We start from the raw sequence: 461,373 nt of genomic DNA, 5'->3' as shown, positions 1-461,373 counted from the left end.
CATGATGGCGGAGATGCCTACACCGCCGCAGCCATGAACTGCGAGCCATTCGCCCGGCCGCAGATCGGCGCGGTCGACGAGGCCGCGGAAGGCGGTCGTCATGCCGCAGCCCATCGCCGCGGCGGCGGCAACATCGATGCTGGCCGGCAAAGGCACCAGATTGAAATCCGCATGCGTGACAGCGGTGAACTGCGCAAAGGCGCCCCAGCCGGAGAAGCCCACGACATATTGATGGGCGCAGACGGTGGCTTCTACTCCGCGGCAATCCGGGCAATCGCCGCAGGCGATGATGAAGGGTGCCGTGACCCGGTCGCCCTTCTTGAAGCGGCGGCAATTGGGCCCCACCTCGACCACGACGCCGGCGAATTCATGCCCCGGCACATGGGGGGCGGCGACATCCGGATCGGCGCCCTTCCAGGCATGCCAATCGGAGCGACACACGCCGCAAGCCTTCACCTCGATCACGGCGCCGTCGGTGGGGCAGGCGGGGTCGGCCACATCGCGCAAGATGAGCGGCCCGCGGAATTGATCGAGCAGGGCAGCCCGCATCTTGGCCTCTTTTAAAATCCGAAATCAGGAAACGCAGCCCAGACTGGACCGGCGGCGGAGATTCGGCAAGGTCGCGGGCTAGCTCTTGTCGCTGCTGAGGATACGGAGTTCGACGCTGGATTCCCGCACCGCGGCGACGGCGGCGGGATCGGGCGATCCGGCGGTCATGATCATGTCGACATCCTCGAAGCCGCAGACCCGTACCAGGGAGGTCTGCTTGAACTTGCTGGCATCGGTCACAACGATGCCGAGGCGTGCCGCGCGCAAGATCGCCTGCTTCAGCGCCGCGTAGGGCAGGCTCAGCCCCATGATGCCGAAGGAGGGATCGACCCCGTTGCAGCCGATGAAGGCGAAAGAGGCACGGATGCGCTCCAGGATCAGCGTGCTCACCGGTCCCACCAGCGAATGCTGCTGCGGCCGCAGGGTGCCGCCGGTCACCACCACCTCGACCCGCGGAATGGCGCGCTCCAGGGCCAGCGCTATGTTGAGCCCCGGCGTGAAGATGGTGAGGTTGGTGAGATCGTGCCGGTCGACGATGGCATTGGCGATCGCCATCGCCGTGGTGCCGACATCCAGGATGAGGCTGTCGCCGGGCGACAGCATGGCCGCCGCAGCCTGGCCGATCAGCCGCTTCTCCGGCAGATAACTTGCAGCCCTGGCCTCGTAATCGACCTCCGGCACTGCTTCCACGATGCGCATGGCGCCGCCCCGCACCCGGCGGATGCCACCGGTCCGCGCCAATATGTCGACATCACTACGGATGGTGACTTCGGAGACGCCGAACTGCCGGGCAAGGTCATAGATCCGGGCGAATTCATGGGCCTGGATGAAGGACAGCATCTGCTGCCGACGCGCGTCCGAATTCGACGATTCGGGACCGCTGCCGGCGGCACTAATCTCGACTTCGGCTGTTTCGGCGGTCATGCGTTGGGTCCGTTCTGTCCGCGCTCATAGAAAGCGAAACTCTGTATCGACGTCAAGTTGAGGGGAAATACCGCAGAAATGTGTCGCTTTTCGAACAAGCTTGACAATCGACTTTCGATACGGAAGTTTCTATATCACAAATCGAGCGGCAAACCAAAAGCCGCCGAGGCCCGAGGAAGCGTGATGACAGGGACCGCCTCATGACGGAGACGCCGGACGTCTCCCGCCCATCTGGTGTGCGTGAGCACGACGCTGTGCCCGAACTTGCCATGCGCAACATCGGCAAGAGCTTTGCTAATATCCGTGCCTTGTCCGATGTCTCCTTCTCCGTCCGCGGTGGCGAGATCCACGCGCTTATGGGCGAGAACGGCGCCGGCAAATCGACGCTGATGAAAATCCTCTCCGGCGCCTACCAGGCCGATCCCGGCGGCGAAATCCGCCTGCGCGGCGAGCTTGTGGCGATCGACGGACCCTTGGCCGGCCGCCGGCACGGCATCGCGATCATCTATCAGGAGCTCTCTCTCGCCCCCAACCTCACCGTGGCCGAGAACATCTTCCTGGGCGAGGAGAAGAAGCGTTTCGGCTTCATCGACCGCAAGGCAATGGAAGCGGCGGCGAAACCCCTGCTGGCGCGTCTCGACGCGCCCTTTGCCGCCACCGATCGTGTCGCCCAACTCTCCATCGCCGAACGCCAGTTGGTCGAAATCGCCCGCGCCCTTGCCGGCCATCCGCGCATCCTGGTGATGGACGAGCCAACCACCAGCCTGTCTTCGCGGGAGGCGACGCGCCTCTTTGCCATCATCCGCCAGTTGAAGAGCGAAGGCATCGCAATCGTCTATATCAGCCACCGCATGGCCGAGGTCTATGAACTGGCCGACCGCGTCAGCGTTCTGCGCGACGGAACGCTCATCGGCACCCTCGACAAGGAGGAGATCACGGCCCCCACTTTGGTGCGCATGATGGTCGGGCGCGAGCTTTCCTCCTTCTACACCAAGGAACACCGCCATCCGCCAGCCGACCGCAAGGCGGTGCTGGAGGTCGAGCATATCGGCGATGGCCGGTTCATCAAGGATTGCAGCTTCGCCGTGCGGGCAGGGGAGGTGGTTGGCCTCGCCGGCCTGGTCGGGTCCGGCCGCACTGAGCTCGCCCGCCTCATCTACGGCGCCGACGCCAAGGCCGGCGGTCGCGTCCTGGTCGACGGCAAGCAATGCCACATCGAGACCCCCTTGCAGGCGATCAAGTCCGGCATCGTCTATCTGACCGAGGACCGCAAGGCCCTGGGCCTCTTCCTCGACATGACGATCCGCGAGAACATCGCCGTGAGTGTCCTGGATGAGGATGCACTCCCGGGCGGTGTCCTCAACCTCAAGGCCGCCCGCACCCGCGCCGCCGCCGCCATCAAATCGCTCGGCATCCGCACCTTGAACGGCAGCGTCATCGTGCGTTCCCTTTCCGGCGGCAACCAGCAGAAGGTGCTGCTCTCGCGCTGCTTGGAAACCAAGCCCCGCGTGCTGCTGCTCGACGAGCCGACCCGCGGCATCGATGTCGGTGCCAAGTCGCAGATCTACCAGATCATCGACGCGCTGGCGCGCAACGGCGCCGTCGTTCTGGTGATCTCCAGCGAGCTGCCGGAGATCGTCGGCATTTCCGACCGCGTCCTGGTGATGCGCGACGGGCATATCGTGGGCGAGGTCGAGGGCACGCCGGAAGCCCCCATCACCCAGGAAAAGATCATGGATATCGCCACCAGCACGGCGGCCATTCGCGCCGCCTGAGGGCAGGATTTTTGTAAAAGGGACCGGGTATGAGCGACAGGACGGCGGACGCAACCGCGCAAGGATCGGACCAGGCCTCGCTCGCGCGCAAGCAGAAGATGCGCGCGGTGCTGCAGATAGTCGGCATGCTGCCGATCCTGATCATCCTCGCCATCTTCTTTGAAGTGTCGACCGACCGCTTCATGAGCTGGATGAACCTCTCCATCGTGGCGCAGCAGGCGGCGATCAACATCGTGCTCGCGGCCGGCATGACCTTCGTCATCCTGACCGGCGGCATCGACCTTTCCATCGGCTCGATCCTGGCTGCCTCCGCCATGATCGCCATCATCGTCTCCAAAGTGCCGGATTACGGCCTCCTAGGTGTGCCGGCGGCGCTCCTCATCGGCCTCATCTTCGGTCTCATCAACGGCATCCTCATCGCCGCCATGAAGCTGCCGCCTTTCATCGTGACATTGGGCTCGCTCACCGCCGTGCGCGGTGTGGCGCGCCTCATGGGCGAGGATACGACCGTCTTCAACCCGGAACTCCCCTTCGCCTTCATCGGCAACGGCACGCTGTTCCATGTGCCGTGGCTGGTCATCATCGCCTTTGCCGTGGTCATCCTCTCCTGGTTCATCCTGCGACGGACCGTGCTCGGCAACCGCATCTATGCGGTGGGCGGCAATCCCGATGCGGCGCGCCTTGCCGGCATCAAGGTCTGGCAGATCCTGCTCTTCGTCTATTCCATGGCGGGGCTCTTGGCCGGCCTCGGCGGCGCCATGTCGGCAGCCAGGCTCTATGCCGCCAACGGCCTGCAACTGGGCCAGAGCTATGAGTTGGATGCCATCGCCGCCGTCATCCTGGGCGGTACCAGCTTCACCGGCGGTATCGGTTCGATCTGGGGCACGCTGATCGGCGCGCTCATCATCGCCATTCTGACCAATGGCCTGATCCTCCTCGGGATCTCGGACATCTGGCAATACATCATCAAGGGATTGGTCATCATCTGTGCCGTGGCACTCGACCGCTATCGTTTGCGGGAAGGTGGGCGCACATGACGGGGCCATGGGTGCCGGCGCTCAAAGAAGTCGCTGGATAGAAAGCCGTGCCTGGCCGAGCCATCGGCCGGGTCACGTAAATCCAACAGGAGGAAACATGAAGCTCACTCGTCTCGCCCTCGGACTGGTGGTTGCCGCAAGCCTCGCGGCGCCGGCAGCGGCCCAGGAACTCAAGAAAGTCGGCATCTCAGTCGGTTCGCTCGGCAACCCGTTCTTCGTCGCCACGATCAAGGGCATCGAGGACAAGGCCAAGGGGATCAACCCGGATGTCGAAGTCATCTCGGTCTCGTCCGACTATGATCTCAACAAGCAATTCACGCAGGTGGATAACTTCATCGCCGCCGGCGTCAACGTCATCATGATCAACGCCGTCGACCCGGTTGCCATTGCCCCCGCTATCAAGAAGGCACAGGCTGCCGGCATCGTCGTCGCCGCCTTCGACGTGGGTGCCGATGGTGCCGGACGTCACGGTGATGACCGACAATGTGAAGGCCGGCACGCTCGCCTGCCAGTACATCGTCGACCATCTCAAGGGCCAGGGCGACGTGCTCATCGTCAACGGCCCGCAGGTGACCTCGGTGACCGATCGGGTCAAGGGCTGCAAGGAAGTCTTTGCCGCCAACCCAGGCATCAAGGTCCTCTCCGACGACCAGGACGCCAAGGGCTCGCGCGATGGCGGCTTTGCCGTGACGCAGAGCCTGCTCACCCGCTTCCCCAAGGTTGATGGCATCTTCGCGATCAACGACCCGACCGGCATCGGCGCCAGCCTGGCGGCGGTGCAGATGGGCCGCAGCGAATTCATCATCACTGCCGTCGACGGGGCGCCGGATATCGAAGCCGAATTGAAGACCGGCACCTCGCTGATCAAGGCCTCGTCCTCGCAGGATCCCTACACCATGGCCGGCCAGTCGCTTGAACTGGCTGCCGGCATCCTCGCCGGCAAGAAGCCGGATCCCAATGTGATCCTGCTCGACCCGGTGTTGATCACCAACGAGAACCTCGGCTCCTACAAGGGCTGGACCTCGCACTGATTTCCCAGCCCGCCGGCCGCGGTTTCCCTGAGCCGCGGCCGGCGGTTTCTTTTCTTAAGGTTGCAAGATGCTGAAGGCGTTGCGCGAGCAGGTACTCGAAGCCAATCTCGATCTGGTGCGTGGCGGGCTTGTCCTCTTCACCTTCGGCAATGTGAGCGGTATCGACCGCGCGAAAGGCCTCGTCGTCATCAAGCCCAGCGGCGTGCCCTATGACCGCATGAAGGCGGACGACATGGTCGTGACCGATCTCGCCGGCACCAAGGTCTTCGGCGATCTCAGGCCATCCTCTGACCTCGCCACGCATCTCGTCCTCTACAACGCCTTTCCCGCCATCGGCGGCGTGGTGCATTCGCATTCCGAATTCGCGACCATCTGGGCGCAGGCGGGCAGGCCCATTCCGGCCCTTGGCACCACCCATGCCGACTATTTCCATGGCCCCGTGCCGGTGACGCGCGACCTCACCGATGCCGAGATCAACGGCGACTATGTCCACAACACCGGGATTGTGATTGTCGAGGCGCTGGGCAACCAGGACCCGATGTCGCTGCCCGCTGCCCTGGTGGCCGGCCACGGTCCCTTCTGCTGGGGCATTGACCCGGGCGCCGCCGTCCATAACGCCATCGTCCTGGAATCCGTGGCGCGTATGGCGCTCCACACGATGAGCTTGCGGCCCGATGCCGTCGGCCTGTCGCAGGCCTTGCTCGACCGGCACTACTTCCGTAAGCATGGCGCCGCCGCCACCTATGGCCAATCCAGTTCCAAGCAGGCACAACCCTGATGCAATCTGTCGTCGCCGGCGTTGATTTCGGTACCTTGAGCGTCCGCGTGACCTTGTTCTCAGAGGCGGGCAAGGCGCTGGGCCATGCCAGCGCCGACTATCCGCTGCATCGCCGGCGCGACGATCCGGATTATGCGACCCAGTCCCATGACGACCAGATGAAGGCGCTGGCCGCCGCCATGGACAAGGTGCTGGGGACGAGCCGCATCTCCGGCCAGGATGTGATTGCACTCGCCATCGACACGACCGGATCCAGCGTCATCATGGTGGGTGAGGGGCTGCAGCCCTCGACGACTATTACCTCTGGTGCGACCATCGCGCAAAAGCCGAGGCGCAGGAGATTACCGAACAGGCGCATAAGGACGGGCTTGAGGCGATCAACTGGTGCGGTGGCGTCTATTCCCATGAATGGGGCTTTGCCAAGGTGCTGCATTGGCTGCGCCACAATCCGGCCAAACGCGGGCAGTTCGTCACCGCCCTTGAACATTGCGACATGGTGGCGGCGACCCTCACCGGTGTCACCGATCCCACTCAGGTCAAGCGCAGCGTCTGCGCCATGGGCCATAAATGGATGTGGAACCCGCGCTGGAACGGCCTGCCGTCGCAGGACTTCCTCACCCGCGTCGATCCGCTGCTCGATGGCATCCGCGCGAAAATCGGCGGCACCTTCTGCACCTCCGACCAGATCGCCGGATACCTGACACCGGCCTGGGCGGAACGCCTCGGCATCAGGCCCGGCATTCCCATTCCGGTGGGGGCGTTCGATGCGCATTGGGACGCGCTCGGCGCCGGCTGCAAGGTGGGCGACGTCGTCAATGTCGTCGGCACCTCAACCTGCATCATCGCGACCGCCAAGGATGTGGGCCTCATTCCCGGCCTCTGCGGCATCGTGCCGGGCAGCGTAGATCCGCATCTCATGGGCATCGAGGCGGGCCTCTCGGCGACCGGCGATATTTTCGATGCCATCGCCCGGCGCGCCAATGTTCGCATCGCCGATCTCTCGCGCGGGCTCGAGCAATACCGCGCCGGCCAGACCGGCCTCCTGCGCCTCACCTGGGACAATGGCGACCGCACCGTGCTGGTGCGGCCCGATCTCGGCGGCATCACCTTGGGCTGGAACCTCCTGCACACCGCCCAGGACGAACTCTTCGCCGCCATCGAAGGCACCGCCTTCCATACGCGCCTCATCCTGGAACGCATGGCCGAAGGTGGCGTGCCGATCGACCGCATCATCAATGGCGGCGGCATTCCGCAGCACAATCCGGTCCTCAACCAGGTCTATGCCAATGTCCTGGGCAAGCCTGTGCTGGTGCCGGACGGTGTCCCCACCGGCTTTGGCGCCGGCATCTCGGCAGCATGGCGGCCGGCATCTATCCTGATGTCGCGGCGGCGCAAAGCCAGATGTGCCTGCCGTTCAAGACTTTCAGCCCGGACCCGCGACACGAGCGACCTACGAGGCGCTCTATGCGATGTTCCGCGGGCTCTATCGCGGCTTCGGCGGCGTCGAACCGATGACGCCGCTCGCCACCATCCTGCCCGAATTGCGCCGGATCGCACTCACCGGAGGCCACAGCCGATGACGACACGCATGGACCAGAAGCTTGCCCGCATCCGTGCCGGACAATATACGCGCGGCGACTTCATCATCGCCGATGCCAAGGATGGCGATATGGGACCTAGCATTCCCTCGACCGGTCCCTTGCGCAAAGCCGATGGCAGCTGGTCTCGCTATCGCACCCGCGCCGAGTTTCTCGACCAGGTGCGCGCCATCGTGCGGCAGGATGTGGTCGACATCATGCTGCTCTCCGCCTCAAATCTTGAGAAGCTTGCGGGGGAGGGCGTGTTTCGTGACAGCGCCGTGAAGCCCGCGGTTCGCGCCAACGACACGACCGATATCTGGGTGGGTCGCGGCGCCACCTACAACCAGCAGCCCTCGCGCGCCTTCCGCTCGGCGTCGCTGCCCCGCGTGCTGCATGGCGGTGATGCCCACCGCGCCAGTGCCGCCGTCACCGGCACCGATCTCGGCCTCTATTCGATCACCTTCAACAACGATCTCGATGCCGATTACAAGTCACTGCTGGCCTTCGCCGAGTTCCGCGCCGACGCGGCCCGCCATGGCTTCAAATATTTCCTGGAAGTCTTCAACCCCAATGCCGGCCGCGACCTCGCACCCGACATCATGCCGCATTTCGTCAATGACTCGATCGTGCGCTGTCTGGCCGGCGTTCAGCAGGCCGACCGGCCGCAGTTCTTGAAGATCGCCTATAACGGCCCCAAGGCCCTTGAGGAACTGGCCGGCTACGATCCTGGCATGATCGTCGGCGTGCTGGGCGGTGGCGCCGGCACGACCCGGGATTGTTTCGAACTGTTGAGTCAGGCCGAACGCTTCGGCGCCCGCGTCGCTTTGTTCGGCCGCAAGATCAACCTCGCCGAGGATCCTTGGCCATCGTGGCCCTCATGCGCCATGTGGCGGACGGCACGGTGACGCCGGCCGAGGCGGTCAGAGGCCTATCACAGCGCTCTCGGCAAGGGCGGCATCACGCCCACCCGGTCCCTGGCGGATGACAGCATGGTCACCGAGGCCGTCCTCAAGCACGCCGCCTAAGACCTCTGGATTCCGGACATTTCCGCCTGTAGAGAAGAGGGTATGAGCACTTCTCGTCGCGGTATTGTCACGGGTGGCACCTGGTGCGTTGATCGCAACCGCGCGATCGATGCCTGGCCCCATGAGGATGGCGTTGCTGAAATCCTCGCCGCCGAAATCTATGGCGGCGGTTCAGCCTGCAACCTTGCCCTCGACGTGAAGAAGCTCGACCCCGCCTTTCCGGTCGCCACCATCGGCCTGGTCGGTGACGATCCAGACGGTCGCTTCCTCTGGTCCCAGGCCGACGCCCATGGCATCGACCGCACGCAGCTGGTAGCCACCAGCGCCGCCGAAACGCAGTTCACCGATGCCTATGTCTCGAAGCGCAGCGGCCGCCGCACCCACATCTTCTTCCAGGGCACGGGCGCGTTGCTGACGCCCGATCATTTCGATTTTTCGCACACAACTGCGCGCATCCTCCATCTGGGATTGCCGGGTGCCCATCGCCTGATGGATCAGCCCTGGCAGGACGATCCCAATGGCTGGGTCGCGGTCCTGCGCCGTGCGCGTGCGGCGGGGCTCGAGACCAATCTTGAGCTCTTCAGCATCGCGCCTGACCGCATCGCGGCCCTCGTGCGCCCCTGCCTGCCGCATCTCGACTATCTCATCGTCAACGACCTTGAGATCGGCGCCATCGCCGGCCTGCAGGCTTCCAACGATGGCGTCACCGTGGTGAAGCTGTGCATCGAGGCCGCGCGCGAGGTGCTGGCCCAGGGCGCCATGCGGCTGGTCGTTGTGCATTTCCCGGCCGGTGCCGTCGCCATCGCGCGCGACGGCCGGATCTGGACTGCCGCCTCGGTCAGCGTGCCCCAGGCGGAGATCGTCAGCGCCAACGGTGCCGGCGACGCCTTCGCCGCCGGCATCATCTATGCGCTCCATGAAGGCTGGGATGTCGATGCGGCCCTGGAACTTGCTCATGCCGCCGCCGCCATGTCGCTGCGCGGTCTTTCCACCTGCGCCGCCGTCGACACCTATCAGGCCTGCCTCGCCCAGGCCAAAGCCTGGGGCCATCGCCAGGCGATCTGATCCAGTTTCGATGACTCGGCCTGCGGTTGCGTGGCGCCTCAGTGGCTCGTCGCTGCCACCTCAGCAAGCGTCGCTTTCTGGACAAAATTCCCGCATTCTCGTCGCGTATTAGCAAAGACCTTGACGACAAGGCGGGGTGGGGGCGATGTTCCTCCCGTCGAAGGTTCCCCAACGGATGAACTCCAGGGGATTAATAGGGAACACGGTGCGGACGACCCAAAAGGGGCCAAAACCGTGACTGCCCCCGCAACTGTAAGCGAGGAGCGGACGCCGAAGTGACCACTGGTTGAGACCCGGCAGCAATGCCGGCAAACAACTGGGAAGGTCGGTGCCGCGCGCAACTCGCGAGTCAGGAGACCTGCCAGCGACAAGACGAATCCGTATTCATGGACGGGGTGTCCACGCGGTGCTGACTTTATCGGTATCGATTATGCGCCCCTTCCGGCACCGACCGGCGCCGTCACATCTCGTGGCGGGGCCAACACCAAGGGGATCCAACATGCAGACCAGCAACCTTACCGCCACCACCCTCTCCACAAAGACCAGCACCCGCGCCGAAGCGCTGACCGGCGCCTTCATGGCCGCCATCCTGGGTGTCGTCCTGGTCTGGGGCGTCGGCTTCTCGCAGATGGAAGCCGCTCACAATTTCGCCCACGACACCCGCCACGCCAACGCCTTCCCCTGCCACTAAGAGGCAGGTTCATGGAGACGTTTCGACGGCTGTTTCTGGTCGCGGCACTCGCTGGCCTGATCAGCGGCCTGTTCATTGCGGTGGTTCATCAGGTGAGCACGACACCGCTCATCCTGGCGGCCGAGCAGTATGAGGCGGCGGCGCCAGTGGATGAAACCGCTGTAGACGAAACCGCCGCTGCTGACACCACGACCCACACCCATGATGACGGGGCCGCCCATGACCATGGCAGCGGTGACGCCTGGGCGCCGGCCGACGGGTGGGAACGCACCCTCTCGACGGCGGTGGCCGATGTCCTCACCGGTATCGGCTTCTCGCTGCTGCTGGTGGCGGCCTATCGCATCTGGGGTGGTGCCATGAACTGGCGGACCGGCCTCTATTGGGGCCTTGCCGGTTTTGCCGCCATTGTCGCCTCGCCCAATCTGGGCCTGCCGCCGGAAGTGCCGGGGACTGCGGCCGCGCCGCTCCTCGACCGGCAGATCTGGTGGCTGGCAACGGTCGCTCTGACCGCCGCCGGCCTCGCCATGATCTTCCAAGGCAAGCGCTACTGGTGGGCGGCGCTGGGCCTGGCGCTCATCGTCCTGCCGCACGCTTATGGCGCGCCGCAACCGGCCGAGCATGCGAGCCTCGCACCCGAGGCGCTCTCGCATCGCTTCATCGTCGCCGCCACCATCGTCGGCCTACTGTTCTGGTCGGTGCTGGGGGCTGCCACGGGCTACTTCTACAATCGCGTCTTCAAGGACGCCGCCGCCTGATCGCGCGGCACATTCACTAGACGGCAATAAAAAAGCCGGGCGTCCCGGATGGGGCGCCCGGCTTTCTCTTGTCTTGAGTTTAGAGCGCGCGCACGTCCTGGATGAAGTGCTCGATCGTCGATCGGATGCTCGCGGTGTTCTGCCACAGGAGACGCGCCGCGGTCAGCACCGTCGCGGTGGCGCTCTGCGTCTGGCCGGCGGCCTGCGCCACGAACACGACCTTCTCGGAGACTTCCTGGTTGCCGGCGGAGGCTTCCTGGATGTTGCGCGAGATTTCCTTGGTAGCCGAGTTCTGCTCCTCGACCGCCGCTGCGACACCGCCCGAGATTTCCTTCATCTGCCGGATCTGATCGCCCACCGCGCGGATCGATTCCGCGGTCGATTGCGTCGAGTTCTGGATCGACGACACCTGCACCGCGATGTCTTCCGTGGCGCGGGCCGTCTGGTTGGCAAGGCTCTTCACCTCATTGGCGACCACCGCGAAGCCCTTGCCGGCTTCACCGGCACGCGCAGCCTCGATCGTCGCGTTGAGCGCCAGCAGGTTGGTCTGGCTCGAGATCTCGGTGATGAGGCGCACCACATCGCCGATCTTGGTCGAGGCCTCGGTCAGATGACCCACACGCTCCGTCGTCTCGTCGATGGCATGGGTCGAGGCCGTGGCGATTTCCGACTGGGTCGAGACCTGCCGCGTGATTTCCATGATCGAGGCGGAGAGTTCCTCGGTCGCGGCGGCGACGGTGCTGACATTGGCGCTGGCCTCGGTTGCGGCAGCCGCCACCTTCTGCACCTGGTCGAGCGATTCCGTCGACAGCTGTGTGAGCGATTCCGCGGTGGTTTCCAGCTCGTCGGCCGATTTCACCAGCGCCTGCAGGATGGTCTCGACCTGCTGGTCGAAGCCGCGGGCAAGGTCGGTCATCTTGGCGGCGCGCTTCTCGCGGGCCTGTTGCTGCTCGGCCGCTTCCGCCTGCAACCTCTCGTTCTTGCGCATATTGTCGGCGAACACCGCGACAGCACCCGCCATGTTGCCGACCTCGTCGGCGCGCTCGGCATAAGGGGATGCTGACCGAGGTATTGCCGGCCGCAAGTTCCTTCATCGTGCCGGTGATCACGCGGATGGGCGCGCCGATCTGGCGCGACAGCACGAAGAAGAACAGCACCGCGGCCACCAGCATGACGATAGCGCTGCCGATCACGACCCGCAGTGTCCAGGACAGGGCCGAGTCGATCTCGGCATTGGCTGCGGCGGAGTTGGCGGCGATGGCCGCCGACAACTCCTGGCTGGCCGCTTCGAGCTTTTCGGTCAGCGTCTCACCGGCGCCGGTCACTTCGATGGCGCGGGCTTCGTTGACGGTCGATGGATGGCGCATCAGCTTCAACTGCGATGTCACCGGCCCATCGCGCCATTCCTTTACGGCAGCGCCGATGGAGTCGAGTTGGGTGAGCAGGGCCTGCTCGCCCTGGGCATTGGCCACAGCTTCCGCGAGCAGCGTGTCGAAGGTCTCGCTGAAGGTCTGGTAGTTGCGTGAATATTCGGAACTGCCGGTGACCAGCAGGCCGCGCATGGCGGTCTGCATCTTGGCGGCGATGGCCATGGTGGCGTTGATCGAGCTTGCCTGACGTTCGGCCGCATCGCTGATCGTGTTGGCGCGGTCAATGCGGGCCGTCAGCATGATCGAGATGACGCCCGAGATCACGATCACGAGCCCCAGCAGCGAGAAGGCGATGATGAGCTTCTTGGCAACGGATAGATTGGCGAATTTCATTTTCTAGTTCCCCGTTCCTGTCAGCTCTGCAACCGGCGCAGCATTTCGGTGAGATTGAATTCAACCGTCACGGCGCCGATCGATTCCTTGGTGGCCGGGTCGACCACCGTGAAATTGACCTGGGTGCGCCAGGTCTTGGTCTCGTCGTTGAATTCCGGCTCGTCGACGAAGACCGCATCTGGCCCGACCGCGAAGGTCTTCTGGTATTTGTCCTCGTCGCCCTGCCAATAATCGGAGGTGACCGAGCTCTGCCCGACATTGAGGCCGAACTTGTCCATGACGAAGATCTCGGTGAAGAGCCCGGCGGAGCTGGCCTGGATATAAAGGAGATAGTTGGACAGCGGGCTGCTGAGGATCTCGGCGATGAAAGGCTGGTCGTCGGATTTGGCTTCCGCCTTCCAGGCCGCATCCATCTTGTCGATGGCCGCCTGGTCGACGCCGGTATGCACCTTGTTGGCGGCGCTGATCGACAGGATCGTCACCTGCTGCACGATGCGCTCGCGCATGTCCTTGATGACGTCCGGCGTAATGATCTCGGCCGAGATCCCGGGCGGCGGCGTCGGTGCCGGTGCTTCCGCGGCAGCGGCGGGCGCTGGTGCCGCGACAGCCGGTGCCGCCGGGTCGGTGGCAGCCGGTGCGGCACCCGCCTCGACGGCGGGCAGAGTTGTTGTCGTTGTCGTCGCTTCCTGGGCGAGGGCAGGCGGTGTGGCGGCGAAGGCCAGGGCCATGGCGGCGAACATCACCGAGCCGGCGCGACATTTGTTGATCATGTCTTGCTCTCAAATCTGATTACACTGACAAAAGAGTGCCTGGAATATGTAAACAATTCCTTTCATGGGCTAAGAACAGGTTGATATTCCTGAACAAATTATAAATAGGACTGGCCTGGCTCCGCACGGCGCCCATGCCGGATCCGCCCGTTTTGCGGCCTGCTTTTCGCGCGATGACACCTTCGCTCGAGCCTACCGGTGCATGCTATAAATTGAAGATTATCAAATCGGCGGAAGGATCTGGGGATGGATGGGGCGTCGGAGAAACCGACCGAGGTGGAAGCTGGCGAGCAGGCCACGGCCGCCGACCGCGCGTGACCTGGCGCTCCGCGCCAAAGGCGCCACCGCGAGCTTCCTGCCCTATGTCTGGCGCCGCTTCGACGCCGATGGCTGCGTTGGTGTGGCGGCCGGCCTCAGCTACACCTCACTGCTGGCGATCGTGCCGCTGCTCGCCATCGGCCTCGCCATGTTCGCGGCCTTTCCGCCTTTGGCAGACCTGCGGGACGATTTTATCATCGTGCTGGCCCAGAATCTCGCACCGGATCTGGCCAACGTCGTCACCGAATATCTGGGAACGTTCATCAACAATGCCGGCGGAACATCGGCGGCCGGCGTCATCGGCATCGGTGTCACCGCGATCCTGCTGGTCAACACGATCCAAACCGCCTTCGACAACATCTGGGGCGTCACCAGCCACAAGAACAAGCTGCATCGCCTGCCGGTGTACTGGGCCATCATCACGCTGGGTCCCTTGCTGTTCGGCGCCTCGCTCTCGATCTCGACCTATGTCTTCTCAATGGCCAGCAACGGCGGAATCTACGGCCTGTCCGCGGGCGTCAAGATTCTCGCGGCGGTCCTGCCCTTCCTGCTCGAGACGGCTGGCTTTGCCTTGTTCTACCGCCTCATCCCGACCCGCCCCGTGCGCTTCATGGATGCCGGCATGGGCGCCATCCTGGCGGCCATCCTGTTTGAACTCCTGAAGCGTGGCTTCGGTCTCTATCTACAGTATTTCGGCTCCTATCAGGTGGTCTACGGCGCGCTCGCCACCATCCCGATCTTCCTTATCTGGATGTACCTCGTCTGGGTCACGGTGCTGATCGGCGCCGAGGTCGCGGCGGCGCTCCCCGAATGGCGCTCCGGGCGCCGCCAGGTCGGTGAATCGCTCCGCCGTGGCGATCTCCTCAGCCTGGCGCTGGGCACCTTCGCGGAACTCTCCAAGGCCCAATCGCATGGTTCCGGCGTCCGCTCAGAACAACTGGTCCATGCTTTGGCCGCCGATCCAGGGCGCCTCATCTGGCTGCTCGATACCTTGAAAACCCACCGCCTCATCGCACGAAGCGACAACGGCCGCTGGATCCTCGCCCGCGACCTCAACAGCTTCTCCATCCACGATCTCTGCCACGATCTCGGCATCGCCCTGGGCGAGACGGTGGAGGAGGTGGTGCCGCTGGTCGATCCCCTGATGCGCCGCATCGCCCAGACCGAGAAGGCGGCGCTGGACGAGAGTGTGGGCGCTGCCCTCAAGGGCATCGGTGCCATTTGAGGCATTTCTCTTGTGCCAAGGATTTCTGTTACTCGGCCATTTTTGCTTTATCCCCCGCCGCGCCACCCCTATAAATCGGCCCAGACAATTTTCGCGTTTCAACGAGGGAGTCGCTCATGACCGCCATCATCGACCTGCACGCGCGCCAGATTCTGGACAGCCGCGGCAATCCGACAGTCGAGGTGGATGTCATGCTGGAAAGCGGCGCGAGTGGCCGCGCGGCAGTGCCGTCCGGTGCCTCGACCGGCGCCCATGAAGCGGTCGAACTGCGCGACGGCGACAAGACGAAATATCTCGGCAAGGGTGTCCTGAAGGCCGTCGATGCTGTGAATGGCGAGATTTTCGAAGCGATCTCCGGCCTCGATGCCGAGGACCAGGTCAAGATCGACCGCCTGATGATCAGCCTCGATGGCACGCCCAACAAGGCGCGTCTCGGCGCCAATGCCATTCTTGGGGTGAGCCTCGCAGTAGCAAAGGCCGCTGCCGCCGATGCCGGCCTGCCGCTCTACCGCTATGTCGGCGGCACCTCGGCGCGCACCCTGCCGGTGCCGATGATGAACATCATCAACGGCGGTGCCCATGCCGACAACCCGATCGACTTCCAGGAATTCATGATCCTGCCCTGGGCCGCCAAGAGCGGTTCCGAGGCCCTGCGCTGGGGCGCCGAGGTCTTTCATGCCCTGAAGGCGCAGTTGAAGGCCGCCGGCCACAACACCAATGTCGGCGACGAAGGCGGTTTCGCGCCGAACTTAAAGAGCGCCGACGAGGCGCTGGCCTTCATCATGAAGTCGATCGAGAAGGCCGGTTTCAAGCCCGGCACCGACATCGCGCTTGGGCTCGATTCAGCGTCGACCGAATTCTACAAGGACGGCAAATACCATCTGGAAGGCGAGGGCAAAGTGCTCGACGCCGCCGGCATGGTCGATTTCTACGCCAAGCTCGCCAAGGCCTATCCGATCGTCACCATCGAGGACGGCATGGCCGAGGATGATTGGGACGGCTGGAAGGCCCTGACCGACAAGCTCGGCGCCACCGTCCAGCTGGTCGGCGACGATCTCTTCGTCACCAACCCGGTCCGCCTCCAATCCGGCATCGAGAAGGGCATCGCCAACGCCATCCTGGTCAAGGTCAACCAGATCGGCACCCTCACCGAAACTCTTGAAGCTGTTGAGATGGCCCACAAGGCTGGCTACCGGGCCGTCATGTCCCATCGCTCCGGCGAGACCGAGGATTCGACCATCGCCGATCTGGCGGTTGCGACCAATTGCGGGCAGATCAAGACCGGCTCCTTGAGCCGTTCGGACCGCATCGCCAAGTACAACCAGCTCCTGCGCATCGAAGAGGGCCTGGGCTCAGCCGCTGGCTATGCCGGCCGCGCTGCCATCGAGAAGCTCGGCAAGTGACGCCGGTCTGGGGTGGGAGCCATTCACATTCGACTCAAACCGCCGTTTCTAACGTCTTGAATCGCTTTTCTATTGACGGGTGGAATCGGAGTGTGATTCGCTGAGCGCATGGAAATCGGTCGCGAAATCCGGCGTCGCCTGCGCCAAGTTGCTCTGCCTCTCTTGGGGGCGTGCCTTTCTGCCTATTTCGTGTTCCATGCCATCCATGGCGACCGCGGCATCCTAGCCTGGCTGCATCTCAACCAGGAACTGAAGGCCGCGACCGCCCAGGCGGCCGAAGCCTCGGCCGACCGCAAGGCGATGGAGCGGCGTGTGACGCTCCTCTCCAACAGCTCCCTCGACCTCGACATGCTCGAAGAACGCGCCAGGGTGATGCTGAACTACGCCCACCCCGACGACCTCATCATCTTCCTGCAGCCCAGCGACACCGACCCGGCCGGCGTTCACGCCGTCATGGTAGTCGCAACTCCCCTTATCGTCATGGTCCGCGCAGGCGGCCACCTACGAGTTGGTTGGCGACTGACGATAGCAATTCGTGGGTGGCCCGCCTGCGCGGACCATGACGCGTGTGTTGACCGGGCCATTCTTAACCACTATTCGGTTAATAGCCACTTTATCGTATAATATCAACATATTAACTGTTGTTGATTTGCGTCGGATTAACCACGATAATCTAGCCGATTGACCGGCGCACCCGAGGCTGTGCGGATGGTCGACAGGCCGAACCAACGGCTTATAGTCAACAGCCAAAACCCAGTCAGGGGGGTCTAATGGCCAAGTCAGCGACACGCGCGGCATCCAAAGCCGCTGCCCCGGTATCTGCACAGGATCTCATCCAGTATTATCGCGACATGCTGCTGATCCGTCGCTTCGAAGAGAAGGCCGGCCAGCTCTACGGCATGGGCCTCATCGGCGGATTCTGCCACCTCTATATCGGCCAGGAGGCCGTGGTGGTGGGCATGCAGGCCGCGGCCGAGCCGCAGGACAGCGTCATCACCTCGTATCGCGATCACGGCCACATGCTGGCCTGCGGCATGGACCCCAAGGGCGTCATGGCCGAGCTGACCGGCCGCCGTGGCGGCTACTCCAAGGGCAAGGGCGGCTCGATGCACATGTTCAGCCGCGAGAAGAAATTCTATGGCGGCCACGGCATCGTCGCAGCCCAGGTGCCGATCGGCACCGGTCTCGGCTTTGCGCACAAATACAACGAAGATAACGGCGTCAACATGGCCTATTTCGGCGATGGTGCTTTGAACCAGGGCCAGGTCTACGAGCTTCAACATGGCGGCCCTCTGGAAGCTCCCCGTGGTCTATGTGATCGAGAACAACCAGTACGCCATGGGCACCTCGGTGGCGCGTTCCGCCGCGGGCTTGAAGCTCTGCGACCGCGGTGCCGCCTACGGCATTCCCGGTCAGCAGGTCGACGGCATGGATGTGGTGAAGGTCAAGGAAGCTGCCGCCATGGCGCTGGCTCATGCGCGGGGTGGTGACGGTCCCTTCATCCTCGAGATGAACACCTATCGCTATCGCGGCCATTCCATGTCCGATCCCGCGAAATATCGCACCAAGGAAGAAGTGGCGAAAATGCGCCAGGAACATGACCCGATCGATCGGCTGCGCGAGCGTCTGCTTGCTGAGAAGCTGACTGACGAAGCGGGTCTCAAGAACATCGACCGCGAGATCAAGGACATCGTCTCGCAGGCCACCGAATTCGCTCAATCCTCGCCGGAACCGGATCCATCGGAGTTGTGGACCGACATCCTGGTTGAAGCCTGAAGGGGAAGGAGCTCATATGCCCACCGAGATTCTGATGCCCGCACTGTCGCCCACCATGACCGAGGGCAAGCTGGCCAAATGGCTTAAGAAGGCCGGCGATTCCGTGAAGCCCGGCGATATCCTGGCTGAGATCGAGACCGACAAGGCGACCATGGAAGTGGAAGCCGTCGACGAAGGCATCTTGGAAAAGATCCTGGTCGAAGCCGGGACCGAGAATGTCGCCGTCAACGCGCCGATCGCCATCCTGCGCGGCGAAGACGAAGCGGCGGGTGCCTCACCAGCCGCCAAGGCGGCACCGCAAGCAGCAGCCGCCCCGGCTGCGGCGGCACCATCCCAGGTCGCAGCGCCCGCCATCGTGAAATCCGCTGCCGCCGAACCGGAATATACCGGTGCCACCGCGACCCATACCGTGCGCGAAGCTTTGCGCGATGCGATGGCCGAGGAAATGCGCCGCGATCCCAAAGTGTTCCTGATGGGCGAAGAAGTCGCTGAATATCAGGGCGCCTACAAGGTGAGCCAGGGCTTGCTCGAGGAGTTCGGCCCCAAGCGCGTCATCGACACGCCGATCACCGAACACGGCTTCGGCGGTCTGGGTGTGGGTGCTGCCTTCGGCGGCCTGCGTCCGATCGTCGAATTCATGACCTTCAACTTCGCCATGCAGGCGATCGACCACATCATCAACTCGGCCGCCAAGACGCTCTACATGTCCGGCGGCCAGATGGGTTGCCCGATCGTTTTCCGCGGCCCCAATGGCGCGGCGTCCCGTGTCGGCGCCCAGCATTCGCAATGCTATGCGAGCTGGTACGCCCATTGCCCGGGCCTCAAGGTCGTCTCACCCTATTCGGCGGCCGATGCGAAGGGCCTGCTCAAATCGGCGATCCGCGATCCCAACCCGATCATCTTCCTCGAAAATGAAATGCTCTACGGGCAATCCTTCGAGGTGCCGACCGATCCCGAATTCGTCGTGCCGATCGGCAAGGCGCGTATCGTACGTCCGGGCAAGCATGTCACCATCACCGCCTTCTCGAAGATGGTGGGGACGGCGCTCGCCGCTGCCGACATCCTCGCCAAGGACGGGATCGAGGCGGAAGTCATCGATCTGCGCACCATCCGCCCGCTCGACACCGACACCATCGTTGCGTCTGTCAAGAAGACCAACCGCCTCGTCTCGGTCGAGGAAGGCTGGCCCTTTGCCGGCATCGGTTCCGAACTGTCGGCACTGATGATGGAACTGGCGTTTGATGATCTCGATGCGCCGGTTGCCCGCGTGCACGGCGCCGACGTGCCGCTGCCCTACGCCGCCAACCTCGAAAAGCTCTCGCTGCCGCAGCCCGACTGGGTTGTCGATGCCGCCAAGCGCGTCTGCTACCGCTAAGAAGGGGAGGGTCTGATGCCGATCAATATCCTGATGCCCGCCCTGTCGCCGACCATGACGGAAGGCAATCTTGCGCGTTGGTTGAAGAAAGAGGGTGACGCGGTCAAGGCCGGCGACATCCTGGCCGAGATCGAAACCGACAAGGCGACCATGGAAGTGGAAGCCGTCGATGAAGGCACGCTGGCCAAGATCATCGTCCCCGGCGGTGCCCAGGGCGTGAAAGTTAACGACGTCATCGCCGTGCTGGTGGAAGAGGGCGAGGATGCAAGTGCGGTGAGTGCCGCGCCTGCTGCCGCAAAGCCTGCGCCTGCTGCTGCAGCACCCGCTGCCGCACCGGCAAAAGCTGAAGCTGCCCCGGCCGCGAAACAGCCCGCATCGGTACCCAATGCCGGCGGCCGCATCGTCGCCAGTCCGCTCGCGCGGCGCGTGGCCGAACAGCAGGGCATCGATCTTGCGACCATCACCGGTTCCGGTCCCAACGGCCGCATTGTTATGGCCGATCTTGCCGGTGCGCCCAAAGGTGCCGCGAAGCCAGCGCCGGCCGCTGCCACCGCCAAGGCGCCCGCATCAGCACCTGCCATCGCCGGCACGCCGCAATTCGGCGAACCGGATTTCGATCTCGTGCCGCACACCTCGATGCGCAAGACCATCGCGCGGCGCCTCCAGGAATCGAAGCAGTTCGTGCCGCATTTCTATCTCACGGTCGATTGCGAGATCGACCGGCTGCTGAAAATGCGCGAAGAGATCAATGCCGGCGCGCCCAAGGAAGGCCCCCGCGCCTACAAGCTCTCGGTCAACGACTTCGTCATCAAGGCTTGCGCGCTGGCGCTCATCCAGGTGCCCACCGCCAATGCCTCCTGGTCCGATGACGGCGTCAAGATGTACAAATCGGCCGACATCTCGGTGGCGGTTGCCATTCCGGGGGGTCTCATCACGCCGATCCTCAGGAACGCGGACACGCGCCGCCTCTCCGACCTTTCGGGTGCTATCAAGGAACTGGCCGGCCGCGCCAAGCAGGGCAAGCTGAAGCCGGAGGAATATACCGGCGGCAGCTTCTCGGTTTCAAATCTCGGCATGTTCGGGATCAAGGATTTCAGCGCCATCATCAACCCGCCCCAGGCCTGCATCCTCTCGGTCGGCGCCGGCGAGGAGCGCGCGGTGGTACGCAAGGGCCAGCTTGCCGTCGCTAATGTGATGACCTGCACGCTTTCGGTCGATCACCGCGTGGTCGACGGGGCGACGGGCGCCGAATTCCTTGCCGCCTTCAAGCGGCTCATCGAAAACCCGCTCGGCATGCTGGTGTGATCGTGCGGAAATTTGTCTTCGCCGTATTGATGCTGCTGGCCGGGTCAGATATTGCGCTGGCCGACAGCCTGCGCCCACCGCTCGAAAAGCAGTTCTTCGACTTCTTCGCGCAGGAATGTGTGGCCGGCATGGAAGCTGATGCCAAGAGCATGAATCTCGACACCTCGCAGCCAGCCATCAAGGAAGGCATCGACCGCTATTGCAGCTGCACCTCGCAGGCGGTGGTGAGCTATCTCGATCCCAAGGAGATCATTTCATTCGCCAACGACGCCACCAAGGAGCCGGTAGCCTCGAAGATGAAACCACATTTCGACCGCTGCAAGGGCAAGTAAGGTTGCCGCGCATCGCATGAGGAAGGTTGCCCGCTATCTGCTTATCGCCATCGTGGCGACCATCGTCATTGTCGCCCTGACCTTCGTCTGGGCCATGCAGCGCGAGATTGACATATCGGCGCCGGCAGCACGCGCCGAGCTGGTGAAGGCGATGACATTGGGCTGCAAGCTGGGCCTGCCCGACATCGTGAAGCAGGCGCAGATGAACCGGGCCCTGCAGCCCGCCGAGATGACCGAGATTTGTGGCTGTGCCGTCGAGCGCATCATCGAGACCCATGCCGTTGCCGGCAAGATTACGCCGGGCAACGTGCCGGAGACCTATATCGATGCGACCGAACTGGCCTGCCTCCAGGAACTGCCCGCCCAATAAGAGGCCCAATAAGAGGGATTCGCGCTATGACGGACAATAACTTCGACCTCGTCGTGATCGGTGGTGGACCCGGCGGCTATGTGGCGGCGATCCGCGGCGCCCAGCTCGGCCTCAAGGTCGCGGTGGTCGAGCGCGAAAACCTGGGCGGTATCTGCCTCAACTGGGGTTGCATCCCGACCAAGGCATTGCTGCGCTCGGCCGAGGTTGGGCATCTGCTGAAGCATGCCGATGCCTATGGATTCTCGGCGACCGGCGTCACCTTTGACCTTGCCAAGATCGTCGACCGGTCGCGGAAAGTGGCCGGCCAGCTCTCGGGCGGCGTGAAGCATCTCCTCAAGAAGAACAAGGTCACGGTCTTCGACGGCCACGCCAAGCTCGCCGGCGCCGGCAAGGTGAAGGTCGAGAAGGACGGCAAGCCGGTTGCCGACATCGCCGCCAAGAACATCATTCTCGCGACCGGCGCCCGCGCCCGCAGCTTCCCCGGCCTCGAGCCCGACGGCAAACTGATCTGGACCTATCGCGAGGCGATGGTGCCCAAGGTCATGCCGAAATCTTTGCTGGTGGTGGGGTCCGGTGCCATCGGCATCGAGTTCGCGAGCTTCTACCGCAATCTCGGTGCCGAGGTGACGGTGGTCGAGGTCATGCCGCGCATCCTCCCCGTCGAGGATGCCGAGATTTCGGCCTTCGCCCAGAAGGCGTTCGAGAAGCAGGGCATGAAGATCATGACCGGCGCCAATGTGAAGGCGCTGAAGAAGGGCGCCGACAACGTCACCGCGACCATTGAGGTCGGCGGCAAGACCCAGGACATCACCGTCGACCGCGTCATCCTCGCCGTCGGCATCGTCGGCAATGTCGAGAATCTCGGCCTCGAAGGCACCAAGGTGAAGGTCGAGAAGACCCATATCCTCACCGATGGCTACGGTTTCACCGGCGAGCCGGGCGTCTATGCCATCGGCGATCTCACTGGCGCGCCCTGGCTGGCCCATAAGGCGAGCCATGAAGGCGTCATCTGCGTCGAGAAGATCGCGGGTGTCAAAGACGTGCATCCCCTCAACACGGCCAACATCCCCGGCTGCACCTATTGCATGCCGCAGGTGGCCTCGGTCGGCCTCACCGAACAGGCCGCCAAGGACAAGGGGCACGAGGTCAAGGTCGGCCGCTTCCCCTTCATCGGCAACGGCAAGGCGATTGCCCTCGGTGAACCCGAAGGTATGGTCAAGACCGTGTTCGACGCCAAGACCGGCGAGTTGCTGGGCGCCCACATGATCGGCGCCGAGGTGACCGAGCTCATCCAGGGCTACACTATTGCGCGAACGCTGGAGACAACCGAGGCCGAATTGTTGCACACTGTCTTCCCGCATCCGACCATTTCCGAAACGATGCACGAAGCGGTGCTGGCCGCCTATGGCCGGGCCATCCATATCTGATTGGGGGAGTTGAACTATGGAGCCACAAGCTGATTTCTCGGGTTTCCACTTTTTTGTGGTCATCCTCTGGCTGCTCGTTGTCGCCGTCATGATGATCCCCTACGTTAAGATCATCAAGAAGGCCGGCTATTCGGGCTGGTGGACATTGACCGTGTTCGTACCGCTCCTGAACTTGATCATGCTCTGGGGCTTCGCCTTTTCGACCTGGCCGGTCGAGCGGCGCGCCCGTTCCGAAGATGCGTTCTAGCTGAGAGATTGATTTGACCGAGACCACGCCCATCCTTCGCCACCCGGAGAAAGCCAAGCGTCCGGACACGCCCATCCTGCGCAAGCCGGACTGGATCCGCGTCCGGGCCCCGGGTGGCGAAGAGTACAACAACACCCGCGCGCTTATGCGCAAGCTCGGCCTCAACACCGTGTGCGAGGAAGCGGCCTGCCCCAATATCGGCGAATGCTGGTCGCAGAAGCATGCGACGGTGATGATCCTGGGCTCGGTCTGCACCCGCGCCTGCGCCTTCTGCAATGTGGCGACCGGGCGCCCCGACAAGCTCGATCCCCATGAGCCGGCCCATGTTGCCGAAGCCTGCGCGGCTTTGGGGCTCAAGCACATCGTCATCACCTCCGTCGACCGTGACGATCTCGAGGATGGTGGTGCTGCCCACTTTGCCGAAACCATCCGGCGCATCCGCGACCTCACGCCCACGACCACGATCGAGGTGCTGACGCCGGATTTCCTCAAGAAGCCGCGCTCGATCGAGATCGTCGCCAACGCGGCCCCCGACGTCTTCAATCACAATCTCGAAACCGTGCCGCGTCTCTATCGCCAGGTGCGTCCCGGCGCCCGCTATTACAACTCGCTGCGGCTCTTGAACCGCGCCAAGGAGATCAACCCCTCGCTCTTCACCAAGTCCGGCATCATGGTGGGACTTGGCGAAACGCTGGAGGAGGTTGGCCAGGTGATGGACGATCTCCGCGCGGCCGAGGTCGATTTCATGACCATCGGCCAGTATCTGCAGCCCACACGCAAGCATCACCATGTCGACCGCTTTGTCACACCCGATGAATTCCGGCAGATGCAGCGGATGGGGCAGGGGAAGGGATTCCTGTTGGTAGCCTCCTCGCCACTCACGCGCTCCTCGCACCATGCCGGCGACGATTTCCAGCGATTGCGCGCCGCGCGTGAAGCACAGCTGGCCGCGGCGAGCTGATAAAGACCTGACATGACCGCCCGCGTTCATACCGAGGAACGGCTGTTCCCCTATCGCCCGGACCAGATCTTCGATCTGGTGGCCGATGTCGGCAAATATCCCGAATTCCTGCCCTGGTGCACCGGCGCCCGCATCCGCGAACAGCGCGACGACATGATCCTGGCCGATCTCATGATCGGCTTCAAAATGGTGCGCGAGAAATTCACCAGCAAGGTCTGGCTCAACCGGCCGGAGATGCGCATCGATGTCGAGTTCGTCGACGGCCCGTTCCGCTACCTCAAGAATCACTGGACCTTCGCAGATACCGGCGACGGCCAGTGCCGGATCGGCTTCTATCTCGAATTCGAGTTCAAGAACATCATGCTGCAGAAATTGATCGGCGTGCTGTTTCATGAGGCAGTAAAGCGCATGGTGGCGGCATTCGAGAGCCGCGCGCGCGAGCTTTATGGCCCTGGCCAGCGGTAATCTGCCCGAATCCGCGCTGAGGTCACAGCCCAGCCCGGCGACATTCCCCCTTGTTCTTAAAGGATATTTGCAATCGCTTAACCGCATGCCTGCGACGGAGTCGCGCAGGGCCAGCGCCGCAGGCCCGATTATTGCGTAGAAATAGCGCCATGTTTTCAACGGGCTGCCGCATCGCGACAATGGCACTTGAATGCGCGTTAACGGTTGCCCAAATTGTTAACCGAAGGGCAGTATTTTCCCGAGAGTTCGCAGCACGGTGCGCCGCTTACGTCACGTGCTCGAACGAGTGAGGCTAACGGCAGCGCCGGTTGCGGGTCGTAGGTCCCAGGGATACTCTGTCGCTTATCGAGAAAGGCGCAAGAATCGATCATGTCTGACACCCCAGTGAAGACCCAGAATTACCCCGTCCTGCCGTTGCGCGACATCGTGGTGTTTCCCCACATGATCGTGCCGCTCTTCGTTGGCCGCGAGAAATCCGTGCGCGCCCTCGAAGACGTCATGAAGGACGACAAGCAGATCCTGCTCGCGACGCAGAAGAACGCAGCGCAAGACGATCCCGGCGCCGGCGACATCTATGAAGTGGGCACGGTCGGCACGGTGCTCCAATTGCTGAAGCTGCCCGACGGCACCGTGAAGGTGCTGGTCGAAGGCGGCCAGCGCGCCCGCATCACCAAATTCGTCGACAATGACTCCTTCTTCGTGGCCGAGGCCGCGGTGATCGTCGACGGCCCGATCGAGGGCAAGGAGATCGAGGCGCTCGCGCGCTCGGTCGTCTCCCAGTTCGAGCAGTACATCAAGCTCAACAAGAAGATCCCGCCGGAAGTGCTGGTCTCGATCAACCAGATCGAAGACCCGGCGAAGCTTGCCGACACGGTGGCCTCGCATCTCGCGCTCAAGATCCCCGAGAAGCAGGAAATCCTGGAATGCGGCACGGTCGCCGAGCGCCTGGAGAAGGTTTATGCCTTCATGGAAGGCGAGATCGGCGTGCTCCAGGTCGAGAAGCGCATCCGCAGCCGTGTGAAGCGCCAGATGGAGAAGACCCAGCGCGAGTACTATTTGAATGAGCAGATGAAGGCCATTCAGAAGGAGCTCGGCGAGGGCGAGGAAGGCCGCGACGAAGTGGCCGAAATCGAAGACCGCATCAAGAAGACCAAGTTCTCGAAAGAGGCGATGGAAAAGGCCCTGGCCGAAGTGAAGAAGCTTCGTACCATGAGCCCGATGTCGGCGGAAGCCACCGTCGTGCGCAACTACCTCGATTGGCTGCTGTCCATTCCATGGAACAAGCCGACCAAGGTGAAGCGCGACGTCAAGCTCGCCGAGAAGGTCCTCAACGAAGACCATTACGGCCTCGAGAAGGTCAAGGAGCGCATCCTTGAATACTTGGCCGTCCAGCAGCGCCAGAAGAAGATCAAGGGGCCGATCCTGTGCCTCGTCGGTCCTCCCGGCGTCGGCAAGACCTCGCTCGGCAAATCGATCGCGCGCGCCACGGGCCGCACTTTCTCGCGCATCAGCCTCGGCGGCGTGCGGGACGAAGCGGAAATCCGCGGTCACCGTCGCACCTATATCGGCTCGATGCCGGGCAAGGTCATCCAGGCGATGAAGAAGGCGAAGTCGTCAAATCCGCTGTTCCTGCTGGATGAGATCGACAAGCTCGGCTCTGATTACCGGGGAGATCCCTCATCGGCATTGCTCGAGGTCCTCGACCCTGAGCAGAACGTGAACTTCAACGACCATTACCTGGAGGTCGATTACGATCTCTCGGATGTCATGTTCATCACGACGGCCAACAGCCTGCGCATGGCGCAGCCTTTGCTCGACCGTATGGAGATCATCCGCATCCCCGGCTACACCGAGGATGAGAAGGTCGAGATTGCCATGCGCCACTTGCTGCCCAAGCAGATCAAGGACCACGGCCTGAAGAAGGGCGAATGGGTGCTGTCGGAAGATGCCATCCGCGACCTCGTGCGCTATTACACGCGCGAAGCCGGCGTCCGCAGCCTCGAGCGTGAGATCGCCAATCTCGCGCGCAAGTCGATCAAAGAGATTCTGATGAAGAATCTCAAGAAGGTGACGATCAACCGCCGCAACCTCGGCAAATATGCGGGTGTGCGCAAGTTCCGCTACGGCGAAGCCGAGCTCACCGACATGGTCGGCGTCACCACCGGTCTCGCCTGGACGGAAGTCGGCGGCGAGATCCTGACCATCGAGGCTGTGACAGTGCCCGGCAAGGGCCGCGTCATCGCCACCGGCAAGCTCGGCGACGTGATGAAGGAATCGGTGCAGGCCGCCGAATCCTTCGTGAAGTCCCGCGCGGTTGAATTCGGCATCAAGCCGACGCTGTTCAACCGCAAGGACATTCACGTCCACGTGCCCGAAGGGGCGACGCCCAAGGACGGCCCGTCGGCGGGTATCGCCATGGTCACCACCATCGTCTCCGTGCTCACCGGCAATCCGGTGCGCCGCGACGTGGCGATGACCGGCGAAGTGACCTTGCGCGGTCGCGTGCTGCCGATCGGCGGCTTGAAGGAAAAGCTGCTGGCGGCGTTGCGTGCCGGCATCAAGACGGTGCTCATTCCCAGCGAGAATGAAAAGGATCTTGCCGACATCCCCGAGAATGTGAAAAAAGGCATGCAGATCATTCCGGTGCAGGTGGTTGACGAGGTGTTGAAGAACGCGCTGGTCAATCCTCTGGTGCCGATCGAATGGGTCGAACCGCCTGAAGTCGACCACACCGTCAAAAAGGACGGCGAAGACGAGGTTGGTGGCATCGTTACCCACTGACCTGGGCTGATTTGTCTCAATTAAATCGCGGCATTGCGGGAAAAACCCGTGGTGCCGCGATTGATTTTTGCGTAAACACCGCCCTATTATCCGCCCGCCTTCTTGGCAGGGGATGGGCGAGCAGGTTTCCGCGTTCCAAAAACAAAAAGGGGTTTTCCGTGAATAAAAACGATCTCATTGCCGAAGTGTCCCAGGATACCGGCCTCTCCAAAGCCGATGCCGCCAAGGCGGTTGATTCCGTGTTCGAGGCCATCACCCGCTCGCTGAAGTCGGAGCAGGAAGTGCGTCTCGTCGGTTTCGGCAACTTCCACGTCGCCAAGCGCGAGGCCAGCGTCGGCCGCAACCCGCGCACGGGCGAAGAGATTCAGATCCCCGCGTCCAAGCAGCCGAAGTTCAAGGCCGGCAAGGGCCTGAAGGACGCGATCAATTAAGGTACCGGGTAACGATCAACCGGCGCAGGCTCATCAACTGAGCCTGCGGCCTGGGGGCGATTAGCTCAGTTGGTAGAGCGTCTCGTTTACACCGAGAATGTCGGCGGTTCGAGTCCGTCATCGCCCACCAGCCTTCGCTCGCGTAAGCGGAGTGAAGGCTGTCGCGCCGGAGCCCAAAGGGCGAAGGCGGACTTTAGCCCCGGCGAGCTACGTCTCGGCAAGCCATGAGATCTGGAGCGTTTCCCGCTTAGTTCAAATCGCGTGCTCCTCCCACCTTCAGGGGGGAGGGAGGGGTGGGGGGCCGCGCTCAGTCTCTTTCCCTCAAGATCATCGCCCATGCCCACACCTCGCCCAACTCCGGCAAGCGCAGCGACCCTTGTGAGTGCATTGCCCACCATCTACCATCATCGATCATTGCCAAGGTAAGGATGGATGACCGTAAATGACCGTTCTGCAGACGATGCATCTGACGCTCAGCCCTTGCTCTCCGAACGACCGCGCCGACTTCATCGATCTTGAACTTGATCCGGAGGTCATGCGCTATCTCAATGGCGGTCACGCCGTCGACCATGAACAGGTCGATCCGGACGCGACCTTCCTCATGCCCCGAGGCACAGAGCCTTATGTTTGGACGGCGCGTCGTACCGGCAACGGCGCCTTCGTGGGCTGGTTCTGCTTGTGGCCGGAGAGCGACACATTGGCCGAACTCGGCTATCGCCTGCGCCGAATGGACTGGGGTCAGGGGTTGGCCGTGGAAGGAGCATCGGCGCTCATCGACTGGGGCTTCAGAAGCGCTGGCTATGACAAGATCGTGGCGACCACGATGGCGGTGAACCACGCCTCGCGCCGCGTAATGGAAAAGATCGGCATGGCTCACGCGCGCACAGTTGCCTCGGCCGATTCCATGCCAGGCAGCGAGCACGGCGAAGTCTGGTACGAGTTGCCGCGCACGGGATGGAGCGGCAACTAGAACGTTTCGTGCCCCGGTGGAATCGCGTCCTCCTCCTACCTTCAGGCAGAGTTGTCGCTTGTGACATTTTTAGTCGTCATCCCCGGGCTTGACCCGGGGATCAGCCCGCAACTGAGGAACAGAGCCCAGTCAAACCAGATCCCCGGACCAAGTCCGGGGATGACAAATGAGAAAATGACCCGCATCCGAAGCCTTGCCCTGAAGGGGCGACTTCGTGGGAGCGCGTTTCCGTCAAGAAATGAAACGCACCACCCCGACACGCACGCCACCGCTCCTGAGCGGATCGACTGGATCATGGAGATCGATTGCGCCCCGCCACTGCCGTGACGGAAGAATTTACCAGGACAGCGTCTTGGCATTGTCCTGAAACAGGAGACCACCCGTCCGCTCCGGATTGCCGACCAGCACGCCGGGCACCAGGTCGCTTTCGCTGACGCCATAGTGCTTCATGCACATGGGGCAAACAAGAATGACGGCGCCATTGGCGAGGAGTTGCTGGATGGCTCCTTGCTGCCCTTCAAATTTGCCATTGTTGGACTTGGCGGCAACCAGCACTGCATGATCGTTCAGGAACACCGTCAGCGGATGGCCGCGTTTCAATTGATTCCCGCCGAAACTGAGCGCCATGTCGACTCGGTGCTGGTCATCTGTGGTCAGATTGATGAACAGCGGGTCGGTGGAGCCCGCCAGCGCACTCGACATCGGCAACAAGGTAGCAACGCCAAGGGCAAGCATGACGAGCAGAGCCAGTCTTTTGAAAAACATGTTTCGCCTTTCCTCAAGAGTCCCAACGATAGGTCGACCAGCCGGACGGCTGGCCAAGCGAGAGCATTCTCGACCAGGGCATGCACCACCCGCCTTGATTTCGATCAATCAAAGCCATCTCAATCGTGCTTTCTTTGGGGCGTAACGGTCACGCTGCCGCTTGATCCTCGGTGTGAGGCAGCTGCATTGAGGTGCTCGATTCCCGGGGTCGTCGCCCCTCAACCCAACGGCCAGAGGAATCCCACGACCGGAAACATCGCGCCGCCGACATTCTCCTCCCGGCTCTCAGGCATGCGCGTGCCGCCCAGATGCTGGTAGAAGCCGATGGCCGCCACATTGTCGGCGAGACACCAGATGCTGACCGCCTTGCAGCCGCGCGCCTTCAAGGCCGCGAAGGCGGCGTCTATGAGGGCACGGCCGATGCCCTGTTCGCGCCAATCGGTGGCGACATAGAGCATGAAGACCTCGCCCTCATCCCTGGGCCGGCTTTCGCGCGCGAGTCCGAAATTGACGAAGCCCACCACATCCTCCCCGCCCATATCATCGCTGACCACCGCGACCATCGCATGGCGCGGTCCCTCGGCATGGCTGAGATTGCGGGTCCAGGCCAGCGCATGGGTCTGGGCGTTGAGCCGCAGCAGGTGCCTGTCCGGCAGCAGCCCGGCATAGGCGTCCTGCCAGGTCTCGACATGGACGCGGGCAATGCCGGCCGCGTCGGTCGCACGGGCTGGTCGGATGGTGGGCGTCTCTGTCGGGCTCTCCATGGCTGCCGCCATTCTAGCAGCGGGGGCAGCCATCTTGCCATGTCGGCGTCTTACTGTGCCGCGCGCTGTTTCCCCTGCCAGATGCCGGTCTCGGCTGTGGCGCGCACATAATCCGAAAAATCGCGCGGCCGCCGGCCGAGCGCGCTTTGGACGCCGTCCGTGGTCGAGGCGTTGCGGCCATCCAGCACCTCGGTGAAGAGATAGGTGATGAGGTCGACGATGCCGGGCTCCAGCTGTGCTGCCCGCAAGGCTTCGGCGTAATCCGCGATCGGGATTTGCAGGTAGCTGATTTCGCGCCCAGTCGCGCGCGCAATCTCCGCCACGGCTTCGGCGAAGGTCCACAAGCGGGGACCCGTCAGCTCATAAAGCTGGCCGACATGCCGGTCCTCGGTGAGGGCCGCCACCGCCACATCGGCAATGTCGTCGGCATCGACGAAGGGCTCGCCGACGGCGCCCACCGGCAGGACGACCTCGCCGGCGAGGATCGACTCCAGCAGATAGTTCTCGCTGAAATTCTGCGCGAACCAACTGGCACGCAGGATGGTCGTCTCCAGCCCCGATGCCTGGACGATCTCCTCGCAATGTTGCGCCTCTGCTTCGCCGCGGCCGGAGAGTAGCACCAGACGCTGTACGCCGGCCTTCATGGCCACTGCCGCGAAGGCGGCGATCGTCGTCGAGGCGCCGGGGGCGGCGAGATCCGGAAAATAGGTGATGTAGACAGCGCGCACGTCTCGTATCGCGGTGGCCCATGTGGCAGGCACCGTCCAATCGAAGGGTGGCATCCCGGACCGGGAGCCGAGGCGGATCGGCACCTGCATTATCCGCAACCGCTCGACCACGCGCCGTCCGGTCTTGCCGTTGGCCCCGATCACCAATGTGTCTTTCTCTTTCATGACTCTGTCCCTCCATTGTCGATTGCTGATGCCTTTGAAATATTCCGGGAGGCGAGGCGCAACAATGTCGGCACGTCCGCGTTTTATGCTCATTCGTCCAGGCGGCTGGACGTCCTGTCATGATTTCGGCAGAGTTGCCACATGTCGGACCTGCCGCCCATCAACGATCCAATCGGCGAAGCGCTGCACTTCCTGCGCATCAGCGGGGCTTTCTATGCGCGCTGCGAAGTGAGCGCGCCTTGGGCTGTCGACCTGCCGGCGATGGATGACTTTCTCATGTTCCATATCGTCACCCAGGGCGAATGCCGCGTTCTTGTGGCTGACGCGCCGCCGCTCATCCTGCGCCCGGGCAGCTTCGCCCTCGTGCCCCATGGTGCCGGGCATCTGATGTCGAGCGGCGAGGGTGTTGCGCCGGCAAAACTGTTCGACCTGCCGCGCGACTTCAGCGCCGATCGCTATGAAATCATCCGCCATGGCGGCGGCGGCGCGCCAACCACGATCATCTGCGGCGCCGTGCGCCTCGAACATCCGGCGGCGCAGCAATTGCTCCCACTGCTGCCCAAGGTGATCCATGTCGGTGCCTGGACTTCGCCGGAGATGGATTGGATCGAGAGCACCCTGCGCTTCATCGCCGCGGAGGCGCGCGAGCTGCGGGCTGGCGGCGAGACGATCATCACGCGCCTTGCCGATATCCTCGTCATCCAGGCGATCCGCACCTGGATCGCCCGCGATCCCGGCGCGCGCACGGGTTGGCTTGGGGCGCTGCGCGACAGGCAGATCGGCCAGGCCATCGCAGCCATCCACCGCGACCCCCGGCCCGACTGGACGGTCGCAACCCTGGCCGCCGGCGTCGGCATGTCGCGCTCGGCCTTTGCCGCGCGCTTTACCGAACTGGTCGGGGAACCGGTCATGCACTATGTCGCGCGCTGGCGCATGCAGACGGCCGTCATGTGGCTGCGGGAGGAGGGGGCGTCGGTCGGTGCCGTCGCCGGACGGCTGGGGTATGAATCGGATGCAGCCTTCAGCCGGACCTTCAAGCGGGTGATGGGCAGCTCGCCCGGCGCAGTGCGGCGAAACACGGCGCGCTAACCTGCAAATATCCCCGGAAAACTCGACAATATCCCCGGGAAACTGACTGGAACTTGGCCTCAAAAAGGAAAAGCCGGCATCGGGGGCGATGCCGGCTTAAGTCGCTTAAGGGGGTCGAGATGGTCTGTAGAAAACGCAGGCGGTGGTTGAACCCGAACCGATCAATCACCGCGACAATGCCACTATAACAGGTGGAAGACGGAAAAAGGATAACCACCCTTCCATCATCGTGTGCGGAAAGTTCGGTAGAGGGGTTATCACCCGCGATTTCTCTCAGCCGATATCGTCAATGACCTGGTCGAGGCTCGCCTTCAGGATCTCGACGACCGTCCCCAACTGCTCCCGCGACGCGATATAGGGCGGCGAGATAATGGCGATATCGCCCGCCTTGCCATCGACGTTTCCACCCACCGGATAGCAGATCAACCCATTGGCAAAGCAGCGATCCCGCAGCCTCTGATAGACCGCGAGCGAGGGTTCGAACGGCGTTTTGCCGGCCCGGTCCTCGACCATCTCGATCGCCCAGAAGAAGCCGCGGCCACGCACATCGCCCACATTCGGATGATCGGCAAAGGCCGCACGCAGGAGGCTTTCCAGATGCTTCCCATCCTCGCGCACCTTCTCGACCAGATGGTCGCACTTGATCACTTTCTGCACGGCAACCGCCGCGGCGCAGGCCAGCGTATGGCCGGTGAAGGTGTGGCCCGTGAGCAGCCCGCCATCCTTGGCGAACATCGGTCCCTTGAGGCGGTCGTGATAGATCGTGCCCCCGATCGGTACGTAGCCGGCGCCTAACCCCTTGGCGACAGTCATGATATCCGGCTCGACGCCATCATGCTCCAGCGCGCGCCAGGTGCCGGTGCGGCCGGCGCCGCACATCACTTCATCGGCGATCATCAGCACGCCATGCCTGTCGCAGATCGCGCGGATGAGCTTGGCATAGCCCGGCGGGGCAGGAACGCAGCCACCGGCCGCTCCCACCACCGGCTCGAACACAAAGGCCGCGACCTTATCGGCCCCGAGTTCCAGGATCTTGTCCTCCAGCTCCTGCGCGCAATAGGCACCGACCGCCACCGGATCGATCGGTTTTCCGGCATTGGCCGCGAGATAGCCCGCCGGCGGGCGGTAGACATTGGCGGGCGAGAGCAGATGCGAGGGCATCAAGGCCCCTTCAAACGCCGCGCGCCTTGCGGCAAAGCCCGAGATCGAGGTCGCCCCCATCGTGTTGCCATGCCACGAGCGCTCTCGGCTGATGAACAGGCGGCGGCTCTTCTGGCCGATGGCGGTCTGGTATTGCAGGGCAATCTTGATCGCCGATTCAATGGCTTCCGAGCCGCTCGAATTAAACGTCATGTTCTTGAGCCCACCGCCGCAGCTCTCGGCCACCATCGCCGTCAATTCCTCCAGCGGATCGCTGGTGAAGGTATAGCGATAGCCATGGGAAATTCGGTCAAGCTGCGCCTTGATGGCCTCGTTCACCTCCGGATGCGCATGACCCAGCGCAAAGACGGCAGGACCTGCCGATCCATCCAGATAGCGTTTGCCGTCGGTGTCGAAGATGTAGCAGCCCTGGCCGTAATCGACCTTCGGCAATTGCCCCGGCTCCCAATCCATCACCTTGTCGCGCTTGGCCGAGGTTGACATTCGATGCTCCGTTTGGCTGCTATGGCCGGCAAAACATTAATGCCCATGGTCATGCCAAGGCGCATGAGCATGAGTCAAGCGAAGTCATGAGGTTAGAAGCAGATGGCGATTCTCTACGCGGCGGAAGCAGAGGAGGCTGCGCAATGGACCGAGGCACTGGCACAGCTCGACACTAGCCTGACTTTCCGCTTCTGGCCCGATTGGGGCGATCCCGCCGAGATCGACTTCGTCATCATCGGCGGCAGGTCGCCGGGCGATCTATCGATCTTTCCCAGGCTCAAGGCAATCCAGTCGACCTGGGCCGGCGTCAATCATCTGCTGCGCTCGCCGGGATTGCCCACCGGCGTGCCCATCGCGCGCATGGTCGATCAGGGCCTGACTGGCAGCATGACCGAATTCGTCGTCTATCAGGTGCTCGACATCATTCGTCAGGGACCCGAACTGCGCGCGGCGCAGAAGGCAGTGACTTGGGCGGAAATCATCGCGCGGCCGGCGCGTGAATTCCGCGTCGGCGTGCTGGGCCTCGGCACATTGGGGTCCGATATCGCTGCCAAGCTCACAGCGCTCGGCTGTCAGATGCGCGGCTGGAGCCGCTCGCCCAAGGAAGCGGGACCAGGAATCAGAACCTTCGCCGGGGCTGAGGCGCTGCCTGATTTCCTCGACCAACTCGACATCCTCATCTGCCTGCTGCCCTTGACGCCGGACACCGAGAACCTGCTGGATGCGAAGATGTTCGCACCCCTTGCCAAGGGTGCCACCTGATCAATGTCGCCCGCGGCGCGCATCTCAATGAAGCCGATCTGCTGTCGGCCTTGGCGAGCGGGCGCCTCGGACGCGCCATCCTCGATGTCTTCCGCGAGGAGCCGCTGCCGGCCGCGCACCCTTTCTGGCGCCATCCGCAGATCACGCTCACCCCCCATGTCGCGGCCATCACGCGGGCGGGCACGGGCGCCAGCGACATCCTTGAGAACTACCACCGCGCCATGGCCGGGGAAGTGCTGCGCAATCAGGTCGACGTCGCGAAAGGATATTGATCCTGTTCAGGGGCTTAACCTCACCTTAACAAGGTTTGCGCCATGCTGCGGGTGGCCCGATTGACCGGGTCTGTCCGGCGTATAGGAGCGGCCCCGATTGGCGATCAGACGGCACCATCTCATCGAAGAGGCCAAGGCGGAACTCGACCTCGCTTATGAAGAAGTGAAGCGGGCAGAGCACGCCGTGATGGAGCTTGAGTTCGAATACAATGAGCGCCTGCGTGATATTCCCCAGAGCAGCCCCGAACAAAGCCTGCTGATTGCTGAGAAAGAGGCCAAGCAGGAGGCCCACACGCTCGATGCGCTCTATGACATGCAGAACGAGGCGGCACAGCGATTCGCCCTGGTGAGCGCTGCCTTTGCCATCGTCAGTTCCGTCCAGGACGAGGACATGTCCCTCGACCTCATCAAGCGCATTCTGTTCCGCCGCGATTTCCTGCGCCGCAACAAGATGGAGGTGGATAAATACATCCGCAGCTTCCATCGCGGCCTGCGCGACTATATGCGCAAGGAAAGCAGTCCTGAGGCAGATTCCGTGGTTCGTAGTTCCTGGATGGAAATCGAACGCATGACGGCGATCCAGGCCAAGGAAGCCAAAGCCGCCTGATCCGGCGCCTCTCGGCGCCAACCCCTGTAAATGCGAATGAGTTGCAAACTATCTCGGGTTGGGCTAGGAACCTGCACATGCGTCGCATTTCCATTCTCAGATCCAAGAGGGGCTAATGACCACACGGCAGAAGATGTTTGCAGGTTCGGCGATTTTGATCGGACTCGGCCTGTTCGCGGCCGGTTGTGCCAACGCCAAGGCACCGGACGAAGCGGCTGTCCTGACGAACTATGCCAATATCGCCGAAGCGATGTTCGGCGATGCCATTTCAACCGCCGAGAACCTGCAGGGCGCGGTCGACAAGCTCATTGCACAGCCGACCGACGCCAATCTCAAGGCCGCGCGCCAGGCCTGGATCGATGCCCGCCCGAGCTATATGCGCACCGAAGTGTTCCGTTTCGGCAATCCCGAAGTCGACGATCTCGAGGGTTTGGTCAACGCATGGCCGCTCGACGAAGGCCTCATCGACTATGTCGATGCCACGTCCTATGGCGCGACCTCAGACAGCAACCCGTTCTACACATTGAATGTGGTTGCCAATAAGGAACTGCAGATCGGCGCCGACAAGGTTGATGCGACGGTCATCGACAAGAAGCTGCTGCAGTCGCTGCAGGAAGTGGGCGAGAACGAGGCCAATGTCGCCATCGGCTACCACGCCATCGAGTTCCTGCTCTGGGGCCAGGATCTCAACGGCACCGGTCCGGGCGCCGGCAACCGCCCGGCCACGGATTTCGATACCGCCAACTGCACCAATGGCAATTGCGACCGCCGCGCCGCCTACCTCAAGGCAGCGACCGAATTGTTGATCGATGATCTTGGTCAGATGCATGCCATCTGGACCGAAGGCGGCGCTGCCCGCCAGCGTCTGTTGTCGGGCGACAAGAAGGAAGGCATTGCCGGCATCCTCACCGGCCTTGGCAGCCTCTCTTACGGCGAACTCGCCGGCGAGCGCACCAAGCTCGGCCTGATGCTGCATGATCCGGAAGAGGAGCATGACTGCTTCAGCGACAATACCCATAACTCGCACTTTTACGACCAGGTCGGCATGGTCGATATCTACAATGGCAGCTATACCCGCCTCGACGGTACGGTTGTGACCGGCGCCAGCGTCAAGGATCTGGTGGCGGCCAAGGATGCAGCGGTCAATGACCGGGTCGTGGCGGCTCTAGCCGATACCAGCAAGGCGATGCAGGTGCTGAAGGACACCGCCGACAGTGGCGGGCAAGCCTATGACCAGATGATCGGCCCAGACAATGCGGCCGGCAACAAGATCGTCGACGACGTCGTGACCGGCCTGGTCGGCCAGGCCCGCGCAGTCGAGGCGGCCGTTGCGGCACTTGGTCTCAAGATCACGGTCGAAGGGTCGGACAGCCTCGACAACCCCACTGCCGTGGGTCAGTAATGATCCACGAGATCGCGGCGGGGCGTCTCATGCCCCGGCGCGGTCACAGGATGGATCTTGCTGGATATGCCTAAAAAACAGGGTCATTTGCCCATCAACCGCCGCCGAGCGATCCTGTCGCTCGGCGGCGTCGTTCTTGGAGCCGGCGTCGGACACTTTGCCGCACGCTCGTTGGCCGAGGGCGGCAAGGGCGCCAACCAGACCTATCCGGTGGCCCCCGAGATGCCGGCCGGCGTGCAGCCTAAAGCGGTGACGCTGACGGCCAAGGCGCGCAAGCGCCAACTGAAGCCTGCGCCGATCCCGCCCAACGATATCTACGATTACGCCGATGGCGACGGCCCCACCGTCATTCGCCTGAAGCAGGGCGATTGGCTGGAGGCGAGGCTCGTCAACCAGATCAAGGAACACACCACCATTCACTGGCATGGCATCCGATTGCCGGTGGCGATGGATGGTGTACCCTATCTCACGCAGCCCCCTGTGCTGCCCGGTGAGAGCTTCACCTATCGCTTCCAGCCGCCGGACACAGGCACCTTCTTCTTCCACCCGCATTGCAACACTGTCGAGCAACTGGGCCGCGGTCTTGCCGGTGTGCTGGTGGTGGAAGGCGACGAGACGCGTCCCCATGATCATGACCTGGTCTGCGCCTATCGCGACTGGCGCATCGACGATGGCGGCAAATTCACGCCGATGATCACTCCGGAAGGCGCTGCCAAGGCCGGCACCTTCGGCCAGCACCGCACCATCAACGACCAGGAGCATCCGGTCTTCCAGGTGCCGGCCGGTGGCGATATCCGGATCCGCTTCCTCAATCTCGACATGGCGCGGGTGATCGACCTGGGTGTCACCGGCACGGAGGCCTGGGTGATCGCGACCGACGGCAATCCCCTGCCGCCGCTGAAGCTGAAGAGCTGGCGCATGGGACCGGCGATGCGCGCCGATCTTTCCCTGCGCGCGCCGGCCACGCCCGGCACACGGATCCAGTTGGTGAACTACTACGCCGCCCAGCCGATCGTGATGGCCGAGCTGGAGGCGGTCGGCCCGGCCCTGCAGCGCCCGGAATTCGTACCGGCGCCACTCAAGCCGTCGGCAATTCCGGAACCGCTTCTCGCGGGCGCGGAAACCTTCCAACTGCGCCTCAGCGCCAGCTCTACGCCGGCCGATCTGCCGCCGGACCTGGTGCTGCCTGACGGATCTGTGCTGCGCTATGCCGATGCGCTCTGCCTGCCACCCAATACCTTCTGGGCGCTTAACGGCCAGCCCTGGCCCAGCCAGTCCCTCGAAGTGCTGCCGCCGCCTCTGGTGACCTTCCGGCGCGGCCGCACTTATGTCGTCGAATTGATCAACCAGACCCCGCATATCCACCCGGTCCATCTCCACGGCCATACGTTCAAGGTGCTATCCTCCAGCAAAGGCGATATCGTGCCGCATTTCGCCGACACCACCCTCGTGGCACCCAAGGAGCGGGTGAAGATCGCGCTGGTGGCGGACAATCCGGGGGATTGGATGATTCACTGCCATATCATTGAGCATCAGGACACCGGCATGATGGGGATCTTCCGTGTGGCGTAACCGCTTTGCTCTCGCTGTCACAATCCCGGCACTCTTCGTTGTCGTTGTCGGCAGCACCATCGCCGGGGCCGAGGATACCCACAAGCACACGCCCACCGTGCAAGTCATCCGCGACCCGGCGCTGAGTGATGATGCAGTGGCGCGGATGGAAAACGTCATCGGCCAGTCGATCTTCGAGCGAATCTGGGTGTCGGCGCCATCCTCGACCGAGGCTGCCGATGGGCTGGGGCCGATGTTCAACGCCCGCTCCTGTGTTGCCTGTCATCCCGGCGGTGCGCGCGGCAGCGTGCTGAACAAGGATGGTTCGCTAGGCCCCTCCTTACTGGTGCGGCTCGGCCACAAGGAAAGTGGCGCGCCCGATCCGATCTATGGCAACCAGTTGCAGACCGATGCTGCGCGCGGTGTCCCCGCCGAAGGCACATTCTCGGTTGACTATGCGCTGCTCGAAACAAAGCTCGGCGATGGTACCGTGGTGGAACTGCGTCGTCCGGTCGTGACGCTTGCAGGTCTTGCCGATGGCCCGCTCGATGCCAACACCGTGACCGGCCTGCGCCTCGCACCGGCCATCCATGGCATGGGGCCGCTCGACAGCATTCCGGCCGAATTGATCACGACCGCTGCCGATCCTGACGACCAGGACGCGAATGGAATCTCCGGCCGGGTGAACTGGATCGATGAGCAGGCGGGGACCTTCGGCCGATTCGGCTGGAAGGCCGTGCAGCCGACCATGGAAGCGCAGAACGCCCATGCCTTCCTGGCCGATATGGGGCTCTCCACGCCACTCTTCCCCGATGCCTATGGCGAATGCACGGCGCGCCAGACCATCTGCCGAGCGGCTCCTAGCGGGGCTTCGTCGCAGTTCGAGGACCTTGAGGTGTCCAGCACGCTGATGAAGGTGCTCGACCGCTATGTTGGCGAATCCGTCCTGCCCAATGGTCCGGAGCCGACAGCATCGGCCGAGACGATTGCGAAGGGGCGCGCGCTGTTCGCGGAGGCCGGCTGCGTGGCTTGTCACAAGGCAAGCTACGATATCGTCTGGCCTGCGGGAGCAGCGAAGACACGGCACATCGCACCCTATAGTGACCTGCTGCTCCATGACATGGGCGACGGACTTGCCGAGCAGGTGATCGAGGGCAAGGCTTTAGGCGCCGAATGGCGCACAGCGCCGCTCTGGGGCCTGCGCTGGGCGGTTGGCGGTGAGGGGAACGCCTCCTTGCTGCATGATGGCCGCGCCCGCAACCTCCTTGAAGCGATCCTTTGGCATGGGGGCGAAGCGCTCTCCGCCCGCGACCATGTGGCGGCGCTCTCGGCCGACGACCGGCAGGCGCTGATTTCCTTTTTGTCCAGTTTGTGAAGGCGTGACATGACCGACAAACCCAATGACAAGATCACGCGGCGCCAGACACTGGCCGCCATGATCGCGGCCAGCATGGTGCCAGCCTTGGCGCGCCAGGCGCGCGCGGCGACACCGGATTTCGGCGCGTTCAATGCCGGCTACGCCAAGAACATCGTGCTGCCGGCCTTCACCAGTCTGCGCAAGGCCTGCGCCGTTTGGGCCAAGGATGCGGCGGATCTGGAGAAAGCGCCGTCGGCTGCCAAGCTCGACATTGCGGGGAAAGGGTTTGCCCCGGTTTCCGACGCGTGGATGCGCGCGCAGCAGTTCCGTCTCGGCCCCCTCTCGGAAGGTCAGCGGGCAGAGCGTTTCGCTTATTGGCCGGAGCGGCGGAACGTGGTTGCAAAGCAACTGGCCGCGCTGGTGGCCAGCAACGATCCGGCGGAGCTTGAACCCAAGCGCTTCGCCGAAGCCAGCGTCGCCATTCAAGGCCTGCCGGCGCTCGAACGTCTGCTCTACGGCGACGAGAAGGCTGCCAATCCCGTCGATGACTTCTTCCTGGGCCCGAAGGCCGCGCGTCGTGCGCGATTTTACGTGCCATTACCGCCAATCTCCTGGCGATTGCGGAAGAGTGCGAAGCTGCCTGGACGGCTGTCGTGGGTGATCCGGCGAAGGCGGCCACACCTTTTGCCGCCAACGCGGTCGAGGCCACGACGCAGTTCTATACCAATCTCCTCACCATGCTGCAGATCGTGGCCGAGCAGAAAATCGGCGCGCCGCTGGGTGCCGATATCGCCTCGCAGAACCCGAAGGCCGCCGAGCAATGGCGATCTTCCAGATCGGGACGGAACATCAACCTCAACCTTGCGACCGCGCAGAACTCGTTCCATGGAGTGGGCGGATCCGCGACCTTGCTCAGGCCCGATCATGCTGATCTCGTCGCTGAGGTTGAGAAGGCCTTCGTCGATGTTCTCGACGCACCAGGCGTTTCATTCGGGGCGAAGGCACCGAACGAGCATTGTCAGCTGCTGGATGAATTGAAGCTTGAAGGGGTCATCATTGAAGGTTGTTCGCCGCAGATCTCCGATGAAGATCGGCGCAAGAATGCGACGGATCTCATCGTGAAGATCAACCATTTGCGCGATATCCTGCGCCAGAAGGTGCCGCCGGCGACCGGGATCACCCTGGGCTTCAATGAGCTGGATGGGGACGGCTCTTGATCGATCTATCCATGACGATTGGTTAAAGAGGGCCGGCATTATGCGCAGCCCAATCCATCTCGCGGCTTGCGGCATGAACAACGCGTTCGCAGCGGTTGCCCTGGCGGCTGACGGTGTCGAGATGTGGCGACGCGACCTCGGCTACCGCGCGCATGACGTCATCGCCGATCCGGCGAGGAATGTTTGCGCCATCGTCGGGCGCAAGCCGGGGCCGATGGTGATGATCTGCGAGCTTGGGAGCGGTGCCCTGTTGCGCGGGCTCAGTCCCTTGCCGAACTGCAGCTTCGATGGCCATGGCGTGTTCTCGACCGATGGCAGCCTGCTTTACACGACGCAAAGCGAGGGCAGGGCGCAGCTCGGCCATATCGGCGTTTATGAGGTTGCGAGCGGCGCCTTGCGTGACAGCTTCTCTACCCATGGCATCGAGCCCCACGAATTGCTGTGGTCGGCGGATGGCCGCGACCTCGTCATCGGCAATGGCGGGATCGTCGATCGCAACGCAACCGATCCCATCAACTCCAGTCTGGTGCGCCTTGCGGCGTCAACCGGCGCACTGCAGCAAAAGACCGTGCTGAATGAGGAACTGGAAACCCTCTCGCTGCGTCATCTGGCGCGGCTCCGGGATGGGCGCATCGCCTTCGGTGCCCAGGACCAGGACCCAGCCACCGACCTCCGCCCCCTGGTGGGCATCATCGACGCGGCGGGGCAGGTGGTGTTCCTGGACCTGCCGCGCGATGTGCATCGGCGCATGGCGGGTTATATCGGCAGCGTGGCCGTCGACGGTGCAGGCGCGGTGATCTGTGCGACCGCACCGCGCGGTGGGCTCGCTGCGTTCTGGTCTGGCGATGACGGTAGCTATCTTGGCATGGTCGAACTTGCCGATACCTGCGGCGTTGCCGGTGTTGGGGCCGCCGGCGAATTTCTGCTCACCTCCGGCCATGGCAGGCGGTTGCTGGTTCGCGTGGCGGGGGCTGCCGTGATGGTCGCCGAAGCGCGTCCCGTCGATCCGCTGCAGTGGGATAATCATCTATCGTTTGCCCGCGCCGGCTGATTTCCATGCAGATCCTGGAAACCGACCGCGTCATTCTGCGGCGTCTCGAACCGGGTGATCTCGACGCCCTTGCGGCACTCTACGCCGATCCCGATATTCGCCGCTACTTCCCCGAAGGCACGCTGACCCGCGCCGAGACGGCCGAAGAGTTGGCCTGGTTCACTGGTGGCGGCGATCCAGATCATCCGGCGCTGGGCCTGTGGGCGGCAATCGACAAAGGGAACCAGTCTTTCATCGGCCGCGCCGGTCTGATCCCCTGGGAGATTGATGGAAAGACCCAGATCGAGATCGCCTATCTGCTGGCGAAATCACATTGGCGCCAGGGCCTGGGGGCCGAGATCGCCACGGCGCTTGTGCGCCATGGCTTCGGCACGTTGGGTCTGACGCGCCTCATTGCCTTGATCGATCCGCAGAACGAGGCGTCCCGGCGCACGGCCCTCAAAGCCGGGCTGCGCCATGAACGCGATATGGTCCATGACGGAACGCCGTGCAGCCTCTACGCCATCAAGCGATGATGGCCGGTGAGTACCGCTCGGAGCTATTCTTGCGCTTGGTCGCGCAAGGCCGCCATGCGGGCCAGCATCATGGTGATGTGGTTGCGGCGGATATAGCCCACGGCTTCGAAATCGTTGATCTCGAGGGCGCGCTGCGTCTCCTCGACCTCGTGCAGGAAATGAGTCACCTCGGCGCGCATGTCGGCCTCGCTCATCCAGCCGAACCAGAAGCGATCGGTCTGGTGATAGAGGATCTCGATGAAGTCGCGCAGCATGCGCGAGCCGATGACATTGTTGACGAGGTTATGGAAGCGCTCGCACAGCTCGGAGAATTCGTTGAGCGGCATGGCGCCGCGCCGGTTGAGCAGCGCCTTGACCCTGCCGTGCAGCGCCTGAGATTGGCCATGTCCTGCGGTGACGGCGGGCGCGGTGATGTATGGCCGATCATGGCGGCCAGCTGGCAGCGCAGATAGTAGGCCTGGTCGATCTCGGCGCGGTCGAGGTCGGTCACGGTGACGCCGACACCGTTCTTGATGCTGACCAGACCGTCGGTGGCCAGGCGCTGCAGGGCCTGGCGTACCGGCGTGCGGCTGAGGCCGAATTCGTTGGCAAGGTCGGATTCGCTGAGACGCATCCCCGGCGGATGGGTGCGGGTGGCGATGCGCTGGCGGAGCTGCTCATAGATCTGGGCCGGGGACACGCTGGCGCGCGCCTGGACGCTGGCATTGGCAGGGGTATGGCTCCCGCTATTGCCCGCCGGCTTGCTGCCTTTTCGCCTGCTGGTTTCGGATTTTGCCATGGAATCGGCCGGCCCTATCTGGAAATGGAAGGCGTGACGTCCTGTCTATAGCGCCGGTGGGGCCTGTCAATACCAGGCTGTATATAGCCCGGTCTGGACCTGCGGTGTTTTGCTTCCTGGATTTGGGTTGCGAAAGGCGGTCATACTGACGATCGATCATTGGGGGTAGATATCAAACGATGGACGATCATGTCGCTGGCATACTCGCCAAGGCGGAGCACCCGGTGCTCAAGCGGGTCGTCGCTCTCTGGGACGCCAAGCGGGGAGGACGCCGGTTGCCGTTGCGCGCCGATATCGATCCAACCGAGATGCCCTATGCCCTGGGCGATCTCAGCCTGTTCGATGTGGTGGAAAACCCACGGCGCTTCTGGTGCCGCCTGGACGGCACCAGACAGGTCGAGCTGTTCGGCGTCGATTGCACGAGGCGCTATCTCGACGAGTGTTTTCCGCCTGACTACTACGCCATGGCCCATGCCAGTTTCAGCACCACGATAGATGAGGGACGGCCTGGTTATTACCAGCGGCAGATTCCCTATGCCGGCCGTTTCATTCGCTATGAAGCGGCCATGCTGCCGCTGTCGCGCTCGGGCGACAGGGCCGACATGCTGATGGTGGCCCTGACCCCGCATTGGGACTGATCGTCCCGGCCGGGACTGTGCGCCGTATCACGCCCAAATTGTGTCCCCGGTCACTGCGGAAATCCGCGGGATCGCCTAATTCTTTCAGCAACGGGGCCGGTCATGGCGACCTGGTGACCCAAAGCTGAAATCGGTTGGGAAAGGGATCAGATCATGAAACGCATTCTTCTGCTGGCTGCGACGCTGACGGTTCTGAGCACCGGTGCTTTTGCCCCCAGTGTTTTTGCTCAGGGCAATTACAACCAGGATCTGGCCGAGTGCCAGGCCTATGCCAACCAGGTGAGCCCGGTCCAGGATGCGGCCGTGGGCGCCCTCGGTGGCGCGGCCGGCGGTGCGGCCCTGGGCGCCCTCTCGGGTGCGCTGTTCAAGGGTGTCAGTGTCGGCGAAGGCGCTGCGGTCGGTGCTGCCGCGGGCGGCGTCCTGGGCCTGGCCGGCGGTGCCTATACCGGCACCCAGAACCAGAAACAGGTGCTCAACAACTGCATGCGTGGGCGCGGCTACAGCACCTACTACTAAAAGGCCCTGCTTAAGGCCCCGGGACCCGGCCGCTCACTTAAAATTGAGTGTTCGGGAGGGCAGGGAAACGATCTATAATACGTGTGATTTATGGTTATCCGGCTCTCCCCGGTCACGCAGGCCGGCCGCCGGAATGAGAAGCAAGAAAGGGACTTAACATGAAGCGGATTGTGGCGGCGGTTTTGACGGCATCGATGCTGGCGGCGTGTTCCAGCTACAGCCAGCCGATGGTTGACACCAAGGGCGTCGATTCGTCGCGCTATTCCCAGGATAATTACGAGTGCGAGCAATACGCCAACCAGGTCAGCCCGGTGGGTGATGCCGCTGTGGGCGCCCTGGGTGGCGCGGCAGCGGGCGCGGCACTTGGCGCCATCACCGGTGCCCTGGTGGGCGGCGTCAGCGCCGGCACGGGTGCTGCGGTGGGCGCTGCCGGCGGCGGTGCCCTGGGTCTTGGCGGCGGCGCGGTCACGGGTGTCCAGAACCAGCGCGAGGTCTATCGCCGCTGCATGGCCGGCCGTGGCTATAACGTCCTGAACTGACACGGCGTTTTTGAAGAAACCCCGCTTCCGGACAACCGGTCGCGGGGTTTTTTTGTGACGATTGCCGCAGCCGGCGCTTTTTTGTTGCGAAGCGAGCCGATTGGTCTTTATTTGCAGTGCAGCATAAACGGGCCCAGCGGGGCGCGTCAGCCTGAAAGAGACCAAAATGGATATCAACAAGATCAAGATCGGCGAGAACCCGCCCTACGACATTAACGCCGTCATCGAGATTCCCCTCGGTGGCACCCCGGTGAAATACGAGCTCGACAAGGAATCCGGCGCGATGTTCGTCGACCGGTTCCTCTATACGGCGATGTTCTATCCCGGCAATTACGGCTTCATCCCGCACACTTTGGGCGGCGATGGCGATCCGCTCGACATCATGGTCCTGGGGCCGACCCCGGTCGTTCCCGGCGCCATTGTCCGCTCGCGCCCGGTGGGCTGCCTGATGATGGAAGACGAAGCCGGCGGCGACGAAAAGATCATCGCCGTGCCGGTCGACAAGCTGCATCCGTTCTATTCCAACGTCAGCTCGTACCGTGACCTGCCCGAGGTCCTGCGCGACCAGGTCCAGCATTTCTTCAGCCATTACAAGGACCTGGAGAAGGGCAAGTGGGTCAAGTTCTCGCGCTGGGCGGAGACCGAGGAAGCAGTCAACATCATTCGGAAGGCGATCGAAGACGGCAAGAAGCCGAGCCACAAATAAAGCGCAATAAATGCAATAAATGTTGCGCAATACGCGCATTTTTATTGCGTAATTCTTGACTTTATCGAACCCCTATGCTTTAAGGGAGATGCGTGGTTTTTCTGGAATCTTCCAGCGCCGCATCCCTTTTTCAGGAGAAACGGGATCGCTGGCTTCGCGGAAGGTGATCCCGTCCACCTCAAGCAGGAGGGTGCGTAAAAAACATGACTCCACCGGCGATAAGATCGCACAATCTGACACTGACAGCAGATTGAGCACTCAGTCCTCAACCTGAGATCCAGGGATTCCGACGGGTTCTTGAGGAACCTTAGGGGTGGCGTGCGACGCGGGGGTTCTCTCCAGATCCCGCTCATCCCAGCTAGATCCCTGCGACACACACAAAGAACGAGACCCGCCGGGCCAAGGCCGTGGCGGGTCTCAGTTTTTTGGGGCATCGCGCCCTTTCCCATTACCCGCCGCTAGAGGCATAGTGCTCCCAGAAAAAGAAACTTCAGGGGCGGCGATGGCGGATTTTGATCTCACGGGGCAGGTGGCGCTGGTGACGGGTGCCTCTGGCGATCTCGGGCGCCATTTCGCCTCTGTGCTGGCTGGTGCCGGTGCCGCCATCGTGCTGATGGCCCGACGCGGCGATGTCATTGCCGCCGAAGCCGAGCGCCTGCGCGGGCTGGGCTACCGGGCGGCATCCGTCACGGGCGACATTACCCAGGCGCAGGGCTTCAACGCCGCCTTTGCCGCCGCCGAGGGCGAACTCGGCCCCATCTCGCTGCTCATCAACAATGCCGGCATCTCGCCCACCACGCCCTCGCTCGATCTTGCCGACAGCGATTGGGACGCGGTCATCGATACCAACCTCAAGGGCGCCTGGCTCGCCAGCCGCGAGGCAGCGCAGCGCTGGGTCAAGCAAAAGCGTCCCGGCAACATCATCAACATCGCCTCGATCCTGGGCCAACGTGTCGCCAACCAGACACTGCCCTATGCCGTCTCGAAGGCGGGCCTCATCCAGATGACCAAGGCACTGTCCCTGGAATGGGCGCGGCACAATATCCGCGTGAACGCCTTGTCGCCCGGCTATATCCGCACCGCGCTCAACGAGGAGTTCTTCGCCAGCGAAGCCGGCGCCACCCTGGTCAAGCGCATTCCGCAACGGCGGCTGGGGCAGCCGCAGGATCTCGATGGTCCCTTGCTGCTGCTGGCCTCGCCGGCCTCCGCCTACATGACCGGCACGGTGCTCACGGTCGATGGCGGCCACCTCAATTCAAGTCTGTAAAGGGCTAAAGTCATGGATTTCTCGATCAGCAAACGCGCCGAAGACTATGTCCGCAGGATCGACGATTTCCTCGACGAGCATGTCATACCGCTGGAAAGCGACCGCGCCAATTTCGATGCCGGCGAAAACATCCGCGAGGAACTGCTTCAGCAATTGCACGCAAAGGCCCTGGCCGCCGGCCTGTGGAATTTCCAGTTGCCGGAAAGGCTCGGCGGCAAGGGGCTGAAATTCACCGAATTGGTGCCGATCTACGAAGCCGCCGGCCGCTCGATCTTCGGCCCGGTCTGCTTCAACATCGCGGCACCCGATGACGGCAACATCCATCTCCTCTCCCGGGTCGCGACGCCCGAGCAGCAGGAACGCTGGCTGATGCCGATCGTCCATGGCGAAGTGCGCTCGTCCATCGTCGCTGACGGAGCCGGCTCCCGGTTCCGGCTCCGATCCCGCCGGCATGATGCGCACGACAGCCGAGAAGGTCGGCGACAAATGGATCATCCGCGGGCACAAATGGTTCATCACCGGCGGCGAGGGCCGCCGAGCATTTCATCCTGCTGGCACGCACCTCCGACGATCCGCGTCGCGGTCTCACCGCCTTCCTGTTCGATAAATCCGCCCCCGGCTGGCACATCAAGCGGCGCATCCCGATCATGGGGCCGGAGGAGCATGGCGGCCATTGCGAGCTCATCTTCGACGGCCTCGAAATTCCCGACAGCGACCGCCTGATGGGTGTCGGCGAGGGGATGAAGGCGGTGCAGATCCGCCTCGGCATCGCGCGTCTCACCCATTGCATGCGCTGGCTCGGCCTCTCCAAGGAGGTCTCGATGGCCAAGATCGCCGTCGCTGATTGCCTGCACAAGGCGGTCGACACGGCGATCCAGTTGCTTGGCGCCAAGGGTTATTCCAAGGATACGATCCTGTAATGGATGTACCGCTATGCCAGGCAGGCGCGCCTCGTCGATGGTGCTTCGGAAGTGCACAAGATGGTGCTGGCGCAACATCTGGGGCTTGAAGGCCGTGATTTCTGGAAATGGGGTTGATCAGCGTGCTTGCCAACAAGATTGCCGCTCTTGAGACATTCATCCAGCAGCAGACGGGCGCCGGCAAGGTTGGCGCGACATTGATCGGCCGTCTGGGCGGTGGCGCCATCCAGGAAAATTGGGCGATTGATCTCGACATCGATGGCGCTGTGCATGAAGCCGTCTTACGCGCCGATGCGCCGAGCGGCATTGCCGAGAGCTGGGGCAAGGCGCAGGAATTCGCCTTGCTCACAGCGGCCTATGGCGCCGGTGTGAAGGCACCGCAGCCCCTCTGGCTCGAGCCCACCGGCACGGTGATCGGCCAGCCCCTTCCATCTTACGCGCCGTCTCAAGGGCTCAGCCGATCCCAGGAAATTGGTGCGGGCGCTGGAGGAGGAAGCGGGTGATGCCCTGGCCCACGAACTGGGCGCGGAGCTCGCCAGGCTGCACAAGGTGACACCAGCCAATTCGCCGGGTGATCTCGCCTTCCTGCCGCCGGTACCTGCGGATCTCGTCGCGGCGCGCTTTGCGCGCTTCCGGGGCCAGCTAGACCGCCTGCCCGAGGCGCAACCGGTGTTGGAATGGGCCATCAACCGGCTGGAAGACGAAGCGCCTCGATATCGCCGCGGCACCGATATTGTGACGCTGTGCCATCGTGACTTCCGCACCGGCAACTACCTGGTGCTGGAGGAAAAGCTGAGCGGCATTCTCGACTTCGAGTTTGCCGGCTGGTCCGATCCCTATGAGGATCTGGGCTGGTTCTGCGCCCGCTGCTGGCGTTTCGGCATGGCGGGCGCCGAAGCGGGCGGCATCGGCAACCGCGCCGCCTTCTACGCCGGCTATGAAGCCGGCGGCGGACATGGTGTCGATGATGCGCAGGTCCGCTTCTGGGAACAGATGGCGGCAATTCGCTGGTCGATCATGGCCCTCGAACAGGCTGAGCGCCATCTTTCAGGCCGAGAGCGCTCGCTTGAGCTGGCGCTGACCGGGCTCGTGTCATTGGAAACGGAGTATGACCTGCTCGTCGATCTGCGCTTGGCCGGCTTCAAGCCCGCCTCGAAAAATCACAGAGTGACACGTCTTCGGGAGATGCCGCATGAAGCAACGCCCTGGTGCAAATGCGCTGCTCGACTCGGCATTGGTGACACTGCAGGAGGATCTGCTGCCAACCCTCAAAGGTCGGCAGAAGTTCCTTGCCGCCATGATCGCGCGCGCAGTCTCCGTGGCCAAGCAAGACATCGTCGGCGCGCGCGAAGCGGCGCAGGCCGAGCGCAACAGCCTGGCGCGCCTCTATGGCCAGCCATCCGACGACGATCTCCCGACCTTGCGCAAACAACTCGCCGCTGACATCCGCGCCCGCAAATTTCAACCCGGCACGCCGGACGAAACCAGGCTGATCGATCATCTGGTCGAAACGACGGCGGCCGAACTCCGCATCACCAATACGAAATACCTGGCGCAACGGCAGCGCGGACGAGGGGCGGAGTCGGCGGTGTAGATTTGGCGAACCTGAGTTCGTTGCCTGCATACCCCCTCTCTAACTCTCCCCCTCAAGGGGGGAGAGGACTACAGCGAGTTCGTTCGGTCTCGTGAGTCATCTTCTTCCCCCTCCCCTTTTGAGGCGGAGGGCCGGGGAGGGGGTATCTAACCGCCGCACAAAACTCCGAAGAGAGTCTCACACCCTCTCCGCCAGATAATCCGCATAGATGCGCAAGCTGCAATCCGCATGCACGATGCGAAAGCCGGCGCGTTCGATGAGGCCGGCCATGACCCAGGAATAGGTGCTGTACTCCTCGCGGATATGTTGCGCGACTTCTTCGCGGGAATAGCCGGTGTTGCTGCCCATCCAACTGATCCAGTTTTCGGCGACCGCCGGCACCTCGGCCGGATCGCAGGAGAACACCACGTCGCGGATGAACAGCCGGCCGCCCGGTTTCAAGCTGCGATGAAGTCGCGTGAGAGCGACGCCTTTCCAGAGGTCCGGCAGATGGTGCAGGGCGAATTTCGTGGTGATGAGGTCGAGCGACCCGTCGTCGATCTCGTAACTGAGGAACCCGCCCTGGTGTGCCGCAAGGTTGGCAAGCCGCATCGCCTTCGCCCGGGCGAGTGTTGCCCGTAACATCTCCGCGGAGATATCGACGGCATGAACGAACCCGGCATGCTTTGCCGCTTCGCAGGCCAACATGCCGGTGCCGCAGCCGAAATCCGCGACCACCTGCGATGCCCCGACACCCAGTTGCACGAGCAACGCGCTATCCTCGGCAGGATCGTCCGCCTGACGCTCGTCGTAACTCTCGACCTGCGCCACGTCGGCGAAATCGAGCCCGACCTGCTTGAGATCGACATAGTACCAATCCGGCCGTTCCATCGGGCACCTCCACACGGATGATTGTCAACGCTAAGAGTGGGATGGCCCCGACGTCAACGCAACAACCTGTGCGCGTGTCGCATACCCACAGCCGGTGAACGCATGAGGACAACCGAGCTCGTTGCCGACACACCCCCTCTCTAACTCTCCCCTCAAGGGGGAGAGGATTGCAGCGAGTTCGTCCGGTCTGGGGGTCATCAGTTTCTCCCTCCCCCCTTGAGGGGAGGGTCGGGGAGGGGGGGTATCGATCCGCTGCGCTAAAGGTCGCATCATAGCACGTCATCTCACCCCCATTGACCATTCCTCCCGCACCCCATACCGTCGTTCGAGTCCATTTGCAGCATCGCCAGGAGTCACATCGACTGATGAGCTATCTGATCGTCTTCGTCGGTGCTGGGATCGGTGGTGCCTTGCGCCATGGTGTCAACATGGCGAGCGCGCGGTTGCTCGGCGTGAACTTTCCCTGGGGCACGCTCACCGTCAACATCGTCGGCTCGCTGGCGATGGGACTTCTCGCCGGCTACTTCGCCTTCAAGGGCGAGGCGTCGCAAGCCTGGCGGCTGTTCCTGACCACCGGCATCCTCGGCGGCTTCACCACGTTCTCGGCTTTCTCGCTTGATACGGCGATGCTCTACGAGCGCGGCGCCATGATGTCGCTCGCGGTCTATGTGCTGGCCTCGGTGTTGCTCTCGATCCTCGCCGTCTTCATCGGTCTCGCCATCATCAAATCCGGCATGCGGTGAGGGTCACCCGAACACGCCGTGTTCGAACAGCACCTTGACCCCGATCGCCACCAACCCGATGCCGCCGACGAATTCCGCCCAACGGCCGAGAAGCGGTCCCGCCGCGCGCCCGATCAGCACGCCGCCGAAGGCCATCGCAAACGTCACCGCGCCGATGAGCGCGATGGTCATTGGAACATGCACGTTCATGAAGCCCAGTGTCACGCCCACCGCTGTGGCGTCGATGCTGGTCGCCATGGCCGTGGCGATGAGGGCGAGTGCGCTGTGGCGGTTGGGTTTTGGCGCGTCGTCGTCGGCACCGCCCATCCAGGCGAGATAGGACATCCGGCCGCCGACGACCAGGAGCAGGCTGAAGGCGATCCAGTGATCAACCGCCTGGATATAGCTGCCGATACTCCAGCCGAGCGCCAGTCCGATCAGGGGTGTCGCCAGTTCGAAGATGCCGAAGAAGGCGCCGATGCGCGCTGCCTCGCGAATGCCCGGACGATGCAGGCTGGCGCCTTTGCCGAGCGAGGCTGCGAAGGCATCGGCGGAAAGGGAGAAGGCGAGGGCGAGCGAGGTGCTGAGAGTCATTGTCGGGTTCCCGCGCCAGGCGTTGAGATCAGCGGACACGAGCCTCTTCCCCTGGCGTGCAGGAAGAACGCGTGCCACTGGTCTCGCCTCGGTTCAGGCAGCCGACGCGACGTCGTCTGTGCTGAAACTGCGCATACCATGAAGGCTTTCGCCATCAAGTGTGTTGATATGCGCCCTGCTGGTAATCGCAGGCGGCTACTCCCCAATGAGTGCGGATGACGTAGAGCGCTGGCGGGTTGCTGTCAAGTCGATGCGCCTATTAGGACAGAAAGTCGTCAATGGCTACACCACGACTATCTGGGTGCGCGGCGGATCAGGCATTGCTTCTTTCATTTTGCTGCCCGCCCTATACTTTACCCGGGGTGGCGCTGGCCGTGTGGCGCAGTCTGGGAGGTGCGGATGCCGATGCTCTCATGGTGCAGGGTGGCAGCGATTGTCGCGGCGATGCTGCTGACGGTCGCCTTCGCGCCGAGCCGATTGCTGGCCGATGAGGTCAGGGTCGTCTTCGTCACCCACGGACAGCCGAATGATCCCTATTGGGAGATCATCAAGAACGGGATGAACGACGCGGCCGGCAAGTTGGGCGTCACGGTCGAGTATCATTCTCCGTCGACATTCAGCACCGCGGAAATGCTGCGATTGATTGATGCCGCGGTCGCGTCGCGCCCCGATGGTCTCGTCGTCAGCATGCCTGACGAAGAAGCGTTGTCGCCCGCGGTCCTCGCGGCGACGGCGGCCGGCATTCCCGTCATCGTGATTGATGCCGGTGGTCCGACCCTGGCGAAAAAGGTCGGTGCTCTATTCTTCATGGGTCAATCTGAATTTGGTGCCGGGTTGGCCGCTGGAAGACGCGCTCATGAACGCCTGGCGAGGCGCCCGCTCTGCATCGATCATGAGGTGGGCAATGTCAGCCTGGAAGCCCGCTGCCACGGTTTCAACAATGGTCTGGGCGTGCCGGCGCCGGTTCTGCAAACAACCCTCGATCCGATCGCCGCCCGAAAACAGCTGGCACTTTATCTGGCGGAACATCCGGATACGGATTTCATACTGACCTTGGGCGCTGCTTCGGCCGAGGTAGCCCTGGATGTGACAGCAGACCTTCCGGCCGATGCCCGGCCCGGCATCGGCACGTTCGACCTGTCGCCCCGGGTGCTCGACGCTATCTCCGACGGGGAGATTCTTTGGGGCATCGATGCGCAACCGTTTTTAATGGGATATGTGCCCGTCATGACCTTTAACCTGCTGAAGCGCTACCGACTGGCGCCGGTGACGAGCGACGGCTTCTACCAGACCGGTCCAAGTTTCATCGAACAGAGGGATGCGAAGGCCATGAAGCTGCTATCGGAGGCCAGCATCCGCTAACCGGGTGATCGGCGAGGATCAGCCCCAGGTTTCCTTGACGCCCTGACGCTTGCCGAGGCGATTGATGCCGTTGCCGGTTGCGATCGGGATCTCCGGTGCCGGCCGGCCATAAAGCCAGCCCTGGCCGAGATCGACGCCGAGGTCCAACAGGCATTTGTGCTGGTCCTCTTTCTCAACCATCTCGGCCACGGTCTTGATGTTGAGGCAGCGACAGGTGGTGAGAACGCCCTGGACGATGGCGCGTTCGCGAATACTCTCGGTGATGCTCTTGATATAGGCGCCGTCGATCTTGACGAAGTCGACCTGCAATTGCTGAAGATAAGGCAGGGAGGATGCGCCGGCGCCGAAATCGTCGAGACAGACCAGGTGCCCCGCGCCCCGCAACAGGTCAACCGCGCGTGCTGCCTTCGGCAGATCGTCGAGCTTCGCCGATTCCGTGATCTCGATGATGAGCCGATTGCGATTCTTGCCCATCTTGACCGCCAACTGCTCAAACATGCCGAGGAAATTGTCGTTCAGCAAGGAGCGCGCGGACATGTTCACGGCCAACCGCAACTCCTGGCCCTTGCTCTCCGATTGCTGGATGCGGGCGATGGCGCCATGGGTCACGGCAAGATCGAGCTCATGGACGATATTGATTTCTTCCGCGAACATGACGTCGGCAAACGGCGAACGGCCATCCTCGAACCGGAGCAGCACCTCGTAATGGTGCGCTGAGCGGTCGGCGAGATAGACGATCGGCTGGAAATGCAGATTGATGCGGTGCTCATGGATGAGATCGCGCATGGCGACGACGCGGCTCAGGACTTCGGCCGTCATGCGTTTCAGGTATTGGTCGGCGGCATTGGCGTCGAAGTTCTTGATGCTTTCGTTGCTGAACTTGCCGACCACATAGGACAGGATGCTCTCGACATCCTCATCCGCCAGCGACGCGCCGCTGAATGAGATCGTCTTGCCCGTCGCATGAATCGTTTCCGCAGGCAGGGCAAAGGCGTCGCCCACCTGGTTGATGGCATTGACGATCGTGGCGGTGTCGGTGCCTTCGAGATGCGTCACGCCGAATTTGCCGTCGCCGAGTTTGGCGGCGGACTCATTGTCGATGGCATGCAGTTTCAATTGTGCGCCGATCTCAGCCAGCAGGGCCTCGGCACGCTCGGGCCCCATCACGCGGTTGAGTTCTTCGGTCTCGCAGATTTCCAGCAGGGTGAGGCAGGCGGATTTCCCGGACTTGCGCGCTTCCTGCACGGCATGCGTGGCGGCGTAGGTGAACTCGACAGCTTCGGCGAGGCCAGTGACCCGGTCGCGCCGTCGCGCGCCGCTATGCGGGATCGCGTTGTATGCGGCATTGACGATGGTCATGAAGTAATGCGGCCAGTCCTTTTTCAGGGACCGGTTGATGCAGACCGAAACGACGTGGCGTTTCTGCGGCACGGTGCTGTCTGCCCCGACCGACTGAGTCTCGTCCATCAGGACGAGGTTGAGGTCGCGCCGCCGTTGTCCTGGGCCCAGATTGCGCAGGGCTGCCTTCAGCAGAATGGCGTCGGCGGTCGCCAGAATGTTGGTAAACGGCTTGCCGGTGAGGTCCGCATTGTCGACGCCAAGGATCGATTTGACCGCGCCGCCCGCCCACAGGACCTTGCTGCTCTCGTCGAGCTCCAACAGGATGTCCGCGTTGGAGAACGCAAATCCGACAAAGCGGTCGCGCTCTTCGCGCAGGCGATCGGTGGTTGGGACGGCCATGGTCTTCCTAAAGATAGGGCGGGAAAGGCAGCCAGAACTCATTGAGTCCCATTATTTTCTGCTGTTAAGCTTAATAAATTGTCAATTGTAGCGGGAAAATGCCCAGGAAATTCTGGGGCGACCCCTTAGAAAGTCTTGCCGATCGAGGGTCAAAAGCCTGCTGTTTCCCTTGGCAGCCCACGCGCGGCGCGCTATCCATGGTTGGAACCAGCCTCCAGGGAGACTTCAAATGCGCAAAATACTTAACGGCCTCGTTGCCGCGACCATGGCGATTGCCTTCGCCATACCGATGCTTGCCGCACCCGCCGCGGCGGAAGACGCCAAATCGCTGCTGAACCAGATCCTCGATCGGGGCACGCTGCGCGTCGGCACCACGGGTGATTATCCCCCTTATTCCGAGCTCGACCAGGCAAGCGGTACCTATAAGGGCTACGAAATCGACGTGGCCACGCAGCTTGCGGCCGACCTTGGCGTCAAGGTCGAATTCGTGCCGACCAGCTGGGAAACCCTGGCCGCCGGCATCCAGGCCGGGAAATATGACGTTGCGGCTTCGGGCATAACCCTCACACTCGACCGTTTAAAGAGCATTGGCTTCTCCGACCCCTATCTCGACGCGCCCCTGGTACCGTTGGTCCAGGTCAAGGATGGCGCCAAATACGCGTCCTGGCGTGACCTCGACAAGGCCGGCATCCGCATTGCCGTGCAGAGCGGCACCTCGGCGGAAGGCTCGGCCAAGGCCAACTTCAAGAACGCCGAAATCGTCCCGATCGTGGCGCCTGCGCTTGATTATCAGGAGCTGCTTTCCGGCAAGGTCGACGCCGCCATCACTGACACCATTTTCATCAAGAAGGCGCTTGCTCAGTACAGCGACAAGGTGGTCGCCGTCGATCCGACCCATGCCATTGAAGGCCAGCCGATTGCCATGATGACCGTCCGGGACGACATCGCCTGGCAGCGCTGGCTCAGTGTCTGGGTCTCCCTGAAGCAGCAGTCCGGTTTCTTTGACTCGCTGTTCACCAAGTGGATCGCCGGCAGCTAAGCCGAACAAGCTTCAGGTCAAAAGGAGCGGCGCTGGTATGGCCCGATCATCGTTTTTGGGCCGAACCGGCGCCGTTCTGATTCTAACGTTGCTTCTCGGCGGTTGCGGCGACTGGTCGCCCCTCATTCCGGGTACGCCGCTTGGCGACAAGCATTTCTGGTTCCTGACCGCCGGCATCCAGTACACGCTGCTGATCTCGCTTTATGCGATCGTCTTCGGCTCGATCATCGGGCTCACCGGTGCGTTGATGTCGCGCAGCCGCTTCCGTGCCGTGCGGCGCGTGGCCTGGCTCTATGTGGAAGGCTTCCGCATGGTGCCGCTCTTCGTGCTGCTGTTGTGGATCTATTACGCGCTGCCAATCGCCATCAATGAAATGCCGCCGGAGTTCGGCGAGCTGCCCGGCATGGATATGCTCCGCCAGATGACGCCGTTCACGGCGGTTGCCATCGGCCTCTCGCTCAATGCCGGCGCCTTCCTGGTGGAGATTTTCCGCGCTGGGATGGAATCCGTGTCAAAAGCGCAGATTGATGCTGGGCTGGCCTTCGGTATGTCGCGGCCGTTGCTGATGCGCCGCATCATCCTGCCTCAGGCCATTCGCCGCATGCTGCCGCCGATGACCAGCCAGTTCATCTCGATTGTGAAGGATTCATCCCTGGGCGGGGCCATCGGCGTCATGGAATGGACGCGGCGCGCGACCCTGCTGCAGACGCAGATCCTGCATCCGATGGAGATCTATACCTTCCTCGCCCTGGAATACATCACCATCCTGGTGATGCTGACGGCGCTCGCCCGCTATCTCGAGCGGCGCTATCCCCAGCACAATTAATCGAGCAGTTTCTCCGCCCGCACCATCGGCTCGTCGGCAGCCTGGATCAATGCCTCGAGGAACGCCCGCAACTGCTCACACCGCAAGGCCGAGGCCTGCAGCAGGATGCGGCTCACCACCCTGTGCCGGGCATGGAACTGCACCAGATCGACCGAGACCTCACGCGGCAATGAGCTGATGCGCGCGGCATTGGCCTCGAACACGGTGGCCGGCGGCAAGGCAAGGCCAGCCAGCTGCGCGGTTGGGATTGGCAAATCCTGGATGAGAGTCGCGGTGCTGTCGAACGCCGCCTGTGCCGCAGCCCGGATGGCCAGCACCTCGCCCAGCAGGGCCGCCAAGAGCGCCTGCGTCTCGGCTTCCAACTGGTCGTCGCGGCTGCGCTTGCGATTGCTGGTCACGAACAATGCGATGAGCCCGGCCAAGGTGAGGAAGATCAGGAACGGCGCCTGGATAAGCCAGCCGCGCAGCAGGTCGCGGTCCATGGCCGGTTCGACCATGGGGGCGGGTTCGATGGCGATCTCTTCGGCTTCCGGCGGCTTGGTCCAGAGGCCGAGATTACGACCGCGTGCCTCAGTCTCGGCGGCGTCGTACCGCGCCGCCCGTTCGCGTGACGTGGCATCCGCCTTGATCGAGGGGCGATAGACCGCGGCCATGCCGCCGGCCAGCATCGCCTCGGCAATATCGTCATCGTCGATCCGGCAGATTCCGGAGAGATGCTGCGCATCAGCACCGCGATCGAGCACATCACACGTCAGCCGCTGGCCGTCGATGAGCGCCTGCAAGGCAACGCGCGCTTCCGGCCCGAGTGGCACGGTCATCAACGGTGCCGCGATTCCATCCAGCCGCAAGATGACGTCACCGATGGCGATCTCGTCGCCGTCGATGGCCTGGCCAGTGCCTTCCAGCTTCGGTGGGGTGGGGGCATCCAAGGGCACGGCGTCGACATCACCGACGGGCACCGCGGGAGGTGGGGGTTGCAGGGGGTTCTTCTGCTTGGCCAGCGCGGGTTCCGCGGCCAGGGTCAGGCAGAGCAGGGCCGTGGTCGCCAGCCAGATATTAATCTTCATTGAAAGTCCTAGTCTTTTTGAGCGTCCCTCGCGGTCTTGGTAAAGGGGTGGATGGGTGAGGTCAATGGGCCATCCAGAATCGGTCTGGACAGGTAGATCGAAACTGAATAAGCATTCAATAATTGAACGGATATTCAGTTTCAGGGGCAGGCCACATGGCGACCAAATACGACGCGATCGTGATCGGCGGCGGGCATAACGGCCTCGTCACCGCCGCCTATCTCGCCAAGGGTGGCGAGAAGGAGGGCAAGAACAAGCTGAAGGTCCTCGTCCTCGAGCGCTATCACAAGGTCGGTGGCGCGGCGATGTCGGAGGAGATCTATCCGGGCTTCACCTATTCGACCTGCTCCTATGTGTGCTCGCTGTTGCGCCCGGAGATTTTCCGCTTCCTCGATCTGCCGCGTCATGGACTGCAAGTCATTCCCTACGAGATCAACTCGTCGCCCAATCATGAGGGCGAGGGGATCGTCACCTATTCGGATCATGATCGCACACGCGAGTCACTGCGCCGGCATTCGATCAAGGATGCGGAGGCCTATGATCACTATGCGGCCGAGATCAGCCGGCAGTGTCGTTTCATCAAGCCGCTCCTGATGGTGACGCCGCCCGATCCGACCAGGCTCAACCCATTCGCGCAGAACAAGATCAATCCCTGGGGCAAGCGCAACGATCTCGAAGGGCTGCTGAAGATCGGCCGCGAATTCGGCCGCATGGGCGAGAAGCAGATGTATGAGATCATTCGCTTCTGGACCATGTCGATCGGCGACTTCCTCGACGAATATTTCGAGACGCCGCGGTGGAAGGGCTTTGCCGCGGCCTCGTCGATCATCGGCACGGCGCTGGGACCCTATTCGCCCGGCACCGCCTATGTGCTGCTGCATCACTACATGGGTGAGGTCGACGGGCAGATCGGCGCCTGGGGCTTTGCGCGCGGCGGCATGGGGTCGGTCTCGAAGGCAATTGCCTCGGCCGCGACCGAAGCCGGGGTCGAGATTCGCACCAATGCCGAGGTCGCCAAGGTCATCATTCGCGGCGGCAAGGCGGTCGGTGTCACGCTGGCCAATGGCGAAGAGATCTATGCCCGCACAGTGGTCAGCAATGCCGACCCCAAGCGCACCTATCTGAAGCTCATTGAGAAATCGGATCTGGACAGCATCGATCCCGACATCCACACCTACGCCAAGAATTTCAAGATCCGCGGCAGTTCGGGCAAGCTGAACATCGCGCTCGATGGTCTGCCGCAATTCGCCGGCCTGCCGAAGGAATCGGCCTGGGGCACCATCGATATCGGCGGCGATTTCGACTATATCGAGCGCGCCTATGACGACTACAAATACGGCTCCTGGTCGAAGCGGCCCTTCCTCGACATCGTGATCCCGACCACGGTCGACCCCACCATGGCACCGCCGGGCAAGCATTTCATGTCGGTCTTCGTGCAATACGTGCCATACAAGTTGGGTGAACAGCCCTGGACGCCGGAGATGAAGTCGGCCTTCGAAAAGGACGTGCTCGACACGATCGAGATGAATGCGCCGGGCTTCAAGGACCTCATCCTGCATTGCCAGACGCGGACCCCCTGGGACATCGAGAATGAAGTGGGCCTCACCGAAGGCAACATCTTCCAGGGCGAGTTGACGCTGGATCAGATGCTGTTCAACCGCCCGTTCCCGGGCCTCGGCCAGTATCGCGGACCGTTCGATAACTTCTACATGTGCGGATCGGGCACGCATCCCGGCGGCGGCGTCATGGGGGCGCCCGGCGCCAATGCGGCGCGCGAGATGCTGCGCGACTTCAAGCATGGGGTGGTGTGATGAGCGCCCAACAGTACGACGTCATCGTCATCGGCGCGGGCCATAACGGCCTGGTCACGGCAGCTTATCTCGCCAAGGCGGGGCAGAAGGTGCTGGTGCTGGAAGCGGGCGAACAGGCCGGTGGCGCTGCCCAGACACGGGAATTTGCCAAGGGTTATCGAACCTCGGCGGTCGCCCACATCCTGCATGCACTGCATCCCAAGGTGATCAGCGATCTGGGATTGGAAAGTCACGGTCTCCGGGCGACGCAGAACCGGATCGGCACCTCGGCGATGCTGCCCGGTGGTGCGCGCCTCGATATCACCGACGACAAGGCGGCGACACAGGCATCGATCGCCCGGTTCTCGCCGGCCGATGCACAGGCCTATCATCCGCGCATTGAGCGCCTGGTGAAGCTGGCGGGCGCCTTGGGTAGCTTCCTCATGAAGACGCCGCCCAGCCCATCACCCGCCGCCAATGATTTCCAGACCAAGCTGGCGCTCGGCATGTTTGCCGTGCAGCTCCGCCTGATGGGCAAGAAGGACATGCTGGAAATGTCCCGCATCCTCACCATCAATGTGGCGGACCTCGCCAACGATTTCTTCGAGAGTGATATCATCAAGGGGTTGCTGGGATTCGAGGCGACGCTCGGCGTCTATCTCGGGCCGCGTTCACCCAACACGGTCTTCAACCTGCTCTATCGTCTTGCCTCGATGAATGCGAAGCACGGACAGGGCGGTTTGTTCCTGCCGCAGGGCGGCATGGGTGCCGTGGTGGATGCGCTGGTGAAGGCCGCCAAGTCCGCCGGTGCCACCATCCGCACGAGCGCGCCGGTTGGCCATATCCTGATTGAAAAGGACGTCGCGGTCGGCGTGGTGCTGGCGAATGGCGAGGAGATTCGCGCGCCCATCGTGGCGTCGAGCGCCGATCCGCAGCGGACATTGCTGCACCTGGTCGAGCCGGGCAATCTCGATACCGAATTCCTGCGCCGCATGCGGCATCTCAGGATGAATGGCTGCGTCGCCAAGGTGCATCTGGCACTGGATGGCTTGCCGGACGCGCTGAAGCAGGCCCAGGGCCGCATGGTGGTGGCACCGTCGACCAACTATGTCGAGCATGCTTTCGACTGCGCCAAATATGGCCGGGTCTCGGACAATCCGGCGCTGGAGATAGTCATTCCGACCTTAAGCGATCCGTCCCTGGCACCGTCGGGCAAGCATGTGGCGTCGATCCTCTGTCAGTACGCACCCTACAAGTTGCGGACGACCACACAGGATGAAGCGCGCACCCAGGTTCTGGAACGCACCTTGAATGTGCTGGACCAGGTGGCACCCGGTGTCCGCAACCAGGTGACGGCGTCGGAAGTGCTGACACCGCATGATCTCGAGGCCAAATTCAACCTCTCTGGTGGCCAGTGGCACCAGGGCGAAGTGACCCTGGACCAGGTGTTCTTCCTGCGGCCGGCGGCCTCGTTCCAGCAATACAAGATGCCGCTGCCAGGCCTGTGGTTGTGCGGGGCGGGCGCGCATCCAGGCGGCAATGTTTCAGGTGCCGCCGGCGCCAATGCCGCGCGCGAGATCCTGAAGGATATCCGAAAGACCACCGCCAGGAAGGGAGCCGCCTGATGACTCACGTTCAGCATCTGAAACCCTTCCTGAAGAAGACGCCGTTCCATGATGCGATGGAAGCCATGATGCATGGCGCTGGATGGATCCGCTGGCAGGGCTATTATTCACCGGCCTATTATGATTCCATCCAATCGGAATATATGGCGACCCGCAACGGCGCCACGGTCTATGATGTTTCGCCGCTGATCAAATATGCGATCAAGGGCAAGGATGCGGCGAAGTTCGCCAATTACCTGGTGACGCGCGACCTTAGCAAGGTGGCGCCAATGAATGTCGCCTACACGGCCTGGTGCGACGATGATGGCCGCATGATCGAGGAAGGAACGCTGTTCCGCCTGGGTGAGAACGACTTCATCCTCAACGCCGCCCTCCATCAGCTGCATTGGCTAAATGAGAGTGCCTATGGTTTCTCGGTCGAGATCGAGGAAATCTCCGAGCAACTGGCCGGCCTGTCGCTGCAGGGGCCGAATTCCCGCGCGATCCTGGAGGTGCTGGGCGTCCAAGGGATCGGCAAGCTGCCGCATTTCGGCATCATGGAAACGAGCGTCGATGGACATTGGCTGCGGATCGACCGGGCCGGCTTCACCGGCGATCTTGGCTATGAGATCTGGGTCAAGCCGCAGGATGCGCCGTGGCTGTGGGAAACCCTGTTCCGTATCGGCGATCCCTACAAGATCGCGCCGATGGGCGGACATGCACTGGAAATGACGCGCGTCGAGGCCGGTTTTATCCTGGTCGATGTGGACTATATCGGTTCGCATCATGCCATCCGCCCGACGCAGCGTGTCTCGCCGATCGAGGCCGGGATCGGCTGGGCGGTGGCGCTGAAGAAGGATGCCTATTTCGTCGGCAAGCGAGCCTTGCAGAAGGAAAAAGCGGAAGGCTCCTCACGCTTTATCCTATCTGGTATCGAGATCGAGGGACGCAAGCCGGCACCGGGTGCTTTCCTCTATGCCGACGAGAAGGGAACCAAGGAACTGGGCCTTACTACCTCCGCCATGTGGTCGCCCTTGCTGAAGAAGAACATCGCCTTTGCCCAGATACCCATGGCCTATACGAAGCCCGGCACGGAAATGTGGATCGAGATCTGGTATCCGAAAGAGAAAAAGATCGAACGCAGCATGGTGAAATGCTGGACGCGGAACCGCATGTTCTTCGATCCACCGCGGAAGAAGGAAATTGTGTGAGTGCGCGCTCCGTCGTCATGGTCCGCGAAGGCGGACCACCCACGACTTACTTTCTTTGCCTGTGAACAAACTCGTGGGTGGTCCGCCTTCGCGGACCATGACGAAAAGAAGTAGCATCATGGCCAAGAACGCCCCCATCCGCAGCAATCGCAAGAAGGAACTGATCGAGGCGACCATCGCGGTGATTGCCGCCCATGGCTATCACGGCACGACGGTGAGCCGGGTTGCAAAGTCGGCGCGCGTATCGACCGGGCTGATGAACTTTCACTTTACCAGCAAGGACAAGCTGTTCGAGGAAGTCTTCAAATATCTGGCGGACGAGTATTTCCTGGTCTGGAACACGCGGATCCAGGCGGCGCCGGCGGATGCCTGGTCGCGCCTGCAGACAATGGTCGAAGCCTATTTCGACCGCGATGTCTTCACCAGCGCCAAGCTCGCTGTCTGGTTCAGCTTCTGGTCGGACCCGGAACTCCGCGACAAGTTTCGCGACGCAGCGACGGCGGTCGAACGCCGCTATGTCAAGGAACTGGAACACCAGATCTATAACCTCGTCATCCTGCAGCCGCGCGCTAAGCCGGACGCCAGGAAGATCGCCGTGCGGGTTGCCGGGGCCCTGTCGGCCATGATCGACGGGTTCTGGCTGCAGGCATTGCTTTATCCCAAGACGTTCAAGGCCAAGGACGCCATCCGCTCCTGCATGGCCTTCCTGAAGCTGCTGACCTTTATTACGTCCAGCGAGAGAAACTTGCCGAGATGGATGGAGCAAAGGGCCGGGCCGAGGCATAATCCCCCGCAATGCTGACAGGGGAATGCGATGCGCTTCAAGGACAAGGTGGTTATGGTCACCGGCGGCACGACCGGCATCGGCTTCGGAATCGCGCGGCGCGCGGCGCTGGAGGGGGCCAAGGTTGCCATTGTCGGGCGGAACGCGGATCGCGGCCGAGCTGCTCTAAAGGAGCTGTCGCCATTTTCCGCAGACGCGCATTTCTTTCCCCGCGACGTCAGCCTGGAAGCTGACGCGCGGGCGATGATCGGCGACGTCGTGGCCCAGTTCGGGCGCCTCGACGTGGTGGTCAACAATGCCGGCGCCGGTGCCAGGCGCTCGGGTGTCGAGGCGGCTGATGGGCCGGGGGAGAGGCTGCGCAAGTTGATGGCAGCCAATCTTGACTCTGCCTATTTCGTCTCCGCGTTTGCATTGCCGGCGCTGAAGGCCGCGGGTGGTGGCGCCATCGTCAATATTTCGTCGACCGCGACACTGCATGGCAATTGGGGTAGCTATGGCGTGGCGAAGGCGGCGCTTGAGGCCTTGACCCGGTCGTTCGCGACCGAGGGAGCACCCCATGGCATCCGTGCCAACGCAGTGTCGCCCGGCTGGATCAAGACGGAGACTACCGGTGGCAGTGGGGCCGCCGAGGAATGGGAGAAGGGCGCCTCGCTGCTCGGACGGATGGGAACGCCGGACGAGATCGCGCGCGCGGTGATGTTCCTCGCCTCGGACGAGGCGTCTTTCGTGACTGGCACCGTGCTGACGGTGGATGGTGGTCTCACTATCACCGACTATCCGTCTTTGCCCTATCTCGACGCCGTCGGCGCCTGGAAGCTGTTCCCCGGAACGTTGTGATGGAGATGTGCCCTACTGCGTGGCGCGCTGATGCAATTGCCAAGTGAAGGGGCAATGCGGCTTCAAGGCGATGCGCTCATGGGCCAGGGCATGGGCGAGGGATCTGTCGCCAGCGCGCAAGGCAGCCTCGATCAGGGTCCGATGCAGAATGTCCCGCTGCGCATGGCTGCCGCCGAACAGGGCCGCGCGGTAGCGCACCGGCATCAGGTAATCCACCACCTTGGCATAGCGGCCGGCGCCGAAGGCCAGGATGGCATGGAGGATGGGCAGGCCTACCTCTCTGGTCATCATGCCGTTGGTGTTGTCGGCCCTTGACATGTCCTCGATCGTGCGCAGCAGGGCGGCAGCTTCCGGCTGGCGGCCGCTTGCCACCAGGGTCAGCATGGCATGCATGTCGTTGAAGGCGTAGAAGCCGGTCTCACTGCCCTTGGCATAGGTTGATGCGAGATCGTCCCAGCGGCGGCCGACATCGATGCCGCTGAGATGCATGCGCCAGAGGAGCGCCACGGCGTCGAGCAGCATGACCTGGATTTCGGTCGGTTGCGGGTGGATGCCGCGGTCATAGATGTCGAGTGCGCGGTCGTGATGGCCTTGATCGAGATTGAAGAGCGCCGTGTGCCACCAGTTATGAAACTGGAAGCCGTTATCATCCTGGGCCCAGTTCGCCTGCCGCGATTCCATGAAAGCCACACCTTCCGCCTGGCGGGCCTGCATTTCCATGACATGGGCCAAGGCATGCTGGGCCCAGCAATCGTCCGCATCGAGGTCGATGGCGTGGCGGCCGGCTTCCTCGGCAGCGCCATAGCTACCGCATTCCTCGAGGCCGAAGGCATGCATGCCATGGAGCAGCCCGAAGCCCGGATCATCGCGGGTCCAGAAGGGCAGTGCCCGCGCGACGCGACCGCGCAGGGTTTCGCGGTCGCCCTGGAAGAAGTCGCTGAGATGGCCTGCTTGCAGGGCGAGGAGGTCGCGCGGATGGTTCACCAGCAAGCGGTCGAGTGAGTCCTTGTAGCCGCCCCAATCGCCCGCGGCCCACAAGGAGAGGGCGCGAACGTGGCCGCGTTCCCGGTCGTTGCTGCGATTGCCGAGTTCGCCCAGCCGCGCCAGCGACTCATTGACAGCCGGCAGGACGCTACGCTCCCACATGGTCACCTGCACATGGGCGCGCAGGATATGGCCCATGACGAAGTCAGGCTCCAGCGCCAGGGCCTCGTCGATGATGGCAACGGGATCACCGCGGTAAACGTTGAGCGCATGCAGCGCCCGCTCAAATATCTCCAGTGACCCGGCATTCTGGGTCGAGATGGGTTCGCCGCGCAGATCCTTCATCGCACTACCCCTACCTGCCGGAAATGAGAATGATATCTCGCCGGCCATATCCCTCACTGGGCGACGGACCGCAGAACGATAGGAATCAAGGGACGGGGAGTCAAACTCCCTTGCTGGGCGCAGCGCAGAAATCGCCTCCTGATTGTGCGTGCGTCAGACGAGGAAGTCGAAGGCGGCATCGGTGAGGTCGGCCTTGGTGATGCCGGCCAGCAGCAGGGTCGAGGCGCTATCGCTGCTGGTGAGCAGCAGGCCAGCAGTCGTCTCCTGGGAATGGGCCATCAAATCCGCGTAACTGTCATGGTCTTCGTCGTGAAAATCACTGCTGATGATGATCATGTCGCCGTCGGTGGGGTTGAAATCCGTCACCACATCCAGGCCCTGGCTGAAATAGAAGCGGTCGGCGCCGGCATCGCCACGCAAATTGTCGTGGCCAAGATCGCCGTAGAGCTGATCGTCGCCGGTGCCACCAGCCAGGCTGTCATTGCCAAGACCGCCGCGCAGCAGGTCATAGCCACCATGGCCGTCAATGAGGTCGTCGCCACCACCGCCATAGACCAGATCATGGCCCTCGCCAAGCTGCAGGGTATCGCCGGCCACGGTGTTTTCGCGGTAGATGTTGAACGTTTCGAAATTGACGAAGGTGAGGCCGGTGCTGGAAAAGTTGCCGGCGGCGGTGAAGGTGACGGCATCGCTGCCATAGAAGCGGAGGGTCAGCACATCTTCGGAACCGCCACCGCCATCGACAGACCCCCGACCGCCGACCGCGACCTGGTCGACGCCGTCGCTGCCGATATAGGTGTCGAAATCGTCAAAGTCACCGGGGTTGAGGTCCGCGTAATTGTGGTGGCCGAAAAGCTGCACGACATCATCACCGCCCTGGGTGTTGATCCAGTTGCCTTCGCTACCGCCGACGATGTGGTCGTTGCCACGACCGGTCGTGACCGTAAGGTCCTCGAAATTGGCGAGGGTTGCGATGCCCGTGGCGATTCCGGCGCCAAGGTCGACATGAATGGCTGTCGTGGTGTTGGGGTCGTAGCGTAGTTCAACGGCGTCGCGGCCGTCGCCGCCATCCAGGCTGTCGCCCGCGCCGCCCTGGATGTATTCGTCGCCGGCAGCGCCGCGCAGGATGTCGGCGCCGCTGGTACCCATCAACCCATCGCTCCACTGGGTGCCGGTGACCTCGATGCGCTCGAATCCGGTGGCGCCCAGATTGTAGCCCGCTGGCGGATCGTAATCGCTGAGATAGCGGCTGGAGATGTTGCCGAGATTGTCGACATAGAGCGAGACGCCGTCGAACGGATCGCGCTCGTCGAACTCGATGATGAGCGTATCGAAGCCTGCGCCGCCATCGGCAAAGCCGCGGCTGTGGGTCAGGATCGTGTCGTTGCCGGTCATGCCCTTCAGCAAATCGTTGCCGCCGCCGCCATCGAGATAGTCGTTGCCGGCATCGCCGATGAGTTCATTGTCGATGAAGGTGGCGACGATATGATCATCCGCGGTGCTGCCGCGGATATTCTCGATCGAGACGAGCTGATCGCCCTCGGCATGGCCGCCTTGCTGCGTTGCGCGGTAGAGGTCGATGTCGACGGCGGTCGATCCGCGATAGTCGACGAAATCGCGGTTGCCGCCGCCATCGATATAATCTGCGCCGCGGCCGCCGGAGAAGGTGTTGCGGTTGACGTTGCCGGTCAGCCGGTCGTCGAAGTCGCTGCCGGTCAGGTTGTCGATGCCGAGCAGGATATCCCCTTGCGCGTCGCCGCCGATCTGGGCGCCGCTGCGGGTGAGGTCGACATCGACAGCGTCGGACGAGAATGCGTAGCTGGACCGGCTCTGTCCACCAAAGCCGCTGATGTGATCGGCACCGCCGCCGCCGCGGAAGAGGAAGTTGCCGTTGCGGCCGGAGAGATGGTCGTCGAACTCGGAGCCGATCACGCCTTCGATGCTGTAGAGCCGGTCACCCTGCGCCTGGCCGGCGGATTGGGTGGTGCTGGAGAGGTTCACTGTGACGCCAGCGTCGGAGGACTGGTAGACGGCTATGTCGAAACCGTCGCCGCCGAACAGCTGATCGCCGCCGAGCCCGCCCCACAGAATATCGTCCCCGGCGCCGCCATAAAGATGGTCGACATCGCGATCGCCGAAGATTGTGTCATTGCCGTCGGCGCCGTTGATGATATCGATCCACCAGGTGCCGTAGAGCGTGTCGTTGCCGGTAGTGCCGGTCTGATATTGTGGCATGACCTTCTCCCCTGCTGCGCGTGGTGATGCTGGGCAACCAGAATTCCAGGCACCTCAAAGTGGTCAAACACTTATCAGGTTGAGAGATTTCTGGATTTCTCACATCGTCCGCCCGTCGACGGCGGGTCTTGCCACGGATCGGGATGTGCGATCGCGTGGAAGTGTGAATGGGGTCGACGTGATGGCGCCAGCGTTTCCGCCCGTGTTCCTGGCCTGGGAATGGAGGTCAAGGCTGCGCGCTGAAATTATGAGATGGCGAGGATTTGCCGTGGCGAGTTGCCCGGAGTTGAAAAAATCTTTGCCCAAGCGAAAATGGCGCCCTGTTGCCAGGGCGCCGTTTCCGTCTTCAGGTCGTAACTGTTCAGCCGCTGATGCCGGGCATGAGCTTGTCTTCAGTCTCACGGCCCTTGGCGAGCTCGTCGAGGGGTGAGGTCGACGGCTTCCTCGAACTTCGACAGCGTCTCGTCGAGACACTTCTTGTCATGGGCCGATGAGATGAACCAGGGCTCGCGACTGTCGGGCTCGCACATGATGCCCATGTCGATGAGAATGCCGGCCATGGTGTCGTAGAAGGTGTAATCGGAGAGTTTCCAGTTGCGGTAGGTGGTCGGCGCCTCGGCGCTGAAGAAGAGGCCGGACATTGATTGGTGGCCGGTGAAGCTGTGCGGGATGCCGCGCTTCACGAGCACCTTGTGCATGCCGTCCTGCATCGACTGGCCATAGGTAGCGATGTCCTTGAGGGCGTCGGTGTCCTTGAGGATGGTCAGCGTGGCTTCTGCCGCGGCGAGGCTCATGGCCTGTGCGGTATAGGTGCCGCCGTGGGCGACACCCTTGCCGTATTTGCGCAGGATCTCTTCCTTGCCGCCGATGGCCGAAATGGGATATCCGTTCGCCATCGCCTTCGCCACGGTGAAGATATCGGCCTCAATGCCGTAGAGCTCCTGGGCGCCGCCCTTGGCGACGCGGAAGCCGGTCTTTACCTCATCGACGATCATCAGCACGTTGTACTTGGTGCAGAGCGCGCGGACGGCCTTGATGAATTCCGGCTTCGAGGGAATGCCGCAGCAATTGCCGAGGATGGGCTCGATCAGCACGGCGGCGATGGTGTCGTGGTTCTTCTTCAGCACGTCTTCGAGGCGCTGTGCGTCATTATACGGCACCTGCCAGAACAGCTGGCGGACGACGGCCGGAATGCCGAGGCCGTAGGGGATGACGTTCGGATCCTTGCTCTGGTCCTTCATGTCTTCCGGGTCGGCGGTCCACATGGTGGCGTCGAACAGGCCGTGATAGGACCCCTCGAACGTCACGTAATTGTCCTTGCCGGTATAGCCACGCGCCAGGCGCAAGGCGGCCATCACGGCTTCGGTGCCGGAGTTCGAGAAGCGGACCAGTTCAGCCGCCGGCATCATTTCCTTAATCAGCTTGGCGACGGTCACTTCCTTTTCCGTGCCGAGTGCAAAGACGGTGCCGACCGACTGCGCCTCGCGCGCGGCGGCGTCGACGACGTCATTGCAATGGCCAAGGATGGCCGGGCCGTAGCCGAGGCGGTAATCGATGTATTCGTTGCCGTCGAGATCCCAGAGGCGGGCGCCCTTGCCCTTTTTCACGAAGACCGTGTTGTCATCGCCCCAATAGCGGAAGTTGGAGCTGACACCGAGCGGCATATGCTTAATAGCCTCTTGGAAATGTGCGCGGCTCTTATCCATTTTGCGACGATCGGTTTTGATCGTGGTCATCTGAAAATCTCCATTGGTCTCAAAGTGATGCGGGGTTTCCCGCGCTCCGGTTGGGTAGTGGTAACGAGTCTGTTACCGTCCGGTCATTGAATGTTTGTATAAAAAATCTATCATGCGATTCAGAAAATGGCAATATCACTGAATGAACATTTAATGTTGCGAGTGCAGCAAAGTTAAAGATATCATGTAGTTATCCCGATTCCCGTAAGTGACAGCGAAAGGGTTAAAGCGTCCATGGCCAAGGCCGAAGCCGTTAAGGAAGTTCGCCGTAAGCAGTTGATAGATGCGACAATTCGCGCCATCGGCCGGGTCGGATACGCTAATGCGACGCTGACCCATGTGGCCAGTGAAGCCGGCCTGTCGCCGGGCATCGTCAATTTCTACTTCAAGTCCAAGGAACAGCTCCTGATTGCGACGCTGGAGCAGATCGCCGAGGAATATTCGGCTTTCTGGCAGGCGGCGATCAATAAGGGCAAGGTGGCGCCGGCCGCTGGCCTGGAAGCCATGATCGAGGCCGACTTTCATCCGACCGTGTGCAATGTGGAGAAGGTCTCGATCTGGTACGCGTTCTGGGCCGAAGCGCGTGGCAATCAGGCCTATCACGACGTGGTGCAGCGGCTGGAGCAGGACTACCTCGCCCAGACCGAAACGCTGTGCCAGCGCATCATCCAGGAAGGCGGCTATGAAGGCGTCAGCGCCGGCGACGTCGCGACTGGGTTGAACGCCATGATCGACGGCATGTGGTTCGACTGTTTGATGGAGCCCAAGACCTTCAACCGTGCCGAGGCGAAGCGCATCTGCCGGCAATACCTGGCCTCGGTCTTTCCGGCGCATTTTGCGGGTGGCGCCAAGAAGTCGAAGGGCGACAACGACAATGGTGTCGTCTTGGCGATCGATCAGGAAGTGCAGGGTCGCAATGCGCACCGTGCGCGCCTCGCGGCCGCCTTGCGGAAACGCATGGAGCCGGTGGGGCCTTTGCGCCGCGAGATATTGGCGGCGGCAGCCGGCATCTCGGTCAAGATTTTAGAGAGCTGGTTGGATGGCCGCGCCGAACCGACGTCGTGGCATATTGGCCGCCTGATTGTGGCCACCGATGCGCAGTTATGGATGGAGGTTTATGGCCCGATCCACGACGAGGCGCAGCGCCTGTTCGAAGCGCGGCTCGCCAATGCGCAGGAGCATGCGTTGCGGGAACGCGCGGTCCTCGCCACACTGGCCAGCAAATCAGAATAGTTCCATGCCGCATAAACTTGATCGCCTGTTGCGGCCGAAGAGCGTGGCGCTCGTGGGCGCCAGTCCGAAAGAGGGCTCGGTCGGCCGTGGCATGATCACGTCGACGGGCATGGCGGGCACACCGTCGAAGATCTATTTCGTCAATCCCGGCTATGACGAGATCGACGGGCAGAAATGCTACAAGTCGCTCGCCGATCTGCCGGAGGTTGTCGACATGGCGGTGCTGGGCATCGCCAATGCGCGCCTGGAAGCGGCGCTCGATGAGCTCATCGCCTGTGGCATCGGTGCCGCCACGATCTTTGCCAGCGGCTATCTGGAACATGACACTGAACCAAAACTGACCGAGCGCATTGCCCGGAAGGCGAAGGCTGCAGGGATCGCCATCTGCGGCGGCAATTGCATGGGCTTCTATCACCTGGATTTCGGCCTGCGCGTCTGCGGCTTTCCGCCGCCGGACTGGATCCGCAAAGGCAATGTCGCCTTCATCACCCATTCCGGGTCGGCCTTCTCGGCGCTGTGCCATACGGATCGGCGCTTCTGTTTCAGCCTCGCCGTTTCCGCGGGCCAGGAGCTGGAGACCGACATGGCCGCCTATCTTGATTTCGCGCTCGACATTCCGGCGACCAAAGTCGTCGGCCTGTTTCTGGAGACAGTGCGCGATCCACAAGCTTTCAAGGCAGCGCTGGCCAAGGCGCGCGCCAAGGGCATTCCGGTCGTGGCCCTGAAGGTCGGTCGCACGGCGGAGAGTGCGGCGTTGGCCGTGTCGCATTCAGGTGCGGTTGCCGGCAATCACGCCGCCTACCGCGCTCTCTTCGATCATTACGGCGTCATCGAAGTCGGCAACATGGACGAGTTGGTGAACGCGCTGCATCTCTTCTCATCCGAGCGCAAGCTGGCGCCGGGCGGGCTGGCGACGATGCATGATTCCGGCGGCTTCCGGGAACTGGTGCTCGACCTCGGCATCGAAAGCGGGGTGCCATTCGCCAAGATCAACGAGGCCACGCGGCAGAAGCTTTCAACCAGGCTGGACTACGGGCTGGAGCCGATCAACCCGCTGGATGCCTGGGGCACCGGCAATGATTGGGCGGGCATATTCGAAGACTGCCTCCAGGCCCTGGTCGATGACCCGGACACGGCCTTGGCAACACTCTGTGTCGAAGCTCGTGATGGCTATTACTTGAGTGCCGGCTATGCCGACATCCTGCGGAAGGTCGCCGTCAGGACGACGAAACCGGTCTTCTACACCACCAATGTCGCCAGCAATGCCAATCTCGAGGTCATCACGCGGCTGGCGCATGACGGGGTGCCGGTCCTGTCCGGTGTCCAGTCGATGCTGAATGTGGTCAAGAAGGCGATGGCGGAACGCGACCGTGCCGCGATGGGGGTTGACCGGGCGGTAGCCGCACCAGCGGGCCTGCGCAGCAAATGGGCGGCGCGGCTGGCGTCGGGCAGTCTGTCGGAAGCAGACGCGCTCGACCTGCTGGCCGATTACGGTGTGCCGGTGATCGCTCATTCTCATGCCGACAGTCTGGAAAGCGCGGTGCAGGCGGCGGAGAAAATCGGCTACCCTGTCGTTATGAAGACCGCCGAGCCAGGCATCCTGCACAAATCTGATGTGGGTGGCGTGAAACTCGGGATCAAGGATGCGGCGGCACTTGAGGCCGCCTATGCGGACCTCAGGGCACGGCTGGGTACCCGTGTGCTGCTGATGCCTATGGCGGGGAAGGGGATCGAGATCTCGTTCGGCATGACGCAGGATGCTCAGTTCGGCCCGGTCGTCATGGTAGGCGCCGGTGGCGTGCTGATTGAGATGATGCCCGATCGCCGCTTCGTGCTGCCGCCCTTCGGGACGATCGAGGCGCGGCGACAGATCGACCAGCTCTCGTTGCGCCCGCTGCTGGATGGCAAGCGCGGTGCCGAGCCCGCCGATGTCGACAAGCTGGCGAGGGCCTTCGCGGCCTTTTCGGTGATGGTGAGTGATCTTGACGGCCTTATCGGCGAGATCGACGTGAACCCGCTGATTGTCAATCAAGACGGTACCGTCGCCGTCGATGCGTTGATCGTCGCCGCATCGCGACAATAGGCCGATCATCCCGTCCAAATCTTCTGCACCCTGCCTGGAATTGACATCAGTCCGATATACGACAGACTGTGGCGGCTAAGGACTGAGGACATGCAGATCATCCTGGATTGGCTAAATCAACCGCTCTTCAGCGCGCTCGGTGGGACGCTCTCGGTTGTCGAGGTGTTTGGCTTTGCGACCGGCCTCCTTGCGGTGTGGCTGACGGCTTGCCGCAATATCTGGAACTTCCCGATCGGCATCGCCAATGGCGCCTTGCTTTTTGCGCTGTTCTTTGATGCGCGCCTTTTCGCGGACGCCGCGCTGCAGATCCTGTTTATCATTCTCGGTCTGGCCGGGTGGTGGTTCTGGTTGACCGGCGGCGTCAGTAAACGCAAGACGATCCGGGCATCTTCTCCCATCGAACATCTGTGGACGGTGCTGTCGGTGGTGATACTGGTTGGCGTGCTCTATGCCATCCTGACTTGGCTCAAAGGGAGCATCCCCATCTTCGATGCGTTGATCACCGCGCTCAGCATCGTTGCGCAATGGCTGCTCAACCGGAAGATCCTCGAGACCTGGCTGTTGTGGATCGCGACGGACATCATCTCGATACCGGTTTATCTCTACAAGGAACTCTATCTGATAGCTCTCCTCTATATGGTATTTCTGGTTCTAGCCTGTCGCGGCTATCAGCTGTGGCGGCGCGAGATGCTGTTTGGCCAAGCTCACAAAGTGCCGCGCGCGGCCCTGGCGGCGGAGTAGCCAGGATATGCTTTTTCGGCACGGGTTGGTGATCGGGAAATTCTATCCACCCCATGCCGGGCACGAATACCTGATCCGGACGGCGGCGACACTCTCGAACCAGGTGACGGTTGTCGTGATGGCCGCGGATCACGAGACATTGCCGCTTTCGTACCGTGTCAGGTTCCTGCGAGAGACCTTCGCCTCATGGCCGCAGGTGGCGGTGAGCGGTATCGTCGACAACCTGCCGGTCGATTACGAGGATGATGCGATCTGGGGCGCACAGGTAGCGCTTATGCGCGAGGGAATTGCCTTGGCGGATTCCGACGTTGGCCGTGCGATGGTCGCGGTTGATGCCGTCTTTACCTCCGAGGATTACGGGACAGAGCTTGCCCGTCGCTTTGGTGCCGTGGCGGTCTGTCTTGATCGCGATCGCGTCCTCTATCCTGTCTCGGGGAGTGCCGTGCGTCGTGATCCGGCAGCGAATTGGGATTTCCTGGCGCCGGCCGTGCGGGCCTACTTCACGCGGCGCGTCGTTTTGCTCGGGGCGGAATCGACGGGCACGACAACCCTCGCCCGCGCCTTGCAGGATGCTTATCGGCAGCGCGGCGGTGTCTGGGCGCGCACACGGCTGGTGCCCGAATATGGGCGCGAATACTCGATCAATCTGCTGGCGGCGGCGCGCGGCGTGGCGATTGCAAGAGGAGCGCCGGAGCCGCGACCGGAAGATCTGACCTGGCACTCGCCGCAGTTCCATCATGTCGCCCAGGTGCAGACTGAGTGGGAGGAGGCGGCAGCCCGCGACGGCGGGCCACTGCTACTCTGCGATACCGATGCGCTGGCAACCTGCCTCTGGCATGAGCGCTATGTCGGCGCCGCCGATGCCGAATTGGAGGCGTTTGCGACGACCTTGCCGCCACGGGCCCTGTACTTGCTGACCGATATTGCCGGGGTGCCCTTCGTTGACGACGGATTGCGCGATGGCGCCCATGTCCGGGAAGGCATGCATCACCGGTTCATCGAGCGCCTCGCGGTCCAGGCGACACCCTGGGCGCTGGTGAGCGGCGATGCCGATACCCGTATTTCCCGGGCCGTCGATCTCATTGACGCTCTGTTGCGGGGTGGCTGAGGCGTGACCTCGCCCGGCCCGCTGGCCGGACCGGGCGAGGGTGGCGAATTTACGCCGCTTCGCGGTTGAGCGGCTGGCACATGCAATGGACGCCGCCACCGGCCCAGGTGAACATGGTCATGTCCGGGTCGTAGACGGTGAAGCCATTGGCTCGAAGCTTGGCGTTCAGATCCTTGGCGCCGAGTGTCGAGAGGATGCGGTCCTTGCCGAGGGCGACGACATTGCAGCCGAGCGCCATCGTTTCCTTGAAGGTCGCCGGGATGATTTCGATTTTCTTGGCTTTCAGGAAATCGATGACATCGTCCTCGGTCGTCTCGAGGCAGACGGCGGCGACATGCTCGTTCAACATGCAGACCATCAGATCGATATGGACGTAGAACTGGTCGATGGGCGCGAACTTGATCTCCCAGCCTTCGTCGACCATCCATTCGGAAATCTGGCGGGCCGAGACTTCTTCCGAGCGATGGTCGGTGTAGCCGATGAGGGCGGTCTTGTCGGCGATGATGTTGAAATCGCCGCCTTCGAAATTGCCCGAGCTCACCATGTCGTAAACCGGGATGTCGTTCTCAAGGTAGAAGCGCAGGCACGAAGCGTACTCGCCGCGGCGGCGCGGATTGGCCATCTGGCAGATGACGGCGCCGTAGGGCGTCATGAAGGAGGAGTCACGCGCATAGACCTGGTAGGGGTTATGCTCGTCCAAGGGCAGGAAGTGGCAGTTGACGCCGGCATCCTCATAGGCGTTGACCATCTCGCGGTGCTGGCGCATCGCAACCTGCTTGTCGAACTTGTAGCCCTTGCGCATGGTGTCGCGCACGAGTGACGACCATTGAGCATTTTCCAGGCCCATCCAGCGGAAGCCCTCGGCCGGCCCCAGCAGCACGTCCTTGAGGGCGCCGGATTCCGAGGCGAGGTTCCATTTCTTCATGAGCGGCGTGCCGCCGCCGATGACTCGGCCGCGAAGGGGTGTTTGGGCGCTGGTCATGGTTTCATTCCCTGCTGGTGGTGATTGGATATGGGACCTTACCAGCCGGATGCGGGATCATCCCAGGGAGTAATAGGGGGCTCTTGGTCGACTTTAGCTCACAGCCTCGTCGCCGGGCATGCTGGAGAGGGCGATTTCAGCCTCCAGCCATTCGGCAAAGGCCCGGGCGCCAGGCGACACCAAGGCGGGCAGGACGATGAAATAGGCACCGAGATGCTCGATCGATTGGCGGAATGGCCGCAGAAGATGGCCGCGGGCCAGATCCTCGCCGGCGGTGATCTGGTCGGCCAGACACAGGCCGAGCCCTTGCCTCGCCGCCGCCAGCAGCAGGTTGAAGTCCTGGAAATAGATGGCCCTCGGTAGTTCCCCGGGCGGGACGCCGGCACGGTCCAGCCAGCGGCGCCAGTTGGCGCCGTCGGGGTCATCGAGCAGCAGGGTGTGGTGTCGCAGATCGGCCGGGCTGGCGAGGCCGGGATCGGCCGACATGAGAACGGGACTGCAGACCTGGAAGGAGCCCACATGGGAGAGGAGGCGGGCGGTACCGTCCTTCCAGACGGGCTCGCCATAGCGGACGGCCAGGTCGAGGTCTTCGCCCAGGATATCGTCGGCCTTGGCCTCGTAGCTGGCATTGGCGGAATGGACCTCGAGCTTCAGGCCGGGGACGAGGTCGATGAATCGGGCGAGGCGGGGGATCAGCCATTTCTCGGCAAAGGCGGACGGGACCGAGACGCGCAGTTCCCCGGCGATCGATTCTCCGTCCAGCCGGGCGATGGCATAGCCCAATTGATCGAAGGCGATAGTGGCGGCCTTGAGCAGCTTCAGCCCCTGATCGGTCAGGGCAAGGCGATTGCCGAGGCGCTGGAACAGGCTGAAGCCGAGCTGGTCCTCGAGGTTGACGATCTGCTTCGAGACGGCGCCATGAGTCACCCCCAGCTCGTCCGCGGCCTTCCCCATATGGAGATGCCGGGCGGCAGCCTCGAAGGTCCGCAGGGCGTTCAGGGGTGGAAGATGGCGTTTCTGCAATGTCTTGGCTGCTTCCTTGGGATCGATGTCCGGATAGTTCCCGGAAAGTGCCAGCCTGTCCAGTTGCCAGCCGCTCCAGCGATCGGGCGGTAAATATTCCCCGAGCAAGGGCGGATCGGCACAAAGCCCGGTAAACAGGGGCTTTGTGAGGGGCATCACAGCGAAATGACTAGTCCCGTCTGGGACTTTCAATCTGCCGGTGCTAGATTGTTGTCACCGCCGCGGACGGGCGACGGAGGTCTTCATTCATGGGAGCTTCAATATGAATATGCGTAGCCTGATCGCCGCCGCCGCGGCGCTGATGATTTCTGCTGTCCCGGCCTTTTCGGCATCGGGCGTCAATGTCGGTTCGCTGAGCTGCAACGTGGCCGGCGGGATGGGTTTCATCTTCGGGTCGTCGAAGACGATGTCCTGCGTCTTCACCCGCGCCGACGGTTCGGCCGAAGTCTATAACGGCGAGATCAACAAATACGGTGTCGATATCGGCTTCACCAAGGAAGCCCATATGATCTGGGTCGTGTTCGCGCCGGGCAATGTCGCCCCGGGTGCGCTCGCCGGCCAGTATGGCGGTGCCACGGCGGATGTCGCGGCCGGCCTCGGCCTCGGTGCCAATGTGCTGGTGGGTGGGGGCAACAGCCAGATCGCCCTGCAGCCGGTGAGCGTCACTGGCAGCGTCGGCGTCAATGTGGCCGCCGGCGTGGCGCAGATCGAACTGCGCCCCGGTATCTAAATCGCCAGCCGATAAACCGACGATGCAAAGGGCCGCGACCCAGTCGCGGCCCTTTTTGTATGACTATTCTTGATCAGCCACGTTCAGATGTGACGGGGCGCACGCGGTTTTAGGGATCTCTTAGGTTTTCTGGCGGGCGCAGCCGGGCTATTGAGGCGCCGATGCGAGACCGGGGCCAACTTGGGTTGTCCGGACCGCGATTCCAAAGAAACCTGAGGAGTGATTTGTCATGAAAGTCGGTTTTGCCGTCACCAGCGCGACGCTGTTGCTTGCCATCGGCATGGTCCCTGCCAAGGCGGAGGATCAGGTGGCGCGGGGCGCCTATCTGGCGAACATCATGGATTGCGGCGGCTGCCACAATACGGGCGCCTTCACGCCGAAGCCGAATCTGGAAACGCCGCTCGCAGGCTCGGATATCGGCTTCGAGATACCGGGGATGGGCGTGTTCTATCCGCCCAATTTGACGCCTGACAAGAAGACCGGTCTCGGCGAATGGACCGACGCGCAGATCATCGCCGCCTTCACGACCGGCGTGCGCCCGGGCGGCCGGATCCTGGCGCCGGCCATGCCGTGGATGTCCTATGGCCATATCACAAAGGAAGATGCCGCGGACCTGGTAGCCTATCTGCGGACGCTGCCGGCGGTGGATCACCAGGTGCCGGGGCCCTTCGGCGCGGGAGAGAAAGTGACGGCGCCGTATATGAGCGTGGTGATGCCGAAGTAGTTCACAGAAAGGCGCCCCTCACCCCAGCCCCTCTCCCCGGAGGGGCGAGGGGCTTTGGCGTGAATTCGGTCGAAACTCCCTCGCCCCACGATAGTGGGGAGAGGGTTGGGGTGAGGGGCCCTTTGGTTACGTCCGGTACTTCACACCCGGCAGTACGCACAGCATTTCATAGAGCAGGTTGGCTGCCAGCAAGGCCGTGTTGCCGGTGGGATCATAGGGCGGAGAGACTTCGACCAGGTCGCAGCCGACAAGGTCGAGGCCGCGGCAGCCGCGAATGATCTCGATGCCCTGGATGGTGGTGAGACCGCCGATCTCCGGCGTGCCAGTGCCCGGCGCGGAAGAGGGATCGAGGCCGTCGATGTCGAAGGACAGATAGACCGGGCCCTTGCCCAACTGTTCGCGGATCTCGGCCATCAGCGGCGTCAATGACTTGTACCAGCATTCCTCGGCCTGCACGACGCGGAAGCCCTGGGCGCGCGGCCAGTCAAAATCTTCCGCCGCATAACCGGTCGCGCGCAGGCCGATCTGCGCCACGCGCTTGCCGTCGAGCAGGCCTTCCTCCACCGCGCGGCGAAACGGCGTGCCATGAGCGATCGGTTCGCCGAACATGGAATTGTTGACGTCGGCATGGGCGTCGATATGGACCATGCCGACGGGGCCGTATTTCTTCTTCAGCGCGCGCAGGATGGGCAGCGCGATGGTGTGATCGCCGCCCATGGTGAGCGGCACACAGTTGTGGCTGAGGATGTCGTCATAGGCGGCTTCGATGATGCCCATGCTCTTTTGCAGGTTGAACGTGTTGATGGCGACGTCGCCGATATCGGCCACGCTGAGGCTGTCGAAGGGGGCAGCGCGCGTCGCCATGTTGTAGGGGCGGATGAGGCAGGATTCGGCGCGAATTTGGCGCGGGCCGAAGCGGGCGCCGGCGCGGTTCGAGGTGCCGATGTCGAAGGGGACGCCCACGAAGGCAGCGTCGAGCCCGGCAGCACTTTCCTTGGTGGGCAGGCGCATCATGGTGGCATGGCCACCGAAGCGGGGCATCTGGTTGCCGCCCAGCGGTTGGTGGAAGACTTTGTCTTGCGGAACCTTGTTCATGATCTGCCTCGCTGTTTTTGTATCTGACGAAACGCCACCCAGGCAGGCGAAACGCCGTATTGCGGTGGTTTAAGCTTGCGGAACGGGTCACCCGATCTCGTTTCAACTATGCCGTCAAGAGCTTGCTTGACCGCGTCTCAACCGGACTTTACCTCTTGCAGGAATGGACCGGCACAAAAAAGCGAAACGTGCCGCAATAACAAGCAAATGTCGGGGTTTGGAATGCACTATTCTCAGCTGACCACGCGCGTCGCCGGAGAAGGGGCTGCGGCCTGGGATCTTCATGTCGAGGCGTTGACGCAGAAGCGCGCCGGGCGCGACGTCATCATCCTCTCTATCGGCGACCCGGATCTCGACACACCGTCGGTGATCACCGAGGAAGCGGTGCGCTTGCTGCGCAGCGGCGATACGCATTACGCCGACATCCTGGGATTGCCGCGCGCCCGCCAGGCGGTTGCTGCACAGCATTCCCGCGTCACCGGCCAGAAGGTTGGGATCGACAATGTCGCCATCATGTCGGGGGCGCAGAGCGGCCTGTTCGCCGCCGCGATGACCATCCTCGATCCGGGCGACGAGGTGATCGTGCTCGAACCCATGTATGTCACCTACGAGGCGACCATCCAGGCGAGTGGCGCCGCCTTGGTGCGCGTGCCGCTGAAGGCCGCCAACAATTTCCGTCTCGATCTTGCTGATCTTGTGCGCGCGGTCACGCCGAAAACGCGGGCCATCTTCTTTGCGACACCCAGCAATCCCACCGGTGTCGCGCTCAACCGCGTGGAGCTTGAGGGGATTGCCGACCTTGCCCGGCAGCATGATCTTTGGGTCGTGGCCGACGAGGTCTACAGCACGCTGGTGTTCGATGGGGAGCATATCAGCATCTGCGGCCTGCCCAGCATGGCGGAGCGGACCGTCACGGTGAACAGCCTGTCGAAATCCCATGCCATGACCGGCTGGCGTTTCGGCTGGGTGGTGGGGCCTTCGGATTTCATCGTCCATGTCGGCAATCTGGGTCTCGCCAATCTTTATGGCCTGCCGCCCTTCATCCAGAACGCCTCCGCCATGGCGCTGGAGCGGGAGATTCCCGAGGTCGAGGAGATGCGCGCCATCTATCGGCGTCGCCGCGACATGGCGATGGCAGCACTCAGCCAGTTGCCTGGCGTGATCTGCCGCAGCCCCGCCGCCGGCATGTTCATGCTGGCCGATGTGCGCGGGACCGGGATGAGCGGCAGCGATTTTTCCTGGGCCCTGTTCCGGGAGACCGGCGTCGCCACGCTGGACGCGACCGCGTTCGGACCGAGTGCCGAGGGTCACCTGCGTATCTCCTTCGCCGTCGATGAGAAGAGCCTCGCTGAAGCTTGCCGCCGCATCGCGACCTTCACGCGTGGGTTGGTGGGGAAGGTGGCTTAGGCCTAGCGGTCAAACTCGCCGAGGAAATCCTGGATGATCACCCGCATGCGGTCCTGGCCGAAGCTGGGATAGTGGCCGCCATGGACGGTGCGCACCGGCAAGCACAGCAGGCGCTTCATGCTGGCGACATATTGCTGCATCTCGACCGCATTGTCGGCATCATAGGCAAGCTCGCCGTCATAGATGACGTCGCCGGCGAACAAGGTCTCCGTGGCCCGTTCATAGAGGGCGATCGAGCCATCCGAGTGGCCCGGAAGGTGGAACACCTCGAACGACCGGTCGCCGGTATCGACTCTGCTGCCTTCCTCAAGAAAGGTCTGGGCCGGCGCGGGTTTCACTTCATATTTCAGCGCGTGCCAATCGCCTGGGGGAAGGGCGGTAAAGATGGAATCGTCGGCGACATAATAATCAGCCGCGGTATTGCCGCGGGTTGGATGGGCGAGAATGTCGGCTTCCGCCGGATGGACCGCGCGGTCGGCGAATTCGTGATGGGTGCCGATATGGTCGAAATGGGTGTGGGATGCCACGGCCAGAATGGGGCGGCCCGTCAGGGTCGCTACCTGTTCACGGAGACTGACGACGCCCATGCCGGAATCGATGAGCAGGTCCCGGTCACGGCCGCGCACATGCCAGATGTTGCAGCGGTAGTATTCCTTGATGAAGGGCTCAAAGATCCAGGCGATGCCGTCGCTCATGGCGCGGGTGGCGTACCAGCTTTCCGGCGTTGCGATCTTCATGTCAGGCGCGCTTTCGTTGCGATGGGGCATCGGATGCAAGGCCGCTGCACAGCAATGTTACCTGATCACGCAGCTTGGCATGAAGTGCCGTCTTGGGCATCGCATCGCGGGCGACGAACTGCATGAAGAGGCCGTTGACGACGGTAAAGAGCGCGCTACCGGTGATGGCCGGATCAATATCGGCGCGCATCTTGCCCTTGGCCTGGAGGGCCGTCACCAGTTCGCCCACCTGTTCGGCAAGCAGGCGGTCATTCTCGAAATAGCCGGTGCCGAAGGGTGAATCCGCCTGTGTCACGGCGGTCGCCATGGCGTTGCGCCACAGTTCCTTGGTGAGATGCACCAGGGAGTGGTCGACATAGATCGCAAGCAATCCATAAAGTGCCGAGGCCGCGTCGCCGCTGACGCTGGCGATATAGCGCTTGCCCTTGGCGCGCACCTGTTCGCCGTCGAGCGCCACCAGGGCCATCAGCAGATCGCCCTTGGAAGAAAAGTAGTTATAGACCGTGCCGGTACCAACCTCGGCCAGGGCGGCAATGGCCTCGACCGAGGTATCGGCGAAGCCGTCCTTGCGGAACAATTGGCTGGCGGCCGCGAGGATGTCGCGGCGGCGGCCGGCTTTCTGTCTTTCGCGGAGACCGGTCATGGGGGCACAAGGAATCCTGACGGAATATGAATTGACTTTATTTTGGAGTTCATTCACCTTTTTGGCAACAAGAAAACAAGAGGCCTCTTTCAGGGAGACAGATGATGATCAGTTCGATGGGTCGACACATGATTTCGCGCCGCCGTGCCTTGCAGGCGGGCGGTGCTGCGTTGGCGTCCTTGTCCTTCATGCCGAAGGGCGCACGCGCTGCGGATGAACTCAACCTGTTGGTCTGGTGCGACCATACGGGTCCGGGCCTGCTGGATCCCTTTGCCGAAAAGCATGGCATCAAGATCAACACCAAGGAATACGATCTGCCGGGTGTTGCCTACAGCATCCTGGAGCAGTCGCAGCCCGGTGACTGGGATGTATTCGTGGCCGATACCGGCGACATCATGAGTGCCGTCTCGAAGGGATATCTCGGCGAATTGCCGGATGCCGACATGCCCTGGGCCGATATCTTTCCGGATCTGAAGCAGCCGGATTCCCATTACAAGGACGGCAAGCTCTATGCCGTGCCGGAGAAGTTCGGCTACAACACGATCGCCTTCAACAACACCAAGGTCACCCAGGAAGAGGCGTCGCACGCCGCGGTGATGTGGGACCCGAAATTCGCCGGGCGCATCGCAATTTATGATTATTACATCCCGACCATGGAAATGGTGGCGATCGGTCTCGGCATCAAGCCGCATGAGATCACCAAGATGCATCTGCCGGCCATCAAGGAAAAGCTGGTCGAGATGAAAAAGCTGTCCTCTCTGGTGGGCGATGTGCCGACCACGCAGAACGCCCTGGTGACGGGTGCCGCCGATATCATTGTCGGTGGCGGCGAGTTCGCCGTGGCGGGCTTGATGGCCGAAAAGCCGGAGCTGGATTGGGTGCTGCCCAATGAGGGCGGCGTGCGCTGGTCGCAGTCGATCGCCATCTTCGCGGATTCCACGAAGAAGGATCTCGCCACCGAGTTCGTCAAATACATCGTCTCACCGGAAGGCCAGGGCGGCTTGCGACGGCGGATTGCTATTGGGCGATGCCCGCCAATTCGAAGGCCAATCTCGACGACGCGCAGAAAAAGCGCCTGCGCTGGGACCAGCAGCCGGCGTTCATCGCGAAATCCTATCCTTATTTCTTCGGTGATGCGGAATTGGATGCGGCGATGCAGGAAGTGTGGACGGAAGTCCTCGGTGCCTAAACTGAAAATCGGTGGGTTGAAGAGCTGGGGCCATGCCCCGGCTCTTGCCTGGACGGTGATCTTCTTCGTATTGCCGCTCATCGCCATGCTGGTGATGAGTTTCTCGGCGCGTATCGAGGGCAAGATCGAGCTCACCTGGACGCTGGATAACTACCGGGCGTTTCTGACGCGGGCCGACGGCACCTTTGTCGGCGCGTTGTGGAACTCGATCGAGGTGACGGTCCTCACTACCATCATCTCGGTACTGGTGGCCTATCCGCTGGCCTATATCCTAGCCTATCGCATTCCGAAGAACTGGCAGCGTTTTGCGCTGGTGCTGACCGTGCTGCCGTTCTGGACCTCCTATGTGGTGCGGTCCTATAGCTGGCTGCTGGTCCTGTCGGAGAACGGCATCATCAACCAGTTCCTGCTTTGGTCGGGCATCCTCGATACGCCGGTCGGCATGGGTAACAGCCGCTTTGCGACCGTGCTGGGCTTCGTGCATTTCTTTGCGATGCTGCTGACCCTCACCATCTACGCCAACCTCGTCCAGATCAAGGACAGCTACCGCAAGGCCGCCAACGATCTCGGCGCCAATGGCTGGCAGGCCTTCTGGTACATCACGCTGCCGCTGAGCATACCGGGTGTGGCGGTCGGCGCGTTCCTCACCTTCGTGCTGGCTATTGGCGATTACATCACGCCGCAGATATTGGGCGGCGCCAAGGAGATGCTGCTGCCCCAGGCGGTCATGCTGCAGATCGGGCGGCAGGCGGATTTCCCCTTGGCGTCCGCCTTGTCGATGATCCTGATGCTGGTGATCACGGCGGCCTTCCTGCTCTTTGCCAAGCGGCTGAAGATGGAGCGGGTATAGCATGACCGCGCTTTATCGCTGGGCACCTTGGGTCTATCTGGCGCTGGCGCTGCTGTTCATCTTCCTGCCGGTGCTCGTGCTGGTCCAATTCTCGTTCCAGGGCGGCATGGCGCCGGTCCCGCCCTTCGACGGACCAAGCCTCAAATGGTGGGCCAAGGTGCTGGCCAATCGGAAGATCACGGACGGGCTTTGGAACTCGCTGCTGGTTGGACTGGGGTCAGCCTTCGTCGCCACTGTGCTGGGATTCCTCGCGGCCTATGCGATGGCGCGTCGGCAACGGCGCTTGAACGGCTTCTATCAATTGCTGCTGATGGCGCCGATCACGGTTTCTTACCTCATCATCGGCATGGGGCTGCAGATCACCTTCAACTATCTGGGCCTTGGCAAGTCGCTGTGGGCGATCGGCATCGGCCATGTGGTGATCAATCTGCCGTTGACCTTCGCCATCCTCTATTCGCAGCTCGGAGAACACCAGGCCAATATTGAACGGGCGGCCTATGATCTGGGTGCGGGCGATTGGCGCGTGGTGCTGGAGATCACGGTGCCGATGTTGTGGCCGAGCCTGCTCGCCGCCTTCTTCATCGCGGCGACCTTGTCCTGGGACGAATTCGTCATCGCCTTCCTGATGAGCCGCTTTGACGTCACCCTGCCGGTGGTGATCTGGAGCATGCTCAGATCCGGCCTGTCGCCGGAGCTCAATGCGACCGGTACCCTGGTCTTCATCATCTCCATTCTAGCCGTCGGCGTGGTCGAGTTCCTGCTGTGGCGTTCGAGGAAACAGCATGCCTGATAGGGTTGAATTACGCGGCGTGAGCAAGGTCTATGAGGGCGTCACCGTCGTCGAGACGCTGGACCTGACCATCGCCGCCGGTGAGTTCGTGGTGCTGCTGGGGCCATCGGGCAGCGGCAAGACCACGCTCCTCAACATGATCGGCGGCTTTGCCAGCCCCAGTGCGGGCCAGGTGTTGATCGATGGCGAGGATGTGACCGACCTGCCGCCGGCCAAGCGCCCGACCGCGACGGTATTCCAGGATTACGCCCTGTTCCCGCATATGAGCTTGGCGGCCAATGTGGCGTTCGGGCTCCGTATGCGCAAAGTGCCGAAGGCAGAGCGCCTCGCCAACGCCGCCGAGATGTTGCGCCTGGTGGGGCTGGAGGGGTTCGGCAATCGCGGCATCCATCAACTATCGGGCGGGCAGCGGCAGCGTGTGGCCTTGGCGCGCGCCATGGCGGTCGAACCCAAGGTGCTGCTGCTGGATGAGCCTTTAGGCGCACTCGACCTCGCCCTCCGACGGCAGATGCAGGAGGAGCTGGTGCGGCTGCAGCGGCGCCTCGGCGCCACCTTCGTGCATGTGACCCACGACCAGGAGGAGGCGATGTCGATTGCCGACCGGATCGTGGTTGTGAACAAGGGCCGCATCGAGGATATGGGACCCCCGGACCGGGTCTACTTGAAGCCCGCCAGCCTGTTCGCCGCCAAGTTCATGGGCGAAAGCAATGTGCTGGGCGGCCGCGTGGTGGAATCTCAGGGCGGCGAGGTCAAGGTCGAGACCGCGCTAGGGGCAATCACTGTGCCGGGTGACAATGCGGCCGGCAGCGCCGTCCACCGCTTTGCGGCCTGAGCAGCTTCTGCTCTCACCCCATCCTGACGGCGTCAGCGTGGGTCGCGGCCGGGTCGAGGAACTCTCTTTCCAGGGAACCCATTGCCGCTGCCATTGCCGGGTCGCGGGGCAGGACCTGATCCTCAGGGCGCCGGTATCGGCGGGCTTGACCGCAGGGCAGGAAGTGAGCCTTTATGCAGCGCGCACCGATGTGGTGCTGTTGCAGCGGTAGGTAAAATGCTCACGGGAATCAATGAGTTCGGTCGGTTGAAGCGGTTGGCGATGCGCCGGCCGGAGGATGCCTTTGTCGATGACGCCAAGATCGACAAGGAATGGAAGAACCTCAACTACCATACCCGACCGGATCTGAAGAAGGCCGTGGCGGAGCATCAGCGCTTTGCGGAGATCATCAAATCCGTGGGCGCTGAGATTCCATCTGCCGGGCCGACAAGAAACTCACCATGGACAGCCTCTATGTCCGCGACGCGGCGGCGATCTGCCCCAAGGGCGTCATTCTTGCCAATATGGGCAAGAAGCAGCGCGAGGGTGAACCCGCGATTCATGGCCATTTCCTGGAGGAAGCCGATATCCCGGTGCTGGGCGCCATTTCCGGCCAGGGGCGGCTGGAAGGTGGCGATCTCATCTGGCTGGATGAAAAGACCGTTGCCATCGGCCGGACCTATCGCACCAATGATGCCGGCATCCGCCAGTTCAAGCATCTGATCGGTCCCGACGTGCATGTCGAAGTTGCGGTGATGCCACATTACAAAGGGCCGACCGACGTCTTCCACCTGATGTCGGTAATCTCGCCCTTGGATGACAAATTGCACCTGGTTTATTCGCCCTTGATGCCGATCCCGTTCCGCGAATGGTTGCTGGCGCGTGGCGATGAGATCATCGAGGTGCCGGACAGCGAATTTGCCAGCATGGGCTGCAATGTCCTGGCCATCGCTCCCAGCGAAGTCGTCATGGTGAAGGGCAATCCGGAGACCAAGGCGCGCATGGAAGCGTCCGGGGTCAAAGTCCATGTCATCGACGCCGACGCCATTTCGGTACCGGGCGAGGGTGGCCCCACCTGCCTGACCCGGCCGCTGGAGCGTCATTAACCTAGCCACCGGCTCGGAAATGAGTATTCCGGGCCGGTTGGATGAGAAAATGACGCCATCGCGACATTGACGGCGGCGCGAAATCGACAAAAATCGGTCGCCGGCAGGCAGATGGAACGCCTGAATCGGACCTAGTCTCAGCCATCGCATCTGGGAGGGCCCCGGCGGGGCCACCTCAGGTGCCAGTCAAACGTCTTGATCCATAGGGGAATCTGTATGTCCAAGAAGGTCGGCAGCGATATCGAAATCGCGCGCGAAGCCAAATGAAGCCGATCCGCGAGGTCGCGGCGAAACTGGGATCAAGGAAGAACATCTATTTCCCTTCGGCCATACCAAGGATAAGATCCCGATGGATTCGACCAAGACGCTGAAATGTCAGAAGGACGGCAAGCTGATCCTGGTGACCGCGATCAACCCGACCCCGGCCGGCGAAGGCAAGACGACCACCACCGTCGGTCTTGGTGACGGCCTCAATCGCATCGGCAAGAAGGCGATCATCTGCCTGCGCGAGCCCTCGCTCGGGCCATGCTTTGGCGTGAAGGGTGGCGCTGCCGGTGGCGGCTATGCCCAGGTCGTGCCGATGGAAGACATCAACCTGCATTTCACCGGCGATTTCCACGCCATCGGTTCGGCACACAATCTGCTCTCGGCCCTTATCGACAACCATATCTATTGGGGCAATGAGCTGGGCCTGACAGCCGCCGCGTCACCTGGCGCCGCGTCATGGACATGAACGACCGTGCGCTGCGCCAGATCAACAATTCACTGGGCGGCATCTCCAACGGCTTCCCGCGCGAAGACGGGTTCGACATCACCGTGGCCTCCGAAGTCATGGCGATCTTCTGCCTCTCCACAGATTTGGCCGATCTCACCAAGCGCCTCGGCAACATCATCGTGGGATACACCCGCGACAAGAAGCCGATCTATGCCCGCGACCTCAAGGCCGACGGCGCCATGACCGTGCTGCTGAAGGATGCGATCGCGCCGAACATCGTGCAGACGCTGGAGAACAACCCGGCCTTCATTCATGGCGGCCCGTTCGCCAACATCGCACATGGCTGCAACTCGGTGATCGCCACGACGACGGCGCTGAAGCTTGCCGACTATGTCGTCACGGAAGCCGGCTTCGGCGCCGACCTCGGCGCCGAGAAGTTCTTCGACATCAAATGCCGCAAGGCCGGTCTGAAGCCCGCTGCAGCCGTCATCGTCGCCACCATCCGTGCGTTGAAGATGCATGGCGGCGTTGCTAGCGAAGACCCTGGCAAGGAAAACATCGCCGCAGTGAAGAAGGGCGGCGAGAACCTCGCCCGCCATATCGAGAACGTGGAAGAAGTTCGGCGTGCCGGCCGTGGTCGCCATCAACCGTTTCAGCGCCGATACCGATGCCGAAATGGATGCGGTTCGCCAGCTCTGCGCCGAACTGGGCTCGGAAGCGATCGAGTGCAACCATTGGTCCTCGGGTTCCGCGGGTATCGAGGATCTTGCCAATGCCGTGGTGAAGCTCACCGATGGCCCCAGCAACTTCAAGCCACTCTATCCCGACGAGATGTCGTTGTGGGACAAGACCCGAACGATCGCACAGTCCCTCTATGGTGCCCAGGGCATCATCGCCGACAAGGCGGTGCGCGATCGCTTTGCCGAATATGAGAAGGCCGGCTTCGGCCATTACCCGATCTGCATGGCGAAGACGCAGTACAGCTTCTCGACCGATCCGAACCTCAAAGGCGCGCCGTCGAACCATGTCGTGCCGATCCGCGAGATCCGGCTCTCGGCCGGTGCCGAGTTCATCGTCGTCGTCTGCGGCGAGATCATGACCATGCCAGGCCTGCCGCGCGTGCCATCGGCCAACCATATTCGCCTCAACGACAAGGGCGAGGTCGAGGGCTTGTTCTAGTCCCCGGGTATCAGCCCAAGGTAGTGCCGGCTCTGTGAGCCGGCTTTTCTTTGACCTCGTTATCTTGCGGCACCGCCACCGCTACCTCCACCTCCGGAACCGCCGCCCCCTTCGCCGCCGCGGCGCTCCCAGCCGTTGTTGTTTCGCATGAGTTGGCTGACAGGGTTGGGGTTCACGATGTCCGGTGGTCCCGGCATGTCGTCGTCGAACAGACCGACATCGCCAGATTTCAGATCGTCGCCGTCATCACCATCGCCCTTGCTCTTGCTGCCTTTCTTCATCTGTCGCTTGAGCTGGTCGGTCGGGCTGCCATTGCCGGGCGTGAAGCCGCCACCACTGCCGTTGCCGCCGGCATCTTCGTAGCCGACGTCGGACGGGTTGTGATAGGGATCGACAAGATTGCCATTGCGCAGTAGAACATGACCCAGCGGTGTGCCGGCAAGCTTGGTCCTGCGTTCGATCTCCGCACCGTGCTTCTTCATGAGGTCGGCGAGGTGGTCAAAGTTCTCCTCGCTCCCGCTGCCTTCGACAGGATTCGGGTTGTCGAAACCCACGGCAATGTAGTGGATGGTCTCGCCATCCTCGATCACGAAGATGAGCCTGTGGCCCTCATCGTCAGACCAGAACTCGACCCAGTCGCCGTCATCGTCGAAGTAATCGACATTGTCGAGGTGCCAGTCGGCACGTGCCGGATGAAGCGTGATCATCACGTCGCGCTAGTGCCGCGGCGCCGGCCAGCAGAAGACTGAGTCTCGCATGACACAGCCCTCAATCACGGAGGGCCCGAATGGACCCTCATCTGGAGAGTGTGGCGCGAGGGAGGGGGTGAGGGTTCGGCGTGGCTGGGCCGGAATGTGACGCCGCGCACATGGCTGAGAAGCGTCGTTACCGGTTCGTCGCGACCGATGTCCCTGGTGTGGGTTTTGTGTTCCCTAGCGGCCGGCGCGGCGGTCGGTAGCGATTCCATAGGGCAGGGTGCCACGACGGCGATTCTCGGACACCATGGCGCGGTAGGGCAGTTGCGGCTCGGGCATGCTGCCTTGAGCCGGATGCAGGTCGCTGAGGCAGATCTCCTCCACGCAATCGTCGAGCGCCTTGCGCCAATCGGGCTGATCCAGTTGGAACAGGGCCTTGGCGCGGCTGCAATCCAGTTCGGTGCGGCGGGCCGGGGCGCCGGTGATGCCAAACCGATTTGGTGTGATGGGGACGAGTTCCGGCGAGGCCTGGAACGGTGTCGCCTGGCGCAAGGCGTGTGCTGCGAATTCGAACCAGGTCGCCGACGGCTTGCCGCAGAAATGCAGGATCGTGCCGCCGTCGACTTCGCCGTTCATCAGGCCGAGGCCGACGCGTCGCAAGGCGGCGCAGAGTTCGCGCACGGGGGTTGGTCCGGCGATATGGTCAGGGGGGACATGGACCCGGCCACCGCGCTTGCCCAGGGACAGCATGGTCTTCAGCATATTGTGGCCCTTGGCGCCGAACAGCCAACCGGTACGCAGTATGGCGAAATCCCGACAATGGGCTGTGACCTCTGCCTCGCCCGCTGCCTGGGCCGGGCCAAAGACGCTGACCGCGTCCGGCCGGTCGGTCTCAGAGATAGAGGCCTACCTTGTCGCCGGCGAAGACCTGGTCAGACGACAGATGGAGGAGCGGTATGCCTATCGCGCCGGTCACTTCGGCAAGATCTGCGACCGACCAATGATTGCGCGCCTGGGTCAGGGTGCGGTGGTTTTCAGCGCTGTCGGGTGAGGCATAGCCGATGGTGTTGATGACCAGGGCGGGCGCAAGCGCTGTGAGGTTGTGGCGCACCGGTCGATGTCGAGTAGGCCGAGTTCGATGCCGCTGAGGCTGCGGACCTGGTAGCCCGCGGGCCAGAGCATCTCTTCCAGTTCCTTGGCGAGGACCGCATTGCGGCCGCAGATCATGATAAGTTTGCTGTCTTGCATCGAACCGCTCCTTGGGCTCGCGATCCGGGGATCGTTGCGAGACCGGGTGACTCGTCATCAGCAAGATAGCACCAGCGCTCTTTTGCGGAAAGGCGCGCACAGAAATATTACAGCATAATCAATGGGATAAAGATAAAATTTAATCAAAATCCCAGGTGCCTTGCGGCGTTGGTGGCAACCCACAAAAAAAGGCCGCCGGTACATGACCGGCGGCCTTTCTTGGTCTTTGGCCTCAATCAGGGATTGGGCGCGCGCGCACCGATGCAGGCGGCGTCATAGTCGTTCCAGCGCAACTCGACATGGCGCCAGTAATCATTGGTCGGGGCCGAACCGCCGGCTTCGGCGAGGTCGGGATAGTCGCCGCCCAGGAGTGCAGCAACTTCGCCGTCGACAGCGATGGTCGGGCTGTTCTTGTAGACTTCGGCGGCCGTTGCCGTCTTGGCGCCGGCCAGCGTCGCCATCGCGGTTTCCGCCGAGCCGCAGAGGCCCGAAACCTGCTGATGCAGTTCGTATTGCGGCTCCACCGCGCAAGCCGTCAGCGCGAGGGCGCCCAGAACGGGCAACAAAATCTTCATCATGCGAACTACCCCTTTTAAGTGATGTCTTGTGCCGGGCAACAACCAACGCACAGCCGCGCGAGCCCCCGATTCCGGCAGAACCCTTCAAAGCAGATCAAATCATAATAAGAGGTTAACCGCAAGAGTTGAGGTGGCTGTCCCGGCGCGGGATTTTGTCCACAAACAACCCCTGCTAAGTGCTGATTCCTCTCAGAAAACGAGGTGCTTAGCCTGTTGCACCTGGGGCAGGTCCTGGACCTGTTTCAGCAAGCCCGGCGACATTGCCCCGTCGATCTCGACGAGGGCAATGGCGTCCTTCCCCGGGGCGGATCGCCCCAGGGCAAAGGTGGCGATGTTAATGCCGTTGTCACCCAGCAGGGTCCCCAGGCGGCCAATAAAGCCCGGCTTGTCGTCATTGGTGACATAGAGCATATGCGGCCCCACTCGGCATCGATCTTGATGCCCTTGATCTCAACCACGCGCGGCCGTTGGTAGGCAAAGAGGGTCCCGGCGATCGAGCGCGACCAGCGCTCCGATTCCACGGTGAGGCGGATGAGGGTGTGATAATCGCCCTCGCGCTCATGCTTGATCTCGGTGAGGTCGATGTTGCGCTCCTTGGCCACCAGCGGCGCATTGACCATGTTGACGCTGTCGGAGAGGAGGGGCTTAAGGAGGCCCTGCAGCATCAATGCGGTGAGCGGTCGCGTGTTGAGGGCTGCAACCTGGCCTTCATATTCCACGGTGACCTTCATGATGCCCGTCTCGGTCGCTTGCCCCGCAAAGGCGCCGAGCTGGTCGGCGAGCTTCATATAAGGCCGCAGGCGCGGCGCTTCCTCGACCGTCACTGAGGCCATGTTAAGAGCGTTGGTGACGGCGCCGTGCAACAGGAAGTCCGACATCTGCTCGGCAACCTGGATGGCGACATTGAGCTGTGCCTCGGTCGAGGAGGCGCCGAGATGGGGTGTGCAGACGACATTGGGGTGGCCGAACAGGATGTTCTCGGTCGCTGGCTCCGTCGGAAACACGTCGAGCGCTGCGCCGGCAACATGGCCACTGTCGAGGGCTGCCTTCAGATCCTCCTCGACGATCAAGCCACCGCGTGCGCAGTTGATGATGCGGACACCCGGCTTGCATTTGGCGAGCGCTGCCTTGTCGATGAGGTTGCGCGTCTGGTCGGTGAGCGGCGTATGCAGGCTGATGAAATCGGCGCGAGCGAGGAGCGTGTCGAGGTCGACCTTCTCGACGCCGAGATCGACGGCACGTTCCGGCGACAGGAAGGGATCGTAGGCAATGACCTTCATCTTGAGGCCCTGCGCACGGTCGGCGACGATGGAGCCGATATTGCCACAGCCCACCAACCCCAAGGTCTTGGCATAGAGCTCGACGCCGACGAAGCGCGACTTCTCCCACTTGCCAAGATGCGTCGAACTGTTGGCTTCGGGAATCTGGCGGGCCAGCGCCATCATCATGCCGACGGAATGCTCGGCAGTTGTGATGTTGTTACCGAACGGCGTGTTCATCACACAGATGCCGCGGGCGGTCGCGGCCTTCACGTCAATATTGTCGACACCGATACCGGCCCGGCCGATGACTTTGAGTTTCGTCGCGGCGGCAAGCACTTCCGGTGTCACCTTGCTGGCGGAGCGCAAGGCGAGGCCGTCAAACTCACCGATCATGGCGGCAAGTTCCTTCGGCTTCATGCCGGATTTTTCGACAACCTCGATGCCGCGTTCCTTGAAGATCTGGACAGCGGCGGGGGACAGTTCATCAGAGATAAGAACCTTGGGCATGATCAGGCTTCCTTGGCGATATTCGTCGCATTCAGTTTGACACCGGCATAGGCCCAATCGAGCCAGGGCAGCAGCGCCTTGATGTCGTCGCCTTCCACCGTGGCGCCGCACCAGATGCGCAGGCCCGGCGGCGCGTCACGATAGGCGCCGATGTCGAGGCCAACGCCTTCCTTGTCGAGCAGCGAGACGATGTCCTTGGTGATCGCCTGCTGCCGGTCGGCATCAAGGCCCGTGAACCACGGATCCTTGATGGCGAGGCAGACACTGGTGCAGGAGCGCGTCGCCGGATCCTTGGCAAGAAAACTTGCCCAGTCTGACTTTGCCACCCAATCGGCGATCAGCGTGGCGTTGCCTTCGCTGCGGGCGATGAGGCCTTTCAAGCCGCCAACTGAGTCCGCCCAGCCCAAGGCATCGATCTGGTCCTCGACACAGAGCATGGAGGGCGTGTTGATCGTCTCGCCCTTGAAGATGCCTTCGATGAGCTTCCCGCCCTTGGCGAGGCGAAAGATTTTCGGCATTGGCCAAGCTGGTGTGTGCGATTGCAGGCGGGCCACGGCACGGGGCGATAGGGCAATCATGCCGTGGCCGCCTTCGCCGCCTAGGACCTTCTGCCAGGACCAGGTGACGACATCGAGCTTGTTCCAGGGAAGGTCCATGGCGAACACGGCGGAGGTCGCATCGCAGATGGTGAGGCCGGTGCGGTCATCGGCGATCCAATCGGCATGCGGGATGCGCACGCCTGACGTGGTGCCGTTCCAGGCAAAGACGATGTCATCGGCCGGATCGATGGCGCGGAGATCCGGCAGGATGCCGTAATCGGCACGCCGCAATTTCGTCGGCAGATGCAACTCGTTGATGATGTCGCTGGCCCATTCCTCGCTGAAGCTCTCGAAAGCCAGCACGGTGATCGGCTGGGGCCCGAGCAACGACCAGAGCGCCATCTCGACAGCGCCGGTGTCGGAAGCTGGCACGATGCCTAGGCGATAATCCGCCGGGATGCCGAGCAGGCGGCGCGATTGCGTGATCACCTCGGCCAGGCGGTCCTTGCCGGGCTTCGAGCGATGCGAACGGCCCAGGGTGGAAACCTTGGGGTCATCGGTATGGAGGAGGGTGGGGGTCCAACCCGGGCGCTTGGCGCAGGGTCCGGAAGAGAAAAGCGGCCGAATCGGCCGCTGGAGCGGTCTCGTCATATCGTTCCTCCCAGAACGAAGCGCTCCGTTGGGGGAGCGTGGCCCGCCGCCGATATGACGGATGCAGCGCGTCATGTCAAGCGCGGAACAAAAAGCGTCGCTTACTGAACGATTGGCCAGCACGGCAAACCGCGGCGTTTCGACCTTTGCCTTTCCGGAGCGCCTGCCGTAATTTCCGCGCCGATGGTTCTTGGAGTCTCGGTGCGAAAGCGTCGGGTCCGAGATTAATAGGGAACGCGGTGCGATACCGCGGCTGCCCCCGCAACTGTGAGCGGTGAGTTGCCAGCCGACAACGCCACTGGGACGTCAAACGTCCCGGGAAGGCCGGATGGGAACGATGAACCGCAAGCCAGGAGACCTGCCATCACTTGTTGAAACTCACGCGACCGGGCGGCGGGCCCGGCAGAGGTAGAACATGACTCCTGTTTCCAACTCCGCTTTGGATGCCGTTCAACTCAACGCGTCATTGCGCGCGCTTGACACGGAAGTTAACGAGCCCGTTCAACTGAAACTGCTGGCCTGGGTGATGGGCCTGCCGAATGGGATCGATCCCGCGATGGCGGCACGGCTCGTGATGTTTCAGCAGGTCGCCGACCCAGCGGAAAAGATCTCCGCACCCCTGATGAAGTTGGTGGAAACAGTCGCACAGTATCCCCGCGAGCGCCTGGCGCAACTCGTGAATGGACGGCGACGCGCAACAATCAATTGATGCTCTCCTCGCTCCTGGCGACGTTGCCCTCAAACCAGTTTTCGGGGCGCTTGAGATTGCCAGAATCGAGTTCCATCAGAGTCCACTCATGAGGAGCCGGGCTGCCGCCTGGGACCACTTCTGCCCCAAATCGCTCAAAGAAGCGGACACTTTCAGGAGTGGCGCGAATTTGGATCTGGGATATCTGCTCGGTATGCATCATGGCCGCCATTGCAACGAGCAGGCTGGACCCGAGGCGCTGATTGCGAAGTTCGGGTGGAACGTAGATAGCTTCGAGTGACGGCTTGCCATCGATCGCGATCACAAAGAACGCGCATGGATCGCCGTCGAATCGCCCGGACACCAATCAAACTCTGCGCGCTGTGTTCCACGCCGTCTACGGCGTCGATCAGTAGCCTCTTATCCTCTGGATAAAGCTGGATGAGATCGTGGATGAAGGCGAACAGTTCATCGACCCCGTCCTTGGTCGTGACGGCAGATATCGTGAATTCAAGTTCACTCATGTCGTATCCCTTTTGAGACTATTTCATCTGTAAAGATACCGTAAAAATAGTATATCGCACAGAAAAAAATGACGCAGATCTCTCTGCGCCATCTTTCGTTGGTCCTGTTCTGGTCGCTCGATCAGGCAAGCTTGGCCGCGATCTTGGCCACATGCTCGCCCTGGAAGCGGGCCATGCCGAGTTCCTGCTCGCTGGGCTGGCGGCTGCCGTCGCCGCCGGCGATGGTGGTGGCGCCGTAGGGCGAGCCGCCCTTGATTTCATCGAGGCCCATCTGCGCTGCGCAGGAATAGGGCAGGCCGACAATCACGAAACCATGGTGCAACAAGGTAGTGTGGAACGATGTGATGGTGGTTTCCTGGCCGCCATGCTGAGTCGCCGACGAGGCGAACACACTACCGACCTTGCCGATCAGGGCGCCCTTGGCCCACAGGCCGCCGGTCTGGTCGAGGAAGCTGCGCATCTGGGACGCCATGTTGCCGAAGCGGGTCGGTGTGCCGAAGATGATGGCGTCGTAATCGGCCAGTTCGTCGACCGTGGCGATCGGCGCCTTCTGGTCGAGCTTGAAATGACCGGCCTTGGCAACTTCTTCGGGGACCAATTCAGGGACGCGCTTGATCGTGACGGTGGTACCGGCGACCTTGCGAGCGCCTTCGGCGACGGCTCCCGCCATCGTCTCGATATGGCCGTAAGTTGAATAATAGAGGACGAGAACCTTGGTCATGAGAGCCTCACAGGGAGATTGGGGGGAGTCGGGGCGATTTGTTTGTCCTGGCTATGTTGTGCCTAGGCTACCCTGGATACAATAAGCCCGTCTGTGATAAGATCGTTCACTATTGGATGACAATGGTGAGGCTCATGGATCAGCTGAACGCGATGCGGACCTTCCGTCGGGTGGTGGAACAGGGCAGTTTCACCGCGGCTGCGCGCGGGCTCAACCTATCCAAGGCGGCCGTTTCCAAGCAGGTGGGCGAACTTGAAGCGCATCTCGGCGCCACCCTCATTCATCGCACCACGCGCCGCCTCTCGGTGACCGAAGTGGGCAACGCGTATTTCGAACGCGCCGTGCGCCTGCTGGATGAATTCGAGGCAGCGGAAGCGGAGGTGCGGCATCTACAGGCGGAGCCTACGGGCTCGTTGAAGCTGAGTGTGCCCAATGCGTTCAGCGTGACGCAACTGGCGGCGACGCTGAACGACCTTGCATCACGCTATCCGAAGCTGCGCCTTTCCATCGAAGCCAGCGATCGCTTCGTCGATCTCATTGAAGAAGGCTATGACGCCGCCATTCGGATTCGGACCGAGTTGCCGGATTCAAGTCTCATCGCGCGCCGCCTATGCACCATCCCGCGCTATGTCTGCGCTGCGCCGAAGTACATCAAAAAGTATGGCGAGCCGAAAAGACCGGAAGATCTGAAGCAGCACAACTGCATCATCTACACGCAGTCGCCGGCGCCATTCGACTGGGGCTTCCGCACGCCACAGGGCCGCAAGACAGTGCGCGTATCCGGCACCTTTCAGAGCAATCACGGCATGCTGCTCATGGAGCCGCTGCTGGCAGGCCGGGGCATCGCCATGCTGCCGATCTTCACGATCGAGGAACCATTGGCCAAGGGAAAGGTGAAGAGGTTGCTGGCGGATTTTCCGACCGATGCGGTCTCGCTGCACGTGGTGTATCCGCAGAACCGGCATCTGTCGCCAAAGGTGCGAATTTTCGTGGATCTGATGGTTGAGCATTTTGCAGACAAGGAAAACTGGACGCAAGCGGAGTAATGCTCGCCGGCACAGCGGCGCATGTCAGGTAGCGGACAGAATCGTGTCAAGTGAGAGACAGGTGGTCTCGCTAAGAAGGGCGGGCTTCAACTTTCACCTGGAGACTTAATTATGCGTTTCGAAAAATCCCTGATTGCGACCAGCGTTCTTGCCGCACTTGTTTCATTTGGCGGCGGTTCCGCCCTGGCCGCTGACAGCTGCGAAGCTCAGGCCAAGGCGCTGTCACCGACCATCGCTGCCGTGACCGATGCCGCCACCAAGGAAAAGGCCAACAAGTTGCAGGAGAAGGCCATCGACGAAGCGACCACCGAAGCCGATGAAGAGGAATGCCTAGATTACCTGAAGGATCTCAAGGAAGTTCTCGGGGTCAAGTAACCACCGCACTTGGACGATCACCACCCGCCATCTATGCCACGCTGGACGGGCCAGCGGGAAACTGCAACTGTTCCCGCTGGACCCTCGTGAAGGATTCGACGTTCATGAAGAGGCGCTTGCTTGGTGCGGTGATGATCGTCGGCGTGGCTGTTGCCTCGGGGCTGTTCCTTGCTTCCGCGCCCAGGCATATCGACAGTGCCAGCTTGCCGCCACATGTCGGCGATGTGGCGAATGGTGAAGTACTTTATCACATCGGCGGTTGCATCGCATGCCACCACCCCGCCAAGGAAAGTGGCGCCGACATGGCCCTGCCATCAGGCGGAGCCGCCTTTGTCACCCCAATCGGTACGCTCTATCCGCCGAATCTGACGCCTGATACGGAGACCGGTCTTGGTGGTTGGTCAGATGCGGCTTTCATCGATGCTGTCCGGCATGGCGTGTCGCCGCGCGGTGACCACTACATCCCGGCCTTCCCCTATGTTTCCTATGGTCGCATGAAGGTCGAAGATATCCTTGATATCAGGGCCTATCTCAAGACGCTGCCGGCGATTTCTTCTGTGGCCAAGCCTGCTGAGATACCTTTCCCCTGGCTGGTGCGACGTGGCCTTGGCCTGTGGAAGCGGCTAGCCGTTCTGCCACCACTCACTGACGATCCGGGTCAATCCGCCAGCTGGAATCGCGGCGCCTATCTCGTCAACGGACCCGGCCATTGCGCCGAATGCCATACGCCACGGAACCTCGCCATGGTGATGGACGTGGACCAGGCGTTGGCCGGCGGGCCACATCCCGAGGGGCGTGGCAAGGTGCCGAGCTTGCGCGATCTTATCGGGCGTCAGAAATACAAGGATGTCGATGAGTTGGCGACGGCGCTGAAGGAGGGTGAGGAAGGCTACTTCGAGGACCTTGCCAGCGGCGGCATGGCCGAGGTGCAGCAGAATATTGCCCGGCTGCCGGATACCGATGTTCATGCCATCGCCGAATATCTCGGCAGCCTGAAATAGAAAACGGCAGCCCGGCCTGGTTCCGGACTGCCGCTAAAAATCCACCGGCAGATCAGTTCTTCTTTTCGCGATATTCCTTGTGGCAGGCACCGCAGGTGCCCCCGACCTTGTCGAACTGAGCCCCGACAGTCGCGATATCGCCACCACCGGCGGCCGATGCCAGCATGGTGGCCGCATCTTCCAGGGCCTTTGCCTTGGCCGTGAAGTCGTCCCAGTTTTGCCAGATCGTGGCTTTCGCCTCGTCATCGGCAGCGTCGGAGCCTTCAGGGAAGAGGCTAGGAATCTTGGCCGCGATCTCGGCGATCTTCTGGGCCGGCGCGGCGGCATCGCCTGCAGGCCCACCGGCTCCGATGAGGTCCTTGATGGCCTTCATATTCTTGCCGAGTTCCTTCATCGCATCTTCGCGCGGGGTTTCGGCCGCAACGCTGGCGACCACACCGCCCAAGGTCACGACCATGGCAGCTGCCCCGATGAGTAGTTTCACACGATTCATTTGGCTTTTCCCTCCGATTTCAGGGTGATGGCTAGGTTACTCCCACCTGAGTATGCTCATGAATCCTGTCCGGCAGCAGACTGAAGCCAATCGATCACGGAGTTGTGAAGTGATGGGTTTTTTATGGCCAGAGCGGATATTGTCATCAAACCGTCATTTTTTCCGTTGGACTTCCTTGTCTAGGATCGCCGCGACGACGGTTGGGGATCATGAAGAATCAAGAGATTGAACTCAAGTTGGCGCTGCCTGGCGGGGCGGCGGTTCGGCCTGCTGCGTTGCGCAAGCTCCTGGCCGCACCGACGCGCGCCACGGCGAAGCGGATGGAGACTTCCTATTTCGATACGGCGGATTGCTGGCTGAAGAACCATGGGATGGCACTGCGCGTGCGGCGCATCGGAGACCAGCGAATTCAGACACTGAAGGCGCCTGGTTCAATGCTGGATGGTTTGCAGTCCTTTGCCGAATTCGAAGCACCAATAGAGGGCAACCGACCGCGCCTCGCCGCCATCAGTGATGCAAAGCTGCGACGGCGTCTCGATCGTGCCGGCGTCATGACTCGGTTGCGACCCGTTTTTACCACCCGCTTCGACCGCAATGCATGGCTGATCAGGCGTGGAGAAAGCCAGATCGAGGTGGCGCTTGATGTCGGTTCGATCGGCAGCAAAGCCACCGAGATACCAATCGCCGAAATCGAGTTGGAGCTGAAGGCTGGGAACCCGGTCGACTTGTTCCATCTTGCCGAAGGTCTGGTTGAAGATTTACCCGCCAGACTTGGCCTCGCGACCAAGGCGGCGCGCGGCTACGCGCTGGCTCTCCACGAGAAGCCGGTGCCGGAGCGCGCCGGGCCGCTCGATCTGACCGGCAAGGTCACGGCCGGTGACGCTTTCAGTGCCATTGTGCGCAATTGCCTGGCGCAGTTGCGCGCCAATGAGGCCGCCATCCTGGAGAGCGAGGATGATGAGGCGATCCATCAATTCAGGGTCGCCATCCGCCGCTTCCGAGCTGCCATCGGGGCCTTTCGTGAGCTTATCGATGATGGCGCCCATGCGGCGATGTCGATCGATCTGCGCTGGTTGCAGCGCCAGTTCGGCCCTGCCCGAGACCTGGATGTCCTGATTGCCGAAACATTGATGCCCATGGCTGAGCGCATGCGCGACCAGGCCGTCATCCGTGAGCTGCTGGAGATTGCGCGTCGCGCCCGCGCGGAGGCACGCCGGCAGGCGCATCTGGCCCTCGAGAATCCGCGCTACGCCGTGATGCTTCTGCACATCTATCGGCAATTGCTGACCGACGACTGGCGTGGAAGAGGGGCTGTTGCGCAATTCGGTCTCAATCAGTCGGCCAGGACGTTTGCCAACAGATGGTTGAACCGGTCGCACAAACGGTTGGTGCGCCTGGGGGGCGAGCATGCCGCTCTCTCGGAAACCGAACTGCACCGGCTCCGCCTGCTGGGAAAGAAGATGCGTTACGGCGCCCAGGCCTTTGCCTCGCTTTACGACAGCAAGCGGACCGACAAGTACCTGGCCCATCTCTCAGCCATACAGGACCATCTGGGGTCGTTAAACGATGCTGTCGTCGGGCGGCACCTTCTCACCAATCTGACCAAGGGACTTTCCGATGCCCCAGGCTGGGGCAGTGCCGAAAGCAACCTGCTGCATGGCATTGTGCTCGGATGGCAATCGCACCGGATCAGTGGTGATCTTGGCGGCTTCCAGATGACCTGGGAAGGATTTCGAGCTCAGCGCAAGTTCTGGGGCAAGGCAAACGGCGTGGGCTAGGTGCTACTCCTGCCCCGGGATCATTCCTTGGCCAGATCCCGTGGCGTCATGAACTGGCGCAGGGAGCCCTGTTCCCCGTCGAGATCCCGCCAGGTAGAGATATCAAAGTCGATCACAGCGATGGCGCCGGTCGGAAAATTTTCCTTCATCCGCTCAAGAGCGCGCTTGTCGCCCTGGCCGGCGAGCCAATGAGCAAGGCTCCCCATACCGGGATTGTGGCCAATCACCATCAGCGTGTCGACCTTGTCCTTTTCCTTGACCTTGGCCAGCACCGTCAGAATCTCTCGCGGGAGGGCCATGTAGAGCCCTTCCAGCCCTTTGATGGGCACGTCCGGCGGCAGGCTTGGGCGCAGCAGTGCCAGCGTCTCGCTCACCCGCGTCGCCGTGGAACAAAGAATGAGGTCGGGTTTCAGCTTCTGGGCCTTCAGCCATTGTCCCATCGCGGGCGCGGTTTCTCGCCCACGGTCCGACAAGGGGCGGTTGTGGTCGGAAATCTGTCCGGCATCCCAGGCCGATTTGGCGTGGCGCATAAGTATCAGTGTCTTCATTCTGTCATCAAATTGAAGTAATTGATTTATAAGGAATACCCACCACCAATCGAGTGCTCTATACTGTAAGGGAGGTGGCCATCTTTAGCCAGCACCGGCTCAAATCCTCTGGGTTTCTGCCACAGCGTGCCGGATGGACATGGGTTGTAGAGCACGATCGGACAAGTACAGGAATCTGCCCGTGGACGATGCACAATTGATCGAACCGAAATACCAGCCGGATGCCTTGAACCGTTTCATCAACCGCGAACTGTCGTGGCTTGCCTTCAACGAGCGGGTCCTGGAAGAGACCGGCAACAAGACCCATCCGCTGCTGGAACGGGTCCGCTTCTTGTCGATTTCAGCCAACAACCTCGATGAATTCTACATGGTGCGCGTTGCCGGCCTGCGCGGCCAGGAACGGGCCAATGTCAATGTCATCTCGGCCGATGGGCTGACGCCGGTACAGCAGCTTGCCGCGATCAATCAACGCTCCGGTGAGCTCATGCGCGCCCAGCAGGAGCATTGGCGCAATCTGCGAGAGGATTTGCGCGAGAACGGTATTTCCGTAGTGGAGCCGTCGGAAGTCACCGGCGCCGAAAAGGAATGGCTCGACAACTATTTCATGGACCAGGTGTTCCCGGTGTTGACGCCCATGGCAGTCGACCCGGCGCATCCGTTTCCGTTCATTCCCAATCTCGGTTTCTCGATCGTGCTGGAACTGCGCCAGCTGAGCGACGGCAAGGCGATGCGGGCGCTCATCATGCTGCCGAGCCTGCTGCCGCGCTTCATCCGGTTGCCGGGCAAAGACCCGTATAATGTCCGTTACCTCACCCTGGAATCCGTGGTCGGTCTTTATCTCGACCGTTTGTTTCCAGGTTTTGAGGTGATCGGAAAGGTCTACTTCCGACTCATTCGGGACAGCGAGATCGAGATCCTCGAGGAAGCAGAGGACCTCGTGCGCCACTATGAGACAGCGCTGAAGCGCCGACGTCGCGGCCTCGTCATCCGGCTCAAGGTCAATGCCGAGATGCCGGAGGATCTGCTCTCCTTTGTCATCGATGAACTCGACGTGGATCGCGAGGACGTGTTCGTTCTGGATGGACTTCTTGGCCTTGGTGCCACATCGCAGTTGATCGGCGATCGACCGGACCTCAAATTCCAACCGTTCAATCCGCGATTCCCGGAACGGATCCGCGAAATGGGCGGCGACTGTTTCGCCGCCATTCGCGCCAAGGACATCGTTGTTCACCATCCCTATGAGAGCTTTGATGTGGTGGTGCAGTTCATTTTGCAGGCGGCGCGCGACCCCAATGTCGTCGCCATCAAGCAGACGCTCTATCGCACCAGCGATGACAGTCCGATCGTCAAGGCGCTGATCGAAGCCGCGGAAGCGGGAAAGTCCGTGACGGCGCTGGTCGAGTTGAAGGCACGTTTTGACGAGGCCGCGAATATCCGCTGGGCGCGCGATCTGGAGCGCGCCGGCGTGCAGGTAGTCTATGGTTTCGTTGCCCTGAAGACCCACGCCAAGGTGTCGATGGTGATGCGCCGTGAAGGCGGCAATCTCAAGACCTATGTCCATTTCGGGACGGGCAATTATCATCCGGTGACCGCCAAGATATACACCGATCTCAGCTATTTCAGCTGCGAACCCGGCCTGTGCCACGACGCCGCCAAGCTGTTCAACTTCATGACGGGATATGCGCGACCGCAATCAACCGAGAAAGTTGCCTTTGCCCCGACCACTTTGCGCGCGACCCTGCTGAAGCTGATCGATGATGAAATTGAACACGTCAAGGCGGGGCGTGCCGGCGCCATCTGGGTCAAGCTGAACTCGCTGGTTGATAGCGGGCTCATCGACGCGCTCTACCGCGCCAGCCAGGCCGGCGTGAAGATCATGCTGATCATTCGGGGTGTCTGTTGCCTGCGCCCGGGAGTCAAAGGCCTGTCGGAGAATATTCGCGTCAAGAGTATCATCGGCCGTTTCCTCGAGCACTCCCGCGTCGTGTGCTTCGCCAACGGCCATCCGCTGCCGTCGCCCGAGGCCAAGGTGTTCATCTCCTCGGCCGACTGGATGCCGCGCAACATGGATCGCCGGCTTGAAATCATGGTGCCGATCGAGAATGCGACCGTCCACCAGCAGGTCCTTGATCAGATCATGATGGCGAATCTGAAGGATAATCTGCAAAGCTGGGAGCTCGACTCTGATGGTATTTACCATCGCCTGTCGCCGGCCGAGGGTGTCGTCGGTTTCAGCGCGCACACCTACTTCATGACCAATCCGAGCCTGTCCGGTCGCGGATCGGCACTGAAGAAGCAGAAGAAGATCTCGAAACTGGATTTGCCGAAGGCGTAATAGTGACAGCATCTCTTCGCAAAGCCGCCGCCACCGCCCGGGCGACCAAATCCGGGCGTGTGGCGGTGATCGATATTGGCTCGAACTCACTCCGTCTCGTGGTTTTCGACAAAAGATCGCGTTGTCCGGTACCGGTGTTCAATGAGAAGGCGCAACCCGGCTTGGGCAAGGGGCTGGAACGTCATGGGTTGCTCAATCCAGACGGGACACAGGCCGCGCTCGTCAACATCCGACGATTTGTCACCATGGCCGAGGCGATGGGGGTCGACAGCGTCACCTTGCTGGCGACCGCCGCGGTTCGTGATGCCAAGGATGGCGCTGCGTTCGCAGCGCTGATCGAAAAGCAGACCGGCCGCAAGGTTCAGATTGTCAGCGGCGAAGACGAGGCCAAACTATCCGCGCTAGGTGTCCTTGCCGGCATTCCGGAGGCAGATGGTCTGATGGGAGATCTGGGCGGTGGAAGCTTGGAACTTGTACGCCTTCAGGCCGGCCAGATTCGGGAGCATGTGACATTGCCGCTCGGGCCTCTGCGGTTGGTTGAGGCCACCAACGGCAATATCGAAGAAGCGCAGCGCCTGGTCGATCGGCAGCTGGAGAAACTCTCCTGGCTGTCTGAGGTGAAGGGCAAGACGCTTTATCCGGTCGGCGGTGCCTGGCGGTCACTTGCCCGTATCCACATGGAGCAGACGCATTACCCACTTCACGTTATCCACGAGTATCGGATGTCGCGCCGTCAGTCCGAGGAGCTCTCAAATGTGCTGGCGCATCTTGGCAAGAAGTCGCTGACCAATATTGTCGGTATGTCGCGTCGACGTTTGGAAACGCTGCCCTTCGGCGCCCTGGTGCTAGAGCGCCTGATCCGGGCCGTCAAACCGGAATGCGTGCTCTATTCCGCTTATGGCCTGCGTGAGGGCTACCTTTTCAGCACGCTCGACGCGGCTGCCCAGCAAGGAGATCCGCTGCTGGTCGGATGCGCAGAGCTTGCCGGAGCCGATGGCCGTTTTGGCTCGGTGAGCGACCTTCTCGACGATTGGCTGGCGCCCTTGTTCCGATCCGAGGGAAGGCGCGCGCACGTCTGCGCGAGGCAGCCTGCCTATTGTCTGACATTGCCTGGCGCGAGCATCCCGATTACCGCGCCGAACATGCATTCCTCCGCGTCCTGCGCCTGCCGGTCGCTGGGATCACTCATCCCGAACGTGTCGTGTTGGCGCTCATAATCGCCGCGCGCTATGGCGATGGACCAGATGCTCCATACGTCGACAGTCTCACCAGCCTGCTGGAAGAAACCGACAAGGATTTCGCTGCCCGCGCCGGTGCAGCGCTGCGCCTTGCCTATGCCTTGAGCGCCGGTACCGAGCATATGCTCAATTTGACATCGATCGAAAAGCGCAATGACCGGCTTGAGTTGCATCTGCCCCAGGACGCCGGCGCCCTTTTCGGTGAGGCTGTGCAACGCCGATTGGACGCCGTCGGCAAGGCATTCGGCCTGCCGGTTGCCATCGTCTGAAATCTCCCTCCCCAGTCAAGGGGAGGGAAGCGCATTCAGGCAATCGGATCGATCAGCGGCCTGCCGGCAAAAAATGCGTCGAGATTGTCGAGCGCCTTGAAGCCCATGGCGTTGCGGGTGTCGATCGTGGCGCTGCCAAGATGGGGCAGCAGAAACACGTTCGACAGATTGCGATAGGCAGGGTTGAGATTAGGCTCGTTCTCGAACACATCGAGGCCTGCTGCGAACAGCTTGCCAGATTTCAGAGCGGCGATCAGCGCAGCGTCATCCACCAGGCCGCCGCGCGCGGTGTTGACGACGATGGCGCCGTCCGGCATCAGGGCGATGCGTTGGGCGTTGAGCCAATGCTGAGTCTCGGCACCACCCGGCGCGTTGATCGAGAGGAAGTCGCAATGCGGCAGCATGTCCTCGGCGGTCTTGTGGTAGATGGCGCCCAGTTCCAGTTCGGGCGCAAGGCGGCTGCGATTGTAATAATGGATCGTCATATCGAAGGCGCGGGCGCGCTTGGCGACCGCCTGGCCGATACGACCCATGCCGAAAATGCCGAGCCGCTTGCCGGTGGCGTGGACACCCAGCATGTAGACGGTCGACCAGGATTTCCAGGTCCCATCGCGGACGGCCCGCTCGCCTTCATAGGCGCGGCGGGCGGCACCGAGCAGCAGCAGCAGGGCGATGTCGGCCGTGGCGTCGGTCAGCACGTCCGGCGTGTTCGACGCCTTGATGCCGCGCGCCTTGAGGGCCGGGACATTGATATGTTCGTAACCAACCGAGAAGGTGGCGATCATCTTGATCGAGGTGGGCAGTTTTTCCACCAGTTCCGGCGTGATCTTGTCGACCGGGGTGACCAGGAGGGCGTCTTTGCCGAGCGCCTTGCTCAGCAGCTCATCCGCCGACATGACATGGTCGTCGGCATTGAGTTCGACTTCGTAGTGGGCCTCGACGCGCTTGGTGACGGCGTCTGGCAGGCGCCGGGTGATCAGCAATTTGGGCCGGGTGGTCATCTGGTTCCCCTAATGGTAAAGGCCCCGATCGGCCAGTTAGAACAGGCAAGCTGACCGCGGGATCGGATCTTGGCGATTGGTGCCGTCTATCATGCAAACGGGACGCATGCCATACTTGCCAGGAACGGCTCCAACTGCCCCGTGAACGACAAGAAAGGGCGATGCTTTTGTCGATTTGGCGCACCTTTGCCCCGCTGGCTCTCGGTTTGGCGTTGGTTTCCGCACCGGGAACCGCCGCCCTGGCCGATCTTCTGCCCCATCGCGTGGTCTATACGCTGGCCCTTGGGAACAGTGGGACCCTGACCGGCGGAAATGGCTTGATGACGTTCGAAATCAAGGATGTTTGCGACGGATGGGCCATGGATTTGAAGGCGGAACTGGCGCTTGCAGGGGAGGATGGAGAAATCCATCGACTGGGCTGGAGCCAGGTCAGTTGGGAATCCAAGGACGGCAAGCGGTATCGATATTTTACCCGCGAACTGGCAGATACCGAAGAGACTTCACGCCGGCGAGGAGAGGCCAGACGGGACATCACCACCGGGTCTGCCACTGTGGTGGCAGACCTTCCGGACCGGTCTGAATTCACGCTGCCTCCCGGTACCTTGTTCCCGGTGCAGCATACCTTGGCGCTGATCAAGGGTGATGCGGACGGCGAAGCCTATGTCCTGGCCAATTTATTCGACGGGTCAATCGGCAATGAGGCGGTCGAGGTAGGGGCGGCCCTTGGGCCCGGCGCGCTGGATTGGACGCCCCCCGGCAAGGCATTGCCTGACCTCAAAGACGTACGATCATTTCCAGCGGCGCTCGCCTTCTACATGGGCAGCTCCGCGGAAGGGGTTCCCGATTCGGAACAGAGCATGCGCCTCTACAGCAATGGCGTGGTCGGCAGCCTGAACTTCAGTCTCGGCGATATCAAAGTGCGCGCAATCATGGATGAGTTGACGCCCTTGAAAGCGGAAGGCTGCTGACGGCTATTTCAGGGTCTTCAGGCTGCGGCCTTTGACGATGGCATCCTTGCCCAGTTTCGCACGCACCGAATCCATAGCGACCTCCACACGACGGCGGCGGTCGGCATCCGGATCGGCAAGGTCGATCGGGTCAGCGTCTTTGGCATCGTGGAGCGAATCCACACCAATGCCAATGAGCCGGTACCAATCGCCGGTCGCTTCCTTTTGCAAGAGTGCGTGGCCCGAGCGGTAGAGCCTCTCTGCCAATTGCGTGGGCGCCTGCAGCCTCACCTGGCGCGTCACCAGACGGAAGCCGGCGGTCTTCAATTTGATGTGCACCACCTGTCCAGCGAGGTTGGCTGCCTTCAATCGGTAGGCAACCTTCTCGCAGAGCGGCCACATTTCCCCGGCCAGAGTATCCGGATCGGAGATATCGATGTCGAAGGTCGTCTCGGCCGAGATGCTCTTGGCTTCGCTGTCGGGCTCGACACGGCGGTTATCCAGGCCGCGTGCCAGATGCCAGATATGGGACCCCATATTGCCGTAGCGGCGCGTCATGGCTTCGAGGGAGGTCTGCTGGATCTGGCCCATGGTGAGAATGCCGTCCTTGGCCAGTTGTTCGCGCATGACCTTGCCCACCCCCCAGATCAGGCCGACGGATTTGGGCGCCAGAAACGCCTCGGTTTCCGCTTTGCCGATGATCGAAAATCCGCGTGGTTTGTCGAGATCCGAGGCGAGCTTGGCCAGGAATTTGTTGTGGCTGAGACCCACGGACACCGTGACGCCGATGTCGCGTTCGACGATCCGGCTGAGGCGGTTCAGGCTTTGTGCCGGAGTCATCTTGTGAAGAGCGGTCGTGCCAGTGAGGTCGAGGAAAGCCTCATCAATCGAGACCGGTTCCACTTGCGGGGTCAACGCGATCATGAGTTTGCGAATTTCCCCGGCGACACGCCGATACTTGGCCATGTCCGGGGGCAGAATGACTGCGTCGGGACAAAGTTTCTTTGCGGTGAACATCGGCATGGCCGATCGGACCCCCGACAGTCGGGCGATGTAGCAGGCCGTGGATACCACCCCCCGATGACCCCCGCCGATGATAAGGGGCCGGTCTCGTAGCTCCGGATGGTCGCGCTTCTCCACAGCCGCATAAAAGGCGTCGCAGTCGACATGACCGATGGAGAGGTCCGCCAATTCGGCATGCTGCAGCAGGCGCGGCGAGTTGCAATGCGGGCACCGCGGCGTCACGGATCCGGCGGCCCCGGCTGCCCCGGTACCGGGCTTTTGGGTACCAGGGATGTGTGGTTGGATAAAAGTTGCTTCGCATTCGCGACAAAAGCCGGCCAAGTTACGCTCCCAAGGGGCCGCCGCAATTATTAACACCGCGCTGATTCACGTTGGTGTTTTCGTCGAACATTTACTAATATGGCATTGAAAAGTAGGCGGGAATAGGGTCGAGTGACAGTCGTGCCGATCCTGTGAGTCGGATTTTGGGGATGCCGGATTCCAACGGCCGGCGGGAGGATTTATGGCAGACCAGCTTTCGTCCGAAGAAAAGCGCAAAAAAGCAGCATCCAAGACGATCCTGATCGTCGAGGATAACGAGCTTAACATGAAGCTTTTCCACGATCTCATCCAGGCGCAGGGTTACAATATCCTGCAGACCAAGGATGGGATGGACGCCCTCAAACTGGCGCGCCAGCACAAGCCAGATCTCATTCTGATGGATATCCAGTTGCCGGAGGTATCCGGCCTGGAGGTCACCAAATGGATCAAGGAAGACGATAACCTGCGCTCCATTCCCATCATCGCGGTCACGGCCTTTGCCATGAAGGGGGATGAGGAGAAAATCCGCGAAGGTGGCTGCGAGGCCTATATCGCCAAGCCTATCTCTGTCGTCCAGTTCCTGGAGACGGTCGATCGCTTCCTGCAATAATCGTAGGCGAAGCGATAAATGTCCGCACGCATTCTGGTCGTCGACGACATCCCTGCCAATGTTCGCCTGCTTGAAGCCAAACTGGCCGCGGAATATTTCGAGGTGGTCAGCGCCGCCAGCGGCAAGGAAGCCCTGGAACTGATCGACAAGCAAATTCCGGACATCGTGCTGCTCGATGTCATGATGCCGGAGATGGATGGCTTTGAGGTCTGTGCGCGAATCCGCGCCAATCCCAGGACGCATTTTCTGCCTGTCGTCATGGTCACGGCACTGAGCGACCCCAGTGACCGTGTGCGCGGCTTGGAGGCCGGTGCTGACGATTTCCTCACCAAGCCGGTCAATGACCTCGCCCTCTTTGCGCGTGTCCGTTCGCTGGTTCGCCTCAAGATGATCATGGACGAATGGCGGATGCGCGAGCAGACATCCGGCCAATTCGACCTCCTTGGCACCAACGAACCCGAAATCAACGAAGACCGCAATGCATCGGTCCTCCTGGTCGAAGGCTTTGCTCCGGCAGCGCAGCGCGTTGTGCAGGTGTTGTCAAAAGATGGCGACGAAGTCGAGGTGACCGACAATCTCGCCAGGGCCCAGGAATTGGCAGCGCAGAAGCGCTATGACCTCATCATTACCAATATCCATGTCGGCGGCGAAGACGGCCTGCGGCTCTGTTCCCATCTTCGCTCGCAAGAAGAAACGCGCCAGGTGCCGATCCTGTTGATCGTCGAGGAATTCGACATGCCGCGCCTCATCAAGGGGCTCGACATCGGTGCCAGTGATTATCTGATGAAGCCGATTGATCCCAATGAATTGCTGGCGCGTGTCCGAATCCAGGTGCGCCGGCGTCGCTATCAGGATCGCCTGCGCACCAATTACGAACGCAGCCTGTCTCTGGCGCTGACCGACAGCCTGACGGGTCTCTACAACCGTCGCTACGCCATGCGCCATCTCGATGGATTGATGGAACGTGTCAAGGAATCCGGCAAGGCGCTGAGCGTGCTGGTGTGCGATCTCGATCGCTTCAAGAATGTGAACGACAGCTATGGCCATGCCGCCGGCGACGAGGTGCTGAAACAATTCGCGCAGCGCGCCACGGCGGCGATGCGCAATTTTGACATGGTGGCGCGCACCGGTGGCGAGGAGTTCGTCTGCCTGTTGCCGGATACCGACGGTCCTGCGGCGCTGAAAGTGGCCGAGCGCCTGTGCCGGCGCGTGGCCGATACGCCGATGAAGGTCGAAGGTGCGCCGGATGGCGATCTCACCGTCACGGTGTCGATCGGCCTTGCAGCCACCACCAAGGTGATGCTGGGTGACGATCTACTGAAGCTAGCCGACGCGGCGCTTTACCGCGCCAAGCAGAATGGCCGTAACCAGGTGATGGCCGATCCCAGCGCCTTGCTCTGAGGCTAGGCGGCGTCCGCGCCGTAATAGAGCGTCACCACATGCCGTGCCTCCGCGAAGAACAGCCAGCGCTCGGTGAGCGTGCCGATGGCATTGGCGAGCACGGCGGAAACAAGCACGACTACCGTGACCTCGGGTAGGCTTGCCGCGATCAGCAGCGCCAGCACCGGGGCCGCCAAGCCCAGGAGCAGGGCGATGCGGCGCAGTTTGACGGCATGCTTGCGGGCGATCTTGAAGCCCATTTCCTTGAGGAGATAGTTTTCCTCGGTATGCGGCGCCGCGAACAGTTTGACCTTGCCGAAGCGACCGAGGCCCGTGGCTGAACCAGCCGTGGCGGTACCGGTTTCCTGATCGATGAAGCGCCAATAGCCGAGCTTCACCAGGCCGGCGAGGGACAGGAAAATCAAGGCCAGCCAGAGCAATGGCCCGGCATTGATCCTGAACAGTGCACAGAGCAGGCACAGCCACAGGCTGCCGCTGGCGAGTCCCATGGCGAGATAGCCGGGCAGGGTCCAGCCATTGCGCCAGCGCCGCACGGTCTTGAGGCTGGCATAGATCATGGCCGTGGCGCAGATCGTGGCGAGGGCAAGGAGCCCCAGCAGGGAGGCAGGAACCCGCCATATCTGCTCAAAGAACACCCAGCCGAGGGCCGTGAGGCCTGCCGGAATGAAAGTCGCCACCGCGAGAATGCCTTCTCGGGACAGCCAGGAGGAGCGCCACTGCGAAAAGGCGCGCCAAGCGCGCTCCGGGCGACCGAGATGGTAGGTGGAGGAAAGGAGGCCCGCTGTGACGGCCGTGAGAGCAATCAGGAAACCGGTGAGCCCGAACCAGCGCTCCGACGGCAAGATACCGACGATGGCGAGAAGGCTCATCAGGACCATCAGCGCATAGCCGGCGCCTGAGGCGGTCGTGAAGAAGATGACGGAATAGGCTGGATACATATGGCCTCAGCGCGTCAACAGCCGGTCGACCCAGCGCAAGAAGGGGTGATTGGTCAGCGCGGCCGCGTCCACGGCAGGCTCGGAATGAACGACCTTGCTGCCACAACCCGTCGATCCATTCCGGCGCGGGCGCGGGGGCAGATATTTGTTGGTCGGGCGATAGCCCATCTCCGGCATCAGGTCGTATCCCTCGCGTTCCGCTACCAGCTGCGAGTCGCTGGATTGCGGGTCACCGAGATCACCGAAATGCCGGGCGCCCACCGGACAGGTCGAAACGCAGGCCGGTACGCGTTCGACTTCCGGGAGGGTGTCGTTGTAGATGCGGTCGACGCAGAGCGTGCATTTCTTCATGACGCCGACGTCTTCGTCATATTCCCTCGCGCCATAGGGGCAGGCCCAGGAGCAGAGCTTGCAGCCGATGCACATGTCCTCGTTGATCAGCACGATGCCATCCGCCGCGCGCTTGTAAGAGGCCCCTGTCGGGCAGACGGTGACGCAGTCGGGTGTCTCGCAATGCAGGCAGGATTTCGGGAAATGCACGGTGCGGCCGTCGGCGCCTTCGCCGGCCTCGAACGTGTGGATGCGGTTGAACCAGACACCGCTCGGCTTTTCGCCGAAGGCATCGAAATCTGTGAGGGGGGCCATATGCCCGCCGGCGTTCCATTCCTTGCAGTTGACGGCGCAGGCATGGCAGCCGACGCAGATGTCGAGATCGATGACGAGGCCGAGGCGACGGGCCGCCGGTTCGCTTGGCAGTGAGGTCATGGCGTCTTCCTCTTGCCCATGCCTGCGCCATAGCGCAGCGTCGATTGCGGCTCGCCGCGCCGGGGCTGGGCGGAAAAACTTGGTGAGGTCTCATGTGCCTCGTCCGCACCACATTTCACAAGACGGATCTTGAGATCGAACCAGGCAGCCTGTCCGGTCACCGGATCCGAATTGGTATAGCGATAGCCATCGGCGCGGGCCGGCAGCAGCTCGCTGATGACATGGTTAAGCAGGAAGCCGGTCTTGGCCTCCGGCGCCTGCGGCGTGAGATTCCACGCACCCTTGCGTTTGCCGATCGCATTCCAGGTCCAGACGGTCCCGGGATGCACACCGTCCATCAACTTGACCTCGGCCTTCACCCGCGCATGGGTGCTTTCGATCCATACCCAGTCGCCATCGACGAGATCGAGTTCCGCTGCCGTTGAATGATGCACGAAGAGCGGGTTGCGCGATTGCAGCTGCCTGAGCCAGGCATTGTGCGTGCCCCAGGAATGGTACATGTGCATCGGTCGCTGGGTCAGTGCGTGAAGCGGAAACCCATCTGTCGTCTCTGCCTCGCCGAAGGGTGGATACCAGATCGGCAGCGGATCGGCGAAAGCCTTGATCCGCGCGCGGTCGGCCTCGTTGTTCGGTTGCCTGCTGCCGAAACCTTCCGCCGCCAACTGGAATTTGCGCATCGGTTCGCAATAGAGCTGCAGCACCATGTGATCCGGGCTGTCGATCAGGCCGCGCGCCGTCGACCATTGCAGATAGTCCTGATTGCCGAAGCGGTAGAAGCGGGCGTTCTCCGGGATAGGCATTTCATTGAAACAGCCCTGGGCGATGTAACGCTGGATCTGATCCGGGTTGGGTTTGCCGCGTCCCATCTCCGTCCCGTCCGCACCGCGGAAGCCGCTCAGCATGCCGATACCGGGCTTGCGTTCATGCTTCAGGATGTAGTCGTGGAGGCCGCCCGGATAGAGCGCGCTGCCATCCTCCGCGGCGATGCCCGGCAGTTTGAGGCGTGTGCCGAGATCGAGCAGCACGTCCTGGAACGGCCGCACGTCGCGGTCCGGCTTGATCACCGGCTGGCGGATGGCATCACCGGCCGCATCGGCATGGCTGATCGGCCGGTCGAGCAGAGAGATGCAATCCCAGCGTTCGAGATAGGTGGTATCCGGCAGGATGAGGTCCGCAAACGCCACTGTCTCGGAATAATAGGCGTCGCTGTAGATGACATAGGGAATCTTGTAGTCGCCGGTGACCGGATCCTTGTCCTTCAGCATGTCCATGGTACCCGCCGTGTTCATCGACGAGTTCCAGGCCATGTTGGCCATGTAGAGGAAGAGCGTATCGATCGTATAGGGATCGCCCTTCCAGGCGTTGTGGATGACCATATGCATCAGGCCGTGAAGGGCGAGCGGCGCCTCCCAGGAATAGGCCTTGTCGATGCGCTGCGGGCGGCCGAGGGCATCGACCAGCAGGTCATTGGGACCCTGCGGAAAGCCAAGCGGCATGCCGGCGAGGGGCTGGTTCGGCCCGACCATCGGCGACGGCGTCGGGCCGGAGCCGGGCACGCGCGGGAAGGGTGGCTTGTAGCGCCAGCCGCCGGGGCAATCGACGCTGCCCAGCAGCATTTGCAGCACATGGATGGCGCGGCAGGTCTGGAAGCCGTTGGAATGAGCGGAGACGCCGCGCATGGCATGCATCGAGACCGGACGGCCGATGAAGCTCTCATGGTGACGCCCCGCCCAATCGGTCCAGGGCGTCTTGATCTCGATGGTCTGCTCGAAGGCGACATCCGCCAGTTCGGCGGCGATGCGGATGATGGTCTCGGCAGGAATGCCGATCTGCGGTGCCACGGTCGCTGGTGCATAGGCGGGATCGCGATACCGATCTACCAGCATGTCGAGCACCGTGCGGGCAGGGCGGCCATCAGGCAGGCTGACCGGGCCGATGAGATGCGGGCGAACGCCGGCACGTAGCGCGTCGACAAATTCGCCGCTGTCGCGATCCAGGCAAAGCGGATCGCCTTCCTGGTTGCGATAGATGAGGCCGTGTTCCTCGGTATCCGGCGCATTGACGATGAGCCACGGTGCGTTGGTGTAGCGCACCAGGAAATCAAGATCGATCTTGTCGTTGCGCAGCAATTCGTGGATCAGCGACAGCACGAACAGCCCATCCGTGCCCGGCTTGATTCCCAGCCACTCATCGGCGATCGCCGAATAGCCTGTGCGTATGGGATTGACCGAAACGAACTTGGCCTGATCGGTGCCGGTGCGGCCCTTCAACTGGCCAAGGCCGATCTTGATCGGGTTGCTGTCGTGATCTTCTGCGACGCCGAACATCAGGAAGTATTTTGTGCGTTCCCAATCCGGCTCACCGAATTCCCAGAAGGCACCACCAAGCGAATAGAGGCCTGCCGCCGCCATGTTGACGGAGCAGAACCCGCCATGGGCGGCGAAGTTCGGCGTGCCAAATTGCTTCGCCCACCAGCCGGTCAGGGCCTGGCTCTGGTCGCGCCCGGTGAAGAAAGCCAGGCGCTTCGGGTCGGTCGCGCGGATCTTTGCCAACCGTTCGGTGGCGAGAGTGAGCGCTTCTTCCCACTCGATCTCGACAAACTCACCGGCACCGCGCTCACCGATGCGCTTCAACGGCTTGGTGAGACGCGCTGGCGAATATTGCGTCATGATGCCGGCGGAACCCTTGGCGCAGAGCACGCCCTTGTTCACCGGATGATCGCGATTGCCTTCGATATAGCGGATCTTGCCATCCTTCATATGCACCTTGATGCCGCAACGGCAGGCGCACATATAGCAAGTCGTGGTTTTTACCTCGTCATCGGCCGGAATCGAATAGTCGATTTCCTGCTCACCCGCGCGATGCGCAGGTGCGGCGATGGTCTCCGCGAGATAGCGGGGCTTGGTCATGAAATTATGCGTGACCTGGCTGTGATGGACACATCAGTATTCGCTGAACACGTCCTTGAAGATACGATAAATTTCGTCGATATCCGCCTTTGTCGCGACCAGCGCCGGCGCGCAGATTCCTGCATCGCCGGTGAACTTGATGTGCAGGCCCTTGGCGAAAAGGCGCTTGGTGGCATCGAACCCACGCAAACCGGACCGGGCGGCAGGTGCCAGATCAATGCCGCACAGCATACCGTAGCCGCGGATGTCGGTCACCGCCTTGACGCCTTGCAATGAATACATGCGGTCGAGAAAATAAGGTGACATCTCGGCCGCGCGCTCGAACAGGCCTTCCTTCTCATAGACATCGAGGGCGGCAATGCCGGCGGCACAGGCTGCTGGATGGGCGGAATAGGTATAACCATGGAAGAACTCGACGGCACCATCGAGCGCCGAACTTGTGACGGTGTGGTAAATCTTCTCGCTTACGGCCACGGCACCCATCGGCAGCGCGCCATTGGTGAGCGCCTTCGCCATGGTGATGATATCGGGCATCACGCCGAAGCTCTGCGCGGCGAACGCCTTGCCGGTGCGGCCGAAGCCGCAGATGACTTCGTCGAACACGAGCAGGATGCCGTTCTTGTCGCAAATCTCGCGCAGGCGTTCGAGATAGCCCTTCGGCGGAATAAGCACACCGGTCGAGCCGGCGATCGGCTCGACAAAGCAGGCCGCAATGGACTTCGGACCATAGAGATCGATGAAGCGCTGCAGGTCGTTCGCGAGATCAGCACCCTGTTCCGGCTGGCCGCGCGTGAAGCGTGCTTCCGGCTGCCAGGTGTGGCGAAGATGGGCAACGCCTGGCATGACCGCGCCGAAGGTCTCGCGGTTGCGGATCATACCGCTCAGGGAAACGCCGCCAATATTGACGCCGTGATAGGCGCGCTCGCGGCTGACGAAGCGCGTGCGCTGACCCTCACCCTTGGCGACATGATAGGCGAGCGCGATCTTGATCGCAGTTTCGACCGCCTCGGAGCCCGAATTGCAGAAGAAGACATAGTCGAGATCGCCCGGCGTGATCTTGGCGACTTTTTGGGCGAGTTCGAAGGAGGAGGGATGGCCGAGCTGGAAATGCGGCGTGTAATCGATCTCTTTCATCGAGGCATGGACGGCGTCGATGATTTCGGGACGGCCATGCCCCGCGGCGCAGCAGAACAGACCGGACGATGCGTCGATCAGCTTCTCGCCCTTGTGATTCCAGTAATGCATGCCCTGCGCCTTGACCATCAGGCGCGGTTCCGCCTTGAAGTCACGGTTGGAGGTGAAGGGCATCCAATGGTTTTCGAGGGTGTTCGCGGTGTATTGCATCACAGGCTCCCGACTCGATGTGCCTGATTTCACAGGCATATATGCGACAATCTAGGACGCATGGGATAGGAAAGCCAAGGGGGCAGGCGCTCTGAATACCCGGTGCCAGCAGGAGAATTTCGTCTGGCGCCATAAGGCGACGGTCAGGCGTTTCCTTCACGGTTGCGGAGGATGGCGCTCACCAGTTCATAGTCGGCCGGCTTGTCGACATCGATCGGCGCCTCGGCAAAGGGCATGAGCACGGGCTGGATGCGGGCGCCGGTCAGGCGCGAGATGGGCAAAGGCATCGTCCAAGCTGAGTTGGCCCAGCAGCATGCGCAATAGCGCCATCGGACCGATCCTCCAAACCAGGCGCCAGGGTGACTTGCGGTGCTTTTCCATCTGCTGCCAATAGGCCGCGACCTTGCCGGCATTTTCGTTGCGCGCGTAGAACAGATTGCAGCCGCTGAAGCGCCGTCCCTTGAACCGATAGAAGGTCCGTATTGCATCCGGATATGCGGCGATCACGGTGTCAGCTTCGGCAAGTCCCACGCTGAGATCTGCATCCGCCGGCGAATGGGACAGGATATGCGACACCATGGGCACACTCAGCAGCGGATGATCCGCCGTCGTCGTCAGCAGCGGCCGCGCTAACCCAATGCTGCCGAGTGCCAGGCCCAAGCTGGCGGCCGGGCTGGCAGCAGGCGCCACGATCCGCAAATGGCCAGCTTCGCGCGCGGTCGCGAGGTCCGGAACGGTGTCGAGCAATGCACTGTCATCGATGCAAACATAGACATCGGCAATGCCGGGGCATGCCCGTAGTGTACGATAGAGTCGCAGGAGCATCGGTACGCCGTTGATGGGGGCCAGCGCCTTATGGCTGACACCAGCCATGGCGGCGACACTATCGCCCTCGCGCCGGTTACCGGCCAGGATGAGGGCGTTGAACGGTGTCATCAGCTCAGCGTTGTTTCGTAGAGGCGATAGGTCTTGTAGACCTTGCCGCCGACGCCTTCGATGACCCGCCGCATCGGCAAATTGTCCTCGAGAATCCAGGACATCTCGACCCGTTCCAGCCCGCGTTTCAGGAATGGCTCCTTGAGGCGGTCGAACATCAGCGGCAGCAGGGTAGCGCCCAGCACCGAGCCATGATGCTTGCGGCGGATACCCATCAAGGGAATGCGGCTGGTCTTTAACGTCTTCAACTTCAGCCGCCAGATCAATTTCAAGACATTGAAGGGCAACAGGCTGCCATTGAAATCGCGGATCGCCTCCATGAGATTGGGCAGGCAGACCAACATGCCGGCAGGCTCACCCTTCACCTCGGCGATGACAACGAGGTTGGGATCGATGAGCGGCTTCATCGAGGCGGCAGCGGCGGCGATCTCCGTCGCCGTGAATGGCACCATGCCCCAATTGTCCGCCCAGGCATCATTGAAAATATCCAGGATCACACTGAGGTCCCGGGTGTAGTTCTTCATGTCCAGCCCGCGCATCCGGATGGTGCCGTCGGCCTGGAGCTTTTCCAGCATGCGCGTCGATCCAACCGGCTTGTAATCGCCCTTGTCGAGGTCGTAGGCGATCAAATCCTTTAGTCGAGTGAGGCCGGCAGCCTCGACGTTCTTGCCGGCATAGGGGGCATGGTAGGGCATCATCAGCATAGGCAGGCTGTCGAACCCATCGACCAGCAGGCCAGTCTCTTCGTTGCTGGAAAAACTCAATGGTCCAACCATGCGGGTGGAGCCCTGTGCCCGCAGCCAATCAGCGGCGGCCTTGACCAGCGCTTGGTAGATGGCCGGATCATCCTCGGCGTCGAGCCAGCCGAAATGACCGGTCCCGGGTCGGAGTTTCTGTTCCAGTTCACAGATCTGGGCCGAAATGCGGCCGACGATTCTCCCGTCCCGCCTGGCCAGAAACAGCTGCGCTTTGGCGTGGGTGAAATAAGGGTTCTTCTCGGGTGAGAGGACTTCGCCGCGCTCCATGTCGAGTGGCGCCACATAACCCTTGTGGCCGCGATAGAGTCGCTTGGGGAGCGCTATGAACTCCTTCACCCCAACCTTGTCGGTAACCGGCACGACATCAATCGCCGCCATGGTCGTCTGCCCTCTGGAAAGATATTCAAGCGGCGGAGTTATTCGGCGGGGCCGCTATCCGCGGTGCCGGGCTCGGTGCGGAAGCGGCGCGGATTGCCGTCGCCGCGTGTGTTGTTGGACATTTGCGCGACCCAGGGGTAGCGCTCGGCCATCTCTGCAGTGTAGCCGATGTTGAACACAGTGGGGCTCTTCGGCACGGCGCTCGCCTTGGCGTAATACGTATGGCCCAGGCGATCCCACAGAAAATTGGTGATGCCGAAATTGCCCTGTTCATTGTGAAAATGGTGCCACATGTGAAGCTGCTTTATGCGCTTCATGAACTTGGTCTTCGGCGCCGTGTTGAGATGTTGCACACAATGCGAGAATTCGTAGAAACAGGTGGTGAGCAGACCAGTGGCAAAGGCCATCGCTGCCCCGGCGGGTCCACCGACGGCATAGCCAATCGGCATGGTGACGATGGCGATGGTCGGAATGGTGGTGTAGAGCGCGCCGAACAGCACGACGAGGTTATGCGGATCCTGGTGATGGTCGAAATGGATGCGCTTCCACACCTTGGCGGTCAGCGGTGATTTATAGAGAAACTGGCTGTGCAGGACCCAGCGGTGCAGCACGTACCAGACCAGGGGATAGATCACGATCGACAAGGCGATTGCGACCAGCAGCGGCATCAAAACGACGTACCAGCGGATGACGAAATAGAAACTGATCGCCGCCAGGCCAAAATAGGCGTGAACGGACGGGTAGGTGGCAAACGCCAACACCAGGTCTTTCATCGACATGCGCGACAGATTGTGGGTCCGGTCTTTCCAAAAGCCGAAACGGATCATTGCGGGCGACTCGCTACCTGGGGTGATGAATGCTGTTTAGGACGCCGGTAATCTAGTCGGATCAAGGTATTAGGGCAAGCGATCGATGGCCCTGCGCGGCTCGGTCGCGGGTCGCTCGATGAGCAGGATCCAGACCGTCCGAAGGCCATGATAGGCGCAGGTCAGGGCCTGCCACAACACAACGGCGTAAAACGCCTCAACCCCCCAGTTCACGGCATAAGCCACTGTAAACAAGGGAAGATTTATGTTGCGGCGAGATATGAAGGTGCGCACGAAGGCATCCATCGCCGCGTGGGTATGGAGGCCGCGCTTAAACTTGGCGCGGTAGATGGCCAGGATGAGCCTGTCGAGGACATAGAGGCCCATCAAGATCCAGGCAGCTTGCCACAAGGGCTGGGCAAAATCGGTGGCCGTCCAACCACCGATGAGCCCGATTGCCCAGCCGAAATACCAGAACGGCGGGTGCACGATATCGAGCCCGTGATCCAGGACGTTGCCTATGGCGGAGTCCGTGAATGTCAGCCGCGCAAGCTTGCCATCGACCGAATCCAGCACGCTCATGCCATAGGCGCAGGCGAAGCCCCACCAGAAATGGCCGGTGGCGAACAGGGGAACGGCCAGCACGGTAAGAATGATGCTGATGATCGTTACCGTGTTGGGGTGGACGCGCGCCCGCGCCAGTGGCGGCACCATCGCCCAGACCAGCGGCGGATAGACGTATTTTGTGAAGAAGTCCGTAGAACCCTTGTAGTTGGACCAGAAGAGAAAGCGTTCGACCGTCTTGCGCTCCGCCGAGTTGGTCACGGAGAAGAGGTAAAAGGGGAGGTCGCGCCGCAACTTGGCAACGAAGGATGGAAATTGCTCCTGCGTCACTTCGTCAAGATGGCCAATGGCAGCATCGAGCGTTGGTGCCGAGAGGATCTTTTCAACATCTGCCGGTGCGACGCGCCCGATCGCTGCCTTGTTGGCACGAATGGCGCAGCTCCCTTCCCGGTCTGCGAGGTAGCTAAATAGACGAGCGTCGGCGAGGCTGGCGGCGTCGGTCACCAGCAAGGCTTCACCAGCCGCCAAGGCGCGTTTCAGCCGATCGCCAGTGTTTCCAGGGCCGCTTTCGACGCGAACCGGACAGCCGAGACGCGGCTCATTCGCCCATTGCTAAGCAACTCCCGCACCGACATCAACAATGACCTCGCTAAGCTGAAGCTTCTGGTGGCGCGCTGCCTTCAGGTGGCGCTCGATCAGATCCATGCCAAAGACGCGCTCGGCGCTCATGCGCCCGGCATCGATCCACAGCTTCATGGCTCAATAGCCTTCTTGCTTGATCAGCCAGGCACCGCCAATGGCGGCAAAGAGCAGGATCGGCAGCCACGCCGCAAGGAAGGGCGGGACGGCGCCGGATTCACCCAGGGACAGCACAATACCGTCGGTCAGAAAATAGAGGAATCCGAGACCAAAGCCCACCGTCATGCCAGCAGCGAGGCCGCGTTCGCGCCGATGCAGCGAATGCGCGACCGGCGCCGCGAGCAGGATCATGAGGATCGAACTCACCGGCAAGGCAATGCGTTTCTGCAGCCAGGTGTTATAAAAATATGTCGGCCGCACGCCGACCTGCGTCGATGAAGTGAAGCCGTAGATCTTCTCGAATGTCATCGCCTGCGGCTTTTCGACAAGATCGGAGAACTCGGCAGGCGTCAGGCGGCTCGGCCAATCCAGTCTATCGACATGCTCGGTGTGCGCTGCGCCGCCCTTAGGCAGGGTCGTGGTCCAGACATCGCTGAGACGCCAGAGTTCGTGCTGGGGGTCAAAATGCGCATCATTGGCAAAGATCTGCCTGGTGACCTTGCCGGTTTCGTCGCGCTCGTAGACGCGCAAATGGCTGAGCACGGAACCATCCTGACCGACAGCGCCTGCTTCGACCACTCTGTTGCCTTCCTGGACGAAGAGGGGATCATCTTTTGCTTCGTTCTTCGACTTGCTGCGCTCGGTCAAAAGGTCGCGCGCGATCAGGGTCTGAATCGAAATGGGTACAATGCGATCGGCAAGGAAGAAGTGCAGGACGGCGACAATGCCCACAGCAGGCAGAAAGGCCCAGAGTACCGTGAAGTAAGGCGCGCCAGCGGCCTTATACGCCATGATCTCATTGTTGCGCTCCATCTTTCCCAAAGTGATGAGGGCGCCCATCAACACGGCGAATGGGACGAGGAAGGAAGCAATTTCCGGCAGGCGCAGAAGCGCGTATTCGCCGACCGCGCTGATATCGCCAAGATGGTCCTGCAGAATCTCCGCACTGTTGTTGAGCAGGTCGAATAATTGCAGCAGGGCGGTAAACCCGATGAGGAGCAGCATGAACTGCCACAGAAAGCTCCTCAAGACATAGCGGCTGAAGGTACTCATTCAGCAATCTCCCGGCCGCGCTTGGGCAAGAGGCTGCGAATCTTGCGTACGATCCAATCGGAACTGTCAGAAATTGATTCAAAGACATGGGCCAGTGGATCGGCCCCGGGCCTGGAACTGGCAAGGTGGAACAGCCACAGACTGATGCCGCCAAATATTGCGAAAGGAAACCAAAGAGCGACGAGCGGACCAAGAATGGCGCTGCCGACCGCATCGCGTCCGAACTGCAGAATCTGGAAATAGGCCACCAGAAACAGGATGCCAACAAGTAGACGGACGCCCTTCGACGTGCGTCGTGACGAGACCCCGATCGGCATGGCGAGGAGCGGCAAGAAGATGATCGAAATTGTGCGCACCAGGCGGCTGTTCAGCTCGGCCTTGACGTCCTCGATACTTAAAGTTGGCGGCGTATTGAAGTAGGCGCCGATCAATTCGAAGAAATCGAGCTCACTTTCGCGCTCGCCACGATTTCGGAAAGGGCTCGGCTTCGACGGATTCCATCGGTAGCTTGAGTTCGGTGAACTCAACGGCTTTGGCCTGGGTAGTACCGGGAGCCACCTCGGTACGGACGCCGTTGTAAAGTGTGAGGACGAGCGTCATGTCGCGATCCCGATCCAGTTGACCGGTCTCCGCCGTGGTCACGATATCCTGGCCATTCTGATCCACCTCCTTGACGAAGATCTGCGACAAGAGCCTGCCGCCCTTTGAGATGTCGCCGATCAGGATGGTCTTGTCGCCAAAGCCAGTAAAGAATGCGCCTCGCTCGATCGCGGAATCCCATGCAGTCTCGACGACGAGATGTACGAGGGCGCGGTAGCCAAAGCGGGTGTAAGGCTGCAGGAATCCGATGAGATACCCACTGACGATTACCAGTACCACAGACAAGGCGAGGATCGGCGCCATCAGGCGCCGCAACGACAAGCCGCTGGCCCGCATAGCGTCGAGTTCGCTGTCCGACGACAGGCGCATGCTGGCATATAGAACGCCGACGAAGAGGGCGGCCGGCACGGCAATCCCGAGATAGTGCGGCACAAGATTGGCAAGCATCTTGAGCACGATGTTCATCGGCCCGCCACGATTGGCAAAGAGATCGAGGAGTCGGATCAGCCGCTCCAGCAACAGCGCTGCCATGGCAATGCCGACAGTCGCAGCGAGCGGCAAGGCGACGCGTTTCAGGATGTAGAGATCGATACGGAGAAACTTCATGAAAGGGCGGTTGCCTCAAACCATGGACGCGGCGCGGGTAAGCATCAGGCGGCAGCCTCTGCTGGCACCGGCCGGGATGATATCAGGGGAATCGTCAGCGCCATACTGCCTTGGGGTTCAAAGGCGTCCTGTTGAGGATTGAGGCCGCGAATGTCGATATCAAGTTGCCAGGAATCCGTCAGGCGTCTGATTCGATAGAGATGATAGCGCGATGGATCCTTGTGGCCGGCGGCGATCGCCGATGCTGACGGCACGCCAATGACAGGAATAGGTCCCTGCTTCGTGGGAATGCGGCCAAGCCCCGACACATGGGTGTGGCCGTGGAGCACCAGTTCCGCACCAGCTTCGGCCAGTACATCCTGAAAGGACGCGGCATCCAGGAGGGACTTCCGCTTATAGGCACCTCCACCGAAGGGCGGGTGGTGAATCAACACGATGCGAAACACCCCTTCCGCCCCTAAACGCTTCAGTTGGTCGCGCAGGCGGCCCAACTGGTTCGGTCCAAGCCGACCGGCGGCGATAAAGGGCGGCATTGGAACAGCAGTCGAAGTGCCAATGAGGGCAATCGGTCCGAGGCGGCGGATGAAAGGAAAGTCGTCATGGGCAGTTGGTGGTGTTTCTGCCGCATCCAGTCCACGCACGCCCTTCATGTAATCGGCCCACTTCGCCAGGGACTGTGCAAAGGGCATATCAACGTAGGCGTCGTGATTGCCTGGGATAATCGTGACGTTGTCCGAATTGCCGACTGTTTTCAGCCAATCCGCTGCCGCTGCAAATTCCGCCGGCAGCGAGATATTCACAAGGTCGCCGGTGATCGTGATGTGGTCTGGCGCCTGAGCCCGGAGATCATCGACGAGCAGTTTCAGGACGGCCGGTTTATGGATATGCACTCGATTGCGAGACCAGGAGAAGAAGCCGGATAGGCGCTTGTTGACCATTTCCCGCCACCCAGCGGCAGGTAGTGGGCCAAGATGCGGATCGCTGAAATGCGCCAATGTGTAGCCGGTCACGCTAAAATCCTCGTCTTAGACACCGCGGTCCTGGCGCCTGATCTGGGGGTGCCTTATCTGGGCCGATTATCTCGCTTGGTCAAGCTTCTAACACCCTTTTCATTGGTTTGGCGATTTGGGTGGACGCCGTGCCCCAATCGGGTCTAACAAAGCCGTTGAATGTCGCGGTTATTGATAAAAATACATGATAATTCAATCAGATAGAAGGCAGGGGCCGATCTTTGTCAACGAGTCGGCTGCGATTGTCTGGGGGCTCACCCCGCGACAGCGACTGGAGCGCGCGTTGGCGCGCGCCATCGCGGCTGCCGACAAAGACGAGTCTGCGGGCCTGGTCTTTCGCGCCGATGCCATTTTTGACGAGGCCCTGGTCAGGGCGTTGCTGCAGCAACCGGGCAAGGTCCTGGTCAATGCGGCGGGCCAACCCATGGCCGGTCACGCCGACGATCCCACCTTGCTGCCCGGCCTGCAGGCGGCGATCGACGCTGGCGATCCGCGCCTACTGCCGCCCGGGCTTACGGTGCTCGATGCAGCGGGCCTTGCCAGCAACTACAACAAGGCGCTTCGGCGCAAGGGTGCACCCTACCTGTACGAACTCGGGAAGCTTGCCACGCCCGAGATCGAACGTCGCATGTATATGGAATCCTACAAGGGCGTCACCGACGTGGTGACCAAGCATGTCTGGCCGGTGCCTGCCCTCTATGTGACGCGTTTCTGTGCACGCTTCGGCATATCGCCCAACATGGTGACGCTGCTCAGTTTCATCTGCGTTCTGCTCGCTACCTGGTGGTTCGCAATTGGCGCCTTCGGCGCCGGACTTGTCGCCGCCTGGGCCATGTGCTTTCTCGACACCGTGGACGGCAAGCTCGCTCGCGTGACGTTGACGTCGAGCAAATGGGGCAATGTCTTCGATCATGGCACCGATCTCGTGCATCCGCCCTTCTGGTACTGGGCCTGGTATGTGGGATTGGGTGGCGCGGCGGCGGTTGCACCCTGGACGTTCTGGGTGATCATCGCCGGCTACATTCTGGGCCGGGGCCAGGAGGGGCTCTTTATCTGGCAGTTCGGCATCGAGATGCATATCTGGCGGCCGCTGGATTCCGCATTTCGCCAGATCACGGCGCGACGCAATCCCAACCTATTGATCCTCAGTGCCGCTGTCATTCTCGGCGCGCCAGGTACCGGGTTTGAAGTTGTCGCCTGGTGGACAATCATCTCCTTTGCCTTCCATTGCGCGCGGATCGCACAGGCCTTTGTGGCGCGAGCACGTGGTGTCCGCCTGCAATCCTGGCTGACCGAGGCCGCTTAAGCATGGCGCAGACAAGCATGGTGCGTATCGGCGTCATCAGCAATGCGCATAGTAAGCGCAACAAGATGTCGATGCGGGAAATTCATGCGTTGCTGGCCGAGCATCCCCAGATCCTCCATTGCAGCTTTCACCACATTCAGGAACTCACTACTTGCCTTGCCCAGATGGCGGCTGCCGAGGTCACGCATCTTGTCATCAGCGGCGGTGACGGAACAGTGCTCGCCGTTGTCTCCGCCTTGCTCAACGACAGCCCCTTCAAGGTGCCACCGTGCCTCAGTCTTCTGTCCGCGGGCATGACCAATGTGATTGCCCATGAAGTCGGTCAGCCCGGTCTGCCGGCGACCGGATTGAAGCGTCTGGTGCGGCGCGTCGAAGCTGGTGAAATGGGCGAAATCCTCGAACGGCCCGTCCTGTCGGTCGATTTCGGCGACGGCCGTGTCATCGAGCGAGGTTTTCTGATTGGCGGCATCGGTTTCTATCAAGGCACACAGCTGGTGCGACGAGACATCCACACGTTGGGCGCCAAGCAGACTTTTGCCGCCAAGCTGGGTATTGCCTGGTCGATCGTGAAGATCCTGATTTTCGGGCCGGGACCGCGCTCAGGTTTCCATGGCGAGAGCGTCGGCCTCACCATTGATGGGCGGGCGGAGCGGCGTGACTGTTTGATGTTTCTAGGCTCCACCTTGAACTCGGTTTTGCCTGGCGTGGCGCCGTTCTGGGGTGCAGGTCCCGGCCGTCTCCAGTTGACCACGATCGACTCGCCGCCGCGCCGATTTGCCTCCGCAGCGCTAGCCGTCCTGCGCGGCAAGCCCAAACCGTGGATGGCAGAAGCTGGCTACCTCAGCCGACGCTTGGAAAAGCTGGAGCTTGATATCCATTCTCCGGTGATGATTGATGGTGAGAAGTTCGAGGCTCCGGCCAGCGGGCGGATTGTCATCACGGCAGGTCCCGTGATGCAGTTTCACAGGTTCTGACAGGAGGTAGTCGGGGACATGGCGTCGGATGCCCTTGCCGCGTTGATTGCCGACGAACTCCATGTGCCTGTGGGCGCCGCGGCGCGTGCCATGGCCGAGTTTTGTCGCGGGCGTCATGGTGATGCAGCGCTCGGCGTCCTGTTCTATGGCTCCTGCCTGCGGCAGCCGGATCAGATGCTAACGGAGTCGCTCCTGGACTTCTATGTCATCGTCGACGATTACGCGACGGCCTATGATAATCGGATACTGGCTTGGGTCAATGCGCTGCTGCCACCCAATGTCTTCTATGTGGAGATGCCCTGGGAGGGCGGGCAGTTGCGCGCCAAATACGCTGTGATGTCATTGCACCAGTTTTTGGCGGGCTGCCAGCCATCCGCCCGCAATGTCTCCATTTGGGCGCGCTTCTGCCAGCCGGTACGGTTGATCTGGTCGCGCGGGACTGACACCGACGCGGCCTTGGCAGATGCCCTGGCACAGGCCTGCCGGACGATGTTTGGGAACTCCCTGCCGCTGTTGGATCGCCATGAAGAGATGGATTCCGTCACTGTGTGGCAGCGTGGCTTCCAGGCGACCTATGCGGCAGAGCTCCGCGCCGGATCCAGCGATCGGGCACTTGCCATTGTCGCTGCGGATGAGGGGCGCTATCGCCGGATCGGTGATCTTCTGTTGCCGGCGATGCGTGCGCAGTCGCTGACGCGAGAGGCGGCGTTGCGCAACTGGCGAGGGCGCCGTGCTCTTGGCAAGAGTCTCAACTATTTGCGCCTCATCAAGGCGGCGTTCACCTTTGACGGTGCCGTAGACTACGTCATGTGGAAGGTACGGCGGCATTCCGGCGTCACCATTCCCGTGAGCGATTGGCAGCGCCGGCATCCACTGCTCGCGGCGCCCGGGCTCGCTTGGAAGCTCTACCGACGTGGCGCTTTCCGATAATCACCTCTGGTTGGGATGAACAAGATGGCAGTTGGAGCCGGATTTTATTTTCTGTCGATGGCCCGTAACAATGCCTGGGCCAATCACCGCCTCTTGAGGGCCTGCAACCAGCTCGGTCCGGCGGATTTCGCAGCAAAGCGGACCAGCTTCTTTCCGTCGATCATGGCGACGCTCAATCATATCCTGGTGGTCGACTGGTTTTATATCGACGGGCTGGAAGGTGGCACATTGGGTCCCGCGGCCTGGGCCAATGAGGTACCGCATCCAGACTTCACGTCCTACAAGGTTGCGCAAGCAGCCGTTGACCAGCGCCTGATCAGTTTCTGCGATGCGCTCGATGAGGTGGCCCTTGCACTGCCGGTTCGTTTGCACCGGGGCAGTCACGTGCAGGTCGATCGCGTTGACCGCATTCTGCTGCATCTCTTCGAACATCAGGTCCATCATCGTGGGCAGGCGCATGCCATGCTGGCCGGAACGAACATCGCACCGCCGCAACTGGATGAATTCTTCTGTGCGAGCGACGCCAGGTTTCGTGGCGAGGATTTTGCCGAACTCGGCTGGCGCGAGGATGAGGTCTGGCGGGGACTGGAGCTCAAATAACAAGAGGGCCGGTGCTTGCGCACCGGCCCTGTGAGACAGGTCTTTAGGTCTTCAGCAATCGTCAGAGATGATCGGTAATCGTTACTCAGCGGCAACCGCACGCGCCGGTGCACCAAGGATGCCGAGTTCGCGACCGACCTGGGTCAACACCTCGACTACATGCTCAAGCTGCGCCTTGTCATGGGCGGCCGAAACCGAGCAGCGCAGCAACGCGGTACCTGACGGCGTCGCCGGCGGCAAGGCCAGATTGACATAGACGCCGTTCAGCAGCAGCGCGCGCCATGCGCGAGCCGCCAGCGCCGGATCGGTGAGATGGATGGCAACCACAGGACCCTTCTGTTTGCCGACGGTGAAGCCGGCATTCTGGGCGCCGTGATAAAGCGTATCGACGTTCTGCCACAGCTTGTCCATCAGGCCCGGGTTGGCACGAAGCTTGGCAAGCGACGTGCGCACCGAAGCGACGGTCGCCGGCGGCAGCGAGGCAGTGAACATGTAGGGGCGGCAGGAAACGCGGAGGACGTCGAAGTCTTCCATGTTCGAAACAAGGAAGCCACCGACGGCGCCCATGCTCTTGGAGAACGTGCCGGTGATGAAATCGACTTGGTCGAGGACGCCGTCATGCTCGACGACGCCCTGGCCGGTCTTGCCCATGACGCCCATCGAGTGGGCTTCGTCGACCAGGATATAGGCGCCGTGCTTCTTGCTGACGGCCACGAATTCCTTCAGCGGCGCATGGTCGCCCAGCATCGAGTAGATGCCTTCGACGACGACGATCTTGTTGCCGGGCTGGTCGGCAAGGCGGCCGAGGCGACGATCGAGATCGGCCGGGTCATTGTGCTTGAAACGGATCACGGTCGCCGAACCCAGCTTGCAGGCATCGTAGATGCTGGCATGGCTGTCGGCGTCGATGATCAGGAAATCGTCCGGGCCGGCGAGGGTCGAAATGGCGCCGAGATTTGCCTGGTAGCCGGTCGTGAAGACCATGCAATGCTTCTTGCCGTAGAAATCGGCGAGATCGGCTTCGAGCGCCCTGTGATCGTGATAGGAGCCATTGGCGATGCGCGAGCCGGTCGTGCCGGTGCCGCAGGCATCAAGCGCGTCCTTGGCAGCCTGGATGCAATCGGCATCGAAGGTGAAGCCGAGATAGTTGTTGGAACCGCACAGGATGGTGCGGCGGCCTTCGACCAATGCCTCCGGTGGAGGACAGGATCTTGTCCATCTTCACACCGAACGGGTCGGCGCCGCAGGTCTTCACGGCGGCATGCAGTTCGCGCTGCGCCTTGAAACGATCCATCAACCCCATAACTACGCCCCCTTCTTCGAATCAATCACGGTCTGAGCAAGTTGTCCGACCGTGGCAATCTCCGGCACCATGTTGAGCGGGATGGAGACATCGAATTTGTCTTCGAGTTCCATCAGCAAATCCATGACGGCCAGCGAATCCATGTTGAGGTCACGGGCGATATCGGTCGTTGCCGTGATCTCGATGTCAGATTTCTTGAACGGCACCAGCGCTGTGGCGATTTCCGCCACGACGTCATTCAGAGAGATACCGGAAACCTGCGCTGCGCTTGCCGCCACGATGCCAAACCAATCTTTTCTTGTTATCGAATCTGTTAACAATGGGAACCCCTTAGGCGGGAAACCGACTCGCGCCGCTTTCCTCCCAGAGGTTGTCGTAAATTTTGCTGCTAAAGTTAAATGACGAATTGTTACCGTATGTAACAAGTCATCGATTCCAATCCCTTAGGACAGGAATCTAACCTCACAAGAGAGCCTCGGACCGGTACCAGCGGAGGGTATCGGCAAAGCCATCGGCCAGGTTGAATCGGGGGCTCCAGTGCGCCAGGGTCGATAGACGTGGGCCTGAGGCAACCCAATCGGGGTGGTACAACTCGGCCAGTTTGCGCGGGGAGAGTACCCGTGGGTGCTTGGTCACCGCGGAAACCAGCCCGACCGCGCTGGCAATCGGCGCCAAGAGAGTTCTGGTTCGCGCGCGGCAAGGGAGGAAATATGGACGAACCGCGCATCTGGAGCAGCTGTCGCGGCGGCCTCCAGAAGGCGTGAGGTGCCGCCTTCATTGACTTGGAAGAACTCGAGCGGTGTCAGGGCGCGGACGAGGCCTGCGCTGTGGACAATGGCGTCACACCCCTCGACCAGCCGCATGAGGCTGGCGCGATCATCCAGATCGCCCAGGACGATCTCAAGGGGATGGTTCGGCATCAATGCTGCCTGCGGCATGCGGCGCGTTAGAATGCGCACGCGCCAGCCAGCTCGGGCTAGGTGGTGCACGGCCGCTGCCCCGACGAAGCCGGTAGCGCCGGTCAGGGCGACGATGCCCGGCATCAGTGGGCGACCCGGGTGCGGCTAAGCACTGATGCCGAGATCGGCATCTGCATAGACGCCCTGCAGGTAATTAGCCTTGGCCTTGGCGCGAGACAGCTTGCCGGAGGAGGTCTGCGGCAGGCCCTTCGGCGGCACCAGTTCGATCCGCGCATCGACGCCCATCGATCGCTGCAGCAATCCAGCTATTTCCTGCTTCAGCTTGGTGCGGGCGGCGAGATCGCTCATGCGACATTGGACCAGCACGACGACCTGTTCCTGCTCGTCATCGCCGACAACCGAAAAGGCGGCGGCGTCGCCACGGCGAAGATCCGGCATTGTTTCCGCGGTCCATTCCAGGTCCTGCGGCCAGATGTTGCGGCCGTTGATGATGATGAGATCTTTGGCGCGTCCGGTGATGACAATTTCACCCTTCAGCAGGTAGCCAAGGTCGCCGGTATCGAGCCAGCCATCGGAGCTCAGCGCTTCGGCGGTCATTTCCGGTTGGCGGAAATAGCCGGCCATGACGCTGGGGCCTTTGAAGAAGATGCGGCCGATGCGGCGTTCCGGCAGGGCCTTGCCGGCCTCGTCGCGGATCTCAAAGGCGTGGCCGGGAAGAGCCGGGCCGCAGGCAACCAGCGAGCGGGCGGACTTGCCCGGCACCGTCGGCTGCGCGGTCTGGGTTTCCAGCGCCGCCCGATCAACATGATCCACGGTATAGTCGATGTTGAGTGGCGCAAAGCTCATGGCCAGCGTGGTTTCCGCCATGCCGTAGCTCGGCACGAACGCTTTGTGCTGGAAGCCAAAGGGCGCGAAGGTTTCGCTGAAGCGGCGGAGGATCGTATCCTGGACCATGTCGCCGCCAATACCCGCACCGCGCCAACTCGACAGATCGCCGGCAAAATCGGTGTCTCCCCGCATCCGCTTGACGCAGAGCTCGTAGCCGAAGGTTGGCGAGTAAGCGAGGGTGCCGCGGTTTTCCGAGATCAGCTTCAGCCAGGTCAGTGGGCGGCGCGCAAAATCGCGGGTGGCGATGTAGTCGATCGACACCTGGCCAGTTGCCAGGACCAGCAGGAACCCGACCAGCCCCATGTCGTGATAAAATGGCAGCCACGAGGCGCAGCGATCGATCTCCATGATGGCGAGGCCATCATGCGTGATGGCGTGGGCATTGGCCATCAGCACGCGCTGATGAATCTCGATGCCCTTGGGAAAGCGTGTCGATCCGGACGAAAACTGCAGGTAGCTCGGCTCATTGGCAGCAAAGGGGCGGGCCGCCGCCTTGTTGGCGGGAAGGGCCTGGAAATCGGCCAGGGTCCCGATCATGCGCACATGCTCCAACCCGGCCGCTGCCTCGGTGAGGAAGCCCATCAACGCGGCTGGGCCGATCGCGGCACTGGCCTCACAGCCGGACAATTGCTGCCTCAGTTGGGCGATGTAGGCCTCGCGGCCGCCGAGGCTGGTCGGAACGGCCACCGGGACCGGCAGCAATCCCGCATATTGCGTGGCGAAGAAGGCGGCGACGAACTCGGCGTCGGTGTCGGCGATGAGGACGATGCGCGCCCCGCGCTCCAACCCCATGCCAGCGAATCGCTGTGCCAAATCCCGCGCCCGCGCCTGCAGTTCGGCATAGGTGAGGACATTGGCCAGATCGCCCTTGGCCGTGTAGAAATTAAGGCCGGTCACGCCGCCGGCGGCATAATCCAGCGCCTCCCACAGCGTTTCGAAGGTGCTGCGGCGGTGTTTCAGGCTGGTATTTGTGGTCGCGGTCGGCTTAAGGGTCATCTGCACTGGGCTTTGTTGAGGTCGCTGACTTAGAATAAATCCAGATATCATGGGACCTTAGGTCGCAGTCGGATGATTTGCACGACAGTCTTGCGCCCCTTAGGATTTCGCGGTCCATAGCAAATGTCCGGACCTCGGACAAGGCATTGCACAAATGGCGCGCGGCGTGGACGATGGATTGGGCGCCTCAGTTTTAGGGAAGTTACCTAATGAAGACCTCGGATCTGGAGCTCTCGGCGGTACAACGGTCGGGCAAAAAAGACAGCGCGAGCGGGAGATCTGGCTTGTTCGATTGGCTCCTGCCAAAGGCCAAGGGCAAGAAGAAGAAGTTCAAGGCCGGGACGCCGCCCAGCGCGCCCACCGTCGATACCAAGACCAAGGTCAGCCAGTCGATCGCCGATGTCGTGGCGCTGTTGAAAGCAGACAAAGCCAGGCGCGTTGCGGTCCATGGTGACCAGGCGTTCTACGATACCTTCCGGATTGAATCAGGCGGTATCGATACGGTTTGGATGTCGACCGATATCATCAACGACCAGCCCAGCGGCGCCAAGCCAGTGACGGCCGAGACCATAGCCGATTGTGATGCGATCGTTGCCGGCGGGCCGGACGCGGCCACCAAATTCCGCTACAGCCTGCGCCTGATGCAGGCCCATGCGCCAACCAGGCCGGTGCATTGGGTCGCGCAGAACTGGGAGTTCTGTGCCGGGACGGCCGCCATCCCGCTTGAGATCGACGATGTTGACGCACTCGCCTTCAATCACTTCGAAGAGTTTTTCGGCATCAAGGACCCACTGCAGTTTCGTTTCGAGATTATCGCCGAGGGCGAGATTCGACGTTCGTATCTCGTGCTTGGACCCAGCCAATCGGTCAACCTCAACCTCAAATCCCTGATGCCCATGCGCAAGGGTGCTGTGTGCATGAAGGTATTCGTGGCACACCCTTTCCTCACACGCGGCCGTCACTATCGTTTCCGCGTCTGTGGCGACGTCTTCTGGAAAGACAGCTTCACAATCATTCACGGCTCGCACCAGTTCTTCAAGAATCCGAACAAGGTGCAGCCGTTCCGCCTCATCGATTCCGTGGTCCGCAATGGCGAGGTCATCATGACCGTGCCGAATTACGATCTCGACATGGGCAGCGACGACGAAGTGACGATCGGTACAGGTGCTGCGAAGTCGACCATCAAGCGCTCGCGCCAGCGTCCGGTCGAGGAAGTTCATTTCAAGCGCAATGGCAAGCCATCTTCAGATCGTACCTATTTTGCCGCCTCCTATGCCGGCTATGGCACGTCCTTCTGGTACGCCCTCGACCAGGGCTTCTCGCAGCAACCGGGCAAGATTGCGTCGATTGCCGCCAATCACCTCTGTCGGGTCGGCGTCGACAATCGTGACGACATTCTGTTCAAGCCTGAGGAACGGGCGATTGTCGAGACGGCGATCAAGGCCGGCTTCATGATTCATCCTTGCTGCCTGCCGGTGACGGAGGTCAATAATCCGCTCAGCTTCGGCTTCAACTTCGATGCGTCGAACCCGCCATTCGATGATTACTGGCTGCGCTTCTACGATCGCGCCGGCGGATTTGTGGGTGAGATGCGCTATCACAAGGACTTTGTCGGTCCCGCCTATCTTGATGACGTGCTGGCCGGTTGGTCGCATCCGCGCAAGGGTGATATCACCATGGCGCTGGTCTGTCCGGACCACCTCAAGACCGGCCTGGCGCCGCAACGCCTGGTGACGACATCCGATATGGCCGTTCGACACCGCGTAACTGGCGACCAGGATTTCACAGAATTCCAGTCTTCATGGCGCAATGTCGGGGCCGACATCCCGACCCTGCCGCATTGGCTGCACCCGTCGATCGGAATCATGGGGCGCACCAATGTGATCGGTCGGGTTCGGACGCGTGATGGTTTCAAGACCGGCGTTTTTGTCGCCAATGCCAGCGGCAACCTCAACTACAGCATGAAGGCGCGGGTCGAGATCGCCGCCATCAATCATGAAGGCGATCGCCTGAGTCACATGCTGGCCTTGCCGGCCTTCGGTGCCGACATTGTCTGGCTGGACGACGTGCTGCCGACGCTCAGGCAGCATATCGGTGAAAGCGGCATCGCCGCCCTGCAGGTAAAATCGGCCGATGCCGATCTCACGGCCCATGTGCTGGGCCTGTCGCCTAGCGGCGCCGTCGGCCTGCAACATCTCTGGGGGTACTGACCCGGTATGGGCAAATGGGGGGAGGGGATCGGGCGCGCCATCGCCCCGATCACCATCAGGTTTTGGCGGTCGCTAGACAATCCGGCATGGAATTATGCCGCGATTGCCGAGGAGGCTTTGGCGGCCGCGCTTTCAGTGACAGTCAACCCGAGCCGCGTTCGACGCAAGCTAGTGGCGAAATCCGTCGTGCCGATCAAGGACAGCTTCCTTGTCGACGGACTCGGCGCGATGCCGTCCGAACCGATCGAAGACCTCTATACCTTTATGGATATGTCGGACATCGCTCGTTTTGGCGAGGATTTTGCCGGCAACCAGGCTCTATCAGTGGCTGAAAGCAAGCTGGCTCGCCGGCCGGCCGGTCGAGGGACGCGGCCAGGTCTTTGATAGCGAAGCCGGGATTGCGGCCTGTTGCCGGACCTACCTCGACCTCTACCGTTCGCTGGAGCGGGACGGATACCGCTATAGCGGCGATGATGAAATCTGCCTGGGACTGGCCGCCGATGGTGAGATCGTCCATATCCGGCGTGGGACGCACCGCATGGCGGCTGCGAAAATACTTGAGTTGCCAAGTGTTTCGGCTCGGATTACGCATGTAGACCGGGCCTTTGCCCGAGCCGCCATCAGCGCTGGGGAACGTGATATCGCCGGCGCCCTTGGTCGGGCCATCAGATCAGCAACGAGTTGAATGCGTGCGAGACGTCTTTCGAATCTTCTTTGATAGTGGTTGGCGCCTTCAGGTTTTGATCCTGGTGGCACTGCTTGTCTCCGGCGTGGTCGAGATTATCGGCATCGCCACATTGTGGCCGATCATCGGCCTGATCGGCGGCGAGACAAATGCGAAATCGCATGTCATCGACGAGTACGTGCAATGGGGTCTGGCGCAGTTTGGGCTGCCGCTGACCATCGAAACGCTGCTGATGGTGATCCTGGGCGCGGCCACTTTGTCGTTCGTCTTTGGGACCGCAGGCTCGGTTTTCGTGGGTCGATCGGTTGCCAATTTCGGCATCAGCGTCCGCCTGCAGTTGATCGATGCCTTGGTCCATTCCAAATGGAGCTATTTCGTGGCGCAGCCTGTGGCGCGCTACACGGCGGCCATCAATTCGGATGCCGACCGCGCTGCTCTCGCCTTCAAGTCCGCCGGCCTATGCCTAGCCGGTCTGGTGCAAACCTTCGTCCTCATGACCATGGCTCTGTTCGTGTCGTGGCCGTTCTTTCTTGGGGCTATCGGTGTGTCCGCCGTGTTGTGGCTCGGTGTCGGTCGCTACATGCGCATGGCGAAGAAAGCCGGGCGTGGCAAGTCGAAGCACAATCTTGCGCTTCTGCACTCGGTGACTGATGCGCTCACCAATGTGAAGGCACTGAAGGCAATGAACCGGCATGGCTTCATTGGTCATACATTTGCTGTACATGTTGACCGCTTGCGCCGCGCTACACAGGCAGAGACTTACAGTACCAGCGCTGTCCGCGCCGTGCAGGAGCCTCTCTTTACGGTCCTGATCCTAGGCGGTCTCTATGTGGGGCATTCCGTCCTGGGCATGGATCTGCGCGTGATGCTGGGGTCGACGCTGCTCCTCAAGCGTGTCGCCGACGCGATCGGTAGCGTGCGATCAAATTATCAGCGTGTGATCCTGGAACGGCCTTCCTATTGGCAGTTGCAGAAACTTCTGAACGAGGTGCGCAGCAATCGCGAGTATCTGGCAACCGGCACGTTGCCGACATTGCCAGCCACCATCTCACTCGATCACGTCGGCTTTTCCTATCCCGGGAAGCGGGTAATGAGAGATGCCAACATCACCCTTGAGGCGGCGAACTCACCACGGTCATTGGCCCCTCGGGCGCCGGCAAGACCACACATCGCCGACCTGGTCGCCGGGCTTCATAGCGCATCTGAGGGCACGATCCGGATCGGCGGAATTCCGATCGCCGACCTCGATATGGCGGCGTGGCGCCGGCAACTGGGCTACATCCCCCAAGACAGCATTTTGTTCAACGATACCATCCACAATAATGTAACGCTCGGTGACCCAAGCATTTCGCCAGGTCAAGTCGAGGCCGCCTTGAAATCGGCCGATGCGTGGGGCTTCGTATCAAAACTGCCTGGCGAGATAGAGTTCACTATCGGTGTTCGCGGCAGCCTGCTGTCGGGTGGTCAAAGGCAACGCTTGGCAATTGCCCGTGCCCTGATCGGGGATCCCAAATTTCTGATCCTTGATGAGGCAACCAGCGCGCTTGATCAAAAGACGGCTCGGGAGATCAGCCGAGCCGCGCGCGCCCTGACCGGCAACCGTACCATTCTCGCCATCACGCATCAGGCGCTCTGGGTCGACGCCGCGGATCGGGTTTATGAAATACGAGACGGGAAGGTTACAATCGCACCGGTAGCCGAACCGGCCTGATCAGGCTGGCTTGGCAGTGGTTGTTGATTCATTGCCCGCTGACTGTGGTCAAATACGTTGCCTTGATCGATCCGGTAGACTCGGTCGGCCAATTCCACCCAGGCCGGTTGATGGGTGATGGCGAGGACAGTGAGTTTTCCTCTCTGCCGGGCGACGGCCGCGCAGATTTCTGCTTCGGTTTCTGGATCCAGGGCGCTGGTAGCTTCGTCAAGAATCAGAAGAGTCGGTTCTGTGACGAGTGCCCGAGCCAATGCGATACGCTGTCGTTGCCCACCTGACAGCAGCACACCACGGTCGCCCACGGTGGTGAAGAGACCATTTGGCATTTCGGCGACAAATCGCATGGCCCCGGCGGTTTCCAGAGCCCGGACAGCAGCGGCTTCGCTTATGTTCGGATCGCCCAAGGTCACGTTCGCCAGAATGGTGTCGTTGAACAGCAGGATCTCTTGCGGCACATAGCCCACTTGGCTGCGCCAACGCCCGATATCGATATCGTGCATCGGAATTCCGTCCAACGTGACGCGGCCTTGCTCAGGGTCAAACAAACCCAGGATCAAATCGGCGATCGTCGTTTTTCCGGACCCTGACTCGCCAATGAGAGTGGTGATTGTTCCGCCGACAAGTTCGATCGACACATTCTTCAGGACGGGTGCACGACCATAGGAGAACGTGACATTCTCGAGCCGGCAGGCGCTCTTCAAGCTGGGGATGGTGCGGCCGCGGAAAGATTCGGCCGCTGCCTCTGTCTCGCGCAGCGTGTCCATGAACGACCAGTAGCCAACCTCGGCATGAGCGGACTCGCGCGCCGATCTATGCACTTTGGTGACGGAGCGTGTCAGTCCAAGAATGAGCAAGCCTGAAACAAGCATGCTGGCCAGGTCGAGATGGAGGATGCTGACGGCAACATAGGCGATGGTCGTCAGCATCATGATGATCAGGAGATCCGGCAGCTTGCCTGCCAATTGCTCCAGCAGCACCAGTTCGCGCAAGGACTGGCGCAATGATTTGGTCTCATTGCGCAACTCATGAATCAACGCTTCATGGCGATGCATCGCCTTCATCGGCTTGAAGCTGACGACGACGTCATTGAGATCGGTCACGATCGTTCGGCTGGTCATCAGCATGCGCCTGGCAAAGAGACGCGATCGCCTGATCAGGATCCGCATCGTCACACCAACAACGACGGCCATGAGTGAGCCGATCAAGGCAACCTGCCAATCGACGATGAACACAATGACGGCGAAGACAAAGGCCTGTGTGGCTGCAATCAGCAGGTTGAGCGAGGTGCGATAGATCGCGGAGCCCCAATTGGCCTCCGTCGTGATGGCGCCGGCAAAGCGGCCGATCGGGTTGATTGTGTAGTATGACCAGCGCGCCGCCAGCATTGCGTCAATCATGCGAGAGCGCATCTCGGTGGCGATTTCAGCGACGAGGAAGCCGACATATCGGGCAACATTGAGCGAAATGATCGCTTTATAGATGGCGAAGGCGCCAAGCAGCAGGATCAGGGCGCCAAGGGTGGGTGGGATGTGCAGGATCTCGAAGGACGTCAGGATAAGCCGCTCAACCTTGTTCGGCTTGTCAGTGGCGTCGCCCGATACGATCGTCAGGATCGGAAACAGACTTGCTACGCTGAGCCCCTCGAGCAGGCTGGCTGCCATCACCCCGACCATAACGGGCACCTGCCGCCATATCCCATGCTTGCGAATGACACCGTAGGCATTGGCCAGGGCCGAGGGGGTCTGTTTGGGATCCAGACTTGCTGATATCGCGACCGGGTGCGCCCAAGGGGTACGCCTTCATCCAAAGAAACCTGTTCGGGCGCCCTGGAAGCTGACTGGCGCTTGGGTTGTGATATCATTCAGGAGCGGGATGTCAATTGCCGGGGTATCTCCAGGAAGAAAATTAACCCTCCTGGATTTGCGGGGGTAGTTTTGTGGCTAACAAGCTCTTTATCCAGTCCAACGATGAACAGTATCTCGGTGCCTTGGTGGCCGGATATGCCGCCAAGCGAAACAGCCGCCAGCCGGAGGCCTTCGACGTCGAGATCATGCATTTTCGGGACTTTCCCTGGCTGAGTGCAAGAGTCGGGCAGAAGTTCCTGCGCGGACTGGAGCACCGGGTCTGGACAGATGCCGATCTGCAGTCCTTCACGCCGGTCCGGTTCTCGCCACCCAAGACCATGGGCTACCAGGGCCGCGCCGTGGTCATCGACCCGGACTGTTTCGCCGTGGCCGATATCATGGAGCTGTTCACGCGTGACATGAAGGGGGCCGGTGTGATGTGCCGGATTCGTCCCGGCCTGAAGGAAATGCCGCCCTACCGGGCCTCGAGCGTGATGCTGCTCGACAATGCGAAACTGACCCACTGGGATGCTGAAAAGACCTTTGGCGAACTGTTCGAGTTCAAGAAGGACTACTTGAAATGGATCAAGCTGGAATACGAGGCAGACGCCAATGTCGGTCTACTTGAGCCGGAGTGGAATGATTTCGATCATCTGACCCCGGCTACCAAGATCTCTTCCATACGACCTACCGACGGACACAGCCCTGGAAGACCGGGTTGCCGATCGATTTCTCGATCCGCGAAAAACCCAAGAAATCTGGTTCCTTCACGAGCAGCCTGATCAAATCTGTCAAGAGGACCTTTGGGGGGGCGAAGCCGCGCGCGGTCAAAGACGGCTATTACCAGCCTCATCCCGATCCCAATCAGGAAAGGTTGTTTTTCAGTCTGGTCCTTGAAATGCTCCAGAAGGGCATCATTGACGAGGCGCTGGTCGAGAGCGAGATGGCCAAGAATCACGTTCGCCACGACGCACTCGATCTGTGCCGCAAGCTTGCTGCGTAAGGTGAGGCGACGGAACGTCGCTGCGGCGGGTTGTCAGATTGTATCGTCGCCCAGCGACGGGCAAGCTGCAATCGTTCCGCTAGAAATTACCCGATAAGGGCAGGATTGGAGACAGACTCGATGTTGGCAGCCACGGTTGAACAGCGCGCGCCCCACATGCTCGAGGGCGTTAACGCCGATCAGGTTGTAACTGAACCCTATACGCATCATGCGCGCCAGAACGCCGTGCCGGCTGAGATTTACCGGCAGCTGGAAGCGGAGTTCCCGAGCCTGGAGACGATCCTCAATGGCCGCAGCGAGGTTGGCAGCAATGTCGCGGTGCGCCTGACGGTCAAGCAGGTGCTGGGGGACCGGCGCATATCGCCGCTTTGGCGTGAGTTTTTTGAGTACCATACGTCGGGTGACTACTGGCGCCACGTAACTCGCCTGTTTGGCGACCACCTGCGTCGCGAGTTTCCCAACCTGGAGGCCCGCGTCGGCCGGCGTTTTGAAGATTGGCGTGTTGTGCCGCACGGCTTTGCCGGAGATGCGGACATTCGACTGGACTGCCAGTTCGTGATGAACACCCCGGTCCGCGAAGTCACCAGCGTCAAGACACCCCATGTCGATTTGTGCGACAAGATTTTTTCGGCGCTGTTCTACTTCCGCGATCCGGCCGATCAGGTCAACGGTGGTGACTTTGACATCTATCGGTGGCGTCGCGAGCCACGCTTCATCAAGCACCGCTCGATGGACCGTGATGTCGAGTTGGTGAAGACCCTGCCTTACAAAGCCAATTCCTATGCGTGCTTTGTCAATTCGGCACGCGCCATCCATGGGGTGAGTCCGCGCGGGATCACGAACATCCCGCGGCGCTACATCAACTTTATCGCCGAACTGCCGTTCAAGGCGTTCGAACCAAAGCAGCTCAATCGGCTGCAGCAGATGTGGTTCGCGAGCGAGGTACGTGAGGCGGTCCAGGACGAGAAATACTGATCCCAAGCCGATTCCTTTGAAAGGAAACGCCGCCCCTTCGGGCGGCGTTTTCCATTTCAGTCGACTTGCTTCAGGGCACTGGCGACATCAGTCGGCCGGCGGTCCTTGAGATGTGCTCGGTCGATGACGATGATCCAGAACGTGCGCACACCGTGATAGGTGGCGGTCAGGATCTGCCAGGCGACGATCAGGTAGAAGGCCTCGGTGGCCAGGCCCAGCGCATAGCCGAGGATGAACATCGGCAGGGTGATGTTGCGCCGTGCGATGAAGGTGCGCATCCGCCCATCAAGCTTCGAATGAGTATGGAAGGCGCGTTGGAAGTAGGTCGGATAAACCTTCAGGATCAGCCGGTCGACGACGTAGAACACCATCACCAGGATGGTGGCGATGCCGAGCGTGGATCCCCAGCCAAGCGTGGCAAGGCCGATGCCGTAGGCCCATGACAGATACCAAAGGGCGGATGCACCATGTCGAGGCCATGGTCGAGGAAGTTGCCGAGTCGTGAATCGGGTGAAGGTGAGGCGGGCAAGCTTGCCGTCGACGGAATCGAGGACGCTCATGCCATAGGCCATGGCAAAGCCCGTCCAGAAGGACCATGGCTCGCCGATCGCCCAGATCGGAATGGCACCCAGCGCCAGGATGATGCTGAAGATCGTTACTGCATTTGGGTGGACACGCGCCCGGGCCAGCGGCCCGACCGAGATCCAGACCAAGGGCGGGTAGACATAGCGGGTGAAGAAGTCGGTCGAACCCTTGTAGTTCGACCAGAACATGAACTTCTCGACCTTGGCTGCCTTGTCGGCGGTCTCGACCCGGAACATGTAATAGGGGATGGTACGGCGCAGCTTACGGATGAAGCCGTTGAACTCATCCTGTCCATAGGCGCGCACGGTGCCGGCTGCCACGAGCTTTTCAGCCAGGGCATAGAGGTCTTCCGCATCAAGCGCACCTCCGGCAAGGCCGCTGTCCAGCCGCACCATGGCGGCACGCTCCTGGTCCTTGGGTGCCATGACTGCCACGGAATCAGCGAGGCCAGCGAGCGAGGTGTGGAGCCGCGCGTCCGGCAACGTGGCGCCGTCCAGAAGCAGGATCGGCTGGGTGCCGGTTTCGGCCAGAAAGGCATTGAGGCGGGCCGCAAAACTGCTGGCGCCCTGGCGCCACTCAATCGGGAATACATCGTTGAGGCTGGAATCGATCGATGGTTTCTGGCCATCCGCGCCGAGATCAACCACGATCCTGGTGGGGCGCGGCAACGAGCGTTTCAGGGCCTGAAGATGGCGTTCGACCAGGGTAAGGCCAAAGATCTTCGGAATCCGCCCGCATTGGGCAGCGTCAATCCAAACCAGCATTTTATCGGGATTCCCGGGGAAATTTCATCGGGGCGTCATATCACGCAGCTTGCACTAGCCTCAAGCATTGCCTAGAGGGGTATAAGAAAATGATCCTATTTTCCATCTCTCTCTTGCCAGAGCGCTCGAATCCTTTCTAGGGCGACCTGTATCTCGCTTCGCAACCCGAGAAAGGCTGGTTCGGTCGTCTCGGCATCCACGCCGAGCGGCAGCGCCACGCCCATGTCGATCAAGCGATTCTCCAACTGGTCGATATCGCGCCGTGGTCGGGCTTTGCCGCGCCGGGTCCAGAAATCATAGAGCTTGTCGAGCGGATCTGCCGGCAACGATGAATCCTGCCGCGCTTTGCGGCGCAGGCGCCAATTGCGCGAAAGCGCGGATTTGAGCCCCGGCTTCACCTTCGGTGGGATCTTTGGCAGGTGGAAGAGATGGATAGGCTTCTGACGCGTCGCCGCTTCCGCCACCATTGAGGCACTGTCCACCGATACGACAAATCGATCCGCGAGCGCCAGCATCGCCTTGTAGGGGTTGTCGACGCCGGCGTCGAAGGGGAAGAACAGGTATTTGCCGGGCGCGATCTGTGCCAAGCCGGTTTTCAGGGCCGCGACGACCTTGGCATCGGTTCGGGGTGATGTTGTGACCAGCAGGCTGCCGGCGTGCCTGGTGCGGAAATCCGCCAATTCTGCCAACATTCGGTCAGCTTCCATGGCCCCAAAGGTGAGTTGTGGCGTCGGCCCCCCAACCAAGACGGCGGTCCAGGGCCGGGGCAGGGTGGCAAAGCGCTCATGCCATGCGGCGGCAGCGCGCCCCAATTCCTCAGCTTCGACGGAAACGAATGGAAGCGTGATTTCAATCACATTCGCGGCGTCAGGCAAATTGTATTGAGGGGTGGTGATGACAAGATCAAACAACGCCAAATCCACCCGAGGCCGTCCGAGATGAATAAGCAGTGGCGGCCGCGCTGCCTGTGTCCGGATCCAGCGCGCCACTGGCACCGACCGGCGACCGATGGCGATAATGACATCCGGCCAGGGTGCCATCAGTGGATTGCTGCGCGACAGATCGACCCCGATCAGGCTGGCGCCGCGGTCCTGAAAGCGATCGTGCAACTGTCATCGTAGCGGATCTGCTTAACGGTGCAGGGCCAGCCAAGGGCACGACCCAGCGCCAGGACCTGGGCATTGTCGCCAGTGCGCTCACCCAGGATCAGCCAGGTGCGGGGCGCGACGGCCGGTCGTTCTGTGATCTGTTCACTCATGACCGGCGGACCTTAGCAATCGAATCGTCGAGCGCCAAGGCGACGTTGTTTTTTGGCGCGAAGCTGGCAAACGCCCAAATCCTGTCGCAATCATCGGGTATCAAATCGTTCCGTCGACGCTATAATTGGTCGCTGCGGGTTTTTGCGGGACGGTCCGCGGCGCTGAGACGTCAACACAACCTCCAGAAAAACTCGTTCATGCGGGAATACTGACATGCGTGCCCCCATCTTCCGCCTTGGCTTCTTCCTCCTGCTCATCCTCCAGTTCCTTCTGCCCCAATCCGCCAGCGCTACCGACCTCGCCGATATCGCGCGCGAAGCAGCCGCCTACCGTGCCGAATTGCTGGCCGCGGCGAAAGGGGAGGATCCCCGCCGAATCGATCTTCTTGTCCAGCAATCAAAATCCGAGGCCGATGCCAGAAGGTTCAAGGAAGCCGTCGCGCTGCGCGCGCGGGCACTTGGCCTGGGTGACGAAAGCTATGACAGCTGGATTACCCTCGCCAATCTTCTCGATGGGGCCGGCGAGAAGCGCAAAGCGGCTTTGGCCGCCTATCGCGCCTATGTCGAAACGGACCAGTACGAATTGCAGGCCTCCTCCCTCAACATGGTGGCCAAGCAACTCGACAATCTGGGCGAGAAACGGCTGGCGCTCGCGGCCTATGAAGAGGCACAGCGTTACAACTACGATGAACAGGCTGCCAGTCGCGCCGAACAGCTGCGCCAGATGCTGGCCTTCTCATTGACGGGCAGCAAGCTCAACACCGAAGGTGAGACACCGGAAGCCTGCCTCGAGTTCCGCGGCGACCTTGCCACGCCAGATTCGGTCAATTACCAGGATTATGTCCGCATCGAGTCCGATCTGAAGGCGACCTATCGCGTCTCCGGACAACAATTGTGCGTCGGCAATCTTGGTTTCGGCGAAAGCTACAAGATCATCGTGCTCAAGGGCATGCCGGCGCTTGACGGCCAGAAGCTCAGTGAGAACGAGGAATGGGCCTTCTCGGTCGGTGACCGTGCTCCCAGTATCGGCTTTCGCAATCAGGCCTATGTACTGCCCAAGATCGGCAGCACGGGTGTGCCACTGATTACGGTCAATGTCGACAAGGCGAAGCTGCGCCTGATGCGCATCAACGACCGCAACCTGATCAATGAACTCTATGACGGCCGCTTTCTCAACAATCTTGAGGAATATGACCGCGAGCGCATCGCCGATAAATCCGGCGAGGAGATCTGGACCGGTGAAATGGACATTGCGAGCGACCGCAACAAGCGCGTCGTGACCGCCTTTCCGATTGACGAAGTGGTGCCGGACACCAAGCCCGGCATCTACATCCTGATGGCGCACAACGCCGCCGATGAAGAGGCGCAGGATGACTACTCCTGGCGCTGGCGGCCGCAATCGACGCAGTGGCTGGTTGTCTCTGATGTCGGGCTCACGGCCTTCAACGGAACAGAGGGTCTCGATGTCCAGGCGCGTTCGCTGGAAAGCGGCCGTCCGATGCACCGACTTGAGCTGCGCCTCATCGCCCGCAACAACGAGGTCCTGGCAAAGGTCCTGACCGATACTTCCGGCATGGCGCATTTCGACCCCGGCCTGCTGCGCGGTGCCGGCGGCCGCACCGCCACTGCCATCATGGCATTCCGGCGCGATGGCGATTTCAGCTTCCTAGATGTCAGCGGTCCAGCCTTTGATCTCTCTGACCGCGGCGTCGGCGGCCGCACCATGCCGGGCGACATCGACATCTTCTTTTACACCGATCGAGGTGTCTACCGCCCGGGCGAGACGGCGCATGTAATGGCGCTGTCGCGTGACCCGGCGGCGGCAGCGCTCGCGGGCCAGAAATTGACCTTCCGTCTGCTGCGACCAGACGGCATCGAAGCCAAACGCTTTGTCGATGTGGCGGACATCGGGGGCGGCTACAGCGTCGATATCGATTTGCCGAGTTCGGCGCGGACCGGCCCCTGGACTCTGGAAGCCTATCTAGACCCCGAAGGTGATGCGCTCGCCAGCACGCAGTTCCTGGTTGAGGATGTGGTGCCGGCGCGGATCGAAGCGAAGTTGACTGCCGCTGCCGATGTGTTCAATCCACCCGAGCCGTTGCCCGTCCAGATCGACGCCAAGTATCTCTACGGGGCACCGGCGGCTAATCTGGCGGTGAAAGCTGAAGTGGTCATCGCCACTGACTACAAGCCGTTCCCCGACCTCAAGGACTATCGTTTCGGCCTCGCTGACGAGAAGATCGAGGCGGAGCGATTGGTCTATGATGACACCTCGACTGATGACCAGGGTCATCTTGAACTCGACATGTCCTTCGACACGGTGCCCGACGCCCAGACGCCGCTCGCTGCAACATTGCGGGTCGAGGTCTATGAGTTCGGCGGTCGCCCAGTGATCGAGACGATCACGCGACCAATCCGCGACCGCGATCTCTATCTCGGCATCAAACCGCTCTTCGCCGATGACCAGACGCAGCAGGGTACGCCGGCGGAGTTCGAGGTGCTGGCGGTTGGCCGCGACGGCAAGACCAAGGCGCAGCCAGACCTCAGCTATCGTCTGGTCAAGGAAGATTGGGATTATGTCTGGTTCTATCGCGACAATCGCTGGGACTATGACTATGTCGTGCGCGATGCGGAATCTTCGACCGGAAAGCTGGTTGTCGCGGCCGATCAGCCGGGAAAGCTCAGCCTGCCGGTTGACTGGGGTCGTTACCGGCTGGAAGTGTTCGACGCGGTCAGCGGCACGGCAAGCTCGGTGCGCTTCTATGCCGGCTGGTGGTCGGCACCGGGTACCGGTGGCACGCCGGACAAGATGCAGGTCGTGGCCGACAAGGAACTCTACGGGACCGGCGACACCGCCGAAATCCGTCTGAGCGCACCCTTTGCTGGTGAAGCCCAGGTGACCATTGCCACGGATCGTGTAATCGACACCTTCTCGGTCTCGGTGCCCAAGGACGGCAAGACCATCAAGATCGATGTCGACAAGAAATGGGGTGCCGGCGCCTATGTGCTGGTCAATGCCTATCGTGCAGGCAAGGGCAACGAGCATGGGCCGGGGCGCGCCATCGGCCTCACCTGGCTCGCCATCGACCCCATGCCGCGCGCGCTGCAGATTTCGATGACCGTGCCCGAGACCATGAAACCGCGGCAGACGGTCGAAATTCCCGTGGCTGTCACCAATCTTGCCGGCAAGGAAGCTCATGTCACCCTGGCGGCGGTGGATGAAGGTATCCTGCTGCTGACCGATTTTGCGACGCCGGACCCTCTCGATCATTATTTCGGCAAGCGTCGGCTGGGCGTCGAGATCCGCGATCTCTATGGCCAACTGATCGACGGCAAGGAAGGCAAGCGCGGCACAATTCGCTCCGGCGGTGACGGTGAAGGCCTTGCCAAGCGTGGCGCACCCAAGGAAATCAAGCTGGTGGCGCTCTTCTCCGGCATCGTCAAGCTCGATGCGGACGGCAAGGCGCTGATCAAGTTCGAGGTGCCGGACTATAACGGTCGCCTGCGCCTGATGGCGGTGGCCTGGGACGATCAGAATGTCGGTGCGGCCGAAGCGGACCTTATCGTCCGCGATCCGGTGGTTGCCCTGGCGTCGGCGGCCCGCTTCCTGGCACCCGGCGACAACAGCGCCGTCTCGCTCTCGCTGCAGAATGTCGAAGGCGCTGCCGGCGTCTATGAGATCGATCTTACCGCCAGCGAGAACCTGCGCCTGACCGGCGAGACACATCTCACGGTGGAGCTTGCCAAGGGTGCCAGCCATGACTGGCGCGCCGGCGTCCAGGGCCTCAGTGTCGGCGAAGGCAAGGTCACCATTGCCATGAAGGGACCGGACGGTTTTGCGCTGACGCGCGACGTCAATCTGCCGGTTCGCCCAGCCCAGGCCGCGATCAGCCAAACCTTGACGCAGCGCCTCCTGCCGGGGGCACCGCTGAAGGTATCGGCCAATGCCCTGGCTGACTTCCTGCCGGAAACGGCGGATCTGCGACTGTCGTTCAGCCAACATCCAAATCTCGATGTGCAGAGCGTGCTGGCCAATCTCTATCACTATCCCTATGGCTGCCTGGAACAGACCACCAGCGTTGCCTTCCCGCTGCTCTTCACGAATGAAGTGGCGGAGATTTGGAGCCTCGAGAACAAATACGCCAAGACTGATCGGCAACAGGTGCAGAAGGCGATCGGGCGCATCCTGGAACGGCAGCGCAGCGATGGGCTGTTCGGCCTGTGGACCAGTTTCAGCTCGCCGGAAAACTGGTTGTCGGCCTTCGCCATGGATTTCCTGACCCAGGCGCGGGAACGTGGCTACGACGTCTCCGACATTGCCTACAACAATGGCCTTGCTGGCCTGCGCTTCGTGGCGACCGATTACAACAATGACAGTGCCGACAACCTCGCGGCCCGTGCCTACGCGGTCTATGTGCTGGCCAAGGCCAAGGACGCAAAGCTCAGCGAACTCCGCTATCTCGCTGACAACTATCTCGACCGTATGCCGACGGGTCTCGCTTTGGCCCAGCTTGGCACGGCCTTGGCGTTGAACGGCGATATCGCGCGCGCCAACGGTGCGTTCGATGCGGCCTTGCTGGCGGCCAATCGGGCGCGACGCCATATGCTGGATTACGGGTCGGATCTTCGTGATCTGGCAGCGATCATCACGCTGCTCAGCGAAGCCAAGCTCCCTGGTCGGGATCCCACGGCCTATCTCGAAACGCTGGCCAACATGCAGGCCGGGCGCAACTATCTCAGCACCCAGGAGGAAGTCTGGATCCTTATGGCGGCGAAGGCGACGACGTCGTCGACCCTGTCGAACATCAGCATCGGCCGCGATGCGGAAACCAGCATCAACCAGACCAAGCCTTACTTCCTGCATCTTGCCGGAAATGATCTGGGGACGGGGTCGGTCTTCACCAACAAGGGATCGGAGCCGGTCTATGCCAAGGCGACGGTCGCGGGTGTGCCGATTGCCGACCTGCCGCCGGAGCAGAGTGGTTTCGAGATCACCCGCGTCTACTACACGCTGTCCGGCGAACCGGTCGACCTCAAATCCGTGCGGCAGAATGATGTGCTGGTGGCAGTCATCAGCGGCAAGGTCTTGGCGGCGGATTATCGCCGCGCTTTGGTGGTCGATCTGCTGCCGGCAGGTCTGGAGATCGAAAACGAGCGGCTGACGGATACGCGTCGCACCGGCGATCTCTCCTGGTTGCCGCCCTTGACCAATCTCACCTACAGCGAGTTCCTCGATGACCGGTTCATCGGGGCGCTCGACGTCGACGCCGAAAGCGACACGGCCAATTTCAATCTGGCTTACATGGTACGGGCGGTGACGCCCGGTGCCTATGCGGTGCCAGCGGTGCAGGTCGAGGACATGTACGCGCCGGAAGTTCGCGCGCGTGGCGGCCGCGACCAGTTGACGGTCACGGCCTACTGAGCGCCGGCGCCATGAAAGGGCTGCGCCATCGCCTGACCCGGCTCACCATCATCGCCAGCGGGTTTCTTCTGCTGGCGATGATGGCCGGGTTGGTGCTGGATCTGCTCTATCCACCCTTCATGGGACGGTTGCGCGATCACTCGACCCTGGTGCTGGCGGCTGATGACAGCGTCCTGCGGGCCTTTGCGACGGCGGATGGCGCCTGGCGGTTTCCGGCCGAAACGAGCGCGGTCGATGCGAAGTTCCTGCGTTACCTGAAGACCTTTGAAGATGGCCGCTTCGGCTGGCATCCGGGCGTCGATCCGATCGCTATTGCCCGTGCCGGATTTCAGGCAGCGGCGGCGGGCGAAGTGGTCTCGGGCGCTTCGACCCTCACCATGCAGACAGCGCGCCTTCTGGAACCGCGGCCGCGCGGTCTTCAAGCCAAAGCGATCGAAGCGCTGCGCGCACTGCAATTGACCTGGCGGCTCGGCAGCGAGGGCGTCCTCGATATCTACCTGACGCTGGCGCCCTATGGCGGCAATCTTGAAGGACTTCGTGCGGCGAGCCTCGGCTATTTCGGCAAGGAGCCGCAATACCTGACCGAGGCAGAGGCAGCGCTCCTCGTAGCTCTGCCGCAGAGTCCCGAGCGCCTGCGGCCGGACCGCTTCCCGGAGGCCGCCAAACGCGCCCGCGACAAGGTGCTGGCGCGCCTGCTGGCCGAAGGGGAGATCGACCAGCCTGCCTACCAGGCAGCACTCGCAGAAGCGGTCCCGACCCGCCGCATGCCGGCCTTGAGCGACGCACCACATCTCGCTGAGCGCTTGCGCCGTGAGCTTCCCGGCCAGCCGGTGATCCACACCACCATCGATCATGCGTTGCAGCGAACCCTGCAGACCCTGTTGCAACGCCGTTCCGTGAACCTTGAGCCGGGCGCCACCTTGGCTGCCCTGGTGGTCGCCAATGACGGGCGCCGGGTGCTGGCCTATCTGGGTTCCGCCAATTATTTCGACCGCCGGCAATTCGGGCCGATCGACATGGTACAGGCGGTCCGGTCGCCCGGCTCTGCCTTGAAGCCCTTTATCTACGGCATGGCTTTCGATGAACTGGTGGTGCATCCGGACACCATCATGGTCGACCAGCCGATGCGTTTCGGCGACTGGGCACCAGAAAATTTCGACCATCTGTTCCGCGGCGAAATCTCGGCGCGGGAGGCGCTGCAACTGTCGCTCAACCTGCCGGCGGTCACCTTGATGGACGCAATCGGCGCGCCGCCTTTCGCCCAGAAACTCACCGATGCCGGCTTTCCGCTGCATCTCCCGAAGGATGCCGGGCGGCCGGGTCTGCCGATCGTGCTGGGTGGCGTCGGCGTCACCCTGGAGCAGCTGGTGGCGCTCTATGCCTCGTTTGCCGAGGAAGGGCAGGTGCGGGCGCTGAGCTATCTGGCGAACACACCGCAGGCCGAGGTGAAGCCCTTCATCGGCGCGCTCGGCAGCTACTATGTGACGCGCATCCTGGAAGACACCCCGCCACCCGCCGCTTGGCTCGCATCCGGCAATCGCCGGCAGGCGAGCCGCATCGCCTACAAGACCGGAACCTCCTATGGCTATCGTGACGCCTGGGCGATCGGTTACACCAGGGACTATACCATTGGCATCTGGGTCGGCCGCCCCGACGGCTCGTTCTCCGGCGGTCGGATGGGGCGCGATGCGGCCGCACCTTTGCTGTTTGAAGCCTTCGATCAGTTGCCGCCGAGCGAAAGCGCTCTGGCCGGCGTGCCACCGGCCGGCGCCCTGCTGGTTGGGAATGGGGCACTACCGGCGAACTTGCGACGTTACGATACCGGTCCGATGATGGCGGCAGCGCAGCGTGAACAGGACAAGTTGCGTATTTCCTTTCCGCTTGACGGCTCGACCGTGCCGGTTGCCGAGAGCGACCCCATCCTGCCGCTGGTCTTAAAGGCCGAGGGCGGCAATCTGCCTTTGCGCTGGCTGGTCAACGGCAAGCCGGTGAATTCGCCCCCTTATCTCCGCCAGGCACAATGGGAACCGGACGGGAAGGGCGCGCAGCGCGTGACCGTGATCGATTCCGGCGGTCGATCCGCCAGTGCCGAGATCTGGCTAAAGTAATCAGGCCTTCCACAGACCTTCGCGCTTCAGATCGTCCATGACCTCGACGATTCCCTGACGCAATGTTTCGACCGCGAAATCGATCTGCGCACGGTTGACGATCAGCGGTGGGCTCATGACGATGAGATGACCCATCGGTCGCGCGAGCAGGCCCTTTTCCTGGCACTTCTCGAAGATGCGTTTGCCGACATTCCATTCCGACGGCGGCACCGTCTTGTTCTTCTTGTCCGAGGTGCATTCGACGCAGACCATGAAATGGCTGCCGCGCACGTCACCGACCATGTCGAGTTCGGAGAGCTCACCCAGCCGGTCGCGGAAATGGGGACCGGTCTTGCGCACATGGCCGCAGATGTCTTCGCGCTCGAAGATATCGAGATTGGCCATGCCCGCCGCACAGGATACCGGATGCGCGGAATAGGTATAGCCATTGGCGAAGGTCTGACCGCGACCGGCCTTGTCGGTCAGTGTCGAATAAAGCCGGTCGGAGACGATCATGGCACCCAAGGGGATATAGCCGGAGGTCAACCCCTTGGCGCAGGTGATGATGTCCGGCTCAATCTCGAACACCTCTTTCGAGGCGAAGATGTGTCCCAATCGGCCGAAACCCGTAACGACCTCGTCTGATATATAGAGCACATCGTATTTGCGGCACACTTCCCACGTACGGCGTTGATAGCCGGGCGGCGGCACGATGACACCGCCGGAGGCGAGCAGGGGTTCGGCGATGAAGCAGGCGACATTGTCGGGGCCGAGTGCCAGAATCTTGTCCTCAAGCTCCTGAACTTTTGCGTCGCAGAATGCCTCCATCGACATGCCGTCCGGTCGGCGATAGGGATTGGGCGCCGAGAGGTGATGGATGAAACCGGTCTCAAGATCCATGTTGCCGCGATCGGCGGGCTTCCCCGAGACGGACGCGGTGAGGTAGGTCGAGCCGTGATAGGCGTATTCGCGCGTGATGATCTGCTTCTTCTTCGGCCGGCCATGGAAGTTGTTGTAGAAATGGACGAAGCGCAAAGCTGAGTCGACCGCGGTCGACCCACCGGTCGTGAAGAAGACGTGCTTCAGATCGCCCGGTGTATGCTGCGTCAAGCGATGCGCAAACTCGATCGCCGGCGGATTGCCGATAACGCCGAAGGGCGAAAAATAGGCCATGCGCCGCGCCTGTTCCGCCATCGCATCGGCGATCTCGCCGCGACCATAGCCGGCGTTGACGCACCACATGCCGCCGATGCCGTCCAGCATCTTCTGGCCCTGCACATTGTAGACATAGGCGCCCTCGGCCGCTGACACGATCAGCGGCTCGGTGTCTTTCACAAGACCCAGATCGACCCAGGGATGAATGAGATGCGCGCGATCCTTGGCGGCGAGATCCACCGCATCAAAGGCAAAATTGGTCGACATGGGAAACTCCGGTAATGCGGTGGGCGTCAGCTTTTCTTGCGCGTCTTCTTGACCAAGGCCTTGGCCTTGGCGATATCCGCAGAACTCATCCCGGCAGCCACTTCGCCCAGCAGGTTCCTGGCCTGGATACCGGTGGCATGTGCAGGATCGCTTGCCATTCCGGGTGAGGGACCTTCAGCAGCGAGGGCAAGCCAACGGTAAGATTCAATGAGATCCTGCGGCACACCCTGGCTGCGATAATAGAGCACGCCGGCTTGATACTGCCCTTTGGTATTACCGCGCTCGGCAGCCATCAGATACCATTGCATGGCTTGGACATCATCCTGCGGCACGCCCTGACCGTAATCATAGATGTTGCCGACGATCACCTGCATGTTGGTATCGCCCGCTTCGCCCAGCGATTTGAAGATTGCGAGAGCCTCTTCATACTGACCGTTCTCGAACGCCTTCCAGCCCGCGGCAGCGGTGCCGTTGACGATTGCTGGTGCGGGCGCCGCGCTGGCCGCGGAAGTGCTGGCCGGGGACGTGGCGGCGGCTGGTGTCACGGGCGTCGCGTCGATGAGGGGCGCCGTGGCTGGGACCGGCGAAGGACTGGCTGCGGTCGGTAGAACGACTGGCGTTTGCGCAGCCGGCAAGGTTGCCGTGAGGGCCGGGGCGGGGCCGCAGCGGCGGTAGGCAATCCCCAACAGCGACTTGGGCATCGACGGCGGAATGCTGACGATGATGATCTTGTCCGGGCCGCTTCGTTGATAGGTGTATTCGAGCGGCGTCCCATCGCCACCGGTTGCGGTGACGACGATGTTGTCGCCGGAAATGGCGTAGGTCGAAGCAAGGCGCACTGCAATCTGGCCGTCGAACCAGCTCAGTGTCTCGTTGTCGGTGAATTCGACACCGCCGCCTTGCGGACAACCGAGAGACGGGCCCTGCCATTGGCCAATCAGCCAATTGCCGTCAGTCCGTGTGCTGGGTGCTACCGGGGTGACGGCCGCCTGCTGCACGGGTGCCGGCGGTGGCGCAGCATCGCCTGTAGCCGGGATTGCGCCGGTCTCGTCGCCGGCGCTCAGCGCGATCGGGGCGGTCGACTGGGGTACGGTGGGTGCCAAGGCGGGCGCATCGACGATTACGCTGTCGTCACTCACCGCCGTGTCGGCAGATTGCGTCCCCGCGACGGGCGCGTCCACGGGCTCGGCAATGTTGCCAGTGACGCTAGGCGCGGCGAACACCGGCGTCGCCATCGCTGCGGATCCACTGGCGGCGTGGTCGCCGGCCGCAGGTGATTGAGGAGGGCGGCAGATTGCTGGTCGCCGGCCGCGGCTGCCCGCTCGTACCATTGCTTGGCAGCTTCGAGGTCGAACGGCACGCCATGGCCCGTGGCATATTGATTGCCCATGTTGCGCATGGCGAGCGGGAAGCCCTGCTGGGCTGCCATCTCGTACCAGCGCGCGGCCTCGGCATTGTCCTCGGTGACGCCCAGACCGTGATCGTAGAGGGCGCCCAGACTGTTTTGGGCAACCGGATCGCCGGCTTCCGCCAATGGCAGCCATGCCTCATAGGCGGCGCGGAAATCGCCCTTGTAGTAGGCGTCGACACCGCTCTGGTAATCGGCATGGGCAGGCAAGGCGGCAAGGCCAGTCAGTCCGGACAAGACAGCCAGCCCGAGAAACCCACCAACCATCAGATTGCGCGTGATTCGGATCACAGATACCCCCAAAACCCTACCAATTCCGTCACCTTAGCGTCGTAAAACCGCAGAACAATACCTAAAACGCTTGTCTCTTGTCGCAGACTCATGTCTTAACATCCAACCCCATTTTGGGATTTGAGGGAAGTATGTTGCGAATGGCGTTTAGGCTGTGGGCTTGGCCGGTTCTGGCCGTTTTCTTAAGCCTGGCCGCCGCCTCGCCGGCTGCAGCCAGGAGCGTGAGCGTGCTGGTCGATGCCAAGGACGGCACTGTCCTGCGCTCGGAGGGTGCCAATGCACTCTGGTACCCGGCCTCTCTCACCAAGATGATGACCGCCTTCATGGTGTTCGAGGCCGCCAAATCCGGGAAGCTGCACTTTGCCGACAAGATCGTCGTATCAGCCAATGCCGCCGGACAATCACCAACCAAGTTCGGTTTCAAGACGGGTCAAAAAATCACGGTAGAGCAAGCGCTTACGGCCATGATCGTGGTCTCCGGCAATGACGCGGCGGTGGCGCTGGCCGAATCTATCGGCGGGACCGAGGAGCGCTTCGCCCAAATGATGACCGAAACGGCACACCGTATCGGCATGACGCGAAGCGAGTTCCGCAATGCCTCGGGCCTGCCCCATGCAGGGCAGGTGACCACAGCACGGGATATGGCGGAACTGGCCATGCACATCCTGGAAAGCTACCCCGAGCACTATCATTTCTTCGGCAAGCGGAGCGTTACCATCGCCGGTCGCACGCAGCCGTCGGTTAACGGTATCCTCTCTTCATATCAGGGCGCCGATGGCATGAAGACCGGGTTTACCTGCGGATCCGGCTACAATCTGGTGGCGTCCGCAAAGCGCAATGGCCGCCGTCTGATCGGCGTGGTGCTGGGTGGCAGCAACCGCGGCGAGCGCGCTTCTTTGATGACCCAACTTCTGAATGCCGGATTCTCACAAACGGCCAGCAAAAAGCCAAAGCTCAAAGACGTGGCGATCAAGGTTGCCGCGGAAGATCAGGGACCGCCGCCAACTTTGCTGAAGGGTGGCGATTGCGACCAGCGCGTGGTCGAGGACGGCAATTCGACCATTACCTCGACTGCCAGGATTTCAGGCTGGGGTGTCGTGTTCGGCGCCTTTCCGCAAAAAGCCCTGGCTGAGAGCACGATTGCGACCATGAAGACCAGGCTCAAGGGCACGATCAAGAAGGGGCGGCCTGCCATTATCCAGCGTACCTGGGAGGGGCTCACCCGTTACTCCGCCTTGCTGGTCGGTCTCGATCAGGCCGAGGCCGGGAAGGCCTGCAAGAAGGTCTGGGCCGAGAACGGCTACTGCCTGGCCCTTAGTCCGGCGGTCCTCTCAAATCCAGACGCGGAATGGCGCTAGCAGAAATCACATTTGCTTGAGCGACGGCGCGATGCGGGAGCCATCCGGGCCGGTTAATGTTAGGGTTCGTTCATGACGTTCCCCGACCTCCGTCCGATCCTGCTGGTCGTAGCTGCGATCGCCGCCGCTGGCTGCAGCACGCCCGCGCCGCCGCGACCAGCCATGCAACCGCTCGCTGTTGCCGGGAGTTTCGGCTTCAGCGAACGCGATGTGGATTCCGATACGATCGAAGTGACCTATCGCGGGGCAGAAATTCGCATTTCCTCGCAGAATCCGCGCGGGGATTCCCGCATTCTGGCGGAGAAGGAAAAGGTCCACGATCTCGCCTTGCTACGTGCAGCCAGGATAGCCCGGGAACGCGGAATGCCGGTGTTTCGTATCGTTACCGAAAAGACCGATAGCGACGTCGATGTTCGTTCTCATCCCCGATGCAGGCCAGCCCCTTTCTGGGGTTATCCAGCCTACGGTTACGGTTTCGGCTATCGGCCGTACTACGGCTGGCCAAGCGATTACTACTGTTCTGAAAACCGCACCGCGACAAGCAGGGCAATCTCCGTGCTCACGGTAGACCTCATTGCGGTATCGGAAGGTACGGCGCCACTGATGTCGACTGCGGAAACGATCACCCGCCTTGAGAAGATTTACGCTGGTACGACCTATCCCTGAGGATCACGGTGCTGGCGGCTGCTCTTCCGCGTCGGGTTTGGGATTGCGGATCTCGATCACTCGTTCCGCGGCCTTGATGGCGCCTTCTTCCATGCGCGATTCCAGTTCCTCGATCAGCGCATGGGCTTTCCTGGAATCCTGTCCCGGTTTCAGTCGGTCCGCCGCGATGCGGGCCCAGACGTAGGCTTCGAGATCATTCTGCTCGGTGCCAGTACCCGCGGCATAAAGCTGGGCCATCAGCAGCGATGCCTTGGAATTGCCGGCATGGGCGGATTTGAGTGTGTATTCGGCACCTTTGACCGGATCCGCCTGCAATCCATCACCGCCGACCAGCATGCGGCCCACTTCATATTGGGCCGCGGCATTGCCACCGTCCGCGGCTTTGACGATCCACTTCAGAGCTTCCATCTTGTCCTCTGGGACACCTTCGCCGTCGGCGTACATGAGGCCAAGGAAGTATTGCGCACCGAGATGGCCGCGCCTGCCCGCTTCATGATACCAGGCGGCGGATTGCTTGAGGTCGCGCTCTACGCCATCGCCGGAGTAAAGCAGGTTGGCGAGATTGAACTGGGCATTTGCAAAACCAAGTTCAGCGGCGCGCCGATACCAGGTCGCCGCCAAGGCCGCATCACGATCGACGCCGAGCCCCTTGTTGTAAAGGATGCCGACATTGTTCATCGCTTCTGCGTCGCCAGCCTGCGCCTTTCGCGACCATTCCTGCATCGCCAAAGCAAAGTCACCATGCATGAAGGCGGCGGAGCCGGGATCGATTTCACTGGTACCCTGGGCGTTGGCTCCCGACGCGGCAACGGCAAGCAACGCCATGAGGCAGGATGCAAAGCCAGCTTGCCGAAATGTACGCAACATTTTCTCGATCATTTGTCAGCTCTTCTCATGGTGGTCGGATGGGCGGTCTTGGCTATTGCTCGCCTCGGACTCTCGCAGAAGGCCGCTGGGCGGGGCGATGTGGGAAAAGTCATCGACGCTCAGGCAATGCGAGACCGCACCAACTCGGTCGCCGAGCGGAAGCAAGGCCCACTGAAACGTGTACTCTGAACTGCCCTGCCAGTCGACGCGTGAAAAGCCGTAGACGGGTTGTCGTGTCCTGAACAGACGCTCATAAAGTATGAGGTTCAGCGCCTGATGCTTGTCGCTCCATCCCGTCTCGTGCAGCCACTTCCCGGAAAAATCCTCACCCGCAAATCGCGCGACCTCGGTCCCGATCAGGCGGTAGAGTACGCGGAAAGGTCCATCGTGCAGTTCCATGACAGACAGGTAGGGCAGCCAGGATCTGAATGCGACCGGGTCGATTTCTTCGCGCGCGGGGAAGGCTCTTTCGCCGCGCAACGTTTCCCATACCTGTTCGACACCGGCAATGACGTTGGAGTTTATCTGGCTGCGCTCAGCGAAGCACACCAGCCCCTCGATCCAATCCAATTTTGCCATTTTGGGCGCCGATATCCCCGAAAAAGCCCTTTAAACAAGTCAGATTCTGCCGGAGTTGCGTCGGCGGTGCCAGTGCTATTTGATAGGCTGAATTGTCGTGACTGAAAGGTGCATTTGACCATGAGCCAGCCGGAGAACCCGCAAGAACCGGGACCCGACTTAATACCGCCGCCGCTTTCACCCGAGGACCTGACGCTGAAGCGGCCGGTCCGCTTGGGCCTCGGGGTGCGTCTGCGCAACTATTTCCTAGCGGGCATCCTGATCACGGCGCCGGTCAGTCTCACTGTATACATCGCCTGGCTGTTCATTAGCTGGGTGGATCAGACCGTCCTGCCTTTGGTGCCGCCGGAATACAATCCGGAGCGCTATCTGCCGTTCTCCATTCCGGGCATCGGTCTCATCATCGTCCTCCTCGTGCTGACGACAATCGGCGCGGTCACGGCCGGTCTCTTTGGTCGCCTGACGCGTCAGTTGATGGAGAGCATCCTCAATCGCTTGCCGATCATTCGCAGCATCTACAGCGCCATTAAGCAGATCGTCGAAACGGTGCTGGCCAACCAATCCTCGGCCTTCCGCGATTCCGTGCTGGTTGAATTCCCGCGTGCCGGCGCCTGGACACTGGGCTTCGTCACCGGCACCACGCCGCCGGAAGTGGCAGCCGCGATCGGCGGTGATGCGCTCACCATCTTCGTGCCGACGACGCCGAACCCGACCTCCGGCTATCTCATCTTTGTGCCACGCCGGGATGTCATCTATCTCGACATGTCTGTCGAAGACGGCATCAAGCTGGTGGTCTCCGGCGGTATCGTGGCACCCGGCAAGGCGGTTGCGAAGCCGAAGTCCTCAGCCTGATCGGATCGTTTTGACGACCGCGTCCTTCTCGAAGAGGTAGAGGAGGACGCGCAAGGCAAGGCCGCGCTCGCTGACCAGTTCCGGATCCTTCTCCAGCACCAGCCGCGCGTCATCGCGGGCGATCTGGATGAGATCGGCATGGGCGACCAGATCGGCCAGATGAAATTCCGGCAAGCCGCTCTGTCGTGTGCCAAGAAGTTCCCCAGCACCCCGCAGGCGCAAATCTTCCTCGGCGATGCGGAAACCATCCTCGGTCTCGCGCATGATGTTGAGCCGCGCCTTGGCGGTCTCGCTGAGTGGTGTCTGGTAGAGCAGCAGGCAGCTCGACTTACCCGAACCACGTCCGACCCGCCCGCGCAGCTGATGCAGCTGCGCCAGGCCAAAGCGCTCGGCGTGTTCGATCACCATGACGGTCGCCTGCGGCACGTCGACGCCGACCTCGATGACCGTGGTGGCGACCAGAATGTCGATCTCACCGGCCTGGAACTGGGCCATGGTCTTGTCCCGGTCGGCGGCTTTCTGTTGGCCGTGAACCAGCCCGACCCGGTCACCGAACAGCATCTTCAGCATCTCGTGGCGCTCAGTGGCTGCCGCCAGATCGATCAGTTCCGATTCATCCACCAGCGGACAGACCCAATAGACGCGCGATCCTTGTGCCGTCGCGCGCCGCAGTCCTTCCGCGACCTCGCTCAATCGGTCCAACGGGATGATGCGGGTATCGATCGGTTGCCGTCCCGGTGGTTTTTCGGTCAGGCGCGAAACGTCGATATCGCCATAGGCGGTCAGCGTCAGGGTGCGCGGGATCGGCGTCGCCGTCATCACCAGGAGATCGACGCCCTTGCCCTTCTCCGAGAGGGCAACGCTGCTGCACGCCAAAGCGATGCTGCTCATCAACGACAGCAAGGCGCAGATCGTCGAAGACGATGCTCTCCTGCACCAGCGCATGGGTGCCCACGACCAGTTTGATTTCGCCCGAGGCAAGATCTGCCAGAATGCGGTCGCGAGTCTTGCCTTTGTCGCGGCCGGTCAACAGGCGAAGTTCGAGCCCCGCCGCGCGCAGCAATGGCTCAAGTGTTGCAAAATGCTGCCGCGCCAGAAGGTCCGTGGGTGCCAGGAGTGCAGCCTGGCCGCCGGCCTCGGCGGCGATCAGCATGGCGAACAACGCGACCACGGTCTTGCCACTGCCGACATCACCCTGCAGCAGCCGGAGCATGCGCTGAGGTGACGCCATGTCATTGGCAATCTCCTCGATTGCCAGGCGCTGCGAGGCGGTGAGGTCATAGGGCAGTCGCGCCTTGACACGCGAGGTGAGGGCGCCGGTCGCGACACAGGGTCGTCCGGCAAGGCGGCGGTTATGCTGGCGCACCAAAGCCAGCGCCACCTGGCTTGCCAGCAATTCATCATAGGCGAGGCGCTGGTGCGCCGTCGTACCGTGTTCGAGGTCGGCGGCCCCGGCTGGGTTATGCACAGCTTCGAGGGCGGCTTTCCATTTCGGCCATTGATGCCGCTTCATGACATGGCCGTCGACCCATTCCGGCATGTCCGGCGCGCGATCGAGGGCAGCGGCGACGGCCTTCAGCACGATCCGCGGTGTCAATCCAGCGGTGAGGCCGTAGGTGGGCTCCAGCCGCTTGATCTCGCCTATGCGTTCCGGCGGCAGGATGTAGTCGGGGTGCACCATGTTGAGCGTGCCGGCATAGCGCTCAACCCGGCCGGAGACGATTCGCCATTCGCCCGGCGGCAGCAGGCTTTGGATGTAGTCGACCCGTGGGTTGAAGAACACCAGATCGACGGCGCCCGTGTCGTTGACGCAGGAAACCCGATAGGGCTGGCGCGGCCGCAGCGGGGGCAGGTGTATCGTGACCTGGACCTTCAAGGTCACTGTGGCACCATCGAGCACTGTATCGATCGGCGGTTCCTGCTGCCGGTCGAGCAATCCGGTCGGCAAATGCCACAACAAGCCCGCCACATGGGGGCCGGTCAATTTTTCGAACAGCTTGCCGAGCCTGGGCCCGATACCGGGCAGGCTGGTCACCGGGGCAAAGAGCGGGTAAAGGATTTGCGGTCGCAAGGGATTCCGGGTCCGGCTGCTGCTGGAAACGGGGGGACTCTATGCGCCAAACGTAAAAGAGGGAAGGGTATCGGCATGGATGACGTGGAGCGGCAGCGCAAAAGGCTGATGTTCCAGTGCCGCCATCGCGGGACCAAGGAACTTGACCTGGTTCTGGGGCCGTTTGCCGAGGCCAATCTCCCCACCATGAACGCTGACGAATTACGGAATTTGAGTGCCTTCTTGAGCGAAATCGATCCAGATATCTATGACTGGCTGTCCGGCCGCGAAACCCTGCCCGAACGGCTGCGGAGCCCGGTGACCGACCGTCTGGTCGCATTCGGCCGCCAACGGCTCTCGGGGTTCGGGGAATCCTGATGCGCCAGCCATTGCCATTCGACGTCCCGGCGGATGCCGCCGCGGCCGGTCGGCAGGACGTTGCCGGCGTTCCCGACGGTCACGACGCCCAACTGGTCGCCGGCATTGCCCGGACGCGTTCGCTTAACGGCCTGCTGCATGTGGCGCGCGACGATCTCCGCATGAGCCGGATGATCGACGCCCTGCGCTTCGTGGCGCCGGAGCTTGAGGTCCTGGCCTTCCCGGCCTGGGACTGCCTGCCCTATGACCGTTCCTCCCCGCACCGAGACATTCTGGCGGCGCGTATCGAGACCCTGTCTACGCTGGCTGCTGCCGGTGCAACCGGACAGCCCTTGCCCATTGTCGTCACGACGGTCGCAGCCCTGCTGCAAAAGGTACCTGCGGCGGCTGCCTTCAAGAATGCCGGTTTCGATCTTGTGCGTGGCAAGGCCCTGGGGCAGGACGCGCTCGTGACCTACCTGCTTGGCAACGGATATTTGCGCAATGCGACCGTCACCGAATCAGGCGAATTCGCCCTGCGCGGCGGCATTGTCGATCTCTATCCGCCGGGAACGCCGCAGCCGTTGCGTGTCGATTTCTTCGGCGACGAAATCGAGGATATCCGGCAGTTCGACCCCCTTACACAGCGCAGCCAGGAGAAGCTCGAACGCTTTGAGATCAAGCCGGTCAACGAAATCACGCTGACTCCGGCGGCAATCGAGGCCTTTCGCACCGGATACCGGGAGACATTCGGCGCCAGCGGCTCCGACGATCCACTTTACGAGGCTATCAGCGCCGGCCGACACTATCCCGGTATGGAACATTGGCTGCCGCTGTTCGGGGCGCCGTTGGTGGCCCTCGACAGCTATCTGCCGCAGGCGGTCATCACCCTCGACCATCAGGCGGATGACGCCAAGCGCGCACGCCTCGACACGATCGCCGATTTCTACGCCGCGCGCCGGGACCTGCAGCGGGCCGAGCGGGAATCCGGCGGCACCGCCTACAAGCCGCTACCGCCGGACCAACTCTATCTTACCGATGCGGATTGGAAGAACTTTGCCCGTCGCCACACGATCTTCGCCTTCCACCATTTCGGCACCGGCAGCGAAACCAATCTGCGCGCGACGGGAGCGCCCGGCCTCAGCTTCGCCGAAGCCCGCACCAACCCGGACATCAATGTCTATGATGCGGCGGCCAAGGCCATCCGCGCCGAGCAGCAGGCCGGCAAGCGTGTGCTGCTCACGGCCTTCAGCCAGGGCGCGGTCGAGCGCATCGGCCATCTTCTGAATGAACACGGGCTGCATAAGCAGGTCGCTGTCGACAGTCTTGCCGAATTTATGGCCTATCCGCGCGACACGCTGGGCCGTGCTGTCCTGGGGCTGGACCAGGGTTACACCGCAGAGGGCCTGCTAGTCGTTACCGAACAGGATATCCTGGGCGATCGCCTCACGCGCACGGTCACCCGCAAGCGCAAGACCGAAACTTTTCTGGCCGAGCTCGCCAATTTCAGCGCCGGCGACTTCATCGTCCATGTCGATCACGGTGTCGGCCGCTATGAGGGCCTTGAGACCCTGGATGTCGGCGGCGCGCCACATGACTGCCTGCGCCTTACCTATGCCGGTAATGACAAGCTCTATGTTCCCGTCGAGAATATCGAGGTGCTCACCCGCTATGGCGGCGAGGACGCCCATGTTGAACTCGACAAACTGGGCGGCGCCGCCTGGCAGGCGCGCAAGGCGCGGGTCAAGCAGCGTATCAAGGATATCGCCCAGCATCTGCTGAAGGTCGCAGCGCAGCGCGCCATCCGCGAGAGCGATCCATTGGCAGCGCCTGCCGGCCTGTTCGACGAATTCTGTGCCCGTTTCGCCTATGCCGAGACCGAAGATCAGCAGCGCGCCATCGACGATGTGCTGACCGACCTTGCCGCCGGCAAACCGATGGAGCGGCTGGTCTGCGGCGACGTGGGCTTCGGCAAGACGGAGGTCGCTTTGCGCGCGGCCTTCGTCGCGGCCATGAGCGGGAAGCAGGTCGCGGTCGTGACGCCCACGACCTTGCTCTGCCGCCAGCATTTCAAGACCTTCAGCGAACGCTTCCGTGGCTTCCCGGTGCGGGTGCGCCAGCTGTCACGGCTGGTCGGCGCCAAGGAAACCAAGGAGACCAAGGCCGATCTCAAGGACGGCCGTGTCGAAATCGTCATCGGTACTCACTCATTGCTGGCAAAATCCGTCGAGTTTGCTGATCTCGGCCTCCTCATCGTCGACGAGGAACAGCACTTTGGCGTCAGCCAGAAGGAGCGCCTCAAGGAACTTCGCGGCGACATCCATGTACTGACCCTGACCGCGACCCCGATCCCGCGTACCCTGCAACTGGCGCTGACCGGCATCCGCGAGATGAGCCTCATCACGACCCCGCCGGTCGATCGTCTGGCAGTGCGCACCTTCGTGCTGCCTTTCGATCCTGTGGTCGTGCGCGAGGCGATCCTGCGCGAGCAGTTCCGCGGTGGCCAGATCTTCTATGTCTGCCCGCGCATCGAGGATCTCGAAACCGTGGCCGAGCGCGTGCGCAGGCTGGTGCCGGAGGTGAAGATCGTCACAGCCCATGGCCAGATGTCGGCAACGGCACTCGAAAAGGCGATGACGGCATTCTATGACCGCAGCTACGACATGCTGCTCGCCACCAACATCATCGAATCCGGCCTGGATATTCCCAGTGCCAACACGATGATCATCCACCGCGCCGATATCCTGGGGTTGTCGCAGCTCTACCAGTTGCGGGGCCGCATCGGCCGTTCCAAACTCCGTGGCTATTGCTACCTCACCACGGTACCGAACAAGACCCTGACCGAGACGGCGCAGAAGCGCCTCGACGTCATGCAGACGCTCGATCAGTTGGGCGCTGGGTTCACCCTGGCCAGCCACGACCTCGACATTCGCGGCGCTGGCAATCTGCTGGGCGAAGAACAATCGGGCCAGGTGCGCGAAGTGGGCGTCGAGCTGTACCAGCAGCTACTGGAAGACGCTGTCGCCGAGGCCCGCGGCGATCTCCGCGCCCAGCAGAAGCAGGAATGGGCGCCGCAGATCAATCTCGGCACGTCGGTCCTCATCCCGGAAGCCTATGTCACTGACCTCTCGGTGCGCCTCGGCCTATATCGTCGCATCGCCACCCTGGAAAACGACCAGGAAGCCGAAGCCTTCGCCGCTGAGATGATCGACCGCTTCGGTCCGCTGCCGAACGAAGTGGAAAATCTGTTGAAGATCGTGGCCGTGAAGCGCCTCTGCCGCAGCGCCGGTATCGAGCGCATCGAGGCGGGGCCGAAGGGTGCGGTGCTCTCATTCCGCAATAACCGCTACGCCAAACCCGACCGGCTCATCGACTACATCTCAAAACGCTCCGACATCATGTCGGTGCGCCCCGACCAGAAACTGGTCTACCGCCAGGATTGGCTCGATGCCGATGCACGGGTGAGTGGTGTTCGGAAGTTGATGGACAAGCTAGCTGACATGGCGGCCTGATTGGATCAGATAATTTATCTCACGATTGCCAATTCGATAGCGGGATACATTTCTATATCAGAGTCATAGGACAATACTATGAAAGCTCGGGAGATCGAGCTGACGCCGGCGAAATTGACCTGGGCAGCATAGCCCTTGACCAAAATCCTCGAAAGCGCAGGCTCGTCCGTGTATAAAACGACCACATATCCTCCTGGATACGGGCCGTCCTGAAGTTGGTCAAATCGGTTGTGCTTGCCGATTAACCGTTTGCCGACTTCGCGTTCAAATTTACCGATGTCCCACTCTGCCCAGAAGTAGGGTGCGTCAAGCTGGCCCTCGCGGTCGTTACGACGATTGGCCACTGTCGCTTCAAGAGCCGCTTGATCGACCAGTTCGGTCAGTTCTACCGCTACTCGTCTTCCGCTCGTGTCTGTGGCTTCGCAGTCTGGCGGGTCAAACCCTCGGCCACGGCTTCGCAGCCCGGACAAGAAATTGCTTCCTACACTCTCAAGCGTTTTTGCCAACTCTTGTAGAACGCCAAGTTCTTCTATATCGCGGTTGGGCCACTGAAAGAAGTCAGCATAACCTCGCGCTTTACTTCGAGCTTCTCGCATTCTTGCTAAAATCCGGGATTGGTCGTCATCAGCCATTGTTCGTATTAACGTAACTCACGACGCAACCCGCTCCTTGTCGTCCTCTCTGGCAAGGTCGAACATGGAATAGAGAACTTCCGGTTCCTGCGCCCCCGAGAGGCCGAACCGGCCGTTGAAGATGAAGTAGGGCACCCCGGTGATCCCTAAGCGCCGCGACTGGAAATCTTCAGCGAGTGCCATATCGATTTCCGGAATACCCTCGACCGCCGCCCTTGCCGTTTCGGCGGGGAGGCCGATCTTCTCGGCCATCGCGATCAACATCTCCGGATCGCCGATATCGACGCCCTCGGTGAAATAGGCGGCATATAGTCGGTCCAGTAGGAGGCCCTCTCGGCCGATCTTCGCTGCCGCCTGCAACAGGCGGTGTGAGCGCAGTGTGTTGGGTGTGCGCTGGATATGATCGAAATAGAAGTTGATCCCCTCATTGCGCCCGACCCTGGCCACGCTGTCGAACACGCGCTGCGCCCGCTCCAGGCTGCCGAACTTCGCCGTCATGTACTGGGCGCGGTCGATGCCGGCCATCGGCATGCCGGGATTGAGCTGGAAGGCGCGCCAGCGGATCACAAGACCCGGCTGCGGCCGGTTAGCCAAGGCACGCATCAGCCGGCGCTTTCCGATATAGCACCAGGGGCAGACGGTATCGGCGAAGATCTCCAGCAGCATGCCACCATTGTCCCAGCGGGAAGGGCTGCTGACAAGCGCAGTCTAGGCGAAAGTCTCCGGATCCAGGAACCGGCGGAGGACGTTAAGTGTCAGGCGCGACACGTTATTGTCATAATTGTTGTGGGCCAGCGAACTCGACCAGCCGATTGAACCGGTCGAAAAGACCGCGCCCCCGGACGGCGTCTCGAAGAAGACCAACTCGGCGCGGCATTTTGAGTTCTCGATCGCATCCAGCCCCGGGAAGCCGGCCAGCATTTCCTCCGGCGTCAGCAGATAGACGTTCGAGTGCTCGACCGACGCTGCCAGGATCAGAGCGTGAGCGGGGGTTCCGAGCTCCGGGTCACTGGCATCGAGTTCCAACCCTGCTGCACCGCCCAGGATGCCGAAATCGCCAATCCGATCCTGCGGTCCGATGCCCTCGAAGATGAAGGCCGCGCGCGGGTCGAAACTGTCAGCGAGGCGCAGGTAGTAGGAACTGGCGTCAAACCCTTCAGTCACGAAACCGACGCCGAACATCTTCTGCGGCGCGCGACCCTGACTGCGCCACAGGCCACCGAACTCGCCGGTGAAGGCATGATAGCGTTCGCCCGGCGGCAGTTCATAACAACGTGTGCCGGCTTCGCCCCGGCGCAACTCGATCGCCGCCGGCCATTCCGGATTGGTGGCGATGCGCCAGTAGAAGCCATTGCCACCCAGATACATCAGCCGGCCGCCATCCTTCTGATAGCGCTCGAACGCATCCAGCATCTGCGTGCTGTGATACTCGGGATGGGTCCCGGCAATGACGCAGCGATAGTTCTTGAGGAGATCGACGCCTTCCACGTGGATGCGGTCGTCGGTGATGATGTCATAAGGCTGGCCGATCGCATGCAGCCAGTCGGTAATATGGAGATCGGCGTTGAAATTCCAGATCGCACGCTTGGGCCTTGTGTTGAGGATCGGCCGCAGCCAGGACGAATAGCAGCTGCCCGACCCATCGCGATGCCGGTCATACAGCGAAACGCCGAAATCGCGTCGTTCTTTCAGAAACTGTTCGGTCGGTCCCAATTCGAGAAGGGCGCCGTAACAGACCTCGGACAGCGCATCCTCATACCCGTGATGCGAATTGGCATAAGCGAGATATGTGTAGGTCGAGGCCAGCAAGGCGACCGAGGCCGTGACCTTGCCTTTGGGCGGCAGCACGAAGAAAGGCAGAATATCCTCGCCGCCGTCCCGCGTGGTGAGCTCGCAGGCATAGATCCCACTGGCAAGATCATTCGGCAGGTCCCAGGTGAAATCCGTGGCCCAGCCCATGTCATAGAGATCGTCGCAATGGAAATGGATGGCGCCGTAAAGCTCCGGCCGCTCGCGCCAGTTGGTCGTCTCGCTATGCCAGTTGGAAGCGGTGACTGCGCGATGCGGCAGATTGACGAGTATCCCGTCGAACCCGTTGCCGCTCTGGTCCTTGACGCTCTTCGATGCCATGTCGCGGCTGAAATCCCAGCGCGCGATACAGGGGCTGGGCGCCCAGCTTGGATGCGTGATCTTCGCCGGATCGAGATAGCCGGTATAGATCGCGGGGGCTTCGATCTTGCCATCGAAATGATGCTGCGACTGGCGGCGGTCGTGAAGGCCCGGCTGCAGGCCGGCGCCGATCGTCACCGTGGCGGCCGTCATGTCGGGGAGATTGAACGGGATCACGGCGGATCCGTCGCTGATCTCCGGTTCTCCGAATTGCCGGTCGAGCGGACGCTGGATGACGATCAGGCGCCGGTCGGCGGCATCATAGCTCGCCGCCAGCAGGTACCAGCGTTTCGGCAATAGGGGTTTGCCGGTGCCGAGCGTGATCTGCCCGCGCCCATCGCCCACGGTGACCGCGCCGGCCCCCTGACGATCGAGACCCAATGCCACGCCGCGCGAGGAACCGGCGTTGCTCAGGTCATGGCAGGCCAGCACTGTCTGTGGCGCTTCCTTGTCGACCCAATGCCCTTGCACGATGGCCGCCAGGGTAAAGCCGGCGGAAGCCAGCAAGGTGACTGGCTTGGTGGTCATCAGATAGGAGCCGAGATCGATCTTCTGCTGACGCCCCGGATAGGTGGCATTGACCTTCGCCTCTACCGGTGAAGTCTTGTAACCGGGGCTGATCGGGCCGTCATCACCGCAGATGAGGCGCACGATGCGCGCATCGAAGGACGTGGCGCCACCTTCGCACGACACCTTGAAGTCGAGCCTTTCGCCGGGCCGCACCGAAGGGCGATCCGTATAACCGACAATCTTCAACATGTTGCGATCATTCCAGGGGGAGTTCCTGGCCCGTGAGGCGCTGCCAGCGCAGTTTGAAGACGACCCATTCGGCCTCGGTGCGATCCACAAACACATGGCCGGTGAGCGTCATCGGGTCCTGTGGCCGGCGCCCGAGTTGCGCCAGCTTCCAGGGGCCAAAGCGGACAACCAGCCTCGTGCTGAAGGCATTGTCGGTCATGCCCTTGAAGCGCCCCTTGGTGAGATCGACATTGAGGAAATAGGTGGCCGAGGAGGGCAGCACCGACAATCCCAGTCGTTCCAGGCCGCCGGCAAATCGATCCCGTGCCGCCTGGAAGTCGCGCCGCGACCCCATGAAATAGGAATCCTCCTTGTCGAGGCCATAGGCCACCGCCGCCTGCAGGTTGGGCGGCGTCGTGAAAGTGATGTACTGGTGCGCCTTCGCCAGCACCCGGAGGATCGCCGGCGCTGCGCAGACAAACCCTACTTTCCAGCCGGTCAGCGAAAAGATCTTGCCGGCCGACCCGATCTTGACGACGCGGTCGCGCAGGCTCGGCAGGTGAGCAGGGGCGAATGTTCGACATTGTCGAACAGCACATGCTCCACCTCGTCGCAGACGACGATACTGTCATGGGCGACGACATAGCGCGCCAGCAGGTCGAGATCTTCGCGCAGGAAGACGGAGCCCGTCGGGTTCAGGGGATTGTTAAGCAGCACCACGCGTGTCTTCTTGTTGAAAACCGAACGCAGTTGGTCCTCGTCGATCCGCCAATGTGGTGGCCGCAGGGTGACGAAGCGGGGGATCCCACCGGCACGTTTCACCAGCGGCAGATAGGCGTCGTACATCGGCTGGAACAGCACAACCTCGTCGCCGGGTTCGATGAGGGCCAGGAGGGCGCCGGCCAGGGCCTCGGTGGCGCCCGAGGTCACCATCACCTCGTTTTCCCAATCGAGGTCCAATTGGTGGAAGCGCTTGTAGTGCCGTGCAATCGACTGGCGCAATTCGGGAATGCCCATCATTGGCGGGTACTGATTCCAGCCGGTCATCACCGCGTCTGCCGCCTTCTGCCGGACATCCTGCGGCCCCGGATCGTCGGGAAACCCCTGGCCCAGATTGACGGCGTCATGCTGCCGCGCCAGGCGAGACATGGTCTCAAAAACGCTGGTGGCGGTCTGGGCGAATATCGGATTCATGCTGGACTGCGCTAGGTGATCGTTGGGGCAATTGTTGTGCGCCGCCCCAGATTTCTTGTCAACCGACTGTTCTATTGGAATATTTTGCTGTTTTCCCAGCTTGGCCGGAAGATTTGGCGACCACCGCACGCCCGGCGGCACCCGAGACACGTAACACTGACTGACGCGTCCGCGAATGGGTGGCATAGACTATTCGCAACGAAGCCGGCCCGCGCGGCGGCAAGGGAGCAGATCTTGTATCCATGGCTCGACCGTTCCGGCCAACTTTCCTGGCTGAAGATGAGCGTCTTCATCGGCATCCTGCTGCCGGGTGTCTGGGCGGCGTTTACCTGGGCTTTCGGTCAGCCAAACCTGTCGCCCGCACCCAGTCCCCTTGGCAATGTCGTCGGCGGTACCAATGCCATACCGGTAACGGCGGCCCTGCATCTCATCGGCCTGTGGTCGATCCGCTTTCTGCTCATCACGCTCTCCATCACACCCTTGCGCCGTATCGGCAGCTGGCCGCGCCTGGTGATGCTTCGGCGCATGATCGGCGTCGCCGCTTTCGCCTATGTGGCCATTCATTTTATTCTCTACATCGTGCAGCAGAACTATCGCCTGGTCTTCGTTGCGAGCGAAATCCTGCTCCGCATTTACCTCACCATTGGTTTCGTGGCGCTGCTGGGACTCCTCGTCCTGTCGCTGACCTCAACCGACAGCGCGATGCGGCGCTTGGGTGGCAAGAAATGGCAGCGCCTGCACTACCTTGTTTATCCGCTGACGATGCTGGGTCTAGCGCACTTCTTCATGCAATCGAAAATCAATGTCAGTGAACCGGTCCTGATGAGCGGCCTGTTCCTTTGGCTGATGCTCTACCGCTTGGCCTATCGTTGGAACAGCGAACGCGCCTTGTCGCTCTGGCAATTGGGCGGCCTCGCCGTCGCTTCGGCTGGGCTGACCTTGCTGGGCGAAGCAGCCTGGTATGAGTTTGCAACGAGCATCGGCGGCGAGCGCATCTGGAAGGCAACTTTTGACTGGCGTCACATTCGTCCCGCCTGGTGGATCTTGCTGGCGAGTGGCGCCCTTATTCCACTGAAGTTTGCGGCCGACCGACTCTGGAATCAGCGAAAGGCAGGACAGAAAGTGCGTCATCTGGCCGCAAAGGCAGTTTAATGAGTTGGTGAGATGAGCTTTTGCGTGTCGGCGCGTTACGCGTAAGGTGGGGTCCAATGCTGAATAGTTGAAAAGCTGCCATTGCATGATCCTCCTCTGCGACCTTCCATAAAGCGCCGCTGCCATGGGCGCTGTCGACGACTCCTTTATCCTGCATCCGGCTCTCAGGACCCTCTTTCGCTATTGGTTGAGCCTTTCCGCCGGCGGATCTATCCCGAGGCGGCGGGATATCGACCCAATCGAGCTCCGCACGATGTTGTCCAACCTCTATATTCTCGAAGTTGGGGCAACACCTGACGATCTGCGTTATCGCCTCGCCGGCAGTCACATTGTGCGGGCCTTCGGCTTCGAGCCTGGTGGTTTGACACGAGGCGAGATCCGGCAGCGGCACGTGCAGCCGGAACGTTTTGAGGAGTTCAATCGTACCAGTGCCGAGATTCATCGCATCGTTGCTGAAGGAATCGTGGCCTATAGCCACGATCACATGACATCGTACACAAAGGACTTCCTGTGTTACGCGCGGCTGAATCTGCCGATTTCCGAGGATGGCCGGCGGCCGACCGGAGTATTCGGCGCCATCTTCCTATCCAGTGATGGCAATCCCTTTTGGCACAAGTTCCTGGATCTGCACGTGGAAGTCCCGCTCAGCAGGATCCTGCCCAGCGTATCTCAGGCAATCTGAACGATATCCTCAAAGGTCTGGTCGATGCCGCTGCCAAGATCGATCAGGTCGCGCCGAATGACATTGGCATCCACCAGTTGCGGATGGCCATCATGGAATCTCATATCCGGTTCAATCGCCTGATCGGCAAACAGGATGAACCCGTCGACACCTGGCTCTTCTGACTGCAGCGGGAAACCTGTGGCCTCAATGACCAAGCCATGCCCGCCGGAATAGGTCTGCCGGATCTCCGCACGGAAAGCGCAGGGCGTCTCGATCACCATATGCATCGCTCTGGCGGCGGATACGCGCCGTTCCGACGGCACGAAGTCGTAGTAGTTTCGGCCCTTTACATTGAAGCCAACCCGTTCCTTCAACCTTTCACCAGCTAGACGGTAAATGCACAAATCGGGCTTTGGTGACGGCGACCAAGGCTAAGTGCGGAATGGCTGCGACAAACCCAGCAAGGTCCAGCTGGTTCTTTTGCGGTATGGTACCACCGCCCTTCGCCAGCATCGTTTCATAGCCTTCCGCCATCTTGCGACAGCCAAGGGTCCGGTAGTAAGGCAGCGCCTCGGCTAAACTACCTAAACAATTGGGCTTCAGCGTCGTCCACGGCATCACGATGCTCTTCCAGCCAGTATCTCCCGGGCGAGCTTAGCGATTGCCGTTGGTCGCGCCTAGGCTGTGGTAAGTTTCAGACCGGCAACACCGCCGATGATAGCAAGAGCGCAGACCATCTTTGCCACTGTCAACGCCTCGTTGAGCAGCACGAAACCGAGCAATACGGTGCCAAGAGTGCCCACGGCTGTCCAGATCGGATAGGCCACGCTCACGGGAAGCGTCTTCATCGCCAGTGTCAGGAAACCTATCCCACCAACAACTGAAAGGGCCGTGACGATTGTCGGTCCAACCCGTGTGAAGCCCTCCGCATATTTCATGCTGAGGGCAAAAATGACTTCAAACACCGCCGCCGCACCGAGATAGATCCAGGCCATAATCTGCTCCTATAGCATCAATTCTGTTCAGGTATGTCTTAGCCAGATATCTCCTTGACGTAGCAGCTTACAAACGCGAACTTCTCAACCGATGAATGAATCAAAGTTAGTCATAAGCGAATCCTGATGCGTGACCTGCCACCACTAGGGGCCCTGCGCGCTTTTGAGGCCGCCGCACGCCAGGAGAGTTTCAAGCGCGCGGCGGCCGAACTTGGCGTGACACCGACCGCCATCAGCCATCAGATACGTCAATTGGAAGAGAACCTCGGCATAGCGCTGTTTTCGCGCCAGACCCGGAAGGTCGTGCTGACGGAAGCGGGGAGGGCGCTCTATCCGGCCATGCGGCAGGCGTTCGACGGCATGGCAGCAGCCGTCGCTGCGACCAAGCGGCCGCAGCGTCGACAGGTTGCGACACTATCCGCCACGGTGGCGTTCACTGCCAAGATCCTGGTGCCGCGCGCCGCCCGTTTCCGCGCCCTCAATCCCGGTTGGGATTTGCGGCTGCATGCGTCCGATGACGCGGTCGATCTCCAGGCTGGCGAAGCGGATGCCGCAGTCCGCTATGGCCAAGGGCGCTACCCGGGCCTCACATCTCTGCCATTGCTCAGCGACAGCTTTGCGCCGGTCTGCAGTCCGCATCTCGGCATAGGGCAACCATCTGATCTCCGCGCGGCAACGCTCATTCATTTCGAATGGGGTCCGATGGCAACCAAAACCAGCGTACCGACCTGGTCGGCCTGGCAAGAGCGCGTCGCTCTTCCGGGGCTGGATCCAGCCGCGGGGATTACCTTCAATGACGAAAACAGCGCCATCCAGGCCGCCATAGCCGGGCAGGGCGTAGCCCTTCTCAGCCTGTCGCTCGTTGCCGCGGAACTCGCCAGCGGCGCCCTGGTGCAACCCTTCGGACCGATCCTGGAAGGACTGCACTACGATCTGGTCTATCCAGTGGGGACTGAATCAAGGCCCGCGGTCGCGGTCCTGCGCAACTGGGTGACGGCGGAAATTTCCGCGCGTGAAGTTGGTGGCGGAACCTCGTCGGATAAGCAGAAGTAGCACGGCACCTCAGGGGATACTGATTTCAGCCGTCTGCTTGCTCCCCGCCGCGTTGCCACGCAGCAGGCGCAGGGTTCCGCGATACGTGCCTGGCCGCCAGCCTGCCCCTGGTTTCTTGAGGCCCACAAAGGAAAAGAACTGCACCTTGGATTTGACCGCAGTTTGGCGATTTTCGGACAATATGGCGCCATCTGGTCCGACGAGCTGTTGCACGAGTTCATCGCCCTGTTGCAGTCCAAAGAAATCGGCCCAGAACACCAGCGCGCCACTCTCTGCGGTTGGCATGGCCGCGTCATAGGCGCCGTGGCGAGCTGCTTCCGCATCCGGTTTCTCGGTCGAAAAGCCCAGTGTCAGCAGGCCGCTCGGCTGATAGGTGAGGGCGGGTTGCCAAAGCGCCTCTCCGGTGACACCGCACCCCGCACCCATCTCATCCCCCGTGAAGGGGTCAACCGATTGGTCTTTGTGACGTACCTCGAAATGAAGATGCGGAAACTCGGTATGACCTGAAAGGCCGATTTGCCCGAGCCTGTCCCCCGTTGCGACTTGCTGTCCTGGCACAACCGAGATACTACCCTTCTTCAGATGGGCGTACTGAGTGACCCAGCCGTCGCCGTGATCGACGATCACCGAGTTTCCGGCCATGCGATCCTTGACCGCGTCGGCCCCGGTGTCGCGCACGCTGACATCGTCCATGCCATCGCGCAGCCGCAGCACGGTGCCGGGCGCCGCGGCCAGCACATTGACGCCTTGCTCCATCGCGACATAGTTCGTTAGGCGGATATCCGTCCCCTTATGCCCGTCATAGGTCAGCCCGCCGCAGGAAAAATCGGCAGCCGCCGGCGTGGCATCCATGTCGACATAGTTCTGGACGAAACAGTCTTTGCCGAGGGCGCAGGCAGCTGGCAAAGCGAATGCCGGGTCCGCGATGGCCGGGCGGATCGTCGACGCGATAAGGAGGGCCATGAAGGCAAGGACCCAGCGTGCCATTCTGCCCCCCAATTCATCGCAGAGTCTCGCCATTGGCGGCGTGGATTGGCGGAAGGGGTGGGATTCGAACCCACGGTGAGCTTACACCCACGCCAGTTTTCAAGACTGGAGCCTTAAACCACTCGGCCACCCTTCCGTCCCGCCGGATGCTGCTTATCGATCCTGCGGCCGCAAATCAAGCAAATGAGGCAGGTCAGGCATCATGACCCAAAAACCGTTTGTTTTGCCCCCGATTGCCGCGGCGACCGGCCCGAACCTGGAGTAAGCGATTGCACTGCCCGGCAACGTGTTTACAGTTGGATTCGCTCATAAGCACCGCAGGCGACGGGCAGCAACCTGTCATCGCCCAGAACGGTCCGCGCTGATGGCACGATTTTGCGACATTGGCGATCGGTAAGCAGGCTCAAACGGGAGGAACGCCATGTGCCAGGTCTTTGCCAGCCAGGATCCAGATATCTACAGTTCAGTTACCCGCTCGGTCCGCTTGGACGGCTTCAGCACCAGCATCAGGCTTGAAGCGCTGTTCTGGTCGATCCTGGACCAGATTGCCGAGCAGGAGGGCATGTCGACCCCGCGGTTCATCAGTACGCTGTATGGCGAAGTACTGGAGCGGCGTGGCGAGGTCGGCAATTTTACCTCATTGCTGCGCGTCACCTGCGCTGTGCACATCGAGCGCCAGCAGGGCATCAGCCAGTTGCCCAGGCCAAGCAGAACCTGGGTATCGGAACGACCGAAATTGGGGCGGCTGGTACCAGTCACATGGCGGTCGAAAAGGAGTTGCGCGCCGTCGCGTCGTGACCTTGCACGCGCAGTAATCGGTTAACACCCAGCGGCTCAAAGGCGGTCCTAGACTTTCGGTCATCACTCACGACCGAGGCATGGATGGCCAAAGCAATTCACACCATGATCAGGGTCCGCGATCTCGACGCGGCCTTGTCCTTCTACGACCGCGCCTTCGCGCTGAGGCCGGCAGACCGCTATGATTTCGATGACTTTTCGCTGGTCTATCTGCGCAATCCGGAAAACGATTTCGAGATCGAGCTGACCTGGAACAAGGGCCGCGTCGAGCCCTATACCCATGGCGATGGCTACGGTCATGTCGCGGTCGCGGTCGACAATCTTGAGCGCGAACACCAGCGCTTCAGCGACATGAATCTCAATCCACTGCCGATCAAGGAATTCCACCGCGAGGGCGCCTTGATGGCCAAGTTCTTTTTCGTGCTCGATCCCGATGGATACAAGATCGAGGTTCTGCAGCGCCATGGACGCTATCGCTGACGGAGCAGCCACATCCAGCATCATAGCCACGCCGATTGACGAATGACCGCGAAAACGCGGCATCAACCCTTGGGAGGGAAAAATGAGGCCAGCCAAATCGAAGACCAATCTCAACCGCCGGCGGTTCCTTGCCGGCACATCCGCGATCGTCGCGGGATCGGCCATGTTCGCCACCGCCGGCGGCATCCTGATCGGGCCGAATGCCGCCTGGGCGATTTCACCGCAGGCCATTACCACGGCAGAGGCTGCAACCCTGGTCGAAATGACCCGCGCGCTCTACCCGCATGAAAAGCTCGACGATGCGATCTACGCGAAGGTCGTGGCCAGCCTCGACGAAAAAGCGGTCAAGGATCCAGCGTTGAAGACGTTGCTGCAGGCCGGTGCTGCGGAACTGAAGGCCGGAAAATGGGACGATCTCGACGCCGATGCGCGGGAGGCTGCATTGAAGGCGATCGACACCACCCCCTTCTTCCAGACCGTGCGCGGTGAATGCGTCACTGGCATCTACAACAACCCGGATGTCTGGAAGATCTATGGCTATGAGGGTGCCTCCGCCGAACTTGGCGGCTATCTGCACCGCGGCTTCGACGAGATCACCTGGCCGGATCAGGCGTGAAGGGGAAGGATTGCAATCATGGCAAACAAATTTGAGCTCAGCGATTCCAGCGTCGTCGTGGTGATCGGCTCCGGTGCCGGTGGTGGTACCTTGGCCAATGAACTGGCGCAGAAGGGTGTCAACGTCGTCGTCCTCGAAGCCGGTGGCCGGCATGAGATCGAGGATTTCGTCAACGATGAATGGGGCAGTTTCAGCCAGATCTCCTGGCTCGACAAGCGCACCACGTCGGGCAGCTGGCGTGTCGCCAAGGATTTCGCGGGCCTTCCGGCCTGGATCGTTAAGGCGGTCGGCGGCTCGACGGTGCATTGGGCCGGAGCCTCGCTCCGGTTCCAGGAACACGAATTCAAGACCAGGACCACCTATGGTGAACTGGCCGGCGCCAACCTCATCGACTGGCCGATCACTTTGGCCGAGATGGAGCCCTATTACGACCGTGCCGAGGACAAGATGGGTGTGACCGGTACCCACGGCATTCCGCGCCTGCCCGGCAACAACAACTACAAGGTCCTGGCGGCCGGCGCCAAGAAGCTTGGCTATACCGACTTTCATACCGGCAACATGGCGATCAACTCGCAACCGCGCGACAATCGCGGCTCCTGCCAGCAGATCGGCTTCTGCTTCCAGGGGTGCAAATCCGGCGCCAAATGGTCGACGCTTTATACTGAAATACCGAAGGGCGAGGAGACCGGTCGGCTCGAAGTGCGGTCGAACGCCCAAGTGCTTCAGGTCCAGCATGACGACAAGGGGCTGGTGAACGGCGTGCTCTATGCCGACAAGGACGGCAATCAGCATGTCCAGAAGGCCCGCGTCGTTTGCGTGGCCGGCAACTCGATCGAAAGCCCGCGCCTGCTGCTCAACTCCGCCTCATCGATGTTCCCGGATGGCCTCGCCAATTCGTCGGGCCAGGTCGGCAAGAACTACATGCGGCACATGACCGGCTCAGTCTATGCCATCTTCGACAAGCCGGTGCACATGTATCGTGGCACGACCATGGCAGGCATCGTGCGTGATGAAGCCAAGCTCGACACCAAGCGCGGCTTTGTCGGTGGCTACGAAATGGAAACGCTCTCCCTCGGCATTCCGTTCATGGCCGCGTTCCTCGATCCGGGCGGCTGGGGCAAGAGCTTCGCCAGCGCCATGGAAGGCTATGACCATATGGCCGGCATGTGGCTGGTGGGCGAGGACATGCCGCAGGAGACAAACCGCATCACCTTGCACGCGAGCGAGAAGGATGCCTATGGCCTGCCCGTTCCCAATGTTCACTTCGACGACCACGCCAATGACGTCGCCATGCGGGATCACGCCTTTGGTCGCGGCAGCGCGCTCTATGATGCTGTTGGCGCCACGCGCACGATCCACACCCCGCCTTACCCCTCGACGCACAATCTTGGGACTAATCGCATGAGCGCCGAGGCCAAGGACGGGGTCGTCAACAAGCATGGCCAGACCCACGACATCAAGAACCTGTTCGTGTCGGATGGCAGCCAGTTTACCACCGGCGGCGCCGAGAACCCGACGCTGACCATCGTGGCGTTGGCCATCCGGCAGGCGGAGTTCATCGCGGACCAGATGCAAAAGAAGGAAATCTGACGCCCCCGAAAATACCCTGCCGAAGACCTGAACTGGAGGCGGCCGCCGCGATATCAGCGACGGCCGCCTTAACTTTGGTCTTTTTCAGCCCTCGGCGCCCCCGCTCTGACGCTCGAATCACTTTCCGTTCTTGCCTAAAACGGGCCGGGCGGATAGGTTAAGGGCTGCAAAATTCCACAATATCTTGATGATTCAGGGGTCCGGGCGGTCCAGATGCAGCGGTTTCGGCGGTTTTCACGGTATCTGTCCGTTCTGGGCCTGCTGACCCTGTTGGCGGCTTGCGCCGAGGCCAATCTTGCCGTCGAGACCACCAAGGTGATCACCCGCAAAGAACCGGATGTCTCCGGCCCATACAAGATCGGCAAGCCCTATCAGGTGAAGGGCGTCTGGTACTATCCGCAGGCAGATTACAATTACAACGAGACCGGGATCGCCTCCTGGTATGGCCCTGGCTTCCATGCCAAGCAGACCGCCAATGGCGAGACTTATGACGAAAACGACCTGACGGCAGCGCACAAGACACTGCCGATGCCGTCCCTTGTGCGCGTGACCAATCTCGAGAATGGCCGCTCGATCGTCGTACGCATCAACGACCGCGGCCCCTTCGTCAACAACCGCATCATCGACATGTCGCGCCGCGGCGCGCAGCTGCTGGCCTTTGAACAGAACGGCACCGCCAAGGTCCGCGTCGAGCTGATGAAGGATGAAAGCATGCTGCTGGCAGCGAAAGCGTCGGCAAAGGGTGGCGATACCGTGAGCCCGCCGCCGGCAGCCGCTCCCGCCGGTGCGGTCACTGCCCAGGCCCTGCCACCTGTCGGGGGGAATGCGGCGCCAGTCGCCGCAACGCCGGCGAAACCGGTGCAGCAGAGCGCCATCGGCGCCATCCAGACGCCGCAGGTGACTGGCCAGGTATCCGTCGTACCGGTCAAGGCCAGCAATATTTTTATCCAGGCCGGTGCCTTCCTCCGCCAGGCCAATGCCCAGCAATTGCAGATGAAGCTGAGCAGCCTCGGTCACCAGACCCGCATCACCCCGTTCATGCTCAACCAACAGCGCTTCTACCGTGTTCAGCTGGGGCCGATCGCCTCGGTCGAGGAGGCGGACAAATTACTGCAGCGGTTGATCGACAACGGTCATCCGGACGCCCGGATCGCGGTCAATTGAGGCAAGTCCGGGCTAGGCGCCGGATGTCCCTTGACGTTGCCGGGTCCGGGGATCAATTTGCCGCGCTAAGTGCCAAGTGCGCGAATCCAATCAAGAAAACTGAGGTCGAGACATGCGTCGACAGGTGAAGTTTGTGATGGCCGGGGTAATTGCCGCCGGCCTTGCCGTGATGAGCCAAGCGCTTTCCTCACGCCCGGTGATGGCCGAGGCGCTCACCACCAACGCCGCGCATGCCTATATCGTCGACTATCAGACGGGTGCCGTCCTCTTTGACAAGCTGGCAACCGAGCGCCTGCATCCGGCGTCGATGAGCAAGCTGATGACCATCTACATGCTGTTCGATGCGCTGAAGCGAGGCGATGCCAAGCTGACCGACACGTTCCATGTCAGCGAAAAAGCCTGGTCGACCCAGGGCTCGAAGATGTTCGTCGAGATCAACTCTGCCATCGCGATCGAAGACCTCATTCGGGGCATCATCATTCAGTCCGGCAACGATGCCTGTGTCGTCGTTGCTGAGGGCCTCGCCGGCTCGGAAGAGGCCTTTGCCGACCGCATGAACAAGAAGGCCAAGGAGATCGGCCTCACCGACAGCAATTTCACCAATGCCTCCGGCCTGCCGGATCCCAATCATCTGATGACCGCCAAGGACCTGGCCACGCTGGCGCGGCGCCTGATCGATGACTTCCCGGAATACTATCCATATTTCTCAGAGCATGAGTTCGTGTGGCACGGCATCAAGCAGGGCAACCGAAATCCGCTGCTCTATCGCAAGGGTTCCGGCGTCGACGGGCTCAAGACCGGCCACACTGAAGAGGCTGGATTCGGCCTCACAGCATCTGCGTTGCGCGACGGCCGCAGGGTCATCATGGTCGTCCATGGCCTGAACGGCATGCAAGAGCGTGCAGACGAAGCGGGCGGGCTCCTCGACTGGGCCTACCGAGAATATGGCAACTTCACCATCGCCACCCCAGGCACCGTGCTGGGTGAGGCGGAAGTCTGGATGGGCGCCGAAAAGACCGTGCCCCTCACTGTGGAGTCCGACCTGCTGGTAACGCTGCCGCGTGCCGAACGCGAGAAGATCGTCGCCAAGGCCGTCTATCAGGGCCCGTTCGAGGCTCCGATCGCCAAGGGCCAGGAAGTGGGCCGGTTGGTCATCGATATTCCGGGCATGCCGCAGGCAACCGCCAAGCTGGTTGCCGCCAAGGATGTCGGCGAACTCGGCTTCGGTGGTCGCATCGCCGCGGCCCTGCAGCATTTCGTCTTCGGATCGAACTGAGCCACCATGTCCCCGGCCACGACCCCGGGCCCTTTGCGCTTCGTCACATTTGAAGGCGGCGAGGGGGCCGGCAAGTCGACCCAGATCCGGTTATTGGCCGATTGCCTGCGGGCAGCGGGTGAATTGGTCGAAGTGACCCGCGAGCCCGGCGGAACGAAGGGGGCCGAGGAGATCCGCGCCCTCCTGGTTGAGGGTGGTGCCGGCCGCTGGCAGGCGGAAAGCGAGGCGCTGCTGCATTTTGCGGCCCGTGCCGAACATCTGGCCCATGTCATCCGCCCGGCTCTTGCCGCCGGCAAATGGGTGCTGTGCGACCGCTTTGCCGACAGCACGCTCGCCTATCAGGGCTATGGCCAGGGCCTCGAGCTGGATTGGCTGTGGACACTGCGCCGCCACATCGTCGGGGCAACCGAACCCGGCCTCACGCTCATCCTCGACCTGCCGGTTGAAAGCGGGCTCGCCCGTGCCGAGACAGAACAGCGCTATGAACGCATGGGGGTAGATTTCCACCGCCGCCTTGCCGACGGCTTCCGCAAATTGGCGGCGGCCGATCCGGAGCGCTGCTGCCTCATCGATGCCGCCCGCGACCGCGAAGCCATCTCGGCCGAGATAACCGGCTTGATCAAAGCCCGCTTCGCCGTCAGCCTCTGAGCCATGATGGAAGAAGCGCGCTTCCCGGCCCCCGAGGCCACGTCCCACCTGCTGGGCCATAGGGCGGCGGAAGAATCCTTCCTCCGCGCCTACCAATCCGGCCGCATGCCCCATGCCTGGCTGATCACCGGGCCGCGCGGCATCGGCAAGGCGACGCTGGCCTTCCGCATGGCGCGCTTCCTCTTGAGCCACGGCTTGGCGGTCCCTGCGGCCGAGCCAGCCGGCATCAGCCTGTTTGGCGATGAACCAGCGCCGCCCGCCATGGCGCCAGAACTCACCAGCCTGGATATCCCGGTCGATCATCCGATCTTCCGCCGTGTTCGCGAGCTGTCGCATTCCGATCTCCGCGTCCTGCGCCGCTCGCCCAATGAGAAGACCGGCAAGATGCGTAGCGAGATCACGGTCGATGAGGTCCGTGGTGCCATCGACTTCCTGCACATGACGCCCGGTGAATCCGATTGGCGCGTCCTGGTCGTGGATGCCGCCGACGAGCTCAACCGCAATGCCGCCAATGCGCTCTTGAAGATCCTGGAAGAACCGCGCCCGCGCACGGTCATCCTGCTCGTTTCTCATGCCCCGGGGCGGCTGCTGCCGACCATCCGCTCGCGTTGCCGCAAGCTGGCGTTGGAACCACTGCCACCGGCGACCATCGCCGCCGAGATGAAGCGCCATGGCATCGATCTCGGGGGCGCCGAGCTTGCCCTCTGCACGGCCTTGGCCGAAGGCTCGCTCGGCCGGGCTCTCGAGTTTGGCAGCGACAGTGCCGGTCTCGACCTCTTTCAGTCGATGGCGCAGCTCTTGGGCTCCTGGCCCAACTATGATCCTGGCCTCCTTCACAAGCTCGGCGACAAGCTGGCCGGGAAGGGGAGCGAGGGCAATTTTGAGATCGCCGTCAATCTGCTGGAATGGTGGCTTTCCCGGTTCATCCGCTGGTCGGCGACCCAAGACCTTCAATCGGCTGAGGTTTTTCCAGGTGAATCCGGCCTTATGACACGTCTCTCTGGGGCCGCCAGCCTTGATCACTGGCTTCAATCATGGGAAAAGGTCAGCCGATTGTTTGCCAGGGTTGCCAGCGCCAATCTCGACCGTCGGCAGGCATGGGCAACCGCCTGGCTGGTGCTGGCGTCGACCAAGGGTTAACCGAAACCCCGGTCGTCTTGGGCCGCCTGTGCGGACCAGCCGCGAGTTTGCCGACAATTGATGAGAGTCCTCGTCGATCCTCCGCCATCGCGGTGGATGACGACAAGAGCGAGCGAAACTGGAACTGTAAAGATATGTCGAAAGAGACCTTCTATATCACCACAGCCATTGCCTATCCCAATGGCTTGCCGCATATCGGCCACGGCTATGAGCTTATCGCGACCGACGCGATCGCCCGTTTCATGCGCCTTGATGGCCGTGACGTATTCTTCCTGACCGGCTCCGACGAGCATGGTCAGAAGATGCAGCAGACGGCTGAGCGGGAAGGGGTGACGCCGAAGGAGTTGGCGGATCGCAACACGGCACGCTTTCGCGAGATGGGCCCGGCGCTCAACTCGTCAAACGACGACTACATCCGCACCTCCGAAGCGCGGCATTACAAGACCTGTGCCGCCATCTGGGAGAAGATGGAAGCCGCTGGGGACATCTATCTCGACAAATACGCCGGTTGGTACTCGGTCCGCGACGAGGCCTATTACGACGAGAGCGAACTCACCCAGAACGCAGATGGCAAACGCCTGGCGCCCACGGGCACACCCGTCGAATGGGTTGAGGAGGAGAGCTATTTCTTCCGCCTCTCCAACTACCAGCAGAAGCTTCTCGACCTCTATGAGAGCATCCCCAACTTCATCGGGCCCGATGCGCGCCGGAACGAGGTGATGAGCTTCGTGAAAGGTGGTCTCAAGGACCTGTCTGTCAGCCGCACGACCTTCGATTGGGGTATCCCGGTGCCGGGCAATCCCAAGCATATCATGTATGTCTGGGTCGATGCGCTGACCAACTATGTGACCGCGACCGGCTGGCCCGATACGACCGGCCCCCGCGCCAAATTCTGGCCGGCCGACGTGCACGTCATCGGCAAGGACATCACGCGCTTCCACGCCGTCTATTGGCCGGCCTTCCTGATGTCGGCGGGCCTGCCCCTGCCCAAGCGCGTCTTCTGCCACGGATTTCTGTTCAACAAGGGCGAGAAGATGTCGAAATCGGTCGGCAACGTGATCGACCCGTTCAACCTTGCCAAGGTCTATGGCATAGACGCCATGCGCTACTTCTTCCTGCGCGAAGTGCCGTTCGGGCAGGATGGCAGCTACAGCCCGGAAGCCATCGTGCAGCGCATGAATGCCGATCTTGCCAATGATCTCGGCAATCTCGCGCAGCGCTCGCTCTCGATGATCGCAAAGAACCTCGACGGCCAATTGCCGGAGCCGGGCCAGCTCGACGATGCGGACAAGGCGATGCTGGCCGAGGTCGATGCCCTCATCGGCAAGGCGCGCACCAGCATGGGTGACTTCGCGCTGCACCAGATTCTGACCAACACATGGTCGGTGATCGCCGAAGCCAACCGCTACTTCGCCGGCAACGAGCCCTGGGCGCTCCGGAAGACGAACCCGGAACGCTTCGGCACCGTGTTGTGGGTGACAGCCGAAGTGCTGCGCCAGGTCGCCATCCTGACCCAGCCGGTGATGCCCGAAGCCATGACGAAGCTCCTCGATATCCTGGCCGTGCCGGCTGATGCGCGCAGCTTTGCCGAGCTTGGCGGCAAGTCGCGCCTCAAGGGCGGTGCTTTGCCGGCACCGACGGCGATCTTCCCGCGCTATGTCGAGCCGGAAGAGGCGAAGGCCTAGTCATGGAGATCAGTCTCGTCGACAGCCACTGCCATCTCGATTTCGACGATTTCGGCACTGACATGGAAGCCGTCCTCGCGCGCGCCAAGGAGAGCGGCGTCGAGCGTATGCTGACCATCTGCACCCGCGTCACCAAGTTCGACCAGGTCCTGGCGATCTCGTTGGCACATGACAATATCCGCTGCACGGTCGGGATTCATCCCCACGAAGCCGAACACGAACCGGATGTCGATGTCGCGAAGCTGGTCGAGCTGTCAAAGCACCCGAAGGTGGTCGGCATTGGCGAAGCCGGCCTCGACTATTTTTATGACAAGAGCCCGCGTGAGCGTCAGCAGCAGGTCTTCGCCACCCATATCGACGCCTCTCGCATCAGTGGCCTGCCGATCGTGGTGCACAGCCGCGACGCCGACGAAGATACCGTTCGCCTGCTGCAGGATGGGGCGAAGAAGGGCGGTCTTACCGGTGTCATTCATTGCTTCACCTCGACGCAATATCTGGCCGACGCCGCATTGGAAATGGGCTTCTACATTTCGCTTTCCGGCATTGTAACGTTCAAGAGCGCCGGCGCCTTGCGCGACGTGGCGAAGTCGATCCCGCTTGATCGCCTGCTGGTCGAGACCGATTCACCGTATCTCGCGCCGATCCCGATGCGCGGCAAGCGGAATGAGCCGTCATTCGTCCGCCACACCGCGACCTATGTTGCCGATTTTCTCGGCCTGTCGTTACCGGACCTGGCGCAAAAAACCACCGCCAATTTCGACCGCCTGTTTGCGAAGGCGGCATGAAGGTCACGATCCTCGGATGCGGCGGTTCCGGCGGCGTGCCCCTGATCGGGCCCGGCTGGGGTGAATGCAACCCGGCCAATCCGAAGAACCGCCGCCGCCGCGTTTCCATCCTGGTGCAGCAGCAGCACACCCATATCATCTGCGACACCAGTCCGGATTTCCGTGAGCAGGTGCTGGCGGCTGAGATCCATCACCTGGACGCCGTGCTTTATACCCACGATCACGCTGATCATACACAGGGTATCGACGATCTCCGCTTCGTGCGCAGCAAGGACAAGAGCATCGGCATGCGGGTCCCGGTCTATGGCTCGGCTGAGACCCTGGGCACGCTACGGCACCGTTTCGGCTATGCCTTCGCGCAGAAGACTGACGGTTCCGGGCATCTCTATAAGCCGTTTCTGGAATCCATCCTGATCGGCGATCACCCGTTCAGAATCGCGGGACTTGAAGTCACGCCCTATGAGCAGGAGCACGGTTTCGGCACCAAGACTACCGGCTACCGCATCGGCAACATGGCCTATTCGACTGATTGCGTGGCAATGCCGGATGCCAGCCTCGACAAGCTCGAAGGCCTCGATCTTTTCATCGTCGATTGCCTGCGCTTCGAGCCGCACATGACCCACGCCAATTTCGACCAGGCGATGGAATGGGTCGAATTGCTGAAGCCCAAACACACCGTGCTCACCCACATGAATCACATGGTCGATTACGACGTGATCAAGGCGCGCTGCCCAGTGGGCGTGGAGCCAGCCTATGACGGATTGGTCATCGAGATCCCGGACGCGCCGCTCATTGCACTCTAGGTGTCTTTCGGTCGTTGAGGTTTCGTCGATCCTCCGCAACGGGTAGCCTCTATTTCGGCGCGTATCCCGGTGGCGTCGTCATCCAGGTGATACCGTCCTTCGCCATTTTCTCCCCGTAGTTATACTGGTTGATCATCTCGGCTTCGTTGAATTGCTCCTCAGTCGTACCTTTGTAGTCCAATGGTATCGATATGTATCTGAATTCAATCTCATCGTGGATGGTGCTGAGATAGAGGCGCCACAGATCATTGATGCCGGATACTTTGAACATCGAGCCGATGGCGCGCACTGCGATGCCGGACAAGCCGCGTGGGACCTCTTTCGGATCTGGCGTAACCCGCCCGTTGCGAATGACATAGAGGCGTTGCAGAAACTTGCCGGTGAAATCCGGATGGGCGGCCCGGATCGTTGTCGGGAGGTTGATGCTGGAACCGATCGAGAAGGACTGGAAGAAAACACCTCCATCGACATGCATTTCGTCGTAGCGCTTGCCGTCGATTTCCACGTCGAACATGACGGGCGGGAATACAGCTGGAATCGCTGCTGACGCAACTAGAATGGACCTGAACAGCTGCAGCTTCTTGTCGCTCTTGCTGCTGGCAATCGCCCCGAGGTCCCAGACAACAGGTTCTTCGGCATCGAGATTGGTGGTGGCCACCAACAGGCGCCGTCCTTTGGCGTGTTCAACGGCGATATCGGCCAGGACCTTATCGTCGATGAAAGACGCGACCATTTCCCGCAGCGGCGCGGTATCGGTCAGCGATTCCTGCCACAGTATGGAGAGCAGGGAGTGGACAACGAACACACGGCTCTGATCGACCGTGGTGTAAGCATTCTTCGGGGTTTCGTCATATCTTGGACCGAGGAATGCGAAGGGTGCTATGAGCGCGCCGGTGCTGACACCCGTGACGACCTTGAAGTTCGGCCGGCCACCTGCTTGCGTCCAGCCATTCAACAGGCCAGCGCCGAAGGCACCATCGGAACCGCCAACAGAGACGGCGAGGTAGTTATATACTCGGGTGCCATCCGACATGACGTCGTAGCAGTCGGGTGTTTCCGTGACAAAAGCCGCATTCAACATTGCCCGGACGCCTTCCGGGTCGCTGAAGACCAGGTAGCGAATGCCGGTCATGCCATCGACCGCCGCCTTCGCCGCTGTTCCCGGTGGCTCCGCTTGGCGCGGGATCGAGGAGCAGGCCGCCGTCAAACACATGATGAGGCTGCAGACCCCAATGGTCAGAGTGCGGTGAACCCACCACGTTGCCTGGTGCATGCCATCCCCCCGGTCCAGACGTGCAGACCGCCGAGCGATCCTACTGCTTCCCCGAACATTGATGCATACAAATCAGGGCCATGGCTAGGGTCCTAGCCATGGCCCTGTCATGATCACTTGAGGTAGGCTGCATTTCCTAGCGTGACCCAGATGCGGCTGCAAGACATCAGGATTTGCTATTTTAGAACGCCCTTGGCTTTCGCCGTGTGCGTAGCAATAACATCCATGAGGCCCGGTGACAGGCAGTCATAGGGTTCGAGCTTGAGTTCACGGAGGCGTGCACGGACGGCATCCATGTTTGCCGGATTGGCGCCGCTTTCGATGATCGAGGAGACAAAGGCGGCGAATTCCGGCGGCGACCAGCCCTCCTGATCCGAAAGCTCGGTGTGGAAGAAGTCGAAGCCATAGAGCGGATGGTTCTTGTTCTCGATGCGCGCATACATATGCGTGCCGCACCCCGTGCAGGCGTAGCGGTGCAGCGCCGCATCCTTGTCGACGATCTTCAGCTTGTTCTCGTTCTTCGTGACTTTGACCTTGTCACGCGGGGCGACAGCGATCTGGCTGAAAAGCGCTCCCGCCGGTTTCCAGCACTTGGTGCAGCCACAGACGTGGTTGAAAGCGGATTGACTTGAGATAGTTACCTCGACGGGGTCTTTGGCGCATTTGCAATGCAGCGTGCCGCCGGCGAAGCCCGCCTTGGCCGGCTTGAAGCCGTTATCCACGGCTGGATGAATCGAAACAGCCATTGTCATTCCTCCCGAATATGTTGCGTGTTATTCACGCCTTGTGTCGTGGAGGGGCACGGGATCGATTATCCGCGCGACGGCACGACACGCAACTCTAGGCGCGATCATGCCCGTCAGTCGAGCGGGCTTTAAATTGTTACACTATAACGTGGACAAACCATGAGAGGTGCGCAGCATGTCGCAGCGGATTGAAACCTTCCGGCTGGATGCCTTGCCCAAGATATTGCCGTTCAGTTCCGCTGTGCGGATCGGTGACACGGTCCACGTCTCAGGGCAGATCGGCCACCTGCCGGGTGAATTGAAATTGGTGCCAGGCGGCCTCGCTGCCGAAGCACGCCAGGCTCTGACCTATCTGACGCAAGCCCTGATTGCCGCCGGGGCCAGCCTTGATCGCGTGGTGAAGTGCACTGTCTATTTCGCGGACATGGCCGACTTCATGGCCTTCAACGAAATCTACGCCGAGTTCTTCGGCACGCACCAGCCGGCCCGCTCCGGGGTCGCTGTCGCCGGACTGGCGCTGGGCGCCCGCATCGAGATCGATTGCGTGGCCGTCATCTAGCCCAGATCGTAGAATACCCGGCCTTCCAGACGGTCGACGCGGTCGCGCTTCTGGTTGAAATCGGATCGGTTCACCGCGATGGCACCGATGACTGCATCCAGCGCATCGCCACCTTGATTGTCGAGCAGCAGGTGACGCAGGGCGCGCTTGGGCGGCGCAAGATAATCTCGCGCAATCAGCAGGTCGAGAATCTGCCGGCGCGCCTTGCGATGCGCCGGCAGGCGGCCTTTATAGGACGGGTAGCAATCGAGCCGGATGAGGCTGCAGGCAGCGCAGACTTCGACCACGACGGGTTTGCCGGCCCGCTTATCCATCTGCGGCCAGATTGTCGCCGCATCTGCCTTCACCAAGGGCGCCAGCAGATGGCCGATGCCCCACCAGGTCTGCCGGTATAGGCGCAGGTTGAAGGAATTGAACGGCGTCCGGTCTTCGCGATCCGTGCGGCGCTTGGTTTCGACCCCACCTGTTTCCTGATGACAAAGATCATGGAAGCTCAGCGGATCGACAAAGCGCTGCCGGAAACCCAGTGCAAAGCTGCGCCAATCCTTCGCCTTGACGAGATCCAGCGGCAGGCTGAACGGAAAATCGCAGCCGGCGATCGTACCCTGTTCCACGATGATGTGGCGGGCGAGGGCGGCGATGGCGAAATCCGGCCGCCGGCTGCCGCCTGGCAACTCGCTGGCCGGCCGGCATTGATCGATCGTCAGCGGCCCATCATTGCGTCGTGCTTCCGCCACCCAGATCTTGCGGCCGGCATCCTGTGCCCCGCTGAAATCAATGCCGAGGAGACGCGTCAAGGCTCGGTGATGGCGGTCGCGAGATGTGCGAGGGCGCGGGACACCGAATGCGCCCGCACGCTGTCGCGGTTGCCGGGAAAAACGCAGCGTTCGACCTGCGACCAGCCATCCTTGCGGGCTAGGCCGATGAATACCAGCCCGACCGGCTTCTCCTCCGATCCGCCGCCTGGCCCGGCGATACCGGTGATGGAAACCGCGACATCGGCCTGGGCGCGGCGCAGGGCACCGCGCGCCATCGCCTCAGCCACTTCTGCGCTGACCGCGCCCTTGTCGGCGATGAGTTCAGGCGCCACGCCGAGACTTTCGCTCTTGGCCTGGTTGGAATAGGTGACCCAGCCGCGTTCGAACACGTCCGACGAGCCGGCAACCGCAGTGAGTCTTGCCGCCACCAAGCCTCCGGTGCAGCTCTCCGCCGTGGCGATCTTCAGGCCCTTGTCGCGATAGAGGTCGAGCAGGCCGGCAACGTCCATCGCGCTACCTCATACTGAAAAGGGCAGGGCGATTGTCGCCGTTGCCTGGGCGGCGATGCCTTCGCCGCGGCCAGTAAAGCCAAGTTTCTCGGTGGTTGTCGCCTTGACGCTGACCCGGTCGACGGTGAGGCCGAGGATCTCCGCAAGCTTCGCGGACATGGCGGTGCGATGCGGTCCGACCTTGGGCTGCTCGCAGATCAGCGTGATATCGCAATGGGCGATGCGCCCGCCTTTATCAGCGACCAGCTTGGCCGCATGCGCCAGGAACTTCCAGGACGCAGCACCGCGCCATTGTGGATCGCTGGGCGGAAAATGCTGCCCGATATCACCGGCGCCGATAGCGCCCAGGATGGCGTCGGTCAGCGCATGCATGCCCACATCGGCATCGGAATGGCCTTCCAGCTTCTGGTGGTAGGGAATGGTGACCCCACACATGATGACACCGTCGCCGGCAATGAGGCGGTGCACGTCGAAACCGTTGCCGGTCCGGTATTCCATCTGCTGGCTCATCATTCGCTCCGCGCGTTCCAGATCGGCCGGAGCCGTTATCTTGAAATTGCTCTCATGGCCCATGACCAGCGCAACCTTGAGGCCAGCAGCTTCCGCCACCGCGGCATCGTCGGTCATCTCCGGGCCGCTTGCTGCCTGTCGGTGCGCCAGCAGCAGCTTCTGGAAGTGAAAGCCCTGCGGCGTTTGCGCACGCCACAATCCTGTGCGGTCCACCGTGGCGCCGCTGAAGGTGACGCCATGATCATCAACACCCCGTTTCAGGGTATCGACCACCGGAACTGCGACCAGTGCACCGTCGTGCTGGCCAAGCGTCTCGATTGTGCGATCGATCGTCTCGGCATCGATGAACGGCCGCGCCGCATCGTGGATCAGCACCAGGTCCGGCTTCTCCGTGGCCAGGCTTTCCAACCCCAGCCGCACCGAATCCTGGCGCCGCTGACCGCCCGCGACGGGCATCATCAGTTCGAGGCCGGCGACCGCATTGTCATAGAGGTCTCGCAGGCTGTCATTGATGACGACACGCACACCGCTGATGCGCGGATGCCGACTGAATGTCTGCAGGCAATGGCGCAGCACCGTCCTGCCGCCCAGGGGTAAATACTGCTTGGGCAGGTCCTTGCCCATGCGGCTGCCGCTGCCGGCCGCGACGACCAGGGCGATGACCTTTGGGGCGATGACCTTTGGATATTGGGGGAATGAACTTTCTGACATGTTCGCTCTCTAGGCCATCCAATCTGGTTTGCCAAGGGGGCGTGGCCCCACCATAATGCGCGCCATGTCGAGCTCCCTCCATCTGCAATTCGCTGGCCTCCTCACCCTGCTTCCCCTGGCCGTCCTCGCGGTTACCGCGCGGCTTCAGCGCAACGCCCTGTTCTGGCTATTCCTTGTCGCCGCCATCGCCGGCAGTTTCGGCGTATTCGGCCAGTCGCTGGCTGGTGGCTGGCAGGCCGGTTTCAGCGCCAATCTCTGGGCCAGCTGCGCCATTTCGCTGCTGGCATTCGCCGTGCTCAACCTGGTGAATGCCGAAGCCTTCAGGCTGGCAGCTTTATTGCTGCCATATCTCGTTGCTTTTGCCCTTCTGGCTCTGCTCTTTGCCTCGTTCGAGGAAGCGGCCCCGGCCGTCGCCTCCGAGGTCTGGTTCCGGGCCCATGTCCTGCTCGCGGTCTGCAGCTATGGGATCCTGACCCTCGGCGCGATCGCCGGCCTTGCCGTCCTGGTGCAAGAACGGGCGCTGAAACGCCGCCGCACGGGCTGGGCCGAACTGGCGCTGCCGCCCTTGCTGGTCGCCGAGGATCTGCAGATCAAATTGCTGCTCTGGGCGGCTGTATTCATGGCGGCAGCCCTGGCCAGTGGCTTCGCCAACACGTTCATGGAAACGGGCGCGCTACCGAACTTGTCCCATAAAGTATTGTTATCATTGCTCGCCTTTGTGGTTCTGGTAGCCCTGCTGGTGATGCATCGGGCCACTGGTATCCGTGGGCGTCGCGCCGCCCGCTGGGTTCTTGCCGGATATCTCCTGCTGACTCTGGGCTACCCCGGCGTGAAATTCGTCAACGATGTGTTGCTTGGCTGATTCTCTCCATTGAATCGCCTTTTCTATTGCAATTCCGACAGATAGCGTTAGAAATCGCCTAAGATTTAGGCAATAGACACGGCTGCCCGAAAAATGAGCATTCAGATCGGCCCCATCACCATTGAGGACCCCGTCATCCTGGCCCCCATGTCGGGTGTCACCGACATGCCCTTCCGCCGTCTGGTGAAGCAGGAGGGGGCAGGGCTGGTCGTCTCCGAGATGATCGCCAGCGAGGCCATGATCCGTCAGACCCGCCAGACGATGAAGATGATCACCAACTGCGCCGAGGAAGCACCGATGTCGGTGCAGCTCGCCGGCTGCGAACCCAAGGTGATGGGCGAAGCCGCCAAGCTCAACGCCGATCGCGGCGCCGCCCTCATCGATATCAACTTCGGCTGCCCAGTTAAGAAGGTGGTCAACGGCCATGCCGGTTCCGCCCTGATGCGTGACGAGGTCCATGCCGGCAGGATTCTGGAAGGCACGGTCAATGCCGTCGATCTGCCGGTGACGTTGAAGATGCGCATGGGCTGGGATTCGACCAATCTCAACGCGCCGAACCTTGCGAGGATCGCCGAGAACAGCGGCATCAGGATGATTACCATCCACGGCCGCACCCGCGCGCAGCTCTATAGCGGCGAGGCCGATTGGGCTTTCGTGCGCAAGGTCAAGGAAGCGGTTTCTGTCCCCGTCATCGTCAACGGTGACATTACCACCATCGACAAGGCCAAGGAGGCGCTCGACCTCAGCGGTGCCGATGGGGTCATGATCGGCCGAGGCGCCTATGGCCGGCCCTGGTTCCCCAATCAGGTGATCCAGTACCTCAAGACCGGCGAGCGGCTTGGCGACCCACCTCTCTGGCGGCAATATCAACTGCTGATGTCGCATTATGAGGCGATGCTGGAGCATTACGGGACCGACACCGGTCTCAAGATCGCCCGCAAGCATGTCGCGTGGTACTCGAAGGGCCTTGCCGGCTCCGCCGAGTTTCGCGTGCGCATCAATTCGCTTGAGACGCCGGAAGGCGCCAAAGCCGCGATCCGCGAATTCTACGAGCCGCAACTGGACCGGCAGGCCGCATGAACCGCGCCTTGCCAGCCGTGGCGATCCCTAAACTGGCGCCAAGCCAATTGCCGGTGGGTCCTGCCGCACGCAGTCTTTCCGCTTTGCCCGACGCCCTGGCCTTGCTCGAAGCCCTGCCGCTGGCGATCCTGGCGCTTGATGCCGACAATCATGTGGTGAGCGTTAATGCCGCGGCGGAATCTCTTCTCGGCCTCAGCCGCTCGCAATTGGTCTCGAAGCCCCTCAATGAACATATTGCGGCCGATTCACCGCTCTTTGCGCTGATCGACGCCGCGCGTGGCGGCGCCAGTGCCGTGGGTGAATCCGATATGTCGTTGTCCGGTCCGCGCCTTACCATCGAGCATGCCGCGGTCGATGTTGCGACCTTGAGCAATCCCGTCGGTCACGTCGCCTTGTTGCTGCAGGACCGCGGCCTCGAGTGGCGTCTGGCGCAACAGGCAGTCAGCCGTGACGCTGTGCGCTCGGCCAAGGCTATCGCCGCGATGCTGGCGCACGAGGTGAAGAATCCGCTCTCTGGAATCCGGGGCGCAGCGCAATTGCTGGAATCCAAGGTCTCTGCCAGTGATCGTCAGTTGACCCAACTGATCTGCGAGGAAACGGATCGCATCGTCGGTATGGTGAACGGCCTTGAGGTCTTTACCGATTCACGGCCGACCCAGATGCAGCCGGTCAATATTCACGAAGTGCTGGAACATGTGCGGCGTCTGGCGCAGGCCGGCTTCGGTCGCACCGTGGCCTTCCGCGAAGAGTATGACCCCTCGCTGCCGCCGGTACTCGGTAACCGCGATCAACTGATCCAGGTCTTCCTAAATCTCTTCAAGAATGCGGCTGAGGCCGTGCCGGCGACTGGTGGCATCATTGTTCTCAACACGCGCTATCGCCCCGGCCTGTCGGTGAGCGAACCCGGCGCCGCCTCACGACGTCGCTTGGGACTGGTCATCACTGTGCAGGACAATGGTGCCGGTGTGCCCGATGCCCTCAAGGCGCAGCTTTTCGAACCCTTCGTCAGCGGCAAGGCCGGTGGCAAAGGCCTCGGCTTGGCCCTCGTCGCCAAAATCGTGACCGATCATGGCGGCTTGATCGATTGCGACAGTCAACCAGGCCGCACGACTTTCTCGGTCATCCTGCCGATCGCGGACGCGCGTGGAGAACAATAAGAAAATGAGCAAAACCGTCCTCATCGCCGATGACGACCGCGCCATTCGCATGGTGCTGAGCCAGGCGCTCGCCGAACGTGGTCATCTGGTCAAGACCGCCGCCAATGCGGCCACCCTGTGGCAGTGGGTCAAGGGCGGGGAAGGTGACGTCATCGTGACCGACGTCATGATGCCCGATGGCGACGGTCTCGATCTCGTGCCGCGGATCAAGGCGGAACGTCCCGACATTCCGATTATCGTCATGAGCGCCCAGAACACCATCCTGACCGCCATCAAGGCGACGGAGCGGGGCGCCTTTGAATATCTGCACAAGCCCTTCGACCTCAGCGCGCTTACCGCGGCTGTCGAGCGCGCCCTGACGCGTCCTCGCGACGGCGCTGCGGTTCCGCCGCGAACAGCGGTCACCGAAGAGAAGCTGCCGATCATCGGCCGTTCCACGGCGATGCAGGAAATCTATCGTGTCGTGGCCCGTCTTGTCGGCACCGACATGACGGCGCTCATCCACGGCGAATCTGGCACCGGCAAGGAGTTGGTGGCCCGTGCGCTGCATGATTTCGGTCGCCGCCGCGAGCGGCCATTCATTGCTGTCAACATGGCGGCGATCCCGCGCGAGCTCATCGAAAGCGAGCTTTTCGGACATGAAAAGGGTGCTTTCACTGGGGCCGTCCAGCGTGGCATCGGCAAGTTCGAGGCTGCCTCCGGCGGTACCCTGTTCCTCGACGAAATCGGCGACATGCCGCTGGAGGCACAGACCCGATTGCTGCGTGTATTGCAATCCGGCGAGTTCACGCCCGTCGGTGGCCGCACGCCCATCCGTGCCGATGTCCGAATCGTCGCAGCGACCCACCGCGATCTCCGCCAGCTTATTCAACAAGGCAGGTTCCGCGAGGATCTCTATTATCGCCTTAATGTGGTGCCAATCACCTTGCCGCCTTTGCGCGACCGGGTGGAAGATATCCCTGATCTGGCACGTCACTTCCTCGAACTGATTGCGAGCGAGGGTCTTGCTCTCAAGACACTGGACCCGGAGGCACAGACTCTGCTCAAGCGTCACCGCTGGCCAGGCAATGTGCGAGAGCTTGAAAACCTCATGCGTCGCATTGCCGTGCTCTACAGCGAACCGGCGATCGATGCCAGAATCGTGACGGAACAGTTGAAGGCACAGGAGCAGGCGGCAAATGTCGGCGCCCGCGCCAGTGATGAGACTCTGGGCCAGTCGGTTGAACGGCACCTTCGTGCTTACTTTGATGCCCATGAAGGGGCTCTGCCGGCGCGCGGCCTCTATGACCGCATCTTGCATGAAATCGAACGGCCGCTGCTCTCCATCTCAATGGAAGCGACCCGCGGAAATCAGATTCGGGCAGCCGACCTTCTTGGCCTCAACCGCAACACGCTCCGCAAGAAACTCAAGGAACTGGAGCTGCAACCGACGCGCGGAGGCCGCTAGATCGTGGCCGGGGAAGATGTCAGGCAGGATATGCCCGCCCTGGGCAAGCGCGCCGCCAAGGCCCCGCTGACGAAGACATTGCGCCGCTGGTCGGCCGATATCGGCTTTGAGCGAATCTTCGCCATCTGCCTGATGCTCCTGGGGGCTGGCCTTGGCCTCCTGACCTATCTCGCCCTGACCGACGTCTGGGACACCGAGGAACCGGTCCGCACCATAACCTGGTTGTTGACCGGCGATCTTGTCGTAGCCCTGGCGCTCGCTACCATCATCGCCCGCCGCGCTGTCTTGTTGTGGATGGGCCGGCGCAAGGGTCTGGCGGGGGCTCGGCTCCATGCCCGTATGGTGGTGATGTTCGCGCTCATTGCCGTCATCCCGACGATTGTTGTGTCGATTTTCTCCGTGGCCTTTCTCAACTATGGCCTCAATACCTGGTTCTCTGACCGCATCAAGAACGCTGTCGAAAGCTCGCTTAACGTCGCCCAATCCTATTTGATCGAGTCACAACAGCGAATTGGCGATGACACAAGCGCAATTGCCAGCGAGTTGCAGATCAGTGGTCTCGCTGATGTCGGCAATCCGGATCGCTTCCAGGCCATCCTCGACCGGCAGCTCAGCCTGCGTGGGCTGTCGGAGGGGATCGTCATCGACCGCCGCATGCAAGTCTTGGTGCGTTCCAGCTTCAGCGTCATGATGGAATTCAGCCTCGATATTCCTGAGGAAGCCTTTGACAAGGCTGATCGCGGCGAGACGGCCATCCTCCTGATGCCAACGGGGGATCGCGTGCGCGCGCTGCTGCTGCTTGATCCGGTCTCGGGCCTCTACCTTTATACCGGGCGGCTGATCGATGACCGCGTGTTGAGCGCGGTACGCGGGAACGAAGACGCGGTGCGACTCTATCGTTATCTGGAACGGGATCGCTCGACGCTGCAGATTACCGTGGGCGTGATCTACGCCGTCCTGGCGCTCCTCATGCTGCTGGGCGCGATCTGGTATGCGATCGTCTCAGCAAGCAAGTTGGTAAAGCCCCTGTCGCGGCTGGCGCTCGCCGCACAGAAGATCGGCGGTGGCGATCTCTCGGCCAGGGTCAAGGTCGGCGCCCGCGATGACGAACTCTCTGCCCTGAGCCGCACCTTCAATGTCATGGTCTCGCAATTGCAGAGCCAGCAGGCTGCGTTGATTTCTGCCAACCGGGACCTCAATGACCGCAGCCGCCTCACCGGGCTGATCCTCTCCGGTGTTTCGGCCGGCGTGATCGGTGTTACCGAGAACGGCATTGTCGACTTCGCCAATCGATCCGCGTCGGTCCTGCTGGGGCGGAACTGGACCAGGGTATCGGCCAGCCGCTGGCGGAGCTTGTTCCCGAGATGGCCGAGCTGCTGGCCCAAGCGCAGCATCGCAATTCGGGCACCGCCGATGGCCAGATTTCCCTGAGCCGCAATGCCATCACCAGCACGTTCCACGTGCGCGTCGTATCCGAAAGTGGGGCGGACGACCATATGCGTCTGGTCGTCACCTTTGACGACGTGACAGAACTCCTCTCGGCGCAGCGAAAGGCTGCCTGGTCGGATATCGCCCGACGGATCGCCCATGAGATCAAGAATCCGCTCACCCCGATTCAACTTTCAGCCGAACGGTTGAAGCGGAAATATCTCAAACAGATTACTGATGATCCTGAGACGTTCACCGTCTGCACGGACACGATCATCCGGCAAGTGGGTGACATCGGGCGCATGGTCGATGAATTCTCCGCTTTCGCCCGCATGCCAGCACCAGTGCTTAACCTCGAAAGCCCGGTGGCTCTGGCCAAGGAACTGGTCTTCCTGCAGCAAAGCGCCCATCCGGCGATTGAGTACACGCTCGACCTGCCTGAAAATCCCGTCACGATCCAATGCGATTCTAGCCAGTTCAACCGTGCACTCACCAACCTTCTGCAGAACGCAGCGGATGCTATCGACGGCCGGTTGGATGAGGGGCGGCATCAAAATGTTGAAGAACTCTTGACGCCGGGACATATCCATTTATGGATAAGACGCGAGGCGGACGCGCTTTTGCTCAGCGTTGCTGACAACGGCAAGGGATTGCCGAAAGAGGGCCGCGAACGTCTGACCGAGCCCTATGTCACCACCCGTGCCAAGGGTACAGGTCTTGGGCTCGCGATCGTCAAGAAGATCATGGAGGATCATGGTGGTCGTTTGTCGTTGGCGGATCGCCCGGGCGGTGGGGCGGTGATTACCCTGATGTTCCCTCTCGATATCCCGCAAGTGCTTGACCCAGCCGCCGATACTCCGGCGACCGGCCTGCAGATCGCCAGTCGTTAGCAGCGGGGCAAGAAAGCATGGCGCGCGATATCCTGATCGTCGACGACGAAGCTGACATCCGCTTGCTGATCAGCGGCATTCTTGGCGACGAAGGCTTCCAGACGCGTGAGGCCGGCGACAGTGACCTTGCCCTGGCGCAGTTGCGCAGCCGCCGCCCCAACCTGATCATCCTCGATATCTGGCTCAACAACTCTACCCTCGACGGCATGGGGCTCCTCGAAGTCCTGAAGGTCGATTTTCCCAAGTGCCGGTCATTATGATCAGCGGCCACGGCAACATCGAAACGGCAGTCACCGCGATCAAGAACGGCGCATATGACTTCATCGAAAAGCCGTTCAAATCGGACCGCCTGCTGCTGACTATCGAACGCGCCCTCGAAGCCGCGCGCTTGCGCCGCGAGGTCGAGGATCTGAAGCAGCGCACGGGAGGTGAGGGCGACCTCATCGGATCGTCCCAGGCAATCCTGCAACTGCGTCTTGCCATCGAACGCGTGGCGCCGACCGGCAGCCGCGTGCTGTTCTCTGGGCCGCCCGGCAGCGGCAAGGAGGTGGCTGCGCGCCTGCTGCATCGCCGCTCGAAGCGCGCCAGCGGCCCGTTCATCGTCCTGAACTGTGCCACCATGCACCCGGACCGCCTGGAAACCGAACTATTCGGCCTCGAGCGGAGCGGCGAAGCCGAGGGCACTGCCAAGATCGGTTTCCTGGAACAGGCTCATGGCGGTACCCTGCTGCTGGATGAAGTGGCGGATATGCCGCTGGAAACCCAGGGGAAGATCCTCCGTGTGCTGCAGGAGCAGACTTTCGAGCGCGTGGGGGGCAAGACCAGGGTCGAGGTCGACGTCCGCGTCATAGCCGCCACCGCCCGTGACCTGCAGTCGGAAATGACCGCGGGTCGCTTCCGCCAGGATCTCTTTTATCGCCTCAATGTTGTGCCGATGCGCCTGCCACCGCTGGAAGAACGCCGCGACGATATCGTCCAGATCCTGGACTTCTTCATGGCGCGCGCCTCGGAGCAGAGCGGTCTGCCGGCAAGACGACTAGCGGCGGACGCCGTCGCGGTGCTTCAGGCCTATGAATGGCCGGGCAATGTGCGGCAGCTCCGCAATGTCATCGACTGGATCCTGATCATGACGGGTGGGCCACCGGATGAGCCCATCCGCGCGGACATGCTGCCGCCCGATATCGGTTCTGTCTCGATTGCCCCGGCCTCGCTCTCCGAGGGGACTGAAGTCATGTCCCTGCCGCTGCGCGAAGCGCGCGAGATTTTCGAGCGGCGTTATCTTGAAAGCCAGGTCGCCCGCTTTGGCGGCAATATCTCGCGAACAGCACATTTTGTCGGGATGGAACGCTCGGCGCTCCACCGCAAACTTCGTTCGCTTGGCATCACCACCAATGACCGCGCCGACAGCCTCAAGCCTGACGGCCCTTAAGTCACCAGCGATGAGGAACATCTGAAAATGGGCCGTCTTGCCTATGTCAACGGCCGTTATGTGCCCCATGGCCATGCCATGGTCCATATCGAGGATCGCGGCTACCAGTTTGCCGACGGCGTCTACGAAGTCGTGCCAGTGGTGGATGGCGTTCTCATCGACGAGGAACAGCACCTCGATCGTCTGGGCTATTCGCTGGCCGAGCTCCGAATCGGTTGGCCGGTACGGCGAGCAGCCCTGAAACTGATCCTGCGCGAACTGATGGCTCGGAACGGACTTCGTCGCGGCATCATTTATTTCCAGGTGACTAGGGGCGTTGCCCCGCGCGATCACAAGTTCCCGGGCACCACCAAATCCGCCCTGATCGTTACCACCAAGCGGCTAAACCCACCCTCGGCCGCCATGATCAATGACGGCGTCGCCGTTTCCACCCAACCCGATATCCGTTGGGCGCGGCGCGACATCAAGTCGATATCGCTCCTGCCCAACATCCTCGCCAAGCAGGCCGCGGTCGAGGCCAAGGCCTTCGAGGCCTGGCTGGTCGAAGCGGACGGCACCGTCACCGAAGGATCCTCGACCAATGCTTGGATCGTGACGAAGGCGGGCGAACTCGTGACCCATGCCAAGAACCACGACATCCTCGGCGGCGTCACGCGCCTTTCACTCCTGGAACTGGTCGCCAGCGCCGGTATTAAATTGGTGGAACGGAGCTTCACAGTCGCCGAGGCGCTTGCCGCCAGCGAGGCCTTCCTCACCTCGTCATCGGCCTTCGTGGTGCCGGTCACCCGCATCGACGGCAAGACAATTAGCGACGGCAAGCCCGTTCCAGTCAGCCGGAAGTTGCGGGAGATGTACATCGAGGCCGTCAATCAGCAGATCAAGGCCGCCTCATGAGCGGTCGGCCGGCTGCCCTGCTGTTCGACTGGGACAACACGCTGGTCGATTCCTGGCGCGTCATCCATGCGGCGATGAACGAGACGCTCGACGCCATGGGACATCCGCGCTGGTCCCGCGCCGAGGCGGAAACCCGCATTCGCGCCTCGATGCGCGACAGCTTTCCGGGCCTCTTCGGAGAGCGCTGGCACGATGCCGAGAAAACCTTCTACGCCGCCTTTGAACGCCTGCACATGGAGCAGTTGGAACCGCTGCCCGGTGCAGCCGACCTGCTTGCCTGGGCGGCTGAAGCTGGCTTCTACCTGGGCGTCGTCAGCAACAAGCGCGGCTCCTATCTCCGCAAGGAAGCCAGCCATCTCGGCTGGGACAAGTATTTCACAGCGCTTGCCGGTGCCGGCGATGCGGCCAGGGACAAGCCTGCCCGCGAACATGTCCAGCTAGCCTTGGATCCCGGTAACCTGCAACCGGGCGCTCATGTCTGGTTCATCGGCGATACCGATATCGACTTGATTTGCGGCCACAATACCGGCTGCGTCCCGGTATTGATCCGGCCCCAGGCACCCCATGTGGGCGAGTTCGGCGAGGCAGCGCCGCGGCGACTATTTTCCTGCCCTTTCAGGACTTCAGGCCGCGCTTCAGGCTCTCTAGACTGATTCCGGTACACCCCAGCGGATGACAAAGATTTCATTCTGTCAAGTTCTGTGTTAACCAAGCGGCAGGTCAGGGTCACGGTCCGGACGGGGAAACTTCGCCTCGACCCAGGATGGATTACCGCCAAATAATGAAACGGCCCAAAACGGGCCCAACGAGAAAAGGATAGGACGATGGCAAACGAAAAATCACAAAGCGTCCAGGACGTCTTCCTCAACAATATCCGCAAGAACAAGATTCCGGTCACGATCTTCCTGGTCAATGGCGTAAAATTGCAGGGCATCGTTACCTGGTTCGACAATTTCTCCGTGCTGCTGCGCCGCGACTCCCATGTCAGCTGGTCTGCAAGCTGCGATCTCGACCATCATGCCGGGCACACCCATTCAATTGTTCGAGCCCGTGAAAGAAGGCGACGAGGCCTGATCGGTTTGATGGGTGCAAGCGGCTGTCTAGCCACGAAAGTACAAAATTGACGGCAACGATTGAACAGGCCGGCGGGGCGCATCTCGACCTCGACGGTATTCGCCATGGCGACCGCACGCTGGTCATCCATCCGGTCTTCAAGACCGGACCGCGCGCACTGTACAGCGGTGGCCGCACGCCGGAATCCAGGCTTGAGGAGGCCTGCGGTCTCGCCCGCGCCATCGACCTCAATGTCGTGGCGGCCGAATGCGTCCGCATCAACGACCCCAAGCCGAACACCCTGATGGGTTCGGGCAATGTCGAGCGCATCGCCGAACGCATCAAGACGGAGGAGGTCGACCTCATCGTCTTCGACGCCTCGCTCACTCCGGTGCAGCAGCGCAACCTTGAGACTGAATGGAAGGCCAAGGTCATCGACCGCACCGGCCTCATCCTCGAAATCTTCGGCGAGCGCGCCCGCACCCGTGAAGGCCAGATGCAGGTCGAACTGGCGGCGCTATCCTATCAACGCAGTCGGCTGGTTCGTTCCTGGACCCATCTTGAGCGGCAACGCGGCGGCTTCGGCTTCATCGGCGGTCCCGGCGAAAGCCAGATCGAAATGGATCGCCGCTTGATCGACGAACGCATCGTGAGGATCAAGAAGGATCTTGAGGACGTAAAGCGCACTCGCGCGCTGCATCGCCAGGCGCGGAAGCGCGTGCCTTATCCCGTGGTGGCTTTGGTCGGCTATACCAACGCCGGCAAGTCGACATTGTTCAACCGCCTCACCAAGGCCTCGGTGATGGCCGCCGACCTCTTGTTTGCGACACTCGATCCCACCATGCGGCGCGTGCACCTGCCGTCCGGCCGCGAGATCATCCTGTCCGATACGGTGGGTTTCATCTCCGATCTGCCGACCGAACTGGTCGCGGCCTTCCGCGCCACTTTGGAAGAAGTCCTGGAGGCCGATGTCATCCTCCATGTCCGCGACGTGGCCCATCCGGAAACGGATGGCCAGAAGGCCGATGTCGAGGCGGTGTTGGCGGGTCTCGGTCTCGGTCACGAAATCACCGATGCGATGGTCGAGATTCTCAACAAGATAGATCTCCTCGACGAACCGGCGCGCGAGGCGCTGCTGGCACAAGCCAGCCGCGATCCGCGCCTGATGCCGATCTCGGCCTTGACCGGCAGTGGCATTGACGAATTGTTGGCGGCGGTCGATCGGCGTCTTGCGGCGCAGCGGACTATCGAAACCTACCGCATCGGTCATGATGAAGGTGCGGCGCAGGCCTGGCTCTACAGCCATGGCGAAGTACTGGGCCGGGTCGATGACGAGGACTTCACGGAAATCACGGTGCGTCTGGCACCTGAGGACGTGCAGCGCTTCGAGCGTCAACGTAGCGACAAGGCCAATGCAATGAACAAGGATAATCGTTGATGACTGGAATTCCGGTGCCGACGCGACAGGAAATCGTCAACCTGTTGCTGGCTGTACTCGATGGCACCAGCAGCCGCCTCGCGGCTGCCGAGTGGGCCACTGAGGTGCAGGAGAATATCGAAAGCGAAGACCCGGAAGCGGTCGACCCGGAAATGTGGCACCTGCTGCGCCTGGCGGCGAGCCTTGATGTCAAATCCGGCGAGATCTATCTCCATAGTGAGAACGATATCAAGGAATGGATTGAAGGGCGCAAGTGACGACATCCAGGCTTCCCAGGGTCGATAGCAAAACGGTCGCCGATCTCATCCGGGAGGTGGCAGCCGTCGAGATCCTGCCGCGTTTCCGCAATCTGAAGGAAGGCGATACGCGCCAGAAATCGCCCGGCGATTTCGTCACCATCGCCGATGAATCGGCCGAACTGGCGCTGACACCGGGCCTCCTTGCGATCCTGCCCGGTTCCGTGGTGGTGGGCGAGGAAGCGACCGCGAAGGATCCCGATGTCATGAAGGCACTGGCCGGTACGGCGCCGGTCTGGGTCGTCGACCCGATCGACGGCACCGGAAATTTCGCCAGCGGCAATGAAGGTTTCGTTTCCATGCTGGCCCTCATCCAGGGCGATGACGTGCTGGCGAGCTGGATCTTTCACCCCATCACCGGCCAGATGACCATCGCCTTGAAGGGCGAGGGCGTCACCATCGATGGCCGGGAGATTGCACCCTTCAAGCCTGTTGCCGAACCGAAGGGCGTGCTGGCCTATGGGTCACGCGGCGTTCCCGGCATCGCCGAACTGGTCGATCAACGCCGCGCCCGCCTCAACCAGGTGAAAAGCTCGCGCGCCGCCGGCATCGACTATGTTCGTATGGCGCAGGGCGAGATCGATTTCACCTTCTTCAGCGGCATCATGCCCTGGGACCACGCGCCGGGCGCCATGGTCATCCGCGAACTTGGCGGTCATATCGGCTATATCCGCGGTGATGAAAGCTATCGACCGAGCCAGGCCCTGCATGCCGCCGGCATCCTCGCTGCCAACAGCCCCGACATTTGGCGCGACGTACACAGCAAACTGTTTGGCGAGAAGTAGAGGCGGCACATGAAAGTCACGTTCCTGGGTCTTGGCGTCATGGGTTTCCCGATGGCCGGACACCTCATGCGCAACGGTCATGCGGTCACTGTTTACAATCGTTCGGCAACGAAGGCCGTGAAATGGGTCGAAACCCATGGCGGCGCCTCGGCGCCCACACCGGCTCTGGCTGCCAAAGGCGCCGAGATCGTCTTCGCCTGTGTCGGCAATGACGACGACCTCCGTTCCATCGTCTATGGCGAGGAGGGCGCCTTTGCCGGCATGAGCCTGGGTTCGCTCTTCGTCGATCACACCACGGCATCCGCCGAAGTCGCGCGCGAGCTTGACGCGGCAGCGCGCGAAGCCGGCTTCGGTTTTCTGGACGCCCCGGTCTCGGGCGGGCAGGCGGGCGCCGAGAACGGCAAGCTCACCGTCATGGTCGGTGGCGCCAAGAATGATTTCGACCGCGCAAAGCCGGTCATCGATTCTTATGCCCGCGCCTGTGAATTGCTGGGGCCTGCCGGGTCCGGCCAGCTGGCCAAGATGGTCAACCAGATCTGCATCGCCGGCCTTGTCCAGGCACTGGCCGAAGGCATGCATTTCGCCCAGGCCGCCGGCCTCGACGGCGCCAAGGTGGTCGAGGTGATCTCCAAGGGTGCCGCGCAATCCTGGCAGATGGAAAACCGCGCGCTCACCATGCTTGAAGGCAAATTCGAGTTCGGCTTTGCCGTCGATTGGATGCGCAAGGATCTTGGCATCTGCCTCGCTGAAGCGAAACGGAACGGGGCGCAATTGCCGGTGACGGCCCTGGTCGACCAGTTCTACGCCCGCGTTCAGAAACGGGGCGGCGGCCGTTGGGATACCTCGTCCCTGATGCAGCCGCTGTCAAAACCATAAGCCACACGCGCTATTGAGAGAATTCCTATGACCGACGATACCAGCCAGGAATTTCTCGATGAGCTGCTGGCTCAGGAAAAGCGCCTGGTCTTTCCACGATTTGACAATGACACGGCGATTGCCCTTGGCCTGTTGATGGTGGAAATGGCGCGGCAGCGATCCCTGCCGGTCACCATCGACATCACCCGCGCCGGACACCAGTTGTTTCACGTGGCGCTGCCGGGAACCTCCGCCGACAATGACGAATGGGTGAAGCGCAAGGTCGCCACGGTCATGCGCTTCGGCCATTCATCCTTCTATATGGGGCGCTCAACGGCCGCGAAGGGCGTGGTATTCACCGAACGCTACTTGCTGGACCCATACCGATACGCTCCACAGGGCGGATCGTTTCCGATCATTGTTGCGGGTACGGGTGTCGTCGGCACCGTCACCATCTCGGGCCTGCCGCAGGCCGAAGATCATGCCTTCGTGGTTGATGGGCTGACCCGTTTCCTGGCGGACAAGATATAGGCTTGGCAGCCGGTTATGCCGCGAACAGCTGCGCCGCCCGCGCCAGCGCGCCCTTATCGGCCATGATGTCGCCGGGCCTGTTGCCATAGCCCAGCAGCGATCCGCCCCAGCGCATGCCGAGATACTTTGCCGTCCATTGCAGGCTGCCCAGCAACGGGTCGGCCTGGGCGGTGTCGTGATCGCTCAACATGGTGACGGCCCACATCGTCTTGCCCGCCATGCGCGGGCGAAAATCGATACCCGGCACGCGCATCCAGGCACTCCAATGATCGAGATAGAGCTTGGCGTCGGCCGGCAAGGCGTACCAGTAGACCGGCGCCACGAAGACGAGGTCCGTGGCGGCCAGGGTCGCATCCAGGAGCACGCGACCATTCCCCTCGGGCATCGGATAGATGCCGTCACCCGCGTGCCGGACATCATCGAAGTCGGGCAGGGGCAGATCGGCGTGGCGCAGCCAGGTCTGCTTGGCGATGGCCGGCAGCGACTTGGCCGCCTCCCGTGCCAGCACCTCGGTATTGCCGTCACTGCGCCGGCTCGACTTCAGAAACAGAAAATGGCGTTGCGTGTCAGTCATCGGTGCGCCCCCTCAATTGGATCATATCCTTGCTCGCAAGCTCGCTGCCTGGCTTGAAAATGACAAACGACATTCCTTGCGGTTCAGGATAGTTTTGCTCACCTGACACGATGAACGCGCCAATGACCGACCGCCGCCGTCTCCCCAACTTGCCGCTCGGTGCCTTGCGCGCCTTCGAAGCTGCCGCCCGCCATGGCAGTTTCAAGGCGGCGGCCCTCGAACTATCGGTGACGCCGGCTGCGGTCAGCCATCAGATCAAGGGGTTGGAAAAGCGTCTCGGCACAACCCTGTTTGACCGGCTCAATCGCGGCCTGCGCCTGACCTCCGCCGGCCAGCGTTTGGCGACAGTCACAATGGAGTCATTCTCGCGGCTCGAGGCGGGTCTGCGCGAACTCGATGCATCTGGCTTCACGACTGGTACTGCGACGCTTGCCATCAGTGCCGCGCCGTCGATCGCAGCCAAATGGCTGGTACCGCGGCTTCACCGCTTCCAGACGGCGCATCCCGCGATCGAACTGCGGCTGCAATCCGGCGATGCGTTGGCCGACGTCACGAGCGGTTCCGGTATTGACGTCGCCCTGCGCTATGGCACCGGTCACTACGGAGCCGATGTCAGCGAAACGCGGCTGTGGCTGCCGGGCGAGGTCGTGGTCGTCTGTGCCCCGACTTTGGCGCAGGGCGGCACCCTGCGGTCACCAATGGATGTCTTGCACCATCCGCTGCTGCGGACGGCCCTGCCGGCCAGGCGCGAAACTGGGAAACAGGCTGCTGGCGGCGCTGGTATCGAGCTTGGCGGATGGTCGGCCTGGCTGGCGGCGGCGGGGATCGATCCCGCCACGATCGCTTCATCGACGATGCGCGGTCCGCTTTTCGGCTCCTCGCATCTCGCCATCGATGCGGCGGCAGCGGGCAGGGGGCTTGCCCTTGCACCGCGCATCCTGGTGGCTGATGAAATCGCCGCCGGCCGGCTGGTCGAGCCCTTTCCGATTGCCGTCCCCGACCCCTTCGCCTATTGGCTGGTCCATGCCACCCGCCGGTCCGCGGAACCGAACATTCGTGCATTTGTCCGGTGGATCAAGGACGAGGCTGAGAGAACTGGCAGGATTTGATGGCGCGCCAACTCACGACAATCGGTTTCGATGCCGATGACACGCTCTGGCAGAACGAGCACTTCTTCCGCCTGACCGAGGCGCGTTTTGCAGCGCTGCTGGCCGACCATGCGCCGCCCGAGGAGATCTCCGGCCATTTGCTGGAGGTCGAGCGTCGCAATCTGCAGTTCTATGGCTATGGCATCAAGGGCTTCACCCTGTCGATGGTCGAGACCGCGATCACCGTGACGGGGGGAAGGGTGCCGGCACCCGTGATTGCCGAGATCCTGTCGGCCGGCCGCGAGATGCTGACCCACCCCGTTGAAACCATGCCCCATGCGCGCGAGACGCTGGAACGCCTCTCCGGAGCCTACCGACTGGTTCTGATTACCAAGGGCGACCTCTTCGACCAGGAACGCAAGCTTGCCCAGTCGGGCCTTGGTGACTTGTTCGACGCGGTCGAGATCGTGTCCGAGAAATCCGCGACCACTTACCAGACCGTGTTCAAACGGCATGGCGATGGCGCTGCCCACAGCATGATGGTCGGCAATTCCCTGAAGTCCGATATCGTCCCGGCTATCGAGGCGGGGAGTTGGGCCGCCTACATCCCGCATCAATTGACCTGGGCGCTGGAGCATTGCGAAGCCCCAATGGGATCCCCACGCTTCCGACAATTGGAACATCTTGGGAAACTGAATTCTATGATCATGGAAATAGGATCGTAGTTAACAATATGAATGAAGAAAATATCATAAAGATTTGTAGTTAAACAAATAATATTGATAAGAATGTTGATCGCAATTGAAACTTGACTAATGCATGCGTCATGCATATAAATGCATAGATGTTATCCAACGCACGAGTCGAGCCATGACATCCATCGTACCAGCCATTCTACCGTTCGCCCTGATCGGTGTCCCGATTGACTCGATCGGCGGGTCCGGCGGCACCGAACTCAGCCCCGCGCGAGCTTGCGCGATCTGGGGTCCTGGTCCGAGATCGCCGAGCAGGATCGTGGCGATTTGCCGATCAACATCCGTGACCGGGCACGTGATCAGGAGACCGGTATCATCGGTGCCCGCGACGTCATCCATGTCACCGAGGTCCTGCGGCGCGAAGTGGCGGCCTGCCTCAATGAGGGCTTTCGCCCGATCCTGCTGGGCGGCTGCTGCACCCAGATCGTGGGTGCGCTCGCCGGCGTTCGCGATGTCATCGGCCGGACGGGTGTCGCCTATCTCGACGGCCATCTCGATCTCTATGACGGCGTCACTTCGCCGACAGGGGAGGCCGCGGACATGCCTCTGGCGGCAGCCCTCGGGCATGGGGCGAAGAAGCTGATCGATGCTGCCGGCGGCGCCAGCCTGCGCCCGGAGGATGTGGCACTGCTCGGACCGCGCGATGTCGAGGACGCGGCCAGCCGTGGTTCCGTCCTGCCGGAGCATTTCACCCCCGCCATCCCGCTCTGGACCAATGAGGATATCGCGGCCGAAGGTGCTGCCCAGGTCGCGGCCGATGTGCGTGCCGGATTTGAAGCGGCAAGGCTGCCGTTCTGGCTCGCGGTCGATGTCGATATAATCGACCAGGCCGCCTTTCCGGCCACCGACTATCTGATGCCCGGCGGCCTGAGCTGGGAGTCGTTTGCGAGTCTTGTCAAAGGACTCGCGCAATCCCCTCAACTGCTCGGGATCTCGCTTGCCTGCTACAATCCGGAAAAGGACGCAGGCCTTCGCGACGGCAAGCGCCTCGCCCATCTTGTGATTTCGTCATTGCAGGAACAGCAGTCATGAAGAAGAGCGACACCCGCACCGCCAACCTGCTTGGCGCCCTCTCGTTGATGATGATGGATGCCGTCGGCAAGGAACTCGGCGACCTTACCGACATCTGTGAGAGTGACTGGGCAGCGCTCATCGTGCTCGATCAATCGCCCGGCATCACGGTCGATCGCCTGGCGCGCATCGTGCGGCTGTCGCAGCCGGGTGCGGTGCGCATGATCAATCGGTTGGTGGAAGAAGGCTGGGTCGAGCGCCAGCAGGGCGCCGACCGCCGCGCGCGGCCGCTCGCCTTGACACCGGCGGGCCAGCGCCTGGTCCGCGCCATGCTGCTCGGCCGTGAGAAGATCCTCGCCCAAGCCCTTGATACACTTGGTGACGATGAACGCCAGACACTCGGTAACCTGCTTGAGAAAATGCTGGCCGGCCTCACCACCGACGAATTGTCGGCGGAAACCGCCTGCCGTCTATGTGACGAGCATGCCTGTCCGCAGGAGAGTTGCCCGCTGACGCCGGGCTGCAGATCCGCCGCCCAATAGCCGCCTGGTTCGTCCAACCACCGATCTGTATCGCAGAGGAGAGTCTGCCATGATCAATCTTGCCTTCGCCGTCGCCATGGAAGGGTTGGTATCTCGCGCGATCGCAAACGGACAGGAGATCAAACCCAAATCGCAGGATGTCGATCCTAGAGTCGCACCGTTCTGGTGGTTCTTACCGTTCGCTATCCCGCGGCTCTAAAGAAGCGATGCTTCAAGGTAAGGTGGCGTTAACGGCCCAACAATATAACTCTCTTCAGCACCGTCCCGCCGCAAGAGCACTTCTCTCATCGACGAAGCGCGGCAGACAGTCAGGGGAGAGACCGCTTGATAAGCGTACCTTCAATTCACGCCGCAGTGTTGCAGCGATTTCGGTCCCCCGGTCGACCAGCGATAACTTTTGCGCTCGTCGTTCTTGTCGCTATCTGGGCAACGTTTGCCGCGTATGCAATCGACCTGTATCGGGCGATCGAGGAAGAGGCGCACGAGGAATTGTATGGTTCCGAGAATGTCATGCGCGCTCATACAAGCGGCGTATTTCGCGCCGCCAATACGATGCTCAGCGTGGTGGAGCATTGGCTTCATGATGACATGGAGCAGGGGTCAGCGCATACGCTCGACACCCTGGGGGCCATGATCAGCCACCTTCAGGGTACTGGCGATCAGCTGATCACAGTCGGCCTTATCGATTCAGATGACAATGGCTTCTGGCGCGTAAACCGCGGCACCATACTCGAAGAGAAAGTGTATCTCGGGGATCGGGATTACGTCATAGCTCTGCGCGACACGGCGGCCGGTACCCGCTTCATTGGCGCGCCGATCATTGGCCGCAAAAGCGGATTGCGGACAGTCCCCCTCGCAATACGGGTGCAGCCAAATGCCTTGGGGGTGAAATACATCGTGGCGTATCTCACCGAAGATATATTCAACAATGCCTTTAGCCATATCTCACGGACATTGCGCCCGCCGTCGTCGGAATTACGCGAGATGACGGGCTGCTCCTCTTCGTTTGGCCGCCAAATGACGAGTATCGAGGCAATATGATAAAGGGCTTCAGTGACGTCATCGCCACGCAATCCGCGGACGAAGGCGTCGCCTCGAACCTGGGCGGACTGGGGATTCCGGCCCGCTTCTGGCCGCCTTCGGGCCGGTACCCGAACAACCGCTTCGCGTCTTTACCTTCTTCACGCAGTCAGACCTGAGTGCACTTTTCTGGCGCACACTGGGATTGCCGTTGCTGCTCGCGGTCCTCACCACTTTTGTGATCGGGTGGCTTGGCATCTGGTTGAGAAGCCTCATGAAGCGCGAGGCGGACAAGGCGGAAAGATTATCCGAGGCGTTGATAAAGGCCGAAAGCGCGAGTGAATCGAAGTCGGAGTTTCTGGCAAATATGAGTCATGAACTTCGGACGCCGCTCAATGCCATCATCGGATTCTCTGAGGTGCTTTCACGAGAGACCTACGGCCCTTTGGGGGCCAGGCAATATCGGGATTATTCGAAGGATATCTGCGACGCAGGGCACCATCTGCTTGGCATCATCACACAGATCCTCGACATGGCGAAAATTGAGTCAGGCACCCTCACGAATTCGACCAACGTCGCCGACCTCGCCGACAATTTTGACGCCTGCAATAGATTGCTGTCGGGCAAAGCCGAGGAGCGCCAGATTGAGATTGTTTTGGGCGCACTCGAGGGTCTGCCGCCTGTTGGATGGAGCCGGTCCACTTCCGCCAGGTAATCCTCAATCTCGTCGGCAACGCCATCAAATTCTCACGCCCGGGGGGCCGGATCGAGATCAACGCGCAGCTTCAAGGGGACACCATGCTCCGCATCGTCGTGCGAGATCATGGCATTGGCATCAAGCCGGAAGACATGAGCGAATTGTTCACACCATTTTCTCAGGTAGAAAAGAGCCTCAGCAGGCAGCATGGCGGGGTCGGTCTTGGCCTTGTCAATACCCGGAAACTTGTTGAAGCATATGGGGGTAAAGTCTGGTTGGAGAGCGACTATGGTGTCGGAACCACCGCCATCGTCGTCATACCGGTCGTAAGGTCCTAAGCCCGCTCTTCTGCCTTTACCTGGTTCCAGGCGTCTTCCATCCGATCGATGCCGGCGTCGGCAGGGTCGATGCCCTGCGCGCGCAGGATCGCCTCGACACGGCGGAAGCGGCGCTCGAATTTGGCGTTGGCGCGGCGGAGCGCACCTTCCGGCTCAATGTGAAGGTGGCGGGCGAGGTTGGTGACCGAGAACAGCAGATCGCCGATCTCTTCGTCGATCGCCTCTGGCCGCGCCCCGCCATCGAGCTCGGCGCGAATCTCCGCGAGTTCTTCCTCGACCTTTGCCGTCACCTCGGCGGCATTGCGCCAGTCGAAGCCGATGCGGGCGGCGCGTTTCTGCAGCTTGTCGGCGCGGGCGAGGGCCGGGAGGGCGGTGATGACACCGTCGAGGGCGGAGGGCGCTCTGCCGGCAGAGGCGGCAAGCTTGGCGCGTTCCGCCGCCTTGTGGCTCTCCCAGGCCACGGTCTGGGCCGCGGCGGAGTTGATCTCGATGCTAGAAAACACATGAGGATGACGCTCTATCATCTTGTTATTGATAGCATCCAGCACATCTGCCATAGCGAAATCGCCGGCCTCCGAGGCCATCTGGGCGTAGAACACGACCTGGAACATGAGATCGCCCAGCTCGCCTACCAATGCCTGCATGTCGCCCGCCTCGATCGCGTCGGCGACTTCGTAAGCCTCTTCAATGGTATGCGGCACGATGCTGCTGAAATTCTGCTCGAGATCCCAGGGGCAACCCGACTTCGGATGGCGCAGCCGCGCCATGATGTCGAGCAGGCGGTCGAGGGATTGGGCGGCGTCGGACATGGGCGTTCTCAAAAAAATGCAGGCGGGGCGGCACTATAGCGAAAATTGGATCGGGCGATCCACAAAAGGCGCTTGTCCAATCGGCGCTAGGGGTTAGCCTGGGTCCCATGATTCCCAGCATCGATGCCAGCCCGCTCTTTGGACCGCCCGGCGCCGCGCGCGAGGCGGTGGATCTGGCGATCCTCAACGCTGCCACCGAAACCGGGTTCATGACGCTGCGCGATCTGCCGGACTGGGTCCCGATCCAGCCCGTGGCGATTGACCGGCTGCTGGAGGTTTTCAAGCTGCCGCAAGAGGTTACGCACCGTCTTTGGCGCCAGAAATTCGCGGAACCCCACGCCAATGTCTATCGCGGCTGGTTCCCGCTGCAGGATGGGCACCCGACCTATAAGGAGGGTTATGACCTTGGGCCTGACATCGCCTATGGCCCCTCCCGGGTCGATCCCAATGACCCGCTGACCGAGGCGACACCGCTGCCGCCGGCCGATCTTCTGCCTGGCTGGCAGGACGAAATGTCCCGCTATTACAAGGCGATGGAGGAGATTGGGGCGACCCTGCTGCGGGCGATCGCGCGGGGGCTGGGGGTGCCGGAGGACAGTTTCGCGGCGGCCTTTGCGGAGGGTGTCTCGACGCTGCGGCTGCTGCACTATCCTTTGCGCCCCGAGCGGTCCTTCGAGGGGCCAAATTCGGCGGAAATCCGCGTGATTCATGGGGGTCGGGAGGTCGCCTTGGCGGGTAAACCGCATGTCGATTCCGGCTTCGTGACGCTGCTCTGCCAGCATGGTGTCGGTGGCTTGCAAGCCATTGGAAATAATGGGGAATGGATGGATGTGCCACCCGAACCGGCGACCCTGGTGGTGAATTTCGGGAAGCTTCTGGAGCGCTGGACCGGGGGGCGCATCAAGGCCACCACGCACCGGGTGATCGATGGCGCCGGTACCGCGCGCCATTCGGTGCCGTTCTTCTATGAACCGGGCGTAAATGCTTGTATTTGCCCGATTCCGGGTCTCGGCGCCCCGTTCGAGCCGTTCCTTTATGGCGACATGCTGTGGGAGGCGATGATGCGCTTTGTCGAGTTCGAGGGGCTGGATCACCTCCGGAAACGGGCCTGATTTCCTGTCAGTTTCGGGGGGATATTTGCAACTTTCCGGGGGATATCTGCAAGTTTGCCTCTGCGCCTTGTTGGCCTGGCTGGTGACCGCCACGCCAGCCCGCGCGGAGCCCTGGCGGCCGGCGCCGGGGGCGAGCATCCAGTTGCAATATTCCGGTGAGCCGATCGATCTCGGGGTCGCGGCCGAGATCTACAACCTCGATTTGTTCGAGACCGGACCGGTGCTCATCGACCGGCTGCACCAAGAGGGCCGAAAGGTGATCTGCTATATGAGCGTTGGCACGGTCGAGGATTGGCGGCCGGACGCCGCAGCGTTTCCGGCTGCGGTCGTGGGCCAGGCCTATCCCGACTGGCCGGGCGAACGCTGGCTCGATCTCCGCGCCCTCGACGCCCTCGGGCCGCTCATCAAGGCGCGCCTCGATCTTGCGCGCGACAAGGGCTGCGACGGGATCGATCCCGACAATCTAGACGGTCATGAGACGACGAGCGGCTTCCCGCTGATGCGCGCCGATATCGTGGCGTTCATGAGGTGGCTCTCGGGCGAGGCGCGGGCGCGGGGGCTGGCGCTTGGCCTGAAGAACGGCGCCGAGTTGTGGCCGGACCTCAAGGCCCAGGTCGATTGGGTGCTGATCGAGGATTGCGCGGCGCAGGGTTGGTGCGCCGCCGTTGAGCCGGCAGCGGCCGCGGGGCTCGCGGTGTTCCAGATCGAGTACACCGACGAGGTGCTCGACTGGCCCGAGGTCTGCAAGGCAGCCAGGGCACGGGGTTTCAGCGCCATCCGCAAGCACCGGGCGCTCGATGCGTACCGGGAGGACTGTCCTTAGAAAAGCCCGAACTGGCTGGGTTTTTGTTTATCGGATAGTCGCATAATATATATTATGGAAAATATTGGATAGACGGTCAGCCGGGCTCGGCCAGGAAGGCGCGCGTTTCGTCGAGGAAGCGCTGCCAGGCCGGTTCCCATTTCATGAGGACATGGTTGTTGCCGTCGAGCGGCACGAAGCGCGCGCCGGGTATGGCGGTGGCGAGGATCCGGCCTTCCTCGAACGGCACCGAGGCGTCGCCACGGGCGTGCATGACCAGGGTCGGCGCCTTGACGCGCGCGAGATCCGCCGTGACGTCGATCTCGCCGAAGGCGTCGTGAAGGCGCCTGGCCCCCTCGGGCGATGCGGTCCGGCGCTGCAGCTCGTTGTACCATTGCATGTGTTCGGGCGATGCGCCGGGCATCATGAAGCTGGTGAAGAGCTGGCGGAACGCTGGATTGTCCTGGCCCCAGCCATGGGAGATCAGGACCGAGATCGCGCGGCGGCGGGCCACCAGTTCCGGATCCCCCCGCTTCGCCCAGCCCCTGGCATAGCCGCCGAGGAAGACCATGCGGCTGACCCGTTCGGGATAACGGGCGGCGAAGGTCGCCGCCACGGCGCAACCCTGTGAATGGCCGAAGAGCGGCGCCCGGTCGACACCGTTGGCGTCCATGACGGCCACAAGGTCGCCGACCATGGTATCGAGGGTCACGTTCTCGACCTCGCGGTCGGAGAGCCCGTTGCAGCGCTGGTCATAGCGGATCAGCGTGTAATCCCTTGCCAGAGCGCCCAGCCAGTCATGCCAGATCGGGCTTTCCCAATCGTAATCAAGATGCGTCAGCCAATGGGCGGACTTCATCAGGACCGGGCCGGACCCCACGCGGGCATAGGCGATGCGCACCCCGTCCGCCGTGGTGCAGAACTGGATCTTCTGGGGTGGAATATCCTGGGGCCGATTGTCTTGTGCCAGGTTATCTTGTGCCAGGCGATCGACGCCCTGCCCCCCAGGTGCTGATCCCGGCGCCGGCTGTATCTCGCCCACAAGACAGATGCCGCGGCCATGAACGGTGCGGATGAAACGCTGCTGCTCGCCATCGTCGCCAAGCGCCCGGCGGGCGGATTTGATCCGGCTGGAGAGGGCCGAATCCGACACGATGCGCCCGTTCCACACACCGGCGATAAGTTCGTCCTTGGTGATCAGGCGGTCCGGATGGCGGACCAGATAGGCAATGAGCTCGAAGACCTGGGGTTCGATCGGGCACAGCGAGCCTGCCCGCCGCAGCTGGAAGGCGGCGAGATCGACTTCGCAATCGGCGAACACAACCCTTTCTACCCTTTTTGCCACCAGCGACATCCACCAGATTCCCGCATACCGATCAATTTGCGCAGTGATGCCCTATTCCGGCCGGCAACGCAATCGGGTCCTGAAAATCCTGAACTCTCCATGAAATCTGCAGGTTTTCGCCAAGCAAGCCGGACGGCACGCGCCTAGCTTCCCGCCCACCCTGCGCCCGGCCTGGACCATCCCGGTCAGCCGGTGAGCACTGGCCAAGAAAACAGAGAGAGACACAGGCAGATCATGCAGATGCAACAGACTTACGCGACCCCACCGCACCCGGCGCCCTACTCCCCAGGCACCTACTCCCCGGGCGCCTACTCCTACGCCGATGCCCTCGCCACCTCCCAGCGCGTGAACTGGCGGATCGAGGACATCATCGGGCCGGACAAGCCGCTCGATTTTTCGAAACCCTTCCTGCCGCAGAACCTCGCCCGGATCGACGGTCTCGACATGCTGGATGCGCCCTCGAAGCTGGTGCTCAACCAGATCCGGGGTCACGGCTACCTCTACATCTTCGGCCTGGTCGAGGAGTTCATCCTGCCCTATGTGCTGGACCATGCCAGGTCGCACCTTGCCGATGACGATGCGCGCACCCGCGCGTTGCTGCAATTCGCCGGCGAAGAGGCGAAGCATATCGACCTCTTCAAACGGTTCCGCCACGAGTTCCAGGCGGGCTTCGGCACCGAGTGCCAGGTGATCGGTCCGGCGAAGGCCATCAGCGATGCGGTCCTCGCCTATGACCCGCTGGCGGTGGCCTTCCTCATCCTTCATATCGAATGGATGTCGCAGCGCCATTATGTCGACAGCATCCGCGACAACAGCGACCTCGACCCGCAGTTCAAGAGCCTGCTGAAGCACCATTGGATGGAGGAAAGCCAGCACGCCAAGCTGGATACGCTGATGGTCGAAGCCATGGCGGAAAGCCTGGACGCGGCCGCGATCGACGCCGCGGTCGATGGCTATCTGGCGCTGGGTGGCATGATCGACGGCGCTTTGAAGCAGCAGGCGGCGTTTGATCTCGACGCCCTCGCCGCCGCGACCGGCCGCCGCTTCGACCAGGAGGTTGCCGAGGCGATCATCGCACAGCAGCACCAGGCGCAGCGCTGGACCTATATCGGCTCCGGCATGACCCATCCCAACTTCATGGCGACACTCACGCACATCGCCCCGACCCGTGCCAAGGCGCTCGCTGAAATCGCCCCGCATTTCTGTTGAACGCGGCCGGCTCGCCCAAACCTGTTGTAGGAGATGTTCATCGTGAACGGTGTTGGCAACCCGACCGAGCGGCCGGCCCCAATAGTGATGCCCACGGCTATTGTCGCAACTGTGGCGCATCCAAAGCTGCCGGGCCTGCTCACGCGGTTCCTCGACCGCTTGGCCCGGTGGCAGGAGAACGCCCGCCAGCGCCGGGCTCTGCTGCACCTTGGACCACAATTGATGAAGGATATCGGCATCACCGAGGCTGATATCTGGCTGGAGACAAGCAAGCCGTTCTGGCGCGATTGAGACTATTCGGTTTGACAGGAGAACATGACTGGAAGGCCTGGACGCAACCCGTCCGGCCTTCCATTCTTTTTTGGCCTCTCATTTTGCCTTTCTCGTTTTGCTGGGCGTCACATTCTCGGGCAGAGTGTGCGCCTGATTCAGGCGTGTCCATGTCGAGGCGACCCCACCATGAATTCAACCATCCGGCCCTATAGGCCCGAAGATCAGGATTGGGTGATCCAGTGCGAGGTGGCGCTCCAGGAACATGAGCGCGCCATACACGATCCGCGCCTGCCGCAGTCGAGGTTGCCGGCATTGCCGACGACCCATGACTATATGAAGCTGCTGTGGGAGACCCTGGCCGAGAACCAGGGCGTGCTGCTGATCGGCGAAATCGGCGGCCAGCGCGCGGGCCTCGTTGCCGGCAGCATCGTCGAACAACCCTGGCCCATGGAGCCGCGCGATTCCTGGCGCTTTGCCTATGTGAGCGACATCTATGTCGAACCGGCGGCGCGCGGCAGCGGCCTCGCCCAGGCGCTCCTCGATGCGCTGGCGGAACATTTCCGCGAGGTCGACCCGACCCTGACGCGCCTGCGCATCAACGTGCTGGCCGCCAACGTCCTCGCGCGGCACGCCTGAGAGAAGGCCGGCTTCGTGCCCTATGAAATCATGTATGAGCGGAAGCTTTAGAGGCACCCCACCCCTTCGCGCCGCAGGCGCGGTCCCGATTTGCGCGTCGTCGGGGGCGTGCTAGGAAGGATGCGGCTATCACCGGAGCAAGTGCCATGAGCGGTCGGACATCGCAGCATCAGGAAACCTTCGCCATCAACCAGGCGCGCTGGGACGAGGTGGTGGCGATCCATGTCGCCTCCCCCTTCTATCGGGTGAAGGAGTTCCTGGCCGGCGAGGACATCCTGCTCCCCATCGAAAGCGCCGAGATCGGTGATCTGCGCGGCAAATCGCTCATCCACCTGCAATGCCATTTCGGCCTCGACACGCTGGCGCTGGCGCGGCGCGGTGCCCAGGTGACCGGGCTCGATTTCTCGGCGAACGCCATTGCGGCCGCGCGGGATTTGGCGCGTGAGGCGCGGATCGAGGCCAACTTCGTCGAGGGCAATCTCTATGACGCCCCTGCCCTCGTCCCCGAGCGGTTCGACCGCGCCTATGTCACCTGGGGCGCCATCAACTGGCTGCCGGACATCAATGGCTGGGCGCGCGTGGTGGCCGAGATGCTGAAACCGGGCGGTGAGCTCTATCTCCTCGAAGGCCATCCCTTCGCCTTCACCCTCGACCAGCCCGACCGCGAACTGGGGAGTGCTGCGGTGGGCGTGCTGCAGCCGGCCTATGACTACTTTCAGACTGCGCCGCTGGTGTTCGACGCGGACACGACCTATAGCGGCGAGGATACCAAGCTCAGGAACACCCGCACCCATGAATTCGTGCACGGCATCGGCGCCATCCTCTCGGCGTTGCTGGAAGCGGGACTGTCGCTCACCTATTTCAAGGAGCATGACAGCCTCGCCTGGGCCATGTGGCCGAAGATGATCGAAGGCCCGGACCGCATGTACCGAATGCCCGCCAGCGAGACGAATCTGCCGCTCAGTTTTTCGGTGAAGGTGCGGAAGGGATGAGGGAGATGGAAACGCCGCCTGCCCCGCTAACGCTTGAGGCGCTTTGTCATTCAACTCTCGTCTCTTGTGCCGCGAGACGCGAGAGTTCGGAGCTCAGAGACAGCAGGCGAGACTTGTCGGCACCGGCGAGGCCCATGAGCTTGTCTATTTCGCGGCCGATCTCGACCATCTTCCGTGAGAAATCTCGGCTTTCGATGCCAATCAGTTCCTTGCGATAGAGCTCCCAGAACCGCATCATATCGGCGGATTCTGCCGCAAACGGTGCAACCTGACGCGCCAGCTTCTCGACGATGATCGTCGTCTCGGTGTAGAGACGTTCCTTGTCAGTCGGCGGTGGCGCATTCACATTCTGGTAGATGGGGGCATAGCCAATTTGGGCGTTCAACCATGTGCTTTCGCGTGTGAGTTCGTGGAACAGCTGGGCAGTATTTGCGTCCATGTCCTTCTTATTTTTGGAGAGCGCCTGAAGCGGAAGGAACTTGACGTCGAGTTTCCGGATTTTCTCCTGCACAACGTCCTTCTGCGTCGTCAGCGTGGCCAAATACTGCTCCCACATGTCCTGCTGCTTTTCGTCCGCAGCCAAATGAGAGAAGTAAGTCGCGAACCGGATGCGTAGTTCGATGTCCTGATTGACCGCGGTCGTAAAGAATTCCTTGATGTATTGCTGATGGGCATCCCGTGCCGCCTGAGCCTGTGCAAGGTCTTTGGCTCGTTTGTCGGCGAGAATCTGAAGGCCGCTGATGACGGCTGGAATGAACACGCTAGCCAGGCCGACCACGACAGTTCCCCAGATGATCTTCTTGAAGCTAAGCGAGGCCTCGTAGCGGCGCAGATCAAGCTCTGCGCGGCGCAGGTCGATTTCAGCCGGTGTCATGGGCGAACGGTCGAGTGCTGGTGGGGTCTCCGGCAAATTTTCGTCGTCCGCCATGCTGACCTCCATGTGCAGGTACAATGGTGCCGAAAAGGCACTGCGTCTATGACGTGCTCAAACTGAGTATATGCGCCTATTAAGAGCGCGTCCAGCATTGCTATGGGTGCGAGGCCCCTGCATGGCCGTGGGTTCAATGGCATATCTGACATGTAGAAACTCGTGGATGGTCCGCCTTCGCGGACCATGACGTTGGGGTTGGTCGGGGCGTGGTGCTTCTCCTCCCACCTTTAGGGGGGAGGTCGGGAGGGGGGCCGGTTTCAGTTTCGCTCGTCGACAATCATCACCACCTGCCCCCCACCTAACCTCCCCCCTGAAGGTGGGAGGGATTGCAGCGAGGGTGCATCTTCATCGTCATACCCGGGCCAAGCCCGGGCATGACGGCGTCACAATGGAATGGATATTCGGTTGCCCGCTGAAGGAAGCGGAAGGCCGCGCGCGGCGAGGTTGATGCACATCAATGCAGCCTGAGAAAGGCGGCATAGGCTCGTCGAAGCTGCCATAGGAGGTATCCATGCGCGCTTTGATGATCGGCGCTGTTGTCGCCGCGTTGCTTTCCACATCCCCCGCCATCGCCCAGCAGGCCATGCCGCAGAATTGTCCCCAGATGCAGGGCGGCATGATGCACGGGTTCCGGCATGTCGAGGGACAGCTCGCCTTCCTCAAAGCCGAGCTCAAGATCACCGATGTCCAGGCGCCGCAATGGAACGCCTATGCCGAGGCGCTGCGCGCCAATGCCAAGCGCATGCATGAGGTGGCGAGCGACATGATGAAGGACGGCCTGATGGGGCAAGGCCAAGCTATGGGGCAAGGCCAAGCTATGGGCCAAGGTATGGGCCAAGGTATGGGAATGGGCCAGGGCATGATGAACCAGGGCGGCATGATGATGAACCAGAGCCTGGCCCTGCCCTTGCCCGGGCATCTCGCATTCATGGAGCAGCATATGGCGGCGCATATGGATATGCTGCAGGCGATCAAGGAACCGGCCCTCGATCTCTATGCCGTGCTCAGCGAGGACCAGAAGCTCCTCGCCGACGAGCTGCTGATGGGCCATATGGGCATGTGGTGAAGCGCGGCCAGCGAGACGTATGACTGCGAAAAGGATCACGGCGAAGATCATGACGGGGGCGCGTGTGATCGGGCAAAGTGGCTCGGTCGCAAACAACGCCGATGGTGACGTCATGCTGTTCATGGTGATCGAGCGATTTGAGAATAACGACATGGTGCCGGTCTATCGCCGTGTGCGCGATGCCGGGCGGTCGCTGCCCGAGGGCCTGCGCTATGTCGACAGCTGGGTCGAGCCCAATTTCGCGCGCTGCTTCCAGTTGATGGAAACGGAGGATCTCCGCCTGCTGCAGGAATGGGTGCTTTCCTGGCGGGGCTGCGGCGTAAGCTTCGAGATCGTGCCGGTGGTCAGCAGCGCCGAGACGCGGCAGGTGGTGGCGCCGTTTCTGGATCGCAATGACTGAGCGCGCTCTGCGGCCGGCGGGTTACTTCTTCGAGGCCGCGAGGGCGGCGGCGCGGGCTTGTTGATCCTGCCAGGGCGCAGGGTCGCCGAGCGAGGATGACAGCCGGGGTTCAAAGTCGCCGTAATCCTCGAGGGCGATGAACTGCGCGACGCTGTCGCCGCCCGTGCTCAGCGGAAAGATCGCGAAGGCGTAGGTGAAGGGATCGCCATTGACGGTGGGCACAGTCGTGGTGCCGAAGGCAGGCGCGCCGGTTTCGGCGACCCGCCGGTAATGCCCCATCAATCTTCGGTGGCGTCGGGCGGCGTCAGGGCAGCAAGATCCCGCCCGGTGATGTCGAGCCCGGTGATGCCGACCACCCTGGTCCCGACCAGCCGGTAGCGGACATTGAAGGGCTCAAGCCGTTCCGAGATCAGGATATAAGGCAGCAGCGGTTTCAGCTCGGCCGGGTCCAGATCGGCGCGGTCGGGAAAGCGGCGCTGGCCGCATTTCGACAGCCACCAGCGGCGCAGCTGGTCGATCTTGACCGAGGCGATCGCGGCCGGATCCTGGACAATCGGCATGATCGCGGCCCCTGCCCCAGCGCCCTCTCAGGCCTTTTTGAGGAATTCGGTGCGGAGCACGAGGCCCTTCACCTTCTCGACATTGCATTCGATCTCGGCCGGGTCGTTGGTGAGGCGGATGCTCTTCACGCGTGTGCCGCGCTTCAGGGTGATCGAGCTGCCCTTGACCTTGAGGTCCTTGATGAGAGTCACGGAATCGCCGTCCGCGAGGATTGTGCCGTTGCTGTCCTTGACGTCTTCCATGATGAGTTCCCGCAATTTCCCTGTGGTGATATGACCGGGTTATAGCGCCGATGGCAGCCCTGGTACAGGTCTTGTCGGGTTAAAGGTGCCGGCAGCCCTAGGCGCCCTCCTTCCTGGGCGTACGCTGGCGCTCGGGCAATGGGCCGGCGAGCTTGTCGCGCCGGCCGCCGCCGAACCAGGCGGCGATGTCTGGCGCGGTCGAGCGGTCCCTGCCAGTCGGCGGCGCGGACGATTTCAGGACGGTCGGGATAGAGCGCCAGCAGGCAGGTGTCGACCGACTTGCCGTCGCGCGTGAAGGGCAGGATCAGCCGGTGATAGCCCACGGTCTTCAGCACCAGCCAGAAGCGCGCATGGCGGTAATGGGGCCGCCGCGCCTCGATCACACTGCGATAGGCCTCGGTCGCCTCGCGCCGGACCCTGCGCGAATAGAGCTCGTCGACATAGCGCCCGGTGAGCTCGTGACCGAGCAGCTCGGTAAGACGGGTGCCGACCAGCCGGTAGCGGAGGCGGAACGGGTTGCGCTCGATGTCGACGATGGCGAGATGGCCGAGCCACGGGCGCAGATCCTCCGGGCGGATCGTGCCGCGGTCCGGGAGGCCGCCCGCCCGCACCGCCCAGTCGAGCCACTGCCGGTAGAGCCGGGCCATGCCCGCATGGCCGATGGTGGCGGCGAGCGCAGCATCGTCCAGCGCCGGCGAGGCGGGCAGCAGGAGGCCTGGCCGGGCGAAAGGCAGGATCTTGGACGGCATTGCGATACGTATGACCCTCGCTGTTGCAACAGGAGAGGCTAGGCCGCCCCGCAACGCGCGGTAAAACTCCAAAGCTGTGACCTGGGACGCCCCGGCGGTGACTTTGCCGCAAGGGGTGCCGCTCAACACCTGGATCGAGAGGGGCCGCCAACGAAAAAGCCGGGCATCGCTGCCCGGCTTCTGCGTCGGTCTTGCCGATATGCGTCAGGCGCCGGTCGAGGCGTCGCTGCGGCGGTCGGTGTAGATGTAGAGGGGCTTGGCCTTGCCATCGACCACTTCGCGGCTGATGACGATGGCTTCAACCCCGTCGAGGCCGGGGAGTTCGAACATGGATTCAAGCAGGATCGATTCCATGATCGAGCGCAGGCCGCGGGCGCCGGTCTTCCTTGCGATGGCGCGACGCGCGATGGCGCCCAGCGCATCCTCGGCAAACTCGAGACGCACATCTTCCATTTCGAAGAGGCGCTGATACTGCTTCACGAGCGCGTTCTTGGGCTCGGTGAGGATCTTGATGAGCGCCGGCTCGTCGAGATCCTCAAGCGTCGCCACGACCGGCAGACGACCGACGAATTCGGGGATGAGGCCGAACTTCAACAGATCCTCGGGCTCGACCTCTTTCAGGATCTCACCCGTGCCGCGCTCATCGGGCCCACGCACGTCGGCACCAAAGCCGATCGCGGAACCCGACCGGCCACGCGCACCAATGATGCGCTCAAGCCCGGCGAAAGCACCGCCGCAGATGAAGAGGATGTTGGTGGTGTCGACCTGGAGGAATTCCTGCTGCGGATGCTTGCGGCCACCCTGCGGGGGAACCGAGGCAACCGTGCCTTCCATGATCTTCAGGAGTGCCTGCTGCACGCCCTCGCCCGACACGTCGCGGGTGATCGAGGGGTTGTCCGACTTGCGGCTGATCTTGTCGACTTCGTCGATATAGACGATCCCGCGCTGGGCACGTTCGACATTGTAGTCGGCCGATTGCAGCAGCTTCAGAATGATGTTCTCGACATCCTCGCCGACATAGCCGGCTTCGGTGAGCGTCGTGGCATCGGCCATCGTGAACGGCACGTCGATGATGCGGGCCAGCGTCTGCGCCAGCAGCGTCTTGCCGCAACCCGTGGGGCCAACGAGCAGGATGTTCGACTTCGCCAGTTCGACGTCGTTATTCTTGCCGAGATGTGCCAAGCGCTTGTAGTGGTTGTGAACCGCCACCGAGAGGATGCGCTTGGCGTGTGCCTGGCCGATCACGTAATCGTCGAGGACCTTGCAGATGTCCTTGGGGCTGGGCACGCCGTCGCGGGACTTGACCAGGGTGGTCTTGTGCTCCTCGCGGATGATGTCCATGCACAGTTCGACGCATTCGTCGCAGATGAACACCGTCGGACCGGCGATGAGCTTGCGTACCTCGTGCTGCGACTTGCCGCAGAACGAGCAATAGAGGGTATTTTTGGAATCACCGCTGGCGGATTTGTTCATTTCCGATCCATTCGAGCTTCGGGTGGCCTTGATTCAGTTGGCTGAATCGCCCCGTTCTTGGTCAATCTAGCCCCCCGGTTCGACCCAGTACAACGTGTTTCTGGCGATGCGGGGCTTTCTGGTACAGGCCGGGAACAAAACAGCACCCGGTGGCCCATTGTTCGGCCCGATTGTAGCGGGCCTTTGTCCACAAAAGGTTAAGGTCCGGATCGTCATCGGCAGACGATCCGGACCCTGAACATCACAGGAACAAAGATCCGCAGATCAGATGTCAGGCCTTGTCCTTGAGGTCGGCCGGGATCGGGCGTTCGCTGACGACCACGTCGATGAGGCCGAACTCCTTGGCCTCCTCCGGGGTCATGTAGCGGTCGCGTTCCATCGCGTTCTCAATAGTGGCGAGGTCCTGGCCGGTATGGCGGACATAAATCTTGTTGAGCCGGTCGCGGGTGCGCAGGATTTCCTTGGCGTGGATCTCGATATCCGTCGCCTGGCCCTGATAACCGCCCGAGGGCTGGTGGATCATGATGTTGGAATGCGGCAGGCTGAAGCGCTTGTCCTTGGCGCCGGCCGTCAGCAGCAGCGACCCCGCGGAGGCCGCCAGACCAATGCACACGGTCGACACTTCGGGACGGATGTACTGCATGGTGTCGTACATCGCGAGACCCGACGAGACGACGCCGCCCGGCGAGTTGATGTAGATCGAGATTTCCTTGTTCGGATTCTCCGATTCCAGGAACAGCAGCTGGGCGCAGACAACGCTCGCCATGCCGTCATTGACCGGGCCGACCAGGAAGATGATGCGCTCTTTCAAGAGGCGCGAATAGATATCGTAGGAGCGTTCGCCGCGATTGGTCTGCTCGACCACCATCGGCACAAGGTAGTTGTTGTAGATCTCGACGGGATCTCTGTCTCTCATCTTCCACTCTCAAGATGGGGCTAAGCGACCATCCGCGGCGCGAATGGCGACTCACCCAAGTGCTAAAGCGCGATCTTAGCGAGCGGAGGGATTCTGGCAATTCGTTCTGACAAGCCCATCAAGTTTCTGGGTCGCCAGAACGAATCACCATCTCGCAGTCACTTAGTCGCGGCGGCCTTTGAGTTCCGCCTCGCCTTCGGCAGCGAATGCCTCGGGCGAAATCTTGCGTTCGGACACCTTGGCGCGCTCGAGGATGTAGTCGACGACCTTTTCCTCGTAAAGCGGCGCGCGCAGCTGGTTCAAGGCTTCCGGCGAACGCTGATAGTATTCGATCACCTGCTGCTGCTGACCGGGATAGCGCTGCGCTTCCTGGATGAGGGCGCGGCTCAGTTCCTCGTTCGGCACCTGGATATTATTCTGGCGGCCGACTTCGGAGAGCAGCAGCCCCAGCTTCACGCGGCGCTCGGCAATCTCGCGGTATTCCTTCTTCAGCTCGTCTTCCGACTTGCCCTTGTCTTCCTCGTCCAGGCGACCGGCCTTGAGGTCGGCTTCGATCTGCTGCCAGATGGCGCCGAACTCGGCTTCGACCAGGGTCTCAGGCAAGTTGAAGTTGTGATTGTCGGCAAGGATGTCAAGGAGCTTGCGCTTCACGCGGGCGCGGGCCACGGCGCCGTATTCCTTTTCGATGCGCTCGCGGGCCTGTTTCTTCAGCTCGGCCAGATCGGTGAGACCCAGCGACTTTGCCAGTTCGTCATCGACCGGCACATCCTTCAGGCGGCGGACTTCCTGCACGGTGACGGCGAAGCTTGCTTCCTTGCCGGCGAGCTCGGCATTGCCGTATTCGGCCGGGAAAGTGACCTTCACGGTCTTCTTGTCGCCCTTCTTGGCGCCGACCAGCTGCTCTTCGAAGCCGGGGATGAAGGTACCCGAACCCAGTTCCAGGTAGTGGCCATCGGCCTTGCCACCCTCGAATTCGACGCCGTCGATGGAGCCCACGAAATCGATGACCGCGATGTCGCCATTGGCGGCGGCAACGTCGTCGGCCACCGGCTCGGACGCGCGCTGGCGCTTGGCGATGCGCTTCAGGCTGTCTTCGACTTCGGAGTCAGGAACCTCCACGCCGACGCGCTCGAGCGAGACCGTGGTGAAGTCCATCGGCGTCACTTCCGGGATGACTTCCATCGCCATCGAGAATTCGAGATCGGTGCCGTCCTTGAACTCGCCGACGAGTTCGATCTTCGGCTGGCCGGCCGGGCGCAGATTGCGCTCGGTCATCAGCTGCTGAGAGCTCTGCTGCACGCTCTCTTCGAGCACCTCGCCCATCACGGACTGTTCGTAGCGCTGCTTCAAGAGCGACATCGGCACCTTGCCGGGACGGAAGCCGGGGATCTTCAGCTTGTGGCTCAGTTCGACCAGCTTGCCATCGACCTTCTCGCGCAATTGGGCGGCGGGGACGGCGATCTTGTATTCCCGCTTGAGGCCCTGGTTCAGGGTTTCGGTGATCTGCATGGCAGCACTCTTTCAGACTAAGGGTTCAGATATCGATAACAAATCGGGCGCAATATCCAGGTCACGGCCTGCCGGCGTCCGCGAAACGACCAATTTCGGGTCAATTGGTGCGGGCGGAGGGACTTGAACCCACACGACTTGCGTCACAGGAACCTAAATCCTGCGCGTCTACCAATTTCGCCACGCCCGCAAAGGTCGTTCCGAGCCGCGCCATAGCAATAGCTCGTGGCCCCGGGATTGCACCGGTTCCGGGCCGGGGATGTATCCCACCCGGGCCTGAGCGACAAGCAAAAAGGCCGGTCGGGCCGCGCGTTGGCCCCTTGACACCCCTTTTAGCGACCGTCATCCCCGGGCTGAACCCGGGGATCTGCTGGCAACGGCTCGGCGGCGGGGCCAGACCCCCGGGTTCAGCCCGGGGATGACAGCTGATTATTGTGAGAGGTTATCGTGACAGGCGAACCCTCACAAAACCCCGCCGGCGTGGCGCAGGCGCCACCAGGGGCCGGTGGCCGCCAGGCCCTCGCCCACCACGCGCCAGCCCTGGCGGCGGTAAAAAACGAAGGCGCGGGAGTTCGATTTGTCGGTCTTCAGTTCCATGTCGCCCATGGCCTGTTCCAGCACGGTCGACATCAGCAGGCGCCCAGCGCCCAGCCCCTGGAAGGCCGGTGAAATGTAAAGACTATGGATGAAGTTCGATGGCCAATAGACTGATATATAACCGATAATACGGGAGCCTGACAAAGCCAGCCATTGCTCCTCGCCCAATACACTGGCGGCGTAGGCAGCGCTGGTGCGTGCCGCGGCCGGCTCTTCGGGAAAGGTCGTCGTCATGGTTTCGATGAAGATCGCGGCACAAGCCGCCTGGTCGCCCTCCCCGGCCCGGCGGATCGCCAGAGATTTCTCAAGCGCCCGGCTCACCGACCCAGACGCCGCAGCAGGACCGGAATCTCGGCTGCGAGATCCTCGGCGATGAGGCCGGCGCCGAGATTGAGCCCGGCCTGCGCATGGAGCCAGACCGCGGCGCAGGCGGCGAGAAAGGCCGGCATTCCCTGGACGAGCAGGCCCACGATCAGGCCCGCCAGGACATCGCCGGAACCGGCCGTGGCGAGATAGGGGCTGGCCTCGGGGTTGATGGCGAGGCGCCCATCGGGAGCTCCCACCACGGTATCGGCCCCCTTCAGCACGACCACGGCACGGGCGCGGCGGGCCGCTTCGCGCACCCGGACGAGCTTGTTGCCGGCGGCGGGGCCAAGATCGGGGAAGAGCCGGGCGAACTCGCCCTCATGCGGGGTGAGGACGACATCGCCACGCCCGGAGGTGAAGAGATCCTCCGGCCGGTCGGCAAAGGCCGTGAGGCCGCCGCCATCGACCACGGCGGGCCTGCCGGCGGCAAGCGCCGTCAGCACCGCCTCGCGCGAGGCCGCGTGGGGCACGAGGCCGGAGCCCACCAGCACGCCGGAGATGCGCCGGTCCATGAGGATCTCGACCAGATCCTCGGCGCGGCCGGCGGGCCGCGCGATGATGCCGGGCTGGTCGGCCATGAAGAGCGGCAGGATGGCGGCGGGTGCTGCCACGCTCAGCATGCCGGCGCCGATCCGGCGGGCGGCCAGGGAGGCGAGGCGCCCTGCCCCCGGCATGTCGCTGCTCCCGATCACGAGCGCATGGCCGCGGCTGTATTTGTGGTCAAGGAGACCGGCTTCCGGCAGGGTCGCCAGCCAGAGGCCGGGATCGTTCCGAAAGAGCTGCTGGCCGGCCGGCAGCAGGCTGTCATCGAGGCCGATCGGCGCCACCTCGAGCCGGCCGCAATGGGCCTTGCCGGGCGGCAGCAGATGGCCGGGCTTGGGCCAGCCAAAGGTGACGGTGTGCTGAGCCCGGATGGCCGTCCCCAGCACGCTGCCGTCATCGGCGCCGACGCCGCTGGCGATATCGATGGCGATGCGCGCGGCGCAGGTGCCGTTCGCCCAATTGATCACGGCGGCGATCTCCCCGGTGAGCGGGCGGTCGAGGCCGATGCCGAACAGGGCATCGACGATGACATCCGGTGCCAGGGCCGTGGCGCCCGCGAGGGGGAGGACAGGCCCGGCCCGGCTCCATGTCAGGGCCGCCCGCGCGGCGTCGCCCTGATAGGCGTCCGCGGCACGCGCGGCGGCAACGCTCACCTCATAGCCCGCATCACGCAGCAGCGCGGCGACGATAAAGCCGTCGCCGCCATTGTTGCCGGGGCCGCACAGGACCAGCATGGACCGATCGCGCGCCGGATGGTCGGCGATGATCGACGCGGCGACGGCGGCACCCGCCGCCTGCATGAGCGCGAAACTGTCTTGGCCACGGGCGAAGAAGGCTTGCTCCGCGGCGCGCATGGCGGCGGTGCTGACGATGGCCTGTGGCATGGTCATCCCAGCGTCAGTTAATGACGGTTCGGCAGGCCTGTCCGCTGTCGCGCCCACGGATGTTGTCGCACATCGCCTGCGCATCCTTGAGCGTCGGGAACGGGCCGAGATAGAGACGGAACACGGTGCCCCGTTCATTGACGAAGGGCCGCGCATCCAGCGCGATCTTGTCGAGAATGGGCTTGAATGCCAGCTTCAAGCGGATGAATTCGGTGCCGGCAGATTCAGCCGTCTCCTTGTTGCCGAGCCAGATGCGATAGATCTTCTCGCGCGAGGACAAGGTCTCGGCCAAGGGCGGCAAGGGCGTCACGCCATCGGCGGCGATCTCTTCCTCGGCGTCGGGGGCCGCATGCTCGGCATCGGCATGCTCATCGGGCGCGGACTCATCCGCGGTGTGCCCGTCTGCTGCGGGTTCCCCAGTTGCATGTTCGTCGGTCGCATGATCCGCGGCGGCGGCCGGTTCGGCGCCACCCTCGCCTTCGACCGGCGGGATTTCGGCGGCTTGTTCCTCACCATGGCTGGCATCGGCGGTCTGCGTTTCAGCCGCGTGATCACCCGCAGCTTGTTCATCCGCCGCATGTTCATCAGTCGCATGTTCATCCTGGGGCGGTTCAGCGGCAGCATGTTCGTCAGGTGCATGGTCATCCGGGGCGGCATTCTCGGATTCTGCGTTCTCGGGGGCCGGAATAGCCGTCGTGGCATTCTGCGCCATGGCGGTGGCGGTGGGTGTTGCCTCGGCATGATCGTCCGTGGCGTGCGCGTCCGCCGCTGCGGTCTCGACCGGCGCCTCGCTTGCCTGGGTGTCCGCGGCGTGCGTGTCCGCAGCATGGGCAGCCGGGGCCGGTTCCTCCGCAGCGTGACCTTCGGTCGCCTGGCCTTCGGTTGCCGACGCCGCATGGCCGCTGGGCGCTGTGGCGACGGTGTTCGCGGCCGGGGTTTCAGCATGCCCGGTTTCAGCAGTGTGCCCGGCATCAGCAGTGTGACTGGCATCAGCAGTGTGACTGGCATCAGCAGTGTGACTGGCATCTGGCGTTTCCGTCGTCCCGGCGGCCGCGTGGCTATCGGCAGGCGTGGTCGCCGGTGCCGCTTCCGCGGTGGTGGCGGCCGGCTTCGGCTTGGGGAGTTCGGTCAGCTTCTGCTTGGCCTTGAGGCTGCCGCCGGCAGCCGCCTTTTCGAGCCAGAAATAGGCCTGGTCGGGATCCTTGGCGACGCCGCGGCCAGTTCGATAGAACTCCGCAAGATCGATCTGCGCTTCCGGCAGGCCCGCTTCGGCCGCCAGGGCGATCCAGCGCGCGGCCTGTTTCTCGTCCTTTTCGACGCCGTCGCCGCGGTCATAGAGCAGGCCCAGATTGTATTGCGCCTGGACGCTCTTGGCCTCCGCCGCCTTGGTCCACAAGGTGACCGTCTGCTTCTTGTCGAGCGGGACGCCGTTGCCGAGCATGTACTGGACGCCGAGATTGAAGGCAGCCGTGGCATTGCCGCCCTCTGCCGCCTTGGTCCAGTAGGCGATGGCCTTGTTCTGGTCCTTCTTCACGCCGCGGCCGTCGGCATAGAGCATGGCGAGATTGTTCATGGCGGGCGCGAAGCCCTGCTCGGCCGAAGCTTCGTACCATTTGAGCGCTTGGTCGATGTCCGGCTTGGTCCCCCGCCCGCTCTCCAACAGCAGACCCAGGGCGTGCTGGGCGCGCTTGTCGCCGGCCAAAGCCGCCTTCTGCCATTCCACCAGGGCCTGGTCGAAGGCGCCGGCATTGAAGGCGTCGAGGCCGGTACCATAGTCGGCCAACGCCGCCGGCGCGGTCACGACGATGACCGTAGCCATGAGGGGCCCCAACAGGGCGCGTCCGATGATCCGACTCAGCTGCATGGGATTAATATGCCGTCCGCAGGCGAAGGCGCAACGAAACCTCGTTTCGGTTCAAGGGTTTTTGCTGGGGTATGGTCCCCCTCACCGGCCTAGTGGCGGGTTGCCTGGCTGGGATCCGGACGCCCTTGAGAGGGCCGCTGGGCACTGCCAAGGATCGGCCCGCCCTGGTGATGGATCATGCGCCAGGCGCCGTTTTCCTCGGCAAACAGGTTGGTACAGGCGATTTGCCCGTTGCCGAACCGCTCCAGACCGCAGGCGATGCCGATTCCGCCGATGACGGTCATCTGCTGCGGCAGGAAGGTGATGTCGCTGGGCTGGCCATGGAGGAAAATCTGGCGCCAGGAATTGAGGATTTCCTCCCGTCCCAGGATGGGGACCGCCCCCGGATGGCAGCAGGACACGGCGAGGTCAGCGGCCCAAAGCCGGCTCATGGCGCCGAAATCAGCGCGCGCAAAGGCGTGGTAGAAGGCCGCATTGGCGGTGGCGAAGTCGGTTTCGAGCGACATGGCGGAGTTCTTGTGCAGGTGCTTGCCCATGCATAAGGGAAGATCGCGCGCCCGTCGAATGCCGGGATCGGTCAGTTGGGGTTGTGGGTGTTGCGGTCGTGGTCCTTGGTGTCGGGGTCCGGATGCGAGCGTTCGCCGCCGCGACCGCCGTCATCGTCATCGGTATCGCCCTCGCCGCCGGTCTCGCGCATCGGCAGGGTGAGGGCCGCAAGGTCGTTCGGCAAGGTGGGTGCCGCGGCGACATGGGTCAGGCAATCCGGCATCACGGTGACTTGCATGCCGGTCATGGCGAGCTGGCTTGCGCTGCCGGCACAGGACATCACCTCGACCGCGCCTGAGACGACGTTGACCTCGGTGCGACCATCGGGCCAGACATAGATCACCAGTTCGGTGTCGCGGATCACCATGGTAGCGGTCGGCGTCTGCAACTGGATGTTCTGTTCGGTGGTCATCTTGCCGCCGACATAGCGGAAGGCACCGACGGCGAAGGAAAGCTGGCCACCGCCCACGGTGGTCTGCGGATCGTAGACGAAATTGTCGAGGCGCAGTTCGGCGCCGGCGCCGACTTCGACCGTCGTCTCGTCGAGGAACTGAAGCGCGGTCGTCCCCGTGTCGCCGGTCTTGACCGTGTCGAGGGCAAAGACGGCATCGCGATACTGGATGGGGTGGGCAGCGCGCGCGCCATGGGGCTCTGCCACGGCACAGCGATAGTCGCGCTGCACCACCGCGCCGATGCGCGGCTCGACGGCGGCCGCCTGGCCCGCAATCAGCAAGGCAGCAGCGCAAAGGGCAAGCGTGGTAATGGTGTTCTTCATGATGTCCCAGGAATTCCGACCGTCCAATGCAGCTAAGTCGCGCGGGCGCCGCTTTCGGTTCACCGCAGGTCGTCTCGGCTAATCATACATGAGCGGGAGCGATGCGAGATCGCCAGCTTCGATCGTTGCCATCGTGGCCGTCGCTTCTGCGGGCAGGTTGTCAGCCACCAGCAAGCCGATCGCGAGGAGGATCAGCAGCCAGGACGACCCCCGGGAAGAACCGTTGCGGCGGAATGTTGAGCGCGACATGAGCGTGACCCGTCTGGTGGTGCCAGGCACCGGTGTCAGGCGCTGGCTTCGAGGGTCAATCTAGGGCAGTCGGCGGTACAAGGCTGTGATCCAGGGCACAGATGCCGGCAATTTGCCGTGCATTTGTCGCATAGCAAAGGGGCGGAGACCGGGTTTCCCCAGCTCCGCCCCCATTTCGTGGACTGGCTATCGGGCGGCCAGTTTATCGAGCTTACAGGTCGACATTGTTGTCGATGGGGCCGTTGTCGCCAGAGCCGGTATCCCCGCCTTCGGTTTCAGGTTCCGGCTCGGGGCCGGGATCGGGGGCCGCCGTGGGTTCCGGATCGGGTTCGCGATCCGGACCCTGGTCGCGGTCGCCGGGACCGTCGCCGCCGTCGTCACCGGCACCTTCGTCGCCGCCGGCGGCGGTCGAGAAATCAGCGAGGTCATCGGGCACTTCGAGGGCCCGCGAGATCGTCTTCGACCGGGCGCGCCACGGTGACGCTGGCTTCGCAGGTCGGCGGAATGATGACGCGCTGGCCGATCGTGGCCGGCACCACTTCCGCCTTGTCGCAGACCTGCACGTCGATGGCGCCGTCCACGACATTGACTTCGGTCGTGCCGTCGAGGCCGACGAAGATCACCAGTTCGGTGCCGCGGATGGTCATGGTCGCGGTCGGCGTGATGAGCTTGACGTTCTCGTCGCTCTTCATCGTGCCGCCGACATAGCGGAAGGCGCCGACGGCCATCGAAATCTTGCCGGCGCCGATGGCGCTCAGCGGATCGAACACGAAATCGTCGAGCTTCACCATGGCGTTGGGGCCGACGTCAAAGCGCGTTTCGTCGAGGAAGCGCATCGAGGTGGCACCACCATCGCCGGTGGCCACGGTGTCGAGGGCCGAAACCTGGTCCTGGAAATAGATCGGCTTGGCTTCCTGGGCGCCGTCCGGGGTGGCCGTCGCGCCGCGGTAATCCTGCAGGATCACGTTGCCGATCACCTCGGCCGAGGCGCTGGAGGCCAGCATCGCGGCGAAAGTGGTGAAGGCGACGATCAGGGTTCCCGGTCGGAGCACCGATTTGGCATTCCATCGGCGGTCCTTCGGTCGGTCACTGGGCATGGCTCCGGGTCGGCTGATCATGGCTCACCTTCCATTCATGGCGGATCGGGCCCCATGGGCCGGATCGTCGCGTTCCAATTTTTAACGAATTGATAACGAATTTTAGCCAAGCGCCCGGCATAAATCCAGGGCAGGCAGCCTACTGACTGCACACCTAATTGTAGTCCGGGCAGGTTTCCGCACCATTTTCACAATCTTTTAAGGTTGCGTGTGGTTGTCGGCGGGGCATTTGCCGGCCGGCTTGACCAAAATCACGCTGCGCCGCACCATCCGGCGCGACTCAAAGCTGTCGCCACCTGAAAGGAATGCCGATGATCGGCCGTCTCAACCATGTCGCCATTGCCGTGCCGGATCTCGACCAGGCCGCGGAGCTCTACCGCGCGACCCTGGGCGCCCGGGTATCCCCGCCCTCGCCCCAGCCCAAGCACGGCGTCTCGGTGGTGTTCGTGGAACTAGGCAACACCAAGATCGAGCTGCTGCATCCGCTGGGGGCTGATTCGCCCATCGCAGCGTTCCTCGCACGCAATCCGGCAGGCGGCATCCACCATATCTGCTATGAGGTAGAGGACATCCTGGCGGCGCGGGATAAACTGAAGGCGACCGGCGCAAGGGTGCTGGGCGATGGCGAGCCCAAGATCGGCGCCCATGACAAGCCGGTGCTGTTCCTTCACCCGAAGGATTTCCTCGGCACCTTGATCGAACTCGAACAGGCATGAGCGCATAAAGATGTCCGGCATCATCACGCAGCTCTTCATGTTCCTGGTCATCTGGTGGCTGACGCTGTTCGTCGTCCTGCCCTGGGGTGTCCGCCGCACGGAGAGCCAGGAAGAAGGCCATGATCCGGGTGCCCCCGCCAATCCGATGCTGCTGAAGAAGGCGCTGATCACCACGGGGATCGCCTTTGCCATCTGGGGCGCGGCGTTTTTGGCGTTCCATGTGCTGGGCGTCTCGCTTCTCGACCTCTCGATATCACCCGCCTCTAGCTGGGGAGACGCATCATGAGCGGCTATTGCCAGCTAGCACCGGGCCATGAATTCCACGGCCCCTATCACGACAAGCATTACGGCTTCCCGATCAAGGATGACGATGAGCTCTTTGAACGGCTGGTGCTGGAGATCAACCAGGCGGGCCTGTCCTGGCTCACCATCCTCAAAAAGCAGGAATCGTTTCGCGCGGCCTATAGCGGCTTTGCCATCGCCAAGGTGGCGCGCTATGGCGAGAAGCAGCGCGCGCGGCTGCTGGGTGACGCGGGCATCATCCGCAACCGGCTGAAAATCGATGCGGCGATCGAGAACGCCAAGCGCATCCAGGCGCTCCAGAAGAGCCATGGCTCGTTTGCCGACTGGCTGGCGGCGCAGCACCCGCTGCCCAAGAGCGACTGGGTGAAGCTGTTCAAGAAGCAGTTCGTCTTTACCGGCGGCGAGATCGTCGGGGAGTTCCTGATGTCGATCGGCTATCTGCCGGGGACCCATGCCGAGGACTGCCCGGTCTATAAGAAGATCGCCCGGCTGCAGCCGCCTTGGCTGACCGCCCAGAAGGCCGGGATGCGCTATTGATCTTTGGCACAAATGGTAAGAGGCAGACCGTTGCGGGCCTGCCTCTTAATGGACCGAAGACGGTCCCTCCCCCACCGAAAGCTATTCTTCTCGTGTCGTCCCAGAACTTGGACCGTGCGGTCTCTTGCTTCTTGTCGAACGTGCCGGCTCCCCAGCCGACGGAAGGAACCCTAACCAAAAAATTTCCGGAAGTCACTGCAGCTTTTCACAAAATCGCGATTTCCGAGGTGCGGCGCGAAAGCCCAGGACCTATTTCGCCACGATTTGGCGGAGGGCTGATTTTTGTCAGTATTTCAAAAACATCCGGTGAAGTCGGCGAAGATCGCCCAAGTCACACCTGAGCGCAAAGCGAAGGTTGGTTGATGCTGCATTGCAGCATGACCCTCTGTGCGGCCAAACCTGGTCACGCGACTCCGATCAGGTACTGGCTTGTCGGCCTTGCCCGTCACCAAGGGACGACGCTTCACGCTGCTGTCCTTCCTGCGGCGCTAGGCGGTGGCCGAGACAACGGGTCTGGCCGCGCCCTGCCCGCGCCGCCACGTTTCGAGCTGAGCCAGGTCATCGACCGGCCGCTCGGCCACGACGTCGAGGCGGCCTTCGTATACAGCGCCGAGATCGCCATCGAGGGTGATGAGGTCGCCCGGCGCAAAGCGCTGCCCACCAATCACGCAACTGGCGTTGTCAGTTGCCACGGCCAAGGCATTGCAGCCCACCAGGCAGACCTTGTTGAGCTGGCGGGCGATCACGGCCGCATGGGAGGTGCGGCCACCATGGGCGGTGAGGATGGCCGCGGCGGCATTCATGCCGGCGATGTCGTCGGTGGTGGTGTCGCTGCGCACCAGGATCGCGCTCTCACCTTGTGCAGCCATTGCCAGCGCTGCATCTGATGTGAGGGCGATACGCCCACTGGCCACCCCGATGCCGGCGGACTTGGCCGTCGCCAAGGGGGCGCGGCCGGCATCCTGCAGACGATAGCGAACCAGTTGCTCAAGATCGAGATCAACCACGCGGGCCAGCGCATCATCGGGCTCGATGAGCCCCTCGCGGGCCATGTCGACCGCCATGCGCAAGGCGGCCCAATCGGTCCGCTTGGCGCGCCGCGTCTGCAGCAGGAAGACCTTGCCGGCCTCGATGGTGAATTCAAAATCCTGCACGTCGCCGAAGTTGCGCTCCAGCCGATCGCGGATGGTCAACAGGCGCGCATAAGCCTCGGGCTGTAGCGACTTCAAGGTGTCGGCTGCGTCGACCGGGAAGCGGCCGGAGACGACATCCTCCCCCTGGGCGTTGAACAGGAATTCCATGTAGAGCTCGTTGGCGCCGGTCGCCGGATTGCGGGTGAAGCCGACGCCGGAGCCCGACCCGCTGCCGGCATTGCCGAACACCATGCGCTGGATGGTGACCGCCGTGCCCGGCAGGCCGGTGAGGTTGTTGAGGCGCCGATAGGTCACCGCGCGCTCACTCTCCCAGGAGCGGAACACGGCCTCGACCGCCTGGGCGCAATTGCTCCATCGGATCTTCCGGGAACGGCTCGCCAACACATTCGTGGTAGTGATCGAGCTGGGCCCTGGTAAGGGCCCGCAGGGCCAGCGTATCGAGCTCGCCGACGGAAGCGACGCCGGCCTCCAACACCGCCTCGTTGATCAGCGCATCGAAACCCGTGGCGGCGACGCCCTTTGCGACCTCGGCGAAACTCTGCACCAGGCGGCGCATGGAATCCCAGGCGAGGCGCGGCTTGCCGGTCACAGCGATGAAGCCCGGCAGCGTGCGCGTGGTGAGGCCGATATTGAGCAGGGTCTCCATCATGCCCGGCATGGAGGCCGCGGCACCCGAGCGCACCGAGAGCAGCAGCGGCTTGCGCACATCGCCGAAGGTCAGGCCCGAGAGATTCTCCAGGCGGCGAACATGGGTCGCCAGCAGGTCCGGCAAATCATGGGTGGCAGCATGGCCATGCTCGAGCCAATGCTTGCAGAAGCCGGTCGAGAGCACAAAGGCCGGCGGCACCGGCAGGACCGAGCGCTGCGAGACGCATGAGGTTGAAGGCCTTGTTGCCGACTTCCGGCAAAAGCTGCTCAGCCGGGCGCGCGGTGTCGAGGTCGATCGGATAGATTTTCGGTTTCATGACGTTACCCCTTCAGCCGCGCGTCGAGGACATGATCGCTCAAGGTGAAGCCCGCATGCATGAGGGCGTCGCCGACCGCTTCCAGATTGCTGGCGATCTCGTGTTCGATGAGCAAATTGCGCGGTTCCGTCGGCGCCGCCACCAGGCATTCCATGGCCTCGCGCTCGATGGCGTCGGTGGCATGTTCCATGTCGCGCAACTGGTCGACCAAGGTCAGGAGATCGCGCACATCCTCACGCGCGGCACCGCGATGGAGATGGACGGTTAAAGCGAGGGCGCGGACATAATCCTCGACCCCGCCACCAGCTGCCGCACCAGGCGCAGGATCGGCTCGCGCGCCACCAGGCGGCTGCCTTCCGGCAACAAGCTGATGTTGAACATCACCTCCTCCAGCGCGTCAGCGGCATCGTCGGCATGGACCAGCACCTGGCGCCAGATCATGTCGGCGTTGTTGCGCGGAACCAGGTGCGCACCTGGTTGACGAGGCGATCCGCCTGGCTCTCCCATTTCTTGGCGCGGGCACGGGTGGCGAGGCGCGATCTGGACTGACTGTTCAAGGCGCATCAGGGCCGCTTCGATGAGATCGACCAGATCGTGCAGCAAGGCGGCATGATCGAGGGCGAGATCGAGCACCTGGTCGGAGGCCGTCTGGGCATGCGGGCCATGAGATCGGCGCGGATCTGTTCGGCGACGAAAATCGGCGCTGCGCTGCTGCAGGATCGCATCGGTGCAGGTGCGCAGCACGCTGCGCATGAAGGTCCTGGTCTCTTCATCACCCAGCACCTGGCCCAACGGTCGGCCGATGCCCAGATTCTTGTTGGCGCCGTCCAATGCCGCGAAGATCAGATTCTCGCCGCCCAGCTTGAGGAAGCCGCGATGGCCGATCTCGGCATCGGCGGCCCAGCCGAGGAGATCGATGGCAGCGGATTTGCCCATGAAGTTCCGGAGGCGCTTCCTGGCCTTGTTCCAGTCGATCAGGAACACCAGTGCCGCGCCGATCGCAGCGAGGCCGGCATGAAGCTCGGCCGGGTCCTTGGCAGTGAGCGTGCCGGTTGCCTGATAGAACTCATCCTCCTCCAGCATGGCGACATGGCGCTGGCGGGTGTCGCTCCAGGTGAGATGGGCGCGCTTCAGCCGGTCCTGGAAGAAGCGCAGGCGGCGGGCATGGACGTCGGTGTAGATCAGGCTCAGGGTCATGTCTTCGACATGGATGACCAGCACATGTGAATCGGTCGTGCCGATATCGTTCTGGATGACCAGACGGCCATTGGTCCTGGTCGCCGTCGTGCCGAGGCCGGGATGATCGAATTTGAGCGGCGCGGTGCGGTTGAGGCCGCCCATGAAGGCCGCGATGGCGGCGCGGTCGGTCTCGGCGATGCGATAGACCCTGGCGCCGTCGATCGATTCTCGGCAATGCCTGCCTGCAGGCCGTTAAGCGCCTTGTGCATGTCCATGACCAGGAGATGTAGCGAATCCCCCTCCCCGCGCCTGGCATGGGTGAGTGCCGCGATGAGGTCAGCCTGCAGGAGATCGCCGTCGATGGACGGGAGTTGCGAGAGGGCCGCCAGTCGCTGCTGGAAGCCCGCATGCTGGCCATCGCCTGCGGCCGTCGCGGCGAAGGGCGCCAGCATCGCCGCCATATCCGCCAGGACCAGATCGAGCGCCGCCTTGGCTGAAGGGATGTGGTAGCAATCGCCCTGCCGGCTGGCCCCGTTCAGGCCGCGTTCGAGGGCGAGATTCTCCAGCCCGGGCATGCGCGATTCCTGGACCAGGGTCGGTGCCTTGCCATCCGGCCGATCGGCCTGCGGCGCGGCGGATTGCAGACAGGAGGAGACGATCTTGATGCGGTCATTGGCGGTGAGCGCACGATCGATGAGGTCGGGCAGCATCAGGCCGGTCTCGTCGAGGATTTCGGCGATGAGGGCTTTCTGGACCATGACTTGCTTCCTTGCGGGAGAATGTGGCGACGTGGATCAGGCGACGACGTGATAGCCGGAATCGATGAAGGTGATGTTGCCGGTGATGTTGGCGGCAAGATCGCTCACCAGGAACGCCGCCATGGCGCCGACATCGTCGACCCCCGCCAGATGATGGGTCGGGCCGCGCCGTGTGGTGTCGTCGATCAGGCCGCTGAAGCCGGGAATGCCGGAGGCGGCGCGGGTGGCGATCGGCCCCGGCGAGAGCACGTTGACGCGGATGCCACGAGGCCCGAGTTCGCTCGCCATGTATTGTGCGGCGCATTCGAGAGCCGCTTTCACCGGCCCCATCAGGCCGTAATTGTCGACCACCTTCTCGGCGCCGTAATAGGAGACGGTGAGCAGCGCGCCGCCCTTTTCCATCAGCGGTTCGGCGAGCCGCGCCATGCGCATGAAGGAATGGCAGGAAATGTCCATGGCGCGGCCGAAACCGTCGCGCGAGCTGTCGACCAGGCGACCTTCGAGATCGACCTTGGGCGCATAGGCGATGGAATGCAGCAGGAAATCGAGCTTGCCGTAGCGCGTGCCGATGGCATCGAAGGTGGCATCGAGCTGGTCGGGATGTTCGACGTCGCAGGGCAGGAATATCTCCGCCGCCATTTCATCTGCCAACGGCGCCACATGGCTGCGCGCCTTGTCGTTGAGATAGGTGATGGCGAGATCGGCCCCGGCCGCGCGAAAGGCCTTGGCGCAGCCATAGGCGATGCTGCGATCGTTGGCGATGCCGACGACCAGGCCGACCTTGTCCTTGAGTGACAACATGGGTGATCCTCAAATCTGCATGACATAGGTGCCGGGTGCAGCACCAAGGCCCTTGCCCGGTTGGGGGCAGCGATCGGTTTGCGCGGACATTGGCGGCGCAGCCAATCGGTCCAGGCTGGCCACCAGGAACCCTCATAGCGCGGGGCCTGCTCCAGCCAGGTGTCGGGATCGACGAAGGGATCGGCGGGACCGTCTGCGGCCATGCGGTAATGGCGGCCCTTATGACCGGGCTCGGAGACGATGCCGGCATTGTGGCCGCCCTTGGTAAGAACGAAGGTCACATCGGCGCGGCTGAGCAGGCGGATCTTGTAGACTGAGCGCCAGGGAGCAATGTGATCGGTCTCGGTGCCGACCGCGAAGATCGGCACGCGGATGTCCGAAAGCGCCACCGGGCGCCGGTCGACCAGATAATGCCCCTGGGCGAGTTCGTTCCGCACGAACAGGCGCTGTAGATACTCGGCATGCATCCGGTGCGGCAGCCTGGTGGAATCCGCGTTCCAGGCGGTGAGGTCGGTGCCCACCTCCCGCTCGCCCAACAGGTACTGGCGCACGAAGCGCGCCCAGATGAGGTCGTTGGCACGCAGCAGTTTGAAGGCACCCGCCATCTCGGCGCCGTCGAGGTAACCGCGCTGCCACATGATGTCGTCGAGGAAGGCTACCTGATCCTCGCTGGTGAAGACCTTGATGTCGCCGGCCTCGGTGAAATCAGTCTGCGCCGCCAGCAGGGTCATGCTGGCCAGCCGCCGCTCGCCTTCGCGCGCCAGCCTTGCCGCCTCGATGGCGAGCAGAGTGCCGCCCAGGCAATAGCCGCAGGCATGGACCGAGGCGCCGGGGCGGATCGTGGCGATGGCGTCGAGCGCCGCGCCAATGCCGCCGGCGCGGTAATCGTCCATCCCCCAATGGCGCTCTGTCGGCCCAGGATTGCGCCAGCTGATCATGAAAACAGTGAAGCCCTGCGCCACCAGATAGCGCACCAGCGAGTTCTGCGGCGAGAGGTCGAGGATATAGTATTTCATAGTGCGGCACCTTGGCCGTCGTCTCACCGCCGGACCTGTTCTGTGCTCCGTGCAGGTCCTCGGCAAGGTTGCTGAGGCCGCGCAGGAGATTGGTGCCGCGGCTGGCCATGGTCGTGTTCAGCACTTCGGGATTGCTGACCAGATGATTGGCCGGCGACCAGGCATCGAGGCATTGGCGCGTCAGGAAACCCACCACCCGCTCATGGCTGGTCTTGACCCCGTTGATGCCGGTGGTCGCCGCCTGCCACCAATCTTCCCAACGCAGATAGTTCTGATGGAGGAGGTCGAACGGCGGTTGCTGCCAGGCGGAATCGACAAAGCGCCGGTCGGGTTTAGAGGGGGCAGGTTCGTCGCTTGCCGCCCGCAACAGGTGCCGGCCGCCATCCTCCAACGCCGCGGCCTGGATTTCGCAGGCCTTCAGCCAGAGATCGAGACGCTTGCCCGGCGCGTTGGTGAGATGAAGCAGCCAATCCGCCAGCGCCAGCGAGATGATGGTCGGGCTCAGCGAACCGGTGAGGTGCCCTTCCAGGGCATGCAGCATGCGGTCAAGATCATGAAGATCGCCAGGGTCGCGAGACCTGTTCGGGGCTTCTTCGATCGATGCGGACTGGTTCTTGCGGGCTGCGAGCTTGCCGCCATTGATGTTGGTCGCCACGCCGTCGTCCATAGATAGCCAACCCCCTCACTGCGTCACGTCTCCGGATGCTGCTGGGGTACACGAGGAAGGTTGCTGTTTTATGGCTATGTGTGCGCTGCGGCATTGTGGCGTGGAGCGGCTATCTCGGGCCGGGCTATCTAGCTGTCACGAGGTCTGGTTTAAAACGGACCAAGCGCCCCTCCAAAATGGACAGCGCCTGTTATTTCACTGATTTATATGGAAAATTTGGGGCGAGTGACGGGAATTGAACCCGCAACCTCTAGAATCACAATCTAGCGCTCTAACCAATTGAGCTACACCCGCCGCCGGGGCAGCACCGAGAGCTTGTCTCGGGCATGCGGCAGCGATGTAACCGACCCCCACCCCCACGTCAAGGATTACAGGGGCGCCGCGACAAAGGTGCCGGTGCCACCGGCCAAGACCCTAGCTGTCGCCCAGGTATAACTATTCGTCGCGTAGAGCCTGTCAGGGGCTGGCGCGGGACCTAAACTGCCGAACCGTTCCGGCCTGTCTTTCGCAGGGCCGGCAAGAAATTTTGATCGGGGAAACACCAATGCTTCAGCTAGCCAGCGGCATGAGCCGCCTCGGGACCGAATCCGCCTTTGAAGTGCTCGCCCGCGCCAATGCGCTCCGGGCCCAGGGGCGCAGCATCGTCGCCCTCTCCATCGGCCAGCCTGATTTCCAGACCCCGGCCCATATCGTCGAAGCCGGCATCAAGGCGCTGCGCGACGGCCATCATGGCTATACGCCCGCCAACGGCATCCCCGAAGTCCGCCAGGCGGTGGCCGACGACCTCAACAAGCGCCACGGCATCACCACGGTCGATCCCAACAATGTGCTGGATCGTGCCGGGCGGCAAGGTCACCATGTATTTCGCGATCATGATGTTCGGCGAGCCGGGGGCGGAGATCATCTATCCGAACCCGGGTTTCCCGATCTATGAATCGACCATCAAATTCTCGGGTGCGACACCGGTGCCGCTGCCGCTCCTCGAGGAGAACGGCTTCGGCTTCAAGGCGGAGGATGTGCTCTCGCGCATCACCCCGAAGACCCGCCTCATCATCGTCAATTCGCCCGCCAACCCGACCGGGGGCATCGTCGAGAAGGACGAGATCGACAAGCTGGTGAAGGGGCTGGAGCAGCATCCCAACGTCGCCATCATGTCGGACGAGATCTATTCCGAGATGCTCTATGACGGCAAGGTGCACACCTCGTTCCTCAAATACCCGCAGATCGCCGACCGGCTGATCATGCTGGACGGCTGGTCGAAGACCTATGCCATGACGGGCTGGCGCATGGGCTATTCGGTCTGGCCGAAGAGCCTCATCGAACATGCAACACGCCTGTGCATCAACGTCCATTCCTGCGTCAACGCCGCCGCGCAATGGGCGGGTGTCGCCGCCCTCACCGGCCCGCGCGACGAGGTCAACAAGATGATGGTGGCGTTCGACGAGCGCCGCCGCTTCACCGTGGCCGAGCTCAACAAGCTGCCGGGCGTTTCCTGCATCACGCCTTACGGCGCGTTCTACGCCTTCCGAACATCAAGGGGACCGGCTTCAAGTCGAAGGCGCTGGAAGTGGCGCTGCTGGACGAGGCGGGTGTCGCCAGCATCGCCGGCACCAGCTTCGGTTCCTATGGCGAAGGGTATCTGCGCATCTCCTACGCCAACTCGATCGAGAATATCGGCGAGGCGATCAAGCGCATCGGCAGCTTCCTGGAGAAGCGCAAGGCGGCGTAAAGCTGGCCTTCAAAGCGAAGAACAGGGCGGCCCACTGATGGTGAGGCCGCCCTTTCGTTGGAACTCAGGCGGTGGCGAGGTTGCCCGGCTGCTGACCGTAATCGCTGGCGCCGGCGGTGCCTGGCATCAGGAGGATGGCGAGACCGACCAGAAGCTGGACGAAGCTGATCGCGTAGACGACGGTCGACAATGCCGGAACGAATTGCAGGAGGGCTGAGACGATGCCAACCGCGATCACGGCCACCGCCCATTTACCGGGCTTGTTGAAATCCTGCAGGCGCTTGGCCATCAGGCAGTAATAGGGATAGGCGATCACGGCATAGAGGGCGATCACCAGGACCGACCCAAGCGCGCCAAGGAGGCTCACCAGCAGATAGGTGAGCACCATGTAGGGCACGGTCAGCGCCAGGCTGAAACCGAAATAGGGCAAGCGGGCGATGCGGCCTTCGTTGCTGAGATAGATTTGGCGGAGATCCATGTTGGTTTCCTTCGGTGGTCGAGCCCGTCCACTTGGCCCAGGGAAGAAAGTGAGGTCGGAGAAGATTGCAGACGCGGGAGTGTGTCGCGCCGCATCCGAAAAAGGTTCACGGCAGCCTTGTGTGAAGCGGGTCACTCCCCCGGCCCCGTGTCATTGGCTATGAGGGATGGATGAGCATTCTCTCAACCTGCAGCCGACAGGAACTGCCCAAAGAAGCCGATGCCGTGGTGATCGGCGCAGGTATCCAGGGCTGTGCCGCCGCCTATTATCTGGCCAAGCGCGGCGCCAAGGTCGTGGTGCTGGAAAAAGCCCGCATCGCCGGGCAACAATCGGGCCGCGCCTGGGGTTTCGTGCGCGCCATGGACCGGGATCCGGCGGAAACCTCGCTGATGCTGGCCTGCCTCAAGCTCTGGCAGGGGTTGGAAGCGGAACTGGGTGCCGATCTCGAATGGCGCCAGGACGGCAATCTGTTCATGGCCCGAGATGACGCTGAACTGGCGCGCTATGAAATCGGCGCGGCGCGCGACCGCGTGTTCGGTGTCGATACCAAGGTTATCACGCCCAGGGAAGTTTCAGCGCTCATCCCCGCTTTGGTCGATCCCGGCGTCGGCGCCCTATGGGGGCCCAAGGAAGGACAGGCCGAGCCGCGCAAGGTGTCCCACGCCTTTGCCGCCAAGGCCACGCAATTGGGGGCCCTGTTCTTCGAAGGTTGCGGGGCGGTCGGTAACGAGCGACAGGGTGGGTCCGTTACCTCGGTCCTGTCGGAAACAGGCACCATCCGCACAAAAATCGCCATTATCGCCGCTGGCGCCTCGTCGCACCGTGTGATGAAGGGGTTGGGGCTGGATCTGCCGCAGCAGATCGCGCGCTTTACCTGCTCGCGCACCAATCCGGTGCCACATCTCAGCAATATCGCCTTTTATGGCCATCACATCGGCTTCCGCCAGCGCGGCGACGGCACGCTTAACCTCGCCGAGGAGATGCAGGTCGATGTCGACCTCACCCTCGACCGGTTCCGGGCGCTGAAATGGTTCCTGCCGTCGCTGTGGGAGAACCGGCGGGCGACCTCGTTCGAGGTCAATGGCGTCACGGCGCGGGACCTGCTGCACCGCCTGCCTGGCCGGCCCGAGACGCAACAGCCCTGGATCCATGACCGCGACCCGGTGGTGCCGCCCAACATGAAGCGCGTGCGTAACGCCGTCGCCCAATTGGGCAAGTTGTTCCCGGTCGCCATGGGTGTGCAGGCGGTGGAAAGCTGGGCGGGCCAGGTCGATCTGATGCCGGACGGCATTCCGGTGCTGGGACCGGTCGCGGAGATTCCCGGCCTGTTGCTCGCCACCGGGCTTACCGGCCATGGCTTCGGCATGGGGCCGATCGTCGGCAAGCTGATGAGCGAGTTGGCGCTTGACGGCACGCCCAGCCTCAATCTCAACGCCTTCCGCTTCAGCCGCTATGCCGAGGGCAAGGTAGGGCGTTCGACGACGAAATACTGATCCTTAGAAATTCGCGACGATCTGAGCCGCGGCCGCTTCCCCGCTCGACATGGCGCCTTCGAACCAGCCCGCGGCATCTGGAGCGAGATCCGACGTCGCGAAAGCGAGACGTCCGGTGAGGCGCCAGGTTTCCGGGAGACAGGTCGGCGTCGGTGGCCGGTGTCGAGAGCCAGGTGCCACGGGCGAAGGGATCGGCGCACCAATCGTGCCAGTCCCAGCCGATGAGCTCCGCCTCCGGCAGCAGGCGGGCAAGCGCTGCCGCCACATCCCGGCGGCGATGGGGATCCCAGCTGCCGTCATCGAGGCCGAAGCCCACGACCATGATTGTATCTCCCAGCGCCGGATAGGGCGCAAACAGCCATTGCAGGCCGGAAAGCCCGCCGGTTGCCAGCGTCCCCTGGCGCACGCCCTTCACGCGCAGCCACAGCTTGATGGCGCGGCCGTCATGGCCACGGTCGGCCGCCTGCTGTTGCGACGGCGTGAGCGTCGCGCCGAAATCGATGTCGCGCAGCACATTGGCCGGCAGCGCGACGATGGCGGCTTTGGCCGCAAGGCTGCGGCCATCGCGGGTGGTGACGGTGACACGGTCGCTGTCGGCCGTGACATGGGCCACGGGGAAACCCAGTTGGAGCTTGGCGCCGGAGGCGCTGATCATGCGGTCGATGAGGGTCGAGACACCCGGCGACAGGGTATGGGTGAGCGCCTGCATCATCCCCTCGGGCGTGCCGTCGATATAGCCGCAGGAAGCGAGCAGTTCGCCGGTCGATACGGTCGCGGGATCGCCGGAGCCCGAGATGGTCCACCAGGCCATGAGCTGCGCGCGGGTGCTCGCCGGCACATTATGCCGGCGGAAATAATCGGCCATTGTCAGGCTGAGGAGCGGCTCGCCAGCACGGTCGTGGTCGAACCCGTCCTTCAGGCGCTTGGCATCGTCCACTACCTGGGCGATGACCCGGTCATAGGCTGTGCGGTCGGCAGCACTCACCGGCCCATCGTGGCGCAAGGTGGTGCCGTCATGCCAGAACCGGTCGGTGACCGGAGCGGTCGGGATGAGGTCGATGCCGTGGCGGCGGCAGGCCGCCTGCATGCGCCCATGCCAAGGCGTGATCCAGGAGCCGCCGAATTCCAGCAGCGGCCCCTGCCCCCCGAAGCCGCGGGTATAGCCGCGGCCGCCGGTCCGGCCATTGGCGTCGACGATGAGGCAGGATCGGCCGGCCGCAGCCAGCTTTTCCGCAGCGTGGGCGCCGGCCAAGCCCGCGCCGATGATGAGAATCTCGCTTTGCATGGCGGCGATCCTGCCCGGCCGCAGGCAGTGTCTCAAGAGCCTATTTCACGGCTGCCCAATTAATAGGCAGGGGCGCCCATAGATGAGGCAGGCGTTGTGCTGGCGCTATTTTTTGCCTCATGATTCCAGTCACTTGGCCGGTGGCACGGGCCTTGCTCTATCGCGCGGGCAGCCTCGTCGTGGCGCAAGAAGCACCGGCAACAGCATTGCGTAACAACATTGGGGAATCCCATGAAGAAAATTGAAGCCATCATCAAGCCGTTCAAGCTCGATGAAGTGAAAGACGCCCTCCACGAGGTTGGCATCCAAGGCATCACGGTCACCGAGGCCAAGGGTTTCGGCCGCCAGAAGGGCCACACCGAACTCTATCGCGGTGCTGAATACGTCGTCGATTTCCTCCCCAAGATGAAGATCGAAGTCGTGCTGGACGATGCCCTGGTTGAACGCGCCATCGAAGCCATCCGCCAGGCGGCCGCCACCGGCCGTATCGGCGACGGCAAGATCTTCGTCACCAACATCGAAGAGGTTGTCCGCATCCGTACTGGCGAGCGCGGTCTCGACGCCATCTAAAGCCCATCAGAAACACACTCCAAAAAACGAAATCGCAAGGAAACATCCCATGTCTGACATCAAGACGATCCTCAACATGATCAAGGAAAACGACGTGAAATACGTCGACTTCCGCTTCACCGATCCGTTGGGCCAGTGGCATCACCTGGCGCACCATGTGTCGACGGTGAACGAGGATCTGCTCACCGAAGGCGTCATGTTCGACGGCTCCTCAATTGCCGGCTGGAAGGCCATCAACGAGAGCGACATGACCCTCGCCCCGGACCTCGCCACCGCCGTGCTCGACCCGTTTGCCGCGCAGACCTCGCTCATCATTTATTGCGATGTGCTCGAACCGCTGACGGGCCAGAATTACGGCCGCGACCCGCGCTCGATCGCCAAGCGCGCCGAAGCCTTCGTGAAGAGCTCCGGTGTGGGCGACACCATCTATGTCGGTCCGGAAGCTGAATTCTTCGTGTTCGACGATGTGCGCTACACCGTCTCGATGCAGAAGACCTCGGTCGAGTTCACCTCGGAAGAGGCGTCCTATGTCAGCGACAAGAAGTTCGACGAAGGCAATCACGGTCACCGCATGAAGGTGAAGGGCGGCTATTTTCCGGTGGCCCCGCTCGATTCAGCGGGCGACCTCCGCGCCGAAATGCTGACGACGCTCGCCGCCATGGGCGTCGAGGTCGAAAAGCATCACCACGAAGTGGCTCCCGCACAGCATGAGCTGGGCGTGAAATTCGGTACGCTGGTTGCCTGCGCCGATGCGATGCAGAAGTACAAGTACGTCGTGAAGAACGTGGCCCATGCCTATGGCAAGACCGCGACCTTCATGCCGAAGCCTGTGAAGGGCGACAACGGTTCGGGCATGCATGTGCACCAGTCGATCTGGAAGAACGGCCAGCCGCTGTTCGCCGGCAACGGCTATGCCGACCTGTCCGAGATGTGCCTCTATTACATCGGCGGCATCATCAAGCACGCGAAGGCCTTGAACGCCTTCACCAACCCGTCGACCAACAGCTACAAGCGCCTGATCCCGGGTTTCGAAGCCCCGGTGTTGCTGGCGTATTCGTCGCGTAACCGCTCGGCGTCGTGCCGCATCCCGTATACGGCGAGCCCCAAGGGCAAGCGCGTCGAAGTGCGCTTCCCGGATCCGACCGCCAACGTCTACCTCGCCTTCTCGGCGATGGTGATGGCCGGCCTTGATGGCATCGCCAACAAGATCCATCCCGGCGATCCGATGGACAAGAACCTCTACGACCTTCCGCCGGAAGAGTTGAAGCAGGTGCCGACCGTGTGCGGCAGCTTGCGCGAAGCACTCGAGTCCCTCGACAAGGACCATGGCTTTCTGCTGAAGGGCGACGTGTTCACGAAGGACTTCATCGAATCCTATCTCGAACTGAAGTGGGAAGAGGTCTACGCCCTCGAGCACACGCCGCATCCGATCGAATTCCAGATGTACTACTCGTCCTAAGAGAATCCTTGCGGCAGTACGACTTCAGCGGCTGGGGCAACCCAGCCGCCATTTTTTTGTTCCTATGACAGGGATGCATTCCTGGTTCAGGCTTAAGGAACAATTCATAAAAATTGCGCAGACTTGCCCCACATCCACGCAGGGGGGCCGTATGAAGCGCCAGATGTCACTCCGCTCGCGTCTGTTGATCGCAGGCATCGCCGCCGTCATCGCGATCCTGGTGACAGCCGGCGTCGGCCTCTTCGGCATGCTGCGCAGCAATGCCGGTCTCGACATCTCGATCACCTCTACCAGCGCCGTGCTCAATCAGAAGCAGGCGGACATGATGCATGACGCATTGCGCGGCGACGTGCTCTTCGCGCTCGTCACCGGTCCCTATGGCGCGCAGGAAGACCAGGAATCGATCAGGACGGATCTCGCCGACCATGTCGCCTCGTTCGAGGAATCAATTGCCCGCCTGCAGGCCCTGCCCCTCTCCCCGGAGATCCGCACCGCCGTCGACGAGGTGGTGCCGCCGCTCAAGGCCTATATCACCGCCGCTCAGGAGATCGTAGACCTGGGCCTCAAGGACACGGTAGCCGGGCGCGAGAAGTTTCCGCAGTTCATGGTCACCTTCACCGATCTCGAAGGGCGCATGGAAACACTGGGCGAGTTGATCGAAAGCCTCGGCAATAGCGCCGGCGCCGAAGCGCAGGCCACCAATCACAAATTGATCACCATCATTGCCATCGCGTCGGTGCTGGCCATGGTCGGCCTCATCGCCATCAACTGGGTCATCGCCGGCAGCATCACGCGGCCGATCCGCGGCATGATCCTGGCCATGGAGAAATTGGCGGCCGGCGACAAGCTGATCGACGTGCCCGGTCTCGACCGCGGTGACGAGGTCGGCCACATGGCCCAGGCGGTGCAGGTGTTCAAGGACAATGCTGTACGCGCCGACAATCTCGCCGAACGGCAGAACAGCGACCAGCAGCGGCGCGAGGAGCGCACGCGACAGATTGAAACCTTGTGCCAGGATTTCGACCGCCAAGTGATGAAGCGGCTGGAGATCGTGACCGGGGCGATCTCGGAAATGGAAACGACGGCACAGTCGATGTCGCGGGTGGCCGAGCAGGCAGCGGCGGAAGCCACCCATGTCAGCACGTCGTCGGAAGCTGCGTCGGGCAGCGTCAACGCCGTGGCGGCCGCCACGGAAGAGCTCGCCGCCTCGATCGGCGAGATCGGGTCGCGCATGCACCGCTCGCGCGAGATCGCCGGCCAGGCTGCGAGCCAGGCGCTGGCCACCAACGCCCAGATCAAGCAGCTGGCGGAGGCCGCGCAGAAGATCGGCGCCGTGGTGCAGCTCATCACCGATATCGCCAGCCAGACCAATCTTCTGGCGCTCAACGCCACCATCGAGGCAGCGCGCGCGGGCGAAGCCGGCAAGGGCTTTGCCGTGGTGGCGTCGGAAGTGAAAAACCTCGCCAACCAGACCGGCAAGGCGACTGAGGACATTTCGCTTCAGATCAACAGCATCCAGTCGGAAACCGGCCAGGCGGTGGAGGCGATCGAGAGCATCGCCAGCACGATCGACGAGATCAACCAGATTACCAGCAGCGTCGCGACCGCGGTCGAGCAGCAGAACGCCGCCACCAAGGAAATCGCGCGCAGCGTCGAGCAGGCGGCAAGCGGAACGCGCGACATGTCGATGAGCATTCAGACCGTGACCGATGCCGCCGGGCAGACCGGTGCCGCGGCCGGACAGATGCTGGGGTCAAGCAGTGCGCTTTCCGGCGAAGCCAGGGCTCTGCGCCAGGAAGTGGAGAATTTCCTGTCCACCATCCGCGCGATGTAACGATCGCGCCGTTGGGGTCGAACTCAAGCCTTGCGATAGCTCGCGGCGACGTCGCAGTAGTGTTTGGCGGAATAGGCGAAGTAGGCCATTTCCTTGTCGCTCAAAGGACGCATCAATTTGGCGGGAGAGCCGGCCCAGAGTTCGCCCTTGCGGACGCGCTTGCCGGGCGTCACCAGGGCGCCGGCCGCGACCATGCCGCCGCCTTCCACGACAACGCCGTCCATGATGCAGGCCTTCATGCCGATGAAGGCGCCGTCCTCGATGGTGCAGGCGTGCAGCAAGGCCATGTGGCCGACAGTGACGTCGCTGCCGATCACGGTTTTGGTGCCCGCGGCCCCTTCCCGCTCGTGATTGACGTGAATGATGGTGCCGTCCTGGATGTTGGTGCGCGCGCCGACGCTGATCGAGTTTGAATCGCCGCGCAGCACGCAGCCGAACCAGATTGAGGCTTCGGGCCCGATCTCGACCGCGCCGATGACGACAGCGGTCGGGGCGATGAAGGCATCGGCGGCGATCCGGGGCAGCACGCCCTCATACGGCAGAATGACAGCGCTCATGCTCATAGCCCCAGCATCAGGTGAATGTTCTGCACGGCGGCACCCGAGGCGCCCTTGCCGAGATTGTCGAGGCGCGCCACCAGCACGGCCTGGCGCTCGGCCTCATTGGCGAAGACGCGGAGCTCGAGCTTGTCGGTATTATTGAGCGCTTCGGGTTCCAGCTTGCCAGAGCTTTCGGCATCCAGCACCTGCACCAGCTTGGCGCCGGCGAAATGGGCGGCGAGTGCTGCCTTGAGATCGGCGGCCTTGGGCTTGCCCGACAGCGTGTCGAGATGGAGCGGATCGAGACCAGCATGCCTTGGCGAAAATGGCCCACCGACGGCACGAAGATCGGACGGCGCGAGAGCTTCGCATAGGCCATCAGTTCGGGCACATGCTTGTGCGCAAGGCCGAGGGCATAGAGTTCAAAGGCCGGGCCGCCATCGCGTTCATGGGCTTCGATCATCGCCTTGCCGCCGCCGGAATAGCCGCTCACCGCGTTTACGGTGACGGGATGATCGGGAGCCATCAGGCCGGCATCAATGAGCGGGCGCAGCAGCGCAATGGCGCCGGTCGGATAGCAGCCGGGATTGCTGACCTTGCGTGCCTTGGCGATCGTCTCAGCATGGCCTTTGGCAAGTTCGGGAAAGCCATAGGCCCAGTTTGGTGCCACGCGGTAGGCGGTGCTGGCGTCGAGGATCTTGGGCGCCTTGTCGCCGAGGCTGTCGGCCAGCGCCACGGATTCCTTGGCGGCGTCATCCGGCAGGCAGAGCACAACTAGATCGACCTCGGCCATCAACGCGCGGCGTGCATCTGGATCCTTGCGCTTGTCGCCGGTCAAGCTCTTGAGTTCGATGCCCGGCACATCCAGCAAACGCTCGCGGATGCCGAGGCCCGTGGTGCCGGCTTCGCCGTCGATGAAAATCCTGGCGCTCTTTGCCATTTGATCCTCTGCAATATGGCGGTGGATATTGCCCAAAGAAAAAGGGGTGCGCAATGCGCACCCCTTTTGCCAAACCCCAGTGAAGTGGTCGGGGCTGGTAGACGCGCTTAGCGCTTCGAGAACTGGAAGCTACGGCGGGCTTTCGCACGGCCGTACTTCTTGCGCTCGACGGTACGGCTGTCGCGGGTCAGGAAGCCCTCTGCCTTCAACGCGCCACGCAGATCGGGCTCGAAGTAGGTCAGCGCCTTGCTGATGCCGTGACGCACGGCACCTGCCTGGCCCGACAGGCCACCACCGACGACGGTGACGACGACATCGAACTGGCCAGCGCGGTTCACGACGCCGAACGGCTGGTTGATCATCATGCGCAACACGGGGCGGGCGAAATAGACCGTCACATCGCGGCCGTTGACCTGGATCTTGCCGGAGCCCGGCTTGATCCAGACGCGGGCGATGGCGTCCTTGCGCTTGCCGGTCGCATAGGAGCGGCCCTGGGCATCGACCTTGCGCTCGTATTTGGGCGCGGCGACGGTCTCTGCAACCACGCCACGGGCGGCGGTACGGAGATCCTTCAGGTCAGTAATCTTCTGCGGTTCTTGCGCCATGATTACGCAATCCTCTTGTTCTTCGGGTTCATGCCGGCGACGTCGAGCGTCACGGGCGTCTGGCCCTCATGCGGGTGCGCCGTGCCGGCATACACGCGCAGGTTCTTCATCTGGGCACGGCCGAGCGGTCCACGGGGGACCATGCGCTCGACGGCCTTGATGATCAGGCGTTCGGGATGCTTGCTGCTGAGGATCTTGCCCCAGGAACGCTCCTTGATGCCGCCCGGATGACCGGTGTGGTAATAGAAGATCTTGTCTTCCAGCTTCTTGCCGGTGACACGGACCTTCTCCGCGTTGATGATGATGATGTTGTCACCGCAATCGACATGCGGCGTAAAGGTGGTCTTGTGCTTGCCGCGGAGGTGATTGGCGACGATCGACGCCAGTCGACCCAGAACGACGCCTTCGGCATCGATCAGGACCCACTTCTTCACTACCTCGGCAGGCTTCGCGGAAAAGGTCTTCATGACACTTCACTCAAGCGTTATTGCCGTCGAAGGGACCGCCCCTTCGCTCTCGCAGCGGGTGATAAAGGGAGTGGCGCCGGCTGTCAACGGCTTTGTTGCGGTTGCTGTTCTAGTCACTCAACAAAATCAATCACTTAACAGAGCGGTATCCAGATACCATCAAGTATCGTCATGGAGTTCTGGACTTTTTACGATCGCCTGTCAATTATGCTGCAAATCAATCACTTAAGGTAGGGACGGTGCCCAAAGTGACCCTCGCGGCGCTCTCGAACGAGACGCTGAACCAGCAATTCATGCCCAGAATCGCAGTCCCTGATCACGAAAAGTGGCTGGCGGAAGACCTGGAATTGTCCGCCAAGGTCCGTGCCCGGCCCGGTGCCCGGCTCGATATCGCCTATGGCCCAGGGCCGCGGCAGAAGCTGGATATCTTCCCGGCCGCGAAACCGGATGCGCCGATCCTGGTCTGGATCCATGGCGGCTATTGGCGGGCTCTCTCCAAGGAGCACTACACCAGCATCGCCCCGCCGCTGCTGGAGGCGGGTGCCGCCGTGGTGCTGGTGGGCTATGACCTCTGCCCGAGCATCACCTTGTCCGAGTTGCTGGCGCAGACAAGGGCTGCCCTGCGCTGGCTGCGTGGGCATGCGGCGGAAATGGGGGGCGATCCCGACCGACTGATCCTTGCCGGAAATTCCGCCGGCGCTCATATTTGCGCCATGGCCCTGCAACATGATTGGACGGGCGAGACGTTCCCCGTTGAGAGCATCCGCGCCGCCGCCCTGATTACCGGTATCTACGATCTGGCCCCCGTCCCGCTCATCCCGGTGCAGGATGAGGTGCGCCTGACGCCGACCGATGTGGCACAGCTGTCGCCCATGCTGCTGCCGATCCGCGCCAGGGCAAAATGCCTGGTCGCGGTCGGTGGTGACGAGCCGGAGCTGTGGATCGGCCAGTCGCGCGACTATCAGGCCAAGCTCAGGGAAGCGGGTGTCGATAGCACGCTGATGGTGGTGCCGCAGCGGCATCATTTCTCGATCACCCGCGATCTTGCCAATCCCGGCGCCCCCCCTCACCCAGGCAGTCATCGCGCTCCTCGATTCATGACCGATTACAACCGCACACCCAGCGCCATCTATGACAGGATCGGCAGCGGCTATGACCGCACGAGGCGCGCCGATCCGACGCTTGCCAGCGAGATCGCCAAGTTGCTGCAAGTCGAGTTTCCGCAGCCTGTGCTCGATATCGGCTGCGGCACCGGCAACTATACGATCGCGGTCGCCGACCGGAACGTGGTCACCATCGGCCTCGATCAATCGACGCTGATGCTGCGGCGGGCACGCGCGAAGGAACCGCGTCTCGACTGGATCGCCGGCCAGGCCGAGGCCCTGCCCTTCGCCGACCGGAGCTTCGCCGGCGCCTTCTGCACCATGACCCTGCACCATCTTGATGATTTCAACGCGGTGTTCTCGGAAATCGCCCGGGTGCTGAAACCGGGCGGCCGCTTCGTCGCCTTTACTGCTTTGCCGGAACAGGCGGAGAAGTTCTGGCTCAATGCCTATTTCCCGGAACTGATGCGCCGCGCGGTCGAGCGCATGCCGAGCCGGGAGCGCATCGAGGCATCGCTTTCGGTTGCGGGCCTGAAACTTGCGGAACTGGTGCCGTTCAACGTACCCGAGCGGCCGGTGGACTTCGTGCTCTATTGCGGCAAGCACCGGCCGGAGCTTTATTTCGATGCCAAGGTGCGCGGCAATATTTTCGCCTTCACCGCCCTCGACCTCGCGCAGGAAGTGGGGCCAGGGCCTTGCGCGACTGGACGAGGATCTGAGCACCGGACACTTCGCCGCAGCAACCGCACCCTATAGCGATGCGCTGGGCGATTACGTGCTGCTGGTAGCGGAGAAGGCCAAGTAAGCCCCCTCACCCCGACCCTCTCCCCGCAAGCGGGGCGAGGGAGTTTCCACCGAGTTCGATCCATAGCCCCTCGCCCCTATGGGGTGAGGGGAACTCTTAGCCGGCAAAGGCCTCGCCGAGCGGCATCAGGCGCAGGCCTTTGCGCAGATGCTTGTAGGGCAGCGCGCGATTGTCGACCGGGTTGTCACCGGCCGCCGCCACGATCAGGATCTCTTCGGCGATCGGCTGGAAATCGGCGCGAAAATGCACCGAGCTCTTCAACGCGAGGATCTTGGCCTCGGTCGGCTCGACGCCGACATGGCGCAGCATCGCCTGGTCAGCAGCCTGCTGCTTCCGGCTGGTGACGACGATCCTGGTGCCGCCGATACCAAGCAGGGCCATCGGCCCCAACTGCATGTGATTGCCGCGATAGAAGGGGCCGGTCGCCTTGAAGCTGCCGTCGCCCAGGGCCAGCACCTTGAAGCGACCACGGAATTTCTCCAGCCCCGGCGAGCCGCACCAGGCGCCGATGCCGCGCTCGAAGGTGCCATGAAGGCCGGTTTCATGGGCGATGCGCGCCGTCTCGGGATCATAAAGATTGGCGAAGATAGCGCCTTCGGCCTGCAGGCTGACAAGGGCTTCAAGCAGATCGACGGAGTCCGAATTGCCGCCGGCGCCGGGGTTGTCCTGGGTATCGGCCAAAATGATCGGCCGGCCGGCTGTATGGCTCTTGGCGATCGCATAGCGGACCGCCTCGTCCTTCTGCCAGATTTTGCCGGCGAAGTCCTTCTCGGCCGCATTGACCATGCCGATCAACCGGTCGGCTTCCAGCTCAGCCTGTGCCGCGTTCTCGGCATAGGTGACAATGGCCGGACCGCATTCGGCGATATCGGCGGGGGGAAAACCGAAAGCAAAGGAGGCACTGACGGCACGACCCGGCGCCTCGGCCTCACCCACCACACGGTAGAGCGCGGCGGCCGGGTTGATGAGCGTGCATTGCCAAGGCAAGGGCACCAGGAAGTCGGCGCGGCGCATGGCCTTGGCCAGCGGCCCGTGGCGCAGCAGCCGGTCGAGAAGATCGGCCGAGCGGGCGCCGGTCTCAGCGAGGTCGACATGCGGATAGGTCCGGCAGACGACCAATGCTGAGGCATGGCGCAGCATGCGCTCGGTGAGGTTGGCGTGGAGATCGAGGCTCACCACGATCGGCAGGGCCGGGCCGACGATGGCGCGGATACGTTCCAGCAGTTCGCCCTCCCCGTCCTGGTGATGCTCGGTCACCATGGCGCCGTGGAGGTCGAGATAGAGCGCATCGAGCTTCGATTGCTGGCCGATCATGTGCAGGAGGTCGGCGGCGATGCGTTCAAACGTCTGGCGTTCGACATGGGCCGAGGGCGAGGCCGAGCACCACAGCAATGGGATGAGGTCATGGCTCAGGGCCTTGGCCTGGTCGATGAAGCCCGGCAGAGGGAGGTTGATGCCACGGAAGGTCTCGAACAGGGCATCGCCCCTGGTCAGGCCCGGCCAGCCATCGGCCTGCTCGAAATCGGCATAGCTCGCCTTCACCGGGGCGAAGGTGTTCGTCTCATGCTGGAAACCGCCGATCGCAATCCGCGCCATGTCTCAAATTCCTTCAACGCATATCTATCCGGGGACAACCATGAAGATTTTGGGAAGATAATCAACTCTTGGCGCAGCAGGGGCTTTGTGAAATCCTCACGCGCTGCCGGGTATAGGGGACAACGACTCGCAATGGCTCAAGCACCAATCTTCATGATTGAGGACGTCGATACGGCGACTCAACATGCAGCCACGGCCATCGCCGAGATGGCAATGCGGGAAATCTCGCCCACACCCGGCAATTTTTGCGTCTGGTACAATTATCTGGCGGGCTCGGTGCCAGATCTGAAGCGCGACCTCGATGCCCTGCTGCTGAGCGGCAAGACCATCTCGTCGAGCAATATCCAGGAGCTGTTCGACAAATACTTCCGCGAGCAAAGTGCCGAAGAGCGAATGCAGCAGACCGGCGACGAGCTGCAGACCACCCTGGCAGACGTCATTCGTCAGGTGGCGCAGGCGGGTCTTGATGCCAATGAGTTCGGCAAGACCCTGACCAAGGCCAGCGGGTCGCTCGGCACCGGGCGGATCGAGGCCGGCGCCATGCGCGACCTGGTCGGCGAACTGATCAACGCCACCAAGCTCATCGGCCAGAAGAACCAGGCGCTGGAAGCGCAGTTGAAGCAGAGCTCGGGCAAGATCACCGCCTTGCAGACGCGGCTCGATGCGGCGCGGCGCGATGCGCTCACCGATGCCTTGACCGGTATTGGCAACCGCAAGAGCTTCGATCTCTCGATCCAGTTCCGCGCGCAGCAGGCGACCGAGCAGCGATCAGATCTCTGTCTGATGATGATCGACATCGACCATTTCAAGAAGTTCAACGACAGTTTCGGGCACCGTGTCGGCGACCAAGTGCTGAAGCTGGTCGGCAGCAAGCTGAAGCAGGCGATCACCGGACAGGACAGTGCTGCGCGTTATGGAGGCGAAGAATTCGCGGTGCTGATGCCGCTCACCAAGATGTTCGATGCCGTCGACAAGGCGGACAAGTTCCGGGTGGCACTTGGCGCCCAGTCCCTGAAGAACCGCACCACCGGCCAGGTCTATGGCGCCGTCACCGTCTCGGTCGGTGTTGCGCGCTATCGCCTCGGGGAATCGCTGGAGAGCTTCGTGACCCGGGCCGATCAGGCGCTCTACCGCGCCAAACATGAGGGCCGCAACCGGGTGGTAGCCGAGGCCTCATAACTGGATAAGGCGATTGCCGAGTTCGTTGCGGGGCTTTCCGTCGCTGGGAAAATGCGTGGCGAGGATGGTGCCCAGGGCCGCGATCGCCCCTTGATACCCCGCCTCCACTGCACCCGCCCGAACCTCGCCCGAGAAGGCATCGACGATGGCCTGCCATTCGCCCGGCGTGACGCGGCCATGGATGCCGCGATCGGCGATGATCTCGACATGATGCTCGGCCAGGCTCACGAAGAACAGCACCGCGTTGCGCTCGGCGGTGTCGGTGAGGCCCTTCGTTCAAAAAGATGGCCCGAGCGAGACGTCGTGCCGCTTCGGCCTTGAGGGAAGCAGGCGTCAGCCAGTCACCGAGAGGTGTCAGCTCAAGGAGCGCCAGCAGTACTAGAAAGACGGCGAACTCCGCCAGCAGCACATCGCCCGTGCTGGACCAGGGCAGCAGCAGCCAGGCGAGGAAGCCGGCCAGGAACGCACCGATCGTGGCGAGGGCCAGGCCGGTGACGCGGTATTCGCCGGCACGCCGGGCGATGACCGCCACCAGTTCGGCCCGCGATTGCTGTTCCACCGCCGCGATGGCCGCCTCGATGCGTTGTCGCGCTTGTTCGCCGATCATGCCTGATACCTCATTCCGATTGCCGCCTTACCACTTGCCACTGGCGCCACCGCCGCCGAACGAGCCGCCACCACCGGAGAAGCCACCGCCGGAACGGCCACTGCTTGAACCATAGGAACCGGAACGCGATCCTGAGCGACTGCTGGCCTCGACATACCAGACATAGCGCCGACGCTTCTTGTCCCAACGGCGGCGCAGGCTCAGCAGGAAGGAGATGGCAAAGAAGCAACCGACAGCCGCGAAAGGCACCAGATTCTCAGCCATGTTCTGCCAATCGATGGCATCACTGGATGCAGTCGTCTGTGCCGGCACCCGTTCGGCACCGCTCAGGACCGCGAGGATCGCCTCGAGGCCCGCCCGGACCCCGCCTTCCATGTCACCACGCTTGAACAGCGGGATGACGTCGGACTGGATGATGGCATTGGCGGTGGCATCGGTGAGATCGCCTTCCAGCCCGTAGCCCACCTCGATGCGCAATTCGCGGTCATTGGGGGCCACTAGGAAGACGATTCCGTTATTCTTGCCCTGCTGGCCGATTCCCCAGCTTCGCCCCAGCATCAGCCCCCAATCCTCGATCGGCCGACCCATGAGGTCGGGCAAGGTCACGATCACGATCTGGTTGGTCGTAGATTGTTCATGCGCCTCGATGCGCGCCGACAGGGCCGCCTCGGTGGCGTCCGAGAGAATGTTCGCACGGTCGATGACGCGGCCGGTCAGGGCCGGCAGCGGCGGATCCTCGGCACGCGCCAGGCCGCCCATGACCATGACGAGGGTCGCCAGAAGAATGAGAAAATGACGCAGGCGGATTGTCACCATTTGCCGCTCGCTCCCCCGCCGCCAAAGGAACCGCCACCACCTCTGAAGGAAGAGCCGCTGCTGCTAGATGAGGAGGAGCCGAAGCTTATCGAATTCGAACTGGAACTTGAACCTGATCCTGAATTCCAGGTCCAACCGCCATGGTTGTTGTTGTCGAATACACTGTCCGATCGTTCGTCGGGGCGCGCAGGGTAGACCTGCTCACGCCGGGTACCGATGCTCATCACCATGCCGATAAGAACAAGGACGGCCATGCCGCCGAACAGAACGACGATAATCACATTGCCATACCTGAACGGCGCCGAAACTGCGGGCACAGGGACGCTCGGATCGACGATCACGCGCTCGAGGGCGCCGATGGTGGCGTCGAGACCCGTCGCATAACGTCCCTCGCGCGCCGCCGGCAGCATGTAGCGCTGGATGATCTGGTGCGCCGTGGCGTCGGTGACGCGACCTTCAAGTCCGTAGCCGACCTCAATGCGGATCTCGCGATCCTTGGGTGCGAGGACAATGACGATGCCATCATCCTTGCCGGGACGGCCGATCTTCCAGGTGCGGCCGAGGGCCAGCCCCCAGCTTTCAATCGAATAGCGGCCAAGGTCGGGCAGGATCGCCACGACGATCTGGGTCCCGGTCTTCTGCTCGACCTTAGCCAATTGGGTCGTGAGGTCGCGCTCGGCGGCGCTGGTCAGCACATCAGCGAGATCGACCACGCGGCCGGTGAGCGGCGGTACGACGGGATCGGCGTTGGCGGCCGGCAGACCCAGCAGCACAAAGAGCGCCGCGAGCCACAGGTATCTGAGGGCGACCGATATCGGCAAGGCGAGCGCCTAATTGCCGCTGGTGCCGAAATCGACGGTGGGCACTTCCTGCTTGGCCGGTTCGACCTGGAGCTGCTGCATCGGCTCTCGGTCGCTGTAGAGGAAGCTCTTCCACAGTACGCCGGGGAAGGTCTTCAGCTCGGTGTTATAGATGCGCACGGCGTCGATGTAATCCTTGCGCGCAACCGCGATGCGGTTCTCGGTGCCTTCGAGCTGCGATTGCAAGGTCTGGAAACCTGCGGTCGCCTTGAGGTCCGGATATTTCTCGGCCACCACCATCAAGCGCGAGAGCGCCGAGGTGAGCGCGCCCTGATTGGTTTCGAAGGCGCGCATGGCATCGGGATTGGTGAGGAGGTCGGTCGGCAATTGCATCGTGCCGACCTTGGCCCGTGCCTGCACCACAGCTTCGAGCGTCGATTTCTCGAAATCGGCGGCACCCTTCACAGTCGCCACCAGATTGGGCACCAGATCGGCGCGGCGCTGATACTGGTTGAGCACCTGCGCCCAAGTCGCCTTGGCGACTTCTTCCTGGGATGGAATCTTGTTGATTCCCGTGAAGGCCCAGATCAGCAGCAGGGCAAGCAGACCCAGGATCGCAAAGCCAGCAAAACGCATTAGAGCACTCCAGATAAAAGGGGTTAGGCTTTCCAATGCGGCGGGGTGGTCCGCTCGAAATACGGCAAGGCTTCGATGCGGTTCATCCAGGCACCGACTTTCGCAGGCATGCTGGTGCGCGCAATTCCGAGGCCCGGCGACCGTTCATCGGCGCGTTGCGCGAGTCGCACATAGGGATAGGCAGCAAAATCGGCCAAGCCCAGATCGCCGGCCAGGAAATCCCCTTTCAGGCAACTCTCCAGGCGGTCGAGTTCATCCATCATCATCTTCTTGGCATTGGCCGTCCGTTCGGCCGTGCGCTCAGCCGCCGTCAGATAGACCGCCTGCTCCATCAGCTCGCTGCTCGCAGCCTGCAAATAGTTGTCAGCCTCGTTGACCATGCGGCGCACGGTGGCGCGTGCCTTCACATCCTTGGGCAGCAGCGGCTTTTCCGGATAGCGCTCCTCAAGATATTCGATGATGGCCGAGGATTCCCAGAGCGGGAAGTCACCATCAAGAATGGCGGGCACGCGGCCGCGCGGATTGATGGCCAGGAATTCCGGTGTCTTGGTGTCGTTGTTGTCGAAGCTCAAGCGCTTCGCCACAAAGGGAATGCCCTTGTGCTCGAGCGCCAGCCAGACCTTCCAGGCATAGGGCGAACCGGAACCGAAAAAGAAAGTTAGCGACATGGGTGTTTTCCTTCAGATGTCAGCGAAGCAATGGGTTTCGGCAGCGCCACCGGGATGGGTGACGGCGCCCTTCTCGGCCGTGCCGACCGTCTGGGCATAGCGCCACAGGGCGCCAGATTGATAGTCGGTCCGGCGCGGCTGCCAGCTCTTCCGGCGCTCAGTCAGCTCGGCGTCGGTGAGAGCCACCGAGATGTCGCCAGTTTCAGCATTGATGGCGATGATGTCGCCGTTCTCGACAGCAGGCCGATCGGGCCGCCCACCGCCGCTTCCGGGCCGACATGGCCGATGCAGAAGCCGCGGGTGGCGCCGGAGAAGCGGCCATCGGTGATCAGCGCCACCTTGTCGCCCATGCCCTGGCCATAGAGGGCCGCCGTGGTCGAGAGCATCTCACGCATGCCGGGGCCGCCGCTTGGGCCCTCGTAGCGGATGACCAGCACCTCGCCTTCCTTGAACTGCGCTGGTCGACCGCCTCGAAGCATCCTCCTCGCAATCGAACACCCGGGCGGGGCCGGTGAACTGCAGGCGCTTCATGCCGGCGATCTTCACGATCGCCCCCTCGGGCGCCAGCGTGCCCTTCAGCCCGACGACGCCGCCGGTTTTGCTGATCGCCTTCTTGACCGGGAAGACGACGTCCTGCCCGGTGGGGATCTTCACCCCGCGCACGTTCTCGGCGATGGTCTTGCCGGTCACCGTGATGCAGTCCCCGTGGATGTGGCCGGCGTCGAGCAGCGCGCGGATCACGATCGCCGACGCCACCCACATCGTGCATGTCCTTGGCGACGTAGCGCCCACCGGGCTTCAGGTCGGCGATGTAGGGCGTGCTCGCGGATGATCTTGGCCACGTCATGCAAGTCGAACTCGATGCCGGCCTCGTGCGCCATCGCCGGCAGGTGCAGCGCGGCGTTGGTCGAGCCGCCGGTCGCAGCCACGACCGCCGCCGCGTTCTCCAGCGACTTCCGCGTCACGATATCGCGCGGCCGGAGGCTGTGCGATCAGCCCATCACCGCCTGGCCGGACGCCTCGCCCAAGGCGTCGCGGCTTTCATAAGGCGCCGGCGCGCCGGCGGAGCCCGGAATGGCAAGGCCGATCGCCTCGGAGACGCAGGCCATGGTGTTGGCGGTGAACTGGCCGCCGCAGGAACCGGCCGAGGGACAGGCCACGCATTCGATGTCGTGGAGGTCGGCGTCGGAGATCTTGCCGGCCGAGTGCTGGCCGACGCCCTCGAACACCTCGACCACGGTCATGTCCTTGCCCTTGTAGCGGCCGGGCAGGATCGAGCCGCCATAGAGGAAGACCGAGGGCACGTTGAGGCGGATCATCGCCATCATCAGCGCCGGCAGGGTCTTGTCGCAGCCGGCCAGGCCGACCAGCGCGTCGTAGCAGTGGCCGCGCATGGTCAGCTCGATCGAGTCCGCGATCACCTCGCGGCTGATCAGCGACGACTTCATGCCGGCATGGCCCATGGCGATGCCGTCGGTCACGGTGATGGTGGTGAATTCGCGCGGGGTGCCGCCCGCCGCCTTGACGCCCTTCTTCACCGCCTGGGCCTGGCGCGCCAGGGTGATGTTGCAGGGCGCGGCTTCGTTCCAGGTCGTCGCCACGCCGACGAAGGGCTGGCCGATTTCCTTCTCGGTCATGCCCATGGCGTAATAATAGGAGCGGTGCGGCGCGGATTGGGGACCGACCGAGACGTAGCGGCTGGGCAGTTTCGACTTGTCGAAGCGGGCGCCGGTCATGGGATCCTCGTCAGCAGGCTGGCTACAGGGCTGGATCTGTCGCCACGATAGTGGCGCGTGGGGCGTTGGACCACAGGTTTTTCTGCATGGGCCAGCATCGGAATGGTGCCGGCACGGCACCTGTCAGATCAGCATCTTGTTGTCGGCCCCCGGGCGCCCGCCGGGAATGACCGCCACCATCAGCCGCTGCACAATCCGGTCCGTGCCCAAGGGCAGGATCAGGGTTTCCTCGGAGAAACTCTGTTTGTCGAAGGCGCCGCGCTTGCGATAGGCATAGGGGGCAACACCATCCACCACCTTGTCGTAGGTGCCTGCCACAAAGTCGCAATATTCCTGCATGCCGAGTTGGTCGAGATATTTGCCGGTGTAGTCCATGCCGGAAAGCGAGGCCAGGATCGAGCCGTCGAGCCGGAACAGATAACGACGGGGTTTCGCTTCGACGTCGACCAGCGTCACATAGCCGAGGATGAACTTGAATTCGCCGGGATCGATGGCGGAGGGTTCCGGCATCACGGCCTGCCCGCATTTCTGCCGCCAATAGGCGAGCAGCCGGACCAAGCGCTGATCCTCCAGGGTATCGAGGCAGGTTTCCGGAATCTCGGTCATGGTTCGGTTAGTGCCCATTCGGCGTCGGTCGCCGGCGTCGCGCGCGAGAGCGGCTGCAGGGGCAATTGCATGAGGTAGAACACGGAGACCGGCGACATGTCGCTGATGATGAAACTGAACTCCGCGGTTTCACCGGGTGCCACCGTGCTGCCGCTGAAGCCCAGCGTATCTTCGGGTTCGTCGAAGCGCTGCAGATCGGCAAAATTGCTGCGCGTATAGCTGGTGCCAATGAAGGAATTCTGCCCGAAACTAAGGCCATCGCTGTAGGGCGAATGGCGGGTCGTCACCTCGCGCAGCTCCATCTGGTAGTTGCGCCACTCGCGGCCGCTCTTGTTGATGACGATCTTCTTCATGGCGAAGGCCGAGACATGCTGGGAGCCGATGCGATTGCCGAAATCGCGGCCGAAATTGCGGATGGTGAGGGCGATGGCGCGATCGCCCGTCACCTCCTCGACCACCACGAAGGGATCGTCGAGGGTGCCGCTACCGCTGACCGAGACGAGGTTGAAGCCGCCAAGCTCGTCGGAAAAGACCAGGCCGGCATGGGCAATCGGCGCAGCGCCGGACACCGCCGGAACGCCCGGCAAAAAGATGGAGAGGGCCACGAGGCCCAAAGCGAGGCATGACGGGCGCATGCCACCATTATGGCGGCTGGCCCTATCCTCGCAAGCCCCCGATTGCCGCTTCAGCTTATGGGCGTCAGATCGCCGCCAGGCGCTCCATGGCCTGGGCCAGCTTGTCCCGGGTCTGCTGGATTTCCGCCAGCTTTTCGCGCTGTTCGGCGACCACGTCCGGGTCCGCCTTGGCGACGAACTGCTCGTTGCCGAGCTTGCGGGCGATCTTGTCGGCGTCGGCGGCAGCCTTGTCGAGGTCCTTTTTGAGGCGCGCCCGTTCCTTGTTGACGTCGATGACGCCGGCCAGCGGCAGCAGGATGGTGGCTTCGTCGAGGACGATCTGGGCTGCCCCCTTGGGGCCGTCGCCTGTCACTAGATCGATCCGGTCGATGCGCGCGAGGCGCCGGATGAGATCGCCATAGGCCGAGAGGCGACCTTGCGTCCGGGCATTCGCGTCGCGCAGCTGGATTGGCACCTGGGCGCCGGGCGGCACGTTCATCTCGGCTCGCAGCGTGCGGATCTCCGAGACCAGGCGGATGACCCAGTCGAAATCGGCGCCGGCCTCATGATCGACCGGCAGTTTTGAGAAATCGGGCCAGGGTTCGCCGATCAGTTTGCGGGTGTTGCCGTCGCCAAGCTTGCGGCCACATCCTCGGTGATGAAGGGCATGAAGGGATGCAGCAGGTGCAGCAATTGTGCCAGCACCCAGGCGGTGCAGGCGCGGGGCTCGGCGTTCAGCGGTTCATCCTCGCCCTGATGATCGGCTTGGTGAATTCGACATACCAATCACAGAATTCGTTCCAGATACAGCGATAGAGGGCACCCGCCGCATCGTTGTAGCGGAACTGCGCCATGGCGTGGTCGATCGCCTGCGCACAGGCGGCCAGGCGCCCGATCATCCAGCGGTTGACGGCGGCGGTCACCTTGGCTGGGTCGAAATCCGGATCAGCCCTGCATTCGTTCATGAGGCAGAAGCGCGTGGCGTTCCACAGCTTGGTCGCAAAGTTGCGATAGCCTCGACGCGGCTTTTGCCTGACATCTTGATGTCGCGGCCCTGGGCCGCCAGCGCGGTCAGGGTGAAGCGCAAGGCATCGCAGCCATATTTGTCGATGAGGTCCAGCGGATCGATGACGTTGCCCTTAGACTTCGACATCTTCTGGCCATGCTCGTCGCGCACGAGGGCATGGATGTAGACCGTCTTGAACGGCACATCGCCCATGAAGTGCATGCCCATCATCATCATGCGGGCGACCCAGAAGAAGATGATGTCGAAACCAGTGACAAGAACATCGCCCGGATAATAGCGCAGCAGTTCGGGTGTCTGTTCCGGCCAACCAAGGGTCGAGAACGGCCACAGGGCCGAGGAGAACCAGGTGTCAAGCACGTCAGGATCGCGGGCAAGGTCGACATCTTTGCCGTAATGCTTCTGCGCGGCGGCCTTGGCTTCCGCTTCGTCATGCGCGACGAAGATCTCGCCATCCGGACCGAACCAGGCCGGGATCTGATGGCCCCACCAGAGCTGGCGCGAGATGCACCAGGGCTGGATGTTGCGCATCCAGTCGAAATAGGTGTTTTCCCATTGCTTGGGCACGAAGACGGTCTTGCCCTCCTCCACCGCCTTGATCGCCGGCTGCGCCAGCTTATGCGCGTCGCAATACCATTGATCGGTGAGCCAGGGGTTCGATGACGACGCCGGAGCGGTCGCCATAGGGCAGTTGCAGGACATGGTCGTCGATCTTCTCGACGAGGTCGAGCGCGGTGAGGTCTTCCAGCACCATGTCGCGCGCCTTGAAGCGATCGAGGCCGCGATACTTCGCTGGCACGTTCTCATTGAGCTTCGCGTCGCGGTCGAAGATGTTGATCATCGGCAGGCTGTGGCGCTTGCCGACTTCAAAGTCGTTGAAATCGTGGGCGGGGGTAATCTTGACCGCCCCCGAGCCGGTTTCGGGATCGGCATGTTCGTCGGCCACGACCGGGATCGGCCGGTCGCAGAGCGGCAGCAACACGTTCTTGCCGATCAAATCCTGATACCGCGCATCCTCGGCATTCACGGCGACGGCGGTATCACCCAGCATCGTCTCCGGCCGCGTGGTCGCGACCACCAGGAAGCGGCCGGGCTGGCCTTCGACCGGATAGCGCAAATGCCACAACTTGCCCTTCGTCTCCTTCTGCACCACTTCGAGATCGGAGATCGCGGTGTGGAGCTTCGATCCCAATTCACCAGGCGCTTGTCGCGGTAGATGAGGCCTTGGCGGTAGAGTTCGACGAACACCTTGCGCACGGCGTTGTTGAGGCCTTCGTCCATGGTGAAGCGTTCGCGCGGCCAATCGGGCGAGGCGCCGAGACGGCGCAACTGGCGCGTGATGGTGCCGCCGGATTCAGCCTTCCACGCCCAGACCTTTTCCAGGAATTTCTCGCGGCCGAGATCGGCGCGCTTGACGCCCTGCTCGGCCAGCTGCCGCTCGACCACCATCTGTGTAGCGATGCCGGCATGGTCGGTGCCGGGCTGCCACAGCGCGTCCTTGCCCTTCATGCGCTGATAGCGGGTGAGGATATCCTGCAGCGTGAATGTCAGCGCATGGCCCATATGGAGGCTGCCCGTCACGTTGGGCGGCGGCATCATGATGGTATAGGGGACCTTGTTGGAGGTCGCATGGGCGGCAAAGGCCCCGGACTGCTCCCAGGCATCGTAATGCTTCTTCTCAACCTCGGCGGGTTGGAACGTCTTTTCCAGCATCGCTGGGGCACCCTTATTCCTGGAGTATTTCAAGCTTTGGCGGGAGTTATAACGATCCCGGCGCGCCAGTCAAACCGAGGGCCATGGGAGGGCTATCACCCGGATCTGTCGGTTGGGAAAAGAGGCGGAACGGCTGTTTAGCTGAGTTCGGCCTTGCGCGAGAGGCGCTCGACCTCACGCCGTACCAGGCGTTCGACGATTTCCTGAAGATGTTCGTCGAGCCAGTCCTTGAGCATCGGCTCGATCGCCTGACGTACCAGGGTCTCGACCAGCAACCCATCAAGGGAGGTGGCGCGGGACGAACTGGTGGTCTGCGGCTTCCTGGCCATCAGTTGCGCCATGGTGGCGGCGCTGGCGGCAGCGACATCGGGCGAGATCAGGTCGCTGTCCATTGGGATATCGGCCGCCTCGGACGGGCTTGGCCGGCCTGGTTGGACCGGTTCACCGTCATCGGCGGCAGCGCCCTGTGCGACGGGTGCCGGTTCGACCACGTCGAATTCGATGTCGGCGGGACTTTCCTCGGGAACGGCTGCGACCGGTTCTGGCAAGGGTGCTGGTTCCGGCAGCGGTTCGGGTTCGGGCAAGGGTTCCGGCTCAGGCATCGGAGCCGGTGCGGGCGCTTCGGCCTTGGCTGGCGGCGGCGGTGCGACGGGTGCTGGTGCCGCCTCTTCCTTGAGTTCCACAACGTTGCTTTCGCCCACGACCATATCGGTCAGGACGAGCGCGTCGTCATCCTCTTCCTCTTCCGCGGCATGGCCATTGACGGCCGGCGCCGCGGGTTCTTCCTTCGGCTCGCCGTCTTCGGAGATGATGCGCCTGATGGAGGCGAGAATCTCCTCCATCGACGGTTCTTGATTGCCCTTGGCGTCCGACATTCACCAATCCCTGACCGGGTCACTCTGGCCCGGCGCTGCAGTCGAGATTGCTGTCTTGCAATCATCGTGCCGAACCGAGTCGCTCCCAGCTATGTCGGCTATCGTAACGTCTTTATTGGCATTTCTCAAGAAATGGGAAATTGCCTGAGCCGTTACACCAGATATAGCCAGCCAAAGCTCCGACGAAAGCTGCCGCCCTACTCCACCGAAGGTCCGGTACCGATGAATTTATTGCGCACATCGTCGTAATGCTGGGTCGGATCGTAGACACCGACGTTGAGCGCGAGTTCAGAGGCCGTCAGGCGGCCCACGGCTGCCAGGACCTGGTAGCGCGCGACCACGAGGGTGGTCTGGGCCTGGACCAGGCTCACCTTGACATTGAGCGCTTGCAACTCGGCATCGAGCACGTCGAGCACCGTGCGGGCACCAACCTGTTGCTCCTGCTTGACGCCATCAAGCGCCACTTCAGTGGCACGGACTTGCTCCTTGAAGGATTCGATCTGGGCGAGAGCCGTCTCGTAGGACTGCCAGGAATCGACCGCGGTCTGCTCGCCGGCGCGGACGGCTTCGTCAATCTGGCGGCGGCTTTGCTGATAGAGCTGCTTGGATTGGCGCACGCGCGCATCGGGCGCGCCAGCCTGATAGAGCGGCACACGCAGCACGCCGAGAACCTGGCCAACATCGTTCGACTGATCTTCGCTGCTCTGTTCTTCGCTGCGGGTCCACGACCCTTCGATCGAGACCGTCGGCAGCAGTTCGGAGAAGGCCACGTCGATATCGTCCTTGGCGGCGTCGGCTTCGAACTTGGCAAAGACGATTGCCGGCGCGTTGATCGACTGCGCCACTGCTTCATCCTTGCTGGCCGGCAGGTCGAGGGTGGTTTCCGGCATCTTTAGGTCGGTCGGTTCTTCGCCGATCACCTGGCGATAGACGGCGATCGAGGCGGTGAGATTACCTTCGGCGGCGATACGGTCGGCGATGGCACCCTGCAGGCGGGATTCAGCTTGCGCTACGTCGGTGCGGGTAACTTCGCCCGCATCGAAGCGATCGCGCGTCGCCTGCAATTGCTGGCCGATGACGTTTTCGTTGTTGCGGTTGAGTTCCAGCACGGCCCGGTCGCGCACGACCTGCATATAGGCCTGCACGGCCTGCAGCAGAACCTGCTGTTCGGAATTGGCCAAGTTGGCGCGGCCGGAGCGCACGCGGTTCTCGGCGGCGGAGGTCGATGAGACCGTCTCGAAGCCACTGAACACGGGCTGCGAGACAGTGACGCCGAAGGTGCGCGATTCCAGATTCTGATCGAGCAGCAAAGGTGTGTTCTGTTCGATCCAGGTCTTGCCGGCCTCGGCCTGACCGATCACCGTTGGTCGCCAGCCGCTCAGGGCTTCCGGTACCCGTTCGTCGGTCGCCCGCAACTGCGCGCGCGCCGCTTCCAGCGTCGGGTTGCCGGCATAGGCCTGCGCCAGGGCTTCGTTGAGATCGACCGCCAGGGCCGGTGTCACGAATGCGCCGCACAGCATGACCGCAAGAACAGCCGTCGCCGCATTTCCGAGATTTCGCCGCTTCATGATCCTCAACCGTCCCTTTTCAACCGAAAGAAATTATCCCATTACCTGATCAGTAGCGCGCCATGGTCGGGTCGACCAAGCGCGCCCAGGCATCAATGCCGCCAGACAGGTTCACCGCATTTACGTAGCCCTGCCGCCGCAGCCACAGGGTCGCATTCATACTCCGCATGCCGTGATGGCAGATCACCACCAGCGGCCGGTCGTCCGTCAACTCATCGCTCCGCTCCTGCAACTCTCCCAACGGGATCGCGCGCGAGGTGGCGATGTGACAAAGCTTGTACTCCCACGGCTCACGCACATCGAGCAGTTCCAGTGCAGCGCCCGCAGCGATGAGATCGAGCAACCGGGCCACATCGATTTCAAGCTCCTCCGCCCCCATGACGATCGTCAGAAGGCGAAGGAATGCGCGCGCGCAAAACCCGTCAGCAGGGGTGTGTTGGCATCGAACAAGACGCGCGTACCTGCAGCGGCCTTGTCGGCCCGCGTCAGCAGCATCGCGCGGCCGACGCCGCCGGCCGCATCGCGCTGCACGGTTACGAGTTTGCCATTCAACTTCAACTGGTCGATCAGGCGGGCCGAAATCTCCTCGACGGCGCCTTCGATGAGGATGGCATCATAGGGGCCGCCGACGGCATGGCCTTCCTGCAGCGGACCGGTTACCACCGTGACCGCAGCGCCGCTGCCGGCGAGCGAAGCACGGGCCAGTTCGGCGAGGGCGGGATCGCTTTCCAGCGCCGTCACGGATGCACCCAGCCTCGCCAGCAAGGCTGCGCCATAACCGGTATTGGCGCCGACCACGAGCACGCGCTGGCCTTGCTGCACATGCAGCGCCTGGACGAGGCGCGCCAGCACCATGGGCTCCATCATGAAGCGGTCATTGCCGAGTGGCAGATCGTCGTCGATATAGGCACGCGCCTGGAGGGCGCCGGGCGCGAAGCGTTCGCGCGGCAGCTCGGTCAATGCGGCGATCAAGCGTTCATCGGTGACCTTGTTGGTGCGGATCTGGCCATCGACCATGAAGCGACGCGCCGCTGCATAGTCCTTTGCGCCCGTCCGCATCATCGCCGAGTTCGTCGTTCCTGCCGTCGCCATCTGGTACCCCTTGGAATCGCACATCGTCGCTGGCCGGTGTCGCGCCGCCGTCGCTGCCGCCATCAATGCGGGACGCGCGATTCTTGCCGCCAACCATCTGGTCAGATTTATACCCGCATTGCCGCAATGCGACAAGCAGCCCCGCCGGGCAGGGCACGCGGTCTTGGCCGCCAATGGGTGAAAATCACCCCATTGTAACAGCGAGATGCGGCCCGCCAGTTTACCGGTTGAGGGCAATTTCCCACACTTGACCCTGGCCCGGTCCAGGCTCTATACGTGCGCTCGCCTTTCGGCGCCGGCCGGCTTGAGCTTCCCCGGCGGCGCCCGCAGGCCCGGTGGCAGAGTGGCCATGCAGAGGACTGCAAATCCTCGTACGTCGGTTCGATTCCGGCCCGGGCCTCCAAACACCCTTCCCCATACAGCACCACCGAAACCAGCCATTCAGGCTTGCCTGCGGAAGGCCCTGTTCCGATCATCACGGGCATTCGTTCCTGAAGGCATCCGCAGTGCGCGTCTACCTGCCAAAGCAAAAACCCCGCAGCTTGCGCTGCGGGTGTTCTCGGCAGGCCGGACGCCGGAGCGTCGGACCTTATTCGGCGTAGGTGACTTCGTCCGGGGTCGCTTCGAGCGGCATTTCTGCGCCGACATACTGCACCAGCTCGCCTTGCGCGGCGATGATGCGGTAGTTCGCGAAAGTCTCGAAGACGCGGGCCGAAACCAGATCGTCCTTGGACAAGAACAGATCGTTGGCGGCATCGAGCAGATCGAGCAGGCCGCGCTGGCCGATATCGAACTGCTGCTGGTAAACGTCCTTCGTCTGCTGGTTGGCATCGACCTGCTTTTCGAGGTTGGCGATGCTTTCCTGCTGCGTCTGACGGTCGGCCCAGGAGACGCGGACGTCTTCCTCGACTTCGCGCTCGCGCTGACGGAGCTGTTCGAGCTGCTCGTTGATCTGCTCCTTGAACTCTTTCGAGCGGGCGATGTCGGCGCCGCCACGATAGAGGTTGTACTGGACATTGACCAACGCCGCGGCGTTGTAGGTGTTGTCTTCACGGCCATTGGCGTGCTGGCTTGTGTTGCCGGTCAGCTGCAGTTCGACCTGCGGCCAGAAGACGGATTCTTCGATGTCCAGCTCGGATTCGGCGACCTGGATGTCGTGGCGTTCAAGCAGGATCTTCGGGTTGACCTGCATGCCGCGGGCAACCGACTGCTCGACATCCGCCGGGATCGGCAGGTCGGCGCCGGTGGCAACCGGCTCGAGGTCAGCCGGCGGCTGGCCAATGACGCGCTGGAAGGTCGCCTGCGCGTTGCGCAGATCGCCCTGGATCTGGATGAGGCTGGAACGCGCCGTCGCGAGACGGGCTTCGGCCTGACGGACGTCGGCGATGTTGCCGCCGCCGAGTTCGGCACGCTTCTGCACCAGGCCGAGGATTTCCTCATGGGCGCGGACATTGTCTTCCGCGTTGACGACGCGATCGGTGTGACGGATCACGTCGAGATAGATTTCGACGGCATCGAGCGACTGCACCTGGGCTTCGTCCTGAATGCGTTCGGCCTGCGACTTCACGCGGCCGATCTGGCGTTCGACTTCGCTGTCGATCCGGCCGCCGTCGAAAATCGGCTGCTGGAGGCTGATCTGGGCGTTCTGGGTGAACAGCACGCGGCCATGATCATGGGGTCCCTGGTTCAGGGTCGCATCGGGATGATCGACGCCGCCATTTTCCGAGAATTCCGGACCCATGTTGAATTCGGCGTCGATCTGCGGCAGGTACGCGCCCCGCGCCTGACGGAGTTCATGGTCGATCGAGCGGCGGTTCTTGACCTGCTCGCCAACCGTCGGGTTGGTCGTCACGACAAGCTGGATCGCTTCCCTGAGCGACATCGCCTGTGCGCCATTCACGCCGATACCGAAGGTCGTACCGACCACAGCACCCAGCAGCAGCGCCTTCGTGATGCGCGTCCGTGTAACTTCAATCATGCTCGCTACCCCCAAAGCTGACCCCAGTCATACGAACCTTGTCGATTCGGCGCTGGGAAGACAACGCGTTTACCGGTTAATCATATCTTAAGGCAATTCCCACTTGGTGCTTTTTACCTGAATTAGCCTTTTGATGCAGCAACTTTTTCTTATCTTTCGGTGAGCGCCTGCTCACGTGCTTTCAAGATCGGTTTCAGCAAATACTCTAGGACCGTTTTCTTACCGGTGAGGATGTCGACCGAAGCCGTCATGCCGGGGATGATCGGGAGATCCTGCCCTTCCTTGCCGATAAGCACGTTCTGATCAGTACGTAGCCGTACACGGAAATACAACTCTTTCTTTTCATTTTCAATGGCATCGGCGCTGATATCTTCGACTGTGCCGTCGAGACCGCCATAGATCGAGAAGTCATAGGCCGTGATTTTGATCTTGGCCGGCTGGCCCGGGGCGATAAAACCACGGTCCTGCGGCCGGATATTGGCCTCAATCAGGAGATTGTCCTCGATCGGCACGATTTCCATGATGTCCTGGGCCGGCTGGATGACGCCGCCGATGGTCCTGATCTTGATGTCCTTGACCGTGCCCTTGACCGGCGAGAGGACTTCAGTCCGCCGCACTTTGGCGCCGGCGTCGCGCATCGACTCTGTCACCGTCGAGAGGTCGGTCTGGTGCTTTGATATCTCCTGGGCGGCCTGAGCGCGGTAGGTCTGCACAGCCTCGGCCATTTTAGACTGGGCCGCCTGGAGAGCGGCTTGGGCTGCCGGCCGTTCCGCCTGGGCGTTTTCGATGTCGGCCTGGAACTGCTGGACCTGCTGTTCGCCTTCCAGCACCTCGTTCTCGCCGGCACCACCGGCCGCGCGCAGCTTTATGAGGTTGTTGAGGCGCTTCTGCGCCGTGCCGATCAGGCTGCGGGCCGATTTGATCTTGGTGTCGATGGCGCGCACTTCCTGCTGGCGTTGGGCCACTTCATCGTTGAGTGTCGCCTGTTGCGAGCGGAGCTGCGCCGCGCGCACCACGAACTGGCCCTTCTCGGCGGCGACCTTGTCGGGATATTTTTCGACCAGATCGGCCGGGAACGGGATTTCGTCGGCGGACTTCACGCCGTCGATCTCGGCCTGCAGGCGGGCGATGGCGGCCTGGGCGATGTAAAAGCGCTGCGTCAATTCCGCGAGGCTCGCCACCGCGGTATCGTTGCGGATGATCAGGATCACCTCGCCCTTCTCGACCGTCTGGCCGTCGCGCACCTTCATATCTTCGAGGATGCCGCCATCGAGGCTCTGGATGACCTGGGTCTGGCTGGAGGGCACCACCTTGGCATCGCCCCGGGTGATGACGTCGAGCACGGCATAGTTCGCCCAGACGAGGAACACGATCGCGACGATGAGGATGGCGCCGAGCAGCAGATGGCCAAAGAGGCGCGTGCCTTCCTTCTCGGAGGTCGCCGGATCGATCCAGAGGTCTTTGTTGGTAATCGACATGTCGGTCAGCCTTCGTTGGCGCGGATGCGCCCCTTCATGAGGGCGTCAAGCACGCCCGCTTTCGGCCCGTCGGCCACCACCTTGCCGCGGTCGAGCACGATCAGGCGATCGACCAGCGACAGCATGGAATTGCGGTGCGTCACCAGCAGCATGGTCTTGCCGTGGGCGATTTCGCCAAGGCGGGCCTTGAACGCATTCTCGGTCGAATTGTCCATCGAGCTCGTCGGTTCGTCGAGCAGCAGGATGGGCGGGTTGAGCAGCATGGCGCGGGCCACCGCCACCGACTGGCGCTGGCCGCCGGAAAGATAGCGGCCGTTCTCGCCCACAGGCATGTCGTAGCCGGACGGATGCTGGCGCACGAACTGGTCGACGCCGGCAAGGGTCGCTGCGCGGATGACGGAATCTTCGTCGACGTAAGGGGCACCAAGCGTGATGTTGTCCTTGACCGAGCCGAAGAAGAGATGCGGATCCTGCAGCACGCAGCCGACACTCTGGCGAAGGTCGGTCGGATCGAGCTGGCGGATGTCGGCGCCGTCAATGAGCACGGCGCCTTCGGTCGGTTCGAACAGGCCCAGCACCAGGCGTTCGATGGTGGTCTTGCCCGACCCGATGCGCCCCACGATGCCGACGCGCTCGCCCGGCTGGATGCGGAACGAGACACCGTCCAGGGCCGCCATCTGGGCGTTGGGGTATTTGAACTGGACGTTGCGGAACTCGATGGCGCCTTCGATCAGCGGCCGGCGCAGGAACACCTTGCCGACCGGCCGCTCGACGGGCAGCGCCATCATGCGGTTGAGGCCCTGGAGCGAGGTCCAGGATTGATGGAAGCGGACGATGAGACCGGCGATCTGGCCCAGGGGCGCCATGGCGCGGCCGGAGAGCATCGAGGCCGCCACCATCGCACCGGTGGTGAGCGCAGCCTCGGTCGAGGCCGGGTCGTGATAGAAGATCTTGTAGCAGGAGACCATGATGACGCCCGCAAAAGCGAGGTTCGAGGACATCATCACGAAGTTGACGGCGATGGTCGACCAGAAGCGCGAGGTCTTCGCCGATTCGGAGGAGGCCGCCACATAGCCGTCCCAATCGCGCTGCATCTGCCCTTCGGCCGAGCTGGCCTTGATCATGTCGAGGCCGTTGATGGCTTCGACCAGGGTCGCGTGCTTCTGGGCGCTTTCGCGGTAGGAGCGTTCGACCGCCTTCTTCATCGGGAACTGCACCAGGATGCTGACCGCGATGACGATCGGGATGAGCACCGCCGGCACGATCGCCACTTCGCCCGCGATCACCCAGACGATGATCAGGAAGATGAAGACGAACGGCAGATCGATGATCGCCGAGAGGGTGGCCGAGGTGAAGAAGTCGCGCAAACTCTCATAGGATTGGATGTTGCTGGCAAAAGCGCCGGCCGATTGCGGGCCGGACGCCATGCGGATCGAGAGCATCTGCTGGAACAGGGCCGAGGAGACCTTGCGGTCGAGGGATTTGCCGGCCATGTCGAGGAAATAGGCGCGCAGTGTGCGCAGGATGAAGTCGAAGCCGAACACCAGCATGACGCCAGCGGCCAGCATCATCAGCGTCTCTTCGGCCTTGTTGGGCACGGCGCGGTCGTAAACCTGCATCGAGAAGAGCGAGGTGCCGATGGTGAAAGAAGTTGATCAGCAGCGCCGCGATCACCACCTCGAGATAGACCGGCGTAAAGCGCAGCACATTGGCCCAGAACCAGTTGCGGCCCTTGGCCTCGGTCATGTCGGAGGAGCGGGTGTCGAGGCGGATCTTGGGCCGCACCACCAGCATCTGACCGGTATACATCTCGACCAGGGTCGCGATATCGACGCTGTGGGAACCGTCCATCGTGTCGGGCGTCGCCACCTCGACCTTGCCGTTGCGCGGCAGCGACAGCAGCACGCAGGCCTTGCGGTCCTTCAGCAGCAGCACGGCCGGCAGGGTCATGGCATCGACCTTGTCGAGCTTCTTCTTGACCTTGTTGGCGGAGAGACCGACCCGGTCGGCGGCGCGCAGGAACAGATCCGGCGTCAGCCCCTCATCCGAGATCGGCAGGCCATGGGCGATGGCCGCGGGCGAGCGCGGGTTGGAGAAGATGCGGGTGAGGATGACCAGGCAGGAGAGCAGCGGATCCTCGCGCATCGCGGGACCGGAATATTCGGCGGGCGGACCGGCGGGTGCGGCGGCCGCGACCGGGTTCATGTTCAACTTCATGCCGGGCGGCAGCGCGCCGGGTGGGACGGCGCCGGCTGGAACACCCGTGGGCGGGGTCGGTGCGCCCGGGCCACCGGCGCCGGCGGCAGTTGTGGCGGCGGCAGGATTCGCGGCTGCTGGCGTGGCGGCGCTACCCGTGTTGCTGGCAATGCCCGGTTGGGCTTGCGGCGGTGATGCTGGTGTCGGGGTCGGTTTCGGGGCCGCGGCGGCGGGCGCCGTCGGCTGGGCCGGCTTCACACCCGAGGGGGTGGCGGCGGTGGAAGTGGTGGCTGGTTTCGCGCCGGGCTGGCCGGCGGTGGGGCTCGATGACATCAGCTGAAGTCCAATTCTTTCAGGCCGTTCCGCGCGCCTTTTACCATATTTTTTGGGCGACGTAAGGCGGTGCTATGTGACCGGTGACACGTGTTGGCGAAAAAGTGAGGGATGGCGCCGAAAGTCGGAGCGCTTGCCCATTGCGCTGCACCAAAGCGGGCATTTCCGCCATTTTCCAGGTCCGACAAGCAAGCCCCCTCCCCTCGCTGCACGCGCGCAAGACAGAGAGCTTAGGCCGATTTGGTTAACGGGTTGTTTCGCTGCCATGTGACATCGGCGCGAATCAGGGTGGGAGGTTGGGGCAAAAAGAAAGGGGCGGCCCGAGGGCCGCCCCTGATCAAACCCCTCAGATCGGAGGGTTAGACGTTATTGTCCACGTCGACGGTCGTCTGTACGTATATCGTCGCGCCACCGTTGGTCCAGGCCGTGAACTGGATACCGTGGATCAAGGTGTTGCTTGGGTCGTTCGCCGTGAAAGTCGAACCCTGAGCCCAATTACCATCGAGACGAACTTCGTCATCGGCGCCGGCATTGGATTCACCATTTCCATCGCCGAGGATGTAGAGCACGCCACTATCACTCATTGAGATGACGTCAGCTGCACTCAGAGGATTGTCTTGGCTGTCATTGCCAAAGTCGTCCGTTGCTGAGCCATTGCGCAGGTCGATGGCATCAATGCCGGAAACGCGACCGATGAAGTTGTTTCCGCTACCGCCATCGTCGTCGATGTTGATGTCGATCGGGCTCAACACCTTCAACGTGTCGAAACCAGAGCCACCATTGAAGGTGTCTTGGCCGTCATAGACCATCGTATCGTTACCGGCCCCACCATTCAGCGTGTCGGTACCCGCACCACCTTCGAGATAGTCGTTGCCGTTGTCGCCGTTCAGCGTGTCGGTACCCGACCCGCCGAAGAGCTTATCATCGTCGTCGCCGCCGTTCAGGGTGTCGTTGCCACCCTGGCCGAAGACCACGTCGTTGCCGGCACCGGCATTGACCGTGTCATTGCCACCAACCGTGCCTTCAGCGGCGTAGGTCGGGTTGTTGCTGGTGAGGTTGGCGTAGATGTCGGCGCGGAGCTGTTCCGGCGTCCATGCTTCCTTGCCGATGATGTAGTTGGCCCAGCCGGCATCCGCCGACCCGGAGAAGATGGTGTCACCCAGGATGGCGTCGTTGCCGCCGCCACCGTTGATGAGATCATTGCCCACCGGGAAGACCGTCGTCGTCGAGCCGCCGCTGACCAGAGCCGAGGTCAGTTCGTCGGCATTGTTGATGATGAGCGGCTGACCGTAATTGTCGGTCACCGTGCCACCCTGGACACCGGTGTTGACCGTGCCGACCTGCAGGCTGGTGTTGTCGAAGTAGCGCAGCAGGTTCGCATCGGCGGCACTGGTGATGCCGATACCATGCAACTGCACCGGCGGGTTGGCCACCATCCACGGGTTGATGACGTTGAGCGCGGGCTGGATCTCGTTGAGATCCGTATTGCCATCGCCGTCGCCGTCCGTGTTGCCGTTATAGGCTGTCGGCACACCGTCGGTCATGAAGTAGACATGCTTCTCATGACCGGCCGGCTGGCCGTCCATGTAGGTCTTCGCCAAGGTCATCGCGGCTTCGTAGTTGGTGAAAGCCACGAAGTTGCCGTCGGCATTCTGACCGGCCTCAAGGTCGTCGATCTGCTGCAGCAGCGAGTTCAGGTTGCCGTTGGTCAGGGTCAACGTGATCTCGGTCGCGGCAGTGCTGCCGAACGAGATCAGGGTGATGTTGAGCACGCCGTTATGCGGCAGCAGCTGGTTGACGAAATTGGTCACCGCCGCCTTCATCAGGGTCATGCGACCACCATCGGCCATGCTGCTCGACGTATCGCAGACCAGGGCCAAGGAGTAGTTCTGGCCCGGCTGGATGATCGTCTGCTTGCCGCCCACATCGCCGATGAGAACGTCGTTGCCGCCGGCACCGTCGATCGGGCCGTCCGGGCTGTTCGGCGAGTTGTCGACGCGATGGTCGGTGGTCTGACCATTGCTGTCGTTCACGTTCTCGCCGACCACGATGAAGTTCTGGATCGGCTGATCCTTCGTGGTCATCGTCAGCGTCCCAGAGGCCGGGTCCTTGTCATTGTCCTGAATGGTGTAGGACACGACGAAGCTGCCGGCCGCACCCGAGGTCTGGGTGTAGCTGTAGTTGCCATTGGCATCCATGCTGATGGTGCCGGTCGGGATCACGTGCGAGGCGCCGTCGGCGGCATATTCGACGCCGTTGACGATGTAGCTCACCACGGTGCCCGGCGTATCGGCGCCGACATGGTCGTTCGTGAGAACGTTGCCGGTTTCGGCCACGCCGAAGGTCGTGACGGTATCGGTGTCGTTGACCACCACCGGCACGTCGTCATCGACGTTGATGACGAGGCTGCCGAGGACTGCGTCACCGTCGCGGTCCGTCACGCCGTAGTTGATGGTGAAGGCGACGTTGTTCTCATTGTCGCCGTCCGCATGGTTGATCTTCGCCAACTGCGTCACGGTATAGGCGCCGCCGGTGGCATCGGTGAGGACGATCTGCAGAACAGGCGTGCCGCCCTGCGAGATGATCAGCGTCAGTCCGCCGTTGCTGATGGCCGCGGTGAACCCGGCCGGCACCGTGTAGCCGCTGAACAAGGTCGTGCCCGCACCATCGGCACCGTAGGTATGCGCCAGGGTCCCCGTGAGGTTCGCCTGGGCATCGTCACCCAAACCGGCGGCAAAGGCGTCGTTGCCGTTGGTGAAGTTGTCCTCGTCAACCATGACCGATGAGTTCACCGAAGCGGTCGGCAGGTCGTCGACGATCTTCACGCCGATCGTGCCGGCAACACCGTCACCGTCCTTGTCCTTGGCGGTGAAGTTGATGGTGAGGTCGAGGATGTTCTCGCCCTGACCCGCCGGATGGTCGATCTCGTTGTTGAGCGTGAACTTGTACTTGCCGTCGAATTCGCCATTGGTCTTGGTGAACTCGACCGTGAACACCTTGGTCGCACCGGCCATGCCGTAGAAGGTGCCGTCCGGACCAGCGACGATGTTGACGTTCACGCCATGCGACTTGATCGCCGGCTGGACGCTGAGGCCGCTGAAGCCGCCGGGGCCGTCGGCGCCGAAGTTGACGCCGGTGTTGCCGGAAACGGTGAGGCTTTCCTTGTTGTTGTCGGAACCGTCACCAAGATCGTCTTCGTCGACCACGGCGCAGGAGCTGAGCCAGATATTGTCGATGAAGCCGCCATTGGTGTCGTCGCTGCCAACCGCCTTGAACAGCAGGCGCGTGGCACCCGTATCGCCCGGCACCACGAACTGGTAGTTGGTCCAGCCGGCGGTGTCGCCCGAAAGGGTCGCGATCTTGACGCCGTCCCACCAGACTTCAACGTCGTTGGTGTTGGTGCCCGGCGTGTGGACGCGCGGCTGGTAGTCGAAGCTCAGCAGGTAGCTGGCGCCGTCGACCGTGCCGGTGATGTCCTGATAGGCGTAGGTGTTGGTGTCGTTCGGTTCCTGCTGGTTCTCGTTGGTGGAGTCCGAGTCCAGTTCAAGCAGGTTGTTGCCATGGCTGGCCGGGGTCACCGCACCGGCCTGAATCTCCAGGCCAGCGAAGCTGCCGCCATTGGGAATGTTGTTCTGGTCGTCGGACATGCCGCTCTTCCAGCCCGGGATCGCCGCAAAGACGTCCCAGTTGCCGCGCGCACCCTCGAAGCTCTGGCCGCCCAGGTCTTCGAAGCTGCCGTTGACCACCAGGTTGGTGCAGCTCTGCCGCGTGATGGTCGGCACGTCGTCGTCGATCTTCACCTGGATGATCGCGGTGTCGACGTCGCAATCCTTGTCGGTGACGCTCGCCTTGATCTCGAGATAGAGGTTGTCCTCATACGAGTTCTGCGGATGGTCGACCGCCTCGTGCAGCACGACCTTGAAGTCGAAGCCCGTGTCGGTGATGCCGGTGACCAGCACCTCGACCACGATACGGTCGGTATCCGGGGTCGCATAGCCGACCAGGCGGCTGAGGGTCGGATCCCAGGCCCAGGTGACCGACTTGCCATCAAGCGTGGTGAGCGAGCTGCTCGAGGACAGGAACACGCCGCCGAGACCGTCGGCATAGAGGTTGTAGGAGATATGACCGGAAGCCGTGGCTTCGCTGCCATCGGCATCGCCCGGGCCGTTGTCGCCGCCGACATTGTCGGCCCAGTCGCCGGCCGGGTTGTTGACGTCGTTGTTGTTGCCCTTGGGCAGGCCGTCTTCGTCGATCGTGACGTTGAGATCATAGTCGCAGGAGGTGATCTTCGGCTCGCCGTCGAGCACGTCGATGGTGAGCTTCGCCGTGTCGTAATCGCCGTCGACATCCTGCAGCTTGTACTGCAGCTGCTCGGTGATGCAGAGCTCGTCGCAGGTCTTCACGCCAACCAGCAGGAAGTCCGAATTGTTGCCGTTGTTGCCGGCGCCATTGTCGAGCGGCTTCAACGTCACCTTGTCGAAATCATTGTCGAGGTTGATGAAGAACTCGACCAGGCCGCTCTTGCCGCCGTAGATGACGCCTTCGCCGACCTTGGTGTTGCCGTCCCAGGCTTCCCACTTCAGCGCTTCGGCATTGCCGCTGTCATAAAGCTGGCCGTCGAACAGCGCGCCCACGGTGATCTTGGCCGCGTCGACATCGTTCGGGAAGCGGATGGTGATCATTTCCTCGGCGACGTTGCCGTTGCCGTTCATGTCGGTTTCGCCGCCGTCGATGCCCTGCTTCACACCGATGCCGGTGTAATGCTTGCCGTCGGCATCGATCGTCTTCAGGCCCCAATCATTGGAGTCGTTGCTGTCGTTGTCGTAATTGTTGGTGATCTGGATGCCGTTGTACTTCGACAGGACGTTGGCGATCTTCTGGGCGTCGTTGCCGCCGACCGGATCTTCCGTGCCGTTGGCCGTCGGCGCCAGACCGTACTGGTCCTTGTCCGAATTGTTGCCCGGGTTGCTGGTGTACTCGTAGTAGCCGAGTTCCCAGGGCTCGAACGAATTGTCGCCGGGGGCAACCGGGTCCGGATTGTTGGCATCGACCACGACCTTGAAGTGGCCATAGGGGGTGTCGAATTCGACGGTGTGGCCGTCGAAGGTGACGTTCTTCGCATCCGTGCCGGTCACGTTGAACGTGTCGGCGGCGAAGTTGAAGGTGATGGTCGAGTTGCCGTACTTCAGCGCCGGGATGGTGTGGTCGTGATCGACCGACAGCTTGTCCTTGCCGTTGTTGTTCCAGTTCACGTCATCGTTGCCGATGCCGAGCACCAGATTGCCGCTGACGGTGTTGTAGCCGCCGGCGCCGGCATTCTCTTCGTCGAGATAGACCTGGTCGTCCTTGGCGTCCGGGGCATCGTCGATGACCGAGACTTCGAGCTGCGAGGTAACGGTGTCGCCGTCGAAATCAGTGGCCTGGAAGAACACCAGGGCGTTGCCGTCGGCATCATAGAGATGGATCGGGTCGTTGCTCGACTGATCCCAATCCGGGTGCGCGGCGTTGCCACCGTCCGGGTTGTTGATCTGGTGATACTGCACGAACACCAGCTGGCCGCTCTGCGGATCGAGGCGCAGCATGAACACGGGGATCGCGTCGCCTTCGCCGTCGAGGCCGCAATAGTCGTTGCCGACAGCGCCCTGCAGCGCGAAGGATTCCTGCGGACCTTCCGGCTCGCCCTCGAAATTGCTGGGCGAGGCCATGCCGATGATGGTGTTGGCGTCGAGCTGGAACGCATAGACGGTGATCGTCACCGGCTCGCCATTCACCATGACCGAGATGGTCCAGTTGGTGGCCGACTTGTTGAGCACCTCGCCGGCGCCTTCGCTTTCCCCATTGGTGTTCTTCATGAACAGTTCGAAGGCCTGCTTGTCGGTGCCGCCGTCATCGTTGCCGATGAGGTTGCCGTCTGAGTCATAGGTCTTCTGGCTGTTGTCGGTGCCTTCGCCGGCATCGTTGTCCTGGTTGAACAGGGTATTGCCGGCCTGGTCGTTGCCCTTGGCCTTGCCGTCGGCGCCGAAGCTGACGTCGAGGTAGGTCTTGGCGACGCCCAGCGGATCGGCGCAGAAATTGCCGTTGTTGAGGAACTCGTTCGACAGCTGCGCAAGAATGTCCTGCTGATAGCCGATGTTGACGTCTTCGCCGCTGGCCTCGCCACCGGCGATGTCGTCGAGCTGGTCGTCGGCCTTCCAGGTCAGGATATTGCCAAGCCAACCATCGACGTCGTCGGTCTGCTGGTCCGGGCCCGGATTGTTCTGCAGATCCGAGTCATAGGGAGTCGACTGGTCGCCCGGGGTTTCGTCGTGACCGATGGTCAGATTCGCCTTGGTGATGGCGATCGGAACATCGAAGCCGCAGAAGCTGGCGTAGCAGACTTCGCCCAGGAACGGCATGTCGTCGATGTCCTGGAATTCCAGCGGCTGCGGGAAGTCGCTCGGGACCGGCGGGCTGTCGCTGTCCTGCAGGAAGAACGGCACTTCGATCTTGAGGATGTCCTCGATGCCATTGCCTTCTTCGGTGCCGCCGCCCTTTTCAGGATGATCGACGACGCCATAGATGGTGAAGCTGAGACCGAACTCGGCATTGCCGGCAGGGTTGGTTTCGCCAGCGTTGACCACGTCGTCATCGACGCCGATCGTGAAGACCACGACGTTGAGCGCCTGGCCGCAATGCTGGACGGTGTAATAGGCAACCACCATCTGGCCTTGGCCGTCATTGGCGCCGGGCGCGCTCTCCGGGATTTCCGGCAGCAGCTTGTAGGTCAGTTCGTGGCCGTGCGAGGTGAGACCCTTGGCTACCAACACATCGCTCTGCGGAACGTCGCCCGCGCCGTCATCAATGCCGTTACCGTTGGCGTCGAGGACCAGCTTGCCCGGCAGGTCGGCGACGAAGTTCGCTTCGACCGTCGCGGTGACCGACAGCGGTTCGCGGTCCTGGTCAATGCCACCCCACCACGGGCCATTGTTGTCATCGGAGATCCAGGGGAAGAAGTCGCTCTGCCCCGGTACGCCGAAATTCGGGTTGAAGTCAGTCTGGCTGCCTTCTTCGTGATCCTTGGTGTCGAACGGATCGTTGCCGTCATCGTAGAACTTGCCGATCGTCCACAGCGGCTGCTGCGGCACGGCGATTTCCTGCTGCCCTTCAGAGCGGGAGAGTTCAATCGGCTCCTTGGGATTCAGGCGATCAATCAGGTCCTCAGCGCACTGCCAGCCGTGGAAATCGTCCTCGTTAACCGGCGGAGCCTGGGTGATATTGACGACGGTCGGCGTCGTGTCGACTTCATCAGCTTCGATGATCTCGATGAATTCGCGGTTGATGAGGTTGTAGTTGAGGGCTGTCGGGTCGAGACCGCCGATCGCGTTGAGGCCACCGATGCCGGCATTGGGGTCGAACGGGGTGAACAAACCACCATTGTTGTCCACGCCAGTACCCTGGTCACCAGCGGCCGGGCCAGCGGCCGTCTGAATGTCGAGATTGGGGTCGGTCGCGGCGATGACCGCGGCCACGTCGACCGGCACGCCATTGCTGCCGATGATGTTGACTTCGCCCTGGCCGATCGCCTCTTCGTAACCGAGCAGGATGACCGTGACGTCACCGACCTTTACCGCGAGATTGCCATCGGCAAGACGCGCCACCAGACCATCGGCCGGGAACGGCAATTCAACCGTTTCGCCAGGGGTCACCTGGACGCGAACCACATTCTGGCCCTGCGGGACCTGGACCTGTACCGGCGTACCGGCCTGGGTCAAATGAACCTGCTCGACGTCGCTCTCGTGGACGGTGGAGGCGTTGTTGGCAGTTTCGGTCTGGTTGGTGGTGTTGTCCGTGGCCATAGCTCGCTCCAATGGTCGGTTAACTATGAGGCGGGGCGGAACAGCGGTTCTTCAGAATTGACGGAATAAACCGCTAGCCCCTCAGTGATGATGGGACAATAAGAGCGAAGGCCGGGGCGCTCAACGGCCGCTCTTCAGCAATCCATATACGATGGTGTGCGCTGGTTTGTTTTTTGGGTAAATTTGGAATAAATTCGTCTTGCAAACATACAGCATTGTCACGGGCGCCGTTGTGCAAGGATAGGTTGCCGGCGGCGGCATCACGCCGCCACCCTCAGAAAATCAAGCTATTTCAATCATGAGGACGTAGGCCAGGTCCCCTTCTGCCCGGCGCAGAATCGGACCAGATATTGGCCTTGGCCATGATCAATCGCCCTGGGCGCAAGCACACAATTCGCGCCGGATAGACCTGATTTCGGCCCTGTGCGAACTGTTCGACAATCTGGTTGAGCGGCAGGGAGGATTTTACCTGGAAATACTGGTCAAGCGGCTTACCAACAAGAGCCGATTCCCCCAGGCCCAACCACTTTTGCGCAGCCGAATTGGCTTTCAGCATCACGCTGTGGCCATTGGCAACGAAGGCCGGCACCGGACAGGCATCGGCGATAAGGGAGGCGGAAACGCCCTGCCCCGACATGGATTGCTGGCGGACCCGGTCTTCCAGGTCAGCTATCTGTTGTTTGAGTTCTGCTAGGCATTGCGCCCGCACGGTCGCGGAGAAATTGCCCTCGTGATTGGTGGCGGTCGAGAGTTCGTCGACCAGCTGATTCAGGCGCATACGCTTGCGCGCCGCGGCCTGCTCCAGCGCCGCCCAGGAGGCTTGATCCAGTTTCAGAGAATAGCGCCGGCCGCGATATTGAACGACTCGATGCACCAGTTTCGGATCCGGCAGCGACTTCGCTAATGCCGCCGACGATTCACGTTGCAACTCCATCCCGCGCGACCCCTTGATGCTGGCTGAACTCGGTGCGACAGAAACGTAGACCTGCGCACTGGCGTTCAGCCAAGGGCCAAACGCACGACAGGTCCCCCATCCGTCAGCGCACATATCAGTGTGACACAACTGGAGCCTAAATGGCTAGAGGCTCATTTGTGCTTTCAGGCAAGCCTCGCAACTGGCTAGAATAGCGTCACATTCTCCCTTGGGGGTTCAATTATGCCTTTTGTGATGCGGGACGGGAGCGGCCAAGTCCTGGCCATCTACCGCGAAATGTCTGCGGGGGCAGAGGAATATCTGCCGCCCACCCATCCTGCCGTGCAGGCCTTCATGCAGCAGAACGTGGCGCAACTACCTGTCAGCAGTGCCGAAAAGCCAGCCATGCTGCAGTCCGATCTGGACATGATTCGTGTCTATGAGGATCTGACCGACATCCTGCTGACCAAGAACCTGGTCATGCTCACGGACTTTCCGCCGGCTGCCCAGGACAAGCTGATGCGCCGCAAACGGCTACGTTCGTCGCTTAGTCCGATCACGGAATTGCTGGACAATACAGATGAGGATGAACACGATTTGCCCTGAGGACTGGCCTCGGGCAACAGAGTCAAACCGGATTATACTGCGGTCTGGCCTACCTAAGGCACTCCATTAGGCGATCGGGTGATCAACCGAAATGCTGAGGCCGGGCGAGTAATAGAGCTTGGTGCCGTCTTCGAACACCCAGTACTGCAGGCCCTTCACTTCTATGCCGCCATCGGTGACATGCGCGTCCGCGATGCCGCTTTCCAGCAGCCGCAGATCGGTCACGATGTTGAGGCAGGGGTCATCACCCTCGTTGAGAATGACAATCTCGCCGTTCGCGTCCGGCAGCAGGTCGGTGAGATTCAAGGAGAACTGATCGCTCGCCGCCTGCGCGCTGGCGCCGGTTTCGTCGATGTTCTGATCGTTGGTCTCGGTCTGGCTCATAGCTGCGCTCATCCCTTTGCGCTGCAACACATAAAATACTGTTTAAAAGCTAGTCGAATCGATTCCATCCCGCAATCCCTAGTCAAATAATGCCTGGACCGAGTCATTTCTGATACTCAAGATTAGAAGCGCCATATAACTAATTGATTATAATCTATATAATCATATTGTTGTGCCTATAAAGTATTGATTAACCATACCCCTAAAATGTGAGCTCATGCTGATTTTAACTAAAATGCGCGTGAGAGGGAGTTGAGTTCGCATTGAGAACAAGCCCATTATTCTCAACAAATTGCAGCGGGAATCGGCCGGTTTGAACGAGACAACGCCAGACACAAGCAACCGGCCGGAACGCGCGTTACGCCACAAATGGCAGCGCCTGAGCAAAGCTGTGCGTGGCTCCCTTATTGCCGGCGCAGTCGTTTCAGTTTTGGTCGCCCTCCTTAACATCCTCGCCCCCGCGCAGTTGGAGCGGATCGAGCGGCTGACGCTTGATTGGCGCTTTCTGATGCGTGGCGTCGAGCAGCCGAGCGGCGATGTCATCATCGTCGTCTATGACGAGGCGTCGATCCGCAGCTTCGGCCGCTGGCCGGTCAGTCGCACCGTGCAGGCCCAGGCGATCGAGCGCGTGGCCGATCAGGGCGCCAAGGCGATCGGCCTCGACTATCTCTATCTCGAACCAGAATATGATTTACCCGCCGAAGTGCGGAAGGTTCTGGCGGCCGCCGCCAACAATGAACCGGCCGACAGCCCAGTTGGACAGGAAGCGACACGTCTTGCGACTGCCGCGGCGCCTGACGTCATCATGGCCGAGGCCTTGGCCAGGGCCGGAAACGTCATCATGCCCTTCGCCTACTCGCCGGATTCCGGCTCGGTCGATCTGCCCGACTACATCGAGGACTGGGCCTATGCGCGCACCAAAGGTTGCACGCCTGAGCTAGCCCGGCAGATCGAACAACGACTGCAAAGCCCGATCCCGAGCCTGGCCAAGGCGGCGCGTCTCGGCGGCAGTGTCAATGTCGCCCTCGATGTCGACGGTGCACCGCGCTTTGAATATCTGATCACCTATTTCAAGGATGCTTGCTTCGCCCCGCTCTCGGTCGCGTCTGCGGCCGCCTTCCTGGATACGCCCTGGACAGACGTGGCCGCCGATCTCACCGCCCACAATCTTCATCTGGGCGGTCGCGTCATTCCGCTGATCAGCTTGACCGATCCCGACAAATTTCCGAATGGCATCGTGGTCAACTACTTCGGCCCCGGTGGCACCATTCCGACCGTTTCCTTTGCCGACGTCATCAGCGGGCGCCTTCAGCCCGACATCTTCAAGGGAAAGCTGGTCCTGTTCGGCACGGGTTTCCTCGGCGGGACAGATCTCTTTCGCACCCCCTTCGATCCGACTCTCCCTGGCGTCGAGCGTCACGCCACCGTCGCCGACCGCCTGATCCATGGTGGCACGATCACCCGTTCGGGCTGGACACTCGATGTCAGCGTGGCGGCAGTTTTGCTGCTCGGCGGGCTCAGCGCCCTCCTCTCACGGACCATGCCCTCCGGGAGCGCCATCACGGTCAACATCGGCGTTGCGGCAGCATGGTGTGCACTGACCTACTACTTGCTGTTCTGGCAGTTCGCCTGGATCGATGTGTTCTATCCCGTGCTGTCGATCGCGCTCAACGCCGTTACCCAGATGGCCATGCGCACGATTGCCGAGGAACGCAGTCGCCGGCAGGCCGAGATCGAACTTCGCGAGAGCGAGGAGCGATATGCGCTGGCCGCACGCGGCGCCAATGACGGGCTGTGGGATTGGGACCTCGTTCATAACAGCTTCTATACCTCGGCCCGCTGGCAGCAGATGCTGGGCCTGCGCGCCGACCGCATGTCCGGCCAACCCGGCGACTGGTTCGACCGTGTGCACCGTGACGATATCGACCTGATGCGCGCAGCCATCGATGCGCATCTCAAGGGCAGCTCGACCCATTTCGAGCAGGAACTGCGGATGCGCCACGGTGAAGGCAGCGACCGCTGGGTCGCCATCCGCGGCATGGCGGTGCGCGACGCAAGCGGCAAGTCCACGCGCTTTGCCGGCTCGATGACCGACATTTCCGGGCGCAAGAAGGCCGAGCAGGATCTGCTGTTCAACGCCTTCCACTCGCATCTCACACGTCTGCCTAACCGCGCCCTGCTCATCGAACGGACCGACCAGGCGCTGCAGCTATGGGCCAAGGACCCCAATGCCGACGTGGTGGTGGCGATTCTCGATATCGACCGTTTCGGCCACTACAATGAGACGCTGGGCCAGAAACTTGGCGATGACATCCTCATCACGCTGGCGCGCAGCCTGGAGGAAGCGATGCGCCCGGACGATACGCTGGCTCATCTCGGCGAGGACGAATATGCCGTAACCCGCTTCATCGCCGGCAATGTCGAGGAGAATGTCGAAGAGCTGATCATCACGCTGAAGACGGTGCTCGGCCGGCATATGGAGATCGAAGGCCGGCAGATCGATATCGAAGCCTCCATCGGTTATGTGCTGGCATCGCAGGCCGCGGGTGCGGCCGGTGATGAGTTGCTGCGCGACGCCAACCTCGCCCTATATCGCGCCAAGGCGCAGGGCCGCGGGCAGGTCGTGCGTTTCGAGGAGAGCATGCATCAATCGGCCATGAAGCGCTTCGGCCTGGAGGCCGACCTCAAGCGCGCCATCATCGCCGGCGACCAGTTGGAACTGTTCTACCAGCCGATCATCGACTTCAAGGGCGGCCATGTGCATGGCTTCGAGGCGCTGATCCGCTGGCGCCATCCCGAGCGTGGCCTGATCTCGCCGGTCGATTTCATCCCGCTCGCCGAAGATACCGACATGATCATCGATATCGGCCGCAAGTCGATCATGGACGCAGCGCGCCAGATCGCCAACTGGATGCCGGCGGAAGGTGATCCGCCGCAGATCGCGGTCAACGTGTCGGGCAAGCAGTTCGCGGCCGTGGGTCTGGTCGAGGATATCGAGCGCGCACTCAAGGTGACGGGCATCCCGCCCCATGCCCTGAAGCTCGAGATCACCGAGAGCCTGATCATGGACAATCCGGAGCGCACCACCGAGGTGCTGCGCCGGATCATCGCGCTGGGTTGCAAGGTCTCGATCGACGATTTCGGCACCGGCTATTCCTCGCTCAGCCATTTGCACCGCTTCCCGTTCCATACGCTGAAGGTGGATCGATCCTTCGTCATGCGCATCACCGACAGCCGCGAAGGGTTGGAGATCGTGCGGGTTATCGCGAGCCTCGCCCACATCCTGGAACGCGACGTCGTGGCGGAAGGTGTCGAGACGGAGGAACAAGCGGCCGAGCTGAAGCGCCTCGGCATCCAGTTCGGCCAAGGCTATCTCTACTCAAAGCCCCTGCCCGCCGGTGAAGCATCGGTGTTCCTGGCCCGGAGCCGCGAGAAGCACCGGAAGGGGTAGGATCTTCCGCCACCGTCACTATTGCCGCTACCGCCAGCCATGCTAGGCTTCTTCGCCACAGGAGAAGCGGTATGAGCAATCTGCGGCAACGGATCGAGCGCGGCATCGACCAGGGATTGGGACGGGAACCAGCCGATCTGGTCATCAAGAATACGCGGTTCCTCAATGTGGTGACGGGCGAGATCGCGCAGGGCGATATCGCCATCTGCGGCGACCGCATCGTCGGCACCTATGAAAGCTATCGCGGCAAACGCGAGATCGACGGTCGGCTGTTCATCGCCGTGCCGGGTTTTGTCGATTGTCACCTGCATGTGGAATCGAGCCTGGTCGGCCCCGCCGAGTTCGATCACTGTGCGCTGCCGCGCGGCACCACGACGGCGATCTGCGATCCCCATGAGATCTGCAATGTGCTGGGCAAGGACGGGCTTGAGTTCTTCCTGAATAGCGCCGAGGAGACCGCGATGGATCTCCGCGTGCAGCTTTCATCCTGCGTGCCGGCGACGCATCTGGAGACGGCGGGCGGTCGCTTGCTGGCAGCCGATCTCGTGCCCTATCGGAACCACGCAAAGGTCATCGGCCTCGCCGAGTTCATGAACGCGCCCGGCATCTTCCACAAGGTGCCGGAGGTGATGGACAAGATCGAGGCCTTCTGGGACGGGCATATCGACGGCCATGCGCCCTTGATGAAAGGCTACGAACTCAACGCCTACCTGTCCTGCGGCATCCGCAATTGCCATGAGACGACGAGTGCTGCCGAGGCGTGGGAGAAACTGCGCAAGGGCATGCAGGTTTTCATCCGCGAAGGCAGCGCCTGCAAGGATCTGGCGGCCCTCTCCGGCATCATCAGCACGACGACGGCGCCGTTCCTGGGGTTCTGCACCGATGACCGCAACCCGCTCGATATCGCCGAGGAAGGCCATATCGATCATCTCATCCGGGGTGCCATCAAGGCGGGGGCGCCGGTGGCCGATGTCTATCGCCTTGCCACCTGGTCGGCAGCGCGGGGCTTCGGTCTTACCGATCGCGGCCTCATCGCGCCGGGGCAGCGCGCTGATATCGTGCTGCTCAACGATCTCGATAGCTGCGATGTCGCTCAAGTGATTGCCGGCGGCCGGCTGGTCGACGATGCCTTGTTCGATGCGCGCAGGATGCCGGCGCCGATCGGCTATGCCTCGGTGAAGTTGAAGAAAGTCGACGCCTCTATTTTCCGCGTGCCGGCGAACGGTCCGACCGGGCCGGTGATCGGCCTGCGTGAGGGTCAGGTGCTGACCGACTTCCTCACCATGTCGCTGCCTTATCGCAATGGCGAGCGGCTGGTCGACCTCGCCAATGACGTAATCAAGGTCTGCGTGCTGGAGCGCCACGGCAAATCGGGATCGGTCGGGCGCGGCTTCGTCAAAGGGCTGAAGCTGCCGCAAGGCGCCATCGCTTCCTCTATCGGACATGATAGCCACAATGTCTGCGTCGTCGGCAGCGACGATCGGGACATGGCGGTGGCGGTCAACCGGCTCATTGAATTGGGCGGCGGCTTCGTGCTCGCCCATGGCTGCAAGGTGCTGGCCGAAATGCCGTTGCCCCTCGCCGGCCTCATGAGCGACCGGGATTTCCGGCCCGTGGCGCCCGAGATCAAGGCGCTGCGCCGGGCGGTCAAGGAACTCGGCTGTCCGCTCGCGGAGCCCTTCCTGCAGATGGCCTTCCTGCCCCTGCCTGTCATTCCCCACCTCAAGATTACCGATCTGGGGTTGGTCGATGTGGACAAGTTCGAGCTGATAGCCGCCTGAAAAGGCTGGCTTATTCGATGGGCCGGCACTGGCCCTTGAATGGCCCCCACAAAGCGCCTAGGTTTCACACCAACGCTTGCATTCTACGAGGATTATGATGGATTTCCGCCAGGGCTTTGTCGATACGATCGGCAACACACCGCTCATCAAGCTGAAAAAGGCGTCGGAGCAGACCGGCTGCACCATCCTGGGCAAGGCGGAATTCCTCAATCCCGGCGGCTCGGTGAAGGATCGCGCCGCCCTCGCCATCATCCAGGATGCCGAGGAGAAGGGCCTGATCCGCAAAGGCGGCCTGATCGTGGAAGGGACCGCCGGCAATACCGGCATCGGCCTCGCACTCGTCGGCAATGCGCGTGGCTACAAGACACTGATCATCATCCCGGAAACCCAGAGCCAGGAGAAGAAGGACATGCTGCGCCTGGCTGGCGCAGAGCTGCGTGAGGTTCCGGCGCTGCCCTACAAGGATCCCGGCAATTACGTGCGTGTTTCGGAAAGCGTCGCCGAGGAATTGAAGGAGAGCAATCCCAACGGCGTCATCTGGGCCAACCAGTTCGACAATGTCGCCAACCGGATGGGCCATTACCGCACCACCGGCCCGGAGATCTGGCGGCAGACCGACGGCAAGGTCGATGGCTTCGTCTGCGCCGTCGGGACCGGCGGCACGCTGGCTGGCGTCTCGATGTTCCTCAAGGCGCAGAACCCCAAGGTCAAGATCGGCCTCGCCGATCCGGAGGGGGCAGCGCTCTACAGCTATTTCAAGACAGGTGAGCTGAAATCCTCAGGCTCATCGATCACCGAGGGCATCGGTCAGGGCCGTATCACCAAGAATATCGAGGGTATGCAGGTCGATTGCCCCTACCAGATTCCCGACGCCGAAGCGCTGCCGATCGTGTTCGACCTGCTGCGCGAGGAAGGGCTGTGCCTGGGCGGGTCGTCCGGCATCAATGTGGCGGGGGCTATCCGCCTTGCCAAGGAACTGGGGCCTGGTCATACCATCGTCACGGTGCTGTGCGATTTCGGCACGCGCTATCAATCGAAGCTGTTCAACCCGGCCTTCCTGCTGTCGAAAGGCCTGCCGACCCCGGGCTGGCTGTAATTCGCAGTTGGGACGGTGCGTCGCTTGACCGCCTAGGCGCGGCACCTATGATTGGTGCCACAACAACAAGAAGCGCCAATCGGGATGGAAGAACTGTTTCGCGACGATTCCTATCTGAAGGAATGCAAGGCCACTGTGGTCGCCAGCAGTGCCGAGGGCATTCGGCTGGACCGCACCGTTTTTTATCCGACGGGCGGCGGCCAGCCGGGTGACACCGGGCGCATCTATTTCGGCGACCAGACAATCGAGATCATCGACACCCGCAAGGGCGCCGAACCCGGCGAAATCCTGCATATCCCAGCCGAGGGCAGCGCCCTGCCCGGCCCCGGCATGGCCATCCGGGCCGAGATCGACTGGGATCGGCGACACCGCCTGATGCGCATGCATACCTGCCTGCATCTGCTGTGCAGCATCATCAAGGGCGATGTGACCGGCGGGCAGATCAGCGACGGCAAGGGCCGGCTCGATTTCAACCTCGCACCGGAAACGACATTGGACAAGGTGGTGCTGACCGAGGCGCTCAACGCGCTCATCGCCGGCAATCATGACGTGGTGCCGCGCTGGATCGCCGACGAGGAGTTGGCGGCGCGGCCGGAACTGGTGCGCACCATGTCGGTGAAGCCGCCGAGCGGACAGGGCAAGGTGCGCCTGCTTGATATTGCCGGCGTGGATCTGCAGCCCTGCGGCGGGACCCATGTCCGCAACACGTCGGAGATCGGCCTGGTCGAGATCGTCAAGATCGAGAGCAAGGGCAAGATGAACAAGCGCGTCAATCTCGCGTTCAAATAACGACAGGCCATCCATGACCAGCAGCTTTGCCAACCCGCAATATCTCGTCTCAACCGAGTGGCTCGCGGCCAATCTCTCCCAGCCGGATCTGCGCGTGGTAGATGCCACCTATTATCTGCCGATGCAGAACAAGAATGCCCGCGCCGAATATGACGAACGACATATTCCGGGCGCCGTGTTCTTCGACATCGACGACATCGCCGACAAGGACACGACACTGCCGCACATGCTGCCGGCACCGGAAAAATTCGCTTCGCGCGTCCGGCGGCTCGGCATCGGCGACGGCAACCGCATCGTCGTCTATGACGGCACCGGCATGATGAGTGCCGCGCGCGTCTGGTGGATGTTCCGCCTGTTCGGCGCCAAGGAAGTGGCGGTCCTTGATGGAGGGCTGCCGAAATGGCTCTCGGAAGGAAGGCCGGTCGATGACAATCTGCCGACCCCGCGTGAGCGGCATTTCAGCGCGCGCCTCGACAATACCCAGGTGCGCAACAAGGCGCAGATGCTGGCCAACATCACCAGCCAGCGCGAACAGGCGCTGGATGCAAGAGCCAGCGGCAGGTTCAACGCGACCGAGCCGGAGCTGTGGCCGGGCCGCCGCGCCGGGCATATTCCGGGCGCTAGGAACCTGCCCTATACGCAGCTCCTTAAGCCGGACCAGACATTCCATGACGCGGATACGCTGAAGGCAAAGTTCACGGCGGCCGGAATCGACCCAAAGAAGCCGGTGGTGACGTCCTGCGGCTCCGGCATCACGGCATGTGTGCTGGCGCTGGGCCTCAGCCTCATCGGTCACCGCGATGTCGCCGTCTATGACGGGTCATGGGCCGAATGGGGCATGCCTGGCGATACGCCGGTGGAGCCGTAACGTCTACCGCATCGTCATCCCCGGGCTTGACCCGGGGATCCACTGATGCAGTTGAGAGAGTGGATGCCCGGATCAAGTCCGGGCATGACGGATACTCTGAAGTTAGCTTTATACTAGGTCCCGCTTCACGACTTCGCGCCAGTTGCGGCTGGCGAATCGCTCGCCGTTTTCATAGGCATCGAGTTCGGCGATCATGATGAAATCATCATGCGTCGCGGTCATGCGGCAGGTGACCTCGATGCGGATGTCCCAGCCGGGCCGAGCCTGTACATAACTTTGCTTGCAGACATAGGAGGCACAGAGCGGCTCGTTGGGCGCGATGTGGAGTTCCCGGCGGATATTGTGCAGCACTTCCGTGCCGATATCATCAAAGCGCTGGCGGCCTTCGCCGAACACGCCTTCGGTATCGGTGATATTGGTGACGCCGCCACCGACCAGATCGAAGATCACCTCGCGCTTGACGCTGCCCTCGCTCACCTGCGTGATGGGAGTTGCGCTACCAGCCACGGGCTTCTCGAATGGCTCGTTGCCATCGGTCGATTGCGGGCGACGGTGCGGCAGGGTGAGGCGGCTGACACCGGCGATGATGCCGAGGGTCGCCACCTCCGGCGCCGGCCAGATCAGCGGCCAATAGGCGCTGGAGAGCGACACGCGAATGCGATGACCCGCGGCAAAGCGGTGACCGCAGGCGCCGAGCACCAGCTTGAAGCGATAGCGTTTGCCGGGCTCGAGTGCCGTCGGATTGGCATGGCTGTCGCGGTGGGTGAGGTTGATCACCTGATAGCTGACACGGAGCGCCTTGCCATCCGGTGCCACGTCGGAGAGCCGCGCGCAGAGCTGCGCCACCGGCTTGTCGCTGGTGAATTCCAGTTCGAGTTCCGGCGCGCCCAGAACCTGCATCGCTTCCTTGAGCGGTTCTGTGTCGAAGACGAGCGAGCCCACATCGTCGAGGCGCTGGTCGCCCGGCATCTCACCGATGCAGCCGGCCCCCATCCATTCGCCACCGACCATGCCGACATGCTGGGGCGAACAGAGATGCAGGCTCTCCTCCGTGCCGCCGATACCGGACAGGCCGTCCTTGTTGAGATAGAGAACTTCGGGCGCAATGCCGGGCGAGGGATAACTTTCCTCCGCCACCCAGCGGCCGGGATGGGCGTGGCGCGTGGTGTCCGGCGCCATGTAATCCTGCACCCAAGCGCGCAGCATGGGTCCCTTCTCGGCGCCGTTCTCCTGATGCTTCAGCCAGCGATCCCACCAGGCGACCGCGTCCTGCAGGAAACCGATCGCTGGTCCGGGCGTGCCGTCCTGCGGATAGATATGCGCCCAGGGGCCAATGATGCCTTTGCGTGGCACTTTCAGATGGCTCAGCATGCGCGGGATGGCATTGGTGTAGGAATCCGCCCAGCCGCCAATGAGATAGACCGGCGCCTGGATCGCATCCCAATCCTCACAGATCGAGCCATGTTCCCAATAAGCGTCACGGCGCTGGTGCTTCAGCCACAAGGCCGGCCACAGTGGCATGTTGTCGAGCCGCTCACGCCACTGGTCGCGCCAACCGGCGCCGACCAATTCGGGATCTGCCGGCCGGCCCTGATAGGCCAGCATGATGGTGCCCCACCACAGATTGTCGTTGAGCAGGCAACCGCCCATATAGTGAATGTCGTCGGCATAGCGGTCGTCGGTCGAGCAGACCGAGAGCACCGCCTTCAACGCCTTGGGCCGGCGGGCTGCCACCTGCAGGCAGTTGAAACCGCCCCAGGACTTGCCCATCATCCCGATATGGGCGTTGCACCAGGATTGCGCCGCCATCCAATCGATGACCTCGAGCGCGTCATCCTGTTCTTGGCGAAGATACTCATCCCACATCAACCCGTCGCTGTCGCCCGAGCCGCGCTGGTCGACGCGCAAGACCGCATAGCCGTGGCCGGCGAAGTAGCCATGCATCGGCTCGTCGCGCTGACGCGTGCCGTCGCGCTTGCGATATGGAATGTACTCGAGGATTGCCGGTACCGGCTTCTTGTCGGCACCCTGCGGCAGCCAAAGGCGCGCAGCGAGGCGGCAGCCGTCCTTCAAGGTAATCCAGAGATGTTCGGTGACTTCGACTTTCAGCGGCAGATCGACGGCGACGGCCATGAGGGGATGCTCACTTGGTTTTGGCCGCCCGCTTCTGCAGGAGAGTCGTCAGCCAGTCCGGGTCCATTTCCGGAACAGATGACAGCAGCAATTCGGTGTAGGCCGGATATGGTGGTGACAGAACCTCGGTCTTGAGGCCCTGTTGTACCACCTTGCCCTGGTTCATGACCACAATCTCGTCGGCGATGGCGCGGACGGTGGCGATGTCATGGGTAATGAAGAGGTAGGAAATCTCGAATTCCGCCTGTAGACGCAAAAGCAGTTTGAGGATTTCTTCCTGTACGATCTGATCGAGCGCCGAGGTCACCTCGTCGCAGATGATGAGATCGGGCTCCGCGGCGAGCGCGCGGGCGATGCAGATCCGCTGCTTCTGGCCGCCCGACATCTCGCCGGGTAACCGGTCGATGTAACTTTCGTCGAGCTCGATCATCTTCAGCAGTTCGACGATCCGGTCCTCGAGCGCCTTCCCGCGCAGATTGTGATAGAAGGTCAGTGGTCGACCGATGATGTCATAGACCCGGTGGCGCGGGTTGAGCGCCGTGTCCGGGCTCTGATAGATCATCTGGATGCGGCGCAGGCTTTCCTTGTCGCGCTGCGCCAAAGCCGGCGGCAGATCGACGCCGTTAAATTTGACCGACCCTTTGCTGGGCGGCAGCAGGCCGGTGACGACGCGGGCCAGTGTCGACTTACCCGAACCTGATTCACCGACCACGGCCACGGTGCGGCCGCGCGGGACGGAGATCGAGACGTCATCCAGGATCTTCACAGCATTGCCATAGGCGGCATCGACATGATCGACCTGGAGGATGAGGTCGTCGGTGGTCGACTCTTCCTTGGCGAGCTTGCGCACGGCCCAGAGCGAGCGGGTATAGGCTTCCTTGGGTGCCGCCAGCATTTCGCGGGTCGGCGCCTCCTCCACCAGCTTGCCATGGCGCAGGACCATGATGCGATGCGCCATCTGCGCCACGACGGCAAGATCATGGGTGATGTAGATCGCCGCGGTATTGAACTCCTCGACGATGGCACGGATCGAGGCCAGCACCTCGACCTGGGTGGTGACGTCAAGCGCCGTGGTCGGTTCATCGAAGATGATGAGGTCGGGGCGGCAGGTCATCGCCATCGCCGTCATCACACGCTGCAACTGGCCGCCGGATACCTGGTGCGGGTAGCGAAAGCCGATCGACTCCGGATTGGGCAGACGCAACCGGCCATAGAGATCCTTGGCATCGGCGATCGAGGCCTGGGTATCGCGGATACCGTGCTGGGTCTCGGTTTCGATGGTCTGGTCGATAAGCCGGTGCGCGGGGTTGAAGGAGGCCGCCGCACTTTGCGCCACATAGGAAATGCGTGAGCCGCGCATCTTGCGCTTCACTTCCTCTGGTGCGTTCATCAGGTCGATGCCGTCGAAGGTGATGCTGCCGCCGTTGAAGCGGCAGCCCGGTCTGGCAAAGCCCATGGCGGCGATGCCGATGGTGGATTTTCCGGCACCCGACTCACCAATTAGCCCCAGCACCTCACCGCGCCGGAGCGTGAGATCGACACCCTTCACGATCTGGTGCCAGACATCATCGCTCTCACCCTCGATGCGCAGGTCGCGCATCTCAAGCAGGATCTCGCCCTTTTCGCGGGTCGGTCGCTTCACATTGTCATTGGCCATCGCGCAACCCGCTCGTTTTGTGCAGGAACCAGTCGACCACGAAATTGATCGCGACCGTCAACAAGGCAATGGCGCCCGCCGGCAACAGCGGCGTGATGTCGCCATAGGTAATGAGCGTCGCGTTCTCCTTCACCATCAGGCCCCAATCAGCGGTCGGCGGCTGCAGGCCCAGCCCCAGGAAGGAGAGCGAGCTGATGGTCAGGAACACGAAGCAATAGCGCAGGCCAAACTCGGTGATGAGCGGCGGCAGGATGTTTGGGACGATCTCGCGGAACACGACCCAAGGCAGCTTCTCGCCGCGCAGGCGCGCCGCCTCAACAAAATCGAGGGAGACCACATTCATGGAAACGGCGCGGGTCAGGCGGAAGACGCGGGTCGCATCAACCACACCGATGACGATAATGAGGTTGATTGCGGTCGACCCCAGGATGGACAGCATCATCAAGGCAAAGATCAAGCTGGGGATCGCCATCAGGGCATCGATGAAACGGCTGACGGCCTGGTCGAACCAGCCGCGCAGGATGGAGGCCATAATGCCGAGGATACCGCCAGTCAGGAACGAGAACATGGTCGCGGCGAAGGCGATGCCCATGGAGTTCTGGGCGGCATAGATCATGCGGGTCAGCATGTCGCGACCGAGCTGATCCGTTCCGAACGGATAGAGCGCGCTCCATTCCATGTAGGAATCGCCAACGATCTCGGATTCCTTGTAGGGTGCGATCAACGGTGCGAACAGCGCCACGAAGATATAGCCCAACAGGACAATGAGCCCGAACCAGGCGCTCCAGGGGGCCTTCTTCAGTTCCCGCAAGGCCGCCGCCGTCTTTGATCGTCGTGCACGCGGGATCTTGATTTCCGTCAGAGCTTCAGCCATTCCCCGGTCCCTTCCCCGTGATCCCCATGCCCATCCTCATCGCGGATGTAGCAAACGCGGGTTCGTCGCAATCGATATGATATCGGCGGTCAGATTGAGCATGATGTAGGTCGCGGCAAAGATCAGGGCACAGGCCTGCACGACCGGGATGTCGCGGGTCGTCACGGCATCGACCATCAGCTGGCCGATGCCAGGATAGGTGAAGACCGCCTCGACCACGACAACACCCACGACCAGATAAGCAAGGTTGAAGGCCACGACATTGACGATCGGCGCCCAGGCATTGGGCAGCGCGTGGCGCAGGATGACACGGCTTTTGCTCATGCCCTTGAGGCGCGCCATCTCGATATAGGGGCTGGCCAGCAGATTGATGATGGCCGCCCGAGTCATGCGCATCATATGGGCGACGATGACCAAGGTCAGGGTGAGCGCCGGCAAGGCGCAGCGCGTGATGCGTTCCAGCAATTCGGTCTCAGCATCGACCGAGGCCAGGCCCGGCAGCCAGCGGAGCTTCACCGAGAGGAACAGCATCAGCAGATAGGCCATGAAGAACTCGGGCATAGAGATCGTCGTCAAAGTCACCGAGTTGACGATTCGGTCGAACAGCGAATTTCGGTAGAGGGCGGCAAGAATGCCGAGCGCCAGGGCCAGGGGCACCGCGATGGCGGCCGTCAGGCTCGCCAGGAACAGGGTGTTGGCAAGGCGCGGCGCGATCAGCTCGGCAACGGTGCGCTTGTAGCCGACGCGGCTGGCGAAGGACGATCCGAATTCGCCCTGGACAACATTGCCGATCCACTCGACGTAACGTTGCACCGGCGGTTTATCGAGGCCGATCTCCTTCTGGAACGCAGCCACGGTTTCTTCCGTCGCGGCCTGGCCCAGGATGGCCTTGGCAAAGTCGCCGGGCAGCCAGCTCACCAGGGAAAAGATCACGATCGACACGATGAACAGGGTCAGCAGACCCAGTCCCAGCCGCTGAAGAATCGTTCGTGCGATTGGATGCATCACGTCCCCCATCACCAATGGCGATGTTCCCTAGTTAAGCGATCCACGAAGTCGTGAGCATTTCCCCAATGTGCATAGGTCGGGCTGCAGCCAAACGGCCGCAGCCCGACCCATTCACTTTTCGGGTGTTACGCCATCCACCAGCGCGAGGCGATCTTCATGCCATCGACATCCCAGTTCGACAGCAAGTCGCCATGAGCGACCGCCTTGGAATGCGCCGAGACATAGTTGTTGAAGACGATGTTGATGAGGCCGCCATCGTCATGCAGCAACTGCTGCATCTCGGCGTACATCGTGCCACGCTTGGCCGAATCCGTTTCAGAACGGGCGGCCACCAGCAGCTCGTTGAAGCGCGGATTTTTCCAGAACGTATCGTTCCAGGCGGCTTCGGCGGCATAGGCCGTCGTGAACATCCAGTCGCAGGTCGGGCGACCGTTCCAGTAAGAAGCCACGAACGGCTTCTTCAACCAGACGGCGTCCCAATAGCTGTCAGACGCTTCGCGGATGACATTGATGTTGATGCCGGCCTTGGCGGCACTTTCCTTGAACAAGGTGCCGGCATCGACCGCGCCGGAGAAGGCCGCGTCGGACACCGACAGGTCAACCGTGAGGCCTTCCATGCCGGCTTTCTTCAGCAGTTCCTTGACCAGTTCCGGGTTGTAGGTGTGGATCGGTTCCGGGTTGATCGCGTATTGCACCGACGGCGCGATCGGGTTGTCGTTACCAGCGGTGGCATAGCCGTGGAACACCTTCTTGGCGATTTCATCGCGGTCGATGGCGTTCTTCAGGGCATTGCGAACGTCCGGATTGTCGAACGGCGCCTGGGTCACGTTCATCACGAAGATGTAGTGGCCATAGCCCGTAACTTCCGTGACGTTGATGTCCGGGTTTTTCTTCAGGAGGTTGACGGTTTTGAGATCGCAACGGTCCATGAAGTGGATTTCGCCCGAAGTGAGAGCGTTGGTGCGCGCAGCGACGTCGACGATGACCTTGACTTCGACTTCGTCGAAATAGGCCTTGCCGTAGAAGTTGTCATTGCGCTTCAACTTGGCGCCAACACCCGGATCGAACTTTTCAATCGCGTACGGGCCGGTACCGATGCCCGATTCCCAGTCAGCGCCGCCGCCGTCTTTCGCCGGCATGATCTTGAGATGGTAGTCGCTGGCATAGAAGGGGAAGTCGGCATTGCCGCCCTTCAGCTTGAAGACGACGTTGTCGCCGTCCGCCTTGATTTCCTCGACCGATTCCAGAATCGACTTGGCGGCCGACTTTGAGTCCTTGCCCATGTGATGCAAGTAGGACTGCACGACGTCGTTCGCCGTGACGGTCTTGCCGTTGTGGAAAGTGACGCCGTTGCGCAGCTTGAAGACCCACTGCTTGGCATCAGCCGAGGGTTCGAAGCTCTCGGCCAGATCGCCGACGATGTTGCCGGCCGTGTCCATTTCGGTAAGGCTGTTACCAGTAGCGCCCCAACCCACGGTCCCGGTCATCTGGTCAGGATAGGTCGCGGGGTCAAGCGAATCCGTCGTGGCGCCATGGCCCAGACCGATCTTGAAGGTGCCGCCCTTCTTGGGCTCCTGCGCATAGCCGGCACGGCTGAGCACGCCGGTCGCCAATGCCGTCGAAATACCCAGCGCCGTGGCACGGCGCATGAAGTCACGCCGCGAGACACGCTTGCTGAAAGCGGCCTGCTGCAACTCTTCCCATTGATTCATATTCTATACTCTCCCTAACGGCCGAACCGACCGACCCCATGCCGACCGGCGGCGAACCCTGTTGAACGGGCCAATGCTCACAGGCATCGGCTCCAAAATTTCTTTTAGTAAACACATCATCAGCGTGCTGCGGCAAGAATTCTTGATGAATTACGACATCCCGTCATTGCTATGCGACACAATGACCGGATTGAATTGGATTATTTCAAGAGGCCATCGATTGCTGCGGCGCCAAAGCCTGCTGGACCGCGCTGCTGCAGGCGGTGAGTTCGCGTGCTGCCGCGGCGGAGCTGTGGACGAGGCGAAGGTAAGTGTGCGGAAGCCCGAAACCGCAAGTATAACCGCAGGGTATGCCAGCATGACCCAGGCGTTGGGCATAAAGTTTGCCGTGGGATTGGATCGGGTCCAAACCACCCGTTGCAATGAAAGCCGGCGGCAGTCCGGCGAGAGATTTGGCAGAAAGCGGCATTGCATATGCGTTGTTGGCGAGGTCCTGCCCACCGAAATAGCCCAACAAATAGTGACTGACCGCCTCGGCCGACACACCGCCGGATCGACCAGGGTCGACCTCCGCGGTGAGCGCTGGATAGATCAGAAGCTGAAACGCAATCCTCGGACCGCCATGATCCCTGATCCAAAGGCACAGCCCGGCCGCCAAGGTGCCCCCGGCACTGTCGCCAGCGACGGCCAACCGATCCGGGTCGAGCCCTGCCGCCCTGCCCGACTTCGCCACCCAGTGCACCGCAGCCAGACAATCCATCAACGCGTCCGGGAAGACGCTTTCCGGCGACAGACGGTAGTCGAGGCTGAGGACCGCCACCCTGGCCTCGGCACAAAGGCGCGCCGCCGGCAGATCATGGCTTTCCGGGGACCCCAGCATCCAGCCCCCACCATGAAAATAGACGACGATCGGGAGCAGCCCTCGGGTGTCGCAGCGGTGCGGCGGCCGATAGAGCAAGGCGCGCCGGGCGCCGGCATCCGTGGGAATCATGACTGTCTCGACCGAGACGCCGAGCGGGCGTGGAGCATGGTAACGCCGCCAGAAAGCATCGTAGAACGAACGCTGTTCCCCCATCGGCAAGGCATCAAAGGCCGCCGTGAAAACCGCGTCGGAATCAGCGATAAAGGCAGCGACCACCGGGTCCGCCGGCGCACTCTCACTCGTCATGCCGTCCCCATCCAAGCCTTGCCCCACCACTTGCTTCGGGCGTATTCGACACTGCATCATCGGTGCCGACAACCAAATTCGACCAGTAGCAAGCTATCAACCAGCAAGATTGCCCCAGCATGACGCCCGCCCCCGCCAGTGACCAGACCATGACGATTGGCTTCCTGTTGATGCCACTCTTTTCAATGATGGCGTTCGTCTCGGCGGTCGAACCGCTGCGGGTCGCCAACCGCATGGCGGAGCGCCAGCTCTATCGCTGGGAAGTGCTGTCGCGGGATGGTAATCCGGTCACGGCATCCAACAACATGTCACTGGCGGCGGATCATGCCATTTCGAAGCACCCCAGCTATCCGATGATCGTGATCTGCGCCAGTTTCAACCCGCTGAGACATTTCGATCCGGCGCTGAAGCAATGGCTGCAGCGCCAGAACAGCGCCGGGATCGAGCTGGGCGCCATCGATACCGGCGCCTTCCTGCTGGCGCGCGCTGGCCTCCTCGACGGCTACCGGGCCACCACCCATTGGGAGAGCCTCGACAGCTTCAGCGAATCCTTCCCCAAGGTCGAGGTGGAGAATTCGCTCTATGTCATCGACCGCAACCGCTTGAGCTGCGCTGGGGGCACGTCGGCACTCGATCTAATGCTGCATATGATCCGCCGCCAGCATGGGCACCGCATCGCCGCGGCCGTTTCCGAGCAGTTCATCCATCCGGAGATCCGCGGGCCTGGCGACCGGCAGCGCATGGAACCGAAGGAACGCCAGGGCATCAGCCATGCCGGCCTCTCCCGTGTGATCAAGCTGATGGAATCGCGCCTTGAGGAACCTGTCATGAGTGCCGCCCTCGCCAAGGCTGCCGGCATGTCGCTGCGCCAGTTGGAACGGCTGTTCGACCGCTATTTCGGCATGTCGCCACGCCGCTATTACCTCGATCTGCGGCTGCAGCGAGCGCGCTCGATGTTGCAATATACCGATATGTCGATCGTCGAGGTGGCGGTGGCCTGCGGTTTCGGGTCGGCGGCGCATTTCTCGCGCAGTTATCATGGCTGGGCCGGCAAGGCGCCAAGCGCCGAGCGACGCCGCCCCGCCTTGGGGATCATGCCCGTTCTTCGCTAATGCGAGAGAATGAGCGTGACGTATTTGATCAAGCGCTTGTCGAAATGCGTCAACCCGTTTAGACCTGCCCAAGCCAGCATCTCGGCCATTCAAGAATCTTGTGCCGCAACTGAAAGAGCCAGCCATGAACTACGAAGTGATCGTCACCTGCGCCGTCACCGGTGCCGGCGATACCGTCGGCAAGCACCCGGCCATTCCGGTGACCCCGAAGCAGATCGCAGACGCCGCCATCGAAGCCGCCAAGGCCGGCGCCACGGTGGCGCATTGCCATGTGCGCGATCCCAATACCGGCAAGGGTAGCCGCGACGTGAACCTCTATCGCGAGGTGGTCGACCGCATCCGCTCGTCCGGCACTGACGTCATCATCAACCTCACCGCCGGCATGGGTGGCGACCTTGAGATCGGCGCCGGCGAAGACCCGTTCAAATTTGGCAAGGCGACCGATCTCGTCGGACCGATGACCCGTCTTGCGCATGTCGAGGCCCTGCTGCCGGAGATCTGCACACTCGATTGCGGCACGCTCAATTTCGGCGATGGCGACTACACCTATATCTCGACCCCGAACATGCTGCGCGCCGGCGCCAAGAAGGTGATGGAACTGGGCGTGAAGCCGGAGCTCGAAATCTTCGATACCGGCCATCTGTGGTTTGCCAAGCAAATGCAGAAGGAAGGCCTCTTGGGTGATCACCCGATGTTCCAGCTCTGCCTCGGCATTCCTTGGGGCGCCCCCGCCGACACCACGACGATGAAGGCGATGGTCGACAATCTGCCGGTAGGCGCCATCTGGGCGGGCTTCGGCATCGGTCGCATGCAGATGCCGATGCTGGCGCAGGCCATGCTGCTCGGCGGCCATGTGCGGATCGGGCTCGAGGACAATATCTGGCTCGACAAGGGCGTTCCTGCCTCGAACGGATCGCTCACCGAGCGCGCCTGCGAAATCATCACGCGCCTCGGCGCTCGGCCCCTCACCCCGGCCGAAGGCCGCAAGAAGCTCGGCCTCAAGGCCCGCGGCTAATCCCAGCAAGGACGAACAAACATGATCTCGAACATCAAGAAATGCGCCATCATCGGCACCGGCGTCATCGGCAGCGGCTGGGCGTCGCGCTTCCTCGCCGCCGGTCTTGACGTGGTCGCCTGGGATCCGGGCAAGGGCTCGGAAGCACAGCTGCGCGCCAATGTCGCCAATGCCTGGCCCGCCCTGGAGAAGGTCGGACTGAAGCCCGGCGCCTCGCAGAGCCGCCTCACCTTCGTGGCCACCGTCGAAGAGGCTGTCCGCGACGCCGATTTCATCCAGGAAAGCGCCCCAGAACGCGAAGACCTGAAGACCAAGCTACATGCCCAGGTGACGGCGGCGGCGAAGCCTGACGCGATCATCGGCTCATCGACCTCCGGTCTGTTGCCGTCGGATTTCTACAAGGAAGCAAAGAACCCCGAGCGCTGCCTGGTGGGTCATCCGTTCAACCCGGTCTATCTGTTGCCGCTGGTCGAAGTCTGCCCCAGCAAATGGACCTCGCCGGAAGCGGTGCAGACCGCGATCGCTTTCTACAAGAGCCTCGGCATGCGACCCTTGCATGTGCGCAAGGAAGTCCCGGGTTTCCTCGCCGACCGCCTGCTCGAAGCCGTGTGGCGCGAAGGTCTGCACATGGTGAAAGACGGCTACTGCACCACCGGCGAGTTGGATGACGCGATCCGCTTCGGCTTCGGCATCCGCTGGTCGTTCTTCGGCATGTATATGATCTATCACATGGCCGGTGGCGAAGCCGGCATGCGGCACTTCATGGAACAGTTCGGCCCGGCGCGGGACCTGCCCTCGACGCATCTCAAGGCCCCGCCGCTGACCGAGGACCTCATCGACAAGATCGTCGAGGGGACTGAGAAGCAGGCCGGCACGCATTCGATCAAGTCGCTCGAACGCCTGCGTGATGATTGCATCATCAGCGTCATCAACGCCGTCACCGAAGCCAAGGCCAAGCATGGCTGGAAGTACGAGGATTAAGGGATGAGCGCCCCGCTCCGCACGATCGACCTCAAGCCGCATCGCGAGGTGGTCCGGCCCGAATGGGCCGACTACAACAATCACCTCAACGACGCCTTTTATCTGGTCATCTTCAGTCACGCGACCGATGCGGTGATGGACCAGATCGGGCTCGATGCGGCGGAGCGGGAGCGCACCAAACACTCGCTGTTCACGGCCGAGCTGCACCTCAATTACCTGAAAGAGGTCAAGGTCGGCACTGAAGTCCGTGTCGAGACGACCTTCCTCGGGCATGATGCCAAGCGCCTCCACATTTTCCACACCATGTATCGCGGCGACGACGATGAGCCGGTTGCAACCAACGAGCAGATGCAGCTCTCCATGGACATGACCGGGCCACGGGTGGCTCCGCTCCAACCGGCGGTGCTCTCCAGGATCGAAGCGATCACGGCCGAACACGCCAAGCGAGACAAGCCGGCCCAGATGGGCCGTTCGATTGCATTACCGCCTAAGAAGGGTTGACGGACATGAACTTTGGATTGACCAGCGAGCAGCAGATGCTCGTCGAGGCGATGCGTGCCTTCGTCGACACGGAACTCGTGCCCTATGAGAACGAGGTCGAGAAGACGGACCAGGTGCGCCCGGAGCTGATTCACCAGATCCACGAACGCGCCATCAAGTCCGGCTTCTATGCGCCGAACATGCCGGAGGAGCTGGGTGGCGGTGGCCTGGATCATCTCGCCCTCACCCTGCTCGAGCGTGAACTGGGCCGCACCAGTTTTGCCCTGCAATATGCGGTGCATCGCCCCAGCAACATCCTGCGCGCCTGCAATGACGAGCAGAAGGAACGCTATCTGCTACCGACCATCCGCGGCGAGCGCATCGAATGCCTTGGGATTACCGAACCAGATGCAGGCTCTGACGTGCGCTCGATGAAGACCCGCGCCGAGGCCGATGGCGACGATTTCATCCTCAATGGCACCAAGCACTTCATTTCCTATGCCGATGTCGCCGACTACATCATCCTTTTCGCGGCGTCCGGCGTCGAGGAAACCAAGCGCGGCCCGAAGAAGCTGATCACGAGTTTCCTCATCGACAAGGACACGCCCGGGCTCGACGTCCATATGGGCTCGCGCTCGGTCAGCCATCGCGGCTTCCATCATTGCGAACTGGTCTTCTCGAACTGCCGGGTCCACAAGCGCCAGGTACTGGGCGAGGTGCATCACGGCTTTGACGTTGCCAACACCTGGCTGGGCGCCACGCGCCTGACCGTGGCGGCGCAATGCGTCGGCCGCGCCCAGCGGGCGATGGAGATGGCCACCCAATGGGCCGCCACCCGCAAGCAGTTCGGCCAGTCGATCGGCAAGTTCCAGGGCGTCTCGTTCAAGCTTGCCGACATGGCGACCGAGATCGAGGCCGCCAACCTCCTGGTGCTGCAGGCGGCCTGGAAGACGGCCGAAGGCATGGTGCAGGACCAGGACTACGCGATCGCCAAATTGTTCTCGACCGAGATGCTGGCGCGGGTCACCGACAAGGCCGTGCAGATCTTCGGCGGCATGGGGCTGATGGAGGAGACCGGCATCGAACGCTTCTGGCGCGATGCGCGTGTGGAACGGATCTGGGACGGCACCTCCGAGATCCAGCGGCACATCATTTCACGAGCTTTGCTGCGGCCGTTTGAAAGCTAAATGCACGTGTAAATTCGTCCCTAACCCAAGGCGAATTCGACGCAAATCCGTTATCAAGAGGTTAATGCGCGAGGACATACGGGGTTTTTCGGCGATTCCAACTTGATCAACACACGTGCGTATGCGGAATGGGGCCGTTCGTCACTATGCTTTGAGGGCTGTCGGTATAACTCTCTCCTCAGACAATCATGAGGAAGGCCGCCACCATGGCGCAGTTGGTCAAAATCGGTAACTACATGGTCGAAATCGACGGCACCCGTCTGGTGTTCTTTGATGCCAATGGCAACCAGAAGGGTGCACCCCAGGACCTGACAGACGCAGAACAAGTCGCCCTCCCCGACGGTACCACCATTCCGGTCGCACAATTCACTGACCTACTTGCCGGCAACACCGATGCGCTGGCCAATTTTCAAACGGCAGCGGGCGCACCGGCCAGCACGGATCTTCCCGGCTCCGAGGTAAACAGCGGCGGTGGGCGGTTTGCGACCTTCGAAGGCCAGGAAGGCATCGGCGGCTTTACCGCTATCGGCGGTCTCAAGCAGACCGAACTGCACTATCAGCGCCTGGATACGAACCCGGACAATGAGATCGTCGAGGCCGCTGCACCGGAAGCCGTCGGGCCGCAAGGACCCGTGATCGTCGCCGAAGGCGGCTCGGTCGATTTCCATATCACGCGCGTCAGCAGCGACCAGAACCCGATCGGCGACATGAAGGTCGGCGACTATCTGACCTCCGGCGGCAAGGAAGGTCGCGCCATCGACCCCAGCATGATCAACGGCGTCAGCGCCCAAAACCTGACCTTGGCGGAGAGCGTCGAGGTCAAGGTCGGCTTCGTGTCAGAAGGTGCCGGTTACAAGTCCATGGTCGGCGTCTATGCCTATGACATCGACGGCAAGATCGACCCCGACAGCCTGCAATTCCTGTGGCTCGATGCCACGCAGGCCAAAGAGAATGTCGTCGGCGGCGCTTTGGCCAAGGATTTCCTCGGCAACAGCCAGCCGATGGAAATCTCGCTCGGCAACCTCCCGGCTGATACCAAGCTCGGCTTCTTCTTCATCGCCGATGGTGCCAGCAAAGGCACCAACCAAAACCTGCTGAAGGGTGTCGCTGGTGTGGACCGCAAGGGCAACGACTATGCCAAGGATCTCGATGCCATCAACAGCCAGCTCAGTTTCAAGGTGGACGGCAATGGCAACGGCCAGGTTCTGGTTAGTGGCAAGCCGCTCGCCGGCAACATCTATTTCACCCATGACAAGACACTCAACACCGACAGCGTCGGCAAGGATATCGAGCACACACTGTCAGGCGTTCCCGCCAAGGCCGACGGCAAGCTCTATGTCGGCTTCGAGGATCTGGCCGGTGGTGGTGACCGCGACTATCAGGATGTGGTCATCAGTGTCGATATCGGCCAGTACAACGTCAACAAGCTGACCCAGACTGCGACGCAGCCCACTGTCGACCTCTCCGATGTCGACAGCACACACCTTGCCAGCGTCATCATCACGACAGCCGGTTTCCATGCCGGCGACACGCTGAATCTGCCGGCAAACGCCCTGTTTGACGTCCAGGCCAGCCAGAACGGCAACGATACCGTCTTTACCGTGACGGCAAAAAGTGGCGCGGAGAGCGTCGACACCTTCGAGGATTTTCTCAACCACACTTATTTCTCGACCGCCAACACCGATGAAGGCGACCGCACCATCACCTATCAGGCGGTGGATACCGACAATACGTTGTCGAATGTGGCTGACGTCGCGGTGCATGTCAGCGCCACCTTCGAGATTTCCGTCTCAGAGCTCAACGGCATGGATCATTTCGGATCGGGCGACGACACATTGCATCTCAACAAGGGCCTGTCTGGCGCGTTCGACATGGGTGCCGGCGAGGATACCGTGCATCTTGCCCAGACCGGGATGAGCTTCGACCACAGCCACGCCCAGAAGCTGGACAATGTCGAAGTACTTGATGCGCTAGGGGCCGGCAACAACAAGGTCTCGATTTCGATCGACGACGTGCTGGATCTCACAGATGGTTACCACCATCTCACCATCCTCGGCGAAGCTGGTGACGCGCTCACCTTGACGGGCGATGGCGGCCATAGCTGGACGGTGACTGAACAGGGCGCCGACTTCACCACCTACAGCTATGATGATGGCATCCACCAGGCGATCGTCGAAGTCAGCAACCAGATGGCCCAGATTGTCGTCTGAGGACCTCGACCCGACATAAAAAGGGGCGCTCCGCAATTGCCGAGCGCCCCTTTTTTGTTCGAGTAAGGCTCAACCGCCCTTGAAATCGGCCTTGCGCTTCTCGGCGAAGGCCTTGACGCCTTCCTTGGCATCGGCCGAGGAATCCGCCGCTTCATAGGTTTTCATCGTGCCGGAGCGGATCAGCTTGAAGCTGTCCTCGACCGAGACGGCTTCCATCGAACGCACGCATTCCTTCAGCGCCTGCACGGTGAGCGGTGCGCCCGTGGCGATGAGGTCGGCCCATTCCCGCGCCGTCTCCATCAGCTTTTCCTTCGGCACCACCTTGTTCACCAGACCGTAATGCGCGGCCTCCTGCACCGGCATGCGCCGGCCGATGAGCAGGATCTCCATGGCGATGTTGTAAGGCAGGCGCTTGGGCAGGCGCTGCACGCCGCCTGAATCCGGCACGATGCCGAGCGGCAGTTCGGGCAGCGAGAATTCAACATGCTCCGAGGCGATGATGAGGTCAGCCGCCAGCGCCAGTTCCCAGCCGCCGCCGATGCACAGGCCGTTGACCGCGGCGATGACCGGCTTGTTGAGGTCCCAGAGTTCCGTGAGGCCCGCGAAGCTGCCGGGGCCGTAATCGTGCTTCCACCATTTGCCGACGAGGTTCTGCGCGGCCGCGGCCTTCAGATCCCACCCCGCCGAGAAGATCTTCTCGCCGGCCGCGGTAATGATGCCGACGCGCAGATCCGGATCGTCACGCAGCAGGCAGAACGCATGGCCGAGCTTGCGCGAGGTCTCGATATCGATCGCGTTCACCTTCGGCCGATCGAGCGTGATCTCCAGCACGTGGCCCCGACGCTCAACCCTTACGGCTTCAGTCATTTTCAGCACCCTCTATTCACGCCCAGGAAGACCCCTCCTGCATAGGCGGCGCACTATGGATTGGATGACGAATTTCGACAAGAGAAGCAGGGATTACGACATAGCCCCACCGGCAGCCAGTCAATCGGCGACCTTCACCAGCAGCTTGCCGAAGTTCCGGCCCTTGAGCAGGCCGATGAAGGCGTCGGGCGCATTTTCCAGCCCCACCACGATGTCCTCCTTGTATTTGATAGCTCCCGCTTTCAGCCAGGCAGCGACATCGCGGCGGAAATCGTCGGCCTGGGCTGCGAAATCACTGACGATGAAGCCGCGCAGATTGAGGCGCTTTGAGAGCACCGCGCGCATCAGCTGCGGCAGGCGGTCGGGACCGGGGCGCAGGCCTTCCTCATTGTAATGGGCGATGAGACCGCAGACCGGCACACGGGCAAAATCGTTGAGCAGTGGAAATACCGCCTCCCAAACATGGCCGCCGACATTCTCGAAATAGACGTCAATGCCGCGTGGGGCTGCCTTGGCCAATTGCGCGGCAAAGTCCGGTGCGCGGTGATCGAGCGCCACGTCGAAACCGAGTTCGTCGGTGAGATAGCGGACCTTGTCCGCCCCGCCGGCGATGCCCACCACGCGGCAACCCTTGAGCTTGCCGATCTGCCCCACCAGGGAGCCCACGGGACCGGTCGCCGCTGCAACCACCAGAGTCTCGCCGGGTTTCGGCTGGCCGATATTGAGAAGGCCGGTATAGGCGGTCATGCCCGGCATGCCCAGCACCCCCAGGGCGGTCGAGATCGGCGCCAGGCGGGGATCGACTTTCTGCAAATCGGCGCCGTTGCTGATCGCATGGCTCTGCCAACCGGTCCGACCCTGGACGAAGTCACCGGGGTTGAAGTCGGCATGGTGCGACTGGAGCACGCGGCTCACCGCGCCGCCCACCATCACGCCGCCGATCTCTATCGGGCTCGCATAGGATTTCGCGGCACTCATCCGGCCGCGCATATAGGGATCGAGGGATAGAAAGAGCGTTTCCAGCAGAACCTCGCCGGCCGCAGCCACAGGGAGCGGCGTTTCGATCAGGCGGAAATTGTCCGCGCTCGGTTCGTCTGTCGGCCGGGAAGCCAGGACGATCTGCCGATTTGTCTGGATGCTCATTTCACACTCTTTCCGATAACAATTGGTCCGTCGCTCGACATGTATGAGTCTGCCTCAGGTATGCAACAAAGATGCAGCATTCTCCCGCAATCGCGACCTGCTGTACAGACGTTCACCTAATTGCATAATAAATAGTCATAAATTATCCATATCCCCAATGCTGGAGTATTGAACCCGCCTTACGTCATATTTCACACCTCAGAATGATATCTGTTAGTTCAAATATTACACTGCGTTCGTTAAAATCAATTGACCCCCGGACAGAGCATGCTAAATCATTTCACATCAGATAGACTATTTAACGCTTCGTTGTGTGTATTAGTCGGCGGAGCGCGGGACAGACCATGCAACTCGACCAGATCTCCTCGGATGTCATCGCGACGCCACTCGAATCCATCACGGATCAGGCGGCGCTGGTGCGCGCCCTCAATGCGCGCTTTGCCGACGCATCGCCGCTGGAGATCCTCGACGCAGCGATCAACGAACTGTTCCCAAAGCGCATCAGCCTGGTCTCTTCCTTTGGTGCTGAATCCGCCCTGCTGCTGCAGTTCCTGAACCTGGTCGATCCGTCGACCCCCATCCTCTTCCTCGACACCGGCAAGCATTTCGACGAAACGCTGATGTACCGCGACATCCTTGCCGGTCGTTTCGAGTTCACCGATCTCCGGTCGCTGGAGCCCGATACCGCGGCGATCGCCAGGCATGATCCGGACGGCACGCTGTGGTCGACCAATCCCGATCTCTGCTGCCAGTTGCGCAAGGTCGATCCGCTTGATCGTGCCCTAGCACCCTTCGATGCCTGGATCACCGGCCGCAAGCGCTATCAGAATAGCGCGCGCGCCGCATTGCCGGTGTTCGAAAGCCTCGCCGGCCGCGTGAAGGTGAACCCATTGGCGCGCATGACAGCCGCCGACATCGAGGCCGCCTTCAAGCAGTACAAGCTGCCGCAGCATCCGCTCGTCTATGACGGCTACAAATCAATCGGCTGCAAGCCCTGTACCATCCGTGTCGCCGATGGCGACGACGCACGTGCCGGCCGCTGGGCCGGCCAAGACAAGACCGAATGCGGTATCCACCGCAATTGAAAGACCAGAAGATCATGAGCCAGAGTGAGAATTCCCAATCCGATCTCGACCAGTTGGAAGCGCAGAGCATCTTCATCCTGCGCGAAGCCTATAGCCGCCTGAAGCCGATCACCATGCTGTGGTCGCTGGGCAAGGATTCCAACGTCATGGTCTGGCTGGCGAAGAAAGCCTTCCTGGGACATGTGCCGTTCCCGGTGACCCATGTCGATACCGGCAAAAAATTCGCGGAGATGTATGATTTCCGCGACCGCTATGCCAAGGAATGGATCCTCAACCTCATCGTGCGCGATTGCCCGCCGGTCGAGGAGATCGACCCGACCTTGCCACCGGCCGCACGCTCGGCTGCGCGCAAGACCATCGGCTTGAAGCGCGTCATCGAGGAATTCGGTTTCAAGGGCGTCATCGCCGGCATCCGCCGCGACGAGCAGGCAACCCGCGCCAAGGAACGCGTCTTTTCGCCCCGTGCCGATGGCGGCGCCTGGGATTTCCGCGACCAGCCAGCCGAGTTCTGGGATCATTTCAATGCCGGCCTGCCGGACGGCGCTCATATGCGCATCCACCCGCTGCTGGCCTGGACCGAGCTCGATATCTGGCGATATGTGCAGCGCGAGCAGATTCCGCTGGTGCCGCTCTATTTCGCGCGCAATGGCCAGCGCTACCGTTCCTTGGGCGACCAGGACATCACCTCGCCGGTGCCGAGCCACGCCAACAGCCTCGATGAAATCATCGCCGAGCTTCGCTCGACCAAGACGTCGGAGCGCGCCGGCCGCGCCATGGACCATGAACGCGAGGACGCCTTCGAGCGTCTGCGCGCCACCGGTTACATGTAAGCGCAGAAGGAACAGAGATCATGACCGTGCTTCCCCATCTCGGGCCGAAGGCCATTGTGACGACAGCCAATGACGATGCGGCGCCCCAAGCCGCGCGCTTTCCCTTTGCCATCGTCGGCCATGTCGATCACGGCAAATCGACCCTGATCGGCCGCCTGCTCCATGACACGGGCAGCCTGCCCGAAGGCAAGCTTGCCGAACTCCAGGCCGCCAGCGACAAGCGCGGCGGCACGCTGGAGTGGTCGTTCCTGCTGGATTCGTTCCAGGCAGAACGCGACCAGGGCATCACCATCGACACGACGCAGATCTTCTTCCAGACCGCGAAGCGTCCCTATGTCATCATTGATGCCCCGGGACACAAGGAGTTCCTGAAGAACGCCGTCTCCGGTGTCGCGCAAGCCCAGGCAGCGCTTCTCGTCATCGATGCCGCGGAAGGTGTGCGCGAACAGTCGCGCCGCCATGCTCTCATCCTCCAGCTCCTGGGATTGCGGCAGGTCGCGGTCATCGTCAACAAGATCGACCTCATCGCCTTCGACCCCGTGCGCTTCCAGAGCGTCGCCGACGAGATCACCGCCTTCCTTGCCGAACTGGGCCTGACACCCCAGGCGATCGTGCCGATCTCGGCGCGCCATGGCGACAACATCGTGACGCGCTCGGCGCAGACCCCCTGGTACCAGGGCAAGACGGTGATCGATCTCCTCGACGGTTTCGAGGCCGCGCGCCCGGCCACGGAATTGCCGTTGCGCCTGCCCGTGCAGGATGTGTTCAAGTTCGACCACCGCCGCCTGGTCGTGGGCCGCATCGAAAGCGGCCGCATCAAGGTCGGCGACACGCTGACCTTCGCCCCCACCGGCAAATCGGCCAAGGTCGCCAGCATCGAGACCTGGAACGCGGCACCGCAGATCGCGGCTGCCGCGGGTCAATCGGTCGCTCACCCTTGATGATGAACTGTTCATCGAGCGCGGCATGGTGGCAAGCCATGCCGAACGCCAGCCGCACCTCACCCATGAAGCGGTGCTTCGCCTGTTCTGGCTGGACACTGCGCCGCTGGAACCCGGCGATCGCATCACGCTCAAAGTCGCGACCTCGGAATATGCCGTCGCCGTCGAAGGCATCCGCGCCGTCATCGACGTCGATTCCCTCGAGCGCCAGGTCGCCGACCGCGTGCAGCAGAACGGCATCGCCGAAGTGCTGGTGCGCAGCCGCCATCTGATGGCGATCGACGTGGTGGATGAACTGACCAAGACCGGCCGTGCCGTGCTGGTGCGCAATGGCGACATTGTCGGCGGCGCTGTGATCCTCGGCCGCGCCGGCGAGGCCAAGCTTGCGGAAGAACCGCGCCTGCTGTTCAGCCCGGACCATCTCGTTACCAACCAGGCGCGTGCCGCCGCCAACGGCCACCAGGGCGCTGTCATCTGGCTCACGGGGCTTTCCGGGTCCGGCAAGTCGACGCTTGCCATGGCGCTGGAGCGTGAGCTCTTTGCCAAGGGCCGCCAGGTTTATGTGCTGGATGGCGATGCGTTGCGCTCCGGCCTCAACAACGATCTGGGCTTCGGGCCAGAGCAGCGCGTCGAGAACATCCGCCGCACGGCGCAGGTGGCGCGCCTCTTCGCCGATGCCGGCCTCATCGTCGTCACCTCGCTCATTTCCCCTTACGCCGCCGAGCGCGAGAAAGCGCGCAACATCGTGGGGGCCAATTTCCACGAAGTTTATGTGCAGGCCGACCTTGCCACCTGCGAATCCCGCGATCCGAAAGGCCTCTATGCCCGCGCCCGGGCCGGCGAGATCCGCAACTTCACCGGGATCGACGCGCCCTATGAAGCACCGAACAAGGCCGACCTCGTGGTCGACACGGCGGCCACCAGCCCGGAAGCGGCGTTGAAGGATCTCGTCCGCTATGTCGAGAACGCCGTGAAGGTGGCCCCCGCGCAGGAGAGCGCCCGGGCCTAGGCGCTAGCCACCCAGCAGCTGGTCGATCTCCTGCCGGCTCGCCCCCAGGGCGAGGTCGGACATCTTGGTGCCCGAGATGAGATCGACCCCCTGCCGCTTGAACGCCGCTTTGGCCTCGTCGGATTCCGGCGTGATCTCATAGCGCATGAAGGTGCCGCCACCGGCGGTCGTGCCCGTAGCAATGACGATCCGGCAACCGCGGTGGTGATAGGTTTCGCTCATCGGCAGCCTTTCCTGAAGCGATCCGGAGTGTGCCGATACCTCCACACCCGAACAAGACCTTTGCGCCACGCGCGATCAGGCTGCATGCTGCGGCCTTGTCGGCTCACCGGCGGGAGAAGCTCAAGGGGGAGGTCAGATTGGCGTTCGTCATTCCGTATCGCGGCTGCAAGATCCGCCTCACCACCGGCGAATGGGTCGGGCCCAAGGAGTTCGCGGGCTACGCCGTGGAGGGTTCAAACCCGACCACGAAGAAGGCGCTCGCCCTGAAGCCGATCAAGGGCCGCGCTGCCGCCGACAAGGCGCTCGACGCCGCCAAGCACCAGATTGACCAGCTATTGGGGAAGTCGCGCTAGTGCTCTATCGGTTGCTATTGCGGCGGGGGATATAGACCCGCGCATTGCCACAGAGGCGCTGCCGGTTCCACGCATCCCGCGAGCCCAGATATTTGGTTGTCTCCGCCTCGCTGATGCCGTTCTGGTCATAGCAGACATTGCGGGCTGTGCTCGCACATCAAACCCTGCCGCGGCGAAAAGCGATTGGCCCCCAGATAGCCATTGCTTGCCCCCGTCGGCTGACTCCAAGCATTGGCATAACCATAGGGCGATGGATTGCCATAGGCATAAGGCGACACATCGATGCCGAACTCGGAATAGACCGGCCGCGGCACGGTCGCTTGCGGCGGATTGTCCGGCGTACAGGCGCCCAGGGCAAGGCCGACCAGGACAAGGGATCCCCAACGCATGGCTATCCTCCCGCGCTCTATTGCGCTGATCGCAAGAACGCTATCTCGGCTCCGAGGTTCCATCCAGCCAAAGTGGCGGGCAATGGTCGCGAGCGGCACACCCCATAGATCTTGCGCGCGAACTCCCCCCGTTCAACGGCAATGTCTGTTGGTGCCCGCTGCCGGACTCGAACCGGCACGAGACTTTCGTCTCTCAGGATTTTAAGTCCTGTGTGTCTACCAATTCCACCAAGCGGGCTGGCTTTCGGATGAGGGTTGACCGAAGCGACATAGCGTTTTGCGCAGGGTTCGGCAACTCCCCCGCGCATCCCTTGGCCTTCACGCCACCGGGTCGCCGTCGATGGGCTCGGCGCCGAGGTTGCGGATGATGGTATGGAGTTCCAGGGCCGAGGCGTCGATCAGCGCCTGGTCGGTGCCGCGGATGACGAAGCTGGCGCCGAACTTGCCCTGTCGGAAGAACGGGTATGAGCCGATCTCCAAGGCCGGATAGCGGTCCTGGAGGGCGCCCAGATCCTTGGCGATGGCGCCTTCGCCGACATAGCCGGCGACCGTGCGCGAGAGCACCTTGTCGCCGCCCTTGAGCGAACCCTTGATGCCGTCGAACATGGCCTGACAGATGCGTGGCACACCGGCCAGCACGAACACGTTGCCGATCTGGAAACCCGGCGCCACCGAGACCGGGTTGTCGATCAAGGTCGCCCCTTCCGGCGTGTGCGCCATGCGCATGCGGGCCTCGGTGATGTTGTCGGGGCCGTAATGATCGCGCAGCAGCTTGCCGGCCACCGGATGCAAGGTGAGCGGCAAGCCGAAGGCCTTGGCGATCGAGGCCGCGGTGATGTCGTCATGGGTTGGGCCGATGCCACCGGTCGTGAACACATAGTCGCATTTTGCACGCAGCTCGTTGACCGTGGCGACGATCGTGGCCTCGACATCGGGGATGAAGCGACCCTCGACCAGGCGCACACCAACGGCGGTAAGGCCGCTCGCGATATAGCCCAGATTGAGGTCCTTGGTGCGGCCGGAGAGAATCTCGTTGCCGATGACGAGGACGGAAGCCGTCACGATCTTGGGGTCGGTCATATTCTCTCTCTATTGCCGTACGTAGCCCAGGGCCTGCATGCAGGAGTCAACAATATCGTCATAGCGCTGGCCCGATTGATAGCCGGACATGCCGCTCTCCGCCAGCGGATCGCCGAAGGCGCCGCTGCCTTGCGTAGCGGCGATGTCATGGTCGATGCCGCGGTCGACCTTGGTCTGGGCCCGCGCTTCCGCCTCGCACTGATCGAGATCGGACCGGGCCTGGTCGGGATCGCCGCCGCTGGGCTGGGTCCAGTTCGACCCCTTGTCGAAAAGGGAACAGGCGCCGAGGAGGCTGAGCGACAGCGCCAGGATGAGGATGTTACGCATGAAAGCTATCCTTGGATTTGGGTTGCGGTAACTTGCCGGGAACGCCGCCTTGATGCAACAAAGGCCGATTGTCGTCGCGTTTCCAGGGAGCAGAACGCCGCAGCCATGCTTTTCGATCCGCCCTTGCTGCCCGCCCGCCTGATCCGGCGCTATAAAAGGTTCCTGGCCGACATGGCTTTGCCCGACGGAAGCGAGATCGTGGCCCATTGCCCCAATCCGGGCTCGATGCTGGGCCTCGCTGAGCCGGGATCGCCCTGCTTCCTGTCGGTAAAGACCGCCAAGGGTCGCAAGCTCGATTTCGGCTGGGAACTGGTCAGTGTCGAGGGCGGCGCCTGGGTCGGCATCAATACCGCCTACGCCAATCGGATCGTGGCGGAAGGGCTTGCCGCCGGCAGGATTCCGGGCTTGCCGCAGGGTGGGAGCTGGCGGCCGGAAGTGGCCTTCGGCAGTGGCACGCGCTTCGATTTCGCCCATACCGGGGATGATGGCGCCCTCCTCTATCTCGAGGTGAAAAGCGTCACCCTGTCGCGCAGGGTCGGCCTGGCCGAGTTTCCGGATGCCAGAACCGAGCGCGGCCTCAAACATCTCCACGCGCTGTCCGCCGCCGTGGCGCTGGGCTACCGCGCCGTTCTCCTGTTCCTGGTGCAGCGATCTGATTGCCGGACCTTACGCATCGCCGCCGATATCGACCCGCTCTACGCCGCCGGAATCAAGGCCGCGCTGGCCGCCGGAGTCGAGATCATCGGGGTCGCCTGGGAGGTAGCGCCTTCGAATTTCCCTAGCAAATCCAATCACTTTGACCCATTAGAGCAAGGGTGGCATGCGGTCGCGGGGGTTGCACCGGGCCGGGGGTGGGCGTATCTAGCTTGTTAACTCATTTTTCAGCCAGCAGTGGATAGCGAAGCACGAAATGCAAAAGAAGGACGTTGAGAGCGACTGGATCGACGAAGGCCAGAAGATCAAGCTGCACAAGCCGGCGGATTTCGCCGCCATGCGCAAGGCCGGTCGCCTCGCCGCGGAAACGCTCGATTTCATCACGCCGCATATCGTTCCCGGGATCACCACCGAGGCGATCGACAAGCTGTGCCACGATTTCATCGTCGCCCACGACGCCATCCCTGCCCCGCTCAATTATCGCGGCTTCCCGAAATCGGTCTGCACCTCGGTCAACCATGTGGTGTGCCACGGCATCCCGGGGCCGAAGAAGCTGCAGGACGGCGACACGCTCAACATCGACGTCACCGTTATCCTCGGCGGTTGGCATGGCGACACCAACCGCATGTACAATGTCGGCAAGGTCGGGGTGCAGGCGCAGCGCCTGACCGAGGTCACCTATGAAGCGATGATGCGCGGCATCGAGGCAGCCAAGCCCGGCGGCACCTTCGGCGATATCGGCCATGCCATCCAAAGCTTTGCCGAGAAGAAGAACTTCTCTGTGGTGCGCGATTTCTGCGGCCATGGCATCGGCAAGGTGTTTCACGATTCACCCTCGGTGCTGCATTTCGGGCGCAAGGATACCGGGCCGGAGATCAAGCCCGGCATGTTCTTCACCATCGAACCGATGATCAATGCCGGCACCTGGCAGGTGAAGATCCTGGAAGACGGCTGGACCGCCGTCACCCGCGACAAGAAGCTCTCGGCCCAGTTCGAGCATACGATCGGTATCACCGAGACCGGTCCCGAGATCTTCACGACCTCGCCCACCGGTCGCCATTTGCCGCCCTATGCCGCCTAAGGCCGTGACCGCGCCGGCTGCCGAGACGCCGCATTATCACGGCCATCGGCAGCGCCTGCGCGAACGGTTTCTTGCCGGCGGTGCGGCGGCGCTCGCTGATTACGAGCTCCTCGAACTGCTGCTCTATCTCGCCATCCCGCAGAGGGATGTGAAGCCGCTAGCGAAGGACCTCATCGCCCGCTTCGGCAGTTTCGGCGCGGTGATGGCGGCGGAGCCGGCACAATTGATGGAAGTCTCCGGCATCAAGGAAAACAGCGCCGTCGCCATCAAGACGGTGCAGGCGGCGGCCCTCCTCATGCAGCGCCAGCAGGTCCTCGACCAGCCGGTGCTGGGGTCATGGAAAGCGGTGCTCGATTACTGCCATTCGGTCATGGCCCATGACCAGAACGAGCAGTTCCGCCTGCTGTTCCTCGACGGCAAGAACGCGCTTATCGCCGACGAGGTGCAGAGCCGTGGTACCGTCAACCATGCGCCGGTCTATATCCGCGAGGTGGTGAAGCGCACCCTCACCCTCGGCGCCAGTTCGATCATCATGGCGCATAACCATCCGACCGGCGATCCAACACCCTCGCGCGACGATATCGAGATGACGCGCGCGGTGAAGCTCGCTCTGGAGCAGGTCGGCGTCTCGGTTCACGACCACATCATCATCGGGCGCAAGGGCCATGCGAGCCTTCGCTCCATGGGCTATCTCGACGGCCCGAAGAAACGCTGAAGCCAAAGGACGATCCCATCTTGAACAATGCCGCTGCCACCGCCATGCCGGTCCTGTTTATCTCCCATGGCAGCCCGACCCTCGCCTTCGACGATGCCGGCGGCGCGATCTCTCGTGCGCCCGGCACGCGACTGCCGCGGCCCGGGCGATCCTGTGCATCCGGCGCATTGTGCATCAGCGCTTCCCTCGGTGACCGGCAGCGATGCGCCCAGCACGATCCATGATTTTTATGGCTTTCCCCAGGCGCTCTACGATCTCCGCTATGACGCGCCGGGCGATCCGGACCTTGCCACACGTGTCGTGAAGCTCCTTGAGGAAGGTGGCCAGAACGCGCTCATCAGCAGCGACCGCGGCCTCGATCACGGCGTCTGGAGCCCGCTCATCCTCACCTATCCGCGATCCGGCATTCCGGTGGTGCAACTCTCGCTCATGCATCATCGCACACCGGCGGAGCACGTCGCCCTCGGCCGCCTGCTCACACCGTTGCGGGACGAAGGGGTGCTGATCCTGGGATCGGGCGGCGCCGTCCACAACCTGCGCGCCCTCGACTGGAACAACCGCACCGGCATCACGCCCTGGGCCGGCGAGTTTGACCAATGGCTCGGCGACAAGATTGTTGCAGGCGACATCGCAGCACTCAGCGACTACCGCGCCCAGGCACCGAATGCCACTGTCGCCCATCCCAGCGAGGATCACATCCTGCCGCTGTTCGTGGCCTTGGGGGCGGCGGCCGGCAAAGAGCCTGTGGCCGAAGGCACGCTCCTTCACCGCAGCTTCACTTATGGCAGCCTCAGCATGAGTTCCTTCGGCTGGGGTGTCTAAGAGTTCGCGCGCATGAGCGCGGAGCGCCCATGGTCCAGAAGGGCATCTTTGCTGTCCATTCGGTCGATATTTTTGCTGGATGGGAAAAGTCTCGCCCCACGTCGTCGCCTCGGTGGCACGCGCCCCATGGGTACTAACTAACAGATATATTTAACTTAAATTTTCCGGTTCAGCGCCATCACTGTTCGGACGTGTGGAAAAAGCCGAAAATGGTGCCCACACTATCGTGGCAGCATGTACCGGCCAATTTAACAATCTAGTAACGATCCCGGCCCTATCGTTTTCTGAACAAAGGATACTCGGCCGCCCCACTTCAACCCGAACGCTTGCCCAAGCCGAATTACGAGAAAAACAGTGATCGCCACCGACGTTCGCATGCTGGTCGATTTGGCCCGTGACAAGTCCAGTCATGGTCGATCGAGCCTTGTCACGGCCATCGGCGACCTGATGGAGGATTCCGGCCGCATCCTGACGCTTCAGGAAAAGGCCCTGATGAACGACATCCTGAAGAAGCTCATTCAGGACGTCGCCCGGCCGATCCGCAAGGCATTGGCCGAGAAACTCTCGCTATCACCCAACGCGCCACAGGAAATCGTCAACCTGCTGGCCAATGACGAATTCGACATCGCCTCACCGGTGCTGTTGAAGAGCGATCTTCTCACCGACGAAGATCTGGTCGAGATCGTGCGACATCGCACCCTCAGCCATCGCCTCGCCATCGCCATGCGGCGCAGCGTCAGCACGCTGGTGAGCGACGCACTGGTCGGTACGGCATCGGTCGATGTCATCAAAGCCTTGCTGGAAAATCACGGCGCCCAGATCGGCGATGCGACGATGACGTATCTGGTGCAGCAATCCGAGAGCGTCGACGAATTCCAGGAACCGCTGCTGCGCCGCAAGGATCTGCCGACCGACCTCTCCAAGAAGATGTATGTCTGGGTTTCGGCTGCGTTGCGTCAATACATCATTGAACATTATCCGGTCGACAAGACCGAACTCGACCTTACCGTCGCCAAGGTGGCAGAAGACATCGCGGCGCATGACGGCGACAATTCCAGCCGAGCCGAAGATGCCGCCATGGCGCTGGCCGAACAGCTTGCCAAGCGTTCCGAACTGACTGCCGACATGCTGGTGAAGACATTGCGCCGGGGCGAGATCGCCTTGTTCGAGGCAATGCTGGCGCAGATGATCGGCCTGCGGCCACAAGTTGCGCGTAAACTTATCTATGAAGACGGCGGCGAAGGCCTGGTGATCGGCTGCCGGGCCTGCAACATCAACCGCACCGACTTCACCGCCCTGTTCCTCATGCTGCAACGGGCGCGGCCTGGCGACCTTGCCAACAATCCTTATCAACTGTCGCGTTCGATGGAGATGTTTGATCGCCTGAAGCCGGACACGGCACGCAAGGTGGTCGAACGCTGGAAGATCAACCCCTTCTTCCTGAAATCCATCCGGCGGCTAGAAAACCATCCGCAAAAATGACGAGCATGCGGGACAAGCTCCGCCTGGTGAAGCCAGAGCCGGCCGCCGCGCCCCGCCACCCCAACGCCGAACAGATCAAGCAAATATTCGCGCAACGGCTGTTCGACTTCGGGTCACCGCTCTACTTGATTGACTCGAGCGGTCGCCTGACCTGGTCCAACCTTCCCTACCGGCAACTCAGCGACAGACTCGCTTTGCCGGATGGACTGGTGACACTGCTTCCACTTGGCGCACTCATTGCGGATGCAAAGTCACATGACCGTGTCGCGCGACGCGACGTCGCCGTGACTCTCGATGGCCGCAATCAAATCCTGCACACGCACCACGTCTTGCTGGCCGACCGTAACGGCAAGCTGACGGGGCTTGCCGGTCTGGTCGAGCCGATCGATACCGGTGCCGAGCTGTCCACCGAACTTGCCAGGGCGCAGGAACGGTTCGACGACATCGTGCGGCTCACTTCGGACTGGGTCTGGGAAATCGACCCGGATCTCAATATCACGCTGATCTCCGACCGCGTGACAAAGGTGCTTGGCTTCCTGCCGCGCGAACTGGTCGGGCGAAAACTGCCGGGTCTCGCCGACAGCGATGCAGGGACCATTTCCATCACCCAGCGTTTCGCCAGCATGGCGCCCTTTCGCGACCACCGCTTCGAGGCACACACGAAACTGGGGGAAGTACGCCTCTTTCTCCTGAGCGGCGTCCCCATCTTCTCCCCACGAGAGCGGTGCTCATATCGGCTTTCGCGGAACAGCGAACGATATCACCGACCTGACGCGCCGCGAGCATTCACTGATCCAGTCCAAGGAGAGCGCCGAGATCGCCAATCGCGCCAAATCCGATTTCCTCGCCAATATGAGCCACGAGTTGCGCACGCCGCTCAACGCCATCATCGGCTTTGCGGACCTGCTGACGCGGCAGATGCAGGAACCCGAGATCGATGGCCGCGCCCAGGAATATGCGGCCGATATCCAGTCCAGTGCCAGCCATCTGCTTGCCATGATCAACGACATCCTCGATCTGTCAAAGATCGAGGCGGGTCGCCTCGATCTCAACGAGGAAGAGATTTCGATCCCGATGCTGTGCGAACCGGCATTGCGCATGATCCAGGACCGCGCGCGTGCCGCTGAACTCGATCTCGTAAGCGAACTGTCCGACGATCTGCCGTTGGTGCTGGTCGACCATCGGCTGACCCGGCAAATCCTTCTCAACCTGTTGTCCAATTCCGTAAAGTTCACACCCGCAGGCGGCAAGATCACGGTACGCGCCTATCGCGGTCCGGAACGCGACCTCGTCATTGAGGTTGAAGACAATGGTATCGGTATTCCGGAAAGCGATGTCGACCGCGTGCTCGAACCCTTCGTTCAGGTGGAATCGCATCATGCCCGCCGCTATGCCGGCACAGGTCTTGGCCTTGCGCTCTCGCGGCGGCTTGCGGAACTGCATGGCGGCCGCCTCTCCCTGATGAGCCAGATCGACCATGGCACCAAGGTCGGGCTCCACATACCGGCTACGCGCCTGTGTTGAAGCCCTCCAGGAACGCCAGCAGGTTCTGGCCCAGTTCCGGACAAAGATAACCGCCTTCCTGTACCAGCACGCTTGGCAGCCGCAAGGCGGCAAGGCGCGCGGCGATGCGACGAAAGCCATCTTCCGTTACCGCAAGGCCGGCAAAGGGTCTCCGCAAAGGCATCGAGACCGAGCGCGACCACGATGGCCTCGGCGCCGAAGCTCCGCACCTTCGCCAATCCCACCTCTAGCGCGGCGAGGAAGGTGTCGTCGCCACTACCAAGCGGCAGCGGCAGATTGAGATTGGCGCCGGCCCCTGCCCCGCTCCCCATCTCGTCCGCATAGCCCCAGAAGAACGGATAAAAATTGCTGGGATCGGCATGGACCGAGACGGTCAACACATCGCCGCGTTCGTAGAAGATGCCTTGCGTGCCATTGCCGTGATGAAGATCGACATCGACCACCGCGACCTTGTCGTACTTCCCGCGCAGCAATTGCGCGGCGATGGCACTGTTGTTGAGATAGCAGAAGCCGCCCGCCATATCGGCAAAGGCGTGGTGCCCCGGCGGGCGGCACAGCGCGTAAGCAGCGTCGGCGCCATCGCGGACCATCTGTGCCGCGGCGATGGCGCAATCTGCGCTGGCGAGAATGGCCGGAAAACTGTCCGCATCGATCGGACAGGCGGTGTCGACCATGTGATAGCCGGCCTGACCGATGACCGACTGGGGATAGCCAAGGCCGCGGCCATTGGGATGAATGTTGGGGATGATGCTCTCGGATGCTCCCGGCAGGGCACGCCAGCGCTCATGCCCGGTTTCCAGGAAAGCGAGATAGCGCGCGTCATGCACGGCGGCGATGGCGGCCCGGTCACCAGCCGGCGGCACACTGACAGGATGTCCGACGGCAACGAGGGCAGATTGCAGGGCCAGCACCCGCGCCGGTTGTTCCGGGCAGGGCTTCCACTGGCCACGCACCAGGAAATCGCGCGGCGCATGGCGCAATTGCACATCGGAAAAGAAAACCTGCATCACCCGGCCTCGGCTGCGTTGACGGGAGCGCAGCATCGGCCGGGTGTCAGGGCAAAGGCAAGCGCGTTATTCGGCGGCGAGGCGCGCCGGCTGGGCGGCCTGATCGGCAAGATAGTTGAGGGCTGCCTGCACCCCGCCCGACTGGTGCGGGATTTTGGCGGCAGCCAACCCCATCTCGACGCCGAACAGGGCACCGCCCAGCATCAGGTCGTTGGTATCGCCCAGATGACCGATGCGGAAGGCCTTGTCGGCGAGACGGCCGAGACCACCGCCCAGCGGCATGTTGAAGCGATCGAACACCAGCTTGCGGAACGCATCGGCCGAATGACCGTCCGGCATAAAGGCCGCGGTGATCGAGCGGCTGTAATCCTTGGGCTCGGCACAGACGATGTCGAGACCCCAGCCGCGGATGGCGCGACGCGTCGCTTCGGCATGGCGGGCATGGCGCGCAAAGATGTTCTCAAGCCCCTCTTCGTCGATGAGGTTCAAGGCTTCGCGCAAGCCGAAGAGCAGATTGCAGGCCGGCGTGTAAGGGAAATTGCCGCCCAGATACGATTCCCAATCCCAATAGCTGCGCGGCAGCTTCGCCTGCTCCGACGCAGCAAACGCCTTTTCACTGACGGCACAGAAAGCCAAACCCGCCGGCAACATCAAGCCCTTTTGCGAACCGCCGATGGCGACATCGACGCCCCATTCATCCATGCGGAAATCAGCGCTGCCGAGAGACGAGATGGTGTCGACCATCAACAGGGCCGGATGGCCGACGCGGTCCATGGCCTGACGGATCTCGGCCACCCGCGTCATGCAGCCATTGGCGGTTTCGTTATGCACCAGCAGGACCGCCTTGACCTTCTTCTCGTGATCGGCGGCAAGGGCTGCTTCGATCTGCGTGGGATCGGGGGCGCGGCGCCAATCGGTCGCCAGCGTCTCGACCTCGAGCCCCAGCTTCTTCGCCATGCTGGTCCACAGCAGGGCGAACTGGCCGCTGTCGAAGCCCAGAACCTTGTCGCCCGGCGACAGCGTGTTGACGAGGGCGGATTCCCAGGCGCCGGTGCCCGACGCCGGGAAGATGATCACCGGCTGCGTGGTCTTGAAGATCGGCTTGATACGGGCGAGGAGTTCGCTGGCCAGCCGGGCGAATTCGGGTCCGCGATGATCCAATACGGGTGCCGCAATGGCGCGCAGCACGCGCTCGGGAATATTGGTCGGACCAGGTATCTGCAGAAATTGCCGCCCGGGCTGATAGGTCATCGAACTCCCCTGCTGTTGATAATGTCGCGATCGACGTCATCAACGTGAGGTGCCGTGAACTTGCGGGCTGGCCCGAAAGCGACGTCGATCAATGATCGAACGCCGATCTCGGAGAGAAACGTGGCAGCGCGTTGCTACTTGTCCGCCTGGACAATTAGTGCATCAACCGCGACGGCGCCTTGCGGCAGAACCATCAGCGGGTTGACGTCGAGCTCGACGAGATCGGCGCGATGCGCCTCGGCATAATCCGCGACCGCCATGACAGCGCTGACAACGGCATCGATGTCGCCGGCGGGCTTGCCGCGATAGCCGCGCAGCAGCTTGGCGATCTTGAGGCCGTGAATGGCCTTCTCGACGATCCGGCGATCGGTCGGCAACAGCAACAGCGCTGAATCCTCGACCATCTCCACCAGAATGCCACCGGCACCGACCACCAGGGCCAGGCCGAATTGCGGATCGCGCTTCACACCGATGATGAGCTCGGCCACCACATCGCGCACCATGGCCTCGACCAGCACCTTCTCGATCTTCAGGCCGGGCTGATAGGCTGCGACCGAATTGTGCATCTGTGCAACTGCCGCTGTGACCTCGGCTTCTGATTTGAGATTGACCGCGACGGCACCGGCTTCGGTCTTGTGGGCGATGACCGGCGCCGCCACCTTGACGACCACCGGGAAGCCCAGCTCGGCGGCGGCTTTTGCCGCCTCGCTCGGCGCCACGATGCGGCTTGCCGGCGATTTCAACCCATACTTCGCCAAAGTCTGCTTGGCGTCATGCTCGGAGACGATCCGGGTCGGCCCGTCCAGCAACGCTGTCTGCGGCATGATGAGATTGTCGGCCGCGGCCGAGGTCAGATGATCGCGCTGATAGGCGAAGCGCGCGGCGGCGGCGAAGGCGCGCATTGCTTCCGGCAGTCCCTGCATGGGTGCCGCATGACGCGTCGCCATCCGCGCCCGCACCCGCGCCGGCAGCAGCTCGGGCAGAGTCGCGGTCACGATCGGCATTTTGCCGTGTGTCTCGCAGGCAGCCATGATCGCATTGACCGAGGCATCGCAGGCCCGCTCGCTCGCCTCGCCATCGACGGCGTAATCGAGGATCAGCATGCCGGCGTCATAGTCACCGCGCATCACCGTACCGAAGCACTTGGTGAGCAGATCCTCATGGCTCCATAGCGAGGTGTTGTAATCGAGCGGGTTGGTGACGGAGGCAAAGTTGGGCAACTGCTGCTTCAAATCCGCCACCTGGTCCGGGCTGTGCGGATTGAGCGGCACATCCAGTTCCTCGGCGAGGTCGGCCGTCATCAGCCCATCACCACCCGAGCAGGTGAACACGGCAAGGCTCTTGCCCTTGGGCAGGCCCGCGATCGAGATCAGCTTCATGGTCTCGAGGAGATCCGGGATCGAATTCACCCGGATGACGCCCAGCCGTTCGAACAGCGCGTCATACATGCGGTCGCTGCCGGCGAGCGACGAGGTATGGCTCATGGCAAGCTGACTGCCGAGTTCCGATTTGCCGGCCTTGAGCGCGATGAGCGGCTTGCCGTTGGCAAGGGCCTTGGCCGCCGCGCGGCTGAAGGCCGGCACATCGCTGATTGCCTCGATATAGAGGCCGATCGCCGTCACTTTCGGGTCCTCGGCCAAGGCGTCGACGAAGTCGGCGACGTTCAGGACAACCTGGTTGCCCGAGGTGATGACATAGGCAAACGGCACCGAGCGATCATTGCAGGTCAGGTTGAGCGCGATGTTGCCGCTCTGCGCCACCAGAGCGCAGCCGGTCTCGACTTTCTGCCCATTGTGTCCGGTCGGCCAGAGCACGATCCCGTTCAGATAGTTGAGGATGCCGTAGCAATTGGGCCCGACCACGGCAAGATCGCCCGCCGCCTCGATGAACTTCTTCTGGAGCTCGATCCCCTCGCCGCCCACTTCGGCAAAGCCGGCGGCATAGCAGATCGCCCCGCCGGCACCGCGCGCGTTGAGTTCCTTCAGCATCTCGATGGTGCCTTCGCGTGGCACAGCGATGAAGGTCGCATCCGGTGCCTCGGGCAGCGCCGCCACCGAGGGGTAGCATTTGCGCCCGCCCAGTTCCTCGTATTTCGGGTTCACCACCCAGACCTCGCCGGCAAAGCCCGCGGCGTCGCAGCGCCGGATCGCATCCGCCATGGCCTGTCCGCCGATGATGCAGACGTGGCGCGGCTTCAAGAGCCGCCGGATATTGTTCTGGCGCGTGGTGAAGGTGGTCATGGCTGGGATTCCAATATCGAAGTGATCCAGTAGGTGTGCTAATAGCAAGCCCGATGGGCTTGAGACAAGTCGCCATCCGCTTGATGAAAAACGACACGACCCGGGAGCGCCGCATGATCCACGATACCCTCATTCGCCATGGCATGGTCATCGACGGGACCGGCGCCAGGCGTTTCCAGGCCGATATCGCCGTGGATGGCGACCGGATCAGCGCCATCGGCGACCTCCGGGACCATACCGCCCGGCAGGAAATCGACGCCACAGGCTGCATCGTGGCACCAGGCTTCATCGACGCCCATGCCCATGACGACATCGCCCTCCTCGCCGAACCCGACATGCCCTCGAAGGTCAGCCAGGGCTGCACCACCGTCGTGGTCGGGAATTGCGGTTTCAGCGCCGCCCCGCTTACCCCGCGCGCCAGCTACCCGGACGATTTCCTGCTGGGCGATGAAAGCTGGTACCGCTTCCCGCGCATTGCCGACTACTTCGCGGCGCTCAACAAAACGCCCGCCGCCGTCAACGCGGCGGCCCTGGTCGGCCATTCGGTCCTGCGGGTCGAATGCATGGAACAGCTCGACCGGCCGGCCAACAAGACCGAGATCGCCGCCATGGGCGCGCGGCTAGCGCAGGCCCTCGATGACGGCGCCCTCGGCTTTTCGACCGGGTTGGAGTATCCCAGCAACAAGGCAGCCGATACCGACGAGGTCGTGGCGCTTGCCCATATCGCCGGAACTGCCGGCGCCGTCTACACCACCCATTCAAGGAACTATGACGCCCATTTCCGCGAAGCGCTCGCCGAGGCGCTGGAGATCGGCCAAAGGGCCGAGGTGCCGGTGATCCTCTCCCACCATCAGGGGGATGGGCCGGAGAACATCGGCCACACCGCCTGGTCCCTGCCGATGATCGACGCGGCCCGCGCCAGCCAGAAGGTCGGTATCGACGTCTATCCCTATAACGCCGCCGCCACCATCATCGACCCGGCCTTCGTCCTCTCGGCCTCCCGCGTCCTCATCAGCTCGTCCCAACCCCATCCCGAAATGGCCGGGCGCGAGCTCGACGACATCGCCCGGGAATGGGGCATCGACCGTGACGCGGCCGCCCTCAAACTCGCTCCCGGCGGGGCGATCTATTTCTGCCAGGATGAGGAAGACGTACAGCGCATCCTGGCATTTCCTCCGACAATGATCGGCAGCGATGGCCTGCCCGGCGGCGAGATCAATCATCCGCGCCTGTGGGGCAGCTTCCCCCGTGTCCTTGGTCATTACAGCCGCGATCTGGGGCTGTTCGACCTCGAAACCGCGATCCATAAAATGACCGGACTCACCGCCAATCGCTTTGGCATCATCGATCGCGGCAAACTGGCTGAAGGCGCTTTTGCCGATGTGACCGTGTTCGATCCCGCAACCGTCATCGACCGTGCCACATTTGCAAAGCCCTCAGAGCCCAGTCTCGGCATTCGATTTGTGCTTGTAAATGGGGCCTTAGTGTGGCGCGAGGGGAGTGCGACGGGCGCGCGTCCAGGTCGCCCTTTGCCCCGGCAGACCCGCCTTGCGCCACAATCGTTAAGCTCACCGAAACCATTGTCGCTCGCGGACTTTTGATGAAAACGCACACCGAAAATGTCGCCTTCGTATTGGCGACTCATTAACTCTCGTTCTATATCTTCACAGGTCTGCGGCCTGATGGTTGGCGCAGTTGGCCCGTGATGAAACCGGCACCCCGATGAGCCTGATGAAGCACAGCAAAGACGCCGCGCGTTCGGTCTTTACACAGAACCGGCGTCGCGTGCTGTTTGGCCTGGGGGGTTTTGCCTGCCTGGCGGGTGCTGCCGGCTTCGGCCTGCCCCTGCTCAGCGCGCCGGTCCGCTCCAGCGCCCAGGAGCTCAGCTATTTCCGGGTCGGCGCCGGTGCGCCCGGCACGCCCATCTATGAACTGGCCGGCCTGATCGGCGGCGCCATCAGCAACCCGCCCGGTGCCCGGACCTGCGAAGAAGGCGGCTCCTGCGGCATTCCCGGCATGATCGGCCTTGCCCAGACCAGTTCCGGTTCGGTCGAGAACCTCGCCCAGCTGCGCGGCAAGCTCATTGAATCCGCCGTGGCGCAAGCCGACATCGCCTACCTCGCTTATACCGGCAAGGACCAGTTCAAGGCGACCGGTAAGGACGCCGACCTTCGTGCCATCGCCGGTCTCGGCCGCCTCAATGTGAAGATCATCGTCGGCCCGCAATCGGCTGCCAAGAACGTGGCCGGCCTCAAGGGGCTGAAGGTCAATCTTGGCGCCGAGAAGAGTGACAACGCCATGACGGCCCGACAGATCCTGGGTTTCCACGGCCTCACCACCAAGAAGATCAAGCCGAGCTACCTCGACTTTCCGGCCGCTGCCGAGGCCCTCGCCTCCGGCACAATCGACGCCATGATCGTGGTTGATGCGCTGGCCAGCCGTGATGTCACGGCCCTGGCCGCCAGCATGCCCCTGCGCCTGCTGCCGATCGAGGGCGAACCCGTCAACAAGATGATGAAGAGTTTCGGCTTCATCGCCAAAGGCGTCATCAAGGCGGACACGTTCCGGAATGTGCCGGACACGCAGACTGTCGAACTGGTCGCCGTCTGGCTGGTGCCGGCGTCACTCGACGATGAAATCGCCTATGAACTGACGCGCGCGGTATGGCTCGAAGCCACGCGCAAGAATCTCGACCAGGCCTCGGCCGCCGGCAAGGCGCTCGACCTGCAGCTTGCCATCGCCGGGGTCAGCGTTCCCTTCCATGCCGGCGCCCTGCGCTATTACGACGAGCACGGCGTCAGCCGCTTCCTGCCCGCAGCGCTGCGACCGGACAGCGCCGTCAAGACGAACTGACGAAGGTCAGAACACGCCCACCACTTTTTCATCAGTGGCCGGCCGTGGGGTCATATGGCGGTAGATGTAGGTGAGTGTTGCAAACAGCCAAGCATAATAGAGCCAGTCCAGGGCCGTTTCGCAGGCAATCATCCAGAGCGGAGCCACATCACCATAACTGTGGCCACCCCAGAGCGGCGCGAAATTGACTCTGAAGCTCGCAAATGAGCCAAACAGCGTACTCATCGCCACGCCCAGGAGTAGCGCTTTCAAGACAGGCAGCATAATGACCACCGGCGCAAGGCTCGCGAAGATCCGCACAGCATAGCCGTCGGTCTTGTCCCAAACGTCGATCACGTCATAGGGATCCTCATCGACCGCGATGCTGGTGAAAAGGATGCTGAACCGGCAACTGGCCCAGACCAAGGCAAAGATCAAGGCAAGGCCGGCAAGTGTGGAGAAAATCCACCCCAGCCCAATGAAACCGGCAACAAATCCGACGATAATGCTTGCCACCCAGAATCCCAGGGCAATCAGGATAAGGCCAAGGACGAGTTTCAAAGCGCCGCGGGCGATCCACCACAAGCGGCGGTCGAACCGGAAGAGGCGGAATTCCGTCCGGTCCAGATAAAGACCGCGCGACCAGCTGATGAAGAAGCTGACAAATGCCAGAGCCTGGGCAGCGAACAGCGAGCCGTTCGCCCAAGTGAGCTCAGCCCGCCAGTGTCGCTCACCGTCGCCGCGCCCTTCCCATGCCCCGTAATGGGCCATGTAATAGCCCTGGATGAGGTTCAGGATCACCCAAGGCAACGAACTTAGAATGAGGCCGCCCGGATAGCGCCAAGGCGCCTTCAGACCATCGATGATGATCCGGTCCAAGGGCAGGCGTTCGCCCGACATGAACTAATCCCCCAAAGAACTGAAACTAAGACCCCATCACCTCGACCCTGATCCGGAACACGCCTGGTTCCGGCTCGCTGCCTTCCAGCAGTCTGTTCCCCGTCACCTCGCAGAAATGCGCGAAGTCCTTCGGTGCGCCGGGATCGGTCGCGTCGACTTCCAGGATATCGCCCGGCGACAGTTCCTTGATCAGCTTGCGGGCCTTCAGGACCGGGATCGGGCATTTCAAGCCGCGGGCGTCGTGTTGCCGGATCATGCTTTCGCTCCTTCCAAGGCATCCTGGCCTTCGCGCCGTGCCTGCCAGGTTTCCAGCAGGCTGGCGCTGACAATAAGGATGCCGCCGACGATCTTGTGCCAGCCGAGATCTTCGCCAGCCAGCCACACGGCGGAACCGACACCGACCACGACTTCCGAGGTCATGAGGATGCTGGCGCGGCCGGGCGACAGCCGCCCTGCCCCCCCACAGACTCAAGACCATCGCCGGCACCACCCAGATGAAGGCCGCGGCGATGATCCACGGCACCGCACCGATGAGGATGTTGAGGTCAGGCCAGCCGCCAGGTCCGGCGGCGTCTCCGAGGAGGAGATAGACCAGCAGGCCCACCGGCAAGGCGCAGCCGAATTGCGCGATGCTTTTGTCCAGGACAGTGATGTGCGACCACATGCGCGCGGTGAGCAGCGCCACCGCCCAGCAGAGGCCGGCGCCCAGCCCCATCCATTCAGCCAGATTGGACGGCCAGGGCCAGCGGCCGCTCACACCTTGCAGGACCATGAGACCGACGAGCGCCAGGCCGATGCCGATCCAGCGGATAGGCGTCAGCGGCGTCTTCATGAAGATGCGTTCCAGGATGGTCGACCAGATCGGGCTCAAATAGAACAGCAGGATGATGATGCCGATCTCGCCCATCACCACGGCCACGGCAAAGAGGATGTTGCAGCAGGCGAGCGCGCCGCCGCACAGCAGCACCCGCCAGCCGCCAGCCCACAATTGGCGATGTCGGATAAACAGGAACGGCAGCAGGGGGATAAGCGGCACCCCATAGCAGAGCGCACCAGCGAGGGCCGCCGGGATCCCTGCCGCCTCTACCTCGCGCAAGGGGTACCACATCGATCCCCAGAAGATCGACGAGGCGACCATGGCAAGGCTTGGCCACAGGATGCCGCCATCAATCGGCGGGCGGTTGCCGGTCGCGGCGGTCACGCGACCTGCGCCCAGCCGGCGACCCTGGCTGACATTTCCTGTTCCGGAATGACATCATAGGCGGCCTCATCCAGGACGGTCAGGGAAGCCAGCAGGAGTTTCTCCCGGCAAGGCGCAAGATCGTCATCGTTGAATGCGGCGCTGAGACCGGTGCGCAGGGACGCGACGTCTTCGACCGGCAGAGAACGGCTGGTGATGAAAGGCAGGCACGGTGCCGGCGCCGTCTGGTCGAGGATGCGGAGGCCCGTCACCTCGTCTGGCGCCAGCGCGGTGAGGAGCGTCCAGGTCACGCAGTCCACGGCGCAGAAATCGGCAAGGCCGGCCTTGACCATGGCCACGGATTTGCGATGCGCACCGCTTTCAATCGCCTCGCGCAACAGCCCGTTCGCGATCCCCTGACCGGCCAGATAGAGCTTGAGCACGTTGCAGCCGGATTGTGAGTCCGCACCATTGTACGCCGCGACCCGGCCGCTGAGGTCGCTGCCACGCTGAATATCATCGGCCGCCCGCACGATGACAAAGCTGCGATAGGTCGACCCGTCGCAACCCGGCGCATCATAGCCGGGGGTCGCCGCATAACGGACCTTGCCCTTCAGATCATGGGTCAGTGGATAGCCACAGGTCTGCGAGATCAGGAGGTTTGGGTCCAGCCAATGGGCATAGAAGTCGGTCGGGCGCGTCAGTGCCTGGGGAATCCCGATTAAGCCGGCCGCGGCGAGATGACTGCGCAAACCTTCCCAGAAGGCATCCGTGTCTTCGCGCAATTCCGGAAAGTCGTACATCGGCAGGGCCGCGATCATGCGCTGGACTCGTCTTGTTGTTCTTGAATCAGAACGGCAGCGAATTGCCGCCGCTCGCGGGAAATTGTGGCAAACCATCGGTGATGGCGTAGTAATCGCCCTTGTCGGCAGCGAAGATATGGTGCCGCAACTTTAGGCCAGTGGGGGCGTCGAGCAAGCCGGCCGGGATCGAGACGGCGTCCCTGCCGATCATCTCCCAGAACACCGACGTGCCGCATTCCCCACAAAAACCGCGCCGCGCCTCGGGCGACGACACGTACCAGCGCAAATGCTCGCGGCCCGAAAGCGCGATGTCGGCCCATTTCGCCTTGCTATAGGCCGGTGGGTGGCCGTGCCAGCGGCGGCACTGGCCGCAATGGCAAACACTGATGTCCCGCATCGGTCCGGTGATGGTGAGGTGGATCGCCCCGCACAGGCAATGCCCCTTATGGATTGCCGGCCTGGTCGCTGGTTCCGGTTCCGGCGGCGCGGGTGGGATCGGCGCAGCGTTCGCCGACGACACGGCATATTGTGGCAGATCATCGGCGATATCGTCGTAGTCGCCCTTGAATGCCACCCAGATATGCCGGTCGATGCTGAGCCCGGTCGGCGCGGAGAGGCAACTCGGCGCGATGTCGAGATCGCTGCCGCCCACCTTGCGCCAGAAGAGCTTCGAGCCGCACTCCCGGCAGAACCCGCGCTCGGATTCGGGGCCGGACCGGTACCACTTCACATGTTCGGCGCCGCTGAACCGGATGTTGGCGATCGGCGCCGACGTATAGACGCCGAGCGCGCCGTGCCAACGACGGCACATGGCGCAATGGCAGGCGGTCGGTGCCGACAGGGCGCCGGACACCTCGAAACTCACCGCGCCGCATAGGCACTGGCCGCAAATCTGCCCCATCTTTGTTAACGCCTCCCTTTTGCGCCGAGCATAGCCCAGCCGTCATGACCCAACCAAGGGGGTGGCCCGGCGTTGCCTGCATGGTGGGATGAGTATTTCTTCATTGCTGGCCTGCTACATTTTCGTTACCAATAACCCTAGAGAAACAACGCCCTTTTGAGGCACATGTCCGCGCAGTCCACGACCGCTGAACCCTTGCGGGTAAATAAGGGGGAGATCGGCCGCCACGCCTATCAGGCGGATATCCCGACTTTGCTGCTGGCAGCCGGGATCTACGCGGCATTTCTGACACTGACCTGGTTCTATCACGACCTGCCCTGGTGGGTGGTGCTGCCGCTGGGCGCCTCGATCGTCTGCCTGCACGGATCATTGCAGCACGAAGCTGTCCACGGCTATCCGTTCAAATCACGTCGCCTCAACCGCTGGATCACCGGCTGGTCGCTGTGGCTGTGGATTCCCTATGACGTCTATGTGGCGACCCATACGCGCCATCATATCGACCAGGATCTGACCGATCCCTTCCTCGACCCGGAATCGAACTACCTCACCGAGGCGCAATGGGCGCGGATGTCGCCGCTGCATCGCTGGGTGCGGCAGCGGATGCGCACGCTGGCCGGCCGCATGCTGTTCGGGCCTGGCTATTACACCGTCTCATCGGTGCGCGAATGCTGGAAGGACCTCAATTCCGGCGACCGCTATCACATCGTGCCCTGGGTCTGGCACTTCGTCACCGTCAGCCTGATCCTGGTCTGGGTGGTGGGTGTGTGCGACATCCCGGTCTGGGCCTATGTGCTGATGTTCGCCTATCCGGGCACATCGATGGCCCTCATCCGCTCCTATGCCGAACACCGCGCGGCGCCCGATGAGAAGACCCGCTCGGTCATCTGCGATGCCGGGCCGTTCTGGAGCTTCATGTTCCTCTACAACAATCTCCACGCGCTCCATCATGCGGAGCCTGCTTTGGCCTGGTATCGCCGTCCGGCACGCTACCGGGAGACCAAGGAGCAGTTGCTGCGGGAGAATGGGCAGTATTACATCCCGGGCTACTTCGCAATTGCGCGCGCCTATCTGTTCCGGCCCAAGGAACCCATCTTTCACCCCTATAAGCCGCCCAGCGAAACGATTAGCTAATCGTTTCGCTGGTAGTTCCTCTGGACCTTAAGCCAGCAACTCGAGATCAAAAGGCAGCGAGCGCAGACGCTTGCCGGTGGCGGCAAAGACTGCATTGCCGATGGCCGGCGCCAAAGGCGGCAGCCCAGGTTCCCCGATCCCGGTCGGCGCTTCCGCCGAGGGGACGATATGCACCTCGACCGCCGGCATCTCCTTGATCCGGGTCGGTTCGTAATCGTCGAAATTGCCTTGCTCGACGACACCCTCGGCGAAGGTCACCCGGTTGCGCAGGACGGCGGAGAGGGCAAAGCCGATGGCGCCTTCGACCTGGGCCGCGATCACGTCGGGGTTGATGGCGACACCGCAATCGACCGCGGCGATCACGCGGTTGACCTTCAGCACGCCGGCCTCGACCGAGACCTCGGCCACCATGGCGACGCGGCTGCCGAAGGACATGTGATAGGCGATGCCGCGCCCCATGCCTGTGGGCATCTCCTGGCCCCACTTCGCCTTCTCTGCGACATGCTTCAGGACGGCGGCATCGCGCGAGCCTTCCTTCAGGTAGGAGAGGCGGAAGGCGAGCGGGTCCTGCCCAGCGAGATGCGCCAGCTCATCCATGGTCGTTTCCATGACATGGGCGGTATGGCTGTGCCCGACCGAACGCCACCACAGAACCGGGATCGCGGTCTTGGTGTTGTGGACATCGACCGCCAGGCTCTCGACACCATAGGGTGTGTCGGAGACACCCTCGACGCTGGTGGCATCCACCCCGTCCTTGACCGTCATGGGCTCAAGCGCGGTGCCGATCATGATCGACTTGCTGACGATGGTGTGCTGCCAGCCGGCGATCCTGCCCGCCTCGTCCACACCCGCCTTGACCTTGTGAAGCGCCATCGGGCGGTAGTAGCCACCCTTGATGTCGTCCTCGCGGGTCCAGAGCAGATGGACCGGTGCCTTGCCACCGATCGCCTTGGCGATCTGTGCTGCTTCCACCGCCCAATCGGCCATGGGATTGGCACGGCGGCCGAAGCTGCCGCCGCCCAGCAGCGTGTGGATCTTGATCTTGTCGGGCGTCACACCTAGCACCTGGCCCACGGCATAATCGTCGATGCTCTGGAACTGGCTGCCGGCCCAGATCTCGGCACCGTCCGGCGTCAGTTCGATGGTGCAGTTGAGGGGTTCCATCGGCGCGTGCGCCAGGAACGGGAAGGTGAACTCGGCCTCGTAGCTTTGTGATGCCTTGGCCAGTCCGCCTGCCGCATCACCGCGATTGGCGGCAACGATCCCGGGCTTGGCCGTGAGGTCGCGGTACTCGGCAAAGAGCGCATCGCTGGAGCGAGTCTCCGCCAGGCTGTTGTCCCAGGTGATCTTGAGCGCTTCGCGCCCGCGCATCGCTGACCAGGTGTCGTTGGCCAGCACCGCGATGCCGGAGGGGATCTGCACAACGTCGACCACGCCCTTGATCTTGCGGGCGTCGGAATCATCGAGAGATTTGACTGTGGCACCGAACTGCGGCGCGCGGCGGACGAGTGCCGTCAGCATGCCCGGCCGGCGGAAATCGATGGCGAAGGTCGCCGTGCCCGTCGTCTTGCCCTTGGAATCGAGGCGCGGCAATGGCTGCCCAATATAATTCCAATCCTTGGGATCCTTCAGCGTCACGGCCGTCGGGACCACTTCCTGCATCGCCGCCTCGACCAACTCGCCGAAGCGCGCGGACTTGCCGGAGGCATGCGCCAGCACCCCGTTCGAGACGGTGACTTCAGCCGCAGGCACATTCCATTTCTTGGACGCGGCCGCGACGAACATCGCCCGCGCGGCGGCACCGACCTGGCGCATCTGGTTCCAGGAATTGGCCATCGAGGTGCTGCCCCCGGTGCCGATATAGGAGCCAAAGAACAGATTGTTGTAGACCTTGGGATTGTTGGGCGCGAAGTCGAAGCCGACCTTGGACCAATCGGCATCCAATTCCTCGGCCACCAAGGTGGCAAGGCCGGTGCTGACCCCCTGCCCCATTTCAAGATGCTTGCACAGAACAACGACGGAATCGTCGCTGCCAATGCGCAGGAACATGTTGGGGTCGAACACGGCCGCGGCGGGCGCCGCTGATTCTCATTCGGCTGCGGCGAAGCGCCCGAAGGGTACAAAGCTGCCCAGCATGAAGACGCTGGTGGAAAGCGCAGCACCTTTGAGGAAACTGCGGCGCGACGGTGCGATGGCTTGGCTCTTTTGGATCAACATGGCATCGACTCCTTAAGCCAGGGCTTTGGCAGCTTCGTGGATGGCGTCGCGGATGCGGACATAGGTGCCGCAGCGACAGATGTTGCCTTCCATGCTGGCATTGATGTCGTCGTCGGTCGGCTTCTCATTGGCGGAGAGCAGCGTGATCGCCGACATGATCTGCCCTGACTGGCAGTAACCGCATTGCACGACGTCGAGCTTCTGCCAGGCGGCCTGCACGGCTTCCGCCACCTTGCCGGAAAGGCCTTCGATGGTGACGATCTCCCGGCCCTCAGCGTCGCCGACCATGGTCGAGCAGGATCTTGCCGCTTCGCCATCGATATGCACCGTGCAGGCGCCGCATTGCGCGGCACCGCACCCGAATTTCGTGCCGGTGAGATTTAGGTGATCGCGCAACGCCCACAACAAGGGCATTTCCGGATCGACGTCGAGCTGCTGTTCCTTGCCGTTGATCGTGAGCGTAATCATGGCTCTCTCCTCACGTCCTGTGTTTCTATCATTGTGGGCATTCGCCACCACCGGCGAGCCAGGTCTTCACATGGTCGGTCAATTCCGCGCGCGGCATCGGGACAGCTTCGCGGCCCGGCCCCGGATTCCAGCCCCAGCCGACAAGCTCGTCTTCGGCGAAATGGTGGACCAACTGTTCGGCGTTCATATTGCCGTTGCGTGCTGGATCGAGGATCTGCCGGCAGATATCGCCTGAGGCGACACCCTGCCAGTTCTGCTCCAACGGTGCCAATGACCATCCAGGCGCGCCAGGCACGCCGGAAGTCGGGTTGTTGCCGGTCTGGCTATGGCAATTGGTGCAGCGCATGCCGGTGACACCCATATTGTCATCGCCCCGCACCACCAGCGGCACATGGAGGCGGCGGCTATCGCCCTGCAATGGCGATTGAACCTGATGGCAATTAAGGCAACGCGAGTGCTCGACCACCGTCGCGATCTTGCTCCAGGCAGCCAGGCTGTCGGCTGCCGTGGCAGTCGTTTCGCCATGCGTGAGATTTTGACTGGCGGCAAAGATAAGCGCCGCCATACCCATAGGAATAACGAGGAAGAGAAAGAGGATCTTGCGAAGGCCAAACTGCGCGGGCCGCATCAGCGTCTCCCTTGGCGGGCCGCCCGGGTCTTTCGGGTCGGCTGGCTGAATCAACAACGTCTGTATCGAGCCATCAGTTCAACATGTTTACCGGCAAGCGAGAATGCCCATTGCTGTCGAATGATTGCACGAAACTCCGAGGAGGTCGAACCAACCTTGTCACTAGCAAAAAAGAAAAGGCCATCGTCGAGTTTTTCGACGATGGCCCTGCTTACTGCACCAATGTGAAAGAACGCCGTCAGGTCTGCTTGACGCCGCCCTCAGCCTTGCGGCGCGCGACGAAGTCCTTCAACTGATCGTCGATCGCGGGGTCGAGGGCGGGCGCCTCGAACTCGGCCAGGGCCTGCTTCCACAGGCCATTGGCGCGGGTCGCCGTATCCTGTGCACCGGCAAGGCGCCATGTTTCGTAATTGCGCCAGTCGGAGAGGAGCGGCGAATAGAACGCCGTCTCGTAGCGCGCCAATGTATGGGCGGCGCCAAAGAAATGGCCGCCGGGACCGACTTCCTTCATCGCTTCGAATCCCAGCGCGTCCTCAGACGTATCGAGGGGCTGCAGGAATTCAGTGATCGACTGGATCATTTCGGCATCAACGACCATCTTCTCGAACGACGCCACCAGACCACCTTCCATCCATCCGGCCGCGTGCAGGATGAGATTGGCGTGACCCATGACGGCGCCCCACAGCGACATCTCGGATTCATAGGCCGCCTGCGCGTCGACGGCGTTGGCGGCGCAGGCATTGCTTGAGCGGTAGGGGAAACCGTATTTGCGCGCGAGCTGGCCGCCGGCCATGGCAGCACGGGTATATTCCGGCGTGCCGAAGGCAGGCGCCCCGGTCTTCATGTCGACATTCGAGGTGAAGCCGCCATAGACGCAGGGCACGCCCGGATTGACCATCTGGATGAAGACGATGCCGGCCAAGGCCTCGGCATTCTGCTGTGCGAGTGCCGCGGCGATCGTCGCCGGCGCCATGGCGCCGGAGAGGGTAAACGGGGTGAGGACGACCGGCTGGCCCGCCTTCGCCATCGCCCGCAGCCCCTGTAGCATCGGCGTATCAAGGCGCAAGGGTGAGTTGCTGTTGACGATCGAGAAGACGCTGGGTTCTTTCGCCAGTTGCTCCTTGAGATGCCGCGCGCGATGGCCATCATCTCGATCGCATCTTCAATGCGCTCGTTACCCAGCGAATATGGATGCCAGATCTTATCGGTCAGCGTGATCGCCGCGTAATGTGAATCAAGATGCCGCGTCGAGGGCGGCAGATCGGCCGGCTCGACCGGATAGCCACCAATGAACTGCACGACGTTGAGTGATTGCGCCAGACGTAGCAGGTTGCTGTAGTCCTCGAAATTGCCGGGGCGGCGTCCCTTGTCGAGATCGGAGACGTTGGGTGCCGAGGCGACCGAGCCGAAATTGATGTGGTTGGCACCAAAGGTCAGATCGTGCGCCGGGTTGCGGGCATGGAGTTTGAAGGTCTTGGGGACCGTCTTGATCCGTTCCATGACAAGGGCGGGATCGAAGCGCACGCGCTGCGTCCCCGGGATCACCTCGGCGCCATTCTCCTTGAGGATGCGCAGCGCATTCTCTTCGAGGAATTCGATGCCGAGTTCCGAGAGGATGCGCAACGAGGTCTGGTGGATGGCCTCGAGCTGATCGGCGCTCAGGACCCGGATCGGGTCATAATTGTTCTGGTTGTTACGCCATGGAAGCTGCTTCAGCCCCTTCGCCTGCCGGGTGTTGCGGCGACCGCGCGCTTCCCGCGCTGCTTCCCGTGACATGATACGCCTCTCAAGAGTTAACTTCTGTCGCCAACCTAGCAAAGCAGGTCGCTATCCGATGCTTTGAAAGTCTCATAGCCACTATTCCAGAGCGTCATCGGGCAACATCCCGGCGGACAGCAAAACGGCGCCGCATCCCTGGGACGCGGCGCCGTAGATGGCCAGAAGACCGGTAAAAGCCTCAGTTTGCGGCGGCAACCTCAGGGGCGCCGACGCCTTCCTTCAAATTGACCTTCTTGCTGGCGGTCTCGCCAGCCATGATCACGAGCGGCTCGCTGCCCCACATCTTGTTGCCCAGCCGGGCAACGGCCAAGTAACGGCCTTCACGCAGCATGATGGTGGGTTCCGCCTTTTCGCTGCTGGCGACCAGTTCGTAGATGCCCGGCGCATTGGGACGCTGACGCAGAATCTGCCAGCTCAAGGCCTCTGCCGTGGTCTTCTGCTTCTTCGGCTTGAGGGCCGTGAGCTTCACATAGCCGGCATAGAGGTTAAGTGTGTATTTCAGCGATTGCCCCGCCTGGATCGGGATAACCAGATCGGCCTTGGTACCCTTGAAATGGGCGCGCACGACATAGCTGCCACCCGGCAAGCTGAAATGGCCAGTCGCGGCCTTTTGCTCAGCAATCTTCTCGCCAGAATCGGTACCACCCTTTTGATAGGTGAAGACTTCCCAATGAACCGGATCCTTGATCGGGTTCTTACCCTTGCTCAATTTCATGTTGATGGAAAGCTGTGCGGGCGGGCCGGCATCCACTTTCTTGGCGGCAACCTTGCCTGCCTTTGCCGGATCGGCCAGCACCAGCGAGCGCGTCGTCGCTGTTTTACCCACCAGGATTGCCTGACTGGCCTGAATTTTCCCAAGCTTGGCCGTCACCAGGTACTGACCGGGATCGAGCTTGGCCAGAAGGCGTGGGCCATTGCCGGACATGGTCGGCTTGGCCTCCGGCTTGCCGGTTTCCTTGTCCACCTTGACGACCGACCAGGCGATCACGTCGGTGACTTCGGGGCCACCAGCACTCTCGACGGCGAGCAAAGTGACTTCAGCCGCCTGAGCGGTCGTGAGCGTTAGACCGAAAGCGACGGCAAGGCTGGCGCAAAAAGCAGCCAGTGAGAGAATGAGTGAGCGCAATGCCCGCCCTCCACCAGTTGAAGCAATTTTAGGAGCAGTAGTAGATACCCCATCGACTCCCAACCGGACAAGCGCCATCGCCCGCCAGGCACAATGCCGCACTGCAATGTCACAAGGTTCACAAGCTATTGCAAAGGGGCGCTTTTCCCCGATTCCAGCTCGTCCGCCGGGGCCGCTTTACCCGCCGAATGTGGCGCCTGCCAGCAGGCTTGCCAGGAGGGCGCCGCCAACCATGATGAATGCCGCAACTACGAGGGTGCCAAATGCTTTAATACCAGCGAGATCTCTCATTTTTCTATTCTTAATGATCACTTCAAGAGCGGAGCCTGTTGGTCGCGGCATCCGCAGTCAGGGTTCATGGTTCTTCGAAAATCTTCAGCGCCGCCGCGATAAGAAGGCCTCCATATGAAAGGCCATCTGCGGCGAGGAATAGGAATAATCTCTGCCAACGGGACAGGCACGGCGGGCAAGACAGCCGTGATCGCGGCATTCCGCGCCGCCCGGCCCATCGACATGACGGGCGCAGGCCAAGTCATCAAACCCTGACTCCTGAAAAGCGCCGACCGGACAGGTCGAAAGGCAAGGGCGACCATCGCAACTGATGCAGGGATTTGCGGCGACAGGGCTGGCGATATCCGCCAGGTCGAGGACATCGCCGAAGGTCAGCGCCGCACGGTAGGCGTGCCACAGGCCGAAGGTCGGGTGGATGAATATCCGCAGGGGCGAAACATAGACCGGCTCGGCTCGCGCCGCCCAGCGCTGGAACGGGTGATACGGCGGGCCTGAAAAGGGATAAAGCGGCGTCGCATCATGCTCAGCGGCGATCTCGTCGATCACGCGCGTGGTCCAACGATCCATGCGGTCCGGATGTGGATCGGACAACGCCCCGGAACTGGCAAAGGCAGGCCACATGCCACCGCCGACATTGCCGATCAGCAACAGCGACCGCGCCGCGCGGCCGTCCTTCAAGCTCGGCACAGAATCGCGGGGCTCCACGGCAAAGCCACCGCGCAGCGCCATGCCATGAATGGCGAGCGCGTCCGACAATTGCGGCGGGATGAGCGAGGCAGGCATAGCGGATAATCTGGACCGATCTGTTACTTGCCCCTAAACTGCAGACAAATTTGGCAAAATAATGTCGAGGATGCGCCGCCGTGGAATCAGAATCCGTCAATTTCATCCGTATGGCCGATGGCACCTATGAGGAATATCAGTTCCTGGACCGGATCTATCAGAAGCTGAACCACGAGTTGGCCGATAACGTGCTCGCCAACCTCAAGAAGCTTGCCGGCGACAAGATGGGCTACAAGATCGATCGCTATCAGCATTCGCTGCAATCAGCGACCCGTGCCATGCGCGACGGGGCCGACGAGGAAACCGTCGTTTGCGCCCTCCTCCACGACATCGGCGACCTGCTGGCGCCGGAGAACCATTCCGAACTCGCCGCCTCGATTCTGCGCCCCTATGTGTCTGAGGACAATTACTGGCTGGTGAAGCATCACGGCGTGTTCCAGGGCTACTACTTCTTCCACCACATCGGTCTCGACCGCAATGAACGCGAGCAGTTCCGGGGCCACCCGATGTTCGAGCGCACGGCATTGTTCTGCGAAAAGTGGGACCAGAACAGTTTCGACCCGAATTACGACACGGCCCCGATCGAGCAGTTCGAGCCGATGGTGCGGCGCCTGTTCGACAAGCCGCCCTTCGGCCGTGTGCGGGCAGCAGCGTGAGGCGCCTCCTCCTTACCCTCGTCATTCTGATCGTTGCGTTCATTTGGGCGCCGCAGGTGTTGGAATCCGCGACCAGCTCCTGCGATGCGCTTGAACAGAAGACTATCGCCCAGGAAGCAGGCAGCAATGATCTCGCTTCATCCCTGGTGCAGAACCTGTCCGGGGGCGCCGTCGCCGAGCAGGCCATGAAAGACCGTCATCCCAATTTGCCCGCCGCAGTCAGTTGTTCGCTGGAATACTGGAAGTCGACGGTCGGGATGAAGGACTGACGGCCGATTCGCGGCAGCGCAAACCGGTGCGCGTTCTCCCAGCCTGCCAGACCGAGCACTGTGCGTTCCGTCACATTCGAATATTTATTCGAGCGTTATCAGATAGATAGATTAAACCTAGCTTGTGGCCCAGATCACAGACCCTGGATCATCATCCAGCTACCCTTTGAGCATCGAAACGGCGCCAACGAAGCCGCGCCAGGAAGTCGCATCAAGGGGTCCGCCATGTTCCGTATTATGAGCATCGCCACGTTGGTCATGATTGCCATCTGCTTTTTTGTGGGTGCCGGCCTCGCCTTCGCCGATGAGGGCCATGTTGAACCGCTGCGCGGCATTGTCGAGCAGATCAATGATGCGTCGCGCCCGGTCGACACGCTGTTCGAAGAGAACCTCGCGCAGAACGATCGCGATGGCGACGCCTATGATTTCAGCGACTATTTCCAGCAGCCAGCCACGACCAGCGCAACGCCGCCGGTGGATGCCGAGGAAATCGAAGAGCCGGAACTCAACCGCAACAAGACCCTGGACTGCTAAGCCGCGACGCTGCCGAGCTGCAGGCGCGGGGCGGCATTGGGCGTTGCCCGTTCGCGACGCGGCGTCTTGCCGAAGAAGTCGCGGTAGCATTTCGAGAAATGCGAGGCCGAGACAAAGCCACAGGCTAGCGCCACATCGATCACCGACATGTTGGTCTGCAGCAGCAGCAGGCGCGCCCGGTGCAGGCGCAACTCCACGTAATAGCGCGCCGGTGAACGGTGCAGGTATTTTGCAAACAGCCGCTCCATCTGGCGGCTGGAAAGGCCTGCCGCATCGGCGAGTTCCCCCCGGTCGAGCGGCTCTTCCAGATTGGCTTCCATCTGCTGGATGACCTGGATCAGCTTGGGATGGCGGACACCGAGACGTGCCGTCAACGCCATGCGTTGATGGTCGTGACGGTCGCGGATGCGCTCGTGGATGAACTGCTCGGAGACGGCGGCCGCAAGCTCGTGGCCATGCTGCTGCGAGATGAGGTTGAGCATCATATCGAGGGCGGCGGTGCCCCCCGAGCAGGTGAAGCGGTTGCGATCAATTTCGAAGAGTTCCGACGTGACGTCGATCTCGGGGAAGTTCTCGGCGAAGCTGGCGAGATTTTCCCAATGGATTGTGCAGCGATAGCCGTTGAGCATGTTGGCCTTGGCCAGGATATGCGCACCGGTACACAGCGCGCCGATATCCGCCCCCTGCCTGTCGGCACGACGCAAATAGGCAAATACGTTCTTGTCTTCATAGAGATGGCCGTCGACACCGCTGCACAGCATGATCGTGTCGTAATTGACGATATGCTCGGCCGACCCTTCCGGCGTCAGCGGGATGTTGTTGGAGGCCTGCACCGGCTTGCCGTCGGGCGAGAACAGATGCCACCGGTAGAGCTCCTTCCCAGCGACGCGATTGGCGAGGCGCATCGGCTCGACCGCGGAGGTGAAGGCTATCATCGAGAAATTCGGCACCAGCAGGAAGGCGATGTCCTGGGGCAGTTTCACCGGCAAATCACCGAACACGGCGGCATTCCCTCTACATATGAGTGAGCTTGACCTGAAGTCGTCGAGGGGAATTATCTCATTTCCGACATGTCGTCCACAGGCAAAATGGCGCTGCCGCGACATTGTTTAGTCCTGTTGGTCAGAAATGGTCAGGTTTCCGCCATTGCGCCAATTTCTTGTAACGACGCGCGAATAATAGCTGCATCCTCATGGGCAGTAAGGTTTTCCGCGCGAAAATCTCAAAACGCCATGAAATGTGGCAGCTTGACCCAGGGCGTTAACACGACAATAGATGGCGCGCGATTGGCGGATTCGGGTTTCTTGTCTTGGCATTATCCGGCACCGTAAATGCCCCTGTACCCCGCTGCTAAGCCGTTTTCGGGGAAACCCCCAAATCTGGGAATGCTATGAAGCAGAACTATTCGATCTTCAGCCTGGTCCGGAATGCCCTCAGCTACCACCAAGGCTGGCAGGAGGCCTGGCGCAGCCCGGCGCCGAAACCGGAATATGATGTCATCATCATCGGTGGCGGCGGCCATGGGCTGGCGACGGCTTACTATCTCGCCAAGGAGCACGGCATCACCAATGTGGCAGTGCTCGAAAAGGGCTGGATCGGCGGCGGCAATACCGGCCGCAACACGACCATCGTGCGGTCGAACTATCTGTGGGATGAATCGGCGCATCTCTACGAGCATTCGCTGAAGCTGTTCGAGGGCCTGACCCAGGATCTCAATTACAACGTCATGTTCAGCCAGCGCGGCCTGATGAACCTCGCGCACACGCAACATGACATGCAGGCCCTGCGCCGCCGCGTCTACGCCATCCAGTTGAACGGCATCGACAGCGAGATCCTGACGCCCGAGCAGATCAAGGAAATGGTGCCGATCCTGGATTGCTCGGCCTCCGCGCGCTATCCGATCATGGGTGCAAGCTTGCAGCGCCGGGGTGGCGTCGCCCGTCATGACGCCGTCGCCTGGGGCTTTGCCCGCAAGGCCGACGAACGCGGTGTCGACATCCTGCAGAATACCGAAGTCACCGGATTCAAGATCGTCAATGGTGTCGTCAAGGGTGTCGAGACCAATCGCGGCTTCATCGGCGGCAAGAAGGTCGGCATCGTCGTCGCCGGCCATTCCGGCGTGATGGCGGGCTTGGCCGGCTTCCGCCTGCCGGTCGAAAGCCATCCGCTGCAGGCCCTGGTCTCCGAGCCGATCAAGCCGATCCTCAACACGGTCGTCATGTCGCCCCAGGTCCATGTCTATGTCAGCCAGTCCGACAAGGGCGAGCTGGTGCTGGGTGCGGGTATCGACGCCTACACCTCCTACGCCCAGGTTGGCTCGCCGTTCATCATCGAGAACCAGTTGAACGCGCTGACCGATCTCTTCCCCTGCTTCGGCCGGCTGCGCATGCTTCGCCAATGGGGCGGCATCGTCGACACCTGCCCGGACGCATCGCCAATCATCGGCAAGACGCCGGTCGAGAACCTGTTCATCAATTGCGGCTGGGGCACCGGCGGCTTCAAGGCCACGCCGGGCTCGGGCAACGTCTTTGCGCACACCATCGCAACCGGCGAACCGCACAAACTGGCGCAACCATTTGCGCTCGAGCGATTCACCACCGGCTACCTCATCGACGAGCACGGCGCCGCCGGCGTCGCGCACTAATCGGTTTAGAGAGACAATCACATGCTTCTCATCTCCTGCCCCTATTGCGGTCCCCGCGACGAGCATGAGTTCGCTTACGGCCATGAGGCGCATATCGCGCGCCCGACGCTGGAACAGCAGAACACCATGTCGGATGCCGAATGGGCCGACTACCTGTTCATGCGGAAGAACCCGAAGGGTGTGCATTTCGAGCGCTGGGTCCATGCGCGCGGCTGCCGCCAATGGTTCAATGTCGCGCGGCACACGGTGACCCACGAGATCATCAAAGTCTATCCGATGGGCGAACCGGCCCCGAAGCTGGAGCAGAAGTAACATGAGCGCGCAGAAGAACCGCGTCGCCACCGGCGGCCGCATCGACCGCTCGAAGCCGGTCCGCTTCACCTTCGACGGCAAGACTTATTACGGCTATCAGGGCGACAGCCTCGCCTCTGCCCTGCTCGCCAATGGCGTGACGCTGGTCGGCCGGTCGTTCAAATATCACCGCCCGCGCGGCATTATTTCGGCGGGTCCGGAAGAGCCGAACGCGCTCATCGAAGTCGGCACCGGCGCAAGGCGCGAGCCCAACACGCGCGCCCCGCAGATCGAGCTTTATGACGGCCTCGTCACGGCCTCGCAGAACCGTTGGCCGAGCCTCGATTTTGATCTTGGCGCCGTGAACTCGGTGGTGAGCCGCTTCCTGCCGTCGGGCTTCTATTACAAGACCTTCAAGTGGCCCAAAGATGGCTGGATGTTCTATGAAAAGTTCATCCGTCGCATGGCTGGTCTCGGGACCGGATCGCATGAGACCGACCCGGATCGATATGACAAGGTCTATGGCCATTGCGATGTGATGGTGGTGGGTGGCAACCCCGCCGGCCTCGCGGCAGCTCTGTCCGCCGGCCGGACCGGTGCCCGCGTCGTACTGGTCGACGAGCAATCGGAACTGGGCGGCTCGCTGTTGTCCGAACGCGACCGCACCATCGACGGCAAGCCGGCCGCCGACTGGGTCGCCGCTGCCAGCGCCGAACTCGGCAACATGCCGGAAGTTCGCGTGCTGACGCGCACGACGGCGTTTGCCTATCTAGACGCCAACATGCTGAGCTGTGTCGAGCGCCTGACCGATCATCTCGGCCCTACAGCCACCGGCCCGCGCCAGCGTCTGTGGCGTATCCGCGCCAAGGAAGTAATCCTGGCAACCGGCTCGATCGAACGCCCGCTGGTCTATAGCGACAACGATCGCCCGGGCTGCATGCTGGCCTCGGCCGCACGCACCTATGTCAACCGTTACGGGGCGACGCCGGGCCAGCGCGTCGTCATCATGACCAACAACGACACCGCCTATCAGACGGCCCTCGACCTCACCGCGGCCGGTGTCTCGGTCGCGGCCATCGTCGATCTCCGCGCCAACCCGACCGGTGCGCTGCCGCAGGCGGCACGTGCCAAGGGTATCGAGATTATCGAGAATTCGGCGATCACCCACGTCAAGGGCACCAAGCAGGTGCGCGAAGTCGACGTGCAGACGTTGACCAGCGACGGCAAGGGCGTCACGGGCAGTGCGCGCCATCTCTATTGCGACACAGTGCTGAGTTCGGGCGGCTGGCAGCCGACAGTGCATCTCCATTCGCAGACCCGCGCCAAGGTGGTGTGGGATGACGGCATCCAGGCCTTCGTGCCCGGCCCGATCATGCCCGGGCAGAACAACCGCTCGGTGGGTTCAGCGCGCGGCGCCTTCGGCCTCAACGAGGCGCTCAATGAGGGCCACAATGCCGGTGCGGAGGCTGCCGCCAGGTTCGGCTTCAGCAATGTGACCGGCAATGCGCCGAGTGCCGAGCCCGAGCCCGATGCCCAGCCCCTGCGTTCGCTGTGGATCATCCCGTCCAATGTGCCGGTCGGCCAGGGCGGCAAGCATTTCGTCGATTACCAGAACGACGTGACCGCCGCCGACGTGATGCTGGCGCACCGCGAAGGTTATGTCTCGGTCGAGCATCTGAAGCGCTATACCACGATGGGCATGGCGACAGACCAGGGCAAGACCAGCAACGTCAATGCGCTGGCCATCATGGCAGGCCTGAAGAACGTCTCGATCCCGGAAGTCGGCACCACCACCTTCCGCCCGCCTTACACGCCCGTCACCTTCGGTGTGTTCGCCGGGTCGGACAAGGGCGACTTCCTCGACCCCATCCGCAAGACGCCGATCCATCAGTGGCATGCCGAGCATGGCGCGCCGTTTGAGTGCGTCGGCCAGTGGCACCGTGCCTGGTACTACCCGAAGGCCGGCGAGGATATGCATGCCGCAGTCAACCGCGAGGTGAAGGCGACCCGCGACTCCGTCGGCATCGTCGACGCCTCGACGCTTGGCAAGATCGATATCCAGGGGCCGGACGCCGCCTGGTTCCTCAACATGGTCTACACCAATGCCTGGTCCAAGCTGGAGCCCGGCAAATGCCGCTATGGCTTCATGTGCGGCGAAGACGGCATGGTGTTCGATGACGGCGTCACCAGCCGCATCTCGGAAAACCATTTCCACATGACCACCACCACCGGCGGCGCCCCGCGCGTCATGAGCTGGCTGGAGGAATGGCATCAGTGCGAATGGCCGGACAAGAAGGTCTACTTCACCAGTGTCACCGAACAATGGGCTGTCTTCGCGCTGAACGGACCCAACTCCCGCAAGGTGCTTGAGAAGGTCGTTTCGGATATCGATCTCTCGGAAGAAGCCTTCCCGTTCATGACCTGGCGGGACTGCACTGTTGCTGGTGTCAAGGCACGCATCTACCGCATCAGCTTCACTGGCGAGCTCTCCTACGAAGTCAATATTCCGCCGAGCTACGCGCTCCATGTCTGGCGCGCGCTGATGACGGCGGGTGAGGAGTTCAGCATCACCCCCTACGGCACCGAAGCGCTCCATGTGCTGCGCGCCGAAAAGGGATTCGTGATCGTGGGCCAGGAAACCGACGGCACGATGACGCCCCAGGATCTCGGCTTCGAATGGATCATCGGCAAAGCCAAGCCCGACTTCATCGGCCGCCGCTCGCATCTCCGTTCCGATACCAAGCGGCCGGACCGAAAGCATCTGGTCGGTCTCCTCACGGAAAATCCGAACGACGCCCTGGCGGAAGGCGCGCAGGTGGTCGAGCACGTGAAGGACAAGCCGCCGATGACCATGATCGGCCATGTGACGTCGAGTTACTGGAGCCCGAACGCCAATCGTTCGATCGCCATGGCGGTCATCAAGAATGGTCGCAATCGCATGGGCCAGACGGTCTACCTGCCCTATGAGGGCAAGGTGATCGCGGCCAAGATCAGCAAACCGACCTTCCTCGAGGATGGAGCCCCCGCAAATGGCTGAAAGCTATACCCGCCGCAGCCCGCTGCAGCATTTCGGCCTGACCGCGGCCGCCGCCAAGAGTGACGTGGCCAGCGCCGAGGTCGTGATCGGTGAATCCGCCCACCGCGCTATCGTCAACATCCGCGGCGACGGCGGCGAAGCCTTCAAGACTGCCGTCAAATCGGTGACCGGTGTCGACCTGCCGGTAAAGCCGAATACCACGGCGCAATCCGGCGCCTACCGCATCCTGTGGCTGGGCCCGACCGAATGGTGGGTTGTGACCACAAGCGGTGCAGAGGAAAGGCTGGTGGCCGATCTGCGCCAGGCTTTCACGGGCCAGCACGCCGCGGTGATCGACGTATCCGAAAGTCGCGCTGTCATTACCCTGTCGGGCGCCAAGGCGCGCGACATGCTGGCGCGTGGCTGCAGTCTAGATCTCCATCCTCGCGTCTTCGGCCCCGGCCAATGCGCGCAGACTGGCCTCACCAAGGCCAACATCATGCTGGACCAGACCGACGGTGCGCCCAGCTTCGATATCTATGTGCTCAAGAGCTTTGCCGATTACCTCTGGCAATGGTTCTGGCTGATCGGCCGCGATTACAAGCTGGCCATTCGCGCCCACTGACGGAGGGCGCATCTCAAAGAACAAAGGCCCGCCATGAAAAGCGGGCCTTTTTCGTTGCTGCAGCGCGAAAGCAGACCCGCATGACCGGCACGCATTAAACGAAGCCCTCACCAACCGATCGCCATGCTATTCAGGCGTATAAGAGGTCCGGTCCACTTGGTCTGAGCCCGAAACTGCCGTGCAGCCCGCGCCATGACCCCACCCAGTTCCAAGGCCCTCATTCACGCCATGATCTACATGGTGCTGGGCGTGTTTTGCTTCTCGATCCTGGACGCGGTCACCAAGAAGCTCACCGAGGATTACGGCACCTGGCAGATCATTATGCTCTCGCGCGTGGTGACGATCACGGCCATGGTGATCAGTGTTGGCTATCAGCATCGCAGCATGTTTGCCTTCCGCACCGGTTTCCTGCGCACGCATATGATGCGCTCGGTGCTGGTCATCGCGACCACCTGGACCTTCTTCGAATGCCTGCGCTATATCGAGCTGGCGGATGCGATCGCCATCGCCTTTGCCGCACCCTTGTTCATCACGGCGATGTCCGGGCCGATCCTGGGCGAGAAAGTCGGCTGGCGCCGCTGGAGCGCCGTGATCATCGGGTTTGTTGGCGTCGTCATCGCCGTCGAACCGGGCCGTCACGGTATCGGCATCGGTGCCATCCTGGCGCTCTGCGCCGCCCTCACCTACGCCATGGGCCAGATCTGGCTGCGCCCACTGGTGGGGCGCGAGAAGGGCCATAACATCATCTTCTACGGCACGCTGTTCAGCGGGTTGGCGGCGATGTGGCCGGCACTCCTCGAATGGCAATGGCCGACACCGATGGGCTGGTTGCTGTTCCTGATCCAGGGATTGTGCAGCACAATTGCCCAGATCTTCATGATCCGCGCCTTCCGCGTCGGCGAGGCCTCGCTGCTGGCGCCGCTGGAATATACCGCCCTCGTCTGGGCGGGCCTGTTCGGCTACATTTTCTGGGACGAGTTGCCGACCATCCAGGTGATTGGCGGCGCCGTTATCATCATTGCCGCCAGCCTCTATATCGCTCACCGCGAAGCCATGAAGCGCAGGACATGAAGCTGCAGCCACCCAACAAGCTGATGTCGCCGATGGGCGCCATGTTCTTCATGGCCGTTGGTGTCTTCCTCTTCGGCGTCGCCGATGCCAGCACCAAGTGGCTGACGGCCGGCTACCATACCTGGCAGATCCTGGCGGTCGGCCGCGTGCCGGCCTTGTTCGTGGCGCTCTATCTCACCTTCCGCGCGACCGGCAATCCGTTCCGGCTGAAGACCAGCCATTTCAAACTCCACGCCATGCGCAGCGTGCTGATCATGGCAACTGGCTATACTTTCTTCGAAGGCCTGCGCCTGTTGCCACTGGTCGACTGCATCGCCATTGCCTTCGCCGCACCTTTGTTCCTGACCGCGCTCTCCGGTCCCCTGATCGGCGAGGAAGTCGGCTTACGCCGCTGGATGGCGGTGCTGGTGGGATTTGTCGGCGTGGTCGTTGCCCTCATCGCCGTGCCGCAGGATGAAGGCAATTTCTTCACGCATCTCAACCTCGGTGCGCTGTTCGTGCTGGCCTCCGCCCTTCTCTATGCTCTGGTGTTGATTACCTTGCGAAGCGTGTCCGGCAAGGACAGTTCGCACAACATCCTGTTCCACACCTCGGCGGCGACGCTGATCATCGTCGTCCCCCTGGCTGCCCTGGAATGGCAATGGCCGAGCGGGTCCGATTGGTGGATCATGCTCCTGCAGGGAACCAGCAGCGCCCTGGCGCAGCTGGCAATGATCCGCGCTTTCCGCAGCGGTGAAGCCTCGATGCTGGCGCCGATCGAGTACACCGCGCTGATCTGGGCTCTGTTCTTCGGGTGGTCGCTGTGGAGCGAATTGCCGACGATGCAGACCTTGATCGGCGCCGGCATCATCATCGCCGCCAATCTCTACATCGCCCAGCGCGAGGTCCATCACGCGCGCAAGAAGTCCGCGATCGTGCCGGAGAATCCGGCACTGCCGGAATAGGCCGATGCTCGCCGCTCGGAGCTAGAAGCTCGGTGTCTCGTCGAAGGTGAGAAGCTGGTAGATCGGGTCCACGTCGTGGACGCCGTCGGCCCAGAAGTCGAGATCGCGCAGGCGACCATCGCGCACCGAATAGGCCCAGCCATGGACGCTGAGCTGCTGGCCGGACTTCCAGGCGTTCTGCACGATGGTCGTGTGGCAGATGTTGCGCACCTGCTGGCGGACATTGAGCTCGCACAGCATGTTGAGGCGCTTCTCCAGGTTCGCCTCGGCTTCCAGAAGCTCGGCATTGGCGGCGTAAATATCCTTGATCTGGCGCAGCCAATTGTCGATGAGGCCAAGCTCCGAATTGCCCATGGCAGCGCGCACACCACCGCAGCCGTAATGGCCGCAGATGATGATGTGTTCGACCTTCAACACATTGACCGCGAACTCCAGGACCGACAGGCAATTGGTGTCGATGTGGTAGACCAGATTGGCAATGTTGCGGTGGACGAAGATCTCGCCCGGCGGCAGGTCGAGGATCTGGTTGGCCGGGACCCGGGCGTCGGAGCAGCCAATCCAGAAATATTTCGGTGCCTGCTGTTCGGCGAGGCGCTTGAAATAGTCTGGATCCGCCGCAATCTGACGTTCGGACCAGGCGCGGTTGCGCTGGAAGATCTGGGCGTGGGTCTTTTCGGACATGATCGACCTTGGCTTCGGGAGCGGGGACTAGGCAGAGACGCCGCCCTCGCATACCATGCCGCGCTGCACCAGAACAATAGGACCGGCACTGGGCAATGACCACACCAACCGCCCCGAAATGGATAAAGCCCGCTGTGGAATTCGGCCCATTGGTCGTGTTTTTCATCGCCTTCAAGGTTTACGATCTGCGGGTAGCGACGGGCGTTCTTATGGCAGCCACAGTTGTCTGCGTCGCCATAGGCTACTGGACGACGCGGAAAATTTCGCCGATGCAACGTGTCACGGCCGTTGTGGTTCTCTTGTTCGGTACACTGACGCTGGTGCTGCACGACAACTCGTATGTGAAAATGAAGCCAACGGTTGTGCAGGCGCTCTTCGCCATCGTGCTGTTCGGCGGAGCTATTTTAAGGCGACCAACCCTGCAATATGTTCTGGGAGAAGCGCTGAAACTGAACGATTCCGGCTGGCGGCAACTCACTTGGCGCTATGCAATTTTCTTCACCTGTATGGCAATTCTGAACGAGATCATTTGGCGCAATTTTTCTGAGGGCTTTTGGGTGAATTTCAAGCTTTTCGGAATCGTCGGCCTGACCCTGCTGTTCAGCCTGGCGCAGATGCCGTTGATGAAGCGCCATATGATCGAAACGCCCGGCGAGCCCGGCTGACATCTCACCCATGCCACCTGCCCTCTTCGCCGTTCTGCCGGAGATGAGTGCCGGCGCGGCAGCGCTGGTCTTCGCAACCGTCTTCCTTGCCGGCTTCCTGCGCGGATTCACCGGCTTCGGTTTTGCCCTGGCCGCTGTCCCTGTGATCACCCTGTTCGTCGAGCCGGCAGCCGTGGTGCCAGCCATTCCGATCGTCGCCATGGTGGCTGGTGCCGAGCAGATGCGCCGTGCCTGGCGGGTGGCGAATTGGCATGCCATCCGGCGCCTCCTCATCGGCGCGGTGCTGGGCGCGCCGTTCGGCGTGCTGGCCCTCTCATATCTGCCCGCCAACATCATGCGCGCCTTGATCGGCCTGGTGCTGCTGCTGGCGGTGCTGGCCTTGTGGCGCGGCTATCGCTTCAAGGAACGACCGCACACCGCAGCGCAGGTCGGGATCGGCATCGCTTCCGGGCTCCTCAACGGCGCCACCGCGATGGGTGGACCGCCGGTCATTCTCTACTTCCTGGCAGCACCCGAAGGTGTCGCAATCGGGCGAGCGTCGCTGCTCGTCTACTTCTTCTTCATTTCCGCCTGAGTATCATCGCGCAGGCAATGGCGGGACTCATCGATCTCAAAGTCATTGTGCTGGCGCTGCTGATGATCCCGGTCATGGCACTGGGCAATGTCATCGGCGACCGCATGTTTCAACCGCTCGAAGGCCCGCACCTATCAGCGCATCGCCCTTGGTTTCCTGCTGGCCATCGCGATCCTCGCCATCGGGCGCGCTGCTCTCGGCTGAAGCCACCGTTAGCCTATTGTCGGCGGGGCGGGCCTTTGATACCTTCCTTCGCAACTGCGGGATGAAGAGATTGAAAGATCGCGGGCGCACGATCATCGGGTCGGATGGCAATGTCCTGGGAGCGGGTGACAAGGTTCCTGTGAGCTGGCCATGCAGCGTGCCAGCAACGAATCCCGCCGCGTCTATGAAGCCTGGCTCAAGCTCAGAAAAAACGGAAGCCTGCCAAGCCTGGCAGATTGGGCAGCAGCAAACGCCGTTCCCGATCTCGAACACTGCCTGCTGGTGACCGAGATCCTCGCCCAGCCACATGATTACCGTTACCTCAAGCTCGGCACACGAGCGATCGAGGTCCGTGGACATAATCCAACCGGCAAGACCATCCGCGATGTCTATCAAGGTGACGCTCTTGCCTTCGTATTGGAAAACTACGACCTCGCCGTCGCCAATCCTTTCGGGATTATCGACTTTTCGATCGAGGTCGCCAGGGATCATAACTTCATCGAGCTTGAAACACTGCTGCTGCCCTTGGCGAACGATGGCAGGACACCCAGCCATGTCCTCGTTTATGGCCATTTTCTCTTGCGATGACCATCGACCGCGTTTGATTCAGACCGTCACGATTTCGCCATACCGATAGAAGAGATTGCTGTGCACGCCCCACGGGGCATTGTTCCGAAACGACCGATTGAAGTTGCAGAACTGATGACAGCATCCGAGCTCCTTGACCCCGCCAATTGGAAGGGCGAGGTCCACTATCTCCCAGGGCCCACGGGGCGATCCGACATGATCGCGACCGTGCAGGCCTATTGGATGCGCCAGTGCTTCGGCAAGACCTTCCCGGCACGCGCTGACATCGACGCGCTCTATTTGGGCGGCGTATTGCCCTATCTGTCGCTGGCGACCATCCAGCCGGAGCCGTTCCGCGTGCAATACCGGTTGGTCGGCACCGAGGTCGCGCGCTTCTACGGCGCCGAGATGCGCGGCAAATGGGTCGATGAGATGACCATCTGGCCAGCGCAGGATATCGTCGACACCCACGACACCTATCGCCGTATCTTCGAGCAGCGTGTGCCGAACTACGGCCTGTCCCTGATCGGTTGGGGGGATCGGGATGATCACGTATTCGAGTTCGCGCGTTTCCCGATCTCCGAAGACGGCATCAACGTCACGCATTGCCTCGGCATCGACGACTTCACCATGATCGAACCACCGAGCGGCCGCGCGCTCTGATCAGGGCACAATCAAGATCGGCGTACCGTCCGGCACCAGGTGCCAGATCTCTTCGATCTCGGCATTGTCGAGCGCGATGCAGCCCTCCGTCCAATCGATCTTGGGTGCCGTCGCACCAGGCCAGAAGTTCGGCAGGCCGTGAATGAAGATGTCGCCGCCCGGCGGCACACCCAACCCGGCACTCGCAGCGCGATCGGCAGGTCGCGGATAATCAATATGCAAGGAGAGATGATAGGCGCTCTTCGGGTTGCGCCAGTCGATGACATAGTGGCCTTCCGGCGTGCGCTCGTCCCCCTCGCGTCGCTTCGGCCCGGCGGGATTACCGCCCAGGGCGACCCGGTAAGATCGGATCACCCGCCCATCTCGGTGCAGATCCAGACGTCGTTCCGATTTGTCGACAAAAACAGAATCTGCCGCTTGTTCTGCGGTGGCCGCTGAAATCGACACTTCACCGCGCCACAAGGCACCGACAACGATGCCGACGAGGCTCGCGAAGAAGATCGCCAGGATGGGTCTGAGGATCATGCCCTCTCATAGCCGCGCAGTTGGGCGGTGAAAGGGCCAAATTGTGGCAAAACGAAAAGGGCGTCCCGAGGGACGCCCTTTCCGAACTCATGATCCGTGGATCAGACGTTGCTATCCGGGGTCGCCGCTTTCTTCTTGGCGATGAACTCCTTCAGCGCCTCGTCGATGGCGGGATCCAGCGTCGGGGCTTCATATTCCGACAGCATGCGCTTGTAGATCTTGTTGGCGCGGGTGGCGGCGTCCTGGGCGCCTTCGGCTTCCCACTGCTCGAACGAGTTGTTGTCGGCGATGTTGGAGCGATAGAAGGCCGTTTCGAAATTGGCCTGGGTATGCGCGCAGCCCAGGAAATGGCTGCCGGGGCCAACTTCGCGGATGGCATCCAGCGCCTGGCCGTTTTCACTGAGATCGATACCCCTGGCGAGCGTCTGCATCATGCCGAGCTGGTCTGCATCCATGATGAACTTCTCGTAGCCGGCCGAGAGGCCGCCTTCGAGCCAACCGGCGCCATGCAGCACGAAGTTGGTGCCGGCCTGGAGAGTCGGCAGCAGGGTCTGGGCGCTTTCGTAAGCCGCCTGCGCATCGGCAATCTTGGAGCCGCAGAGCGAGCCGCCGGTGCGGAAGGGGATGCCGAGACGACGCGCGAGCTGTGCTGCTGCCAGCGACACCAGGGTCGGCTCCGGTGTGCCGAAGGTCGGCGCGCCCGACTGCATCGAGATCGACGACGCGAACACGCCGAAGATCACCGGCGCGCCGGGATTGTAGAGCTGCGAGGTACCGGCGCCAGCCAGGACTTCGGAGAGAACCTGGGCCAGCGTGCCTGCGGCCGTCACCGGGCTCATGGCGCCGGCGAGGATGAAAGGTGTCGTGATGCAGGCCTGGTTGGCACGGGCGTAGACTTTCATCGCCCCCAGCATGGTGCCGTCCCAGACCATCGGCGAGTTGGCGTTGATGAGGCTGGTGATGACCGTGTTCTTGGCGACGAATTCCTCGCCGAACAGGATGCGGGCCATGGCGACGGTGTCCTCGGCGCGTTCGGGCGCCGTGACCGAGCCCATGAACGGCTTATCCGATAGCTTCATATGGCTGTAGACCATGTCGAGATGCCGCTTGTTCACCGGCAGATCGACCGGCTCGCAGACCGTGCCGCCCGAATGATGGATCGAGGGCGACATATAAGCGAGCTTCACGAAATTCTGGAAGTCGGCGATGGTCGCGTAGCGGCGGCCATTGTCGAGGTCGTGCACGAAGGGCGGGCCATAGACCGGCGCGAAGACGGTCGCATTGCCGCCGATCTGGACGTTACGCTCCGGGTTGCGGGCGTACTGAATATACTGCTTGGGCGCTGATTTCTGAATGATCGAGCGCGGCAGACCGCGCGGGAATCGGATGCGAGTGCCCTTTACATCGGCGCCGGCCTTTTTCCACAGTTCCAGTGCTTCCGGCTCGTCGCGGAACTCGATGCCGATTTCTTGCAGGATGGTGTCGGCATTGCGCTCGATGATGCTCAAGCCGTCTTCGTCCAGCACCGTCACGAGCGGGATATTGCGCACGATATAGGGGTTCTGGAGGATGGTCGGCTTCTGGCGGAGGGCGCGCCTCGCGTCGGAGCCACAGCGCGAGCGGCGACCGGTAACCGGCTGGCCTTCCACGGCGTCAGAAAGCGGTTCCACATTGGACATGATGAAGGGCCTTTCCCGTGAATCAAACTAATAGACCGATGACTTATTCGTCGTCCATATCGGCACCGGAAGGGCCTTTCCTCTAGCGAAAGTGCGACAACGCCTCACCAGATCGCGCCAATTGCGCCATTGCCGAAAACATTGATTTTGCGGCGCAATACCGCAAACTGTCCTGTTTGCGCCATTTTTCGGTAGCTGCCGCTTTGTGACCATTTCCCGCAGTAGCAGGCCGACTCCGAGGCGCGGATTAGCAGCGACATCCGCAGAAATTCACAGGCAAAACAGGCGTCTAGCACCGCCACAAGGCCCTTCTTGTCGCGCCGCATTTTGCTAATGTCGCAAACAGGCGGCAATCGCGGCGCGCCGCCGCCCTATAGTCTGGCAACAATACCATTTCGGAGTAGCGGGTTATGGCAGAGTTTCCGTCAAAGGCGAAAGTCGTCATCGTCGGTCTGGGCGGCATCGTGGGCGCATCCGTCGCCCATCATCTGGTCGAGCGTGGCTGGGACGACATCGTCGGCATCGACAAGTCCGGCGTGCCGACTGACATCGGCTCGACGGCGCATGCCTCCGACTTCTGCTACATGACCAGCCACGACTTCCTGTCCTGCTGGTCTTCCCTCTATTCCATCGATTTCTATTCGAAGCTCGGTCATTACGAGCGCATCGGCGGCCTCGAGATCGCCCGCGTCGGCGATGACGGCCGCATGGACGAGATCAAGCGCAAGGTCTCCTCGGCCAAGGCCTTCGGTACCCGCGCGCGCCTCATTGACCCGGCCGAGATCAAGAAAAAGTTTCCGCTCATCGAGGAAGACAAGGTGCAGGGCGGGCTCTGGGATCCGGATGCCGGTCTCGTCATCCCGCGCTCGCAGACCGTCGCCGGCAAGCTGGTCGAACGGGCCGAGGCCGCCGGCAAGCTCAAGGTCTTCGCGCACACCTCCGCCACGTCGCTTGTCATCGAGAACGGCCGCCTCAAGGGCGTCGTCACCGATCGTGGTACGATCATGGCGGACTACGTGGTCGTCTGCGCCGGCCTCTGGGGCCGCCTGATCGCGGAGATGGCCGGCGAGGATCTGCCGGTCATGCCGGTCGACCATCCGCTCTGCTTCTTCGGGCCCTATACCGAATTCGCCAAGACCGGCAAGGAAATCGGCTGGCCGCTGCTGCGCGACCAGGGTAACTCCGCCTATATGCGCGACACCGGCGATCCCACGACGGCCGAAGGCGGCATGATCGAATGGGGCTATTACGAGGAAAAGAACCCGCGCCTGGTCCATCCGCGCGACCTCCTCGAAAAGCATGAAGCGCGGCTCTCGCCCTCGCAGCGCGATCTCGACATGGACCAGATCATCGAGCCGTTGGAGCGCGCCATCGAACTCACCCCGATCCTCGCCGAGCTTGGCTATGAGGAGAAGCGCTCCTTCAACGGCCTGCTACAGGTGACGACCGATGGCGGCCCCTCGATCGGCGAAAGCCAGAAGGTGCGCGGCCTCTGGTATGCCGTCGGCATCTGGGTCAAGGACGGTCCTGGCATGGGCAAGCTAATCGCCGATTGGATGACCGACGGCCGCACGCCGATTGACCACAACCGGATCGATTTCGCGCGCTTCTATCCGCATATGATGGAAGAGAAGTTCATCGAGGGCCGTTGCGGCGAAGCCGCGCGCAAGATCTATAACCCCGCTGTCCATCCGCGCGAACCCTATGACACCGGCCGCAATGTCCGCCGCTCGCCCTTCTACGAGCGCGAGAAGGAACTCGGCGGCTATTTCATGGAGCTGGGCGGCTGGGAACGCGCGCACGGCTACAAGGCCAACGAGCATCTCCTCGAAAAATACGGCAACCGCGTACCGGTGCGCGAGAACGAATGGGACAACCGTCACTTCTGGCGCGTCTCCAATGCCGAGCATCTCGCCATGAGCGAGGATTGCGGCATCGTGAACCTGTCGCATTTTGCCATCATCGACATCGAAGGCCCCGATCACGTGGCGCTGCTGGAATGGCTGTGCGCCGCCAAGATCGGTGGCGACAACATGATCGGCAAGGGTATCTACACCCACTTCCTCGATGACGAAGGCATGGTCCGCGCCGACTTCACCGTCATCCGCATGGCCGATCGCTGCCGCTTCATCGACGGCGCCGATGCCGGGCCCCGCGACTTCCACTACATGCGCCGCGTAGCCGAGGACAAAGGCTTCAACGTCACCATCACCGACGTGACATCACAATATGTCACGATCGGCATCTGGGGCCCGAACGCCCGCACGACGCTGCAGAAGGTCGTCGAGGACCCCGCTGGTCTCAGCCACGAGAATTTTCCCTTCGCGGCGATCAAGCCGATCAAGATCGGCGGCAAGAATGTCGCTGCCTTCCGCATCTCCTATGTCGGTGAGCAGGGCTGGGAACTTCACATGAAGTACGAAGACGGCCTCGCCGTCTGGGACGCCCTGCGCTCGACCGGCGTCATGGCCTTCGGCGTCGAGACCTACGCCAACAGCCGCCGCATGGAGAAGTGCCTGCGCCTGCAGAACGCCGACCTGCTGACCGAGTATAATCTGATCGAATCCGATCTCGCCCGCCCCAAGGTCAAGGACGTCGATTTCCGCGGCAAGGCGAAGCATCTCGAATACAAGGCGCGCGAACACCAGCCGGCAATGCTGTGCACGCTGGTCATGACCGACAATTTCGATTCCAGAGGCGTCGCCCGCTACCCCGTCGGCACCATGCCGGTGATGGACCCGGAAACGGGCGAGACGCTGGTCGACGGGCTCGGCCGCCGCTCGTTCACCACCTCCGTGGCCTACGGCCCGACCATCGGCAAGAACATCGCCCTTGCCTATCTCCCCTGGGCCTATTGCCAGACCGGCCGCAAGCTGCAGGTCGAATACTTCAGTGAAACCTACCCGGTCGAGGTGGTCGCCATCGGCTACAAGCCCCTCTACGACCCGGAGAATTTAAAGCCCCGGACGTAATGTGCTGGCTTATCTGCATCTGTCTCAAGTTACAAAGCCCCTGCCGAAAGGCTGGGGCTTTTTGCTTTTGCTATTCTCGTTCCTTATCGTCATCCTCCGCGAAGGCGGAGGATCCACGAGTCACTTTCTTTAATTACCACCAAACTCATGGATGGTCGGCCTGCGCCGACCATGACGATTATAAGTGACGTAGCATGACACAAATTCGCCGCCTGCCCGCTCCAACCTCCATCAGCCAACCCGCCCAGAAATTCCTGCGTAGCGCGCCCGTCATCACCGCGCGGCCGATGGATCTGCCGGCGCTGGAAAAACGGCGGCGGGATACGCATGCGTTTTATGCGCCAGCGGGGTTCAAGCTGCTGAAGGAACTCGGCGGCGCTGCCGACGAGGTGATGCTGGGCGCGGTGCGGGCGCAGCGGATCACGCCGAAGAATGCGACAGCGACGAATGTCACCTTCTATCTCTTTGGCGGCGGATATGTGCAGGGATCACCGGATGAGGATCTGGAAATCACGGCGCAGTTGGCGGAGCTGACCAAGCAGCGCATTTATGCGCCCCATTACGCCCTGGCGCCGGAGAAGCCGTTTCCAGCCGCCCTCGACGAGGCCCTCTCCGCCTATCGTGCGTTGGTGGCTGAGCAGGGTGCCGCGACCATCACGGTCATGGGCGAGTCTGCCGGGGCGGGCCTGGCGCTGCTGACCTTGCTGGCGGCTTCAAAGGCGGGATTGCCGATGCCGCGCCGGCTGGTGCTGCTCTCGCCCTGGTCGGACCTCAGCAAGACTGGCGACACACTGACGACACTGGCCGGTTGCGATCCCTCATTGCATTACGAGATGACCCTGGAGCCGGCAGCAAGGGCCTTTGCCGGTGGGCGCGATCTTACCTCGCCGGAGATCTCGCCGCTCTATGCGGACTATCCGACGGCCTTTCCCAAGACGCTGATCACGACAGGCACACGCGACCTTTTCCTCAGCGACTGCGCGCGGCTGTCGACGAAGATGCGTGCCGCCGGCATCGATTGCGAGTTGCGCGTCTGGGAAGGGATGTGGCACGTCTTCGAATATTACGATTTGCCTGAGGCGCAGGCTTCCCTCGCCGAGATCGCGCGCTTCATCACGGCGCTGGAACTAACATCCGCTTGAGGGTGCTGTCCTTCAGCCAGAAGTGATGGAACAGCGCCCCCAGAGCATGGATGACGATGAAAGCGATGAAGAGCGGCTTGCCGATCTCATGCACCTCGCCGATCTCCTCGTCGACATAGACCGCGAGCAAGCCCGTAACCGGCACCGCGACCAGCAGCAGATAAAAGATACCGTGGACGATTTTGGCGGCAAGTACGGCCAGGCCCTGGCCGATGGGCGCCGGCGTACCTTGGAACATCCGCACGATGATGCGCAGGCCAACCAGGGCGAGGATGGCGATGCCGACCCAGTAATGCGCGTCCGCCAGAAGCTGCGCGGTCGGGTCCGGGACCTCTCCATGCTCCAGCGCCTCGGTCACTTCGCCCATGCTTTCGCCGAAGATCAGCTGGAACAGCACCATGAGGGCGATTGTCCAGTGCAGGAGTATCTGCAGTCCGGAATATCCCTGGCGAGCGGTGGGGGCCATCTTGTCTCTCCTTGCCTCAATGGGCAGCGACGGTTGCCGTGGCGGCGATAATCTGGAATATCGACGTGGCACATTGTCGATAACCTTACAGGGTTTATGGTTGGTCGTATTGCTGCAATTTGACGCTGGCCGCCGCCCCCTGGGAGTTCCCGCTTCATGATCAGCCCGGCCTACCCCATCGAGACCGCGCGTCTGCGCATCCGTCCCTTTGCCGAGCGCGACCTGCAGCAGATGGTGGCGCTCTACAGCGAGCCAGAGGTGTTGCGCTATCTTTATGTCGGCCAGCGCTCCGGCAACGAGATCGCCAAATCGCTGCAGGAACGCTGCAAGAAGACTGCCCTGGCGGCTGAGGGCGACAAGCTGGTCCTGGCGGTCGAGCTCAAGGAGACCGGCATCTGTGTCGGCGAGGTGATCCTGGTCTGGCTCAGCCAAACGCATTGCTCGGCCGAGGCCGGCTTCATCATCCACCCCGCCTTCCAAGGCCAGGGCTTTGCCCGCGAAGCGATCCTGCCGCTGCTCCGCTTCGGCTTCGAGGTGATGAACTTCCACCGCATCATCGGCCGCTGCGACGGGCGCAACACGGCCTCGGCCAAACTGATGGCCAAGCTTGGCATGCGCCAGGAGGCGCATCTCATCGAGAACGAGTTCATCAAAGGCGAGTGGACCGACGAGCTGGTCTTCGCCCTGCTCGACCGCGAATGGCGCGCGTCGAGGGATGATAAAATGGCGTGACGGCAAGGCACCAGCGCATGGCTGATGCCGCTGCCGGCAACGCGGTCACACGCTCATCCGGCAGCCCGGTCCCATGACGCAGCATTTTTCGTTCGGATGCAGGGAGTTGCCGCGCCGTCACCGCTCCCGGGGCTTGCATTTGCGAACGGTTCGCAATATTGATGACCCAGCGCCATCCGCCGAATTCACACTGCCCCGCGCGGGATAACCCCTTGCAGGCGATTGATATTCTGTCGTTTTCCGGTTAGACAGCGCACCATCAGTGTTCAATGCTGCAACGCAAAATGGGCTGCCCCGGCGGTCGCCCGAGAGTTTTGGTGAAGAGAAGAGATCATGAGCAACCTGCTGCAGGCGGAAGTCACCGACGTCCACCACTGGACCGATCGCCTGTTCACCTTCAAGACGACCCGCGACCCCGCCTTCCGCTTCGCCAGCGGCCAGTTCACGATGATCGGCCTTGAAGTGAACGGCAAGCCGCTGCTGCGCGCCTATTCGATCGCCAGCGCCGCTTACGAGGACATGCTCGAATTCCTCAGCATCAAGGTGCCGGATGGTCCGCTCACCTCGCGCCTTCAGCATCTCAAAACCGGCGACAAGATCCTGGTCGGCCGCAAGGCCACCGGCACGCTGCTGCCGACCAATCTGCTGCCGGGCAAGCATCTCTATCTCTTGGGCACCGGCACCGGCCTTGCGCCCTTCCTCAGCCTGGTCAAGGACCCCGAGGTCTATGACCACTACGAGAAGATCGTCCTGGTCCATGGTGTCCGCCACATCAACGAACTCGCTTATGCCGACTTCCTCGAAAAGGAACTGCCGGCGCATGAGCTGATCGGCGATCTGGTGCGCGAGAAGATGATCTATTACCCGACCGTGACGCGCGAGCCCTTCAAGCATAACGGCCGCATCACGCATCTGATCGAGAGCGGCAAGCTGTGCGACGATGTCGGCCTGCCGCAGCTTAACTCAGGCGAAGACCGCATCATGCTGTGCGGCTCGCCGGCGATGCTGGCGGATCTGCGCCCGCTCTTCGAGACGCGCGGCTTTTCCGAAGGCAGCGTCGCCCAGCCCGGCCACTACGTCATCGAAAAGGCGTTTGCCGAGCAGTAAGCAATTACCGGGCAGCGATCCTGGGATCGCCGCCCGGCTTGGCCCTTAGAGCGTACCCGGCAGGATATCGCTGCCGATCGTCACGGTATGCGTCTGCATGCCCACCAACGTCATCTGCGGTTCATCCAGCCCGAAGGTGCCGTCGCCATTGGCGTCGATCTTGACGGTCGCGCCATGATAGCCGCCGGCATCGCCGTATTCGACCATAACGCGGCCGGCGCGCTGCGCCGTCGCGACATGCAGTGCATCGAAGACGTCGTCGAGGTCAATGAAGTCCTGCGACCCGCCGCTGCCGTCGCGGAAGCCGAAGACGATATCGTGCCCGTCGAGGGCGGATTCGACGAAGAGAATCGTCTGGTCGCCGGACAGGAAAAGCAGATCCTTGCCGGCACCGCCGGTCACCCAGTCATGGCCATCGCTGTATATGCGATCGCCGCCATCCTCGCCGCGCAGGACATCGAGGTCCACCGTCGCACTGGCGCCATAGATCGGCCTATCGAGCGGCGGGTTGCCGGGCGCACCGCTGTAGAAATCGTGCTGGGCGAAGAGAATGTCGTCGCCCTCGCCGCCGATCAACGTGTTCTGCCCCTCGCCGCCCACCAGGACATCTTCGTCATTGCCGCCGGAGAGCGTGTCGTTGCCCTCCCCGCCATAGATATAATCGCGACCACCCTGGCCCAGGACCACGTCGTGTCCGGTACCGCCGAAGACCCTGTCCTGCCAATCGGTCCCGACGATCCAGTCATTGCCGTCCCCGCCATATGCGCGAACCTCACGGCTGAGATCGGCCGGCAGGATGACGCTGGCCGGCATGGTGCCCATGTAGATCGTGTCGTTGCCGTTGTCGCCGGAAAGGACATCCCAGCCCGAATAGGTGACACCCGTGCCGCCGCCATAGAGCGTGTCGTTGCCGTCGCCGCCGCCGATGCTGTCGTCGCCGGTGCCACCGGACAGGCGGTCGTTACCGGCATCGCCACTCAGAATGTCATTGCCGTCGCCACCAAAGCCCGTGTCGTTGCCGAGCCCGCCTCGCACATTGTCGTCGCCGCTGTCGCCGCTCACCGTATCGTCGCCGTCATTGCCGCTGACCCAGTCATTGCCGGCGCCGCCATAGAGAGCGTCGGCCGTGCTGCCGCCGTTGAGCTGGTCATTGCCGGTGCCGCCATAGAGACGACCACTGCCGAAGAGTGTGTCGTCGCCTTCATCGCCAAAGAGATAGTCGAAACCGTCGCCGCCATGAACGTAGTCATTGCCCTGGCCACCATACAAACGGTCATTTCCCGCGCCGCCGAGGAGGCTGTCGTCACCGGTTCCGCCCTGAATCAGATCGTCGCCATCGCCGCCTTCTATATTATCGATGTCGGCGCCGCCATTGATCGTATCGTTGCCGGCGCCGCCGTAGAGAAAATCGTCCCCGGCGTCTCCATCCAGCGTGTCGTTGTCGTCGAGGCCGTAGAGCCGGTCATTGCCCTCGCCACCGGAAAGGTAGTCGTCACCCGTATGCCCCTTCAGATAGTCATTGCCGGTGCCGCCATACATCGTGTCGTTGCCGGCGCGCCCCAGCAGGCGGTCATTGCCGCCCAGGCCATAGATGACCTCGCCCTCCGGCGAAACTCCCATGTCGATATAGTCGTCACCTTCCGTGCCGTGCACGACCGTGCGCGAGTCGACCGTGTCGGGATAATCGAAATCGTCCGGCAGACCGGCTTTGGCCGTGTCCGCCACGGGAGCCGGGCTAACCTCGCCGGTTCCCGCAGCAAGCTTCTCGGTGGCATAGATGACTTGCTCGATCTGGCGCCCAACCTCATTCGAAAGCGCTAACTCCAACTTCTTCATGACCAACCTCCAACATTAATTGCAGGGTTTCCAAGGCACCTCTTGCCTTGTGTGTGGATAGTTGGACATTATTTTGAATTTCGAGAGCCGTTTCTGGCCCATTTGTGCGGCAGGTCACAATAAATGAGGATTTGATCTTGAACCGACCGGCCAAGTCACATCCCCGGGCGCTGCTTTTGGGGATTATTGCCGGGCGGAGATAACCTGATCGTCGGGGCGCAGTTCTGTGGCCGGTATGGGGCCTGCCGTCTTCAGCTTGGTATATAGCGGGGCAAAGGGTTGGTTCATGGCAGCGAAGAGCTCGTCATAGCTCTTCAGCACGAAATAGGTCTCCTGGAAGGCATCGATGCGGAAATCCGTTCCCATGACCCGCGTCAGATCGAAGCGCAGGCGCAGCGGCTTGAGTGAGGTCACGCTGAATTCCGTCTCGGTCGCCGAGGAGAGCATGCCGGCGCCATAGGCCTTGATCGCGCCCTTCTCCCGGATCAGGCCGAACTCGACCATGTACCAGAACAGCCGCGCCAGAATCTTGGTGGCGCCCATCGCCATCGCTTCGTCGCCCTTGCGGCCATATTCCTGCAGATAGTCGGCAAAGATCGGCTGCGTCAGCAGCGGCACATGACCGAAGAAATCGTGGAAGACATCGGGCTCCACCAGATAATCGATTTCATGCTCTTCCCGGATCCAGGTGGTGACCGGGAAGCGCCGATGAGCCAGATGCCGGAAGAAGGCGTCGTCGGGGATGAGGCCGGGGACCGCCACGATTTCCCACCCTGTCAATGTGCGGAGCCGCTTGCTCGCAGCTTCGAAATCGGGAATGCGGTCCAACGGCATGTCGAGGTTCTGCATGCCTTCAAGGAATTCTCTCGCGGCGTATCGCCGTGCCACCTGGCTCTGGCGGTGGAAGAGCTTCTGCCACAAGCGGTGTTCGGCGGCTGTGTAGCTGGACAGATCCTGCACGATGGTGAAATCCGTGGCGCAGGACGAGTAATCACCACGCAGTTTCTCCTGCGTCGCCAGCCAATCCTGGGCGCTGGAAGGCGCTGCGGCGGGGGAGAAAACCGGATAGAGCATGGCGCACCTCGGCGGAGAAGGTCAGACATCAATCCTGCCCTCGATCACCGAGGGTTTTCCGCCAAAAATCCCGCCTCACCTTTACAAATTGGTGTCTTTCCCTATTATTGTGACAATGATGAGGGAATTTCTCCATGGCAGAGCTGGACACGATCGACCGCAAGTTGCTGCGCATCCTGCAGCGTGATGGGCGGATTGCCGTCACCGAGCTTGCCGAGCAGGTCGGCCTGTCAGCGACACCCTGCGCGCGACGCCTGAAGCGTTTGGAGGATGAAGGCTTCATCCGCGGCTATCATGCGAGCCTGGACGCCAAGAAAGTCGGCTGCGGCCTGCAGGCCTTCGTGCAGATCAAGCTTGGCGATCATGCCGAAAAGACGGTGGCTGCCTTCGAAGCAGCCCTGCTCCGTCGGCCGGAGGTCGTTGCCTGCTACGCCATCACCGGCAGTAGTGATTTCCTGATCCATGTCATGACGTCGGACCTCGACGCGCTGGGCGAGTTCTCAACCTGCACCCGCTGCGCATGCCCGGCGTCCGCGACACGCAATCCAGCATTGTGTTGTCGATCCTGAAGGCAGACACAGCCATTCCGCTGGGCTGATCGACCAGCCCGATTCCAGATATCGCGCGACTTCGGCGGCGCTCACGGCACGACGGAGGGCAGCGTCCTCGGCGTCGCAGATCATGGCGAAATGATCGACGAAAGCAGCGCCGAACAATCTGGCATTCGCGGGATTTCCCTTGAAGCGTCGGGTCGCTTCCGTGAGGTCACCGGGCAAGCGAGGCACATCCCCTGGAATCTCATTCGGCCCACCGCTGCTGATCGGCGCAGCCGTGAGCGGCAGGCCGCGCTCGATCCCGTCGAGACCGGCACCCAGCATCATGGCAAGACCCAGATAGACATTGACGTCGCTGCCCGGCAGGCGGAGCTCGAGGCGCGTCATCGCATCGGTTTCGGCCGCCGTTCTGACCGCAGCAGCATAATTGTATGGCGCCCAGCTTGCCGTCTTCGGCGCCCAGCTGCCGGGTGCAAAGCGGCGATAGGCATTCACGGTTGAGGCCACCATCGGAAAGGCATCTGGCGCCAATTCGAGGATGCCCGCCAGGAAGGATTGGGCCAATGCGCTCAAACCATTGTGGTCGGCTGGATCAGCAAAGAGATTGCGGCCCGTCTTGGTATCCCGCAACGACAGATTGATATGCCCACCGATGCCGGGATAGCCGGCGCCCAGCAAAGGCATGAAGCTCGCCGTCATGTTGCGCCGGCGGCAGAAGGCCTTGGTGAAGAGGCGGAAGAAGGCGGCATCATCGGCCGCGCGCATGGCCGGGCGATGGCGCAGTGTTGCTTCGAAACAGCCCGGCCCCAATTCGACACCGAGTGCCAGGAGGTCGATATCGGCACGGCGCAACAAATCTTCAAGCTCGGCCACGAAGCCAGCATAGATCGCCGCGGTCTGGCCCGACCAGCAGCGGTTATCCGGTGCGAACTGATTGAAAGCGGCAAAACCTTGCTGCGCAGGGTTTCCGCCGTTTCATTCAGCATGATGAACTCGAATTCAAATGTGCGGGCATCCACCTCGAACCCACGCGCCGAGGCCTTTCGATCTGTCGCGCCAGAATGCGGCGCGGCATGATCTCCGCCTGTGGGCCGGTAAAGTCGGCGACCAGGAGTGCCGCCTTGGGTTCGAACGGATAGGCTCGGACCGAGGCCGGATCGTAAGCGATGGTCTCGCTGCGATAGGGGCCGGGCGCGAGGATGGATTCCGCCACATCCCATTTTGGCGGGACATTGGCAAAAACGGCGTTGTCGACATTGCCCAGCAGGTCGCTGCGGTGCAATCGCCGCTCGCGAAAGGCGCAGGCAAAATCAAAGATACCGGTGTGGACGATGTCCGCATCCAGGCGCTGCAGCTCGCGCTCGAGAGCCGCTTTGGAGCTTTCCCCCCTCAAGATCCTCCCCCCTATTGCTGCTTGGTCGCCGCAATTCTTTCCCGGACCAGCCTGTCCATCCGCGCAAGACCGCGGTCGGTGATACCCAGTTGCAGCAGATGCGCATGGGTTTCGTGAAGATATTCGGCGCAGGAGCCGACGGGGCCGCAGGCGCGTGCAATCATGGTGACGGATTCCTCGTCGGTGCCGGGCCGCAGATAACGCATATGCTTGCGGTTGGAGACGAAGGCGATGGCGTTGATCTCACCGGTCTCGGTCTTGATCCGCGACCAGCGCGGCGTGTAGGCGGCGGAAATCATCTCGCGTCGCCAAAGAGCGTGGAGGTCATCCATCTCGGTTGCGGGGTCGAGTTGTAGCGCCACGCTGCGGCATAGGCCGCCCCGATCGAGGGAGAGCATCAGGCCCGGCGCCTCATCCGTGCCGCGGAAACGTCTCACGATCAGGCAGAAGCGCCGGTGATAGCCGCGTAGAACGCCCATGCGTGCCTCGACATGGGCAAAGGCCGGTTTCCACAGCAGCGAACCATAGGCGAAGATCCAGATCGGCTGCCCCGGCGGTCGCTGTGTCAGCGTGGCTTCCAGCGAAGCCTGACGCTCGGCGTCGGTCAGCCAGCTCAGACTCAGCCGGTCAGCCTCCGTCATCTCGGGCCAGTACTCGGTCGCAACGGGCGGGGTGGAATCAGGTGCCATGCTAGCTAGTGTAACCAATCTCTTGCCTTGAAGCAGCGGCCAGAAAGTCTTACTTTGCCGCTTATATAACAAAGCCGTTATATGATGAAATTGGCACCACCGCGCTGCCTTGGAACCGGGAACCTATTGATGACAAATCGTTTTCTCCGCCTGCTGGCTGAAAAGCCCTTCCTGATGGCCGATGGCGCCACCGGGACCAACCTGTTCCAGGTCGGTCTCCAGGCAGGCGACGCGCCGGAAATGTGGAATTTCGACCATGTTGACCGGATCGAGGCCTTGCACAAAGGCTTCGTCGATGCGGGGGCGGATATCATCCTCACCAACAGCTTTGGCGGGACCAAATACCGGCTGAAGCTGCACGGCCTCCAGGACCGGGTGGCCGAGGTCAACCAGCGGGCGGCGGAGATCGCGCGCGGCGTGGCGGATCGGAGCGGCCGGGAGGTGGTCGGCGGGCTCCATGGGGCCGACGGGCGAGTTGCTTGAGCCGCTGGGTTCACTGACCGAGCCGGAAGCCGTCGTCGCTTTCCGCGAACAGGCCCTGGCCCTCAAGGCCGGCGGCGTGGATGTGCTGTGGATCGAGACCATGTCGGCGAAGGAAGAAGTGGCGGCCGCCGTGAAGGGTGCTGCCGCGGCCGGCCTGCCGATCGTCACCACCATGAGCTTCGACACGAATGGTCGCACCATGATGGGCCTGACGCCGGCGGATTTCGTCGATTTCGTCCACACGCTTGACCCCAAGCCCACGGCCTATGGCGCCAATTGCGGCGTCGGCGCCTCGGACCTCACGGCGACCATCGTGCAGCTATCGGCAGCGGCAAGGCCCGGCGATGTGATCATTGCCAAGGGCAATTGCGGCATCCCGTTCTTTGACGCCGGCAAGATCAAGTATAACGGGACCCCGGATTTGATGGCCGATTACAGCCGCCTGGCGCGGGATTCCGGCGCCCGTATCGTGGGCGGTTGCTGCGGGACTTCGGCCGAGCACCTCGCCCATATGCGCAGCGCCCTGGATGCCTACACGCCCGGCGACAAGCCCAGCATGGACACGATCGTGGCGCGGCTCGGCCCGATCACGACCGGTGCGGCGGCCCAGCTTTCCGGCGACGACCCGGTCCAGGCCACCAAGCGCGCCCGCCGCCGCGACCGCACGACAACCGGCGACGTCGCCTTCTAAGCCGGTTATAAAACAGCATCGCCCGCCGCCCACGGGGTGCGTGGGCCCTTTCAGTTTGGATCCGTTTACATGACCTCGTTTACCGTTCAACTCAGCGACATCGCCGGGGCCGTTTTCCAGGCCCAGGGTCTTGATCCGGCCTTCGGGCAGGTGATCGTCTCCGGGCGGCCCGACCTCGGCCAGTTCCAGTGCAACGGGGCGCTCGCGGCTGCGAAGGCCGCAAAGCAGAACCCGCGCGCCATCGCCGAGAAGGTGGCCGAGGCCCTGAAGGCCAATCCGATTTTCCGCGATGTCTCGCTGGCTGGACCCGGCTTCATCAATCTCAGCGTCACTGACGACTACTTTGCCAAGGCCATGAACCGTGTGGCGGCCGATCCGCGCCTCGGCCAGCCGGTAAAGGCGAAGCCCGAAGTGGTGGTGCTGGATTACGGCGGACCGAACATCGCCAAGCCCATGCATGTCGGCCATCTGCGCGCCGCGATCATCGGCGATTCCATCCGGCGCATCTTCAAGTTCGTCGGCAACGAGACCATCGGCGATGTGCATATGGGCGATTGGGGCCTGCAGATGGGCATGCTCATCTCCGAGCTCGAGATCCGCCAGCCTGGCCTCCCCTATTTCGACGCCAGCTTCACCGGTGCCTACCCCACGACAAGCCCGGTCACGTTGAGTGAACTTGAGGAGATGTATCCGAAGGCGTCGGGCGACTGCAAAGCAGACCCGGCACGGCTTGAGCGCGCGCGCCTCGCCACCGCGGAGCTGCAGGATGGAAGGCCGGGCTACCGCGCCGTGTGGCAGCACTTCTTCGACATCTCCGTCGATGCCATGAAGCGCGACTATGGCAATCTTGGCGTCTATTTCGACCTGTGGAAGGGCGAGGCCTGTGTCAACGATCTCATCCCGCCGATGGTCGAAGACATGAAGAAAAAGGGCGTCGCCATCGAGGATAAGGGCGCTCTCATCATTCCGGTAAAGGAAGAGACCGACAAGCAGGACATTCCGCCGCTCATTCTCATCAAATCCGATGGTGCGGCGATGTACGGCACCACGGACCTTGCCACCATCATCGACCGGGTCAATTGCCAGAACCCGGACCGGTCGATTTATGTCGTCGATCATCGGCAGAGCCTGCATTTCGTCCAGGTCTTCCGCGCCGCGATCAAGGCCGGAATCAATGGCAAAGGCAAGTTGTTCCATCTTGGCTACGGCACCATGAACGGCGTCGATGGCAAGCCGTTCAAGACGCGCGCCGGCGGTGTCATGCGGCTCGACGACCTTATCCAGATGATGTCGGACGAGGCGATGAAGAAGCTGACCGAGCACGGTCTCGGTGCCGATTACGACGCGGCCGAGCGCGGCGATCTCGCGAAGAAGGTCGGCGTCGCAGCGTTGCAATTCGCCGATCTCAGCAACAACCCGATTGCCAATTACATCTTCGATCTCGATCGCTTCTCGCGCTTCGAGGGCAAGACCGGCCCCTATCTGCTTTACGCCGCCGTGCGCGTGAAATCATTGCTGAAGAAGGCCGAGGCGCAAGGTGACCGGCCGGGGACGATCCTAACGCCTGAAGAAGGCGAGCGTGACCTCATGCTGATGCTGGGGCAGATGCCGGATGCGATCGATTCCGCCTATGCGGAGCTGGCGCCGAACCGGATCGCCGATTTCGCTTTCAACCTCGCGCAGACCTTCAGCAGCTATTACAGCGCCTTCCATATCCTGTCGGAAACCGATGTGGCACGGCGTCACTCACGCCTCGCTTTGGCGGAATTGGTGCTGAAGGAACTGGAACTGTGCCTGGAACTGCTGGGCATCGAGACGCCGGAACGGATGTAATGACGGCGCCCACGCTCGCATCGGAGCGATTGCTGATGCGGCCGTGGCGGGCCGGTGACCGTGTGCCCTTCGCAGCGCTCAATGCCGATCCCCGGGTTATGGCGACCATCGGCAAGTTGCTGACGCGGGAGGAAAGCGACGCCTTCGCCGACCGCATCGCCGGGCAAGTTGATACCCAAGGCTGGGGCCTGTGGGCGCTGGAGATTCCAGGCAGGGCAGAATTCATCGGCTATGCCGGCCTGTCCCGGCCGCGTTTCGAGGCGGCCTTCACACCTTGCGTCGAGGTCGGCTGGCGCCTCGCCTTTGAGCATTGGGGCCACGGCTATGCGACCGAAGCCGGGCGCGTGGCGCTTGGCTTCGGCTTCACCGTGCTCGATCTGCCGGAGATCGTGTCCTTCACAACGGTCAGCAACCAACGTTCGCGCAAGGTGATGGACCGGCTGGGGCTCGTTCATGACACGGACGCGGATTTTGATCATCCGATGCTGGCCGCGGATCATCCGCTGCTGCGGCATGTGCTGTATCGGAAGCGGAAACCGCGGTAATCGACCTTTCTCGTCATGGTCGGCGAAGGCCGACCATGACGGTAGAGATATTGCGATAGGCAATTTGACAAATCGTCTAAATTGGACTATCTCCCGCATATGAGCCGCAAACTACCCAAGCCGCCGGGCGCTCTCGCCCTTCATTTTCCAACTGCTTCCGCCATTGCGGCGCTCCTCGCGCCGCAAGCGGAGGTAGTCGTTCATGATTTACAAACAGACCGCGTTGCCGGCATCTGGAACGCCTTCTCCAAACGTGGGGTTGGCGATCCGTCGCATCTCGGCAGCGATCCTGAACTGATCGGCGAGAAGGATGTTTATGGCCCTTATGAGAAGGCCAGTCCCGAGGGTGGACGGCTGAAATCTATCAGTGCCATCCTCAAGGACGAAACCGGTCGGCGTATCGGCCTGTTGTGCATCAATTTCGATCTGGCCGTTTTCGACCGCGCCATCGATCTGCTGAATGCCTTTACCAAGGCCGAGCAGCCGACACCCGAACCGATCTTCGCCCAGGATTGGCGCGAGCAAATCAATCTCGCCATCCGCGCTTTTCTACAGGAACGGGGCCTGACCTTGAAGGCGATCGACCGCGACGACCGGGTGGCGCTGATGGCCTATCTCGAAGACCGCAACCTATTTGCCACCCGCAAGGCGGCGCAGCATGTGGCCGATGCGCTCGGCCTGTCGCGCGCCACCATCTACAATTTGCTCGGCGAAGCCCGCAAAGCCTGAAGGATAGACCCATGTCGATGCTGCCCGATTTCCGTTTGGGAAACCTATCTCGGCAAATGGGAGTTCGCCTGCCGCTATCACATGACGGCATCAGACATGCAGACCTTGAGCCTGAAGGAATTGCTGGCCCTGGCGACGCCGGAGGATCGCGCGATCTTCGAGGACCTGCCACTGCAATATATCGAGACAACCGGCACCCCTGCCCTCCGCGCCGCGGTGGCCTCCATCTACGAAGGCGTGAAACCGGATGACATATTGGCCTTTGCCGGCGCCGAGGAAGGTATCTTCTGCGCCATGCACGCGCTCCTCGAGAAGGATGACCACGCCATCGTGGTGACGCCGAACTATCAATCAAGCGAAGAGCTGCCGCGCGCCCTCTGCGCCACGACCGGCGTGGCCCTCGATGCCGACAACAACTGGGCACTCGATCTGGATGCGATGCGCGCCGCCATTCGCCCAAACACCAAGCTCATCGCCATCAATTTCCCGCACAACCCGACCGGCAAAGTGATCGACCGCGCAACGTTCGACGGGCTCGTGGCGCTTTGTCGGCAGCATGGCATCTGGCTGTTCTCGGACGAGGTCTATCGCGGGCTGGAGCGGAAGCCGGAACTGCGCCTGCCCTCCGCGATCGAGGCCTATGAGAAGGGCCTGACCTTGGGCGTCATGTCCAAGGCCTATGGCCTGCCAGGCCTGCGCGTCGGCTGGATCGCCTCGCGCGACCATGATCTGCTCTACCGCATGGAGCGGGTGAAGCACTATCTCTCCATCTGCAATGCGGGACCGAGCGAGCATCTATCCGTCATCGCCCTCAAGGCCACGGACAAGATCATCGCCCGCAACCAGGCGCTCATTGCCAGCAATCTCGCGGCCGTTGATGCCTTCTTCGCCGATTTCCCGGATCTCTTCGACTGGCAACATCCCGATGGCGGCTGCATCGCCTTCCCGCGCTATCTGGGCAAGGACGGCGTCGAAACCTTCTGCCGTCGATTGGTAGAGGAAGCGGGTGTTGTGTTGCTGCCAGCAGGACTTTATCGATCTGAGCTCACCTCGACGCCCACCGATCGCTTCCGCATCGGCTTTGTCCGCAACCATGTGCCGGAAGGGCTGGCGGCCATGCGCGCCTATCTGCGCAGCAATCAGTAGCGCAGGATACAGTCTGCCGGCTGGCTTTCAGCCAGAACCAATGCGGCGTTGGGGATATCGTTACCGCGCGCGCGCGTTTCCGCAGCCGACAATGTCAGGCCATGATCCAGCCAGCGCTGGACGAGGCGCTCTTCCAGTAAGGACATGGGCACCGGCAGGAACACGGTGAGATCGAACAAGGATTTCAACCGCGACCACGGTTCCATCTTCAGCAGCAGGTAGTTGCCTTCGATGAGGAGGATGCGCTGCACCGGGGTGATCAGCCTGGCACCGGCGCGGGCGAGGTCGCGGTCCCGGTCGAAGACCGGTATGCCAATCTCTGGCTCAGGGCCGCGCAACCGCGTCAGCAGGTGATGGAAGCCCGCGACATCGAACGTCTGCGGGGCCCCTTTCCGTGGCAGCAGCCCCTGGGCCACGAGAATGTCATTGTCGAAATGAAAGCCGTCCATCGGAACCACCAGGGCGGGATCATCGGACAGACGTTCATTCAGACGCGCGCACAAGGCTTCGGCCAAGGTACTCTTGCCGGCGCCTGGCGGGCCGGCGATGCCGATCATGATGCGCTGCCCTGCCCCGGCCTTGTCGAGGATGAGTTCAAGAAGCGCGTCTTCGCTTATGTCGCGGGGTGCCGTCAGCGGGGCTTCGCGACGTTGCCGGCCGGCTGCGGCAGGCAGATTGAGTGAATGCCACCACCACCATAGGCCAGCTCGATCGCCGGCAATTGCACGATCTCGCGCTTGGGATAGATGCGCGTGGTGATGTCATAGGCGCGCTTGTCAGCCTGGCCATCTTCAAAGGCCGGCAGGATCACGGCACTATTGGGCAGATAGAAATTGACATAGGACATGGCGAGGCGCCGTCCTTCGGCATCGAAGCGCGGCCGTGGCTGCTCGACCTCAATGATCTCGAGTTCGCGCCCAGCCGCGTCGCGCGTGTGGCGCAGGCGCTGCAGATTGTCCTCGCAGACCTTGAAATTGGGATCGGCCGGATCGCTGCATGAGGTGGCGAGGACGACGCCCGGGCGCACGAAACGCGCCAGGTTTTCGACATGGCCGCCGCGCATATCGTCCTGCAGGCCTTCGCCCAGCCAGATGATATGCCGCACGCCCAGCATCTGGATAAGCTGCTCCTCGACCTGTTCCTTGGTGAGATCCGGATTGCGGTTGGGATTCATCAGTACACTCTCGCTGGTGAGCAGAGTGCCCTCACCGTCACAGTGAACTGCGCCACCTTCGAGGATCAGCGCGCCCATGTAACGGCGCATCTCCAGCCGATCGAGCAGCGTTTCGGCAACAGCGGCATCGCGCTCAAAATCGTCAAAACGATGACCCCAGGCGTTCCATCCCCAGGTGACGCCCGCGATTTCGCCGCCGGCATTGGCGAGAAAGCTGGGTCCGATGTCGCGCATCCAGCAATCATCATGGGCGAGCGAGATCTGGCTGACGTTGGTGCCTGTCGCCAGCGAAACTTCGGCAACGTTCTTCGGCTTGGTGATCATCGAGACAGGTTCGAACTCGGCCACGGTATTGGCGAGTTCGACGACGCTGTCGCGCGCCGCATCCAGATGTTCACCCCAGCTTTCCGCACGGGTCGGCCACGCCATCCAGCAGCGGGCATGGAGCACCCACTCGGCTGGAACGGAGAAGCCGTCATCAAAGGGTAAGGACATCCGCTCCCCTGGATATTGGTCCGATCATCCGCGCCCGCCGGCACCGACTTTGCCGACCCATTTTCCTGCCAGCATGGAACCGGCAGGGCATCCGCAGCACGGGATTTCGCGGGATACTGACCTACTTTTTGGCTAAAGGCAAATCGAGGCGAATGCTCAATTCCTTCAGCCGCGCAGGCGGCACTTCGGTCGGCGCCTGCATCAGCAGATCCTCGGCACGCTGGTTCAACGGGAAGCAAATCACTTCTCGGATATTCTTCTCTTCCGCGAGGAGCATGACAATGCGGTCGATACCCGGCGCGGAACCACCATGCGGCGGCGCGCCGAATTTGAACGCATTTAGCATGCCGCCGAATTTCTCCTCAACCACGGAGCTCGCATAGCCGGCGATCTCGAAAGCCTTGTACATGATCTCGGCGCGATGGTTCCGGATAGCGCCCGACGACAATTCGATGCCGTTGCAAACGATGTCGTATTGGAACGCGTTGATCGTCAGCGGATCCTTGTTCAGCAGCGCATCGAGGCCACCCTGCGGCATCGAGAACGGGTTGTGGCTGAACTCGATCTGGTTGGTGTCTTCGTTGAGTTCGTACATCGGGAAATCGACGATCCAGCAGAACTCGAATTTCTTCGGATCGATGAGGCCCAGTTCTTCGCCCAAACGGGTGCGCACGGCGCCGGCGAATTTGGCGGCGGCGAGCTTCTTGTCGCAGGAGAAGAACACGGCATCGCCGTCCTTGAGACCCGCCTGTTCCTTCAGCTGTGCCAGGCGCGCTTCGTCGAGGTTCTTGGCGATCGGGCCCTTAGGGCCAGCCGCTTCGAAAATCACATAGCCCAGGCCAGCTGCCCCATTGGTCTTCGCCCAATCGTTGAGCTTGTCGAAGAAGGAACGGGGCTTGCCGGCAGCACCTGGTGCCGGAATGGCGCGCACGACGGAGCCAGCCTCGACGGCCTTCGCGAAGATGCCGAAACCGGAACCACGGAAGATCTCCGTCACGTCGGTGATGCGGATCGGGTTGCGCAGATCCGGCTTGTCCGAGCCGTAGCGCAGCATGGATTCCTCGAACGGGATCTGCGGGAACAGCATAACGGAGACGACGCGATCCTCGGCGAATTCCTCGAACACACCGTGCAGCACCGGCTCGATGGCGTTGAACACGTCCTCTTGCGTGACGAAGCTCATCTCGAAATCGAGCTGGTAGAACTCGCCGGGGCTGCGGTCGGCCCGGCTGTCCTCGTCACGGAAGCAGGGGGCGATTTGGAAATAGCGGTCGAAGCCCGCCACCATCAGGAGCTGCTTGAACTGCTGCGGTGCCTGCGGCAGGGCGTAGAACTTGCCGGGATGCATGCGCGAGGGCACCAGGAAGTCGCGGGCACCTTCCGGCGACGACGACGTCAGGATCGGCGTCTGGAACTCGGTGAAGCCTTGCGCGATCATGCGGCGGCGGAGGCTCGCGATGACATTTGCGCGCAACATCATGTTGCGGTGCACCTTGTCCCGACGCAGATCCAGGAAGCGGTGCTTGAGGCGGATTTCCTCACTGTAATCTTCCTCGCTGTTGACCTGCAGCGGCAGAACCTCGGCCGTACCCTGGACCGCATATTCCTGGATCACGACCTCGATCTCGCCGGTCGGCATGCGCGGGTTCGTGGTTTCCGGCGTGCGGGCGACGACCTTGCCGGTCACCGTCACGACGCTTTCCAGTCGGGTCTGCTCAACCTGCTTGAAGATCGGGTTGGAGATATCCAGCACGCATTGCGTCAGGCCATAATGGTCGCGCAAATCGATGAACACCAGATTCCCATGGTCCCGCTTGCGGTGGATCCAGCCGGAGATTCGGACGGTCTCGCCGGTGTCTTTGGCGCGCAACTGGCCGCAGGTATGGGAACGGTAGGCATGCATCTTGGGAAGTCCTTGAAAATAACGGAAATTGCACCCAAATTTGCTGGGCAAATGACGCGGAAAGCGGCGGATTGTCAAGGGTTTCGGCGGGCATCCCGCTTATGCAAACGAGGCCCTTCCCTTGACTCGGGTCCAGTCGTTATAGCTAAACCCGATGAACATGGTAGCAACCAAACAACAGGCCGCAGTGATTGCCGACACCGCCACTTTGGCCGCTTTTTGCCAACGGCTGTCGAGCGCTCCCTTTGTTGCCATCGATACCGAATTCCTCCGCGACAAGACCTATTGGCCGATCCTCTGTCTGGTTCAGCTGGCTGGTCCTGACGAGGCCGCAGCGATCGATGCCTTGGCGGAAGGGATTGATTTAGCACCTCTTTTTGAGTTGCTGGCCAATCCCAAGGTGATCAAGGTGTTCCACGCGGCACGCCAGGACGTGGAAATCTTCGTGCGCATGACCGGGAAGGTGCCGACACCCCTGGTCGACACCCAGATCGTCGCCATGCTGTGCGGGTTTGGCGATGCCGCGAGCTACGAGACCCTAGCCACCAAGCTGGCCGGCGCAAGGATCGACAAATCGTCGCGCTTTACCGACTGGTCGCATCGGCCGCTGTCGGAAAAGCAGCTGACCTACGCCCTCTCCGACGTCACCTATCTGCGCACGGTCTATGAGAAGCTGCAGGCCAAGGTGGAAAAGTCCGGGCGTGCCCATTGGGTTGAGGACGAGATTGCCATCCTCACCGACCCCAATACCTATCGCGCCGACCCCAACAATGCCTGGATGCGCCTTAAGACCCGCAGCGACAAGCCGCGCTTCCTGGCGGTCCTCAAGGAAATCGCCGCCTGGCGCGAACGCGAGGCCCAGGCCCGCGACCTGCCGCGCAACCGGCTGGTCAAGGACGAGACGCTGCTCGAGATTGCCGCCCATCCTCCCCGGGATGTGGATGCCCTGTCACGCTGCCGCGGCCTGTCGCGAAGCTTCGCCGAGGGCAAGCTTGGCGATGGTGTGCTGGCTGCCGTCCAGCGCGGCCTGGAGATGCCAGAGAGCGAGGCACCCAAGCTAGACCCGCGGCCGGATATCCCGGCCGGCCTGGGACCGATCATCGAACTCCTGCGCGTGCTGCTGAAATTCCATTGCGACGAACATGAAGTGGCACAGAAGCTGATTGCCAGTGCAGGCGATCTCGAAGCCCTGGCTGCGAGCGATCACGCCGACATCCAGGCCCTCGAGGGCTGGCGCCGCGAGATCTTCGGCGAGGAAGCGTTGAAGCTGAAGCACGGCAAGCTGGCGCTCACCACGTCCGGCAAGAAGGTCAAGGTCATCACGCTCGATTGAGCGATGGCACCTAAAGCGCCGTCTCCAGTTCCACGATGCTCTCGATCACGACATCCGCGCCATGATCCATCAGGATCGCGCGCAGGCTGACGCCGGTCAGCACGCCGATCGCCTTCCCCGCCTTGCCGGCCCGTGCCATCGCCATGTCATGGGGGCTGTCACCTACCACCGCGATCATCGATGGCCGCAGATTCACATGGCGCGCGAAAGCCTCGACCATGCCGCCCCCCGGCTTCACGCCGTGGCCGGTATCGAATCCGCAGATGAAGTCGAGCGAACCGTGAACGCCAAACCGGGCCATCGAGGCGCGCGCTGATTCCTCGCTGTCCATCGTCGCCACCCCCAATGACAGACCACGCGCGCGGAGGCGGCTGAACAGGACGTCGAGATCGGTGACCGGCGTCGCCGCCGTCGCCTGGCGCTTCAGGAACAGTTGATGCACCTCGGCATAGACGGCATCCGTATCGGCGCGACCGGCGAGGCTCGCCCAGAGGTCCGAGATCTCACGGTTGCTGCCCGAGGCGATCGGCGAACCGGGAACATATTTGCCGGTTTCCGGATCCTTGCCGCTTTCCTTGAGGATATGCCTGGCCTTCGCCGGATCGCCACGCGCGACCAGGAGTGCTGCCTCTTCCGTCACAGGCCCCCAGGTCTTGTAGAAATCGAACAGAGTCCCATCCTTGTCGAACAGGATGGCGTGAATGGAATCGGAGATCTGCGGCAAGTGCTACACCGCAACCTTGTCCGGCGGTGAAACATCGACCTTGGCATACTCGGTCTGCCGCAGCATGCCGCGATAGATCTCGTGCTCGCCAACAACACCCAGCAGGGCGCCATCATCGCCGAGCAGGATCATCGGCCGCTTCGTCTGCTGCCGCACTGTCACAGCAGCGCGCATCGGTGTGCGATCCAGGCCTGTGACCATGGCATTGCTCTCGGCAATGGCCGCGAGATCAAGGTCGCTTGAATAGGCGACAAACTCACCCGGTCGCCCATTGACCATCAGGTTGATGGGCTTTCCCGCCTCGTCGAGCTGGCAGCGGCAACGTCCGGCGCGGTCCAGCTGAATGAAGGTCGAGCCGGGTTCACGGACAAGATCGCCGGCAGGACGCATCAAGGTACCGCCCTTGAGCACAGTGAGCGGATTCATCGAGGCCACGAACTGGCGCACATAATCATTGACCGGATTGAGAATGATCTCCTCCGGCACAGCGAACTGCACGACTTTGCCAGCTTCCATGATGGCGATGCGCGTGCCGATTTTGAGCGCTTCGTCGAGATCATGGCTGACGAAGATGATCGTCTTCTTCAGCTTGCGTTGCAGCTCGATGAGTTCGTCCTGCAGATGCTCTCGGATCAACGGATCGAGCGCCGAGAATGGCTCGTCCATGAGCAATATCTCGGCCTCGGTCGCAAAGGACCGCGCCAGTCCGACACGCTGCCGCATGCCACCGGAAAGTTCATGCGGAAATTTGTCAGCGAACTGACCGAGCCGGACCATGTCGATCTTGTCCGCCACGATACGATCTCGTTCAGCCTCATCCATGCCGCGGATACTTAGTCCGAATCCGACATTCTCCGAAACCGTCAACCAGGGCATCAGACCAAACTGCTGGAACACCATCGAGATACTGTTCCGTCGAACCATGCGCAGGGCTTCGTCGGAACAATTGGCGATATCGACCTCACCCTGATTTGTTGACACGATGACATGGCCACGCGTGACCTTGTTCAGTCCATTCACGCAACGCAGCAGCGAGGATTTTCCCGAGCCGGAAAGACCCATAAGTACGAGAATTTCACCCTTGTTGACAAAAAGCGACGCATCGTGGACGGCAACCAGTGAGCCGGTCTTGTCGAGGATGCTGTCGCGGCCCTCACCTTGGTCAAGCAAGGCCAGCGCCGCATTCGACTTTTGACCAAAGATCACATCGACGTTCTCGAAGCGCACTGCATTTGGATTGCTCATGACAGTCGCTCCCTATGCTTTTTTCTTGGTAAGGCGACGACGCACTTTGGGCTGCTTCAGCAGGCGATCAAGCACAATCGCCAGGGCGACAATGGCCAAGCCAGAGTCAAAGCCAAGTTTAACATTTGCCTGAGCAAGCGCCCGCACAACCGGCACGCCGAGTCCGGGCGCACCGACAAGTGCTGCGATCACGACCATCGACAAGGACAGCATGATCGTTTGGTTCACGCCGGCCATGATCGTCGGCAAAGCCGAAGGAAGCTTGACGCGTGTCAGCAACTGCCACTTTGTGCAGCCAAAGGATTCGCCGGCCTCGACCAGGTCAGTCGGCACCTGGCTTACGCCGAGATAGGTGAGGCGAACCGGCGCAGCGACCGCAAAGATCACCGTGGCCACGACTGCCGGCACCATACCCAATCCAAACAGCGCCAGCGCCGGCACCAGGTACACGAAACTTGGCATCGTCTGGATGAGATCGAGAACAGGTGCTACCGTGTTGTATACGGCCGGGCGTTTGGCACAATAGATGCCGAGGGGTATGCCGATGAGGAGACTTACAAAGGTCGAATAGACGACCAGCAACAGGGTCGCGACCATGTCTTCCCACAAGGTCTTTTGCCAAAGCGACATATAAAGGACGAATGACAGGCCAATCACCACGATCAACACGACCTTCCAGTCGCGGTGCCGCAAATAGGCGATCAAGCCAAAGCAGGCAATGAAGATGGCCGGCGGAATGGAGGCGAACCAGTCGACGGATGCTTCCATGCCGTCGCCGGCATAGCCGGAAACAAAATCGAAGAAGCCACCCAAGTAAAATTTGATGAGTTCGATCGCCTCATCGGCCCAGTAGCCGGGATCCCCATTCGTACGGATCCAACCCATTAATTCTTCCATGGCTTCCCCCACCCAGCCTTGCGGAATCCAACCTGGCATCCAATCGCGAACGCCATAAAGACGATGGCCTCGGTACAGCTAACGGTACCGAGGCCACCTACTTTATTGCATTCAGAGACCGAGGCTAGTCTTTACCGCAGCCAAACCATCCTGACCGTCGATGGTTGTGACACCGGCAAGCCACGCGTCGAGCACGCCAGGATTGGCAACCAGCCACTCTTTCGCGGCCGTTTCCCCGTCCTTGCCGCCGAGGATAGACTCCATAATGGTGCCCTCCATATCGAGCGTGAACTTCAGGTTCTTGAGGAGCGCGCCGACATTCGGGCATTCAGCCGAATAGCCCGCGCGGGTCAGCGTGTAGATGGTGGCGCCACCGAAGCCATCGGCCTCGAAACCGCTCAAATAATGCAGCGGCATCTTGCCCATGACGGGATGCGGGGTCCAAGCGAGGAAGGCCACGAATTCACCCTTCTCGATCGCCTTTTGCGCCTGAACGAGCATGCCCTGCTCGCTCGATTCGACCATTTCCCAACCGTCCATGCCATTGGCCGGATCGTCGATCTTTCCCTGCACGATACGATTGCCGTCATTGCCGGGCTCAATGCCGTAGAACTTGCCTTCGAACTTCTCGGTGAACTTGCCGAGATCCTTCACGTCCTTCACGCCGGCGTCAGCGGCATATTGCGGGACGACGGGGCCGTAGCCGGCGCCTTCCAGATTGGCACCGATGCTCTCGACCGACTTGTCGTCGAGGAACGGGGTGACGTCGGCCACCTGGCTCGGCATCCAATTGTCGAGGAACACGTCGACGTCCTTGTTCTTCATGCCTTCAAGGGTAATCGGCAGGGCCAGCAGACTAACGTCGGCCTCGTAGCCCAAACCCTTCAAGACATTGGTGAACAGGCCATTGATCGCCGTGTTGTCGGTCCAGCCGCCAACTTCGGAAATGCGGACCTTCTTGCAGGCCTCGCCGTCAGCAGCCAAGGCCGCTGAATTGGCGGCAACCGCCATCACCAGCGACATCGCCGAAGCGGCCAACAGTTTACGCATCAACATAGGTAAGTCTCCCATTTTCCAGTTGCCATCCCGTTCGCCTGCCCCAGGCTTTTTTGTCGTTCTACGCCCGGTCGATCTTTTGCCGCGCTTAAGGGCGACTTCAAAGTTAGGGGCAAATTGGCAAAAAGTTTCGCCACGGCGCCATATTATCGTCGCTAACCGGCAATTCCCAATCTTTTTTTTGATTGATCGTCCAATATAAAAACATCAGGATGCCTCGCCCGGTTCTGCTGCCCGGCGTCCCGAAACAGTGTTTCTGGCCCGCCCCGGCAATCACCCTGGGTTGTCTGGATTGTGGGGCGCGCTGCCGGGACCGGCAAGAGGGACCCTGATCAAAGTTCCGCGAGGCCCAGGTTCACGAGGGGGCGATGCCAAAAGTTGGTATGGAGGAAATCAGGCGCCGACAGTTGATCGATGCCACCATCGCCTCGATCCACGAAATCGGCTTTGCCGAATGCAGCCTGTCACGCATATCCGCCAAAGCGGGCGTGTCGACCGGCATCGTGCATCATTATTTCAAGGACAAGGCGGACCTTCTGGAGGCAACTCTGCGGCAGCTGGGCGACAGCCTCAGGGATTCGGTGGTGGAGCGGCTGAAGCTGGCCCGATCGCCCATCGAAAGGCTGCTGGCTGTGATTGACGGCAATATCGGGCCTGATCAGTTCACGCCCCAAGGCGTATCCGCCTGGCTGGCCTTCTGGGCGCAGGTACCCAAGAACGAAAGACTGGCGCGCGTGCAACACATCATCATTTCTCGCCTGCATGACAATCTGGTCCACGCCTTGAAGCTCATGGGCCGGCGCGACGCCACTGACATCGCGCGTGTCACCGCGGCGCTGATCGATGGGCTATGGCTGCGCGCCGCCCTTTCCAGCACCGGACCTGACCCGCAGGATGCGCGACGGCTCGTACTCGACTACCTCAACGCCAAACTCGATTTGAAGCTCGGATAATGATTATGCAGGGCGCAACGTCCTGGGGGACAGAAGATGAAATATGATGCGACGTTCGACTATCTGATTGTTGGTGCTGGATCGGCCGGCTGCGTCCTGACCAATCGCCTGAGCGAAGATCCAGGCATCAAGGTCTGCGTGCTCGAAGCTGGCCCCAAGGATCATTGGTGGAACTGGCAGATTCATATGCCGGCGGCGTTGATGTACAATCTCTGCCACGATCGCTACAACTGGTACTATCATACCGAACCACAGCCCTTCATGGACAACCGCGTCATGTACTGGCCGCGCGGTCGCGTGCTCGGCGGCTCATCCTCACTAAATGCGATGGTCTATATCCGCGGCCATGCGCTGGATTACGATCGCTGGGCATTCAAGGAAAACTGCCCGGGCTGGTCCTATCAGGAAATCCTGCCCTATTTCAAACGCGCCGAGACGCGCGAGGCCGGCGGCGACGCATATCATGGCGATAGTGGTCCCTTGAACGTCCACACCGGCGACCAGCAGAATCCGCTGTTCGAGGCCTTCATCGAGGCAGCCCAGCAGGCCGGCTATCCCTACACAAAGGATATGAACGGCTATCAGCAGGAAGGCGTCGGCCGGATGGACATGACCATCAAGAATGGTCGTCGTTGGTCCGCGGCACAGGCCTATCTGCGCACGGCCGAGAAGCGCGCAAATGTCACGGTCGAAACCCGCGCCCTCACCACGCGCATCCTGCTGGAAGGTAGGCGCGCTGTCGGGGTCGAGTTTGTGCAGGATGGCAAGGTCAGGCGCTATCGGGCTGAACGCGAAGTCATCTGCTCGGGCGGCGCCATCAACTCGCCGCAACTCCTCATGCTCTCCGGCATCGGCCCGGCGGATCATTTGCGCGAGGTCGGCGTCGAGGTGAAGCATGACCTCCCGGGCGTGGGCCAGAACCTGCAGGAACATCTTGAGATGTATATCCAGCAGCAATGCACCCAACCGATCACGCTCTACAAATACACCAAACCTGTGCCGATGGCCCTGGCCGGCATGCGCTGGTTTATGGACCATAAGGGCGTCTGCGCGTCGGCCCAGCTCGAAGCAGGCGGCTTCATTCGCTCATCGGCAGGCTTTGAGCATCCCAACCTGCAATTCCATTTCCTCCCCTCGACGGTCAACGATCATGGCCGAAAGAACGGCACCAGCCATGCCTATCAGGTCCATATCGGCAATATGCGGCAAGAGGCGCGCGGCTGGATCAAATTGAAGTCGAATAGTCCCAAGGATCACCCGCGCATCCAGCCCTTCTATTTGCAGACCGAGAACGACCGGCGCGAATTCGCGACGCGGTCAAGCTGACGCGCGAGAGCTTCGCCCAGAAGGCGTTCGACCAGTATCGCGGACCGGAGATCAATCCGGGCGACAGTGTTCGCACCGATGAGGAAATCGACGCCTTCATCCGCCGCCGCGGCGACAGCGCCTATCACCCGTCCTGTTCCTGCAAGATGGGCACCGACGAGATGGCGGTGGTCGATCCGCAGGTACGCGTCCACGGGCTCGAGGGGCTGCGTGTCGCCGACGCCTCGATCATGCCATCGATCGTCAGCGGCAATCTCAACGCGCCCACGATCATGATGGCCGAGAAATGCAGCGACATGATCCTGGGGAAGACGCCCCTGCCCCCGGCCAACGCACCGGTCTATGTTTCACCGAATTGGCGGACAGCGCAGCGCTAAAAGATCACCGGTCACCGGGATCTTCGTCGTTGTAATAGAACTCCGGCAGCGGATCCGTGCGCGGATCGAGCGCGTTGGCGATGGCCGAAGTCGTCTGCATTGAAACGAAGGCCGTCTGTTCGGAGGACGGCCGCGCCTGACGAGCCAGCATGCGGTAGGCGGTGAAGATCACGATTGCGGAGGCGACCACGGCCAGATAGACGAACAACGCCGATGGGCCGAACTGCCCCATGAAGAACGACGCGATCAGCGGGCCGACCGTGCCACCGATGGCCCAGACCAGCAGCAGACCGCCCGATGCACCCACCATGTCGGCCCGATCGACATAGTCATAGGCCTGGGCCACCGCCAAGGGATAAATCACGGCCAAGGCGCCACCCAGAAAGACCACGGCGAGCAGCAGCGTGGTCAGCGACGCGCCACCAAAACTGAAGATGCTGAGCACGACGCTGGAGACGACGCACATGATCAGGACGCCGAGCAGCACCGTGCGGCGGTCGTAGCGATCCGACAGCTTGCCGATCGGCCATTGCATGACGAGCCCGCCGAAGATCGGCACACCCATGAACAGCGAAATCTGCCAGACATCGAGGTTCAGGCTGTCGGCATAGATGGCGCCCATGGCATAGAAGGCGCCCGACAGCATGCCGGCACCCCAGGTCGCGATGACACCCAAGGGCGAGGCCTTATAGAGCACGCGCAACCCAAGGCGCTTGACGCCGCCCAGCTCCGGCCCCGCCACACGGGTCAGGACAACCGGAACCAGGGAGAGCGACATGAGGAGCGCACCAAGACAGAACAGGCCCAGTCCTTCAATCGCCAGCGCGTTGATCAGTAATTGTCCGATGAGTGAGGCAAGATAAGTGGTGACGAGATAGATCGAGAGGACCTGGCCGCGGCCGTCATTGCTGGTCTTGACGTTGAGCCAGCTCTCGATTGTCGCATAGAGCGCTGCGACGCAAAAACCAGTGAGGGCGCGCATCAGGGCCCACAGCGCCACATCGAAGACCAGCGCGTGCACAAGCGACGTCGCCGTGGCCAGTGCCGCGAAAGCGGCAAAAGCGCGGATATGGCCAACGCGCCGTATGATATCCTGCCCAAGGACACTGCCCACCATGAAACCCAGATAATAGGCCGACATGACCAGGCCCGAGATATCGGGCGAGACTTTCTCGATGCCAAGACGTACCGGCAACAGGATGCCGATCAGACCGTTACCGAGCACGAGCAGCCCGGCACCGAAGAGAAGTGAAAAGACTGGTCTAAGGACGAGCAACACTGTGAGTGACCTGGGTTATGGGTTTCGGCGCACGCACCACGCACAGAAGTCCGGCCAGGGTCAGGGCCCCCGCCACGATTTCCAGCATCGACAGCTCTTCGCCCAGCACCAGGGCCGAAGCTGCAATCCCGAAGATCGGCACCATCAGCGAAAAGGGAGCCACAACACTGGCCGAATACAGGCGCAACAGATAGACCCAAAGCGAAAAACCGACGATGGTGGACGCCCAGGCGATATAGAGCACCGAGAGGATTCCACTCCAGGACAGGCTGGAGAGCGTCGCCAGCACCCGATCCGGCCCTTCGAAAGCGAGAGAAAGGCCGGCCATCGGCAAGGGCGGCACGACCGAGACCCAAGTCATGAGGTTCAGCATGTTGGGCGCCTTGGCCTGCTTCATGAGAATATTGGCATAGCCCCAGGCGCAGGCCGCCGCCACCACCAGCAGCAATCCGATGAGACTGGTCTCCTGTACCTGCTCAATGCCGATGAGAAGAAGCCCGCCACTCGCCAGGGTTATGCCGGCGAGCTGGACCAGGCGCAGTCTCTCGCCCAGCAGCACCACGGCGAAGACAACCGTGAACAGGGCCTGCGCCTGGAGCACCAGTGACGACAAGCCTGCCGGCATGCCGAGATCCATGCCCAGGAAGAGCAAGCCAAATTTTACGACTCCGAAGATCAGCCCGATCGACAGGACCCAGCGCCAACTGACGCAAGGCCAGCCCACAAAAAAGACCATGGGTACGGCCACTGCGAGAAAGCGCAGGGCTGACAGCAGAAACGGCGGAAAGTCCTTGAGTCCGATCTTGATGGCGACGAAATTGATGCCCCACAAGGCGGCGACCAACAATGCCAGGGCAATATGCTTGGGTTTCATGACAACGGAACCTGACGGACATTAGGGGTGTTACCTTGCCCCAGTTCCGGATTCGGAAACAAGGCCGCAGCCGCGGCAAGATCTCATCGAGGAGTGACAAATCAGATGGGCGATTCCTTTGTGCTGCACCCGCAACTGGCCCAGGATACGCTGTTCCTCGGCGACTTGCCGCTATGTCGCGTGCTGCGCATGAATGACCGCGGCTATCCCTGGCTGATCCTGGTGCCCAGGGTCGCCGATATCCGCGAAATCATCGATCTCCAGGACGTCGACCAGCAGCGCCTGATGTCGGAGATTACCCAGGTTAGTCGGGTTCTTCGGAAACATCTTGCGCCCGACAAGCTCAATGTCGCGGCGCTCGGCAATGTCGTGCCGCAGCTTCATGTGCATATCGTCGCGCGGTTCGTCACGGATCCGGCCTGGCCACGGCCCATCTGGGGCGTGAAGCCGGTCGAGCCCTTCGATGCCGCTGGCGCCGCGTCAGCGATCGCCGATGTCCGCGCGCAACTGGGCTTCGCTCAATAGGAACGGCGGGCGCCGTGAAAATCGTGCCCCACCAGCAAGGTTACGATATGGGTCATCATGATGAGGACGATGACAACGGCGATGAACTGGAGCCCCAGCCAAGGTACACCGCGCACGCGGCGCTCATAAGGTAGCCGCATTTGCACGTTGGCCAGGATTGCGACGCCAAGTGCTGCAAGCAGCGCGCCGGTACTGACCAAGAATCCGGGTCCTCCGACCACCTTCAAAGCTCCCGGATGATGCGCCGCAAGACCGTGGCGGCCCCCGGTGCCACCGCAGCAACAAAGCGCGGAAAATCGAAATGGCTGTCGGCACCGGCAAGATCGCTGAGACAGCGCACCACCACCACTGGCAGGCCCAGCAAGGCTCCAACTTGCGCCACCGCGGCGCCTTCCATTTCGACGGCCTGGGCAGCAAATTCGCCATGCAGTCTTTGCCGCACGGTTTCGCTGTTGATGAACTGATCCCCGGACAGGATGCGCCCCATGAGGACACGGCGGCGACGGTCGGATGGCGGCGTCGCATGTGGCCACAGATCTGCCGGAAGGTCCGGCAAATGAATGTCCTCGGCGACCTGGGTCAAGCGCGAAACCAGATCAGGCGCCAATTCGAAAGCATAGTCGCGCCGATTCAGACCCAAGGGCGGTACGCCCGGACGGAACGGCGTCAGCGCCGCATCATGGAGATGTCCGTAATCGTGCTGCACCAGTGAATGCGCGATCACGGTATCGCCGATATGAAGCGCTGGATCGAGTCCGCCAGCCACGCCGCTGGCGACCAGGCCGCGGCACCCGGATTCACGCGCCAGCAGAGCCGCCGTCACGGCGGAGGCAACCTTGCCCACCCCGCTTTCGGCAACGACCACATCGTGACCCTCAAGCTGGCCAAGCGTCACCAAGCCACCCAGCAACTCCCGGGTCTCAGTGACCGCCATGAATTCCTTGAGCGCCGTCTTTTCTTCGGCCATGGCGCAGATAATGGCGAGGGGCGCAGTCGATTTGGGCATGAATTCAGACATCTGGTAACTGGATCGGATCGGCAAAAGCCTAGTTGGATCGAAGGTGGGCGTCTACCTGCAAGACTGATCCGCCCGAGGAAATACGGCGTATACTGACGTTCTCTCAGTCAGGCAGCAACATGCGCCCTTCGACCCTCAGACCTCTCACTCCTACCCTGCTTTGGCTGCGCCGGGACCTGCGCCTGCGGGATAACCCGGCCATGGCAGAGGCCGCGGCCACTGGTGCGGCTGTCATTCCCGTCTTCATAGATGACGAGCCCAAGCTCGGCGGCGCGGCGCGCTGGTGGCGCGGACGCAGCCTCGCGGCCCTGGGGACGGACCTGGCCTCGATCGGGTCCAAACTGACGCTGCGGCATGGCGACGCGCTTGATCAGCTCATGTCCCTGATCGACGAGACCGGCACCACGGAAATCCACTTCAATCGACGCTATGAACCGGCCGAGCTCGCCGACGATGCGCGGATCATCACAGAATTGCGCGGCCGAGGGATCCAGGTTCACGAACATGGCGGGAATCGGCTTCACCAACCATGGTCGCTCAAGACGCTGAAGGGCGATCCCTTCCGTGTGTTCACCCCATTCTGTCGGCGTCTCGCGGAAAGCTATCGGGCACCGCCTCGTCACGCCCAACCAAAGCGCCTGCCCGCACCGGACCACTGGCCGAGGTCGGACCTATTGCTGATCTACAGGTCAGAGCGCCATGGTCAGCTGGCATGGCCACGCAATGGCAGCCAGGTGAAGCCGGTGCGTTGGCGCTGATGGACCGGGTCAAGGCGAAGCTGCCAGACTATGCCACCAATCGAGATCGGCCCGACCGCATCGGCACGTCGCGCCTTAGCCCGCATCTGGCCTGGGGCGAAATCAGTGTGCACGAGATCTGGCGACATCTCTCAGAGGATAGTGAGCCCGCCCAGAACGGTTTCCTGCGAGAACTGGGCTGGCGCGATTTCAATACACATCTGCTCTACCACTTTCCAAAACTGCCGACGCGGAACTGGAATGCGCAGTTTGATCGCTTTCCATTCGAGCCATCTGCGGCCAAGCTCAGAGCTTGGCAACGAGGCCAGACAGGCTATCCCATCGTCGACGCGGGCATGCGCGAACTCTGGCAGACCGGATGGATGCACAATCGGGTGCGCATGATCGTGGCATCGTTCCTGATCAAGGATCTGCTAATCGATTGGCGCGAGGGACAGGCCTGGTTCTGGGATACGCTGGTCGATGCCGACCTTGCCCAGAACGCCGGCAATTGGCAGTGGGTTGCTGGCTCCGGCGCGGATGCCTCACCCTATTTCCGGGTCTTCAACCCGACAACCCAGAGCCTTAAATTCGACCCCGACGGCACTTATATCCGCAAGTGGGCGCCGGAATTGGCCGGATTGCCGACCAAATTTATCCATGACCCAGCCAGCGCCCCACCGGAGGTTCTCATGGATGCCGGATTGACCCTCGGGAGAGAATATCCGCGGCCGATCGTCGATCACGCCGCGGCCCGTCTGCGCGCCCTGGCGATCTACAAATCCATTACCAGGAGCGCCGAAGTGCCTGAATCCGACGACGGTCCGCCTACCAAACACCGCAAGCAGCGCGAATTTTTTTCGTGATCCCCGCACGGCTGCGCCATCCTGTCACGCGTCATTCTGCCAGACTGACAAAGTGCGGGATGAAACCCCAGATTTGTTAAGGGTATCGACCGCGCCGGACGGGCGTAGGTCAACCTTCGTATCGACAAATTCGGGGATGAATTTCATGACAAGACTTGCTGGGCCGGGCGTCATTGCGGCCGCTCTCCTACTGATGACGAATGTCGCCTTTGCCCAAGAGACAGACACCGAACTGTCGGGCAAGACCGCCGGTGATTTCCTGATTCGGGTGCGCGCCCTTGGCGTCATTCCCGCCGACAATGCCGACATCGATCCGATCGGCGGCGATACCGATCTCTCGAACACGGCGACCCCCGAAATAGATATCAGCTACTTCATCACTGACAACATCGCGCTCGAACTCATTGCCGCCACCACGCATCATGACGTTTGGGCCAAAGACACCGACCTCGGCGACGTCAATCTGGGTGATGTCTGGCTGCTGCCGCCCACGCTGCTACTGCAGTACCACTTCCTCAGCAAGGGCACCGTCAGCCCCTATGTCGGCGCCGGCATCAACTACTCGATCTTCTACGGTGTCGACGAGCCGAACCACGGCATCATCGAGGACGTCGACTACGAAAATGGGATTGGCTGGGCACTCCAGGCCGGCGTCGATGTCCGCATCGCCGACAATTGGTATGTCAACGCCGACGTCAAGCGCCTGTTCCTCAATACCGATTGCCAGCATCAACCATGGCGCCATCAAGGCCGACGTTGATGTCGATCCGTGGATCTTCGGCATGGGTCTCGGCTATAAATTCTAAGATCGACAAAAGAAAAGCCCGTCATCCTTCGATGGCGGGCTTTCTCTCGGACAAAGCAGACTATGCCGCGGCGGACGCCGTCGGCTTGTTTAGGCCATGGCGCAGGCGCAGCGCCGTCTCGCGGTGGTCATTGGTCGGCTGATAAAAAACGGAGAACTCCCTCAGCGCCTCGGCATAGCCTTCGACGCGCTTCTCCGCCGGTGGTTCGATCGTGTCGATGCCGACGCGCAGCATGAACAGATACTGATCGCGCAGCACCTGGCCCACGGCGCGGATCTCGCCGCGATAGCCGAGACGGTCGCGCAACACGCGCGCATATGAAAAAGCGCGCCCGTCAGTGAACTTTGGGAACTCCAGCGCTACCAGTGAAACCCGATCGAGATCGTCGGCCAGCAGCAGCGGCGACTGGTCGCTTTTCAGCGACACGCCGATGGCGCTGTTGCGCTGACGCAAGGAATCGCGCTCAGCCTGCCAGCGCTCGAACGGACGATGACCTTGGCACCATCCGGCAAGCTAACGTCATCCGCCAGCCGCACCCACTCATTCGGCTGCGGGACGCCGTTCTTTAGAACCACCATAGACCTTCTCCTTGAAGGGTTCGATGCCGATGCGACGATAGGTGTCGATGAAACGCTCAGCCGGCCCGGTACGCTGGTCGAGATAAGTGTCGATCACTGTCTCGATTGCGTCCGTGATCTGGTCGTACGAGAAAGCCGGACCCAGGATCTTGCCAATCGAGATATCCTCGGCGGATGAACCGCCCAGGGTGACTTGGTAGAATTCCTCGCCCTTCTTGTCGACGCCCAGGATACCGATATGGCCGACATGATGATGGCCGCAGGCATTGATGCAGCCGGAGATATTGAGGCGCAGTTCGCCGATATCGCTCAAGCGCTTCGGGTCGCTGAAACGACGAGACAGTCGTTGAGCCACCGGAATAGACCGGGCATTGGCGAGGTTGCAATAGTCGAGCCCCGGGCAAGCGATGATGTCGCTCACGAAGCCGATATTGGGTTCAGCAAGGCCCGCCGCCTTCAGCTTGGTCCACAGGTCGAACAGGTCCTGCTTGCGGACATTCGGCAGCACGATATTCTGGCGGTGCGTAACACGAATCTCGCCGAAGCTGTAGGCATCGGAAAGATCGGCCATCACATCCATCTGGTCAGCCGTCGCATCACCCGGTGCGGCACCCACCGGCTTCAGAGAGATCGACACGGCGATATAGCCATCGATCTTGTGGACATCCGTGTTCGCGCGCACCCAGCGGCCGAAATCCGGATCGGCACTCTTCTTCGCCTCGAATTCGGGGATATAGGCCGGCAGCTTCTCATAGGCCGGTGGGGCGAAATAGCTGCGAATGCGCGCCACTTCCGCTTCCGGCAGTTTGAGAACCGTGTCCTTGATGCGCAGCCATTCTTCTTCAACCTGGCGGCCGAACTCCTCGGCCCCCAGTGACTGCACCAGGATCTTGATACGCGCCTTGTAGATGTTGTCGCGGCGGCCATGCATGTTGTAGACGCGCAAGGTCGCATCGAGATAGGAAAGCAGGTCTTCCTTCGCGACGAAAGCCTTCACCAGCGGGCCGATGATCGGTGTCCGCCCCTGCCCGCCGCCGGTATAGAAGGCAAAGCCCATTTCGCCGGCATCGTTGCGCACGATCTTGAGGCCAATATCATGGGTGCGCATCGCGGCGCGGTCGGTCTCGGTGCCGATCACGGCGATTTTGAACTTGCGCGGCAGATAGCTGAATTCAGGATGCAGCGTCGACCATTGGCGGATGATCTCGCCCCAGACCCTCGGGTCATCGACCTCGTCCGGCGTGACACCGGCCAGGTGATCGGCCGTCACGTTTCGGATGCAATTGCCGCTGGTCTGGATGGCATGCATCTCGACCTCGGCCAGATGCGCCAGCAGATCAGGAACGTCGTCAAGGCGCGGCCAGTTGTACTGGATGTTCTGCCGCGTCGTGAAATGGCCATAACCCTTGTCATAGCGGCGCGCGATGAAGGCGAGCTTGCGCATCTGCGTCGACGACAATTCGCCATAGGGAATGGCAACGCGCAGCATGTAGGCGTGGAGCTGCAGATAGAGGCCGTTCTTCAGGCCCAGCGGGCGGAATTCTTCCTCAGTCAGCTCGCCAGCCAGACGCCGCGCGACTTGGCCGCGGAACTGCTCGGTCCGCTCGCGAACGAAAGTGGCGTCGAATTGGTCGTAGCGATACATCGCCGTTACTCTCTTTAATCCGCGATCCGGGCCGTCCATGACCCGTGATCGATGTCGAAGGTCGCATTGTGAGCGGCGCGGATGCGTTCCCGCGCACTGGTCGGCTTCGGCCCGTCGCTGTCCACTTCGACCTCGATGAGGTAGGGACCGACGACGACGCGCTGCTTCACGAATTCCTGCACCTCGGCCAGAGCGGCATCGGCTGCCGGCTGATCGGCATAGACGGTGCCTTCGGCGAATGAATCCGACCAACCCTTGCCGGCGACCCAGTAGATGGACTCGCCGCCGAGCAGCCACTGCGCCGTCACCATCTGATTGAGTGGACGATCATTGGACATCACATCACCTCGCGTTCGCGGCCATCGCCGGAACAACATTGTTTGCCATTACTTTCAGGCGGACGACGCGGGCGCCATTGGTCAGTGCGGCAGCCAGTTCATTCTCGCCCGCACCATCCCAAACCTGGCGGCGCGCATCGCGGCGCGCCATATCGATGATGGCGGGCGCGATCCCGGCATCGAACAGAACCAGATCCGCCTGCTGCAATGCGCGGAGATCGCCCAGGAGTCAAGAGATCGGCATTCATGGCGTCGATCGTGAGCTCGGAGAGCACACCCGTCTTCGGTGCCAACACGCCCTTGCCGTTGATGGCGCGGATCACTTCGCGCGCCGCCTGGCGTTCCTGCCCTGCCAGCAGGGCCGCGGCAATGGGACCGTCGAAGAAGCCGGCCCAGAAACGGCGACGGCTGTCATGATCGGCAATGCGCGCATGGACGGCACCGCGGAAGCGCCGCGCAAAATGCACGAGGCGCTCGATGCCATGGGGAATGGCGGCCTCGACCGCGGCGCGGATACGTTGCGCCAGCACCGGCGATCCGCCGTTGGTGGAGATGGCGACGACGATCTCATCGCGGTCGACAATGGCCGGCATGATGAGGTCGGAGAGTTCCGGACGATCGACGACATTGACCAGGACGTCGGCATCCCGCGCCGCCAACGAGACGCGCGTGTCCAGCACGTCGTCCTCGATTGCGCTGAAGACCAGATTATGGCCCGCAAGGTCGCTGTCGGCAAAGGAACGGGCGATCCAGGTCACGCGCCCCTCGGCCACGAAGCCGGCGATCTCATCACTGACCACCGGCGCCACGATCGTCACCGCGGCCTGGGCCGACAACAGCAGACGCAGTTTCGCAGCCGCCATCTCGCCGCCGCCGACCAAAAGGACGGGCCGCTTTTCGAGCCGTACAAAGAGCGGAAACGCACGCATCCTGGGCCTATTCACACAAGAGAAGTGGGGTATATCCAGCCTATTACTGGATTGTTAAATGCTGATATATACCGCTCGCCGGGCGCGTCAACGCAATTCTACACTGTGAAATTATTATTCACACTAGGGTGAGATAATTTAACACCACGACCTCCCGGCAGGGAGCCGTTATAATGCGCCGTGACTCGTTCGAACGGACCCTGAGATCATGGATAAAACTGCCAGCCGCGCCACAGCACCCCACGACCATTCCCATTGCCAGAGCGAAGCCCTGTCCCGTGCTGAAACTCTGTGCGATGAGCGCGGCGCACGGCTGACGCCGCTCCGGCGCAAGGTGCTGGAGCTGATCTGGAACAGCCACCAGCCGATCGGCGCCTATGCGATCCTCGACCATCTGCGCGAAGGCGACCGCGGGGCGGCCCCGCCGACCGTCTATCGTGCCTTGGATTTCCTGATGGAACAGGGGCTCATCCACAAACTGGAAAGCCTCAACGCGTTCATCGGCTGCGATCACCCGGAAAACCGGCACGTCAGCCAATTCCTGATCTGCACCAAATGCCACGGGGCGGTGGAGATCCAAGATGCCGGGATCTCCTCAGCCGTGAAAAAGAGCGCCGGCGCCGCCGGTTTCACGGTCAGCCGGCTCACGATCGAGCTGCAGGGTCTGTGTCCCAATTGCGGCAAGGCCGCATGAGACGCTAGCGGTTGCGGCAATCTTCGATATAGGTCTCGAAATGGCCGAGGTCGGGCACCTGCCAACCGGCGATCTTGCCCTCATCGTCCCAGCGGCGAAGCTGGATGCCGTCTCGGAAATAGGGCTCCTTCTCGAAGGCAGCCACTTCCCGATCCGACATCAAACCGCCCTGCAGCTTCAATGACAGCAGGGAGGCGTCCGAGAGCAGGTCGTAATAGCCTTTCTCCTTGGTCGCGAGATAGCGCTTCGCCGGCACATGCAGGCGGACCGGTTCGGATACTTCCGGACCAAAATGCTGCGACAGCCAGGCGGAGCCCAGGCTTTCATGCTGGGTGTCGATGCCCTGGTCGGCAATGTCGTCCGGCAGATCATGCAGCAGATGGCCGATGTCGTGCAGCAAGGTGGCGACGATCATCGCCGGTGTCGCACCATCGCGTTCGGCACAGAACGCACATTGCAAGGCATGGTCGAGCTGGTTGACCCCTTCCCCATAACTGTCCTGCCCCCGCTTGTCGAAGGCCGCGCGAACGGCGCGCATCGTGTTCATGCCGCAACTCCCTTTTCTTGATTGAGACGCCGGCGCAGCACTCGCGCCCGGCTGTCCATCCCATCCCTGTCGACATAGCATCCCTGGAGATGACGACGCCCGCGTGACGGATCGAAGGCGGTCCGGCCGTGAAGGGCCCGGTCATTCTGCATCACCACGCAATCGCCCGGCGCCAGGCGGAAGACCAGTTCACCGTCCGGCCGATGCAGGATGTCGGCCAGCTTGCGATAGGCCGCGAACCAGGGCTCGACCATCTCGGCCGGCGCATCCAACCAATCCAGCGAGCGGTTGTTGAAATGCACGCCGACGATATCGCCATCCTCGTCGACCGAAATCAGGGTCTGGCGGGCATTGAGTTCGGCATTCTCGGCGCGGAAGCGGAAATTGACCGGCATCCGGGTCAGGAGATCGAACGCAGCCGGGTCTTCCCGGCGCAGGATGGTGGCGGCGTTAAAACCATCGACCAGCAAGGTGTCGCCGCCGGGCGCATCGGATTCCAGACAATGCAGCAGCTGAACGCCCGGCGTCGGATCGCGATAAGGATTGTCGGAATGGACACCGAGGCCGATCGGCGTGAAGGCGAGGTTGTTCGGATTGGGCAGCGAGATCACGTCGAACAGGGCGCCGTAGTTGGTGACGCGCACGAAGCCCAGATGATTGCCGATCGCCAGCACGGTCTCCGGCACGGCCGGAGAATGGCGAATGAGGCCGAAGCCATGGGCGTGATAGGCGTCGAGGAAGGCTAACTCCGCGAGAGGATCGGAAACCATCTGTCGCCAATCGCCGATCGGCTTGGCATTGCCGATGCTCTTGTTCCACAAGGTCGGCTTCTTCTTGCGCGCCTTGCGGGCCGAGGCCGACAAATCGTGTTCGATGAGCCAGCTTTCCGAGAGTTGGTGACGTGGCCATCCGGCGCCCAGGTGATCCTGACGCTGCCATCGCTCTCGCCCATGGCGCTCTCGATTTTGAGAGTGGCCGGCAGGTCGGTGATCTCATAGAGCCGCTGCCCATTGCCGGGATGGCGGCAGGCGGCACAACGGCAATTGTCGCGCAGCCAGATTGCCGGAAATTCGGTGGCGCCTCGGCCCGGCCATTCGATCCGTAGCGCGGTCGCCTGATGGCTGATTTTTGCGTTCATCTCCGTCCCTTTGCATGCCCAATTTGGCATGATGATGATCCAGATTGCAGCCTGCGACAAATGAGCCTAACTTGGCTCATCGTTAAGTCCCACTTAAAGATCAATCCGGCCCGATCATGCGCCCTGCCCCGCCCCCTTTTCCCTGGCTGCGCGCCTTCGAGGCGACGGCGCGCCATCTCAGCATGACGCGGGCGGCGGCCGAGCTCAATATCAGCGCCTCCGCCGTGAGCCAGCAGATCGCCTCGCTCGAGGCCTATCTCGGCCGCGCCTTGTTCAAGCGTGCCAACCGGCGCCTGACGCTCACCGCCAACGGTGCGTTGATGGCGCCCAAACTTACCAATGCGCTGACCTTGCTGCATGAGGCGATCGACGATTCCCTGCCGTCGCGGCGCGGCCAGACGCTGAACGTGAAGGTGACAACCTCCTTCGGCAGCCAATGGCTGATGAACCGGCTGGATGACTTCCGCAAGCATCATCCGGCGCTCACGGTGCAGGTTTCGGCCACGGCAGAACCGATCGAGAGCGCGCGTTCGACGGCCGAGATCGAAATCCGCTATGGCAATGGCGACTGGCCCGAGCTCGACGCAACCCTGCTGGTCGAGGAACGGATCTTTCCGGTCTGTCACCCGGATCTCCTCCGGCGCAAACCGAGCCTCAGGAAGCCCAAGGACCTCGCACGTCACGACCTCATCGACGTGCCGGGCTACCCCAAAGGCTGGTCCGACTGGCTGACTGCCGCCGGCATCGCCTTTGACTGGATGCAGCATCGCATCGCGGTCGATCAATCGGTGATGGCCATTCAACTGGCGCTGGAAGGCCGCGGCGTCGCCCTCGGCCGCTCGCCGCTCATTGAGCGCGAGCTGGCAGATGGCAGACTGGTCGCCCCCTTCCCGCAGCAACTCGCGACCGGGGCCGGTTATTGGGTGGTGCATCGCAAGCGCAGCGCCGAGGCGCGCAAGGTGCTGGCCTTCAAGACCTGGCTCCTGGCGGAATCCAAGGTGTCAAAAATTACCAAGGCAAAGAGTAGGTCTTCACGTTCGTGAAGCACTTCATCGCCTCGATGACGCCTTCCTTGTAGCCGAGGCCCGAATCCTTGATACCGCCGAAGGGCGACATTTCGATCCGGTAGCCAGGCACTTCCCGCACATTGACCGTGCCGACTTCGAGCTCCTTCACGAAGCGCGTCACATAATCCAGCCGATTGGTGCAGACACCCGACGACAGGCCATAGGCGGTCGAATTCGAAACACGGATCGCCTCGTCGATGTTCTTCACGCGAATGACCGGCGACACGGGACCGAAGGTCTCGATGCGCACCAGGTCGCAATCGAACGGCACATGGTCGACGACCGTCGGCGAATACAAGGCACCCTTGCGGATGTTGCCATAGAGCAGCTTGGCGCCATGCGCCACCGCATCATTGACCTTCTCCTCGCAATACTTGGCCGACGCTTCGTCGATCACCGTGCCCATATCCACATCAGGATCCGTCGGGTCGCCGTACTTGATCTTTTTGGTCTTCTCGAGCAGCAATTCGACAAAGCGGTCGGCGACGCTCTCTACCACGATCATGCGTTTGACGGCCGTGCAGCGCTGGCCGGAGTTCTTGTAGGAGCCGGCCACCGCCAAGGTCGACGCTTCGTCGAGATCGGCGTCTTCCATCACAATGAGCGGATCATTGCCGCCCAGTTCCAGTACCGCGCGGCGATAGCCCATATTCTTGGAGATGTACTTGCCCACCGAAACACCGCCGGTGAAGGTGATGAGATCGACATTGGGATCGATCAACAGCGCATCGGCGATCTCGCGCGGATCACCCGTCACGACCTGGAACATTTCCTTGGGCAGGCCGGCATCATAAAGCACATCCGCCAGGACCAGGGCCGTGAGCGGCGTCTTTTCCGAGGGCTTCAGCACCATACGGTTGTTTGTGGCGATCGACGGCGCAACCTTGTGCGCCACCTGGTTGAGCGGATGGTTGAACGGCGTGATCGCCGAGATGGCGCCCAGCAGCGGATCGCGCTGCGTGAAGATGCGCCGCTTCTTGCCATGGGGCGTGATATCGCAGGAGAAGATCTCGCCATCATCCTTCAGCACCAGACTGGAGGCGAGATGGAACACGTCATAGGCGCGGCCCACTTCGTAGATCGTGTCCTTCATGCAGAGGCCGGATCCGCCGTGATCAGCTCGGCAATCTCCTGCCGGCGGTTGACCAGGATGTCCGCCGTCTTACGCAGGATCTGGCTGCGGTCGGCGCGGCTAAGCGTGGCTTTGTAGTTCTTCGCCGCCTTGAAGGCCGCCGCGATGTCATCGAGGCTCGCCTTCGGGCAGGTGCCGATCACTTCATTGGTATAGGGATTGAAGACTTCGAAGTGACGGTCGCCGGCGGTCGACTGGCCCACCATCCGCATCTTCTCTTTGCGCAGGATACCCATGATACGTTTCCTCAGATGGCTTTCTTCTGCGGCTGTGCCGCTTGGATGGCATAGTTGCAGGCAAGATCGAAGGCGCTGAAATTGCGCAGGCGATAGCCGGCCGGCAGCGCCTTGAGCTTGCGATTGACGATGACCGGGACCTGCTGCTCAGTCAGGCCACCATGGGAGCGCAGCGGCACGGTGAGGCCCGAAAGGTCATGCCTGGCAACGGCCGTGCCCAGCGCATGATTGCGACTGGAAACGGCGATGACGTCGCCCACCCGGTCTTCCGGCAGCTCGAAACGGCGGCAGCCCTCAGCGCGGTCAACCACCAGTTCCATGCCGGGCAGCTCGGCGAGGCGCGCGATGATCGCCTGGTGATCGACGTTGTCCGGCAGATAGATCGTGGCGAACGACCCCAGCGCGCCGTGATGCACGACATAAGGATCGGTGATCGGCAGGATGACGCGGGCGACACCGGCACCCAGCCATTCATCGAGCGTGTCCTGCAGATAGATCACCTGCGGCTTGCCGTCGGCGCCGTGCTTGTCGTTCATGCCATGGTCTGCGGTGAAGACGATGGTGGCGCCCATGGCCTCGATCTGGCCGAGATAGCTATCCATCATGCGGTAGAAATCATTGGCAACCGGCGTACCCGGCGCATGCTTGTGCTGGATGTAGTCGGTGGTCGACAGATACATGATGTCCGGCTGCTCGCTCTGCATCAGCTTGACGCCGGCGGCGAAGACAAACTCCGAAAGATCGGCGCTATAGACCGAGGGCAGCGGCAGGCCGACGAAGCCCAGCGCGTTGTCGATGCCATGATCGGCCTTGGTGGTTTCATTGGCTTTTTCGGCCGAGAAGCAGATGCCTTTCAGGCCTTTGCCCAGCAGCAGGCGCAATTTGTCCTTGGCGGTCACGACCGCGACCTTGGCACCCTCTTTGGCAAAGGCCGCCAGGATGGTGTCGGCGCGCAGGAATTTGGGATCGTTCATCATCACCTCTTTCCCGCTCTCACGATCGAAGAGGTAGTTGCCGCAGATGCCGTGGACCGAGGGCGGTGCGCCCGTGACGATGGAGAGATTGTTCGGGTTGGTAAAGCTCGGCACGACACAATCGCCGATGAGGTTACTGCCCATGGCGATGGCACCCTTCAGCCAGGGCATGACACCGGCCTTCAGCGCCTCATGCAGATAGTCCGGCTCGCAGCCATCGACGCAGACGACGACGATCGGTTCCTGCGGCCAGGCATAATTCTTACCGTTGACGGTGATGGATTTCATGTGGTCGGTCCTTATTCCGCCGCTTTGCGGGCAGGTGCGCCGCTGGCGACATTCATCTCGGCGAGAACGGCGGTCACCGCTGCCAGAAAGGCTTTCATCTCAGTTTCACCAATGCGGCCGATGCAGCCGATGCGGAAGGAGTCTGCCACGGTGAGTTTGCCGGGATAAATCACGAAATTCCGGTCACGCAGCCTATCGTAGCAGGTCTGGAACACGAAATTCTTGTCGGCCGGCATATGGAAGGTGACGATGATCGGCGCCTGCAGATGATCCGGCAGCAGGGTCTCGAAACCCATCCGGCGCATACCCTCGACCAGGATTCGGCAATTGTTCCGGTAGCGACCGCCGCGGCCGGCGACGCCACCTTCTGCTTCATGCTCGGCCAGGGCCTGGTCGAATGCCACGATGCAATGGATGGGCGGCGTAAAGCGGTACTGCTTGGTCTTCTCGATATTCTGCCATTGATCGAACAAATCGAGGGTCAGCGCATGGGCATTGCCCTGGGTCTGCTCAAGGGCCGAGATCCGGCTAAAGACAAAGCCCAAGCCCGGCACACCTTCGATGCATTTGTTGGAGGAGGCAGCCAACGCATCATACTGAACCTTGCGGCTGTCGAGCTCCAGGGCACCGAAGGCGCTCATCGCATCGACCAGCAGGCGCTTGCCGGCATCGGCCACGATCTGCGCCACCTCAGCCACCGGATTGAGGACGCCCGACGTGGTTTCGCACTGCACGATGGCGACGTGGGTGATGTTGGGATCGCGCGCCAAAGCGAGTTTCACCAGATTGGGATCGACCGGCATGTCCTCGGCCCATTCCAGGGTCGCATAGGCCCGCTTGGTCACGGTGCAGATCTTCTCCATACGCTTGCCATAGGCGCCATTGATCAGGATCAGCAGCTTGTCCTTGGGGCCGATGAAGGTACCGATCATGGCTTCGACAGCGAAGGTGCCGCTGCCCTGCATCGGCACGGTCGTGAACACACCCTCGCCACCGATAAGCGCCACCAGTCGCTGGCGCATATGGTCGTTGATGGCGATGAAGCCGGCATCGCGTGAGCCCCAATCGTGCAGCATCGACTGCTTGACGGTCATGGAGGTGGTAAGCGGGCCGGGGGTCAGCAGCCAGGGGTCTTGAGCCATGTCGCGATATCCTCAGAATCGATGATCAAATCATACGCGGATTTGTATTGCAGCAAGATGGCTTGGGCCCTAGCATAAGTCCAATCGCTATATGCAATCCGATCCATAGATGACGTCAATAAGTCACTCAGCCCTCCGGGCCTTTCATGCGGTTGCGACAGAAGGCAGCTTTACCAAAGCCGCCAGGACCCTCAATGTCACTCAGCCAACCCTCTCCGGGCAGGTCAAAGGCCTGGAGGAACAGTTCGGTGTCCGCCTCTTCGACCGCCGTAAGCGCAAGATCGAACTGACCGATATCGGCCGGAATCTCCTCGATATCACCTGGCGGATGTTCGGCCTGGAGGCCGAAGCCGAGCAAGTCCTGACCGCCGCCAAGGGTCTGAAGCGCGGCCATCTCCGGATCGGCGCCGACGCCCCCTATCACTCGATCCCCTTCCTCGCCGCCTTCAACCGGCGCTATCCGAATGTGCGGCTTTCCATGTCGATCGGCAATTCGGCCGGTCTCAAGGCCGATCTCATCGACCAGCGCTTCGATGTGGTCATCGCGGCGGATATCGGCGGCGATCCGAAGCTGTTCTCCTTCTCTTTCCAGGAAGACTATCTGATCGCCTTCGTCGACCGCGCCCATCCCTGGTCCAGGAAGCGCAAGATCCGCCTGGATGAACTGGCCGGCCACCGCCTGGTCCTGCGCGAGCCAGCCTCAACCACCCGGCGGGCCTTTGACGCCGCCATCGCCAAGGCCGGCATCCAGACCGGCGAGATACTGGAAATCGGCAGCCGCGAGGCCATCCGCGAGGGTGTCGCCGCCGGGCTCGGCATTGGCATCGTCGCCCGTTCCGAATTCGGCGATGATCTGCGCCTGAAGGCCCTCGAATTCGAGGGCCCTCGGATTAAATCGACAGAGTTTGTGGCCTGCCTTGCAGACCGGCGCGGCACGCCGCTGGTCAGAGCCTTTTTGGAAGTCGCCAAGGAGACAGCCGGTGACAGCCGCAGCGCGCTTTAGCAGTCTGTGCCTTGCCCTGCTCCTGGCGACCATCTTGCCGGCAACAGCGCAGCAAGCCGCGCAGTGGGAACGCAGCAAGGCAAAGAGCGTCGTCTACGCCAACCTGGTGACAAAGAATGATGAGCTGTTCGGCTTCTTCTGCCGGGCTGTTAACAACAGGTTTGTAGGCGGCATCGTCGTGCAGATGCCCAGCTTCCGTACGCTCATCCATGACGAGCAGAGCTATTCGCTTAACATCGTCATCGATGGCGCCCGCGACAGCGTGACCCTGAAGGCGAAAAACGTCGATCTGTGGTTCGAGGCGAGTGATCTCAACCAGCAACTCCTGCTGGGTCGCATCCTCGATGCCGTGAAGGCCAGCCACCGCCTCGAGCTTGCCATTTCTTCCATCAACTGGCGGGCAAGCTACGATTTCACAGACGCCGACAAAGCTCTCGATGGCCTGATGAAGGACTGTCTCTGAGCCATGCGGTTCGATCCCACCCCCTCCACCGTTGCTGAGCATTGACGTTCCCTGTGGCTGACTCCTAGGCTGCGGTGCAACTCGTGGAGTAAAGATGTCATGAAGTTCCTGCGCGCCAACGCACCGCGCCTGCCCCTCGACCAGATTGCCACATTCGCAGCCGAAAATTACGACCTCACTGGCGAACTGACCCCGCTCTACAGCGAGCGCGATCAGAATGTCCGCCTGCGCGACAAGAACGGTGACGCCTGGGTCCTGAAGACGGCGAGCGCGGAGGAAGATCCCGGCATCATCGAATGCCAGATACTGACGATGCAGCATATCGCACGAGTCGACCCCGACCTGCCCGTGCCCCGTATCCGCCTGACGGTGGATGGCGCAACGACACGGCACATCGTGGCTGCTAATGGCACGCGCCACATCTTCTACGTCCTATCCTATCTCGATGGTGAGATTGCCGAACGTATCCACCTCGATCAGGCCCTTTACGGCAAAATCGGCAATGTCGTCGCCCGCTTGGGACTCGCCATGCGCGGTGTCTTTCACCTGGCTGCCGGAAACCGTGAATTGCTGTGGGACGTCCGTATGCTGGACCGGCTTCTGTCGCATGCCGACCTGCTGGGGGATGGCTGGCAGCGGGCGTTGATTGTCAAGATTGGCAGACATTTCATTGACGAGGTCCGGCCAAAATTGGCGTCATTGCGCGCGCAGCTCATTCACGGTGACGTCCACGAGCACAATCTGATCCTCGGCCCGACCGGCGAGATCGCCGGCATCATCGATTTTGGGGACATGTTTCATGGCCCCTTGGCGATCGATATTGCTGACGCTATTGGCGATTTTCTGACCGACGCCTCAAGGATCGAGTCGACGATCGGTGCCATGATCGCCGGATATCACCAGGTAACGCCGCTGGAGGCCGGTGAAGCCGATCTTATGTTCGATCTGATCTCCGCGCGCATGCTGCTCACCCCGCTCATTAATGCCTATCGTGCGGCACAGACGCCGGATGAACCGAACTACATGGCAGCCTATGGCGACGCACCATTGCGCGTCCTGCAGGCTTTGCAAGCACTGGGTCAGGAAAAGGTCACCAATATTGTCCGCAGCGCATGCAACCTGCCGCCGCTCGCAGCAACAACACCATCGATCGACGCCCTCATTGGCCGGCGCAAGGCGACCATGGGATCTCGTCTCTATGTCTTCTACGATCCACCTCTGCACATGGTCCGCGGCGAAGGCGTCTGGCTCACCGATGCCAGCGGCCGACGCTATCTCGATTGCTACAACAATGTGCCCCATGTCGGCCATTGCCATCCTCGCGTGGTCGAGGCGCTGACGCGACAGATCCGGATACTCAATACGAACACGCGTTATCTTGGCGAGCAGGTGCTCTCATACAGCGAGCGCCTGGGTGCCACGCTGCCAGGCACGCTCAAAGTCTGCGCCTTCGTAAACTCCGGCTCCGAAGCCAATGACATCGCCTGGCGTATGGCCAAGGCATATACGGGCAACACCGGCGGCCTCACCATGGAGTATGCCTATCACGGCATTACCGATGCCGTGGACGCCTTCTCGCCGTCCGGCAGCCTTACCGGCGCAATCGCCCCGCACATGCGGACCCTAATTGCGCCGGATGGCTATCGCGGCGCTCACCGCTATGGGACACCTGACCTTGGGCCACGTTATGCCGCGCAGGCAGACGAGGCGATCGCCTCGCTGGCCGCGGCCGGCATGAAGCCCGCTGCCTTCATGATCGATTCCGCCTTCATGACCAATGGCGTGCTGGAGCCGCAGCAAGACTATCTGAAAGAGGTGTTCGCAAAGGTGCGCGCCGCCGGCGGCTTGTGCATCGGCGATGAAGTTCAGTCAGGATTCGGCCGCATGGGCAGCTTCATGTGGGGCCACACCCATCATGGCGTGGTGCCGGACATCGTCACCATCGGCAAGCCGGCGGGTAACGGACACCCCTTGGGCGTCGTCATCACCACGCCCGACATCATGGAATGCTTCCTGAAGCAGACAGCATTCTTCTCGACCTTCGGCGGCAACAACGTTTCCTGCGCCGCGGGTCTTGCCGTGCTGGACGTCATCCATGACGAGGGTTTGATCGCCAATTCAAGCACCACCGGCGCCTATCTGAAACAGGGCATCAAGAACCTGATGGCCAGGCACGATCTCATCGGCGATGTGCGCGGCACCGGCCTGGCGCTGGGTGTCGAACTCGTCACCGACCGCAAGACCCTGGCACCCGCCAAGGACCAGACGGCGCGGCTCCTCAACCTCTTGCGCGATGAAGGCGTCCTCATCGGCAGCGAAGGCGTGCTCGGCAACATCCTCAAGATCCGGCCACCGATCGTGTTCCAGCGCGAGCATGCCGATCTGGCGATCTCCGCGTTGGACCGTGCGTTGGCGAAGGTCTGACCGGCCGGTCTATGCCGGCCAGCCGGTGTAGATCCCGAGGCCTCGCTTCTTGATCTGGCCGGCGATGATGACGCGTTGGATTTCCGAGGTACCTTCCCAGATGCGGTCAACACGGACGTCGCGATAGAGGCGCTCGACTGGATTCTCGCGCATATAGCCGCGCCCGCCCAGTATCTGCAGCGCCTTGTCGACCACCCGCCCCGCCATTTCGGAATTGTAGAGCTTCAGAGCCGAGGCCTTGGCATGCATCAATTTGGGGTCCATCCCCTCATTGAGTTCGGCGCCGACGCGGTAGAGGAATGATTTTGCCGCCATGATCTCCACCGCCATGTCGGCCAGCATGAACTCGATCGCCTGGAAGTCGCGGATCGGCTTGCCGAACTGGATTCGGCCCGCCGCGTAATCGTTGGCGATCTCGGTAGCGCGAATGGCGGCACCCAGGCAATGCGCCGCGATCTCAACGCGGGTCTCGGTGAACCATTCCTTGGTGAGATCGAAGCCTTGGCCGACGTCGCCGAGACGCCGATTGTCGTCGACCTCGACATTATCGAACACCATCTCGTAATGCTCATAGAGGTAGGAGTGCATGAATTGCGGGATGCGTTTGACGATGACACCCGGCTGGTCCATGTCGACGATGAACAGGGTCGGCTTGGCAGGATCGCCATCGACATGGGCATGCACGATGACCACGGTCGAGGCATCGGCCGAGGTCACGAACCATTTCTCGCCGTTGATGACCCATTTGCCGCCCCGCCGCACGGCGCTGGTCTTCACCAGGGACGGGTCCGACCCGGCGCCCTCCTCGGTGATGGCGAAGCAGGAACGGCCCTTGCCGGCATTGAAGGGGAGCAGGAATGTCTCGCGCTGCCAGGCAGTCCCGCGGCGCAAGGGCGTCGACGCCTTCCACACCACCGTCCACATGCCACAGGTTGCCTTGCCGATCTCCTCGGCCACCAGAATCTGCTGCATGGGGCTATAGCCCTGCCCGCCGTCTTCCTTGCTGTGGATGTAGCCGTTGAGCTTGTGAGCGATCACCTGCTGGCGGATGCCGGCCAGCGTCTCCTGGCCCAACTTCCGCTCGTCGCAGGCGATCTCATGGGGAAAGAGGTGCTTTTCGGCAAAGGCCCGTGCCCTGCCCTGCACTTCAACTTCCGCGGCGCTCAGCTTGAAATCCATGACTACACCCCCCTGATCTTCTGTTCAAAAGATCATAGAGGGCAGATTTAGACGCGGCAACGGCCTGTATGCAGCTTAGCGGATGTCGAGCGGCGGCAAACTCTTGATGAGATCGTCCAGCGCCTTCATCTGTTCCAGGAATGCGGGCAGCTTCGCTAGCGGCAGCGCACAGGGACCGTCGCACTTGGCGTTGTCGGGATCCGGATGCGCCTCGATGAAGAGGCCGGCGATACCCACCGCGAGGCCCGCGCGCGCCAGTTCGGCCACTTGGCCGCGGCGCCCGCCGGATGCCCCGGCCATGGGATCGCGCATCTGCAAGGCATGGGTCGCGTCGAAGATGATCGGCAGATTGTTGCTGACCGCCTTCATGGTGCGGAAGCCCAGCATATCGACCACGAGATTGTCATAGCCGAAGCTGCTGCCCCGTTCGCACAGCAGGATCTTCTCATTGCCGCATTCCCGGATCTTCTCGACGATGTTCTTCATCTGCGGTGGGCTCAGGAATTGCGGCTTCTTGACGTTGATGACAGCACCCGTGCGCGCCATGGCCTCGACCAGATCGGTTTGGCGCGCGAGGAAAGCCGGGATCTGTATGATGTCGCAAATCCGTGCAACCGGCGCTGCCTGCTCTTCCGTGTGCACGTCAGTCAGCACCGGCACGCCGAAATGCTGCTTAATGTCGCTGAGCAGCTTGAGTCCCTCTTCGAGGCCGGGACCCCGGAAGGAATGAATCGAGGATCGGTTGGCCTTGTCGTAGGAGGCTTTGAAAATATACGGCATGCCGAGACGCCGGGTTGCCTCGCAGAACGCTTCAGCGACGCGGAAGGCCGTATCCCGGTCCTCCAGCACATTCATGCCGCCGATCATCACCATCGGCTTTTCATTGGCGATATCGATTTTTCCGACGCGGATCGTGGTCATCTTGGCGACAGCCCCTAAGGCGGGCCCCAGTTCAGCAATCAATCACACGAGACGCGATTGGTGCACTGCGGCTTCAATGAACGAGACGAACAACGGATGCGGTTCAAACAGGCGCGATTTCAGTTCCGGATGGAACTGCACGCCGACGAACCAGGGATGGCCCGGGATCTCGACGATCTCCGGCAAAACGCCATCGGGCGACATGCCGGAGAATTTGAGGCCGACCTTCTCCAGCCGCTCCTTGTAGTGATAGTTCACTTCGTAGCGATGGCGATGGCGTTCGCGGATCAGGATCCGGTCGCCATAGATATGCGACACTAGCGAATCCTTAGCCAGATGGCATTCATAGGCGCCAAGGCGCATGGTGCCGCCAAGATCGCTATCCTTGGCGCGCTTTTCCAGCACATTGCCGCGCACCCATTCGGTCATCAGGCCGACCACCGGCTCATCGCAGGGACCGAACTCGGTGTAGCCGGCCTTTGGAACACCGGCGAGGTTCCGCGCTGCTTCAATGACGGCCATCTGCATGCCGAAGCAGATGCCGAAATAGGGCACCTTGCGTTCGCGGGCGAAGCGCACCGCCTGTATCTTGCCTTCCGACCCGCGCTCGCCAAAGCCGCCGGGAACGAGAATGCCGTGAACGCCTTCGAGATGCCGGACCGCGTCTTCGCGTTCAAACACTTCGCTGTCGATCCACTTCAGATTGACCCTGGCATTATTGCTGATGCCGCCATGGCGCAGCGCTTCCGCAAGCGACTTGTAGGCGTCGAGCAGCGAGATGTACTTGCCGACAATGGCGATGGTGACCTCGCCTTCCGGCTGGCGGATGCGGCTGACCAGGGCATCCCAGCGCGAAAGATCGGGGGCCGGCGCCGTCAAACCGAAATGGCGCAACACTTCGTCGTCATAGCCTTCGGCATGATAGGCGCCCGGCACGGCATAGATGGTATCGACGTCAAGCGCCTGGATCACCGCCGACGGGCGCACATTGCAGAATTGGGCGATCTTGCGACGGCTTTCCGCCGGCACTTCGCGGTCACAGCGGCACAGCAGGATATCGGGCTGGATACCGACCGATTGTAGTTCCTTGACCGAATGCTGCGTCGGCTTGGTCTTGAGTTCGCCAGCGGCCGGAATCCACGGCACCAGGGTCAGATGGACGAACATCGCCTGGTCGCGGCCGACCTCATTGGCGAACTGGCGAATGGCTTCCAGGAACGGCAGGCTCTCGATATCGCCGACCGTGCCGCCGATCTCGCACAGGATGAAATCCTCGTCGGTGATGTCGGCCTTGATCCAATCCTTGATCGCATCGGTCACATGCGGAATGACCTGGATGGTGGCGCCGAGATAGTCGCCGCGCCGTTCCTTGGCGATCACGTCCGAATAGATGCGGCCCGTCGTGACGCTGTCTGAGCGGCGGCTGGAGATGCCGGTAAAGCGCTCGTAATGACCGAGGTCGAGGTCGGTCTCGGCCCCGTCATCGGTCACATAGACTTCGCCATGCTGATACGGGCTCATCGTGCCCGGATCGACGTTGATATAGGGGTCGAGCTTGCGCAGGCGGACCTTGAATCCGCGCGCTTGCAGCAAAGCACCGAGTGCTGCTGACGAAAGACCCTTGCCGAGAGAGGAGACCACGCCGCCGGTGATAAAAATGAATCGCGTCATGGGAGGTCCTTATGGAACGAGTCGGGGCCTTCCGGCAAGCGATCTATCGCTGCCGGTGCAAGACCCTGAATTGGCATGGTTTATTGGCCGGACGGCGCGGCCGGTTCGACCGGCGCCGCGGGCTGGACGGGGGTCGTCGCCTCGACATTGCCCGAATCACCTGCCGGCACAGCACCAGCAGGCGCATCGCCCGCGGGTGCGGCCGGCGATGTCGCGGCCGCCGGCGTACTGCCGACGATCGGCTGGCTGGCACCCCGATGGCTGTCCGAGAAGGCGAGGAACAGGCTGGTGCAGAAGAAGCCCACGGCAAGCCAACGCGTGGCCTTCGTCAGCAGGTTCGCCTGGGCGCGACCGGACAAAAAGCCCGCCATGCCGCCGGAGGCACCACCGCCAAGGCCACCCATCCCGCCCTCATTCTTCTGAGTCAGGATGATGCCGATAAGGAAGACCGTAATGATGACGTGAATCGCCAGGACGATCGGGAACAGGGCTCCCAGCATGGACATGCTCGCAAGTTCTTGAAATGTCGTAATTCGGCGCGGGTTCTAGCGGTTTTCGATCGGAATGGCCAGCGCCAAATTCACCACCCCGCTGCCATGGCTAGGTTGCGCTTTTGGCTGCCCCCTCGGCAATGGCCCAGAAATCCTCAGCTTTCAGGCTGGCACCACCGACCAAGGCGCCATTTACCTCCGGCACCGCCATCAGCTCGGCGGCGTTCGAGGGCTTCACGGAACCACCATATAGGATGCGCATCCCTGCCCCGCCAGGGACTCGGGCAACCAGCAAACCACGGATATGCTGATGCATGGCTTCGACATCCCCGGCCGTCGGGGTCTTGCCGGTGCCGATCGCCCAGACCGGTTCATAGGCGATCACGATATTCTCCGCCCCGGCGCCTGCCGGAAGCGATTCAATGATTTGATTTTCAACGACTTTCTTCTCCTGCCCCGCGTCGCGCTGCGCTTCTGTCTCACCCACGCAGATGACAGCGGTGAGGCCAGCCGCAAGGGCTGCCTTGGCTTTTGCAGCGACCAGGGCGGAACTCTCGCCGTGATCGGCCCGGCGCTCCGAATGCCCCAGCAGGACAAAGCGGCAGCCGAGGTCGCCCAGCATCGCAGCCGAGACGTCGCCGGTATGGGCTCCGGACGTGGCGGTATGGCAGTCCTGCCCGCCGAGGGCCATTCCCGTTCCGCCCAGCAGGCCGTTCACGGTCACCAGATAGGAGGAAGGCGGACAAAGCAGCAGATCCACCTTCAGCCCGGCGGCGCGATGACGGGCGGCGATATCCCCGACCAGGGCCGTGGCCATGGCAAGGCTGCCGTTCATTTTCCAGTTGCCCGCCACGAGCGGTCGAATACCCGGTGTGGTCATGAGGTCGCTTGCCTTCTTTATTCGAGGATGTGGCCGTATATCATGCTGGCGCGGACCCCGCCAATGTGGCGGATTCCGGGCCTTGCCCCACCCCTGGGGGGTCCCTATGATGCGCGCCGCCCCGAAATGGGGCCTATCATCAAGGCCGGATACATTTTTCCGGCGCAGAAACAGGTCAGTCGGGGTCCATGCTCAGTTCTATTCGCAAACATTCGCGCTCTTGGGTCGTCAAAGCGCTGTTCGCTTTATTGATCGCGGCGTTTGCCGGGTGGGGCATTGGCGCAGATATGTTCTCGGGCGCCCGGACCGCCCGGCCGATCCTCAAGATCGGCAAGAACTTCGAATACACGGCGGTCGATTTCGACCGCGAACTGAAGCTGTCGCTGCAACGCCTCTCCCAGATCCAGGGCGTCCAGGTGACGCCGCAGATGTTTGCGGATTTTGGCGGCGCGCAGCGCCTGGTCGACCAGGCTGAAAGCAAGGGCCTGCTCCAGGCCTATGGTGAAAAGCTGGGGATCGACGTGCCGCAACAGGCAGCGGTCCAGATGATCGAGAGCGACCCCGATTTCGCCAACCAGACCGGCCAGTTCGATCGCGCGCGCTTTGAGTACGTCCTGCGTCAGCTGGGCCAGAGCGAAGCGCAATATGTCGAGACGATCCGCGGCCAGTTACGCGCCAACCAAATCCTCGTCGCCCTGATGGGCGCCGTTCAGGCGCCCGAACCGCTCGTGCGTGCCGTGTACCACTTTACCCAGGAGCAACGCAGCGCGGAACTATTGGTCATCCCGACGGCCAGCATCACCGATGCCGGCACCCCGGACGACGCAACCCTCAAGACATGGCACGAGGAGCACGCCAGCAACTACCAGGCGCCGGAATACCGCGCCGCGCTCTTGCTGCAGATGACGCCCTCCGACTTCGTTCAGGATGTGTCCGTGTCCGACGAGGAGATTCAGCAGGATTATGACGCCCGCCAGGCCGAGTTCTCGACGCCTGAAATTCGCGATGTCGAGCAAGTCGTTGTCAGGATCAGGCCGTTGCAGATGCCATCATCGCCGGGACCAAGGGCGGCAAGCTGTTCGCCGAGGCCGTCAAGGAAGCAACCGGCGGGGAGCCCGTGGCACTTGGCCAGGTGACGAAGGAAAAGCTGCCGGCCGACATCGCGGACCAGGTCTTTGCTCTGCCCGCTGACGGTGTCTCCAATGCTCTCAAGAGTCCCTTCGGCCTGCACGTGGTCCATGTTCAAAGTGTCATTCCCGGTTCGACCAGGACCCTCGATGAAGTGAAGGGTGAAATCCGCAATACTCTGGCGCTGGGTCGCGCGGCCGACGCCATGGAATCAGTACGCGAACAGCTCCAGGACGAACTGGCCGGCGGTGCATCGCTTGAGGATGCTGCCGCCAAGCTGCAATTGCGACTGCAAAAGCTCGATGCGATCGATGCGACGGGCAAGGATCTGTCCGGCACCGATCTCGGCATTGCGGCCGATGCTGTCGGCCTCATCTTCAGTACGGAACCCGGGGAACCTGGCGATATCACCGGGCTGAACGACGGCTCCTATGCCATCGTCCAGGTGACCTCGATAACCCCCCCAGCCGTGAAGCCACTTGATCAAGTGAAGGACCAGGTGGCTCAGGACTGGCTCGCTGCCAGGCAGACCGAGCTGGCCCAGGCCAAGGCGGCAACAATTGTCGAGAAGATGAAGACCGCCGGTGACCTTGCCGCCGAAGCGGCGGCGCAAGGCCTTGCGCTGACCGTGAGCAAGCCTTTCTTCCGCAGTGAAGGTGACAGCGAGAACGGCGTCAATCCGGGACTGGCCCAGGCCCTGTTCAAGTTGAAGGTGGGCGAATTCACCATCGGCAATGGACCGGATGGACCGATCGTGGCGCGCCTGACGGACATCACGCCCGCAGATCCGGAGACTCACGTCGACGATATCAAGCAGCTGTCGGAACGCGTTGCACAGTCATTGGCGGGCGATGTTCAGCAGCAGTTCTTCGACGCCCTGAAGACCGAGATTCCCGTCGAGCGCGATGACGAGCAGTGGCGAAAGCTGATCGAGCAGCCAGACCAATAGGCTCAGCATTGTCGCGGTATCGATGAGGGCGAGATATCGATCATGAAAGTGGAACCGGAATTTGAACGATTTGCGACCGGTCATGAGGCCGGGCGACCGCAGCTCGTCTGGACGCGACTGATCGCCGATCTCGAGACGACCATTTCGGTCATGCTCAAACTTGCCGATGGCCGAACCAACTCCTTCCTGCTGGAATCCGTCGAAGGTGGTGCCGTACGTGGCCGCTACTCGATCATTGGCCTGAAGCCGGACGTGATCTGGCGTTGTCGCGGGAACGCGGCCGAGATCAATCGCAATGCCCGCTTCGAGCCGGAGAAGTTCACCCGGAACCCTCTCCATCCCTGCAGTCCCTGCGCGCCTTAGTCAAGGAGAGCCGCATCGACGTCCCGGCCGGCCTGCCGCCGATGGCATCTGGCCTGTTCGGTTATCTCGGGTATGACATGGTTCGCCAGGTCGAGAAGCTCCCTGCACTCAAGCCGGACAATCTTGGCCTTCACGACAGCATCTTCCTGCGACCGACACTCATCGCCATCTTCGACAATGTCGAAGACTCGCTCACCATTGTGACGCCAGTCTGGAACAAAGACGGCCTCAACGCCCGCGCCGCCTACAACCAGGCGCTGGAACGGTTGAATGATATCGTCGCCGATCTCGATCGCGCCTTGCCGCAACAGGCAGGCGCTATCGATCTCGCCGATCTGCCGGAACCGCGCTCGAACATTACTCGCGACTATTTCGGCGACATGGTCGACAAGGCCAAGGAATACATCCTGGCCGGCGACATCTTCCAGGTGGTCCTGTCGCAGCGCTTCTCGCTGCCTTTCAAGCTGCCGCCCTTCGCCCTCTATCGCTCGCTGCGGCGCCTCAACCCTTCACCCTTTTTGTTCTTCCTCGATTTCGGGGGCTTCACAATCATTGGCTCCAGCCCGGAGATCCTCGTGCGATTGCGCGACGACAAGGTCACCATCCGACCCATCGCTGGCACCAGGCCGCGCGGTAAGACGCCGGAAGAAGACAAGTCCAATGCCGCCAGCTTGCTGGCGGACGAGAAGGAACTGTCCGAGCATCTCATGCTGCTTGATCTTGGCCGCAATGATGTCGGCCGCGTCGCCGCCATCGGCTCGGTCAAGGTGACCGAGAAGTTCCAGATCGAGAATTACAGCCACGTCATGCACATCGTCTCCAACGTGGAGGGTAAGATCGACGCGAAATGCGACGCCATGGACGCGTTGATGGCTGGCTTCCCGGCCGGCACCGTGTCTGGCGCGCCCAAGGTCCGCGCGATGGAGATCATCGAGGAATTGGAGCCGGAACGCCGCGGTGTCTATGGCGGCGCCATCGGTTACTTCGCGGCCGACGGGTCGATGGATACCTGCATTGCCTTGCGGACGACGGTCATCAAGGACGGCACCATGTACGTCCAGGCCGGTGCGGGCATCGTCAATGATTCCGTGGCCGAAAGCGAGTTCCAGGAGTGCCATCACAAGGCGCGGGCATTGGTCCGCGCCGCCCAAGAGGCAGTTCTGTTCGCACAAAGCGGCAGCCGGAACAGGTAGACGCCACCGGCGCGATACACTGGCTCTTGCCAGCCAGGATTGGTGCGCTTTTTGATCGAGGCTAGCCCGCGCGTAATTGGTCAGCCGCCCTCGGAGTTCTCGAAGGGATCGTGCGGCAGCAGTTCCATCTCAAAGCACTGCTCGCGCATTTTCGGTCCCCAGGTTTCAGCATCCTGCTCTTCCTTCAGCTTGAAGCCAGCCTGTTCATAAAGCCGGCGCGCGGAATCCAGGCCGGCAAAAGTATAGAGGTAGATGCGGTGATAGCCGCGCTCGCGGCAAAAGCCGAGCGCCCGATCGAGCAGCTGCTTGCCAAGGCCCGTGCGCTGGGCCTCGGGTGACACGATGAACCAGCGCAGATGCGCCCCCCTGCCCGCGTAATCGGCGCCGTCTATGACGATCGAACCGAGAAATCTCTCGTCAGGACGCTTGGCCACGAACAGCAGATCCTGATCCGGATTCATGTTCAGGATGAAACCTGCCAAATCTGCCGCGACCTTGGCTCCCAAATTTTGCGCCGAAGGACCAAGTTTGAGCGTAATAGCGCGCATGCGCACCAAGGATATCGGCGATCACGCCCGGATAGTAGTGGTTGTCAAATCGCATCTGGCACTCCTCTTTATCCTGCAACACCCTCGCGCTTCTTGATGATGGTGGTCAAGGGAACTATGGCAAAGCCACGTTCCCTGGCACCCAGCAACCAGCGCTTGAGGACGGCGATGGTGGCTGGATGGGGGTGGCCGATCGCCACTGCGTAGCCCTGCTTGCGCGCGATCGCTTCGGCCTCGGCCAGTTGCCGGGCGACGCCAGCCTCGCTGATCTGGTCGTCCAGAAAAACATCCCGCGCGATATGGACGACACCCATTTCCGCCGCCAGCCTGTCGCCGGCGCTGCCGGCAATCGTCTTCGGTCCAGGAACAGCAGCCCACGGTCTTCGCCTCGGCGAGGACGACGCGCATCCCCTCCGTGTCCTGCGTAAAGCGGCTGCCCATATGATTGTTGAAACCTACATACCCAGTGAGCCTGCCAAGCCCCCAATCCACCCGCCGCCTGATTTCCGCCGGGTCCATCCCGACCAGCAAGGCATTGGGCCCGGGGTTGATCGCTTCATCCATCGGCTGCATCGGCATATGGACCATGATCTCATGCCCCTTGGCCTGCGCCTTGCGCGCCAGCCCGGCAGCATTCTCCGCATAGGTCATGATCGAGAGCACTATCGGTGCCGGCAGGTCGAGCGCCATCTCGGCATGTTGCGGCGCCACGCCGACATCGTCGAGGATTACGGCAATCATCGGCAGGTCGCCCGGATTTCGTGCCGCCACGGAATTCTGCAGCCACAGGGGCAGGTCATGCTGGCCTTCTGGCGCTGAGGGCAGGGCCGCCTCCTGCGACGCATCTGGAATTTGCTCGGCCGGTGGCGGCGTCACAATCTGGGCCGATTGGTGCGCGCCCTCCTCCGCAATCGCCGGTTCGGCGTCGCTGGCCGCCTGCAATTGCGGTGGCGGCGCTGCGGGCTTGGGTTCAACGATCGCCGGGCCTTGCTCGGCGAGCTTCGCCGGTGATGGACTTTCCTCCTTCTTCGCCACAACAGGCGCCTGATCCTGGAACCTGCTCAGCAAGGGAGGCGCCAATTGCATCAGCACCACGCCAATGCCAAAACCCAGGGCGATGCCGATCGCAAAGAGCGTCACGCCTGACGGCAGGAGCGCGGCGATCGATCTGAGCACGCGCAAGCTACCGCCGCCACGCAAAGCCGATCGTGCTCGTCTTGGTGCGCGTGGGGCTTTGGGCTTGGCAGGTTTCTTTCGTTTAGCCATCACTACTCCTCGTCGACCTCATTAGCGGTCATCGGCATGGCACGCAAGCCGAGCGAGGACATAGCAAGCAACAGGACGATTGCGACCTCATAGCTGCCAAGGTCACTGCGCGACCCCAGATACTGCGGCAAAAATGCAAAGATCGCCGCCGCCGCAAAGGCGATGAGCAGGTTTGTCAGAACCAGTTGGCGATGGCGCCCGGCCAGCTGCAGCAGATCGACGATGATGCGCGGGTCATGCCGCGTCGTGGCCAGAGCGCTCATCGGCACCTGCTCCATGATTCGACGGCCGAATGGCAGGACAGTATCACTTTCGGTCAATCCTGCAGGAAGCTCATCCGCCGTCACCAGGAGCAGGGGGCCATGCTGCCTGCGCAGTTCCTCAAGGCTCTTGGCGATTTCCTCCGGTTGCTCCGAGAGCAGCTTTCCGATCTTGAGATGCTTGCCCAGCGCCACATGGCCGGCATCATCTGGCCGCGCTATCCACGCCGTGCAGAAGCCGAGGTTGTTCAGGTTTCTAACGGTCTCGACAGCGCCACTGACCGATGGCGCGCCGAACGAAATGAAGCCGATGACTCGCGGTACCGGCGTCATCTCTGCGACCCAGCGCAACCGGCGCCCTTGGCTGGTCGCAAGATTGGCCGCCTGGTCGAGGGGCGCGCAACTTGCACCGCGACCTTCCACAAAGCGCCTGGTGCCGATGAGAATCTCCTGACGCTCGACCCAGGCACTGCAGCCCTGCCCCAGGCTGCTATGGTAGGAGGTCGCCGGTTTCAGGCGCATGCGGTAGCCCACGGCAAAGTCGAGCACGGCCATGCCCCAAGGATCGTGCCCCGCCTGGGCAACGGCCGCGGCACGTCGAATAAGATCGGTTCCCGCGACGCCATCGACGCACTGGGCCGAGATGACCCGCAACCGGTCCGGCACCAGCACCCCGCGATGCCCGATGACGACAGCCCCGACGCGTCGCAAGCGGTCAAGAATGGCGAGATCGCGGATTTCAATGCCAAGGCGCCGCGCAGCTCCCAGCACTTCCGACGCCGGTGCGGCCATCACCAGACCCAGCGCCAATGGTGTCGCCAGGGCGACTGTGTGCAGAATTTGCACGACGATATCGTCGCCAGCACCACTTCGCCACAAGTGCCAAACGACGCTGCCAAGAGCAATGAGCAACATGGCGCGGGCGATCCAATTCACCAACGCCGCAAGATTGTCCAGAATTGGCTGCTGCCTTCGTTGCGCAGGATGCGCAGCCGCCTCCTCGATGACCTCCACGGTCAGCGCGCCGTCACCATTGCGGCACCGGCATGAATGCGCGCGCCGGCCTTGACGACAATCGGAAAGACATCGTCGCTGCCAACCGGGTCCTGCACCTCGCTTGAGCCATCGCACACAATTCCATCGCAGGGGATGAAGGTTCCGGGCGCTATGACAATCCGACCCCTGGGGCGCGGCTTCAGTGGTATCAGGGCTGAGCGCCGGGCGCCGCGCAAGGCGATTTCGCCCAGCAAGGCAACTGCGACAATGCTGGCGCCGAAGGCCGCGTCCCGCCAGACCGTCAACATGGCCTGGCTGTTCGCTCCTGGTGGCAGGTAGCGGAAGCGCCAGAACGCGAGCGCCAGGCAGCACTCGCCCCAGCCACCCGCAAGGTATCGGTGTCGATGCGCAGACCAACGAGCTTGCCGAGCGCGCGGAGATAGAGGCGGCAGGCCGAGCCCCAGGCACCACGGCGCAAGGCCAGCGGCGCCCACATATGGCGGTACCGGTATCAGAGGCGACGCACCCCACCAATTGCCGGTCATTCCAAGGAGGACAAGCGGCGCCAGCAGCAGCGGCAAGCGCAGCATGTCGGTCACCGTTATCAGAGGTCCATCCCAGCCAGCCCATCTACTCCCGCCCAATTACCTTCGTCGGCCCGAATCTTCCGTTCCTGCGACACCCCTGCTAAACTCGCCCGACAATCGCGGGCGTGGATAACTAAGATGTTCATACTAATCGATAATTACGACAGCTTCACCTACAACCTGTACCATTATCTGGGTGAGTTGGGGGCGGAGATTGAAGTCTATCGCAATGACCAGATCTCGGTGGACGAGGTCATGGCCAAGGCACCGCAGGGAATCATCCTCTCCCCGGGTCCATGCGACCCCGACCGCGCCGGCATCTGCCTCGACCTCATCAAGACTGCTGCGGGCAAGATTCCGATCCTCGGCGTCTGCCTGGGACACCAGGCGATCGGGCAGGCCTTCGGCGGCAAGGTTGTCCGCGCCAACAAGCCGATGCACGGCAAGCTGTCCGACGTGACCCATCACAACAAGAGCGTGTTCCTCGACCTGCCGAACCATTTCGCCGCCACGCGCTATCATTCACTGATCGTCGACCGGGAGTCGCTCCCGGCCGAGCTTGAGATCACGGCAGAGACCGAAGACGGCACCATCATGGGGCTCGCCCATAAATCGCTGCCCATTGCTGGGGTGCAGTTTCATCCGGAGAGCATTGCCTCGGAACATGGCCACAAGCTGCTCGGCAACTTCCTTACTTCGGCTGGCATGAACAAGCTGAACACGCCGAATGGCGCAAAGGTCGTCCAGTGACCTCCATAACTGATCTCAAGGGGCTCATCGGCATCGTCGCCCAAGGCAAGTCATTGTCGCGCACGGAAGCCGAGACGGCGTTCAACATCATCATGACCGGCGAAGCGACGCCGACGCAGATCGGTGGCTTTCTCATGGCGCTCCGCGTGCGCGGCGAGACGGTGGATGAAATTACCGGCGCCGTCAGCGTGATGCGCGAGAAGATGACCCGCATCCAGGCGCCCCAGGGCTCGATCGACGTCTGTGGCACCGGCGGCGATGGCGCCGGCACGCTCAACATCTCGACGGCGGTCGCCTTCGTCTGCGCCGCCTGCAATGTCACCGTCGCCAGCCTGCAACAAGGCGGCCTCGTCGAAGAGTGGGGCTGCCGACATTCTGGCGGCACTCGGCGTCAACATCGATGCTGACATGGCGGTCCTTGAAAAGGCGCTCTTTGAGGTCGGTACCAGTTTCCTCTGGGCGCAGAAGCATCATAGCGCCATGCGCCATGTAGGCCCCAGTCGTGTCGAACTCGGCACCCGCACCATCTTCAACCTGATGGGGCCGATGTCCAATCCGGCCGGCGTGAAACGCCAGTTGATCGGCGTGTTCTCGCGTCAATGGCTAGTGCCGATGGCGGAGGCCCTGCGCTCGCTGGGCACCGAGTTCGCCTGGCTCGTGCATGGCAGCGACGGCCTCGATGAAATCACCACGACAGGCCCGACCCACGTTGTCGAGTTGCGGGATGGAAACCTGCGCCAGTTCGAGATCTCGCCCGAGCAATTCGATCTGCCGCGCGCCACCGCAAGTGAACTCAAGGGCGGCGATCCGGGCCAAAATGCCGAGGCTTTGCGCGCTCTCTTCGACGGTGCCGTGGGCCCCTATCGCGACATCGTGCGCATGAATGCGGCGGCGGCCCTGGTGGTGGCTGGCAAGGCGCAGGACATGGCGCAGGGCATGGACCTTGCGGCTGAGGCACTCGATTTCGGCCATGCCCGCGAAAAGCTCGATGCCCTCATCCGAGTCACGAATGCGACCGTCGAGGGGATCGCCACGTCATGAGCGATGTGCTGACCCGTATCTGCGACGACAAGCGCCGCCACATAGCCACGCGGGAAAAGGATGTTCCCTTGGCGGAGATGCGTGCCCGTGCCGAGGCAAGCCTCCAAAGCGATGCGCCGCGCGGCTTTCTGAAGCACCTTGAGCGCACCATCGATGCCGGGCATTTCGGCCTCATCGCCGAAATCAAGAAGGCATCCCCCTCCAAGGGTCTGATCCGTGCCGATTTTGATCCGGCGAGTTTGGCCAAGGCCTACAAGGATGGCGGCGCAACCTGCCTTTCCGTGCTGACGGATGAACCCTATTTCCAGGGGCATGATACCTATCTGCGCGCGGCAAGGGAGGCGGTCGACCTGCCAGCGCTGCGCAAGGATTTCATGCTGATGCCCTATCAGATCTATGAATCGCGGGCATTGGGCGCCGATTGCATCCTGCTGATCATGGCCTGCCTCGATGATGCCGAGGCAGACCAGCTCGAGACCCTCGCCTTCGACCTCGGCATGGACGTGCTGGTCGAGGTGCACGATGCCGGCGAGATGACGCGCGCCCTCAAGCTGAAGTCACGCCTCCTCGGCGTCAACAACCGCAACCCCGCAAGACCCTGGCGATTGACCTCGCCACCACCGGAACAACTGGCCGCCATGGCGCCAAAGGACCGGCTGCTGGTCGCCGAAAGCGGGCTCTACGCCACCGCCGACCTCGAACGCATGAACCGCGTCGGAGCCTCGATCTTCCTGGTCGGCGAGAGCCTGATGCGCCAGGCCGATGTCACGGCCGCGACCCGTGCCCTCCTCGGCGCCCGCGCGCCGCTCACCTCGGCCGCCTGACATGACCAACCTCACCCATTTCGACGAAGCCGGCAACGCCCGCATGGTCGACGTCTCCGACAAGGATGCGAGCGAACGCATGGCCACCGCCAAGGGCTCGGTCTATATGGCCCCGGCGACCCTGGCGCTCATCCGCGACCGTGGCGTCAAGAAGGGCGACGTGCTCACCGTCGCGCAACTGGCAGGCATCATGGGAGCCAAGCGCACACCCGATCTCATTCCGCTCTGCCATCCCCTGGCGCTCACCTCGGTCAAGGTCGAACTGGTGCTGGATGCCGCACGCAACGCCGTCGACATCACCGCCACCTGCAAACTGGTGGGCAAGACCGGGGTCGAGATGGAGGCGCTGACTGCCGTCTCTGTGGCCGCCCTCACCGTCTATGACATGGTGAAGGCCGCCGACAAAAGCATGCGCATCGGCGATATCCGCCTGGTCCACAAGAGCGGCGGCAAGTCCGGCACCTACGAGGCCGCCTGATGCTCTCGGTCGCCGAGTCCACGCAGCGCATCCCTGATGTCTTTGCGCCCCTCGCCGGCGAAGTAGTCGGCATCGATCGCGCCTTGGGTCGCGTGCTGGCAGTCCCGGTCGCGACGCGCCTCAGCCAACCGCCGTCCGCCGTCTCTGCCATGGATGGCTGCTGTCCACGCCGCCGACTTGGCGAAGCTTCCCGCACGCCTGACCGTCACCGGCACGGTTGCCGCCGGCACGACGCCGACCTTGACGCTCATGGCCGGCCAGGCGATGCGCATTTTCACCGGCGCCATTCTGCCGCAAGGCGCCGATACCATCGTCATCCAGGAAAACTGCGACCGCGATGGCGAGGTCGTTGTTGTGCGCGAAGGCTCGACGACCTTGGGCCAGCATGTACGGGCCGAAGGCAACGACTTCCGCCTCGGCGAGATCGGCATTGCCGCCGGTCGCCTGCTGAGCGCGCGCGACATTGCGCTCGCGGCGGCAATGAACTGGCCATCGCTCACCGTCACCCGCAGGCCGCGCATCGCCATCCTCTCGACCGGCGACGAATTGCAGCATCCAGGCGAGCCTTTGGGACCGGCACAGATCGTTGCGTCCAACGGGATCGGCTTGGCCGCCATGGTCATGGCCTGCGGCGGTGAGCCCATCAATCTCGGTATCGCCCGGGATACGATGGCGGATCTCAATCGAGCCCTCGACGGCGCCCGCGGTGCCGACATTCTCGTCACCACCGGCGGCTTCGTGGGAGAACTCGATCTCATCCAGCGGGCCTGAAGGACAAAGGGCGTAAGCTCGATTTCTGGAAGATCGCCATGCGGCCGGGCAAGCCGGTCATGTTCGGCGAACTCGGTGCGCTGCCGGTGCTGGGTTTGCCCGGCAATCCCGTTTCGGCGCTGGTCACCGCGACCCTCTTCCTACGCCCGGCAATCGATCGCCTGCTGGGGCGCGCAACAGAAACCGCCAGCCCTTCCGTCGCCAGGCTTGGCGTGGCACTGAAAGCCAACGATCAACGCCAGGATTATCTCCGCGCCACGCTGACCCGAGGTACGGATGGCAGCTTGATCGCCTCGCCCTTCCCCAAGCAGGACAGCGCCATGCTGTCCCTCATCGCCCGCGCCGACGCCCTCATCATCCGCCCGCCTCATGCACCGGCAGCGGAGGTCGGTGACCTGACGGGGATTCTGCCGCTCGATGGCGGATGTTTCAGCATCTGATCGGTTTGATGGAACCTACGCCTTCATACTGTTAGGTCGCGTTGTTCTACTTATAGTCGCTCTCCACATCAATTCTGTAACGACGGCCTCGAGAGGTGCGACACGGACGCCTGTGGGTAACCTCTTGACATTATCATGAACTAAACTAGAACATATGTAGCTGTTGATCGTTTGTTCCGCCCTATATGTCGGTCTGAAGCCAGGATCGCCGGGTGTATCGGGACAATCGATTGGTTCCTGGCCGGCCGCGACTCGGGTGCGGGGTGTGGGTCCGGTAGCATTCTTTTGAGGGGGTAGTGCGGGTATGCTGACGAGAAAACAGCGCGAATTGCTGCAGTTCATCCAGGACCGGCTCGGTGAGACCGGTGTGTCGCCCTCCTTCGACGAGATGAAGGATGCGCTTGGCCTGAAGTCGAAATCCGGCGTGCATCGCCTGATCACCGGCCTTGAGGAACGCGGCTTCATCCGGCGCCTGCCGCATCGTGCGCGGGCACTTGAAGTCATGCGCCTCGCCGAGGACCAGGTCGGCAGCAAAGTGAGCGCTGCTCCGGCGACGCCTGCCGCGGTCGACCGCGAACCCGCGCGTCGCGGCTTCACGCCCAGCGTCATTCATGGCGACTTCACACCCACTTTGCCAGGCGCCGTCGTGGCGCAGGCCGCACAGACCGTGCAATTGCCACTCTATGGCAAGATCGCCGCCGGTACCCCGATCGAGGCGCTGCGCGATCACAGCAACTCGGTCGATGTGCCGGCCGGCATGCTTGGCCGTGGCGAACATTACGCCCTCTCGGTCGAGGGCGATTCGATGATCGATGCCGGCATCCATGAGGGCGACACCGTCCTCATTGAACGCTGCGAGAATGCCGAGAACGGCACCATCGTCGTGGCACTGGTCGACAACAGCGAAGTCACCTTGAAGCGCCTGCGCCGCAAGGGCGATTCCATCGCGCTCGAACCCGCCAATCCCAGTCACAAGACTCGTATCTTCGGCCCGGACCGGGTCAAGATTCAGGGTCGTCTGATCGGCCTGATGCGTCAGTACTAGAATTGTCTTCCGCCGGCGCGGCCTCAACAGGCTGCGCCGGTTTTGGAAAGCGCCGCAGCGCCCAGGGCCTGTCGCCCACATCGGCCGCGCGCTGCACGGTGAAACTGCCGTCACCCTCAATCCAGATGGCATGCGTTCCATCCCGCCACAGATCGAAGAAGTCGATCACCCAATCCGCTGACCGGCAACCCGCCTCGATCGGCTCGAGGCTGATGACCAGTTTCGACGCCTGGCAGGCCGGAACCGCACCGGCTTCAGTCAAGGCGACCCCGACATAGCCCATGCGCGTATCGAACCGGCACCAATCCGCCGTGCAACTGTCACCCAGTTCCGTTTGCGGTTGGATGGCCGGCACAGCAAGACGCATGGAATCGATGCGGCGCTGATGGCTGTCGAGGGACGGCAGGATCACGGCGACCTGCGGAAAAGGCAGCCGTTTCTCCTGCGCATTGCGTCGCAGCCAGGTTTCCGCCTGGATCTTGGCGGCGCGGGTCGAACTGAACCGGTATTGCCCGTCCGCATCCATCACTGCCACCAGACGCTTGCTGCCGCCATCTGCATAGGCGAGCATGTCCGGCGGCCGCACGGTCAGGGGGGTGAGGCAGCCCAGCCCGAAAATCACCAGTCCCACCCACTTCCAGCGACCGATGATGAGGCACAGCCAGATGAGGCCGAAGCTCATCAGCAGCAGGCCGGTGATCGGCAAGGCTGGAATGAGCAGGACGGCGCCCGGCCAATCCGCCACCCAATGCGCGATCCAGATGATGAGGTCGCAGCCCCACCCCATCGCCTGCAGCGGCCAATGCTCCAGCCCGAACGGCATTGCGACGAGTGCCAGCACCGCAAGCGGCATGACCCAGAATCCGGTGATCGGCACCGCCAGCATGTTGGCCGCGATGCCATAGAGCGTCAGCCGGTCGAAGTGATAGGCGGCATAGGGCGCCGTCATCAAGCTGGCGATGAGGCTGGTGAGCATCAAGGTGCCGAGCCACACACCTGCCCGCTCGACCCCGCCGATGATGCGGCCCGTGACATCGGGCGCATCACGCCCGATCCGGCGCAGATTGGCAAACTTCACGCGTCCACCATCGAACACGCGGATAAGTCCAAGCACCGCGGCAAAGGACATCTGGAAACTGGCGCCGACCAGCGCGTCAGGTGCGATCAACAGGACGAGGATCGCGGCAAAGGCGATGACCCGCATCGAGATCGGCGATCGATCGAGCAGGATCGCGCAGAAGAAGACACCGGTCATCACCAGCACGCGTTGCGTCGGCACCGGCAGGCCGGCCAAACCCGCATAAAAGGCAGCCCCCGCCAGCGCCAGCACCGCCGCCCATTTCTTGATGTCGTAGCGCAGTGCTACCGGTGGCACGAGAGCCAACAACGCGCGCAGGCCGAAGAAGAAGATGCCGGCGGCAAGCCCGATATGCAGCCCCGAAATCGAGGTCAGATGCGCCAACCCCGAATCCCGCATCGCCTGCACATCATCGGCGCGCAAGGCCGTCTGGTTGCCGACGATGAGCGCCATGGCCATGCCGCCCGTTGCCCCCGGCAGTTCCACCTGGATGCGCCGCCCGATCGACAGGCGCAGGGAATCAAACCAGGCCAGCACCCCATCAACCGGCGCGAAACCGACTGCGCGTCCGTCGATCTTGACCGGCGGCTGCAGCGAGAAGCCAACCCCGCCCAACCGCTCGAAATAGGCCTGCCGGCGAAAGTCGAAGGCGCCCGGCGCCGCCGGTGGCGCCGGCGGCTGTAAATCGGCCTTTAGCTTGATCCAGTCGCCGATCAGCAGCGGCTCGCTCACTTTGGCAAGCTTGATGCGAACGCGCGCCGGCAGGTCCGCTGCGGCAAGCGGCCCGGCCTTTTCACTGCTGATCTCCAATTGGTCGAGCACCACCCGCAGGCTTCCCGGATAGAGCCGATCTCGACGATGCGCCCCGTGACCTCGGCAAATCTGATGTTCCGGGTCAGTTGCGGTGCTTCCACCCAATCAGTCCGCCAGGCAGCGACGGAGAAACCTGTCGCCGCTGCCAACATGCCTGCGAAAACCACCACCAGCAGCGGAAAGCGGCGCAAGCCAAAGACCGCCGTCAGTAAACCAACCATCGCCATGGGTCCGGAGCCATAGCGGTGGCTCGGCAGCAAGGCTGAAATAGATCCCGATCCCGCCACCAAGTGCCACCGGCCGCCCAGCCCGGCCAGTTGGGGCGCTGCGCGGCGACGAACTCTTCGATGTTCTGCAGGAGATCGGACGTGGTCATGCGGGCGCTATCTAGGTTGTACTCATTATGTACCATGTCGTATTAGTCGTGGAAAGAGCCAGCCTTGCGACGCACCGTCGAAGCATTGTCCGGTGGCGCCCGTTTCGTGCTAGAACCCACCGAAATCAACGTATCTTTCGGATTCCAGATCATGACCATCGTCACCCGTTTTGCCCCCTCGCCCACCGGATTTCTACATATCGGTGGCGCGCGCACCGCCCTCTTCAACTGGCTTTATGCCCGGCACCATGGCGGCATCTTCCATCTGCGCATCGAGGATACCGACCGAGTGCGTTCCACCGACGCCGCGATCGAGGCAATTATCGACGGGTTGAAATGGCTCGGCCTCAATTGGGATGGCGAGATCGTCTACCAGTTCGCCCGCGCGCCGCGTCATGCCGAGGTAGCCCAGCAGCTACTCGATTCCGGCAAGGCCTATCGCTGCTATTGCTCGGTCGAAGAGCTCGACGAGATGCGCAAGGCCGCGCAAGCCGCTGGCAAGCCGACGAAATATGATGGCCGCTGGCGCGATCGCGATCCCAAGGACGCACCAGCCGGCGTCAAGCCCGTCATCCGCATCAAGGCCCCCCTTGCCGGCGAGACCGTCGTGGTCGACGGCGTGCAGGGCGAAGTGCGCGTTGCCAACGAACAGCTCGATGACATGATCCTGCTGCGCTCGGACGGCACGCCCACCTATATGTTGTCGGTCGTGGTTGACGATCATGACATGAACATCACCCATGTCATTCGCGGCGACGACCACCTCACCAACACGTTTCGCCAGCGCATGATTTATGATTCGATGGGTTGGGACGCGCCGCATTTTAGCCATATCCCGCTCATCCACGGGCCGGACGGCGCCAAGCTCTCGAAACGCCACGGCGCCCTCGGCGTCGAGGCCTATCGCGACATGGGCTATTTGCCAGCCGCCCTGCGCAACTACCTGCTGCGCCTCGGCTGGGGTCATGGCGATGACGAGATCATCTCGACCCAGCAGGCGATCGAGTGGTTCGACCTCGGCGGCATCGGCCGCTCGCCCTCGCGCTTCGACTTCGCCAAGCTCGACAATCTCAACGGCCATTACATGCGCCAGGCCGACGATGCGGAACTCGCCAAGGGTGTCGCGGAAAAGCTCGGCAAGGTGAGTGATGCCGCTGCCTTGGCGCTCCTCACCCGCGCCATGCCCGGCCTCAAGAGTCGCGCCAAGAATTTGAAGGACCTAGCTGAGAATGCGGGCTTCTATGTTCAGGCGCGCCCATTGCCCTTCGCCGACAAAGCCAAGGCGATCCTGGTGGCGCCAGAGACAGTCGCGCTGATGCCCAAGATCATCGAGGCCTACTCGGCCGCCAATGACTGGCAGGCGGCAACACTCGAGGAGATGGCCCGCGGCGGCCGAGAGCACCGGCGTGAAGCTCGGTGCTGTCGCTCAGCCCTTGCGTGCGGCCCTCACCGGCTCGACCCAGTCACCCCCGATCTTCGAGGTGATGGAGATCCTCGGCAAAGATGAGGCCATGGCCCGCCTGGAAGAGACGCCCAGCGCTTGAGCCGGGCGCAGATCGTCGGACAGAGCAAAACCCCGCTCCATCAATCTGGAGCGGGGTTTCTGTTTGGTCTATGCCGCGGCGCTTAGATGCCGCCCATGCACATGTATTTGATCTCGAGGTAATCCTCGATGCCGTATTTCGACCCTTCGCGGCCGTTGCCGGATTCCTTTACGCCGCCGAACGGCGCCACTTCGCTCGAGATGATGCCGGTGTTGATGCCGACGATGCCGTATTCAACCGCCTCGGCCACACGCCAGACGCGGCCCATGTCGCGGGCGTAGAAGTAGGAGGCAAGGCCGAACTCGGTGTCGTTCGCCATCTTGATCACCTCTTCTTCCGTCTTGAAGCGGAAGAGCGGTGCCAGGGGCCCGAAGGTTTCTTCTTTCGCCACCGCCATCTGAGGGGTGACACCGGTGAGGATGGTGGGTTCGAAGAAGCTGCCGCCCAGCGCATGACGCTTGCCGCCGGCAGCGATCTTGGCACCCTTGCCGACCGCATCGGCGATATGTTCTTCGACCTTGGCAACCGCCTTCATGTCGATGAGCGGGCCCTGCTGGGTCTCGCCCTTCAAGCCGTCGCCGACCTTCATCTTGGCGACCGCCGCCTTCAGTTTTTCGGCAAAGGCGTCATAGACCGCATCCTGCACATAGATGCGGTTGGCGCAGACACAGGTCTGGCCGGTGTTGCGGAACTTCGACATCATGGCCCCTTCGACCGCCGCATCGAGATCGGCATCGTCGAACACGATGAAGGGCGCATTGCCGCCCAGTTCCATCGAGGTCTTCTTGACCGTGTCGGCGCACTGCTCGATCAGGATCTTGCCGATCTCGGTCGAGCCGGTGAAGGTCAGCTTGCGCACGATCGGATTGCTGGTCATCTCACCGCCGATGGCGGACGCCGAACCAGTCACCACGTTAAGGACGCCCGCCGGAATCCCAGCCCGCTCCGCCAGCACGGCAATCGCCAGCGTCGAGAACGGCGTCTGCGACGCAGGCTTCATCACGACCGGGCAACCTGCCGCCATCGCCGGGGCCGCCTTGCGCGTGCCCATGGCATTGGGGAAGTTCCACGGCGTGATCGCCGCGACAACGCCGACCGGCTCTTTGGTGACGACGATGCGCTTGTCACCCTGATGCGGCGGAATGATGTCGCCGTAAATGCGTTTCGCTTCCTCGGCGAACCATTCGATATAGGATGCGCCATAGGCGATCTCGCCCTTGGCCTCGGCCAGCGGTTTGCCCTGCTCGGCGGTGAGAATGATCGCCAGATCCTCCTGCGCCGCCATCATCAAGTTGAACCAGTTGCGCAGCAGGTTGGCGCGTTCCTTCGCCGTCTTCTTGCGCCAGGCACCCCAGGCGGCATTGGCCGCTTCGATCGCACGCTTGGTTTCGGCCGCACCCATGTTCGGGATCGTGCCGATCACTTCATTGGTGGCCGGGTTGGTGACCTCGATGGTCTTGCCGGAATCCGCATCGACCCACTGGCCGTTGATGTAGCATTGCTGCCGGAACAGGCCCTGGTCCTTGATCGGCAGGGTGAATTTCTGCGCTTTGACAGCGGCTTGGGTCATGATGAGAAATCCTCGTTGGTGTTGAATTTCGCTGGCGTGAATTTGGCCGGAGTATACGCGCCGACCCGCGCAATGAAAAGTATGCCCGCGGTGGTAGCCCACCGGCTAAAACCTTCGTGAATTCAAGGCTTTAAATCAAACTGGATACGCCGATCCACGACCCTGAATCCAAGCTGCTGATAGACGGTGTTGGCGGGCCCATTTTCAAGCGTGGTGGTAAGGTAGGCCCAATGATAACCCATCTGCCCCAATGTCTGCAGCAAGGCCCTGCCGCTTGCCTTGGCAAGCCCTCGGCCACGAGCAGCCGGTGCCGTCAGGAAATGCCCGATCAACGCCGTCCGCTGTTCGTCGCTGCGCGCCAGCGTGCCCGCGCTGGCGACTAGCGCTTCATTCTCGAAAATGCCGATGAAGGGCATCTCCAGCATATAGGGGGCGAACGCCGTCTCCGGATAATGCGTGCGATAGAATGCCGAGACGACGTTCAGATCTGCCGGGCTCAGGCGACGATAGTCTGTCCGGACATCCGTTACAGGCGAGAGCTCGAGGCCATAGACCAGCATCTCGCGGGCCTGGACCAGGCGCTGGCCGATCAGATTTCGATAGCGTTCCTCGTCACCCTGCGGTGCGTGGATCTCAACGGCACCACCCCACTGCGTGCACGCGACGATATCCGCATCCGCAATCTCGCCATAAGGCGAAAACACGGCAAGGTCACCGAAGCAGGCGCCGATGATGACACCCTGCCCCTCGCCACAGCGGCGCACCAGGCGGTTGTCGATACCGCGCGCAAGATCCGCTTCGCCGGAATGCCAATAGAAAGAGAGAACCTTGTCAGGACCAAGCAGGTCGACCACCGCCTTGCGCTCGGCGGAACCGAGCTCGGACAGTTTTTGAAAGCTCATTGGCTGAGGGCCGCCGCGGCGGTGAATCCGGATTGGATGGCGCCTTCAATCGTGGCTGGCCAGCCGGTGTCGGTCCAATCACCTGCCAAAGCGAGATTGCGCCACACTGTCTTGGCGCCGGGCCGGCGCCTCAGCTGTGCTGGCGTCGCAGCAAAGGTCGCGCGCTTTTCCTTCACCACCCGCACAATCGGCATCGGCATCGAGCCAAGCGACAGGGCCGCAGCCACATCGGACCACAGAAGGCGCGCAAGCTCATCGGCCGGCAGATCGATCGAGGCCTCGGCCGCCGAACTGGTGGTGGAGACAATGCCCGGCTTCACGAAGATCCATTCGGCAAGACCGCCGACCACGCCCAGGAAGCGCTGATCGCGTCTGTCGAGGTCGAGCTTGAAATGAGCATTCACGATGCCACGGAAACTGTCGGGCGCTGAGAGGCCCGGCAGCAGATCCGTGGCGACCGGCGCTGTAACGGCGAGTACGACCTGCTCACCGGGCTCAAGCGGGATCTGCGTCTTGCCGAAATCGAGGCCAACGATTTGATCATCGGCGAAACGCAGACCGCGCAAGCGATGGCCATAGAGAATCTCGGCACCCTTCGCCTGAAGCTGCGCGAGGGCTGGCTCGACCAGGCTCTCCGACAGGCCCTGATGCGGCATGAGCGGATGCAGGGCGGCACCACCTTGTCCGAACGTGTCGCGAAACAGGCGGCCCAGCAGTTTTGCCGACGCCTGCTCCGGCTCGGTATTGAGCGCTGCCACACAGAGCGGCGCCCACAGCCGGCGATAGGCGACCTTGCTTGTATCGAGGATATCCGTCACCACCGCATTCTCGCTGGCCCGCGCGAGGCGCTCGGCATCGAGATAGTCGAGCAGCGACGTGCCCTTCACGCGGCGGCTCGGCACCAGCAGCCACCAGGGAATCTGTCCCTCGGTCGGCCGCACCTGCCAGCGTTCATTGGTCGCAAGATCGACGAAGGGAAAGATCGCCTTGTCCTGCGTGGTGAACGTACCCTGCGCGCCGATTTCCGAAATATAGGCCATGGCGGCTAGATTGCCGCTCACCACCAGGTGATTGCCATTGTCGATGCGGCAGCCAAGCTCCGCGTCATCATAGGAGCGGCAGCGGCCGCCGGCCTGCTGCGCCGCCTCATAGAGCGTTACCTGCCAGCCGGCACGCACCAGCCGCGTCGCAGCGGCAAGCCCGGCAAGGCCCGCGCCGATGACATGGACGCGTTCAGAGGAAGCCATAGCGGATCGCCAGCCAGATCTTGCGCCATTTCGGCACCTTGATTTCCGTGGTGAAGTCGCGCCAGTCCCAGGCGATCAGGCGATCGAGCAGCGCGCCATAGACCGCACCCATGATCCGCGCCGGCCGCATCGGACCCTTGGCACATTGCCGCATGGCCGCGTCGGCCTTGGCGAAATGCTCCTTGGCGACGGCAGCGAGGTCTCGGCACACCAGGCGCAATTGCGGATGATGCCGGATCACCTCGAGATCGTCGTTGTCGACCCCGTGCTTCTTCAACAATTCGCGCGGCAGGTAGAGCCGGCCGCGAACGGCATCCTCGTCGATATCACGCAGGATATTGGTCAGTTGCAGCGCCCGGCCAAGATGATAGGCGACTTCGTCGGCAACTGGTTCCGTGGCACCAAAGGCCCGCACGGAAAGCCGCCCTACCGCCGACGCCACGCGGTCGCAATAGAGATCGAGTGTCGCCATGTCGGGCGCCTGGATCGTATCGGTGGCATCCATCTCCATGCCGTCGATCACCGCCAGGAAATCCTCGCGCCGCAATTTGAACTCGCGCATGGGAGTCAGCAGCGCCAGCGAGATCGGCCAGCCCGGCTGACCATCATAAAGGCGGTCGATCTCCGTGCGCCATGCCGCGAGGCGCAGCTGCTTATCCGGCTGCGGCGCTTCCTCATCGGCGATATCGTCGACCTCGCGGCAGAAGGCATAGATGGCGAACATCGCCTCGCGCCGCGCTTCCGGCAGAAGTCGCATCGCCGAATAGAAGGAGGTGCCCGAGGCCTTGACCTTGTCGGCGATTTCTTGCGTGCCGCTCGTCATCGTTTCTTCGCCACCAGGGACCACAGCACACCTTCGATCAGCGCCGTCGCAAAGAACAGCTTGGTTGGTTTGACCCGTTCGGCCAGCGGATCATGCCGGCGCAATTGCGCGATCATCTTGTCGGCCAGGCGCACGATCGTGGCAGATTCGGCCCGCAGGCGGAAATCCTTCAGCTGCCCCGGCAGGCGGCGCGCCTCAATCATCAGCACCTCCGTCCTGTCGAGGAGTTCGTTGAGGCATTTGCGCAAACCAGCGCTGGCCGCCTTCCCGGAGAGATGCCGCGTATCGGCGCCGGCCGCAGACAGATAATCCTGCGGCACATAGACCCGGTCCATCTCCAGATAGTCGACACCGCAATCCTGCAGATGGTTGATGACCTGAAGTGCCGCGCAGAGCGCGTCGGAGGACCGCGCGCTGCAGCCGGTTCGCCGTGGAGGTCCAGCAACTGGCGGCCGACCGGCGCTGCCGAATAGCGGCAAGGTCATCAGCTCGTCCCAGCTCGCATAGCGTTGCTTGGTCGCATCCATGCGGAAGGCGACCAGAAGTTCGGTGGAATTGATCGGCGCCACGTGGGTTGTCGCGAGCGACCGGCGCAGATCCGACGCCGCCGGAATATCCTCGCGCACCGGATCCAGCAGCGCTGCTTGCATCATATCCAGCCGCGCCACTTTCTCGTCGGGCGACAATGTGGGATTATCGGCGATATCGTCACCCATGCGCGCGAAGCGATAAAAGGCATGCACATGGGGTCGCAGATCGGCACGGATCAGCGCCGAGCCGACCGGGAAATTCTCGGTGCTGGCGTTCTTGCCCGATGGCGTCGCGATCTCGCCGGCGGTACTCACGCAGCCCCCTTGGCGTCGTGGCCACCCTTGGCATGCTTCACATTCTCGGCCTGTGCCCGACCCTTCCATTGTCCGCCTTTGCCGCGCCAATAGCGCCAGGCCGAGGCAATCGTCGCCAGCGTATAGTAGCCGGCAACCAGCGGCAGGAATGGCGCCCACAACGGCGAGCGCTGGTAATTGGCGAGCGTGGGCAGATAGGCAAAGACCATCATGGCCCAGGCGATGATGCCGAGCGGCCGGATGCCGGGATCGCTGCTGATCGTGAGCAGCGGCGGCAGCAGATAGGTCAGCACCATGCCCAGCACCGATCCGATCAACAACAGGGTCGAATGGTTTAGCTGGGTGAAGGCCGAGCGTGCGATGAGGTTCCAGATATCGCTCCAGGCCGGATAGCCGCGCAAGGATGAGACATTGCCGGCCAGGCCGAGCCAGATTGGTCCCGTCTTCTTGATGGCGCGGCCTAACGCACAATCATCTATCAGCGCACCACGGATGGCGGCGATGCCGCCGATCTCCTTCAGCGCCGATGCCCGGACCAGCATGCAGCCACCGGCAGCAGCGCCGAGCTTGTGCTTAGGATCGCACACCCAGGCAAAGGGATAGAGTTTCTGGAAGAAGAAGATATAGGCAGGGATCAGCGCCTTCTCGGCGAAGGTATCCGTGCGCAACCGCGCCATCAGCGAGACGAGCTTGAACCGTCCCCGCTCCGCCCGTGCCACCAGCGATATGAGGCTGTCCGGCGCATGCAGGATATCTGCATCGGTCAACAGCACATACTTTGCCTTGGGCGCCACGCGCTGCGCCTCGGCCAGACCCTGGTGAACCGCCCATAACTTGCCGGTCCAGCCGGCGGCCAGTTTTTTGCCGGCGACGAGGCGGAAGCGATGCGGAGAACCGGCTGCGATAGCCGCCCGTGCGGCCTCGGTCGCCTCATGGCCCGTCCCGTCGGCGCTGTTATCGTCGACCAGGACGACAGTCACCGGGCCTGTATAATTTTGTCCAAGAAGCGCACGGACGACGTCACCCACGACCCCGGCCTCATCCCGTGCCGGCACGATGACCGCGATCTCGGGTGCCGATGAACCGCAGGCATCTGCGGCTGGCGAAGAAGCGTCCGGCCGCTCACGCCAGAAGGCCCCCCGGAACAGCAGCATATAAAGCCATATGCCGGCCGGAACCCCGGCCAATGCGATGAAGATCTCCGACATGCGGTTCCTATAGCCGGAACCCCGCTGCCACACCACCCCCTAGGACCATCTTCAACCCCGCCGAAGCAAGATTTTTGCCGACAAACAACGCCCTAAAACTCTGATTCTAAATATTTGATGGTGCGGCAGCAGCTCGACCCGCCCTGGCGGCTGCGATAGTCCCTTGCGCCATTCCACAAACTCACCAATGATTATCAGCAGGGGCGATGGCCGCTGGGGCAAAGCAGTGGTCCAAACAACTGGCGGGAACTGGCGCGAAGCCGATTTCATGCCGGTGGGAGGACACGTAGCTTGACCAACCACAAGCCACAGAATCCGTCCCGCGTCTTCCAGCCTCTGGACGTGATCGTCACAGAGCCCACCTCTATCAGATCCCTCGCGTCCTCCGCCGGATCTCATGTCGAGGCAGCATCTGTCGATATTGGCATATCGCCGGACCCCCTCCTCAGTCTGCAGCCCAACGGGACCATCCTCAGCGTGAACCAACGTGCGGCAGATATGTTCAGCTGCCACGCCAGATTGATGACGGGGGCCCATATCGGCGCCTTCCTTGAGGGTCTTTCCGCCCCTGGCGAAAGGCCTTCCATCGAAAGGCTCATCTCGGCCCTCTTAGTCGGCGACGGCACACCGATTGAGACCATCGCCCACAAGCTCAACGGCAGCAGCCTGCCGATCGAAATCACCTCGGCCGTCGTGAACCAGGAAGGCAAGTCCGTCGTCGTCGCGGCCCTGCGCGATATCACGCATCGCAAGCACAACGAAGTTGCCCTCACTACGGCAAAGGAGAGTGCCGAACGGGCCAACGTGGCCAAGCTGGAATTTCTCAGCCAGCTCTCTCATGAACTGCGCACCCCGCTCGCCGCCGCCATCGGCTTTGCCGAGGTGATGCGTGACGAGATGTTCGGCCCTCTCGGCATCAAGCTCTACCAGACCTATGCCGCGGATATCTGCAAAAGCGGTCGGCAATTGGCCGATGTGGTTGAACGCATCATCGACGTGACCCGGCTCGAAGGCCGCATGGCCCTGGCCCATACTCGGATGGCCGATCTGGGTGAGATCGTCGAACGTGTCATGGAGCATTACGCGGCCGCTGCGGCGATCCAGGGGATCCGCATGACGCACAATCTGCGACGCGGTAGCATCCCTGTTGTACTCGACGACGACACGCTCGAAAAAATGATCGGCCATGTGGTCGACAATGCGATCACCTACAACCGGTTCGGTGGCAAAGTCGAGATAGCCGCATCGATCGAGGCCAATGACGATAGCGATGTTCGTCAGGTGCTGATGACCGTGACAGATAACGGCCCCGGCTTCTCGACCGAGCAGTTGAAGACCCTGCAGACAGCGCTCGATACCAACCAGCACATCAACAATGGCGGCTTTGCGCTCTGCAGCGCCTTCCTGCACCTGATCGGCGGGCATCTCTCCATCTGCAGCGCGCCCAACCTGGGCACGACCGTGACGCTCACCTTCCCGCAACGTTACGATGGTCGCTGGCATCCCTGACACAAGAAGGGCCCCGTTGCCGAAGCAACGGGGCCCTTCTTACGAGCCTATCGCAACGTGGAAGCGCCGTTAGGCAACTTCCGCCTTGGGCGACTGATCGGTAATCGCCGGCTTCCGGTCCTGGGCAGCCTGGAGCTCCTTGTCGCGCGAGGCGGCAACCTGCTTCAAGCGGGCCATGACCGAACCGGTACCGGCCGGGATCAAGCGACCAACGATCACGTTCTCCTTGAGGCCGATCAGATTGTCGACGCGACCAGAAACCGCGGCCTCCGTGAGGACGCGTGTGGTTTCCTGGAACGAGGCTGCCGAGATAAACGAACGGGTCTGCAAGCTCGCCTTGGTGATGCCCAGCAGCACCGGCTTCGCCGTCGCGAGGCGACCGCCTTCTTTCAGGACCTTTTCGTTCTCGGTATCCAGTTCCGTACGGTCGATCTGCTCGCCCGCGAGGAAGGTGGTGTCACCAGGATCGCCGACCTCGACCTTCTGTAGCATCTGGCGAACGATCACTTCGATATGCTTGTCGTTGATCTTCACGCCCTGCAAACGATAGACCTCCTGGATCTCGTTGATGAGATAGGACGCCAGGGCCTCAATGCCGAGCACGTTGAGGATGTCATGCGGCACGGGGCTGCCATCCATGAGAAGGTCGCCCTTCTGCACGTAATCGCCTTCCTGCACCGAGATATGCTTGCCCTTCGGAATCAGATACTCGACCGGCTCTACGCTGGCATCGTCCGACACGACGACGATGCGGCGCTTGGCCTTGTAATCCTTGCCGAACTCGACGCGACCGGCACTCTCGCTGATGATCGCGTAATCCTTGGGCTTGCGGGCTTCAAACAGTTCCGCGACGCGCGGCAGACCGCCGGTGATGTCACGGGTCTTCGAACTTTCGCGCGGGATGCGGGCCAACACGTCGCCGGCGCGGACATGCGCACCGTTATCGACCGACAGAATGGCGTCGACCGACATGAAGTAGCGTGCCTCGATACCGTTCGGCAGCGTGATGACATTCCCCTTCTCGTCGCGCAGCGTGACGCGCGGACGCAGATCCGCACCACGCGGCTGCTGCTTCCAATCGACCACGACGCGGCTCGAGATACCCGTGGTCTCGTCGACCACTTCGCGCATCGACAGGCCTTCGACCAGGTCGATGTAGTTCACGATGCCTTCTTTTCCGTGATGATCGGCAGCGTGTAGGGGTCCCATTCGGCGAGCTTCTGACCCTTGGTGACCTTCTGACCATGATCCTGGATCAGCTTGGCGCCATAGGGCACGCGGTGACGGGCGCGCTCACGGCCCTGGTCGTCGACCAGGACTATTTCGCAATTGCGGCCCATCACGACTGGGATGCCGTCGCTGTTCATGACGATGTTACGGTTCTTCACCTGCACTTCGCCATTATAGGTCGCTTCAATCGCCGACTGTTCGGCACCGCGCTGCGCCGCACCACCGATGTGGAAGGTACGCATTGTAAGCTGCGTACCCGGTTCACCGATCGACTGCGCCGCGATGACACCGATGGCTTCACCGATGTTGACCGGCGTACCACGCGCAAGGTCGCGGCCATAGCAGGCTGCGCACACGCTGGTCTTGGTATCGCAGGTGAGGACCGAACGGATCTTCACAGTGTCGACGCCCGCGCGCTCGATCTCGTCGGCCATCGGCTCGTCGATGAGCACGCCACGGGCGGCAATGACACGACCCGAGAGCGGATCCTTCACATCCGGCCGCAACCGTACGGCCGAGGATGCGCTCGCTGAGTGCCGCGATGGTTTCACCGCCTTCGATGACCGCCTTCACGGTGAGGCCCGTCGTGGTGCCGCAATCGATCGTGGTGATGATCGCGTCCTGCGCGACGTCGACCAGACGACGCGTGAGGTAACCCGAGTTCGCGGTCTTCAAGGCAGTGTCAGCCAGACCTTTGCGGGCACCGTGGGTCGAGTTGAAGTACTCGAGCACCGAGAGGCCTTCCTTGAAGTTCGCAATGATCGGCGTTTCGATGATTTCACCGGACGGCTTGGCCATCAGGCCGCGCATGCCGGCGAGCTGCTTGATCTGCGCAGCCGAACCACGGGCGCCGGAATGCGCCATCATGAACACCGAGTTGATACCCTTGCCGGTCGATTCCTTGGACATGACTTTCATCATCTCTTCGGCGACCCGCTCGGTGCAGTTCGACCAGACGTCGACGACCTTGTTGTACTTTTCACCCTGAGTGATGAGGCCGTCCTGGTACTGCTGCTCGTATTCCTTGACCTTCTGCTGCGCGTCGGCAACGAGCTTCTTCTTCGCCTCTGGGATGATCATGTCATCCTTGCCGAAGGAGATGCCCGCCTTGCAGGCCTGGGCGAAGCCCATGCCCATGATCCGATCGGCGAAGATCACGGTCTCTTTCTGGCCGCAGTGACGATAGACGGAGTCGATCACGTTGGTGATCTCCTTCTTCGTCAGCACGCGGTTGATCAGCGAGAACGGCAGGTTCGGATGACGCGGCAGAACTTCGGACAGCAGCATGCGGCCCGGCGTCGTCTGGACGAGACGCGTGACCGGCGCACCGGTTTCGTCGACCGTCTTCAAGCGCGCCTTGATCGGCGTGTGCAGCGTGATGACCTTGGCTTCGATCGCGTGCTGGATTTCGCCGATGTTGGACATGACCATGCCCTCGCCCGGCTCACCCTTGCCTTCCATGGTGAGGTAGTAAAGACCAAGGACAATGTCCTGGCTCGGCACGATGATAGGCTTGCCGTTGGCGGGACTGAGGATGTTATTGGTCGACATCATCAGCACGCGCGCTTCAAGCTGCGCTTCCAGCGACAGCGGCACGTGAACCGCCATCTGGTCGCCGTCGAAGTCGGCGTTGAAGGCCGTGCAGACCAGCGGATGCAGCTGGATCGCCTTGCCTTCGATCAGCACCGGCTCGAAAGCCTGGATGCCGAGACGGTGCAGCGTCGGCGCGCGGTTCAGCATCACCGGATGCTCGCGGATGACCTCTTCCAGGATGTCCCAAACCTCGGGACGTTCCTTTTCGACCATGCGCTTGGCGGCCTTGATGGTCGATGCCATGCCGTAGATTTCGAGCTTCGAATAGATGAACGGCTTGAATAGCTCGAGCGCCATCTTTTTCGGCAGGCCGCACTGGTGCAGCTTGAGCTCCGGACCGACGACGATCACGGAGCGGCCCGAATAATCGACGCGCTTGCCGAGGAGGTTCTGACGGAATCGGCCCTGTTTGCCCTTCAGCATGTCGGAGAGCGACTTCAGCGGACGCTTGTTGGCACCCGTAATGACGCGACCACGACGGCCGTTGTCGAACAGGGCGTCGACGGCTTCCTGCAGCATGCGCTTTTCGTTGCGGACGATGATGTCCGGCGCCTTCAATTCGATGAGGCGCTTCAAGCGGTTGTTGCGGTTGATGACGCGACGATAGAGATCGTTGAGATCCGACGTCGCAAAGCGGCCACCGTCGAGGGGAACCAGCGGACGCAGTTCCGGCGGAATGACCGGAATGACGTCCATAATCATCCACTCGGGCTTCGAGCCGGATTCGAGGAACGCATCGACCAGCTTCAGACGCTTCACCAGCTTCTTGCGCTTGGCTTCGGACGAGGTTTCGCGCAGGTCGACCTTCATCGTCTCGCGCTCTTCGGCGAGATCGATGGTCGAGAGCATGCCCTTCAGGGCTTCGGCGCCGATGCCGGCCTGGAACGCGTCTTGGCCATATTCATCCTGGGCGTCCAGATACTGCTCCTCATTGAGCAGCTGATGCTGCTTCAAGGGGGTGAGGCCCGGCTCGATCACGACATAGTTTTCGAAGTAAAGGATGCGCTCGAGATCCTTCAGCGTCATGTCGAGCAGCAGACCGATGCGGCTCGGCAAGGACTTCAGGAACCAGATATGGGCGACCGGGGAGGCCAGCTCGATATGGCCCATGCGCTCGCGCCGGACCTTCGACAGCGTCACTTCCACGCCGCACTTTTCGCAGACGATGCCGCGATACTTCATGCGCTTGTACTTGCCGCACAAGCATTCGTAATCCTTGATCGGACCGAAAATGCGGGCGCAGAACAGACCGTCGCGCTCCGGCTTGAACGTCCGGTAGTTGATTGTTTCCGGTTTCTTGATCTCGCCGAACGACCACGAGCGGATACGCTCCGGGCTCGCGATCGAGATGCGGATATTATCGAAGGTTTGCGGGCCCTGGGGCTGTCCGAAAACGCTCATCAGCTCTTGATTCATCGCCATCTCCTTCCGCTACCCGCCCGACGGGGTGCACCCGTCGGGCATCGGGCAGCTATCCGATTTAGTAATCGTTCTGCGTCAATTCGACATTGAGGCCGAGCGACCGGAGTTCCTTCACGAGAACGTTGAAGCTCTCCGGAATGCCGGACTCGAAATTGTCGTCGCCGCGAACGATGGCTTCGTAGGTCTTGGTACGACCGGAAACGTCGTCGGACTTCACCGTCAGCATTTCCTGCAACGTGTAGGCAGCGCCATAGGCCTCGAGGGCCCAGACTTCCATTTCGCCGAAACGCTGACCGCCGAACTGCGCCTTACCACCCAGCGGCTGCTGGGTGACGAGCGAGTACGGGCCGATCGAACGCGCGTGGATCTTGTCGTCGACCAGATGGTGCAGCTTCAGCATGTAGATGTAGCCCACCGTCACCTTGCGGTCGAAGGTGTCGCCGGTGCGGCCGTCGATCAGCGTCACCTGGCCGGAGCTTTCCAGCCCGGCCTTGGTCAGCATTTCGACGATGTCCTCTTCGCGCGCGCCATCGAATACCGGCGTTGCGATATGGACACCACCGCGCAGATTGCCGGCGAGCTCCATCAGCTGGTCGTCGGGCAGCTCCTTGATCCTCGGCCTTGTAGGTCTTCTCGCCGTAGATGCTTCACCGACTTGCGCAACTCGGCATACTTGCCGTTGATGCGCACCTGGTCGACCATCTCACCGACCTGACGGCCGAGATTGGCGCAGGCCCAGCCCAGATGGGTTTCGAGCACCTGACCGACGTTCATGCGCGAAGGCACGCCCAGCGGGTTGAGCACGACGTCGACCGGAGTGCCGTCTTCCAGGTAAGGCATGTCTTCCTGCGGCAGGATGCGGGAGAACCCCCTTGTTCCCGTGGCGGCCGGCCATCTTGTCGCCCGGCTGCAGCTTGCGCTTCACCGCAACGAACACCTTGACCATCTTCAGCACGCCCGGTGGCAGATCGTCACCGCGGCGCAGCTTGTCGACCTTGTTTTCGAAACGCTTCTCGAGGGCGGTGACGCCCTCGTTGAAGCTGCTTCTTGAGGGCCTCGATCTCGGCCATGCGCTTGTCGTTCTTGATGCCGATCTGGCGCCATTGGCCCGGCGTGAACTCCGAGAGCACCTTATCGGTGATCTTGGTGTCCGGCTTCAGCGTCTTCGGGCCACCGGCCTGCGGGCTTGCCGACCAGCAGTTCCTTCAGGCGGCCATAGATCCGCTCCAGGATGGCGCGTTCGTCGTCGCGGTCTTTGGCAAGACGCTCGATTTCCGCGCGTTCGATCGCAAGCGCGCACGTTCGTCCTTTCGATGCCGCGGCGCGAGAAGATGCGCACTTCGACGATGGTGCCCTGCACGCCCGGGGGCAGACGCAGCGACGTGTCGCGCACGTCGGAGGCCTTTTTCGCCGAAGATGGCGCGCAGCAGCTTTTCTTCCGGCGTCATCGGGCTTTCGCCTTTCGGCGTGACCTTGCCCACCAGAATATCGCCCGGCTGCACTTCGGCGCCGATATAAACGATGCCGGCTTCGTCGAGGTTCTTCAGCGCTTCTTCACCGACGTTCGGAATGTCGCGGGTGATTTCTTCCTGGCCCAGCTTCGTGTCGCGGGCCATCACTTCGAATTCCTCGATGTGGATCGAGGTGAACACGTCGTCCGAGACCATGCGTTCGGAGATCAGGATCGAATCTTCGAAGTTGTAGCCGTTCCACGGCATGAACGCGACGAGCACGTTCTGGCCGAGCGCCAGTTCGCCCAGCTCGGTCGATGGGCCGTCGGCGATGATGTCGCCCGCCTTTGACCATGTCACCCACTTTCACCAGCGGTCGCTGGTTGATGCAGGTGTTCTGGTTGGAGCGCTGGTACTTGATGAGGTTGTAGATATCCACGCCCGGCGAGGTGATCCATGCTTCCGGTGGCGCGGATGACGATACGGGTGGCGTCGACCTGGTCGACCACGCCGGCGCGGCGGGCGCCGATGGCAACGCCGGAATCGCGCGCGACGGTACCTTCCATACCGGTGCCGACGAGCGGCGCTTCGGTGCGGACCAGCGGCACGGCCTGACGCTGCATGTTCGAGCCCATCAGCGCGCGGTTGGCATCGTCATTTTCCAGGAACGGAATGAGCGATGCCGCTACCGACACGAGCTGCTTGGGCGACACGTCGATGAAATCGATGTCTTCGCGGCGGGCCATCATGAAATCCCCGCCTTGACGGCAGGAGATCAGATCGTCGACCAGCTCCGCCTTGGCATCGAGCTGCGCGTTGGCCTGGGCGATGGTGTACTTGCCCTCCTCCATCGCCGAGAGATAGATCACCTCGTCGGTGACGCTGCCCTTTTCGACGCGGCGATACGGGCTCTCGATGAAGCCGTACTGGTTGACGCGGGCGAAGGTCGCCAATGAGTTGATGAGACCGATATTCGGACCTTCCGGCGTTTCGATCGGGCAGATGCGGCCGTAATGGGTCGGATGCACGTCGCGCACTTCGAAACCGGCGCGCTCACGGGTGAGACCACCCGGCCCAAGCGCCGACAGGCGGCGCTTGTGGGTGATTTCCGAGAGCGGGTTGGTCTGGTCCATGAACTGGCTGAGCTGCGACGAGCCGAAGAACTCGCGCACCGCGGCCGCCGCCGGCTTCGCGTTGATCAGGTCATGCGGCATGACCGTGTCGATCTCGACCGAACTCATGCGTTCGCGGATCGCGCGTTCCATGCGCAGCAGGCCAAGGCGATACTGGTTCTCCAGCAATTCGCCGACCGAGCGGACGCGGCGGTTGCCGAGATGGTCGATATCGTCGATTTCGCCACGACCGTCCTTCAGGTCATGCATGACCGAGAGGATGGCGAGGATATCTTCCTTGCGGAGCACGCGCACCTGATCGTCGGCGCCCTGGATCCGAAATATCGGCGCAGCTTCAGACGGGCGTTCATTTTCACGCGGCCGACAGAGGGGTCATAGCGCTCGAGATCGAAGAACAGGCCGCGGAACAGGGCTTCCGCCGTATCCAGGGTGGGCGGCTCGCCAGGGCGCATGACGCGGTAGATGTCAATGAGCGCTTCTTCGCGGCTCGAATTCTTGTCGGCCTTGAGGGTGTTGCGGATATACGGGCCGACATTGACGTGGTCGATCGCGAGCACCGGCATTTCCTTGATGTCGAATCTTCGAGCGGCTTGAGCAGCGCCTGGCTGATCTCGTCACCGGCTTCGATCAGGATCTCGCCCGTCTCTTCATTGACGACATCAAGGGCCGAGAAGCGGCCGATGATCTCTTCCGGGGTCACCAGCGCGTCCTTGAGGCCCGCTTCCTGCAGCTTCTTGGCAAGGCGCGGTGTCATCTTGGTGCCGACTTCAGCGACGACCTTGCCGGTCTTCGCATCAACCAGATCGGCGGTCAGCTTGATGCCCTTGGTGCGCTCGGCGTCGAACGGCGTGGTCCAGCCCTTCTTGGTCTTGGCGAACACGACCTGCTTGTAGAAGAATGCCAGCACTTCCTCGGTCGACATGCCGCCGAAGCGAGTCGTCCTCGGAGAGCGTCTCGCCCTTCTTCAGCTTGGCTTCGCTGTTCTTGTTCCACAGCGCCAGCAACAGCGTCGTCGCCGGCAGCTTGCGGCGGCGATCGATGCGCACATAAACGAGATCCTTGGCATCGAATTCAAAATCGAGCCACGAGCCACGATACGGGATGACGCGCGCGGCGAAGAGATACTTCCCGCTGCTATGCGTCTTGCCCTTGTCGTGGTCGAAGAACACGCCAGGCGAACGGTGCATCTGGCTGACGACGACACGCTCGGTGCCGGCAACGACGAAGGTGCCGCTATGCGTCATGAGCGGCATATCGCCCATGTACACATCCTGCTCCTTGATGTCGCGGATTGAGCGGGCGCCCGGTGTCTTCATCCAGATCCAAACGACGAGACGCAGCGTCACCTTGAGCGGCGCGGCGAAAGTCATCCCGCGCTGCTGGCATTCCTCGACGTCGTATTTCGGCTCTTCCAGTTCGTAGCGAACGAACTGCAGCTCCGCCTTCTCGGAGAAATCGCGGATCGGGAAGACCGACCGGAATACTTCTTGAAGGCCGGAATTCTGACGCTTCTCCGCAATCACGCCAACCTGCAGGAACTGGTCGTAGGAGCTTTTCTGCACCTCGATCAGGTTCGGCATGGTGGTGACCTCGGCGATACGGCCAAAGGTCTTGCGGATGCGCTTGCGGCCGGTGAACGACTTCGACATTGACATCCCTCGTCTCAAACTGTGGGGCTAGCGATCAGCGGAAATCCGATGCTCGCTTAAAACTCTTGCCGCCTGTCCGGTAGTCCGGACCTTTCGCCGATCGATCCAAATTATCGATCCCTTGGCACGGCGACGGCCGCCGCTGCGATGGCTATTGCCGGGCTTCAAATCCGGCGGACGTCCATCGCAAAACGTCCAAAATCGCCTTATCTCTGGAGGCGCGGAAGCGCCGAGCCTTGCGGCCGGCGCTCCCCCACCCCAGAAATCGGCGTCGAAGCTTACTTCAGCTCGACCTTGGCGCCGGCAGCTTCGAGCTTCTTCTTCAGCTCTTCGGCTTCCGCCTTGCCAACGCCTTCCTTCACGGCCTTCGGCGCGCCTTCGACCAGGTCCTTGGCTTCTTTCAAGCCAAGACCCGTGATCGCGCGCACTTCCTTGATCGCGTTGATCTTGTTGGCGCCACCATCGACGAGGATGACGTTGAATTCGGTCTTTTCCTCGACGGCCGCGGCGGGAGCCGCAGCAGCGGCAGCGGCGGGGGCCGCAGCCGACACGCCCCAAGCTTCTTCAAGCTTCTTCGAAAGCTCGGCGGCTTCCATGACGGTGAGCTTCGAGAGCTCGTCAACCAGCTTCTGCAAATCAGCCATTTTATTCTCCTAGGCTTTAGTCTTGTTGGGTTCGAACTTCAGTTATTGGGTCTCAAGATCGGCCTATCAGGCCTCACCCTTCCGGGCATAAGCGCCAAGCACGCGCGCCAGCTGACCAGCAGGCGCCTGCACGACCGTGGCCACACGCGTGGCCGGAGTCTGCAGGAGAGCGATAAGCTTCGAGCGGAGCTCATCGAGCGACGGCAGGAGGCCAGGGCCTGATCCCGTCGGCGTTCAACGTCTGGGTGCCCATCGAGCCCCCGACGATGCTGAGCTTCTCGTTGCTTTTGGCGTACAGCACGGCAACCTTTGCGGCCGCGATCGGATCCGCCGAATAGGCGATGGCCGTCGGGCCCTTGAGGAACTGCCCCAGGTCTTCGTGCTTGGTACCCTTCAGAGCGAGCTGTGCTAGCCGATTCTTGGCGACTTTAAAGCCGGCTCCGGCCGCCCGCATCTTGCGACGCAGGTCAGACACTTCGGCAACGCTCAAACCGTTCTGCTGGGTAACTACCACCAGATTTGCGGCGTTGAGTGTTTCCTGGAGTTCCGTGACCAGCTTCTCTTTGCCAGATCGGTCCACGTTTCGTCTCCGATACTAATGACCCCATGTTCCAAGTGTGGAGCGCGGGACCGGTTACAATTGGACCTTCCGACCCATCTCTGCCGTCCCCGAAGGGATAGCGCCCAAGACAGAACCGAAAGCTCCGGTTGACCTGTCCCAGAAGTTCGCCCCGAACAGACATATGCCAACAGGCACATGCCGAAATTCGGTTCACCTCTGTCTATTGCAGGCGAAAGGCGGAACGACCTTCCATTAGTCTCCAACGCCAAGGAGACCTGCAGTCTCGGACAGGGAAATGGATGATTTCTCATCCACCCTTCGACGGCCTCCCGGACAAATCCGGAAAGCCGTCAAAACTCTTCAATCAATCAGCCGCCACCAAAACGGCGACGTCGAGCTTCATGCCCGGCCCCATGGTCGAGGCCAGCGATACCTTCTTAATGTAAGTACCCTTGGCACCCGCGGGCTTGGCCTTGTTGATGGCGCTGACGAACGCCTTCACGTTGGCAACCAGGTCGGCTTCCGAGAAGCTGACCTTGCCGACGCCGGCATGGACGAGACCGGCCTTCTCGGCGCGGAACTCGACCTGACCGCCCTTGGCGGCCTTCACGGCTTCGGCGACGTCGTTGGTGACGGTGCCAAGCTTCGGGTTCGGCATCAGGCCACGGGGGCCCAGCACCTTACCAAGCTTGCCGACGGTCACCATCATGTCCGGCGTTGCGATGACGCGGTCGAAATCCATCTTGCCGGCCTGAACCATCTCGGCGAGATCGTCGGCACCGACGATGTCGGCACCGGCCTTCTTCGCGGCTTCGGCCTTGTCACCCTTGGCGAACACGGCGACGCGGACGGTCTTGCCGGTACCGTGCGGCAGCGAAACCACGCCACGCACGTTCTGATCGGCATGCTTCGGATCGATGCCGAGGTTCATGGCGATCTCGACGGTTTCGTCGAACTTCGTCTTGGCACGCGACTTCAGTTCCTTCACCGCATCCTGCAGCGAATAGAACTTGGTGCGATCGATGCCTTCATAGGCCTTTTTAATGCGCTTGCCGGTCATGATTATTCCTCCACAACCTGCAGGCCCATCGAACGGGCCGAACCGCGGATCATTTCCGCTGCCGCTTCGATGTCATGCGCGTTGAGATCGGCCATCTTCTGCTTGGCGATCTCGCGGCACTGGGTCATCGTCACCTTGCCGACGAACCCGCGACCGGTGGTCTGCGAGCCCTTGTCGATCTTCGCCGCCTTCTTCAGGAAGTAGCTGGCCGGCGGTGTCTTGGTGACGAAGCTGAACGAACGGTCGCTGAACGCGGTGATGACCACCGGGATCGGCATGCCCGCTTCCAATTGCTGGGTCGCCGCGTTGAATTCCTTGCAGAACTGCATGATGTTCAAGCCGCGCTGACCAAGTGCAGGACCGACGGGCGGCGAGGGATTCGCCTTACCGGCCGGGATCTGCAGCTTAATGTAGCCTTCGATCTTCTTTGCCATGATGAAACCTCGTTATGAAGCCTTTACCCGGCTTCCTGGGGTTTTGTGGTCCGGCCCTGGCTGGCCTCCCACACTCTCATTCCGGCGAAACCGTCACCGGGCGGATAGACAGGCGAAGGGGCCGTTAGACCTTCTCGACCTGCGAATACTCAAGCTCAACCGGTGTCGCGCGACCGAAGATGGACACGGCCACTTTCAGGCGGCCCTTCTCTTCGTCGACTTCCTCGACATGGCCGGTGAAGGAGGTGAACGGACCGTCATTGACACGGACCTGCTCGCCCACTTCGAAAATAACTGCGCGCTTGGGACGCTCGATCCCTTCCTGCACCTGGTGCAGGATACGCTGCGCTTCGGCTTCCGAGATCGGGCTCGGCTTGCCTTTGCCACCGAGGAAACCTGTCACCTTCGGCGTGTTCATGATCAAGTGCCAGGACTCGTCGGTAAGCTCCATGCGCACCAGGACATAACCCGGGAAGAACTTGCGCTCGGCATTCACCTTCGACCCGCGGCGGACTTCGACCACTTCTTCGGTCGGCACCAACACGTCGGTCAGCAATTCTTCCATACCCTTTTGCTTGGCCTGATCGCGAATTGACTCAGCGATCTTGCGCTCAAAGCCGGAATAGACATGGACCACGTACCAACGATGCGCCATTGCGCTTAGCTCCCCAGACCCAAAACGGCGGTGATGCCCCAACCCAGGACGGCGTCGACCGCAAGGAAGAAAACAGAGGCAACCGCCACCATCACAAAGACCATCGAGGTCGTGATGGTCGTCTCCTTGCGGCTCGGCCAGGTGACTTTCGACACCTCTTGCCGGACCTGCCGGAGAAACTCGATCGGACTTGTTTTCGCCATCGTTCCGGAACCTGAAATCAGCTTCAAATAAACTCTGTACTCTTAACTCTGTCGGCCATTCGCCTGCTCTGCAGGAGAAAGGCTGGCAGGGGCAGCAGGGATCGAACCCGCAACCTTCGGTTTTGGAGACCGACGCTCTACCAGTTGAGCTATGCCCCTAACATCTCCTCAACTACCGGTCCCACCCTGTAACGCCGATCCGGCGACTGCATTTCGCAGCCGCCGGAGCAGCATTTCCGGGCCATTCCGGCAGCGGCTTTCGCCGCCAACCTTCAGCCTTACTCGACGATCTTGGCGACGACGCCGGCGCCGACGGTACGACCGCCTTCGCGGATGGCGAAGCGCAGACCTTCATCCATGGCGATCGGGGCGATCAGGTTGACCACCATCGAGATGTTGTCGCCGGGCATCACCATTTCGGTGCCTTCCGGCAACTCCACCGTGCCCGTCACGTCCGTCGTGCGGAAGTAGAACTGCGGGCGATAGTTGGAGAAGAACGGCGTGTGACGGCCACCCTCTTCCTTGGTCAGAATGTAGGCTTCCGCCTTGAACTTGGTGTGCGGGGTGATCGAACCCGGCTTGGCCAAGCACTGACCGCGCTCGACGTCTTCACGCTTGGTGCCGCGCAGCAGCGCACCGATATTGTCGCCAGCTTCGCCGCTGTCCAGCAGCTTGCGGAACATTTCAACGCCGGTCACGGTCGTCTTCACCGTCGGCTTCAGGCCGACGATCTCGACTTCCTCGCCAACCTTCACGATGCCGCGCTCGACGCGACCCGTGACCACCGTGCCGCGACCGAGATCGAGAACACGTCTTCGATCGGCATCAGGAACGGACGATCCTTCGGACGCTCCGGCTGCGGGATGAATTCATCGACCGCCGCCATCAGCTTCAGCACCGCGTCATGGCCGAGCTCCGGCTGCTTGCCTTCCAGGGCGCACAGCGCCGAACCACGGATGATCGGAATGGTGTCGCCCGGGGAATTCATACTTCGACAGCAACTCGCGGACTTCCAGCTCGACGAGATCGAGGAGCTCCGGGATCGTCCACCATGTCGCACTTGTTCATGAACACCACCAGCGCCGGCACGCCGACCTGGCGGGCCAGGAGGATGTGCTCGCGGGTCTGCGGCATCGGGCCGTCGGTGGCCGAAACCACCAGGATCGCGCCGTCCATCTGTGCGCACCCGTGATCATGTTCTTCACATAATCGGCATGGCCCGGGCAATCGACATGGGCGTAGTGGCGGTTCTTCGTCTCGTACTCAACGTGGGCCGTCGAGATCGTGATGCCACGCGCCCGCTCTTCCGGCGCCTTATCGATCTGGTCATACGCCGTAAACGTCGCTCCACCAGACTCCGCCAATACCTTCGTGATCGCCGCCGTCAGCGACGTCTTGCCGTGGTCAACGTGGCCGATCGTGCCAACGTTGCAATGCGGCTTGTTGCGCTCAAATTTAGCCTTCGCCATGTCCGTGCAATCCTAGACCAGATTGAAATCGTTTCTTTAACCACTTTGCCGTAAACCAGTCACCGGACCGATCCACTGCGAAACTCCCACATCGAGCGATTGGAGCGGGTGACGGGAATCGAACCCGCGTAGCCAGCTTGGAAGGCTGGAGCTCTACCATTGAGCTACACCCGCCCGCTCACTCGCGAGCCAACACTCGCCAACACCTCAGCAACCTCGCGCCACCACCCACATAAGCACATGCCATTACTGGCAAAATGCCCAAGGGGGAGCTTGGTGGAAGGGGTAGGATTCGAACCTACGTAGGCCGAAGCCAACGGGTTTACAGCCCGTCCCCTTTAGCCACTCGGGCACCCTTCCATCGCGCTCGACTCCGCTCAGCGGAGACGCGGACTTATGAGCATTTAACCAACCGTGTCAACTTGAAATCACAGCAAAAACTCCCGTTCGCGCCGATTTCGATTCCGGCCCGAGGGGAGTTAGGGTAAAGCTCTTCTGTCATCCAGATCATAGAGTCCGACATGCCCCCGCGCAAGCCGCCAAAGACCCCAAAATCCGCTCAAGATAAGCCCGAAGGACGCCGCGCCGGCCATTTCGCCGGAGGTGGCGCGCGCCATGGCCGGAATCGTGACGATCAGGCCCGTCGCAACGAAACTAAATTACCCTTGGATTCTCCGGCAAACGTCGCGGGCGGACCGGGCGGATATTGGATTTTTGGCCATCACGCGGTGGAAGAGGCACTTAAGAACCCGAAGCGGCGAATTCACCGCCTGATCGCCGCCGGCGACGCTGGTGCGGCGTTAGGACGCGGCGCCCAGCAACCTGCGATCGAGGCCGTGGAACGCGACACGATCGACAAGCTGGTCGGCCGAGATGTTGTCCACCAGGGCATCGCTGCCAGGGTTTCGCCTTTGCCCGAGACCTATATCGACGAGATCTGCGACCTGGCCCGCGACCGCGAGAATGCCAGTGTCGTCATTCTTGACCAGGTCACCGACCCCCACAATGTCGGCGCCATCCTGCGCTCGGCGGCAGCCTTTGGCGCCATCGCCATCATCCTGACCGAGCGCCATGCCGCGCCCGAAAGCGGGATCCTGGCCAAATCGGCGTCAGGCGCCCTGGAACATGTACCACTGGTGCGCGTTACCAACCTTGTGCGTGCCATGGAGGAACTGAAAACAGCCGGCTTCTGGTGCATCGGTTTGGCGGCGGAAGCAAAACAGACGCTCTCCAGTGTCAAATCGGGCGGCCGCGTTGCCTTGTGCCTCGGAGCGGAAGGCGCCGGATTGCGGCGCCTGACTCGTGAGAATTGCGACCTTCTTGTGCGCCTGCCAACATCGGGGCCGATCGATCACCTCAATGTGTCGAACGCCGCCGCGATTTCGCTCTATGAATTGGCGCGATGATGGTTGCGGAAAGTTGATCAAGGAACTGGAATGAAAGCATATCTGCTCCTCGCCGTGATGATGGCGATGACCGTGTCAGGCACGGCCCTGGCGCAAACCGCGCCCGATTTCCGGACGGCCTATTTCAATCGCCTCGATCAGAAGAAGTCCGGCGGTTTCACGTTGCAGGATCTGCAGCGCATCTCGGCCAAGGAATTCAAGCGGATTGACGAAAACCGCGATGGCGGCCTGTCGCTTGAGGAGTATCTCTTCGGCATCCCCTCTTCCCGCCAGGACGCCATCGACTTCTTCTCGGCCCGCTTCCAGCGCTCCGACTACAACGGTGACGGCAAGGTCGATTTCAACGAAGATCAGGCCTATTGCTTCGACTTGGTATCGCTTGCCGACAGCAACAAAGACGGCATCGTCAGCAAGGACGAGTTTCTTGCAGCCATGGCTCAGTAGTCCGCATCAACGCGCCGCAGCGCACCAATCCCCCGCCCCCTTGAACGATGGACTTCGGGATATTATATCTGGTTGCGAGTTATTCTGACTTGCAGTCGCACAAATAATCCTGTCGCTCGGGGACCCCAATGACGAAATTCCGCCCGCTCACCTTATCGCGCCGCCAATTTGCCGCGGCCTCCTTGGCCGCCATGGCCATGCCGATTGTCCGCCGAGCCACGGCGGCTTCCGGCGAGGTGAACATCTATAGCGCCCGGCACTATCCGGCGGACGAGACGCTCTACGGCCTGTTCACCCAGGAGACCGGCATCAAGATCAACATCATCCAAGGCACCGCCGAGGAGCTGATGGAGCGCGTGAAACTCGAGGGCGAAAGCTCGCCCGCCGATGTCTTCGTCACGGTCGATGCCGGCAATCTTTGGCGCGCCCAACAGGCAGGTGTCTTCCAACCGACCAAGTCCTCCCTGTTGTCCGAGAAGATCCCGGCCAGCTTCCAGGAACCGGAAGGTCACTGGTTCGGCTTCTCGACCCGCGCCCGGGTCGTCGTCTACGACAAGACCAAGGTGAAGCCGGAAGACCTCAGCACCTATGAGGACCTCGCCGATCCGAAATGGCAGGGACGGATCCTGATCCGCTCCTCCAACAATATCTACAACCAGTCCCTTCTCGCCTCGATCATCGAGCATGATGGCCCTGAGAAGGCCGAGGCCTGGGCGAAGGGCCTCGTTGCCAACTTCGCGCGCAAGCCTGAGGGCGGCGACACCGACCAGATCAAGGCGCTGATCGCCGGCGAGGGCGACATCGCTATCAGCAATACCTATTATTTCGCGCGCATGCTCGCCAGCAAGGACGAGGCGGTGAAGAAGAGCCTGGAAAACCTGGCCGTCTTCTTCCCGAACCAGCAGGACCGCGGGACCCATGTCAACGTCTCGGGCGCCGGCGTCGCCGCCCATGCGCCCAACCGCGACAACGCCCTGGCCTATCTGGAATTCATGGCGAAACCGGCCGCCCAGGAGATCTTCTCCGGCGCCAATTTCGAGTATCCGGTCGTGGCCGGCTCCAAGGTGTCGGAGATCGTCGCCGCCTGGGGAGATTTTAAGCTCGATGAGATCAACGTGTCCGCCTTGGGCCGCAACAATCCGCAGGCCGTCATGATCATGGATCGCGCCGGCTGGCGCTGAACAACGCCGCTACAATGAAAAACGCCGCCGGCTGTGCCGGCGGCGTTTTCAATTTGCGATCCGATCGCGCGGCGGCGTCAGACGGTGATGTCGAGGCGACGATCGCTGGTGCTGCTCACCGAACTGCGTTCGGAGCTCTCTTCCACCACTTCGGTCTTCTTCAAATCAGCTTCTTCGGCAACGCGGTTATTTTGACGCTGCACGGCACTCGTGCCCGCAGCCTGACCGCTCTGCTGAACGCCGGCAAATCTGGCCGCTTCAACACCGGCGGCTACGGACCCGATTTGGGTGATGCTCATCGCACACCCTCCTGGCAAAGTTTCAGTTGATGATAAGATTGGGCCTTCGGGGCAGAAGCGCAAGAGATATCGTTTACGAATTTAATCGAAGTTTAAGTAATTTCCTTTCTCTGCCACAGATCGCACCGCCTCGACGGTCACGCGCGCAAAGCGCTATGGTGGCACCAGCCAATTCATCCGATGCCTTGCCTTGGGAATCGAATCCATGTCGCTGACCCATACCAACCCCTTGAACGCCCTCCCGGAAGAATCCCGCGCTGCCTTCTGGCGCGACGGATTCCTGGTGGTCGAGCAAGCCCTGAGCAAGGCCGAGCTAACCAGCCTGCAGGCCGAGTTCGATACCTGGGTGGCCCAAAGCCGGTCCCACGAAAAACCCTGGGGCGAGATTGTTGATGGCAGGCCCAGATTCGATCTGGAGCCCGGTCACACCGCCGACCGCCCAGCCTTGCGCCGCGTGAATTCGCCCACCGAGATATCCGCGACCTATGACCGGGTCATGTCGGAAAGCCGCATCCCCGCCCTCGTCGCCGACCTCATCGGCCCGAACGTCAAATTCCATCACGCCAAGATCAACTCGAAACTGCCCGGTGCCGCCACCCAGGTGAAATGGCACCAGGATTTCCCCTTCACGCCTCACAGCAACGACGACCTCATCACCGCCCTGATCTTCGTCGATGACGTGACCCCCGAGAACGGCCCGCTGAAGGTCCTGCCCGGATCGCACCAGGGGCCGCTCTACGAACTGTGGCACGAGGGACGGTTCACCGGCGCCGTTGATCCTGGCACGGAGACCGAGAATGCTGGCCCGCGCAAAGCAGTGCACGGGACCCGCCGGCAGCGTCTGCCTCATGCATACCCGCTTGCTGCACGGGTCGGCGCCCAACCGGTCGCAACAGGCGCGCACGCTGTTCATCTGCGTCTATTCCGCCGAGGATGCGATACCCCTCTCGCCCAACCCGCTGCCCAGCGTCCATGAAGGCCGCATCGTGCAAGGCGTGCGCACCGGCCGGGTGCGGTGCGTTGCCAACGAACTGCGCCTGCCGCAATTGCCCAAGACAGCCTCCTTCTTCAACCAGCAAGCCGCCACATATGATGGTTGAACACGGATCACCAGGCCGAGGCCACTTATGAGTACTCTTGTCAGCGACGACTTCCTGCGCCGCATCCTGACTGAAACCCGGATCATCGCCCTGGTCGGCGCCAGTCCAAAGCCGGACCGGCCGAGCCATGGCGTCATGCGTTTTCTGCAGCGGCATGGATACCGGGTCATTCCAGTCAATCCCGGTCTTGAAGGACAGACGCTCAACGGCGAGCGCGTCTATGCGCGCGTGACTGACATCCCCGAGGCGAAGTCCGGCCAGATCGACATGGTCGACATCTTCCGCAATTCCGAGAATGCCCTGGAACCGAGCCGCGAGGCGATTGCGGTCGGCGCGAAGACGGTGTGGATGCAGCTTGACGTCATCAACGAAACAGCCGCTGCAGAAGCGCGCGCCGCGGGCCTCAACGTCGTCATGGATCACTGCCCCGCAATCGATATCCCGCGCCTCCGCATCGCGCCGCGGGCTTAGACAACAACGATAAGATTGGGTTCCTTGCCGCAATCCTTGGCGCTGGTCGCCAATTACGTTATTGTCGGCCCATTCGGGGATGAGTTCTGAGGGAAGTTAATGACGCGGGTAACAAGTACCGCCAGCGCCGCCGAGCGGCCGTCGGACATTGAGCTTGGCTGGCTTTCGAAGGGGCTGAAGCAGCCCGGCGGCAAATTACCGCTGTTCGATGAGTGGGGTCAGAAGATCAACGAGCGCACCATCCGCGCCTGCATCGACCATGGTTGGGCGGAACCCTGGTTCACCAACCCGTTGAAACCGGACTGGCTGGTCTGCAAGCTGACCGATGCAGGCCGCCGCGCCATCGAAACCAAGAATCACTGACTGCTAGATCGCGAAACTCGACCGCAGCAATTCGAGATGCAGCGGATCATCTAAGCGATTGAACAGACTCCGCTGCGAGCTGGCTGGCCGAACTCGGTCCCGTCGATGGGGGGATGCATGGCCAGGCGACGTGGCTTATCGCCGTTTTCCTCTTCCTCGCGGGCGACCGGCAATGCTGCAAGCGTCACCAGCATGAGCGGCGACAGCAGGCTGCCGACCTTGCCGAAACCGCCTGACGATCCACCAGGCACCGGCGCGTTCTCCAGGGATGCTGTCCGGACGGCCATCGCATAGGCGGCGTTCGGACTGGCCGGCAAGGCAGTGCCGGCATCCGCCACGATCGTCGCTGGGGCTGTGTTGCCCTCAAAGGCCGCATAGGCCTCCATATCCGCATTCATGGTGGCGGCGAACTTGTCGTAGATCTCGGAAACGGTTTTGGCTCGGCCACTTTCGTCATAGAAAACATTCTTGTTCGCCGCCGCGGCCTTCGGGAACAGGCTGGCGCCCGTCTTCTCCGGGCTCTCGGCGACATTGCGCATGAATTTGATGGCGCCGCTGATTCCGAGGAAATGGGCGAAGTAGAGATCCGTGCCGGTGATGTCGCGACCCAGCTTCTCGCTGAGCTTGGCCTTGTTGTCGGCGGCATGCTCCGCCGCCATGGCCGCCGCAAAGGTCGGGTCGCGGCGCAGGTCGAGAATGTCCTGCCGTGTCGCTGCGTCCGCGACGGTGAAATGCCCGTCCGAACGCCGGGTGATCTTGTCGGCAAGGTCCCCCTGTCCGTATTCGGCGCCATGGTTCTTCACCACGCCCAGCCAGGTCTGCTCGACGAACTGATAGAGCCCGGCGGCGGATGATGTCTTGGCCTGGGCACTCGGATTGAAGCTGCTCTCCCGGTTGGCCTGCGCCATCAGATAGGAAAACTCGATGCCGGTTGACAGGCTGGCTTGGCGGATCCCGGAAAGCACATCCGACCTGACCGACAGGTCCTGGCCGGCGCCACTGGTGACAGTCACGAACGGCGTCATCGCGGGCATCTCCCATGGCAAAGGGGAAGTCGCGCGGCATGTGCGGGGCGGAAAAGCGCATCAGACGCCACCGCCGCGGCAATTTTTGCCGGTCCTTCGACCCTAATGTGGTTCCGTGAAGCCATCAAAGCGCTGCTTTCCGCCAGATTCAGCCAAGTTCACGCTGGTATCAGCAATCGGCATGCCACTCACTGCCATAGGAATGGCGCCCTCTAAGATGCGGTCACTGGCAACTAGGTTGTCCCCACACGACCGAAAAGGGTAACATCCTCACCCGCCGTGAACTTTTTGCTCAGGGGCGCCGTGAATCCATTGGATTTCCATCGCGTAGTCTTCGAAAGCGTGGATATCGGCATCTACATGACGGCGCATGGCGGTCGGCTCCTGACCGTCAACAATGCCCTCGCCCATATGATGGGTTTCCGATCAGCTGAGGAAATGCTGGCACAGGTGGCTGAGAACGCCGCCCATCTTTACGCCGACCCATTGCAGCGCGGCCGATTGCTGCAGCAGGTCGCCCGGACAGGGCATCTTGCCAACGAAGTGAGCGAGATGGTGCGCCCCGACGGCGGCCGGTTGTGGATCTCTGAATCCGCATCGATGCATGCCGCCGGCGCGGACCAGGCTGTCTTGATCGGCACCGTCATCGACATCACCGCTCTCGTGCAATCGCAACAGGCCCTCCGGTCGGCGGAGGAACGCTATCGCAGCCTGTTCGAAAACGCGCTCGACGGTACCTATATCACCAGCCTCTCCGGCCGCATGATCAGTGCCAACCAGGCGCTGGCCAAGATCAACGGCTACGACACGCCCGAGGAACTGATCCGAGCCGTCAACGACATCGCCATCGAATGGTATGTCGATCCCAAGCGGCGCGCCGAGTTCGCCTCGGTCGTCGAACGGGACGGCAGTGTGCGCAACTTCGAATCCGAGATCTTTCGGCACAAGACGCGGGAGCGAATCTGGATATCCGAAAATGCGCGCCTGGTCCGCGATGCGCAGGGCAGGCCGCAGCATTATGAAGGTACGGTCGAGGACATCACCGAGCGCAAGGGTTTTGAACGCCAGCTAATGCTGGCGCGGCGCGAGGCGGAGACTTCCAACCGCGCCAAGACCGAGTTTCTGGCCAGCATGAGCCATGAACTGCGTACGCCGCTCAATGCGATCATGGGCTTTTCGGAATTGATCGAGCTGATGACCCGCGACGCTCCGGAGAATGCGCGGGTCAATGAATATGCCAGCGACATTCACTCAAGCGCCCATATCCTGTTCCGCTTGATCGAGGAAATTCTCGACTATTCGAAACTCGAATCCGGCAAGGCGCATATCGACGAGAACGAGGTCAATCTTGGCGAGATCATCACCCAGTGCACCACAATGGTCTCGGCCCGCGCGCGCAAGGGCCAGATCGACATCGACGTGACACTCGCCCCCGACCTGCCGATGATACGCGGCGACTACCGGCGCATTCTCCAGATTGTCCTCAACCTGCTCACCAACGCCGTCAAATTCACGCCGCCGGGCGGCGCCATCACGGTCAAGGCAGCTCAGGAATCCGACGGCGCCACCTGTCTCACCGTGGCCGATACGGGCATCGGCATTCCGGCCAAGGACATCGAACGGGTGTTTGAGCCCTTCGTGCAGGTCAACCGCTCTGCCTTTCACCAGCAGGAGGGCACCGGACTGGGACTGGCGATCTGCCGGAACCTGATCGAACTGCACCAGGGGCGAATCGACATCTTCAGCCGACCGGGCGAGGGCACCGAGGTCCGCGTCACACTTCCGGCGGCGCGGGCGATCCGCAAGGCGGGGACCGGCGACAGAACGGCGGACTCCCGCAGGAGTTCACCGCTCCACCGCTGAAACCGATCTCAATTTTTAAGAGATTAACGCGCGCTCCATGGTCCGGCGTAGGGATGCAACGTGCCGGTGCAATATCCGACATTGGTAATCATGCCATTGCCGCTGCAATTGGTGTCGAAGATACGGCTCTCGGCGCATGCAGCGAGGAGCAGCAGCGAGGCAACAATAATAAGTTGAGTATGTCTAATCATCTGGACCTCCCAAAAGACGACCGAACGAGCACCAAGGCAAACGGTTTGCCCTGGCCCTTCTTCAGTCAAGAACACAGGCAACAACGTCAGTTAGTGTGGAAAGGTTGCGTAGTAGATGAAATAGATCGTATAGCATGGTAAATTAAAGATATTTATTGGCAGGACGGCGCACAACAGGCCTGAATGACGCAGCACCTTCTTGGGAAGCCGTAGCGTCAACGGGCATAGAGCGGCGATGGCGAGATGACCGAGATCGATACCGAACAGCCGTTTGATATTCCCGAACCGCGCCTGCGGTCACTTTACGATTACTGGCACAGCAAGATGCACGGCTCAGCCCTGCCGGCGCGCACCGATATCGATCCACTCGAAATGAAGGAATGGCTCGGGAACCTGATGCTGATCGAGTTCCATGGCGATGTGTCGAGCTACCAGATCCGCCTCGACGGCACCAATCTCGAGCATTATTACGGCACCCGCCGCACGGGTTTCGGCGTCGAGAAGCTGACCTCCGAAGAAGAGCGCCACCTGCTCATGGAGCAATACAGCGCCGTGCTCGATGCCAAGCGGCCGGCCTATTACGAAGCCGAGTTCACCAACAGCGACGGTGTCTATTCCCGCCAGGCAAAACTCATCCTGCCCCTATCCGCTGATAAGGAGAAAGTCGACATGGTGCTGGTCCGAATCTATTTCCGGCCGACGGACCAGGCTGAGGCTTTCTAGAAGCAGCGCCGCCGTCACCCGCGCACGATATAGTCCCGCAGCGATTCCGCTTCGCGCTCGGCATCTTCGACGCGCCGCTTGACCACGTCGCCGATCGAAATCATGCCGATAATGCGGCCGTTGCTGCGCACCGGCAGATGCCTGAACCTGCGCTGCGTCATCATGGCCATGGTACTCGCCACCGAATCCTCCGGCGCGCAGCACACGACGGTCTTGGTCATCATGGAACTCACCGGGCGGCTGAGGACAGCGGCGCCCTCTCGTGCGATCTGACGCACGATGTCGCGCTCCGACACGATGCCGATCATCTCGCCACCGGACTCCAGCACCGGCACCGCGCCGATATTCTCTCGGGTCAGGACATTTGCCACGTCACCGAGGCTGTCGGTTTCCTTCACCGATATCAGCCTGTCGGGCTTTTCCTTGAGGATGCTCGCAACGGTCATCGCAGCCACCTCTTTCTGCGGCTGATATGTCAGCCATCAGGAAATAGCGTAGCGTGGATTTTGGCTAACGCAATGCTTTTGCCGTGTGGCGGTCACGGCACCGACCGGAATCCCAGCGCAGTGGGACTATTTCAGGAATTGCTCACCGCGCGGTCCGCCCGTCCAGGCGCATCGCCGTCGGGATCGTCTTCCTCATCCGCTTCCTCGGCGGCTTCGTCGTCATCGTCATCGTCATCGTCATCGTCGTCATCATCGTCGTCGTCGTCGTCGCCATCGTCGTCGTCATCTTCGTCGTCGATGGCAACAATTTCTTCCGCAGGTGCGAAGGCGGCCGCGGCTGCTTCCTCCTCGACACGCGCCAGCAGCTCGGCCTCATAATCATCGTCCGCGACAGCGCCTCTTCGCCGGCCACCTTGGCCGGGGCGCCCTCTTCGTCGCTCTCCAGCTCCGGCTCGCCCCGCAACTCGATGGCTGCCGCCGCCTCTTCCTCTTCGCTGCCGTCGCCGCGCAGGAGCTGCCCGGCAGCACCGCCCTGGGTCCCCAGGGTCGAGATTGCCGAACGCGCATCGAGCAGCCCGGCGGCGCGCAGTTCCTCGACACCCGGCAAGGCTTCGCAGCTTTCGAGGCTGAAATGCTCCAGGAAGCCGGTCGTGGTACCCCAGGTCACCGGGCGGCCCGGCGTCTCGCGACGGCCCTTCGGCTTGATCCAGTCGGCTTCGAGGAGCGAATCCAGCGTGCCCTTGGAAATCGCCACGCCGCGGATCTCTTCAATCTCGGCCCGTGTCACCGGCTGGTGATAGGCGATGATCGCCAGCGTCTCGACGGCGGCACGGGTCAGCTTGCGCACGACCTTGCGTTCGATCGACATGCGATGCGACAGGTCGGGTGCGGTGCGGAACGCCCAGCGATCCTCGAACTGCATCAACACGACACCGCGATTGGCATAGTGCCCCTTCAACTCCTCAAGCAGGCCTTTGACGTCGGCATCGTCCGGCAGGCGATGCGCCATCACCTTCTCAGTGAGCGGCTCGGCGGCTGCGAACAGCATCGCTTCCAGGAAGCGCAGGGTCTCGAATCTCTCTTCACTCATGATGGGTCACTTCACTCGGATGGGTCGCCGGCAGTGGCTCGGCTCGCTTCATGTAGATCGGGCCGAACAGGCCGTCCTGGCGCAGATTGATGATGCCGGAACGGGCGAGCTCCAGCGAGGCGGCAAATGTGGCGGCAACCGCGGCGCGGCGCTGCAGGGGCTGGCGCAGGCCCTCCGGCAGGAAGTTCTGCAGGATGGTCCAGTCCAGTGTCCGCCCGATGATGTCGCCGATGCGCTTCAACGCATCGTCCATCGAAAAGAGGTCAAGCGGCTGGATCTGCAACATGCCGTCGCGCTTGCGCCCCGGATGGGTGCCATAGGCTTTGAGGAGTTCATAAAGCGACAGCTCGAAAACCGGAATGTCGACCACCTTGATCGGCTCCGGTGCACCGCGCAGGAAGGTGTCGCGGCCCAGCTGCGGCAGGTTCAGCATCGCCTGGCCGGCCTTCTGCATCGCTTC

409 protein-coding genes, 9 tRNA genes, 38 pseudogenes and 2 riboswitches (2 of these 458 only partly in view) are annotated in these 461,373 nt (G+C 62.1%); of the genes and pseudogenes, 235 read left to right on the top strand and 221 right to left on the bottom strand.

Annotated elements, in window-relative coordinates:
• A pseudogene (locus IPK59_03725) lies at window positions 1-549 on the bottom strand (alcohol dehydrogenase catalytic domain-containing protein) (it extends 503 nt beyond the left edge of the window).
• A gap of 78 nt (window positions 550-627) precedes the next feature.
• The gene (locus tag IPK59_03720; GenBank protein MBK8157921.1) at window positions 628-1,473 is read right to left on the bottom strand and encodes a DeoR/GlpR transcriptional regulator; all 846 of its coding nucleotides are present in this window, start codon (window positions 1,471-1,473) and stop codon (window positions 628-630) included.
• Window positions 1,474-1,673: 200 nt separating this feature from the next.
• Here IPK59_03720 and IPK59_03715 point away from each other — a divergent pair, with 200 nt between their 5' ends.
• The 9 genes and pseudogenes from IPK59_03715 to IPK59_03675 all read left to right on the top strand — a co-directional run bounded on the left by IPK59_03715 (window position 1,674) and on the right by IPK59_03675 (window position 11,210).
• On the top strand, window positions 1,674-3,248 hold the full coding sequence (locus tag IPK59_03715; GenBank protein MBK8157920.1) for a sugar ABC transporter ATP-binding protein: 1,575 nt from the start codon (window positions 1,674-1,676) through the stop codon (window positions 3,246-3,248).
• Window positions 3,249-3,277: 29 nt separating this feature from the next.
• On the top strand, window positions 3,278-4,285 hold the full coding sequence (locus tag IPK59_03710) for a ribose ABC transporter permease (protein ID MBK8157919.1): 1,008 nt from the start codon (window positions 3,278-3,280) through the stop codon (window positions 4,283-4,285).
• Between the two features lie 97 nt (window positions 4,286-4,382).
• Window positions 4,383-5,316, top strand: a pseudogene (locus IPK59_03705) (ABC transporter substrate-binding protein).
• Window positions 5,317-5,386: 70 nt separating this feature from the next.
• Window positions 5,387-6,094, top strand: a complete 708-nt coding sequence (locus IPK59_03700; GenBank protein MBK8157918.1) for an L-ribulose-5-phosphate 4-epimerase — start codon at window positions 5,387-5,389, stop codon at window positions 6,092-6,094.
• Window positions 6,094-7,674, top strand: a pseudogene (locus tag IPK59_03695) (ribulokinase). The gene IPK59_03700 and the pseudogene IPK59_03695 overlap by 1 nt, the downstream one beginning before the upstream one ends.
• Window positions 7,671-8,699 (top strand): annotated as a pseudogene (locus tag IPK59_03690) (hypothetical protein). Before IPK59_03695 ends, IPK59_03690 begins: the two co-directional pseudogenes overlap by 4 nt.
• Window positions 8,700-8,741: 42 nt before the next feature.
• Window positions 8,742-9,764, top strand: a complete 1,023-nt coding sequence (locus tag IPK59_03685; protein MBK8157917.1) for a carbohydrate kinase family protein — start codon at window positions 8,742-8,744, stop codon at window positions 9,762-9,764.
• Window positions 9,765-9,908: 144 nt separating this feature from the next.
• Window positions 9,909-10,145, top strand: a riboswitch (cobalamin riboswitch).
• Between the two features lie 118 nt (window positions 10,146-10,263).
• Window positions 10,264-10,455 (top strand): CbtB-domain containing protein, encoded by a 192-nt coding sequence (locus IPK59_03680; protein ID MBK8157916.1) that lies wholly within the window; start codon window positions 10,264-10,266, stop codon window positions 10,453-10,455.
• Window positions 10,456-10,466: 11 nt separating this feature from the next.
• Window positions 10,467-11,210 carry a CbtA family protein gene (locus IPK59_03675; GenBank protein ID MBK8157915.1) on the top strand — a complete coding sequence of 248 codons (744 nt, stop codon included), beginning with the start codon at window positions 10,467-10,469 and terminating at the stop codon, window positions 11,208-11,210.
• Between the two features lie 79 nt (window positions 11,211-11,289).
• On the opposite strand, the gene IPK59_03670 is transcribed toward IPK59_03675, so the two are convergent.
• Complete coding sequence (locus IPK59_03670) at window positions 11,290-11,910, bottom strand: hypothetical protein (GenBank protein ID MBK8157914.1); 621 nt, start codon at window positions 11,908-11,910, stop codon at window positions 11,290-11,292.
• 356 nt (window positions 11,911-12,266) lie between these two features.
• Here IPK59_03670 and IPK59_03665 point away from each other — a divergent pair, with 356 nt between their 5' ends.
• The gene (locus IPK59_03665; protein MBK8157913.1) at window positions 12,267-12,728 is read left to right on the top strand and encodes a hypothetical protein; all 462 of its coding nucleotides are present in this window, start codon (window positions 12,267-12,269) and stop codon (window positions 12,726-12,728) included.
• 265 nt (window positions 12,729-12,993) lie between these two features.
• Here IPK59_03665 and IPK59_03660 read toward each other — a convergent pair whose 3' ends face one another.
• Entirely contained in the window at window positions 12,994-13,518 is a 525-nt protein-coding gene (locus tag IPK59_03660; GenBank protein ID MBK8157912.1) for a hypothetical protein, read from the bottom strand.
• Between the two features lie 475 nt (window positions 13,519-13,993).
• On the opposite strand from IPK59_03660, the gene IPK59_03655 reads away from it, so the two are divergent.
• From IPK59_03655 to IPK59_03580, 16 genes and pseudogenes are all read left to right on the top strand, one after another.
• The gene (locus IPK59_03655) at window positions 13,994-15,286 is read left to right on the top strand and encodes a YihY family inner membrane protein (protein ID MBK8157911.1); all 1,293 of its coding nucleotides are present in this window, start codon (window positions 13,994-13,996) and stop codon (window positions 15,284-15,286) included.
• A gap of 116 nt (window positions 15,287-15,402) precedes the next feature.
• On the top strand, window positions 15,403-16,689 hold the full coding sequence (eno, locus tag IPK59_03650) for a phosphopyruvate hydratase (protein ID MBK8157910.1): 1,287 nt from the start codon (window positions 15,403-15,405) through the stop codon (window positions 16,687-16,689).
• 108 nt (window positions 16,690-16,797) lie between these two features.
• A complete protein-coding gene (locus IPK59_03645) occupies window positions 16,798-17,313 on the top strand; it encodes a septum formation initiator family protein (protein MBK8157909.1) in 516 nt (171 codons plus the stop codon).
• 146 nt (window positions 17,314-17,459) lie between these two features.
• A pseudogene (pdhA, locus tag IPK59_03640) lies at window positions 17,460-18,465 on the top strand (pyruvate dehydrogenase (acetyl-transferring) E1 component subunit alpha).
• 16 nt (window positions 18,466-18,481) lie between these two features.
• A complete protein-coding gene (locus tag IPK59_03635; GenBank protein ID MBK8157908.1) occupies window positions 18,482-19,840 on the top strand; it encodes a pyruvate dehydrogenase complex E1 component subunit beta in 1,359 nt (452 codons plus the stop codon).
• Between the two features lie 15 nt (window positions 19,841-19,855).
• On the top strand, window positions 19,856-21,145 hold the full coding sequence (locus tag IPK59_03630) for a pyruvate dehydrogenase complex dihydrolipoamide acetyltransferase (GenBank protein ID MBK8157907.1): 1,290 nt from the start codon (window positions 19,856-19,858) through the stop codon (window positions 21,143-21,145).
• 2 nt (window positions 21,146-21,147) lie between these two features.
• Window positions 21,148-21,477, top strand: a complete 330-nt coding sequence (locus IPK59_03625) for a hypothetical protein (protein ID MBK8157906.1) — start codon at window positions 21,148-21,150, stop codon at window positions 21,475-21,477.
• 16 nt (window positions 21,478-21,493) lie between these two features.
• Complete coding sequence (locus IPK59_03620; protein MBK8157905.1) at window positions 21,494-21,847, top strand: hypothetical protein; 354 nt, start codon at window positions 21,494-21,496, stop codon at window positions 21,845-21,847.
• A gap of 26 nt (window positions 21,848-21,873) precedes the next feature.
• Window positions 21,874-23,274: a dihydrolipoyl dehydrogenase gene (gene lpdA, locus IPK59_03615; GenBank protein ID MBK8157904.1), complete on the top strand. Its 1,401-nt coding sequence runs from the start codon at window positions 21,874-21,876 to the stop codon at window positions 23,272-23,274.
• Window positions 23,275-23,290: 16 nt separating this feature from the next.
• Window positions 23,291-23,521 (top strand): hypothetical protein, encoded by a 231-nt coding sequence (locus IPK59_03610; protein ID MBK8157903.1) that lies wholly within the window; start codon window positions 23,291-23,293, stop codon window positions 23,519-23,521.
• A 7-nt stretch (window positions 23,522-23,528) separates the two neighbouring features.
• Window positions 23,529-24,482, top strand: coding sequence for a lipoyl synthase (gene lipA, locus IPK59_03605; GenBank protein MBK8157902.1), 954 nt, complete (start codon window positions 23,529-23,531; stop codon window positions 24,480-24,482).
• Window positions 24,483-24,494: 12 nt separating this feature from the next.
• Window positions 24,495-24,947, top strand: coding sequence for a type II toxin-antitoxin system RatA family toxin (locus IPK59_03600; protein MBK8157901.1), 453 nt, complete (start codon window positions 24,495-24,497; stop codon window positions 24,945-24,947).
• Window positions 24,948-25,316: 369 nt separating this feature from the next.
• On the top strand, window positions 25,317-27,728 hold the full coding sequence (gene lon / locus IPK59_03595) for an endopeptidase La (protein MBK8157900.1): 2,412 nt from the start codon (window positions 25,317-25,319) through the stop codon (window positions 27,726-27,728).
• A gap of 158 nt (window positions 27,729-27,886) precedes the next feature.
• Window positions 27,887-28,159, top strand: coding sequence for an HU family DNA-binding protein (locus tag IPK59_03590; GenBank protein ID MBK8157899.1), 273 nt, complete (start codon window positions 27,887-27,889; stop codon window positions 28,157-28,159).
• Window positions 28,160-28,213: 54 nt separating this feature from the next.
• A tRNA-Val gene (locus tag IPK59_03585) sits at window positions 28,214-28,289 on the top strand.
• A 312-nt stretch (window positions 28,290-28,601) separates the two neighbouring features.
• Entirely contained in the window at window positions 28,602-29,129 is a 528-nt protein-coding gene (locus tag IPK59_03580) for a GNAT family N-acetyltransferase (protein MBK8157898.1), read from the top strand.
• Window positions 29,130-29,465: 336 nt separating this feature from the next.
• Here IPK59_03580 and IPK59_03575 read toward each other — a convergent pair whose 3' ends face one another.
• The 3 genes from IPK59_03575 to IPK59_03565 all read right to left on the bottom strand — a co-directional run bounded on the left by IPK59_03575 (window position 29,466) and on the right by IPK59_03565 (window position 31,551).
• Complete coding sequence (locus tag IPK59_03575) at window positions 29,466-29,864, bottom strand: DsrE family protein (GenBank protein MBK8157897.1); 399 nt, start codon at window positions 29,862-29,864, stop codon at window positions 29,466-29,468.
• 248 nt (window positions 29,865-30,112) lie between these two features.
• Entirely contained in the window at window positions 30,113-30,658 is a 546-nt protein-coding gene (locus tag IPK59_03570) for an N-acetyltransferase (GenBank protein ID MBK8157896.1), read from the bottom strand.
• Window positions 30,659-30,708: 50 nt separating this feature from the next.
• The gene (locus tag IPK59_03565; GenBank protein MBK8157895.1) at window positions 30,709-31,551 is read right to left on the bottom strand and encodes an NAD(P)H-binding protein; all 843 of its coding nucleotides are present in this window, start codon (window positions 31,549-31,551) and stop codon (window positions 30,709-30,711) included.
• A 141-nt stretch (window positions 31,552-31,692) separates the two neighbouring features.
• On the opposite strand from IPK59_03565, the gene IPK59_03560 reads away from it, so the two are divergent.
• Window positions 31,693-32,640 (top strand): AraC family transcriptional regulator, encoded by a 948-nt coding sequence (locus IPK59_03560; GenBank protein MBK8157894.1) that lies wholly within the window; start codon window positions 31,693-31,695, stop codon window positions 32,638-32,640.
• 273 nt (window positions 32,641-32,913) lie between these two features.
• Here IPK59_03560 and IPK59_03555 read toward each other — a convergent pair whose 3' ends face one another.
• Window positions 32,914-34,254, bottom strand: a complete 1,341-nt coding sequence (locus tag IPK59_03555; protein ID MBK8157893.1) for an aspartate aminotransferase family protein — start codon at window positions 34,252-34,254, stop codon at window positions 32,914-32,916.
• Between the two features lie 132 nt (window positions 34,255-34,386).
• On the opposite strand from IPK59_03555, the gene IPK59_03550 reads away from it, so the two are divergent.
• The 10 genes from IPK59_03550 (at window position 34,387) to IPK59_03505 (ending at window position 43,018) form a co-directional block, all read left to right on the top strand.
• On the top strand, window positions 34,387-35,046 hold the full coding sequence (locus IPK59_03550; GenBank protein ID MBK8157892.1) for a glyoxylate/hydroxypyruvate reductase A: 660 nt from the start codon (window positions 34,387-34,389) through the stop codon (window positions 35,044-35,046).
• On the top strand, window positions 34,965-35,318 hold the full coding sequence (locus tag IPK59_03545; GenBank protein MBK8157891.1) for a hypothetical protein: 354 nt from the start codon (window positions 34,965-34,967) through the stop codon (window positions 35,316-35,318). The genes IPK59_03550 and IPK59_03545 overlap by 82 nt, the downstream gene beginning before the upstream one ends.
• 97 nt (window positions 35,319-35,415) lie before the next feature.
• Window positions 35,416-35,925, top strand: a complete 510-nt coding sequence (locus IPK59_03540; protein ID MBK8157890.1) for a hypothetical protein — start codon at window positions 35,416-35,418, stop codon at window positions 35,923-35,925.
• 115 nt (window positions 35,926-36,040) lie between these two features.
• Window positions 36,041-37,327: a peptidase gene (locus tag IPK59_03535; GenBank protein ID MBK8157889.1), complete on the top strand. Its 1,287-nt coding sequence runs from the start codon at window positions 36,041-36,043 to the stop codon at window positions 37,325-37,327.
• Window positions 37,328-37,393: 66 nt separating this feature from the next.
• Window positions 37,394-38,899, top strand: a complete 1,506-nt coding sequence (locus tag IPK59_03530; GenBank protein MBK8157888.1) for a multicopper oxidase family protein — start codon at window positions 37,394-37,396, stop codon at window positions 38,897-38,899.
• A complete protein-coding gene (locus IPK59_03525; protein ID MBK8157887.1) occupies window positions 38,889-40,253 on the top strand; it encodes a c-type cytochrome in 1,365 nt (454 codons plus the stop codon). Before IPK59_03530 ends, IPK59_03525 begins: the two co-directional genes overlap by 11 nt.
• A gap of 60 nt (window positions 40,254-40,313) precedes the next feature.
• A complete protein-coding gene (locus IPK59_03520; protein MBK8157886.1) occupies window positions 40,314-41,273 on the top strand; it encodes a hypothetical protein in 960 nt (319 codons plus the stop codon).
• Window positions 41,270-41,452, top strand: a complete 183-nt coding sequence (locus IPK59_03515; protein ID MBK8157885.1) for a hypothetical protein — start codon at window positions 41,270-41,272, stop codon at window positions 41,450-41,452. The genes IPK59_03520 and IPK59_03515 overlap by 4 nt, the downstream gene beginning before the upstream one ends.
• Window positions 41,453-41,525: 73 nt before the next feature.
• A complete protein-coding gene (locus tag IPK59_03510) occupies window positions 41,526-42,503 on the top strand; it encodes a DUF1513 domain-containing protein (protein MBK8157884.1) in 978 nt (325 codons plus the stop codon).
• A gap of 5 nt (window positions 42,504-42,508) precedes the next feature.
• Window positions 42,509-43,018, top strand: a complete 510-nt coding sequence (locus IPK59_03505) for a GNAT family N-acetyltransferase (GenBank protein MBK8157883.1) — start codon at window positions 42,509-42,511, stop codon at window positions 43,016-43,018.
• A gap of 23 nt (window positions 43,019-43,041) precedes the next feature.
• Here the strand turns inward: IPK59_03505 and IPK59_03500 are convergent, their stop codons facing one another.
• Complete coding sequence (locus IPK59_03500) at window positions 43,042-43,344, bottom strand: FCD domain-containing protein (GenBank protein MBK8157882.1); 303 nt, start codon at window positions 43,342-43,344, stop codon at window positions 43,042-43,044.
• An 89-nt stretch (window positions 43,345-43,433) separates the two neighbouring features.
• On the opposite strand from IPK59_03500, the gene IPK59_03495 reads away from it, so the two are divergent.
• From IPK59_03495 to ppa, 5 genes are all read left to right on the top strand, one after another.
• On the top strand, window positions 43,434-43,847 hold the full coding sequence (locus IPK59_03495; protein ID MBK8157881.1) for a hypothetical protein: 414 nt from the start codon (window positions 43,434-43,436) through the stop codon (window positions 43,845-43,847).
• A 128-nt stretch (window positions 43,848-43,975) separates the two neighbouring features.
• Window positions 43,976-44,434, top strand: a complete 459-nt coding sequence (locus IPK59_03490; protein MBK8157880.1) for a PAS domain-containing protein — start codon at window positions 43,976-43,978, stop codon at window positions 44,432-44,434.
• Window positions 44,435-44,587: 153 nt separating this feature from the next.
• Window positions 44,588-44,950 (top strand): hypothetical protein, encoded by a 363-nt coding sequence (locus IPK59_03485; GenBank protein MBK8157879.1) that lies wholly within the window; start codon window positions 44,588-44,590, stop codon window positions 44,948-44,950.
• Between the two features lie 158 nt (window positions 44,951-45,108).
• On the top strand, window positions 45,109-45,489 hold the full coding sequence (locus IPK59_03480) for a glycine zipper family protein (protein ID MBK8157878.1): 381 nt from the start codon (window positions 45,109-45,111) through the stop codon (window positions 45,487-45,489).
• A gap of 166 nt (window positions 45,490-45,655) precedes the next feature.
• Window positions 45,656-46,195, top strand: a complete 540-nt coding sequence (gene ppa, locus IPK59_03475) for an inorganic diphosphatase (GenBank protein MBK8157877.1) — start codon at window positions 45,656-45,658, stop codon at window positions 46,193-46,195.
• A gap of 72 nt (window positions 46,196-46,267) precedes the next feature.
• On the opposite strand, the gene IPK59_03470 is transcribed toward ppa, so the two are convergent.
• The gene (locus tag IPK59_03470; GenBank protein ID MBK8157876.1) at window positions 46,268-46,453 is read right to left on the bottom strand and encodes a hypothetical protein; all 186 of its coding nucleotides are present in this window, start codon (window positions 46,451-46,453) and stop codon (window positions 46,268-46,270) included.
• Window positions 46,454-46,697: 244 nt separating this feature from the next.
• Between IPK59_03470 and IPK59_03465 the strand changes: the two genes are divergently transcribed.
• The 4 genes and pseudogenes from IPK59_03465 to IPK59_03450 all read left to right on the top strand — a co-directional run bounded on the left by IPK59_03465 (window position 46,698) and on the right by IPK59_03450 (window position 49,976).
• Window positions 46,698-47,462 carry an SDR family oxidoreductase gene (locus IPK59_03465; protein ID MBK8157875.1) on the top strand — a complete coding sequence of 255 codons (765 nt, stop codon included), beginning with the start codon at window positions 46,698-46,700 and terminating at the stop codon, window positions 47,460-47,462.
• 12 nt (window positions 47,463-47,474) lie between these two features.
• A pseudogene (locus IPK59_03460) lies at window positions 47,475-48,499 on the top strand (acyl-CoA dehydrogenase family protein).
• Window positions 48,490-49,825, top strand: a pseudogene (locus IPK59_03455) (phosphotransferase family protein). Before IPK59_03460 ends, IPK59_03455 begins: the two co-directional pseudogenes overlap by 10 nt.
• On the top strand, window positions 49,803-49,976 hold the full coding sequence (locus IPK59_03450; protein ID MBK8157874.1) for a hypothetical protein: 174 nt from the start codon (window positions 49,803-49,805) through the stop codon (window positions 49,974-49,976). Before IPK59_03455 ends, IPK59_03450 begins: the two are co-directional and overlap by 23 nt.
• Window positions 49,977-50,153: 177 nt before the next feature.
• Here the strand turns inward: IPK59_03450 and IPK59_03445 are convergent, their stop codons facing one another.
• The gene (locus tag IPK59_03445; protein ID MBK8157873.1) at window positions 50,154-50,846 is read right to left on the bottom strand and encodes a class I SAM-dependent methyltransferase; all 693 of its coding nucleotides are present in this window, start codon (window positions 50,844-50,846) and stop codon (window positions 50,154-50,156) included.
• 365 nt (window positions 50,847-51,211) lie between these two features.
• Between IPK59_03445 and crcB the strand changes: the two genes are divergently transcribed.
• Window positions 51,212-51,589, top strand: a complete 378-nt coding sequence (gene crcB, locus IPK59_03440; GenBank protein MBK8157872.1) for a fluoride efflux transporter CrcB — start codon at window positions 51,212-51,214, stop codon at window positions 51,587-51,589.
• A gap of 3 nt (window positions 51,590-51,592) precedes the next feature.
• On the opposite strand, the gene IPK59_03435 is transcribed toward crcB, so the two are convergent.
• Window positions 51,593-52,162 (bottom strand): manganese efflux pump, encoded by a 570-nt coding sequence (locus IPK59_03435; protein ID MBK8157871.1) that lies wholly within the window; start codon window positions 52,160-52,162, stop codon window positions 51,593-51,595.
• Between the two features lie 477 nt (window positions 52,163-52,639).
• On the opposite strand from IPK59_03435, the gene IPK59_03430 reads away from it, so the two are divergent.
• A complete protein-coding gene (locus tag IPK59_03430; protein ID MBK8157870.1) occupies window positions 52,640-53,524 on the top strand; it encodes a sugar ABC transporter substrate-binding protein in 885 nt (294 codons plus the stop codon).
• 18 nt (window positions 53,525-53,542) lie between these two features.
• On the opposite strand, the gene IPK59_03425 is transcribed toward IPK59_03430, so the two are convergent.
• Window positions 53,543-55,264, bottom strand: a complete 1,722-nt coding sequence (locus IPK59_03425; protein MBK8157869.1) for an EAL domain-containing protein — start codon at window positions 55,262-55,264, stop codon at window positions 53,543-53,545.
• A gap of 229 nt (window positions 55,265-55,493) precedes the next feature.
• Between IPK59_03425 and IPK59_03420 the strand changes: the two genes are divergently transcribed.
• A complete protein-coding gene (locus IPK59_03420; GenBank protein ID MBK8157868.1) occupies window positions 55,494-56,303 on the top strand; it encodes a transporter substrate-binding domain-containing protein in 810 nt (269 codons plus the stop codon).
• A gap of 88 nt (window positions 56,304-56,391) precedes the next feature.
• Window positions 56,392-57,129: an amino acid ABC transporter permease gene (locus IPK59_03415; protein ID MBK8157867.1), complete on the top strand. Its 738-nt coding sequence runs from the start codon at window positions 56,392-56,394 to the stop codon at window positions 57,127-57,129.
• On the opposite strand, the gene IPK59_03410 is transcribed toward IPK59_03415, so the two are convergent.
• Complete coding sequence (locus IPK59_03410) at window positions 57,126-58,196, bottom strand: thermonuclease family protein (protein MBK8157866.1); 1,071 nt, start codon at window positions 58,194-58,196, stop codon at window positions 57,126-57,128. The two genes, IPK59_03415 and IPK59_03410, sit on opposite strands and share 4 nt — an antisense overlap.
• A gap of 155 nt (window positions 58,197-58,351) precedes the next feature.
• Here IPK59_03410 and IPK59_03405 point away from each other — a divergent pair, with 155 nt between their 5' ends.
• The 5 genes from IPK59_03405 (at window position 58,352) to IPK59_03385 (ending at window position 64,422) form a co-directional block, all read left to right on the top strand.
• Window positions 58,352-60,007, top strand: coding sequence for an NAD(P)/FAD-dependent oxidoreductase (locus IPK59_03405; GenBank protein ID MBK8157865.1), 1,656 nt, complete (start codon window positions 58,352-58,354; stop codon window positions 60,005-60,007).
• Complete coding sequence (locus IPK59_03400) at window positions 60,007-61,611, top strand: NAD(P)/FAD-dependent oxidoreductase (protein MBK8157864.1); 1,605 nt, start codon at window positions 60,007-60,009, stop codon at window positions 61,609-61,611. The genes IPK59_03405 and IPK59_03400 overlap by 1 nt, the downstream gene beginning before the upstream one ends.
• Window positions 61,611-62,801, top strand: coding sequence for an aminomethyl transferase family protein (locus tag IPK59_03395; GenBank protein MBK8157863.1), 1,191 nt, complete (start codon window positions 61,611-61,613; stop codon window positions 62,799-62,801). Before IPK59_03400 ends, IPK59_03395 begins: the two co-directional genes overlap by 1 nt.
• 118 nt (window positions 62,802-62,919) lie before the next feature.
• Entirely contained in the window at window positions 62,920-63,603 is a 684-nt protein-coding gene (locus tag IPK59_03390; protein MBK8157862.1) for a TetR family transcriptional regulator C-terminal domain-containing protein, read from the top strand.
• A 12-nt stretch (window positions 63,604-63,615) separates the two neighbouring features.
• Complete coding sequence (locus IPK59_03385; GenBank protein MBK8157861.1) at window positions 63,616-64,422, top strand: SDR family oxidoreductase; 807 nt, start codon at window positions 63,616-63,618, stop codon at window positions 64,420-64,422.
• A 12-nt stretch (window positions 64,423-64,434) separates the two neighbouring features.
• On the opposite strand, the gene IPK59_03380 is transcribed toward IPK59_03385, so the two are convergent.
• The 3 genes from IPK59_03380 to IPK59_03370 form a co-directional block, all read right to left on the bottom strand.
• Entirely contained in the window at window positions 64,435-65,751 is a 1,317-nt protein-coding gene (locus IPK59_03380) for a tetratricopeptide repeat protein (protein ID MBK8157860.1), read from the bottom strand.
• A 153-nt stretch (window positions 65,752-65,904) separates the two neighbouring features.
• Entirely contained in the window at window positions 65,905-67,986 is a 2,082-nt protein-coding gene (locus IPK59_03375; GenBank protein ID MBK8157859.1) for a hypothetical protein, read from the bottom strand.
• A 398-nt stretch (window positions 67,987-68,384) separates the two neighbouring features.
• Complete coding sequence (locus tag IPK59_03370; GenBank protein MBK8157858.1) at window positions 68,385-69,722, bottom strand: aspartate aminotransferase family protein; 1,338 nt, start codon at window positions 69,720-69,722, stop codon at window positions 68,385-68,387.
• A 234-nt stretch (window positions 69,723-69,956) separates the two neighbouring features.
• Here IPK59_03370 and betI (IPK59_03365) point away from each other — a divergent pair, with 234 nt between their 5' ends.
• The 4 genes from betI (IPK59_03365) (at window position 69,957) to IPK59_03350 (ending at window position 74,887) form a co-directional block, all read left to right on the top strand.
• Entirely contained in the window at window positions 69,957-70,955 is a 999-nt protein-coding gene (gene betI / locus IPK59_03365; GenBank protein ID MBK8157857.1) for a transcriptional regulator BetI, read from the top strand.
• Window positions 70,956-70,959: 4 nt separating this feature from the next.
• On the top strand, window positions 70,960-73,038 hold the full coding sequence (locus tag IPK59_03360) for an acetate--CoA ligase family protein (GenBank protein MBK8157856.1): 2,079 nt from the start codon (window positions 70,960-70,962) through the stop codon (window positions 73,036-73,038).
• A gap of 90 nt (window positions 73,039-73,128) precedes the next feature.
• Window positions 73,129-73,779, top strand: coding sequence for a nicotinamide mononucleotide transporter (locus IPK59_03355; protein ID MBK8157855.1), 651 nt, complete (start codon window positions 73,129-73,131; stop codon window positions 73,777-73,779).
• A 7-nt stretch (window positions 73,780-73,786) separates the two neighbouring features.
• Complete coding sequence (locus IPK59_03350; protein ID MBK8157854.1) at window positions 73,787-74,887, top strand: AAA family ATPase; 1,101 nt, start codon at window positions 73,787-73,789, stop codon at window positions 74,885-74,887.
• Window positions 74,888-74,936: 49 nt separating this feature from the next.
• Here IPK59_03350 and IPK59_03345 read toward each other — a convergent pair whose 3' ends face one another.
• Together IPK59_03345 and IPK59_03340 are read right to left on the bottom strand one after the other, a co-directional pair.
• Window positions 74,937-75,869 (bottom strand): amidinotransferase, encoded by a 933-nt coding sequence (locus tag IPK59_03345; GenBank protein MBK8157853.1) that lies wholly within the window; start codon window positions 75,867-75,869, stop codon window positions 74,937-74,939.
• Between the two features lie 93 nt (window positions 75,870-75,962).
• Window positions 75,963-77,048, bottom strand: a complete 1,086-nt coding sequence (locus tag IPK59_03340) for a LysR family transcriptional regulator (protein ID MBK8157852.1) — start codon at window positions 77,046-77,048, stop codon at window positions 75,963-75,965.
• Between the two features lie 112 nt (window positions 77,049-77,160).
• On the opposite strand from IPK59_03340, the gene IPK59_03335 reads away from it, so the two are divergent.
• Complete coding sequence (locus IPK59_03335; GenBank protein MBK8157851.1) at window positions 77,161-77,622, top strand: DUF992 domain-containing protein; 462 nt, start codon at window positions 77,161-77,163, stop codon at window positions 77,620-77,622.
• A 229-nt stretch (window positions 77,623-77,851) separates the two neighbouring features.
• The gene (locus IPK59_03330; GenBank protein ID MBK8157850.1) at window positions 77,852-78,346 is read left to right on the top strand and encodes a cytochrome c; all 495 of its coding nucleotides are present in this window, start codon (window positions 77,852-77,854) and stop codon (window positions 78,344-78,346) included.
• A 126-nt stretch (window positions 78,347-78,472) separates the two neighbouring features.
• Here the strand turns inward: IPK59_03330 and speB are convergent, their stop codons facing one another.
• Window positions 78,473-79,441, bottom strand: a complete 969-nt coding sequence (speB, locus tag IPK59_03325) for an agmatinase (protein ID MBK8157849.1) — start codon at window positions 79,439-79,441, stop codon at window positions 78,473-78,475.
• Window positions 79,442-79,663: 222 nt separating this feature from the next.
• Between speB and IPK59_03320 the strand changes: the two genes are divergently transcribed.
• Window positions 79,664-80,848, top strand: a complete 1,185-nt coding sequence (locus IPK59_03320; protein MBK8157848.1) for an aminotransferase class I/II-fold pyridoxal phosphate-dependent enzyme — start codon at window positions 79,664-79,666, stop codon at window positions 80,846-80,848.
• A gap of 2 nt (window positions 80,849-80,850) precedes the next feature.
• Here the strand turns inward: IPK59_03320 and IPK59_03315 are convergent, their stop codons facing one another.
• Together IPK59_03315 and IPK59_03310 are read right to left on the bottom strand one after the other, a co-directional pair.
• Window positions 80,851-81,585 carry an MBL fold metallo-hydrolase gene (locus IPK59_03315; protein MBK8157847.1) on the bottom strand — a complete coding sequence of 245 codons (735 nt, stop codon included), beginning with the start codon at window positions 81,583-81,585 and terminating at the stop codon, window positions 80,851-80,853.
• A 1-nt stretch (window position 81,586) separates the two neighbouring features.
• Window positions 81,587-82,228, bottom strand: a complete 642-nt coding sequence (locus IPK59_03310; protein ID MBK8157846.1) for a TetR/AcrR family transcriptional regulator — start codon at window positions 82,226-82,228, stop codon at window positions 81,587-81,589.
• A 104-nt stretch (window positions 82,229-82,332) separates the two neighbouring features.
• On the opposite strand from IPK59_03310, the pseudogene IPK59_03305 reads away from it, so the two are divergent.
• The 7 genes and pseudogenes from IPK59_03305 to IPK59_03275 all read left to right on the top strand — a co-directional run bounded on the left by IPK59_03305 (window position 82,333) and on the right by IPK59_03275 (window position 88,868).
• Window positions 82,333-83,417 (top strand): annotated as a pseudogene (locus tag IPK59_03305) (extracellular solute-binding protein).
• On the top strand, window positions 83,374-84,267 hold the full coding sequence (locus IPK59_03300) for an ABC transporter permease (GenBank protein MBK8157845.1): 894 nt from the start codon (window positions 83,374-83,376) through the stop codon (window positions 84,265-84,267). The pseudogene IPK59_03305 and the gene IPK59_03300 overlap by 44 nt, the downstream one beginning before the upstream one ends.
• Window position 84,268: 1 nt before the next feature.
• Window positions 84,269-85,057 (top strand): ABC transporter permease, encoded by a 789-nt coding sequence (locus IPK59_03295; GenBank protein MBK8157844.1) that lies wholly within the window; start codon window positions 84,269-84,271, stop codon window positions 85,055-85,057.
• Entirely contained in the window at window positions 85,050-85,889 is an 840-nt protein-coding gene (locus tag IPK59_03290) for an ABC transporter ATP-binding protein (protein MBK8157843.1), read from the top strand. The genes IPK59_03295 and IPK59_03290 overlap by 8 nt, the downstream gene beginning before the upstream one ends.
• Window positions 85,879-86,100: a TOBE domain-containing protein gene (locus IPK59_03285; GenBank protein ID MBK8157842.1), complete on the top strand. Its 222-nt coding sequence runs from the start codon at window positions 85,879-85,881 to the stop codon at window positions 86,098-86,100. The genes IPK59_03290 and IPK59_03285 overlap by 11 nt, the downstream gene beginning before the upstream one ends.
• Before the next feature lie 229 nt (window positions 86,101-86,329).
• On the top strand, window positions 86,330-86,974 hold the full coding sequence (locus tag IPK59_03280) for a hypothetical protein (GenBank protein MBK8157841.1): 645 nt from the start codon (window positions 86,330-86,332) through the stop codon (window positions 86,972-86,974).
• Window positions 86,975-87,323: 349 nt separating this feature from the next.
• Window positions 87,324-88,868, top strand: a pseudogene (locus IPK59_03275) (formate--tetrahydrofolate ligase).
• Between the two features lie 59 nt (window positions 88,869-88,927).
• Here the strand turns inward: IPK59_03275 and IPK59_03270 are convergent.
• The 6 genes and pseudogenes from IPK59_03270 to IPK59_03245 form a co-directional block, all read right to left on the bottom strand.
• Entirely contained in the window at window positions 88,928-89,575 is a 648-nt protein-coding gene (locus IPK59_03270) for a hypothetical protein (protein ID MBK8157840.1), read from the bottom strand.
• Between the two features lie 225 nt (window positions 89,576-89,800).
• The gene (locus IPK59_03265; protein MBK8157839.1) at window positions 89,801-90,463 is read right to left on the bottom strand and encodes a sugar nucleotide-binding protein; all 663 of its coding nucleotides are present in this window, start codon (window positions 90,461-90,463) and stop codon (window positions 89,801-89,803) included.
• Complete coding sequence (locus IPK59_03260; GenBank protein MBK8157838.1) at window positions 90,456-90,674, bottom strand: sugar nucleotide-binding protein; 219 nt, start codon at window positions 90,672-90,674, stop codon at window positions 90,456-90,458. The genes IPK59_03265 and IPK59_03260 overlap by 8 nt, the downstream gene beginning before the upstream one ends.
• A 373-nt stretch (window positions 90,675-91,047) precedes the next feature.
• Window positions 91,048-91,389, bottom strand: coding sequence for a hypothetical protein (locus IPK59_03255; GenBank protein ID MBK8157837.1), 342 nt, complete (start codon window positions 91,387-91,389; stop codon window positions 91,048-91,050).
• 189 nt (window positions 91,390-91,578) lie between these two features.
• Window positions 91,579-93,158: pseudogene (locus IPK59_03250) on the bottom strand (phosphoglycerate dehydrogenase).
• 2 nt (window positions 93,159-93,160) lie between these two features.
• Window positions 93,161-94,348, bottom strand: coding sequence for a phosphoserine transaminase (locus IPK59_03245; GenBank protein ID MBK8157836.1), 1,188 nt, complete (start codon window positions 94,346-94,348; stop codon window positions 93,161-93,163).
• A gap of 167 nt (window positions 94,349-94,515) precedes the next feature.
• Window positions 94,516-94,729: riboswitch (cobalamin riboswitch) on the top strand.
• A gap of 34 nt (window positions 94,730-94,763) precedes the next feature.
• Between IPK59_03245 and IPK59_03240 the strand changes: the two genes are divergently transcribed.
• Window positions 94,764-95,057, top strand: a complete 294-nt coding sequence (locus tag IPK59_03240; GenBank protein ID MBK8157835.1) for a hypothetical protein — start codon at window positions 94,764-94,766, stop codon at window positions 95,055-95,057.
• Here IPK59_03240 and IPK59_03235 read toward each other — a convergent pair.
• Together IPK59_03235 and wrbA are read right to left on the bottom strand one after the other, a co-directional pair.
• The gene (locus tag IPK59_03235) at window positions 95,050-95,400 is read right to left on the bottom strand and encodes a GNAT family N-acetyltransferase (protein MBK8157834.1); all 351 of its coding nucleotides are present in this window, start codon (window positions 95,398-95,400) and stop codon (window positions 95,050-95,052) included. The two genes, IPK59_03240 and IPK59_03235, sit on opposite strands and share 8 nt — an antisense overlap.
• 281 nt (window positions 95,401-95,681) lie before the next feature.
• Window positions 95,682-96,281: an NAD(P)H:quinone oxidoreductase gene (wrbA, locus tag IPK59_03230; GenBank protein MBK8157833.1), complete on the bottom strand. Its 600-nt coding sequence runs from the start codon at window positions 96,279-96,281 to the stop codon at window positions 95,682-95,684.
• Between the two features lie 134 nt (window positions 96,282-96,415).
• Here wrbA and IPK59_03225 point away from each other — a divergent pair, with 134 nt between their 5' ends.
• The 3 genes from IPK59_03225 (at window position 96,416) to IPK59_03215 (ending at window position 98,703) form a co-directional block, all read left to right on the top strand.
• Window positions 96,416-97,327, top strand: coding sequence for a LysR family transcriptional regulator (locus tag IPK59_03225; protein MBK8157832.1), 912 nt, complete (start codon window positions 96,416-96,418; stop codon window positions 97,325-97,327).
• A gap of 111 nt (window positions 97,328-97,438) precedes the next feature.
• Window positions 97,439-97,702 (top strand): hypothetical protein, encoded by a 264-nt coding sequence (locus IPK59_03220; GenBank protein MBK8157831.1) that lies wholly within the window; start codon window positions 97,439-97,441, stop codon window positions 97,700-97,702.
• Window positions 97,703-97,806: 104 nt separating this feature from the next.
• Window positions 97,807-98,703: a cytochrome c gene (locus tag IPK59_03215; GenBank protein ID MBK8157830.1), complete on the top strand. Its 897-nt coding sequence runs from the start codon at window positions 97,807-97,809 to the stop codon at window positions 98,701-98,703.
• A gap of 52 nt (window positions 98,704-98,755) precedes the next feature.
• Here the strand turns inward: IPK59_03215 and IPK59_03210 are convergent, their stop codons facing one another.
• Window positions 98,756-99,196 carry a cytochrome c gene (locus IPK59_03210; GenBank protein MBK8157829.1) on the bottom strand — a complete coding sequence of 147 codons (441 nt, stop codon included), beginning with the start codon at window positions 99,194-99,196 and terminating at the stop codon, window positions 98,756-98,758.
• A gap of 209 nt (window positions 99,197-99,405) precedes the next feature.
• On the opposite strand from IPK59_03210, the gene IPK59_03205 reads away from it, so the two are divergent.
• Window positions 99,406-100,974: a CHAD domain-containing protein gene (locus tag IPK59_03205; protein ID MBK8157828.1), complete on the top strand. Its 1,569-nt coding sequence runs from the start codon at window positions 99,406-99,408 to the stop codon at window positions 100,972-100,974.
• A 20-nt stretch (window positions 100,975-100,994) separates the two neighbouring features.
• On the opposite strand, the gene IPK59_03200 is transcribed toward IPK59_03205, so the two are convergent.
• Entirely contained in the window at window positions 100,995-101,522 is a 528-nt protein-coding gene (locus IPK59_03200; GenBank protein ID MBK8157827.1) for a histidine phosphatase family protein, read from the bottom strand.
• 139 nt (window positions 101,523-101,661) lie between these two features.
• On the opposite strand from IPK59_03200, the gene IPK59_03195 reads away from it, so the two are divergent.
• The 3 genes from IPK59_03195 to IPK59_03185 are packed head-to-tail and all read left to right on the top strand — an operon-like array spanning window position 101,662 to window position 105,364.
• Window positions 101,662-103,857 carry an RNA degradosome polyphosphate kinase gene (locus tag IPK59_03195; protein MBK8157826.1) on the top strand — a complete coding sequence of 732 codons (2,196 nt, stop codon included), beginning with the start codon at window positions 101,662-101,664 and terminating at the stop codon, window positions 103,855-103,857.
• 2 nt (window positions 103,858-103,859) lie between these two features.
• On the top strand, window positions 103,860-105,074 hold the full coding sequence (locus tag IPK59_03190; protein ID MBK8157825.1) for a Ppx/GppA family phosphatase: 1,215 nt from the start codon (window positions 103,860-103,862) through the stop codon (window positions 105,072-105,074).
• Entirely contained in the window at window positions 105,059-105,364 is a 306-nt protein-coding gene (locus tag IPK59_03185; GenBank protein ID MBK8157824.1) for a hypothetical protein, read from the top strand. Before IPK59_03190 ends, IPK59_03185 begins: the two co-directional genes overlap by 16 nt.
• A 35-nt stretch (window positions 105,365-105,399) precedes the next feature.
• Here IPK59_03185 and IPK59_03180 read toward each other — a convergent pair whose 3' ends face one another.
• Window positions 105,400-106,365, bottom strand: a complete 966-nt coding sequence (locus IPK59_03180) for a D-glycerate dehydrogenase (protein ID MBK8157823.1) — start codon at window positions 106,363-106,365, stop codon at window positions 105,400-105,402.
• A 161-nt stretch (window positions 106,366-106,526) separates the two neighbouring features.
• Here IPK59_03180 and IPK59_03175 point away from each other — a divergent pair, with 161 nt between their 5' ends.
• Window positions 106,527-107,333 (top strand): DUF1849 family protein, encoded by an 807-nt coding sequence (locus IPK59_03175; GenBank protein MBK8157822.1) that lies wholly within the window; start codon window positions 106,527-106,529, stop codon window positions 107,331-107,333.
• A gap of 3 nt (window positions 107,334-107,336) precedes the next feature.
• Here IPK59_03175 and IPK59_03170 read toward each other — a convergent pair whose 3' ends face one another.
• Window positions 107,337-108,608, bottom strand: a complete 1,272-nt coding sequence (locus IPK59_03170) for a DNA polymerase IV (protein MBK8157821.1) — start codon at window positions 108,606-108,608, stop codon at window positions 107,337-107,339.
• A 229-nt stretch (window positions 108,609-108,837) separates the two neighbouring features.
• On the opposite strand from IPK59_03170, the gene IPK59_03165 reads away from it, so the two are divergent.
• Window positions 108,838-109,245: a response regulator gene (locus IPK59_03165; protein MBK8157820.1), complete on the top strand. Its 408-nt coding sequence runs from the start codon at window positions 108,838-108,840 to the stop codon at window positions 109,243-109,245.
• Window positions 109,246-109,263: 18 nt separating this feature from the next.
• Window positions 109,264-110,646 carry a PleD family two-component system response regulator gene (locus tag IPK59_03160; GenBank protein ID MBK8157819.1) on the top strand — a complete coding sequence of 461 codons (1,383 nt, stop codon included), beginning with the start codon at window positions 109,264-109,266 and terminating at the stop codon, window positions 110,644-110,646.
• A gap of 2 nt (window positions 110,647-110,648) precedes the next feature.
• On the opposite strand, the gene IPK59_03155 is transcribed toward IPK59_03160, so the two are convergent.
• The 13 genes from IPK59_03155 to IPK59_03095 all read right to left on the bottom strand — a co-directional run bounded on the left by IPK59_03155 (window position 110,649) and on the right by IPK59_03095 (window position 124,111).
• Entirely contained in the window at window positions 110,649-111,584 is a 936-nt protein-coding gene (locus tag IPK59_03155; GenBank protein MBK8157818.1) for a dimethyl sulfoxide reductase anchor subunit, read from the bottom strand.
• A 6-nt stretch (window positions 111,585-111,590) separates the two neighbouring features.
• Complete coding sequence (locus IPK59_03150; GenBank protein MBK8157817.1) at window positions 111,591-112,349, bottom strand: 4Fe-4S dicluster domain-containing protein; 759 nt, start codon at window positions 112,347-112,349, stop codon at window positions 111,591-111,593.
• Window positions 112,346-115,258 (bottom strand): molybdopterin oxidoreductase family protein, encoded by a 2,913-nt coding sequence (locus tag IPK59_03145; protein MBK8157816.1) that lies wholly within the window; start codon window positions 115,256-115,258, stop codon window positions 112,346-112,348. The genes IPK59_03150 and IPK59_03145 overlap by 4 nt, the downstream gene beginning before the upstream one ends.
• 33 nt (window positions 115,259-115,291) lie before the next feature.
• Entirely contained in the window at window positions 115,292-116,602 is a 1,311-nt protein-coding gene (locus IPK59_03140; protein ID MBK8157815.1) for an aminotransferase class III-fold pyridoxal phosphate-dependent enzyme, read from the bottom strand.
• Between the two features lie 186 nt (window positions 116,603-116,788).
• Entirely contained in the window at window positions 116,789-117,538 is a 750-nt protein-coding gene (locus IPK59_03135; protein ID MBK8157814.1) for a nucleotidyltransferase family protein, read from the bottom strand.
• On the bottom strand, window positions 117,538-118,674 hold the full coding sequence (locus IPK59_03130) for a dATP pyrophosphohydrolase (protein ID MBK8157813.1): 1,137 nt from the start codon (window positions 118,672-118,674) through the stop codon (window positions 117,538-117,540). The genes IPK59_03135 and IPK59_03130 overlap by 1 nt, the downstream gene beginning before the upstream one ends.
• A gap of 38 nt (window positions 118,675-118,712) precedes the next feature.
• Entirely contained in the window at window positions 118,713-119,453 is a 741-nt protein-coding gene (locus IPK59_03125) for a sterol desaturase family protein (protein ID MBK8157812.1), read from the bottom strand.
• 117 nt (window positions 119,454-119,570) lie between these two features.
• Window positions 119,571-120,572, bottom strand: coding sequence for a CDP-alcohol phosphatidyltransferase family protein (locus tag IPK59_03120; protein ID MBK8157811.1), 1,002 nt, complete (start codon window positions 120,570-120,572; stop codon window positions 119,571-119,573).
• A gap of 84 nt (window positions 120,573-120,656) precedes the next feature.
• Window positions 120,657-120,800, bottom strand: a complete 144-nt coding sequence (locus IPK59_03115) for a hypothetical protein (GenBank protein MBK8157810.1) — start codon at window positions 120,798-120,800, stop codon at window positions 120,657-120,659.
• 3 nt (window positions 120,801-120,803) lie between these two features.
• Window positions 120,804-121,895 (bottom strand): LPS export ABC transporter permease LptG, encoded by a 1,092-nt coding sequence (gene lptG / locus IPK59_03110; protein MBK8157809.1) that lies wholly within the window; start codon window positions 121,893-121,895, stop codon window positions 120,804-120,806.
• On the bottom strand, window positions 121,892-122,422 hold the full coding sequence (locus IPK59_03105) for an LptF/LptG family permease (GenBank protein ID MBK8157808.1): 531 nt from the start codon (window positions 122,420-122,422) through the stop codon (window positions 121,892-121,894). Before IPK59_03105 ends, lptG begins: the two co-directional genes overlap by 4 nt.
• A complete protein-coding gene (locus IPK59_03100; protein ID MBK8157807.1) occupies window positions 122,343-123,101 on the bottom strand; it encodes an LptF/LptG family permease in 759 nt (252 codons plus the stop codon). Before IPK59_03100 ends, IPK59_03105 begins: the two co-directional genes overlap by 80 nt.
• 44 nt (window positions 123,102-123,145) lie before the next feature.
• Window positions 123,146-124,111, bottom strand: a complete 966-nt coding sequence (locus IPK59_03095; GenBank protein MBK8157806.1) for a metallophosphoesterase — start codon at window positions 124,109-124,111, stop codon at window positions 123,146-123,148.
• A 184-nt stretch (window positions 124,112-124,295) separates the two neighbouring features.
• On the opposite strand from IPK59_03095, the gene IPK59_03090 reads away from it, so the two are divergent.
• The 4 genes from IPK59_03090 to IPK59_03075 are packed head-to-tail and all read left to right on the top strand — an operon-like array spanning window position 124,296 to window position 127,921.
• Window positions 124,296-125,417 (top strand): CDP-alcohol phosphatidyltransferase family protein, encoded by a 1,122-nt coding sequence (locus IPK59_03090; protein ID MBK8157805.1) that lies wholly within the window; start codon window positions 124,296-124,298, stop codon window positions 125,415-125,417.
• A gap of 2 nt (window positions 125,418-125,419) precedes the next feature.
• Window positions 125,420-126,391, top strand: a complete 972-nt coding sequence (locus IPK59_03085; GenBank protein ID MBK8157804.1) for a hypothetical protein — start codon at window positions 125,420-125,422, stop codon at window positions 126,389-126,391.
• Window positions 126,392-126,409: 18 nt separating this feature from the next.
• Window positions 126,410-127,321: a hypothetical protein gene (locus IPK59_03080; protein MBK8157803.1), complete on the top strand. Its 912-nt coding sequence runs from the start codon at window positions 126,410-126,412 to the stop codon at window positions 127,319-127,321.
• A gap of 24 nt (window positions 127,322-127,345) precedes the next feature.
• Window positions 127,346-127,921, top strand: a complete 576-nt coding sequence (locus IPK59_03075) for a damage-inducible protein DinB (protein MBK8157802.1) — start codon at window positions 127,346-127,348, stop codon at window positions 127,919-127,921.
• Between the two features lie 81 nt (window positions 127,922-128,002).
• Here the strand turns inward: IPK59_03075 and IPK59_03070 are convergent.
• The 4 genes and pseudogenes from IPK59_03070 to IPK59_03055 form a co-directional block, all read right to left on the bottom strand.
• Window positions 128,003-129,224 (bottom strand): annotated as a pseudogene (locus IPK59_03070) (aminotransferase class I/II-fold pyridoxal phosphate-dependent enzyme).
• A 2-nt stretch (window positions 129,225-129,226) separates the two neighbouring features.
• Complete coding sequence (locus IPK59_03065) at window positions 129,227-129,502, bottom strand: acyl carrier protein (protein MBK8157801.1); 276 nt, start codon at window positions 129,500-129,502, stop codon at window positions 129,227-129,229.
• 354 nt (window positions 129,503-129,856) lie between these two features.
• Window positions 129,857-130,267: an NAD-dependent epimerase/dehydratase family protein gene (locus tag IPK59_03060; GenBank protein MBK8157800.1), complete on the bottom strand. Its 411-nt coding sequence runs from the start codon at window positions 130,265-130,267 to the stop codon at window positions 129,857-129,859.
• Between the two features lie 21 nt (window positions 130,268-130,288).
• Window positions 130,289-132,028, bottom strand: coding sequence for a fatty acyl-AMP ligase (locus IPK59_03055; protein ID MBK8157799.1), 1,740 nt, complete (start codon window positions 132,026-132,028; stop codon window positions 130,289-130,291).
• Window positions 132,029-132,312: 284 nt separating this feature from the next.
• On the opposite strand from IPK59_03055, the gene IPK59_03050 reads away from it, so the two are divergent.
• The 3 genes from IPK59_03050 to IPK59_03040 all read left to right on the top strand — a co-directional run bounded on the left by IPK59_03050 (window position 132,313) and on the right by IPK59_03040 (window position 136,634).
• A complete protein-coding gene (locus IPK59_03050; GenBank protein MBK8157798.1) occupies window positions 132,313-134,238 on the top strand; it encodes a hypothetical protein in 1,926 nt (641 codons plus the stop codon).
• A 6-nt stretch (window positions 134,239-134,244) separates the two neighbouring features.
• Entirely contained in the window at window positions 134,245-134,622 is a 378-nt protein-coding gene (locus tag IPK59_03045) for a hypothetical protein (protein MBK8157797.1), read from the top strand.
• A 305-nt stretch (window positions 134,623-134,927) separates the two neighbouring features.
• A complete protein-coding gene (locus tag IPK59_03040; GenBank protein ID MBK8157796.1) occupies window positions 134,928-136,634 on the top strand; it encodes an ABC transporter ATP-binding protein in 1,707 nt (568 codons plus the stop codon).
• Here IPK59_03040 and IPK59_03035 read toward each other — a convergent pair.
• Window positions 136,580-138,295 carry an ABC transporter ATP-binding protein gene (locus IPK59_03035; GenBank protein MBK8157795.1) on the bottom strand — a complete coding sequence of 572 codons (1,716 nt, stop codon included), beginning with the start codon at window positions 138,293-138,295 and terminating at the stop codon, window positions 136,580-136,582. The genes IPK59_03040 and IPK59_03035 overlap by 55 nt on opposite strands.
• Window positions 138,296-138,570: 275 nt before the next feature.
• Here IPK59_03035 and IPK59_03030 point away from each other — a divergent pair, with 275 nt between their 5' ends.
• From IPK59_03030 to IPK59_03020, 3 genes are all read left to right on the top strand, one after another.
• Window positions 138,571-139,260, top strand: coding sequence for a hypothetical protein (locus IPK59_03030; protein MBK8157794.1), 690 nt, complete (start codon window positions 138,571-138,573; stop codon window positions 139,258-139,260).
• Window positions 139,197-139,481 (top strand): hypothetical protein, encoded by a 285-nt coding sequence (locus IPK59_03025; protein MBK8157793.1) that lies wholly within the window; start codon window positions 139,197-139,199, stop codon window positions 139,479-139,481. Before IPK59_03030 ends, IPK59_03025 begins: the two co-directional genes overlap by 64 nt.
• A 120-nt stretch (window positions 139,482-139,601) precedes the next feature.
• The gene (locus tag IPK59_03020) at window positions 139,602-140,456 is read left to right on the top strand and encodes a hypothetical protein (protein ID MBK8157792.1); all 855 of its coding nucleotides are present in this window, start codon (window positions 139,602-139,604) and stop codon (window positions 140,454-140,456) included.
• Window positions 140,457-140,512: 56 nt separating this feature from the next.
• Here the strand turns inward: IPK59_03020 and IPK59_03015 are convergent, their stop codons facing one another.
• The 3 genes from IPK59_03015 to IPK59_03005 form a co-directional block, all read right to left on the bottom strand.
• Complete coding sequence (locus IPK59_03015) at window positions 140,513-141,805, bottom strand: CDP-alcohol phosphatidyltransferase family protein (GenBank protein MBK8157791.1); 1,293 nt, start codon at window positions 141,803-141,805, stop codon at window positions 140,513-140,515.
• A gap of 95 nt (window positions 141,806-141,900) precedes the next feature.
• Window positions 141,901-142,914, bottom strand: a complete 1,014-nt coding sequence (locus IPK59_03010) for a mitochondrial fission ELM1 family protein (protein MBK8157790.1) — start codon at window positions 142,912-142,914, stop codon at window positions 141,901-141,903.
• A complete protein-coding gene (locus IPK59_03005; GenBank protein MBK8157789.1) occupies window positions 142,878-143,063 on the bottom strand; it encodes a hypothetical protein in 186 nt (61 codons plus the stop codon). Before IPK59_03005 ends, IPK59_03010 begins: the two co-directional genes overlap by 37 nt.
• A 214-nt stretch (window positions 143,064-143,277) precedes the next feature.
• Here IPK59_03005 and IPK59_03000 point away from each other — a divergent pair, with 214 nt between their 5' ends.
• Both IPK59_03000 and pbpC read left to right on the top strand, forming a co-directional pair.
• Window positions 143,278-148,485 carry a hypothetical protein gene (locus tag IPK59_03000; GenBank protein MBK8157788.1) on the top strand — a complete coding sequence of 1,736 codons (5,208 nt, stop codon included), beginning with the start codon at window positions 143,278-143,280 and terminating at the stop codon, window positions 148,483-148,485.
• 11 nt (window positions 148,486-148,496) lie between these two features.
• Window positions 148,497-150,593 (top strand): penicillin-binding protein 1C, encoded by a 2,097-nt coding sequence (gene pbpC, locus IPK59_02995; GenBank protein MBK8157787.1) that lies wholly within the window; start codon window positions 148,497-148,499, stop codon window positions 150,591-150,593.
• Here pbpC and IPK59_02990 read toward each other — a convergent pair whose 3' ends face one another.
• From IPK59_02990 to IPK59_02980, 3 genes are read right to left on the bottom strand one after another with little or no spacing between them, the layout of a single operon-like run.
• On the bottom strand, window positions 150,594-151,994 hold the full coding sequence (locus tag IPK59_02990; GenBank protein MBK8157786.1) for an aminotransferase: 1,401 nt from the start codon (window positions 151,992-151,994) through the stop codon (window positions 150,594-150,596).
• A 26-nt stretch (window positions 151,995-152,020) separates the two neighbouring features.
• Window positions 152,021-153,133, bottom strand: coding sequence for a sel1 repeat family protein (locus IPK59_02985; protein MBK8157785.1), 1,113 nt, complete (start codon window positions 153,131-153,133; stop codon window positions 152,021-152,023).
• The gene (locus tag IPK59_02980) at window positions 153,130-153,693 is read right to left on the bottom strand and encodes a sel1 repeat family protein (GenBank protein ID MBK8157784.1); all 564 of its coding nucleotides are present in this window, start codon (window positions 153,691-153,693) and stop codon (window positions 153,130-153,132) included. The genes IPK59_02985 and IPK59_02980 overlap by 4 nt, the downstream gene beginning before the upstream one ends.
• 227 nt (window positions 153,694-153,920) lie before the next feature.
• Here IPK59_02980 and IPK59_02975 point away from each other — a divergent pair, with 227 nt between their 5' ends.
• Together IPK59_02975 and IPK59_02970 are read left to right on the top strand one after the other, a co-directional pair.
• Complete coding sequence (locus IPK59_02975) at window positions 153,921-155,051, top strand: D-alanyl-D-alanine carboxypeptidase (protein ID MBK8157783.1); 1,131 nt, start codon at window positions 153,921-153,923, stop codon at window positions 155,049-155,051.
• A 72-nt stretch (window positions 155,052-155,123) separates the two neighbouring features.
• Entirely contained in the window at window positions 155,124-155,717 is a 594-nt protein-coding gene (locus IPK59_02970; protein ID MBK8157782.1) for a hypothetical protein, read from the top strand.
• A 3-nt stretch (window positions 155,718-155,720) separates the two neighbouring features.
• Here the strand turns inward: IPK59_02970 and IPK59_02965 are convergent, their stop codons facing one another.
• Together IPK59_02965 and IPK59_02960 are read right to left on the bottom strand one after the other, a co-directional pair.
• Entirely contained in the window at window positions 155,721-156,584 is an 864-nt protein-coding gene (locus IPK59_02965) for a sel1 repeat family protein (GenBank protein ID MBK8157781.1), read from the bottom strand.
• Window positions 156,585-156,599: 15 nt separating this feature from the next.
• Complete coding sequence (locus IPK59_02960; protein MBK8157780.1) at window positions 156,600-157,163, bottom strand: PAS domain-containing protein; 564 nt, start codon at window positions 157,161-157,163, stop codon at window positions 156,600-156,602.
• A gap of 120 nt (window positions 157,164-157,283) precedes the next feature.
• On the opposite strand from IPK59_02960, the gene IPK59_02955 reads away from it, so the two are divergent.
• Window positions 157,284-158,015 carry a DUF502 domain-containing protein gene (locus tag IPK59_02955; protein ID MBK8157779.1) on the top strand — a complete coding sequence of 244 codons (732 nt, stop codon included), beginning with the start codon at window positions 157,284-157,286 and terminating at the stop codon, window positions 158,013-158,015.
• On the opposite strand, the pseudogene recG reads toward IPK59_02955, so the two are convergent.
• A pseudogene (recG, locus tag IPK59_02950) lies at window positions 158,007-160,086 on the bottom strand (ATP-dependent DNA helicase RecG). The gene IPK59_02955 and the pseudogene recG overlap by 9 nt on opposite strands.
• A 75-nt stretch (window positions 160,087-160,161) precedes the next feature.
• On the opposite strand from recG, the gene IPK59_02945 reads away from it, so the two are divergent.
• Both IPK59_02945 and mfd read left to right on the top strand, forming a co-directional pair.
• Window positions 160,162-160,443 carry a succinate dehydrogenase assembly factor 2 gene (locus IPK59_02945; protein MBK8157778.1) on the top strand — a complete coding sequence of 94 codons (282 nt, stop codon included), beginning with the start codon at window positions 160,162-160,164 and terminating at the stop codon, window positions 160,441-160,443.
• Window positions 160,443-163,934: a transcription-repair coupling factor gene (gene mfd, locus IPK59_02940; GenBank protein ID MBK8157777.1), complete on the top strand. Its 3,492-nt coding sequence runs from the start codon at window positions 160,443-160,445 to the stop codon at window positions 163,932-163,934. The genes IPK59_02945 and mfd overlap by 1 nt, the downstream gene beginning before the upstream one ends.
• Before the next feature lie 14 nt (window positions 163,935-163,948).
• Here the strand turns inward: mfd and IPK59_02935 are convergent, their stop codons facing one another.
• From IPK59_02935 to IPK59_02920, 4 genes and pseudogenes are all read right to left on the bottom strand, one after another.
• Window positions 163,949-164,566, bottom strand: a complete 618-nt coding sequence (locus IPK59_02935; GenBank protein ID MBK8157776.1) for a hypothetical protein — start codon at window positions 164,564-164,566, stop codon at window positions 163,949-163,951.
• Between the two features lie 18 nt (window positions 164,567-164,584).
• Window positions 164,585-165,232, bottom strand: a complete 648-nt coding sequence (locus IPK59_02930; protein ID MBK8157775.1) for a DsbA family oxidoreductase — start codon at window positions 165,230-165,232, stop codon at window positions 164,585-164,587.
• A gap of 42 nt (window positions 165,233-165,274) precedes the next feature.
• On the bottom strand, window positions 165,275-167,494 hold the full coding sequence (locus IPK59_02925; protein MBK8157774.1) for a N,N-dimethylformamidase: 2,220 nt from the start codon (window positions 167,492-167,494) through the stop codon (window positions 165,275-165,277).
• 7 nt (window positions 167,495-167,501) lie between these two features.
• Window positions 167,502-168,667, bottom strand: a pseudogene (locus IPK59_02920) (aminotransferase).
• Window positions 168,668-168,901: 234 nt separating this feature from the next.
• On the opposite strand from IPK59_02920, the gene IPK59_02915 reads away from it, so the two are divergent.
• Window positions 168,902-169,819 (top strand): ferric reductase-like transmembrane domain-containing protein, encoded by a 918-nt coding sequence (locus tag IPK59_02915; protein ID MBK8157773.1) that lies wholly within the window; start codon window positions 168,902-168,904, stop codon window positions 169,817-169,819.
• A gap of 124 nt (window positions 169,820-169,943) precedes the next feature.
• Window positions 169,944-170,501 (top strand): PAS domain-containing protein, encoded by a 558-nt coding sequence (locus tag IPK59_02910; protein ID MBK8157772.1) that lies wholly within the window; start codon window positions 169,944-169,946, stop codon window positions 170,499-170,501.
• On the opposite strand, the gene IPK59_02905 is transcribed toward IPK59_02910, so the two are convergent.
• From IPK59_02905 to IPK59_02895, 3 genes are read right to left on the bottom strand one after another with little or no spacing between them, the layout of a single operon-like run.
• A complete protein-coding gene (locus IPK59_02905) occupies window positions 170,489-170,857 on the bottom strand; it encodes a hypothetical protein (protein MBK8157771.1) in 369 nt (122 codons plus the stop codon). The two genes, IPK59_02910 and IPK59_02905, sit on opposite strands and share 13 nt — an antisense overlap.
• Window positions 170,858-170,861: 4 nt before the next feature.
• Window positions 170,862-171,101, bottom strand: a complete 240-nt coding sequence (locus IPK59_02900) for a hypothetical protein (GenBank protein ID MBK8157770.1) — start codon at window positions 171,099-171,101, stop codon at window positions 170,862-170,864.
• Between the two features lie 59 nt (window positions 171,102-171,160).
• Complete coding sequence (locus IPK59_02895) at window positions 171,161-171,478, bottom strand: multidrug efflux SMR transporter (GenBank protein MBK8157769.1); 318 nt, start codon at window positions 171,476-171,478, stop codon at window positions 171,161-171,163.
• 126 nt (window positions 171,479-171,604) lie between these two features.
• On the opposite strand from IPK59_02895, the gene IPK59_02890 reads away from it, so the two are divergent.
• Window positions 171,605-172,531, top strand: a complete 927-nt coding sequence (locus IPK59_02890; GenBank protein MBK8157768.1) for a LysR family transcriptional regulator — start codon at window positions 171,605-171,607, stop codon at window positions 172,529-172,531.
• Window positions 172,532-172,540: 9 nt separating this feature from the next.
• On the opposite strand, the gene IPK59_02885 is transcribed toward IPK59_02890, so the two are convergent.
• Window positions 172,541-173,518, bottom strand: a complete 978-nt coding sequence (locus IPK59_02885) for a M23 family metallopeptidase (GenBank protein ID MBK8157767.1) — start codon at window positions 173,516-173,518, stop codon at window positions 172,541-172,543.
• Between the two features lie 46 nt (window positions 173,519-173,564).
• Window positions 173,565-173,654 (bottom strand) — tRNA-Ser (locus IPK59_02880).
• 285 nt (window positions 173,655-173,939) lie between these two features.
• On the opposite strand from IPK59_02880, the gene IPK59_02875 reads away from it, so the two are divergent.
• The 11 genes from IPK59_02875 to IPK59_02825 all read left to right on the top strand — a co-directional run bounded on the left by IPK59_02875 (window position 173,940) and on the right by IPK59_02825 (window position 184,503).
• Window positions 173,940-174,341: a ribbon-helix-helix domain-containing protein gene (locus IPK59_02875; GenBank protein MBK8157766.1), complete on the top strand. Its 402-nt coding sequence runs from the start codon at window positions 173,940-173,942 to the stop codon at window positions 174,339-174,341.
• Between the two features lie 59 nt (window positions 174,342-174,400).
• Complete coding sequence (locus IPK59_02870; protein ID MBK8157765.1) at window positions 174,401-174,796, top strand: VOC family protein; 396 nt, start codon at window positions 174,401-174,403, stop codon at window positions 174,794-174,796.
• A gap of 82 nt (window positions 174,797-174,878) precedes the next feature.
• Window positions 174,879-175,412: a gluconate 2-dehydrogenase subunit 3 family protein gene (locus tag IPK59_02865; protein MBK8157764.1), complete on the top strand. Its 534-nt coding sequence runs from the start codon at window positions 174,879-174,881 to the stop codon at window positions 175,410-175,412.
• An 18-nt stretch (window positions 175,413-175,430) separates the two neighbouring features.
• Window positions 175,431-177,002 (top strand): GMC family oxidoreductase, encoded by a 1,572-nt coding sequence (locus IPK59_02860; GenBank protein MBK8157763.1) that lies wholly within the window; start codon window positions 175,431-175,433, stop codon window positions 177,000-177,002.
• 213 nt (window positions 177,003-177,215) lie between these two features.
• Window positions 177,216-178,166, top strand: a complete 951-nt coding sequence (locus IPK59_02855; protein MBK8157762.1) for a septal ring lytic transglycosylase RlpA family protein — start codon at window positions 177,216-177,218, stop codon at window positions 178,164-178,166.
• 112 nt (window positions 178,167-178,278) lie between these two features.
• Entirely contained in the window at window positions 178,279-179,442 is a 1,164-nt protein-coding gene (locus IPK59_02850) for a D-alanyl-D-alanine carboxypeptidase (GenBank protein MBK8157761.1), read from the top strand.
• 6 nt (window positions 179,443-179,448) lie between these two features.
• Complete coding sequence (locus IPK59_02845; protein MBK8157760.1) at window positions 179,449-180,090, top strand: dTMP kinase; 642 nt, start codon at window positions 179,449-179,451, stop codon at window positions 180,088-180,090.
• Between the two features lie 6 nt (window positions 180,091-180,096).
• Window positions 180,097-181,230 (top strand): DNA polymerase III subunit delta', encoded by a 1,134-nt coding sequence (locus tag IPK59_02840; protein MBK8157759.1) that lies wholly within the window; start codon window positions 180,097-180,099, stop codon window positions 181,228-181,230.
• Between the two features lie 134 nt (window positions 181,231-181,364).
• Window positions 181,365-182,915: a methionine--tRNA ligase gene (locus tag IPK59_02835; GenBank protein MBK8157758.1), complete on the top strand. Its 1,551-nt coding sequence runs from the start codon at window positions 181,365-181,367 to the stop codon at window positions 182,913-182,915.
• 2 nt (window positions 182,916-182,917) lie between these two features.
• Window positions 182,918-183,700: a TatD family hydrolase gene (locus tag IPK59_02830; protein MBK8157757.1), complete on the top strand. Its 783-nt coding sequence runs from the start codon at window positions 182,918-182,920 to the stop codon at window positions 183,698-183,700.
• Window positions 183,697-184,503, top strand: coding sequence for an MBL fold metallo-hydrolase (locus IPK59_02825; protein ID MBK8157756.1), 807 nt, complete (start codon window positions 183,697-183,699; stop codon window positions 184,501-184,503). Before IPK59_02830 ends, IPK59_02825 begins: the two co-directional genes overlap by 4 nt.
• A gap of 49 nt (window positions 184,504-184,552) precedes the next feature.
• Here IPK59_02825 and IPK59_02820 read toward each other — a convergent pair whose 3' ends face one another.
• Both IPK59_02820 and gfa read right to left on the bottom strand, forming a co-directional pair.
• Window positions 184,553-185,776 (bottom strand): patatin-like phospholipase family protein, encoded by a 1,224-nt coding sequence (locus IPK59_02820; protein ID MBK8157755.1) that lies wholly within the window; start codon window positions 185,774-185,776, stop codon window positions 184,553-184,555.
• A gap of 176 nt (window positions 185,777-185,952) precedes the next feature.
• Window positions 185,953-186,522, bottom strand: a complete 570-nt coding sequence (gfa, locus tag IPK59_02815) for an S-(hydroxymethyl)glutathione synthase (GenBank protein ID MBK8157754.1) — start codon at window positions 186,520-186,522, stop codon at window positions 185,953-185,955.
• Window positions 186,523-186,697: 175 nt separating this feature from the next.
• Here gfa and IPK59_02810 point away from each other — a divergent pair, with 175 nt between their 5' ends.
• Window positions 186,698-187,081, top strand: coding sequence for a RidA family protein (locus IPK59_02810; protein ID MBK8157753.1), 384 nt, complete (start codon window positions 186,698-186,700; stop codon window positions 187,079-187,081).
• Here the strand turns inward: IPK59_02810 and IPK59_02805 are convergent.
• The 3 genes from IPK59_02805 to IPK59_02795 are packed head-to-tail and all read right to left on the bottom strand — an operon-like array spanning window position 187,078 to window position 189,569.
• On the bottom strand, window positions 187,078-187,878 hold the full coding sequence (locus IPK59_02805; protein MBK8157752.1) for a hypothetical protein: 801 nt from the start codon (window positions 187,876-187,878) through the stop codon (window positions 187,078-187,080). The two genes, IPK59_02810 and IPK59_02805, sit on opposite strands and share 4 nt — an antisense overlap.
• Window positions 187,875-188,348 carry a nicotinamide-nucleotide amidohydrolase family protein gene (locus IPK59_02800; GenBank protein ID MBK8157751.1) on the bottom strand — a complete coding sequence of 158 codons (474 nt, stop codon included), beginning with the start codon at window positions 188,346-188,348 and terminating at the stop codon, window positions 187,875-187,877. The genes IPK59_02805 and IPK59_02800 overlap by 4 nt, the downstream gene beginning before the upstream one ends.
• Before the next feature lie 9 nt (window positions 188,349-188,357).
• Window positions 188,358-189,569, bottom strand: coding sequence for a bifunctional 2-C-methyl-D-erythritol 4-phosphate cytidylyltransferase/2-C-methyl-D-erythritol 2,4-cyclodiphosphate synthase (locus tag IPK59_02795; GenBank protein ID MBK8157750.1), 1,212 nt, complete (start codon window positions 189,567-189,569; stop codon window positions 188,358-188,360).
• A gap of 64 nt (window positions 189,570-189,633) precedes the next feature.
• On the opposite strand from IPK59_02795, the gene ccsA reads away from it, so the two are divergent.
• The 15 genes and pseudogenes from ccsA (at window position 189,634) to IPK59_02720 (ending at window position 203,714) form a co-directional block, all read left to right on the top strand.
• On the top strand, window positions 189,634-190,431 hold the full coding sequence (gene ccsA / locus IPK59_02790) for a cytochrome c biogenesis protein CcsA (protein MBK8157749.1): 798 nt from the start codon (window positions 189,634-189,636) through the stop codon (window positions 190,429-190,431).
• A 93-nt stretch (window positions 190,432-190,524) separates the two neighbouring features.
• Window positions 190,525-191,511: a tRNA dihydrouridine synthase DusB gene (gene dusB, locus IPK59_02785; protein MBK8157748.1), complete on the top strand. Its 987-nt coding sequence runs from the start codon at window positions 190,525-190,527 to the stop codon at window positions 191,509-191,511.
• Complete coding sequence (locus IPK59_02780) at window positions 191,508-192,668, top strand: PAS domain-containing protein (GenBank protein ID MBK8157747.1); 1,161 nt, start codon at window positions 191,508-191,510, stop codon at window positions 192,666-192,668. Before dusB ends, IPK59_02780 begins: the two co-directional genes overlap by 4 nt.
• 4 nt (window positions 192,669-192,672) lie before the next feature.
• Window positions 192,673-194,115, top strand: a complete 1,443-nt coding sequence (gene ntrC / locus IPK59_02775; GenBank protein MBK8157746.1) for a nitrogen regulation protein NR(I) — start codon at window positions 192,673-192,675, stop codon at window positions 194,113-194,115.
• 30 nt (window positions 194,116-194,145) lie between these two features.
• Window positions 194,146-195,546: a HAMP domain-containing protein gene (locus IPK59_02770; protein MBK8157745.1), complete on the top strand. Its 1,401-nt coding sequence runs from the start codon at window positions 194,146-194,148 to the stop codon at window positions 195,544-195,546.
• Window positions 195,480-196,433: a hypothetical protein gene (locus IPK59_02765; protein MBK8157744.1), complete on the top strand. Its 954-nt coding sequence runs from the start codon at window positions 195,480-195,482 to the stop codon at window positions 196,431-196,433. The genes IPK59_02770 and IPK59_02765 overlap by 67 nt, the downstream gene beginning before the upstream one ends.
• 17 nt (window positions 196,434-196,450) lie before the next feature.
• Window positions 196,451-197,862, top strand: a pseudogene (locus tag IPK59_02760) (sigma-54-dependent Fis family transcriptional regulator).
• Between the two features lie 27 nt (window positions 197,863-197,889).
• Window positions 197,890-198,756 carry a D-amino-acid transaminase gene (locus IPK59_02755; GenBank protein MBK8157743.1) on the top strand — a complete coding sequence of 289 codons (867 nt, stop codon included), beginning with the start codon at window positions 197,890-197,892 and terminating at the stop codon, window positions 198,754-198,756.
• A complete protein-coding gene (locus tag IPK59_02750) occupies window positions 198,753-199,409 on the top strand; it encodes an HAD family hydrolase (protein MBK8157742.1) in 657 nt (218 codons plus the stop codon). Before IPK59_02755 ends, IPK59_02750 begins: the two co-directional genes overlap by 4 nt.
• Before the next feature lie 171 nt (window positions 199,410-199,580).
• Window positions 199,581-199,830, top strand: a pseudogene (gene hfq, locus IPK59_02745) (RNA chaperone Hfq).
• Between the two features lie 22 nt (window positions 199,831-199,852).
• The gene (hflX, locus tag IPK59_02740; protein ID MBK8157741.1) at window positions 199,853-201,247 is read left to right on the top strand and encodes a GTPase HflX; all 1,395 of its coding nucleotides are present in this window, start codon (window positions 199,853-199,855) and stop codon (window positions 201,245-201,247) included.
• Window positions 201,247-201,504, top strand: coding sequence for a hypothetical protein (locus IPK59_02735; protein MBK8157740.1), 258 nt, complete (start codon window positions 201,247-201,249; stop codon window positions 201,502-201,504). The genes hflX and IPK59_02735 overlap by 1 nt, the downstream gene beginning before the upstream one ends.
• Complete coding sequence (locus IPK59_02730) at window positions 201,501-202,328, top strand: inositol monophosphatase (GenBank protein MBK8157739.1); 828 nt, start codon at window positions 201,501-201,503, stop codon at window positions 202,326-202,328. The genes IPK59_02735 and IPK59_02730 overlap by 4 nt, the downstream gene beginning before the upstream one ends.
• A gap of 9 nt (window positions 202,329-202,337) precedes the next feature.
• Window positions 202,338-203,204, top strand: coding sequence for an NAD(P)-dependent oxidoreductase (locus IPK59_02725; GenBank protein MBK8157738.1), 867 nt, complete (start codon window positions 202,338-202,340; stop codon window positions 203,202-203,204).
• A gap of 27 nt (window positions 203,205-203,231) precedes the next feature.
• Entirely contained in the window at window positions 203,232-203,714 is a 483-nt protein-coding gene (locus IPK59_02720) for a heme-degrading domain-containing protein (protein MBK8157737.1), read from the top strand.
• A gap of 13 nt (window positions 203,715-203,727) precedes the next feature.
• On the opposite strand, the gene IPK59_02715 is transcribed toward IPK59_02720, so the two are convergent.
• Window positions 203,728-204,288, bottom strand: coding sequence for an NAD(P)H-dependent oxidoreductase (locus tag IPK59_02715; protein ID MBK8157736.1), 561 nt, complete (start codon window positions 204,286-204,288; stop codon window positions 203,728-203,730).
• 122 nt (window positions 204,289-204,410) lie between these two features.
• On the opposite strand from IPK59_02715, the gene IPK59_02710 reads away from it, so the two are divergent.
• The 8 genes from IPK59_02710 (at window position 204,411) to IPK59_02675 (ending at window position 209,739) form a co-directional block, all read left to right on the top strand.
• The gene (locus tag IPK59_02710) at window positions 204,411-205,397 is read left to right on the top strand and encodes a LysR family transcriptional regulator (protein ID MBK8157735.1); all 987 of its coding nucleotides are present in this window, start codon (window positions 204,411-204,413) and stop codon (window positions 205,395-205,397) included.
• Complete coding sequence (locus IPK59_02705; protein ID MBK8157734.1) at window positions 205,397-206,101, top strand: HAD hydrolase-like protein; 705 nt, start codon at window positions 205,397-205,399, stop codon at window positions 206,099-206,101. Before IPK59_02710 ends, IPK59_02705 begins: the two co-directional genes overlap by 1 nt.
• Window positions 206,102-206,347: 246 nt before the next feature.
• Entirely contained in the window at window positions 206,348-207,163 is an 816-nt protein-coding gene (locus tag IPK59_02700; GenBank protein ID MBK8157733.1) for an arginase family protein, read from the top strand.
• Window positions 207,160-207,684 (top strand): MarR family transcriptional regulator, encoded by a 525-nt coding sequence (locus tag IPK59_02695; protein MBK8157732.1) that lies wholly within the window; start codon window positions 207,160-207,162, stop codon window positions 207,682-207,684. The genes IPK59_02700 and IPK59_02695 overlap by 4 nt, the downstream gene beginning before the upstream one ends.
• Before the next feature lie 49 nt (window positions 207,685-207,733).
• Window positions 207,734-207,883, top strand: a complete 150-nt coding sequence (locus IPK59_02690) for a hypothetical protein (GenBank protein ID MBK8157731.1) — start codon at window positions 207,734-207,736, stop codon at window positions 207,881-207,883.
• Between the two features lie 125 nt (window positions 207,884-208,008).
• Window positions 208,009-208,725: a hypothetical protein gene (locus IPK59_02685; protein ID MBK8157730.1), complete on the top strand. Its 717-nt coding sequence runs from the start codon at window positions 208,009-208,011 to the stop codon at window positions 208,723-208,725.
• A 190-nt stretch (window positions 208,726-208,915) separates the two neighbouring features.
• A complete protein-coding gene (locus IPK59_02680; GenBank protein MBK8157729.1) occupies window positions 208,916-209,419 on the top strand; it encodes a hypothetical protein in 504 nt (167 codons plus the stop codon).
• Window positions 209,392-209,739, top strand: a complete 348-nt coding sequence (locus IPK59_02675; GenBank protein MBK8157728.1) for a hypothetical protein — start codon at window positions 209,392-209,394, stop codon at window positions 209,737-209,739. Before IPK59_02680 ends, IPK59_02675 begins: the two co-directional genes overlap by 28 nt.
• On the opposite strand, the gene mazG is transcribed toward IPK59_02675, so the two are convergent.
• Window positions 209,736-210,548, bottom strand: a complete 813-nt coding sequence (gene mazG, locus IPK59_02670) for a nucleoside triphosphate pyrophosphohydrolase (GenBank protein ID MBK8157727.1) — start codon at window positions 210,546-210,548, stop codon at window positions 209,736-209,738. The genes IPK59_02675 and mazG overlap by 4 nt on opposite strands.
• 98 nt (window positions 210,549-210,646) lie before the next feature.
• Here mazG and IPK59_02665 point away from each other — a divergent pair, with 98 nt between their 5' ends.
• Both IPK59_02665 and IPK59_02660 read left to right on the top strand, forming a co-directional pair.
• The gene (locus tag IPK59_02665) at window positions 210,647-211,660 is read left to right on the top strand and encodes an isopenicillin N synthase family oxygenase (protein MBK8157726.1); all 1,014 of its coding nucleotides are present in this window, start codon (window positions 210,647-210,649) and stop codon (window positions 211,658-211,660) included.
• 82 nt (window positions 211,661-211,742) lie between these two features.
• Window positions 211,743-212,483 carry an endo alpha-1,4 polygalactosaminidase gene (locus IPK59_02660; GenBank protein ID MBK8157725.1) on the top strand — a complete coding sequence of 247 codons (741 nt, stop codon included), beginning with the start codon at window positions 211,743-211,745 and terminating at the stop codon, window positions 212,481-212,483.
• Window positions 212,484-212,559: 76 nt separating this feature from the next.
• Here IPK59_02660 and IPK59_02655 read toward each other — a convergent pair whose 3' ends face one another.
• A complete protein-coding gene (locus IPK59_02655; GenBank protein ID MBK8157724.1) occupies window positions 212,560-213,816 on the bottom strand; it encodes an alpha/beta fold hydrolase in 1,257 nt (418 codons plus the stop codon).
• Between the two features lie 336 nt (window positions 213,817-214,152).
• On the opposite strand from IPK59_02655, the gene IPK59_02650 reads away from it, so the two are divergent.
• The 4 genes from IPK59_02650 to IPK59_02635 all read left to right on the top strand — a co-directional run bounded on the left by IPK59_02650 (window position 214,153) and on the right by IPK59_02635 (window position 216,917).
• Window positions 214,153-215,016 (top strand): hypothetical protein, encoded by an 864-nt coding sequence (locus tag IPK59_02650; protein MBK8157723.1) that lies wholly within the window; start codon window positions 214,153-214,155, stop codon window positions 215,014-215,016.
• Between the two features lie 87 nt (window positions 215,017-215,103).
• Window positions 215,104-215,307, top strand: a complete 204-nt coding sequence (locus IPK59_02645; protein MBK8157722.1) for a DUF1127 domain-containing protein — start codon at window positions 215,104-215,106, stop codon at window positions 215,305-215,307.
• 168 nt (window positions 215,308-215,475) lie between these two features.
• The gene (locus IPK59_02640; protein ID MBK8157721.1) at window positions 215,476-215,925 is read left to right on the top strand and encodes a GNAT family N-acetyltransferase; all 450 of its coding nucleotides are present in this window, start codon (window positions 215,476-215,478) and stop codon (window positions 215,923-215,925) included.
• 146 nt (window positions 215,926-216,071) lie between these two features.
• Window positions 216,072-216,917, top strand: coding sequence for a class I SAM-dependent methyltransferase (locus tag IPK59_02635; GenBank protein ID MBK8157720.1), 846 nt, complete (start codon window positions 216,072-216,074; stop codon window positions 216,915-216,917).
• 46 nt (window positions 216,918-216,963) lie between these two features.
• On the opposite strand, the gene IPK59_02630 is transcribed toward IPK59_02635, so the two are convergent.
• Window positions 216,964-217,845 carry a hypothetical protein gene (locus IPK59_02630; protein MBK8157719.1) on the bottom strand — a complete coding sequence of 294 codons (882 nt, stop codon included), beginning with the start codon at window positions 217,843-217,845 and terminating at the stop codon, window positions 216,964-216,966.
• 514 nt (window positions 217,846-218,359) lie between these two features.
• Between IPK59_02630 and IPK59_02625 the strand changes: the two genes are divergently transcribed.
• Complete coding sequence (locus IPK59_02625) at window positions 218,360-218,914, top strand: Spy/CpxP family protein refolding chaperone (protein ID MBK8157718.1); 555 nt, start codon at window positions 218,360-218,362, stop codon at window positions 218,912-218,914.
• 112 nt (window positions 218,915-219,026) lie between these two features.
• Window positions 219,027-219,314, top strand: coding sequence for a DUF3303 family protein (locus IPK59_02620; protein ID MBK8157717.1), 288 nt, complete (start codon window positions 219,027-219,029; stop codon window positions 219,312-219,314).
• A 21-nt stretch (window positions 219,315-219,335) separates the two neighbouring features.
• Here IPK59_02620 and IPK59_02615 read toward each other — a convergent pair whose 3' ends face one another.
• The 16 genes from IPK59_02615 to IPK59_02540 form a co-directional block, all read right to left on the bottom strand.
• Window positions 219,336-219,593: a hypothetical protein gene (locus IPK59_02615; GenBank protein MBK8157716.1), complete on the bottom strand. Its 258-nt coding sequence runs from the start codon at window positions 219,591-219,593 to the stop codon at window positions 219,336-219,338.
• Window positions 219,593-219,874: a PAS domain-containing protein gene (locus IPK59_02610; protein ID MBK8157715.1), complete on the bottom strand. Its 282-nt coding sequence runs from the start codon at window positions 219,872-219,874 to the stop codon at window positions 219,593-219,595. The genes IPK59_02615 and IPK59_02610 overlap by 1 nt, the downstream gene beginning before the upstream one ends.
• A gap of 27 nt (window positions 219,875-219,901) precedes the next feature.
• Window positions 219,902-220,117, bottom strand: coding sequence for an alkylphosphonate utilization protein (locus IPK59_02605; GenBank protein MBK8157714.1), 216 nt, complete (start codon window positions 220,115-220,117; stop codon window positions 219,902-219,904).
• On the bottom strand, window positions 220,063-220,866 hold the full coding sequence (locus IPK59_02600; protein ID MBK8157713.1) for a PAS domain-containing protein: 804 nt from the start codon (window positions 220,864-220,866) through the stop codon (window positions 220,063-220,065). The genes IPK59_02605 and IPK59_02600 overlap by 55 nt, the downstream gene beginning before the upstream one ends.
• A gap of 204 nt (window positions 220,867-221,070) precedes the next feature.
• The gene (gene clpX / locus IPK59_02595; protein MBK8157712.1) at window positions 221,071-222,339 is read right to left on the bottom strand and encodes an ATP-dependent Clp protease ATP-binding subunit ClpX; all 1,269 of its coding nucleotides are present in this window, start codon (window positions 222,337-222,339) and stop codon (window positions 221,071-221,073) included.
• Between the two features lie 271 nt (window positions 222,340-222,610).
• Window positions 222,611-223,255, bottom strand: coding sequence for an ATP-dependent Clp endopeptidase proteolytic subunit ClpP (gene clpP, locus IPK59_02590; protein MBK8157711.1), 645 nt, complete (start codon window positions 223,253-223,255; stop codon window positions 222,611-222,613).
• Between the two features lie 162 nt (window positions 223,256-223,417).
• On the bottom strand, window positions 223,418-224,764 hold the full coding sequence (locus IPK59_02585) for a trigger factor (protein ID MBK8157710.1): 1,347 nt from the start codon (window positions 224,762-224,764) through the stop codon (window positions 223,418-223,420).
• Between the two features lie 105 nt (window positions 224,765-224,869).
• Window positions 224,870-224,954, bottom strand: a tRNA-Leu gene (locus IPK59_02580).
• Between the two features lie 272 nt (window positions 224,955-225,226).
• On the bottom strand, window positions 225,227-225,682 hold the full coding sequence (locus IPK59_02575) for a GNAT family N-acetyltransferase (GenBank protein MBK8157709.1): 456 nt from the start codon (window positions 225,680-225,682) through the stop codon (window positions 225,227-225,229).
• On the bottom strand, window positions 225,679-227,160 hold the full coding sequence (locus IPK59_02570; protein ID MBK8157708.1) for an NAD(P)H-hydrate dehydratase: 1,482 nt from the start codon (window positions 227,158-227,160) through the stop codon (window positions 225,679-225,681). The genes IPK59_02575 and IPK59_02570 overlap by 4 nt, the downstream gene beginning before the upstream one ends.
• A gap of 7 nt (window positions 227,161-227,167) precedes the next feature.
• The gene (locus IPK59_02565; protein ID MBK8157707.1) at window positions 227,168-228,973 is read right to left on the bottom strand and encodes an SEL1-like repeat protein; all 1,806 of its coding nucleotides are present in this window, start codon (window positions 228,971-228,973) and stop codon (window positions 227,168-227,170) included.
• A 134-nt stretch (window positions 228,974-229,107) separates the two neighbouring features.
• Entirely contained in the window at window positions 229,108-229,524 is a 417-nt protein-coding gene (locus IPK59_02560; protein ID MBK8157706.1) for a nuclear transport factor 2 family protein, read from the bottom strand.
• 71 nt (window positions 229,525-229,595) lie between these two features.
• The gene (locus tag IPK59_02555) at window positions 229,596-230,339 is read right to left on the bottom strand and encodes a FecR domain-containing protein (GenBank protein ID MBK8157705.1); all 744 of its coding nucleotides are present in this window, start codon (window positions 230,337-230,339) and stop codon (window positions 229,596-229,598) included.
• A gap of 78 nt (window positions 230,340-230,417) precedes the next feature.
• Entirely contained in the window at window positions 230,418-230,588 is a 171-nt protein-coding gene (locus IPK59_02550; protein MBK8157704.1) for a hypothetical protein, read from the bottom strand.
• Between the two features lie 211 nt (window positions 230,589-230,799).
• Complete coding sequence (locus IPK59_02545) at window positions 230,800-231,024, bottom strand: hypothetical protein (protein ID MBK8157703.1); 225 nt, start codon at window positions 231,022-231,024, stop codon at window positions 230,800-230,802.
• On the bottom strand, window positions 231,014-231,640 hold the full coding sequence (locus IPK59_02540) for a FecR domain-containing protein (protein MBK8157702.1): 627 nt from the start codon (window positions 231,638-231,640) through the stop codon (window positions 231,014-231,016). Before IPK59_02540 ends, IPK59_02545 begins: the two co-directional genes overlap by 11 nt.
• Before the next feature lie 356 nt (window positions 231,641-231,996).
• Between IPK59_02540 and mce the strand changes: the two genes are divergently transcribed.
• From mce to IPK59_02525, 3 genes are read left to right on the top strand one after another with little or no spacing between them, the layout of a single operon-like run.
• Window positions 231,997-232,401, top strand: a complete 405-nt coding sequence (gene mce / locus IPK59_02535; GenBank protein ID MBK8157701.1) for a methylmalonyl-CoA epimerase — start codon at window positions 231,997-231,999, stop codon at window positions 232,399-232,401.
• Window positions 232,402-232,411: 10 nt separating this feature from the next.
• On the top strand, window positions 232,412-232,687 hold the full coding sequence (locus tag IPK59_02530) for a DUF1467 family protein (protein ID MBK8157700.1): 276 nt from the start codon (window positions 232,412-232,414) through the stop codon (window positions 232,685-232,687).
• Window positions 232,684-233,241, top strand: coding sequence for a DNA-3-methyladenine glycosylase I (locus IPK59_02525; GenBank protein ID MBK8157699.1), 558 nt, complete (start codon window positions 232,684-232,686; stop codon window positions 233,239-233,241). Before IPK59_02530 ends, IPK59_02525 begins: the two co-directional genes overlap by 4 nt.
• Window positions 233,242-233,729: 488 nt before the next feature.
• Here the strand turns inward: IPK59_02525 and IPK59_02520 are convergent, their stop codons facing one another.
• The 7 genes from IPK59_02520 to IPK59_02490 form a co-directional block, all read right to left on the bottom strand.
• A complete protein-coding gene (locus IPK59_02520; GenBank protein ID MBK8157698.1) occupies window positions 233,730-234,719 on the bottom strand; it encodes a pyruvate, phosphate dikinase in 990 nt (329 codons plus the stop codon).
• A complete protein-coding gene (locus IPK59_02515) occupies window positions 234,697-235,242 on the bottom strand; it encodes a hypothetical protein (protein ID MBK8157697.1) in 546 nt (181 codons plus the stop codon). The genes IPK59_02520 and IPK59_02515 overlap by 23 nt, the downstream gene beginning before the upstream one ends.
• Window positions 235,243-235,364: 122 nt before the next feature.
• Window positions 235,365-235,589, bottom strand: a complete 225-nt coding sequence (locus IPK59_02510) for a hypothetical protein (GenBank protein MBK8157696.1) — start codon at window positions 235,587-235,589, stop codon at window positions 235,365-235,367.
• 35 nt (window positions 235,590-235,624) lie between these two features.
• Window positions 235,625-236,701 carry a hypothetical protein gene (locus IPK59_02505; protein MBK8157695.1) on the bottom strand — a complete coding sequence of 359 codons (1,077 nt, stop codon included), beginning with the start codon at window positions 236,699-236,701 and terminating at the stop codon, window positions 235,625-235,627.
• A gap of 632 nt (window positions 236,702-237,333) precedes the next feature.
• Window positions 237,334-238,098 (bottom strand): enoyl-ACP reductase FabI, encoded by a 765-nt coding sequence (fabI, locus tag IPK59_02500; GenBank protein ID MBK8157694.1) that lies wholly within the window; start codon window positions 238,096-238,098, stop codon window positions 237,334-237,336.
• A 705-nt stretch (window positions 238,099-238,803) separates the two neighbouring features.
• Window positions 238,804-239,781, bottom strand: a complete 978-nt coding sequence (locus tag IPK59_02495) for a poly-beta-hydroxybutyrate polymerase N-terminal domain-containing protein (protein MBK8157693.1) — start codon at window positions 239,779-239,781, stop codon at window positions 238,804-238,806.
• Window positions 239,782-239,998: 217 nt separating this feature from the next.
• Window positions 239,999-240,075: transfer RNA gene (locus tag IPK59_02490), tRNA-His, on the bottom strand.
• A gap of 250 nt (window positions 240,076-240,325) precedes the next feature.
• Here IPK59_02490 and IPK59_02485 point away from each other — a divergent pair.
• Window positions 240,326-241,510: pseudogene (locus tag IPK59_02485) on the top strand (pyridoxal phosphate-dependent aminotransferase).
• A 64-nt stretch (window positions 241,511-241,574) separates the two neighbouring features.
• On the opposite strand, the gene IPK59_02480 reads toward IPK59_02485, so the two are convergent.
• Window positions 241,575-241,988, bottom strand: a complete 414-nt coding sequence (locus IPK59_02480) for a DUF805 domain-containing protein (GenBank protein ID MBK8157692.1) — start codon at window positions 241,986-241,988, stop codon at window positions 241,575-241,577.
• A gap of 170 nt (window positions 241,989-242,158) precedes the next feature.
• On the opposite strand from IPK59_02480, the gene IPK59_02475 reads away from it, so the two are divergent.
• Entirely contained in the window at window positions 242,159-243,481 is a 1,323-nt protein-coding gene (locus tag IPK59_02475; protein MBK8157691.1) for an FAD-binding oxidoreductase, read from the top strand.
• Here the strand turns inward: IPK59_02475 and IPK59_02470 are convergent.
• The gene (locus IPK59_02470; protein MBK8157690.1) at window positions 243,432-244,766 is read right to left on the bottom strand and encodes an FAD-dependent oxidoreductase; all 1,335 of its coding nucleotides are present in this window, start codon (window positions 244,764-244,766) and stop codon (window positions 243,432-243,434) included. The genes IPK59_02475 and IPK59_02470 overlap by 50 nt on opposite strands.
• Window positions 244,767-244,997: 231 nt before the next feature.
• Here IPK59_02470 and IPK59_02465 point away from each other — a divergent pair, with 231 nt between their 5' ends.
• The 3 genes from IPK59_02465 to IPK59_02455 all read left to right on the top strand — a co-directional run bounded on the left by IPK59_02465 (window position 244,998) and on the right by IPK59_02455 (window position 248,629).
• Complete coding sequence (locus IPK59_02465) at window positions 244,998-245,336, top strand: P-II family nitrogen regulator (GenBank protein MBK8157689.1); 339 nt, start codon at window positions 244,998-245,000, stop codon at window positions 245,334-245,336.
• A gap of 49 nt (window positions 245,337-245,385) precedes the next feature.
• A complete protein-coding gene (gene glnA / locus IPK59_02460) occupies window positions 245,386-246,795 on the top strand; it encodes a type I glutamate--ammonia ligase (protein ID MBK8157688.1) in 1,410 nt (469 codons plus the stop codon).
• A gap of 163 nt (window positions 246,796-246,958) precedes the next feature.
• Window positions 246,959-248,629, top strand: a complete 1,671-nt coding sequence (locus IPK59_02455) for a HAMP domain-containing protein (GenBank protein ID MBK8157687.1) — start codon at window positions 246,959-246,961, stop codon at window positions 248,627-248,629.
• A 23-nt stretch (window positions 248,630-248,652) separates the two neighbouring features.
• Here IPK59_02455 and IPK59_02450 read toward each other — a convergent pair whose 3' ends face one another.
• The 4 genes and pseudogenes from IPK59_02450 to rplM form a co-directional block, all read right to left on the bottom strand.
• Window positions 248,653-249,186: a gamma carbonic anhydrase family protein gene (locus tag IPK59_02450; GenBank protein ID MBK8157686.1), complete on the bottom strand. Its 534-nt coding sequence runs from the start codon at window positions 249,184-249,186 to the stop codon at window positions 248,653-248,655.
• A 2-nt stretch (window positions 249,187-249,188) separates the two neighbouring features.
• Window positions 249,189-250,108, bottom strand: a pseudogene (gene argC, locus IPK59_02445) (N-acetyl-gamma-glutamyl-phosphate reductase).
• Between the two features lie 107 nt (window positions 250,109-250,215).
• A complete protein-coding gene (gene rpsI / locus IPK59_02440; protein MBK8157685.1) occupies window positions 250,216-250,713 on the bottom strand; it encodes a 30S ribosomal protein S9 in 498 nt (165 codons plus the stop codon).
• A 2-nt stretch (window positions 250,714-250,715) separates the two neighbouring features.
• On the bottom strand, window positions 250,716-251,180 hold the full coding sequence (rplM, locus tag IPK59_02435) for a 50S ribosomal protein L13 (protein ID MBK8157684.1): 465 nt from the start codon (window positions 251,178-251,180) through the stop codon (window positions 250,716-250,718).
• 239 nt (window positions 251,181-251,419) lie between these two features.
• On the opposite strand from rplM, the gene IPK59_02430 reads away from it, so the two are divergent.
• Complete coding sequence (locus IPK59_02430; GenBank protein MBK8157683.1) at window positions 251,420-253,039, top strand: methyltransferase domain-containing protein; 1,620 nt, start codon at window positions 251,420-251,422, stop codon at window positions 253,037-253,039.
• Between the two features lie 145 nt (window positions 253,040-253,184).
• On the opposite strand, the gene IPK59_02425 is transcribed toward IPK59_02430, so the two are convergent.
• Window positions 253,185-254,684, bottom strand: a complete 1,500-nt coding sequence (locus IPK59_02425) for a M81 family metallopeptidase (GenBank protein ID MBK8157682.1) — start codon at window positions 254,682-254,684, stop codon at window positions 253,185-253,187.
• 132 nt (window positions 254,685-254,816) lie between these two features.
• Between IPK59_02425 and IPK59_02420 the strand changes: the two genes are divergently transcribed.
• Window positions 254,817-255,863: a GGDEF domain-containing protein gene (locus IPK59_02420; protein MBK8157681.1), complete on the top strand. Its 1,047-nt coding sequence runs from the start codon at window positions 254,817-254,819 to the stop codon at window positions 255,861-255,863.
• Here the strand turns inward: IPK59_02420 and IPK59_02415 are convergent.
• The 13 genes and pseudogenes from IPK59_02415 to IPK59_02355 all read right to left on the bottom strand — a co-directional run bounded on the left by IPK59_02415 (window position 255,858) and on the right by IPK59_02355 (window position 268,585).
• Window positions 255,858-256,103 carry a hypothetical protein gene (locus IPK59_02415; protein MBK8157680.1) on the bottom strand — a complete coding sequence of 82 codons (246 nt, stop codon included), beginning with the start codon at window positions 256,101-256,103 and terminating at the stop codon, window positions 255,858-255,860. The two genes, IPK59_02420 and IPK59_02415, sit on opposite strands and share 6 nt — an antisense overlap.
• A 394-nt stretch (window positions 256,104-256,497) precedes the next feature.
• Complete coding sequence (locus IPK59_02410; GenBank protein ID MBK8157679.1) at window positions 256,498-257,286, bottom strand: TPM domain-containing protein; 789 nt, start codon at window positions 257,284-257,286, stop codon at window positions 256,498-256,500.
• Window positions 257,280-258,107: a TPM domain-containing protein gene (locus IPK59_02405; protein MBK8157678.1), complete on the bottom strand. Its 828-nt coding sequence runs from the start codon at window positions 258,105-258,107 to the stop codon at window positions 257,280-257,282. Before IPK59_02405 ends, IPK59_02410 begins: the two co-directional genes overlap by 7 nt.
• 9 nt (window positions 258,108-258,116) lie before the next feature.
• Window positions 258,117-258,722 (bottom strand): LemA family protein, encoded by a 606-nt coding sequence (locus tag IPK59_02400; protein ID MBK8157677.1) that lies wholly within the window; start codon window positions 258,720-258,722, stop codon window positions 258,117-258,119.
• 23 nt (window positions 258,723-258,745) lie between these two features.
• On the bottom strand, window positions 258,746-259,390 hold the full coding sequence (locus tag IPK59_02395; GenBank protein MBK8157676.1) for a glutathione S-transferase family protein: 645 nt from the start codon (window positions 259,388-259,390) through the stop codon (window positions 258,746-258,748).
• Window positions 259,391-259,402: 12 nt separating this feature from the next.
• A pseudogene (ilvD, locus tag IPK59_02390) lies at window positions 259,403-261,126 on the bottom strand (dihydroxy-acid dehydratase).
• Window positions 261,127-261,249: 123 nt separating this feature from the next.
• The gene (locus tag IPK59_02385) at window positions 261,250-261,732 is read right to left on the bottom strand and encodes a PAS domain-containing protein (protein ID MBK8157675.1); all 483 of its coding nucleotides are present in this window, start codon (window positions 261,730-261,732) and stop codon (window positions 261,250-261,252) included.
• Window positions 261,729-262,367 carry a hypothetical protein gene (locus tag IPK59_02380; protein MBK8157674.1) on the bottom strand — a complete coding sequence of 213 codons (639 nt, stop codon included), beginning with the start codon at window positions 262,365-262,367 and terminating at the stop codon, window positions 261,729-261,731. The genes IPK59_02385 and IPK59_02380 overlap by 4 nt, the downstream gene beginning before the upstream one ends.
• 64 nt (window positions 262,368-262,431) lie before the next feature.
• A pseudogene (locus IPK59_02375) lies at window positions 262,432-265,083 on the bottom strand (valine--tRNA ligase).
• A gap of 137 nt (window positions 265,084-265,220) precedes the next feature.
• Window positions 265,221-265,958, bottom strand: coding sequence for a DUF2497 domain-containing protein (locus IPK59_02370; GenBank protein MBK8157673.1), 738 nt, complete (start codon window positions 265,956-265,958; stop codon window positions 265,221-265,223).
• A 197-nt stretch (window positions 265,959-266,155) separates the two neighbouring features.
• Window positions 266,156-267,526, bottom strand: coding sequence for a TolC family outer membrane protein (locus IPK59_02365; GenBank protein MBK8157672.1), 1,371 nt, complete (start codon window positions 267,524-267,526; stop codon window positions 266,156-266,158).
• Window positions 267,527-267,575: 49 nt separating this feature from the next.
• Window positions 267,576-267,905, bottom strand: coding sequence for a sulfurtransferase (locus tag IPK59_02360; GenBank protein ID MBK8157671.1), 330 nt, complete (start codon window positions 267,903-267,905; stop codon window positions 267,576-267,578).
• Window positions 267,906-267,913: 8 nt separating this feature from the next.
• Complete coding sequence (locus IPK59_02355; protein ID MBK8157670.1) at window positions 267,914-268,585, bottom strand: protein-L-isoaspartate O-methyltransferase; 672 nt, start codon at window positions 268,583-268,585, stop codon at window positions 267,914-267,916.
• 362 nt (window positions 268,586-268,947) lie between these two features.
• Here IPK59_02355 and IPK59_02350 point away from each other — a divergent pair.
• Window positions 268,948-269,021: transfer RNA gene (locus tag IPK59_02350), tRNA-Cys, on the top strand.
• A gap of 186 nt (window positions 269,022-269,207) precedes the next feature.
• Here the strand turns inward: IPK59_02350 and IPK59_02345 are convergent.
• The 3 genes from IPK59_02345 to IPK59_02335 all read right to left on the bottom strand — a co-directional run bounded on the left by IPK59_02345 (window position 269,208) and on the right by IPK59_02335 (window position 273,693).
• Window positions 269,208-270,596 carry a TolC family outer membrane protein gene (locus IPK59_02345; protein MBK8157669.1) on the bottom strand — a complete coding sequence of 463 codons (1,389 nt, stop codon included), beginning with the start codon at window positions 270,594-270,596 and terminating at the stop codon, window positions 269,208-269,210.
• 149 nt (window positions 270,597-270,745) lie between these two features.
• Complete coding sequence (locus tag IPK59_02340; GenBank protein MBK8157668.1) at window positions 270,746-272,074, bottom strand: HlyD family type I secretion periplasmic adaptor subunit; 1,329 nt, start codon at window positions 272,072-272,074, stop codon at window positions 270,746-270,748.
• Window positions 272,075-272,079: 5 nt separating this feature from the next.
• A complete protein-coding gene (locus IPK59_02335) occupies window positions 272,080-273,693 on the bottom strand; it encodes a type I secretion system permease/ATPase (protein MBK8157667.1) in 1,614 nt (537 codons plus the stop codon).
• Window positions 273,694-274,277: 584 nt separating this feature from the next.
• Here IPK59_02335 and IPK59_02330 point away from each other — a divergent pair.
• Window positions 274,278-274,610 (top strand): hypothetical protein, encoded by a 333-nt coding sequence (locus tag IPK59_02330; protein ID MBK8157666.1) that lies wholly within the window; start codon window positions 274,278-274,280, stop codon window positions 274,608-274,610.
• 352 nt (window positions 274,611-274,962) lie between these two features.
• Here the strand turns inward: IPK59_02330 and IPK59_02325 are convergent, their stop codons facing one another.
• Together IPK59_02325 and IPK59_02320 are read right to left on the bottom strand one after the other, a co-directional pair.
• Window positions 274,963-282,438, bottom strand: coding sequence for a VWA domain-containing protein (locus IPK59_02325; protein ID MBK8157665.1), 7,476 nt, complete (start codon window positions 282,436-282,438; stop codon window positions 274,963-274,965).
• A gap of 292 nt (window positions 282,439-282,730) precedes the next feature.
• A complete protein-coding gene (locus IPK59_02320) occupies window positions 282,731-283,372 on the bottom strand; it encodes a ribbon-helix-helix domain-containing protein (GenBank protein MBK8157664.1) in 642 nt (213 codons plus the stop codon).
• A gap of 222 nt (window positions 283,373-283,594) precedes the next feature.
• Between IPK59_02320 and IPK59_02315 the strand changes: the two genes are divergently transcribed.
• Window positions 283,595-283,957, top strand: a complete 363-nt coding sequence (locus IPK59_02315; protein MBK8157663.1) for a hypothetical protein — start codon at window positions 283,595-283,597, stop codon at window positions 283,955-283,957.
• Between the two features lie 66 nt (window positions 283,958-284,023).
• Here the strand turns inward: IPK59_02315 and IPK59_02310 are convergent, their stop codons facing one another.
• Window positions 284,024-284,341, bottom strand: a complete 318-nt coding sequence (locus IPK59_02310) for a hypothetical protein (protein ID MBK8157662.1) — start codon at window positions 284,339-284,341, stop codon at window positions 284,024-284,026.
• Between the two features lie 313 nt (window positions 284,342-284,654).
• Here IPK59_02310 and IPK59_02305 point away from each other — a divergent pair, with 313 nt between their 5' ends.
• The 5 genes from IPK59_02305 (at window position 284,655) to sseA (ending at window position 292,326) form a co-directional block, all read left to right on the top strand.
• The gene (locus IPK59_02305) at window positions 284,655-287,792 is read left to right on the top strand and encodes an EAL domain-containing protein (protein ID MBK8157661.1); all 3,138 of its coding nucleotides are present in this window, start codon (window positions 284,655-284,657) and stop codon (window positions 287,790-287,792) included.
• Window positions 287,793-287,863: 71 nt separating this feature from the next.
• Window positions 287,864-289,573, top strand: a complete 1,710-nt coding sequence (gene ade, locus IPK59_02300; protein MBK8157660.1) for an adenine deaminase — start codon at window positions 287,864-287,866, stop codon at window positions 289,571-289,573.
• A gap of 97 nt (window positions 289,574-289,670) precedes the next feature.
• Window positions 289,671-290,669, top strand: a complete 999-nt coding sequence (locus IPK59_02295) for a cysteine synthase A (GenBank protein ID MBK8157659.1) — start codon at window positions 289,671-289,673, stop codon at window positions 290,667-290,669.
• A gap of 84 nt (window positions 290,670-290,753) precedes the next feature.
• The gene (locus tag IPK59_02290) at window positions 290,754-291,458 is read left to right on the top strand and encodes an alanyl-tRNA editing protein (protein ID MBK8157658.1); all 705 of its coding nucleotides are present in this window, start codon (window positions 290,754-290,756) and stop codon (window positions 291,456-291,458) included.
• Window positions 291,459-291,471: 13 nt separating this feature from the next.
• Entirely contained in the window at window positions 291,472-292,326 is an 855-nt protein-coding gene (gene sseA / locus IPK59_02285; GenBank protein ID MBK8157657.1) for a 3-mercaptopyruvate sulfurtransferase, read from the top strand.
• A gap of 108 nt (window positions 292,327-292,434) precedes the next feature.
• Here the strand turns inward: sseA and IPK59_02280 are convergent, their stop codons facing one another.
• The 6 genes from IPK59_02280 to IPK59_02255 all read right to left on the bottom strand — a co-directional run bounded on the left by IPK59_02280 (window position 292,435) and on the right by IPK59_02255 (window position 300,878).
• Complete coding sequence (locus tag IPK59_02280) at window positions 292,435-294,435, bottom strand: CocE/NonD family hydrolase (protein MBK8157656.1); 2,001 nt, start codon at window positions 294,433-294,435, stop codon at window positions 292,435-292,437.
• A gap of 34 nt (window positions 294,436-294,469) precedes the next feature.
• Complete coding sequence (locus IPK59_02275; protein ID MBK8157655.1) at window positions 294,470-296,116, bottom strand: ABC transporter ATP-binding protein; 1,647 nt, start codon at window positions 296,114-296,116, stop codon at window positions 294,470-294,472.
• Entirely contained in the window at window positions 296,106-296,990 is an 885-nt protein-coding gene (locus IPK59_02270; protein ID MBK8157654.1) for an ABC transporter permease, read from the bottom strand. The genes IPK59_02275 and IPK59_02270 overlap by 11 nt, the downstream gene beginning before the upstream one ends.
• 36 nt (window positions 296,991-297,026) lie before the next feature.
• The gene (locus IPK59_02265; protein MBK8157653.1) at window positions 297,027-297,995 is read right to left on the bottom strand and encodes an ABC transporter permease; all 969 of its coding nucleotides are present in this window, start codon (window positions 297,993-297,995) and stop codon (window positions 297,027-297,029) included.
• A gap of 128 nt (window positions 297,996-298,123) precedes the next feature.
• Complete coding sequence (locus IPK59_02260) at window positions 298,124-299,710, bottom strand: ABC transporter substrate-binding protein (protein ID MBK8157652.1); 1,587 nt, start codon at window positions 299,708-299,710, stop codon at window positions 298,124-298,126.
• A 205-nt stretch (window positions 299,711-299,915) separates the two neighbouring features.
• Entirely contained in the window at window positions 299,916-300,878 is a 963-nt protein-coding gene (locus IPK59_02255) for an alpha/beta hydrolase (GenBank protein MBK8157651.1), read from the bottom strand.
• Between the two features lie 149 nt (window positions 300,879-301,027).
• Between IPK59_02255 and IPK59_02250 the strand changes: the two genes are divergently transcribed.
• The 6 genes from IPK59_02250 (at window position 301,028) to IPK59_02225 (ending at window position 307,863) form a co-directional block, all read left to right on the top strand.
• On the top strand, window positions 301,028-301,990 hold the full coding sequence (locus tag IPK59_02250; GenBank protein MBK8157650.1) for a GlxA family transcriptional regulator: 963 nt from the start codon (window positions 301,028-301,030) through the stop codon (window positions 301,988-301,990).
• 124 nt (window positions 301,991-302,114) lie between these two features.
• On the top strand, window positions 302,115-303,005 hold the full coding sequence (locus tag IPK59_02245; GenBank protein MBK8157649.1) for a 3-keto-5-aminohexanoate cleavage protein: 891 nt from the start codon (window positions 302,115-302,117) through the stop codon (window positions 303,003-303,005).
• A gap of 21 nt (window positions 303,006-303,026) precedes the next feature.
• Window positions 303,027-303,986 (top strand): L-carnitine dehydrogenase, encoded by a 960-nt coding sequence (locus IPK59_02240; protein MBK8157648.1) that lies wholly within the window; start codon window positions 303,027-303,029, stop codon window positions 303,984-303,986.
• Between the two features lie 3 nt (window positions 303,987-303,989).
• Window positions 303,990-304,487 (top strand): thioesterase family protein, encoded by a 498-nt coding sequence (locus IPK59_02235; protein MBK8157647.1) that lies wholly within the window; start codon window positions 303,990-303,992, stop codon window positions 304,485-304,487.
• Between the two features lie 5 nt (window positions 304,488-304,492).
• The gene (locus IPK59_02230) at window positions 304,493-305,653 is read left to right on the top strand and encodes an acyl-CoA dehydrogenase family protein (GenBank protein MBK8157646.1); all 1,161 of its coding nucleotides are present in this window, start codon (window positions 304,493-304,495) and stop codon (window positions 305,651-305,653) included.
• Window positions 305,654-305,859: 206 nt separating this feature from the next.
• A complete protein-coding gene (locus IPK59_02225; protein MBK8157645.1) occupies window positions 305,860-307,863 on the top strand; it encodes a DUF4114 domain-containing protein in 2,004 nt (667 codons plus the stop codon).
• Between the two features lie 69 nt (window positions 307,864-307,932).
• Here the strand turns inward: IPK59_02225 and caiD are convergent, their stop codons facing one another.
• Together caiD and IPK59_02215 are read right to left on the bottom strand one after the other, a co-directional pair.
• Window positions 307,933-308,730 (bottom strand): crotonobetainyl-CoA hydratase, encoded by a 798-nt coding sequence (gene caiD / locus IPK59_02220; protein MBK8157644.1) that lies wholly within the window; start codon window positions 308,728-308,730, stop codon window positions 307,933-307,935.
• Window positions 308,731-308,850: 120 nt separating this feature from the next.
• Entirely contained in the window at window positions 308,851-309,873 is a 1,023-nt protein-coding gene (locus IPK59_02215; protein ID MBK8157643.1) for an NADP-dependent oxidoreductase, read from the bottom strand.
• Window positions 309,874-310,217: 344 nt separating this feature from the next.
• Between IPK59_02215 and IPK59_02210 the strand changes: the two genes are divergently transcribed.
• The 3 genes and pseudogenes from IPK59_02210 (at window position 310,218) to cysC (ending at window position 313,738) form a co-directional block, all read left to right on the top strand.
• On the top strand, window positions 310,218-310,958 hold the full coding sequence (locus IPK59_02210; GenBank protein ID MBK8157642.1) for a phosphoadenylyl-sulfate reductase: 741 nt from the start codon (window positions 310,218-310,220) through the stop codon (window positions 310,956-310,958).
• 14 nt (window positions 310,959-310,972) lie between these two features.
• Window positions 310,973-311,788 (top strand): sulfate adenylyltransferase subunit 2, encoded by an 816-nt coding sequence (locus tag IPK59_02205; GenBank protein ID MBK8157641.1) that lies wholly within the window; start codon window positions 310,973-310,975, stop codon window positions 311,786-311,788.
• 20 nt (window positions 311,789-311,808) lie between these two features.
• Window positions 311,809-313,738 (top strand): annotated as a pseudogene (cysC, locus tag IPK59_02200) (adenylyl-sulfate kinase).
• A gap of 3 nt (window positions 313,739-313,741) precedes the next feature.
• On the opposite strand, the gene IPK59_02195 reads toward cysC, so the two are convergent.
• Window positions 313,742-313,960, bottom strand: a complete 219-nt coding sequence (locus IPK59_02195) for a hypothetical protein (protein ID MBK8157640.1) — start codon at window positions 313,958-313,960, stop codon at window positions 313,742-313,744.
• 137 nt (window positions 313,961-314,097) lie between these two features.
• Between IPK59_02195 and IPK59_02190 the strand changes: the two genes are divergently transcribed.
• A complete protein-coding gene (locus tag IPK59_02190; GenBank protein MBK8157639.1) occupies window positions 314,098-314,313 on the top strand; it encodes a hypothetical protein in 216 nt (71 codons plus the stop codon).
• Window positions 314,314-314,438: 125 nt separating this feature from the next.
• On the opposite strand, the gene IPK59_02185 is transcribed toward IPK59_02190, so the two are convergent.
• From IPK59_02185 to IPK59_02170, 4 genes are all read right to left on the bottom strand, one after another.
• Window positions 314,439-314,702 carry a hypothetical protein gene (locus IPK59_02185; GenBank protein MBK8157638.1) on the bottom strand — a complete coding sequence of 88 codons (264 nt, stop codon included), beginning with the start codon at window positions 314,700-314,702 and terminating at the stop codon, window positions 314,439-314,441.
• Between the two features lie 149 nt (window positions 314,703-314,851).
• A tRNA-Leu gene (locus IPK59_02180) sits at window positions 314,852-314,940 on the bottom strand.
• An 80-nt stretch (window positions 314,941-315,020) separates the two neighbouring features.
• Window positions 315,021-315,782: a competence/damage-inducible protein A gene (locus IPK59_02175; protein MBK8157637.1), complete on the bottom strand. Its 762-nt coding sequence runs from the start codon at window positions 315,780-315,782 to the stop codon at window positions 315,021-315,023.
• Between the two features lie 9 nt (window positions 315,783-315,791).
• On the bottom strand, window positions 315,792-316,109 hold the full coding sequence (locus IPK59_02170) for a hypothetical protein (GenBank protein ID MBK8157636.1): 318 nt from the start codon (window positions 316,107-316,109) through the stop codon (window positions 315,792-315,794).
• Between the two features lie 105 nt (window positions 316,110-316,214).
• Here IPK59_02170 and sfsA point away from each other — a divergent pair, with 105 nt between their 5' ends.
• The 5 genes from sfsA to IPK59_02145 all read left to right on the top strand — a co-directional run bounded on the left by sfsA (window position 316,215) and on the right by IPK59_02145 (window position 320,863).
• Complete coding sequence (gene sfsA, locus IPK59_02165) at window positions 316,215-316,982, top strand: DNA/RNA nuclease SfsA (GenBank protein ID MBK8157635.1); 768 nt, start codon at window positions 316,215-316,217, stop codon at window positions 316,980-316,982.
• A 37-nt stretch (window positions 316,983-317,019) separates the two neighbouring features.
• Window positions 317,020-317,844, top strand: a complete 825-nt coding sequence (map, locus tag IPK59_02160) for a type I methionyl aminopeptidase (GenBank protein ID MBK8157634.1) — start codon at window positions 317,020-317,022, stop codon at window positions 317,842-317,844.
• Window positions 317,834-318,559: a DNA repair protein RadC gene (gene radC, locus IPK59_02155; GenBank protein MBK8157633.1), complete on the top strand. Its 726-nt coding sequence runs from the start codon at window positions 317,834-317,836 to the stop codon at window positions 318,557-318,559. Before map ends, radC begins: the two co-directional genes overlap by 11 nt.
• 189 nt (window positions 318,560-318,748) lie before the next feature.
• On the top strand, window positions 318,749-319,381 hold the full coding sequence (locus IPK59_02150; protein MBK8157632.1) for a dioxygenase: 633 nt from the start codon (window positions 318,749-318,751) through the stop codon (window positions 319,379-319,381).
• A gap of 354 nt (window positions 319,382-319,735) precedes the next feature.
• Window positions 319,736-320,863, top strand: coding sequence for a DUF2336 domain-containing protein (locus tag IPK59_02145; GenBank protein ID MBK8157631.1), 1,128 nt, complete (start codon window positions 319,736-319,738; stop codon window positions 320,861-320,863).
• Between the two features lie 251 nt (window positions 320,864-321,114).
• Here the strand turns inward: IPK59_02145 and IPK59_02140 are convergent, their stop codons facing one another.
• Window positions 321,115-321,522 carry a hypothetical protein gene (locus IPK59_02140; GenBank protein ID MBK8157630.1) on the bottom strand — a complete coding sequence of 136 codons (408 nt, stop codon included), beginning with the start codon at window positions 321,520-321,522 and terminating at the stop codon, window positions 321,115-321,117.
• Window positions 321,523-321,727: 205 nt separating this feature from the next.
• Between IPK59_02140 and IPK59_02135 the strand changes: the two genes are divergently transcribed.
• Window positions 321,728-322,387: a hypothetical protein gene (locus tag IPK59_02135; protein MBK8157629.1), complete on the top strand. Its 660-nt coding sequence runs from the start codon at window positions 321,728-321,730 to the stop codon at window positions 322,385-322,387.
• Here the strand turns inward: IPK59_02135 and IPK59_02130 are convergent.
• The 3 genes and pseudogenes from IPK59_02130 to IPK59_02120 all read right to left on the bottom strand — a co-directional run bounded on the left by IPK59_02130 (window position 322,371) and on the right by IPK59_02120 (window position 326,885).
• A pseudogene (locus IPK59_02130) lies at window positions 322,371-323,394 on the bottom strand (histone deacetylase family protein). The gene IPK59_02135 and the pseudogene IPK59_02130 overlap by 17 nt on opposite strands.
• Window positions 323,395-323,460: 66 nt before the next feature.
• A complete protein-coding gene (locus IPK59_02125) occupies window positions 323,461-324,645 on the bottom strand; it encodes an aminotransferase class V-fold PLP-dependent enzyme (GenBank protein MBK8157628.1) in 1,185 nt (394 codons plus the stop codon).
• Between the two features lie 134 nt (window positions 324,646-324,779).
• Window positions 324,780-326,885: an acetate--CoA ligase family protein gene (locus IPK59_02120; GenBank protein MBK8157627.1), complete on the bottom strand. Its 2,106-nt coding sequence runs from the start codon at window positions 326,883-326,885 to the stop codon at window positions 324,780-324,782.
• Window positions 326,886-326,998: 113 nt separating this feature from the next.
• Between IPK59_02120 and IPK59_02115 the strand changes: the two genes are divergently transcribed.
• Both IPK59_02115 and IPK59_02110 read left to right on the top strand, forming a co-directional pair.
• Window positions 326,999-328,486: a D-aminoacylase gene (locus IPK59_02115; protein MBK8157626.1), complete on the top strand. Its 1,488-nt coding sequence runs from the start codon at window positions 326,999-327,001 to the stop codon at window positions 328,484-328,486.
• Window positions 328,487-328,580: 94 nt separating this feature from the next.
• Window positions 328,581-329,738 (top strand): TAXI family TRAP transporter solute-binding subunit, encoded by a 1,158-nt coding sequence (locus IPK59_02110; GenBank protein ID MBK8157625.1) that lies wholly within the window; start codon window positions 328,581-328,583, stop codon window positions 329,736-329,738.
• 6 nt (window positions 329,739-329,744) lie between these two features.
• Here IPK59_02110 and IPK59_02105 read toward each other — a convergent pair whose 3' ends face one another.
• From IPK59_02105 to IPK59_02085, 5 genes and pseudogenes are all read right to left on the bottom strand, one after another.
• Complete coding sequence (locus IPK59_02105) at window positions 329,745-330,596, bottom strand: hypothetical protein (GenBank protein ID MBK8157624.1); 852 nt, start codon at window positions 330,594-330,596, stop codon at window positions 329,745-329,747.
• Between the two features lie 46 nt (window positions 330,597-330,642).
• Complete coding sequence (locus IPK59_02100) at window positions 330,643-331,818, bottom strand: sulfurtransferase TusA family protein (protein MBK8157623.1); 1,176 nt, start codon at window positions 331,816-331,818, stop codon at window positions 330,643-330,645.
• The gene (locus IPK59_02095; GenBank protein ID MBK8157622.1) at window positions 331,815-332,618 is read right to left on the bottom strand and encodes a PhnD/SsuA/transferrin family substrate-binding protein; all 804 of its coding nucleotides are present in this window, start codon (window positions 332,616-332,618) and stop codon (window positions 331,815-331,817) included. Before IPK59_02095 ends, IPK59_02100 begins: the two co-directional genes overlap by 4 nt.
• 28 nt (window positions 332,619-332,646) lie before the next feature.
• Window positions 332,647-332,997: a GFA family protein gene (locus IPK59_02090; GenBank protein ID MBK8157621.1), complete on the bottom strand. Its 351-nt coding sequence runs from the start codon at window positions 332,995-332,997 to the stop codon at window positions 332,647-332,649.
• Between the two features lie 129 nt (window positions 332,998-333,126).
• Window positions 333,127-333,501: pseudogene (locus tag IPK59_02085) on the bottom strand (GFA family protein).
• Window positions 333,502-333,666: 165 nt separating this feature from the next.
• On the opposite strand from IPK59_02085, the gene IPK59_02080 reads away from it, so the two are divergent.
• Entirely contained in the window at window positions 333,667-334,632 is a 966-nt protein-coding gene (locus tag IPK59_02080; GenBank protein ID MBK8157620.1) for a fatty acid desaturase, read from the top strand.
• 27 nt (window positions 334,633-334,659) lie between these two features.
• Here the strand turns inward: IPK59_02080 and IPK59_02075 are convergent.
• From IPK59_02075 to IPK59_02050, 6 genes and pseudogenes are all read right to left on the bottom strand, one after another.
• Window positions 334,660-336,849, bottom strand: a pseudogene (locus tag IPK59_02075) (xanthine dehydrogenase family protein molybdopterin-binding subunit).
• A 12-nt stretch (window positions 336,850-336,861) separates the two neighbouring features.
• Window positions 336,862-337,317, bottom strand: coding sequence for a (2Fe-2S)-binding protein (locus IPK59_02070; GenBank protein MBK8157619.1), 456 nt, complete (start codon window positions 337,315-337,317; stop codon window positions 336,862-336,864).
• Between the two features lie 28 nt (window positions 337,318-337,345).
• Window positions 337,346-337,945, bottom strand: a complete 600-nt coding sequence (locus IPK59_02065; protein ID MBK8157618.1) for an Isoquinoline 1-oxidoreductase subunit — start codon at window positions 337,943-337,945, stop codon at window positions 337,346-337,348.
• Window positions 337,946-338,183: 238 nt separating this feature from the next.
• A pseudogene (locus IPK59_02060) lies at window positions 338,184-339,721 on the bottom strand (trimethylamine methyltransferase family protein).
• Between the two features lie 181 nt (window positions 339,722-339,902).
• The gene (locus IPK59_02055) at window positions 339,903-340,850 is read right to left on the bottom strand and encodes a hypothetical protein (GenBank protein MBK8157617.1); all 948 of its coding nucleotides are present in this window, start codon (window positions 340,848-340,850) and stop codon (window positions 339,903-339,905) included.
• Window positions 340,851-341,225: 375 nt separating this feature from the next.
• The gene (locus tag IPK59_02050) at window positions 341,226-341,924 is read right to left on the bottom strand and encodes a hypothetical protein (protein MBK8157616.1); all 699 of its coding nucleotides are present in this window, start codon (window positions 341,922-341,924) and stop codon (window positions 341,226-341,228) included.
• Between the two features lie 110 nt (window positions 341,925-342,034).
• On the opposite strand from IPK59_02050, the gene IPK59_02045 reads away from it, so the two are divergent.
• From IPK59_02045 to IPK59_02035, 3 genes are all read left to right on the top strand, one after another.
• Window positions 342,035-342,580 carry an HD domain-containing protein gene (locus tag IPK59_02045; protein MBK8157615.1) on the top strand — a complete coding sequence of 182 codons (546 nt, stop codon included), beginning with the start codon at window positions 342,035-342,037 and terminating at the stop codon, window positions 342,578-342,580.
• A complete protein-coding gene (locus tag IPK59_02040) occupies window positions 342,577-342,849 on the top strand; it encodes a hypothetical protein (protein ID MBK8157614.1) in 273 nt (90 codons plus the stop codon). Before IPK59_02045 ends, IPK59_02040 begins: the two co-directional genes overlap by 4 nt.
• A 225-nt stretch (window positions 342,850-343,074) precedes the next feature.
• Window positions 343,075-343,383, top strand: coding sequence for a hypothetical protein (locus IPK59_02035; GenBank protein ID MBK8157613.1), 309 nt, complete (start codon window positions 343,075-343,077; stop codon window positions 343,381-343,383).
• Here the strand turns inward: IPK59_02035 and IPK59_02030 are convergent.
• Window positions 343,380-344,489 carry a GlxA family transcriptional regulator gene (locus IPK59_02030; protein MBK8157612.1) on the bottom strand — a complete coding sequence of 370 codons (1,110 nt, stop codon included), beginning with the start codon at window positions 344,487-344,489 and terminating at the stop codon, window positions 343,380-343,382. The two genes, IPK59_02035 and IPK59_02030, sit on opposite strands and share 4 nt — an antisense overlap.
• Window positions 344,490-344,773: 284 nt before the next feature.
• Between IPK59_02030 and IPK59_02025 the strand changes: the two genes are divergently transcribed.
• The 6 genes from IPK59_02025 to IPK59_02000 all read left to right on the top strand — a co-directional run bounded on the left by IPK59_02025 (window position 344,774) and on the right by IPK59_02000 (window position 351,974).
• A complete protein-coding gene (locus IPK59_02025) occupies window positions 344,774-346,027 on the top strand; it encodes a sarcosine oxidase subunit beta family protein (GenBank protein ID MBK8157611.1) in 1,254 nt (417 codons plus the stop codon).
• A 21-nt stretch (window positions 346,028-346,048) separates the two neighbouring features.
• Window positions 346,049-346,339 (top strand): sarcosine oxidase subunit delta, encoded by a 291-nt coding sequence (locus tag IPK59_02020; protein ID MBK8157610.1) that lies wholly within the window; start codon window positions 346,049-346,051, stop codon window positions 346,337-346,339.
• A 1-nt stretch (window position 346,340) separates the two neighbouring features.
• Window positions 346,341-349,355 carry a sarcosine oxidase subunit alpha gene (locus IPK59_02015; protein MBK8157609.1) on the top strand — a complete coding sequence of 1,005 codons (3,015 nt, stop codon included), beginning with the start codon at window positions 346,341-346,343 and terminating at the stop codon, window positions 349,353-349,355.
• On the top strand, window positions 349,348-349,959 hold the full coding sequence (locus IPK59_02010) for a sarcosine oxidase subunit gamma (protein ID MBK8157608.1): 612 nt from the start codon (window positions 349,348-349,350) through the stop codon (window positions 349,957-349,959). Before IPK59_02015 ends, IPK59_02010 begins: the two co-directional genes overlap by 8 nt.
• A 192-nt stretch (window positions 349,960-350,151) precedes the next feature.
• Window positions 350,152-351,030 carry a DMT family transporter gene (locus IPK59_02005; protein MBK8157607.1) on the top strand — a complete coding sequence of 293 codons (879 nt, stop codon included), beginning with the start codon at window positions 350,152-350,154 and terminating at the stop codon, window positions 351,028-351,030.
• The gene (locus tag IPK59_02000; protein ID MBK8157606.1) at window positions 351,027-351,974 is read left to right on the top strand and encodes a DMT family transporter; all 948 of its coding nucleotides are present in this window, start codon (window positions 351,027-351,029) and stop codon (window positions 351,972-351,974) included. Before IPK59_02005 ends, IPK59_02000 begins: the two co-directional genes overlap by 4 nt.
• A gap of 21 nt (window positions 351,975-351,995) precedes the next feature.
• Here IPK59_02000 and can read toward each other — a convergent pair whose 3' ends face one another.
• Window positions 351,996-352,655, bottom strand: a complete 660-nt coding sequence (gene can, locus IPK59_01995) for a carbonate dehydratase (GenBank protein ID MBK8157605.1) — start codon at window positions 352,653-352,655, stop codon at window positions 351,996-351,998.
• Between the two features lie 95 nt (window positions 352,656-352,750).
• Here can and IPK59_01990 point away from each other — a divergent pair, with 95 nt between their 5' ends.
• The 4 genes from IPK59_01990 (at window position 352,751) to IPK59_01975 (ending at window position 355,328) form a co-directional block, all read left to right on the top strand.
• Window positions 352,751-353,320 (top strand): septation protein A, encoded by a 570-nt coding sequence (locus tag IPK59_01990; GenBank protein ID MBK8157604.1) that lies wholly within the window; start codon window positions 352,751-352,753, stop codon window positions 353,318-353,320.
• A gap of 10 nt (window positions 353,321-353,330) precedes the next feature.
• Window positions 353,331-353,894, top strand: a complete 564-nt coding sequence (locus tag IPK59_01985) for a sulfite exporter TauE/SafE family protein (protein MBK8157603.1) — start codon at window positions 353,331-353,333, stop codon at window positions 353,892-353,894.
• A 354-nt stretch (window positions 353,895-354,248) separates the two neighbouring features.
• Window positions 354,249-354,686 (top strand): hypothetical protein, encoded by a 438-nt coding sequence (locus IPK59_01980; protein MBK8157602.1) that lies wholly within the window; start codon window positions 354,249-354,251, stop codon window positions 354,684-354,686.
• Window positions 354,687-354,800: 114 nt separating this feature from the next.
• A complete protein-coding gene (locus IPK59_01975; GenBank protein MBK8157601.1) occupies window positions 354,801-355,328 on the top strand; it encodes a PAS domain-containing protein in 528 nt (175 codons plus the stop codon).
• Here the strand turns inward: IPK59_01975 and IPK59_01970 are convergent, their stop codons facing one another.
• The 3 genes from IPK59_01970 to IPK59_01960 form a co-directional block, all read right to left on the bottom strand.
• Entirely contained in the window at window positions 355,329-355,853 is a 525-nt protein-coding gene (locus tag IPK59_01970) for a L,D-transpeptidase family protein (GenBank protein ID MBK8157600.1), read from the bottom strand.
• Between the two features lie 101 nt (window positions 355,854-355,954).
• Window positions 355,955-357,532 carry a trimethylamine methyltransferase family protein gene (locus IPK59_01965; protein ID MBK8157599.1) on the bottom strand — a complete coding sequence of 526 codons (1,578 nt, stop codon included), beginning with the start codon at window positions 357,530-357,532 and terminating at the stop codon, window positions 355,955-355,957.
• Window positions 357,533-357,636: 104 nt separating this feature from the next.
• Window positions 357,637-357,858: a hypothetical protein gene (locus IPK59_01960; GenBank protein ID MBK8157598.1), complete on the bottom strand. Its 222-nt coding sequence runs from the start codon at window positions 357,856-357,858 to the stop codon at window positions 357,637-357,639.
• An 84-nt stretch (window positions 357,859-357,942) separates the two neighbouring features.
• Between IPK59_01960 and IPK59_01955 the strand changes: the two genes are divergently transcribed.
• Complete coding sequence (locus IPK59_01955; protein ID MBK8157597.1) at window positions 357,943-360,504, top strand: FAD-dependent oxidoreductase; 2,562 nt, start codon at window positions 357,943-357,945, stop codon at window positions 360,502-360,504.
• Between the two features lie 194 nt (window positions 360,505-360,698).
• A complete protein-coding gene (locus IPK59_01950; GenBank protein MBK8157596.1) occupies window positions 360,699-361,646 on the top strand; it encodes an alpha/beta hydrolase in 948 nt (315 codons plus the stop codon).
• Here the strand turns inward: IPK59_01950 and IPK59_01945 are convergent.
• A complete protein-coding gene (locus IPK59_01945) occupies window positions 361,618-362,112 on the bottom strand; it encodes a cytochrome b (GenBank protein MBK8157595.1) in 495 nt (164 codons plus the stop codon). The two genes, IPK59_01950 and IPK59_01945, sit on opposite strands and share 29 nt — an antisense overlap.
• A gap of 156 nt (window positions 362,113-362,268) precedes the next feature.
• Between IPK59_01945 and IPK59_01940 the strand changes: the two genes are divergently transcribed.
• Entirely contained in the window at window positions 362,269-362,844 is a 576-nt protein-coding gene (locus IPK59_01940) for a GNAT family N-acetyltransferase (GenBank protein MBK8157594.1), read from the top strand.
• Window positions 362,845-363,177: 333 nt separating this feature from the next.
• On the top strand, window positions 363,178-363,951 hold the full coding sequence (locus tag IPK59_01935) for a ferredoxin--NADP reductase (protein MBK8157593.1): 774 nt from the start codon (window positions 363,178-363,180) through the stop codon (window positions 363,949-363,951).
• 45 nt (window positions 363,952-363,996) lie between these two features.
• On the opposite strand, the gene IPK59_01930 is transcribed toward IPK59_01935, so the two are convergent.
• Both IPK59_01930 and IPK59_01925 read right to left on the bottom strand, forming a co-directional pair.
• Window positions 363,997-365,787 (bottom strand): calcium-binding protein, encoded by a 1,791-nt coding sequence (locus IPK59_01930; GenBank protein MBK8157592.1) that lies wholly within the window; start codon window positions 365,785-365,787, stop codon window positions 363,997-363,999.
• A gap of 183 nt (window positions 365,788-365,970) precedes the next feature.
• Window positions 365,971-366,861, bottom strand: coding sequence for a phenylalanine 4-monooxygenase (locus IPK59_01925; GenBank protein MBK8157591.1), 891 nt, complete (start codon window positions 366,859-366,861; stop codon window positions 365,971-365,973).
• 134 nt (window positions 366,862-366,995) lie between these two features.
• On the opposite strand from IPK59_01925, the gene IPK59_01920 reads away from it, so the two are divergent.
• A complete protein-coding gene (locus IPK59_01920) occupies window positions 366,996-367,430 on the top strand; it encodes an Lrp/AsnC family transcriptional regulator (protein ID MBK8157590.1) in 435 nt (144 codons plus the stop codon).
• Here the strand turns inward: IPK59_01920 and IPK59_01915 are convergent.
• The 3 genes from IPK59_01915 to IPK59_01905 all read right to left on the bottom strand — a co-directional run bounded on the left by IPK59_01915 (window position 367,362) and on the right by IPK59_01905 (window position 369,449).
• A complete protein-coding gene (locus IPK59_01915) occupies window positions 367,362-368,288 on the bottom strand; it encodes a hypothetical protein (protein ID MBK8157589.1) in 927 nt (308 codons plus the stop codon). The genes IPK59_01920 and IPK59_01915 overlap by 69 nt on opposite strands.
• 106 nt (window positions 368,289-368,394) lie before the next feature.
• Entirely contained in the window at window positions 368,395-368,808 is a 414-nt protein-coding gene (locus IPK59_01910) for a hypothetical protein (GenBank protein ID MBK8157588.1), read from the bottom strand.
• 11 nt (window positions 368,809-368,819) lie between these two features.
• A complete protein-coding gene (locus IPK59_01905) occupies window positions 368,820-369,449 on the bottom strand; it encodes a gamma-glutamylcyclotransferase (protein MBK8157587.1) in 630 nt (209 codons plus the stop codon).
• A gap of 177 nt (window positions 369,450-369,626) precedes the next feature.
• On the opposite strand from IPK59_01905, the pseudogene bmt reads away from it, so the two are divergent.
• The 5 genes and pseudogenes from bmt to IPK59_01880 all read left to right on the top strand — a co-directional run bounded on the left by bmt (window position 369,627) and on the right by IPK59_01880 (window position 374,924).
• Window positions 369,627-370,671: pseudogene (gene bmt / locus IPK59_01900) on the top strand (betaine--homocysteine S-methyltransferase).
• A 69-nt stretch (window positions 370,672-370,740) separates the two neighbouring features.
• Complete coding sequence (argS, locus tag IPK59_01895) at window positions 370,741-372,504, top strand: arginine--tRNA ligase (GenBank protein MBK8157586.1); 1,764 nt, start codon at window positions 370,741-370,743, stop codon at window positions 372,502-372,504.
• Window positions 372,504-373,049 carry a GNAT family N-acetyltransferase gene (locus tag IPK59_01890; protein MBK8157585.1) on the top strand — a complete coding sequence of 182 codons (546 nt, stop codon included), beginning with the start codon at window positions 372,504-372,506 and terminating at the stop codon, window positions 373,047-373,049. The genes argS and IPK59_01890 overlap by 1 nt, the downstream gene beginning before the upstream one ends.
• Before the next feature lie 99 nt (window positions 373,050-373,148).
• Window positions 373,149-373,778 (top strand): PAS domain-containing protein, encoded by a 630-nt coding sequence (locus tag IPK59_01885; GenBank protein ID MBK8157584.1) that lies wholly within the window; start codon window positions 373,149-373,151, stop codon window positions 373,776-373,778.
• 81 nt (window positions 373,779-373,859) lie between these two features.
• Complete coding sequence (locus tag IPK59_01880) at window positions 373,860-374,924, top strand: aminotransferase class I/II-fold pyridoxal phosphate-dependent enzyme (protein ID MBK8157583.1); 1,065 nt, start codon at window positions 373,860-373,862, stop codon at window positions 374,922-374,924.
• Here the strand turns inward: IPK59_01880 and IPK59_01875 are convergent.
• From IPK59_01875 to aspS, 3 genes are all read right to left on the bottom strand, one after another.
• Window positions 374,918-375,541, bottom strand: a complete 624-nt coding sequence (locus tag IPK59_01875) for a nucleoside triphosphate hydrolase (protein ID MBK8157582.1) — start codon at window positions 375,539-375,541, stop codon at window positions 374,918-374,920. The two genes, IPK59_01880 and IPK59_01875, sit on opposite strands and share 7 nt — an antisense overlap.
• A gap of 14 nt (window positions 375,542-375,555) precedes the next feature.
• Complete coding sequence (locus IPK59_01870) at window positions 375,556-376,593, bottom strand: agmatine deiminase family protein (protein ID MBK8157581.1); 1,038 nt, start codon at window positions 376,591-376,593, stop codon at window positions 375,556-375,558.
• A gap of 121 nt (window positions 376,594-376,714) precedes the next feature.
• Window positions 376,715-378,496, bottom strand: coding sequence for an aspartate--tRNA ligase (aspS, locus tag IPK59_01865; protein ID MBK8157580.1), 1,782 nt, complete (start codon window positions 378,494-378,496; stop codon window positions 376,715-376,717).
• A gap of 160 nt (window positions 378,497-378,656) precedes the next feature.
• Here aspS and rnd point away from each other — a divergent pair, with 160 nt between their 5' ends.
• On the top strand, window positions 378,657-379,829 hold the full coding sequence (gene rnd / locus IPK59_01860; GenBank protein ID MBK8157579.1) for a ribonuclease D: 1,173 nt from the start codon (window positions 378,657-378,659) through the stop codon (window positions 379,827-379,829).
• A 10-nt stretch (window positions 379,830-379,839) separates the two neighbouring features.
• On the opposite strand, the gene IPK59_01855 is transcribed toward rnd, so the two are convergent.
• The 4 genes from IPK59_01855 to IPK59_01840 all read right to left on the bottom strand — a co-directional run bounded on the left by IPK59_01855 (window position 379,840) and on the right by IPK59_01840 (window position 383,745).
• Window positions 379,840-380,553 (bottom strand): HAD family hydrolase, encoded by a 714-nt coding sequence (locus IPK59_01855; GenBank protein ID MBK8157578.1) that lies wholly within the window; start codon window positions 380,551-380,553, stop codon window positions 379,840-379,842.
• A 3-nt stretch (window positions 380,554-380,556) separates the two neighbouring features.
• On the bottom strand, window positions 380,557-381,798 hold the full coding sequence (gene choV, locus IPK59_01850; GenBank protein MBK8157577.1) for a choline ABC transporter ATP-binding protein: 1,242 nt from the start codon (window positions 381,796-381,798) through the stop codon (window positions 380,557-380,559).
• Window positions 381,799-381,810: 12 nt separating this feature from the next.
• On the bottom strand, window positions 381,811-382,683 hold the full coding sequence (locus IPK59_01845; protein ID MBK8157576.1) for an ABC transporter permease subunit: 873 nt from the start codon (window positions 382,681-382,683) through the stop codon (window positions 381,811-381,813).
• A 123-nt stretch (window positions 382,684-382,806) separates the two neighbouring features.
• Window positions 382,807-383,745 (bottom strand): glycine/betaine ABC transporter substrate-binding protein, encoded by a 939-nt coding sequence (locus IPK59_01840; protein ID MBK8157575.1) that lies wholly within the window; start codon window positions 383,743-383,745, stop codon window positions 382,807-382,809.
• Between the two features lie 374 nt (window positions 383,746-384,119).
• Here IPK59_01840 and betI (IPK59_01835) point away from each other — a divergent pair, with 374 nt between their 5' ends.
• Window positions 384,120-384,704: a transcriptional regulator BetI gene (gene betI, locus IPK59_01835; protein MBK8157574.1), complete on the top strand. Its 585-nt coding sequence runs from the start codon at window positions 384,120-384,122 to the stop codon at window positions 384,702-384,704.
• A 36-nt stretch (window positions 384,705-384,740) separates the two neighbouring features.
• A pseudogene (gene betA / locus IPK59_01830) lies at window positions 384,741-386,407 on the top strand (choline dehydrogenase).
• Between the two features lie 4 nt (window positions 386,408-386,411).
• Here betA and IPK59_01825 read toward each other — a convergent pair.
• Together IPK59_01825 and IPK59_01820 are read right to left on the bottom strand one after the other, a co-directional pair.
• On the bottom strand, window positions 386,412-387,632 hold the full coding sequence (locus IPK59_01825; protein MBK8157573.1) for an MFS transporter: 1,221 nt from the start codon (window positions 387,630-387,632) through the stop codon (window positions 386,412-386,414).
• Window positions 387,633-387,669: 37 nt separating this feature from the next.
• Window positions 387,670-388,560, bottom strand: coding sequence for an EamA family transporter (locus IPK59_01820; protein MBK8157572.1), 891 nt, complete (start codon window positions 388,558-388,560; stop codon window positions 387,670-387,672).
• Between the two features lie 105 nt (window positions 388,561-388,665).
• Here IPK59_01820 and IPK59_01815 point away from each other — a divergent pair, with 105 nt between their 5' ends.
• Entirely contained in the window at window positions 388,666-389,085 is a 420-nt protein-coding gene (locus IPK59_01815; protein MBK8157571.1) for an HIT domain-containing protein, read from the top strand.
• On the opposite strand, the gene IPK59_01810 is transcribed toward IPK59_01815, so the two are convergent.
• Entirely contained in the window at window positions 389,079-389,285 is a 207-nt protein-coding gene (locus IPK59_01810) for a hypothetical protein (protein MBK8157570.1), read from the bottom strand. The two genes, IPK59_01815 and IPK59_01810, sit on opposite strands and share 7 nt — an antisense overlap.
• Before the next feature lie 23 nt (window positions 389,286-389,308).
• Complete coding sequence (locus tag IPK59_01805) at window positions 389,309-390,091, bottom strand: 5'-methylthioadenosine/adenosylhomocysteine nucleosidase (protein MBK8157569.1); 783 nt, start codon at window positions 390,089-390,091, stop codon at window positions 389,309-389,311.
• Between the two features lie 131 nt (window positions 390,092-390,222).
• Between IPK59_01805 and IPK59_01800 the strand changes: the two are divergent.
• Both IPK59_01800 and IPK59_01795 read left to right on the top strand, forming a co-directional pair.
• Window positions 390,223-391,706, top strand: a pseudogene (locus tag IPK59_01800) (deoxyribodipyrimidine photo-lyase).
• 136 nt (window positions 391,707-391,842) lie between these two features.
• A pseudogene (locus IPK59_01795) lies at window positions 391,843-392,512 on the top strand (OmpW family protein).
• 60 nt (window positions 392,513-392,572) lie between these two features.
• Here the strand turns inward: IPK59_01795 and IPK59_01790 are convergent.
• The 4 genes from IPK59_01790 to IPK59_01775 all read right to left on the bottom strand — a co-directional run bounded on the left by IPK59_01790 (window position 392,573) and on the right by IPK59_01775 (window position 396,002).
• Window positions 392,573-392,965, bottom strand: a complete 393-nt coding sequence (locus tag IPK59_01790; GenBank protein ID MBK8157568.1) for a DUF934 domain-containing protein — start codon at window positions 392,963-392,965, stop codon at window positions 392,573-392,575.
• Window positions 392,966-393,052: 87 nt separating this feature from the next.
• Entirely contained in the window at window positions 393,053-394,735 is a 1,683-nt protein-coding gene (locus IPK59_01785) for a nitrite/sulfite reductase (GenBank protein ID MBK8157567.1), read from the bottom strand.
• A gap of 14 nt (window positions 394,736-394,749) precedes the next feature.
• Complete coding sequence (locus IPK59_01780) at window positions 394,750-395,073, bottom strand: DUF2849 domain-containing protein (protein ID MBK8157566.1); 324 nt, start codon at window positions 395,071-395,073, stop codon at window positions 394,750-394,752.
• Between the two features lie 98 nt (window positions 395,074-395,171).
• The gene (locus tag IPK59_01775; protein ID MBK8157565.1) at window positions 395,172-396,002 is read right to left on the bottom strand and encodes a bifunctional precorrin-2 dehydrogenase/sirohydrochlorin ferrochelatase; all 831 of its coding nucleotides are present in this window, start codon (window positions 396,000-396,002) and stop codon (window positions 395,172-395,174) included.
• A gap of 208 nt (window positions 396,003-396,210) precedes the next feature.
• On the opposite strand from IPK59_01775, the gene IPK59_01770 reads away from it, so the two are divergent.
• Window positions 396,211-396,696, top strand: a complete 486-nt coding sequence (locus tag IPK59_01770) for a transcriptional repressor (GenBank protein ID MBK8157564.1) — start codon at window positions 396,211-396,213, stop codon at window positions 396,694-396,696.
• 4 nt (window positions 396,697-396,700) lie between these two features.
• Here IPK59_01770 and IPK59_01765 read toward each other — a convergent pair whose 3' ends face one another.
• The gene (locus IPK59_01765) at window positions 396,701-397,243 is read right to left on the bottom strand and encodes a metal-dependent phosphohydrolase (protein ID MBK8157563.1); all 543 of its coding nucleotides are present in this window, start codon (window positions 397,241-397,243) and stop codon (window positions 396,701-396,703) included.
• Window positions 397,240-398,106, bottom strand: a complete 867-nt coding sequence (locus IPK59_01760; protein MBK8157562.1) for a TauD/TfdA family dioxygenase — start codon at window positions 398,104-398,106, stop codon at window positions 397,240-397,242. Before IPK59_01760 ends, IPK59_01765 begins: the two co-directional genes overlap by 4 nt.
• 38 nt (window positions 398,107-398,144) lie before the next feature.
• On the opposite strand from IPK59_01760, the gene IPK59_01755 reads away from it, so the two are divergent.
• The gene (locus IPK59_01755) at window positions 398,145-398,348 is read left to right on the top strand and encodes a hypothetical protein (GenBank protein ID MBK8157561.1); all 204 of its coding nucleotides are present in this window, start codon (window positions 398,145-398,147) and stop codon (window positions 398,346-398,348) included.
• A 149-nt stretch (window positions 398,349-398,497) separates the two neighbouring features.
• On the top strand, window positions 398,498-399,424 hold the full coding sequence (locus IPK59_01750) for a LysR family transcriptional regulator (protein ID MBK8157560.1): 927 nt from the start codon (window positions 398,498-398,500) through the stop codon (window positions 399,422-399,424).
• Here the strand turns inward: IPK59_01750 and phnY are convergent.
• From phnY to IPK59_01735, 3 genes and pseudogenes are all read right to left on the bottom strand, one after another.
• Window positions 399,390-400,816, bottom strand: a pseudogene (gene phnY, locus IPK59_01745) (phosphonoacetaldehyde dehydrogenase). The gene IPK59_01750 and the pseudogene phnY overlap by 35 nt on opposite strands.
• An 11-nt stretch (window positions 400,817-400,827) precedes the next feature.
• A complete protein-coding gene (gene phnA / locus IPK59_01740) occupies window positions 400,828-402,078 on the bottom strand; it encodes a phosphonoacetate hydrolase (GenBank protein ID MBK8157559.1) in 1,251 nt (416 codons plus the stop codon).
• Window positions 402,079-402,089: 11 nt separating this feature from the next.
• Window positions 402,090-403,220 (bottom strand): 2-aminoethylphosphonate--pyruvate transaminase, encoded by a 1,131-nt coding sequence (locus IPK59_01735; GenBank protein MBK8157558.1) that lies wholly within the window; start codon window positions 403,218-403,220, stop codon window positions 402,090-402,092.
• Between the two features lie 109 nt (window positions 403,221-403,329).
• Here IPK59_01735 and IPK59_01730 point away from each other — a divergent pair, with 109 nt between their 5' ends.
• The 3 genes from IPK59_01730 to IPK59_01720 all read left to right on the top strand — a co-directional run bounded on the left by IPK59_01730 (window position 403,330) and on the right by IPK59_01720 (window position 407,110).
• Complete coding sequence (locus IPK59_01730; GenBank protein MBK8157557.1) at window positions 403,330-404,223, top strand: LysR family transcriptional regulator; 894 nt, start codon at window positions 403,330-403,332, stop codon at window positions 404,221-404,223.
• Window positions 404,201-404,686: a hypothetical protein gene (locus tag IPK59_01725; protein MBK8157556.1), complete on the top strand. Its 486-nt coding sequence runs from the start codon at window positions 404,201-404,203 to the stop codon at window positions 404,684-404,686. Before IPK59_01730 ends, IPK59_01725 begins: the two co-directional genes overlap by 23 nt.
• Window positions 404,687-404,785: 99 nt before the next feature.
• Window positions 404,786-407,110: an aminotransferase class III-fold pyridoxal phosphate-dependent enzyme gene (locus IPK59_01720; GenBank protein MBK8157555.1), complete on the top strand. Its 2,325-nt coding sequence runs from the start codon at window positions 404,786-404,788 to the stop codon at window positions 407,108-407,110.
• Window positions 407,111-407,119: 9 nt separating this feature from the next.
• Here the strand turns inward: IPK59_01720 and IPK59_01715 are convergent, their stop codons facing one another.
• From IPK59_01715 to IPK59_01695, 5 genes are all read right to left on the bottom strand, one after another.
• Complete coding sequence (locus IPK59_01715; protein ID MBK8157554.1) at window positions 407,120-408,289, bottom strand: acyl-CoA/acyl-ACP dehydrogenase; 1,170 nt, start codon at window positions 408,287-408,289, stop codon at window positions 407,120-407,122.
• A gap of 75 nt (window positions 408,290-408,364) precedes the next feature.
• Window positions 408,365-409,210 carry a 3-deoxy-8-phosphooctulonate synthase gene (kdsA, locus tag IPK59_01710; protein MBK8157553.1) on the bottom strand — a complete coding sequence of 282 codons (846 nt, stop codon included), beginning with the start codon at window positions 409,208-409,210 and terminating at the stop codon, window positions 408,365-408,367.
• Between the two features lie 42 nt (window positions 409,211-409,252).
• On the bottom strand, window positions 409,253-410,881 hold the full coding sequence (locus tag IPK59_01705; protein ID MBK8157552.1) for a CTP synthase: 1,629 nt from the start codon (window positions 410,879-410,881) through the stop codon (window positions 409,253-409,255).
• An 80-nt stretch (window positions 410,882-410,961) separates the two neighbouring features.
• Entirely contained in the window at window positions 410,962-411,369 is a 408-nt protein-coding gene (secG, locus tag IPK59_01700; protein ID MBK8157551.1) for a preprotein translocase subunit SecG, read from the bottom strand.
• Window positions 411,370-411,481: 112 nt separating this feature from the next.
• Window positions 411,482-412,252 (bottom strand): triose-phosphate isomerase, encoded by a 771-nt coding sequence (locus IPK59_01695; protein ID MBK8157550.1) that lies wholly within the window; start codon window positions 412,250-412,252, stop codon window positions 411,482-411,484.
• A gap of 188 nt (window positions 412,253-412,440) precedes the next feature.
• On the opposite strand from IPK59_01695, the gene IPK59_01690 reads away from it, so the two are divergent.
• From IPK59_01690 to IPK59_01680, 3 genes and pseudogenes are all read left to right on the top strand, one after another.
• Window positions 412,441-413,388, top strand: a complete 948-nt coding sequence (locus IPK59_01690) for a peptidylprolyl isomerase (GenBank protein MBK8157549.1) — start codon at window positions 412,441-412,443, stop codon at window positions 413,386-413,388.
• Entirely contained in the window at window positions 413,370-414,329 is a 960-nt protein-coding gene (locus IPK59_01685; GenBank protein MBK8157548.1) for a peptidyl-prolyl cis-trans isomerase, read from the top strand. Before IPK59_01690 ends, IPK59_01685 begins: the two co-directional genes overlap by 19 nt.
• Before the next feature lie 42 nt (window positions 414,330-414,371).
• A pseudogene (locus IPK59_01680) lies at window positions 414,372-415,885 on the top strand (anthranilate synthase component I).
• A gap of 80 nt (window positions 415,886-415,965) precedes the next feature.
• On the opposite strand, the gene IPK59_01675 reads toward IPK59_01680, so the two are convergent.
• A complete protein-coding gene (locus IPK59_01675) occupies window positions 415,966-416,442 on the bottom strand; it encodes a GNAT family N-acetyltransferase (GenBank protein MBK8157547.1) in 477 nt (158 codons plus the stop codon).
• 59 nt (window positions 416,443-416,501) lie between these two features.
• Window positions 416,502-416,747, bottom strand: a complete 246-nt coding sequence (locus IPK59_01670; GenBank protein MBK8157546.1) for a divergent polysaccharide deacetylase family protein — start codon at window positions 416,745-416,747, stop codon at window positions 416,502-416,504.
• Window positions 416,748-417,012: 265 nt separating this feature from the next.
• On the opposite strand from IPK59_01670, the gene IPK59_01665 reads away from it, so the two are divergent.
• Window positions 417,013-417,252 carry a hypothetical protein gene (locus IPK59_01665; protein ID MBK8157545.1) on the top strand — a complete coding sequence of 80 codons (240 nt, stop codon included), beginning with the start codon at window positions 417,013-417,015 and terminating at the stop codon, window positions 417,250-417,252.
• A 449-nt stretch (window positions 417,253-417,701) separates the two neighbouring features.
• Here the strand turns inward: IPK59_01665 and IPK59_01660 are convergent, their stop codons facing one another.
• Window positions 417,702-418,874: a cation-translocating P-type ATPase gene (locus tag IPK59_01660; protein ID MBK8157544.1), complete on the bottom strand. Its 1,173-nt coding sequence runs from the start codon at window positions 418,872-418,874 to the stop codon at window positions 417,702-417,704.
• A 101-nt stretch (window positions 418,875-418,975) separates the two neighbouring features.
• Entirely contained in the window at window positions 418,976-419,545 is a 570-nt protein-coding gene (locus tag IPK59_01655; GenBank protein ID MBK8157543.1) for a hypothetical protein, read from the bottom strand.
• Between the two features lie 135 nt (window positions 419,546-419,680).
• Between IPK59_01655 and IPK59_01650 the strand changes: the two genes are divergently transcribed.
• The 6 genes and pseudogenes from IPK59_01650 (at window position 419,681) to lexA (ending at window position 424,891) form a co-directional block, all read left to right on the top strand.
• Window positions 419,681-420,292: an aminodeoxychorismate/anthranilate synthase component II gene (locus tag IPK59_01650; GenBank protein MBK8157542.1), complete on the top strand. Its 612-nt coding sequence runs from the start codon at window positions 419,681-419,683 to the stop codon at window positions 420,290-420,292.
• Between the two features lie 5 nt (window positions 420,293-420,297).
• A pseudogene (gene trpD / locus IPK59_01645) lies at window positions 420,298-421,333 on the top strand (anthranilate phosphoribosyltransferase).
• Window positions 421,330-422,157 (top strand): indole-3-glycerol phosphate synthase TrpC, encoded by an 828-nt coding sequence (gene trpC / locus IPK59_01640; GenBank protein ID MBK8157541.1) that lies wholly within the window; start codon window positions 421,330-421,332, stop codon window positions 422,155-422,157. The pseudogene trpD and the gene trpC overlap by 4 nt, the downstream one beginning before the upstream one ends.
• A gap of 1 nt (window position 422,158) precedes the next feature.
• Complete coding sequence (moaC, locus tag IPK59_01635; protein ID MBK8157540.1) at window positions 422,159-422,635, top strand: cyclic pyranopterin monophosphate synthase MoaC; 477 nt, start codon at window positions 422,159-422,161, stop codon at window positions 422,633-422,635.
• Window positions 422,635-423,846 (top strand): annotated as a pseudogene (locus tag IPK59_01630) (molybdopterin molybdotransferase MoeA). The gene moaC and the pseudogene IPK59_01630 overlap by 1 nt, the downstream one beginning before the upstream one ends.
• Window positions 423,847-424,150: 304 nt before the next feature.
• The gene (gene lexA / locus IPK59_01625; protein ID MBK8157539.1) at window positions 424,151-424,891 is read left to right on the top strand and encodes a transcriptional repressor LexA; all 741 of its coding nucleotides are present in this window, start codon (window positions 424,151-424,153) and stop codon (window positions 424,889-424,891) included.
• Here lexA and IPK59_01620 read toward each other — a convergent pair.
• The gene (locus IPK59_01620; protein ID MBK8157538.1) at window positions 424,848-426,791 is read right to left on the bottom strand and encodes a ComEC/Rec2 family competence protein; all 1,944 of its coding nucleotides are present in this window, start codon (window positions 426,789-426,791) and stop codon (window positions 424,848-424,850) included. The two genes, lexA and IPK59_01620, sit on opposite strands and share 44 nt — an antisense overlap.
• 518 nt (window positions 426,792-427,309) lie before the next feature.
• Here IPK59_01620 and IPK59_01615 point away from each other — a divergent pair.
• Window positions 427,310-428,702: pseudogene (locus IPK59_01615) on the top strand (glutamate--tRNA ligase).
• An 82-nt stretch (window positions 428,703-428,784) separates the two neighbouring features.
• Here the strand turns inward: IPK59_01615 and gabD are convergent.
• The 6 genes from gabD to IPK59_01585 form a co-directional block, all read right to left on the bottom strand.
• Window positions 428,785-430,272: an NADP-dependent succinate-semialdehyde dehydrogenase gene (gabD, locus tag IPK59_01610; protein ID MBK8157537.1), complete on the bottom strand. Its 1,488-nt coding sequence runs from the start codon at window positions 430,270-430,272 to the stop codon at window positions 428,785-428,787.
• Between the two features lie 122 nt (window positions 430,273-430,394).
• Window positions 430,395-431,174 carry a GNAT family N-acetyltransferase gene (locus tag IPK59_01605; GenBank protein MBK8157536.1) on the bottom strand — a complete coding sequence of 260 codons (780 nt, stop codon included), beginning with the start codon at window positions 431,172-431,174 and terminating at the stop codon, window positions 430,395-430,397.
• A complete protein-coding gene (locus tag IPK59_01600; protein ID MBK8157535.1) occupies window positions 431,171-432,421 on the bottom strand; it encodes an FAD-dependent oxidoreductase in 1,251 nt (416 codons plus the stop codon). Before IPK59_01600 ends, IPK59_01605 begins: the two co-directional genes overlap by 4 nt.
• The gene (gene hpnD / locus IPK59_01595) at window positions 432,408-433,244 is read right to left on the bottom strand and encodes a presqualene diphosphate synthase HpnD (protein ID MBK8157534.1); all 837 of its coding nucleotides are present in this window, start codon (window positions 433,242-433,244) and stop codon (window positions 432,408-432,410) included. The genes IPK59_01600 and hpnD overlap by 14 nt, the downstream gene beginning before the upstream one ends.
• Entirely contained in the window at window positions 433,241-434,089 is an 849-nt protein-coding gene (locus IPK59_01590) for a squalene/phytoene synthase family protein (GenBank protein ID MBK8157533.1), read from the bottom strand. The genes hpnD and IPK59_01590 overlap by 4 nt, the downstream gene beginning before the upstream one ends.
• A complete protein-coding gene (locus IPK59_01585) occupies window positions 434,086-435,297 on the bottom strand; it encodes a glycosyltransferase (protein ID MBK8157532.1) in 1,212 nt (403 codons plus the stop codon). The genes IPK59_01590 and IPK59_01585 overlap by 4 nt, the downstream gene beginning before the upstream one ends.
• A gap of 291 nt (window positions 435,298-435,588) precedes the next feature.
• On the opposite strand from IPK59_01585, the gene IPK59_01580 reads away from it, so the two are divergent.
• Entirely contained in the window at window positions 435,589-436,806 is a 1,218-nt protein-coding gene (locus tag IPK59_01580; protein ID MBK8157531.1) for a PAS domain-containing sensor histidine kinase, read from the top strand.
• A gap of 69 nt (window positions 436,807-436,875) precedes the next feature.
• Here IPK59_01580 and rpoC read toward each other — a convergent pair.
• The 12 genes and pseudogenes from rpoC to IPK59_01520 form a co-directional block, all read right to left on the bottom strand.
• A pseudogene (gene rpoC / locus IPK59_01575) lies at window positions 436,876-441,045 on the bottom strand (DNA-directed RNA polymerase subunit beta').
• Window positions 441,046-441,109: 64 nt separating this feature from the next.
• Window positions 441,110-445,290: pseudogene (gene rpoB / locus IPK59_01570) on the bottom strand (DNA-directed RNA polymerase subunit beta).
• Between the two features lie 272 nt (window positions 445,291-445,562).
• Complete coding sequence (gene rplL, locus IPK59_01565) at window positions 445,563-445,928, bottom strand: 50S ribosomal protein L7/L12 (GenBank protein MBK8157530.1); 366 nt, start codon at window positions 445,926-445,928, stop codon at window positions 445,563-445,565.
• Between the two features lie 66 nt (window positions 445,929-445,994).
• Window positions 445,995-446,508 (bottom strand): annotated as a pseudogene (gene rplJ, locus IPK59_01560) (50S ribosomal protein L10).
• A gap of 346 nt (window positions 446,509-446,854) precedes the next feature.
• Complete coding sequence (gene rplA / locus IPK59_01555) at window positions 446,855-447,556, bottom strand: 50S ribosomal protein L1 (protein MBK8157529.1); 702 nt, start codon at window positions 447,554-447,556, stop codon at window positions 446,855-446,857.
• The gene (rplK, locus tag IPK59_01550; GenBank protein ID MBK8157528.1) at window positions 447,553-447,984 is read right to left on the bottom strand and encodes a 50S ribosomal protein L11; all 432 of its coding nucleotides are present in this window, start codon (window positions 447,982-447,984) and stop codon (window positions 447,553-447,555) included. The genes rplA and rplK overlap by 4 nt, the downstream gene beginning before the upstream one ends.
• 124 nt (window positions 447,985-448,108) lie before the next feature.
• Window positions 448,109-448,639 (bottom strand): transcription termination/antitermination protein NusG, encoded by a 531-nt coding sequence (gene nusG / locus IPK59_01545; protein ID MBK8157527.1) that lies wholly within the window; start codon window positions 448,637-448,639, stop codon window positions 448,109-448,111.
• Between the two features lie 5 nt (window positions 448,640-448,644).
• Window positions 448,645-448,842, bottom strand: coding sequence for a preprotein translocase subunit SecE (secE, locus tag IPK59_01540; GenBank protein MBK8157526.1), 198 nt, complete (start codon window positions 448,840-448,842; stop codon window positions 448,645-448,647).
• Between the two features lie 83 nt (window positions 448,843-448,925).
• Window positions 448,926-449,001: transfer RNA gene (locus IPK59_01535), tRNA-Trp, on the bottom strand.
• A 119-nt stretch (window positions 449,002-449,120) separates the two neighbouring features.
• Window positions 449,121-450,311 (bottom strand): annotated as a pseudogene (gene tuf, locus IPK59_01530) (elongation factor Tu).
• A 100-nt stretch (window positions 450,312-450,411) separates the two neighbouring features.
• Window positions 450,412-450,485: transfer RNA gene (locus IPK59_01525), tRNA-Gly, on the bottom strand.
• Between the two features lie 100 nt (window positions 450,486-450,585).
• Window positions 450,586-450,671 (bottom strand) — tRNA-Tyr (locus IPK59_01520).
• Window positions 450,672-450,832: 161 nt separating this feature from the next.
• Between IPK59_01520 and rlmB the strand changes: the two genes are divergently transcribed.
• The 3 genes from rlmB (at window position 450,833) to IPK59_01505 (ending at window position 453,342) form a co-directional block, all read left to right on the top strand.
• Window positions 450,833-451,717: a 23S rRNA (guanosine(2251)-2'-O)-methyltransferase RlmB gene (gene rlmB / locus IPK59_01515; GenBank protein ID MBK8157525.1), complete on the top strand. Its 885-nt coding sequence runs from the start codon at window positions 450,833-450,835 to the stop codon at window positions 451,715-451,717.
• A 30-nt stretch (window positions 451,718-451,747) separates the two neighbouring features.
• Complete coding sequence (locus IPK59_01510) at window positions 451,748-452,161, top strand: EF-hand domain-containing protein (GenBank protein MBK8157524.1); 414 nt, start codon at window positions 451,748-451,750, stop codon at window positions 452,159-452,161.
• Between the two features lie 128 nt (window positions 452,162-452,289).
• Window positions 452,290-453,342: a Fe(3+) ABC transporter substrate-binding protein gene (locus IPK59_01505; GenBank protein ID MBK8157523.1), complete on the top strand. Its 1,053-nt coding sequence runs from the start codon at window positions 452,290-452,292 to the stop codon at window positions 453,340-453,342.
• A gap of 77 nt (window positions 453,343-453,419) precedes the next feature.
• Here IPK59_01505 and IPK59_01500 read toward each other — a convergent pair whose 3' ends face one another.
• Entirely contained in the window at window positions 453,420-453,641 is a 222-nt protein-coding gene (locus tag IPK59_01500; protein ID MBK8157522.1) for a hypothetical protein, read from the bottom strand.
• A gap of 205 nt (window positions 453,642-453,846) precedes the next feature.
• Here IPK59_01500 and IPK59_01495 point away from each other — a divergent pair.
• From IPK59_01495 to IPK59_01485, 3 genes and pseudogenes are all read left to right on the top strand, one after another.
• Window positions 453,847-454,741: pseudogene (locus IPK59_01495) on the top strand (phytanoyl-CoA dioxygenase family protein).
• Window positions 454,742-454,768: 27 nt separating this feature from the next.
• Window positions 454,769-455,212 (top strand): CoA-binding protein, encoded by a 444-nt coding sequence (locus IPK59_01490; GenBank protein MBK8157521.1) that lies wholly within the window; start codon window positions 454,769-454,771, stop codon window positions 455,210-455,212.
• Window positions 455,213-455,311: 99 nt separating this feature from the next.
• A complete protein-coding gene (locus IPK59_01485; protein ID MBK8157520.1) occupies window positions 455,312-455,575 on the top strand; it encodes a hypothetical protein in 264 nt (87 codons plus the stop codon).
• A 50-nt stretch (window positions 455,576-455,625) separates the two neighbouring features.
• On the opposite strand, the gene IPK59_01480 is transcribed toward IPK59_01485, so the two are convergent.
• Window positions 455,626-456,600: a transglycosylase SLT domain-containing protein gene (locus tag IPK59_01480; protein ID MBK8157519.1), complete on the bottom strand. Its 975-nt coding sequence runs from the start codon at window positions 456,598-456,600 to the stop codon at window positions 455,626-455,628.
• A 303-nt stretch (window positions 456,601-456,903) separates the two neighbouring features.
• Here IPK59_01480 and IPK59_01475 point away from each other — a divergent pair, with 303 nt between their 5' ends.
• Window positions 456,904-458,463 (top strand): PAS domain-containing sensor histidine kinase, encoded by a 1,560-nt coding sequence (locus tag IPK59_01475; GenBank protein ID MBK8157518.1) that lies wholly within the window; start codon window positions 456,904-456,906, stop codon window positions 458,461-458,463.
• A 23-nt stretch (window positions 458,464-458,486) separates the two neighbouring features.
• On the opposite strand, the gene IPK59_01470 is transcribed toward IPK59_01475, so the two are convergent.
• On the bottom strand, window positions 458,487-458,654 hold the full coding sequence (locus IPK59_01470; GenBank protein ID MBK8157517.1) for a hypothetical protein: 168 nt from the start codon (window positions 458,652-458,654) through the stop codon (window positions 458,487-458,489).
• 243 nt (window positions 458,655-458,897) lie between these two features.
• Here IPK59_01470 and IPK59_01465 point away from each other — a divergent pair, with 243 nt between their 5' ends.
• Window positions 458,898-459,377, top strand: coding sequence for a PAS domain-containing protein (locus tag IPK59_01465; protein ID MBK8157516.1), 480 nt, complete (start codon window positions 458,898-458,900; stop codon window positions 459,375-459,377).
• 14 nt (window positions 459,378-459,391) lie between these two features.
• Here IPK59_01465 and IPK59_01460 read toward each other — a convergent pair whose 3' ends face one another.
• From IPK59_01460 to IPK59_01450, 3 genes are all read right to left on the bottom strand, one after another.
• Window positions 459,392-459,823, bottom strand: coding sequence for a CBS domain-containing protein (locus IPK59_01460; GenBank protein MBK8157515.1), 432 nt, complete (start codon window positions 459,821-459,823; stop codon window positions 459,392-459,394).
• Between the two features lie 142 nt (window positions 459,824-459,965).
• Window positions 459,966-460,913, bottom strand: coding sequence for an SMC-Scp complex subunit ScpB (scpB, locus tag IPK59_01455; GenBank protein MBK8157514.1), 948 nt, complete (start codon window positions 460,911-460,913; stop codon window positions 459,966-459,968).
• Window positions 460,906-461,373, bottom strand: the end of a protein-coding gene (locus tag IPK59_01450) for a segregation/condensation protein A (protein ID MBK8157513.1). Its footprint extends 471 nt past the window's final position; the window shows 468 of its 939 coding nt (coding positions 472-939); the start codon falls outside the window, past its right edge; the stop codon is at window positions 460,906-460,908. The genes scpB and IPK59_01450 overlap by 8 nt, the downstream gene beginning before the upstream one ends.

The sequence above is a fragment of the Rhodospirillaceae bacterium genome (assembly GCA_016712715.1).
Classification (GTDB): Bacteria; Pseudomonadota; Alphaproteobacteria; order Dongiales; family Dongiaceae; genus Dongia.
This window is presented reverse-complemented; position numbering and strand designations above follow the sequence as displayed.

Coding starts and splice junctions, on each gene's coding strand:
- IPK59_02895 (MBK8157769.1), bottom strand. CDS start 171,478: ATGGCCTGGATCTATCTCGGTGCGGCGGCGGTGTTTGAAGTCATTTTT.
- IPK59_02250 (MBK8157650.1), top strand. CDS start 301,028: ATGACGATTGGCTTCCTGTTGATGCCACTCTTTTCAATGATGGCGTTC.
- IPK59_02290 (MBK8157658.1), top strand. CDS start 290,754: ATGGAAGAACTGTTTCGCGACGATTCCTATCTGAAGGAATGCAAGGCC.
- IPK59_02270 (MBK8157654.1), bottom strand. CDS start 296,990: ATGGCTGAAGCTCTGACGGAAATCAAGATCCCGCGTGCACGACGATCA.
- IPK59_03210 (MBK8157829.1), bottom strand. CDS start 99,196: ATGAATCGTGTGAAACTACTCATCGGGGCAGCTGCCATGGTCGTGACC.
- IPK59_02800 (MBK8157751.1), bottom strand. CDS start 188,348: ATGGACGTTGCCGGCCTGCTCGACCTCTATCGCGACAAGGGCCTGAAG.
- IPK59_01905 (MBK8157587.1), bottom strand. CDS start 369,449: ATGACGGAGGCTGACCGGCTGAGTCTGAGCTGGCTGACCGACGCCGAG.
- IPK59_02765 (MBK8157744.1), top strand. CDS start 195,480: ATGGCCGAGCTGCTGGCCCAAGCGCAGCATCGCAATTCGGGCACCGCC.
- IPK59_02310 (MBK8157662.1), bottom strand. CDS start 284,341: ATGAGCCAGACCGAGACCAACGATCAGAACATCGACGAAACCGGCGCC.
- IPK59_02830 (MBK8157757.1), top strand. CDS start 182,918: ATGGAGATCAGTCTCGTCGACAGCCACTGCCATCTCGATTTCGACGAT.
- IPK59_02045 (MBK8157615.1), top strand. CDS start 342,035: ATGGCCGATGGCACCTATGAGGAATATCAGTTCCTGGACCGGATCTAT.
- lexA (MBK8157539.1), top strand. CDS start 424,151: ATGCTGACGAGAAAACAGCGCGAATTGCTGCAGTTCATCCAGGACCGG.
- IPK59_03180 (MBK8157823.1), bottom strand. CDS start 106,365: ATGACCACCCGGCCCAAATTGCTGATCACCCGGCGCCTGCCAGACGCC.
- IPK59_03535 (MBK8157889.1), top strand. CDS start 36,041: ATGACCACACGGCAGAAGATGTTTGCAGGTTCGGCGATTTTGATCGGA.
- IPK59_02215 (MBK8157643.1), bottom strand. CDS start 309,873: ATGAGCATCCAGACAAATCGGCAGATCGTCCTGGCTTCCCGGCCGACA.
- IPK59_02420 (MBK8157681.1), top strand. CDS start 254,817: ATGGCTCAAGCACCAATCTTCATGATTGAGGACGTCGATACGGCGACT.
- IPK59_02065 (MBK8157618.1), bottom strand. CDS start 337,945: ATGCGGCCCGCGCAGTTTGGCCTTCGCAAGATCCTCTTTCTCTTCCTC.
- IPK59_03370 (MBK8157858.1), bottom strand. CDS start 69,722: ATGACCACGATCAAAACCGATCGTCGCAAAATGGATAAGAGCCGCGCA.
- mazG (MBK8157727.1), bottom strand. CDS start 210,548: ATGTCCGACGCCGCCCAATCCCTCGACCGCCTGCTCGACATCATGGCG.
- IPK59_02850 (MBK8157761.1), top strand. CDS start 178,279: ATGCGTCGACAGGTGAAGTTTGTGATGGCCGGGGTAATTGCCGCCGGC.
- IPK59_03150 (MBK8157817.1), bottom strand. CDS start 112,349: ATGACCTCACTGCCAAGCGAACCGGCGGCCCGTCGCCTCGGCCTCGTC.
- IPK59_03215 (MBK8157830.1), top strand. CDS start 97,807: ATGAAGAGGCGCTTGCTTGGTGCGGTGATGATCGTCGGCGTGGCTGTT.
- betI (MBK8157857.1), top strand. CDS start 69,957: ATGGCCAAGGCCGAAGCCGTTAAGGAAGTTCGCCGTAAGCAGTTGATA.
- aspS (MBK8157580.1), bottom strand. CDS start 378,496: ATGCATGCCTACCGTTCCCATACCTGCGGCCAGTTGCGCGCCAAAGAC.
- IPK59_02345 (MBK8157669.1), bottom strand. CDS start 270,596: ATGATTGAAGTTACACGGACGCGCATCACGAAGGCGCTGCTGCTGGGT.
- IPK59_02505 (MBK8157695.1), bottom strand. CDS start 236,701: ATGGGCGGCCTCAACCGCACCGCGCCGCTCAAATTCGATCATCCCGGC.
- IPK59_02705 (MBK8157734.1), top strand. CDS start 205,397: ATGGCGCGCCAACTCACGACAATCGGTTTCGATGCCGATGACACGCTC.
- IPK59_03240 (MBK8157835.1), top strand. CDS start 94,764: ATGACTCCTGTTTCCAACTCCGCTTTGGATGCCGTTCAACTCAACGCG.
- IPK59_01655 (MBK8157543.1), bottom strand. CDS start 419,545: ATGCTGCGCTTGCCGCTGCTGCTGGCGCCGCTTGTCCTCCTTGGAATG.
- IPK59_01485 (MBK8157520.1), top strand. CDS start 455,312: ATGACGCGGGTAACAAGTACCGCCAGCGCCGCCGAGCGGCCGTCGGAC.
- IPK59_03090 (MBK8157805.1), top strand. CDS start 124,296: ATGATAATTCAATCAGATAGAAGGCAGGGGCCGATCTTTGTCAACGAG.
- IPK59_02555 (MBK8157705.1), bottom strand. CDS start 230,339: ATGAAGAACACCATTACCACGCTTGCCCTTTGCGCTGCTGCCTTGCTG.
- IPK59_03410 (MBK8157866.1), bottom strand. CDS start 58,196: ATGAAGATTAATATCTGGCTGGCGACCACGGCCCTGCTCTGCCTGACC.
- IPK59_02235 (MBK8157647.1), top strand. CDS start 303,990: ATGAGCGCCCCGCTCCGCACGATCGACCTCAAGCCGCATCGCGAGGTG.
- IPK59_03575 (MBK8157897.1), bottom strand. CDS start 29,864: ATGCTTGCCCTTGGCGTTGCTACCTTGTTGCCGATGTCGAGTGCGCTG.
- IPK59_01665 (MBK8157545.1), top strand. CDS start 417,013: ATGGACCATGATCTCATGCCCCTTGGCCTGCGCCTTGCGCGCCAGCCC.
- IPK59_02955 (MBK8157779.1), top strand. CDS start 157,284: ATGAGCCAGCCGGAGAACCCGCAAGAACCGGGACCCGACTTAATACCG.
- IPK59_02030 (MBK8157612.1), bottom strand. CDS start 344,489: ATGTCGCGGCAGCGCCATTTTGCCTGTGGACGACATGTCGGAAATGAG.
- IPK59_03310 (MBK8157846.1), bottom strand. CDS start 82,228: ATGACCGGTCTCCGCGAAAGACAGAAAGCCGGCCGCCGCCGCGACATC.
- IPK59_02245 (MBK8157649.1), top strand. CDS start 302,115: ATGAACTACGAAGTGATCGTCACCTGCGCCGTCACCGGTGCCGGCGAT.
- IPK59_01870 (MBK8157581.1), bottom strand. CDS start 376,593: ATGTCCTTACCCTTTGATGACGGCTTCTCCGTTCCAGCCGAGTGGGTG.
- mfd (MBK8157777.1), top strand. CDS start 160,443: ATGCGCCAGCCATTGCCATTCGACGTCCCGGCGGATGCCGCCGCGGCC.
- IPK59_01925 (MBK8157591.1), bottom strand. CDS start 366,861: ATGCTCTATCCGGTTTTCTCCCCCGCCGCAGCGCCTTCCAGCGCCCAG.
- IPK59_02770 (MBK8157745.1), top strand. CDS start 194,146: ATGCCCGCCCTGGGCAAGCGCGCCGCCAAGGCCCCGCTGACGAAGACA.
- IPK59_03565 (MBK8157895.1), bottom strand. CDS start 31,551: ATGAAAGAGAAAGACACATTGGTGATCGGGGCCAACGGCAAGACCGGA.
- IPK59_03715 (MBK8157920.1), top strand. CDS start 1,674: ATGACGGAGACGCCGGACGTCTCCCGCCCATCTGGTGTGCGTGAGCAC.
- IPK59_03350 (MBK8157854.1), top strand. CDS start 73,787: ATGCTTTTTCGGCACGGGTTGGTGATCGGGAAATTCTATCCACCCCAT.
- IPK59_03375 (MBK8157859.1), bottom strand. CDS start 67,986: ATGCCACAATATCAGACCGGCACTACCGGCAACGACACGCTCTACGGC.
- IPK59_03100 (MBK8157807.1), bottom strand. CDS start 123,101: ATGAAGTTTCTCCGTATCGATCTCTACATCCTGAAACGCGTCGCCTTG.
- IPK59_02585 (MBK8157710.1), bottom strand. CDS start 224,764: ATGCAGATCACCGAAACCCTGAACCAGGGCCTCAAGCGGGAATACAAG.
- IPK59_02845 (MBK8157760.1), top strand. CDS start 179,449: ATGTCCCCGGCCACGACCCCGGGCCCTTTGCGCTTCGTCACATTTGAA.
- IPK59_03560 (MBK8157894.1), top strand. CDS start 31,693: ATGTCGGACCTGCCGCCCATCAACGATCCAATCGGCGAAGCGCTGCAC.
- IPK59_03445 (MBK8157873.1), bottom strand. CDS start 50,846: ATGGAACGGCCGGATTGGTACTATGTCGATCTCAAGCAGGTCGGGCTC.
- IPK59_03320 (MBK8157848.1), top strand. CDS start 79,664: ATGCACTATTCTCAGCTGACCACGCGCGTCGCCGGAGAAGGGGCTGCG.
- IPK59_03435 (MBK8157871.1), bottom strand. CDS start 52,162: ATGACTCTCAGCACCTCGCTCGCCCTCGCCTTCTCCCTTTCCGCCGAT.
- IPK59_02380 (MBK8157674.1), bottom strand. CDS start 262,367: ATGCGCCCGTCATGCCTCGCTTTGGGCCTCGTGGCCCTCTCCATCTTT.
- IPK59_03485 (MBK8157879.1), top strand. CDS start 44,588: ATGAAACGCATTCTTCTGCTGGCTGCGACGCTGACGGTTCTGAGCACC.
- IPK59_03345 (MBK8157853.1), bottom strand. CDS start 75,869: ATGACCAGCGCCCAAACACCCCTTCGCGGCCGAGTCATCGGCGGCGGC.
- IPK59_02260 (MBK8157652.1), bottom strand. CDS start 299,710: ATGAATCAATGGGAAGAGTTGCAGCAGGCCGCTTTCAGCAAGCGTGTC.
- IPK59_03245 (MBK8157836.1), bottom strand. CDS start 94,348: ATGACGAGACCGCTCCAGCGGCCGATTCGGCCGCTTTTCTCTTCCGGA.
- IPK59_03155 (MBK8157818.1), bottom strand. CDS start 111,584: ATGTATCCAGCCTATTCCGTCATCTTCTTCACGACCGCCTCAGGCGCC.
- IPK59_03550 (MBK8157892.1), top strand. CDS start 34,387: ATGGCGATTCTCTACGCGGCGGAAGCAGAGGAGGCTGCGCAATGGACC.
- IPK59_01970 (MBK8157600.1), bottom strand. CDS start 355,853: ATGATCCTCAGACCCATCCTGGCGATCTTCTTCGCGAGCCTCGTCGGC.
- IPK59_03135 (MBK8157814.1), bottom strand. CDS start 117,538: ATGACACCGTTCAACGCCCTCATCCTGGCCGGTAACCGGCGCGAGGGC.
- IPK59_03505 (MBK8157883.1), top strand. CDS start 42,509: ATGCAGATCCTGGAAACCGACCGCGTCATTCTGCGGCGTCTCGAACCG.
- IPK59_02860 (MBK8157763.1), top strand. CDS start 175,431: ATGGCAAACAAATTTGAGCTCAGCGATTCCAGCGTCGTCGTGGTGATC.
- IPK59_03490 (MBK8157880.1), top strand. CDS start 43,976: ATGGACGATCATGTCGCTGGCATACTCGCCAAGGCGGAGCACCCGGTG.
- IPK59_01460 (MBK8157515.1), bottom strand. CDS start 459,823: ATGACCGTTGCGAGCATCCTCAAGGAAAAGCCCGACAGGCTGATATCG.
- IPK59_03340 (MBK8157852.1), bottom strand. CDS start 77,048: ATGCCCCTCACAAAGCCCCTGTTTACCGGGCTTTGTGCCGATCCGCCC.
- lptG (MBK8157809.1), bottom strand. CDS start 121,895: ATGAGTACCTTCAGCCGCTATGTCTTGAGGAGCTTTCTGTGGCAGTTC.
- IPK59_02695 (MBK8157732.1), top strand. CDS start 207,160: ATGAAGAAGAGCGACACCCGCACCGCCAACCTGCTTGGCGCCCTCTCG.
- IPK59_01815 (MBK8157571.1), top strand. CDS start 388,666: ATGGGCGATTCCTTTGTGCTGCACCCGCAACTGGCCCAGGATACGCTG.
- IPK59_02935 (MBK8157776.1), bottom strand. CDS start 164,566: ATGGCTGATGACGACCAATCCCGGATTTTAGCAAGAATGCGAGAAGCT.
- IPK59_02095 (MBK8157622.1), bottom strand. CDS start 332,618: ATGATCGCGGCCCTGCCGATGTACGACTTTCCGGAATTGCGCGAAGAC.
- IPK59_03005 (MBK8157789.1), bottom strand. CDS start 143,063: ATGAGTGAACAGATCACAGAACGACCGGCCGTCGCGCCCCGCACCTGG.
- IPK59_02275 (MBK8157655.1), bottom strand. CDS start 296,116: ATGGCCAATGACAATGTGAAGCGACCGACCCGCGAAAAGGGCGAGATC.
- IPK59_01805 (MBK8157569.1), bottom strand. CDS start 390,091: ATGCCCAAATCGACTGCGCCCCTCGCCATTATCTGCGCCATGGCCGAA.
- IPK59_02400 (MBK8157677.1), bottom strand. CDS start 258,722: ATGCGTTTTGCTGGCTTTGCGATCCTGGGTCTGCTTGCCCTGCTGCTG.
- eno (MBK8157910.1), top strand. CDS start 15,403: ATGACCGCCATCATCGACCTGCACGCGCGCCAGATTCTGGACAGCCGC.
- IPK59_02615 (MBK8157716.1), bottom strand. CDS start 219,593: ATGGGGCATTACCGGCGGGTCGCCGAAACCGGCGCGCCTGCCTTCGGC.
- IPK59_01750 (MBK8157560.1), top strand. CDS start 398,498: ATGCGCCCTGCCCCGCCCCCTTTTCCCTGGCTGCGCGCCTTCGAGGCG.
- IPK59_03080 (MBK8157803.1), top strand. CDS start 126,410: ATGGCGTCGGATGCCCTTGCCGCGTTGATTGCCGACGAACTCCATGTG.
- IPK59_02225 (MBK8157645.1), top strand. CDS start 305,860: ATGGCGCAGTTGGTCAAAATCGGTAACTACATGGTCGAAATCGACGGC.
- IPK59_03465 (MBK8157875.1), top strand. CDS start 46,698: ATGGCGGATTTTGATCTCACGGGGCAGGTGGCGCTGGTGACGGGTGCC.
- IPK59_02315 (MBK8157663.1), top strand. CDS start 283,595: ATGCCTTTTGTGATGCGGGACGGGAGCGGCCAAGTCCTGGCCATCTAC.
- IPK59_03015 (MBK8157791.1), bottom strand. CDS start 141,805: ATGCTGGTTTGGATTGACGCTGCCCAATGCGGGCGGATTCCGAAGATC.
- IPK59_02900 (MBK8157770.1), bottom strand. CDS start 171,101: ATGCCGTGGACGACGCTGAAGCCCAATTGTTTAGGTAGTTTAGCCGAG.
- caiD (MBK8157644.1), bottom strand. CDS start 308,730: ATGACTGAAGCCGTAAGGGTTGAGCGTCGGGGCCACGTGCTGGAGATC.
- IPK59_01880 (MBK8157583.1), top strand. CDS start 373,860: ATGACGGCATCAGACATGCAGACCTTGAGCCTGAAGGAATTGCTGGCC.
- IPK59_01930 (MBK8157592.1), bottom strand. CDS start 365,787: ATGAAGAAGTTGGAGTTAGCGCTTTCGAATGAGGTTGGGCGCCAGATC.
- IPK59_01480 (MBK8157519.1), bottom strand. CDS start 456,600: ATGACGCCGTTCGTGACTGTCACCAGTGGCGCCGGCCAGGACCTGTCG.
- IPK59_02640 (MBK8157721.1), top strand. CDS start 215,476: ATGAATTCAACCATCCGGCCCTATAGGCCCGAAGATCAGGATTGGGTG.
- rplL (MBK8157530.1), bottom strand. CDS start 445,928: ATGGCTGATTTGCAGAAGCTGGTTGACGAGCTCTCGAAGCTCACCGTC.
- IPK59_01585 (MBK8157532.1), bottom strand. CDS start 435,297: ATGTCGGAGATCTTCATCGCATTGGCCGGGGTTCCGGCCGGCATATGG.
- IPK59_03175 (MBK8157822.1), top strand. CDS start 106,527: ATGCTTTTGTCGATTTGGCGCACCTTTGCCCCGCTGGCTCTCGGTTTG.
- IPK59_03630 (MBK8157907.1), top strand. CDS start 19,856: ATGCCGATCAATATCCTGATGCCCGCCCTGTCGCCGACCATGACGGAA.
- IPK59_01770 (MBK8157564.1), top strand. CDS start 396,211: ATGGATAAAACTGCCAGCCGCGCCACAGCACCCCACGACCATTCCCAT.
- IPK59_01980 (MBK8157602.1), top strand. CDS start 354,249: ATGCAGCGTGCCAGCAACGAATCCCGCCGCGTCTATGAAGCCTGGCTC.
- IPK59_03495 (MBK8157881.1), top strand. CDS start 43,434: ATGGCCGATCATGGCGGCCAGCTGGCAGCGCAGATAGTAGGCCTGGTC.
- IPK59_03085 (MBK8157804.1), top strand. CDS start 125,420: ATGGCGCAGACAAGCATGGTGCGTATCGGCGTCATCAGCAATGCGCAT.
- IPK59_02325 (MBK8157665.1), bottom strand. CDS start 282,438: ATGGCCACGGACAACACCACCAACCAGACCGAAACTGCCAACAACGCC.
- IPK59_02550 (MBK8157704.1), bottom strand. CDS start 230,588: ATGTCGCGCTCAACATTCCGCCGCAACGGTTCTTCCCGGGGGTCGTCC.
- speB (MBK8157849.1), bottom strand. CDS start 79,441: ATGAACAAGGTTCCGCAAGACAAAGTCTTCCACCAACCGCTGGGCGGC.
- IPK59_03000 (MBK8157788.1), top strand. CDS start 143,278: ATGCGTGCCCCCATCTTCCGCCTTGGCTTCTTCCTCCTGCTCATCCTC.
- argS (MBK8157586.1), top strand. CDS start 370,741: ATGACCTCGTTTACCGTTCAACTCAGCGACATCGCCGGGGCCGTTTTC.
- IPK59_03020 (MBK8157792.1), top strand. CDS start 139,602: ATGTTGGCAGCCACGGTTGAACAGCGCGCGCCCCACATGCTCGAGGGC.
- IPK59_02835 (MBK8157758.1), top strand. CDS start 181,365: ATGTCGAAAGAGACCTTCTATATCACCACAGCCATTGCCTATCCCAAT.
- IPK59_03195 (MBK8157826.1), top strand. CDS start 101,662: ATGGGTTGTAGAGCACGATCGGACAAGTACAGGAATCTGCCCGTGGAC.
- IPK59_03570 (MBK8157896.1), bottom strand. CDS start 30,658: ATGGAGAGCCCGACAGAGACGCCCACCATCCGACCAGCCCGTGCGACC.
- IPK59_01470 (MBK8157517.1), bottom strand. CDS start 458,654: ATGATTAGACATACTCAACTTATTATTGTTGCCTCGCTGCTGCTCCTC.
- IPK59_02070 (MBK8157619.1), bottom strand. CDS start 337,317: ATGATTACGCTCACGATCAACGGCAAGGAACAGCAGCTCGACGTCGAT.
- IPK59_02625 (MBK8157718.1), top strand. CDS start 218,360: ATGCGCGCTTTGATGATCGGCGCTGTTGTCGCCGCGTTGCTTTCCACA.
- IPK59_01950 (MBK8157596.1), top strand. CDS start 360,699: ATGACACAAATTCGCCGCCTGCCCGCTCCAACCTCCATCAGCCAACCC.
- IPK59_03420 (MBK8157868.1), top strand. CDS start 55,494: ATGCGCAAAATACTTAACGGCCTCGTTGCCGCGACCATGGCGATTGCC.
- IPK59_03055 (MBK8157799.1), bottom strand. CDS start 132,028: ATGACCCTTAAGCCGACCGCGACCACAAATACCAGCCTGAAACACCGC.
- glnA (MBK8157688.1), top strand. CDS start 245,386: ATGTCTGACATCAAGACGATCCTCAACATGATCAAGGAAAACGACGTG.
- IPK59_03655 (MBK8157911.1), top strand. CDS start 13,994: ATGGGGCGTCGGAGAAACCGACCGAGGTGGAAGCTGGCGAGCAGGCCA.
- IPK59_01920 (MBK8157590.1), top strand. CDS start 366,996: ATGGCAGAGCTGGACACGATCGACCGCAAGTTGCTGCGCATCCTGCAG.
- IPK59_01605 (MBK8157536.1), bottom strand. CDS start 431,174: ATGAGCTTTCAAAAACTGTCCGAGCTCGGTTCCGCCGAGCGCAAGGCG.
- IPK59_01840 (MBK8157575.1), bottom strand. CDS start 383,745: ATGCGTAAACTGTTGGCCGCTTCGGCGATGTCGCTGGTGATGGCGGTT.
- IPK59_03300 (MBK8157845.1), top strand. CDS start 83,374: ATGCGGCGATGCAGGAAGTGTGGACGGAAGTCCTCGGTGCCTAAACTG.
- rplK (MBK8157528.1), bottom strand. CDS start 447,984: ATGGCAAAGAAGATCGAAGGCTACATTAAGCTGCAGATCCCGGCCGGT.
- mce (MBK8157701.1), top strand. CDS start 231,997: ATGATCGGCCGTCTCAACCATGTCGCCATTGCCGTGCCGGATCTCGAC.
- IPK59_02875 (MBK8157766.1), top strand. CDS start 173,940: ATGTGCCAGGTCTTTGCCAGCCAGGATCCAGATATCTACAGTTCAGTT.
- IPK59_02185 (MBK8157638.1), bottom strand. CDS start 314,702: ATGCGTTGGGGATCCCTTGTCCTGGTCGGCCTTGCCCTGGGCGCCTGT.
- sseA (MBK8157657.1), top strand. CDS start 291,472: ATGACCAGCAGCTTTGCCAACCCGCAATATCTCGTCTCAACCGAGTGG.
- IPK59_02720 (MBK8157737.1), top strand. CDS start 203,232: ATGACCGACGATACCAGCCAGGAATTTCTCGATGAGCTGCTGGCTCAG.
- IPK59_03555 (MBK8157893.1), bottom strand. CDS start 34,254: ATGGATTGGGAGCCGGGGCAATTGCCGAAGGTCGATTACGGCCAGGGC.
- IPK59_03530 (MBK8157888.1), top strand. CDS start 37,394: ATGCCTAAAAAACAGGGTCATTTGCCCATCAACCGCCGCCGAGCGATC.
- IPK59_03675 (MBK8157915.1), top strand. CDS start 10,467: ATGGAGACGTTTCGACGGCTGTTTCTGGTCGCGGCACTCGCTGGCCTG.
- IPK59_03710 (MBK8157919.1), top strand. CDS start 3,278: ATGAGCGACAGGACGGCGGACGCAACCGCGCAAGGATCGGACCAGGCC.
- IPK59_03145 (MBK8157816.1), bottom strand. CDS start 115,258: ATGACCAAGCCCCGCTATCTCGCGGAGACCATCGCCGCACCTGCGCAT.
- IPK59_01890 (MBK8157585.1), top strand. CDS start 372,504: ATGACGGCGCCCACGCTCGCATCGGAGCGATTGCTGATGCGGCCGTGG.
- scpB (MBK8157514.1), bottom strand. CDS start 460,913: ATGAGTGAAGAGAGATTCGAGACCCTGCGCTTCCTGGAAGCGATGCTG.
- IPK59_02050 (MBK8157616.1), bottom strand. CDS start 341,924: ATGCCTGCCTCGCTCATCCCGCCGCAATTGTCGGACGCGCTCGCCATT.
- IPK59_02205 (MBK8157641.1), top strand. CDS start 310,973: ATGAGCCAGAGTGAGAATTCCCAATCCGATCTCGACCAGTTGGAAGCG.
- fabI (MBK8157694.1), bottom strand. CDS start 238,098: ATGTTGTCACTCAAGGACAAGGTCGGCCTGGTCGTCGGCATCGCCAAC.
- moaC (MBK8157540.1), top strand. CDS start 422,159: ATGACCAACCTCACCCATTTCGACGAAGCCGGCAACGCCCGCATGGTC.
- IPK59_01695 (MBK8157550.1), bottom strand. CDS start 412,252: ATGACCACACCGGGTATTCGACCGCTCGTGGCGGGCAACTGGAAAATG.
- IPK59_02885 (MBK8157767.1), bottom strand. CDS start 173,518: ATGGCACGCTGGGTCCTTGCCTTCATGGCCCTCCTTATCGCGTCGACG.
- IPK59_02990 (MBK8157786.1), bottom strand. CDS start 151,994: ATGTCGACCAATTTTGCCTTTGATGCGGTGGATCTCGCCGCCAAGGAT.
- IPK59_03720 (MBK8157921.1), bottom strand. CDS start 1,473: ATGACCGCCGAAACAGCCGAAGTCGAGATTAGTGCCGCCGGCAGCGGT.
- IPK59_03165 (MBK8157820.1), top strand. CDS start 108,838: ATGGCAGACCAGCTTTCGTCCGAAGAAAAGCGCAAAAAAGCAGCATCC.
- IPK59_01965 (MBK8157599.1), bottom strand. CDS start 357,532: ATGTCCAATGTGGAACCGCTTTCTGACGCCGTGGAAGGCCAGCCGGTT.
- IPK59_02735 (MBK8157740.1), top strand. CDS start 201,247: ATGACTGGAATTCCGGTGCCGACGCGACAGGAAATCGTCAACCTGTTG.
- IPK59_01670 (MBK8157546.1), bottom strand. CDS start 416,747: ATGGGTGTCGTCCATATCGCGCGGGATGTTTTTCTGGACGACCAGATC.
- IPK59_02715 (MBK8157736.1), bottom strand. CDS start 204,288: ATGACTGACACGCAACGCCATTTTCTGTTTCTGAAGTCGAGCCGGCGC.
- IPK59_02560 (MBK8157706.1), bottom strand. CDS start 229,524: ATGTCGCTCGAAACCGACTTCGCCACCGCCAATGCGGCCTTCTACCAC.
- IPK59_02855 (MBK8157762.1), top strand. CDS start 177,216: ATGCAGCGGTTTCGGCGGTTTTCACGGTATCTGTCCGTTCTGGGCCTG.
- IPK59_01720 (MBK8157555.1), top strand. CDS start 404,786: ATGAAGTTCCTGCGCGCCAACGCACCGCGCCTGCCCCTCGACCAGATT.
- IPK59_03635 (MBK8157908.1), top strand. CDS start 18,482: ATGCCCACCGAGATTCTGATGCCCGCACTGTCGCCCACCATGACCGAG.
- IPK59_02355 (MBK8157670.1), bottom strand. CDS start 268,585: ATGCGGACGGGCGCAAAGGACTATGCAGCGGCGCGTCGCTTCATGGTC.
- IPK59_03480 (MBK8157878.1), top strand. CDS start 45,109: ATGAAGCGGATTGTGGCGGCGGTTTTGACGGCATCGATGCTGGCGGCG.
- IPK59_01780 (MBK8157566.1), bottom strand. CDS start 395,073: ATGTCCAATGATCGTCCACTCAATCAGATGGTGACGGCGCAGTGGCTG.
- IPK59_02570 (MBK8157708.1), bottom strand. CDS start 227,160: ATGACCATGCCACAGGCCATCGTCAGCACCGCCGCCATGCGCGCCGCG.
- IPK59_02870 (MBK8157765.1), top strand. CDS start 174,401: ATGGCCAAAGCAATTCACACCATGATCAGGGTCCGCGATCTCGACGCG.
- IPK59_03295 (MBK8157844.1), top strand. CDS start 84,269: ATGACCGCGCTTTATCGCTGGGCACCTTGGGTCTATCTGGCGCTGGCG.
- IPK59_03395 (MBK8157863.1), top strand. CDS start 61,611: ATGACTCACGTTCAGCATCTGAAACCCTTCCTGAAGAAGACGCCGTTC.
- IPK59_02000 (MBK8157606.1), top strand. CDS start 351,027: ATGAAGCTGCAGCCACCCAACAAGCTGATGTCGCCGATGGGCGCCATG.
- IPK59_03380 (MBK8157860.1), bottom strand. CDS start 65,751: ATGAAGGATCTGCGCGGCGAACCCATCTCGACCCAGAATGCCGGGTCA.
- IPK59_01705 (MBK8157552.1), bottom strand. CDS start 410,881: ATGACGCGATTCATTTTTATCACCGGCGGCGTGGTCTCCTCTCTCGGC.
- IPK59_03115 (MBK8157810.1), bottom strand. CDS start 120,800: ATGAAGCTGTGGATCGATGCCGGGCGCATGAGCGCCGAGCGCGTCTTT.
- IPK59_01500 (MBK8157522.1), bottom strand. CDS start 453,641: ATGAGCATCACCCAAATCGGGTCCGTAGCCGCCGGTGTTGAAGCGGCC.
- IPK59_03405 (MBK8157865.1), top strand. CDS start 58,352: ATGGCGACCAAATACGACGCGATCGTGATCGGCGGCGGGCATAACGGC.
- IPK59_03315 (MBK8157847.1), bottom strand. CDS start 81,585: ATGAAGATCGCAACGCCGGAAAGCTGGTACGCCACCCGCGCCATGAGC.
- IPK59_01660 (MBK8157544.1), bottom strand. CDS start 418,874: ATGTTGCTCATTGCTCTTGGCAGCGTCGTTTGGCACTTGTGGCGAAGT.
- IPK59_02565 (MBK8157707.1), bottom strand. CDS start 228,973: ATGGCTACGGTCATCGTCGTGACCGCGCCGGCGGCGTTGGCCGACTAT.
- IPK59_02945 (MBK8157778.1), top strand. CDS start 160,162: ATGGATGACGTGGAGCGGCAGCGCAAAAGGCTGATGTTCCAGTGCCGC.
- IPK59_03335 (MBK8157851.1), top strand. CDS start 77,161: ATGCGTAGCCTGATCGCCGCCGCCGCGGCGCTGATGATTTCTGCTGTC.
- IPK59_01600 (MBK8157535.1), bottom strand. CDS start 432,421: ATGGCTTCCTCTGAACGCGTCCATGTCATCGGCGCGGGCCTTGCCGGG.
- IPK59_02475 (MBK8157691.1), top strand. CDS start 242,159: ATGAGCATTCTCTCAACCTGCAGCCGACAGGAACTGCCCAAAGAAGCC.
- IPK59_02195 (MBK8157640.1), bottom strand. CDS start 313,960: ATGAGCGAAACCTATCACCACCGCGGTTGCCGGATCGTCATTGCTACG.
- IPK59_01735 (MBK8157558.1), bottom strand. CDS start 403,220: ATGGCTCAAGACCCCTGGCTGCTGACCCCCGGCCCGCTTACCACCTCC.
- IPK59_02255 (MBK8157651.1), bottom strand. CDS start 300,878: ATGACGAGTGAGAGTGCGCCGGCGGACCCGGTGGTCGCTGCCTTTATC.
- IPK59_02010 (MBK8157608.1), top strand. CDS start 349,348: ATGGCTGAAAGCTATACCCGCCGCAGCCCGCTGCAGCATTTCGGCCTG.
- IPK59_02080 (MBK8157620.1), top strand. CDS start 333,667: ATGTCCGCGCAGTCCACGACCGCTGAACCCTTGCGGGTAAATAAGGGG.
- IPK59_03140 (MBK8157815.1), bottom strand. CDS start 116,602: ATGCAATACACCGCGAACACCCTCGAAAACCATTGGATGCCCTTCACC.
- IPK59_02455 (MBK8157687.1), top strand. CDS start 246,959: ATGTCACTCCGCTCGCGTCTGTTGATCGCAGGCATCGCCGCCGTCATC.
- rpsI (MBK8157685.1), bottom strand. CDS start 250,713: ATGGCGCAAGAACCGCAGAAGATTACTGACCTGAAGGATCTCCGTACC.
- lon (MBK8157900.1), top strand. CDS start 25,317: ATGTCTGACACCCCAGTGAAGACCCAGAATTACCCCGTCCTGCCGTTG.
- IPK59_02125 (MBK8157628.1), bottom strand. CDS start 324,645: ATGACCTATCAGCCCGGGCGGCAATTTCTGCAGATACCTGGTCCGACC.
- radC (MBK8157633.1), top strand. CDS start 317,834: ATGCCGCCTAAGGCCGTGACCGCGCCGGCTGCCGAGACGCCGCATTAT.
- IPK59_01940 (MBK8157594.1), top strand. CDS start 362,269: ATGATCAGCCCGGCCTACCCCATCGAGACCGCGCGTCTGCGCATCCGT.
- IPK59_03160 (MBK8157819.1), top strand. CDS start 109,264: ATGTCCGCACGCATTCTGGTCGTCGACGACATCCCTGCCAATGTTCGC.
- IPK59_01785 (MBK8157567.1), bottom strand. CDS start 394,735: ATGTATCGCTACGACCAATTCGACGCCACTTTCGTTCGCGAGCGGACC.
- IPK59_03610 (MBK8157903.1), top strand. CDS start 23,291: ATGGAGCCACAAGCTGATTTCTCGGGTTTCCACTTTTTTGTGGTCATC.
- IPK59_02750 (MBK8157742.1), top strand. CDS start 198,753: ATGAGCGGTCGGCCGGCTGCCCTGCTGTTCGACTGGGACAACACGCTG.
- kdsA (MBK8157553.1), bottom strand. CDS start 409,210: ATGACCACGATCCGCGTCGGAAAAATCGATATCGCCAATGAAAAGCCG.
- pbpC (MBK8157787.1), top strand. CDS start 148,497: ATGAAAGGGCTGCGCCATCGCCTGACCCGGCTCACCATCATCGCCAGC.
- IPK59_02450 (MBK8157686.1), bottom strand. CDS start 249,186: ATGAGCGCTGTCATTCTGCCGTATGAGGGCGTGCTGCCCCGGATCGCC.
- IPK59_03125 (MBK8157812.1), bottom strand. CDS start 119,453: ATGTCGATGAAAGACCTGGTGTTGGCGTTTGCCACCTACCCGTCCGTT.
- IPK59_03360 (MBK8157856.1), top strand. CDS start 70,960: ATGCCGCATAAACTTGATCGCCTGTTGCGGCCGAAGAGCGTGGCGCTC.
- ccsA (MBK8157749.1), top strand. CDS start 189,634: ATGTCGAGCTCCCTCCATCTGCAATTCGCTGGCCTCCTCACCCTGCTT.
- IPK59_03330 (MBK8157850.1), top strand. CDS start 77,852: ATGAAAGTCGGTTTTGCCGTCACCAGCGCGACGCTGTTGCTTGCCATC.
- trpC (MBK8157541.1), top strand. CDS start 421,330: ATGAGCGATGTGCTGACCCGTATCTGCGACGACAAGCGCCGCCACATA.
- IPK59_01715 (MBK8157554.1), bottom strand. CDS start 408,289: ATGGATTTCAAGCTGAGCGCCGCGGAAGTTGAAGTGCAGGGCAGGGCA.
- IPK59_02360 (MBK8157671.1), bottom strand. CDS start 267,905: ATGGGGGCGGAGGAGCTTGAAATCGATGTGGCCCGGTTGCTCGATCTC.
- gfa (MBK8157754.1), bottom strand. CDS start 186,522: ATGGCTGTTTCGATTCATCCAGCCGTGGATAACGGCTTCAAGCCGGCC.
- IPK59_03355 (MBK8157855.1), top strand. CDS start 73,129: ATGCAGATCATCCTGGATTGGCTAAATCAACCGCTCTTCAGCGCGCTC.
- IPK59_03620 (MBK8157905.1), top strand. CDS start 21,494: ATGAGGAAGGTTGCCCGCTATCTGCTTATCGCCATCGTGGCGACCATC.
- IPK59_01775 (MBK8157565.1), bottom strand. CDS start 396,002: ATGCGTGCGTTTCCGCTCTTTGTACGGCTCGAAAAGCGGCCCGTCCTT.
- IPK59_02395 (MBK8157676.1), bottom strand. CDS start 259,390: ATGTCGCTAACTTTCTTTTTCGGTTCCGGTTCGCCCTATGCCTGGAAG.
- IPK59_01490 (MBK8157521.1), top strand. CDS start 454,769: ATGAGTACTCTTGTCAGCGACGACTTCCTGCGCCGCATCCTGACTGAA.
- IPK59_02970 (MBK8157782.1), top strand. CDS start 155,124: ATGACGTTCCCCGACCTCCGTCCGATCCTGCTGGTCGTAGCTGCGATC.
- IPK59_02710 (MBK8157735.1), top strand. CDS start 204,411: ATGACCGACCGCCGCCGTCTCCCCAACTTGCCGCTCGGTGCCTTGCGC.
- IPK59_01960 (MBK8157598.1), bottom strand. CDS start 357,858: ATGCGGCGCGACAAGAAGGGCCTTGTGGCGGTGCTAGACGCCTGTTTT.
- hpnD (MBK8157534.1), bottom strand. CDS start 433,244: ATGACGAGCGGCACGCAAGAAATCGCCGACAAGGTCAAGGCCTCGGGC.
- IPK59_02090 (MBK8157621.1), bottom strand. CDS start 332,997: ATGCGGGACATCAGTGTTTGCCATTGCGGCCAGTGCCGCCGCTGGCAC.
- IPK59_02840 (MBK8157759.1), top strand. CDS start 180,097: ATGGAAGAAGCGCGCTTCCCGGCCCCCGAGGCCACGTCCCACCTGCTG.
- rnd (MBK8157579.1), top strand. CDS start 378,657: ATGGTAGCAACCAAACAACAGGCCGCAGTGATTGCCGACACCGCCACT.
- IPK59_02480 (MBK8157692.1), bottom strand. CDS start 241,988: ATGGATCTCCGCCAAATCTATCTCAGCAACGAAGGCCGCATCGCCCGC.
- IPK59_02755 (MBK8157743.1), top strand. CDS start 197,890: ATGGGCCGTCTTGCCTATGTCAACGGCCGTTATGTGCCCCATGGCCAT.
- IPK59_02335 (MBK8157667.1), bottom strand. CDS start 273,693: ATGCAGGTTTACGACCGCGCCGTGCCCAACAAGGCCGAAGAGACGCTG.
- IPK59_02605 (MBK8157714.1), bottom strand. CDS start 220,117: ATGGAAGACGTCAAGGACAGCAACGGCACAATCCTCGCGGACGGCGAT.
- IPK59_02965 (MBK8157781.1), bottom strand. CDS start 156,584: ATGTTGCGTACATTTCGGCAAGCTGGCTTTGCATCCTGCCTCATGGCG.
- IPK59_02170 (MBK8157636.1), bottom strand. CDS start 316,109: ATGCGTAACATCCTCATCCTGGCGCTGTCGCTCAGCCTCCTCGGCGCC.
- IPK59_03425 (MBK8157869.1), bottom strand. CDS start 55,264: ATGGCCGTCCCAACCACCGATCGCCTGCGCGAAGAGCGCGACCGCTTT.
- IPK59_03060 (MBK8157800.1), bottom strand. CDS start 130,267: ATGCCGGGCATCGTCGCCCTGACCGGCGCTACCGGCTTCGTCGGGGCA.
- IPK59_03290 (MBK8157843.1), top strand. CDS start 85,050: ATGCCTGATAGGGTTGAATTACGCGGCGTGAGCAAGGTCTATGAGGGC.
- IPK59_02340 (MBK8157668.1), bottom strand. CDS start 272,074: ATGTCGATTACCAACAAAGACCTCTGGATCGATCCGGCGACCTCCGAG.
- IPK59_02630 (MBK8157719.1), bottom strand. CDS start 217,845: ATGGCGGACGACGAAAATTTGCCGGAGACCCCACCAGCACTCGACCGT.
- IPK59_02645 (MBK8157722.1), top strand. CDS start 215,104: ATGCCCACGGCTATTGTCGCAACTGTGGCGCATCCAAAGCTGCCGGGC.
- IPK59_02930 (MBK8157775.1), bottom strand. CDS start 165,232: ATGCTGCTGGAGATCTTCGCCGATACCGTCTGCCCCTGGTGCTATATC.
- IPK59_03510 (MBK8157884.1), top strand. CDS start 41,526: ATGAACAACGCGTTCGCAGCGGTTGCCCTGGCGGCTGACGGTGTCGAG.
- clpX (MBK8157712.1), bottom strand. CDS start 222,339: ATGAACAAATCCGCCAGCGGTGATTCCAAAAATACCCTCTATTGCTCG.
- IPK59_03685 (MBK8157917.1), top strand. CDS start 8,742: ATGAGCACTTCTCGTCGCGGTATTGTCACGGGTGGCACCTGGTGCGTT.
- IPK59_02910 (MBK8157772.1), top strand. CDS start 169,944: ATGGGCGCTGTCGACGACTCCTTTATCCTGCATCCGGCTCTCAGGACC.
- IPK59_02795 (MBK8157750.1), bottom strand. CDS start 189,569: ATGTCAGAAAGTTCATTCCCCCAATATCCAAAGGTCATCGCCCCAAAG.
- choV (MBK8157577.1), bottom strand. CDS start 381,798: ATGAGCAATCCAAATGCAGTGCGCTTCGAGAACGTCGATGTGATCTTT.
- IPK59_03500 (MBK8157882.1), bottom strand. CDS start 43,344: ATGCCGCTCAACGAATTCTCCGAGCTGTGCGAGCGCTTCCATAACCTC.
- IPK59_02015 (MBK8157609.1), top strand. CDS start 346,341: ATGAGCGCGCAGAAGAACCGCGTCGCCACCGGCGGCCGCATCGACCGC.
- IPK59_02525 (MBK8157699.1), top strand. CDS start 232,684: ATGAGCGGCTATTGCCAGCTAGCACCGGGCCATGAATTCCACGGCCCC.
- IPK59_01465 (MBK8157516.1), top strand. CDS start 458,898: ATGACCGAGATCGATACCGAACAGCCGTTTGATATTCCCGAACCGCGC.
- IPK59_03670 (MBK8157914.1), bottom strand. CDS start 11,910: ATGGAAATCACGCGGCAGGTCTCGACCCAGTCGGAAATCGCCACGGCC.
- lpdA (MBK8157904.1), top strand. CDS start 21,874: ATGACGGACAATAACTTCGACCTCGTCGTGATCGGTGGTGGACCCGGC.
- IPK59_02470 (MBK8157690.1), bottom strand. CDS start 244,766: ATGCAAAGCGAGATTCTCATCATCGGCGCGGGCTTGGCCGGCGCCCAC.
- ppa (MBK8157877.1), top strand. CDS start 45,656: ATGGATATCAACAAGATCAAGATCGGCGAGAACCCGCCCTACGACATT.
- IPK59_02370 (MBK8157673.1), bottom strand. CDS start 265,958: ATGTCGGACGCCAAGGGCAATCAAGAACCGTCGATGGAGGAGATTCTC.
- gabD (MBK8157537.1), bottom strand. CDS start 430,272: ATGACCCAAGCCGCTGTCAAAGCGCAGAAATTCACCCTGCCGATCAAG.
- IPK59_03680 (MBK8157916.1), top strand. CDS start 10,264: ATGCAGACCAGCAACCTTACCGCCACCACCCTCTCCACAAAGACCAGC.
- IPK59_01945 (MBK8157595.1), bottom strand. CDS start 362,112: ATGGCCCCCACCGCTCGCCAGGGATATTCCGGACTGCAGATACTCCTG.
- IPK59_02610 (MBK8157715.1), bottom strand. CDS start 219,874: ATGCCGATTGTCCAGGATCCGGCCGCGATCGCCTCGGTCAAGATCGAC.
- IPK59_01650 (MBK8157542.1), top strand. CDS start 419,681: ATGTTCATACTAATCGATAATTACGACAGCTTCACCTACAACCTGTAC.
- IPK59_02655 (MBK8157724.1), bottom strand. CDS start 213,816: ATGTCGCTGGTGGCAAAAAGGGTAGAAAGGGTTGTGTTCGCCGATTGC.
- IPK59_01510 (MBK8157524.1), top strand. CDS start 451,748: ATGAAAGCATATCTGCTCCTCGCCGTGATGATGGCGATGACCGTGTCA.
- sfsA (MBK8157635.1), top strand. CDS start 316,215: ATGCTTTTCGATCCGCCCTTGCTGCCCGCCCGCCTGATCCGGCGCTAT.
- IPK59_02365 (MBK8157672.1), bottom strand. CDS start 267,526: ATGAAGCGGCGAAATCTCGGAAATGCGGCGACGGCTGTTCTTGCGGTC.
- IPK59_02230 (MBK8157646.1), top strand. CDS start 304,493: ATGAACTTTGGATTGACCAGCGAGCAGCAGATGCTCGTCGAGGCGATG.
- IPK59_01990 (MBK8157604.1), top strand. CDS start 352,751: ATGACCACACCAACCGCCCCGAAATGGATAAAGCCCGCTGTGGAATTC.
- IPK59_01985 (MBK8157603.1), top strand. CDS start 353,331: ATGCCACCTGCCCTCTTCGCCGTTCTGCCGGAGATGAGTGCCGGCGCG.
- IPK59_02690 (MBK8157731.1), top strand. CDS start 207,734: ATGATCAATCTTGCCTTCGCCGTCGCCATGGAAGGGTTGGTATCTCGC.
- IPK59_02725 (MBK8157738.1), top strand. CDS start 202,338: ATGAAAGTCACGTTCCTGGGTCTTGGCGTCATGGGTTTCCCGATGGCC.
- IPK59_03520 (MBK8157886.1), top strand. CDS start 40,314: ATGATCGCGGCCAGCATGGTGCCAGCCTTGGCGCGCCAGGCGCGCGCG.
- IPK59_03600 (MBK8157901.1), top strand. CDS start 24,495: ATGACCGCCCGCGTTCATACCGAGGAACGGCTGTTCCCCTATCGCCCG.
- IPK59_02410 (MBK8157679.1), bottom strand. CDS start 257,286: ATGGTGACAATCCGCCTGCGTCATTTTCTCATTCTTCTGGCGACCCTC.
- IPK59_03035 (MBK8157795.1), bottom strand. CDS start 138,295: ATGGCAGCCAGCCTGCTCGAGGGGCTCAGCGTAGCAAGTCTGTTTCCG.
- IPK59_02265 (MBK8157653.1), bottom strand. CDS start 297,995: ATGCATCCAATCGCACGAACGATTCTTCAGCGGCTGGGACTGGGTCTG.
- IPK59_03205 (MBK8157828.1), top strand. CDS start 99,406: ATGAAGAATCAAGAGATTGAACTCAAGTTGGCGCTGCCTGGCGGGGCG.
- betI (MBK8157574.1), top strand. CDS start 384,120: ATGCCAAAAGTTGGTATGGAGGAAATCAGGCGCCGACAGTTGATCGAT.
- wrbA (MBK8157833.1), bottom strand. CDS start 96,281: ATGACCAAGGTTCTCGTCCTCTATTATTCAACTTACGGCCATATCGAG.
- IPK59_02890 (MBK8157768.1), top strand. CDS start 171,605: ATGCGTGACCTGCCACCACTAGGGGCCCTGCGCGCTTTTGAGGCCGCC.
- IPK59_01885 (MBK8157584.1), top strand. CDS start 373,149: ATGAGCCGCAAACTACCCAAGCCGCCGGGCGCTCTCGCCCTTCATTTT.
- IPK59_03400 (MBK8157864.1), top strand. CDS start 60,007: ATGAGCGCCCAACAGTACGACGTCATCGTCATCGGCGCGGGCCATAAC.
- IPK59_03225 (MBK8157832.1), top strand. CDS start 96,416: ATGGATCAGCTGAACGCGATGCGGACCTTCCGTCGGGTGGTGGAACAG.
- IPK59_02425 (MBK8157682.1), bottom strand. CDS start 254,684: ATGGCGCGGATTGCGATCGGCGGTTTCCAGCATGAGACGAACACCTTC.
- IPK59_03280 (MBK8157841.1), top strand. CDS start 86,330: ATGGACAGCCTCTATGTCCGCGACGCGGCGGCGATCTGCCCCAAGGGC.
- IPK59_03580 (MBK8157898.1), top strand. CDS start 28,602: ATGACCGTTCTGCAGACGATGCATCTGACGCTCAGCCCTTGCTCTCCG.
- secE (MBK8157526.1), bottom strand. CDS start 448,842: ATGGCGAAAACAAGTCCGATCGAGTTTCTCCGGCAGGTCCGGCAAGAG.
- IPK59_02020 (MBK8157610.1), top strand. CDS start 346,049: ATGCTTCTCATCTCCTGCCCCTATTGCGGTCCCCGCGACGAGCATGAG.
- ntrC (MBK8157746.1), top strand. CDS start 192,673: ATGAGCAAAACCGTCCTCATCGCCGATGACGACCGCGCCATTCGCATG.
- IPK59_02210 (MBK8157642.1), top strand. CDS start 310,218: ATGCAACTCGACCAGATCTCCTCGGATGTCATCGCGACGCCACTCGAA.
- IPK59_01765 (MBK8157563.1), bottom strand. CDS start 397,243: ATGAACACGATGCGCGCCGTTCGCGCGGCCTTCGACAAGCGGGGGCAG.
- IPK59_03220 (MBK8157831.1), top strand. CDS start 97,439: ATGCGTTTCGAAAAATCCCTGATTGCGACCAGCGTTCTTGCCGCACTT.
- IPK59_03645 (MBK8157909.1), top strand. CDS start 16,798: ATGGAAATCGGTCGCGAAATCCGGCGTCGCCTGCGCCAAGTTGCTCTG.
- IPK59_02240 (MBK8157648.1), top strand. CDS start 303,027: ATGATCTCGAACATCAAGAAATGCGCCATCATCGGCACCGGCGTCATC.
- IPK59_02925 (MBK8157774.1), bottom strand. CDS start 167,494: ATGTTGAAGATTGTCGGTTATACGGATCGCCCTTCGGTGCGGCCCGGC.
- IPK59_03665 (MBK8157913.1), top strand. CDS start 12,267: ATGCTGACCGAGGTATTGCCGGCCGCAAGTTCCTTCATCGTGCCGGTG.
- IPK59_02330 (MBK8157666.1), top strand. CDS start 274,278: ATGTTCAACTTCATGCCGGGCGGCAGCGCGCCGGGTGGGACGGCGCCG.
- IPK59_03045 (MBK8157797.1), top strand. CDS start 134,245: ATGGGCAAATGGGGGGAGGGGATCGGGCGCGCCATCGCCCCGATCACC.
- map (MBK8157634.1), top strand. CDS start 317,020: ATGCAAAAGAAGGACGTTGAGAGCGACTGGATCGACGAAGGCCAGAAG.
- IPK59_02635 (MBK8157720.1), top strand. CDS start 216,072: ATGAGCGGTCGGACATCGCAGCATCAGGAAACCTTCGCCATCAACCAG.
- IPK59_02960 (MBK8157780.1), bottom strand. CDS start 157,163: ATGGCAAAATTGGATTGGATCGAGGGGCTGGTGTGCTTCGCTGAGCGC.
- IPK59_02385 (MBK8157675.1), bottom strand. CDS start 261,732: ATGACCGAGATTCCGGAAACCTGCCTCGATACCCTGGAGGATCAGCGC.
- IPK59_01730 (MBK8157557.1), top strand. CDS start 403,330: ATGACGTCAATAAGTCACTCAGCCCTCCGGGCCTTTCATGCGGTTGCG.
- nusG (MBK8157527.1), bottom strand. CDS start 448,639: ATGGCGCATCGTTGGTACGTGGTCCATGTCTATTCCGGCTTTGAGCGC.
- IPK59_02035 (MBK8157613.1), top strand. CDS start 343,075: ATGTTCCGTATTATGAGCATCGCCACGTTGGTCATGATTGCCATCTGC.
- IPK59_02295 (MBK8157659.1), top strand. CDS start 289,671: ATGGATTTCCGCCAGGGCTTTGTCGATACGATCGGCAACACACCGCTC.
- IPK59_02175 (MBK8157637.1), bottom strand. CDS start 315,782: ATGACCGACCCCAAGATCGTGACGGCTTCCGTCCTCGTCATCGGCAAC.
- IPK59_02600 (MBK8157713.1), bottom strand. CDS start 220,866: ATGCCGTCCAAGATCCTGCCTTTCGCCCGGCCAGGCCTCCTGCTGCCC.
- IPK59_03075 (MBK8157802.1), top strand. CDS start 127,346: ATGGCAGTTGGAGCCGGATTTTATTTTCTGTCGATGGCCCGTAACAAT.
- IPK59_02005 (MBK8157607.1), top strand. CDS start 350,152: ATGACCCCACCCAGTTCCAAGGCCCTCATTCACGCCATGATCTACATG.
- crcB (MBK8157872.1), top strand. CDS start 51,212: ATGAGCTATCTGATCGTCTTCGTCGGTGCTGGGATCGGTGGTGCCTTG.
- rlmB (MBK8157525.1), top strand. CDS start 450,833: ATGCCCCCGCGCAAGCCGCCAAAGACCCCAAAATCCGCTCAAGATAAG.
- IPK59_01505 (MBK8157523.1), top strand. CDS start 452,290: ATGACGAAATTCCGCCCGCTCACCTTATCGCGCCGCCAATTTGCCGCG.
- IPK59_02620 (MBK8157717.1), top strand. CDS start 219,027: ATGCTGTTCATGGTGATCGAGCGATTTGAGAATAACGACATGGTGCCG.
- IPK59_02465 (MBK8157689.1), top strand. CDS start 244,998: ATGAAGAAAATTGAAGCCATCATCAAGCCGTTCAAGCTCGATGAAGTG.
- IPK59_02120 (MBK8157627.1), bottom strand. CDS start 326,885: ATGACCACCTTCACCACGCGCCAGAACAATATCCGGCGGCTCTTGAAG.
- IPK59_02780 (MBK8157747.1), top strand. CDS start 191,508: ATGAACCGCGCCTTGCCAGCCGTGGCGATCCCTAAACTGGCGCCAAGC.
- IPK59_03270 (MBK8157840.1), bottom strand. CDS start 89,575: ATGATCACGCTTCATCCGGCACGTGCCGACTGGCACCTCGACAATGTC.
- IPK59_03385 (MBK8157861.1), top strand. CDS start 63,616: ATGCGCTTCAAGGACAAGGTGGTTATGGTCACCGGCGGCACGACCGGC.
- IPK59_03130 (MBK8157813.1), bottom strand. CDS start 118,674: ATGGCGGCGATTGATGTCGTGCCGGTTACCGACAAGGTTGGGGTGAAG.
- IPK59_01975 (MBK8157601.1), top strand. CDS start 354,801: ATGACAGCATCCGAGCTCCTTGACCCCGCCAATTGGAAGGGCGAGGTC.
- IPK59_01935 (MBK8157593.1), top strand. CDS start 363,178: ATGAGCAACCTGCTGCAGGCGGAAGTCACCGACGTCCACCACTGGACC.
- can (MBK8157605.1), bottom strand. CDS start 352,655: ATGTCCGAAAAGACCCACGCCCAGATCTTCCAGCGCAACCGCGCCTGG.
- IPK59_02530 (MBK8157700.1), top strand. CDS start 232,412: ATGTCCGGCATCATCACGCAGCTCTTCATGTTCCTGGTCATCTGGTGG.
- IPK59_02115 (MBK8157626.1), top strand. CDS start 326,999: ATGATCCACGATACCCTCATTCGCCATGGCATGGTCATCGACGGGACC.
- IPK59_01820 (MBK8157572.1), bottom strand. CDS start 388,560: ATGAAACCCAAGCATATTGCCCTGGCATTGTTGGTCGCCGCCTTGTGG.
- IPK59_02675 (MBK8157728.1), top strand. CDS start 209,392: ATGGAGCCGGTCCACTTCCGCCAGGTAATCCTCAATCTCGTCGGCAAC.
- rplM (MBK8157684.1), bottom strand. CDS start 251,180: ATGAAGACCTTTTCCGCGAAGCCTGCCGAGGTAGTGAAGAAGTGGGTC.
- IPK59_02820 (MBK8157755.1), bottom strand. CDS start 185,776: ATGCACCAGGCAACGTGGTGGGTTCACCGCACTCTGACCATTGGGGTC.
- clpP (MBK8157711.1), bottom strand. CDS start 223,255: ATGAGAGACAGAGATCCCGTCGAGATCTACAACAACTACCTTGTGCCG.
- IPK59_03255 (MBK8157837.1), bottom strand. CDS start 91,389: ATGATGAAGATTTTGTTGCCCGTTCTGGGCGCCCTCGCGCTGACGGCT.
- dusB (MBK8157748.1), top strand. CDS start 190,525: ATGAGCATTCAGATCGGCCCCATCACCATTGAGGACCCCGTCATCCTG.
- IPK59_01690 (MBK8157549.1), top strand. CDS start 412,441: ATGCTCAGTTCTATTCGCAAACATTCGCGCTCTTGGGTCGTCAAAGCG.
- IPK59_02025 (MBK8157611.1), top strand. CDS start 344,774: ATGAAGCAGAACTATTCGATCTTCAGCCTGGTCCGGAATGCCCTCAGC.
- ade (MBK8157660.1), top strand. CDS start 287,864: ATGAGCAATCTGCGGCAACGGATCGAGCGCGGCATCGACCAGGGATTG.
- IPK59_02320 (MBK8157664.1), bottom strand. CDS start 283,372: ATGGAGTTGCAACGTGAATCGTCGGCGGCATTAGCGAAGTCGCTGCCG.
- IPK59_02825 (MBK8157756.1), top strand. CDS start 183,697: ATGAAGGTCACGATCCTCGGATGCGGCGGTTCCGGCGGCGTGCCCCTG.
- IPK59_02810 (MBK8157753.1), top strand. CDS start 186,698: ATGTCGCAGCGGATTGAAACCTTCCGGCTGGATGCCTTGCCCAAGATA.
- IPK59_03200 (MBK8157827.1), bottom strand. CDS start 101,522: ATGAAGACACTGATACTTATGCGCCACGCCAAATCGGCCTGGGATGCC.
- IPK59_01955 (MBK8157597.1), top strand. CDS start 357,943: ATGGCAGAGTTTCCGTCAAAGGCGAAAGTCGTCATCGTCGGTCTGGGC.
- IPK59_02865 (MBK8157764.1), top strand. CDS start 174,879: ATGAGGCCAGCCAAATCGAAGACCAATCTCAACCGCCGGCGGTTCCTT.
- phnA (MBK8157559.1), bottom strand. CDS start 402,078: ATGAAATCCATCACCGTCAACGGTAAGAATTATGCCTGGCCGCAGGAA.
- IPK59_02495 (MBK8157693.1), bottom strand. CDS start 239,781: ATGGACGACGGCGTGGCGACCAACATCAATGGCGGCAAGCTCGCAGCC.
- IPK59_01845 (MBK8157576.1), bottom strand. CDS start 382,683: ATGGGTTGGATCCGTACGAATGGGGATCCCGGCTACTGGGCCGATGAG.
- IPK59_03390 (MBK8157862.1), top strand. CDS start 62,920: ATGGCCAAGAACGCCCCCATCCGCAGCAATCGCAAGAAGGAACTGATC.